Source organism: Devosia ginsengisoli (assembly GCF_007859655.1).
In the GTDB taxonomy this organism is placed as follows: Bacteria; Pseudomonadota; Alphaproteobacteria; order Rhizobiales; family Devosiaceae; genus Devosia; species Devosia ginsengisoli.
Map to the genome: position 1 here is coordinate 3967571 of NZ_CP042304.1, position 453582 is coordinate 4421152.

Annotated in this window: 418 protein-coding genes, 1 tRNA gene, 1 other RNA gene, 12 pseudogenes and 1 riboswitch (2 of these 433 only partly in view); of the genes and pseudogenes, 258 read left to right on the forward strand and 174 right to left on the reverse strand. The window is 63.9% G+C overall.

What is annotated here, in order from left to right; translation table 11 throughout:
- The 4 genes in view from FPZ08_RS19380 to FPZ08_RS19395 are tightly spaced (at most 28 nt apart) and all read left to right on the forward strand, a layout consistent with a single transcriptional unit that may run on beyond the window.
- On the forward strand, nucleotides 1-157 hold the end of the coding sequence (locus FPZ08_RS19380) for an ABC transporter permease subunit (RefSeq protein ID WP_425457612.1). 734 nt of this gene lie to the left of the window's left edge; only the last 157 of its 891 coding nucleotides appear in the window; its start codon lies off the left edge, out of view; its stop codon occupies nucleotides 155-157.
- A gap of 3 nt (nucleotides 158-160) precedes the next feature.
- A complete protein-coding gene (locus FPZ08_RS19385; RefSeq protein WP_146291990.1) occupies nucleotides 161-1000 on the forward strand; it encodes an ABC transporter ATP-binding protein in 840 nt (279 codons plus the stop codon).
- Nucleotides 997-1839 (forward strand): ABC transporter ATP-binding protein, encoded by an 843-nt coding sequence (locus tag FPZ08_RS19390; protein WP_146291992.1) that lies wholly within the window; start codon nucleotides 997-999, stop codon nucleotides 1837-1839. The genes FPZ08_RS19385 and FPZ08_RS19390 overlap by 4 nt, the downstream gene beginning before the upstream one ends.
- A 28-nt stretch (nucleotides 1840-1867) precedes the next feature.
- On the forward strand, nucleotides 1868-2668 hold the full coding sequence (locus FPZ08_RS19395; protein ID WP_146291994.1) for an IclR family transcriptional regulator: 801 nt from the start codon (nucleotides 1868-1870) through the stop codon (nucleotides 2666-2668).
- Nucleotides 2669-2678: 10 nt separating this feature from the next.
- Here the strand turns inward: FPZ08_RS19395 and FPZ08_RS19400 are convergent, their stop codons facing one another.
- A complete protein-coding gene (locus tag FPZ08_RS19400; protein ID WP_146291996.1) occupies nucleotides 2679-3626 on the reverse strand; it encodes a LysR family transcriptional regulator in 948 nt (315 codons plus the stop codon).
- A 105-nt stretch (nucleotides 3627-3731) separates the two neighbouring features.
- Here FPZ08_RS19400 and FPZ08_RS19405 point away from each other — a divergent pair, with 105 nt between their 5' ends.
- The 8 genes from FPZ08_RS19405 (at nucleotide 3732) to FPZ08_RS19440 (ending at nucleotide 13478) form a co-directional block, all read left to right on the forward strand.
- The gene (locus FPZ08_RS19405; RefSeq protein WP_146291998.1) at nucleotides 3732-5111 is read left to right on the forward strand and encodes an MmgE/PrpD family protein; all 1380 of its coding nucleotides are present in this window, start codon (nucleotides 3732-3734) and stop codon (nucleotides 5109-5111) included.
- Nucleotides 5112-5136: 25 nt separating this feature from the next.
- Nucleotides 5137-6738 (forward strand): ABC transporter substrate-binding protein, encoded by a 1602-nt coding sequence (locus tag FPZ08_RS19410; RefSeq protein WP_146292000.1) that lies wholly within the window; start codon nucleotides 5137-5139, stop codon nucleotides 6736-6738.
- Nucleotides 6739-6813: 75 nt separating this feature from the next.
- Nucleotides 6814-7788, forward strand: coding sequence for an ABC transporter permease (locus FPZ08_RS19415; protein ID WP_146292002.1), 975 nt, complete (start codon nucleotides 6814-6816; stop codon nucleotides 7786-7788).
- Entirely contained in the window at nucleotides 7785-8696 is a 912-nt protein-coding gene (locus FPZ08_RS19420; RefSeq protein ID WP_146292004.1) for an ABC transporter permease, read from the forward strand. Before FPZ08_RS19415 ends, FPZ08_RS19420 begins: the two co-directional genes overlap by 4 nt.
- On the forward strand, nucleotides 8693-9694 hold the full coding sequence (locus FPZ08_RS19425) for an ABC transporter ATP-binding protein (RefSeq protein WP_146292006.1): 1002 nt from the start codon (nucleotides 8693-8695) through the stop codon (nucleotides 9692-9694). Before FPZ08_RS19420 ends, FPZ08_RS19425 begins: the two co-directional genes overlap by 4 nt.
- Nucleotides 9691-10695, forward strand: coding sequence for an ABC transporter ATP-binding protein (locus tag FPZ08_RS19430; protein WP_210246829.1), 1005 nt, complete (start codon nucleotides 9691-9693; stop codon nucleotides 10693-10695). The genes FPZ08_RS19425 and FPZ08_RS19430 overlap by 4 nt, the downstream gene beginning before the upstream one ends.
- Nucleotides 10692-12242 carry a hypothetical protein gene (locus FPZ08_RS19435; protein WP_146292008.1) on the forward strand — a complete coding sequence of 517 codons (1551 nt, stop codon included), beginning with the start codon at nucleotides 10692-10694 and terminating at the stop codon, nucleotides 12240-12242. Before FPZ08_RS19430 ends, FPZ08_RS19435 begins: the two co-directional genes overlap by 4 nt.
- A gap of 33 nt (nucleotides 12243-12275) precedes the next feature.
- Complete coding sequence (locus FPZ08_RS19440; protein WP_146292010.1) at nucleotides 12276-13478, forward strand: aminotransferase class V-fold PLP-dependent enzyme; 1203 nt, start codon at nucleotides 12276-12278, stop codon at nucleotides 13476-13478.
- An 84-nt stretch (nucleotides 13479-13562) separates the two neighbouring features.
- On the opposite strand, the gene FPZ08_RS19445 is transcribed toward FPZ08_RS19440, so the two are convergent.
- The 8 genes from FPZ08_RS19445 to FPZ08_RS19480 form a co-directional block, all read right to left on the reverse strand.
- Nucleotides 13563-14048, reverse strand: coding sequence for a RidA family protein (locus tag FPZ08_RS19445; protein WP_210246830.1), 486 nt, complete (start codon nucleotides 14046-14048; stop codon nucleotides 13563-13565).
- A gap of 2 nt (nucleotides 14049-14050) precedes the next feature.
- On the reverse strand, nucleotides 14051-15022 hold the full coding sequence (locus FPZ08_RS19450) for an ABC transporter ATP-binding protein (RefSeq protein ID WP_146292011.1): 972 nt from the start codon (nucleotides 15020-15022) through the stop codon (nucleotides 14051-14053).
- Nucleotides 15015-16046, reverse strand: coding sequence for an ABC transporter ATP-binding protein (locus FPZ08_RS19455; protein WP_246132726.1), 1032 nt, complete (start codon nucleotides 16044-16046; stop codon nucleotides 15015-15017). The genes FPZ08_RS19450 and FPZ08_RS19455 overlap by 8 nt, the downstream gene beginning before the upstream one ends.
- Nucleotides 16046-16909 carry an ABC transporter permease gene (locus FPZ08_RS19460; protein ID WP_146292013.1) on the reverse strand — a complete coding sequence of 288 codons (864 nt, stop codon included), beginning with the start codon at nucleotides 16907-16909 and terminating at the stop codon, nucleotides 16046-16048. The genes FPZ08_RS19455 and FPZ08_RS19460 overlap by 1 nt, the downstream gene beginning before the upstream one ends.
- On the reverse strand, nucleotides 16909-17832 hold the full coding sequence (locus FPZ08_RS19465) for an ABC transporter permease (protein WP_281285693.1): 924 nt from the start codon (nucleotides 17830-17832) through the stop codon (nucleotides 16909-16911). The genes FPZ08_RS19460 and FPZ08_RS19465 overlap by 1 nt, the downstream gene beginning before the upstream one ends.
- Nucleotides 17833-17906: 74 nt before the next feature.
- Entirely contained in the window at nucleotides 17907-18743 is an 837-nt protein-coding gene (locus FPZ08_RS19470) for a creatininase family protein (protein ID WP_146292015.1), read from the reverse strand.
- A gap of 11 nt (nucleotides 18744-18754) precedes the next feature.
- Nucleotides 18755-19909, reverse strand: a complete 1155-nt coding sequence (locus FPZ08_RS19475; protein ID WP_146292017.1) for a mandelate racemase/muconate lactonizing enzyme family protein — start codon at nucleotides 19907-19909, stop codon at nucleotides 18755-18757.
- 63 nt (nucleotides 19910-19972) lie between these two features.
- Nucleotides 19973-21499 (reverse strand): ABC transporter substrate-binding protein, encoded by a 1527-nt coding sequence (locus tag FPZ08_RS19480; protein ID WP_146292019.1) that lies wholly within the window; start codon nucleotides 21497-21499, stop codon nucleotides 19973-19975.
- 105 nt (nucleotides 21500-21604) lie between these two features.
- Here FPZ08_RS19480 and FPZ08_RS19485 point away from each other — a divergent pair, with 105 nt between their 5' ends.
- Nucleotides 21605-22360 carry an IclR family transcriptional regulator gene (locus FPZ08_RS19485; RefSeq protein WP_146292021.1) on the forward strand — a complete coding sequence of 252 codons (756 nt, stop codon included), beginning with the start codon at nucleotides 21605-21607 and terminating at the stop codon, nucleotides 22358-22360.
- Nucleotides 22361-22755: 395 nt separating this feature from the next.
- Nucleotides 22756-22923 (forward strand): SH3 domain-containing protein, encoded by a 168-nt coding sequence (locus FPZ08_RS23070; RefSeq protein WP_425457613.1) that lies wholly within the window; start codon nucleotides 22756-22758, stop codon nucleotides 22921-22923.
- 37 nt (nucleotides 22924-22960) lie between these two features.
- Here the strand turns inward: FPZ08_RS23070 and FPZ08_RS19495 are convergent, their stop codons facing one another.
- The 3 genes from FPZ08_RS19495 to FPZ08_RS19510 all read right to left on the reverse strand — a co-directional run bounded on the left by FPZ08_RS19495 (nucleotide 22961) and on the right by FPZ08_RS19510 (nucleotide 26143).
- Nucleotides 22961-23542, reverse strand: a complete 582-nt coding sequence (locus FPZ08_RS19495; RefSeq protein WP_146292024.1) for a DUF6969 family protein — start codon at nucleotides 23540-23542, stop codon at nucleotides 22961-22963.
- 398 nt (nucleotides 23543-23940) lie between these two features.
- Nucleotides 23941-25152 carry a YeeE/YedE family protein gene (locus FPZ08_RS19505; RefSeq protein WP_146292028.1) on the reverse strand — a complete coding sequence of 404 codons (1212 nt, stop codon included), beginning with the start codon at nucleotides 25150-25152 and terminating at the stop codon, nucleotides 23941-23943.
- A 73-nt stretch (nucleotides 25153-25225) separates the two neighbouring features.
- Nucleotides 25226-26143 (reverse strand): sulfurtransferase, encoded by a 918-nt coding sequence (locus FPZ08_RS19510; RefSeq protein WP_146292030.1) that lies wholly within the window; start codon nucleotides 26141-26143, stop codon nucleotides 25226-25228.
- 217 nt (nucleotides 26144-26360) lie between these two features.
- Between FPZ08_RS19510 and FPZ08_RS19515 the strand changes: the two genes are divergently transcribed.
- From FPZ08_RS19515 to FPZ08_RS19525, 3 genes are all read left to right on the forward strand, one after another.
- Nucleotides 26361-26780, forward strand: a complete 420-nt coding sequence (locus tag FPZ08_RS19515) for a TlpA family protein disulfide reductase (RefSeq protein WP_186767087.1) — start codon at nucleotides 26361-26363, stop codon at nucleotides 26778-26780.
- A gap of 9 nt (nucleotides 26781-26789) precedes the next feature.
- Nucleotides 26790-27512, forward strand: a complete 723-nt coding sequence (locus FPZ08_RS19520) for a cytochrome c biogenesis CcdA family protein (protein WP_146292034.1) — start codon at nucleotides 26790-26792, stop codon at nucleotides 27510-27512.
- A 132-nt stretch (nucleotides 27513-27644) separates the two neighbouring features.
- Nucleotides 27645-28934 (forward strand): rhodanese-like domain-containing protein, encoded by a 1290-nt coding sequence (locus tag FPZ08_RS19525; RefSeq protein WP_146292036.1) that lies wholly within the window; start codon nucleotides 27645-27647, stop codon nucleotides 28932-28934.
- A gap of 229 nt (nucleotides 28935-29163) precedes the next feature.
- Here the strand turns inward: FPZ08_RS19525 and FPZ08_RS19530 are convergent, their stop codons facing one another.
- The 10 genes from FPZ08_RS19530 to FPZ08_RS19575 form a co-directional block, all read right to left on the reverse strand.
- Nucleotides 29164-29982, reverse strand: a complete 819-nt coding sequence (locus FPZ08_RS19530; RefSeq protein WP_146292038.1) for a sugar phosphate isomerase/epimerase family protein — start codon at nucleotides 29980-29982, stop codon at nucleotides 29164-29166.
- Between the two features lie 9 nt (nucleotides 29983-29991).
- Nucleotides 29992-31002 (reverse strand): hydroxyacid dehydrogenase, encoded by a 1011-nt coding sequence (locus FPZ08_RS19535; RefSeq protein WP_146292040.1) that lies wholly within the window; start codon nucleotides 31000-31002, stop codon nucleotides 29992-29994.
- Between the two features lie 83 nt (nucleotides 31003-31085).
- Nucleotides 31086-32069 (reverse strand): ABC transporter substrate-binding protein, encoded by a 984-nt coding sequence (locus FPZ08_RS19540; protein WP_146292042.1) that lies wholly within the window; start codon nucleotides 32067-32069, stop codon nucleotides 31086-31088.
- Between the two features lie 36 nt (nucleotides 32070-32105).
- Entirely contained in the window at nucleotides 32106-32885 is a 780-nt protein-coding gene (locus FPZ08_RS19545) for an ABC transporter ATP-binding protein (protein WP_146292044.1), read from the reverse strand.
- Entirely contained in the window at nucleotides 32882-33640 is a 759-nt protein-coding gene (locus tag FPZ08_RS19550) for an ABC transporter permease (RefSeq protein WP_146292046.1), read from the reverse strand. Before FPZ08_RS19550 ends, FPZ08_RS19545 begins: the two co-directional genes overlap by 4 nt.
- 3 nt (nucleotides 33641-33643) lie before the next feature.
- Nucleotides 33644-34705, reverse strand: coding sequence for an NAD-dependent epimerase/dehydratase family protein (locus FPZ08_RS19555; protein ID WP_146292048.1), 1062 nt, complete (start codon nucleotides 34703-34705; stop codon nucleotides 33644-33646).
- A gap of 20 nt (nucleotides 34706-34725) precedes the next feature.
- A complete protein-coding gene (locus tag FPZ08_RS19560; RefSeq protein WP_146292051.1) occupies nucleotides 34726-35823 on the reverse strand; it encodes a dihydrodipicolinate synthase family protein in 1098 nt (365 codons plus the stop codon).
- Between the two features lie 14 nt (nucleotides 35824-35837).
- On the reverse strand, nucleotides 35838-37427 hold the full coding sequence (locus FPZ08_RS19565; RefSeq protein ID WP_146292053.1) for an acyl CoA:acetate/3-ketoacid CoA transferase: 1590 nt from the start codon (nucleotides 37425-37427) through the stop codon (nucleotides 35838-35840).
- Nucleotides 37427-38182: an enoyl-CoA hydratase/isomerase family protein gene (locus FPZ08_RS19570; protein ID WP_146292055.1), complete on the reverse strand. Its 756-nt coding sequence runs from the start codon at nucleotides 38180-38182 to the stop codon at nucleotides 37427-37429. The genes FPZ08_RS19565 and FPZ08_RS19570 overlap by 1 nt, the downstream gene beginning before the upstream one ends.
- Nucleotides 38179-39522, reverse strand: a complete 1344-nt coding sequence (locus FPZ08_RS19575) for an FAD-dependent oxidoreductase (protein ID WP_246132727.1) — start codon at nucleotides 39520-39522, stop codon at nucleotides 38179-38181. Before FPZ08_RS19575 ends, FPZ08_RS19570 begins: the two co-directional genes overlap by 4 nt.
- A gap of 116 nt (nucleotides 39523-39638) precedes the next feature.
- On the opposite strand from FPZ08_RS19575, the gene FPZ08_RS19580 reads away from it, so the two are divergent.
- Nucleotides 39639-40307: a GntR family transcriptional regulator gene (locus FPZ08_RS19580; protein WP_146292057.1), complete on the forward strand. Its 669-nt coding sequence runs from the start codon at nucleotides 39639-39641 to the stop codon at nucleotides 40305-40307.
- 31 nt (nucleotides 40308-40338) lie between these two features.
- On the opposite strand, the gene FPZ08_RS19585 is transcribed toward FPZ08_RS19580, so the two are convergent.
- The 3 genes from FPZ08_RS19585 to FPZ08_RS19595 all read right to left on the reverse strand — a co-directional run bounded on the left by FPZ08_RS19585 (nucleotide 40339) and on the right by FPZ08_RS19595 (nucleotide 43825).
- Nucleotides 40339-41739, reverse strand: a complete 1401-nt coding sequence (locus FPZ08_RS19585; RefSeq protein ID WP_146292059.1) for an FAD-dependent oxidoreductase — start codon at nucleotides 41737-41739, stop codon at nucleotides 40339-40341.
- A 103-nt stretch (nucleotides 41740-41842) separates the two neighbouring features.
- Nucleotides 41843-42580 (reverse strand): FadR/GntR family transcriptional regulator, encoded by a 738-nt coding sequence (locus FPZ08_RS19590; protein ID WP_146292061.1) that lies wholly within the window; start codon nucleotides 42578-42580, stop codon nucleotides 41843-41845.
- A 42-nt stretch (nucleotides 42581-42622) separates the two neighbouring features.
- Complete coding sequence (locus tag FPZ08_RS19595) at nucleotides 42623-43825, reverse strand: citrate synthase (RefSeq protein ID WP_186767088.1); 1203 nt, start codon at nucleotides 43823-43825, stop codon at nucleotides 42623-42625.
- Between the two features lie 139 nt (nucleotides 43826-43964).
- Between FPZ08_RS19595 and FPZ08_RS19600 the strand changes: the two genes are divergently transcribed.
- The 10 genes from FPZ08_RS19600 to FPZ08_RS19645 all read left to right on the forward strand — a co-directional run bounded on the left by FPZ08_RS19600 (nucleotide 43965) and on the right by FPZ08_RS19645 (nucleotide 54225).
- On the forward strand, nucleotides 43965-45527 hold the full coding sequence (locus tag FPZ08_RS19600) for an ABC transporter substrate-binding protein (protein WP_146292065.1): 1563 nt from the start codon (nucleotides 43965-43967) through the stop codon (nucleotides 45525-45527).
- 87 nt (nucleotides 45528-45614) lie between these two features.
- A complete protein-coding gene (locus tag FPZ08_RS19605) occupies nucleotides 45615-46565 on the forward strand; it encodes an ABC transporter permease (protein ID WP_146292067.1) in 951 nt (316 codons plus the stop codon).
- A 31-nt stretch (nucleotides 46566-46596) separates the two neighbouring features.
- On the forward strand, nucleotides 46597-47412 hold the full coding sequence (locus FPZ08_RS19610; protein WP_146292069.1) for an ABC transporter permease: 816 nt from the start codon (nucleotides 46597-46599) through the stop codon (nucleotides 47410-47412).
- 18 nt (nucleotides 47413-47430) lie between these two features.
- Complete coding sequence (locus tag FPZ08_RS19615; RefSeq protein WP_146292071.1) at nucleotides 47431-48840, forward strand: mandelate racemase/muconate lactonizing enzyme family protein; 1410 nt, start codon at nucleotides 47431-47433, stop codon at nucleotides 48838-48840.
- Nucleotides 48761-49402, forward strand: coding sequence for an RraA family protein (locus FPZ08_RS19620; RefSeq protein WP_186767089.1), 642 nt, complete (start codon nucleotides 48761-48763; stop codon nucleotides 49400-49402). The genes FPZ08_RS19615 and FPZ08_RS19620 overlap by 80 nt, the downstream gene beginning before the upstream one ends.
- Nucleotides 49399-50487, forward strand: a complete 1089-nt coding sequence (locus FPZ08_RS19625) for an ABC transporter ATP-binding protein (protein WP_146292075.1) — start codon at nucleotides 49399-49401, stop codon at nucleotides 50485-50487. Before FPZ08_RS19620 ends, FPZ08_RS19625 begins: the two co-directional genes overlap by 4 nt.
- Nucleotides 50484-51479, forward strand: coding sequence for an ABC transporter ATP-binding protein (locus FPZ08_RS19630; protein WP_146292077.1), 996 nt, complete (start codon nucleotides 50484-50486; stop codon nucleotides 51477-51479). The genes FPZ08_RS19625 and FPZ08_RS19630 overlap by 4 nt, the downstream gene beginning before the upstream one ends.
- A 372-nt stretch (nucleotides 51480-51851) precedes the next feature.
- Nucleotides 51852-52667 (forward strand): FAD-dependent monooxygenase, encoded by an 816-nt coding sequence (locus FPZ08_RS19635; protein ID WP_146292079.1) that lies wholly within the window; start codon nucleotides 51852-51854, stop codon nucleotides 52665-52667.
- Nucleotides 52668-52674: 7 nt separating this feature from the next.
- Entirely contained in the window at nucleotides 52675-53016 is a 342-nt protein-coding gene (locus tag FPZ08_RS19640) for an FAD-dependent monooxygenase (protein ID WP_146292081.1), read from the forward strand.
- Nucleotides 53017-53091: 75 nt separating this feature from the next.
- Nucleotides 53092-54225 carry an FAD-dependent oxidoreductase gene (locus FPZ08_RS19645; RefSeq protein ID WP_146292083.1) on the forward strand — a complete coding sequence of 378 codons (1134 nt, stop codon included), beginning with the start codon at nucleotides 53092-53094 and terminating at the stop codon, nucleotides 54223-54225.
- Nucleotides 54226-54392: 167 nt separating this feature from the next.
- Here the strand turns inward: FPZ08_RS19645 and purU (FPZ08_RS19650) are convergent, their stop codons facing one another.
- Genes purU (FPZ08_RS19650) through FPZ08_RS19675 form a run of 6 tightly spaced genes read right to left on the reverse strand, consistent with a single transcriptional unit; the run spans nucleotide 54393 to nucleotide 61271 of the window.
- The gene (gene purU, locus FPZ08_RS19650; protein WP_146292085.1) at nucleotides 54393-55277 is read right to left on the reverse strand and encodes a formyltetrahydrofolate deformylase; all 885 of its coding nucleotides are present in this window, start codon (nucleotides 55275-55277) and stop codon (nucleotides 54393-54395) included.
- 37 nt (nucleotides 55278-55314) lie between these two features.
- Complete coding sequence (gene folD, locus FPZ08_RS19655) at nucleotides 55315-56217, reverse strand: bifunctional methylenetetrahydrofolate dehydrogenase/methenyltetrahydrofolate cyclohydrolase FolD (protein WP_146292088.1); 903 nt, start codon at nucleotides 56215-56217, stop codon at nucleotides 55315-55317.
- A complete protein-coding gene (locus FPZ08_RS19660; RefSeq protein ID WP_186767090.1) occupies nucleotides 56214-56870 on the reverse strand; it encodes a hypothetical protein in 657 nt (218 codons plus the stop codon). Before FPZ08_RS19660 ends, folD begins: the two co-directional genes overlap by 4 nt.
- Nucleotide 56871: 1 nt before the next feature.
- On the reverse strand, nucleotides 56872-59766 hold the full coding sequence (locus FPZ08_RS19665; RefSeq protein ID WP_146292092.1) for an FAD-dependent oxidoreductase: 2895 nt from the start codon (nucleotides 59764-59766) through the stop codon (nucleotides 56872-56874).
- A gap of 1 nt (nucleotide 59767) precedes the next feature.
- Nucleotides 59768-60019 (reverse strand): sarcosine oxidase subunit delta, encoded by a 252-nt coding sequence (locus FPZ08_RS19670; RefSeq protein WP_146292094.1) that lies wholly within the window; start codon nucleotides 60017-60019, stop codon nucleotides 59768-59770.
- 10 nt (nucleotides 60020-60029) lie between these two features.
- Entirely contained in the window at nucleotides 60030-61271 is a 1242-nt protein-coding gene (locus FPZ08_RS19675; RefSeq protein ID WP_146292096.1) for an FAD-dependent oxidoreductase, read from the reverse strand.
- A gap of 127 nt (nucleotides 61272-61398) precedes the next feature.
- Between FPZ08_RS19675 and FPZ08_RS22480 the strand changes: the two genes are divergently transcribed.
- Nucleotides 61399-62307 (forward strand): LysR substrate-binding domain-containing protein, encoded by a 909-nt coding sequence (locus FPZ08_RS22480; RefSeq protein WP_146292098.1) that lies wholly within the window; start codon nucleotides 61399-61401, stop codon nucleotides 62305-62307.
- 69 nt (nucleotides 62308-62376) lie between these two features.
- Nucleotides 62377-63123 (forward strand): GntR family transcriptional regulator, encoded by a 747-nt coding sequence (locus tag FPZ08_RS19685; protein ID WP_186767091.1) that lies wholly within the window; start codon nucleotides 62377-62379, stop codon nucleotides 63121-63123.
- Nucleotides 63124-63141: 18 nt separating this feature from the next.
- On the opposite strand, the gene FPZ08_RS19690 is transcribed toward FPZ08_RS19685, so the two are convergent.
- A complete protein-coding gene (locus FPZ08_RS19690) occupies nucleotides 63142-63900 on the reverse strand; it encodes an SDR family NAD(P)-dependent oxidoreductase (protein ID WP_146292102.1) in 759 nt (252 codons plus the stop codon).
- 189 nt (nucleotides 63901-64089) lie between these two features.
- On the opposite strand from FPZ08_RS19690, the gene FPZ08_RS19695 reads away from it, so the two are divergent.
- The 20 genes from FPZ08_RS19695 (at nucleotide 64090) to ureG (ending at nucleotide 86174) form a co-directional block, all read left to right on the forward strand.
- A complete protein-coding gene (locus FPZ08_RS19695) occupies nucleotides 64090-65229 on the forward strand; it encodes an MFS transporter (protein WP_186767092.1) in 1140 nt (379 codons plus the stop codon).
- 150 nt (nucleotides 65230-65379) lie between these two features.
- A complete protein-coding gene (locus tag FPZ08_RS19700; protein WP_146292106.1) occupies nucleotides 65380-66552 on the forward strand; it encodes an ABC transporter ATP-binding protein in 1173 nt (390 codons plus the stop codon).
- 87 nt (nucleotides 66553-66639) lie between these two features.
- Nucleotides 66640-67707 carry an ABC transporter substrate-binding protein gene (locus FPZ08_RS19705; RefSeq protein WP_146292108.1) on the forward strand — a complete coding sequence of 356 codons (1068 nt, stop codon included), beginning with the start codon at nucleotides 66640-66642 and terminating at the stop codon, nucleotides 67705-67707.
- Nucleotides 67708-67757: 50 nt separating this feature from the next.
- Entirely contained in the window at nucleotides 67758-69479 is a 1722-nt protein-coding gene (locus FPZ08_RS19710; RefSeq protein ID WP_146292110.1) for an ABC transporter permease subunit, read from the forward strand.
- Nucleotides 69480-69748: 269 nt separating this feature from the next.
- On the forward strand, nucleotides 69749-71800 hold the full coding sequence (locus tag FPZ08_RS19715; protein WP_146292112.1) for a hydantoinase/oxoprolinase family protein: 2052 nt from the start codon (nucleotides 69749-69751) through the stop codon (nucleotides 71798-71800).
- The gene (locus tag FPZ08_RS19720; protein WP_146292114.1) at nucleotides 71793-73481 is read left to right on the forward strand and encodes a hydantoinase B/oxoprolinase family protein; all 1689 of its coding nucleotides are present in this window, start codon (nucleotides 71793-71795) and stop codon (nucleotides 73479-73481) included. Before FPZ08_RS19715 ends, FPZ08_RS19720 begins: the two co-directional genes overlap by 8 nt.
- A complete protein-coding gene (locus FPZ08_RS19725) occupies nucleotides 73471-74718 on the forward strand; it encodes a pyridoxal phosphate-dependent aminotransferase (protein ID WP_246132728.1) in 1248 nt (415 codons plus the stop codon). Before FPZ08_RS19720 ends, FPZ08_RS19725 begins: the two co-directional genes overlap by 11 nt.
- Nucleotides 74715-75149, forward strand: a complete 435-nt coding sequence (locus FPZ08_RS19730) for a RidA family protein (protein WP_146292116.1) — start codon at nucleotides 74715-74717, stop codon at nucleotides 75147-75149. The genes FPZ08_RS19725 and FPZ08_RS19730 overlap by 4 nt, the downstream gene beginning before the upstream one ends.
- A 321-nt stretch (nucleotides 75150-75470) precedes the next feature.
- The gene (urtA, locus tag FPZ08_RS19735) at nucleotides 75471-76778 is read left to right on the forward strand and encodes an urea ABC transporter substrate-binding protein (RefSeq protein WP_146292118.1); all 1308 of its coding nucleotides are present in this window, start codon (nucleotides 75471-75473) and stop codon (nucleotides 76776-76778) included.
- A 162-nt stretch (nucleotides 76779-76940) separates the two neighbouring features.
- On the forward strand, nucleotides 76941-78560 hold the full coding sequence (gene urtB / locus FPZ08_RS19740) for an urea ABC transporter permease subunit UrtB (protein WP_146292120.1): 1620 nt from the start codon (nucleotides 76941-76943) through the stop codon (nucleotides 78558-78560).
- The gene (gene urtC, locus FPZ08_RS19745) at nucleotides 78557-79723 is read left to right on the forward strand and encodes an urea ABC transporter permease subunit UrtC (RefSeq protein WP_146292122.1); all 1167 of its coding nucleotides are present in this window, start codon (nucleotides 78557-78559) and stop codon (nucleotides 79721-79723) included. The genes urtB and urtC overlap by 4 nt, the downstream gene beginning before the upstream one ends.
- A gap of 3 nt (nucleotides 79724-79726) precedes the next feature.
- Entirely contained in the window at nucleotides 79727-80476 is a 750-nt protein-coding gene (urtD, locus tag FPZ08_RS19750; protein ID WP_146292124.1) for an urea ABC transporter ATP-binding protein UrtD, read from the forward strand.
- Nucleotides 80473-81177 carry an urea ABC transporter ATP-binding subunit UrtE gene (gene urtE / locus FPZ08_RS19755; protein WP_146292126.1) on the forward strand — a complete coding sequence of 235 codons (705 nt, stop codon included), beginning with the start codon at nucleotides 80473-80475 and terminating at the stop codon, nucleotides 81175-81177. Before urtD ends, urtE begins: the two co-directional genes overlap by 4 nt.
- A gap of 1 nt (nucleotide 81178) precedes the next feature.
- Nucleotides 81179-82009 (forward strand): urease accessory protein UreD, encoded by an 831-nt coding sequence (locus FPZ08_RS19760; protein WP_246132729.1) that lies wholly within the window; start codon nucleotides 81179-81181, stop codon nucleotides 82007-82009.
- 14 nt (nucleotides 82010-82023) lie between these two features.
- On the forward strand, nucleotides 82024-82326 hold the full coding sequence (locus tag FPZ08_RS19765; RefSeq protein WP_146292128.1) for an urease subunit gamma: 303 nt from the start codon (nucleotides 82024-82026) through the stop codon (nucleotides 82324-82326).
- A gap of 4 nt (nucleotides 82327-82330) precedes the next feature.
- A complete protein-coding gene (locus tag FPZ08_RS19770; protein ID WP_146292130.1) occupies nucleotides 82331-82636 on the forward strand; it encodes an urease subunit beta in 306 nt (101 codons plus the stop codon).
- 27 nt (nucleotides 82637-82663) lie between these two features.
- Nucleotides 82664-84373 (forward strand): urease subunit alpha, encoded by a 1710-nt coding sequence (ureC, locus tag FPZ08_RS19775; protein ID WP_146292132.1) that lies wholly within the window; start codon nucleotides 82664-82666, stop codon nucleotides 84371-84373.
- Between the two features lie 19 nt (nucleotides 84374-84392).
- On the forward strand, nucleotides 84393-84857 hold the full coding sequence (locus FPZ08_RS19780) for an urease accessory protein UreE (RefSeq protein WP_146292134.1): 465 nt from the start codon (nucleotides 84393-84395) through the stop codon (nucleotides 84855-84857).
- Nucleotides 84854-85516, forward strand: coding sequence for an urease accessory protein UreF (locus FPZ08_RS19785; RefSeq protein WP_146292136.1), 663 nt, complete (start codon nucleotides 84854-84856; stop codon nucleotides 85514-85516). Before FPZ08_RS19780 ends, FPZ08_RS19785 begins: the two co-directional genes overlap by 4 nt.
- Before the next feature lie 25 nt (nucleotides 85517-85541).
- A complete protein-coding gene (gene ureG / locus FPZ08_RS19790) occupies nucleotides 85542-86174 on the forward strand; it encodes an urease accessory protein UreG (RefSeq protein WP_146292138.1) in 633 nt (210 codons plus the stop codon).
- Between the two features lie 9 nt (nucleotides 86175-86183).
- On the opposite strand, the gene FPZ08_RS19795 is transcribed toward ureG, so the two are convergent.
- The 6 genes from FPZ08_RS19795 to FPZ08_RS19820 all read right to left on the reverse strand — a co-directional run bounded on the left by FPZ08_RS19795 (nucleotide 86184) and on the right by FPZ08_RS19820 (nucleotide 91799).
- On the reverse strand, nucleotides 86184-87047 hold the full coding sequence (locus FPZ08_RS19795; RefSeq protein WP_186767093.1) for an AraC family transcriptional regulator: 864 nt from the start codon (nucleotides 87045-87047) through the stop codon (nucleotides 86184-86186).
- A gap of 142 nt (nucleotides 87048-87189) precedes the next feature.
- Nucleotides 87190-88083 carry an MBL fold metallo-hydrolase gene (locus tag FPZ08_RS19800; RefSeq protein WP_146292142.1) on the reverse strand — a complete coding sequence of 298 codons (894 nt, stop codon included), beginning with the start codon at nucleotides 88081-88083 and terminating at the stop codon, nucleotides 87190-87192.
- Nucleotides 88084-88108: 25 nt separating this feature from the next.
- Complete coding sequence (locus FPZ08_RS19805) at nucleotides 88109-88759, reverse strand: hypothetical protein (RefSeq protein ID WP_146292144.1); 651 nt, start codon at nucleotides 88757-88759, stop codon at nucleotides 88109-88111.
- Nucleotides 88753-89094 carry a hypothetical protein gene (locus FPZ08_RS19810; protein ID WP_146292146.1) on the reverse strand — a complete coding sequence of 114 codons (342 nt, stop codon included), beginning with the start codon at nucleotides 89092-89094 and terminating at the stop codon, nucleotides 88753-88755. Before FPZ08_RS19810 ends, FPZ08_RS19805 begins: the two co-directional genes overlap by 7 nt.
- A 54-nt stretch (nucleotides 89095-89148) precedes the next feature.
- Nucleotides 89149-89328 carry a hypothetical protein gene (locus FPZ08_RS19815; RefSeq protein ID WP_146292148.1) on the reverse strand — a complete coding sequence of 60 codons (180 nt, stop codon included), beginning with the start codon at nucleotides 89326-89328 and terminating at the stop codon, nucleotides 89149-89151.
- A 92-nt stretch (nucleotides 89329-89420) separates the two neighbouring features.
- On the reverse strand, nucleotides 89421-91799 hold the full coding sequence (locus FPZ08_RS19820; RefSeq protein WP_246132730.1) for an autotransporter family protein: 2379 nt from the start codon (nucleotides 91797-91799) through the stop codon (nucleotides 89421-89423).
- Between FPZ08_RS19820 and FPZ08_RS22705 the strand changes: the two genes are divergently transcribed.
- The 9 genes from FPZ08_RS22705 to FPZ08_RS19865 all read left to right on the forward strand — a co-directional run bounded on the left by FPZ08_RS22705 (nucleotide 91786) and on the right by FPZ08_RS19865 (nucleotide 103017).
- A complete protein-coding gene (locus FPZ08_RS22705; RefSeq protein ID WP_186767094.1) occupies nucleotides 91786-92739 on the forward strand; it encodes a hypothetical protein in 954 nt (317 codons plus the stop codon). The genes FPZ08_RS19820 and FPZ08_RS22705 overlap by 14 nt on opposite strands.
- A 273-nt stretch (nucleotides 92740-93012) precedes the next feature.
- Nucleotides 93013-94227: an MFS transporter gene (locus FPZ08_RS19830; RefSeq protein ID WP_146292150.1), complete on the forward strand. Its 1215-nt coding sequence runs from the start codon at nucleotides 93013-93015 to the stop codon at nucleotides 94225-94227.
- A 269-nt stretch (nucleotides 94228-94496) separates the two neighbouring features.
- A complete protein-coding gene (locus tag FPZ08_RS19835; protein WP_146292152.1) occupies nucleotides 94497-95243 on the forward strand; it encodes a FadR/GntR family transcriptional regulator in 747 nt (248 codons plus the stop codon).
- A 1-nt stretch (nucleotide 95244) separates the two neighbouring features.
- Nucleotides 95245-96543: an ABC transporter substrate-binding protein gene (locus tag FPZ08_RS19840; protein ID WP_186767095.1), complete on the forward strand. Its 1299-nt coding sequence runs from the start codon at nucleotides 95245-95247 to the stop codon at nucleotides 96541-96543.
- 63 nt (nucleotides 96544-96606) lie between these two features.
- Nucleotides 96607-97473: a carbohydrate ABC transporter permease gene (locus tag FPZ08_RS19845; protein WP_146292156.1), complete on the forward strand. Its 867-nt coding sequence runs from the start codon at nucleotides 96607-96609 to the stop codon at nucleotides 97471-97473.
- Nucleotides 97473-98318, forward strand: a complete 846-nt coding sequence (locus tag FPZ08_RS19850; protein WP_146292158.1) for a carbohydrate ABC transporter permease — start codon at nucleotides 97473-97475, stop codon at nucleotides 98316-98318. The genes FPZ08_RS19845 and FPZ08_RS19850 overlap by 1 nt, the downstream gene beginning before the upstream one ends.
- Nucleotides 98319-98321: 3 nt before the next feature.
- Entirely contained in the window at nucleotides 98322-99404 is a 1083-nt protein-coding gene (locus tag FPZ08_RS19855; RefSeq protein WP_146292160.1) for an ABC transporter ATP-binding protein, read from the forward strand.
- A gap of 33 nt (nucleotides 99405-99437) precedes the next feature.
- Complete coding sequence (locus FPZ08_RS19860; RefSeq protein ID WP_146292162.1) at nucleotides 99438-100841, forward strand: FAD-dependent oxidoreductase; 1404 nt, start codon at nucleotides 99438-99440, stop codon at nucleotides 100839-100841.
- Complete coding sequence (locus FPZ08_RS19865) at nucleotides 100828-103017, forward strand: GMC family oxidoreductase (RefSeq protein ID WP_146292164.1); 2190 nt, start codon at nucleotides 100828-100830, stop codon at nucleotides 103015-103017. Before FPZ08_RS19860 ends, FPZ08_RS19865 begins: the two co-directional genes overlap by 14 nt.
- A 48-nt stretch (nucleotides 103018-103065) precedes the next feature.
- Here the strand turns inward: FPZ08_RS19865 and FPZ08_RS22870 are convergent, their stop codons facing one another.
- The 5 genes and pseudogenes from FPZ08_RS22870 to FPZ08_RS19885 all read right to left on the reverse strand — a co-directional run bounded on the left by FPZ08_RS22870 (nucleotide 103066) and on the right by FPZ08_RS19885 (nucleotide 108592).
- Nucleotides 103066-104838 (reverse strand): efflux RND transporter permease subunit, encoded by a 1773-nt coding sequence (locus tag FPZ08_RS22870; RefSeq protein WP_342780147.1) that lies wholly within the window; start codon nucleotides 104836-104838, stop codon nucleotides 103066-103068.
- A gap of 70 nt (nucleotides 104839-104908) precedes the next feature.
- Nucleotides 104909-106195 (reverse strand): annotated as a pseudogene (locus FPZ08_RS22875) (efflux RND transporter permease subunit); the annotation flags it as partial.
- 3 nt (nucleotides 106196-106198) lie between these two features.
- Entirely contained in the window at nucleotides 106199-107395 is a 1197-nt protein-coding gene (locus tag FPZ08_RS19875) for an efflux RND transporter periplasmic adaptor subunit (protein WP_146292166.1), read from the reverse strand.
- Nucleotides 107392-107859 carry a GbsR/MarR family transcriptional regulator gene (locus FPZ08_RS19880; protein WP_186767096.1) on the reverse strand — a complete coding sequence of 156 codons (468 nt, stop codon included), beginning with the start codon at nucleotides 107857-107859 and terminating at the stop codon, nucleotides 107392-107394. The genes FPZ08_RS19875 and FPZ08_RS19880 overlap by 4 nt, the downstream gene beginning before the upstream one ends.
- 91 nt (nucleotides 107860-107950) lie before the next feature.
- A complete protein-coding gene (locus tag FPZ08_RS19885; protein ID WP_146292176.1) occupies nucleotides 107951-108592 on the reverse strand; it encodes a DUF1028 domain-containing protein in 642 nt (213 codons plus the stop codon).
- Between the two features lie 129 nt (nucleotides 108593-108721).
- Between FPZ08_RS19885 and FPZ08_RS19890 the strand changes: the two genes are divergently transcribed.
- The 12 genes from FPZ08_RS19890 (at nucleotide 108722) to FPZ08_RS19945 (ending at nucleotide 123097) form a co-directional block, all read left to right on the forward strand.
- Nucleotides 108722-110290: an ABC transporter substrate-binding protein gene (locus FPZ08_RS19890; RefSeq protein ID WP_146292178.1), complete on the forward strand. Its 1569-nt coding sequence runs from the start codon at nucleotides 108722-108724 to the stop codon at nucleotides 110288-110290.
- A 183-nt stretch (nucleotides 110291-110473) separates the two neighbouring features.
- Nucleotides 110474-111421, forward strand: a complete 948-nt coding sequence (locus FPZ08_RS19895; RefSeq protein WP_146292180.1) for an ABC transporter permease — start codon at nucleotides 110474-110476, stop codon at nucleotides 111419-111421.
- Nucleotides 111418-113202, forward strand: a complete 1785-nt coding sequence (locus FPZ08_RS19900) for a dipeptide/oligopeptide/nickel ABC transporter permease/ATP-binding protein (RefSeq protein WP_146292182.1) — start codon at nucleotides 111418-111420, stop codon at nucleotides 113200-113202. The genes FPZ08_RS19895 and FPZ08_RS19900 overlap by 4 nt, the downstream gene beginning before the upstream one ends.
- The gene (locus FPZ08_RS19905; RefSeq protein ID WP_146292184.1) at nucleotides 113199-114008 is read left to right on the forward strand and encodes an ATP-binding cassette domain-containing protein; all 810 of its coding nucleotides are present in this window, start codon (nucleotides 113199-113201) and stop codon (nucleotides 114006-114008) included. Before FPZ08_RS19900 ends, FPZ08_RS19905 begins: the two co-directional genes overlap by 4 nt.
- Entirely contained in the window at nucleotides 114005-114820 is an 816-nt protein-coding gene (locus FPZ08_RS19910; protein ID WP_146292186.1) for a FadR/GntR family transcriptional regulator, read from the forward strand. The genes FPZ08_RS19905 and FPZ08_RS19910 overlap by 4 nt, the downstream gene beginning before the upstream one ends.
- Nucleotides 114817-115857 carry an osmoprotectant NAGGN system M42 family peptidase gene (locus FPZ08_RS19915; RefSeq protein ID WP_146292188.1) on the forward strand — a complete coding sequence of 347 codons (1041 nt, stop codon included), beginning with the start codon at nucleotides 114817-114819 and terminating at the stop codon, nucleotides 115855-115857. Before FPZ08_RS19910 ends, FPZ08_RS19915 begins: the two co-directional genes overlap by 4 nt.
- 92 nt (nucleotides 115858-115949) lie before the next feature.
- Nucleotides 115950-116957, forward strand: a complete 1008-nt coding sequence (locus FPZ08_RS19920; protein ID WP_246132731.1) for a LacI family DNA-binding transcriptional regulator — start codon at nucleotides 115950-115952, stop codon at nucleotides 116955-116957.
- Between the two features lie 46 nt (nucleotides 116958-117003).
- Nucleotides 117004-118242 carry an ABC transporter substrate-binding protein gene (locus FPZ08_RS19925; RefSeq protein ID WP_146292192.1) on the forward strand — a complete coding sequence of 413 codons (1239 nt, stop codon included), beginning with the start codon at nucleotides 117004-117006 and terminating at the stop codon, nucleotides 118240-118242.
- 50 nt (nucleotides 118243-118292) lie between these two features.
- The gene (locus tag FPZ08_RS19930) at nucleotides 118293-119216 is read left to right on the forward strand and encodes a carbohydrate ABC transporter permease (protein ID WP_146292194.1); all 924 of its coding nucleotides are present in this window, start codon (nucleotides 118293-118295) and stop codon (nucleotides 119214-119216) included.
- Nucleotides 119213-120079: a carbohydrate ABC transporter permease gene (locus FPZ08_RS19935; protein WP_146292196.1), complete on the forward strand. Its 867-nt coding sequence runs from the start codon at nucleotides 119213-119215 to the stop codon at nucleotides 120077-120079. Before FPZ08_RS19930 ends, FPZ08_RS19935 begins: the two co-directional genes overlap by 4 nt.
- Nucleotides 120080-120099: 20 nt before the next feature.
- Complete coding sequence (locus FPZ08_RS19940) at nucleotides 120100-122016, forward strand: glycoside hydrolase family 127 protein (protein WP_146292198.1); 1917 nt, start codon at nucleotides 120100-120102, stop codon at nucleotides 122014-122016.
- Nucleotides 122017-122026: 10 nt separating this feature from the next.
- Nucleotides 122027-123097, forward strand: coding sequence for an ABC transporter ATP-binding protein (locus tag FPZ08_RS19945; RefSeq protein WP_146292200.1), 1071 nt, complete (start codon nucleotides 122027-122029; stop codon nucleotides 123095-123097).
- A gap of 34 nt (nucleotides 123098-123131) precedes the next feature.
- On the opposite strand, the gene FPZ08_RS19950 is transcribed toward FPZ08_RS19945, so the two are convergent.
- Both FPZ08_RS19950 and FPZ08_RS19955 read right to left on the reverse strand, forming a co-directional pair.
- On the reverse strand, nucleotides 123132-123851 hold the full coding sequence (locus FPZ08_RS19950) for a FadR/GntR family transcriptional regulator (RefSeq protein ID WP_146292202.1): 720 nt from the start codon (nucleotides 123849-123851) through the stop codon (nucleotides 123132-123134).
- A 32-nt stretch (nucleotides 123852-123883) separates the two neighbouring features.
- Complete coding sequence (locus tag FPZ08_RS19955) at nucleotides 123884-124813, reverse strand: dihydrodipicolinate synthase family protein (RefSeq protein ID WP_146292203.1); 930 nt, start codon at nucleotides 124811-124813, stop codon at nucleotides 123884-123886.
- 151 nt (nucleotides 124814-124964) lie between these two features.
- On the opposite strand from FPZ08_RS19955, the gene FPZ08_RS19960 reads away from it, so the two are divergent.
- The 5 genes from FPZ08_RS19960 to FPZ08_RS19980 all read left to right on the forward strand — a co-directional run bounded on the left by FPZ08_RS19960 (nucleotide 124965) and on the right by FPZ08_RS19980 (nucleotide 129520).
- Complete coding sequence (locus tag FPZ08_RS19960; protein WP_146292205.1) at nucleotides 124965-126161, forward strand: mandelate racemase/muconate lactonizing enzyme family protein; 1197 nt, start codon at nucleotides 124965-124967, stop codon at nucleotides 126159-126161.
- 11 nt (nucleotides 126162-126172) lie between these two features.
- The gene (locus FPZ08_RS19965; protein WP_186767097.1) at nucleotides 126173-126568 is read left to right on the forward strand and encodes a cupin domain-containing protein; all 396 of its coding nucleotides are present in this window, start codon (nucleotides 126173-126175) and stop codon (nucleotides 126566-126568) included.
- A gap of 33 nt (nucleotides 126569-126601) precedes the next feature.
- Nucleotides 126602-127405, forward strand: coding sequence for a tripartite tricarboxylate transporter substrate-binding protein (locus tag FPZ08_RS19970; RefSeq protein ID WP_146292209.1), 804 nt, complete (start codon nucleotides 126602-126604; stop codon nucleotides 127403-127405).
- Nucleotides 127406-127558: 153 nt separating this feature from the next.
- Nucleotides 127559-128014 (forward strand): tripartite tricarboxylate transporter TctB family protein, encoded by a 456-nt coding sequence (locus FPZ08_RS19975; RefSeq protein WP_146292211.1) that lies wholly within the window; start codon nucleotides 127559-127561, stop codon nucleotides 128012-128014.
- Nucleotides 128015-128023: 9 nt separating this feature from the next.
- Nucleotides 128024-129520, forward strand: a complete 1497-nt coding sequence (locus FPZ08_RS19980; RefSeq protein WP_146292213.1) for a tripartite tricarboxylate transporter permease — start codon at nucleotides 128024-128026, stop codon at nucleotides 129518-129520.
- A gap of 38 nt (nucleotides 129521-129558) precedes the next feature.
- Here FPZ08_RS19980 and FPZ08_RS19985 read toward each other — a convergent pair whose 3' ends face one another.
- From FPZ08_RS19985 to FPZ08_RS19995, 3 genes are read right to left on the reverse strand one after another with little or no spacing between them, the layout of a single operon-like run.
- Nucleotides 129559-130362, reverse strand: coding sequence for a DeoR/GlpR family DNA-binding transcription regulator (locus FPZ08_RS19985; RefSeq protein ID WP_186767098.1), 804 nt, complete (start codon nucleotides 130360-130362; stop codon nucleotides 129559-129561).
- Between the two features lie 11 nt (nucleotides 130363-130373).
- Nucleotides 130374-131390, reverse strand: coding sequence for a hypothetical protein (locus FPZ08_RS19990; protein WP_146292217.1), 1017 nt, complete (start codon nucleotides 131388-131390; stop codon nucleotides 130374-130376).
- Nucleotides 131391-131429: 39 nt separating this feature from the next.
- Entirely contained in the window at nucleotides 131430-132422 is a 993-nt protein-coding gene (locus FPZ08_RS19995) for an extracellular solute-binding protein (protein ID WP_146292219.1), read from the reverse strand.
- A gap of 124 nt (nucleotides 132423-132546) precedes the next feature.
- Between FPZ08_RS19995 and FPZ08_RS20000 the strand changes: the two genes are divergently transcribed.
- The 16 genes from FPZ08_RS20000 (at nucleotide 132547) to FPZ08_RS20075 (ending at nucleotide 148254) form a co-directional block, all read left to right on the forward strand.
- A complete protein-coding gene (locus FPZ08_RS20000; protein ID WP_146292221.1) occupies nucleotides 132547-133602 on the forward strand; it encodes an ABC transporter ATP-binding protein in 1056 nt (351 codons plus the stop codon).
- Between the two features lie 5 nt (nucleotides 133603-133607).
- The gene (locus FPZ08_RS20005) at nucleotides 133608-135248 is read left to right on the forward strand and encodes an ABC transporter permease (protein WP_146292223.1); all 1641 of its coding nucleotides are present in this window, start codon (nucleotides 133608-133610) and stop codon (nucleotides 135246-135248) included.
- Nucleotides 135249-135436: 188 nt separating this feature from the next.
- Complete coding sequence (locus FPZ08_RS20010) at nucleotides 135437-136246, forward strand: ABC transporter ATP-binding protein (RefSeq protein WP_146292224.1); 810 nt, start codon at nucleotides 135437-135439, stop codon at nucleotides 136244-136246.
- Entirely contained in the window at nucleotides 136243-137274 is a 1032-nt protein-coding gene (locus FPZ08_RS20015) for a FecCD family ABC transporter permease (RefSeq protein ID WP_146292226.1), read from the forward strand. Before FPZ08_RS20010 ends, FPZ08_RS20015 begins: the two co-directional genes overlap by 4 nt.
- Nucleotides 137274-138338 (forward strand): FecCD family ABC transporter permease, encoded by a 1065-nt coding sequence (locus tag FPZ08_RS20020; protein ID WP_146292229.1) that lies wholly within the window; start codon nucleotides 137274-137276, stop codon nucleotides 138336-138338. The genes FPZ08_RS20015 and FPZ08_RS20020 overlap by 1 nt, the downstream gene beginning before the upstream one ends.
- 22 nt (nucleotides 138339-138360) lie before the next feature.
- Nucleotides 138361-139332 (forward strand): ABC transporter substrate-binding protein, encoded by a 972-nt coding sequence (locus tag FPZ08_RS20025; protein WP_146292231.1) that lies wholly within the window; start codon nucleotides 138361-138363, stop codon nucleotides 139330-139332.
- 20 nt (nucleotides 139333-139352) lie between these two features.
- Nucleotides 139353-140330, forward strand: a complete 978-nt coding sequence (locus FPZ08_RS20030; RefSeq protein WP_146292233.1) for an ABC transporter substrate-binding protein — start codon at nucleotides 139353-139355, stop codon at nucleotides 140328-140330.
- The gene (locus FPZ08_RS20035; RefSeq protein WP_146292235.1) at nucleotides 140330-141247 is read left to right on the forward strand and encodes a sucrase ferredoxin; all 918 of its coding nucleotides are present in this window, start codon (nucleotides 140330-140332) and stop codon (nucleotides 141245-141247) included. Before FPZ08_RS20030 ends, FPZ08_RS20035 begins: the two co-directional genes overlap by 1 nt.
- 15 nt (nucleotides 141248-141262) lie before the next feature.
- Nucleotides 141263-142219 carry an ABC transporter substrate-binding protein gene (locus tag FPZ08_RS20040; RefSeq protein WP_210246831.1) on the forward strand — a complete coding sequence of 319 codons (957 nt, stop codon included), beginning with the start codon at nucleotides 141263-141265 and terminating at the stop codon, nucleotides 142217-142219.
- 32 nt (nucleotides 142220-142251) lie between these two features.
- A complete protein-coding gene (locus tag FPZ08_RS20045) occupies nucleotides 142252-143214 on the forward strand; it encodes an ABC transporter substrate-binding protein (protein WP_146292237.1) in 963 nt (320 codons plus the stop codon).
- 191 nt (nucleotides 143215-143405) lie between these two features.
- Nucleotides 143406-144770 (forward strand): LLM class flavin-dependent oxidoreductase, encoded by a 1365-nt coding sequence (locus tag FPZ08_RS20050; protein WP_146292239.1) that lies wholly within the window; start codon nucleotides 143406-143408, stop codon nucleotides 144768-144770.
- Nucleotides 144767-145333, forward strand: coding sequence for an FMN reductase (gene msuE, locus FPZ08_RS20055; RefSeq protein ID WP_146292241.1), 567 nt, complete (start codon nucleotides 144767-144769; stop codon nucleotides 145331-145333). The genes FPZ08_RS20050 and msuE overlap by 4 nt, the downstream gene beginning before the upstream one ends.
- A gap of 22 nt (nucleotides 145334-145355) precedes the next feature.
- The gene (locus FPZ08_RS20060) at nucleotides 145356-146321 is read left to right on the forward strand and encodes an aliphatic sulfonate ABC transporter substrate-binding protein (RefSeq protein WP_146292243.1); all 966 of its coding nucleotides are present in this window, start codon (nucleotides 145356-145358) and stop codon (nucleotides 146319-146321) included.
- 155 nt (nucleotides 146322-146476) lie between these two features.
- Nucleotides 146477-147235 (forward strand): ABC transporter permease subunit, encoded by a 759-nt coding sequence (locus FPZ08_RS20065; RefSeq protein ID WP_146293350.1) that lies wholly within the window; start codon nucleotides 146477-146479, stop codon nucleotides 147233-147235.
- A gap of 3 nt (nucleotides 147236-147238) precedes the next feature.
- Nucleotides 147239-148054, forward strand: a complete 816-nt coding sequence (locus FPZ08_RS20070; RefSeq protein ID WP_146292245.1) for an ABC transporter ATP-binding protein — start codon at nucleotides 147239-147241, stop codon at nucleotides 148052-148054.
- A gap of 8 nt (nucleotides 148055-148062) precedes the next feature.
- Nucleotides 148063-148254, forward strand: coding sequence for a hypothetical protein (locus tag FPZ08_RS20075; protein WP_146292247.1), 192 nt, complete (start codon nucleotides 148063-148065; stop codon nucleotides 148252-148254).
- 18 nt (nucleotides 148255-148272) lie between these two features.
- Here FPZ08_RS20075 and FPZ08_RS20080 read toward each other — a convergent pair whose 3' ends face one another.
- Genes FPZ08_RS20080 through FPZ08_RS20105 form a run of 6 tightly spaced genes read right to left on the reverse strand, consistent with a single transcriptional unit; the run spans nucleotide 148273 to nucleotide 155484 of the window.
- Entirely contained in the window at nucleotides 148273-149268 is a 996-nt protein-coding gene (locus FPZ08_RS20080; protein ID WP_146292249.1) for an ABC transporter ATP-binding protein, read from the reverse strand.
- Nucleotides 149265-150239, reverse strand: coding sequence for an ABC transporter ATP-binding protein (locus FPZ08_RS20085; RefSeq protein ID WP_146292251.1), 975 nt, complete (start codon nucleotides 150237-150239; stop codon nucleotides 149265-149267). The genes FPZ08_RS20080 and FPZ08_RS20085 overlap by 4 nt, the downstream gene beginning before the upstream one ends.
- Entirely contained in the window at nucleotides 150236-151432 is a 1197-nt protein-coding gene (locus FPZ08_RS20090) for an ABC transporter permease (RefSeq protein WP_146292253.1), read from the reverse strand. Before FPZ08_RS20090 ends, FPZ08_RS20085 begins: the two co-directional genes overlap by 4 nt.
- On the reverse strand, nucleotides 151429-152412 hold the full coding sequence (locus FPZ08_RS20095) for an ABC transporter permease (protein ID WP_146292255.1): 984 nt from the start codon (nucleotides 152410-152412) through the stop codon (nucleotides 151429-151431). Before FPZ08_RS20095 ends, FPZ08_RS20090 begins: the two co-directional genes overlap by 4 nt.
- Complete coding sequence (locus FPZ08_RS20100; RefSeq protein WP_186767100.1) at nucleotides 152409-153815, reverse strand: class-II fumarase/aspartase family protein; 1407 nt, start codon at nucleotides 153813-153815, stop codon at nucleotides 152409-152411. Before FPZ08_RS20100 ends, FPZ08_RS20095 begins: the two co-directional genes overlap by 4 nt.
- A 58-nt stretch (nucleotides 153816-153873) precedes the next feature.
- Entirely contained in the window at nucleotides 153874-155484 is a 1611-nt protein-coding gene (locus tag FPZ08_RS20105) for an ABC transporter substrate-binding protein (RefSeq protein ID WP_246132732.1), read from the reverse strand.
- A 152-nt stretch (nucleotides 155485-155636) separates the two neighbouring features.
- Between FPZ08_RS20105 and FPZ08_RS20110 the strand changes: the two genes are divergently transcribed.
- Complete coding sequence (locus tag FPZ08_RS20110; protein ID WP_186767101.1) at nucleotides 155637-156524, forward strand: LysR substrate-binding domain-containing protein; 888 nt, start codon at nucleotides 155637-155639, stop codon at nucleotides 156522-156524.
- Between the two features lie 34 nt (nucleotides 156525-156558).
- Here the strand turns inward: FPZ08_RS20110 and FPZ08_RS20115 are convergent, their stop codons facing one another.
- From FPZ08_RS20115 to FPZ08_RS20140, 6 genes are read right to left on the reverse strand one after another with little or no spacing between them, the layout of a single operon-like run.
- A complete protein-coding gene (locus FPZ08_RS20115) occupies nucleotides 156559-157614 on the reverse strand; it encodes an ABC transporter ATP-binding protein (RefSeq protein WP_146292261.1) in 1056 nt (351 codons plus the stop codon).
- Between the two features lie 18 nt (nucleotides 157615-157632).
- A complete protein-coding gene (locus FPZ08_RS20120; RefSeq protein WP_146292263.1) occupies nucleotides 157633-158760 on the reverse strand; it encodes a mandelate racemase/muconate lactonizing enzyme family protein in 1128 nt (375 codons plus the stop codon).
- Between the two features lie 9 nt (nucleotides 158761-158769).
- Nucleotides 158770-159096 carry a hypothetical protein gene (locus FPZ08_RS20125; protein ID WP_246132733.1) on the reverse strand — a complete coding sequence of 109 codons (327 nt, stop codon included), beginning with the start codon at nucleotides 159094-159096 and terminating at the stop codon, nucleotides 158770-158772.
- 5 nt (nucleotides 159097-159101) lie between these two features.
- Nucleotides 159102-159980 carry a DUF6772 family protein gene (locus FPZ08_RS20130; protein WP_146292265.1) on the reverse strand — a complete coding sequence of 293 codons (879 nt, stop codon included), beginning with the start codon at nucleotides 159978-159980 and terminating at the stop codon, nucleotides 159102-159104.
- A 30-nt stretch (nucleotides 159981-160010) separates the two neighbouring features.
- Nucleotides 160011-160838 carry a carbohydrate ABC transporter permease gene (locus FPZ08_RS20135; RefSeq protein ID WP_146292267.1) on the reverse strand — a complete coding sequence of 276 codons (828 nt, stop codon included), beginning with the start codon at nucleotides 160836-160838 and terminating at the stop codon, nucleotides 160011-160013.
- A complete protein-coding gene (locus tag FPZ08_RS20140) occupies nucleotides 160831-161733 on the reverse strand; it encodes a carbohydrate ABC transporter permease (RefSeq protein ID WP_246132734.1) in 903 nt (300 codons plus the stop codon). The genes FPZ08_RS20135 and FPZ08_RS20140 overlap by 8 nt, the downstream gene beginning before the upstream one ends.
- A gap of 182 nt (nucleotides 161734-161915) precedes the next feature.
- Here FPZ08_RS20140 and FPZ08_RS20145 point away from each other — a divergent pair, with 182 nt between their 5' ends.
- The gene (locus FPZ08_RS20145) at nucleotides 161916-163205 is read left to right on the forward strand and encodes an ABC transporter substrate-binding protein (protein WP_146292269.1); all 1290 of its coding nucleotides are present in this window, start codon (nucleotides 161916-161918) and stop codon (nucleotides 163203-163205) included.
- Nucleotides 163206-163238: 33 nt separating this feature from the next.
- Here FPZ08_RS20145 and FPZ08_RS20150 read toward each other — a convergent pair whose 3' ends face one another.
- Both FPZ08_RS20150 and FPZ08_RS20155 read right to left on the reverse strand, forming a co-directional pair.
- The gene (locus FPZ08_RS20150; protein WP_146292271.1) at nucleotides 163239-164246 is read right to left on the reverse strand and encodes a succinylglutamate desuccinylase/aspartoacylase family protein; all 1008 of its coding nucleotides are present in this window, start codon (nucleotides 164244-164246) and stop codon (nucleotides 163239-163241) included.
- Nucleotides 164243-165283, reverse strand: coding sequence for a pyridoxal-phosphate dependent enzyme (locus FPZ08_RS20155; RefSeq protein WP_186767102.1), 1041 nt, complete (start codon nucleotides 165281-165283; stop codon nucleotides 164243-164245). Before FPZ08_RS20155 ends, FPZ08_RS20150 begins: the two co-directional genes overlap by 4 nt.
- Nucleotides 165284-165444: 161 nt before the next feature.
- Here FPZ08_RS20155 and FPZ08_RS20160 point away from each other — a divergent pair, with 161 nt between their 5' ends.
- Genes FPZ08_RS20160 through FPZ08_RS20170 form a run of 3 tightly spaced genes read left to right on the forward strand, consistent with a single transcriptional unit; the run spans nucleotide 165445 to nucleotide 168305 of the window.
- Nucleotides 165445-165924 carry a RidA family protein gene (locus tag FPZ08_RS20160; RefSeq protein WP_146292275.1) on the forward strand — a complete coding sequence of 160 codons (480 nt, stop codon included), beginning with the start codon at nucleotides 165445-165447 and terminating at the stop codon, nucleotides 165922-165924.
- Between the two features lie 13 nt (nucleotides 165925-165937).
- The gene (locus tag FPZ08_RS20165) at nucleotides 165938-166828 is read left to right on the forward strand and encodes an SIS domain-containing protein (RefSeq protein WP_146292277.1); all 891 of its coding nucleotides are present in this window, start codon (nucleotides 165938-165940) and stop codon (nucleotides 166826-166828) included.
- Nucleotides 166829-166841: 13 nt separating this feature from the next.
- Nucleotides 166842-168305, forward strand: a complete 1464-nt coding sequence (locus FPZ08_RS20170; RefSeq protein ID WP_186767331.1) for a M81 family metallopeptidase — start codon at nucleotides 166842-166844, stop codon at nucleotides 168303-168305.
- A gap of 38 nt (nucleotides 168306-168343) precedes the next feature.
- On the opposite strand, the gene FPZ08_RS20175 is transcribed toward FPZ08_RS20170, so the two are convergent.
- Nucleotides 168344-169150, reverse strand: a complete 807-nt coding sequence (locus FPZ08_RS20175) for a DNA-binding transcriptional regulator (RefSeq protein WP_146292281.1) — start codon at nucleotides 169148-169150, stop codon at nucleotides 168344-168346.
- A gap of 118 nt (nucleotides 169151-169268) precedes the next feature.
- Here FPZ08_RS20175 and FPZ08_RS20180 point away from each other — a divergent pair, with 118 nt between their 5' ends.
- Together FPZ08_RS20180 and FPZ08_RS20185 are read left to right on the forward strand one after the other, a co-directional pair.
- Nucleotides 169269-170216: a DUF6282 family protein gene (locus tag FPZ08_RS20180; RefSeq protein ID WP_146292283.1), complete on the forward strand. Its 948-nt coding sequence runs from the start codon at nucleotides 169269-169271 to the stop codon at nucleotides 170214-170216.
- 9 nt (nucleotides 170217-170225) lie between these two features.
- The gene (locus FPZ08_RS20185) at nucleotides 170226-171245 is read left to right on the forward strand and encodes an NAD(P)H-quinone oxidoreductase (RefSeq protein WP_146292285.1); all 1020 of its coding nucleotides are present in this window, start codon (nucleotides 170226-170228) and stop codon (nucleotides 171243-171245) included.
- Nucleotides 171246-171266: 21 nt separating this feature from the next.
- On the opposite strand, the gene FPZ08_RS20190 is transcribed toward FPZ08_RS20185, so the two are convergent.
- The gene (locus tag FPZ08_RS20190; RefSeq protein ID WP_246132735.1) at nucleotides 171267-172190 is read right to left on the reverse strand and encodes a cupin domain-containing protein; all 924 of its coding nucleotides are present in this window, start codon (nucleotides 172188-172190) and stop codon (nucleotides 171267-171269) included.
- A gap of 31 nt (nucleotides 172191-172221) precedes the next feature.
- A complete protein-coding gene (locus FPZ08_RS20195) occupies nucleotides 172222-173115 on the reverse strand; it encodes a beta-keto acid cleavage family enzyme (RefSeq protein ID WP_210246832.1) in 894 nt (297 codons plus the stop codon).
- A 184-nt stretch (nucleotides 173116-173299) separates the two neighbouring features.
- Between FPZ08_RS20195 and FPZ08_RS20200 the strand changes: the two genes are divergently transcribed.
- The 7 genes from FPZ08_RS20200 (at nucleotide 173300) to FPZ08_RS20230 (ending at nucleotide 180181) form a co-directional block, all read left to right on the forward strand.
- Nucleotides 173300-174073, forward strand: coding sequence for an HpcH/HpaI aldolase family protein (locus FPZ08_RS20200; protein WP_186767103.1), 774 nt, complete (start codon nucleotides 173300-173302; stop codon nucleotides 174071-174073).
- A gap of 29 nt (nucleotides 174074-174102) precedes the next feature.
- A complete protein-coding gene (locus FPZ08_RS20205) occupies nucleotides 174103-174864 on the forward strand; it encodes an SDR family NAD(P)-dependent oxidoreductase (protein WP_146292293.1) in 762 nt (253 codons plus the stop codon).
- A 111-nt stretch (nucleotides 174865-174975) separates the two neighbouring features.
- Complete coding sequence (locus tag FPZ08_RS20210) at nucleotides 174976-176394, forward strand: aldehyde dehydrogenase family protein (protein ID WP_210246833.1); 1419 nt, start codon at nucleotides 174976-174978, stop codon at nucleotides 176392-176394.
- Between the two features lie 41 nt (nucleotides 176395-176435).
- Complete coding sequence (locus FPZ08_RS20215; RefSeq protein WP_146292297.1) at nucleotides 176436-176897, forward strand: tripartite tricarboxylate transporter TctB family protein; 462 nt, start codon at nucleotides 176436-176438, stop codon at nucleotides 176895-176897.
- Between the two features lie 19 nt (nucleotides 176898-176916).
- On the forward strand, nucleotides 176917-178422 hold the full coding sequence (locus tag FPZ08_RS20220) for a tripartite tricarboxylate transporter permease (protein WP_146292299.1): 1506 nt from the start codon (nucleotides 176917-176919) through the stop codon (nucleotides 178420-178422).
- A 31-nt stretch (nucleotides 178423-178453) separates the two neighbouring features.
- Entirely contained in the window at nucleotides 178454-179077 is a 624-nt protein-coding gene (locus FPZ08_RS20225) for a nuclear transport factor 2 family protein (RefSeq protein WP_146292301.1), read from the forward strand.
- Nucleotides 179078-179206: 129 nt separating this feature from the next.
- A complete protein-coding gene (locus FPZ08_RS20230) occupies nucleotides 179207-180181 on the forward strand; it encodes a Bug family tripartite tricarboxylate transporter substrate binding protein (protein WP_146292303.1) in 975 nt (324 codons plus the stop codon).
- A gap of 92 nt (nucleotides 180182-180273) precedes the next feature.
- Here FPZ08_RS20230 and FPZ08_RS20235 read toward each other — a convergent pair whose 3' ends face one another.
- The 11 genes from FPZ08_RS20235 to FPZ08_RS20280 all read right to left on the reverse strand — a co-directional run bounded on the left by FPZ08_RS20235 (nucleotide 180274) and on the right by FPZ08_RS20280 (nucleotide 191985).
- Nucleotides 180274-181623, reverse strand: a complete 1350-nt coding sequence (locus FPZ08_RS20235; RefSeq protein ID WP_186767104.1) for an MmgE/PrpD family protein — start codon at nucleotides 181621-181623, stop codon at nucleotides 180274-180276.
- A complete protein-coding gene (locus tag FPZ08_RS20240; RefSeq protein ID WP_146292307.1) occupies nucleotides 181616-183052 on the reverse strand; it encodes an amidohydrolase in 1437 nt (478 codons plus the stop codon). The genes FPZ08_RS20235 and FPZ08_RS20240 overlap by 8 nt, the downstream gene beginning before the upstream one ends.
- Nucleotides 183053-183128: 76 nt before the next feature.
- Nucleotides 183129-183374, reverse strand: coding sequence for a hypothetical protein (locus tag FPZ08_RS22090; protein ID WP_186767105.1), 246 nt, complete (start codon nucleotides 183372-183374; stop codon nucleotides 183129-183131).
- A complete protein-coding gene (locus FPZ08_RS20245) occupies nucleotides 183349-184662 on the reverse strand; it encodes an ABC transporter substrate-binding protein (protein ID WP_146292308.1) in 1314 nt (437 codons plus the stop codon). The genes FPZ08_RS22090 and FPZ08_RS20245 overlap by 26 nt, the downstream gene beginning before the upstream one ends.
- Nucleotides 184663-184737: 75 nt before the next feature.
- Nucleotides 184738-185487, reverse strand: a complete 750-nt coding sequence (locus FPZ08_RS20250; RefSeq protein ID WP_146292310.1) for a GntR family transcriptional regulator — start codon at nucleotides 185485-185487, stop codon at nucleotides 184738-184740.
- A gap of 51 nt (nucleotides 185488-185538) precedes the next feature.
- Nucleotides 185539-186528, reverse strand: a complete 990-nt coding sequence (locus FPZ08_RS20255) for an ABC transporter ATP-binding protein (RefSeq protein WP_146292312.1) — start codon at nucleotides 186526-186528, stop codon at nucleotides 185539-185541.
- Nucleotides 186518-187534: an ABC transporter ATP-binding protein gene (locus tag FPZ08_RS20260; protein ID WP_146292314.1), complete on the reverse strand. Its 1017-nt coding sequence runs from the start codon at nucleotides 187532-187534 to the stop codon at nucleotides 186518-186520. Before FPZ08_RS20260 ends, FPZ08_RS20255 begins: the two co-directional genes overlap by 11 nt.
- On the reverse strand, nucleotides 187531-188430 hold the full coding sequence (locus FPZ08_RS20265) for an ABC transporter permease (RefSeq protein WP_246132736.1): 900 nt from the start codon (nucleotides 188428-188430) through the stop codon (nucleotides 187531-187533). The genes FPZ08_RS20260 and FPZ08_RS20265 overlap by 4 nt, the downstream gene beginning before the upstream one ends.
- 2 nt (nucleotides 188431-188432) lie before the next feature.
- The gene (locus FPZ08_RS20270; protein WP_146292316.1) at nucleotides 188433-189377 is read right to left on the reverse strand and encodes an ABC transporter permease; all 945 of its coding nucleotides are present in this window, start codon (nucleotides 189375-189377) and stop codon (nucleotides 188433-188435) included.
- Nucleotides 189374-190789 (reverse strand): CoA transferase, encoded by a 1416-nt coding sequence (locus FPZ08_RS20275; protein WP_146292318.1) that lies wholly within the window; start codon nucleotides 190787-190789, stop codon nucleotides 189374-189376. The genes FPZ08_RS20270 and FPZ08_RS20275 overlap by 4 nt, the downstream gene beginning before the upstream one ends.
- Nucleotides 190786-191985, reverse strand: coding sequence for a CaiB/BaiF CoA transferase family protein (locus tag FPZ08_RS20280; protein ID WP_146292320.1), 1200 nt, complete (start codon nucleotides 191983-191985; stop codon nucleotides 190786-190788). Before FPZ08_RS20280 ends, FPZ08_RS20275 begins: the two co-directional genes overlap by 4 nt.
- 111 nt (nucleotides 191986-192096) lie before the next feature.
- On the opposite strand from FPZ08_RS20280, the pseudogene FPZ08_RS23075 reads away from it, so the two are divergent.
- The 4 genes and pseudogenes from FPZ08_RS23075 to FPZ08_RS22095 form a co-directional block, all read left to right on the forward strand.
- Nucleotides 192097-192354, forward strand: a pseudogene (locus tag FPZ08_RS23075) (aldolase/citrate lyase family protein); the annotation flags it as partial.
- A gap of 34 nt (nucleotides 192355-192388) precedes the next feature.
- Nucleotides 192389-192907, forward strand: coding sequence for an HpcH/HpaI aldolase/citrate lyase family protein (locus FPZ08_RS22710; RefSeq protein ID WP_281285694.1), 519 nt, complete (start codon nucleotides 192389-192391; stop codon nucleotides 192905-192907).
- The gene (locus FPZ08_RS20295; RefSeq protein WP_146292324.1) at nucleotides 192904-193434 is read left to right on the forward strand and encodes a MaoC/PaaZ C-terminal domain-containing protein; all 531 of its coding nucleotides are present in this window, start codon (nucleotides 192904-192906) and stop codon (nucleotides 193432-193434) included. Before FPZ08_RS22710 ends, FPZ08_RS20295 begins: the two co-directional genes overlap by 4 nt.
- Nucleotide 193435: 1 nt before the next feature.
- Nucleotides 193436-193957 (forward strand): hotdog family protein, encoded by a 522-nt coding sequence (locus tag FPZ08_RS22095; RefSeq protein WP_186767107.1) that lies wholly within the window; start codon nucleotides 193436-193438, stop codon nucleotides 193955-193957.
- Here the strand turns inward: FPZ08_RS22095 and FPZ08_RS20305 are convergent.
- The 7 genes from FPZ08_RS20305 to FPZ08_RS20335 form a co-directional block, all read right to left on the reverse strand.
- A complete protein-coding gene (locus FPZ08_RS20305; RefSeq protein ID WP_146292328.1) occupies nucleotides 193954-194997 on the reverse strand; it encodes an ABC transporter ATP-binding protein in 1044 nt (347 codons plus the stop codon). The genes FPZ08_RS22095 and FPZ08_RS20305 overlap by 4 nt on opposite strands.
- A 34-nt stretch (nucleotides 194998-195031) precedes the next feature.
- A complete protein-coding gene (locus FPZ08_RS20310) occupies nucleotides 195032-195559 on the reverse strand; it encodes a cupin domain-containing protein (RefSeq protein ID WP_146292330.1) in 528 nt (175 codons plus the stop codon).
- The gene (locus tag FPZ08_RS20315) at nucleotides 195556-196347 is read right to left on the reverse strand and encodes an SDR family NAD(P)-dependent oxidoreductase (protein WP_146292332.1); all 792 of its coding nucleotides are present in this window, start codon (nucleotides 196345-196347) and stop codon (nucleotides 195556-195558) included. Before FPZ08_RS20315 ends, FPZ08_RS20310 begins: the two co-directional genes overlap by 4 nt.
- Nucleotides 196348-196351: 4 nt before the next feature.
- Nucleotides 196352-197179: a carbohydrate ABC transporter permease gene (locus FPZ08_RS20320; protein ID WP_146292334.1), complete on the reverse strand. Its 828-nt coding sequence runs from the start codon at nucleotides 197177-197179 to the stop codon at nucleotides 196352-196354.
- Nucleotides 197172-198041, reverse strand: coding sequence for a carbohydrate ABC transporter permease (locus tag FPZ08_RS20325; RefSeq protein WP_146292336.1), 870 nt, complete (start codon nucleotides 198039-198041; stop codon nucleotides 197172-197174). The genes FPZ08_RS20320 and FPZ08_RS20325 overlap by 8 nt, the downstream gene beginning before the upstream one ends.
- A 66-nt stretch (nucleotides 198042-198107) precedes the next feature.
- Nucleotides 198108-198458 carry a hypothetical protein gene (locus FPZ08_RS20330; RefSeq protein ID WP_146292338.1) on the reverse strand — a complete coding sequence of 117 codons (351 nt, stop codon included), beginning with the start codon at nucleotides 198456-198458 and terminating at the stop codon, nucleotides 198108-198110.
- A gap of 5 nt (nucleotides 198459-198463) precedes the next feature.
- The gene (locus tag FPZ08_RS20335) at nucleotides 198464-199387 is read right to left on the reverse strand and encodes a DUF6772 family protein (protein ID WP_146293359.1); all 924 of its coding nucleotides are present in this window, start codon (nucleotides 199385-199387) and stop codon (nucleotides 198464-198466) included.
- Between the two features lie 195 nt (nucleotides 199388-199582).
- Here FPZ08_RS20335 and FPZ08_RS20340 point away from each other — a divergent pair, with 195 nt between their 5' ends.
- The 6 genes from FPZ08_RS20340 (at nucleotide 199583) to FPZ08_RS22500 (ending at nucleotide 207616) form a co-directional block, all read left to right on the forward strand.
- Nucleotides 199583-200563 carry a LacI family DNA-binding transcriptional regulator gene (locus tag FPZ08_RS20340; protein WP_186767108.1) on the forward strand — a complete coding sequence of 327 codons (981 nt, stop codon included), beginning with the start codon at nucleotides 199583-199585 and terminating at the stop codon, nucleotides 200561-200563.
- 123 nt (nucleotides 200564-200686) lie between these two features.
- Entirely contained in the window at nucleotides 200687-201964 is a 1278-nt protein-coding gene (locus tag FPZ08_RS20345; RefSeq protein ID WP_146292342.1) for an extracellular solute-binding protein, read from the forward strand.
- An 83-nt stretch (nucleotides 201965-202047) separates the two neighbouring features.
- Complete coding sequence (locus tag FPZ08_RS20350) at nucleotides 202048-203670, forward strand: GMC family oxidoreductase (protein ID WP_146292344.1); 1623 nt, start codon at nucleotides 202048-202050, stop codon at nucleotides 203668-203670.
- Nucleotides 203671-204272: 602 nt separating this feature from the next.
- Nucleotides 204273-204869, forward strand: a complete 597-nt coding sequence (locus FPZ08_RS20355; RefSeq protein WP_146292346.1) for a QcrA and Rieske domain-containing protein — start codon at nucleotides 204273-204275, stop codon at nucleotides 204867-204869.
- Between the two features lie 23 nt (nucleotides 204870-204892).
- A complete protein-coding gene (locus FPZ08_RS20360) occupies nucleotides 204893-206641 on the forward strand; it encodes a PQQ-dependent dehydrogenase, methanol/ethanol family (RefSeq protein ID WP_186767109.1) in 1749 nt (582 codons plus the stop codon).
- A gap of 108 nt (nucleotides 206642-206749) precedes the next feature.
- Nucleotides 206750-207616, forward strand: coding sequence for an outer membrane protein assembly factor BamB family protein (locus FPZ08_RS22500; protein WP_246132737.1), 867 nt, complete (start codon nucleotides 206750-206752; stop codon nucleotides 207614-207616).
- A gap of 111 nt (nucleotides 207617-207727) precedes the next feature.
- Here FPZ08_RS22500 and FPZ08_RS23080 read toward each other — a convergent pair.
- Nucleotides 207728-208405 (reverse strand): annotated as a pseudogene (locus FPZ08_RS23080) (pentapeptide repeat-containing protein); the annotation flags it as partial.
- Nucleotides 208402-210012: an outer membrane protein assembly factor BamB family protein gene (locus tag FPZ08_RS20370; protein WP_146292350.1), complete on the reverse strand. Its 1611-nt coding sequence runs from the start codon at nucleotides 210010-210012 to the stop codon at nucleotides 208402-208404. The gene FPZ08_RS20370 and the pseudogene FPZ08_RS23080, both read right to left, overlap by 4 nt.
- Before the next feature lie 180 nt (nucleotides 210013-210192).
- Here FPZ08_RS20370 and FPZ08_RS20375 point away from each other — a divergent pair, with 180 nt between their 5' ends.
- Both FPZ08_RS20375 and FPZ08_RS20380 read left to right on the forward strand, forming a co-directional pair.
- Nucleotides 210193-211200 carry an ABC transporter substrate-binding protein gene (locus tag FPZ08_RS20375; protein ID WP_146292352.1) on the forward strand — a complete coding sequence of 336 codons (1008 nt, stop codon included), beginning with the start codon at nucleotides 210193-210195 and terminating at the stop codon, nucleotides 211198-211200.
- Nucleotides 211201-211282: 82 nt separating this feature from the next.
- Entirely contained in the window at nucleotides 211283-212008 is a 726-nt protein-coding gene (locus FPZ08_RS20380; protein WP_246132739.1) for an ABC transporter ATP-binding protein, read from the forward strand.
- On the opposite strand, the gene FPZ08_RS20385 is transcribed toward FPZ08_RS20380, so the two are convergent.
- Genes FPZ08_RS20385 through FPZ08_RS20410 form a run of 6 tightly spaced genes read right to left on the reverse strand, consistent with a single transcriptional unit; the run spans nucleotide 211995 to nucleotide 216976 of the window.
- Nucleotides 211995-212714: a hypothetical protein gene (locus FPZ08_RS20385; protein WP_146292356.1), complete on the reverse strand. Its 720-nt coding sequence runs from the start codon at nucleotides 212712-212714 to the stop codon at nucleotides 211995-211997. The two genes, FPZ08_RS20380 and FPZ08_RS20385, sit on opposite strands and share 14 nt — an antisense overlap.
- Nucleotides 212715-212716: 2 nt before the next feature.
- On the reverse strand, nucleotides 212717-213481 hold the full coding sequence (locus tag FPZ08_RS20390) for an ABC transporter permease (RefSeq protein WP_146292358.1): 765 nt from the start codon (nucleotides 213479-213481) through the stop codon (nucleotides 212717-212719).
- Nucleotides 213481-214326: an ABC transporter permease gene (locus tag FPZ08_RS20395; protein ID WP_146292360.1), complete on the reverse strand. Its 846-nt coding sequence runs from the start codon at nucleotides 214324-214326 to the stop codon at nucleotides 213481-213483. The genes FPZ08_RS20390 and FPZ08_RS20395 overlap by 1 nt, the downstream gene beginning before the upstream one ends.
- 11 nt (nucleotides 214327-214337) lie before the next feature.
- Nucleotides 214338-215558 (reverse strand): ABC transporter substrate-binding protein, encoded by a 1221-nt coding sequence (locus FPZ08_RS20400; protein WP_146292362.1) that lies wholly within the window; start codon nucleotides 215556-215558, stop codon nucleotides 214338-214340.
- Complete coding sequence (locus FPZ08_RS20405; protein WP_146292365.1) at nucleotides 215551-216540, reverse strand: PQQ-dependent catabolism-associated beta-propeller protein; 990 nt, start codon at nucleotides 216538-216540, stop codon at nucleotides 215551-215553. Before FPZ08_RS20405 ends, FPZ08_RS20400 begins: the two co-directional genes overlap by 8 nt.
- Before the next feature lie 10 nt (nucleotides 216541-216550).
- Nucleotides 216551-216976 (reverse strand): cupredoxin domain-containing protein, encoded by a 426-nt coding sequence (locus FPZ08_RS20410; RefSeq protein WP_146292367.1) that lies wholly within the window; start codon nucleotides 216974-216976, stop codon nucleotides 216551-216553.
- A gap of 43 nt (nucleotides 216977-217019) precedes the next feature.
- Here FPZ08_RS20410 and FPZ08_RS20415 point away from each other — a divergent pair, with 43 nt between their 5' ends.
- A complete protein-coding gene (locus tag FPZ08_RS20415) occupies nucleotides 217020-217826 on the forward strand; it encodes an ABC transporter ATP-binding protein (protein ID WP_210246834.1) in 807 nt (268 codons plus the stop codon).
- A gap of 16 nt (nucleotides 217827-217842) precedes the next feature.
- Here the strand turns inward: FPZ08_RS20415 and FPZ08_RS20420 are convergent, their stop codons facing one another.
- From FPZ08_RS20420 to FPZ08_RS20425, 3 genes are all read right to left on the reverse strand, one after another.
- Nucleotides 217843-218625, reverse strand: coding sequence for an ABC transporter substrate-binding protein (locus FPZ08_RS20420; RefSeq protein ID WP_342780148.1), 783 nt, complete (start codon nucleotides 218623-218625; stop codon nucleotides 217843-217845).
- Nucleotides 218543-218758: a hypothetical protein gene (locus FPZ08_RS22880; RefSeq protein WP_342780149.1), complete on the reverse strand. Its 216-nt coding sequence runs from the start codon at nucleotides 218756-218758 to the stop codon at nucleotides 218543-218545. The genes FPZ08_RS20420 and FPZ08_RS22880 overlap by 83 nt, the downstream gene beginning before the upstream one ends.
- 71 nt (nucleotides 218759-218829) lie before the next feature.
- Entirely contained in the window at nucleotides 218830-219750 is a 921-nt protein-coding gene (locus FPZ08_RS20425; RefSeq protein WP_146292370.1) for an ABC transporter substrate-binding protein, read from the reverse strand.
- Between the two features lie 154 nt (nucleotides 219751-219904).
- Here FPZ08_RS20425 and FPZ08_RS20430 point away from each other — a divergent pair, with 154 nt between their 5' ends.
- The 10 genes and pseudogenes from FPZ08_RS20430 (at nucleotide 219905) to FPZ08_RS20475 (ending at nucleotide 230407) form a co-directional block, all read left to right on the forward strand.
- Entirely contained in the window at nucleotides 219905-220870 is a 966-nt protein-coding gene (locus FPZ08_RS20430) for a FecCD family ABC transporter permease (protein WP_246132740.1), read from the forward strand.
- Entirely contained in the window at nucleotides 220867-221901 is a 1035-nt protein-coding gene (locus FPZ08_RS20435) for a FecCD family ABC transporter permease (protein WP_146292372.1), read from the forward strand. The genes FPZ08_RS20430 and FPZ08_RS20435 overlap by 4 nt, the downstream gene beginning before the upstream one ends.
- Nucleotides 221891-222706, forward strand: coding sequence for an ABC transporter ATP-binding protein (locus FPZ08_RS20440; RefSeq protein WP_146292374.1), 816 nt, complete (start codon nucleotides 221891-221893; stop codon nucleotides 222704-222706). The genes FPZ08_RS20435 and FPZ08_RS20440 overlap by 11 nt, the downstream gene beginning before the upstream one ends.
- A gap of 87 nt (nucleotides 222707-222793) precedes the next feature.
- Nucleotides 222794-223852 (forward strand): LacI family DNA-binding transcriptional regulator, encoded by a 1059-nt coding sequence (locus FPZ08_RS20445; protein WP_146292376.1) that lies wholly within the window; start codon nucleotides 222794-222796, stop codon nucleotides 223850-223852.
- The gene (locus FPZ08_RS20450; protein WP_146292378.1) at nucleotides 223849-225462 is read left to right on the forward strand and encodes an FAD-dependent oxidoreductase; all 1614 of its coding nucleotides are present in this window, start codon (nucleotides 223849-223851) and stop codon (nucleotides 225460-225462) included. Before FPZ08_RS20445 ends, FPZ08_RS20450 begins: the two co-directional genes overlap by 4 nt.
- A gap of 19 nt (nucleotides 225463-225481) precedes the next feature.
- Nucleotides 225482-226750, forward strand: a complete 1269-nt coding sequence (locus tag FPZ08_RS20455; RefSeq protein ID WP_146292381.1) for an ABC transporter substrate-binding protein — start codon at nucleotides 225482-225484, stop codon at nucleotides 226748-226750.
- 157 nt (nucleotides 226751-226907) lie between these two features.
- Entirely contained in the window at nucleotides 226908-227822 is a 915-nt protein-coding gene (locus FPZ08_RS20460; protein ID WP_146292383.1) for a carbohydrate ABC transporter permease, read from the forward strand.
- Nucleotides 227812-228654, forward strand: a pseudogene (locus FPZ08_RS22885) (carbohydrate ABC transporter permease). The gene FPZ08_RS20460 and the pseudogene FPZ08_RS22885 overlap by 11 nt, the downstream one beginning before the upstream one ends.
- A gap of 2 nt (nucleotides 228655-228656) precedes the next feature.
- Complete coding sequence (locus FPZ08_RS20470) at nucleotides 228657-229703, forward strand: ABC transporter ATP-binding protein (RefSeq protein WP_146292385.1); 1047 nt, start codon at nucleotides 228657-228659, stop codon at nucleotides 229701-229703.
- Nucleotides 229703-230407: a hypothetical protein gene (locus FPZ08_RS20475; RefSeq protein WP_246132741.1), complete on the forward strand. Its 705-nt coding sequence runs from the start codon at nucleotides 229703-229705 to the stop codon at nucleotides 230405-230407. Before FPZ08_RS20470 ends, FPZ08_RS20475 begins: the two co-directional genes overlap by 1 nt.
- Nucleotides 230408-230410: 3 nt before the next feature.
- Here the strand turns inward: FPZ08_RS20475 and fdhD are convergent, their stop codons facing one another.
- On the reverse strand, nucleotides 230411-231286 hold the full coding sequence (fdhD, locus tag FPZ08_RS20480) for a formate dehydrogenase accessory sulfurtransferase FdhD (protein ID WP_146292387.1): 876 nt from the start codon (nucleotides 231284-231286) through the stop codon (nucleotides 230411-230413).
- The gene (locus FPZ08_RS20485) at nucleotides 231286-233556 is read right to left on the reverse strand and encodes an FdhF/YdeP family oxidoreductase (protein WP_146292389.1); all 2271 of its coding nucleotides are present in this window, start codon (nucleotides 233554-233556) and stop codon (nucleotides 231286-231288) included. The genes fdhD and FPZ08_RS20485 overlap by 1 nt, the downstream gene beginning before the upstream one ends.
- Before the next feature lie 247 nt (nucleotides 233557-233803).
- Here FPZ08_RS20485 and FPZ08_RS20490 point away from each other — a divergent pair, with 247 nt between their 5' ends.
- Entirely contained in the window at nucleotides 233804-235147 is a 1344-nt protein-coding gene (locus FPZ08_RS20490; RefSeq protein WP_146292391.1) for an FAD/NAD(P)-binding protein, read from the forward strand.
- A gap of 135 nt (nucleotides 235148-235282) precedes the next feature.
- Here the strand turns inward: FPZ08_RS20490 and pobA are convergent, their stop codons facing one another.
- Entirely contained in the window at nucleotides 235283-236440 is a 1158-nt protein-coding gene (pobA, locus tag FPZ08_RS20495) for a 4-hydroxybenzoate 3-monooxygenase (RefSeq protein ID WP_146292393.1), read from the reverse strand.
- An 88-nt stretch (nucleotides 236441-236528) separates the two neighbouring features.
- Between pobA and FPZ08_RS20500 the strand changes: the two genes are divergently transcribed.
- The 9 genes from FPZ08_RS20500 (at nucleotide 236529) to FPZ08_RS20540 (ending at nucleotide 245480) form a co-directional block, all read left to right on the forward strand.
- Nucleotides 236529-237362: a helix-turn-helix domain-containing protein gene (locus FPZ08_RS20500; protein ID WP_146292395.1), complete on the forward strand. Its 834-nt coding sequence runs from the start codon at nucleotides 236529-236531 to the stop codon at nucleotides 237360-237362.
- A 502-nt stretch (nucleotides 237363-237864) separates the two neighbouring features.
- Entirely contained in the window at nucleotides 237865-238587 is a 723-nt protein-coding gene (locus FPZ08_RS20505) for a 3-oxoacid CoA-transferase subunit A (RefSeq protein ID WP_146292396.1), read from the forward strand.
- Nucleotides 238584-239258 (forward strand): 3-oxoacid CoA-transferase subunit B, encoded by a 675-nt coding sequence (locus FPZ08_RS20510; protein WP_146292398.1) that lies wholly within the window; start codon nucleotides 238584-238586, stop codon nucleotides 239256-239258. The genes FPZ08_RS20505 and FPZ08_RS20510 overlap by 4 nt, the downstream gene beginning before the upstream one ends.
- Entirely contained in the window at nucleotides 239258-240460 is a 1203-nt protein-coding gene (pcaF, locus tag FPZ08_RS20515; RefSeq protein ID WP_146292400.1) for a 3-oxoadipyl-CoA thiolase, read from the forward strand. Before FPZ08_RS20510 ends, pcaF begins: the two co-directional genes overlap by 1 nt.
- Before the next feature lie 263 nt (nucleotides 240461-240723).
- Complete coding sequence (locus tag FPZ08_RS20520; RefSeq protein ID WP_146292402.1) at nucleotides 240724-241902, forward strand: ABC transporter substrate-binding protein; 1179 nt, start codon at nucleotides 240724-240726, stop codon at nucleotides 241900-241902.
- A gap of 250 nt (nucleotides 241903-242152) precedes the next feature.
- On the forward strand, nucleotides 242153-243016 hold the full coding sequence (locus FPZ08_RS20525) for a branched-chain amino acid ABC transporter permease (RefSeq protein WP_146292404.1): 864 nt from the start codon (nucleotides 242153-242155) through the stop codon (nucleotides 243014-243016).
- Between the two features lie 91 nt (nucleotides 243017-243107).
- A complete protein-coding gene (locus FPZ08_RS20530; protein ID WP_246132940.1) occupies nucleotides 243108-244016 on the forward strand; it encodes a branched-chain amino acid ABC transporter permease in 909 nt (302 codons plus the stop codon).
- Nucleotides 244016-244774 carry an ABC transporter ATP-binding protein gene (locus FPZ08_RS20535; RefSeq protein ID WP_146292408.1) on the forward strand — a complete coding sequence of 253 codons (759 nt, stop codon included), beginning with the start codon at nucleotides 244016-244018 and terminating at the stop codon, nucleotides 244772-244774. The genes FPZ08_RS20530 and FPZ08_RS20535 overlap by 1 nt, the downstream gene beginning before the upstream one ends.
- Complete coding sequence (locus tag FPZ08_RS20540; RefSeq protein ID WP_146292410.1) at nucleotides 244767-245480, forward strand: ABC transporter ATP-binding protein; 714 nt, start codon at nucleotides 244767-244769, stop codon at nucleotides 245478-245480. Before FPZ08_RS20535 ends, FPZ08_RS20540 begins: the two co-directional genes overlap by 8 nt.
- A 208-nt stretch (nucleotides 245481-245688) precedes the next feature.
- Here the strand turns inward: FPZ08_RS20540 and FPZ08_RS20545 are convergent, their stop codons facing one another.
- From FPZ08_RS20545 to FPZ08_RS22520, 3 genes are all read right to left on the reverse strand, one after another.
- A complete protein-coding gene (locus FPZ08_RS20545) occupies nucleotides 245689-246813 on the reverse strand; it encodes a 5-methyltetrahydropteroyltriglutamate--homocysteine S-methyltransferase (RefSeq protein ID WP_146292412.1) in 1125 nt (374 codons plus the stop codon).
- Between the two features lie 115 nt (nucleotides 246814-246928).
- Nucleotides 246929-247345 carry a methylenetetrahydrofolate reductase gene (locus tag FPZ08_RS22515; protein ID WP_246132742.1) on the reverse strand — a complete coding sequence of 139 codons (417 nt, stop codon included), beginning with the start codon at nucleotides 247343-247345 and terminating at the stop codon, nucleotides 246929-246931.
- A complete protein-coding gene (locus FPZ08_RS22520; RefSeq protein ID WP_246132743.1) occupies nucleotides 247308-247850 on the reverse strand; it encodes a hypothetical protein in 543 nt (180 codons plus the stop codon). Before FPZ08_RS22520 ends, FPZ08_RS22515 begins: the two co-directional genes overlap by 38 nt.
- Before the next feature lie 212 nt (nucleotides 247851-248062).
- Between FPZ08_RS22520 and FPZ08_RS20555 the strand changes: the two are divergent.
- The 3 genes and pseudogenes from FPZ08_RS20555 to FPZ08_RS20565 all read left to right on the forward strand — a co-directional run bounded on the left by FPZ08_RS20555 (nucleotide 248063) and on the right by FPZ08_RS20565 (nucleotide 250739).
- A pseudogene (locus FPZ08_RS20555) lies at nucleotides 248063-249021 on the forward strand (VOC family protein).
- Nucleotides 249018-249875 (forward strand): formyltetrahydrofolate deformylase, encoded by an 858-nt coding sequence (gene purU, locus FPZ08_RS20560; RefSeq protein ID WP_146293367.1) that lies wholly within the window; start codon nucleotides 249018-249020, stop codon nucleotides 249873-249875. Before FPZ08_RS20555 ends, purU (FPZ08_RS20560) begins: the two are co-directional and overlap by 4 nt.
- 12 nt (nucleotides 249876-249887) lie before the next feature.
- A complete protein-coding gene (locus FPZ08_RS20565; RefSeq protein ID WP_146292414.1) occupies nucleotides 249888-250739 on the forward strand; it encodes an NAD(P)-dependent oxidoreductase in 852 nt (283 codons plus the stop codon).
- A gap of 156 nt (nucleotides 250740-250895) precedes the next feature.
- Here FPZ08_RS20565 and FPZ08_RS20570 read toward each other — a convergent pair whose 3' ends face one another.
- The 7 genes from FPZ08_RS20570 to FPZ08_RS20600 form a co-directional block, all read right to left on the reverse strand.
- The gene (locus FPZ08_RS20570; RefSeq protein WP_146292416.1) at nucleotides 250896-252908 is read right to left on the reverse strand and encodes a beta-N-acetylhexosaminidase; all 2013 of its coding nucleotides are present in this window, start codon (nucleotides 252906-252908) and stop codon (nucleotides 250896-250898) included.
- Nucleotides 252909-253073: 165 nt separating this feature from the next.
- The gene (locus FPZ08_RS20575) at nucleotides 253074-253940 is read right to left on the reverse strand and encodes a MurR/RpiR family transcriptional regulator (protein ID WP_146292418.1); all 867 of its coding nucleotides are present in this window, start codon (nucleotides 253938-253940) and stop codon (nucleotides 253074-253076) included.
- A 27-nt stretch (nucleotides 253941-253967) separates the two neighbouring features.
- Nucleotides 253968-255050, reverse strand: coding sequence for an ABC transporter ATP-binding protein (locus FPZ08_RS20580; RefSeq protein WP_146292420.1), 1083 nt, complete (start codon nucleotides 255048-255050; stop codon nucleotides 253968-253970).
- Nucleotides 255051-255216: 166 nt separating this feature from the next.
- Nucleotides 255217-256437, reverse strand: coding sequence for an ABC transporter substrate-binding protein (locus FPZ08_RS20585; RefSeq protein WP_186767111.1), 1221 nt, complete (start codon nucleotides 256435-256437; stop codon nucleotides 255217-255219).
- A gap of 71 nt (nucleotides 256438-256508) precedes the next feature.
- Nucleotides 256509-257393, reverse strand: coding sequence for a carbohydrate ABC transporter permease (locus FPZ08_RS20590; RefSeq protein WP_425457615.1), 885 nt, complete (start codon nucleotides 257391-257393; stop codon nucleotides 256509-256511).
- A 65-nt stretch (nucleotides 257394-257458) separates the two neighbouring features.
- Nucleotides 257459-258346, reverse strand: a complete 888-nt coding sequence (locus FPZ08_RS20595; RefSeq protein WP_146292422.1) for a carbohydrate ABC transporter permease — start codon at nucleotides 258344-258346, stop codon at nucleotides 257459-257461.
- Nucleotides 258347-258356: 10 nt separating this feature from the next.
- Nucleotides 258357-259511 (reverse strand): Gfo/Idh/MocA family protein, encoded by a 1155-nt coding sequence (locus tag FPZ08_RS20600; protein WP_146292424.1) that lies wholly within the window; start codon nucleotides 259509-259511, stop codon nucleotides 258357-258359.
- Nucleotides 259512-259885: 374 nt separating this feature from the next.
- Here FPZ08_RS20600 and FPZ08_RS20605 point away from each other — a divergent pair, with 374 nt between their 5' ends.
- The 4 genes and pseudogenes from FPZ08_RS20605 to FPZ08_RS20620 all read left to right on the forward strand — a co-directional run bounded on the left by FPZ08_RS20605 (nucleotide 259886) and on the right by FPZ08_RS20620 (nucleotide 264040).
- Nucleotides 259886-260365, forward strand: a complete 480-nt coding sequence (locus tag FPZ08_RS20605; RefSeq protein ID WP_146292426.1) for a hypothetical protein — start codon at nucleotides 259886-259888, stop codon at nucleotides 260363-260365.
- A 228-nt stretch (nucleotides 260366-260593) separates the two neighbouring features.
- The gene (locus FPZ08_RS20610; protein ID WP_246132744.1) at nucleotides 260594-261775 is read left to right on the forward strand and encodes an MFS transporter; all 1182 of its coding nucleotides are present in this window, start codon (nucleotides 260594-260596) and stop codon (nucleotides 261773-261775) included.
- Nucleotides 261775-263206: pseudogene (locus FPZ08_RS20615) on the forward strand (M81 family metallopeptidase). Before FPZ08_RS20610 ends, FPZ08_RS20615 begins: the two are co-directional and overlap by 1 nt.
- Nucleotides 263207-263260: 54 nt before the next feature.
- Nucleotides 263261-264040 carry an SDR family oxidoreductase gene (locus FPZ08_RS20620; RefSeq protein ID WP_146292428.1) on the forward strand — a complete coding sequence of 260 codons (780 nt, stop codon included), beginning with the start codon at nucleotides 263261-263263 and terminating at the stop codon, nucleotides 264038-264040.
- Between the two features lie 61 nt (nucleotides 264041-264101).
- Here the strand turns inward: FPZ08_RS20620 and FPZ08_RS20625 are convergent, their stop codons facing one another.
- The 8 genes from FPZ08_RS20625 to FPZ08_RS23085 form a co-directional block, all read right to left on the reverse strand.
- Entirely contained in the window at nucleotides 264102-265406 is a 1305-nt protein-coding gene (locus tag FPZ08_RS20625) for a TRAP transporter large permease (protein ID WP_146292430.1), read from the reverse strand.
- Complete coding sequence (locus FPZ08_RS20630) at nucleotides 265403-265900, reverse strand: TRAP transporter small permease (RefSeq protein ID WP_146292432.1); 498 nt, start codon at nucleotides 265898-265900, stop codon at nucleotides 265403-265405. The genes FPZ08_RS20625 and FPZ08_RS20630 overlap by 4 nt, the downstream gene beginning before the upstream one ends.
- Nucleotides 265901-265971: 71 nt before the next feature.
- Complete coding sequence (locus FPZ08_RS20635; RefSeq protein ID WP_146292434.1) at nucleotides 265972-267093, reverse strand: C4-dicarboxylate TRAP transporter substrate-binding protein; 1122 nt, start codon at nucleotides 267091-267093, stop codon at nucleotides 265972-265974.
- A gap of 80 nt (nucleotides 267094-267173) precedes the next feature.
- The gene (locus FPZ08_RS20640; protein ID WP_146292436.1) at nucleotides 267174-268052 is read right to left on the reverse strand and encodes an amidohydrolase family protein; all 879 of its coding nucleotides are present in this window, start codon (nucleotides 268050-268052) and stop codon (nucleotides 267174-267176) included.
- Nucleotides 268052-268543: a MarR family winged helix-turn-helix transcriptional regulator gene (locus FPZ08_RS20645; RefSeq protein ID WP_146292438.1), complete on the reverse strand. Its 492-nt coding sequence runs from the start codon at nucleotides 268541-268543 to the stop codon at nucleotides 268052-268054. The genes FPZ08_RS20640 and FPZ08_RS20645 overlap by 1 nt, the downstream gene beginning before the upstream one ends.
- 468 nt (nucleotides 268544-269011) lie before the next feature.
- The gene (locus tag FPZ08_RS20650) at nucleotides 269012-270610 is read right to left on the reverse strand and encodes an acyl-CoA dehydrogenase family protein (protein ID WP_146292442.1); all 1599 of its coding nucleotides are present in this window, start codon (nucleotides 270608-270610) and stop codon (nucleotides 269012-269014) included.
- Nucleotides 270607-271275, reverse strand: a complete 669-nt coding sequence (locus FPZ08_RS20655; RefSeq protein ID WP_425457556.1) for an SDR family oxidoreductase — start codon at nucleotides 271273-271275, stop codon at nucleotides 270607-270609. Before FPZ08_RS20655 ends, FPZ08_RS20650 begins: the two co-directional genes overlap by 4 nt.
- On the reverse strand, nucleotides 271194-273218 hold the full coding sequence (locus FPZ08_RS23085; RefSeq protein ID WP_425457557.1) for a feruloyl-CoA synthase: 2025 nt from the start codon (nucleotides 273216-273218) through the stop codon (nucleotides 271194-271196). The genes FPZ08_RS20655 and FPZ08_RS23085 overlap by 82 nt, the downstream gene beginning before the upstream one ends.
- Before the next feature lie 94 nt (nucleotides 273219-273312).
- Between FPZ08_RS23085 and FPZ08_RS20665 the strand changes: the two genes are divergently transcribed.
- Nucleotides 273313-274098, forward strand: a complete 786-nt coding sequence (locus FPZ08_RS20665; RefSeq protein ID WP_146292449.1) for a crotonase/enoyl-CoA hydratase family protein — start codon at nucleotides 273313-273315, stop codon at nucleotides 274096-274098.
- A gap of 318 nt (nucleotides 274099-274416) precedes the next feature.
- Here FPZ08_RS20665 and ligM read toward each other — a convergent pair whose 3' ends face one another.
- From ligM to FPZ08_RS20680, 3 genes are all read right to left on the reverse strand, one after another.
- Nucleotides 274417-275829, reverse strand: coding sequence for a vanillate/3-O-methylgallate O-demethylase (gene ligM / locus FPZ08_RS20670; protein ID WP_146292450.1), 1413 nt, complete (start codon nucleotides 275827-275829; stop codon nucleotides 274417-274419).
- Nucleotides 275830-275994: 165 nt separating this feature from the next.
- Complete coding sequence (locus FPZ08_RS20675) at nucleotides 275995-276729, reverse strand: GntR family transcriptional regulator (protein WP_146292451.1); 735 nt, start codon at nucleotides 276727-276729, stop codon at nucleotides 275995-275997.
- A gap of 132 nt (nucleotides 276730-276861) precedes the next feature.
- Complete coding sequence (locus FPZ08_RS20680; protein ID WP_146292453.1) at nucleotides 276862-278319, reverse strand: M81 family metallopeptidase; 1458 nt, start codon at nucleotides 278317-278319, stop codon at nucleotides 276862-276864.
- Between the two features lie 193 nt (nucleotides 278320-278512).
- Here FPZ08_RS20680 and FPZ08_RS20685 point away from each other — a divergent pair, with 193 nt between their 5' ends.
- The 25 genes and pseudogenes from FPZ08_RS20685 to FPZ08_RS20805 all read left to right on the forward strand — a co-directional run bounded on the left by FPZ08_RS20685 (nucleotide 278513) and on the right by FPZ08_RS20805 (nucleotide 304809).
- Nucleotides 278513-278896, forward strand: coding sequence for a RidA family protein (locus FPZ08_RS20685; RefSeq protein WP_146292455.1), 384 nt, complete (start codon nucleotides 278513-278515; stop codon nucleotides 278894-278896).
- A gap of 150 nt (nucleotides 278897-279046) precedes the next feature.
- The gene (locus tag FPZ08_RS20690; RefSeq protein WP_146292457.1) at nucleotides 279047-279829 is read left to right on the forward strand and encodes an SDR family oxidoreductase; all 783 of its coding nucleotides are present in this window, start codon (nucleotides 279047-279049) and stop codon (nucleotides 279827-279829) included.
- Nucleotides 279826-280887, forward strand: coding sequence for a D-TA family PLP-dependent enzyme (locus FPZ08_RS20695; RefSeq protein WP_146292459.1), 1062 nt, complete (start codon nucleotides 279826-279828; stop codon nucleotides 280885-280887). Before FPZ08_RS20690 ends, FPZ08_RS20695 begins: the two co-directional genes overlap by 4 nt.
- A 266-nt stretch (nucleotides 280888-281153) precedes the next feature.
- On the forward strand, nucleotides 281154-282161 hold the full coding sequence (locus tag FPZ08_RS20700) for a LacI family DNA-binding transcriptional regulator (protein ID WP_186767112.1): 1008 nt from the start codon (nucleotides 281154-281156) through the stop codon (nucleotides 282159-282161).
- A gap of 165 nt (nucleotides 282162-282326) precedes the next feature.
- On the forward strand, nucleotides 282327-284003 hold the full coding sequence (locus FPZ08_RS20705) for an ABC transporter substrate-binding protein (protein ID WP_146292463.1): 1677 nt from the start codon (nucleotides 282327-282329) through the stop codon (nucleotides 284001-284003).
- A 227-nt stretch (nucleotides 284004-284230) separates the two neighbouring features.
- Nucleotides 284231-285202 (forward strand): ABC transporter permease, encoded by a 972-nt coding sequence (locus tag FPZ08_RS20710; protein WP_146292465.1) that lies wholly within the window; start codon nucleotides 284231-284233, stop codon nucleotides 285200-285202.
- Nucleotides 285203-285396: 194 nt separating this feature from the next.
- On the forward strand, nucleotides 285397-286254 hold the full coding sequence (locus FPZ08_RS20715; RefSeq protein WP_246132941.1) for an ABC transporter permease: 858 nt from the start codon (nucleotides 285397-285399) through the stop codon (nucleotides 286252-286254).
- On the forward strand, nucleotides 286244-287215 hold the full coding sequence (locus FPZ08_RS20720) for an ABC transporter ATP-binding protein (RefSeq protein ID WP_146292467.1): 972 nt from the start codon (nucleotides 286244-286246) through the stop codon (nucleotides 287213-287215). Before FPZ08_RS20715 ends, FPZ08_RS20720 begins: the two co-directional genes overlap by 11 nt.
- Nucleotides 287197-288207 carry an ABC transporter ATP-binding protein gene (locus FPZ08_RS20725; RefSeq protein WP_146292469.1) on the forward strand — a complete coding sequence of 337 codons (1011 nt, stop codon included), beginning with the start codon at nucleotides 287197-287199 and terminating at the stop codon, nucleotides 288205-288207. The genes FPZ08_RS20720 and FPZ08_RS20725 overlap by 19 nt, the downstream gene beginning before the upstream one ends.
- Before the next feature lie 154 nt (nucleotides 288208-288361).
- On the forward strand, nucleotides 288362-288910 hold the full coding sequence (locus FPZ08_RS20730; RefSeq protein WP_146292471.1) for a DNA-3-methyladenine glycosylase: 549 nt from the start codon (nucleotides 288362-288364) through the stop codon (nucleotides 288908-288910).
- 207 nt (nucleotides 288911-289117) lie between these two features.
- Entirely contained in the window at nucleotides 289118-289435 is a 318-nt protein-coding gene (locus FPZ08_RS20735) for a plasmid stabilization protein (protein ID WP_146292473.1), read from the forward strand.
- 111 nt (nucleotides 289436-289546) lie between these two features.
- Nucleotides 289547-291379 (forward strand): DNA helicase RecQ, encoded by a 1833-nt coding sequence (recQ, locus tag FPZ08_RS20740; RefSeq protein ID WP_146293377.1) that lies wholly within the window; start codon nucleotides 289547-289549, stop codon nucleotides 291377-291379.
- A gap of 142 nt (nucleotides 291380-291521) precedes the next feature.
- Nucleotides 291522-292202: pseudogene (locus FPZ08_RS20745) on the forward strand (heparan-alpha-glucosaminide N-acetyltransferase); the annotation flags it as partial.
- Nucleotides 292203-292670: 468 nt separating this feature from the next.
- Nucleotides 292671-294527, forward strand: coding sequence for an ABC transporter ATP-binding protein (locus FPZ08_RS20750; RefSeq protein WP_146292477.1), 1857 nt, complete (start codon nucleotides 292671-292673; stop codon nucleotides 294525-294527).
- Nucleotides 294524-296423 (forward strand): annotated as a pseudogene (locus FPZ08_RS20755) (ABC transporter ATP-binding protein). Before FPZ08_RS20750 ends, FPZ08_RS20755 begins: the two are co-directional and overlap by 4 nt.
- Nucleotides 296424-297006: 583 nt before the next feature.
- Nucleotides 297007-297744, forward strand: a complete 738-nt coding sequence (locus FPZ08_RS20760; RefSeq protein ID WP_146292479.1) for a sulfite exporter TauE/SafE family protein — start codon at nucleotides 297007-297009, stop codon at nucleotides 297742-297744.
- A 35-nt stretch (nucleotides 297745-297779) separates the two neighbouring features.
- Entirely contained in the window at nucleotides 297780-298691 is a 912-nt protein-coding gene (locus tag FPZ08_RS20765; protein WP_186767113.1) for a LysR family transcriptional regulator, read from the forward strand.
- A 101-nt stretch (nucleotides 298692-298792) separates the two neighbouring features.
- The gene (locus FPZ08_RS20770; RefSeq protein ID WP_146292483.1) at nucleotides 298793-299173 is read left to right on the forward strand and encodes a hypothetical protein; all 381 of its coding nucleotides are present in this window, start codon (nucleotides 298793-298795) and stop codon (nucleotides 299171-299173) included.
- 51 nt (nucleotides 299174-299224) lie between these two features.
- On the forward strand, nucleotides 299225-299710 hold the full coding sequence (locus FPZ08_RS20775; protein ID WP_146292485.1) for a copper chaperone PCu(A)C: 486 nt from the start codon (nucleotides 299225-299227) through the stop codon (nucleotides 299708-299710).
- A complete protein-coding gene (locus FPZ08_RS20780) occupies nucleotides 299710-300300 on the forward strand; it encodes an SCO family protein (protein ID WP_146292486.1) in 591 nt (196 codons plus the stop codon). Before FPZ08_RS20775 ends, FPZ08_RS20780 begins: the two co-directional genes overlap by 1 nt.
- Before the next feature lie 162 nt (nucleotides 300301-300462).
- Nucleotides 300463-301383, forward strand: coding sequence for a siderophore ABC transporter substrate-binding protein (locus tag FPZ08_RS20785; protein ID WP_146292488.1), 921 nt, complete (start codon nucleotides 300463-300465; stop codon nucleotides 301381-301383).
- Between the two features lie 161 nt (nucleotides 301384-301544).
- A complete protein-coding gene (locus FPZ08_RS20790; protein ID WP_146292490.1) occupies nucleotides 301545-302507 on the forward strand; it encodes an ABC transporter permease in 963 nt (320 codons plus the stop codon).
- Between the two features lie 46 nt (nucleotides 302508-302553).
- The gene (locus FPZ08_RS20795) at nucleotides 302554-303510 is read left to right on the forward strand and encodes an iron chelate uptake ABC transporter family permease subunit (protein ID WP_146293379.1); all 957 of its coding nucleotides are present in this window, start codon (nucleotides 302554-302556) and stop codon (nucleotides 303508-303510) included.
- On the forward strand, nucleotides 303507-304265 hold the full coding sequence (locus tag FPZ08_RS20800) for an iron ABC transporter ATP-binding protein (RefSeq protein WP_146292493.1): 759 nt from the start codon (nucleotides 303507-303509) through the stop codon (nucleotides 304263-304265). Before FPZ08_RS20795 ends, FPZ08_RS20800 begins: the two co-directional genes overlap by 4 nt.
- A gap of 145 nt (nucleotides 304266-304410) precedes the next feature.
- Nucleotides 304411-304809, forward strand: a complete 399-nt coding sequence (locus tag FPZ08_RS20805; RefSeq protein ID WP_146292495.1) for a VOC family protein — start codon at nucleotides 304411-304413, stop codon at nucleotides 304807-304809.
- Between the two features lie 151 nt (nucleotides 304810-304960).
- Here the strand turns inward: FPZ08_RS20805 and FPZ08_RS20810 are convergent, their stop codons facing one another.
- The 3 genes from FPZ08_RS20810 to FPZ08_RS20820 all read right to left on the reverse strand — a co-directional run bounded on the left by FPZ08_RS20810 (nucleotide 304961) and on the right by FPZ08_RS20820 (nucleotide 308718).
- Complete coding sequence (locus tag FPZ08_RS20810; protein ID WP_146292497.1) at nucleotides 304961-306517, reverse strand: coiled-coil domain-containing protein; 1557 nt, start codon at nucleotides 306515-306517, stop codon at nucleotides 304961-304963.
- Nucleotides 306518-306521: 4 nt separating this feature from the next.
- Complete coding sequence (locus tag FPZ08_RS20815) at nucleotides 306522-307415, reverse strand: DUF6384 family protein (protein ID WP_146292499.1); 894 nt, start codon at nucleotides 307413-307415, stop codon at nucleotides 306522-306524.
- A gap of 76 nt (nucleotides 307416-307491) precedes the next feature.
- Nucleotides 307492-308718, reverse strand: a complete 1227-nt coding sequence (locus FPZ08_RS20820; RefSeq protein WP_425457558.1) for a cell surface protein — start codon at nucleotides 308716-308718, stop codon at nucleotides 307492-307494.
- A gap of 240 nt (nucleotides 308719-308958) precedes the next feature.
- Here FPZ08_RS20820 and FPZ08_RS20825 point away from each other — a divergent pair, with 240 nt between their 5' ends.
- From FPZ08_RS20825 to upp, 14 genes and pseudogenes are all read left to right on the forward strand, one after another.
- The gene (locus FPZ08_RS20825) at nucleotides 308959-309423 is read left to right on the forward strand and encodes an SRPBCC family protein (protein WP_186767114.1); all 465 of its coding nucleotides are present in this window, start codon (nucleotides 308959-308961) and stop codon (nucleotides 309421-309423) included.
- 115 nt (nucleotides 309424-309538) lie between these two features.
- Nucleotides 309539-309661 carry a hypothetical protein gene (locus tag FPZ08_RS22715; RefSeq protein ID WP_281285645.1) on the forward strand — a complete coding sequence of 41 codons (123 nt, stop codon included), beginning with the start codon at nucleotides 309539-309541 and terminating at the stop codon, nucleotides 309659-309661.
- Between the two features lie 199 nt (nucleotides 309662-309860).
- Nucleotides 309861-310850: a BMP family lipoprotein gene (locus FPZ08_RS20830; protein WP_425457616.1), complete on the forward strand. Its 990-nt coding sequence runs from the start codon at nucleotides 309861-309863 to the stop codon at nucleotides 310848-310850.
- Nucleotides 310851-310878: 28 nt separating this feature from the next.
- Nucleotides 310879-312489 carry an ABC transporter ATP-binding protein gene (locus FPZ08_RS20835; protein ID WP_146293383.1) on the forward strand — a complete coding sequence of 537 codons (1611 nt, stop codon included), beginning with the start codon at nucleotides 310879-310881 and terminating at the stop codon, nucleotides 312487-312489.
- 83 nt (nucleotides 312490-312572) lie between these two features.
- Nucleotides 312573-312935: pseudogene (locus tag FPZ08_RS22890) on the forward strand (ABC transporter permease subunit); the annotation flags it as partial.
- 103 nt (nucleotides 312936-313038) lie between these two features.
- On the forward strand, nucleotides 313039-313617 hold the full coding sequence (locus FPZ08_RS22895) for an ABC transporter permease (RefSeq protein WP_342780150.1): 579 nt from the start codon (nucleotides 313039-313041) through the stop codon (nucleotides 313615-313617).
- 1 nt (nucleotide 313618) lies between these two features.
- Nucleotides 313619-314584, forward strand: coding sequence for an ABC transporter permease (locus tag FPZ08_RS20845; RefSeq protein ID WP_146292505.1), 966 nt, complete (start codon nucleotides 313619-313621; stop codon nucleotides 314582-314584).
- A 27-nt stretch (nucleotides 314585-314611) separates the two neighbouring features.
- Nucleotides 314612-315022 carry a cytidine deaminase gene (locus FPZ08_RS20850; RefSeq protein WP_146292507.1) on the forward strand — a complete coding sequence of 137 codons (411 nt, stop codon included), beginning with the start codon at nucleotides 314612-314614 and terminating at the stop codon, nucleotides 315020-315022.
- Nucleotides 315019-315813, forward strand: coding sequence for a purine-nucleoside phosphorylase (locus FPZ08_RS20855; protein ID WP_146292509.1), 795 nt, complete (start codon nucleotides 315019-315021; stop codon nucleotides 315811-315813). The genes FPZ08_RS20850 and FPZ08_RS20855 overlap by 4 nt, the downstream gene beginning before the upstream one ends.
- Entirely contained in the window at nucleotides 315810-316799 is a 990-nt protein-coding gene (gene deoC, locus FPZ08_RS20860) for a deoxyribose-phosphate aldolase (protein WP_146292511.1), read from the forward strand. The genes FPZ08_RS20855 and deoC overlap by 4 nt, the downstream gene beginning before the upstream one ends.
- A 122-nt stretch (nucleotides 316800-316921) precedes the next feature.
- On the forward strand, nucleotides 316922-319312 hold the full coding sequence (locus FPZ08_RS20865) for an aldehyde dehydrogenase family protein (RefSeq protein ID WP_146292513.1): 2391 nt from the start codon (nucleotides 316922-316924) through the stop codon (nucleotides 319310-319312).
- A gap of 84 nt (nucleotides 319313-319396) precedes the next feature.
- Nucleotides 319397-320719 (forward strand): thymidine phosphorylase, encoded by a 1323-nt coding sequence (gene deoA, locus FPZ08_RS20870; protein WP_146292515.1) that lies wholly within the window; start codon nucleotides 319397-319399, stop codon nucleotides 320717-320719.
- A gap of 4 nt (nucleotides 320720-320723) precedes the next feature.
- Complete coding sequence (locus FPZ08_RS20875) at nucleotides 320724-321941, forward strand: phosphopentomutase (RefSeq protein WP_146292516.1); 1218 nt, start codon at nucleotides 320724-320726, stop codon at nucleotides 321939-321941.
- Nucleotides 321942-321961: 20 nt separating this feature from the next.
- On the forward strand, nucleotides 321962-322603 hold the full coding sequence (gene upp / locus FPZ08_RS20880) for a uracil phosphoribosyltransferase (RefSeq protein WP_146292518.1): 642 nt from the start codon (nucleotides 321962-321964) through the stop codon (nucleotides 322601-322603).
- Between the two features lie 217 nt (nucleotides 322604-322820).
- Here the strand turns inward: upp and FPZ08_RS20885 are convergent, their stop codons facing one another.
- From FPZ08_RS20885 to FPZ08_RS20900, 4 genes are all read right to left on the reverse strand, one after another.
- Nucleotides 322821-323438 carry an HAD family hydrolase gene (locus FPZ08_RS20885; RefSeq protein WP_186767115.1) on the reverse strand — a complete coding sequence of 206 codons (618 nt, stop codon included), beginning with the start codon at nucleotides 323436-323438 and terminating at the stop codon, nucleotides 322821-322823.
- A 72-nt stretch (nucleotides 323439-323510) separates the two neighbouring features.
- Nucleotides 323511-324095, reverse strand: a complete 585-nt coding sequence (locus tag FPZ08_RS20890; protein ID WP_186767116.1) for a TadE/TadG family type IV pilus assembly protein — start codon at nucleotides 324093-324095, stop codon at nucleotides 323511-323513.
- Entirely contained in the window at nucleotides 324092-324673 is a 582-nt protein-coding gene (locus tag FPZ08_RS20895; protein ID WP_146292524.1) for a TadE/TadG family type IV pilus assembly protein, read from the reverse strand. The genes FPZ08_RS20890 and FPZ08_RS20895 overlap by 4 nt, the downstream gene beginning before the upstream one ends.
- 137 nt (nucleotides 324674-324810) lie before the next feature.
- Nucleotides 324811-325266, reverse strand: coding sequence for a pilus assembly protein N-terminal domain-containing protein (locus FPZ08_RS20900; protein ID WP_186767117.1), 456 nt, complete (start codon nucleotides 325264-325266; stop codon nucleotides 324811-324813).
- A 390-nt stretch (nucleotides 325267-325656) separates the two neighbouring features.
- On the opposite strand from FPZ08_RS20900, the gene FPZ08_RS20905 reads away from it, so the two are divergent.
- The 8 genes from FPZ08_RS20905 to FPZ08_RS20940 all read left to right on the forward strand — a co-directional run bounded on the left by FPZ08_RS20905 (nucleotide 325657) and on the right by FPZ08_RS20940 (nucleotide 333850).
- Complete coding sequence (locus FPZ08_RS20905; RefSeq protein ID WP_146292528.1) at nucleotides 325657-325851, forward strand: Flp family type IVb pilin; 195 nt, start codon at nucleotides 325657-325659, stop codon at nucleotides 325849-325851.
- A 126-nt stretch (nucleotides 325852-325977) separates the two neighbouring features.
- Nucleotides 325978-326478, forward strand: a complete 501-nt coding sequence (locus tag FPZ08_RS20910) for an A24 family peptidase (protein ID WP_146292530.1) — start codon at nucleotides 325978-325980, stop codon at nucleotides 326476-326478.
- A gap of 201 nt (nucleotides 326479-326679) precedes the next feature.
- Nucleotides 326680-327606 carry a Flp pilus assembly protein CpaB gene (gene cpaB / locus FPZ08_RS20915; protein ID WP_146292532.1) on the forward strand — a complete coding sequence of 309 codons (927 nt, stop codon included), beginning with the start codon at nucleotides 326680-326682 and terminating at the stop codon, nucleotides 327604-327606.
- A 13-nt stretch (nucleotides 327607-327619) separates the two neighbouring features.
- A complete protein-coding gene (locus FPZ08_RS20920) occupies nucleotides 327620-329038 on the forward strand; it encodes a type II and III secretion system protein family protein (protein ID WP_186767118.1) in 1419 nt (472 codons plus the stop codon).
- A gap of 26 nt (nucleotides 329039-329064) precedes the next feature.
- The gene (locus tag FPZ08_RS20925; protein ID WP_146292536.1) at nucleotides 329065-330333 is read left to right on the forward strand and encodes a CpaE/TadZ family protein; all 1269 of its coding nucleotides are present in this window, start codon (nucleotides 329065-329067) and stop codon (nucleotides 330331-330333) included.
- A 13-nt stretch (nucleotides 330334-330346) separates the two neighbouring features.
- Nucleotides 330347-331846, forward strand: coding sequence for a TadA family conjugal transfer-associated ATPase (locus FPZ08_RS20930; RefSeq protein WP_246132745.1), 1500 nt, complete (start codon nucleotides 330347-330349; stop codon nucleotides 331844-331846).
- On the forward strand, nucleotides 331846-332820 hold the full coding sequence (locus tag FPZ08_RS20935; protein WP_146292537.1) for a type II secretion system F family protein: 975 nt from the start codon (nucleotides 331846-331848) through the stop codon (nucleotides 332818-332820). The genes FPZ08_RS20930 and FPZ08_RS20935 overlap by 1 nt, the downstream gene beginning before the upstream one ends.
- Before the next feature lie 16 nt (nucleotides 332821-332836).
- Complete coding sequence (locus FPZ08_RS20940; RefSeq protein ID WP_146292540.1) at nucleotides 332837-333850, forward strand: type II secretion system F family protein; 1014 nt, start codon at nucleotides 332837-332839, stop codon at nucleotides 333848-333850.
- Between the two features lie 13 nt (nucleotides 333851-333863).
- On the opposite strand, the gene FPZ08_RS20945 is transcribed toward FPZ08_RS20940, so the two are convergent.
- Nucleotides 333864-334091, reverse strand: coding sequence for a hypothetical protein (locus tag FPZ08_RS20945; RefSeq protein WP_146292542.1), 228 nt, complete (start codon nucleotides 334089-334091; stop codon nucleotides 333864-333866).
- Nucleotides 334092-334100: 9 nt separating this feature from the next.
- On the reverse strand, nucleotides 334101-334871 hold the full coding sequence (locus FPZ08_RS20950; protein ID WP_146292544.1) for a tetratricopeptide repeat protein: 771 nt from the start codon (nucleotides 334869-334871) through the stop codon (nucleotides 334101-334103).
- A 135-nt stretch (nucleotides 334872-335006) separates the two neighbouring features.
- Here FPZ08_RS20950 and FPZ08_RS20955 point away from each other — a divergent pair, with 135 nt between their 5' ends.
- A complete protein-coding gene (locus FPZ08_RS20955; protein WP_146292546.1) occupies nucleotides 335007-336344 on the forward strand; it encodes a leucyl aminopeptidase family protein in 1338 nt (445 codons plus the stop codon).
- A gap of 54 nt (nucleotides 336345-336398) precedes the next feature.
- Nucleotides 336399-337322: a bifunctional helix-turn-helix transcriptional regulator/GNAT family N-acetyltransferase gene (locus FPZ08_RS20960; RefSeq protein WP_146292548.1), complete on the forward strand. Its 924-nt coding sequence runs from the start codon at nucleotides 336399-336401 to the stop codon at nucleotides 337320-337322.
- 273 nt (nucleotides 337323-337595) lie between these two features.
- Here FPZ08_RS20960 and FPZ08_RS20965 read toward each other — a convergent pair whose 3' ends face one another.
- The 3 genes from FPZ08_RS20965 to FPZ08_RS20975 all read right to left on the reverse strand — a co-directional run bounded on the left by FPZ08_RS20965 (nucleotide 337596) and on the right by FPZ08_RS20975 (nucleotide 340187).
- On the reverse strand, nucleotides 337596-338303 hold the full coding sequence (locus FPZ08_RS20965) for a YqaA family protein (protein WP_146292550.1): 708 nt from the start codon (nucleotides 338301-338303) through the stop codon (nucleotides 337596-337598).
- 67 nt (nucleotides 338304-338370) lie between these two features.
- Complete coding sequence (locus FPZ08_RS20970) at nucleotides 338371-339309, reverse strand: 2-hydroxyacid dehydrogenase (RefSeq protein ID WP_146292552.1); 939 nt, start codon at nucleotides 339307-339309, stop codon at nucleotides 338371-338373.
- A gap of 71 nt (nucleotides 339310-339380) precedes the next feature.
- A complete protein-coding gene (locus tag FPZ08_RS20975; RefSeq protein WP_146292554.1) occupies nucleotides 339381-340187 on the reverse strand; it encodes a c-type cytochrome in 807 nt (268 codons plus the stop codon).
- 427 nt (nucleotides 340188-340614) lie between these two features.
- Between FPZ08_RS20975 and FPZ08_RS20980 the strand changes: the two genes are divergently transcribed.
- A complete protein-coding gene (locus FPZ08_RS20980) occupies nucleotides 340615-341445 on the forward strand; it encodes a prephenate dehydratase (RefSeq protein WP_146292556.1) in 831 nt (276 codons plus the stop codon).
- An 11-nt stretch (nucleotides 341446-341456) separates the two neighbouring features.
- Here FPZ08_RS20980 and FPZ08_RS20985 read toward each other — a convergent pair whose 3' ends face one another.
- The gene (locus tag FPZ08_RS20985) at nucleotides 341457-342317 is read right to left on the reverse strand and encodes an LOG family protein (protein ID WP_425457559.1); all 861 of its coding nucleotides are present in this window, start codon (nucleotides 342315-342317) and stop codon (nucleotides 341457-341459) included.
- 75 nt (nucleotides 342318-342392) lie between these two features.
- On the opposite strand from FPZ08_RS20985, the gene FPZ08_RS20990 reads away from it, so the two are divergent.
- Nucleotides 342393-343250, forward strand: coding sequence for a DUF817 domain-containing protein (locus FPZ08_RS20990; protein WP_146292560.1), 858 nt, complete (start codon nucleotides 342393-342395; stop codon nucleotides 343248-343250).
- 278 nt (nucleotides 343251-343528) lie between these two features.
- Here FPZ08_RS20990 and FPZ08_RS22100 read toward each other — a convergent pair whose 3' ends face one another.
- The gene (locus tag FPZ08_RS22100; protein ID WP_186767119.1) at nucleotides 343529-343696 is read right to left on the reverse strand and encodes a hypothetical protein; all 168 of its coding nucleotides are present in this window, start codon (nucleotides 343694-343696) and stop codon (nucleotides 343529-343531) included.
- A gap of 94 nt (nucleotides 343697-343790) precedes the next feature.
- Entirely contained in the window at nucleotides 343791-344432 is a 642-nt protein-coding gene (locus FPZ08_RS20995) for a glutathione S-transferase family protein (RefSeq protein ID WP_146292563.1), read from the reverse strand.
- Between the two features lie 124 nt (nucleotides 344433-344556).
- Between FPZ08_RS20995 and FPZ08_RS21000 the strand changes: the two genes are divergently transcribed.
- From FPZ08_RS21000 to recR, 5 genes are all read left to right on the forward strand, one after another.
- Nucleotides 344557-345087: a sugar O-acetyltransferase gene (locus FPZ08_RS21000; RefSeq protein ID WP_146292565.1), complete on the forward strand. Its 531-nt coding sequence runs from the start codon at nucleotides 344557-344559 to the stop codon at nucleotides 345085-345087.
- Nucleotides 345088-345439: 352 nt separating this feature from the next.
- Nucleotides 345440-345535, forward strand: an RNA gene (gene ffs / locus FPZ08_RS21005) — signal recognition particle sRNA small type.
- 129 nt (nucleotides 345536-345664) lie between these two features.
- Nucleotides 345665-347404 carry a DNA polymerase III subunit gamma/tau gene (locus FPZ08_RS21010; RefSeq protein ID WP_246132746.1) on the forward strand — a complete coding sequence of 580 codons (1740 nt, stop codon included), beginning with the start codon at nucleotides 345665-345667 and terminating at the stop codon, nucleotides 347402-347404.
- The gene (locus tag FPZ08_RS21015; protein WP_146292569.1) at nucleotides 347401-347724 is read left to right on the forward strand and encodes a YbaB/EbfC family nucleoid-associated protein; all 324 of its coding nucleotides are present in this window, start codon (nucleotides 347401-347403) and stop codon (nucleotides 347722-347724) included. The genes FPZ08_RS21010 and FPZ08_RS21015 overlap by 4 nt, the downstream gene beginning before the upstream one ends.
- 68 nt (nucleotides 347725-347792) lie before the next feature.
- Complete coding sequence (gene recR, locus FPZ08_RS21020; RefSeq protein WP_146292571.1) at nucleotides 347793-348389, forward strand: recombination mediator RecR; 597 nt, start codon at nucleotides 347793-347795, stop codon at nucleotides 348387-348389.
- On the opposite strand, the gene FPZ08_RS21025 is transcribed toward recR, so the two are convergent.
- Both FPZ08_RS21025 and FPZ08_RS21030 read right to left on the reverse strand, forming a co-directional pair.
- Nucleotides 348390-348890 (reverse strand): hypothetical protein, encoded by a 501-nt coding sequence (locus FPZ08_RS21025; RefSeq protein ID WP_146292572.1) that lies wholly within the window; start codon nucleotides 348888-348890, stop codon nucleotides 348390-348392.
- A gap of 68 nt (nucleotides 348891-348958) precedes the next feature.
- On the reverse strand, nucleotides 348959-350374 hold the full coding sequence (locus tag FPZ08_RS21030; protein WP_146292574.1) for a DNA recombination protein RmuC: 1416 nt from the start codon (nucleotides 350372-350374) through the stop codon (nucleotides 348959-348961).
- Nucleotides 350375-350495: 121 nt separating this feature from the next.
- Between FPZ08_RS21030 and def the strand changes: the two genes are divergently transcribed.
- Both def and fmt read left to right on the forward strand, forming a co-directional pair.
- Complete coding sequence (gene def, locus FPZ08_RS21035) at nucleotides 350496-351008, forward strand: peptide deformylase (RefSeq protein ID WP_146292576.1); 513 nt, start codon at nucleotides 350496-350498, stop codon at nucleotides 351006-351008.
- Nucleotides 351009-351125: 117 nt separating this feature from the next.
- Nucleotides 351126-352046, forward strand: a complete 921-nt coding sequence (gene fmt, locus FPZ08_RS21040; protein WP_146292578.1) for a methionyl-tRNA formyltransferase — start codon at nucleotides 351126-351128, stop codon at nucleotides 352044-352046.
- Here fmt and FPZ08_RS21045 read toward each other — a convergent pair.
- Nucleotides 352039-352272, reverse strand: coding sequence for a methionyl-tRNA formyltransferase (locus FPZ08_RS21045; RefSeq protein WP_146292580.1), 234 nt, complete (start codon nucleotides 352270-352272; stop codon nucleotides 352039-352041). The two genes, fmt and FPZ08_RS21045, sit on opposite strands and share 8 nt — an antisense overlap.
- Before the next feature lie 11 nt (nucleotides 352273-352283).
- Here FPZ08_RS21045 and truA point away from each other — a divergent pair, with 11 nt between their 5' ends.
- On the forward strand, nucleotides 352284-353027 hold the full coding sequence (gene truA, locus FPZ08_RS21050) for a tRNA pseudouridine(38-40) synthase TruA (RefSeq protein ID WP_146292582.1): 744 nt from the start codon (nucleotides 352284-352286) through the stop codon (nucleotides 353025-353027).
- Here the strand turns inward: truA and FPZ08_RS21055 are convergent.
- From FPZ08_RS21055 to dapD, 5 genes are all read right to left on the reverse strand, one after another.
- Complete coding sequence (locus FPZ08_RS21055; protein ID WP_146292584.1) at nucleotides 353024-353590, reverse strand: hypothetical protein; 567 nt, start codon at nucleotides 353588-353590, stop codon at nucleotides 353024-353026. The genes truA and FPZ08_RS21055 overlap by 4 nt on opposite strands.
- A gap of 16 nt (nucleotides 353591-353606) precedes the next feature.
- Nucleotides 353607-354152 (reverse strand): hypothetical protein, encoded by a 546-nt coding sequence (locus tag FPZ08_RS21060; RefSeq protein WP_146292586.1) that lies wholly within the window; start codon nucleotides 354150-354152, stop codon nucleotides 353607-353609.
- Entirely contained in the window at nucleotides 354149-355309 is a 1161-nt protein-coding gene (dapE, locus tag FPZ08_RS21065; protein WP_246132747.1) for a succinyl-diaminopimelate desuccinylase, read from the reverse strand. Before dapE ends, FPZ08_RS21060 begins: the two co-directional genes overlap by 4 nt.
- Nucleotides 355310-355329: 20 nt before the next feature.
- Entirely contained in the window at nucleotides 355330-355800 is a 471-nt protein-coding gene (locus tag FPZ08_RS21070) for a DUF805 domain-containing protein (protein ID WP_186767121.1), read from the reverse strand.
- A gap of 85 nt (nucleotides 355801-355885) precedes the next feature.
- On the reverse strand, nucleotides 355886-356728 hold the full coding sequence (dapD, locus tag FPZ08_RS21075; protein WP_146292590.1) for a 2,3,4,5-tetrahydropyridine-2,6-dicarboxylate N-succinyltransferase: 843 nt from the start codon (nucleotides 356726-356728) through the stop codon (nucleotides 355886-355888).
- Between the two features lie 1004 nt (nucleotides 356729-357732).
- On the opposite strand from dapD, the gene FPZ08_RS21080 reads away from it, so the two are divergent.
- Nucleotides 357733-359112 (forward strand): FAD-containing oxidoreductase, encoded by a 1380-nt coding sequence (locus tag FPZ08_RS21080; RefSeq protein WP_146292592.1) that lies wholly within the window; start codon nucleotides 357733-357735, stop codon nucleotides 359110-359112.
- A gap of 52 nt (nucleotides 359113-359164) precedes the next feature.
- On the opposite strand, the gene FPZ08_RS21085 is transcribed toward FPZ08_RS21080, so the two are convergent.
- The 5 genes from FPZ08_RS21085 to FPZ08_RS21105 all read right to left on the reverse strand — a co-directional run bounded on the left by FPZ08_RS21085 (nucleotide 359165) and on the right by FPZ08_RS21105 (nucleotide 364405).
- Nucleotides 359165-359971 (reverse strand): alpha/beta fold hydrolase, encoded by an 807-nt coding sequence (locus tag FPZ08_RS21085; protein ID WP_186767334.1) that lies wholly within the window; start codon nucleotides 359969-359971, stop codon nucleotides 359165-359167.
- A 180-nt stretch (nucleotides 359972-360151) separates the two neighbouring features.
- Nucleotides 360152-361876: a PAS domain S-box protein gene (locus tag FPZ08_RS21090; protein WP_146292596.1), complete on the reverse strand. Its 1725-nt coding sequence runs from the start codon at nucleotides 361874-361876 to the stop codon at nucleotides 360152-360154.
- Between the two features lie 45 nt (nucleotides 361877-361921).
- Nucleotides 361922-362755, reverse strand: a complete 834-nt coding sequence (locus tag FPZ08_RS21095) for a sugar phosphate isomerase/epimerase family protein (protein WP_146292598.1) — start codon at nucleotides 362753-362755, stop codon at nucleotides 361922-361924.
- A gap of 54 nt (nucleotides 362756-362809) precedes the next feature.
- A complete protein-coding gene (locus FPZ08_RS21100) occupies nucleotides 362810-363634 on the reverse strand; it encodes an amidohydrolase family protein (RefSeq protein WP_146292600.1) in 825 nt (274 codons plus the stop codon).
- A 3-nt stretch (nucleotides 363635-363637) separates the two neighbouring features.
- Nucleotides 363638-364405 carry an IclR family transcriptional regulator gene (locus FPZ08_RS21105; RefSeq protein WP_146292602.1) on the reverse strand — a complete coding sequence of 256 codons (768 nt, stop codon included), beginning with the start codon at nucleotides 364403-364405 and terminating at the stop codon, nucleotides 363638-363640.
- A 166-nt stretch (nucleotides 364406-364571) separates the two neighbouring features.
- On the opposite strand from FPZ08_RS21105, the gene FPZ08_RS21110 reads away from it, so the two are divergent.
- The 4 genes from FPZ08_RS21110 (at nucleotide 364572) to FPZ08_RS21125 (ending at nucleotide 369266) form a co-directional block, all read left to right on the forward strand.
- The gene (locus tag FPZ08_RS21110) at nucleotides 364572-366134 is read left to right on the forward strand and encodes a sugar ABC transporter ATP-binding protein (RefSeq protein WP_246132748.1); all 1563 of its coding nucleotides are present in this window, start codon (nucleotides 364572-364574) and stop codon (nucleotides 366132-366134) included.
- Nucleotides 366135-366305: 171 nt separating this feature from the next.
- Nucleotides 366306-367301, forward strand: a complete 996-nt coding sequence (locus tag FPZ08_RS21115; protein WP_146292604.1) for an ABC transporter permease — start codon at nucleotides 366306-366308, stop codon at nucleotides 367299-367301.
- Nucleotides 367302-367418: 117 nt separating this feature from the next.
- On the forward strand, nucleotides 367419-368360 hold the full coding sequence (locus FPZ08_RS21120; RefSeq protein WP_146292606.1) for an ABC transporter substrate-binding protein: 942 nt from the start codon (nucleotides 367419-367421) through the stop codon (nucleotides 368358-368360).
- A 174-nt stretch (nucleotides 368361-368534) separates the two neighbouring features.
- Nucleotides 368535-369266 carry an SDR family oxidoreductase gene (locus FPZ08_RS21125; RefSeq protein WP_146292608.1) on the forward strand — a complete coding sequence of 244 codons (732 nt, stop codon included), beginning with the start codon at nucleotides 368535-368537 and terminating at the stop codon, nucleotides 369264-369266.
- A 2-nt stretch (nucleotides 369267-369268) separates the two neighbouring features.
- Here FPZ08_RS21125 and FPZ08_RS21130 read toward each other — a convergent pair whose 3' ends face one another.
- Nucleotides 369269-370060, reverse strand: a complete 792-nt coding sequence (locus FPZ08_RS21130) for a GGDEF domain-containing protein (protein WP_186767122.1) — start codon at nucleotides 370058-370060, stop codon at nucleotides 369269-369271.
- Between the two features lie 120 nt (nucleotides 370061-370180).
- Between FPZ08_RS21130 and FPZ08_RS21135 the strand changes: the two genes are divergently transcribed.
- Complete coding sequence (locus FPZ08_RS21135) at nucleotides 370181-371455, forward strand: L-fuconate dehydratase (protein WP_146292612.1); 1275 nt, start codon at nucleotides 370181-370183, stop codon at nucleotides 371453-371455.
- A gap of 193 nt (nucleotides 371456-371648) precedes the next feature.
- On the opposite strand, the gene FPZ08_RS21140 is transcribed toward FPZ08_RS21135, so the two are convergent.
- Nucleotides 371649-372092, reverse strand: a complete 444-nt coding sequence (locus tag FPZ08_RS21140) for a hypothetical protein (protein ID WP_146292614.1) — start codon at nucleotides 372090-372092, stop codon at nucleotides 371649-371651.
- Between the two features lie 78 nt (nucleotides 372093-372170).
- On the reverse strand, nucleotides 372171-373403 hold the full coding sequence (locus tag FPZ08_RS21145) for an aminopeptidase (RefSeq protein ID WP_146292616.1): 1233 nt from the start codon (nucleotides 373401-373403) through the stop codon (nucleotides 372171-372173).
- Nucleotides 373404-373909: 506 nt separating this feature from the next.
- Between FPZ08_RS21145 and FPZ08_RS21150 the strand changes: the two genes are divergently transcribed.
- The gene (locus FPZ08_RS21150) at nucleotides 373910-375706 is read left to right on the forward strand and encodes an ABC transporter ATP-binding protein (protein WP_146292618.1); all 1797 of its coding nucleotides are present in this window, start codon (nucleotides 373910-373912) and stop codon (nucleotides 375704-375706) included.
- Between the two features lie 223 nt (nucleotides 375707-375929).
- Here the strand turns inward: FPZ08_RS21150 and FPZ08_RS21155 are convergent, their stop codons facing one another.
- On the reverse strand, nucleotides 375930-376355 hold the full coding sequence (locus FPZ08_RS21155) for an organic hydroperoxide resistance protein (protein WP_056235164.1): 426 nt from the start codon (nucleotides 376353-376355) through the stop codon (nucleotides 375930-375932).
- Between the two features lie 165 nt (nucleotides 376356-376520).
- Between FPZ08_RS21155 and FPZ08_RS21160 the strand changes: the two genes are divergently transcribed.
- Together FPZ08_RS21160 and FPZ08_RS21165 are read left to right on the forward strand one after the other, a co-directional pair.
- Nucleotides 376521-377441 (forward strand): VOC family protein, encoded by a 921-nt coding sequence (locus FPZ08_RS21160; RefSeq protein WP_186767123.1) that lies wholly within the window; start codon nucleotides 376521-376523, stop codon nucleotides 377439-377441.
- Nucleotides 377442-377501: 60 nt separating this feature from the next.
- A complete protein-coding gene (locus tag FPZ08_RS21165; RefSeq protein WP_146292622.1) occupies nucleotides 377502-378044 on the forward strand; it encodes a DUF924 family protein in 543 nt (180 codons plus the stop codon).
- 194 nt (nucleotides 378045-378238) lie between these two features.
- Here FPZ08_RS21165 and FPZ08_RS21170 read toward each other — a convergent pair whose 3' ends face one another.
- Nucleotides 378239-379150 carry a sugar kinase gene (locus FPZ08_RS21170; protein WP_146292624.1) on the reverse strand — a complete coding sequence of 304 codons (912 nt, stop codon included), beginning with the start codon at nucleotides 379148-379150 and terminating at the stop codon, nucleotides 378239-378241.
- Nucleotides 379151-379352: 202 nt separating this feature from the next.
- Here FPZ08_RS21170 and FPZ08_RS21175 point away from each other — a divergent pair, with 202 nt between their 5' ends.
- Complete coding sequence (locus FPZ08_RS21175) at nucleotides 379353-380825, forward strand: mannitol dehydrogenase family protein (protein WP_146292626.1); 1473 nt, start codon at nucleotides 379353-379355, stop codon at nucleotides 380823-380825.
- A 177-nt stretch (nucleotides 380826-381002) separates the two neighbouring features.
- Here FPZ08_RS21175 and FPZ08_RS21180 read toward each other — a convergent pair whose 3' ends face one another.
- The 8 genes from FPZ08_RS21180 to FPZ08_RS21215 form a co-directional block, all read right to left on the reverse strand.
- Nucleotides 381003-382163 carry an iron-containing alcohol dehydrogenase gene (locus FPZ08_RS21180; RefSeq protein WP_425457560.1) on the reverse strand — a complete coding sequence of 387 codons (1161 nt, stop codon included), beginning with the start codon at nucleotides 382161-382163 and terminating at the stop codon, nucleotides 381003-381005.
- Nucleotides 382164-382171: 8 nt separating this feature from the next.
- A complete protein-coding gene (locus FPZ08_RS21185; protein ID WP_186767124.1) occupies nucleotides 382172-382672 on the reverse strand; it encodes a DUF2569 domain-containing protein in 501 nt (166 codons plus the stop codon).
- A gap of 17 nt (nucleotides 382673-382689) precedes the next feature.
- Nucleotides 382690-384075: an aldehyde dehydrogenase family protein gene (locus tag FPZ08_RS21190; protein ID WP_246132749.1), complete on the reverse strand. Its 1386-nt coding sequence runs from the start codon at nucleotides 384073-384075 to the stop codon at nucleotides 382690-382692.
- 172 nt (nucleotides 384076-384247) lie between these two features.
- Nucleotides 384248-385612 (reverse strand): glutamine synthetase family protein, encoded by a 1365-nt coding sequence (locus tag FPZ08_RS21195; protein WP_146292634.1) that lies wholly within the window; start codon nucleotides 385610-385612, stop codon nucleotides 384248-384250.
- A gap of 55 nt (nucleotides 385613-385667) precedes the next feature.
- Nucleotides 385668-386726 (reverse strand): type 2 periplasmic-binding domain-containing protein, encoded by a 1059-nt coding sequence (locus tag FPZ08_RS21200; protein WP_146292636.1) that lies wholly within the window; start codon nucleotides 386724-386726, stop codon nucleotides 385668-385670.
- 126 nt (nucleotides 386727-386852) lie between these two features.
- Nucleotides 386853-388178: a TRAP transporter large permease gene (locus FPZ08_RS21205; RefSeq protein WP_146292638.1), complete on the reverse strand. Its 1326-nt coding sequence runs from the start codon at nucleotides 388176-388178 to the stop codon at nucleotides 386853-386855.
- Nucleotides 388175-388687, reverse strand: a complete 513-nt coding sequence (locus tag FPZ08_RS21210) for a TRAP transporter small permease subunit (RefSeq protein ID WP_146292640.1) — start codon at nucleotides 388685-388687, stop codon at nucleotides 388175-388177. The genes FPZ08_RS21205 and FPZ08_RS21210 overlap by 4 nt, the downstream gene beginning before the upstream one ends.
- Nucleotides 388688-388725: 38 nt before the next feature.
- Complete coding sequence (locus tag FPZ08_RS21215) at nucleotides 388726-389493, reverse strand: N-formylglutamate amidohydrolase (RefSeq protein WP_146292642.1); 768 nt, start codon at nucleotides 389491-389493, stop codon at nucleotides 388726-388728.
- A 93-nt stretch (nucleotides 389494-389586) separates the two neighbouring features.
- On the opposite strand from FPZ08_RS21215, the gene FPZ08_RS21220 reads away from it, so the two are divergent.
- A complete protein-coding gene (locus FPZ08_RS21220) occupies nucleotides 389587-390423 on the forward strand; it encodes a MurR/RpiR family transcriptional regulator (protein ID WP_186767125.1) in 837 nt (278 codons plus the stop codon).
- 3 nt (nucleotides 390424-390426) lie between these two features.
- On the opposite strand, the gene ppk2 is transcribed toward FPZ08_RS21220, so the two are convergent.
- Nucleotides 390427-391314 carry a polyphosphate kinase 2 gene (ppk2, locus tag FPZ08_RS21225; RefSeq protein ID WP_146292646.1) on the reverse strand — a complete coding sequence of 296 codons (888 nt, stop codon included), beginning with the start codon at nucleotides 391312-391314 and terminating at the stop codon, nucleotides 390427-390429.
- A gap of 70 nt (nucleotides 391315-391384) precedes the next feature.
- On the opposite strand from ppk2, the gene FPZ08_RS21230 reads away from it, so the two are divergent.
- Nucleotides 391385-392668, forward strand: coding sequence for an ATP-binding protein (locus FPZ08_RS21230; protein WP_146292647.1), 1284 nt, complete (start codon nucleotides 391385-391387; stop codon nucleotides 392666-392668).
- Between the two features lie 273 nt (nucleotides 392669-392941).
- On the opposite strand, the gene FPZ08_RS21235 is transcribed toward FPZ08_RS21230, so the two are convergent.
- Entirely contained in the window at nucleotides 392942-393505 is a 564-nt protein-coding gene (locus tag FPZ08_RS21235; protein WP_146293391.1) for a GcrA family cell cycle regulator, read from the reverse strand.
- A 369-nt stretch (nucleotides 393506-393874) separates the two neighbouring features.
- On the opposite strand from FPZ08_RS21235, the gene FPZ08_RS21240 reads away from it, so the two are divergent.
- The 10 genes from FPZ08_RS21240 (at nucleotide 393875) to FPZ08_RS21285 (ending at nucleotide 404814) form a co-directional block, all read left to right on the forward strand.
- Nucleotides 393875-395074: an aspartate aminotransferase family protein gene (locus FPZ08_RS21240; RefSeq protein WP_146292649.1), complete on the forward strand. Its 1200-nt coding sequence runs from the start codon at nucleotides 393875-393877 to the stop codon at nucleotides 395072-395074.
- Between the two features lie 119 nt (nucleotides 395075-395193).
- On the forward strand, nucleotides 395194-396126 hold the full coding sequence (gene argF, locus FPZ08_RS21245) for an ornithine carbamoyltransferase (protein WP_146292651.1): 933 nt from the start codon (nucleotides 395194-395196) through the stop codon (nucleotides 396124-396126).
- 183 nt (nucleotides 396127-396309) lie between these two features.
- Nucleotides 396310-397311: an Hsp33 family molecular chaperone gene (locus FPZ08_RS21250; protein WP_146293393.1), complete on the forward strand. Its 1002-nt coding sequence runs from the start codon at nucleotides 396310-396312 to the stop codon at nucleotides 397309-397311.
- 103 nt (nucleotides 397312-397414) lie between these two features.
- Nucleotides 397415-398134, forward strand: a complete 720-nt coding sequence (locus tag FPZ08_RS21255; RefSeq protein ID WP_146292652.1) for a helix-turn-helix transcriptional regulator — start codon at nucleotides 397415-397417, stop codon at nucleotides 398132-398134.
- Nucleotides 398135-398274: 140 nt separating this feature from the next.
- The gene (locus tag FPZ08_RS21260; protein ID WP_186767126.1) at nucleotides 398275-398922 is read left to right on the forward strand and encodes an acyl-homoserine-lactone synthase; all 648 of its coding nucleotides are present in this window, start codon (nucleotides 398275-398277) and stop codon (nucleotides 398920-398922) included.
- The gene (locus tag FPZ08_RS21265) at nucleotides 398922-400772 is read left to right on the forward strand and encodes a glycosyltransferase family 2 protein (protein WP_146292656.1); all 1851 of its coding nucleotides are present in this window, start codon (nucleotides 398922-398924) and stop codon (nucleotides 400770-400772) included. The genes FPZ08_RS21260 and FPZ08_RS21265 overlap by 1 nt, the downstream gene beginning before the upstream one ends.
- Nucleotides 400773-400883: 111 nt before the next feature.
- Complete coding sequence (locus FPZ08_RS21270; RefSeq protein WP_146292658.1) at nucleotides 400884-401771, forward strand: siderophore-interacting protein; 888 nt, start codon at nucleotides 400884-400886, stop codon at nucleotides 401769-401771.
- A gap of 81 nt (nucleotides 401772-401852) precedes the next feature.
- On the forward strand, nucleotides 401853-402914 hold the full coding sequence (locus FPZ08_RS21275) for an iron chelate uptake ABC transporter family permease subunit (protein ID WP_146292660.1): 1062 nt from the start codon (nucleotides 401853-401855) through the stop codon (nucleotides 402912-402914).
- Nucleotides 402911-403981, forward strand: coding sequence for a FecCD family ABC transporter permease (locus FPZ08_RS21280; protein WP_146292662.1), 1071 nt, complete (start codon nucleotides 402911-402913; stop codon nucleotides 403979-403981). Before FPZ08_RS21275 ends, FPZ08_RS21280 begins: the two co-directional genes overlap by 4 nt.
- An 11-nt stretch (nucleotides 403982-403992) precedes the next feature.
- Entirely contained in the window at nucleotides 403993-404814 is an 822-nt protein-coding gene (locus FPZ08_RS21285) for an ABC transporter ATP-binding protein (protein WP_146292664.1), read from the forward strand.
- 85 nt (nucleotides 404815-404899) lie between these two features.
- Here FPZ08_RS21285 and FPZ08_RS21290 read toward each other — a convergent pair whose 3' ends face one another.
- From FPZ08_RS21290 to FPZ08_RS21315, 6 genes and pseudogenes are all read right to left on the reverse strand, one after another.
- Entirely contained in the window at nucleotides 404900-406522 is a 1623-nt protein-coding gene (locus FPZ08_RS21290; RefSeq protein WP_146292666.1) for an ABC-F family ATP-binding cassette domain-containing protein, read from the reverse strand.
- Nucleotides 406523-406624: 102 nt separating this feature from the next.
- Nucleotides 406625-407704, reverse strand: a complete 1080-nt coding sequence (locus FPZ08_RS21295) for an ABC transporter ATP-binding protein (RefSeq protein ID WP_146292668.1) — start codon at nucleotides 407702-407704, stop codon at nucleotides 406625-406627.
- Nucleotides 407705-407711: 7 nt separating this feature from the next.
- A pseudogene (locus FPZ08_RS21300) lies at nucleotides 407712-408536 on the reverse strand (carbohydrate ABC transporter permease); the annotation flags it as partial.
- Nucleotides 408533-409435, reverse strand: coding sequence for a carbohydrate ABC transporter permease (locus FPZ08_RS21305; RefSeq protein WP_425457617.1), 903 nt, complete (start codon nucleotides 409433-409435; stop codon nucleotides 408533-408535). The pseudogene FPZ08_RS21300 and the gene FPZ08_RS21305, both read right to left, overlap by 4 nt.
- Nucleotides 409436-409513: 78 nt before the next feature.
- A complete protein-coding gene (locus tag FPZ08_RS21310) occupies nucleotides 409514-410812 on the reverse strand; it encodes an ABC transporter substrate-binding protein (protein WP_146292672.1) in 1299 nt (432 codons plus the stop codon).
- Between the two features lie 58 nt (nucleotides 410813-410870).
- The gene (locus FPZ08_RS21315; RefSeq protein ID WP_246132751.1) at nucleotides 410871-413189 is read right to left on the reverse strand and encodes an alpha-L-rhamnosidase; all 2319 of its coding nucleotides are present in this window, start codon (nucleotides 413187-413189) and stop codon (nucleotides 410871-410873) included.
- Nucleotides 413190-413466: 277 nt separating this feature from the next.
- On the opposite strand from FPZ08_RS21315, the gene FPZ08_RS21320 reads away from it, so the two are divergent.
- The 12 genes from FPZ08_RS21320 to FPZ08_RS21375 all read left to right on the forward strand — a co-directional run bounded on the left by FPZ08_RS21320 (nucleotide 413467) and on the right by FPZ08_RS21375 (nucleotide 427593).
- Nucleotides 413467-414462, forward strand: a complete 996-nt coding sequence (locus FPZ08_RS21320; RefSeq protein WP_186767127.1) for a LacI family DNA-binding transcriptional regulator — start codon at nucleotides 413467-413469, stop codon at nucleotides 414460-414462.
- Between the two features lie 65 nt (nucleotides 414463-414527).
- Complete coding sequence (locus tag FPZ08_RS21325; protein WP_146292678.1) at nucleotides 414528-415145, forward strand: class I SAM-dependent methyltransferase; 618 nt, start codon at nucleotides 414528-414530, stop codon at nucleotides 415143-415145.
- A gap of 168 nt (nucleotides 415146-415313) precedes the next feature.
- Nucleotides 415314-416288: a galactofuranose ABC transporter, galactofuranose-binding protein YtfQ gene (gene ytfQ, locus FPZ08_RS21330; protein WP_281285647.1), complete on the forward strand. Its 975-nt coding sequence runs from the start codon at nucleotides 415314-415316 to the stop codon at nucleotides 416286-416288.
- Between the two features lie 149 nt (nucleotides 416289-416437).
- Nucleotides 416438-417955: a sugar ABC transporter ATP-binding protein gene (locus FPZ08_RS21335; RefSeq protein WP_146292680.1), complete on the forward strand. Its 1518-nt coding sequence runs from the start codon at nucleotides 416438-416440 to the stop codon at nucleotides 417953-417955.
- The gene (locus FPZ08_RS21340; RefSeq protein ID WP_146292682.1) at nucleotides 417952-418956 is read left to right on the forward strand and encodes an ABC transporter permease; all 1005 of its coding nucleotides are present in this window, start codon (nucleotides 417952-417954) and stop codon (nucleotides 418954-418956) included. The genes FPZ08_RS21335 and FPZ08_RS21340 overlap by 4 nt, the downstream gene beginning before the upstream one ends.
- Complete coding sequence (gene yjfF / locus FPZ08_RS21345) at nucleotides 418953-419930, forward strand: galactofuranose ABC transporter, permease protein YjfF (RefSeq protein ID WP_146292684.1); 978 nt, start codon at nucleotides 418953-418955, stop codon at nucleotides 419928-419930. Before FPZ08_RS21340 ends, yjfF begins: the two co-directional genes overlap by 4 nt.
- A gap of 1 nt (nucleotide 419931) precedes the next feature.
- Nucleotides 419932-420672: a FadR/GntR family transcriptional regulator gene (locus FPZ08_RS21350; RefSeq protein WP_146292686.1), complete on the forward strand. Its 741-nt coding sequence runs from the start codon at nucleotides 419932-419934 to the stop codon at nucleotides 420670-420672.
- Nucleotides 420673-420765: 93 nt separating this feature from the next.
- Nucleotides 420766-422574, forward strand: coding sequence for a sensor histidine kinase (locus tag FPZ08_RS21355; RefSeq protein WP_146292688.1), 1809 nt, complete (start codon nucleotides 420766-420768; stop codon nucleotides 422572-422574).
- Nucleotides 422571-423905 carry a sigma-54-dependent transcriptional regulator gene (locus FPZ08_RS21360; protein WP_146292690.1) on the forward strand — a complete coding sequence of 445 codons (1335 nt, stop codon included), beginning with the start codon at nucleotides 422571-422573 and terminating at the stop codon, nucleotides 423903-423905. Before FPZ08_RS21355 ends, FPZ08_RS21360 begins: the two co-directional genes overlap by 4 nt.
- 188 nt (nucleotides 423906-424093) lie before the next feature.
- Nucleotides 424094-425053: a TAXI family TRAP transporter solute-binding subunit gene (locus FPZ08_RS21365; protein WP_146292692.1), complete on the forward strand. Its 960-nt coding sequence runs from the start codon at nucleotides 424094-424096 to the stop codon at nucleotides 425051-425053.
- A gap of 69 nt (nucleotides 425054-425122) precedes the next feature.
- A complete protein-coding gene (locus FPZ08_RS21370) occupies nucleotides 425123-427225 on the forward strand; it encodes a TRAP transporter permease (RefSeq protein WP_146292694.1) in 2103 nt (700 codons plus the stop codon).
- Complete coding sequence (locus FPZ08_RS21375; protein ID WP_146292696.1) at nucleotides 427225-427593, forward strand: DUF1850 domain-containing protein; 369 nt, start codon at nucleotides 427225-427227, stop codon at nucleotides 427591-427593. The genes FPZ08_RS21370 and FPZ08_RS21375 overlap by 1 nt, the downstream gene beginning before the upstream one ends.
- Before the next feature lie 33 nt (nucleotides 427594-427626).
- Here FPZ08_RS21375 and FPZ08_RS21380 read toward each other — a convergent pair.
- Nucleotides 427627-427700: transfer RNA gene (locus tag FPZ08_RS21380), tRNA-Gly, on the reverse strand.
- A gap of 104 nt (nucleotides 427701-427804) precedes the next feature.
- Between FPZ08_RS21380 and FPZ08_RS21385 the strand changes: the two genes are divergently transcribed.
- The 11 genes from FPZ08_RS21385 to FPZ08_RS21435 all read left to right on the forward strand — a co-directional run bounded on the left by FPZ08_RS21385 (nucleotide 427805) and on the right by FPZ08_RS21435 (nucleotide 440924).
- The gene (locus FPZ08_RS21385) at nucleotides 427805-428851 is read left to right on the forward strand and encodes an HD domain-containing phosphohydrolase (protein WP_146292698.1); all 1047 of its coding nucleotides are present in this window, start codon (nucleotides 427805-427807) and stop codon (nucleotides 428849-428851) included.
- Nucleotides 428852-429394: 543 nt separating this feature from the next.
- The gene (locus tag FPZ08_RS21390; RefSeq protein WP_146292700.1) at nucleotides 429395-429730 is read left to right on the forward strand and encodes an STAS domain-containing protein; all 336 of its coding nucleotides are present in this window, start codon (nucleotides 429395-429397) and stop codon (nucleotides 429728-429730) included.
- Complete coding sequence (locus tag FPZ08_RS21395; RefSeq protein ID WP_146292702.1) at nucleotides 429727-430095, forward strand: response regulator; 369 nt, start codon at nucleotides 429727-429729, stop codon at nucleotides 430093-430095. Before FPZ08_RS21390 ends, FPZ08_RS21395 begins: the two co-directional genes overlap by 4 nt.
- Nucleotides 430092-432113, forward strand: a complete 2022-nt coding sequence (locus FPZ08_RS21400; RefSeq protein WP_146292704.1) for a chemotaxis protein CheA — start codon at nucleotides 430092-430094, stop codon at nucleotides 432111-432113. The genes FPZ08_RS21395 and FPZ08_RS21400 overlap by 4 nt, the downstream gene beginning before the upstream one ends.
- A 120-nt stretch (nucleotides 432114-432233) precedes the next feature.
- Nucleotides 432234-432611 carry a chemotaxis protein CheW gene (locus FPZ08_RS21405; RefSeq protein WP_342780152.1) on the forward strand — a complete coding sequence of 126 codons (378 nt, stop codon included), beginning with the start codon at nucleotides 432234-432236 and terminating at the stop codon, nucleotides 432609-432611.
- The gene (locus FPZ08_RS21410) at nucleotides 432608-434698 is read left to right on the forward strand and encodes a HAMP domain-containing methyl-accepting chemotaxis protein (RefSeq protein WP_146292706.1); all 2091 of its coding nucleotides are present in this window, start codon (nucleotides 432608-432610) and stop codon (nucleotides 434696-434698) included. The genes FPZ08_RS21405 and FPZ08_RS21410 overlap by 4 nt, the downstream gene beginning before the upstream one ends.
- 128 nt (nucleotides 434699-434826) lie before the next feature.
- Nucleotides 434827-436635: a methyl-accepting chemotaxis protein gene (locus tag FPZ08_RS21415; RefSeq protein ID WP_146292708.1), complete on the forward strand. Its 1809-nt coding sequence runs from the start codon at nucleotides 434827-434829 to the stop codon at nucleotides 436633-436635.
- Nucleotides 436636-436645: 10 nt separating this feature from the next.
- The gene (locus tag FPZ08_RS21420) at nucleotides 436646-437107 is read left to right on the forward strand and encodes a chemotaxis protein CheW (protein WP_146292710.1); all 462 of its coding nucleotides are present in this window, start codon (nucleotides 436646-436648) and stop codon (nucleotides 437105-437107) included.
- Between the two features lie 55 nt (nucleotides 437108-437162).
- A complete protein-coding gene (locus FPZ08_RS21425) occupies nucleotides 437163-438047 on the forward strand; it encodes a CheR family methyltransferase (protein ID WP_246132752.1) in 885 nt (294 codons plus the stop codon).
- A gap of 10 nt (nucleotides 438048-438057) precedes the next feature.
- Complete coding sequence (locus FPZ08_RS21430; RefSeq protein WP_146292715.1) at nucleotides 438058-439188, forward strand: protein-glutamate methylesterase/protein-glutamine glutaminase; 1131 nt, start codon at nucleotides 438058-438060, stop codon at nucleotides 439186-439188.
- The gene (locus FPZ08_RS21435; protein WP_146292717.1) at nucleotides 439185-440924 is read left to right on the forward strand and encodes a hypothetical protein; all 1740 of its coding nucleotides are present in this window, start codon (nucleotides 439185-439187) and stop codon (nucleotides 440922-440924) included. Before FPZ08_RS21430 ends, FPZ08_RS21435 begins: the two co-directional genes overlap by 4 nt.
- Here the strand turns inward: FPZ08_RS21435 and FPZ08_RS21440 are convergent.
- A complete protein-coding gene (locus FPZ08_RS21440; RefSeq protein WP_146292719.1) occupies nucleotides 440921-442033 on the reverse strand; it encodes a 2'-deoxycytidine 5'-triphosphate deaminase in 1113 nt (370 codons plus the stop codon). The genes FPZ08_RS21435 and FPZ08_RS21440 overlap by 4 nt on opposite strands.
- Before the next feature lie 76 nt (nucleotides 442034-442109).
- Nucleotides 442110-442185: riboswitch (SAM riboswitch) on the forward strand.
- A gap of 42 nt (nucleotides 442186-442227) precedes the next feature.
- Here FPZ08_RS21440 and metZ point away from each other — a divergent pair.
- Together metZ and FPZ08_RS21450 are read left to right on the forward strand one after the other, a co-directional pair.
- The gene (gene metZ, locus FPZ08_RS21445) at nucleotides 442228-443436 is read left to right on the forward strand and encodes an O-succinylhomoserine sulfhydrylase (protein WP_146292721.1); all 1209 of its coding nucleotides are present in this window, start codon (nucleotides 442228-442230) and stop codon (nucleotides 443434-443436) included.
- 187 nt (nucleotides 443437-443623) lie between these two features.
- Nucleotides 443624-444412 (forward strand): transporter substrate-binding domain-containing protein, encoded by a 789-nt coding sequence (locus tag FPZ08_RS21450; RefSeq protein WP_186767128.1) that lies wholly within the window; start codon nucleotides 443624-443626, stop codon nucleotides 444410-444412.
- Here the strand turns inward: FPZ08_RS21450 and FPZ08_RS21455 are convergent.
- Together FPZ08_RS21455 and FPZ08_RS21460 are read right to left on the reverse strand one after the other, a co-directional pair.
- On the reverse strand, nucleotides 444406-445068 hold the full coding sequence (locus tag FPZ08_RS21455) for a DUF2161 domain-containing phosphodiesterase (protein ID WP_146292725.1): 663 nt from the start codon (nucleotides 445066-445068) through the stop codon (nucleotides 444406-444408). The two genes, FPZ08_RS21450 and FPZ08_RS21455, sit on opposite strands and share 7 nt — an antisense overlap.
- A gap of 16 nt (nucleotides 445069-445084) precedes the next feature.
- Nucleotides 445085-445498: a tellurite resistance TerB family protein gene (locus tag FPZ08_RS21460; protein WP_146292727.1), complete on the reverse strand. Its 414-nt coding sequence runs from the start codon at nucleotides 445496-445498 to the stop codon at nucleotides 445085-445087.
- A 140-nt stretch (nucleotides 445499-445638) separates the two neighbouring features.
- On the opposite strand from FPZ08_RS21460, the gene FPZ08_RS21465 reads away from it, so the two are divergent.
- Together FPZ08_RS21465 and FPZ08_RS22525 are read left to right on the forward strand one after the other, a co-directional pair.
- Nucleotides 445639-447288, forward strand: coding sequence for a lysine--tRNA ligase (locus FPZ08_RS21465; RefSeq protein ID WP_246132753.1), 1650 nt, complete (start codon nucleotides 445639-445641; stop codon nucleotides 447286-447288).
- 16 nt (nucleotides 447289-447304) lie between these two features.
- Entirely contained in the window at nucleotides 447305-447970 is a 666-nt protein-coding gene (locus FPZ08_RS22525; protein WP_246132754.1) for a DUF4087 domain-containing protein, read from the forward strand.
- A gap of 6 nt (nucleotides 447971-447976) precedes the next feature.
- Here the strand turns inward: FPZ08_RS22525 and aac(6') are convergent, their stop codons facing one another.
- Together aac(6') and FPZ08_RS21480 are read right to left on the reverse strand one after the other, a co-directional pair.
- Nucleotides 447977-448423 (reverse strand): aminoglycoside 6'-N-acetyltransferase, encoded by a 447-nt coding sequence (aac(6'), locus tag FPZ08_RS21475; protein WP_146292731.1) that lies wholly within the window; start codon nucleotides 448421-448423, stop codon nucleotides 447977-447979.
- Nucleotides 448420-449061 (reverse strand): S24 family peptidase, encoded by a 642-nt coding sequence (locus FPZ08_RS21480; RefSeq protein WP_146292733.1) that lies wholly within the window; start codon nucleotides 449059-449061, stop codon nucleotides 448420-448422. Before FPZ08_RS21480 ends, aac(6') begins: the two co-directional genes overlap by 4 nt.
- 130 nt (nucleotides 449062-449191) lie before the next feature.
- On the opposite strand from FPZ08_RS21480, the gene FPZ08_RS21485 reads away from it, so the two are divergent.
- A complete protein-coding gene (locus FPZ08_RS21485) occupies nucleotides 449192-449548 on the forward strand; it encodes a DUF952 domain-containing protein (protein ID WP_146292735.1) in 357 nt (118 codons plus the stop codon).
- A 71-nt stretch (nucleotides 449549-449619) separates the two neighbouring features.
- Nucleotides 449620-450661, forward strand: a pseudogene (locus FPZ08_RS21490) (quinone-dependent dihydroorotate dehydrogenase).
- Nucleotides 450662-450864: 203 nt separating this feature from the next.
- Here the strand turns inward: FPZ08_RS21490 and FPZ08_RS21495 are convergent.
- Nucleotides 450865-451535 (reverse strand): annotated as a pseudogene (locus FPZ08_RS21495) (response regulator).
- A 201-nt stretch (nucleotides 451536-451736) separates the two neighbouring features.
- On the opposite strand from FPZ08_RS21495, the gene FPZ08_RS21500 reads away from it, so the two are divergent.
- Nucleotides 451737-453582 carry the 5' portion of an SEL1-like repeat protein gene (locus tag FPZ08_RS21500; RefSeq protein ID WP_146292737.1) on the forward strand. The gene runs 1679 nt beyond the window's last position, so only the first 1846 of its 3525 coding nucleotides appear in the window; the start codon lies at nucleotides 451737-451739; its stop codon lies beyond the right edge, outside the window.

Here is a 453582-nt window from a genome sequence, read left to right on the forward strand (position 1 = left end):
ATGGGGCACCATGCTCGCCGAGGCGCGTGAATTCATCCTGCGCGCCTGGTGGGTCGTGACCTTGCCTGGCCTGGCCATTCTGATCACCGTTCTTTCGATCAACCTGGTGGGCGATGGCCTGCGTGATGCTCTCGATCCCAAGCTCAAGAGATCATAAGCCATGGTTTTGCTTTCAATAGAAAATCTCGTTGTCGAGTTCCCGGCCAGCACGGGATGGTTCCGTGCGGTGGATGGCGTATCCATGTCGGTGAATGAGGGAGAAATCCTGGCCATCGTGGGGGAGTCAGGGTCGGGCAAGTCCGTCTCCATGCTGGCAGTTATGGGCCTGCTTCCGCCCGCTGCAAGGGTTTCTGCCGATAGGCTGGAATTCGACGGCAAGGATTTGCGCAGTCTCTCGGCACGTGAGCGCAGCAAGATCATCGGTCGTGAGATTTCCATGATCTTTCAGGAACCGATCGCCAGCCTCAATCCGTCATTCACCGTCGGCTATCAGATCGATGAAGTGCTCAAGGCCCATACAAGTCTTTTAGGGCGGGAGCGGCGCGAACGGGTACTCGAACTGCTGGCAGACGTCGGGATTCCGGATCCGGCTGTGAAGCGGGATTCATACCCGCACCAGCTCTCCGGTGGCCAATGCCAGCGCGTGATGATTGCCATGGCCGTGGCCTGCAAGCCAAAGCTGCTGCTGGCGGATGAGCCGACGACCGCTCTTGATGTCACCATCCAGCGCCAGATTCTGGATTTGCTCATGCAGCTGCGAAGGGAAACCGGTCTGGGCCTCGTATTGATAACGCACAATCTTGGCGTGGTTGCCGCAACGGCCGATCGCGTCGTGGTCCAGTATGATGGGCGCAAGATGGAGGAGGGCGACGTGGTCTCCATATTCGAGTCGCCCAGGCACGAATATACGCGCGCGCTTCTGGCTGCGCTGCCGGAACGCGCCATGGGCGGCCGTCTGCCCTCGGTCGCTGATGGTCTGGCGATGGAGCAGGCGCAATGACGCAGGCTGCATTCGAGGCCCGTGCGCTGGTTCGAGATTACGGCTCCACTGGCGGCTTCTGGGGACGTTCCCTGCCGTTACGCGCGCTGAAGGGCGTTTCCCTCCGCGTCGAGAAGGGAAAGACCCTGGCGATCGTGGGTGAGTCAGGCTGCGGCAAGTCGACATTGGCCCGCATTGTCACGCTCATCGATGAGCCCACCAGTGGCGAGTTGTTTCTCGATGGCACCAGCATCAGCAAGTCGGACCTGAAGCGCGACAAGGGGCTGCGTAAGGAAATACAGATCGTTTTCCAGAACCCCTATGGCTCGCTCAATCCGCGCCAGACGGTAGGAAAACTCCTCGAAGAACCCTTGCTGTTCAATACCAGGATGTCGGCGCAGGACAGGCAGGACGCCGTATATGAGATGCTGCGCAAGGTTGGCCTGAAAGAAGAACACTACGGCCGCTACCCGCACATGTTTTCGGGCGGGCAGCGCCAGCGCATAGCCATCGCCCGAGCGCTCATGTTAAAGCCGCGCCTGCTGGTTTTGGACGAACCGGTTTCTGCACTGGATTTGTCTGTCCAGGCCCAGGTTTTGAATCTGCTTTCTGATCTCCAGAAAGATATGGGACTAACCTATATTTTCATCAGCCATGATTTGTCCGTGGTCCGCCATTTGGCGCACGAAGTCATGGTGATGTACAAGGGCGAAGTGGTCGAGGAGGGGCCCGTGGACACAGTCTTTGACAGGCCCCAGGCGGACTACACGCGGAAACTGCTTGCCGCGACGCCAACGACAGACCTTGCTGCCATCAAGGCGCGGATTGCGGCCCAGGCAAATCTGATGGCGCAGAAATAGTTCAAAACCGCTTGGAGAGTGCACGAACGTGACCGCCCTTGAGCATGATACCTTCGCGCCAAAAGACGACGGCCTTTTTGTTGCATCGCTGGCAAAGGGCTTTCGCGTTCTGGAAAGCTTCCACGGGCGTCGACGCAGGTTGACTCTCAAGGAGATTGCCGAACTTGCGCAAATCGGCATGAGTGCCACCCAGCGCGCGGTCTCAACGCTGACAACACTGGGCTATCTGGCCAAAGACGAGCAGACGCGGACCTACCGCCTCACGCCGAAGACCCTGGCCTTGTGCTGGGAATATCTCTCCAACTCCGATCTGCATGATGTTGCCCTGCCCATAATCCGTGGGTTGGCAGAGAGATTTGGCGAGACAGTCAATCTCTCCGAGCGGCTGAACAATGAGCTTGTCGTCGTGGGGCGCGCGCCCGGCCGTCATGCGGTTCCCGTCAATGTCGGCATCGGCACGCGCTATCCTTTGGTCAGCACTGCGCCGGGCCTTGCCATCCTGGCCTATAGCGATCCCACGGCGACGAAAGAGTTCATCGATACGACGACGATTATTCCCTGGACCAAGCACACGATCACCAGCAAGGCGGAAGTTCTGGCCGAGATCGACAGGATCCGAGTGAATGGCTTTGCCGTCGGCAGCCAGCTCATGCATGATGGCCATGTGTCGATTGCTGCGCCAATTCTCGACAGCTTCTCCGGCAGCGCCATCGCCGCAATCAATCTTTCTGCCTATTTGGAGCGCTGGACTCAAATCGACGTGATGTCGACACTGGTTCCTGCAGTCAGAGAAGCTGCAAATTCGATTAGCGCAATGCTCAGGCATTAGCTGCGCCGACCTAAATGGTTCGATCAGGGAATTCGTCACCGCGCTGGCTGATGGAGTTCCAAAATTTTTCGACAATGGGCCGTTCGCGCCGCGCCCGGCGATAGAGGCGGACTTCGACGCTGAGCTGCCAACGCTCGCTGCCCGCGGGCAGCAATGTTCCCTTGGCCAATTGCTCGCCGATACGGTTCTGCGGCATCCAACTGACGCCATTGCCGTGGATCAGCAGGCCCAACAGGTTCTCGCCATTGGTGCCGGCAAAGGCCCGGACCGTGGGGGGATGCAGGCGCTCGATCAGCAGATCCACCATATGACCAATATAGGAACCGGGCAGCCGCGCCAGATAGGGCATGGGCTCGATCCCTTCCCGGTCGAGGCTGAAGAGCGGCTCGCGCCCATTGGCATTGGGGGCGCTAACCGGGATGATCTGCTCGAGCCCCAATACGCGGAAATCGAACTCGGGTCGGTCGAAGACCGTCGGGATTTCGGGGGAGCAGTAGCTGAGGAAGAAATCGACCTGCCCCTGCTGCAGCGCGATGCCGTCTTCGCTCCAACTGCGCGAAGAGAGCATTAGCGGGATGATCTCCGGCATCAGCGCCTTCTTGCGGGTGATCCATTGTGGATAGAAGGACTGGGCAAGGCTGCTGGCCGACGAGAACATGACCTCATTCTGGCCCTTGCCCTCGAGTTGTGCCGCATTTTCCAGCGCCAGGCGCACGCTTTCGACAATGGCCTCGCTGTCCCGATAGAGCTGTTCGCCCAAGGGTGTCAGTGTTACCGGCAAATGCTTGCGCTGCACCAATTCGCCACCAAACACCTGCTCCAGCGAGCGGATACGCTTAGAAAAAGCTGACTGGCTGATGCTGCGCCGCCGTGCGGACAGGCTGAAACTACGCGTCTCCACGAGGGTGCGGAAATCCTCGATCCAGTTCAGGTCCATGCCGAGTTTGGGTCCGTCCATGCACTTTTTGGAATAACACTATTCCATATATGGGTTGGAACCCAGGTGCAAACCCACGCTAGGCTTTTCTCCAAGCTGCATTCCACCGGAGAAAAAGTTCTACCAATGCCCGCCTCGACCGAAATGGCCGCTCCCAGCAATGTCAGCGAAATCATACCGATGGCCGACTATGCCGCCAGGGCTCTGTCTCTCGCGCTACCGGACGCCGTGGTCGAAAAAGCCAAGCACCATATCCTCGATACGCTCTGCGCCATGATTACCGGGGTGCATCTGGACGTGGGCAAGATGGCGCTCTCCTATTCGCAGACGCTGGGCGCGGTCGAAGGCGCCAGTGTCGTGGGCAGTCCGCGCCTGCTGCATCCGGCCGACGCGGCCATGATCAACGGCATCATCGCCCATGCCGACGAGACCGATGACAGCCATCCCGCCGCCATCGGGCATCCCGGTTGCGCCATCGTGCCGGCGGCGCTGGCAGCGGCCGAGCATAATGGCCGCTCGGGCGCTGACTTCCTCAAGGCGGTGGTGCTGGGCTACGACTATTATGCCCGCATGAACCTGGCGCTGGGGCCCAACCATATCTATGCCCGCGGCCACGGTCCCTATTCCATCGGCGGTAGCTGGGGCGCGGCCGCGGCGGCGGGCGCGCTTTATGGCATCGACCGGGAGCGGCTGCGCTATGTCTTCTCAAACGTCGCGCAGCAGACCTCTGGCATTGCCACCTGGATGCGCGATGTCGACCACATGGAAAAGGCCTTCCACTTCGGCGGCCTACCGGCGCGCAATGGCGTCGCTGCCGCCTCGATGATCGCCCATGGCTTCAACGGCACCGACGACGTCATGCATGGCCGCGGCAATTTCATGGATGCATTCTCCGACGCGCCGCAGCGCGCGCTTCTCGCCGACGGGCTGGGGTCGCGCTTCGAAATCATGCTGACCAATATCAAGAAATGGTGCGTCGGCTCGCCCATCCAGGCGGCCCTGGATTCCCTCGAATATCTCATGGAACACGAAGGCGTCAGCCGGGACAATGTGATCTCGATGGAGGCTCTTTTGCCCAGCCACGTGGTCGATGTGGTTGAGGATCGTGGTGTTCCCGACATCAATTGCCGGCACTGCCTCGCCCTGATGCTGGTCGATGACGGCTTCGGCTTCCATGCCTCGCACGATTATTCCCGCCTCACCGATCCAGCGGTCGTGGCGATGAAGGCCAAAATCGCCCTTCTGCCCTCCGACGAGCTGGCCGAGGCCAAGCCGATCCGCCAGGCCATCGTGCGGGCGCGGCTTGCCGACGGCCGTCAGGTCGAGCGGCGGACTTATGCGGTCAGGGGCGTGGTGGAACATCCCATGGAACGCCCGGACATCATCCGCAAGGCGCGCGACCTGGTTGGCCCGATCCTGGGCGAGCGAACCAATACCCTCATCGAAACCGTCTTCGGGCTTGAGGACATCCCGGATATCCGGACCCTCCGGCTTTTCCTCCAATAGATTGACATAGAGAAAGGTGCCCACGATGTCATTTCTAGACTCTTCTCGCATGTATCTGGCGCGGACCGCCTCAAGCCTCATCCTGCTCGCTGCGCTCGGAGCCGCCCCAGCCCTGGCGCAGGAATTGGTCATGGGCATGGCGTCCGCCCCCACCTCGATCGACCCGCATTTCCACGCCAACAGCTCCAACATTTCCATGACGGGCCAGGTCTTCGAGGGCCTGACCTGGAAGGACGAGTTCATGCAGCCTCATGCCAGCCTAGCTGAAAGCTGGCACGTGACCGAGGATGGCGTGTGGACCTTCCACCTCCGCCAGGGCGTGACCTTCCACAATGGCGAACCCTTCACCGCCGATGACGTGGTGTTCACCTTCGACCGCCTGCCCACCATCACCGACAGCCCCAGCCCTTTCACCGCCCGGCTGGCCGATATCGAGTCCTACCGTGCCATCGACGAGCACACGCTCGAAGTCGTCACCAAGGGCGCAGCGCCGAACCTTCCGATCAACCTGGCCGACGTGCAGATCGTCTCGCGCGCCGTGGGCGAGGGCAAGACGACCGACGACTATGTCACGGGCGAAGCCATGATCGGCACCGGCCCCTACAAGTTCGTGTCGGCACGGATCGGGGAAGTCTACGAATTTGCCCGCAATGACGATTATTGGGGCGAAACGCCAGCCTGGGAAACGGTTACCCAGCGCGTCATCGGCTCCGACCCGGCACGCGTCGCTGCGCTGCTGTCGGGCGATGTCGACCTGATCTCGGACGTGCCGGTCACCGACTTCGCCACCATCGAAGCCAATCCCGACATGCGCCTGTGGTCGACCGGGACCAGCAGCATCGCCTTCATCGCGCTCGACGTCGAGCATGAAAAGCCCATTCCGGGCCAGGCGACCGACCTTGCCGGCAACGACCTGCCGGTCAATCCGATGCTCGACCAGCGCGTACGTCATGCCCTTTCCATGGCCATCGACCGTGTGGGCTTGGTGGAACGCGGGCTCAGCAACGATGCTTACCCGGCCAGCCAGTTGGTGCCCGAGGGCATGTTCGGCTTCAATCCCGACATTCCAGTCGAGCCCTTCGACCTCGAAGGCGCCAAGGCGCTCCTGGCCGAGGCCGGTTATCCCGACGGTTTCAAGGTCGTGCTCTCGACGTCCAATGACGACACGATGCGCGCCCGGGCCGTCCAGGCGGTGGCGCAGATGTGGACCCGCGCCGGCGTGCAGACCACGGTGGAAACCATGCCGCATGCGGTCTTCATCCCCAAGACCAATGACTTCGAATATGCCCATATGATCCATTCCTGGGGCACTTCGACCGGCGAGGCGGCCTACACGCTGCGTGGCATTGCGGGCACGCGCGACCACGAGAATGGCATCGGTACCTCCAATCGCGGCCGCTATTCCAATCCGGAAGTCGACACCCTGGTGGTCGAAGCCTCCTCCACCGTGGACGACGCCGTACGTGAAGAACTGCTGCAGCGTGCCATGGCCATGGTGGTCACCGAGGACTATGGGTTGATCCCGCTCTACAACCGCAAGGCGACCTGGGCCTCCAACGCCTCGGTGGTCTATACGCCCTCGCGGGCCAATGTGAGCAACGCGCTCTTCGCCCGCCCGGCTGAATAGCGACAAATCGGGGGCAGGGCGTCGCGGGCGCCCGCCCCTTCCACCCCTCTTGCGACCGGCAAGCGAAGGCACGTCATGACCGAAATGATCATCCGCAGGCTGCTGCAGTCTGTCGTGACGCTGCTGGTTCTGAGCTTCATTACCTTTGCCGGTATCTACCTGATCGGCAATCCCATGGAAGTGCTGGCCGATGAATCGGCCACTGCGGCGCAGATCCAGGCCGCGACCGAACGGCTCGGGCTCGATCAGCCGCTCTGGGTGCAATATTGGCACTATATGGAACGGCTCTTTGCGGGTGATTTCGGCCGCTCCTATGTCACCAGCCTGCCCGTCTCCACCATGATCCTGCAGCGCCTGCCCGCCACGCTGGAAATGACTGTCACCTCGCTGCTCATTTCGGTCGGCATCGGCCTGCCGCTGGGAGTTGTCGCTGGGGTATTTCCCAAAAGCCCCTGGTCGCGTGGCGGAAGCGTGCTGTCGGTGCTGGGATTCAGCCTGCCCAATTTCTGGTTCGGCCTCATGCTGCTGCTCTGCCTTGCCGTGTGGTTTCCCATCCTGCCCGCCATCGGCCGCGGCCAGACGGTCGAGGTCAACGGCGTCGCCTGGAGCTTCCTGACCCAGGACGGGCTGGCGCATCTGGCCATGCCGGCGCTGACCCTGGCCATCGGCAACATGGCGCTGATGTTCCGGCTGGCAAAGTCGGGCATGCAGGAAGTCATGCTGCTCGACTATATCAAGCTGGCGCGCATCAAGGGTCTGCCCTCGCGCCGTATTGTAGTCGTCCACGCCCTGCGCAATGTGATGATCCCGATCATCACCATTGTCGGGCTAGAGATCGGCGGCCTGATCGCTGGTTCCATCATCACCGAAACCGTCTTCGCCTGGCCCGGCATCGGCAAGCTGCTGATCGATTCCATCAACATGCTCGACCGGCCGGTGGTCGTCGCCTACATGCTCATCTTCACCTTCACCTTCGTGCTCATCAACCTCATCGTCGACATCTGCTACATCGTGCTCGACCCGCGGACCCGCGAGGCGCTGCAAGGATGACATCCACTCCTCTCGCCCGCCCCGCCATGCGCTTTTCCGAGCGGCCGCTGGGCCGGTTCTGGCGCGAATATTCCCAGAGCCATGCCGCCGTCTTCGGTCTGGTCATGACCCTGATCCTGATCGCTGTCGCGTTCCTTGCGCCCCTCATCGCGCCGCAGGACCCATACGACCTGATGCAGGTCGATTTCATGGACAGCGAACTGCCGCCCGGGGCCATAGGCGGGGCGGGGCAGACCTATGTGTTGGGCACGGACGCCAATGGGCGCGACATGCTCTCGGCCCTCTTATTCGGGCTGCGGGCCAGCTTCATGGTGGCGCTGTCGAGCCTGGGCATCGCCCTGGTTTTCGGCACGCTGATGGGGCTGGTATCGGCCTATGCCGGGCGCTGGGTGGATTCGCTCATCATGCGCATCGTCGATATCCAGATGAGCTTTCCCACCATTCTCGTCGCCATGATGCTGATGGTGACCTTCGGGCGCGGCATCGACAAGACGATCTTCGCGCTGGCCGTGGTGCAATGGGCCTATTTCGCCCGCAATGTCCGCGCCTCGGCCCTGGTGGAACGGAGCCGCGAATATGTGCTGGCGGCGCAACTGGCGCAAGTTCCCACCTTCCGCATCCTGTGGCGCCATATCCTGCCCAATTGCCTGCCGCCGCTCATGGTCATCGCCTCGATCCAGCTTGCCTCGGCCGTATCGATCGAAGCATCCCTGTCCTTTCTCGGGCTGGGCATGCCGGTCACTCAGCCTTCGCTGGGCATGCTGATCTCCAATGGCTTCGGCTATCTTCTGGGCGGCAAATACTGGATCAGCGTTGCCCCGGGCATCGCGCTCGGCCTCACCGTCTTTTCCCTCAGCCTCATGTCCGATCGGCTGCGCGACATGTTCAATCCGAGGTTGAAGCGATGAACCGGCCCCTGCTCGAAGTGCGCAACCTGCAGACACATTTTCTCACCAGTATGGGCGCGATCCGCGCCGTCGACGATGTGAGCTTCGCGCTGCAGCGCGGCGAGGTTCTGGGCCTGGTCGGCGAATCCGGCTCGGGCAAGACCATTACCGGCTATTCCATCCTGGGCGTGGTGGACGAGCCGGGCCAGATCGTCGGCGGCGAGATCGTGCTGCGCGATGCCGAGGATCGGGAAGTGGTGCTCAACCATCTGGGCGAAAAGCAGCTGCGGCGCCTGCGCGGCAACCGCATCGCGATGATCATGCAGGATCCCATGATGTCGCTCAATCCGTCGCTGCGCATCGGCACCCAGCTCGTCGAGACGGTGCTGGCTCATCGCCAGGTGTCGCGGTCCGAGGCGGAGCGCCGCGCCGTGGACGTGATGCGCCGGGTCGGCATTCCCGATCCCGAACAGCGCATACAGGCTTTTCCGCATGAATTCTCCGGCGGCATGCGGCAGCGCATCGCCATCGCCATCGCGCTCATTAACGAGCCGGACCTGATCATCGCTGACGAGCCGACCACAGCGCTGGACGTCACCACGCAGGTGCAAATCCTGGTCGAGGTGCAGAAGCTCGCGCGCGACACCGGCACGGCCTGGATCTGGATCACCCACGACCTGGCGGTGGTCGCGGGCCTGGCCCAGCATGTCGCCGTCATGTATGCGGGCAAGGTAGTAGAATTCGGTGCCACCGAAGACCTGCTCGACCATCCCCGCCATCCCTATACGCGCGGATTGATCGCCTCCATTCCCGGCGAGGGCGAGCTGGCCTCCGGCCGGCGTCTGCACCAGATCCCCGGCAATACGCCGTCCCTGCTCAACCTGCCCGAAGGCTGCGCCTTTCGCACCCGCTGCGACCGGGCCGGCGCGCAATGCGACATCCAGCCCATGCTGGAAACCAGTCCCGCCGGGAATCGCGCCTTGCGCTGTTGGCACCCATTGGAAGGGCAATCACCATGACGCCCGACGCAAAAATCGAGTCCCTGCTCGAAATGCGGGGCATCGAGCATATCTTTGGCCGCCGCGAGGACTGGGTCGACAAGGGCGTCCGGCTGATCCGCGGCAAGCGGACCGCCCCGGCCCGCGTCCGGGCTCTCAACGGCGTCGATCTCACGCTGCGCAAGGGCGAGGTGCTTGGCATTGCCGGTGAATCGGGGTGCGGCAAATCCACATTGGGCCGCGCCATGGTCGGGCTGATGCATCCCACAGGCGGCAGCGTGACCTATCGCGGTCAGCCGGTGATGCGCGGGCGCCGACCCCGCCACCTCAAGTTGCAGATGATCTTTCAGGATTCAGGCTCCGTCCTCAACCCCCGCCTGCGGGTCAAGGAACTGATCGGGGAAGGGCCGATCCTGCATGGATTGCTGGCGCGCCGGGACCTCGAAGACTTCGTCGCCGACCAGCTCGAAACGGTCGGCATGGCGCCCGATGTCATGAACCGTTATCCGCACCAGTTTTCGGGCGGGCAGCGCCAGCGCATCAATATCGCCCGTGTCCTGGCCCTCCAGCCGGAAACCATCGTCTGCGACGAATCGGTGGCCGCGCTCGACGTTTCCATCCAGGCGCAGATCCTCAACCTGTTCATGGACCTCAAGGACAGGTTCGGGCTTACCTATGCCTTCATCAGCCACGACCTGGGCGTGCTCCGCCACATCTCGGACCGCATCATGGTAATGTATCTGGGCCGGGTGGTGGAGGAAGGGCCGGCGGCAGAGGTCTTCGCCAATCCGCGCCATCCCTATACGCGCGCGCTGCTCGAAAACGCCCCGCGGCTCTCGCGCCGCAACCAGACCTTCCAGGCTGTACCAGGCGAGGTGCCTTCGCCCCTCAACATGCCCAGCGGCTGCGCTTTCCACACGCGCTGCGCGCTGCGGCGTCCCGAATGCAGCCTTTCCGTTCCAAACCTGATAGGCAGCGGAGCGCACCGCCACGCCTGTCCTATCGTGGAGGCCGCAGCATGAGCGCCGAACGCTGGCACGACACCAATAGCGCGGACCTGATCGGTACCCGGGCGGAGCGGGCGCAATTGTTCGAGCATCTGGTAGCGGCGACCCTGCGGCGGCAGGCCATCTCGCCGGCCAAGAACCGCATCTTTGATATCGACGTCACACGGGACATGGGCCGGCATCGCGATGCCTTGCTGGATGCCGCGACGCCGGCCGAGCTCTGGTATGCGCTCAACCTGCTGTCCAATACGCGGCGCGATCGGCATTTGCAGGTGGAAGCCGTGCCCGGGGGCATCATGCCGCCGGCCGATATCGAGGCCCGAAAGATCCGCAATTACGGCGCGCTCGACACCAATGGAGCGCCGCGCCTGGATATCGAATTGGCCACCGATTTCGGCGGCGACCGACCCCGGCTCTTCCTTGCTGGCATGGCGCCGGGCCTGGCGCTCCCTGCCGGCCTGGAGGTTGGGGCATTCCTCACCGCGGTCGATGGTCTGCCCTTCGCCGATTATGTGGCGAGGATCGAGCCCTACCATTGCTACTCGACGCCGACCTTCTTCTGGTACCACCTGCCGCATCACATCGTGCGGCAGGGGAGCGAGCTTCCCGCGCACAGCAAACAGTTGCGGCTGAGCTTCGAAACGGCCTCGGGCCCCGTCGAGATCAGGCTGCCATATCGGGACCCGCAGTCTTTTATTCCGCCCAAGCCTACCCGCTATGCCGGCTGGTCCTGCCTCGGCGAATGGGAAAGCTGCCGCCTGCATCTGGCGCCGGGCGCCGCCGTCATCGCCCTGGAATGGCTCGGCTTCGGCCCCACCCTTTGCGCCGATGTCGATGCGCTGATGGCGCTCTGCATTGCGCAGAATCTTCTGGGCCATGGCCTGATCTTCGACGCCAGCATCAGTCGCGGCGGCGACTATGGCGGCTATCTGCTGCGCGTCCTCGCCAAGGCCCGCTTCCAGATCAATCTGGGCGATCTGCGGCGCTGCGACGCCATTCCCGGCATTATCGATGAGGTGCTGGCCGAGGATGACGAAGCTCTCGCCTCCGGGCGGCTCAACCAGGGACAGGTGGCTGCGACAGGCTGGCGCAAACGCTGGCTGCTCGAGGCGGTGCTGCCCTCGCTGCCCGAGGGCGGCTCCACCCCCGCCGTGCCCTTCAAATGCGCCCATCAGCCCATGGACGGCGATGGCTGGCTCGAACCGGCGGAGACCCATTTCACCGGTCCGATGGTCATGCTCACCATGCCGTTCGGCGGCTCGCATATCGACCAGGTCGCGGCCCAGATCGCCGACAACCGGATGTGCATCGCCCATATCGGCATGCCGCTGGGGGGCTTTTCGAAAACCTGGGTCGGCACCGAGATATTGCGCCTGCCCTCGGGCCAACCCATCGCCGCCTTCCAGTGGAGCTGCGGCAATACCATCCGCCCCAATGGCGAGGTGCTGGAGAGCAATCCGGCCATGCCGGACCGACCATATCCGGTGATGCGCGACAATTTCACCACCCACCACGCCGAGATGCTCGACCAGGCCTGCGCTTTGCTGCTGGGTCGTGACTGAACACGAATTCTGACGCCATCGGGACCCACTTCCATGTCCACAATAGCTCCAGTCCAAGCGCACGCCCCGCATCTCGCCTGCGGTTCCGAGGCGCTGCGCGCGCTGTTTCCGGCCTTGGCCCGCACCACCTATCTGTCGATCTGCGACAAGACGATCCTCGCCGATCCGGTGCGCGGCAGTGTCGAGACATTCCTCGATCGCCTGGCGCAGGCCTCGGCCAATCGCGTGGATCACGAGGAAATGGTCACGGCCTCGCGCCGAAAATTCGCCCGGCTGGTTGGTGCAGGCGAGGACGAGATTGCGGTCATGCGCAATGTCTCTGACGGGATCAACAGCATCGCCACGGCCTTTCCCCTCGCGGAGGGCGACAATGTACTGCTGGCCTTGGGCGCCGAGCATCCCAACAATATCTATCCCTGGCTGCACCAGCAGCGCCGCGGCATCGAATTGCGCAACATTCCCGCTTCCGAGGGCCATATAGATGTCGGCGCCCTCGTATCAGCCATGGACGCACGCACCAGGCTGGTTTCGGTCGCGTCGGTGAGTTTTGCCCCCGGGGAGCGCACCGACTTGATGGCGCTGGGCACCGAATGCCGCAAGCGGGGAATCTTCCTCCTTGTCGACGGCGTGCAGTCGGCCGGCATCCTCCATCACGACTTCGGGCAGGAACCGATCGACGGCTTCGCGTCTTCGACCAGCAAAGGGCTGCTCGGTCTCTATGGCTATGGCTTCCTCTACGTGCGCCGGGCCTGGCTGGACCGGCTGATGCCCGTCCATATGTCGCGCACTGGCGTCAGCGCCGACAACGACGATGCCTCCGCCATGGGCGATCTGCGCTATACCCCTCGTCCCGATGCCCAGCGCTTCGAGCTGGGCAGCTACAATCTCGCTGGCGCTTATGCCGCGGATGCTGCGTTGGATCTTATCCTGGGTCTTGGCACCAAGGCGATCGAAGCCCATGTGCTGGCCTTGGCCGAAGAGTTGCGCGAAGGGCTGCAACGTCTCGGCCTGCCGGTCTTCATCCCGCGCCTGCCCGCACATTTGGTCACGGTGGGGACGGTCGATGCCGGCGGCCACGGCTATTCCACCGATCCTGTTATCACGCGCTACCATGGCCGGCTGGCGGACGCCGGTATCGTCAGCACCATACGTCGTGGTCAGCTCCGCATGGGTTTGCACGCCTATAGCAACCGCGCAGATATCGAGGCCGTACTGCAATGTGTCGGTCGCTCCTGACCTCGATATCATCCTGATTGCCGAGGATGGGCGGGCGACCGACATGGAACGTATCGGCGCCCAGGTGGGGCTGCATCCGACCAACTATCCATGCAATTCGAAAATAGCCTCGATCTCTACCGTCGCCTGCATGGGGAGCGATCCCATCCCTACCGCGGAGCGGGCATGAATGCCGGCCTCGCCGAAAATGTCGGCGAACAGATCGGAACAGCCGTCGATGACGGCGGGATGATCGGCAAAGTCCGGCGTCGCCCGCACCATGCCGAACAATTTGCTGACGCCGGCCACCTGGTCCAGGCTGCCGATCGCATCGCGCGCCACGGCCAGCAAGGCCAAACCCGCCAGCCGTGCGTGGTCATAGGCCTCCGCGCGCGAGATATCGTCGCCCACCACGCCGGTGATCGGCGCGCCATCCCGGCCGCGGGGAATCTGTCCCGACAGATAGAGCGTCTGGCCGATGCGTTTGGCATTGGCGAAACGCGCCACCGGCTTGGGGGAGGTCGGCAATTCGATGCGCAAGGCGGCAAGCCGTTCTTCGTTGGTCATGTGGGCGCGGCTGTCCATATCCATGATTAAAGTTCGTTGCGGCGCAGGCATGCCACGCTGTGGCCATTGCCCAGCGCCTCGAGCATCGGCACAGCCTGGGCACATTGCGGTGCAGCATGGGGGCAGCGCGTGCGGAACACGCAGCCCGATGGCGGCGAAATAGGGCTGGGAATGTCGCCCTTGAGCACCTGGCGCGGCGCCCGGGGCGCCATGCTCGGAACCGGCGAGGTGGCGATGAGCGCCCGCGTATAGGGGTGGGTCGGATTGCCGTAGATCGCCTGGCGCGGCCCGCTTTCCACCACCCGCCCCAGATACATGACGATGACTTCGTCGCACAGATATTCGACCACCGAGAGATCGTGCGAGATGAAGAGCATGGTCAGGCCTAGGCTCTGCTGGAGGTCCTGCAGCAAGTTGAGGATTTGCGCCTGTACTGAGACGTCCAGCGCCGATACCGGCTCGTCCGCGACGATGAATTCGGGCTCGACGGCCAAGGCCCGGGCGATCCCGATACGCTGGCGCTGGCCGCCGGAAAATTCGTGCGGGAAGCGGCCGGCATGGTCGCCCGACAGTCCGACCTGTTCCAGCAATTGCCGGATACGCTCCCGCCTGGCGTGGCCGGACAGCCTGGTATGGGTAACCAGCGCCTCCCCCAGAATGGCTTCGACGCGCATGGTGGGGTTGAGGCTGGAATAGGGATCCTGAAAAACGATCTGCATGCGCTTGCGATAGGCATGCATGTCGCGTTTCGAGAGGCGGAAAATATCGGTCTCGCCGAACAGCGCCGCGCCGGCGGTAGGCTCGACCAGCCGCAGCAGGGTGCGCCCCACCGTCGTCTTGCCCGAGCCGGATTCCCCGACCAGGCCGACAATCGTGCCCTTGCGGATGGAGAAGCTGACATCCTCCACAGCATGAACGACAGCGCCGCCGGCCGCCGGAAACAGCTTCTGCAGGCCCTTCACTTCGAGCAAAGGCGCCGCATATCCAGCATTATTCATGGCTGAGGACCTCATGGCGAATGCAGCGCGTCCAGCCATCGCCGGAAGCGACCAGCGCCGGGTGGGTCGTGCGGCAGGCCGGAGTGACATAGCCGCAGCGCGGTGCAAAGACACAACCGGTGCGGGGCGCGGTGACTGGTGGCACGCTGCCGGGAATGGCCAGCAGGCGGCGACGTTCGTCACCTGTTGCGGCCAGGGCCGCATTGGGCGTGGCCGCCAGCAGACCCTTGGTATAGGGGTGGCGCTGCTGCGCGAAAATGCTGGCCACGGGGCCCTTCTCGACCACTTGGCCGGCATACATGACGACGAGTTCGTCGGCGATCTCGGCCACGACGCCCAGATTATGCGTGATGAACAGGATGGACATCTGGTAGCGGCTCTGCAGGCGCTTGAGCAGGTCGATGATCTGCGCCTGAATGGTGACGTCGAGCGCGGTGGTCGGTTCATCGGCAATCAGCAGCCGCGGGCGGCAGGCCAGCGCCATGGCGATCATCACGCGCTGCCGCATGCCGCCCGACATCTGGTGCGGGTAGTCATGCACCCGTTTCGCCGCCGCCGGCATTTCGACGGTCTCCAGCAGTTCGACGACGCGGTGCATGGCGGCCGCGCGGTCGATCCGCTCGTGCAGCGTGATCATCTCCGCGATCTGGTCGCCGACGGTAAAGAGCGGATTGAGGCTCGACATCGGCTCCTGGAAGATCATGGCGATTTCGGAGCCGCGCATGCGCCGCATCTGGGCGTCGCTGGCTTTGGCCAGATCGGTCACCGTTCCCGCGCGATCGCGATAGAGGATTTCTCCGCCGACGATGCGGCCGGGCGCTGCCAGCAGCCGCATGATGGACAGGCTGGTCACCGACTTTCCTGATCCCGATTCCCCCACCACGGCCACCGTCCGGTTGTCGGGCACGTCGATGCTGACGCCATCGACGGAACGGGCCGTGGAATTGCGGAAGACGAAATGGGTCTTCAGGTCGCGCACCGACAGGGCAAGGCTTTGATCCATTGCGAGAGCAGCTGTCGCCATTACATGTCCTTGCGCAGTTTGGGGTCGAGAATGTCGCGCAGGCCATCGCCGAGCAGTTGCAGCGACAGCACGGCGGCAACGACCGCCAGCCCCGGCGTGACCAGCACCCAGGGCGCCTGGTCGGCATAGGTGCGCGCCTCGTTGATCATGGCGCCCCAGGTCGGCACGTCGGGGGAGGTGCCGACGCCCAGGAAGGACAGTCCCGCCTCGGCCAGCATGGCATTGGCGAAGATGAAGGTGGCCTGCACCAGAATAGGCGAGGTGAGGTTCCGCAAGACATGGCGTACCACGATGCGCGGGGTCGAAACGCCAAGGGCAATCGCCGCCTCGACATAAGTCAGTTGGCGGATGATCAGCGTCGAGGCCCGCACCACACGGGCGACGCGCGGCGCATAGACGATGCCGAGCGCGATGACGACATTGGTTGTCGATGGCCCCAAAGCGGCCACGAGCGAGATGGCCAGCAACACATCGGGAAACGCCATCATGGCATCGGTCAGACGGGCGATGGGGCCATCGAGACGCTTGAAGAACCCGGCCATGACGCCCATCGTCACGCCCAGCACCACGGCCAGCACGACAACCATCAGGCTGACAAGGAGCGATGTGCGGCCCGCATGCAGCAGGCGGGCGAACAGATCCCGCCCCAGATCGTCGGTGCCGAGTAGATGGACGCCGAGCGGCGGCTGCAACCGCGAGGCCAACGACAGCCTGGTCGGCGAAAAGGGTGTCAGGAGTGGCGCCGCGACCAGCGCCAGCACGATGGCGATAAACAGCGCCAGCCCCATCACCGCCATACGGTTGCCGAGCAGCGGCCGCAGCCAGGTGGCGCCGAAGCGCCTGTTATGGATCAGGGATGCCATCAGTAGCGCACCCGCGGATCAACGATGAGATAGAGCATGTCGATGATGAAGTTGATGAGCACATAGAGGCCGGCAATGATCAGCAAAGCGCCCTGGATCACCGGATAGTCGCGGCGCGATACCGCCGACACGACCAGGTTGCCGATGCCGGGCAGGCCGAACACCGTTTCGGTGACCACGGCGCCGGAGATCAGCACGGCGGCGGTAAGCCCGATGACCGTGATGATGGGGATCAGCGCATTCTTGAGCGCATGCCGCAGGATCACGCGGAATTCCGACATGCCCTTGGAGCGGGCGGTCCGCACATAGTCCTCGCCCAGAACGTCGAGCATCGCGGCGCGGGTGAAGCGGATGATTAGCGCGGAACTGACCACGCCAAGCGCAACGGCGGGCAGCACCAGGTGATAGAGCCGATCGCCGAATGATGCGCCCGGCCCGCCATAGCCAGATACCGGGAACCAGCCCAGCCGCACCGAGAATAGCTGCATCAGCATGAGCGACAGCCAGAAGCCCGGAATGCTGGCGGCCAGCATGGCCAGAGTCGTGATCCCCTGGTCGAAGAGCGAGCCACGGCGATAGGCCGAAATGATGCCGACCGGCAGGGCGATGACGCAGGCGATGGCCAGCGCGAAGACCGTCAGGAAAAAGGTCGGTTCCGCCCGGCTCCAGATGGCGGTCAGAACGGGCTGCCCGAGGAAGATGGATTCCCCCAGATCGCCCTGCAGCATCTGCTGGACGTAGACCAGATACTGCAATGGCAGCGGGGCATCGAGCCCCAGCCGGGCGCGCAATGCCGCGATATCGGCGGCGCTGGCATCTGGCCCGAGCATGATCGCAGCCGGATCGCCGGGGGTTACCCGCACGATCAGGAAGACGATGGTGACGACGAGAAACATCACCGCCGCCATGCCGACAATGCGCATCAGGATGTAGCGCAACGTGCCGTTGAGCGGGCGGGCGCGTCGTTTGCCGCCAATGGCGGTATCGGCCGGCGCGGTCATCGTGCACCCGGTCCGGGGAAAGGCGCAGTGGCCAGGGCTGAACCCGAGCGCAGGTCGAGCGCCATGAACTCGGCATAGAAGGCGGCGAGATTGTCGCTGATCGCTTCGATCAGCGCGTTTCCGGTCTGCAGCGTGGCTGTGGCGGGATCGCCCTCATAGCCGGCATGGTCGGCTCCGAAAATGGGCGGCCACCAGGCCTCGCCGCGACCGACTGCACCGGCTTCGCCGCGCACTGCCGGACTGGCCAGCAGCGGAGGCAATCCCGCAGCGCGTTCGGCAATCAGGGCCTGCGCGTCGCCGCTGGTCAGTGCCAGCATGAGCGCGGTTTCCATTTCGCAGGCATGGCCGACCATCTTGCGCTGGCCGTGCAACAGGGCGGCGATCGCGTCATGGGCAATGCCCCAATAATCGGCAAGGCCGACTTGGCGCCCGGCGGCAATCAATTCCGTCGTCAGGGCGCCCAGGGGCGCCCGATTGCCGCCATGGCCATTGATGATGAGCTGCCGCCGGAAGCCGGCATGTTCGACGCTGGCGGTGATATCGGCGACCAGCGCATTGAAGGTTTCGAGGCGCAGGGTCAGGGTACCGGGCCAACTGCGGTGATGGGGCGAGAATGTCACCTGCACTGTCGGCAGCACCAGGACGGGCACGCTGGCGCGCCGGGCCGCCGCCAGGGCCAGATGGCCCACGGCCATCATATCGGTGCCGACGGGCAGATGGCCGGCATGCTGTTCGACGGCGCCGGTGGGAATGACCACCAATGCGCCCTGGTCGCGCGCTTCGGCGATCTCGTCGCGCGTGAGGTCGCTCCACAGGCATGAGCGTAGGGACATGGCTGGATTCCTCAATAAGCCGGCTTTTCGGTGAACCAGCCGGGACGCTGGTCGTCGAGATAGGCCATGGGCACATGCGTGATGCGGAATTGTTCGAGACGGTCGAGATCGACCTCGACCCCCAGGCCGGGGCCGGTGGGAACGCGCATGCTGCCTTCGGCGAGCACGTGGCGCTCGGTCACGATGTCCTGGCCGATATAGGCGTATTCGCAGTCGATCGGGATCGTCATGTTGGGGATGCTGCCGGCCAGATGGAGATAGGCCGCCTGCGACAGGCCCAGTTCACCGCCCGAATGCAGCGTCACCGGAATACCGCTCGCTTCGGCCACGGCCGCGGCCTTTATGCAGGGCCAGAGGCCGCCGGTCTCGTGCGGATCCAGCAGGATCACATCGGCGGCGCCTAGCCGCACGATATTGCCGACATCGGTCAGGTCATAGGCGCTTTCGTCCAGCGCGACCGGTATGGCCTGGCTCTGCCGCAAATGCGCATGCCCGGTCAGGTCGCTCAGCTCGAGCGGCTGCTCGATATAGGTAAGGTCGTATTCCGCGAGCTTGGCGAGTTGGCGCTTGGCCGTGCCGATGGCCCAGGCGCCGTTGACATCGGCGCGCAGTGCCAGGCCGTCACCCAGGACCTCGCGCGTGGTCCGTACCGTGGTGATATCGGACGCCTCGTCCAGCCCGAGTTTGACCTTGAACGTGCGGTATCCCAGTTCCTTGAAGGCCTGGGTGCGCTCCCGCATGGTCTGGGCCGAACCGGCCGCGAGAAAGGCGGCAATCTCGACCTTGTCGCGGTAGAGCCCGCCCCATAGCGCATGCAGCGGCAGGTTGGCATATTTGCCCAGCGCGTCCCACATCGCCATCTCGACAGCGTTGATAGCCATGACGGCGGCGCGCTTGTGGTGGTAATAGCCGGCGCCGAGCACATGCCGATGCAGCTTTTCGGCATCCTGGATGGAGCGGCCGATCGCCAGCTTCGAGACCACGTTTTCCAGGACTGGCTCGATGAAATCGAGTAGGCAGATGGTTTCGCCATAGCCTTTGATACCGCTCTCGGTGGTAATCTCCACCACGAGGCGCGTGGTGCCGCCGCGCCTGCCCGAACCCCACAGCACTTCGGTGGAAAAGGGGACATGGACAAGCCAGTGCCGGACGGTCTGGATTTTCATGGGCGATGCTCGTGGCTTTGGCGGGAAGGGTGGTGCGGGCCGTGCGGCCCGCACCGGATCATGTCACTGCGTGACGGAAGTGTTCCAGAAATATGGCCAGGGTGCCTTTACCAGGCCCTCGAGGCGCTTGGATTTGGCGGCCAGGGCGCTGAAGTCGCCGATCTTGATGAAGGGCACTTCATCATAGATGACGCGCTGCACCTCGGCCCACTTCTCCACGCGCTTGGCCGGATCGAGCTCGGCATTGAAGGCGTCCATGGCGGTGGTGCGAGCTTCGCTTTCCCACCAGCCCGGCGCGGTGGGCGAGAGCAGGTTGATGATGCCGGGCTCGGGCAGGAAGGAACTATGGGTGATATAGATGTCCCACAGATCGGGATTGCCCCGGCGCTCGGAGAGCGTTGCCCAATCGACCACGTCCATCTCGACGGCAAAGCCGGCCTGTTTGAGATATTCCGCCGCGACCTGCGCCATCTTGTAGTGGAATTCATACTGGCGGCTGGTCAGGATGCGGAGCGGAGCACCCTCCTTGCCGGCCTCGGCGAGCATGGACCTGGCCGCGTCGGGATCGCCCAGATTATAGGCCCCGTCCACGCCGGCATCGCTGTGCCACACGAAGGTGGACGGATACATCGAGCCGTTGAGGCTGTAGGCACTGGGATCGCCAAAGGCGGCGATCAGCATGTCTTCCATGTTCAGCGCCGTGCGGATGGCCCGGCGCACCTCGATATCGGCAGCCGAACCGGCCTTCTTGTTCAGCACGAAGACCGGCCAACCGAAGGATTCGAGCAGGACGGGCTCGACATTGGCCTGGTCCTGGAAACGAGCAGCCGCTTCGATGGGCAGCGAGGACACATAGTCATACTGGCCCGCCAGCGCCGCCTCGATACGGGTGCTGGCATCGGGAACTGGCAGGAAACGCAGCTCGTCGACCTCGGCGATGCGTGCGCCGCCATAGCCGTTCGGCGCCTCGGCGCGCGGGCTGTAATCCTCGAATTTCAGGAGCTGGATATACTGGTCGGGCTTGCGCTCGCCGAGCTTGAACGGCCCGGTGCCGATGAATTCGACCAGCGGGTCGGCCAGCTTTTCCTCCGGCATGATCACGGCGGCGCTGTTGGTGAAGGACAGCAGCGCGAGGAACGAGCCAGAGGGCTTGTTCAGCTTGATGCGAACCGTCTCGGCATCGACCGCCTCGATCGCCTCGATGCTCTCGGATACCAGCTTGGCGCGCGATGCGGTGGCCAGCCAGCGGTTCAGCGAGGCGACCACGTCGGCCGAATCCATCGCCGAGCCGTCATGAAAGGTGATGCCGGAGCGCAGCTTGATGAGATATTCGGTACCATCTGCGCTGATCTGCGGCATATCCTGCGCCAGCATCGGCGTCAGGCCGTAATTCGCGTCGAACGTGAAGAGGGTTTCGAAAATGTGCTGCGTGACATCGCCCACCAGATCGGTCGTCGTGCTCATCGGATCGAGCGTCGGCAATTCGCCGACGGTCGCGACATTGATGGCATCGCCCTGCGCCAACGCCGGCGCGGCCGATGCCATCAGCAGAGCCGCCAATGCGACCGTGGTCGCTTGCCTGTACCCCATCATACTCTCCCTTGATTTCTGTACGTAATTGCGTATAGAATTTCGTAATAACAGAATGCTAGCGGGCAGCCCTTGCGCTGTCAATATGTTGAAAGGTGACGAAGCATGGCGCGTGTCAGCGGCATCGAGCGAACGATCCAGATTTTCGATCTGCTGGAATCAACCGGTCGTGCAATGAATGGGTCGGCAATTGCCAAGGGGGTCGGCGCCTCGGCCTCCACCATCTATCCGATCATCGACGAACTACTGGAGCGCCAGTTGCTGGCGCGTGCGGAGGGCAGCGATGTCTGGCTCGGGCCGCGGCTTTACCGCTATGGCCTCGCCTATGGAAATGCGCTCGATATCGTCCGGATCGCGACGCCGGTCATGCGCGACATGTGCCAGCGCATCGGCGAAACGGTGCAGCTCTGCGGCAGGGATGGCGGCATGATGACCATTCTGGGGATGGAAGAGGCCGACGGGCATTTCCGCGTCAGCTCGCGTGTCGGGTCGCGCGTGCCCCTGAACTGGACGGCGTCCGGTCGGCTGCTGGTCGGCCACCTGCCGCCCGCGCAGCGGCTTGAGATTTTCGCTGCCAGCGCACTGGATTCGCCCAGCGGCCGCGCCGCTACCGACCCTGATACTTTGTCGGCCGAAGCGGGTGAGGCCTTTCTCGCGCGCCTTTCGGTCCAGCTGAGCGAGTCCGAATTCGCCGTGGCCTGTGTCGCCTCACCCATCTGCGACGCGGCGGGGGCCTGCGTGGCGACGGTCGCGATTGTGCTTCCAGAGCAGCGGCTGATGGCGACCCGTGAAAAATACGTGCAGGAAGTCCTGCTGGCCTCGCGCCAGATTGAGCGCGGATTTGGCGTGTTCAGTTCGTAGCGAGCAATATGCAGTATCGGCTTTCGTGAAATCTCTGAATAAACCGGACCGTCCGCTTCCCGCCCCGAAATCGCCAGGCGGTGATTGCCGTCATATGCCATCTGTTAAGACGCTTGCTCCAATATGAATTGGCGGGAAGGTGCGGAAGAATGGCGAAAAAGAAACAGAGCTCGAACGCCATTGGCTGGGTAATCCTCGGACTCATAGCGTTTGGCATTTTTCAGTTCGGGATCCAGGGAAAACCAGATCGGGGCGCGAGTTCCGCACCGCAGTCGGCAACCTCTGTCTCCACAACGCAATCGCATTCTGTGTCGACGCCGCTCAACGTGCCGCGCTTTGTCAATGTCGCGTCGCTCAACGTTCGCCACTCTCCGAGCGTGTCGGGTGAGCTGATCATGACGCTTCCCCGCGGAACCTCGTTGAGAGTGCTGGACCGGCAGGATGGATGGCTTCTTGTAGACTTGAGCCCCACACTCGAAGGCTGGGTTACAGAGCGCCTCACCACAGTCCAGGGCCCGGCGCCGCGCTATATACCGCCCGCGCCAATGATAGGTTCGAGGTAGCCGGGTCGGGTTACAGCGCAAAGCCGCGGACCGGTCGTCAGCGACTGATATTCAGGGACGACGTGACCTCAAGGCTCCGGTCCTCCCGCACGGCGCGGATATCGCCTTCACCAGCATGGCTCGTCAGCTTTGCGTCGCGATCGCGGATCAACTGTGCGATCTCGGGCTGATACTGCCGCAGCACGGCGGTCAGCCAGCGATTGACCAGATAGGACGGCTTGGCGAGTTCCATGTCAAAGCGTGGCAATAGCGCAATGGTCGGCTCGGCATCGAGCCAAGTGTCGCCGACCACCCACTGGTTGACCGTGAACAGCCGATGGAGCTTGCCATAGGCGTCGACGCCGACGGCAACCAGATGGTGCACGGGGCCTTGGGCGCCATCGGGGCGGACGAAGCAATGATAGTGCCCGTGCTCGATGTCGTCGGCCGGTGGCAGGTGGCAGTGGTAGTACCATTGCCCACCACTTTCGGGATCGAAGACATCGCCGGGCGGATAGTGTTCCCAGGCCGCGACAGGCGCATCGCGCAGGGTTTCGCGCAGGACGTTCTCGGCCGACTTGGCAAGAAGGCGTTCGCAAAAGGCTGCTTCCTGAGCCGCCCGCTCGCGTTCTGCGTCCATGCCGACCTCCTATTGTGCCCCTGCCGCGCAGGGATTGACCGCTGCACAGGGTGCACCAGCCGCACAAGGATTGGCGACCGGCGCCGGCGCCGCAGCCGCACAGGGCGCAGCGGCGGGCGCACCAGCAGCGCACGGATTCGCCGGGGCCACAGCAGCGCAAGGATTTGCCGGTGCCCCAGCGGCGCAGGGATTGCCAGCCGCGCATGGGTTTGCGACCGGCGCAGCGGCCGCGCAGGAGTTGCCGGCGGCGCAAGGGTTGCCTGCAGCGCAGGGATTCGCGGCTGCTGCTGCCGCTGGGACCGGGGCCGGTGCTCGAACCGAGCTGCTGACGTGATCGGCAGCGACAGCGGCGGTCGCGACGAGGGCTGCAGCCCCGAAAAGCAAGGTGTTGCGTGCGCTCATTTCCGCTTGAATCCATCAAGGCCAAAGACCGGCCGAAGGGCGATGCCACCAAGGCTGCCGACAAAGGCCGCGGCAAACCACAGCCAGCCATGCACGCTGCCCGAGGCAATGCCACTGAACAGCGCGCCGATATTGCAGCCGAAGCTGAGGCGTGCGCCATAGCCCATCAGCATCCCGCCAATGGCCGCGGCCAGCAGCGACAGGAAGGGCAAAGCCGCCTTAGGCGCAAACTTGCCGGCAAGACCCGCGGCAAGAGCGGCGCCGAGGATCAGGCCGAAATCCATGACCGAGGTGGAATCTTCCAGCACACTGGACTGCAGGGCCTGCGCCTGCGCCGGCCAGGTCCAGAATTCCCAGGTGGCCACCGGGACGCCGACGGCCTGGGCGATCTTGGCGCCCCAGAGGCCAAAGCCATAGGTGATCGACCACGGATGGCCGGCGACCAACAAGGTCAGGATATTGAGCCCGGCCAGCGCCAGGCCGGCGCCAACCAATGGCCAGGGGCCATGCAGCAGGCGCGCCCAGCCGCTTGCGGCCGGAGCCTTGATGGTTTCAAGCGCGCCATGCCGGCGACGTTCCACGAGCACGGTAATAAGTGCCACGGCGCCGAGGCCAGCCAGCGTGACGAGAAGGGCCAGGGGAACGCCGAGACTGGTACCAAGAGCGATGGCAGGCAGCGAAGGTTGGGTCAGCCAGAAGGGCAGATGTGCTGTGCCCAGGAGCGCGCCGACGATGAAAAATGCGAGGGTCACCAGCATGCGGGAACTGCCGCCGCCGACGGTGAAGAGAGTACCCGAACCGCAACCGCCGCCCAACTGCATGCCGAGGCCGAACATGGCTGCACCAAGCAATACCGAAACGCCAACCGGCGCGGTGGCGCCGGCTAGCGGCTGGCCGAAGGGATTGCCCAGGGTCAGGAGAGGAATGAACGCCAGCGCCGCCACGCCGATCATCACCATCTGGGCGCGCATGGCATGACCGCGCCCTTCGACCACCATACGGCGCCAGCCACCGGTAAAGCCGAAAGACGCGTGATAGAGCGTCAGGCCCATCAGGCTGCCGATTAGAAACAGTGCCGCTTGCCGCAGGTCGGCGAGCTGCCAGATGGCAAGCGTGCCGAAGGCCAGAGCAAGGCTTGTGAACCATACCGGGCCGCGATCGAAGGGAATGGGTGCCGGACGCAGCTGGCCAGCGGTCGTGTCAGTCATCACATGCCTCGATAGAGAACGAATTGCCCGGACTCATCGCCCGGGCAAGCTTGTTATGGATATCTCAGATCACTCAGTTGGTGACAACCGGGCGGCTCGGATCGGAGGTCCAATCGGACATGGAACCATCATAAAGCCGCACATTTGGCAGGCCCTCGACTTCCGACAGGCCGAACCAGGCGATCGACGCCAGATGGCCGGTATTGCAGAAGGCGATGAAGCCGTCGCTATCGGCCACGCCAGCATCCTTGGCCAGCTTCGCGATGATGTCGGCGCTGGCAAAGGCCGGCTTGTCCGCGTCATAGAACTTGTCGAAGTTGATATTGATGGCCGACGGAATGTGACCCAGCGCCTGCACCGTATTGGTCTTTTCCTGGCCGATGAACTGGGCGACCGAACGGGCGTCGACGAGGTTGACGTCGCTAGCGATGGCTTCGTTCACTTCAGCCACTTCGGCGCGCAGTTCCGGACGGAATTCGGCGTCGAACGTGGCGGCGACCGGGGTCACGGCATCGGTCGAGAGTTCGCCATTGGCCTTGGCCCAGGCAGCATAGCCGCCATCAAGGATCGATACATTGTCATGTCCGTAGACCTTGAAGGTCCAGTAAACGCGGGTCGCGCCGCCGAAATCGGACGCGTTTGCGCCACCGGTGAGGATGACGACATGGCTGTCATTGCTGACGCCGAGGCCCGAAACCAGCGTCTCGATGGCCTCCTCAGTGGGCAGCAGGCCAGGAACGTTGCCAACCTTGGCGCGCCAGCCGGAAGCAGCATAGGGCGCAGCGACGGCGCCCGGCACGTGGCCGGCAGCATAGAGGTCGCCGGCATCGGTCGCATCGCGGATGTCCAGCACGACGAGGCTTTCATTCCCCAGATGCTGGGCGAGCCAGGCGGCATCGACCAAAGGCTGGTCGGTCAGGCGCTCGGCATGGGCAGCGCCGGTCAGGATCAGGGCGGCGGCCATGGCGGCGCCAGCGAGTTTGAGATGCATCGGAGACTCCTTGAAGGCGAAATTTGAACTGGCAGCAATATCGCACGCTTGCTGTTCCAGCGCGGCCCAAGCAGTTCCAAAGCGTTGGCGGCGGAGAAAAAATCTATCTAGCCGATCAAGATTAGTTCGAAGGAATGTTCTTCCCGCCCGCTGGGCAGCCAGCCAATGAGCGGCGATACTTGGCGCACAAGCAGAGTGTAGCCGTATGACCCGAGCCATGTTGACCCTTCCCCGCCTTGCCCTTGCCGTGGCTCTGGCCCTCGCTCCGGTGCCAGGCTGGGCGCAGCAAGAAGCTGGGTCTGTTACCGAGCAAGCGGCGCCACGAGCGACGGTGCTGAGCTTTGAGACTGAAGCGCAGCTTAATGCGCTCGCCTCGGAGGGCACGACGGTCGTGTTCTTTTATGCAGCTTGGTGCCCCAATTGCCGAGCCACCATCGCCGAGCTCAATGCGCGGTGGGCAGAAGTGAATCCGGACCTGACGGTCGTCATTGCCGACTATGACGCGGAAACCGCGCTCAAGGGCAAGTTCGGCGTGACCTATCAGGACACTTTCGTGTTGCTCGACACCGAAGGGAATTCCGTCAAGTCGTGGAATGCTGGCGGGGTCGATGGCCTCAATGCCAACAGTGCCAGCTAGACGCCGCACATGCTGCTGACCATAGGTTTTGCCTTTCTGGCCGGTGTGATCACCGTGCTGTCGCCCTGCGTCCTGCCGCTGCTGCCGATCATTCTGAGCTCCGGCGCGCAAGAGGGGCGGGCGCGGCCCGTTGGGCTGATTGTGGGCTTCGTTGGCGCCTTCACCGCTGCCACACTGGCCCTTAGCTACCTCGTGCGATCGCTCGGCGTGCCGCCCGATCTCAATCGCATCCTTGCGGGTACAGTGTTGATCGCGCTGGGCCTGGTGCTCGCCATTCCCCTGCTGCACCGGGGCTTTGAGCGGTTTGCGGGGATAGTCGTCAGCCGCATGCCCGTGCCGCAGAACGGCTCGGGTTTTGGCGGTGGCCTGGTCATCGGCGCCGGACTGGGCCTGGCCTGGAGCCCATGCGTCGGTCCCATCATGGCTTCCGTGATCACACTGGCGCTGAACCAGCAGGTGGATGCAGCGGCCGTGGCAGTCACCCTGGCATTTTCATTGGGCACAGCGCTGCCAATGGCCGCCATCATGCTTGGCGGCCGGCAATTGACGCGACGACTGGGCTGGTTCCAGGCCAATGCCGGGCGCATCCAGCAGGTGCTCGGCGGTCTGCTGGTGTTGACCGGTCTCGCGATCTTCCTGGGTTGGGACCGCCAGATCCAGATATTGCTGCTGACCTGGTTTCCCGACTGGGAACTGGCCCTGACAGGCTGGGAGCCCCGCCCGGATCTTTGAGTATTCTTTCGGCAGGCGGCTGGGCAAAAAATCCTGCCGCTTCACGTTGCAAGAACGCAATCCTATCCGTTGAAATTGACGACCAATCGAGTCGAGTATCATCGGGTCGCCAAATCGGAAAGGATTGCCATCGTGGCCCAGCTTGGAAACCGCTCGCTTCTTACCACCGCTCTTGCCGCAATATCGCTTCATGCTCTCGCTTTGGGGGCGGCTCCCCTCGCCGTGGCACTCGTCACCGCTCCGAGCCAGGCACAGTCGGCAGCGGTCAACATCATCACCGGCCAGCCCGAATTCGAGAGCCTGTTGAATGACGGCGCCAAGCTCATCGACGTGCGCTCGGCTGCCGCCTATGCCGAAGGGCATGTGGCTGGCGCGATCAATCTGCCCTGGCAGGCGCTCAATGTCTCGGAGACCGATGGCATCCGCAATGAATTTGCCAGTGACGCGACTTTCGAAGAGCTGCTGGGCAAGGCAGGGCTCAGCTATGACGACACCATCCTGATCTACGATACCAACGCCTTGCCCGGCCGCGCCTATGTCGCCTTTGTCTATGCGGGTTTCGACAAGGTCCATGTCCTCGATGGTGGCATAGGAGTCTGGCAGGGCGAGCTCAGCACCGAGCCGGTCGAGGTCGCTGCAACGCCGTTCAGGCTCGAGCGCAAGAACGATATTCGCGTCTCCAAGGACTACGTGGCCAGCAAGGTCGGCGACGCCAATGCGGTGATCATCGATGGCCGGAACGGCGACGCCTATGCCGATGGCCACATCCCGGGCGCGCAGACGCTGCCGGCGTCGAGCCTTCTGACGCCCGCGGCAACGCTGCAATCCGAGCCGGTATTGCTCGAGCTGCTCAACACTGCCGGCGTCAGCCCGGATCGGGAGGTCGTGTCCTACTGCGGTAGCGGCGTCGCGGCGGCCAACAATTATCTGGCGCTGCGCAATCTGGGCTACCAGAACGTGGTGCTTTACGACGCAAGCTGGGACGAGTGGAGCCGCGATCCACGCTCGGGCCAGCAACTGGCCCTCGCCAACTACACCTTCGAAGGCTCGGACACTTCTGCGGATGTCGGTCCGCAATTCCTTGACGAAGCTGCGGTCAAGGCCCTGGCGCAGGATCCAAATGTCGTGGTGCTGGATGTTCGCGCACCATCAGACTATGCGGCCGGCCATATCCCCGGCTCGATCAACCTGTTCTGGGACCAGACCCTCGATGCCGACCGCGTGCTGCTGCCGGTGGAACAGTTGCAAAAGCTTTATGCCGATGCCGGCGTAACGCCCGACAAGCGCGTGGTGCTGTTCACGCGGGGCGGCCAGCAACTCTCACACAGCTTCACCGTGCTGAGCATCCTGGGCTTCTCTGATGTGGATTTCTTCACTGGCAAGTTCGAGGGCTGGGAAAACGGCGCCTTCAAGCGCACGTAACGCGGAGTGCATAGGCGGGCGCGCAGGCGCTTGCCCGTGCACTCACCAAAAGCCCTAAAGGGCCAAGGGGGATTTGCTCCCGGCCGAATTCGAGCGCTCGAAAGGCGACGCGCGGTCCCTTTCAGGCCTGACCACAGGCGCACCACGCTGGAGGAACTGCTAGCCTGGGCGCAGGCTCGATAATTAGATGAAATCATCTTAGTCGACTGCCGGATCGCGCGGCGGGCGTTCAAAGCAGGTCGCGAAGCGTCTGGAGATCGTCCAGAACCGCCTCAAGACGATTGTCGGGGGAAAATTCGATCATTGCATATCGGGGCAATGCCCGGTCAGGAGTGCTCGCCGCCAGGTCTAGCAGTGGCTTCCAGTAATTCCGGTGGTCGCGCAGGGGCATCCGCACGTGGTCCCGGGTCCAGCAGAAGACGTGCAGGTGGCTGAGCCGGGGCAAAACCGATCTCAGGGCACCAGTCGCTTCGGCGATCGGCTGGCCATAGTCCGGTTGCCAATGGGTCAGTAGATTGTCTCGCCCGACGCGCTGCATCAGGTCCAGTGTTTCCGCTGCAGTATGCGTGAAGGTCCCGGGGTGGAACTCTAGGGATAGCTGGAGGCCACTGGCAGCGGCCAGGTCGCAGAAGTCGATAAGGTCGGATACGACGCGAGACAGTAGGGCAGTACGGGCGGCGCCGGGCTCCAGGCCGGTTGTTCGTTCCGTCCAGATACGCAGGAGCGGCGTTCTAAGAGCCTCCGCGCTGGCGAGGCAGGCAGCGAATTCTTCGCGCGCTCCGTCGGCCCCGGCGGCTACATATGTGCCATAGCTCGGAATGGCGAGGCCGGCCGACCGGCACAGTTGCGCTACGCGCCGGGCGCTGTCGAGGTCGCCCGGCGGGACATGCTTGCGTGCCTCCCATTCGATGCCCTTCGCGCCGCCGGTCACGGCGCAGTCGATGACCTGTTCAGGATCGAGATGGCGCAAGGCAACCGAGCACAGGCCGGGTGCGAGGGGCAGCGGAGTACCGGAGTGTGCGGGCCGCGATGGGGTCGTGGTCACCATGGCTTTGTCTCAGGCGAGGCGGTCGAGCTGGTCGAGCGGAACGCGGCCGGGGATGGGCGCGCCGGCAAGAAAGGCCTCGATGGCGTCGATCATGGCGGCGCCGTGACGCCACAGTTCGATCGAGCCCGAGCCGGCAATATGCGGCGTCAGCAGCAGGTTGGGCAGGTTCCAGAGCGGGCTGTCGGCCGCCGGCACTTCGGGCCAGGTCGTGTCGATGATCGCGTGGATATGCCCGCGCTGCAGCGCCGCTATCAGGGCCCTCTCGTCCACCAGGGCGCCCCTGGCGGTATTGATCAGGGTTGCGCCAGGCCTCATCGAGTTTATCAGTCGCGCATCGATCATATGTTCGGTCTCGGGCAGCAGCGGCGCATGCAGCGAGACAGTGTCGGCGCTTTCGAACAAGTGGTCGAGCGTGACCTTCGTGACGCCCATGTCATGCGCATCCGGCTCGGTCAGGAAGGGGTCTGCGACGATCACGTCGAGATCGAAGGGCTGCAGCATCTTTGCCACCAGCCGGCCGATGGTCGATGCTCCGACCAGTCCGACCATGCGCCGATAATTGCCCAAAATGCCCGAGCGTCCGAGCACCGCCTTGCGCCCCTGCCTTATGTCGGCATAGGTGCGGGCCATTTCCAATATGCGCTTGTTGGCAAACAGGATGGCGGCCAGCGAATATTCGGCCACCGGAACGGCATTCTGTGCCGCGCAACTGCTGACGGCGATGTCGCTGCGGAGCCCGCCTTCGGGCAGGTAAGATTTGACGGAGCCACCCGCATGGGCGACGAGCCCGAGCTGGGGCAGGGCGGCGACGATTTCCGTCGTGAGCCGCGGTGTAGGCCAGCCGGTGAGGATGATGCGGGCGTCGGCGGGCAGGACATCGGCGCCGGCCTTCAGATCGATGCTGATCGGCGTCACCAACCGGCCGAGCGCGGCTTCCTCCTCCGGCCCGAAGATTTGCTGGCGATAGGCCTCGCTGAAAGCGAGCAGGGCGACCGGCCGATTTATCCCGGTATCGAGCATGGCTTGTAATATCCTTGAGGACCCGCGCCTCGCTCAGAACCTGCCTGGCCGGAGGCGAGCCATGGCCCGCCTCCGGTCCAATGCTAGTTGGGGTAGTTGATCGACGTGTCGATGAAGTCGTTGGTGAAGGCCGTTGCCGGATCATAGGCCGTGATGGTGAAGGCTTCGGCGACGAGACCATAGTCGGCGGCGACGCGGTCGCCATCGAAAGCGCCTACCGGCAGGGTGTTGCCGGTGCCGGGTATGACCTTCGAGGCGAATTCGAGTTCGCGGGCGGCGTCCTCGGCCCTCATGCTGACGGCACTCGACAGGGCCTGGCTGCAGGGCTCGGGCGTGGCGAGGCAGAAGGCGAAGGCGCGCTGCGTGGTCTGCACCATGCCCTTTACCAGCTCGGCCTTTTCGGCGATCGCCTTGCCATTGGCGAAGTAGGTGAGCCCATAGGGGTTGAGCCCGTGATCGCGGAGCAGCGCGAAGCCGAGATCGTCGCCGAACACGTCTTCATAGACGAAGTGCACGCTATACATATGAGTGGTGGCGTCGATGGCGCCCGATTGTAGCGCAGCGACCTTGGCGGTGGGCTGGATATTGACCCATTCCACGGAGTCGGTCTCGATGCCCATGGCCCGCGAGATCGGGCCCCAGAACTGGCGGGCGGCATCCGAGGCCGGCGCGCCGAGCTTGTGGCCGGCAAGGTCGGCAACATTTTCGATGCCGCTGCTCTTCTTCCAGTAGATGCCGTTGGCGCTGTCATTATAGGCGACGAAGACGCCGACGATATCGCTGCCCTCGCCCCGGAACTGGAGCGCGGTGGGCATGTCGATGATCGCCATGTCTACCTGGCCGACGCCGAGCGCCGTGGCGGCCGCGCCCGAGCCGTTGCCCTGGATGATTTCGAGATCGACGCCGGCCTCGTTGAACCAGCCCTCCTGCAGGGCATAGTAGAGTGGCGCGTGGTCGCCGCCGGCCTTCCAGTTGAGCATCAGCTTGAGCGGCTCGGCCGACATGGCGCTGCTGCTCATCAATACGGATGCCAGGACGGCACTGGTCGTCGCGATAGTTCTGATCATGAGGTTCCTCCCAAAGGGTCTGAAAACCTGCCGGCCTCACTCCATGCCAAGCAGGGCGTAGATTTTCCTGGTGTAGTCGCCGAACTTCTCGCTGGTCTTGATTGCCAAGGTGCGGGGTTCGGGGAGATCGATGTCGAAATGCGCGGCCATACGGGCCGGGCCGGCGGTCAGCACCGCCACCTGCGAGCCGAGAAACACGGCTTCCTGGATGCCGTGCGTGACGAACAGGATGGTCTTGCCGCTCTGCTTCCAAATGCGCATGAGTTCGAGGTTCATGCGCTCGCGGGTCAAGGCGTCGAGCGCGCCGAACGGCTCATCCATGAGGATCAGCTTGGGATCGTGCACCAGCGAACGGGCGATGGCGGCGCGCTGCTGCATGCCGCCCGAAAGCTGCTGCGGATAGGCGTCAGCGAATTTTTCGAGCCCGACCATGTCCAGCAGGTCGCGGGCACGCTCGCGGCTCGCCGCGCGCGGCAGGCCGAGGATTTCGGCCGGCAGCATGACATTGTCGAGAATGGTGCGCCATTTCAGCAGCAGCGCCTGCTGGAACACCATGCCGATATCGCGGCCGGGGGTGAAGGGCGACTGCGCATTGCCGATTTCGACAGTGCCGCCATCATGGCCGTGCAGGCCCGCGAGTATCTTCAGCAGCGTGGACTTGCCGCAGCCCGATGGACCGACGATCGAAACCAGCTCGCCCTCGGCGATGTCGAGCGTGACATCGGAGACGGCAAGAAACTCCTTGCCGCCGAACTTGTAGACCTTGCGCACGCCTTCGAGGTGCATGAAGGCCGGACGGGTGGAGGCGGCGGTCATGCGGACATCCCCTTGCGCGAGACGAAGATATATTCGAGCAGCGCCACGAGGCCGTAGAGCAGCACGCCGAGCCCGGTGATCAGGATCAGCGCCATCATCATGGCGGAGGTGTTGAGAGCGTTCTGCTGGATGAGCAGGAAGTAGCCGAGGCCGCTATCGGAGGCGATGAACTCGCCCACCACGGCGCCGGCAACCGCCAGCACGGCGGCCACCTTCATGCCCGAAAAGACGAAGGGCAGTGCACCGGGCAGCTGGATTTTGGAGAAGATCTGCCAGCGATTGCCCTTCAGCGAACGCACCAGGTTGATGAGGTCGGGCTCGACCTCCATCAGGCCGCGATGGGTGGTGAGCACGATGGGGAAGAAGCAGATCGTGAAGGCGATCAGCATATTGGGCACGATACCGTAGCTGAACCAGATGATGAACAGCGGCGCCATGGCCACCTTGGGCACCATATTGAGGGTCACCAGCAGCGGCATCAGCGCGGCGTTGAGCGGCGGAATCCATACGAACAGCACGGCGAGCGCTATGCCGACCAGCGTGGCGATGGCATAGCCGCCGAAAATCTCGGCCGCGGTGACCCAGATGTGGCGGAACCAGTTATAGGACGGCTCGGCCAGCGCCATTGCCGTCTCGATCGGGCCGGGCAGGATGTAGGACGGCACCTGCCCTATGGTCACCGCCAATTGCCAAAGCACCACGAAGCCGACATGGGCCAGGATAGCGTAGAGATAGCCCCGTATGAATTTGGGCATCGCCTAGAACTCACCTGACCGGACTTCGAACTTGGACGGCTTGCCGAGCGTCGGCTTGCCGGACTTCACCCAATCGGTGACCCAGCGGACCATCGGATCGATGGAGACGACCGGGTTGCCCATAAGGCCGTTCGCATGGTCGCAATTGACCAGCAGGCAGCTCTCGGCCTCCTCATTGGCGAATTTCGGTTCGATGCCGAAAGCCTCGCCGAACCGGTTGGCGAGATAGCGAATGCTGAGCGCCTCCGGGCCACCGACATTGATCGGGCTGGCCGGGGTTTCGCAATGCGCCAGCATGCGCAGGAACTGCGCATTGGCATCGCCCTGCCACATGACATTGGCGTGGCTGGTGGCGAGCGGCACCGGCTTGCCGGCAAACACCCAGCTGGCCACTTCCTGCATCACGCCGTAGCGCGGATCGATGGCATAGACGAAGCGCATGATGCGGCCGGGCGTGTCGTATTTCCTGGAGAAATACTGGAAGGTGCGCTCGCGGCCGACCACCGAGTTGGCATATTCACCGGGCCGCGCCATCGGCAGGTCGCGCTCGGTGACGCCGCCATGCAGCGGGTTGGACCAAGGATAGACGTGGATGGTCGAGAACGACACGACGCGCGAGTCGCGGAACGCCTCGGCGGTGATCTGCGGCGCGATAGTGTTCATCGCCCACAGGAAATCCTCGCGGCCGCGATAGTCGAATTTCAGCCCGGCCATGTAGATGACATTGGGCACCTTGGGCAAGGCGTTCACCGCATCGCGGTCGAGCAGGTCGCAGCGGATGGTCTCGATGCCCCAGGAATTGAGGCGGGCCTCGAGCCCTTCCTCGGAAAAGCGCGACACGCCGATGACGCGCTTGTCGGGCGCCGCCTTCTTGGCCATACGCGCCATGGTGACGCCGATCTTGCCGCCGACGCCGAGGATCATGATGTCGCCGTCGAGCGCGTTGAGGTCGTCGATGACGCCCTGGGTCGGCACCGACATGAAATCTTCGAGGTGATCGACATCGACGAAGTGTTCCGGCAGTGCGTCGGCAGTCAGGATGTTGGGGACAGCAGGGCGAGACATGGGTGATCCTTGTTCTTGAATCAGGCGACGAGCGGCAGGTCCTGCCCGCGATCGGACAGCCAGCGTTCGAGATTGTTGGCGACGAAACTGTCGTCGTTCATTTCGGGATATTGCCGATAGACGCGGTCGATCTCTTCGGACTGGCCGGGGCTCAGTACCTCGGCCGGGTCGAGGCACCAGATGCCTTCGACCAGTCCCTGCCGGCGCAGCACGTCCAGGCACCCGGGGATGCAGCCGCGCAGATTGTTGCTGGCGTCATAGATGGCGGCATTGCAATCGGTGACGATGGAATCGAGCGCCAGCAGATCGGGCGACACCGGCGCATCGTCGGGCACGGCATGGATGCGGCCGAGCATGGCGACGGCCGGGCGCACCCAGACGCTCCAGTGGCCGAGCAGGCCCCCGCGGATGCGGGCGCGCCGTTCGCTGCTTCCATCATCGGAGCGCACGACGAACGGCACCATCAGGTCGAGGCCGATATGGTCGTCATTGCCGGTATAGAGCGTGATGCGATCACCGGCGCCGGCATCGTAGACGGCGCGGATGATATCGAGCGTGCGATAACGGTTGAACGGCGCCATCTTGATGGCGACGACATTGTCGATGCCGGCGAAGCGGCGCCAGAAATCGTAGGAGAGATGGAAGCCGCCGACTTCGGGCAGCAGTGCGAAACCGACGATCGGCATCTCGCGCGCGACGCGCTGGCAATGCTCGAATATTTCGTCTTCGCTTGCGCCCTTGAAGCGAGCAAGGTTGAGCAAAGCGGCGTGGTAGCCCAGGCCCCGCGCCGTATCGATCTCGGCCAGCGCCTGTTCGGTGCGCCCAGTGACACCGGCGATGAGCAGACGGTCGGCGCCACCCCAGTCGCGCATGGTCTCGGCGGCGAGTTCGAGCACCGGGGCATAGAGCCCCTTCTCGCGAATGGCGAATTGGGTGGTATGGACGCCCACCGCCACGCCGCCCGCACCGGCATCGGCATAATAGCGGGTGATGGCGCGCTGGCGTGTGCGGTCGAACTGGCGCGACGCGTCGAGCACCAGCGGATGCGCCGGCAGCACCGTGCCTTTGCGCAAGGCGGCCAAAGCCGCGGCAGGAATGTCGGAAACAGTGCGGTGCATGTGGCTCACTCCTTCTAGCCCGCCAGGCGCGCGGTGGGGGCGTCTTCGGTAAACAGCGCGGCATCCATCGTCTTCATCGGCTCGGCGATGCGGACCGGGGCGAAATCCATCTGCTCAAGCACATCGCGGCGCAGGTCAATGCCCGACGCCACCTCGATCAGCACGAGGCCATCTTCCGCCACGTCGAACACGGCGCGCTCGGTGATGATGCGGGCCGTCTGGCCGCGATCGCGTACTCCGGCGAAGACATCGTAGGTAATGGAATCGGCGGCCGGCACGAATTTACGCACCTTGCCCTCCCTGTTCACGGTCAGCCCGTGCGGACCATAGCTGGCATCGAGGCCAGCGGTGGTGAACGTGCCGGCGAAAACCAGCCGTTTCGCATTCTGCGCGATATCGATAAAGCCGCCGGCGCCCGGGTTGGCCGCGCCGAACTTGGACACATTGACCACGCCGCGCGCATCGAACTGCGCGAAGGATAGCGCCGCGAAGCTGCACAGCCCACCGTCGATGACGTCGAACTGCGTCAGCCCGTCGACAATGGCATCGGGATTGATGTTGGCCGAGAACTGCCAACCCGGCATGACGATGCCGCCATAGGCGCCATGCTCGGTGGTGGCGGGGTAGTCGTAGATGGCGTCGCCATCGAACAGCCCCTGCTCCGCCATCACCAGCGGCACATCGGTGGCGGCGCCGAAGCCGTAGATGGCGAGCTCGCCGCGCCGCACCTCCTGCGCCACGCGACGGGCGATGATCTTGTCGAGCGACATATGGGTGAGCGGCAGATGCGCCGCGGCCATGCGCTTGCCGGAGAAATAGGCTTCCTCATACGGCGTGTCGGTTGTCATCATCATGTTCTCGTCGACCACGATGGAATCGACAAGAATGCCGGGTAGGCGCACATGGCTCGCCGGCCGCTGGTCGACGATACGGCGGACCTGCGCGATGACGCGCCCGCCGCTGGCCTTGGCCGCGATGGCGAGGGCGAGATTGGCGGTGGTGAGCGGTTCGTCTTCCCATGACAGGTTGCCGTGCCGGTCGGCACTGGCGGCGCGGATGATGGCGACGTCGATCGGCCAGGTCGGATAATAAAGCAAATCCTCGCCGTCGATCTCGATGCGGCGGATCAGGTCATCCTGCGCCTTCTCGGTGAACTTGCCGCCGCCATGGCGCGGGTCGGCATAGGTGCCGAGGCCGACGCGGGTAATATAGCCGGGGCTCTTGCGTGCAACTTCGCGCAGCCAGTGCATGCTGGCGCCGATGGGCCAGGAATAGGCCTCGATGCGGTTCTCGCGGATCAGCCGCATCAGCTCCGGCCGCTTGCCTGTGACGGGATCGACGGGGTTGATGAAGGAGCCTGAAACGATGCGCTTCATCAGCCCTTCGCGGGCGACATGGTCCATGCCCTTGATGCCCATGGCGTCGCCGGTGCCGCAGGGAAAATAGAATGTCAGGTCACGCGGGCCGGCCGTTTCGGCGAAACGCTGGCCGAGGGCACGCAGTACCGAGTCGGGGGTGACCCAGCCGATGACACCGGCGCTGGCAACAGTGGCCCCGTCGGGAATGCCGGCTACGGCGGCGCTGGCGGAAACTATCTTGTTCATCATCGACCCGAAAACCTTGCAAGGACGGCCTGCGCGGAAATCGAGCCGGCATCCTGCTGAAAATGTTGTGACGCGACGGCATCGAGCCGCTCCGCATCGAGCCGGAGGCCGGCGAAATAGCGCTTGGCCGAGACCACCGCCGAAGCCGGCCGACCGGCCAGCCGCTTGCCCATGGCGATGGCCTTTGCCAGCGCCTCGCCCGGCGCAGTGACTGCATCGGCGAGGCCGAGGCGATGCGCCTCCGTGCCGTCGCAATCGAAGGCGTCCCACACCATGGCGCGGGCCCGCACCAGGCCGACGCGGGCGACCAGCGCCTCGAGGCCCCAGGGCGGCAGCCAGCCATTGGCGACTTCCGGCATCGACCAGCGGACATTACTGGCGCTGACAACCAGGTCGCAGCTCAGCGCCAGAATGCAGCCACCACCCAGCGCATAACCTTCGACGGCAGCGATCACCGGCACATCCAGTTCTCCGATGCCGCGAGCGATGGCAGCCGTGGCGGCCTCATGTTCGGCCATGCCGGCGGCATTGAGGCCACCCAGCTCCTTGAGGTCGCTACCGGCACAGAAGGCGGGCGGCGCTCCGGTGAGCACCACGGCCCGGATCTCTGGATCGGCGGCCGCATCGGCGAAAGCCTCCGCCAGACGCAGCATGCCCTCGGTGCCGAGCGCATTGCGGCGCTGCGGCCGGTTGAGCGTGACGATGCGGCAGGCCTCGTCATCGGCAATCAGGATCGGCGGCGGGCTGTCACTCATGCGTCGAGCCTCGCGCCGTCACGGTTGAGCAGCAGGCGCAGGTCGCGCCCCGCGATAGCGCGTGGGGCGATGCCGTCGCGCACCGCTAGCACGGCTGCGTGGCCGATGGCGTGGCCATAGCTGAAGCATTGCGCCGTCACGCGCGCCGAAGCGACCGCTTCATGCTCCGCAGACAGGCACCGGCCGGCGACCAGCAGGTTCTCGCCCCGCTGCGGCACGAAGCAGCCATAGGGAATTTCATAAACGTCATCGAGCAGCCATTCGACACGCGGCTTGCTGCCGGAATGCAGTTCGATCGGCCAGGGGGAACGGGCGATGCCATCGCCGAATTTGCGGCCGGCGAGAATGTCGCCATTGGCCAGCTTGGCAACGCCTTCGACCTGCCGCGTCTGGCGGACGCCGACCTGCACGCCGGTGTCGTTGACGAAGGAGTTTTCGCAGCCGGCAAGCCGGTCGCGGAAGAAGCGGGCATATTCCCGCATCTGGCGGCGGCCTTCGAGTTCGGCCTCGCTGAAATCCTGGTAAAACAGCGGATTAAGTTCGCGGCCGTCAGCGCCGGTGATGCGGGTGCAATTGCACAGCAGCTCGTCCGGGCGCGTGGTGGTGAACAGCCAGATTTTGCTGCGCGGCAAACGATAGGCGCCGGTCGCATTGGCGTCAGCGATCATGGCGCTGATCGCGGGCGGCATGATGGTATCGGTGCCATAGGCGGCGGTGAAAGCCTCGACATCGACATTGCCGAGGCGGAAGATCATGGTCGGATTCTGTACGCGGCCATTGTCGCCGACAAAGTTCGGCAGGCCGGCCATGGCAACGAGATCGGCGTCGCCCGATGCATCAATGGTCTGGCGCGCGCGGATGTCGAGCGGCCCCTGCTTGGACCAGGCGATGACGCCAGCCACCGCTTCGCCGCCCTCGAGCAGAACCTCGACGGCGACGGCATGGTAGATGACGGTGACGCCGGCGGCAGCCAGCATTTCGTCGGCGGTTTCGCGCCACATCAGCGGGTCATGCACGCGGGTAAAGGTCTTGCCATAGCGCAGGGGCTCGCTGAGCCCACCGCGCGCCGCAAGCGCCGCGACGAATTCCTCGGCAAAGCCGAAGACCACCTGCTCGGGGCCGCGATCGGAGTCGCTTGCCGCATAGAGGCCGCAGACCGTGCCCGAAAGGCCGGCGACGGCGCCGCCACCACAGAAACCATAGCGTTCGAGCAGCGTGACCCGGAGTCCGGCGCGCGCCGCGGTGACCGCCGCTGCGACACCGGCCGCGCCGCCGCCCACGACCAGAAGGTCGGTGTCGATCCGCGTCATGGCGCGATGGTCGGTTGCTACAGCCGCCACAAGCCCCTCCCAGGTCCTCATATCCATCTGACATATCAGATGTTGATTTATTGCCTACCAATTGATGCGGAGCGTGTCAAACGGTATGTTCGACGCAAATCAGCGTGAGGACAGGTATGATCGCCAGCGACCGGGACGAACCCGAACTCATTTCCGATGCGGCCTATGCGGCTATCCAGAATCTGATCGTGACCGGTCGGCTGCGTGGCGGATCGATGATCTCCGAAAACGAACTGCGTGAGCAGCTGAACTGTGGTCGCACCCCCATCCGCGAGGCGCTGCAGCGGCTGAAGCTGGAGGGTTTTGTTGAGATTCATCCGCGTCGCGGCGTGCTGGTGACCACGATCGACATTCGTCAGCAGCTGGAGCTGCTGGAAGTCCGGCGGCCACTGGAAGACACGATGGTACGCCTGGCCGCGCGTCGCGCCACGCCCGAGCAGCGCCAGCAGATGCGGCAACTGGCCGACGAGCTGGAAGCGGCGGTGAGTCGCGACGACCGAGACAAATATTTCGGCATCAACCGTGCTACCCATGAGATCGAGGCCGAGGCGACCAAGAACTCGATGCTCATCAAGACCGTCAGACAGGTGCACACACTGTCACGGCGGTTCTGGTATTCATTCATCACCGCTTCGGACAGTTTCGCCGAGGCCGCGGTGTTTCATTGCGGGGTGCTGCGTTCGATCGCGGAAGGCGACGGCGATGCCGCCGCCGCCAATGCCGGCAAGCTGATGGACTATCTGGAGCGCGTGACGCGCGAGGCCATCGAGCGCGCGCTGGACTGATATTGTCCTGACAGGGGCGCGCCCGCTCTCGTTAGTAAGTCCCGTCGAGCACCGCGCCCTGCTCCTTCAGGCGCGCACGAAGATCGCCGATGGGCAAATCGCGCAGACTGCCGGCCTGGGTAGAGCTTGTCAGCGCGGCGGCCGTGCCAACCGCCTGTCCCATCGCCATGCAGGTGCCCATGACGCGGGCAGATCCATGTGCTTCGCGCGAGGCAGAGAAGCAGCGGCCAGCCATCATCACATTCTCAAGGCCCTTGGCGACCAGCGCGCCGAACGGAATGTCATATGAGCCGCCATTGGGGATCGGTTGGCGCAGCTGATCGCGGCCCGAGCCATGGATGTCGATGTGATGGCAGCCCTTGGCAACGCCGTCATCGCGCTTGCGGGCCGTCAGGACATCCTCCGCGGTCAGCACTTCGTCGCCGATGATGCGCCGGGTCTCGCGAATGCCCACGCGCGGCGCGATGCCGGAATATACCGCCTCCTCGAAGCCCGGCACGGCGGCACGCAGGAAGCCAGCGCTGGTCCATACCTGGTCCATCAGGTCGGGCAGGGCCTTCGACAACTGGTCGGTCCGGGTGGCATCCACATTGGCGATGCGCGTCGTATTGCAGTAGATTTCGCGCCGCGCCATTGAGACCGGTCCGATGCCGATAAGCGCTGTCTCGTGCAGCAGGCCATCGGCAATGGCGCCCTGGATCAGGGGACCGTTGGCGACGAAGAACACTTTGGGGAAGCCCTGATCGACGAGGCGGCGCACCTGCTCATCGCGCGGGATATCGGCGTAATAGGGGTTCTCGGCGACGGCCACGTTCTCGGGGTGCTCGGCGACGAAATTCATCAGCCGACCGACATCGACGCCGGCCATGCGGAATACCAGGCTGACAGGCTGGAATTCCGTTCCATCCTTGGCGCCCTTTTCGTATTGCGCGCCGGCCATTACCGCCAGATCGCCGTCTCCTGAGGCATCGATGAAGGTCTTGGCGCGGACCAGGGTGCGCTGGTTCTTGTTGAGCACGACAATGCTGGTGACGGTGCCGTTCTGCACCACGACATCTTCGGCAAAGGTATAGAGCAGCAGATCGACATTGGCGCGCCGCACCACGTTCATGACGGCGATCTTCATGATTTCCGGATCGACGCAGACGACCCAGATCGTGCGCCAGTCATAAAAGTGACCGACATAGCCGCCCAGGCGCTGTGCCTCTTCGAAGATTTCACGCGAGACGCCGCCAACGACCCATTCGCCCCGGGTCGAGATGCATCCGTCGATGGGCAGGCCGCTGAGCATTTCACCGCCAAGCATCGGGCCGGCTTCCACCAGCAGCGTGCGGGCGCCGTTGCGGGACGAAGCGACTGCCGCGGCCACGCCGGCGGCTCCGCCGCCCAGCACCACGACATCGTAGTCCACCTGATTCAGCCGCTGCGCCATCCATCGCTCCTTCGCCACACTTGCAAATATACAATGGTTGGACCATTATACCAATGCGCGAACGAGGTCAAACGAGGCCGTGACGCAGGCAGTGCCGAGGAGATCAGTCCGAGATGTCGTCGAAATACCGCTGTCTGATACGGTCCAGCAGCCGCCGCATACCCGCTGCCGCCCCGGCAGAATCGCGCTTTTCGAGTGCGGCGAGAATCTGCTTGCGGTCGGCCAGGGCGAGCACGTGATGCTGGGGTGTGACCACGCGGGAGGCGATCTTCTTCCACATCGCGCTGCCGCGCAGCCGCCACAGGTCGCGGATGGTGTCGACAAAGATGCTATTGCGCGAGGCGACCGCGACCACGTCGTGAAATGCCTGCCGGTTCATCTCGGCGGTCGGCCCCTCGATATCGGCATCCATGGCGGCAACGAGTTCCCTGAGCCGCCCCAGTTCCTCCTCACTGATATTCCGCGCAGCATCCTCCGCAGCGGCGCATTCGACCAGCATGCGCATGCGGAACTGTTCATGCGGACCGGGGCCGGGATCGTCGCCGCGTTCCCAGGGCAGAGTGCTCGAGGTCAGGCGGGCGCGTACATAGGTGCCGTCGCCGACCAGAACCTCGATAATGCCCATGGTTTCAAGCGCGATCATTGCCTCGCGCACCGTAGTGCGGCTCACCTGGAACTGCTGCGTCAGGTCGCGCTCCGGCGGCAACCTTGCGCCAGGTTCGAGCGGTGTTTTCTGGATGTAATTGGCTATCTCGCGCGCCACCGCGACATAGAGGCGTGGCATTGCCACGGGCTTGAAGCCAGCGGCGGTGATGCCGGGTGTGGTGATGTTGCTTGGCATGGGACTGAGGTTCCAAAATCGCGAAAGGGCACGAACCAGGCACTAGCCCGCTTCAAGAACAGGTTGCGGGCCGACATAGATCGACTTGAGCCGGGGCAGGCTCTGGGAAGCGTCATACTCTTCCATTGCATGGGCCACCCAGCCGGCGATGCGGGCGCAGTTGAAAATCAACTCGCCCGAGCCATGCTGCATCCCGGCGCAATGCACCAGGGCGGCGATCGAGAAGCCTATATTGGGGGGCTCGCGCCCGCGCTGGCTTTGGATGTCGATGATTTCATCGAGCAGGCGCACTTCCTCGACCGCTTCGCGGCTATCGCGCAGCAGTTGAAGGATGAGGCGGGCCCGTGGATCGCCATTCGGGTAGGCGCGATGTCCGAAGCCTTGCATTTCGCGGCCGTCGCGCAGCTTGTCGCCCACCAGCTGTCCCACATCCGGCCGCTCGTTGAGGCCGAACAGGTCCCGCTCGATGGACAGGGTGGAGGCGCTCTGCACTGCGCCGCCGCCGCTGCTCAACCCCACTGCAATGACCGAATAGATGTCGGCGCGCACCGCAGCGGCCAGGCGCACGGCAGCGGTGGAGGGGGCGCCGAGATCGTGGTCAGCCGCCAGCACCAGGATCGCGTCGAGCGCAGCGAGCAGTCCGGGCGTCGCACGCCGTGGACTCGTCCGGCTCCAGAGCAGCGCTGCAATACTGGTATCGACCGGGGCCGACAGCATGTCCATCGCCGACAGCAAGCGCACCATCAGTCGCGCCGCCTTGCGCGTTACCTGCTCGGGGCTGGTGTCGTGACGCAGCGGATCCTCGGCGCCGGCGAATGGTACCAGGCACTTGAAGCGCTCAAGCGGCAGGGCGCTCCTGTTCATCAGGGCGCCGATCGCGCTGAGCGTCGGCTCGTGTACCGCAGCCGGAAAAATCGACCGACCGGCAGCGTTGAAATCCCCCTGCCACAGCAGCAGGACCACATCTTCGAAACAGTATTGCCGAGCCAGAGTGCAAGCGGGCAGGCCGCGATAATGCGGCTCGCCGCCGACGATCGCCGTAATCGAGGATTTGAATATCGGCGAGACCGCTTGCGGCGCCGGCGCCTTGCGGCCGCGCACCGCAAGCGCCTCGACCTCGGCGGGGTCATAGAGGCTCTCGGCATTGCCGGTGCTGCCGTGTTTGGTGAGCAGGCCGCGCGACACATAGGCGTAGACGGTGTCTTTCTTCACCCCCAGCCGCGCGGCAACGTCCGAGGCGGTCAACAGCGAATTACCAAGGCTACTATCGTGTGGCGTGTCCGACATCGCGACCCTCAGGCTCAATCAGGAATATTGATTTATAATCAAGATTGACGGCTTAGCAATAGGTCTGATCAATACAGTCAACCAATGGGAGGAACAGATGATTACAATTTCTCGCAGGCAACTGCTCGTCGGTACCGCGGCTTCGGCCATTCTCGCGGCGACCGGTCTTCCGGTGCTTGCCCAGCAGGATGTGCAGCGCGGCGGTACGATCGTTCGAGCCGACGTTCTCGCCGCTGACAGTCTCGATCCGCATCTGGCCAGCGCCCGCTCGGGCAGCATGTCGCTGGTCTTCGACTCGCTCTTCAGCTACCGCCTGAAGGAAGGTACCACGGACCAGTTCGAACTGGGTTTCGCGCTCGCTACCGCCTATGAGGAAACCGGCGAGAAGGCCGCGCGTCTCACGATCCGTCCGGATGTCAAATTCCACGATGGTTCGGCACTCACCGCCGACGTCGTGAAGTGGAATCTCGAGCGGGCGCGTGACCACGAGAAATCCTCGGTGAAGGTCGCCGTGGCCGAGCTCGCAGGCGTCACCGTGGTCGATGATCACACGCTCGATCTCGAATTCGAAACGCCGCAGCCGCTCTTTACCCTCACCATGACGCCGGGTAACGCGACCAACGTATTCATCGTGTCCAGGGAGGCTGCCGAGGCGGCCGGCGACGACGCGTTCGGGCGCAAGCCGGTCGGCAGTGGCCCGTATATGGTGGAAAACTGGCTGGTCGACGATCGTCTGGAGCTAACGGCTTTTGCCGGCCATTGGGAATCCGGTCTCGACGGCAAGGCGCTTCCCTATGCCGACAAGTTCGTGGTGCGCTTGATGCCCGACCAGTCGGTGGCGGCGCTGGAACTCCGTGCCGGCAACGTCCACATCATCGACCCCCTCGATCAGGACCTGGACAGCCTCGCCGCGGCTGGAATCCAGATCTACGCCGTGCCGGGCACCGAGACCGGCCAGCCGAGCTTCTACATCAGCTCCAAAGCCGATGCGGAAACGCCCTTCGCCCACGATGTCCGGTTGCGGCAGGCGCTGCAGCACGCAGTCGATCGCGAGTCGATGGCCGCCGCACTGACGTTTGGCCGCGGACAGGCCCACTATTACTGGGGCTGGTATCCTGGCGTTCCCGGCTATGACGAAAGCCTGCCGCGCTACGAATACAATCCGGAAAAGGCCCGGCAGCTTCTGACCGAGGCGGGCCATGCCGATGGCGTCGCGCTCACCGTCAAGGTCATCAACCGGCCCAAGGACCTGCAGCCGCTCGAAATCATGCAGGCCATGCTCGGCGAAGTCGGCATCACGCTCAACATCGAGACCATGGACCGTACGCCATGGGTGGAGTCGGGGCGGACGGGCAATTTCGAGGCCCTGTCGCATGGCAATACCGCGCTGGTCGATCCGCTGTTCCGGCGTGAAACCATGACGGGCTCGGACGCCAATTGGGCGGGCTATTCCAATCCCGAAGTGGATGCGCTGTGGGAGGAGGCTTCCCGGACCGGGGACGAGAGCGCGCGGGCGGAGATCTATAAGAAGATCCAGGTCATCCTCCACGACGATGCCTATCACTTCATCGCATTCAGGGCACCCAAGATGCTGGCCCTGGCATCCGGGCTGAGCGGCGTCGATTCAGGCTACAACCTCCGCTACGCTCGGCTTGCCTAACGCCATCTCCGCCGGACCCCGCCTTTGCGCGGGGCCCGGCACGCGCCACCTCCGCGGCGTCGGAACGCGGATCGATCAGGTTGTCCAATGTTAGCTTATCTAGCGCGCCGTCTGGCCGCTGCGGCAGTCGTTGTCGTGCTTGTCAGCATCATCGCTTTCGGCATCGTCTCGGTGCTGCCCGGTGACACCGCCGCCGCTCTTCTGGGTGAAGAGGGCGCACGCGATGCCACGCGCTACGAGGCGCTGCGCGTTGAACTCGGCCTGGACCAGCCGATTCCCGTGCGCTACGCGAACTGGGTGGCGGGCGTGGTGACCGGCGATCTCGGCCAGTCCATGCGCACCGGCGAAGACATCGGACCGGGTATCCTCGCGCGGGCGCTGCCCACGGTGCAGCTTGCGATCATGGCCATCATCATCTCGGTGGTGATCGCCATTCCGGTGGGCGTGATCTCAGCCGTCTATTACCGGCGCCTGCCCGACAATGTCGGAACGCTGTTCGCGCTCACGGCTATCGCGACGCCCGGCTTCTGGTTCGGTATCATGCTCATCCTGTTGTTCAGTGTGACACTGCGCTGGCTGCCGCCCTCGGGCTACCTGCCCTTTTTCTCAAACCCGATCGGCTCGCTTCAGCTCATGATCATGCCCGCTCTGGCGCTGGCCACCGGCTTCACCGGTGTCCTGATCCGGCAGGTGCGTTCCTCGGTGCTCGAAGTGCTGAACGAGGATTACATCACCACCGCACGCAGCAAGGGGCTGTCGCCCACCACCGTGCTTTTCGGCCATGCCCTGCGCAATGCCCTGCTGCCGGTGGTGACGCTGATCGGCCTCCAGATCGGCGGCCTGTTCGGCGGCGCCGCAACAGTCGAAACCGTGTTTTCCATTCCCGGCCTCGGTCGTCTTGCGGTGGATTCCATCTTCTTCAGAGACTTCACCATGATCCAGGCGCTGATGCTGGTACTCGCGCTCACCGTGCTTGTCGCCAGCCTGCTGACCGACCTCGTCTATTCGCGTATCGACCCGAGGATCCGTCGTGGCTAATGCAACCTCCTCATCGTTCCCGCGTCCCCGAATGCGCTTCAACGGCCTTGCCGTGCTGGGCTTCGGCCTGCTCGCAATCCTTGTGGTCTGTGCCCTGTTCGCACCCTGGGTCGCGCCCTACGATCCAAACGCGCAGGACTATCGCGCCGTGCTGCAGGCGCCTTCGGCGGCCCATTGGCTGGGCACCGACCATACCGGCCGGGACATGCTGTCGCGGCTGATCTACGGCAGCCGGGTGGCCCTCAGCATAGGCTTCACCGCTGTTGGCGTGGCAGTGCTGGTCGGTGGCCTGCTCGGTCTGGTCGCCGGCTATGCCAGGGGCATCGTCGACGAAGCCATCATGCGCGTGATGGACGCGCTGCTGTCCTTCCCGTCGGTACTCCTCGCACTCGGCATCATGGCAGCGCTCGGTCCGGGCATCACCACAATCATCATCGCCATCGCTATTGCCGACATGCCCATGTTCGCGCGCATAACCCGTTCGCAGGTGCTCAGTGTGCGCGAGCGGGACTTCGTGATCGCCACCCGCGCGCTCGGTGCAGGGCCGCTGCGCATCATCTTCCGCCATATCGTGCCGCATATCACCGGCCCGGTCGCGGTGATGGCTACGATCGCGGTCGGCCATGCCATCCTGACCGAGGCGGCACTTTCCTTCCTCGGCCTCGGCATCCAGCCGCCGACCTCCAGCTGGGGCGCCATGATGCGCAACGGCTTCTCCTACATGGAGCGCGCGCCCTGGCTCGCGGCCTTTACCGGCCTCTCCATCCTGCTCACCGTTCTCGCTCTCAACCTCGCCGGCGACGTCCTCCGCGACCGGCTCGATCCGCGCGGCGAATCCCGCCGCTAACTCACCAGGCAGCCAGTCATGAAGATTACCGAAATTCGTACCCAGCTATTCGAGTACCCCATAAAGCGCCGCCGCGGCGACGCGCATGACCCGGGTGGTCGTTCCCATCAGAACGGTGCCCTGGTGGAGATACTCACCGATACCGAGCATCGCGGCTTCGCCATCGGTTCCGTCAACTCCGTCTTCGGCATCGCTCGCCTCAAGCGAGTCCTGATCGGCGCGGACCCGCGCCAGAATGCGGGCCTGTGGCAGAGCATGGTCAATACCATCTTCAAGAGCGGTAACAATGGCGTCCTGAACGAGGGGCTGGCGGCCCTCGACATCGCTCTGTGGGACCTCAAGGCCAAGAGCTATGGCGAGCCGCTGTGGCGTCTCCTGGGCGCGAAGAGCAACCGCGTCCTTGCCTATGCCAGCGGCGGTGACATGCCGCTTAATGACGAACAGCTCACCGCCTTCTATGGCCACATGGCCAGCCTTGGTTTTCGCGCGGCAAAGCTGAAGATCGGCCTCGATATCGAGGAGGATGCCCACCGCCTTGCCCTGGTTCGCGATGTGATGACGGTAAAGGGCAAACCGCCCGCCTTGATGGTCGATGCCAGCGAATACTGGAGCGCCAAGCAGGCCGTGCGCCGGATCGCCCGGCTTGAACAGGAGTTCGACCTAACCTGGGTCGAGGAGCCTGTGCAGCGGGCGGACTATCGTGGGCTCGCCAAGGTATCGAGCCATATCAGGGCGCCCGTCTGTGCCGGTGAAAATCTCAAGAACGTCCTCGAATTCCAGACCTATATCGAGCACGGCTCGGCCGATATTGTACAGGTCGGTCGCATGATGAGCGGCTTTACCGGGGCGATGCAGGTGGGCAACCTCGCCTATGCCAATGGCCTGCCCTGTGCCGGCTCGGACTCCGAATGCAAGGTGTTCGCGCATGTCGCGGCGGCACTGCCCAACCACATGATCCTCGAAGTGCATGACGATGAGGTCGAGGAGCCGATGCTCAAGGCCGACAACTGGATCGAGGACGGCCATGTGGTGCTCGGCGACAGTCCCGGCCTCGGGATGACGGTCGACTGCGATATTCTCAAGGCGCATGCCGTCGAAGCACCGCGTCCTGGTCGTTCCGGCGCCGGCTGGTCCGGCCGTCGGCCCGGTGCGGGATTGATGGAAGTGCCCGCGACGGACGAGGAACGACGCATTGCCGCGCTGCCGGCGGGGGAGACGCATGATGCAGACCAGTCCCCGCGTTTCGGACGACGTGCTGGAAATGATCGGCAGGCTTGGCGCTGCAACCGCATTCTATCTCCTGCACATGCGGGGCGTCGGCCGCAAATATGGAGCCGGCCCGATCGCAATGAATGGCGTGGCCTCGCTGGCGCCCGGCCGCAAGCTGGTGGGTCGCGCGGTCACCCTGCGCTACCTGCCCTCCCGTGAAGATTTGCAGTCGGAAATCGCGACCAGTACCGGCGCCGACGGCATGAATGCCACGCCGCGTTGGCGGGTCATCGAGACCTGCGGCCCCGGCGACATCCTCGTGTCGGATGCCATGGGGCAGGGCGGTACATCCACTGGCGGCGAGATCGTCTATGGTCGCCTGTTCCAGCGCGGTGCTGCCGGCATCGTCACCGACGGTGCCGTGCGCGACGCGCAGGCCACGATCGATCTCGGCTGGCCGGTCTATGCCGGCGGGCGCGCCACGATGATCGGCGAAACCAGCATGCTCCCCTATGAATATAATGTGCCCGTGCAGTGTGGCGGCGTACTCGTTCGCCCCGGTGATGTCATTCTCGGTGACGATGACGGCGTGGTGGTGATCGCTGCCGCCTTTGCCGAGGAGATTGCGCAAGCGGGTCGCGACCATGAGGGGATCGAGCAGTCGATCCTGGCAAATATGCACGAGGAGAATGATTCCCCGTCCCGCTTCTATCCCTTCAATGCCAGCACGATGGCTATGCACAGCGCACGACAGGCAAAAGCCGATGGAGCAGAAGGGTGAGTTCCGCACTGCTCGACGTAAGCGATCTGGAGGTCGCCTTCGATACCCGGCGTGGACGGGTAAAGGCGGTCGATGGGCTATCGTTCAGCCTCGACAAGGGCGAGATCATTGCGCTGGTCGGTGAATCCGGTTGCGGCAAGTCGGTCGCCGTTCGCTCGGTATTGAAACTGCTGCCGGAACAGACGGCCCGCTACGAGGGCGGCTCGATCACCCTCGAAGGCAAGGACCTGCTCAAGCTCGACGACAGGGCGATGCAGAAGATTCGCGGTCGCGACGTTGCGCTGATCTTCCAGGATCCGATGTCGAGCCTCAATCCGGTGCTGACTATCGGCAAGCAGATCGGCGAGGCGATCAAGCGGCACCAGGGCGGCAGCCGCCGCCAGGTCGCCGAGCGCACCATCGACCTCCTGCGCCGCGTTGGTATTCCGGCGCCGGAGACCCGGCTCAAGGCCTATCCGCACGAGTTTTCGGGCGGCATGCGGCAACGCGTGATGATTGCCATGGCCCTGTCATGCAATCCGCGGGTGATCCTCGCCGACGAGATTACCACGGCGCTCGATGTGACGATCCAGGCGCAGATCATCGACTTGCTGAAATCGCTGGTGGCCGATGCCGGAGCGGCGGTAGTGATGATCACCCACGACATGGGCATCGTCGCCGGAGCCGCCGAGCGGGTCTATGTGATGTATGCGGGCACCGTGGTCGAAACCGCCACCACGGCCGACCTCTTCGCCCATCCCGCCATGCCCTACACCTGGGGCTTGCTGCGCTCGATTCCGTCACTGGAGCGGCCCGTCGATGAGCCGCTGGTGCCGATCGAGGGCCTGCCGCCCGACGTGGCCCGTCTCAATGGTGGCTGCCGTTTCCGCCCACGGTGCGCCTATCGCCGTGCCATTTGTGGCCAGGCGGAACCACCCTTGGCGCCGACGCCGGATGGCGTCGAGGGCCACCTTGCCCGTTGCTGGGGGCTTGATCCGGACCAGGGCTGGCTGCGCGACACCGACTGGACGAAAGACCTCGGCGATCCCGTCGCAATGGCCGAGATCAGTGCCGCGGCCGCTCATGTTCAGGATGGCAAGCCATGACCGATCCCATCCTCGATATCCGCAATCTCACCGTGCACTTCGGTCAGATCGCCGCGGTGAACGATGTCAGTCTGACATTGCGCCGCGGTGAAACGCTGGGGCTTGTCGGCGAAAGCGGCTCGGGCAAATCAACCGCCAGCCGCGCCATTCTCCAGATCAACCGGGCCAGTTCGGGCGAAGTGCGCTTCGACGGCGAGGAACTGGTATCGGCGCGCGGCAGCCGGCTCAAGGCGCTGCGACGGCGAATGCAGATGGTGTTCCAGGATCCGCGCTCGTCGCTCGATCCGCGCATGACGGTGGGCGCCCTGCTCGAAGAGCCCTTGGTTATCTTCGGCGTCGGCACCCGCGCTTCGCGAAAAACCAAAGTGGCCGAGATGCTGCATCTGGTCGGTCTCGATCCAGCGGTAAGCAGCCGCTACCCACATGAATTCTCCGGCGGACAGGCGCAGCGCATCGCCATTGCCCGCGCGCTCATCCTCGAGCCGGAGCTGATCATCGCCGACGAACCGGTATCCGCCCTCGATGTGTCGATCCAGGCGCAGATCATCAATCTGCTGGCCAAGCTGCGCGCCCAGCTCAATCTCTCGATGCTGTTCATTGCGCATGACCTGGCAGTGGTGCGGCACATCTCCGACCGTGTGGCGGTCATGTATCTCGGCCGCGTGGTGGAACTCGCCGATCGCGACCGTCTCTATGCTGCACCGGCGCATCCCTACACGCGGGCACTGCTCTCCGCAGTTCCGGTGCCCGATCCCTCGGTGGAAGTTCACCGTCGCCGCGAGATCCTGACCGGCGAGATGCCCAGTTCCGGCCGGCTCCCCTCCGGCTGTGCCTTCCGGAGCCGCTGCCCGCTTCACAAGACGCTGGGTCAGCCCGAAATCTGCACGACAGTACTGCCCCCGCTGCTTGAACTCACGCCGGGGCAATCAGCCGCGTGCCACTTCGCCGACCAGACGGCGGCAGGCCGGATACAGCACGGAGCTTCCGCCTGAGCAACCAGCCGGCAACGGAGCCGCAACTGCAGCGCTTACTAAGAGTGAACGGCGTTAGCACCAGTATTTGGTGATCATGGAAGGCCGTGGCGCCATAGGGCGATTCTGGCAACAAAGCCGTCCGCTGCAGCGCCGCGCCCTGCGAGGGCGGTCCGATTATTCGGATTTCCGGTTGACTTGGTATGCAAAATGGATACTGAATATCGCATGCCTTTGAGGCAGCGATAGAGCATGGTTGGTTAAGCTGTCGGCCCGAGGGCGTATCGCCTGCTGCGCCGTTGTCAGGGACGTAACCTGTTCGCGGTCTCAAGGCGATGTGGATATGCAATCTCGTCAAAGAGAATGCGATCACTATTCGGGTAGGAGGTCGAATTGTCAGCAGTTGAACCGTCAGGGTCCGTCGGCGCGGTTTCCAGGGTATTGATCGTTGGCGGCGGGGTCAGTGGGCTGGCCCTGGCCAACGGCCTGACGGCCGCTGGAGTGCATGTCGAAGTGGCCGAGCGGAATCCCAGGACCTCCGGATCGGCTATCGGCCTCTGGAGCTTCTCGATCAGGGCGTTGGAACAGCTCGGGCTCAAGGATGAATTGCTGGCGTCCGGCGCTATCTCCGAGAAGTTGGAAAATTTTGATGCCAGGGGCAATCTGACCAAGGTCGTCGATTATGCCGAGATTCCCATTGCGCCGGGTCAGCCAGGCCAGGTGATGATCAGCCGGCCGGATTTGGCTGCTATGCTGGACCGGAACGCCCGTGCGCGTGGCGCGCATATCAAGCACCATGTGACCTTCGAAACCGTTCGGGAAACGCAGGACGGCGTCGAAGTCACCTTCACCGACGGCACCAGCGGCAAATACGACCTGCTCGTGGGTGCCGACGGCGTATTTTCTACGGTCCGGCGCGACGTGCTCGACATCCAGCAGGCGCCGCGGCGCGCTGCGAACGGCACCTGGCAGGCTACCGTGCCCAACAAGGATATAGCCGTAAAAAATCCCAGCCTCTGGTCGGGCGAGGGGTTCAGGTCCTTCCAGCTCTATCCCAGCGGGCGCGACCGTTGCGCCATCTCGCTCAGCGATATTCTGCTCGAACGTCCCCCCTACGCCCGAGGCGGAAAAGGAGCGGGCATGCGAATTGCTGACACATTTCGATGTGCCCGAGGCCAGATATGTCCAGCAACTCGTGGAAACGGGTGAAGTGGTGATGGAATTCCGCCGCGTGCACTGGCTGTTGGTACAGCCTCCATGGTTCAGTGATCGCGTGGTGCTGGTTGGCGATGCGGTGCATGCCGCGCCGCCTAACCTGGGAGGCGGTGCCAGCATGGCAATCGAAGATGCAGCGGTATTGACCGATGCCCTGACCCGCCATGCCGACCTGCCGAATGCGCTGCGCAATTATATGACGCGTCGCTGGGCCAGGATCGAGAACATCTATCACAAGTCCTATCAGGCCAAGACGATGTCGAGCGTCGATCCCCGCAAATACTTCTCGGTAAATTCTCCGATCCTGCGCGAAGCGCTCGCTTCGCTCACCATCGAGCCCTGAGAACGGCACATCGGCCGCAACCCCTATTCAACTTGCCGGTGGTCTCACAGCCATGGGGCGAAGGAGCCAATAGTCATGATCGTCGCAAAATATCTGGTCATCGGAGCGGGCCTTTCGGGCGCTGCCATTGCCTGGCGGTTAGCGCAGACCGGGGCGGAAGTCGCTATTCTGGAACAGGACCTGCCGGCATCCGTGCAGGGCAGCTCGCATGGTTCTTCGCGAATTTTCCGCTACACACATCATGAAGGCCGTTTTACCGGCCTGGCCAAGCGCGCGCGGGCCGGGTGGGAAGAACTCGAAATCGAATCCGGCAACAAGATCATGCATGCCAATGGCGCCCTGGACTTTGGTGCGGCATGCGATATTCCGGCACTTGCCCGGGCGCTCGAAGCAGAATCCATCGAGCACGAGGTATTGTCAGCCGCCGCTGCCAGCCAGAGATGGCCGACCATCCGTTTCGATACCGACGCCCTCTGGCATCCGGGCGCTGCGGTTGTGGATACGGAAGTTGGCGTGTGGAACATGATCGGGTTGGCGCAAGGCCTTGGCGCCCAGCTCGTGACCGAGTTCACGGTGTCGAGCGTGGAGCGGACGCGGACCGGCTACCGGGTGAGCGCCGAGGACGGCCGAGTGGCGGAAGGCAGCGAAGTGATCGTCGCCACGGGCGGACGGCTATCCGAATTGCTGCGCATTGCGCCCGTACCGCGCAGCCTGCATGCTGCCATCGAGTCCATCGAAGTGCTTCAGCAGCATGTGTTCCACTTTCCCTACCAGAAGCCGATCGGATGGGACGAAAGCCTCTGGCCATCGGTCATTCACAAAGCCATTGGGCGGGAAATTCACAGCCTTCCGGGCCGCCGCGACGCCGGTTATGCCGGTCAGAAAATCTACCAGTTCAACAGTGGCAGGGCGATTGGCTCCGCTGTGCGACAGGACGTCTTTGTCGACGGCCACGATCGCGATCACATGGCTGAATATGTCGAACGCCAATTCCCCGGCCTTGGCACCGAAGCCTATGCAGAGGGCCATTGCATGGCTGCCAATACGCCGGGTGGCACGCTGGTATTGGAGCGTGACGAGGGCTTCACCATTGTTTCGCCAAGCGCCAGCCACGGGGCCAGCCTTGCACCGCTCATCGGCGAATTCGTGGCGGATCTGGTGCGGGGAAATCTCGTTTCCGATACGCTTCTCCGCGCCGATCAGGTCTGATACGGCTGCCCGGCCACGATAGAGGGCTCTCGGAATCCCGGCCTCCCGTTTCTGGCGGGAGGCCGTTTTATTTGGTCGCGCGGCGCTGCGCCGGCGCGGAAAAGCCGCCGAAAACTCGCTGCTTCGGCGGTTTTTCGAACAACATCAGTGAATGGCCGCGGGTCAGCCTAGCCCATCCGCTCCGATGCATAAGATCCGGGAGAGGCCGGGAAGACGATGGTGCGGTTGCCATTGAGGAACACCCGGCGATGGATATGGGCGTGGACGGCCCGTGCCAGCACCTGGCTCTCCACATCCCGGCCGAGGGAAACGTAGTCGCCCGGGCTTTGCGCGTGGGTGACCTGAACAATGTCCTGCTCGATGATTGGCCCCTCATCAAGATCTGAGGTGACGTAATGCGAGGTCGCTCCGATCAGTTTGACGCCGCGTTCATGGGCCTGCTTGTAGGGATTGGCGCCCTTGAAGCTCGGCAGGAAGGAGTGGTGGATATTGATGATCCGCCCCGACATCTTCTTGCACATGGTATCGGACAGCACCTGCATATAGCGGGCCAGAACGATGAGTTCCGCGCCGGTCTCTTCGACAATGCGCATCTGCGCCGCTTCGGCCTCCGCCTTGTTGGCCTTCGTCACGTTGATGTAATGGAAGGGGATGTCATGGTTCACGACCACCTTCTGGTAATCGAGGTGATTGGAGATGACCGCGACGATGTCGATGGGCAGCGCGCCGATTCTCCAGCGGTAGAGCAGGTCGTTGAGGCAGTGGCCGAAGCGCGACACCATGATGACCGCCTTCATCCGTTCTGCCGAGTCGGAGAAGGCATAGGTCATGTCGAAGCGTTCGGCGATGCCGGTGAAATTGCTGGTCAGCGTGGAGAGGTCCGTCTCGAGCTCGGGCTTGAAGCTGATCCGCATGAAGAATCTGCCGGATTCGAAATCATCGAACTGGGAGCTGTCGATGATGTTGCAGCCGGCCTCGGCCAGATAGGTGGTGATGGCTGCGACAATGCCCCGGGTCGACGGGCATGTGACCGTGAAAACATACTTTGTCATTTCATTCCTTGCAGGAGTTTTGCGCCCATTCGAGCGGCTAGAGACCAAGCTCCGCCAGACCTGCCGGTTCGGGCAGGTGATGCGCACGGCAGCAGGCCGTGACCGTATTGAGCAGCAAGCAGGCGATAGTCATTGGACCCACGCCGCCCGGGACTGGCGTTATGGCGCCGGCAACTTCTGCCGCTTCGGCAAAGTTCACATCACCCACCAGTCGTGTCCTGCCGTCGCGGGTAACGCGGTTGATGCCGACATCGATGACCGTGGCGCCGGGTTTGATCCAGTCGCCTCGGACCATTTCCTGCCTGCCGATAGCAGCGACCAGTATGTCGGCGCCACCAATGATGCTGGGGAGGTCCCTGGTGCGGCTATGCGCGATCGTCACCGTGCAGTGCTCGCGCAGCAACAACTGCGCCATGGGTTTACCCACGATGTTGGAGCGCCCGACGATGACCGCATGCGAACCCGCCAGCCCGCCCTTGTGAAACTGCCGCAGCAGCAGCAGGCAGCCCAGGGGCGTGCAGGGCACCATGGATTTCTGACCAACGCTTAGCTGCCCGACATTGGAAATGTGGAAGCCGTCGACATCCTTTGTCGGATCAATCGCCCCCAGCACCGCATTGGCGTCGATATGCGCCGGCAGCGGTAATTGCACGAGTATTCCATGCACCGCGGGATCGGCGTTCAGCCGTTGTACGACCGCCAGCAGTTCCGCTTGGGAGGTGGCCGCATCGAGCCGCGTTTCAAAGCTGCGTATGCCGCACTCGCCGGCCTGCTTTGCCTTGTTGCGCACATAGACCTCCGATGCGGGGTCTTCGCCGACCAGGACGACGGCCAGCCCCGGCACTATATCGTGATCGGCCTTCAACACGGCCACGTGGGTCGTCACCTGCGCGCGCAGGGTGGCGGCGAAGGCCTTGCCATCGATGGTGGTCGCGGTCATTCGTCCGAGGCCCGCAATTCTTCCAGCCGGAAGTCGGCATCGATCTCCGCTGTTGTTGCCAGCAACACGTCCAGCACGAACTGGCTGGACGCAATATCGACGAAGATGTCGTATGAGAGCGCTCCAAACCGGTCGAGCCGGGCAATAACGGCGTCCTGATGCAGGGCACGGGTTTGCGCGACCTGACCCACCTTCAGGGCCTGTGCCCGGAAATCAGCCATGGACAGGCGGGCCATCAACAGAGCGGCGTCCTTGCCGGAGACGATGAACCAGGCCCATCCCTCATCGCGATAGGCGTCATAGCCTTTCGCGACCATATCGCTGGCGCGCCAGGCAGCACGCAGTTCCCGCACACGGCTTCCGTTGCCACCGGCCGGGGCGGTGAGCAACATGTCTTGCTGGCCAAGCCGGAGAACGCTCGTTCCGTCGGGCAGGGTCAGCACCGTGTTCACCTTTTCGGGCAAGGCGACGCCTTGGGCCGACAGCCATTCGGCGGCACCGAGACCCCGCAAGCCGAACCGTTCGCCGCTCGTGCAGTCGAGTACGATGTTTCCTGCGGTGCCGGGCGCTTTATGCGCCGGCAGCAGACCGGCAAGCGGCGTCGTGCGGCGTGCAACGTTTGTCGCCGACATCTGGTTTGAGCCAAGAGCCATCTCAAATCTCCTGCCGCTTGTTCTCGGGATCGTAGAAAGGCGCGGCGATAACCCGGGCATTCACCTCGGTGCCGCAGAGACCGCGCAGCAGCATTGTTCCACCGGGCGCAGCCTGTTCAGGATGCGCATAGGCCAGGCCGATCCACTTGCCCAGCGTTGGGGAATAAGCGGTCGACGTCACGAAGCCTGAGGGCTGTCCGTCGTGCAGGATCAGGCAGGATTCGGCCAGGCGAATGCCATGGTCCTTGGGTAATTCGAAACCGCATAGCTTGCGCTTCAGGCCGAGATTGTTGCGCGCCTCGACGGCCGTCTTGCCCAGAAACCTTTCCTTGGTTCTGGACAAGGCCCATTCCATGCCCAGTTCCGCCGGACTTGAAATCGCGTCGGTGTCCTGGCCGATGATGATGTGGCCCTTTTCTAGGCGCAGGATGCGCGAGGCCTCGAGGCCGTAGGGTTCCAGACCATGGACATCTCCCACCTCCTTCAGCCGCCGCCAGAGCGCCAGCCCATAGGATTGCGGGACATGCAGTTCATAGCTCAGTTCGCCCGTGAAGCCGATGCGCATGACATGGGCGGGGTATCCGCCGATCATTCCGACGCGGCCATGCAGATAGGGGAAGGCCTCGGCCGAAAGATCGATATCGCCACCCAGCGCTTCGAGCACGTGACGGGCGCGCGGGCCGGTCACGTTGATCGCGGCAAAGGCCGAGGTGACGTTCTGGATGTCGACCCGCATGCCCCATTGCGCATTGAGAAACAGCATCTGGCTGAACACGCGCGCCACGGCGCCTGTAGTCGCGGTCACGTAGAATTCGGTTTCCGATACCCGGTAGGCGACTCCGTCATCGATGATCGAACCCATATCGTTCAGCATCAGGCAGTAGCGCACGCGCCCCACCGGCTGCTTGGCGTGAGCCATGGTATAGATGCGGTCGAGGAAGATGGCGGCATCGGGCCCCCGGATGGCCAGCTTGCCCAGGGTCGAAACATCCAGCATGCCGACACCATTACGCACCAGGTTTACCTCACGCGCGATGGTTTCGGCGATGGAGCCCTTGCCCTGATAGTAGAGCGGCCGCCACCAATTGCCGGTGGGTGTCAGCTTTGCCCGGTCGGCGACATGCTCGGCATGCATCGGGGTGTGCCGATATGGCGTGTGCTGGGGCCCAGCGAGCAAACCCAGCTTTTCCGGGCCGAAGGGTGGGCGCGAAGTGGTAATGCCCACATCGGCGACCTTGCGGCTGGTCATGTCCGCTACGATCCTGGCTGTGGCCAGCGCGGAATGCCGCCCCTGCGAGGGACCCATGCCCACGGTCGAATAGCGCTTGACGAGTTCCAGCTCGCTATAGCCATCGGCTATCGCATTCTTGATGTCCTTGACCTGCAGGTCCTCGTCGAAATCGACGAAATCGCGACCCCGAGGATGAGATCCTATGTCCCAGAACGGGTTCATGCCGCGAGCAAAGGCATCGGCAATGGCCTCGGGTTCGCTGATCGTGTATCCCGCGCCAGCTGCAGCACGGGCACCGGCAATCTCACCACTGCGCAATACGGCGCGTAGTTCGAAATAGCCCGCTGCCGACCCCGCCAGATGCATGGTCTCGGGTACGTTGCTCAGCACGAACTGACTGCCCTCCTCGTCGTAACCCAGTTTTGCACCGGCCTGGAGGGGCAGTTGGTAGGACGGCGTATAGCCTGCCGCGATCACGAAGGCATCGCAGGGGAGGATCTGCGTGCCGGTTCCGGGAGCCTCGAAGCGAACGGCGCGGACATGACGGTTGCCTGCCGTGCCCAGGGTCTCGATGACTTTGCAGTTCGTCACAATACGCACGCCATGATCGGCAAGCCGCTGGGCCGAAGCCGCACAGGACGGCACGCCGGAAGGATCGAGAACCGCCGCCAGTTGCACGCCCGCATCGATAAGGTCGAGTGCGGCGAGATAGCCGTCGCGATTGCCGGCGAAGACAATGGCCTGCTTACCCGGAGCCACGGCATAGTGACGCATCAGCCGCTGTGCCGCCGATGCCAGCATGATGCCGGGCAGGTCATTGTTCCGGAAAATGAGCGGCTGGCCATGGGATCCGGCAGCGATGACTACCTGGTTGGCGCGAACTCGATAGAGGCAATTGCCATGGAGTACCGGCAGCCAATTGTCGGCAAACCAGCCATTGCAGGTAGCATCGGTGAAGATGCGCAGGTTTTTCAGCTGCGCAGCCTTTTCCCGCAAGGCGGCCAGCGCCTCGTCCGCTTCCTCGCGATCGGGCGCGAAGCGCGCATAGGTGAGCGACCCGCCGAGCTCGGGGTTGGGATCGACGAGGAGGACATCGGCGCCGGCTTCAGCGGCCTTGATGGCGGCCGACAGTCCTGCCGGTCCCGCACCCACGACGAGCACGTCGGTGTGCAGGTTTTCCCTCGTATAGTCACCTTTGACTGCGTGCAGGTCGACCTTGCCGAGGCCCGACGCCTTTCGGATAATCGGCTCCCAGAGCTTCAGCCAGGAACTCCTGTAGGGCCGAAAGAAGCTGCGATAGTAGAAGCCCACCGGCAGGAAGCGACCGAGCTTGTCCAGAACCGCCTTGTGGTCATTGTCGGCGGTGCCGGTAACGTTCTGGGCAATGACCTCGATACCCTCGGCGATGGGCCGAAGATCGGCGCGAACATTCGGCTCGTCCGGCAATTGCACGAGCGTATTGGCATCCTGGCCCGCCATGGTCAGGATGCCGCGCGGGCGGTGATACTTGAATGAACGCGACAGAATCCAGCGATCCTCGCCGGCCATGGCCGAGGCGATGGTGTCGCCGGCAAAGCCGTGCACGGACTGGCGGTCGAAAGAAAATTGAATTTTGTGCGACCGGTCTATGCGCGTTCCCCAGGGGGCAGTCAGACGTTCGCTCATTTCAGGCGGGCTTTCGATTGGGAAGGTAGGTTGCGACGATCTGGTCAGTGACGGTGTGCCGTTCGGCGATGAAGATCGTGTTGGAGGGCGTGTGGCGCCACCATTCCGTCAGCATGCCGAGCGGGTTCTCGACATAAAACAGTGCTTCCGTCAGTTGGTCGGGCAGCTCGGGATTTGCCGCGCGCACGGGGCCCAGATACTGGAATTCTATGATGTTGCGGGGCCCGTTGACCGGGCAGGTCAGAAGTTTCATCCGTCCCTCCTTAGTGGCTCGCCGCCGTGGCGCCCATTTCGTTCAGCAGGGCGAAATTGTCGAACCGCCGCATGTCGAACGGTAGCAGGATGTCTGGCACGCGCCCGGTGGCGATGGTTTCGGCCATGCGTTTGCCCGCGACCGGCGTTGCCTTGAAGCCCCAGGTGCCCCAGCCACAATCGAGCCAGTAGTTGCGCATTGGCGAGGCGCCCATGATGGGGCTGTAGTCGGGCGTCATGTCGGTAATGCCGGCCCATTGGCGCAGCAGCTTGACCTTATGCAGGAAGGGGAAGAGGTGCAGCACGCCCTCGGCAAGGTGCTCCTTCTGATCAAGCGTCGAGCGGGTCGAAGCGAGCTGGTAGGGGTCGGAGCCCCCGCCGATGACGATCTCTCCGCGCGAGGACTGCACTAGGTAGGTATGCATGTTCGCCGATGAGAGCAGGATATCGAGGAAGGGCTTGAGCGGTTGGGTGACCATTGCCTGCAGCGGGAAGCAGCGGATGGGCAGCTTGAACCCCGCCATCTCCGCCACCTGGCCATTAAGGCCACCCACCGCCTGCAGCACCTGGCCCGCGGCGATCTCGCCGCGATCGGTCACCACGTGGGTAACCCGGTCGCCATCTTTCCTGAATCCGGTGACTGTCGTTCGCTGATGGATTTCGACCCCGCGTTCGGCGGCGCGCTTGGCATAGCCCCAGGCGACGGCATCGTGCCGGGCCGTGCCGCCATCGGCGTGCCAGAGGCCACCCATGACTTCATGCATTCCGCCTTCGTCGAGGTTCAGATGCGGGCACATCGCGCGCACCGTCTTTACATCGACAACCTCGGTACGGACGCCCATATGCTTGCCCATTTCGGCGCGCAGGTGGAAGCTGCGCATGGTCGCCTCGGAATGCGCCAGGGTGAGCTGCCCGCGCTGGGAGAACATGACGTTGAAGCCAAGGTCCTCCGACATGGTCTCAAACAGGCTCACCCCTTCCTTGTAGAAGCGGATGGACTCGGTGGTGAGGTAGTTCGACCGGATGGTGGTGGTGTTCCGCGCGGTATTGCCGCCCGCCAGATATCCCTTCTCGAGCACGGCGATATTGGTGATGCCATGCACGGTGCTGAGATAGAAGGCGGCGGCCAGACCGTGTCCGCCGCCACCAACGATGACAACATCGTAGCTGGGCTTGAGATCGGGAGTCGCGGGAATGTCGCGGAATGAAGCATGCCGCCCACGGAGGCCGTATTTCAGGAGGGTCAGGGGCATGGCAACCTTCGATATTTGCTCGATTTTCTTGGCTTAAATGAGCGCTATCGGAGAGCCTGGTACAAGCAATCAATCTTTACCCAATGACCCTGTTTTAGTAATGTCTCCAAAATCACACTGAGGTCTGATGCGCCAGCTCCCCCACCTGAATTATCTGGAGGCCTTTGAAGCGGCGGCGCGGCATCTCAGCTTTACGATGGCCGCCGAAGAGCTGAACTGTACGCAGGCGGCGATCAGCCAGCGGGTGCGGGCACTGGAACAGTTCTTTGCCAGGCCCCTCTTTCACCGGCGCAGCAACGGGCTGGAGCTCACCGAGGTGGGCGCCGCCTTTCTGCCCGGCATCACGGACGCGCTGGACCGGGCGGAAGTCGCCACCAGGGGGCTGCTTGGGACGCGCGCGGCGACCAGCGTGACGGTCTCGGCCCCGGTCAGTTTCGTGATGCTGTGGCTGTCGGGTAATATCGGCCGGTTCTGCAGCGCTCACCCGCAGGTGGAATTGCGCCTCAACAGCACGATCTGGACCGATCCCAATGTGGAACTGGCCGATCTGAGTATTCTCATTCTCGACCGCGCCCAATCGGTTGCCGGCGCGCAACGGCTGGGGCAGGAGCGCCTGATGCTGCTTTGCGATCCTGAAACCGCCCGAAGCGCCGGCACCACGCCGGATGCCCAATGGTTCAATGCCAATCGTCTCGTCTATGTGCAGGGCACCATGGATTTTCTTGACCGATGGGCGGAAAGCCAGGGCATTGCCGTTGCGCCGGCGCAGCCGCCGCTCAAGACCGACAATGTCGCCACAGCGCTTGAGGCAGTAGCCAGCGCGGGCGGCATCGTGGCGACGATCTCCAGCTATGCGGCAGGCTATCTGGCGTCAGGTCGTCTCGTGGCTCCGTTCGGGCCGGGCGATATTTCCCCGCTCGCGCTGCATATCGTGCCCAATCAGCAACGGCGGCTGTCCAGGGCGGCTTCCGATTTCGTGCGCTGGATTTCTGCCGAGATCCCGACGATGGATCCCCAAACTTCCCTAATTTCGTGACATATGTGACAACGCGCGGGTGTTACGATTAGGATCACAGTGGTGAGTTCTTCCAGAAGAATGGATGCAATGTCTGAACGCGACGGGTCACGGGTTACGCAAATACTGAGGGATTCGATCCTGAAGCTCGAGCTTCGTCCTGGGATCATCCTGGATGAAGTCGAAGTTGCCAATCGTCTCAACGTTTCCCGCACGCCCGTGCGTGAGGCAATCATTCAACTGGTCGCGGATGGACTGGTCGTGCGCCAGGGTCGCAAGGCCAAGGTTGCTCCGCTGGATTTCGATGATGTTCCGAAACTCTATGACGCCTTGTTGATTTCGAGCCGCCTTATCCATCGGCTGGCGGCCGAGAATCGCACCAAGCGGAATCTCAAGGAAATCGCCAAATATATGAAGGTGTTCGAGGATTCCGTCGTCAGCGGTAATGGCGTGGTCCGCTCGGAAGCCAACCACTCGTTCCATAAGGCGATTTCTGAAGCCTCTGGAAACAAATATGTTTCCGCATTTTATGAAAGCGCCCTGGTTGGCACCATCCGGCTGTCCCGCGCCTGCTTCTCGGACACTATAGAGTATGAAGATGGCGCTCTCGACCGCAGCCTACATGACCATCTCGCCGAAACCGTCAGACAGCACGCCGAAATCTACCAGGCGCTTGAAAATCACGACGTGTCGGCTGCAGACAAGCTCGCGGTTGATCACTACCTGCTGACCAAGAACAGGGTCGTCACGATCCTGTTCAGCCAGTCAGAGGCATTGTCGGCGATAACCGATCTGTCGCTGGACAGTTGGGAGCCAGATCTCGCTGCAGTGCCGTAGTGGCGGGGCTCGGGGTGCCTATCGCAGCAGGACGCCTGAAGCCATGAAGCCGCCATCCACATTGAGGATGTGGCCGTTGATATAGGCGGCCTCGTCCGAGGCGAGGAACTGGATGGTCGCGGCAACCTCTTCCGGCTCGGCATAGCGCTGGGCGGGAATCTGGGCTTCCCAGATTGCCCGGTCTTTCGGGCCATGCACCTGAAGAACCATCGGTGTGTTGACCGGGGTAGGGGCCACTGCATTCGCCGTTATGCCCTTGTCACCCAGTTCGGCCGCAAGCAGGCGCGTGAGCATGTCGACGCCCCCCTTGGTGCAGGAATAGGCTCCGCGCCCGGTATTGGCGATCTGGCCATTGACCGAGCTTACCGTGATGATCCGCCCCTTGCCCTTGGCGACCATTTGTCGTCCTGCAAACTGGCAGCAATTGAAGGTGCCCGTCAGGTTGACGGTCAGGATCCGCTCCCAGTCGGCCGGATCGAAATCAAGGATAAGTCCGGTCTTGACTATGGCCGCGGAAGTGACCAGCACATCAGTGCCGCCCTGTTCGGCGATCTTGTCGAACGCTGCAGCCACAGCCTCGCGATCGGTGACATCGACCGTCATGGCTGCGACTTTTCCTTTGTCGGCCAGCCGGTCCATCGCCGCCCCAAGCGAGGCCTGCGACCAATCGAGGATGGTCACATTCGCTCCCGCCGCTGCAAATGCCGCCGCGCAGGCTTCACCGACCCCTCCTGCGCCACCCGTGATAACGACATTCCGGTCAACGAATTGAGTCATTGGCTTACCTTTGTGGGTCGGTGGTGAGCCGTTGCACTGCGCAGGCTCGAGTGTTACAGTATCCTTAGTGGATGCGGAAAAAACGTCAAGCGAGAAGCGTAGATGAGCGTGATATCACAAGAAGCATCGCCTCGCCGCCGGATGCCTTTTTATGGCTGGGTGATCGTTGCGGCGGGCTTCAGCGCGCAGATGATCTCATCGCTTTCGATGCAGGGGCTTGCCACCTATACCACGCCATTGCGCGCCGAATTCGGCTGGAGCCTGGGCGAAACGGCGCTCGGTCGTTCGCTTCAGACCTCGGACACCTTGCTAGGACCTATCTCCGGCATTCTGGTGGACCGCTTTGGCGCCCGGATCATGATGGCCGCCGGTACGCTGCTTTACTTCATCGCCTTTACCGTCCTTTCGCTGACCTCTGGCCTCGTCGAATTCTATGTCGCCTGCCTCTTGATGGGGGTGGCCAATAGCCTGCTCGGCCTGCTGGTTGTCGCCCAGTTGATCAACGCCTGGTTCGTGACCCGGCGGGCGACCGCAATGGGCTGCGCCGTGGCCGGCTTTGCCGTTTCCGGCTTTATCCTGTTGCCTTTCATGGTCTGGACGCAGGCGCAATTCGGCTGGCGCGCAACGGCAATGGGCACCGGCATCATGATCGTGCTGGTGGGCCTGCCGCTGATGCTGATGGTCAGGAGCATGCCGGAGGAGATGGGATTGCGGCCACTCGGCGCTGACCCATCAACAGGCGAGAAAGGCGGGCATGTCGGTGGGCTCAGCCTGTCCGAAGCGATGCGGGGCCGCAACTTCTGGATATTGACCTTGGCAATGTCGTTTTCCGGGGTGCACCAGTTCGCTTTGATGGTCCACTTCTTTCCTTATGTCGAAGGTATCGATAGCCGGGTGATGGCCGGTTTGATCATTGCGCTGGTGAATGTCTTCAACCTGGCTGGCCGACTCCTTGGCGGCATAGTGGGAGATATGATGCCCAAGGGGCGGTTCCTGGCGTTGGGCGCGGCCGGGGCAGGACTGGGCATGATGCTCCTGTCGGCCAGTTCGGGACTCGCCGCGGCGGCCGTCTTTGCGATTGTTTTCGGGTTCAGCTGGGGCAGTCGCACGGCGGTGTCGAGCGCACTGACGGGAGAGCTGTTTGGCCGCAAGGCCTTCGGCAAGATTGCCGGCGTCTCGCAGGTCCTGGTGACCATCACCGCGATCGCCAGTCCCCTGGTCTATGGTGCCTTGGTGGACATGGGTGTCAGCTATGGGGTGATCTTTGCCGGCATGGCGGTCTGCACCCTGGTCGCAGCCTGGCTTTTCGCCTTGCTGCCGCGCCACTAAGGGCTTTGCTTCCGAGCAAGGCGCAGTTTAACTTGACTGTAAGTATGCAATGTGGATACTGGATCGAACGACGTCTGGTAGGACTTGCGAAACCCGCGATCTGCGCCGCATGCGCCAGTCGGACCCCAAACTTCAGAATAGGGCACATCTATGAATGCTAGCGCAATTCAGACGGCCGACATGCGAAATGCCGCTTCCGGCACGCGGTCGGTCTCGCGGGAAACAAGCCATAGTGTATCCGCCGAATTCGCCGGTGTGACCAAGTCGTTCGGGTCGGTCAAGGCGCTGGACAATATCGATCTGGCAATCGAGCCCGGGGAGTTTTTGACGCTTCTGGGGCCGAGCGGGTCGGGAAAGTCGACGCTGCTGACGTTGCTGGCAGGCTTTGATCAGCCGACGTCCGGCGCAATCAAGATCGGCGGGAAGGTGCAGACCCACGTGCCGCCGAACCGACGCAATCAGGGCATCGTGTTTCAAAGCTACGCCCTGTTCCCCCATATGAATGTGCATGACAATCTGGCCTATCCGCTCGCGGCGAGGGGCATTCGCGGAGCCGAGCGGGAGCAGCTGATTGTGCGGGCGCTCGAGCGCGTGCGGATGGAGGCATATGCCGAGCGTTATCCGAGCCAGTTGAGCGGTGGGCAACAACAGCGCGTTGCGCTGGCCCGCGCCATTGTCTTCAATCCGCCCCTGCTCCTGATGGACGAGTCCCTGAGCGCTCTCGATCGCAATCTGCGCGAAGAGATGCAGTTTGAACTGAAAGAGCTGCACGAGCGCCTGAGCGCGACCATCGTCTTTGTGACGCATGATCAGGCCGAGGCCGTTACGATGTCCGATCGTATCGCGGTGCTGAACAAGGGGCAACTGGTCCAGCTCGGTTCGCCGTCGGCCCTGTACAAGGAGCCGGCCAACAAATTTGTCGCCGGCTTTCTTGGCGAAGCAAATTTCATCGAGGGCGTCGTGGACAGCCATGATGGGGATTTTGTTCGGTTCACCACGACCGCCGGGCACAGCCTTCTGGCCTCGAGCAGAAAGAAGCATGCCAAGGGAGAGCAAGTGGTCGCCATGGTGCGGCCCGAGGGCATCGAATGCGCCCTGACGCGTCCGGATGGCGGCGTGGCGGCAGGAGACTCCGTGAAGTCGATGCCGGCAGTGGTGGAGCGAGTCGTTTTCCTGGGAAATGCGCACCGCTACTGGCTGCGCGCAGGGGATCTGCAACTCATCATGACGGCCCCGTGCTCGGCCAGGACGCAAACACTGGCGTCTGGCGATCAGGTGGCCCTCTCCATTCACGCGCATGATCTGAGGATCATTGAGGCCTGATATCGCCATTGCCTGCATAAGGCGGGATCGGTTCGAAGAAACCGGCGCGCAACGGCAGTCACCATTTTAACTAGGAGGAGAACGAGAATGACATTTCATTTGGGTAAGGCTGCGCTGGCCATATCACTGGTCAGCCTGACCATCGCCTCGGTGCAGGCGCAGGAATTGACCGTAACGGTCAGCGGCGGGGCATTTGCCGATGCGCTGATCGAGGCCTTCGTCAAGCCTTTCGAGGAAGAGACGGGCATCAAGGTCAATGCTGTGAAAGCCGAGATCGGATCGCAGCGCTGGGGCCTGGCCGTCGAAACCAATACCGTCGACTGGGATGTCGGCCTCACCAATACCCTAACCGGTCCGCAACTGGCCGCCGCGGGCACGATGATTCCCATCGATTACAGCCTTTACGACCAGCGCGAACTGGATGGTATTGCGCCCCAGTTCCGGCGTGATTGGGGTGTTGGAGCGCAAGTGAGCGCGCTCGTCCTGGCCTACAACACGGAAACCCTGCCTGAGGGCAAGCGTCCGCAGAGCTGGGCGGATTTCTGGAATGTGGAGGGCTTCCCCGGCGTTCGCACCATGATGATGCCCTATGTGGGATCATCCTCGCTTCCCGAAGCGCTGGTTGCCGACGGTGTGCCGCTGGACCAGGTCTATCCGCTCGATGTCGACCGCGCCTTCAGCAAGCTCGATGAGATCAAGCCGCATATCCGCAAATGGTGGGCCACGGCCAGCGATGCCCAGCAGATGTTCAATGCCGGCGAAGTGGATATGGGGCTCAGCTTCGACGGGCGCATTGTTGCGCTGCAGAAAGCCGGAGTGCCGGTCGAGTTCACCTTCAATGGGGCCCGCTATTATTCTGCGATGTGGGCTATCCCCAAGGGCGCTAAAAATGTCGCCGATGCGCAGCGCTTCATTGAATTCGCCACACGCGGCGAACATCAGGCCACGCTCGCCAGGATCATGGGATATGCCCCGGCCAACAGCACCGCATTCGACTATCTCCCCGAAGAACTCGCGGCGACGCTCGTCACCGCTCCCGGCAATATCGATAAGGCCTATCCGATAGATGGGGACTGGTACAGCGAAGTTGGTCCCGATGGAAAGACCAACGGAGAGCGCATTACCGAGCGCTGGCAGGATTGGATTCTGCAATAATTTTGTAGATTGAATATCTGTTTGTGCCGAGATTATCTAAGGACAAGTGAATGAACATCTTTGCTTTCGGAATCAATAAGGTCATGATTTTGCCGGCCTTGTTGTTCATGCTTGTCCTTTTTTACTTTCCCCTGCTCAACATTGTGGGGTTGAGCTTCAACCTGCCGGATGCTTCCACGGAGCATTACGAGCGGTTCCTGTCGAACGGCACCATGCTCGGCGTTGTCTGGCGCACCTTCGTCTATAGCGCATGGGTGACCGGCATCTGTCTGGTGCTGGGATATCCGCTCGCCGTATTTGTCAGTCGGATGGTGAAGCGAGGACACACTTTCATGCTGGTGTGTGTCATCCTTCCCTATCTGACCAGCCTGCTTGTCAGGACCTATGCCTGGATGCTGCTGCTGAGCGATAGCGGTCTGATAAACCACATACTGGTGACCTTAGGCCTGGTAGATCGGCCGGTTCCTCTGCTTTACACCACATTCGGCGCCATGGTCGGAATGGTGCATCTGACGCTGCCAATGATGGTCCTGCCGATCTACGCGATTGTTCACGGCTTGAACATGGAGCAAATGCGCGCCGCCAAGGCGCTGGGTGGCGGGCCGCTGCGGTCGTTCTTCCAGGTCTTTCTGCCCCAGACGCTCCCTGGCGTGAAGGCGGGCTGTATCCTGGTGTTCGCTATTTCGCTGGGCTTCTATATCACGCCGGCCGCCTTGGGCGGGCCGAAGGATATCCTGCTGTCGAACATCATCGCCAAGCTCATCGAAACTCTCCTGGATTTTCGCTATGCTTCGGCAATCTCGATGATCCTGCTCATCTTCACCGTGGGCGTCTATATGCTCTCCGGCGGTGGCCTTGCATCGGTCAATGGCGGCAATCAGGACGCCAGAAAGCCCCGGAGCCTGGGAGCGGTTCTTGGCCGGATGACGCGCGCGGCCGGGAATGCCGAGCCGATGATGCGACTGCAGAAATGGCTGTGGGACCGCAAGGTCGGCCAAAGCACCAGGCGGTTCGTGCCGTTTCAACTCTTCTGGTACCTGTTCAGTGCGCTGCTGCTGCTGTTCCTCGTTCTCCCCTCGGTGATCGTCGTCGTCATGTCCTTCAACGGCAACGACGCGCTGGGTTTCCCGCCGACGTCCTGGTCGCTGCGCTGGTATGAAACCTTTTTCTCCAGCGAGACGATGATGAACGCTTCCGCCAACAGCATCATCATTGCCACCGGCACGGCGCTGCTCTCGCTCGCTCTTGGCGGTACGGCCGCCTATGCATTGGTTCGCGGCAATATCCGCGGCAGCCAGGTTCTCTATGCGCTGCTTCTCGCGCCCATCATCGTGCCATCCATCGTTGCTGCCGTGGGCACCTACAAGGTATTTGCCGATTGGGGGGTCGTGGGTTCGACACTGGGTGTGCTGCTGGGTCATACGCCTGGTTCGCTGGCCTATGTGGTCATCATCCTGTCCAGTACCTTCGTGGGCCTCGACAAAAGGCTCGAAATGGCCTCCGCCAGCCTGGGGGCGAGCCGGTTCCGTACGATAGTCCGCGTCGTCATCCCACTGGTGGCTCCGGGAATTCTGGCGGCTGGCATTTTCGCCTTCATCCACTCTTTCGATGAAGTCGTCATCACCAGCTTCATTGCCGGCGTTTCGTTCGCGACCTTGCCGCAGCAGATCTGGCTGATCATTCAGCACCAGATCGACCCACAGATCGCCGCCATTTCGACGCTGGTCATGATTCTCCCAATCATCGCCCTGCCGTTCTTCCGTCGCCGCTAACACGGCGCTGCAGACGGGGTCGAACCGGGGAAGCTGCCACGCTTCCCGGTTCGATCCCGTGAATGCCTGCGCTCGCCCGTTGCCCAGCCTGAACTGGGGCGCCCCCCTTTTCGGAAATCTGCCTCACGAGCCGCCGGACCAAACGCGGGTGCGATCGGCGAATGAATTGCCACGCAAAGTTCTGCCGACCCTCTTGCTTTCAGTATTCAAAATGGATACTGAGAATGAGTGGCCCCGCGAACGCCAATTCGAACAAATGAGACAAGTGAATGCCTGATTGGATCGTCGGTGTGGATGTCGGTGGAACGTTCACGGATTTTTCTGCGCGTGAGGTGAGCACTGGTGCGGTGCATATTCATAAGCGCCCTTCGACACCGGACGATCCATCGCGGGCCATTCTCGATGGCGTCCGGGAATTGCAGGAAAAGACCGGCATTGCCGGCGAGGACATCGTCCGTTTTGCCCATGGCACGACGGTGGCGACCAATGCCCTGCTGCAGCGCAAGGGCGCCGCGATCCGCATGGTCACGACCAAGGGTTTCCGCGACCTGGTCGAAATCGGCCGGCAGGTGCGTCCGCTGATCTACGACCTGCAGGAAGATGCGCCTGCACCACTGGTGTCGCGCAGCAACCGGCTGGAAGTCCTGGAGCGTATCGGGCCTAGCGGCGAAGCGATCATCGAGCTCACTGATGCCGAAATCTCCAGGCTGATTGCAGAACTGAAAGATGGGCCACGCGTCGAGAGCGTCGCGGTGTGCCTGCTGTTTTCCTTCCTCAATCCCAGCCACGAACAACGCATCGCTGCCGCGATAAGAAGCGAGCTGCCGGAAGTCTATGTCTCGATCTCCAGTGATGTGCAGCCCGAGTTCCGTGAATATGAGCGCTTCTCCACCACGCTGATCAATGCCTTCCTGCAGCCTGAGGTCGGCCGCTACATGGAGCGCTTGAAGCGTGCAGTCGCCGGCGTGGCGCCCAATGCCAAGTTCGGCATCTTCCAGTCCAGCGGCGGCATCATGTCGGTCGACAAGGCGCTGGAATTTCCGGTGAGGACGGCCTTGTCGGGGCCGGCGGCCGGCGTGGTGGGTGCCGCGGCAGCCGGTGCAAAATCGGAAATGGGTAATCTGATCACCCTCGATATCGGCGGCACCAGCACCGACGTCTGCCTCATCCGCGACGGCGAGACCGAGATTTCCCACGTTCGCGACATTGCCGGGTTCCGAATCCGCTTGCCCATGGTGGGCATCAACACGGTGGGTGCTGGTGGCGGCTCGATCGCCCATATCGGCCCTGACGGGCTGATGAAGGTCGGCCCCGACAGTGCCGGCGCCGTGCCAGGCCCTGCCTGCTATGGCAAGGGTGGCGACAAGCCGACCGTTTCGGATGCCAATGTTGTGCTGGGTCGGTTGCCGGTATCGCTGGCGGGGGGCGGGTTGATGATCGACCGCGACAAGGCGCTGGCGGCGGTCCGCAAGATTGCTGAGCCGCTGGGGATTTCCGAGCTGAAGGCCGCTCTGGGCATTTGCGGCATCGTTTCCTCGAACATGACAAGGGCAATCCGGGCGGTTTCGACCGAAAAGGGCCACGATCCGCGTGATTTCGCGCTGATGCCCTTCGGTGGGGCGGGCGGCCTGCATGCGGCCGATGTGGCCAGGTCGCTGGGCATCGAACGCATCGTCATCCCGGCTTCGCCCGGTATTCTGTGTGCCGAAGGACTGATCGAGGCCGACCTGCAGGAAAACTTCGTCTTCACCGCACGCACGCCATTGGACGGTGCGCTGGACGCGCTGAACGAGGGCGTGGCCCAGCTTGACGAGCAGGCGCAGCGCTGGATCGAGAGCGAGGCGGATGGCGCAAGCGACGCCTATCGCATTCTCACCCTGGACATGCGCTATGTCGGGCAGAACTACGAGCTGCCCGTCGTTGTCGAACGACTTGGGAATTCCTCCGATCTCCCCGCAGTCGACATTCTCAAGGAAGCTTTCTTCGACGCCCATCTACGTAACTACGGCCATGTCGACCGCGACGCCCCCGTCGAGATCGTCAATATAAGGATGCGGGCGCTGGCGCGTCTGGCGCAGGCCAGGCCGGTGTCGTCAGTGCCGGTCGGTCCGGCGACGGCCTCCGAGTACCACGACGTCTGGTTCGAGGAAGACAATCCGGTTTCGACGCCGATCTATCCGCGCAACACGCTGGAGGCGGGCTTCGCGATGCGCGGGCCGGCGATCATCACCCAATTCGATTCCACCACCGTGGTGCCGCCATGGGCGAGCGTAGCAGTGGATTCGGCACTCAACCTTATTATGGAGATCGACCATGCTTGACCGGGCGAGCCTTGACCCTATCGCGCTGGAGATCAGCTGGAATGCGCTGAAGTCGATTACCGACGAGTGCTTCCTGACCATCATGCGCAGCGCATTCTCAACCAATATCAAGGAGCGGCACGATCACTCGACCGCGATAGCCGACGCGCGCGGCCGCTTGATCGTGCAGGCCGAAAACGCCCTGCCGATCCATCTGGCATCCATGGCCGGACTGATGACCTACATCCTGGAGCAATATGGCGACAGCATCGCGCCGGGCGACATTTTCATCGGCAACGATCCGCATGTGGCCGGCGGCACGCACCTGCCTGACATCAACCTCGCTATGCCCGTTTTCGGTGATGGCCGCCTGATCGGCTTTGTCGCCAATATCGTGCATCATGCCGATGTGGGCGGCGCTGCCGTCGGCTCCATGTCCGGTGGTCTCGACGAGATCTACAAGGAGGGGCTGCGCATCCCCATCGTGCGGCTCTACAGCGAAGGCGTCCTGCAAGATGACATCCTGCGCCTGCTGCTACTGAACATGCGGCTGCCCGAAGAACGCAAGGGCGATCTCAACGCGCAGATCGCAGCGGCCCGGCTCGGCGAGCGCCGCTTGAGCGAATTCGTCTCAGGCAGCAGCCCGACCTATCTCGAGGCCGTGTTCGACGACATCGTGCGCCGCACCAATATGCGGATGCGCAGCGCTATCGCGCAACTGCCGGACGGCGAATACGCCTTTTCCGACGTCATGGACGACGATGGCGCAGGGACGGAAGACATCAGGATCAACCTGGTGATCCACAAGTCCGGCGAACGCATGGTCTTCGATTTCGAGGGGACCGACCCGCAGGTTCCGGGCAATTTCAACCTTACCCTGAACGCCACCCAGTCGGCCGTCTGCTTTTCGCTCAAGGCCTTGCTCGACCCGGAAGTGCCAAACAATCAAGGTATTTTCGATGCGGTCGAGCTGCGGGCGCCGCTCGGCTCTTTCGTCAACTGCGTTGCGCCGGCCTCGGTCGCTTTGCGCGCCAATACCTGCCAGCGCGTCGTCGATATCGTCATCGGTGCGCTGGCCAAGGCCTTGCCTGATCGCATCATCGGGGCGGCAAATGGTGCCAATACCAGCGCGGTGTTTGCTGGCATCGATCCGCGCACGGGCCGCCAATATGTCTATCTCGAAACCTTGGGCGGCGGCATGGGCGCCCGCGCCAGCAAGGATGGCAAGGATGGGGTGCAGGTCAACATTACCAATACCTCCAACCTGCCGGTCGAGGCCATCGAGATCGAATATCCGCTGCGTGTCGAGGAATATGCCTTTGTGGAGAATTCCGGCGGTGCCGGGAAATTCCGCGGTGGCCTTGGCCTGCGACGGACTATCCGACCGGTTGGTCATGACTGTGAATTCAACGGCGTCGGCGAACGCTTCCGGAATGCGCCGTGGGGCGTCTTCGGCGGTTCTGCCGGTGCGGTCGGCCAGTTCTATACGCTCGATGATGCCGGCAGCAGGATCGATCTTCCGTCCAAGGCCAACCGCATCAAACTGACCCCGCAGAAGGCTGCGATCATTGAAACGCCGGGTGCGGGCGGCTATGGGCCACCGCAGGCGCGTGACGCGGACCTGTTGCGGCAGGACACCGAAAGCGGCAAATTCTCGGCCGACTTCATTGCCGAACATTACGGGAAGCACAATGCTGTCTGAACGCGCCGATCAGGACCCTGCCATGACCATCCAGACCAAATTCAGCCGCCTCGGCACCGATAACGCGCCTGGGCAGGAGGTTCGTCACGCCTCCGGCAGCGTCGAATCCTTGCTGCGCGGCGACAAGCTCGCCGGGCGCCCGGTCGACTTCTCCCACGGCGATGTCGACGCTTTTACCCCCACTCCCGGATCGTTCGAGGCGTTCTCGGCGGGTGTCGCGGCGGGCGGAAGGCAGGCCTATACCGAATATCGGGGCGATATGGGCATTCGCGAAGAGCTGGCGGAGCGCCTTGCTGCCTTCACCGGCGCGCCCGTTGACGGCCGCGAGGGGATGATCATCACCCCCGGCACCCAGGGTGCACTGTTCCTGGCCGTCGCGTCGACGGTTTCGCGCGGCGACAAGGTCGCGATCGTGCAGCCGGACTACTTTGCCAATCGTAAGCTGGTGGAATTCCTCGAAGGGGAAATGCTGCCAGTTCGCCTGAACTATATGACGACCGAAGGGCGGGCAGGACTTGATCTCGGCCAACTGGAAGATGCCTTCAAGGCCGGCGCCAGGGTCCTGCTTTTCTCCAACCCCAACAATCCGGTTGGCGTCATCTATTCCCGCGCCGAGATCGAGACGATCGCCGCGCTGGCCCGGAAATATGGCGCGACGGTCATCGTCGACCAGCTCTATTCCCGGCTGCTCTATGCGGGTGCGCCCTATACCCATTTCCGGGCCCAGGCGGTGGACGCGGAAAATGTCGTCACCATCATGGGGCCGTCCAAGACGGAGTCCCTGAGCGGCTACCGGCTCGGCGTCGCCTTTGGGTCGCGGCAGATCATCAGTCGCATGGAAAAGCTCCAGGCCATCGTCTCGCTGCGCGCCGGTGGCTACAGCCAGGCGGTGCTGCACACCTGGTTCAACGAACCCCAAGGCTGGATGGAGCAGCGCATAAGCGCGCATCAGGTCATTCGCGACGACCTGCTGAACGTGTTCCGCAGCACCGAGGGCATCGCCGTGCGCACGAGCGAAGCGGGAAGCTACATCTTTCCCGGCCTTCCCGAGCTTGTGGTATCGGGCGGTGATTTCGTCCGCATCCTGCGCCTGCAGGCCGACGTGACCGTAACGCCGGGCACTGAGTTCGCCCCGTTCTCCGGCAACAGTGTCCGCCTCAATTTCTCGCAGGACCATGCCGCCGCCGTTGCGGCGAGCGAGCGCCTCGTCGCACTCGTCGAGCGCTACCGCGCATGACCGGGGCTCGCGCCGGCGAGGGAATGCCGCTCCCCCAGGGTCTATACCGGCCGGCCGTGCGGCACGGGACGCTGATCTTCACGGCCGGCATGACACCGCGCCTCGATGGCGTGCTGAAATATGTCGGCCCGGTCACCGCCGACGCGAACCCGCTCGACTGGCGTGATGCGGTCGTCCTGGCCTGCCGCAACGCGCTCTCGGCGGCCCAGGGCCAACTCGCGGCGGGCGAGCGCCTTTCCGGCGTCCTGAGCCTCACCGTCTACATCGCCGCCGAAGCCGGGTTTGCCGCGCATTCGCAACTGGCCGATTTCGCGTCCGAGTTTCTGCAATCGGAACTCGGCGCCGCCGGCATCGGCAGCCGAGCCGCCGTGGGCGTAGCCACCTTGCCCGGCAACGCACCGGTCGAGATCCAACTGATCGCTTCCATATGAAGGCTTGCGGCAGCAAGACGGGCATCGACCGGTTGGCCGATGCATCACCGCACTATTCCGTCGCCATCGGCCCCACCTCCGGCAGCTCCCGCTACGAATACCCTTGGACCGACTTCTCGTTCACATCAGCTATTGCTTAAATGGCAAGCACTAAGCTCCATTGCGCCTAATATTTAGGCTACGCTCCTGCCGCCGTCACACTAGCCTCACCCGAAGCATATCAAAAATACATTACAATCAGAGGCTTGGCTGGCGAAACGGGGCTGGCACGGCCTTTGCAATATCTCCGACGGTGCAAACACACATCTGTCGGAGGTAAACATGACAGTAGGAAACCGCGCAATTGCGGGGCTGGGGCTGGGCGTGGCTATGACGATGGGCGCGATTGCCGGTCCGGCATCCGCCCAGGACGAGACCATCAAGGTCGGCGTGCTGCATTCGCTTTCGGGCACGATGGCCATTTCCGAAACCACGCTCAAGGACACGATGCTGTTCCTGATCGACGAGCAGAACAAGAAGGGCGGCCTGCTCGGCAAGCAGCTTGAGGCCGTCGTGGTCGATCCGGCCTCCGATTGGCCGCTCTTTGCCGAAAAGGCCCGCGAGCTGATCGAAGTCAACGGCGTGGCCGCCGTGTTCGGCTGCTGGACCTCGTCCTCGCGCAAGTCGGTCCTGCCGGTCTTCGAGGAACTGAACTCGATCCTGTTCTACCCCGTGCAATACGAGGGCGAAGAGAGCCAGCGCAACGTGTTCTACACCGGCGCTGCTCCCAACCAGCAGGCCATTCCGGCCGTCGATTACCTGATGGAAAACGAAGGCGTCGAGCGCTGGGTTCTGGCCGGCACCGACTATGTCTATCCGCAGACCACCAATAAGATTCTCGAGCAATACCTGCTCGACCACGGCGTTGCCGCCGAAGACATCATGATCAATTACACGCCCTTCGGTCATTCCGACTGGCAGACCATCGTCTCCGACATCAAGACCTTCGGCTCGACAGGCAAAAAGACCGCGGTAGTCTCGACCATCAACGGCGACGCCAATGTGCCCTTCTACAAGGAACTCGCCAACCAGGGCATCAAGGCCGAGGATATCCCGGTCGTCGCCTTCTCGGTCGGTGAGGAGGAACTCGCCGGCTTCGACACCACGCCGCTGGTTGGGCACTTAGCCGCCTGGAACTATTTCCAGTCCGGCGACACCCCGGAAAACGAAGCCTTCATCTCCGCCTGGCAGACATTCATGGGCAATCCGGACAAGGTGACCAACGATCCGATGGAAGCCACGGTTATCGGCTTCAACCTCTGGGTCCAGGCCGTCGAAAAGGCCGGCACCACCGATACCGATGCCGTGCTCGACGCCATCATCGGCCTCGAAACCCCGAACCTGACCGGCGGCATCGCCAAGATGCTCCCCAACCACCACCTGACCAAGCCGGTGCTGATCGGCGAAATCCAGGCCGATGGGCAGTTCGAGGTGGTGTCGGAATCCGATCTGGTCCCCGGCGACGCCTGGTCCGACTTCCTGCCCGAATCCAAGGTCATCGAGGCCGATTGGACCGCCCCGATCTCCTGCGGCAACTACAATACCGAAACCAAGACCTGCGGCGGCTCCGAAGTCGCGGCGGCGCAGTAGTCGCCAACTGAATGCGAGGACGGCCTCGGCCGCCCTCGCCACCGAAGCATCCACACCTACGATGTCACCCCGGCCTTGAGCCGGGGCCCATCCCGAGATCTCAGGATGGATCCCGGCTCAAGGCCGGGATGACACCGAGTTTCTGATCAGACCGGGGCCACCATGAAGTTCCTCATTCATCTCATCACCCTGATGATGATCATAAGTGTCGCCACCCCGGCCCACGCCCAGCTTGCCGATGCCGCACTCGCCCCGCTTGTCGACGCCCTCGCTCCCGGCAGCTTCAAAGACAGAGAGGCCGCCATCGGCAACCTCGTCGCATCAGGCGATCCACGCGTTGTCCCCGTGCTCGAAACACTGCTCGAGGGCGAACTCTATTTCGATGAAGCCAGTGGCAGGGTGGTCTTCACGTCGGCCTCGGGCGGTAAGGGCAACATCACCGACCCCATCACCGGCACCGACCTGCCCGACCTCACCGAAGACGGCCTCGACAAGGTCAAGGTCAATAACAGCCTGCGCCGCGTGCTGCGCACCGCCATCGGCCAGATGACCCTGCTCAGCGAAGACAGAAACGTGCGCCTCTCGGCCGCCCAGTCCGTCCTGCGCGACGCCGATCCGGCCCAGCTCGAACTGCTCGACAGCGCCATATCCGCCGAAACCGACGCCACTATCGGACGCGTCATGGAACAGGCCCGCGCCGTCATCCTGCTCAAGTCGCCCGATGCCTCGGTCGAGGACAAGGCTGCGGCCGTCCCAATCGTTCTGGCCATTGGCGGGCGCGATGCCCTCAATACGCTCACATCAGCCCTGGCCAATGCCCCCGACGAGATCAGGCCCACCATCCAATCCGCCATCGACGGGCTGGCCCGCGACCGCGCCGCCTGGGACGTGGCGCAGAATGTCTGGTTCGGCATTTCGCTCGGCTCGGTGCTGCTCCTCGCCGCTATCGGGCTCGCCATCACCTTCGGCGTCATGGGCGTCATCAACATGGCCCATGGCGAAATGGTCATGCTGGGCGCCTATGCCACCTTCGTCGTGCAGGAGATAATCCGCCAGAACGCGCCCGGCCTGTTCGACTGGTCGCTGGCCATCGCCCTGCCCATGGCCTTTCTGTTCACCTTCCTTGTCGGCGTGGCCATCGAGCGTGGCGTCATCCGCTTTCTCTATGGCAGGCCACTCGAAACCCTGCTGGCCACCTGGGGCCTCTCGCTGATCATCCAGCAGGCAGTGCAACGCATCTTCACCGCCAATATCCGCGAAGTCGGCAATCCGAGCTGGATGTCCGGCTCCTTCGAGCTCGGCGGCCTCGCCATCACCTGGAACCGATTCTACATCGTCATCTTCGCGCTGATCGTGTTTCTCGCTCTGCTGCTGGTGCTCAAATACACCGCCATCGGCCTGCATATGCGTGCCGTCACGCAGAACCGTCGTATGGCCTCATCAATGGGCATCCGCACCCCGCTGGTCGATGCCATGACCTTCGGCCTCGGCTCCGGCATTGCCGGACTCGCCGGCGTGGCCCTGAGCCAGATCGGCAATGTCTCGCCCAATCTGGGCCAGGGCTACATCATCGACAGCTTCATGGTCGTGGTCTTCGGCGGCGTGGGCAATCTGTGGGGCACGCTGGTCGGCGCCCTGACGCTGGGCATCGCCAACAAGTTCATCGAGCCCTATGCCGGCGCCGTTCTGGGCAAGATCATCATCCTCGTCCTCATCATCCTCTTCATCCAGCGCCGTCCCCGCGGCCTCTTCGCGCTCAAGGGACGCTCGATCGAAGCATGATTACCCAGGCCCTCTTCCGCGCTCTCGATAAGAAAGCCATCTGGCTCGTCGCCATCATGCTGCTTGCCGCTATCGCCGTGCCGGCCTCGAACCTGCTGCTGCCATCAGGCCATCCGCTGCGCCTGCCCAATTACGCCGTCCCGCTCTTCGGCAAATACCTGACCTACGCCATGCTCGCCCTCGCGCTCGATCTGGTCTGGGGCTATTGCGGCATTCTCTCGCTCGGCCACGGCGCCTTCTTCGCCATCGGCGGCTATGCCATGGGCATGTATCTCATGCGCCAGATCGGCACGCGCGGCGTCTATGCCAATCCGGTCCTGCCCGATTTCATGGTCTTCCTGAACTGGAAGGAACTGCCCTGGTACTGGCTCGGCATGGACAATTTCTGGTTCGCCATGCTGATGGTGATCGTCGTGCCGGGCCTGCTCGCCTTCGTCTTCGGCTTCCTGGCCTTCCGCAGCCGCGTCACCGGCGTCTATCTCTCCATCATCACCCAGGCCATGACCTATGCCCTGCTGCTGGCCTTCTTCCGCAACGATATGGGCTTTGGCGGCAATAACGGGCTGACCGACTTCAAGGACATCCTCGGCGCCCCGGTTCAGGCCACCACGACCCGCGCGGCCCTCTTCGCCGCCTCTGCCATCGCTCTGGCGCTTGCGGTTCTGGCCTGTTCTGTCATCGTCAATTCCAAGCTCGGCAAGGTCATGGTCGCCGTGCGCGATGCCGAGAGCCGCACGCGCTTCCTGGGCTATCGCGTCGAATATGTGAAGCTCTTCGCCTTCGTCGTCTCGGCCATCATCGCCGGCATTGCCGGGGCGCTCTATGTCCCCCAGGTCGGCATCATCAACCCGTCCGAATTCGAGCCGGCCAATTCCATCGAAGTGGTCATCTGGACCGCCGTCGGCGGCCGCGGCACCATTGTCGGGCCGATCATCGGCGGCATCCTCGTGAATGTGGGGAAATCCTATTTCACCGGCGCTTTCCCCGAATACTGGCTCTTCGCCCTCGGCGCGCTTTTCGTCGTGACGACGCTCTTCCTGCCCAAGGGCATTGTCGGCCTCATCGGCCAGTACCGCGCCGCCACGACCAGGCGCGAGCAGCACGCGCCGACCCCGAAACAGATCGAAGCCGGTACCGATCCCCAACCCAATCCGGCGGAGTAGCAAATGACCGACAAGACCGGCACCATGCTCTATCTCGACGGCGTCTCCGTCGCCTTCGATGGCTTCAAGGCCATCAACAACCTCTCCATCATCGTCCACCCCGCCGAAATGCTGGCCATTATCGGCCCCAATGGCGCGGGCAAGACCACGATGATGGACATCATCACCGGCAAGACCCGCCCCGATGATGGCCAGGTTCTGTTCGACGGCCGCACCGACCTCACCAGATTGGACGAAGCTGCCATCGCCAATCTCGGCATCGGCCGCAAGTTCCAGAAGCCCACGGTCTTTGAGTCCCACACCGTCTGGGACAATATCGAGATGGCACTGAAAAAGCCACGCGGCGTCTTCGCCACCCTGTTCTACACGGCCGACGCGGCCGACAACGCCCGCATCACCGAAATCCTCGAAACCGTGCGCCTGCTCAATCGCAGGGACGACTATGCCGCCAATCTCAGCCACGGCCAGAAGCAGTGGCTCGAAATCGGCATGCTGCTGGCGCAGGACCCAAAACTCCTGCTGGTCGACGAACCCGTCGCCGGCATGACCGATGCCGAAACCGTCGAGACCGCCAAGCTGCTCAAGCACATCGCCCAGACCCGCTCGGTGGTCGTCGTCGAACACGACATGAGCTTCGTTCGCGAACTCGGCTCCCGCGTCACCTGCCTCGCCGAGGGCTCGGTCCTCGCCGAGGGCAGCCTCGACCAGGTCAGCGCCAATCCCGTGGTCATCGAAAGGTATCTCGGACGATGAGTGCCACCCTCACCATCAACGCCATCGACCTGCATTACGGCGCCGCCCAGGCGCTGAAATCGGTCTCCATCACCTGCAAGCCGGGCCGCATCACCGCAGTTCTAGGCCGCAACGGCGTCGGCAAGTCCTCGACCCTGCGCGCCATCACCGGCATCAACACTATCACCGCCGGCGACATAACCTTCGGTGACGAAGTCCTGGGCAAGGCCCCACCCTACAGGCGCGCCCGCATGGGCCTGGGCTATGTCCCGCAGGGCCGGGAAATCTTTCCGCTGCTCACGGTCCGGGAAAATCTCGAAACCGGCTATGCCGGGCTCAAACGCGCCGACCGGACCATTCCCGCCTACATCTTCGAACTGTTCCCCGTGCTCAAGTCCATGCTGGGCCGGCGCGGCGGTGACCTCTCGGGTGGCCAGCAACAGCAATTGGCCATCGGCCGTGCGCTGGTCACCCGACCCAGGGTGCTGGTGCTCGATGAACCCACCGAGGGCATCCAGCCATCCATCATCAAGGATATCGGCCGCGCCCTGCAATTCCTGCGCGACGAGAAGGGCATGACCATCCTGCTGGTCGAGCAATTTCTGGACTTCTGCAGGGAAATCGCTGACGATATCTATGTGATGGACCGTGGCGAAATTCAGCATGCCGGTGTCGCCAGCGATCTCGACCGACCCGACATTCGCCGCCACCTGATGGTATGAATTGAGCACCGCTCTCGCTTTTGCCGCCCCTCCCGTAATGCAGCGTGCGCGCGGCGTGGGCCGCATCGCGACCAAGCTACGCGAAGGCGTCAGTGTCATCGATACGCTCTATCAGGATGGCTGCGCCAAGATCCGCCTGCCCAATACCCACAGCCATGCGCTCGAAGCCGTACTGATCAACACCGCTGGGGGCCTGACGGGCGGCGATCACCTGCAATGGCAGGCCAAGGCCGCGTCCGGCGGCGCCATGGTGCTGACCACCCAGGCCTGCGAGCGGATTTACCGCTCAACGGGCGCTGTAGCGCGGGTCCACACCCGGCTCGAAGTCGGCGCGGACGGCCATCTCGACTGGCTGCCGCAGGAGACCATCCTGTTCGGTGCCAGCCGGCTTGACCGCCAGATCGAGATCGATCTGGCGCCGGGTGCCACCGTGACCGCCGTCGAGGTCGTATTGCTGGGCCGCGACGCGATGGGCGAAGTGGCCGCCGACGCCTATCTGCGCGACAACTGGCGTATCCGCCGCGATGGGCGGCTGATCCACGCCGAAGCAACCCTGCTTGATGGCGAAGGAAACGAGCGCCACGCCATCTCATTGCTGGACGGAGCGCGCGCCTTCGCCACCATCGTCCATATTGGTCCGCTGGCGGCGACCCTGCTCGACAGCGTGCGCGCCTTGATGCCCGTCGATGGGCGCATCGCCGCCAGCGCCACGGGCGAACGCCTGGTGGTGCGCGCCTTGGCCAGCTCGGGGCTCGCCCTGCGCCGCATGATCGTTCCCGTTCTCACCGAACTCGCAGGGGCAGGCCGCCTGCCGCGCCTCTGGCATCTCTGAACCAGGATGACCGCATGAACCTGACGCCGCGCGAAAAAGACAAATTGCTGATCTCGATGGCGGCCATCGTCGCGCGCCGGCGGCTCGAGCGCGGGGTGAAACTCAATCATCCCGAGGCCATCGCGCTGATCACCGATTTCGTGGTGGAGGGCGCCCGCGACGGCCGGCCGGTGGCCGAGCTGATGGAGGCAGGCGCCCATGTCATCACCCGTGATCAGGTCATGCAGGGGATCGCCGAAATGATCGCCGATATCCAGGTCGAAGCCACTTTTCCCGACGGCACCAAGCTGGTGACAGTGCACCAGCCCATCAGGTGACCCCATGATCCCCGGCGAAGTCATCACCCGATCAGGCGATATCGAACTCAACGCGGGCGCCGCGCCAATCACCATCGAGGTCGCCAATACCGGCGACCGGCCGATCCAGGTGGGCTCGCATTATCATTTCTACGAAACCAATGCCGGGCTGCGTTTCGATCGCGAGGCGGCACGCGGCATGCGGCTCGATATTCCCGCCGGCACCGCCATCCGTTTCGAGCCCGGACAGAGCCGCGAGGTCCGGCTGGTGCCGCTGGGCGGGTCGCGGATCGTCTACGGTTTCCACCAGAAGATCATGGGCGCGCTCTAGCCGCCGCCACACCAGACGGAGCCTGTCATGCCCGCCCGCCTTTCCCGCGCCACCTATGCCGACATGTATGGCCCCACCACCGGTGACCGCGTGCGGCTGGCCGATACGGACCTGTTCATCGAAGTGGAGCAGGATTTCACCATCTATGGCGAAGAGGTGAAATTCGGCGGCGGCAAGGTGATCCGCGACGGCATGGGGCAGTCGCAGAAGACGCGGGCCGAAGGCGCCGTCGATACCGTCATCACCAATGCGCTGATCGTCGATCAGAGCGGCATCTACAAGGCCGATATCGGCCTCAAGGACGGCCGCATCCACGCCATCGGCAAGGCCGGCAACCCCGATACTCAGCCGGGCGTCACCATCATCATCGGACCCTCGACCGAAATCATCGTCGGCGAAGGCCGGATTGTCACCGCCGGTGCGATGGACGCCCATATCCATTTCATCTGCCCCCAGCAGATCGAGGAAGCGCTGATGAGCGGCGTTACCACCATGCTGGGTGGCGGCACCGGGCCTGCCCACGGTACGCTCGCCACCACCTGCACCGGCGCCTGGCACATCCAGCGCATGATCGAAAGCTTCGATGCCTTCCCGATGAATCTGGCTTTGGCCGGCAAGGGCAATGCCTCGCTTCCCGCTCCACTGGAAGAGATGATCCTGGCCGGCGCGTCCTGCCTCAAGCTGCACGAAGACTGGGGCACTACGCCTGCGGCAATCGACAATTGCCTGTCGGTGGCTGATGCCTATGACGTGCAGGTGATGATCCACACCGATACGCTCAACGAGAGTGGGTTCGTGGAAGACACCATCGCCGCCTTCAAGGGCCGCACTATCCATGCCTTCCATACCGAAGGGGCAGGGGGCGGCCATGCCCCCGATATCCTGCGCGTCGCCGGCCTGCCCAATGTCATCCCGTCCTCCACCAATCCGACGCGGCCCTATACGGTCAACACCATTGCCGAGCATCTCGACATGCTGATGGTGTGCCACCACCTGTCCCCGTCCATCCCGGAGGACGTCGCCTTCGCCGAAAGCCGCATCCGCAAGGAAACCATCGCTGCCGAGGATATCCTGCACGACATGGGCGCGCTCTCGATCATCTCGTCGGACAGCCAGGCCATGGGCCGGGTCGGCGAAGTGCTGATCCGCACCTGGCAGACCGCCGACAAGATGAAGAAACAGCGCGGGCGCCTCGCCGCCGAAACCGGCGACAACGACAATGCCAGGGTGAAGCGTTACCTCGCCAAATACACCATCAACCCGGCTATCGCCCATGGCATGAGCGCCCATATCGGTTCGGTGGAAGTGGGCAAGCGCGCCGATCTGGTGCTGTGGAGTCCCGCTTTTTTTGGCGTAAAGCCCGAAATGGTGTTGCTGGGCGGCTCCATCGCCGCCGCCCCCGTGGGCGACCCCAATGCGTCCATCCCTACGCCCCAGCCCATGCATTACCGGCCCATGTTCGCCGCCTTCGGCAAGCTCCGCACCAATTCCTCGGTGACCTTCATTTCACAAGCTGCCCATGAGGATGGCCTGCGCAACAGGCTCGGCGTCGACAAGCAATTGCTCCCGGTGACCAATACGCGCGGCGGCATCGGCAAGGCCGCGATGATCCACAATTCGGCCACCCCCGACATTGCGGTCGATCCGGAAACCTATGAGGTCCGTGCCGATGGCGAATTGCTGACCTGCGAACCGGCCACCGTTCTGCCCATGGCGCAGCGCTATTTCCTGTTCTAGCGAGGAGGACGACAAGCTCATGCTGCGCGCCATTTCCCATCTGCCCGCCGGCCATGGCCAGGGTCCCGCCTTCGACAATGTCGTGCTGGACCACGACCAGCGCCGCCTGCGCCGCAAACTGCTCACCCTGAGTGGCGGCGGCGAGGTCATGGTGGATTTCCCCCAGACCATCACCCTTGACCATCTGGGCGCATTGCAGCTCGAAGATGGAAGGCTGGTCACCATCATTGCCGCGCCCGAACTGCTTTACGAAGTGCGCGGCCGCGACACGACCCATCTGGTCCGGCTCGCCTGGCATATCGGCAATCGCCACACCTCGGCCCAGCTCGAAGCAGAACGCCTCCTGATCCAGCGCGATCACGTCCTCAAGCTGATGCTGGAAGGGCTTGGCGCCTCGATCACCGAAGTGCGCGAGCCGTTTTTCGCCGAGCATGGCGCCTATCACAGCCATGCCGATACCGGCCATGCCCTGCTGGCGCGATGACATCAAACAGCGATCTGCAAAAGCTGCTGATCTGGCTGTCGCCGGCCTTTCCGGTGGGCGCTTTCGCCTGGTCTGCGGGCCTGGAAACGGCGATCGTCGCCCGCCAGGTGCATGACCGGGCCAGCGCCGAGCGCTGGATTGCCGGCAACCTTGCCCATGGTGGCATCCGCACCGATGCCATCCTGCTGGCCCATGCCCATCGCGCGGCCGGCGACGCCCCTGCCTTGCGCGATCTCGTCGATCTTTGCCTGGCCCTGACGCCGGCCCGCGAGCGGCATGACGAAACCCTCGCCATGGGCGATGCCTTCATCACGGCCGCGCAAGCCTGGCCGGTCGCGGGCCAGGAGGCGCTGCCCCGGCCCTGCCCCTATCCGATCGCCGTGGGCGCCGTGACGGCCGCCCATGGCATGGCGCTGCAGGCGGTGCTGACAGCCTTCCTGACCTCGGCGGTACAGGGGCAGGTCTCGGTGGCCGTGCGGCTGGTACCGATCGGTCAAGGCGACGGTCTTGCCATCGTGGCGGCACTGGAACAGGCTGTTTCTGCCGCCGCCGCGCAGTGCCAGCATCTTAGCCTGGATGCTATCGGCGCCGTGGCCTACGCCGCCGACATTGCGCAGATGGCGCATGAAACGCTGCCCACGAGGATTTTCCGGTCATGAGCGAATATTTCCCCCTGAGGTTGTCATGAAATCACCCAATGGACCCCTGCGCATCGGCATTGGCGGGCCCGTCGGCTCGGGCAAGACCACGTTGTGCGAAATGCTGCTCAAGGCCATGCGCGAGCGCTATTCCATGGCCGTGGTCACCAACGACATCTACACCAGGGAAGACGCGCTGATCCTGGCGCGGGCCCAGGCGATCTCCGAGGATCGCATAGTGGGCGTCGAAACCGGCGGCTGCCCGCATACCGCTATTCGCGAGGATGCCTCGCTGAACCTGGCGGCCATCGCCGAGCTCAACCGCAGCTTCCCCGATCTCGATATCATCCTGATCGAAAGCGGCGGCGACAACCTGGCCGCGACCTTCTCACCCGATCTGGCGGATTTGACGATTTACGTCATCTCGGTGGCCCAGGGCGAAAAAATCCCCCGCAAGGGCGGCCCGGCCATAGCCCGCTCCGACCTGCTGGTGATCACCCACACCGACCTGGCCCCCTATGTCGGAGCCAGTCTCGAGGTGATGGAGCGCGACACCCAGACGATCCGTGACGGCCGGCCCTATGTGTTCACCGACCTGCTGCGGCGCGAAAGCCTCGAACAGATCATCGCCTTCATCGAACGGGCCGGCGGCCTGCAAAGCATCCGAGCCGCAGAATAGCTGCCCGCCCTATTCCAGCGGCACCAGCATGGTGCAGACCGGGGCCCAGGTGCTGTTGGCCTTGATCGGGCATTCGGTGAAGAATTCGAGCCCGGGGACATCAGAATAATTGTGGTTCGTCGTCGGCATCCACTTGTCGAGCATATAGGCATAGATTTCGAGGCGCGGCCGCGGATTGCGCGTATTGTCGATGACCGCGTAAAGCCCCGCATCGGTGGTCACCAGATGGTCCTTGATCCCGTCCAGTTGCAGCCGGGCGTCCTGGTCGTCGGCAAAGACATAGCAGCAGTCGTAGCGAATTTCGTTGGATGGGGTGACGCGGGGATCGTCGTAGACGCGCCCGAGAAACCGGGCCTCCGCTTCATCGCCGCCCCGCAGCGCATCGGGCAGCCGGTCGAGGAAGTCCCGCCAGATATCCTGCATCCTGGAATAGGGCCCGTAATACCGGCGGAACAGGCAGCGATAGCTGCCGATATCGCGTGTCTGGATCCGGGGAGCGGTGTCCAGGGAGACGCTGTTATTGCGTTGCCGGTAGAACGTTTCGGCATCCCAGGAGGCATTGTCGGATCGATAAGCGGTGGGCGAAACACCCCAGAAGGTGCGAAAGGCACGGGTGAAGGCGGCGTTGCTGCCATAGCCATAGGCGATTGAAATTTCGTAGATGGACTGGCTCGTGTGTTTCAGCCGGGACGCCGCATTATGCATCCGCACCCGCTTGAAATAGGCGTAATAGGATTCGCCCACCTCGGCCTGGAACAGGCGCTCGAAATAGAATTTGCTGAGCTTGACCTTGGCTGCTGCTGCCTCGAGATCGATGGGCTCGGAAATATTCTGTTCGATATATTTCAGCGCCGCGAGTATCCGAATATCCACTGGCCTTGGTCCTAACCTGGCAGCAGTTTCCTGCCGACGCCCAACTTCTGCACCATGCGATCTGGAACCCAGCCCAGCACGCCGCCTGCCTCGATCATTCTTGTCACGGCATCGCGACAGGCGAAAGACCTGGGCCGGGTTATCAATCCGTCCCGCCGTCCGGTGGAGAGGGCAGGGCGTCCAGCGGAAACTTGAGATACCGTTTTCCATTCGGCTCCGGCACCGGCAACCGCCCGCCGCATATATTGACCTGCAGCGCAAACAGGATCAGCCGGGGCATCGGCAAGGTGCGGTCCCGCGCCTCCCTCAGCGCCACGAATTCCTCTTCCGTCCGGCACTTTGCCATGTGGATATTCCTGGCCTTCTGTTCGCCAACCGTGCTTTCCCAAAGTGGCTCCCGCCCATCCGGGCGATAATCATGCCCGACAAAAATCCGGGTCTCGTCCGGAAGGGCCAGAATTTTCTGGATCGAGCCCCACAGGCTGACGGCGCTTCCGCCGGGAAAGTCGCATCGCGCGGTCCCGCTATCGGGCATGAACAGCGTGTCATGCACGAAGGCGCAATCCCCGACCAGATAGGTGACGGAAGCGAGCGTGTGCCCCGGCGAATACAGCACCTTGACCGGCAGCATGCCGATCCAGAACGTATCGCCGTCTTCGAACAACCTGTCCCATTGCGATCCGTCGGCGACGAAATACGGCCAGTTGTAGATATCCTTCCATAGCCCCTGCACGTCGATGACATGCCTGCCGATGGCCGTGGTGCTGCCTGTCCTGGCCTTCAGGTGGGCGGCAGCCGAAAAGTGGTCGGCATGCGGATGGGTATCGAGAATCCACTCCAGCGTGAGCTGCTCGCGCGCGATATGATCCAGCAGCGCGTCGGCATTCCCCGTCGATATGGTGCCGGAGCGTTCGTCGAAATCCAGCACCGGGTCGATGATCGCGCATCGCCGCGTCACTGGATCGGTGACGACATATTGCACCGATCCTGTCGGTGCGTCGTAGAAGGCGGTGACTTCCGGTCTCATGCCGCTCATTGTTCCTTCTCCCCCATAGATTGACCTACCGCCACACGAGAATACCGGCGGCAACGATCCCCAGCAGCAGATGCGGCAATAGGTCGACGCCCGGCTGGCGCAATGGCGGCCACCATAGGCGGCGCCCACCCCGCGCCAGCAGCACGAACTGCCGCAGCGCGAGATACCCCGCTATGCCCACAAGGCCGGCATAGCGCAGTTCGGCCTGCGCCAGCATGGCTGTCATCGCCGCGATAGCGCCGCACAGCACGATCTCCAGCCAGCGGATATCGATCGCCACCGATCTTACGGCAATCGCTGTGCCGCAGCACCCCGTCAGCAGGCAGCCCCCGCGGGCCAGCGCATAGGCAAGATTGATCGCCGTGCCATGCGCCGCTGCCACCATGAGCGGATCGATGCCGCTTACCGGGGCCGTGGCACAGAGCGCCAGGCTCAGCCATGCCGCCGCGGCCGCCCCGCCGGACCATGAAGCCGCGGCAAACCGATAGCGTTCCGTCCACACCGCAATGATGAACCGATAGGACGAGCCCCCCAGCACCGCAGCGAAGAACGCCGCCGCCGCCGCCATCCAGCCTGCCTGTCCCAGCATGGTTCCGAACACCAGCCCCGCCGCCCCAAGGGCGGCGATGCGGTAAAGCACGACGACGGATCGCAGGTCCGGCAATCGGATCAGCATTCGTAATCGACGCCGCAACCCGTTTCGGGGTCGGGATCGGGATTGTTTTCGCCCGGCGGTGGCGGAGCTTCCCCGGAATCGGAGCCATCCTCATCCACGGTCGAGGGCGGATTCAGGTAGGACTGGGCCTCGGATTCGGAAATCACATTGCCATACATGTAGCCGCCGTCCTTCGGCCGCAGGTTCCAGGAGTTGTTCGGTTTAAAGGGCGCTATATAGCCCCTGGCCCAGCGGCCATCCGCCAGTTGAACGACGGAGAGGACGCCGGGGCCGCCCGAGATGAGCGTGCCGGTGCTTCCCCCGCAGGCGCCTCCCGCATGGACTGCTATGAGCACGCCCGCCAACAACCATCGCGATGACTTTCGAGACATAATATCCTCCTGTTTCTCTCACCTGCGTTCCGCGAGCGGGGCCGGCTCTTGTGCAGCCTGGTCCACTCGGGTCAGTTCGATTTCCAGCGCCACTTCGATCGACTCTTCGATCTGCAGCGCAATTGCTTGAGCCCGGCCGTCATGGCGGGGCAGGGAGTAGAGCGCCTGCTCGAGCTGGTCGCGCACCGCGCGCGCCATTGCTTGATTGTGAAAAACTCGCATCCGTAGAAGTCGCCCCCGTCGAAATCACTGGTTGGCGGTGGGCGGCACATGACCGCCCACCATCAGTTTCAGAACTTCACGGTCAGGTTTGCCTTGAAGCCATGGTCCTGGGCCGACCCGGCGATCTGGCCGTTATAGGAAAGGCCGAACGTGGTCTCGGGCGTGAAGTTGAGGTCGAGCCCGGCCTCGATGACGGCGGTGTCCTTCGCAATCGGCGCGCCGGCAATGGTGAAGGCGTCGCCCGAGGCGAAGGCATGGATACTGTCCGGCGTTACCTCGCCAAAGGCATGCTTCCAGCCCACCATGCCCCGAAGCGTCGCATCCACCGTGCCCAGGGCAAGCGTGTGCTCGGCGCGCAGGCCCAGCGTCGCGAAGGTCACATCGGCATTGCTGCCGGGCCCCGAGAGGGCCGCGGCGCCGCCCGTTTCGCTGAAGCTGCCCGTATGCAGGGACACATGGGCAAGATTGGCGAAGGGCTCGAAGCGGGTGCCATTGTCAAGCTCGAAGCCATAGGCCAGTTCCCCGAATGCCTGGAAAGTGCCGGCATTATAGGCGGCGTCAAGCGCGTCGCTGAAGCCGGGCATGCTCACCGTGCGCCGGGTTTCGAGATTGTGCCAGGTATAGGCCGCGCCGGTACGGAAGGCGATGTCGCCCCATTCGGTGCCGCCATAGAGGCCGACATGGTAATTGTCGCTCGTGCCCGACGAAGCGCGGTCATCGACATTGAAGGCAGACCGGCTGTAGCCGGCCAGCAGGCCGATGCGCCAGTCGCCGACCAGGCCATCCGTTCCGATCAGCAGGCCACCAATGCTCCGGCTGAACGCCGCGGCATTGCCATCGCTATCGGTGGAGCTCCACGAGCCGAAGCCATGGCCCCAGACCGCCGGTCCGGTATCATCGGCTGCCACGGCCATCGGCGTCCCGTCGGCACTATAGGCCAGCACTGGCGCATAGGACGCACCCGGCTGCCCGAAGGCGGAACGCAGGCGATCGTTGATGGCTTCGCGCACAAACCGGCTGTCCTCGATCAGCGCCGTCTGTCCCGAGGCGTGGATTTCGCCGGAAAGGCCATCCAGCGCGTCGCGGGCGCTCTCCACATCCGGCAGGGCCGCAACCGCATCATAGACCGGGTTGCCCGGGCCGGACGGCTCCAGCCCGTTGCCGGTCTCGCACTGGTTGGCTGTTGCCGCCACATCGCAGAACGATGTCGTGTTGCGCTTGGCATCGACGAAAACGGCATTGGCATCATAGGCGAGTGCCAGGTTGACGAAGGGCATGTTCTGGCTGAGCGCATCGAATGTGCCCGTAACCCCGCCGGCGGCGTCGATGATCGTCCAGCGGCTGTCGGGCGTGTAGACACCGCCCGCCTTGAGCGCATGGACCGTGCCGCCATTGATGGTGACCGTGCCGCTGACATCGACCAGGTCGGCGGCGAGGGCAGGGTCGATTTCGGCCTCGAAGATCGAGCCGGGGTCGAAGACGAGATCACCATCCACCACGATCGTGCCGATCGAGTTGCCAGGAGCGAGCGTGCCGCCATTGGCAATCGTCACCAGCGAGCCCGCACCGGCGCCGAGCGTACCCGAACCGCCCAGAATGCCGCCATCGAGCACATCCAGTGTGCCGCCCAATGAGCCGTTCACCAGCAGCGTGCCTTCCACCACATTGGTCTGCCCACCGAAGCCCGAACCGTCGCCGGTCAGCGTCCAGGTATTCGCACCTGCCTTTTCGAGCTGCTCGAAGCCTCCGAAGCTCTGGCCCGTGACCAGTTGCGAAGCATCGAATATGTCGTCGGTGGTGCCGCCGAGCGCCAGCGTGTCCAGCGTGCCATTGGCGAGAATGGCGCCGTTGAAAGCGTAGCCGGTGCGCAGTTCAAGCCGGTTGACGCCGCCGGTGAAATCGATGGCTGCACTGAGCGTTCCGAGCATGCTTTCAGCGCCGCCGGAAATCGTACCTGCATTGATGACCGTCAGATCGGAACCACTGACGCCATTGCCGCCGCCGGCACCAGGAAATGGGTCTGCATTCGTCCCGCCGTCACCGCCTGAAATCGTGCCGGTATTGAGAACGGTCAGATTGCTACCGTCAATGCCCGCACCACCGCCGCCGGTCGATACAAACAACCCGCCACTTGATCCGCCTGTACCGCCTGAAATGACGCCGCTATTGTGGATGGTCAAGTCTGTGCTGCTCACCCCCGCGCCACCGCTCCCGGCCCCGACCACGCCGCCGAAACCGCCCGCGCCGCCGGTAATCGTCGCGCTGTTATCCAGCAGGCCGGAGGCAATGACGCCTGCACCGCCATTGCCGGCGGGATTGACATCCGCGCCCGCTCCGGTGCCGCCCGTGATCGTTGCCGCATCCTTGTTGACGATGGTCACGATACCGGCGGTGCCGATGCCCGTCCCGCCCGTGCCGCCCACCAGGAATGCATTGGAAGGATTCATCCCTCCCCCCTTCGCCGCCCATGATCGACGCATTGTCCTGATTGGTGACGAGGGCGCCCGCGCCCACGAAAATGCCATAGCCGCCATTGCCATGGACGATATTGTTCTCGGGGCGCCAGGCGCCTGCTTGGCTGGCGCGCCCACCGATTCCGCCCAGGGCGGTAGCGTTGTCCCGATTGACGATGACGACGCCGGCGCCACCGACAATCCCCGCACCGCCATTGCCGCCGTTACCGCCGGCATTGAGGGCGTCTTCGGCGTCGCCGCCCCAGCCGCCATTGCCGCCGATGGCGGTTCCTGTGCCTTTGTTGGTGATCCACGCCCCGTCGCTCAGGCCAATGCCCGCTCCGCCGTCGCCACCACTTCCGCCCAGGCCGTGGGGGTTGGTAACACTGCCGCCATCACCGCCAATGCCGCCCTGGGCCGTTCCGGCATTGCTGGCTTCACCGGCATTTACCTGGGCTCCATACCCGCCCGAACCGCCGCCGCCGGCGCCGCTGCCACGAATACCGCCGATCGCATGGCCACCCATGCCACCCATGCCGCCGGTCCAAATCACGCCGTCCAGAATCTCGATGCCATCGCCCGCGATCCCGTGGGCACCACCGCCGCCGCCGCCTGCTCCAACATTGCCGCCGGCATCCGCACCAGCCTCGCCATCGGCACCTGGTGTCGCCCCAGCGGCTCCACCTGCTGTGCCTGGAGTGCCCCGGCCGTTGGCGCCACCATCGCCGCCGGCAGCTGCAGCGCCGCCGCCGCCGCCGCCGGAGCCGCTCGCATCGAGGTCTCCATCCATGGTGACGCCTGGTTTGCCAGCCTCGCCAGCATTGACACCCCCGGCGCCACCCAGCGCCGACGGGTCCCCGGCCACGGAGCCGCCGCCCGCGCCGCCAGCGGCGTGAGCGGGAGCCGCCGTCAGGATAAGACCGGGCGCGGATAATGCCCCGGCCAATACCAGTGCCGTCAACGATACGGAGTGGCGCAATTGCTTACTTTTAATGGATTTCGTCATGTCAATCTCAGTCCTCTAGGTCCGCCTTGAGGACGTCGCATTTAGCAGTGTTCGCCAAATCGATTTGACAGTTCTTGCCATTTCGTCGCAGGATGTGGTGTTCATTAATGTATTGACAGTGCTCAGTATTCCCCGGCTGAGCACGGTTCCCGGCATGACAGGCAAGGCCTCGTCTTCCGCACAGCTGAGAGCGACGCACAGATGCCGGAACGCGCGCGCGCGGCCATTGCCAGGCCTACGCTCCTTTTTCTGATCGTCCTTTGCGAGGGCATCGCCACGGGCCTGATCATTCCCTCGCTCCCCGAACTGTATGGCAGGGCGGCGGGCACCAGCGACCTGGTGCTGGTCTTCGGCATGGCCCTCGGGATTTACGCAATCCTCAACATGCTGGCTCTGCCCATATTGGGTTCACTCGGCGATCGTTTCGGCCGCCGCCCGCTGCTGGTCCTGTCCCTGGCGGTTGTAGCCATCGACAGCCTGGTTATTGCCTATGTGCCCGTGCTGGCGGTCCTGCTGGTGTTTCGCGCCATCCTCGGCCTCACGAACTCCACCGCCGCGACCGCAGCCGCCTGGCTGGCCGACATCACGCCGACCGAAAATCGGACCCGTCGCTTCGGCTACCTCAATGCCTGCTACGGCATAGGATTCTTCATCGGCCCGCTCACCGGCGGCATGCTGGCCGAAATCTGGCTGGAAGCGCCCTATATCCTGGCAAGCGCACTGGCTTTTACCGGCCTCGTGCTCGCCCTGCGCCTGCCGGCACGCGACAAGGCGCAAAGCGAGCCACGCCCCGATCCGGCGGCGCCCCTCATCGTCAATCCGTTGCGGCATCTGGTCTGGATCAGCGCCATGGGGCTCGTCCCCACCGCCCTGGTCTATTTCGCGGTGCGCTTCTCGTTCGAGAGCCCCAATGTGCTGTGGGTTATCTACACGAGCGAGCGCTTCGGCTTCACCTTCTCGACCATCGGATTGACGATGGCCATGTCCGGATTGTTCTACGCCATCGTCCAGCTCGTCCTGGCCGGACCCATCGCGGCGAGGATCGGGGCGGCCCGCATGGCACTGCTCGGTTTCGCCGTCGATGCCATCTCGATGGCGGTTCTGGCCTTCACCTCCACCGCCTGGATGATCTTCCCGCTTCTGGCTCCGCTCAGCTTTGGCAGCATCGCCATTCCCGCGCTCCAGTCCCTGATGTCCCGCAAGGTCGACAGCACGCAACAGGGCCGCCTGCAAGGCGCGCTGAGCAGCGTCGTCGCCCTCGCCACGATCATCTCCCCGCTCGCCTGCAGTGCGCTCTATTCAGCCACATCGACCTCAGCCCTGCCAGGCGCCGCCTGGCTCCTCCCCACCGCCGTCTATGCCGTGACAGTCCCCATCTGGCTGCTCTCACGCCGCCGCCAGACCGCACTGGCCTAGTCTCGCCAGCGACTCAGCAGAATATCCCCTGCCGACCAAGCCGATGCCCGGTCCACTATCCCGGCATCGGATAAGCGCAACCCGCATAAATCCGGCGGGCCACGTCTCACCGCGCGTGCATCTCGCTAGCACCAAATCCCACTGCACCCGCCTGATGAACAGCCGCCTTTCCAGCGCCCATCCCTGTCATCACAGCACATCGTGTAAATTGGTAAGGCCAATTGACTCTCTGTCCACTCTGCTGTTAAGCACGCTGCCAGGAGGTCGCCATGAACAAGCGCAGTATCGAATTGAAGGTCGTTCGCCCCAGGCGGCTATACGAACAGATTGCCGACCACGTGCGCGAACTCGTCCTGAACGGGACATTCCCGCCGGGATCGGCGCTGCCGCCGGAACGGGAGCTGGCCGAGATCATCGGCGTCAGCCGGCCCTCGATCCGGGAAGCCCTGATCGCGCTGGAAGTCATGGGGCTGGTCGAAAGCCGGCAGGGCGGTGGCAATTATGTGCGCACCGATGCCGGCATTCTGCGGATGATCCCGCTTGCCGGCGGACGCGACCTCGGTCCGGGCCCGATCGAACAGTTCGAGGCGCGCCGCGTGATCGAACTGGCCTGCGTGAAACTTGCAGCGCAGCGCGCCACCGAAGAGGACGTTCGCAATCTCGAGGATTGCCTCGATCGCATGCGCGATCTCATCGAGCGCAATGCGTCGCCCGCCGACGAGCACCGATATTTCCACACCATGCTTGCGAGCATCTCGCAGAACCAGATTTTCGCATCGACGGTCGCCGAGCTCTGGCGCGTCCGCAGCGGCGAGCTCTGGGACACATTGCGTCAGAAAGTCGACAACGCCGAAAGCTGGCGGCTGGGCATCGAGTTTCGCGCGCATCTCATCAACGCCATTCGTGACCGGGATTCAGCAGCCGCTGTTGCGGTCATGAGCAATCACTTCAATCGGATCGGCGAGCTTTATTTTGGGTTGCTCCCTGAACCCGATGAAGCAAACCGGGAGGTATAGAATGAAGCAGCTTTGGAAAGTGATGGGCGGCGTACTGGTCGCATCGCTTCTGGCGGGCACCGTGGCGCACGCTCAGACGACAGTGACGATGTGGACATTCCTCGACATCAATGCAGAAGGCGGCCGCAATGTCGCGCTCAAGCAGATGATCGCGGATTTTGAGGCCGCCAATCCCGATATCAAGATCGATGTCGAGCCGCAGGTCTGGTCCACGCTGGCCGAGAAGTTCGTGCTCGGATCCAATGCCGGCAATGCGCCCGATATCGGCTGGGTGAATTCGGAAAATCTCGGTTTCATCATGAATTCGGATTCCGGCGCCGACCTGAAGGCTTTGGTGCTGGACAAGTGGTCGGAAGAGCAGCGCCAGGACTTCCTTCTCACCAGCAGCTTCAGTGCCGTGACCGACGGCGACGCCGTCCGCGCCGTACCGCTGATGCCCTCCACCTGGGTGCTGATGTACCGCAAGGACCTGTTCGAGGCCGCGGGCCTGACGGCGGCCGATATCGCCACCTGGGACGGCGTGACCGAGGCCGCCAAAAAACTGACCGCGGACACCAACAGTGATGGCCAGAACGACGTCTGGGGCATCGGGCTCGGCCTGAGCCAGGAACGCTATTCCGTGACCCCGGCCTTTCTCGCCACGGTCGACGGAAACGGTCGCATCTTCGACGACAATTGCGTCGCGCAGTTCGACAATGATGCCGGCCGCATGGCCGTCGGTATGCAGGTGGACTGGATCACCAAGGACAACGTGACCCCGCGCGAAGCGTTGGCCATGTCCTCCGACGACGCCATCGACCAGTTTGCCGCGGGCCGCTATGCGATGATGATCATCGCCAATTCGCGCTACGAGCAGATCCAGCGCACCGCTGCCGGCTGGGATGGTAGCCAGCTCGGCATCGCTCCGGTTCCCGGCGTCACGGCAGGTGAGCCCGGTCCGGCGCTGCTGGTCGGCTGGTGGGCCGTGCAATGGGCCGGCTCGCCCAACAGCGAGGCGGCAGCCAAGTTCATCTCCTACATGTCGGGTGTGGAAGGGGCCAGGCTCTGGAACATACCGGGCGAGCAGATCCCGACCTACCGCTCGATCGCCGACCGGCCGGAGATGGACGATCCCGTCCGCGAAGGGCTTCGCGCCACTGCGGAAATCGTCGCCGAGAATGGCGAACTGATGCCCGGCAAGTGCAACTGGGGTCGCACCCAGGCCGATTTCAACCTCGCGACCCAGCAGGTCATCCTCGGCCAGGCGACCCTCGACGACGCCCTGCGGCAGGCTGAGCAGTCCACCAACGACCGCCAGTAACACAAGCCCGCTCGCGGAGATGGCCTCGCGCCATCTCCGCCCTCCTCAAAGCCACGGCGCGCAATGTTCACTTCAGAAAAATATACGCCCTACCGTCTGGTCGGGCTGGCGGTACTCATCGAGCTCGGGTTCGTCATCGTCCCCCTGATCATCGGCTTCTGGTACAGCCTCAACCGGGTGCAGTTCTTTCAGATCCGCGGGTTTTCCGGCTTCGACAATTACTGGCGCATCCTGACCTCCCCGATGGTTGGCAATGCCATTGCCGTCACCCTCACATTCTCCATCGTCTCGCTCGTACTGACCTTCGTCATCGGCTTCGGTCTGGCAATGTGGCTGGAGCGCTCCAACCGCCTCAACGGCGTCATGCAGGCCGTCGTTCTGATCCCCTACATGATCGCCATGCTTGTCGGCTCGATGCTGCTCAAGTGGGTGTTCTCCAAGGAGTCGGGCCTCTCGGACCTGATCCTCGCACCCATGGGAATGGGCGATGTAAGCATCCTGGCCGATCCGAATACCGCGATGGCCGCGCTCGTCTATAACGCGGTCTGGCGCGACAGCGCCTTCGCCATGATCATGCTGCTGGCCGGCCTCAAGAGCATTCCGGGGCACCTGCAGATGGCGGCCCGCGTGGACGGCGCGTCCGCCTGGTACCGCTTCGTGCGGATCACCCTGCCGCTGCTGCAGGTCCCGATCTTCATCACGGTGATCCGGCTGTTCATCCATCTGGTGAACACGCTCACCTACCCCCTCATTCTGACGGGAGGCGGACCGGGCACATCGACGGAATCGGTGGTTCTCAAGATGTACCGCCTCGGCTTCAGCGACAATGTGCTGGGGCAGGCAAACGCCCTCGCTATCCTTGTCTTCATCGTCAATCTCGCGCTGGTCGCCGTCCTCCTGCGCCTGTTCAAGAAGGCGGGCAATATCTGATGAAAGCGAACCCCTATCTGCGCGAAGCGACGCAGCGCGCGACAATCCGCACCATCGTCAACGCCATCATCGTCGTCTTTGCCCTGGCACCCATTCTGTGGGGTGTGCTGTCTTCGCTGAAACCCACCAACCAGATTCTCGAAGTGCCACCGCGCTTCATCCCGCGCGAAGTGACCCTGGAACACTATTCCCGCGTGATCGGCGACAAGGGACTGTTCTATCTGGGCAATAGCGCCCTGATCTCGGCCATTACCATCGTGGTCGCCCTGACGGTCGGCGCATTGGCGGCCTATGCCATGGCGCGCTATCAGTTCCGCGGCCGCAAGGTCCTGATGGTGTTCACCATCGGAGTCATGAGCATTCCCATCGCGTCGCTGCTCATCCCGACCTTCACGCTGCTCAGCGTGATCGGCCTGATGAACACGCATGCCGGGCTCATTCTCCTCTATACGGCCTATCAGTTGCCGATCGTCATCTGGATGCTCTACGGCTACTTCCTTTCCCTGCCGGTAGAGATCGAGCACGCCGCCCGCATCGACGGCTATACCGCATTGGGCACGTTGCGCCGGGTCGTGTTGCCGCTGTCAAAGCCGGCGCTTGTCGCCGCCGCGCTCTTCGTCCTCGTCTTTGCGTGGAATGATTTTGTGGTGGCCGTCACCATGACCTCATCGGAATCGGTGCGGACCTTCCCGGTCGCGGTCTACTTCTACCTGGGTTTCTATGGCCGCGAATGGGGACCACTGCTCGCATCCTCGGTCATTTCGATCATCCCCATCATCGCCATTTTCATCGTTCTCCAGCGCTACTTCATCTCCGGTCTCACCGGCGGTGGGGTGAAGGGTTAATCTATGTCCGCTGTCACCTTTAGCAATGTCTCCAAGCGCTACGGCGCCGTCACGGCCCTCGATAATCTCGACCTGACGGTCGGCGATGGAGAGTTCGTTTCCCTGCTGGGCCCGTCGGGTTCGGGAAAGTCGACCACGCTCAACCTGCTCGCCGGCCTGATGGCCGCGGATACCGGCACGATCCATATCGGGGATCGCGACATCACGCATTTGCCGCCCGAGCAGCGCGACCTGGCAATGGTGTTCCAGAACTATGCGCTGTACCCGCATATGACGGTCGCCGAAAACATCGCCTTCCCGCTCGAGGCGCGCAAGCCGCGCCCCGAAAAGAGTGAAATCGAGCGGCGCGTCGAGCGCGTTGCGGAAACGCTAGGCGTCGGCAACCTGCTGGCGCGCTACCCCAAGGAGATTTCGGGTGGCCAGCAGCAGCGCGTCGCGCTGGGCCGCGCCATGGTGCGCGATCCGCGCGTGTTCCTGCTCGACGAGCCGCTGTCCAATCTCGATGCGCGATTGCGCGTGCGCATGCGTCGCGATCTCAAGGAGCTGCACCGCCAGCTTGGCTCGACCATCGTCTATGTGACGCATGACCAGTCCGAGGCCATGACGCTGTCGGATCGCGTTGCGGTGTTTGCCCAGGGCAAGCTGCAGCAGGTCGCGCCGCCGCTCGAGATTTACAACAACCCGATCAATACCTTCGTGGCCAATTTCGTCGGAGATCGGGAAGCCAATTTCCTCGACGGCGAGCTTGAGGGCGAAGGCGCGCTGACCTTCCGCAAGGGCGAAACGGTGATCGCCGTCGGTGAGCGCCGGCTCAGCAAGGCCAGCCAGAAGGTGACGCTGTGCGTCCGTCCCGAGGCCGTCACCATCGGACCCCCGGACGACAATGGCATCCGCGGCGAGGTCGTCCTGACCGAGCTCGCCGGTGCGGAACTCTTCGTCTACCTGCGCCTCATGACCGGCGACGAGATTGGCGTGCGCTGCGACCCGCGCGAAATCTCCGTCGCGGCTGGCGACATTGTCGGCGTCCACTTCGATCCCCAGCGAATCCACCTGTTCGATCAGGAAAGCGGGCACACCCTCGCCTGATCTCACCCCTTCCTCGGCCTTTAGGAGTTACGAATGGCTCAGACCCTGATTCAGGAAAACTATGACGTTGTTGTTACGGGTGGCGGCTGTGCCGGCATCGCGGCTGCGATAAGCGCCGCCAAGGCCGGCATGAAGACGCTGCTTCTCGAAGCCGGCTCGATGATTGGCGGCGAACTCATCACCGGCCTGCCCGTCGACGGGGCCCTCAATGCGCGCGGCGAATGGGTCGTCGGCGGGGTCCTCAAGGAGATCCTGGAAGAGCACGAGCGGCTCGGCGGCTATATTGGGGCCATCAACGACTGGCGCCTGATCTGGTATGTCTGCATCGATCCGGAAATCATGAAGCTGGCCGTTGCCAACGTGGTCCGCCGTGCCGGCGTGCATGTCTGGATGTACTCTTTCGCCGAAGACGTGGTGCGTCGCGGCGACGAGGTCACCGGCGTCGTGGTCATCAACAAAAGGGGCCGCACGCTGGTCGAGGCGCCCGTCTATATCGACGCCTCCGGCGATGGCGACATTGCCATGCGCGCCGGCGCGCAGATGATGATCTCCAACGAAAAAGGCGAGTTCCAGCCGCTCACCATGCTGTTCCGCATCGGTGGCGTCGAGACCATGGATCTCCTGCAGTTCTGTGTCGATCACCCCGAGAACCTTGCGGTGGGCGAATCCGAATGGATGGGCCAGTCGCTGACACCCAAACAGTGCGCGCAGAACCTCTACGACCAGAGGCAGCCCGCGGTGTTCTTCAAGGCCGGTGGCCCGCTGATCACCGGCGGTATCGAGCGCGGCGAGCTGCAGGAAACCGCGCTGATCGGCATCATTCCGGTATCCGCCGAGCGCAAGGAAGTTTCGGTCAACACGACGCGTATCGCCAATATCGATGCGACCGACGCCGTTGCGCTCTCCAATGCTTTCACGACGCTGACCGACCAGGCATGGCGCAGCATCGCCTTCATGCGCAACAACATCCCCGGCTTCGAGAAGGCGTATTTCGCCGGCCTGTCGCATCGTATCGGCATCCGCGAGACGCGCCGCGTGGTCGGCGACTACATTCTCACCGGCGATGACGTGTTGAATGCGCGCAAGCGCGACGACGGCATCGGCAAGGGATCGCACCATGTCGATATTCACCAGGAGGGCACCAAGCAGGTCCGCATCCCGGTGGCCGATGGCGGCTCCTACGACATGCCCTACGACATGCTGGTGGCAAAGGGCATCCGCAACCTCTACGCTGTCGGCCGCTGCATGTCCGCCGATCGTGAGGGACACGGCTCCGCCCGCGTGATGGGCCCCTGCATGGCCCAGGGCGAGGCGGCCGGGCTCGGCGCTGCCCTGAGCATCCGCAGCAACCGCCCCGGCGATGTCCACTCTGTCGATGTCGGGCACCTGCGCGCCGAGCTGAAGAAGCAGGGAGCCATCCTGGATGGCACCCACTGACGGATCGTCAGGTGACCGCCCGCGGGCTCGACTGGCCCTGAGTGAATCGGAGGCTGCCCTGCTCGGGGCAGTCTTCGACCGCATGTTTCCCGACGATGGGGATGGCCGCAGCGCCAGCCGCATGGGCGCGGTCGACTATGTCGATGGCGCCCTGGCCGGGGTCGAGGCGGAAAATTTGACCGCCTACCGCAGGCTGTTCGACTGGCTGTCGATCAGTGCGATGGCACGCTGGAAGCGTCCGGCCACCCAGCTTGCCGACAGCCAGCTCGACCAGCTGATTGCCGAACTGGAGCGGGGCGCCGTCGCCGACGGGTTCAGCCTGTTGCGCCGCGACCTGCTGCGCGGCCTGTTCGCCGATCCCGCCTATGGCGGCAACCGCGACATGTCGGGGTGGAAATTCCTGCGCCATCCCGGCCTCGGCAAGGATGACACCCATCCTCAGGGGTTGAGCGATTGGACCGCATCGGATAGCGCCCCGCTGCCCGAGGCCTTCGACCCCGAAGCCGGAAGGCGACCGCCCGGCCAGAATGTCGATGTCGTCATTATCGGCGGCGGAGCCGTCGGCAGTGTCGTTGCCGCGCGGCTGGCCCATAGAGGCCTCAAGGTCGTCGTTCTGGAGGCCGGACCATGGCGATCCCGCGCCTCCTACCGGCCGGACGAACTGGGGCAGGCATTCTACGGCCGGGCCGCGCTCGGCCCGAAATTCAACGCGGAATCCCCGCGCTGGGTGCGCAATACCGCCGACGCGGAAGATCGCCCGCTGACCTTTTCGCTGGGCCGGATGGCCAACGGCGTCGGCGGCTCATCCGTGCTGTACGGCGCCCGCTTCCGCCGCTTCCACCCCCATCATTTCCAGCAGCACTCGGCGATTGTCAGTCGCGGCCTGGCCGGGGAACTACCCGCCGCCTCCAGCCTGGTAGATTGGCCGATCACCTATGACGACCTGGAGCCCTACTACACCGAGTTGGAATGGATGATCGGCGTCGCCGGCGAGCCCAGTCCCTTCACCCCGCGCTCCCGGCCGCTGCCTTATAAACCCCTGCGCCCATTCCCCGTAGGCGAGGCATTTTCCTCGGCAGCAGGCCAGCTCGGCTACCAGCCCTACGCCATTCCGGTGGGACGGGTCGGCGCGGCGCGCGACGGCATCACGCCGACCTACGATCCATGGGACGAAGGCATTGGCGCCGACACAAGCGAGCGCTGGACGCCGCTGGATACGCTGCTGCCCGCGGCGCTGGCGACGGGCAATCTCGACCTGCGAACCATGTGCCGCGCCCTGCGCATCGTCACCGACAGTTCGGGCCGCGCCCGCGGCGTCATCTACCGCGATCCGGACGGACGCGAACGCCAGCAAGACGCCCGCGCGACCATCGTGGCGGCCTACACATTCGAGACCGTCCGTCTGCTGGCGCTTTCCGGTAATGACACGCGGCCGGACGGCCTGGGCAACCAGCACGGGCAACTCGGCCTGAGCTACATGTCCAAGATGTTCCCGCAAGTGGTCGGACAGTTCAACGACAAGGTGTTCAACCGCCATACCGGCCCGGGCGGCCAGGCCGTCATTATCGAAGACCTGATGGCCGACGGCGCCATAGCTGTGCCCGGCATTGTCGGTGGCGGCACGCTCAGCACGGAAAACCAACTCTTGCCGCTGCAGATCGCCAGTGATCTTGCCCCGCTCGACGCCCCGCGCTGGGGCGCCGGATACAAACAGCACCTGCGCGGCTGGAACAGTCGTGCCGCCATCAAGATCCAGGCCGATGCCCTGCCGCTCTCGACCAACCGGCTCATGCTCGATCCGCGCTGGCGCGACCGGTCTGGCGTCGGCGACCCGGTCATGCGCGTGGTCTGGGACCTGTGCGAGCCCGACAGGCGGCTTTACGAGCACATGCAGAAACGTGCCGAACAGCTCCTGCGGGAAATGGGAGCACATCGCATCGGTCGCGGCCCCATCGAAACCGGCGTCGGCTGCTGCCACGATCTGGGCGGCGCGCGGGCAGGGCAGGACCCCGCGCTCAGCGTGGTCGACCCCAATTGGCAGGTTCACGACACGCCCGGACTCTACGTCTATTCGGGCGCTACTTTCTCCACCTGTCCCGGCATCAATCCCACCCTGACCATCTGGGCCTGGGCACTGCGCAATGCCGACGATCTCGCACGGTCGCTGGGAGCATGACGGCAGGGCCGATAGCGCCTCGCAAGGCGCTATCGGTGGTGTCAGGGTCTATTCCGCCGGGACGTGTTCCCCATCGTCCGGTGCCTTCGGCAGGAAGCGGCGGGTGAAGGCGCCGAAGCTGTCGATATAGGTCAGCAGCACCGGCACCACGAGCAGTGTCAGTGCCGTGGAGCTGATGAGGCCGCCGATGACCGCATGCGCCATGGGGGCGTTCTGCCCGCTGCCCTCATGCAGGTTCAGGGCCAGCGGCAGCATGCCGAAGATCATTGCCAGCGTGGTCATGATGATCGGGCGGAAGCGGGTCGAGCCCGCCTCTACCAGCGCGTCATAGAGGTTCCAGCCTTCCTTGACATGCTTGTTGGCATTGTCGACCAGCAGGATGGCGTTCTTGACCACGAGGCCCATCAGCATGATGAAGCCGATGGCCGAGAACATGTTGAGCGTCGAGCCGCCGACCAGCAGGCCCACCATCACGCCGATCAGCGCCAGCGGCAGCGATCCCATGATGGCGATAGGCTGCAGGAAGCTGCCGAACTGGCTGGCTAGCACCAGGTAGATGAAGATGACAGCCAGCAGCAGGGCCGAGCCCACCGCACCCATCGTATCGCCGATCTGTTCGACCTCGCCGCCAAACGAGCTGCTATAGCCGGTCGGGAAGTCGAGGCTATCGACCGCCGCCTGCAATTGCGGCGTGACCGTGCCCAGCTCCACATCCTGCAGATAGGCCTCGATGGTCACGCCACGCTGCAGGTCCTGACGATTGATCGTCGCCGGTCCGGTGCTTTCCACCACTTCGGCCACCTGGCTGAGCGTGATCATCTGGCTCGATCCCGTGGCGCCCGACTGCGCGATCGGCAGGTTGCCGATGGCATCGACATCGTTGCGCAGTTCAGGCGGCAGGCGCACCACCACCGAATAGACCTGCCCATTCTGGGCGGTCCAGTCGGCCACATCCTCGCCGCTGATCAGCGGCCCGAGCGTCGAGGCGATCTGGCCCATCGAGATGCCCAGATTGTCGGCCAGGTCGCGATTGATGCGAATGCCGACGACCGCCTGCGCCGCATCGACGCTGGAGGTGATGTTGATCAGCCCCGGGATTGCGGCCAGTTCGCGTTCGAGCTGGTCGGACAGCCGGCTCAGCACGCTGAACGTATCGCCGTAGAGCGTGATGGAGACCGGCGCCGTGCTGCCGCCAAGCCCGGACGCGGCCGACACCTGGAATTCGGCGCCGGGCACGGCTTCGAGTGCGTGGCGGATGCGCGGCATGATCTGCTCGGGCGTGATATCGCGCCGGTCCTTGGAGACCATGGTGACTGTCATGGTGCCGCTATTGGCGCCCGTCGCTGCGAGGCCTCCGCCCACCGTGGAATAGGTGGTTTCGATCTCGGGGAAAGCGCGGATCACCGTCTCGGCCTGCCGCAGCTTGGCCGCCGTAGCATCCTGCGACGAGCCGGGCGGGGTTTCCACCGAGACGGTGAAGATGCCGGTATCCGTTACGGGAATGAATTCGACGCCGACGCGCGGAAACAGCAGGAACGAGCCGACAAAGGACAGCAGCGCGATCAGCAGTACCGTCTTGCGGAATTTCAGCGCCCACCGGATCAGGTTGCGATAGCCGCCGGTGATCCATTCGAACAGCCGGTCGAATTGCTGCACCGCCCGGCCGACCGGGCCGCGCTTGGCGCCCGGGTGAGCGGCCGGATCGTACCAGACGCTCGACATCATCGGGTCCAGCGTGAAGGCCACGAACAGCGAAATCAGCACCGCGACCGACACGGTCACGCCGAACTGCAGGAAGAACTTCCCCATAATGCCGTCCATGAAGGCGACGGGGGAGGAACACGGCCACGATGGACAGCGTCGTCGCCATCACGGCGAGGCCGATCTCGTTGGTGCCATCGAATGCCGCCTGTCGGTGGGACTTGCCCATATGCAGGTGTCGCGTGATGTTTTCTCGCACCACGATGGCGTCGTCGATCAGGATGCCGACGGCCAGCGACAGGGCCAGCAGCGTCATCATGTTGAGGCTGAAGCCCAGCACGTTGAGCACGACCATGGTGCCGATGATCGAAATCGGCAGGGTCAGGCCGGTAATGATGGTCGAGCGCCAGGAATTGAGGAACACGAACACGATCACCACGGCGAGCAGCGCGCCTTCGACCAGCATGTTCTGCACGGCGTGGAACGAGTCTTCCACCGGCTGCGCATTGTCCACCACCACCTGGATGCTGACCTGCCCCTCGGGCAGTTCATTGGCCAGAAGGCTGGCGATGGTCTTGCGGATTTCCTCGGCCACGCCAACCGTATTGGCGCCCTGGGTCTTGAGCACGTCGATGGCAATGGCGCGCTCGCCATTGAGAATGGCAAGGCTGGCTGCCTCCCCGGTTCCATCGACGATGGTGGCGACATCGCGCAGCGTCACGGGCTGCCCGCCCTGGTTGCCCACGGTCACGTCATAGAAGTCGTCCTCATCCTCCAGGCGCCCCAGCACCTGGATGGATTGCACGATACTGTCCTGGGTGATCGAGCCGGCGGCGAGGTCGCGATTGGCGGCCTGCAGTGCCTGAACCACGGCATTGGGGCTGATATTGAAGGCCGCCAGCCGATCGGGGTCGATCTGGATATTGAGCTGGCGCGGCACGCCGCCGACAACGCTGGCGCTGCCGACGCCGTCGATATTGGAGATCCGCTTGGCGATGACATCCTGGGTCAGGGTGGTCAGGTCGCGGTCCGACAGGGTGTTGGAACTCACGGCCAGCGACAGCACCGGCAAGGCGCTGGGGTCGAAGCGCAGCACCCGCGGATCGCCGGCGCCATCGGGCAGTGTCGCCGCAATGGGGTCGATCTTGTCGCGAACGTCCTGCGCCTTCTGCTGGGAGTCGGAATCGAGGTTGAAGATCATCAGCACCATGGCCTGGCCGGCCTGGGCGGTGGATTGAATGGTGTCGAGCCCGGCAATGGTGTTCACGGCCTCTTCGATGGGCTTGATCACATCGGCCTCGACAGCCTCGGGCGAGGCGCCGGGATAGCTGACCACGACGGCCACGACCGGGAAGTCGATATCGGGCAATTGCTCGATCGGCAGGCGCTGGTACGAATAGACACCGAACACCAGGATCGCCACCATGATCATGGTGGCAAAGACGGGGTGATTGACGCTGATGCGAGTGAGGAACATGGCTCAGCCCTCGACGAGCGTATAGGCGTCGCCGGCCGCCAGTTCATCCAGCGGGGCTGAAACCACCACATCGCCTGCCGTTACGCCGGTGACTTCCACCAGGCGCCCGCGATCCCATTCCTGCACAATTTCGATGCCCTGGCGCACCAGCGTGCCATCGGCCAGCTTGAGCACGAAATGGCCATCGGCGTCTTCACGCAGGGCGGCGGCGGAAACGGCAAACGCGTCGGCCTTTTCGGCGACCGTGATCTGCCCGGTGGCGAACATGCCGCCACGCAGGCTGCCTTCGGCATTGTCGAGCTCGATATAGATCGGCACCGTCCGCGTGCCGCTGATGGCAACCGGATTGACCCGGGTCACCGTGCCGGCAAATTCCTGCCCGTTAAGGCCGGTCACTGCGACCGTGGCCGGCTGGCCGGGGGCGACCATGGCGCTCGAATTGACCGAGGCAGCCGCATCGAATTGCATTTCCTGCAGGTTGACGATGGTGAACAGCGGCGTGCCCGCCGAAATGGTCTGGCCCGGCTCGACCGAGCGCGCGGAGACCACGCCATCGAGCGGCGCCTTGACCGAGGCATTGCTGAGTGCCAGCTCGGCCGTCTGCACGGCAATGTCGAGGGCGCTCAGATTGGCTTCGAGGGCCGCATTGGCGGAACGCGCCTGTTCCAGCGTCGACGGACTGGCCAGCCCCTGACTTGCCAGCTGTTCGGTACGTTCGAGCTGCTGCTGCGACGAGGCGAGCTGGGCGCGGGTCGCCTGGGCCGTGGCCTGCTGCTGGTTGAGCTGCAATTCCAGGGTTGCCCGGTCGATCTGCGCGAGAAGGTCGCCTTCCGATACCGGATCGCCCGGCCGCTTGAGCACGGCCATGACCCGACCGGATGCCTGCGAGGCAACCTCGGACTGCCGACCGGGAACCAGCGTTCCCGTCACCTTGACGGTCTGGCGCAGGGTCGTGGCCTCGATCGTCGCGGTTTCCGACTGCCGGATTTGCTTGGCGACCGGTGCGGTGTCTGCAACTTCGGGCGCGGGCGGGGCAGGGGGCTGCAGGAAGATGAACCCCACAATGCCCACGACGATCACCCCGAGCACGATCCATGGCACGATGCGGCGCTTGGGCTTGAGACCCTTGGCCACACGCTCGGCATTGTTCTTCTCACGCTTGCTCTGGGCCCAGACGGGCTTCTCGTGTGCGGCGGTCATTCTGGGTCCTTTCGGATCGTCTGTTCGTTATGAAGGGCCGCAGCCCAGTCAGTGAGCATCCTGGCAGCCTGGTCCAGGACCTTGGAAAGGTCTTCGACCCGTTCGGACGCCGCCGTGTTCTCCGTCCGGAGCGGGGCAACAAAAGCCTGCACGGTCCGGGCCTGGTGGATCACCCGTTCAGCCATCTCCCCTATCACATCCACGGACGGGAAGTTGTTAAGCTCGTAGAAATCCTGCCTGTCGCCCGGATGGGCCGTCAGCCGGATCACGCCGCGCTTTGCCATGCGGCGGGCATTGGTGCTGACGCTGGCCCGGCTGACGCCCAGCTTCTCGCTGAGCTGCTGCAGGCTGAGCTCGCGCCCCTCGATGACCAGCAGGCCGAATATGCGACCCGCGATCCTGGGGTCGCCTGCCTGCTGGAACATCAGTCCCATTTCTTCCACAAATCTGTCGACGGATGACACGCCAGGTTTCATCGTTCAGTGCATACTGAATGATATGAACCTTGTCCAGTCACTCCCGCAAATGATTGGTATCCCTCAAGATGCTGCGCTCTTACCGGCGCGGCACGCCGGCAAAAAACGCGGCATAGGGCCCGGAAATGGCCTGCTCGAACAGTTGCGCGAGCGCGGCCATGGGGTCATCGGAAAAATCGACCCGCAGGTCGATATCGGCAAAGCCCTGGTCGCCATGCACCCGCAAGGCGGCGGAGCCGATGCCGCGACTATCACCCCCCGCATCGGCCCCCGCGATAAGGGCCCGCAACAGGCTGGCGGCAAAGCCACTCTTTTCTCGATGGCGCCGATAACTGCCCAGCATATCCTCCAGCACCGCAGCACTAACAAGCATATTCCCTGCGACACCCACGCCCTCTTCAGTCAAATGCCCCGCATAGGCCACGCATTCTCCCCCGGTCCAGCCAGCCACCCGTCCGGCCCGGTCAACGACAATGATCTGCCGCCGCTCGGCATCGCCATCCCGCGCCAGCGCGGCACCCAAGGCGGTGTCAGCGGGTTGCTCATCCAGCAGCGCCAGCGCGTCTATGGCCAGATACGGATTGGTCATGGCCTGCGTCGCCGCCGCCCCCACACTGGCGCGCGTATGCGGCACCAGCGCCCCGACCATCGGCCCGGCCGTCGCCGTGGCAACGCCGAAGGCGCCGGTCATGGGGTCGCGGGCGACGATCGAAAAAGTCATGCACAATCCTCTGAACGACATTTATCATCATAAATTGACAGACGCCGAATTTATGATGATAAATTGTCCAGCTCTTCTCCCACGGTCCTTACCGCGAGGCAAGGGCGAGGGAACGCAAGGAGGAAATCAATGATCCGCAACTGGAAAAGCATTGCGCCGCTGCTGCTGGCCGCGACCGCTCTGGCTCTCGTCTCGCCCGCCATGGCGCAGACGCCCCCCAATATTCTCGTCGTCGGCCAGATCGCCGAACCGGCATCGCTGGACCCGCATGTCTCCACCGCCGCCAACGACTTCCGCATCGCCGTCAATATCTATGACGGCCTGGTGCGCAACACGCCCGGCACGCTGGAAATCGAACCGGCCCTCGCCACCGACTGGACCATTTCCGAGGATGGTCTCGAATACACCTTCAACCTGCGCGAAGGCGTCACCTTCCACGACGGCACGCCCTTCAATGCCGAGGCGGTGAAGTTCAATTTCGACCGCATGCTGGACGAAAACCACCCCTTCGCCTCGACGGGTCCCTTCCCGCTCGCCTTCTTCTTCTCCTCGGTCGAAAGCGTCGATGTGGTGGATGATCTCACGGTCAAGTTCACCCTCAACGAGCCTTTCGCGCCGTTCATGTCGAACCTGGCCTCGCCCACCGGGCTGATCGTCTCCCCGGCAGCGGTCGAGCAATATGGTGCCGATTACGGCCGTCACCCGGTCGGCACCGGCCCGTTCAAATTCGAGGAATGGCAGTCCAATACCAGCGTCGTCGCCTCGCGCAACGATGCCTATTGGGGTGGCGCGCCGCCGCTCGAAGCGGTCATCTTCCGCCCCATCACCGACGCCAATACCCGCGTCGCCGAAATGCTGTCCGGCGGCATCGACGTGCTGCTCGAAACCCCGCCCGACAATGTCGCCCAGTTCCGCGACGACGCCAATTATCAGGTCGTCGAGGCCGTCGGCCCGCATGTCTGGTACGTCATGCTCAACGCCAAGGACGGCCCCTTCGCCGATGTGCGCGTGCGCCAGGCGGTGAACTATGCCGTCAACAAGGAGAGCCTGGTCAACGACGTGCTCCAGGGTACCGCGGAAGTCTCCGCCGGCCCGATCCCGCCCGCCTTCAACTGGGCCTATAACGAAGAAGTCGCGCCCTATCCCTACGATCCGGAAAAGGCCAAGGAACTTCTCGCCGCAGCCGGTGCCGAAGGCGCGACCCTAACCTTCCTCGTTACCGAAGGTGGCTCCGGCATGCTCGACCCGGTGCCGATGGGCACGGCCATCCAGGCCGATCTCGCCGCAGTCGGCCTCAATGTCGAAATCAAGACCTATGAGTGGAACACCTTCCTGTCGGAAGTGAATCCCGGCCTCGAAGGCAAGGGCGACATGGCCGAAATGGCTTGGATGACCTCCGATCCCGATACGCTCCCCTTCCTCACCCTGCGCACGGCCGCCTGGCCGGCCGAAGGCGGCTTCAACTCGTCCTATTATTCCAATCCGGAAGTGGACGAACTGCTCGACCATGCCCGTCTCTCCACCGACCCGGAAGAGCGCGGCGCGCTTTACAAGCAGGTCCAGGCCATCACCCACGAAGATGCGCCCTGGCTGTTCGTCGCCAACTGGAAACAGAACGCAGTCATCACCAGCGCGGTGGGCGATTTCGAACTGCAACCGGACTTCTCGCTGGTGCTGCGGGACGTGACCAAGCAGTAGGAACTGGGGGAAGAACTCCTCACCCGTCTCGGCCTGCGGCCGATCCACCCCTCTCCCTCAAGGGGAGAGGGGAGGCACCACGAATGGGAGGCGCCGCGCCTCCCTTCTCCCCTTGAGGGAGAAGGTGCCCGAAGGGCGGATGAGGGGTTTCTTCGCTCACTGGGAACGAAAGGAGGACCAGAAATGCCCGCCTATATCGGCAAGCGCCTCCTGGCCGCGATACCTGTCATCCTGGGCCTTTCCATCATCGTCTTCCTGGTGATGAAGCTCATCCCGGGCGATCCGGCGCAGGCCCTTCTCGGCTCCTATGCCACGCCTGAAAACGTCGCCCGCATCAATCGCGCCCTCGGCCTCGACCGCTCCTGGCCCGAGCAATATGTCATCTGGATCGGCAATCTCCTGCAGGGCGATTTCGGCCGCTCCTACATTCTCAATCGCCCGGTACTCGATGAAGTGCTGGAGCGTTTCGGCGCCACGCTCATCCTCGCCGGCGCCTCGCTCGTCATCTGCTCCGTTCTCGGCATTCTTGCCGGCATCGTCTCGGCCGTGCGCCAGTTCGGCTGGACCGACCGCATCGTCACCTTCTTCGTGCTGATCGGCATTTCCATGCCGGCCTTCTTCCTCGGCCTGGTCTTCATCCTGTTCTTTGCCGTGCAGTGGAAGCTGCTGCCCGCCTCGGGCATGTATGCCGTCTATGGCGGCGGCGACCTGCCCGACCTCTTGCGTCACCTGATCCTGCCCGCCGGCACGCTGGCCATCGTCGCCACCGGCGTTGTCGCCCGCCTCACTCGCGCCGCCATGCTCGAAGTGCTGCGGCAGGATTTCATCCGCACCGCCCGCGCCAAGGGCCTCAGCGAAAACAAAGTGATCTACCGCCACGCCTTCCGCGCCGCTTTGGTCTCCATCATTCCGGTGCTCGGCATTCAGGCCGGCTTTGTGCTGGGCGGCGCCGTCTATATCGAAACCGTGTTCCAGTGGCCCGGCCTGGGCCAGATGCTGGTCAAGGCCGTCTCCACCCGCGATCTCCTGCTGGTGCAGGGCGGCGTGCTCGTTGCCGCCACCGTCTACGTGCTCGTCAACCTCTTGGCCGACGTCGCCCAGGCCATGCTCGATCCGAGGCTCAAGGCATGACCGATATACCAGTCACGCCCCCGGCCGCCCGCAAGCGCCGCAGCAATTGGCAATTGCTGATGGCCAACCGCCTCGCCGCGGCGGGCCTGTTCCTCTTCGGCTTCATCGTGGTTGTGGCCCTGCTGGCACCCATCCTGCCCATGCCCAACCCTGACATAACCGACCAGCCCAATCGCCTGCTGCCCCCGCTCAGCGCCGGCCACCTGTTCGGCACCGATCATCTGGGTCGCGACATCCTCTCGCGCCTCATCTGGGGCACCCAGGTCTCGCTGCTGGTCGGCATCAGCGCAACGGCGCTAGCGGCCCTGTTCGGCTCGCTCATCGGCCTCGTCGCCGGCTACACCCGCGGCGCGACCGACAGCGTGCTCATGCGCTTCGTCGATATGCTGATGGCCTTCCCCTATATCCTATTGGCCATTGCCATCGTCGCGGCGCTCGGCCCCGGCCTGCTCAACGCACTCTACGCCATCGCCATCGTCAATATCCCCTTCTTCGCCCGCAATATCCGCGGCGTCACCGTCTCGATCCGCAATCGCGAATTCGTCGATGCCGCCCGCCTCTCCGGCAAGAGCCATGCGGCCATCCTCTTCACCGAAGTGCTGCCCAATGTGCTGCCGGTCATCGTCATCACCATGTCCACCACGGTGGGCTGGATGATCCTCGAAACCGCCGGCCTCTCCTTCCTCGGGCTCGGCGCCCAGCCGCCGACCTCCGATCTCGGCTCCATGCTCGGCCAGGCCCGCGCCCAGCTTTTCACTGCTCCCCATGCCTCCATCGTGCCCGGCATCATGATCTTTATCCTGGTCATGAGCATCAACCTGCTCGGCGACGGCATCCGCGACGTGCTCGACCCGCGCCTGCGCTCCGGTGCGCTCGACCGACCCATGCCGGTCACCCGCATCGACCGCAAGACCGTGCCCGCCCCGACCCTGTCCGATGCCCCGGCTCTGGTGGTCGAAAACCTCTCCACCGGCTTCGACACCGGCGACACCATCACCCCGGCAATCCGCGACATCAGCTTCCGCCTCGGCAAGGGCGAATGCCTCGGCCTGATCGGGGAAAGCGGCTCCGGCAAATCCGTCACGGCCCTGTCGCTCATGGGCCTCGTCGCCTCCCCTCCTGGCGTCATCACCGATGGCGCTGTCTATATCGAGGGCAGGGACGTGCTGTCCCTGCGCGAGCAGCAACTGATCGGGCTGCGCGGTGCCCGCGTGGCCTATGTGTTCCAGGATCCCCTGACCACTTTGCATCCGCTTTTCGTGGTGGGCGACCAGATCGCCGAAGCCATCCTCGCGCACAATCCGGTGGGCAGGCAGGCCGCCCATGCCCGCGCCGTCGCTCTCATGGAGACGGTCGGCATCCGCGACGCGGCCAGCCGCGCCAGTGCCTATCCGCATGAGCTTTCCGGTGGCCAGCGCCAGCGTATCGGCATCGCCATGGCCCTCGCCAACGACCCCGACATCATCATCGCCGATGAGCCCACCACCGCGCTCGACGTCACGGTGCAGGCCCGCATTCTCGAATTGCTGCAACAGCTTCGCCGCGAGCGCGGCCTGGCCCTCCTGCTCATCACCCACGATTTCGGTGTCGTCGCGCAGGTCTGCGACCGCGTTGCCGTGATGAAGAATGGCGAGATCGTCGAACAGGGCGATACCCAGGCTATCCTGCGCGATCCGCAGCACGACTATACCAGGCGTCTCATCGCCTGCGTGCCCGAACTCGGCGAAGGCCATGGCTTCCTCGATCGTGTCCGTCCGCTCTTCCCGGAGGCACGTCCATGAGCGACAACGCCGTCGAAATCCGCGATCTGGTCAAGACCTTCGGTGGCGGCCGCAGCCTTTTCGGCCGGAAGGCCAGCGAGATACACGCCGTCCGCAGCATTTCCCTCGATCTCGGGCGCGGCGAAACCCTGGGCATTGTCGGGGAAAGCGGCTCGGGCAAATCCACGCTGGCCCGCATGCTGGTCGGCCTCGAACGCCCGACAGCCGGCACCATGGTCATCGACGGCAAGCCATGGGCCGATCTGGCCGCGTCCGGTTCCCGCGCCTTTGGCCGCGCCATCCAATATGTATTTCAGGACCCGGTGGCCTCGCTCAATCCGCGCAAGACCATTGGCGACATTCTCGACGTGCCGCTGCGCCTGCTCTGCAATTACGACCGCGCCCGCCGTCAGGCCCGCAAGCGCGAGCTGGTCGACGCCGTGCAGATGCCCGCTGACACGCTCGATCGCTATCCGCACGAATTTTCCGGCGGCCAGGCGCAGCGCATCGCCATTGCCCGCGCCCTTGCCGCCGAAGCCCGCATTCTCGTGCTCGACGAGCCGGTCAGTGCGCTTGATGTCTCGGTGCAGGCCCAGGTCCTGCTGCTGTTGCAACAGCTCCGCGACGACCTTGGCCTGTCCTATCTCTTCATCAGCCACGATCTGGCCGTGGTGGAATCGATTTCCGATCGCGTCGCCGTCATGTATCTCGGGGAAGTGGTGGAGAGCGGACCGGCGGCCCAGCTTTTTGCCGACCCGCAGCATGACTATACGCGGTCGCTCATTGTCAGCGCCCCGCGCCTTACCGCACCGGACAGCGCCCTATGAGCTTGCATGACCCCATCGATCCACCTGCGCGCGCCGGGCGCCCGCGCCGCAAGCGCACCGATGAAATCGTCGATGCCATCAAGCGCATGATCGTCGAACATGGCCTCGGCCCCGGCGACCGTCTCCCGCAGGAGCGCGACTTGATCTCCCAGTTTGCCGCCAGCAAGGGCACGGTGCGCGAGGCGCTCAAGGCGCTCGAAGTCCAGGGGTTGATTTCCGTGCGCACCGGCCCGGGCGGCGGCGCCTTCATCGAGCGCATGTCGGAGGGCAGGGCCATGAGCCTGCTCTCCAACTTCCTCTTTGCCAAGAATCTGTCGATCGCCAATATCTACGAGATGCGCAAAGTGCTGGAGCCGCAACTGGCAGCCAGCGCCACCCCGCATATCGATGAGGCCGGTCTCAAGCGCCTCGAGGCTATCATCAAGATTTACGACCACGAACCGGCCGACGCGACCGAGCGTTGGAACCAGCGCATGGCGGAGCTGGATTTTCATGGCGTCGTCGCCGAATATTCCGACAATCCCATCCTCGCCTTCACCTGCCGCTTCCTGCAGCGCTTGCTCAAGGAACTCACCATCGCGCAGGATATCTATGTCCAGCCCGAGCCGGTGTCCCGCGCCAGCGGCATCCAGCACCAGCGCGACCTCATCGCCGCGATGCGGGCGCGTGACGCCGCCGCCGCGGCCGCCATTCTCGCCGCGCATATGGACGAAGCCGAAAAGCACATGCTGGGCCTTCAGGCCGAATTGGTGGATCGCTTCCTCATCGAGGAGGCCGCACCGGCACCCGCCAGAAAGCGCCGCACCGCATGATCGATCAGGATTATCTCCTCGGCCGCCTGCTTGACCTGGTCAACACCCCGAGCCCCGTCGGCATGACCGGCCGCGCCGTTTCCCTGGTGGAGTCCTGGCTGCGCGAGCTCGGCTATGCTCCCCAATATACCCGGCGCGGCGTGCTCTATGTCGAAGTCGGCGACGGGCCGCCCCGCCGCGCCCTGGCCGCCCATCTCGACACGCTCGGCGCCATGGTCACCGAACTCAAGCCCAATGGCCGGCTGGCTTTGCGCAATACCGGCACCTGGGCCGCACGCTTCGCCGAGGGTGCTCGCGTCACCATCTTCTCCGACCATGCCGAACACCGCGGCACCATCCTGCCGCTCAAGGCCTCCGGCCATCGCTTCAATACCGAGGTCGACACCCAGCCCGCCGACTGGGACAATCTCGAAATCCGTGTCGACGCCGTGCTCCCCGGCCGCGACGCCCTTGTCGCTGCCGGCTTCAATGTCGGCGACATGGTCGCGGTGGACGCCCAGCCCGAAGTGGTGGACGGGTTCATCGTCTCCCGCCATCTCGATGACAAGGCTGGCTGCGCCACGCTCCTGGCCGTCCTCAAAGCCATCGCCGAAGGCCAGGTGAAAGTCGCTGTGCCCTTCCAGGCCATGTTCACCATTGCCGAGGAGATCGGCATCGGCGGCACGCATGGCTTCGGTCCCGAGGTCGAGGAACTGCTCGCCATCGACAATGCCGTCACGGCCCCGAACCAGACCTCGCGCGACGACTCGGTGACGATCGCCATGCGTGATCGCCAAGGCCCGTTTGATGCGCAAATGACAAGGTCAATGCTAACAGTCTGTCAACGCGAAGGCATCAAGTGTGAACGCGATACCTTCCGCCATTACCGCTCCGACAGCGCCGCCGCCGTCGAGGCCGGATGGGACATCCGCGTCGGCCTGGTCTGCTTTTCCCTCGACAGTTCCCACGGTTGGGAACGCACCCACATGGCGTCTCTTGTCGCGCTGGGCCGGCTGCTGATCGGCTACCTGGAAACCGACCTCACCCCTGTAGCCTGACCAGCCAAAAGCGGAAAACCACCTTGACAGCTGCTTGAGAAAAGGGTTTCTCATGATGAGAAAACGCTTTTCCTTCAGGTGACGACTTGGCCTTGGCTTCAACGAAGCGCGTGCGCATCTACGACGTTGCACAGGCGGCGGGCGTCAGTATTGCGACCGCATCCAAGGCCCTGAACGATACCGGCCGGATGACCGAAGAGACCCGCTCCCGCGTCAAGGCGGCCGCGAACAGCCTGGGTTTCCGGCCCAATGCCATGGCCCGCGCCCTGATTCAGCGCCGGACCTTTACCGTCGGGCTGCTGACCAATGACACCTATGGTCGTTTCACCCTGCCATTGATGGCCGGCGTCTCCGAACAGCTGGTGGACCATGGCGTCTCCGTCTTCCTCTGCTCGATCGAGGACGACCCGGCGCTGGCCAAAATTCACGTCGATGCCATGCTGGACAAGCAGGTGGACGGCATTATCGCCTCGGGCAAGCGCATCGACCGCCGGCTGCCGGTGGACCTGTCACAGCTCGACATTCCCGTGGTCTACGCCTTTACCGACGGGCCCGAGGATGCGGTGACGCTGGTCTCGGATGACTATCAGGGCTCGATGCAGGCCATGCAATGGCTGCGCGAATTGGGGCGCAGCCGGATCGTCCATGTGACCGGCCCGCAGACCTTTGCCTCGGTCGGCGAGCGTGCCCGCGCCTATCACGCGGTTCAGGGGGGCGATGGCCTCGTCATGCATGGCAGCTGGTCGGAAGCCTGGGGCCACGAGGCCGTAGCCCGGCTCTGGGCGCGCAAGGGCGATACGCCCGACGCCATCTTTTGCGGCAATGACCAGATAGCCCGGGGCGTAGTCGATGCCTTGCGCGAGCGCGGCCTCGATGTGCCCGGGGATGTGTCGGTGATCGGCTTCGACAATTGGGAAATCGTGGCCGCAGCCACGCGCCCACCGCTGACCACGGTCGATATGAATCTCAAGGAACTCGGTAGGGAGGCCGGACGCCTGGTGTTGGCGCTGGCCGAGGGAAAAGCCGTGGAGCCTGGCGTGCGCAAGCTGCCGTGCCAGCTCGTGGTGCGAGAATCCTGCGGGGGTGGTCTCCGCAGCTAGAACGCAAGGGCCGGCGTACTGGTCCACAATCGGGAGGAGTGAAATCATGATCCGCAAACTACTGGCAGCGGCCAGTGTTGCTTCCCTGTGCCTCGTGTCGACCGCAATGGCCCAGGAAACCATCAATATGTGGGTGCGTACCGGCATCGGCACCGCCTTCACCTCGCTGGCTGACGCCTACAATGCCAGCCACGAGAACCAGATCGCGCTGACGGAAGTGCCTTTCGCCGAACTGGTGCAGAAATATGCCACGGCCATTGCCGGCGGGCAGGCGCCGGACGCCCTGTCGCTGGACCTGATCTATACCCCGGCCTTCGCGGCCGCCGGACAGTTGCAGGACCTGACCGACTGGGCCAAGGGGCTAGACTATTTCGACAGCCTGTCGCCCTCGCACGTGACCCTGGGCACCTATGAAGACAAGGTCTATGGCCTACCCCTGCTGGTCGAGACCTCGGTTCTGGCCTGGAACAAGGGCCTCTACGAACAGGCCGGGCTCGATCCCGAAAAGGCACCGGCCAACTGGGCGGAAGTCGAAGCCAATGCCGAGGCTATAAGGGCCCTGGGCGGTGATAATTACGGCTTCTATTTCTCCGGCGGCTCCTGCGGCGGCTGCATGATCTTCACCTTCACCCCGCTGGTCTGGGCCTCGGGCGCCGACATCCTTTCCGAGGATGGGCAGACGGCAACCCTCGATACCCCGCAGATGCGGGCGGCGGTGGATATCTACCGGTCCATGGTCGAAAAGGACCTGGTTCCGGAAAGCTCGGCGACCGACAATGGCGTCAACTTCCTGAGCTTTACCAATGGCAAGATCGGCCATCAGAGCCTGGGCGCCTTCGCCATCGGCACGCTGGTTAACGACTACCCGGATATCGACTTTGGCGTGACGATGATCCCGGGCGTCGATGGTGGCACCTCGTCCTTTGCCGGCGGCGACAATATCGTCGTCACCAAGGATACGCCGCGCCTTGCCGCCGTGCAGGAATTCATCGAGTTCGCCTATTCGCCGGAAGGCCAGAAGATCCTGGCCGAAAACGGCTCGCTGCCGACGCGCTCCGACATCGCCGCGCAGACGCTCGAGGGGCTCGATCCGCGCCTGCAGGTCGCTGTTGACGCCATCGCCGTGGCCAAGACGCCCTATACGCTGCTGTTCAACGACCTGATCAACAGCGCCAACGGGCCCTGGGCAACCTTCACCAATGCCGCCATCTATGGCGACGATGTGGATGGCGCCTTCGCCAATGCACAGGCCGAGATGCAGTCGATCATCGACAACGCACCCTGACAGGAAAAGCGGGAGGCTTCGGCCTCCCGCCTCGCCAACCGGATCCAGCCATGTCTATCACCGCCGCCACGCCACTTGCGGTTGCCAAACCCCGCCGACGCGCGCGTTCCAGCCGGCAATGGCAGGGGCTGCTCTACATCGCGCCGGCCATCGTTCTGGTAAAGATCTTCTTCGTCATCCCGGTGCTGTTCACCGTCTGGATGAGCTTTCACAACTGGCCGCTGCTGGGTGAGCCGAGCTGGATCGGGCTGGGCAACTACACGCGCATGTTCAGCGACACAAGGTTCTCGGCGGCGCTGAGTTTCACGGCCTATTACACCCTCATCGCCACCATCGCCATTTTTGCCCTGGCCTTTCCGCTGGCCCTCTTCGTGCAGAACGAGCGGCGCGGGGTCAGCGCCTATCGCACCATTTTCTTCATGCCGGTCGTTGTCGGCCTGGCCACGGCGTCACTGCTCTGGGTATGGCTCGCCAATGTCGATAGCGGGCTGTTCAGCCCCATATTGCGCATGTTCGGCGTCACCGGCCGCAGCGCCAATCTGCTGGCCACCTTCAACAATGCGTTTGCGACCATCATCGTCATGGTGGTGTGGAAGATCGTCGGCTTCACCATGATCATCCTGCTGACCGGGTTGCAATCCATCCCCGGCGACCTGACGGAAGCGGCCCGCATCGATGGCGCCAGCCGTTGGCAGCGGTTCCGGTTCCTGACCCTACCGCTGATGCGGCGCACCCTGGCGCTGGCGCTGATCCTGTCGGTGACCGGCTCGGTGCTGGCATTCGATCAGTTCTACATCATGACATCAGGCGGACCGCAGAACCGCATGATCTCGGTGGTCTATTACATCTTCAACCAGTCCTTCGTGTCGTTCCAGCTCGGCTATGGCTCGGCACTTTCGATCGTTCTGCTCGGCATCCTGGTCGCGCTCAGCATCGTTCAGCTCTGGCTGCTCCGCGTGGGAGACGACAAATGAGCGCGGCGACAAAGCAGGCTCGCGCCCGGCGCAAGCTGTTTGGCGGCCTGGGCTTCCACGGCTTTGGCGTCATCGCCTCTTTCTTCTTCCTCGCCCCCTTCTTCTGGGCAGGCCTGTCCTCCCTGCGCAGCGGTAGCGAAGCGCAGACTCCGCCGCTTCCGCCATGGCCAACCAACGGCATCAGTTTCGACAGCTATGCCACGCTGGACAGTTTCGGCTCCGGCATCTGGCAGCACACATTGAACTCGCTGCTCGTGTCATTGAGCACAGTGGTGCTGACGGTCATCGTGTCGCTGCTGGCCGGCTACGGCTTCTCGCGCTACCGGTTTCCGTTCAAGAATGTCTTCTTCATCCTGATCATCGCCACGCTGATGATCCCGTTCCAGTCGATCCTGACGCCGCTCTTCATCATCCTGGCCCGGCTCGGCCTCAACAATTCGCTGGTCGGGCTGACCCTGGTCTATGTGACGCTGCAACTGCCCTTCTCGGTTTTCATGATGCGCAACGCCTTCGATGCGGTGCCGCGCGAAATCGAGGAAGCGGCCCGGATCGATGGCGCGCGCGATATCAAGCTGCTGCTGCGGGTCCTGCTGCCACTGGTCATGCCGGGCGTCGCGACCGTGGCCATCTTCGCCTTCCTCAATGCCTGGAACGAGTTCCTGGCAGCGCTGATCCTGTTGTCCGACAATGACAAATACACCCTGCCAGTGCTGATGACGGCGGTGCGCGCCGGACGGCTGGGTGCGATCAACTGGGGCGCGGTGCAGGCCGGCGTGATGGTCATGACCATCCCCTGCCTCATCATCTTCCTGCTTCTGCAACGCTACTACATGCGCGGCCTCATGGCCGGCGCCGTCAAATGACTCCATTCACGGAAACAACCATGACCATCGCCCCCAACCGCCAGTTCCGCCCGCTGCCCGTTCCCTCCGTCACTGTCGGGGGCTATTGGGGCGACTGGCAGGACGCCGTCAGCGACCACACCGCCGCCATCCTGCTCGACCGCTGCGTTGCGGCCGGCATGCTGGAGCAGATCAACCCCGACGTGCCGAGCCCCGGCATCGTCATTCCCATCCTGCACTGGCTGGGCACGCCGCAGATGTTCTGGGACAGCGACCTGGGCAAATCGATCGAGACCATCGCCTATTCGCTCTATCGCAAGCCCAATCCGGAGCTCGAAGCGCGGGCCGACGCCATCATCGATATGTACGAGAAGCTGCAGGATACCGACGGCTATCTCAGTTCGTTTTTCCAGCGCATCAAACCGGAATGGAAATGGACCAACCTGCGCGATTTCCACGAACTCTATTGCGCCGGGCACATGATCGAGGGCGCGGTGGCCTATTACCAGGCCACGGGCAAGCGCAAGTTCCTCGATGTGATGAGCCGCATGGCGGACTACTGCGTCAGGAAGTTCGGGCGTGGGCCGGGACAGGTGCGCGGCTATTGCGGCCATGAGGAGATCGAGTTGGCGCTGGTCAAGCTGGCGCGGGTTACCGGCAAGCAAGCTTACATGGATCTTGCGAAATTCTTCGTGGATGAACGGGGACAGCAGCCCAATTTCTTCATCGAGGAAGCCATCGCGCAGAACCGCGACCCCAAGGGGGTGCAGAAGAACACGCTGGAATATAACCAGTCGCACCTGCCGGTGCGCGAGCAGACCAAGGTCGTCGGCCATGCCGTGCGCGCCATGTATCTCTATTCGGCCATGGCGGACCTCGCGACCGAATACAATGACGACAGCCTGACGGCGGCCCTCGAGACCCTGTGGGACGACCTGACGCAGAAGCAGATGTATATTACCGGCGGTATCGGCCCCGCTGAAGCCAACGAGGGCTTCACCGACTATTACGACCTGCCCAACGACACCGCCTATGCCGAAACCTGTGCTTCGGTCGGGCTGGTCTTCTGGGCCTCACGCATGCTGGGTCGCGGCCCGCAAAGGCTTTATGCCGACACGATGGAGCAGGCGCTCTACAATGGCGCCATTACCGGGCTGTCCACCGATGGCCAGACCTTCTTCTACGACAATCCGCTGGAATCGACCGGCAAGCATCACCGCTGGACCTGGCATCCCTGTCCGTGCTGCCCGCCCAATATCGCGCGCCTCGTCACCTCGCTCGGCTCCTACATTTACGCGGTCGCCGATGACGAGATTGCCGTTCACCTCTATGCCGAGAGCGAGGCGCGGGTCGAGCTGGCCAATGGTGCGAAATTCACCCTGACCCAGAACACCAACTATCCCTGGTCCGGCGATATCAACATCGCCATCGAGCCCGAAACCCCGGCCCGCTTTGCCGTCTCACTCCGCATTCCGGCCTGGGCGCATGGCGCCAGGCTTGCCGTCAACGGCAAACCCCAGGACGTGGCGGCGGCAGGTGCCGACGGCTATGTTCGCATCGAACGCGAATGGAACAGGGGCGATACGATAGCGCTGGACCTGCCGCTCGAGCCGCGTCTGCTCCGGGCGCATCCCGCCGTCCGTCACGATGCCGGCCGCGTCGCCGTCATGCGCGGGCCGCTGGTTTACTGCCTCGAAGGCACCGATAACGGCAAGGGCCTGAACTCGATCCTGCTGCAGCACGGGCTGGGCAAGGCGCAGGCAGCAACCATCCCCAACCTTCGCGGCGCCATCGCCATCGACCTGCCGGTGCTGCGCGAGAATGCGCGGGACTGGGGCGATGCGCTCTATTCTGACAAGGCCCCGCACACCGAAGCGGAGCAGGCGCGGCTCGTGCCCTATCACTTGTGGGACAATCGCGAGCCCGGCGAAATGCTGGTCTGGCTGCGCGAGCGCTGAAGGAGCGATCATGGCAAATGCAACCGGCATGGCTTTGCGTCAGGTCCGCAAGAGCTACGGCGCCACCGATGTCATCCACGGCATCGATCTCGAGGTGGAAGCTGGCGAGTTCGTGGTTTTCGTCGGCCCGTCGGGCTGCGGCAAGTCGACCCTGCTGCGGATGATCGCTGGGCTCGAAGAGGTCACCGATGGCGAAATCGCCATTGGCGGGCGCGACGTGACCGATCTCGACCCGTCCCAGCGCGGCATCGCCATGGTCTTCCAGTCCTACGCGCTCTACCCGCATATGAGCGTGCGCGACAATCTCGGCTTCGGTCTCAAAATGGCCAATACACCCAAGGCCGAGATCGAGGATCGGGTCCTGGCTGCTGCCAGAATTCTCAAGATCGAGCCACTGCTCGAGCGCCGTCCGGGCCAGCTGTCCGGCGGCCAGCGCCAGCGCGTCGCCATCGGCCGGGCCATCGTGCGCAAGCCCGACGTCTTCCTGTTCGACGAACCGCTCAGCAATCTCGATGCCGAGCTGCGCGTATCGATGCGGATCGAGATTGCCCGGCTGCACAAGGAGCTCGGCAATACCATGGTCTACGTCACCCACGACCAGACCGAGGCCATGACCCTGGCCGACAAGATCGTCGTGCTGCGCGATGGCCGCATCGAGCAGGTCGGTACCCCGCGCGAGGTCTATGAAAACCCTGATAATATCTTCGTTGCCGGCTTCATCGGCTCACCCAAGATGAATTTCATCCAGGGCGTGGCCGCCCAGAATGGCGTGGACCTGGCCGGTCGCACCATCGACCTCGGATACACGCCGGGCGAGCCGGGAAGTCCGATGACGATCGGCGTTCGACCCGAGCATCTCGACGTGGGCAACGGCAGCGCAGTGGCGTTTTCCGTGCGCGTCGATTTCAGCGAGTATCTCGGCGGAACGCAGTACCTTTATGCAACCCTGCCGGACGGGCAACAGCTGGTTGTCGAACAACGCCAAGGAAGCGACATCGACAGCGACGCCCCCTTGACGGTATCAAGCGATCCCCAGCGCTTCTATTTCTTCGCACCGACAGGCGAGCGCATACGGCGATAAGCGCCATATGCGCGTTGTAGCGGCGGGCGGGAGCCTAGCGGCCGACGAAGACGCGCCGGCGGGCACTCTCGATATGCGCCTGCATGCGCTCACGGGCCAGTTCGGCTTCACCTGTGCGGATGGCTTCGAATATCGCCCAATGCTCGCGGTTTGCCGTGGCTAGCCGTTCGGCCGTTGACCGGGTGGACAAGGTCGCGGCGATGGAAATGCCGATGCGGATCGCGTTGGTCACTGAGTGGATCGTGCGCACGAAATAGTCGTTCTCGCTGGCCTGGGCCACGGCGATGTGGAAGGCGATATCCTCGTCCGCGCCCAGCCCGCCCTCCGCTATGCAGCGATCCATCGCCTCCAGCGCGGCTTCGATATCGGCAATGCGGGGCTTGGAGTTGAGCTGCGCGGCCAGGCGCGCGGCTTCGCCCTCAATGCCGACGCGGAATTCGTAGCAGCGCTGGATATCGGCGACGCTGCCGGGTGCGGCGAATTCCATGACATGCTGGCTGGGCGCGCCGATTACTCGCGTACCGGCGCCCTGCTTGGAGGCAACCAGTCCGTCGATGCGCAGGCGCAACAGGGCCTCGCGGATGACGGTGCGCGAGACGCCGAATGTATCGGCCATCTCGATCTCGGTGGGAAGGCGCGTGCCCTCGGGCCACGTGCCTGCCGAGATGCGCTCGTAGATCTGCTCGTAGACCGTGTCGCTCAGGGTTCGTCCGCCGACGCCTTTCGGGTTCTGTAGCGGAGCGGGGTCGGACATGCGTGGGAAGGCCCTTTGTTGGACAAATCGATTCAAGCCGATTTCTGGCAGGTCTTGTCGAGCGCGACAAGGGCAGCGACGGCTTCCTGCACCTTTGGCCGATCGGCTTCGGCGACATTGCCCGCCATCGGCAGGATGGGACCCATATCGGCTATGCCCGACAGGGTGACCGCATCATGCATAACTGAAAAGCCGTTGATGGCCGCGCGAACCCTTTCGAAATGCAGGAACGGCGCAGACAGCCGTCTGGCCTCGGCCCGATCACCTGCCCGGTAGGCGGCGAGGATGGCCATGGCGGCATTTGGCGCGATGCAGACCCCGCCGGACGTATACGTGCGCAGCCCATGGTCGGGCAGGTGGACATGGATCGGCGTCTCGCCCATGCCGCTGGCGATGTTGCCAGGCCCGATGGCGCTGCAAAGGTTCGACAAATACTGGTCGCCCGCCGGGTCGGAACGTTCCACCGCATATTTGACGAAGCAGATCGCGCCATCGCCCAACAGCGCGGCTACCCGCTCCGGAGTCAGATAGTGCTCGCGCTTGATATAGAGGATCAGCGGAGCGCCGAGTGTATCGGCGGCGGCACGAATGGCTTTCTCGATTCCATCCGGATGGGTGGGGAAGCTCATGGGCAGGGCCATCACCCCAGCGAAGCTGCGGTTTCGCAATAGCCGCGCTTCGTCCAACAACTTTCCGAAGTCAGGGCCAATCGAGGGGATGATATCGGTGCCGGGATCTGCCGCATCGCCCAGCAGGTCCAGCAGCGCGGCGAAACGCCCGCGATCGTAGTGGTAGAGATTGGCATTGCCGCCATAGAGCAGGGCACCAACGCCGCCGCGTTCTATATGTTTGATAAGTTTACGGTTTTGTTCCTCTGCCAGCTCCAGCTCATTGGTCCAGGCAACGGGCGGGACCGCGACCACGGTGCGGCCAAGCCGGGTAGCGATGTCTGTCTGCGTCACGATGTTTCCTGCCTCTCCAAGTTTTGCCCTTGCATAGTTTGGTATAATGATTTTGTAAATGCTAGCTGATTGTATAACAGCTTTTCGCGTGATACGACCATCGGCGCCTGGCGAGTGATCCCCGAACCGAGACCAACTGAAAGACCTCCGCATGCTGCATTCCGACGTCAAATCCCGCGACACCATCCGCATCACGGGCGTCAAGCTCACCACTATCCAGACCAAGCGTCGTACCGGGGCGATCAGCTCGCACATGATCCTCGAGCTCTCGACGGATTCGGGTATTACCGGCCTGGGCGAGATTTCCGATCTGGACTGCTACCGGATGTATATGCCCGACCCGGAGGCGGTGCGCGTGGGCATCGAGAAGGTGGCCCTGGGCCAGAACGCCTTCGAGATTGCGGCGCTACATGAGCGGCTGCTGGCCTACATGCCGTCCTATTTCCGCTACGCCAATACCTACCCGCCCTTCAGCCCGGCCTCGCAGATCGCGGCCGGTGTCGAAATGGCCTTCTACGATATTGTCGGCAAGGCTTTCGATACCCCGGTCTACAACCTGCTCGGCGGCAAGCAGCGCGACAGTTTCGAGATCACCTATCCGGTGTTCCAGGCCAAGAAGGAAAGCGATACCGAACGCTATCTCGGCTATATGGACGACCTGGTCGAAGAGGGCGTCACTCGCTTCCGCTATTATGTCGGCGTCAATTTCGAGCAGGACGAGAAATTCCTCAGCGCCTTCCGCGATCGCTTCGGGGACAAGGTGCGGCTCAAGGCGCTGGATTTCCAGGGTCACCATCACTGGCGCGACACGCTGCGCATCTATGATCGTTTCAAGCAATACGGCTTCGAACTGATCGAGAGCCCCACGCTGGTCGAGGACTATGAGGGCATGGCCGAGCTGCGCAAGCGGATCGACGTGGACATTTCAGAGCATATTTCGAGCTTCGCCCAAGCCATGCGCATGATCCGCGCCAATGCGGTGGACGTGTTCAACATCACCATCCAGTCGGGCGGCATCTACCAGGCCAAGAAACTGTTCGACCTCTCGGAAGCGGCAGGCCTCAAATGCCTGATCTCGACCACCCAGGAGCTGAGCCTGGGCACATCGGCCAATGCCCATCTGGCCGCCGTGGTGCCGCAACTGCACTATGCCGGCGATCCGGTCGGGCCGCTGCTCTATACCGAGGACGTGGTCACCGAGACGCTCAAATACGAGGACTCGCGCCTCATCATCCCCACAGGACCTGGCCTCGGCTTTGAGCTTGACCGCGACAAGCTGGAAGCGCTGCGCGCGCCACTGGTCGAATGGGATCGCCCCGCCCATGGCGCCAATTACGTTTCGGACTGAGGAGACCCGCAATGAGTGAAAACGGACTGGGCGCGCTGCGCGTCTTCAACGTGATGCAGATGCTTGAGGGACATCCCCCACGCACCAATTTCAACGTGTTCCGGCTGGACGATAAATACAATCTGCGCATCGCGCGGGTGGAGGGGCGCTTCCCCTGGCATCGTCACACCAATGGCGACGAGGGCTGGCTGATCCTGAGTGGTCGGCTGCGCATCGATGTCGAAGGGCACCCGTCCCAGGAGATGGGGCCGATGGAAGGCACGATGATTCCCATGGGCCTGGTGCATTCACCCATCGCATTGGAGGAGGACACGGTCGTCGCCGTGTTCAATGTCGATGGCTTCCAGCACCAATACCGGGACGATAACCCGGAACTGAAGAATTTCGCCGAAATGGACGCCCGCTAGGGCTGTCCGCCCAACAATCACAAGGAGGAGACAATGAAAGTTATCAACGCAACCAGCCTGGGTCTTGCCCTGCTGGCCTTCGGCGCGGCCGCGCAGCCGGCTTGGGCACAGGTAGCCTGGCCGACGGGCGAAATCCGCATGTTCGTGGCCGCTGCCGCCGGCGGTTCCACGGATCTTGTGGCCCGTACGCTGGAAACCCATCTCGAAAAGCAGCTCGATACCAATATCCTGGTCGTCAACCAGACGGCCGGTGGCGGCGCGGTTGCGACCAGCTCGGTCGCCACGGCCGAGCCTGATGGCGGCACTATCCTGCTGCATCATGCGCTGCTGCACACCACCTATCTGTTCGGCCGCTCGGACATCAACTACGAGTCCTATGACACGCTCGGCACGGTGAGCCAGGTGAACAACCTTCTGGTGGCCAGCGCCGATGCGCCCTACAAGACGCTTGCCGAACTCAAGGACTATGCCGCCGCCAATAGCGGTACCCTGCGGCTGGCCAGCCAGCTCGGCGGCACGACCCAAGTGCTGGGCGACGCCGTGGCAAGCTGGGGCGAGGGCCATATCCGCGTCGTCGATGCCGGCACCGAAGCCGACCGCGTGGTCGCCATTCTCGGCGATCAGGTCGACCTGGCGCTGCTGACTGTTTCCACGGCCGCCCAGTATGTCGAGGCCGGCGAAGTCGTGCCACTCGCCGTGTTCAACAAGGGAGCCGGACGCAGCGGCGCCGGATTGGCCGCTGGGCAGTTCGGGCGGGCTCGATGCCAGCTTCCCGCTGGTCTTTACCCTGCATGCCACCAAGGGCTGGCCGGACGAACTGCGCGCTACGTTCGATGAAGCCCTGGCGACTGTCGCGGCCAGCCCGGAATTCCAGGCCGATATCGCCAAGCTCAACCAGACCATGGTCTATCGCAATGCTGCCGATGCCGCGGTTTTCGTGGCCGATGAATTCGCCTTCGTGAAGTCGGTCATCGAAGCAGCGAAAAACTGATGACCGGCCAAACCGACCGTATCTTCGGGATCGGTTTTCTCGTCATGGGGCTGGGGCTGTTCGCATACAGCCTCAGCTTCCGGGAAACCGACCTGATGGGCGATCTGGGCCCGGGATTTCTCCCGGGCCTGGTTGGCGTCATCCTGGCCATATTGGGAACGCTGCAGGCCATCCGTCCCGGCAACAAGCAGGCCGAACCGATCGACAGGCAGCGGTTTATCCTTGCCGTGGTCTTCTTCCTGGCGGTGGCGGTCTATGCCCTGTTCTTTGCCTGGTTCGGCTTTTCCTGGCCGAGTTTCGTGTTCCTGATCGCCGTCATGTCGCTGCTTGGCGGGCGCTCGCCGCGCTCCCTGGCGATCTATGCGCTCCTTTCGGCGGTCTTTGTCGGACTTATCGGCTGGGTGCTGCTTCACGTCCTCTCCGTGCCGCTGCGCGGCGTGTGGTTCCTCAACTAGGACATCAGCATGTTTGAACTATTTGGAACCAGCCTTGTCGGCCTGCTGAGTGATCCGCAAGTGCTCTTTCTGCTCGCCTTTGGCAGCATTCTGGGCGTGGTGTTCAGCGCGCTGCCCGGGCTCAACGCCACGCTCGGCGTCGCCGTGCTCTTGCCGGTGACCTTCACCATGACGCCGGGCATCGGCATCGGCTTTCTCACCGCCATCTATATCGGCGCCATGTGCGGGGGATTGTTCGGCGCGACGCTGCTGCGCATTCCAGGCAATCCATCCTCGGTGGCCACCACATTCGATGGCTACCCGCTGGCCCAGCGCGGCTTTGCGGTCAAGGCGCTCAGCACCGGCATTCTTGCCAATTTCGTCGGTGGCGTGCTCGGGCTGCTGGCGCTGGTTGCGTTGGCGCCGGTCATCGCCCGTTTCGCGCTCTCCTTCGGGCCGTACGAAATGACGGCGCTTACCGTCATGGCCATGCTGCTGGTGGTGACGCTGTCGAGCGACAACGTGGTCAAGGGTCTTATTGCAGCGGCCCTGGGGCTGGCCGTCAGCACCGTTGGCTTTTCGCCCATGGATGGCGCGGCGCGGCTGACATTCGGGCAGGTGAGCCTGACCGGTGGCTTTGCCGTGGTCCCCGTCATCGTCGGACTGTTTGCCATTTCGCAGGTCCTGCGCGAGGTGGCCCGCAAGCCGGTCAAGGTGAGCGTCGATCTCGACGTGAAGGGGCTGGGTGTCACCTGGCGCGAAATCCGGGACAATCTGTGGAACATGTTCCGCTCTTCCATGGTCGGGGTGTGGATCGGCGTGCTGCCCGGCATCGGCTCCTCGGCTTCAAGCCTGGTCGCCTGGGCCGTGGCCAAGCAGTCCTCCAAAACGCCGGAGGAATTCGGCAAGGGCAGCGTCGAGGGCATCTGGGCTTCGGAATCTTCCAACAATGCCAATGTGGGCGGTTCGCTGCTGCCGCTGCTGACGCTGGGCATTCCGGGCGATGCGGTGACGGCACTGATGATCGCCGGCTTCATGATCCACGGCCTGCAGCCCGGCCCGCTGATGTTTGCCCAGCAGCCGGGTATCATCTCCGATATCTATGCCGCCTTCCTCTATGCCACCGTCGTGGTGCTGATCTTCCAGATCGCCACGCTCCGTATCTTCCCGCGCATCCTGCTGGTGCCGAAATACTACCTGCTGCCGATCATGGTCGTGCTGACGGTGGTCGGCGCATATTCGGCCGACAATCAATCGTCCGATGTGTTCGTCATGCTGGCTTTCGGGCTGGTCGGGCTGGTGCTGGAGCGCTTCGGCTATCCGATCGCGGTGCTGGTGCTGGGCTATATTCTTGGCCCGATCCTGGAGCTCAACCTGCGGCGTGCCCTGACCTTCGAGGGTGGCGACCTGACCCCGTTCGTGACCCGCCCGATATCGGCGACGCTGATCGGGCTGACCCTCCTGGCGCTGGCCTATATCGCCTATGCGCAGTTCAAGGGCCGCCGTATTCACTTCGAGGACGACTAAGAATCGATCGATCGCCTGGCCAGGAAATTCGAGGACGTTTAGGCGAGAGCGATGACACGTGTTTTGCCGAGCACTGCCGGGTCGTCAAACCGGGGCGTGGGGTCGCCGTTGGTGATCAGCACGTCTATGTCGGCCAGTTGCGTCACCACATGGGGCGCGTGGCGGTCGAATTTCTCGTCATGGGCGACGAGGATGACCTGCCGCGCATGCGGCAGGATGGAGCGCACCAGATCGACCTCCATCGGGTCGAACTCCTGCACGGTGCCCTGGCGGTCGATGGCGCTGGCGCCGATCACCGCCACGTCGAACTTGAAGCGCTGGCGGCTGTCATCGGCCAGGGTCAGTACCGAGGAATCCTTGTTCCGCACGTAGCCGCCATAGACATAGACGGTGGCATCGGTCTTGAGCGCGCAGGAATGGGCCACTTCCAGGTTCGGCGTGGCGATCAGCACGCCCGGATGGCGTGCCAGCACTTCGTGCAGCGAGTCGAAGGTTGTGCCCAATCCGACAAAAATGGTGGCGCCTTGCACCAGGAATTCTTCCAGCGCCGCGACCAATTGGCGCTTCACCGCCACCTGCACGATATGGCGTTCATCATGGGTGTGGTGAGCCACGCCGGGCGAGGCGAAAGCGCCGCCAAAGGCCTTTTGCAGCAAGCCCTGGGTTTCGAGCGTACGCAGGTCGCGGCGGATGGTCTGGTAGGTCACGTCGAACCGTGCGGCCAGTTCGGCCACCGAGGCCGCGCCATTGGCGCGCACGGCCTGCAATATGGCCTGCCGCCGCTCGCCCGCCCGGCCGCTTTCGGCGGGCGCGGCATCGGGCATTGCGTGCGAGCGGGGCATGGTTTCCCCGCTCATTTCAGGCGGATGCCCAGATAGCTGCGATCATCGGTCAATTGGGTTTCGGTCGTGCCCTTGGTGCTCATATAGCGGCCGATCTTGTGGAGGTCTTCGGCCTCCACCTCCTGGAAAGCGGCTTCCCAGGCGGCGACGCCGAATCCTTCGCCCTGCTTGAAATAACCATCGGAGAATAGCTCGATCGTTTCCACTTCGACCAGCTTGTAGCTGCGGGTTTCGACAAAGCGGCCGGGCACGGCAAAGCCATCGATGCCGCCATAGCCGAGCACGGGTTCGGTGACATTCTGGAAATGGCCTTGCCCGTGGGAAATTCCGTGCTGGATCAGCACCAGCAGTTCGGACTCGGGCACATCGGGCAGGTGCTGGCGACAGGCCGTCAGCGTCCGCGCCTCGATGGCGGCGACGATATCCGGCGCTGCCGTCGTGCTGCCGGCAGGCTGGTTGCGCGTGCCCTGCCAGGTCATCGATGCGGCATGCCTGTCGCAGTCCTCGATGGGTCGGCCCAAAGCCTCGAAATGATGCCAGGTTTCCCGGCGCAGGATAGCGGTGACATCGTCGAGGGGCTTGAGCACCTGCAGCGTGTCCACGCCGTTGATGCGGATGCCGCTATCGCCGACGGCCACCACTTCGAGCCGGTCGCCCAGCAGCATGGCGGCCATGACAGTGCAGCCGCCGCGCAGCTTCCAGTCGGCCTCGACTGCGGCCAGCGCACCATGGGCGACATAGCCGTCATGAATGGCCGCGCCGAGATAGTCGATAAAATGCTGCCCGCCCTGGAATTGCAGATCGGGCCTGTCGGGTTGGCCCTGCGCCAAAAGGAAAATTTCGATGGCCCGCTTGACCATGCGCGAGGCGTATTGCCCCGACAGCATGCCGCCATAACGGGTGCCGTTGCGGTCGGTTACGCCGTCGATGACGGCGTAACCGAGATTGGGCATGACCACGAGGCTATCTTCGTTCATCTCGGGATGGCCGAATTTCTTGCCTAGCGTGAACGCTTCAAGCTGCCTCATTTAGTCCTGCTCTGGTCGTGTTGTTCTGAACTGCCCGGCTTATTCGCCGATGGCGGTCCGCCACTTTGCCAGCACCTCTTCGGCACCGCCGAAGTCGCTGAGGGGCTTCACGTCGACCAGGGTGAGGTCGGCCAGGTTCGGCGTACCGGCCGGGCCGGCCACGTCGAGGCGGACCGAGCGGCGGCCGATATCCATGGCCAGCTTTTCCTGGGTCGATTTGGACATGGCCCAGTCGATGAAAGCCTTGCCGCCTTCAGGATTGGGACCGCCCTTGACCAGGGCCACGCCATCAGGCGTTGCCGCGGTGCCGTCGGTCAGGTGCACGATGGCGATCGGCGCACCGCCCTGCACATATTCCAGCGCATTGTCTTCCAGCGTCAGACCCATCGAGGTTTCGCCATCGGCCACGAAGCGCGGCACGGCGCCCGAGGAATCGGTGAACACGAAGTTCTTGGCGATCTCGGCATATTTGTCCCAGCCCTCGTCACCGAACACGGTGAGCACGGTCTGCAACTGCTGCATGGCCGAACCCGAGCCGTCGGCGCGGGCGCTGGCAATCTGGCCGGCCCATTTCGGATCGGCGAGTTCGGCCCAGGTCTTGGGCGCGCTGTCGAGCGGCTGCAGGTCGGTATTGACCGCCAGCACGTAAACCACCGCTGTGTAGGGGGTCCAGCTCGGGTCCCGGCCGTATTGCGGATCGATCTGGTCCATCTCCGGCGGATCGTAGGGTTCGAGCAGATCGGCCAGTTCAGTGAGCTGGCTGCCCGAGATCGACCAGATGACGTCGGCTGCCGGGGCGCCGGCTTCGGCCTGCACGCGCTTGGCGATATCGCCCGAACCGAGCTTGACCACTTCGGCCTTGAGGCCGGTTTCCTGTTCGAAGATCGGCAGCAGCGTATCCACGATCGACGACTTGTGCGCCGTGTAGATGACCACCGAACCGTCCTGCGCCAAAGCCAAGGTGCCCATGCTGGTCGAGGCGATCAGCGCCGCGGCGGACAGGGCCAAAAATGTACGTTTGCGAATGTTCATGCGAGTCCTCCCGTTCGTTTTTGATCATTCTGAGATCAAAATCATCCTGAACCGGACGAAAAATTGTTGCAATACGAAAGTTTGTCAGTGTCATATGAAAGCCGGTCGAGGGGGAGAACGACGCATGAGCTATCTGACGGTCAGCAACGCGACCAAGCAGTTCGGGCAGAGCTTCATGGCGCTGAACGGGGTGTCGGTCTCGGTGGAGCGCGGCGAATTCTTCACGCTTCTCGGCCCCAGCGGTTGCGGCAAGACGACTTTGCTGCGGGCGATTGCCGGCTTCAACGATCTCAGCTCGGGCGATATCACGCTCGACGGTTCCAACCTGCGCGCGGTGCCGCCGCATCAGCGCGATATCGGCATGGTGTTCCAGGATTACGCCGTCTTCCCCCATCTCAGCGTGTTCGACAATGTCGCCTTTGGCCTCAAGCCGCGCAAGGTGCCGGCGGCCGAGATCAAGACCCGCGTCACCCATGCGCTCGATGCCGTACGGCTGGGCGCCATGGCCGAACGCCTGCCGGCCGCCATGTCGGGCGGCCAACAGCAGCGCATTGGCCTCGCCCGCGCCATGGTCATCAATCCGCGCCTGCTACTCATGGATGAGCCGCTCTCCAATCTCGACGCCAAGCTGCGTATCGAGCTGCGCGAGGAAATCCGCGATATCCAGCAGCAGGTCGATATCGCCACCATCTATGTGACGCATGACCAGGAAGAGGCTTTGGCCATTTCCGACCGCATCTGCGTGATGAATGCCGGCCGCATCGAGCAGGTCGGCACGCCGCAGGAGATTTACGGCAACCCCCAGACGCGGTTCGTCGCCGAATTCGTCGGCACGCTCAATACGTTCAAGCCGGGCGAGGCGCTCGATGCCTTGCTGGGCCAGCTCGGGCTCTCCGCTCCCGGCGCTGCAAGTTGGGCCGTACGCCCGGAACGGCTCGGGCTCGCCGAGGCCGGCGCGGCTGCTGACGGTGCTGCAATACTCCCCGGCACCGTCACCAAATATACCTATCTCGGTCGCGAGGCGCATGTTCAGGTCGAAACGCCGGCCGGTGCCATCGTCGTGCAACTGGCCAATCCGGGTATGGCAGCGACACGCGAGGCGGGTGAGGCTGTCTCCGTGCTGGTGCCGCGCGACGCGCCCATGGCCTTCGGCGCCGACAACGCCCGCATCGGAGGGTGACGACCATGCCACGCTTCAATTTCTGGACCGTGGTGATGATCCTCACCTGGGTGCTGCTCTTCGTCCTGCTGTTCATCCCGGTCGGCTCGGTGCTGGTCTCCAGCTTCTACGACCAGGAGGGCAACGCCACCCTTGCCAACTACCTAAAATTCCTCGGCGAACCGCGCTTCCACCAGGCTTTCATCAATACATTGGTCGTCGGTTTTGGCGGGTTGCTTGGCGCGCTGCTGCTGGGCTCGATCATGGCCTTCTGCGTCTCGCGCTTCGTTATCAGGGGCGGGCGCTTCGTGTCGCTGCTGGCCATCCTGGCGCTGGTATCGCCGCCCTTTATCGGGGCTTATTCATGGATCGTGCTGTTCGGCGCCGGCGGGGTAGTACGCGGCTTCCTGCGCGACATGGGCATCAACATGCCGCCCATCTATGGGGTCGGCGGCATCCTCATCGTCTTCTCGCTGAAATTCTATCCTTACGTCTATCTCATGGTTTCGGGCGCGCTGAGCAACGTCAATCGCTCGCTTGAGGAGGCGGCCGAGGGGCTGGGCCTGACGCCCTGGCAGCGCACCTTCAAGATTTCCTTCCCCATGGTGTTCCCGGCTTTGACCGCTGGCGGGCTGCTGGCGCTGATCCACGCCATTGCCGATTTCGGCACGCCGCGCCTGCTCGGCCGTGGCTACAACGTGCTGGCCACCGAGGCCTTCACGCTCTATTCGGCCGAAGTGGGCTCCAACATGTCCATGGCCACCACGATCAGCGTGATCCTGATCCTGGTCTCGATGGTCTTCGTCATGCTGCAGCGCTACATGTCGCGCCGCAACGTCTACCACGGCAACATGATCAACAAGCCGATGCGCATCCAGCTCAAGGGCTGGCGCAACGTGTTGGCGCATTTCGCCGTCTATTTCATCGGCCTGTGCGGGGCGATGCCCGTCATCATCTCGGTCATCTATTCCTTCCGCAAGACCAGCGGCCCCGTCTTCCAGGATGGGTTCGCGCTGCAGAGCTATGAGCGCATCCTGTTCAACCTGGGCGATGTGGTGCGCAATTCGCTGACCTTCTCCGTGGCTGCGGTGGTGCTGATCGTCATTGTTGGTACGGTGGTCGGGGTGCTGGTCGCCCGTCGCACCAATTTCAATACGGCTCTGCTCGATGGCGCCTTCATGGTGCCTTATGTCATGCCGGGCATTGTCATCGGCATCGCCTTCATCGCGGCCTTCAATACCGGCCCGATCGTGCTGACCGGCACGGCGACGATCATCATCCTCTCCATCTTCATCCGCCGGCTGCCCTATACGGTGCGCACCACGGCCTCCTCCCTGCGGCAGATATCACCCAGCATGGAAGAGGCGGCGATTTCGCTCGGTTACAGCCCGTTCCAGGCCTTCCTCCGCATCACCGTGCCACTCATCGTGCCCGGCATTATCGCCGGTGGCATGTTGAGCTTCGTCACCGCCATCAACGAATTATCGTCCTCGCTGGTGCTCTATGTCGGCAGCACCATGACCATGCCGGTGCGCATTTACCTGCTCATCCTCGATGGCGATTTCGGCACGGCGGCCGCCCTGTCCACCATCCTGCTGCTGCTTAGCGGCTGCGCCGTCTACATCGCCTTCCGCTTCATGGGCAGGAACGAGCAGGCGCTCCTGTAACGCGCGCTTCGCGATCACAGCCGGCCAGGTGGTGAACTCGTTCGCACGGGCATCACCTGGTCGGTATCATATTCATGATATTGACAGTCAACTTAAATTCTGATGGATGAGCCCCGATGACGAGAGGGTGAGTTCGGAGGGGTTATGACTGCGACCGCGCATGCTGGTGCGATGCGAGCGGCGTGCCCATGAGCCGCCTTGAGACAATCGCCGTCGACGCCGGCTATGCGGGCGTCAATATTCTGGACGGTATTGATCTGGCAGTGCCGGACGGGCAGGTGACCATCCTCATCGGGCCTAATGGTTGCGGCAAGTCGACCCTGCTCAAGTCGCTGGCCCGCATCCTCAAGCCCGGCGCTGGTCATGTGCTGCTCGATGGCAAGGACATTCATTCGCTCAATACCAGGTCGGTCGCGGCGAGGCTGGGCCTGCTGCCGCAGGGTCCGATAGCGCCCGAGGGCCTGTCGGTACGCGAACTGGTGGCGCAGGGACGTTTTCCGCATCAGTCGCTGCTTAGCCAGTGGACGCGCGCCGATGAGGACGCCGTCAACGGCGCCATGGCGATTGCCGGTATTACCGACTTTGCTGATCGGCCGGTCGATACGCTGTCCGGTGGGCAGCGGCAGCGCTGCTGGGTGGCCATGGTGCTGGCGCAGGAAACCGAACTCATCCTGCTCGACGAACCTACCACCTTCCTCGACCTCAAGGTGCAGGTCGACCTGATGGACCTGCTGACGGGCCTGGCGCATGAGCGCGGCCGCACCCTGGTCATCGTGCTGCATGAGCTGAGCCTGGCTGCCGCCTATGCGGATTACCTAGTGATGATGAAAGAGGGGCGGATTGTCTCCGCCGGCCAGCCTGACACCATTTTCACGGCCGAGCGGCTGCATGATGTGTTCGGGCTGCGCGCCAACGTGCTGCGCGATCCCGAAAGTGGCCGGCTGGTCTGCGTGCCCATCCGCGCGCGCAAGCCGCGGCCGGTGGCGGCGGCATCATGACATCAGCCACGGCAACCGACACCGTTCTGACCGCGCGCCATCCGGTGCGCGCCTGGTCGGGTGTGCCGGTCCTGCTGGCCGTGCTGGTCGGCGCATTCCTGCTGCATATCGCGGTGGGCGCCAAGCCGCTGCCGCTGGGTACGGTGATCGAGGCGCTGACCCAATTCGACCCGAAAGTGTTCGACCAAGTCATCATCATGAACCTGCGCCTGCCGCGTGCCGTACTGGCCGTGGTGGTCGGCGCCAGCCTGTCGCTGGCCGGGGCGCTGATGCAGGGGGTCACGCGCAATCCGCTGGCCGATCCGGGCCTGCTGGGGCTCACGGCCGGGGCATCCTTCGCCGTCGTCATGGTCACCGCCTTTACCGGCATGACCAATGCGGCGCTGGTGCCCTGGATCGCCATGGTGGGCGCGCTGGGGGCTGCCCTGGTGGTCTATTTCATCGCCCGTTTCGTGCCGGGCGGCGCTACGCCGCTCAGTCTTACCTTGTCGGGCGCGGCGATCAGCGCCTTTCTCGGCGCGCTGATTTCGATTGCGCATCTGCTGGGCGAGGACACGTTCGAGAACCTGCGCGTCTGGCTCACCGGGGGCCTTGCCGGACGTGACATCAACCTGCTCTGGTATGTCGGGCCCTGGATCGCTATCGCTTTGGCCGCCGGGCTGGCGCTGGCGCCGCGGGTCACCGTGCTCGCCATGGGCGACGAGGTGGCGCAGGGGCTGGGCGTGCGCACCGGGCGGCTCAAGGTACAACTGCTGGCCGTGGTGGTCGTGCTCACGGCCTGTTCGGTGGCTCTCGCCGGCCCGCTGGGCTTTATCGGCCTCGTCATCCCCCATATCGTGCGGCTCTATGTGGGCTCGGATTATCGCTGGATCGTGCCCTATGCGGCCCTGACCGGCGCGGTCTATCTGCTGGGCGTCGATATCATCGCCCGCATCGCCATCCCGCCGCGCGAGATCTCCACCGGCATCATCACCGCCATGGTCGGCGCGCCGCTCTTCGTCCATCTCGTCCGGCAGAGGACGCGCTGATGACGGCTGTGACCCATCCCCGCCAGATCGTGCTGCGCAGTCCGCGCGAACGCCTTGCCCTCAAGCTGCCGCTGCGCGCCGTCCTGGTGCTCTGCCTGCTGCTGCTCGCTCTATTCCTCACGATAGCGGTGAGCCTCGCCACCGGCAGCTATGGCGTGGCTCTGGGCGACGTGCTCGATACTCTGCGCGGCATCACCATCAGTCGTGCCATCGACAATGTGGTCTGGGAATTCCGCTTCGCGCGCACGCTGGCTGCGGCTTTGGTCGGCGCCATGATGGCGCTATCGGGCGCGGCGCTGCAGAATGCCACGCGCAATGGCCTGGCCGATCCGTCGCTGGTCGGTGTGAGCCAGGGCGCGGCTTTGGCCGTGGTGACGCTCACTGTGGTTTTTCCCGATATATCGAGCAGCTGGCGCCCCTGGGCAGCCTTTGCCGGGGCCATTCTGGTGGCGTTAGCCGTGCAGGGCCTGGCCCGCACGCGTCAGGGCGGCAGCACGATCCGCTTCATCCTCATGGGCATCGGGCTTTCGGCCTTCATCTCCTCCATCACCTCGGCCATGATGACCTATGGCGAGATCGACCGCGCCATGGCGGCTCTGGCCTGGCTGGCCGGCTCGATCAACGCCGCCAGTTGGGGCGATGTGTGGACTCTGCTGGCCTGGTGCGCAGTGCTGCTGCCGGCTTTGCTCGCCATCAGCCGCACCATGAGCGCACTGCGCTTCGGCGAAGCGGCAGCCATCGGCCTCGGCGCGCCGGTAAAGCTGGTACGCAACCTGCAACTGGCCGTCGCCGTGGCGCTGGCCGCAATCGCCACTTCGGTGGTCGGGCCGCTCGGCTTTGTCGGCCTCATCGCGCCTCATGCCGCCCAGCGCCTGGCCCCGGCAGGCATGGCCATGCACCTCATCCTCACAGCCGCTATCGGCGCGCTGCTGGTCTCGCTGGCCGATCTCATCGGCCGCGCCGCCTTCGCGCCGATCCAGATTCCCGCCGGCCTGCTGACTGCGCTGATCGGCGTCCCCCTCTTCGTCGCCCTGCTGCTGCGCAGTCGCGCAACAACCCACTGACCCCACGCCCCGGACATTCAAAATGATCCTTCGTTTCTCCCTGGCTGCCCTGACCCTGGCCGTGTCCACGCTTGCGGGCATGGCGCAGGAATTTCCCCTCCGCATCGAGCACAAATTCGGCACCAGCATTATCGAGGCCAAGCCGACGCGCGTCGTGAGCATCGACTATGGCGGGATCGACAATCTGCTGGCGGTGGGCATCGAGCCGCTTGCGGTGATGCAATGGCGTCCGCAGGATGGCTTTGCCTTCACCGCCGGCCCTTGGGCCCAGGACCTGCTGACCACCGAACCGGTCGTCTTCGAGGGCGATCTCGATTTCGAGGCGATTGCCGCGCTCGACCCCGAAGTCATCATCGCCGTCTATTCCGGCATTACCGATGCCGACTATGCCAAGCTCAGCCTGATCGCGCCGGTCGTCGCCGTGCCGCCGGGCATTGGCGATTATGCGCTGCCCTGGGATACACGCGCCTTACTGGCCGCGCGGGCGGTGGGCGAGGAGGCCGAGGCCATTGCGCGCATCGATGCCATCCGGGCCCGGATCGACGAGATCCGCGCCGAGCATCCGCAATGGGCCGACCTGACGGCCGTTGTCGGCGGCATCACCGAGGGTACGCCCTGGGCCTATACGCGTTACGACGTGCGCGGCCAGTTCCTCGAAGGCTTCGGCTTCCAACTGCCCGAGGCCCTCAACGCCATTTCGAGCGAGGACGAATTCTACCTCGAGGGCTCGCCCGAAGACATCGCCATGATCGATGCCGATGTCACCATCTGGTACGGCAGCGATGAAGTGACCTCCATCCCGCAGTCGCCGATCCATCCCTTCCTGCGCGCTTCCACCACGGGTGGGGAAATCTACCTGCCGGACGCAGTCGTCGCGGCCTTTGCCCGCGTGTCGCTGCTGTCGCTGCCCATCGCTATCGAATCCATCCTGCCCATGCTCGAGGTCGCCGCCGATGGCGACCCGGCAACCGAAGTGCCCGGCGACCTGCTTTAGCCATTTCCTGGAGACCTCAGATGATTCTTCGCGCAACCCTCGCCGTCCTGGCCCTCGCCATCGGGCTCGCCAGTCCGGCTTTCGCCCAGGAAACCCGCTCCTTCACCGCGGCCAACGGCACATTCGACATTCCCGTCGCGCCGCAGCGCATCGTGGCGCTCAACGACCAGATCGTCGCCCTGCCGCTCTATGAGCTGGGTGCGCCGCTGGTCGGCAGCGCCGGCCGCACCGATGCCGATGGCAATCACTTTCTGCGCGGCGGTATGGATACGCTGGGCATCGACTATGCCAATACCGACATTGCCTATGTCGGCGGCTTCAACGGGCTCGACCTCGAAGCCATCGCGGCCCTGTCGCCCGATCTGATCATCGGCGGACCCTATACCGATCCTGATGTGGCCGAGCAGTTGCAAAAGGTGGCGCCGACGCTGCTGATCGACAATGGCGCACTCGGCCTGGTCGACACGCTCAAGACCCTGGCCGATGTCAGCGGCAAGTCCGGCAGTTTCGACGCGCGCTACCAGCGCTATCTCGACAATGTCGAACGCGCCAAATCCTATATCGGCGACACGTCTGTCATCTCGATCACCATGACTTTCATGTTCCCGGCTGGCGAGGAATTGTGGGTTTATCGCGCTGGCCTGGGGGCCATCGCGCAAGTGCTCGACGATGTCGGCTTCGCCCAGCCTGCCGTCGTGGCCGCCCTCGCCGAAACCCAGGCCTCCTGGAGCGCCGAGCTGATCCAGGACCTCGATGCCGACTTCGTCTTCGGCTTCTACCGCCAGCAGCCCGACGCCACGCCCGAAACGATCTTCGCGGCCTATGAGAAATTCGCCCCCGGCTGGTGCCAGGCATTGACCGCCTGCCAGAACGGCCAGTTCGTGCTGCTGCCTGGCCCGACCTTCGGCTCGACCATGGCCGGCCTCGACCTCGCTCTGGAGCTGGTGGAAAACACCGTCGCCGGCCGCCCCTTCACGCCTTTTGTCGAAGCACCGTAATGGGCAAGCACGTCTTCTGCACCGATCTCTGCAGCGAACGGGGCGAGCCGCTGGCCGGTACCGGGGATGCGCCGCAGCGCATCCTCATGCTGGCCTGGCCGCGCGGCAAGTGGCGCACCCCGCGCTGGGAATCTGTGGATATGAGCCCTGATCTCACCGAGGCGCTGCACGAGGCCGCTCATGCCAAGCTGCATGTGGCTCTGGTGGATAAGGTCGAAGCCGAAGGCAGCCTGCCCACGCTGCATGCGCTGCCTGAAAACGTCTATGCCGACTTTGCCGACGAGGCCGAACTGATCGCCGCCATCAACGACTATGTCGCGGGCACGGTCTTCGTTGGCCAGGTCGATGCACGCCAGACCATCCTCTGCTGCACCGACAGCCGCCGCGACGCCTGCTGCGCCCGGCACGGCTTTTCCACCTACAAGGCGCTGGTGGCCGAGGCCGATCCAGCCCGCTTCAATATCGTCCAGGCCACCCATATCGGCGGCTGCCGCTTCGCCGCCTCGCTGGTCGTCATGCCGCAGCGTCAACGCTATGGCCGCATGACGGCGGCGCAGGCGCCCGCTTTCCTCGCCGCGCTCGGCCGGGAGGAAGTTTACCTGCCGGCCTATAAGGGCCGCACTGACCAGCCCGAGCCGCTGCAGGTCGCCGAACTGGCGGCCATGGGTTGGGCGGAGGCCCATGGCCATCGCGCTGCCGATGTCGTGCTTGAGCCTGCCGCGCTGCCCGAGGATGCGCCCGAAGGCACCGCGCTCGTGCTGACAGCTGCCGTGGGCACCGAACGCCTGGCCATCTGCCTGCATGCCCAGACCTTCATGGTGCAGGGCAATTGCGGCGTTGTCGCCCAGGGCGGCGGCGAGGACGAGCTGCGCTGGTGCCTCGACGCCGTGCACCCCCATTCGCACCATCCCACCTGACCCGGAGACTGAGCCATGCTCACCCCGATCCGCCGAACCTTCATGGGCATCGTCGTCGCCCTGCTCGCCACACCCGGCTTCGCCCAGGAAACCCGCAGCTTCACCGACGATGCGGGGAGGGTGGTTGAAATCCCGGCTCATCCCCAGCGCATCGTGTCCCTGCAGGACCTGTTCTTCACCATTCCGCTGATCGAGCTGGGCGCCCCGCCGGTCGGTAGTCACGGCCGGGTGGAAGAGGACGGCACGCCCTATCTGCGCTCGTCCAAGATGCTGACCGGTTTCGACTACGACAATACCGGCATGGCCTTCCTCGGCACCGGTACGGAAATCGACCCGGAAAAGGTGGCGGCCGCCGAACCGGACCTCATCATCCTCTCCAACAACCAGAAGCCCGAGCAATACGAGCAGATCGCGCCCACCATCCTCATCGATTTCGTCACCCGCGACAAATACGACATCTATCAACTGCTGGCCGAATTGACGGGCACCGAGGAAACCCTGGCGCGGCTCGACGGGCGCTATGCAAAGCAGATCGAACAGATCAAGCGCCTGGTCGATACCCAGAACGTGTCGGTCAACGTTTTTGCCGCGCTCGAAGGCCAGATCCGCGTCTACAGGCACTTTGCTTCGCTGGGCCGCGTGCTGCGCGATGCCGGCTACGCCATGCCCGAAGCGGTCCGGGACATTCCCGACGGCGAGAATGCCAGCTTCAGCGCCGAAATGCTGCCGGAAATGGATGCCGACGTGATCTTCCTCACCTATCTGGCCGAGCGCGGCGAAACCGCCCAGGACGCCTATGCGCAGATGGAGGCCCTCGTTCCCGGTTTCTGCGACTACCTCACCGCCTGCAAGGCAGGAAACCTCGTCGCCATCCCGCGCGATGAGACCACTTCGACCTCATACAACGCGCTCAGCATGATGGCCTTTACCGTGTTGACCGCCACCTCGCCGCGCCCCGAGGCCGCCCAGTGACGGCGTCCGCTTCCACCAAGGAGAACAATTCCATGCGCAAGCTCACCCTGATGCTGGCCAGCCTGATGCTGCTGGCCGGCCTCTCGCCCACCTTCGCCCAGGACACCCGCAGTTTTACCGACGATACCGGCCGCGTGGTCGATATTCCTGTTGAGCCGCTGCGTATCGTGTCGCTGCAGGACCTGGCCATCACCATTCCGCTGCTGGAACTGGGCGTAACGCCGGTGGGCAGCCATGGCCGCACCACGGCCGAGGGCGTGCCCTTCATCCGTTCCAGCGACGTGCTGACCGGCATCGACTTCGACAATTCCGACATCAAGTTCGTCGGCAACCTGCCGGCCGATGTCGAGGCGGTGGCGGCGCTCGAACCGGACCTGATCCTCATGACGCCCTGGCAGACGGCCGATGTGAACCAGCTCGCCGCCATCGCGCCGACACTGGTGCTCGACGACACCAAGCGCGGCGATTTCGGCATGCATGACGTGCTGGCCGACATTACGGGTACACAGGATCGCCTAGCCACTCTCAAGACGCGCTATGAAGGCCAGATCGCCCAGATCAAGCGGCTGATCGATACCAGCTCGATCACCGTCAATGTCATCCAGGGCGTCAATGGGCAGCTCTTCGTCTGGCACACCTATGGTGCGCTCGGCAAAGTGCTGCGCGATGCCGGCTTCAAGTTCCCTGCGGTGGTCGATGCCATTCCCGAAGGGGGCGACGAGGTCTTCGGTGCCGAGGCCTTGCCCGAGCTGGACGCCGACCTGATCTTTGCCACCTACCGCACCGATACGCTGGAAACGCCCGATGATGCCGTGACCTATCTCGAACAGGTCCTGCCCGATTTCTGCAACTTCCTGCATGCCTGCCGCGAGAACCAGCTCATCATCGTGCCGCGCGAGGAAGCCTCGGCCTCGTCCTATTATGGCTTGGGCGCGGTGAGCTACATGATCATCTCGCAAATCTCCGGCCGCCATTTCACGCCCATGGCGGACTGACAGAACGGGAGCCCGTCTGCGGCGGGCTCCATTCTCCTTTGAAAATCGGCATCTGCCACCCCCGCACACGGGGAAACACAAAACTGCAAAGCGGGGAAACAAGGCAAAAATCTATACTCGACTAAATCACTAGAGTTAGCGCCAAATGATGGTGCGCTTCCAGGGAGCGCGGCTAACAGCGAGAGGTCGAGATGAGCGATACATCAAGGAAGATACGACTCGGCGCCTTCATCATGGCGACAGGTCATCATGTCGCCGCCTGGCGGCATCCCGATGCCCAGGCCGATGCTGGCCACAATATCGATCACTATCGGGGCCTGGCGCAGACGGCCGAAAAAGGCCTGTTCGACCTGGTCTTCGTGGCCGACAGCCCGGCCGGCTGGGATGGCGACAAGGACCCGGAAATCCGCTCCCGCGTCAGCCATTCAGCCCATTTCGAGCCGGTGACGCTTTGGTCGGCTTTGTCACAGGTGACAAGCAATATCGGCTTTGTCGCTACCGCCTCCACCACCTACGAAGACCCCTATCTGCTGGCGCGCAAATTCGCCTCGCTCGACCATATCAGCAAGGGGCGCGCCGCCTGGAACGTGGTGACGACCGCCGCGGACGTGTCGAAAAACTTCTCCATCGCCGGCCACCCCGCCCACGCCAATCGTTACGAGCGGGCCGAGGAAGTGGTCGATCTCGTGCTCGACCTCTGGGACAGCTATGAGGACGACGCGCTGATCGTGGACAAGGAAAGCGGCGTCTTCCTCGATCCCGCCAAGGTCCACAAGGTCGATCACCACGGCCAGTTTTTCGATGTCGCCGGGCCGCTCAATGTTGCCCGCTCGCCGCAGGGCAGGCCGGTCGTCGTGCAGGCCGGCGCCTCCGAAGCCGGCCGGAACCTTGCCGCCCGCACCGCCGAGGTGATCTTCACCGCCAACCAGACGCTGGCCGATGGCCAGGAATTCTATTCCGACATCAAGGGGCGCCTGACCAAATACGGCCGCCGGCCCGAGCAGTTGCTGATCATGCCGGGCCTGTTCCCGGTGCTTGGTGGTACCGAGGCCGAAGCGCAGGAGAACTACGAGTTCATCCAGTCGCTGGTCCATCCCTCCATCGCCTGGGGCATCCTCAAGCAATATTATGTGGGCGTCGATCTCTCCGGCTATTCGCTGGACGATGTCGCCCCGCCACTGCCCACCGATACCGAGCTCAACAAGAGCCGCCTCAAGCTGGTCTCCGACCTCGCCAGCACCGGCCTCACCCTGCGCCAGCTCTACCTGTCGCTGGCCACGGCCCGCGGTCACCGCACCTATGTCGGCACGCCCGAACAGGTCGCGGATGCGCTTGAGGACTGGTTCGTCAATGGCGCGGCCGACGGCTTCAACATCATGCCGCCCGTACTCCCCACTGGGCTCACCGATTTCGTCGAGCAGGTGGTGCCGATCCTGCAGAAGCGCGGGCTCTATCGCACCGAATATGAGGGCGCGACCCTGCGCGAGAATCTGGGGCTCGAACGCCCGGCCAACCGCTTCGTCGCCCGTGCCAGCCAGCAGCGGAGCGCATCATGAACCAGCTTCACATCGTCGGCTTTGCCGGTTCGTCCTCGCTGCCCTCGCGCACCAAGAGCCTGGTCGAGACCATCGTCGAGACCACGGCCCAGCGCAGCGGCGCCCGCACCACCATCTATGACCTGGTCGATATCCACCCCTCGCTCGGCGCCACGCTCGACCCGCGCCAGGCGCCACCCGACCTGGTGGACCTGATCGACACCATCACCAATGCCGATGCTTTGGTGGTCGGCTCACCGGTCTACAAGGGCACCTATACGGGCCTGTTCAAGCACCTGTTCGACCTGATCGATCCCAAGGCGCTCAAGGACAAGCCGGTGGTGCTGACCGCCACCGGCGGCAGCGAGCGCCATGCGCTGGTGGTCGATCACGGGCTGCGGCCGCTCTTTGCTTTCTTCTCGGCCGATATCCTGTCGACCGGCATCTACGCCACCGAACCCGATTTCGCCGACTACCAGCCGGCCAGCGCCAACCTCAAGTCCCGCATCGAGCGGGTGGTGGATGAGCTGGGCTGGCGCCTCGCCGCCATCCGCAATGCCGACCTCGTGGCGCAAAGCGCCTAATCCCTTCCCAACGGAGCCCAATATGCTGACCCGCAGACAGACTTTCCCCCTCTTTGCCGGCGCCGCCGCTGCGCTCGCTCTGCCAAGTGCCGCCCGTGCCCAGGACAGTGCCACCGAATTCCGCATCGGCTGGCAGAAGGGCGGCACATTCGCCCTCGCCAAGACCAGCGGCGCCATCGAGGCGCGGCTCGCCCCGCGCGGCATCACCGTCACCTGGGCCGAATTCACCTCCGGTCCACCGCTGCTCGAAGCTCTGGGCGCCCATGCCATCGACTTCGGCTCGACCGGCGACGTGCCACCACTTTTCGCCCATGCGGCCGGCGGCGATCTGGTCTATGTCGCGGCCACGCCGGGGAGCCTCGATGGCTCGGCCATCCTGGTCAAGCAGGACTCGCCCATCCAGTCGCTGGCTGATCTCAAGGGCAAGCGGGTGGCCTTCAAGCGCGGCTCCAGCTCGCATAATTTCATCCTCGCCGCCCTGCGCAGCGCCGACCTGACGCTGGCCGACATCACCCCGCTCGATCTTGGCCCGCCCGATGCCGCTCCGGCCTTCGCCAACAACCAGATCGACGCCTGGGTCATCTGGGACCCCTACTACGCCATCGCGGCGCAGGATCCCGAGACGCGCGTGCTGACCACCACCGAGGGGATCGTCGATTCCTGGGGGTTCCTGCAGGCCAATGGCGCCTATGCCAGGGACAACCCGACCATTGTCGCCGAAGTCATCGACGAGCTGAAAAAGGTCGGCGCTGCCGCGCAGTCGGACCTCGACGCCACCGCCGAAACCATCTCGGCCTCGACAGGCGTGCCAGTGCCGATCACCCGCATTACCCTGGGCCGCAAGGGGGCCGATCTGGGCGCCATCCAGTCGCTCGATGAAGAGGTCATCGCCTATCAGCAGGCGCTGGCCGACACGTTCTTTGCCGAGAAGATCATCCCGCGCCAGCTCACCATCAGCGACATCGTCTGGTACCCGCCGGCGCTCTGAACCTGCCGCAACCGATGGGCCGGCATGGTGCCGGCCCATCCCTGCTTTCACCGGAGGCCGACATGACCCTCGCTGCTGAACTCGGTAAGCCCATCACCCTGCCAACAGGCAAGCCTGCAGGAAAGCGTAGCAATAGAGTGCGCTTTTCTGCCGGCATGCTGATCCCGTTCCTGCTGCCGCTCGCGGTCGTCCTGCTCTGGCAGGCTGCGACGTCCTTCGGCTGGATCACCAACCGCCTGATGCCGGCGCCGATCCAGGTCGTCTGGGCCTTCTGGGACAAGCTCGTCACCGGGGAACTGGCCGTCAACATTCAGGCCAGTGCGCTGCGCGCCATTTCGGGCCTGCTGGTTGGCGGCTCCATCGGCTTTCTGCTCGGTCTCGCCAACGGCATATCGCGGCTCAGCCATACGCTGACCGATACGACGCTGCAGATGTTGCGCACCATTCCCAACCTGGCGCTGATCCCGCTGGTTATCCTGTGGTTCGGCATCGGCGAGGAGGCCAAGCTCTTCCTCACGGCGCTTGGCGTCTTCTTCCCGATCTATCTCAACACGCTGCATGGGGTGCGCAATGTCGATCCGCAACTGATCGAGATGGGCCGCGTCTACGGCATGAATGGCTGGACGCTGTTCCGCAAGGTCATCTTCCCCGGCGCGCTGCCCTCGATCTTCGTTGGCCTGCGCTTCTCGCTCGGCATCATGTGGCTCACGCTCATCGTCGCCGAGAGCATGGCCGCCTCGTCCGGCATCGGCCACATGGCCAATTCGGCCCGCGAATTCATGATGACCGACGTGGTCATCCTGGCGCTCGTCATCTACGCGCTGCTCGGCAAGCTGGCCGACGTCATCGCGCTGACCCTCGAGCGGCTGACCCTGTCGTGGAATCCCGCCTACCAGAAACCGGAAAGGAGCTGAGCCATGAGCATATCAGCCCGTACCAAGAATGTCTGGGGCCGCGATATCGAACCCGAATACGAAGCCCGCTCGCCCCGCCAGCGCCGCGATACCCCCGGCGTCGGCATCCGCATCGAGGGCCTCTCAAAGAGCTTCGGTGACGTTCCGGTACTGCATGACCTCGATCTCGACGTGCCAGCCGGCCAGTTCCTGGCCATTGTCGGCAAGAGCGGCTGCGGCAAGAGCACCTTGCTGCGCCTGCTGGTCGGGCTCGATACGCCCACATCAGGCCGTATCAGCTTCGTCGGCGCAGACGGGGCCGAGACCGAACCGAGCTCCCGCATCGTCTTCCAGGAGCCGCGCCTGCTGCCCTGGGCCAGCATCATCGACAATGTGATCGTCGGGCTGGGCGAGGGCGTCGACAGGCGGACCGCGCGGCGCAAGGCCGAGGCGGCCCTGGCCGAGGTGCAACTGGCCGAAAAGGCGCCCGAATGGCCCTCGCGCCTTTCCGGCGGCCAGCGCCAGCGCGCGGCTTTGGCCCGGGCGCTGGTTAGCCAGCCGGGCTTCCTCGCGCTCGATGAACCGCTCGGAGCGCTCGATGCACTGACCCGCATCACCATGCAGGCACTGATCGAACGGGTCTGGCGCGAGCAGGGCTTCACTGCCCTTTTCGTCACCCATGATGTCGGCGAGGCCGTTGCTTTGGCCGATCGGGTCATCGTGCTCGACGAGGGCCGCATCGCGCTCGATATCGCTATCGATCATCCCCGCCCACGCCAGCGCGGCGCCGCCGACCTTGCCGAGATCGAGGGGCGCCTGCTCAAGGGCATTTTCAAATAGGAGCCGCCATGTTCTCCCTGTTTGGTATTCTAAAACCTTTCATCGGCCAGCCCGTGCCCAGCGCGGAGGCGCCGTTCAAGCGGTCCTTCTTCGGCCTGCCGGTCGATCCGGCAGCTGTGCCGGTGGCGGCCGAGGAAGACGCGCTCTACCTCGCCGACAAGTGGCCGGACCCGCCAGAGCGGCCGCCGCACAAGTCGTAGCTGTCCGAAGAGCCGAGGCTAGTTCTGCGTCAGGCCGGCATTCAGGCAGGCATGGGTATGTCCGGGAACCAACTCGACAAGTTCGGGGCGCCTGGTGCTGCAATGGTCGGTGGCCGCAAGGCAACGCGGGTGGAAATGGCAGCCGGACGGCGGAGCGAGCGGGGAGGGGATTTCGCCCTTGATCGGCATGAAGGCACGCCTTTTCAGGGAAATCTGCGGCATGCCGGCTAGCAACATCTGCGTATAGGGATGGGTCGGGTTGGAGAACAGTTCCTCGGTGCCGGCCAGCTCGACCACGCGCCCCAGATACATCACCGCCACCCGATCGCAGAGGTGCCGGATCAGACCCAGGTCATGGCTGATGAAGATCATCGACAGCCCGCTATCCCGCTTAATGTCCATCAGCAGGTTGATGATCTGCGCCTGCACCGAAACGTCGAGCGCCGCGACGGCCTCGTCGCAGACCAGCAGGTCCGGCTTGACGGCGAGGGCGCGCGCAATGCCAACGCGCTGCCGCTGACCACCCGAGAATTCGTGCGGATAGCGGCTGATCGTATCGGCGGGCAGGCCGACCCGGCTCAGGGTCTCGGCGACATGGTTCCTGATCTGCGCGCGCGGCACCACCCCATGCAGCGCCGCCGCTTCCCCGATGATCTCGCCAACCCTGAGGCGTGGATTGAGCGATGACATGGGGTCCTGGAACACCATCTGCACTTTGAGCGCATCGCGCTTGCGGGCCAGGAAGCTGTCATAGTCCTCGCCGCGATACCGTCGCTCGCCGCCCGATACGGGCAGGATGCCGGCAATCATCCGCGCCAGCGTAGACTTGCCGCAGCCCGACTCGCCGACAATGCCCAGCGTTTCCCCTTCCGATACACTGAGCGTGACGCGATCGACCGCCCGCACCAGCGGCGGCTGCCGGCCGGCGAGACGATCGCCAAGCCGCTGCAACGCGCCTTGTGCCGGCTCGAAGATGCGCGATACATCACGGGCTTCGAAGACAGGTTGGCTCATCGCTCATCCTCGATCGGGTGGTGGCACCATACGCGGTGCGTCGGGGAGAACACGCGCTCCGGCACGATCTCGGCGCAAGCCTCGGTCGCGAATTCACAGCGATCCCTAAAGGGACAGCCGGCGCCAAGCGAGAGCAGGGAGGGCATGCTGCCGCGGATCTGCCGGAGCTTCTCCCCCGGCACGTTGAGCGAGGGGACAGATTCAAGCAGCTTGCGGGTGTAGGGATGGCGCGGCGAGCCGATGATATCGGCCGTCGTGCCGGTTTCCATCATGGCGCCGGCATACATGACCAGGATACGATCGGCGAGTTCGGACAGCGTCGCCAGGTCATGGGTGATCCAGATCATGCCGAGGCCGCGCTCATCGATCTGGCGCCGCATCTGGTGGATGATCTGGGCCTGGATGGTCACATCGAGCGCCGTGGTGGGCTCGTCGGCGATGATGAGGTCGGGGTTCAGCAGCAGGGCAATGGCGATTACCACGCGCTGGCGCATGCCGCCCGATAATTCGTGCGGATAGGCCGAAAGCCGGTCTTCGGGCGACGGAATGCCTACCGACCGCAAGGCATCGATGCAGCGGGACTGCATCTCGGCCTGGGGCATGCTTTCATGCTCGCTGATCGCTTCGAACATCTGGTCGCGGATGCGCATCAGCGGGTTGAGCGTCATCAGCGGGTTCTGGAAGACCATGGCGATGCGGCGGCCGCGATAGTGGCGCATCTGGTCGAAGCTGAGCGTGGTCAGCTCCTCGCCATCGAGCTGTATCGAGCCCGAAACGATCCGGCCCGGCTCATCGACCTGGCCCATGATCGACATGCCGGTCACCGACTTGCCGGACCCAGATTCCCCGACAATGCCCAGCACTTCGCCGCGGCGCAGCGAGAACGACACGTCGCGCACCGATTTGAACGTGCCGGCCCGGGTGAAGAACCAGGTATTGAGGCCCGCAACTTCAAAGAATGTTTCGCTCATCGGTCGAACCGCGGATTGTTGAGGTCGCGCAGTCGATCACCCAGCAGGTTCATCGCCACGATCATCAGCAACAGCACCAGGCCGGGGCCGAAGCTGATCCAGTATTTCTGCGAGAAGATGAACTCATAGCCATTGGCGATGAGCATGCCGAGCGACGGCTGGGTGAGCGGCAGGCCCACGCCCAGGAAGCTCAGCGAGGATTCCAGCGAAATCGCCGCGGCGATATTGAGGGTGAACAGCACGATGATCTGCGGCATGCAATTGGGCAGGACATGGCGCAGCATAATGCGCCATGCCGGCAGGCGCAGGCAGCGGGCCGCCTCGACATATTCCTTGTTGAGCTCGCTGAGCGCCAGCGAACGCGAGGTACGGGCGTAGTAGCACCACTGCACCAGCACCACCGCCATGATGACCTTATCGACGCCGCTGCCGAGCACGGCGAGGATCGAGAGCCCAACCAGGATTGAGGGAAAACTGAGCATGAAATCGACGGTGCGCATGATCATGGCGTCGGTTGCGCCGCCACGCCAGGCTGCCAGCAGGCCGAGCCCGGTGCCGATGACCATGGCCGAGCCCGCCGCCAGCACGCCCACGAAAATGCTGATGCGAATGCCGTAGAGGATGGCCGACAACATGTCCCGGCCAAAAGCGTCCGTGCCGGCCACGAAGACGAAATCGGTGGGCTGTTCTGCGGTCTTGGCGATAACGCTGAAACCGAAGGCGGCGGGGAACGGCTCGTCCGAAATAATGCGGACGCCGTTGGCTTCCGGATCATTGACCGTCCACCAGGGCTGCACAGGATGTTTGCTGGCGCCTTCTACATTCATGCCTCTCGGCAAAGAGCGGATCTGCAGGCTGGCCAGCTCGGTTTCGGCACTGTCCAGCCGGACCGCGATGCAGCGCTCGCCGCAGGATGCCGTGGTGAGATCGCCGACATCCCCCGCCGGTTCTGCGACGCCATCGGTGACGGTGAAATTGGCGCGGAATTCCTCGCCGGGCAGCACCTGGGGCGATCCCATGGGCTTGAGCGCATCGATCAGTTCGAGCCGCGACAGGTCGTAGGGATCGGTCGGCGACAGCAGGGGCGCGAACAGCGCGCAGAACACGAAGAAAAGCGTGACTGCGAGGCTGGCAAGCCCGACGCGGCTTTCCGCAAAACGCCCGGCGAATTCGGTAAGGCTGGCCCGGCTCATGTGTTGCGCCGTCCCATGGCGGCCCGCACGCGCGGATCGATCGTCATATGCAGGACATCGACGAGGAAGTTGATGGCGATGAAGAGGAGCGCGGTATAGGTCAGCTGCGCGACGATCATGGGGCGGTCCAGCACCTTGATTGAATTGATGAGGAGCTTGCCCAGTCCCGGCCAGGAAAAGACCGTCTCGGTGATCACGCCATAGGCCAAGAGGTTGCCCAGTTCGATGCCGATGACCGTGATGAGCGGCACCATGGCATTGCGCAGGATATGGACGAACACCACGCGCCAGGTCCGCACGCCCTTGGCATGGGCGAATTTGACGTAGTCGAGACGGGTGATTTCCAGCGTGGCGGTCCGCGTCACGCGGATCAACAGGCTCAGTTTGAGCAGGGCCAGGCTGAAGGCGGGCAGAACCACGTGCCACCAGCCATCCAGCGTCCAGAGGCTGCTGGTAATGCCGAAATGGGTCGCCACCTCGCCCCGGTCACCGACCGGCAGGATGGGCATCATGATGCCGAAGGCCACAATGAGCAGCATGCCCTGCCAGAAGGTGGGAATGCTGACGCCGATCAGCGAGAAACTCATGAAGGCGCGACCGAGCCGGGACTGCGGCCGGAGCCCCGCATAGAGCCCGGCGGGAATAGCGAAACCGATGGCGATGACGAAAGCCACCAGCGCCAGTTCGATACTGGCGGGCAGGCGCTGCATCAGGATGCGCGTCACCGGCTCCTTGTAGACGAAGGAGGTGCCCCAATCGCCCTGCACGGCATTGCCGAGAAAGACCAGGTATTGCTCCCAGATCGGCCGGTCGAGCCCCAGCGCCTTCATGGCGGCAAGCCGGTCGGCTTCCGTCGCTTCCGAGGAGATCAGCACATCGACCGGATTGCCGATGAGCCAGAGGCCGACGAACAGCACCAGCGAAAGCACCAGCACCACGACAAGGCTCTGCAGCAGCCGCCGGAGGATGAACGAGATCATTGCGCCGCCGACCTGAGATAGGCGCCGATCGAGCGCTGCTCGACCGTGGGGAACGGACCGGTCCCGATATGCTCGACCAGCGCACCGTAATGCAGCGCATATTCCTTGCAGATGCCGTTGGCCCCGTCCTGGGTGAGCTTGGTCTGGATCTCGGCGCTCACCGCGGCGCCACCCGGCAGAAGGGCGACTTCATCGAGAAACGCGCCCTTGCCGGTGGCTGCGGCGACCGCTGCCTCATGCACCAGTTCGTGCCCTTTGTGCTTGCCCAGCGTTTCCCCGAGCCGCATCATGGCGTATTCGCCGAAGATGGCGCCATGCGACAACTCGAGATTTTCGCGCATGCGCAGCGTATCGAGATCAAGGTCGCGCGTCAGTGCTTCGGTGCGGACCAGGACATCCGAGATCGCGGCGATGACATCCACCAGTCCATCCTCGAACAACTGGTTGGTGCTGCCATCGGATTCGTACGGGCGATGGGCCGAGGCCATCAGCATCCCCGCCAGGCTGTAGAGCCGGTTGCTGTTGGCGATGATGCCATAGCAATGCACGGGATTGATCTTTTGCGGCATGGTGGACGAACCGATTGAGCCTTCGAGCCGCTTCTCGCTCAGTTCGCCATATTCCTCCGAGGAGGTCTGGTAGACCTCCTCGGCAATGCGGTGGCAGACCGAGGCCAAGAGGCTCAGCGCATTCACGTATTCGCATATATGGGTGCGGATGGCGCGTGACGGGACAGCCATTTCGCCCATGCCCAGGCGGGCGGCGACGCGAGACTGGAATTCGGGGCCAATGGCGCCAAGCGCCGAATAGCAGCCCACGGCGCCGCCTGCCATCACGGTAAAGCAACGCTGCCGGGCTTCGGCAAGGCGGTCGGCGGCCTGCAACAATTCCTCGATCCACACGGCGGCCTTGAAGCCGAAGGTGATCGGCACGGCATGGCGATAGTGGGTGCGTCCGGCCATCGGCGTGGCGGCATGGGCGCGGGCCAGGCGGCCCAGATGGGAAAGGATATCGCGCAGCAATCCGTCCAGCGTGCCCTGGGCGCGATGCGCCAGCAGCAGCAGGCCGGTCTGGATCACATTTTGCGTGGTGATGCCCCAATGGACATAGCCGCCATGAACCGGGCCGCACAGCCGTACCAGCTCGTTGATGAGCGGCATCAGGGGATGGCGCGTCGTACGATAGTCGGCATCGAGCCGCGCCGGATCGAGATGATCGTGGTGGCAATGGCTGGCAATGACATCGGCCGAAGCCGCCGGGATGATGCCCAGCTCACCCTGAGCCAGGGCTACGGCCTTTTCGATGTCTAGAAACGCCTGATACATCGCCTGCGGGGCGAAGGCCTCGCGCAGTCCACGAAAATCGAACTGCGACGACAGGGCGTCGTTGAATTCAGTACCCATGTCCCGGAACTCTCTTGGGGAGAGGACAAGGCGGGGGAGACCGCCTTGTCCGACACACTCACTGCTGGGGGTGAGCGGTATAGAAGATATTGGTGAGGTTGGCGTTGGGCTCGAAATAGACGCCGTTGCCCACGGCCCACACGCCGAACTCGTGATAGAGCGGCACATAGCCATTGTCTTCGTAGACCTGGGCTGAAGCCTGGCCGATCAGCGCCTCGCGTTCCGCATCGTCCAGCGTCCGCTGCGCCTGGTGCAGCAGGTCGTCGGTGACAGGATTGGAGTAACGGCCACGGTTGGCTCCGCCTTCGCCCTTTTCGGTGTCGCGGGTTGCGGCCAGGTTGAGCATCAGGCTCAGCCCTTCGCCGGTATCCGCCGCGGCGCCACCCAGATAGAGGCTATATTCGTAGGCGCTGGCCTTTTCGAAATAGACGCTCTTGGGGAATGTCTCGAGCGTCACGTCGAGCCCGATCTGGGTAAGCATGGCCGCGACGGCCTGGGCCACCTGGGCGCCGTTGACATAGCGGTCGGAAGGCGCGGTGAGCGTCAGCCCGAACCCATCGGGATAGCCGGCTTCCGCCAGTAGTTCGCGGGCCCGGTCGGGGTTGTAGAGATAGGGCTTGATGGCCGGATTGTGCCCGAAAACGCCACCGACGATCAGCTGGCTGGCGGGCTGTGCCATGCCGCCCATCACCACTTCGGCAATCTCGTCGCGGTTGATGGCCAGGTTCAGCGCCTGGCGGACCAGCGGGTCGAGATAGGGATTCTTGCCGTCGGTGCCGGTGACCTTGGGCGTGGTTTCCTGGCCCTGGTCGGCCAGCAGGAAGATCAGCAGCGTCGAGGGGGCCGAGGCGAGATAGAAGCGGTCATCGGCAGTGATGCTGTCGAGGCCGTTGATCGGCACTGCATTGATGACATCGACCGATCCGCCCAACAGGGCTGCGATACGGGCGCTGTTGTCGGGCAGCGACTTGATGGTCACCGTGTCATAGCCCGCTGCCGTGCCGTAATAGCCGGCATTCTTTTCCAGCACGATCTCCACGTCCGGCGTGAAAGTCTTGACCGTATAGTGGCCGATACCGGCCGAAATGCTGCCGTCGTTGAAGCCGTTGGTATTGAGCCAGTTGTCGTTGCCGCAGGTTTCCTCGTCATAGGCCAGGGTGAGGCCGGTCGGGTTTTCCACGATGCCGATATTGCTCAGGCTGCGCATCAGGTTGGGATCGGGCGCCTTGGTGGTGATGGTCACCTTGCCGTCGCCGGCATCACTCACGCTGGCAATGGTCGAGATGAAACTGGAATAGAGGCCCGGGCTTTCGGGCACGTTGCGGACGCGGCAGAGCGAATAGATAACGTCGTCGGCGCCCAGCGCATTGCCGTCGCCGAATTTGGCATTGGCCTCCAGCGTCAGCGACCAGGTCGTGTCGTCGATGATTTCCCAGGCACTGGCGAGGCGGGGCTCGAGCGCGCCATCGACGCCATTCGCATAGGCCAGGGCGTCCGAAATATTCTCGCGCAGGTCGAAGTTGAAGCCGGCGCGGTGGAAATGCGGGTCGGCCGACGTGGCGATGGCCGCCAGGCCAACCTTGAGTTCGGCCGCCGATGTCTGGATAGCGACCAGCGATGTTGCGGCCAGCAGGCTCCCGCCGATGGCTACGGATAATAGGCTCTTCACGTCATCCTCCCTTGATGCCCCTATGGGTCGTATTGCCGGGACGAATAGGGCTTCGGCTCAGGGCAAAAAAGGCATTCTTTCTGCACACGATTGAGTTTTTCTCAATCATTGTCTACCTTTCGGTCAAGGCATTTACCGGGAGGAACGGGAAAGTGATTGAGCGGTCGGGCCGCATTCTGCCGCCGATGACGGCGCTGCCCGTTTTCGAGGCCGTCGGGCGCCGTCTCAGCGTGGCCAAGGCCGCCGAAGAGCTGCATCTGACGCCCGGCGCGGTCAGCCGGCAGGTGAACAACCTCGAGACATTCCTAGGGATCAAGCTGTTCGAGCGCGCTCACCGCCGCATGGCCTTCACGGCTGCCGGCGAAGCCTATTGGGCCAAGATCCATGCCGCTTTGGGCGAGGTCCGTGAGGCAACAAGAACCGTATCGGCCGATGCTGATCGCGGGCCGCTGATCATCGCGGCGCCGCGCATGTTCCTGCAGAAATATGTCATGCCCACCCTCGGAGGGCTCTATGCTCGGCATCCCGATATGGCCGTGAATTTCGTGGCCAGCGCCGACAATATCGTGGCGCCGGACGGGGCGATTGCCATCAGTCCGAAGCCAAAGCCCGGCTTCATCATCGACATCCTCGCCGATGCTGACCTGTCGCCGGTCTGCAGTCCCGCCTACCTGAAGGAAGCGCCACCCCTGCGCACGCCCGACGACCTGGAACATCATACGCTGCTGCGGTCAGCGGAATATGTCCGGAACTGGGAGCGCTGGCTGGGCGAACGCGCCCAGCGCGTCTTTTCCGTGGCGCGCTGCATCGACTTTGAAAGCCCGGGTCTCGAACTCACCGGTGCAGCCGAAGGCCTGGGCATCGCCATTGTCCGCCTGTCGCTGGTGCGGGAAGAAATCGCGTCAGGCCGCCTGATCGCCTTGTTCACGGAAGAAACGGTGCATGAACATTACACCTTCATGTTCGCCGAACTGAAACTGCGCTCGGCCCGTTTCCGAAATTTCAGAACCTGGCTGCGCGATACGGTGAGGGTTCACTAACCCGGCGCAGTCGGCGCCGGGCAAAGGCGAGGCATCAGATGCGGCGGGTCGTTGCCTTGTCGAAGAGGTGCACCTTATCCATGACCGGCTGGACGAAAATGCGCGAGCCTGCCGCGATGTCGACGCGGTCACGGATATTGACCACGATTGGGGTGTCACCCAGCCTGCCGAAGATTACCGTGTCCGAGCCCGTGGGTTCCACCACGTCGGCGTTAATGGGAATCCCGCTATCGGCCAGCACCAGATGCTCGGGCCTGATGCCATAATGTACGGCGCTGAGCGCGCCGGCGCGCTGGCGCAGGGCATCGGGCACCGGCAGGAAGATTTCGCCGTGCTGCACGCCATCTTCGGTCAGCGCGCCCTCCAGGATATTCATGGCCGGGCTGCCGATGAACTGCGCGACGAAGACATTGGCCGGCGCATCGTAGAGGTCGAGCGGTGGCCCGACCTGTTCGACCAGCCCGTCCTTGAGCACGACGATTTTGTCGGCCATGGTCATGGCCTCGATCTGGTCGTGCGTTACATAGATCGTGGTGGTGCGCAGGCGTTGATGCAGCGCCTTGATCTCGACACGCATCTGCACGCGCAGCTTGGCATCGAGGTTGGAGAGCGGCTCGTCGAACAGAAAGACCTGCGGATCGCGCACGATAGCGCGGCCCATGGCGACGCGCTGGCGCTGCCCGCCCGAGAGCTGGCGGGGATAGCGATCAAGCAGATGCTCGAGCCCCAGCGTCTCCGCGGCGGCATTGACACGCTGATCGGTCTCGGCCTTCGGAGCCTTACGCAGGGAGAGTGAGAACCCCATATTCTCGCGCACGGTCAGGTGCGGATAGAGCGCGTAGCTCTGGAACACCATGGCGATATCGCGATCCTTGGAGGCGACCTCGTTGACCACGCGATCCCCGATGATCACGTCGCCGGAGCTGATTTCCTCGAGCCCCGCGATCATGCGCAGCAGGGTGGACTTGCCGCAGCCCGACGGGCCGATGAGAATGACGAATTCGCCATCGGCAATATCCACATCGACACCCTTGATGATCTGGGTGGTGCCAAAGGATTTGGTGACGTTCCTGAGCGAAACGGATGACATGGCAAACTCCGGGCCTAGCTAGGCGATGAGATGACTGCGCAGAATCTGTTGGTCGAGGCTGACGCCCAGGCCGGGTGACTGGGGCACGAGCACCTGCCCGTCCTCCAATTGCGTGGAATCGCCGACCAGCGGCTGGCACAGCGCGGTGCGCAGCGGATTGTCGAACACCATGCATTCGAAGGTGCGGAAACTTTCGGCCGCCGCCGCCAGATGCAGGCTCGCCGCCACGCAGATGCCGCCCGACCAGCCGACATGCGGCGCATAGGCGACATGGTGGGCTGCAGCCAGTTCGGCGATCCGCCAGGTTTCGGTGATGCCGCCAGACCGGGTCACGTCGGGCTGGATCATGCCCAGACTGCGGTCAGACAGGGAATCCAGCGCCTCGCCGGCGACGAAGTCGCTCTCGCCCGCCGCGACGCGAATGGGCAGATGTCGCGCCAATTGGCGATACCCCTCCCGGTCCTGCGGCACGATCGGCTCTTCGAAGAAATCATAGCCGAGATCAGCCAGGGCACGGCCGACCTGCAGGGCCTCGGGCAGGTCATAAGCCCAATTGGCGTCGACACCGAGGAGGGCATCGGGCGCCAGCCGGCGCACCAGGCGCGCCCGTTCGATGGCCTCGGGCACATCGCGGCCGAGTTTCACCTTGATCTCACGGAAGCCGAGCTTGAGCACATGGGCGACTTCCGCCTCCACGGTCGCATCGTCCAGCCAGTTGATGGATGACGCATAGGCGCGTACGCGCTCGCGCCCCATGCCGCCTAGCAGCTTGTGCACCGGCACGCCGGCCGCCTTGCCGGCAATATCCCAGAGCGCGATGTCGATGGCCGCGATGGCCTCGACGATCTGCCCGCCGGGCCGTCCGGTCAGGGTGGACCGCATGAGCTTCCAAAGCCGCCGCCGGTCCTGTGCGTCCTGGCCGATCAGGCGCGGCACCAATGCATCGGTGATGAAGCGTGCATAACCGGCGGCACCACTGCGGGCCAGTGCCTCGCCGATGCCGACAATGCCATCGCTGGTCTCGACCTCGACCACGACGATTTCGAGTGCCTCCCACAGCGCTTGCGAAGTCTTCTGGGCCTTGGGCAGGCGGACGCGCAGGGGGTGGATGCGGACCTCGCGAATGACAAGAGGTGTGTAAGCCATGGTTATCGTTCAGCTCTTGAGATGGAGGGTGACGAGAACCCGCAGGGAACTGCCTTCATCGAAGTCGCAGGCGAGGCGTAGCCAGTTGCCGAACTGGCTGACCCGAGCGAAGGCAATGGCGTCGCGTTCGGCCGGCAGCTCGAAACTGGTGCCTTCGCGCACCCAGCGCATACCGTCGGGGGAGATTTCGACATGGGCGCGGCCGGGCTTGCCGACCGGCGGCTTGAGGGCCCGCACGAAGATCACGGCGGTTTCGGCCCAGCCAGCCTCATAGGGTTCGCTGGTTGCGGCGTCGGACCAGTCCACGTTCCGTGTGACGATTGCGGTAGTGCTCATGCGCATCAGAAGTCCCCCGAAAGGCAGACGGAGTCGAGATAGACGAAGGCGCGCTTGTCGGTATCCGTCTCGGCGAAGAAAGCGACGTTCAGCATGCACCAGAGGTTCTTCATCGCCGGAATGCGGAGGGAGTCGAAACCGGAGACGTCGAAGACGCGGTCATTGCACTGGAAATGCGTGCACTGCATCGCGGCAAGATCGAAATCGAAGCGGATATAGTGCCAGTTCACCTTGGTGGGGATTTCGTTGTAGCACAGGCGCTGTCCGCCCCCTTCGAGGTCCTCCCAGCCATCGGGCGCCAAGTGATAATGCGAGATGGTCTTGTTGTCGTTGCCAATGGGGACGATGGGCACGGCCTGGCGCTTGAACTGCCACTTCTGCACATGCTCGCCATCCTTGGCATTGAGGAAGCGCATATGCGGCATGACGCGCTCGCTGACCGGCCCTGAAGTGTCGCTGCCTTGCAGGTCGAACAGGAAGCCGAAGGAGCGGATATCGGTCTCGGAGAGCTTGAGCTCGTTCGCCTCGGGCTTGAACGTCACATAGGCTTCGAGGCGGATCGGGCCTGCCTTGCGGAAGGTCAGCCTCTTGATCGCGACATTCTGCGCGCCGGCCCGCGGGGCGGTCGCGACCTTCAGCACGTAGTCACCATCGACGCCACCATGCGAGCCCGAATCCCAACTGCCGATGGTGGAGAGCATGGGCGCGCTGTGCTGGGCATAGCCCGGCAGCATGGCGTCGAGATCTTCCTCGTAATTGCCGACCAGTTGCGTCCAGCCGCAGAAGCCGCAGTCGAAATCATCGAGGCAGATGATGCGGGGCAGGGGGTCGAACCGGCTCAAGGCCGCATCATCGGCAGCGCCGCTGCGCAGATTGGGACGCATGAAACAAAACTCCTTGGTCGATATGGCGGCCTAGCCCTTGGTCGCGCCGGCGGTGAGGCCGGCCACCAGGTGCTTTTGAGCGAGAATGACGAAGATCAGCACGGGCAGCAGTTGCACGGTGGAGGCCGCGAACAGCACGCCCCATTCCACGCCTTCAACAGCGCCGTACATTTCCGAGATCACCAGCGGTGCGGTCTTGGCATTGGTGGTGGTGAAGATGAAGGCGAAGAGGAACTCGTTCCAGGCGAAGACGATGACGAAGACGGCCACCGCCACCATGCCCTGGGCCGAGAGCGGAAAGATGATCCGGCGCAGAATCTGCATGCGGGTCGCCCCGTCGATATGGGCGGCCTCGTCCAGCTCGCGCGGAATCTGATCCATGAAGGTGCGCATGACCAGCGTGCCCAGCGACACGAAGAAGGTCGCATAGAGCACCATCAGCAGGATGTGCGTGTCGTTGAGGCGCAGCATGTTGACCGCCGGAAACAGCGGCAGGGTGATGACGATGGGCGGGATCAGCCGGATGAAGATCAGAAAGAACGCGCTGAAGGACAGCAGCGGATTGCGGAAGCGCGAATAGGCGTAGCCGGCCAGCGCGCTGGTGACGACGGCCAGCACCGTCGCGCCGATGGTTATGATCGCGCTGTTGATCAGCCCGTGGAAGAAGTCACCCCAATTGGTCCACAGCGTCAGGTAGTTGTTGAAGGTCGGCTCGAAAAACAGGCGCGGCGGCGCGGCAAAGATGTCGCGGTCGGCCTTGAACGAGGACACCACGATCATCAGGATCGGTACCAGCGACCAGATCAGCACCACGGCGACGGAAAGCGTCTTGAGCAGGTTTGTGACGAGCTTAGGCATTTGCGGCAAACATCTCCTTGTAGAGACGGCGCAGGTAGAACATCGCCAAGCCCAGCGACGCGAGCACGAGCAGCCAGCCGGTGGCGGCCGCTTCGCCGAAGGCGTTGTAGCGGAAGGCCTCGAGATAGAGGTAGACGGCCAGCACTTCGGTCTGCCGAGCCGGCCCGCCTCCAGTCAACAGCCACACTTCCGAGAACAGGCGGAAGGCGAAGATGTAGCGGAACAGCATGGCGATCAGCATGGCCGGCATCAGCAGCGGCAGGGTGATGCGCCGGAATTTCTGGAATGGGGTAGCGCCGTCGACGCCAGCGGCCTCGTAGAGGTCATTGGGAATGGCCAGCCGCGCCGCATAGAGAATGACGAAGGTGAAGGGCAGGTGCAGCCAAATGCTGAGCAGGGCCACTAGAATCAGTCCGTGCAGCGGATTGATGGACCATTCCAGCGCGGGCAGACCCAGGAATGTGAGCAATTGCGTGGCAAAGCCCACATCGAGATCGAACAGGTAGCGCCACATCACCACGGCGCTGATTTCGCTGACGGCATAGGGCGCCAGAACCGCCGCGAGCAGCAGCGGCCGCATGGGCACCCCGCTGGCAAAAAGCAAGGCTACACCCAGCCCCAGCAGCAGTTCCAGATGCACCACGATCAGCACGACGATGACCGTATTGGTCATGGAGCGCCAGAAATAGGGATCGCTCAGCACCTGCACATAGTTCTGCCAGCCGACGAAGACCGGTGCCTGGCCGAAGGAGGATTCGTTGAAACTCAGCCAGGCCACGAACAGAACCGGGATGAAGATCATGGAAATGACCATGAGCTGCACAGGGCCAACCATGAACAGAGCAGGCAATGCCGCCTTGACGCGAGATTGACGACGCGGGGCCGGACTGGACATGGCACCTCCTGGGAAAACCGATCCGGCTTGGCCGGTGAGTTGTAGTAAAATTAAAAGAATGACTCTGTCAACGCGCAAATCTGGTTGATTTTCGCCAGATTGTGTAATTATGCTACAAACGTCATCAAGGGAGCAGCGTACGCGGGGCCAGGGGCATTGCGCGGCGCAACAAGGAGAAACCCATGCGTATAACGAGAAGACATTTTCTCGCCGGATCGGCGGCAGGCTGCGCGCTGCCCATGTTCGGCGGCGTCAGCTTTGCCCAGGGTGCGGACCTCAATGTGTTCGCCCACCGCGTCATGCAGAACGTATCGCTGGGCGCCGCCGGCGGCGACGTAACTGCCGCATTCACTGCGGCGACCGGCAGCGCGGTCAATTGGGTTACCTTCGAAACCGGCCCGCTGCATGATCGCGTCTTCCGCGAGGCATCGCTGGGCCAGTCCACCGTCGACGTGGCTTTCCTGCTCAATACCTATGCCACGCCGCGCGTCACCTCGCTGTTCGAACCGCTGGATGCCTATCTCGAAAGCGATCCGATTGAAGATTTCGACGATATCTTCCCTGGTCTGGTGGAAGCGGTCACCTTTGGCGGCCAGCTATTCGCCGTGCCGTTCCGGCATGCCTCGACGGGCCTGCATTACAATGAGGCGATCTTCAAGGAATTCGGCGTAGAAGCGCCGCCCAAGACCATCGAAGAGTTCATTGACATTGCCAAGCGCTGCACCGGCACCCGTCCGGATGGCACGCCGGCCGTCGGCTTCATCCTGCCAGGCGTGGCCTATCCCGAAGTCATCGCCTTCGCTCGTGCCTGGGATGCCGATTTCATCACCCAGGACTTCAAGGTCGTCGCCAATTCGCCGGCCATGGTGAAGGCGCTCACCGCTATCAAGGAACTCTACGATGCCGGTGCGGTGCCGCGGAACCTGGTGGGCATGAAGGCGGAAGACGCCAATACCTGGATGCAGACCGGCCGCGCCGCCATGGCCATGAGCTCGATGAGCCGCAACGGCCTCTATAACGACCCGGAAAAGTCCCAGACGGCCGGCCAGATCAAGACCACTTACTTCCCCGTGGCCGAAGAATTGCTGGGCAAATACGAAGTGGCCCCGGCCAAGGTCGAGTTCTGGAGCATGGCCATTCCCAAGAACAGCCAGAACAAAGACCTAGCCTGGCAGTTCATCAAATCCATGTCGGCCAAGGAGTCCACGGTGGCGGCCGCGCTCAACGGCAATGGTCCGATACGCAACTCGACCTATGACGATCCGCGTATCGTCGAGAAGCTGCCCTATGCCGCTGCCGAGCGTCAGGTGCTGGCCGTGTCGCGCGTGCCGCTGCCGGCTTTCGACGAAGCTGCCCGCGCCGCAGACTATTTCAAGGAAGAAGCCGAAGCGGCCTTGCTCGGCATGAAGACGCCGCAGCAGGCGATGGACGACCTGGTCGCCCGCGTCGAACCGCTGCTGCCGGCGGCCTGACCTCATGACGAAAGGGAGGCGAAAGCCTCCCTTTTATTTGCCCAGCAATTGCTCTGTCGTTATTGGCGCGGCCAGGTGCAGTAGCACATCGGCCTTGGCACAATTCGCCGGCACGCGACGGCACACGACCACGCCATCGGCGGGACTGTGCAGCACCTCGGGCGCCAGTTCCGGACGTTCGGCATTCCACAGCCAGCCCGCCACCTGTCCCGCCTGCACCTTCTCGCCTAGCATCACGGCTGGTTCGAATAAGCCCTTGCCTGGAGCGCGCAGGAAATGGCTGGGTGTGACGCCCAGCAGGCGCGTCGGATTATCGCGCGCCGATTGCTCCAGCATGCCGAGATGGGCGAGCACATTGCCGAGCCCGGCACGCGCCAGATTGACGCTGGAAGCGGTCACGCCACCACCACCCGCAAGTTCAGTCGCCATGGCCGCAATGCCCCTGTCGAGTGCGGCCGAGACCAGCGTGGCGCTGGCTTCAGGCCGGGTCATAACGATAGTGTCGGGGGCGCCGAAGGCCGTCATCAGCGCCAGCACGCGTCCGGCCAGTGCCGCATCGGCAGGCAGGCGACCGAAGGCGCAGGGCAGGTACTCGAGCGTCGAGCCGCCGCTGTGAAAATCGAACAGTGCATCGGCCAGCGGCAACAACAGGCGATGGATGCCCTCGGCCAGTTGCTCGGTCAGCGAGCCATCTGCCCGGCCCGGAAAGCTGCGCGCCAGGTTACCGCCATCGATCGGCGAGGTGCGCCGCCCCGCCTCGGACGCCGGCGGGTTGGCCACCGGTACCAGGATAAGCCGGCCGGACAGTTTTTTGGGATCCAGTTCCTGCGTCGCGTGCAGCAGGGCCATCTGGCCCTCATATTCATCGCCATGTACGCCGGCCGTGGCCAGCAGGGTCGGGCCTGCACCACCTTTGATCACGATAACCGGCACGCTCAGCCGGCCATAGGCCGACCGATCATGCGAATGGGGAATGAAAAGTTCGCCAAAGTGCCGACCGGGCCGGTCCAACTCTACGGCCAGCTTTGCCGGCCCGCTCAAGGCCGGGCGTCCGTATCGAAGGCGGCGGCATGGGTGAACAGGCCCGGCGTGCCGCCCGAATGGAGGAAAACCACGCTTTTCCCGGTCAGCATTCCGCCATCACCCTCCGCGAGCAGCGCCGCCATGCCCTTGCCGGTATAGACCGGATCGAGCACCAGCCCGGCAAGCCGCCCGGCCTGCCGCACCGCCTCGATGCTAGCCGGCGAGGGTATGCCATAGCCTGGCCCGATCTTGTCGTCGAGAATGTCGAAATCATTCGGCGCGAGGCGGGTGGCAAAACCCAGCTCCGTCGTCGCCGCATTGGCCGTTTCCACGATCCATTGCCGCAGCCGCGCCTCCGGCTGCTGTGCGCTGACGCCCACGACGCGCGTCGTGGCGCCCAGATGCTTGAGGCCAAGCGCCAGCCCACCGGCGGTGAGACCCGAGCCGCAGACCACCACTATGGCATCGGGCTGCCGGCCGATCTTGCGGAAATCGTCCATGAGTTCCGCCGCCCCCGAAACCCAGCCGGCAATGCCCAGCGTGGCACTGCTGCCGGTCAGTTGTGCGATATAGGGTTTGCGGCCGGCCGCTTCGTAGCTCTGGCCAATTTCATCCAGTTCGGCGCGAATGGCGGGGTCCCAAGGGTCGGTTTTCTCGGTGAAGGTGACCTTGGCGCCGAAAATGTCGTCTAGCAGCAGATTGCCGACATGGTCCGTGCCCATCTTGGCGCGCAAATGCAGGTGACAGCCAAGGCCCAGCTTGGCCGCCGCACCGGCCAGCGAGCGGCAGAAATTAGACTGGCTGCCCGCCGTCGTGATCACCATGTCGGCGCCCTGGTCCAGCGCCTCGGCCAGGATGAAATCGATCTGCCGCAGCTTGTTGCCGCCCAGGGCATAGCCGCTCATATCCTCTCGCTTGATGAAGAGTTCGGCCAGCCCCGCATGGGCCGCCAGGCGTGGAGCTGCTTCGAGTGGCGTCGGAAAGTGCGCGAGTTCGAGCCTTTTCTGCCCGGTGATCGTGTCGATCGAGGCCGGGACGGGATGAGTTGAAGACATCTGATCTGTCCGCCGATGGTCTGGAAATGATGGGGCCGGCATTGCCAAGCCATGGGGATGTAGATAAACTACACAAATCGACGCGTCAACGCAGAACCGTCCCGTTTCCATGGTCGTAACCGCGTTCAGTTCCATTCCATTCGAAGGCAAGCATCACATCCATGACGTCAGCTCACAATCTCGAATCTCGCATAGTTGAGCTTGGCTATGCCCTGCCGGAAGTCGCTGTATCCAAAGGTAATTACGTGCCATTCCGCATCGAGGGCAAGCTGCTCTATGTCTCCGGGCAGCTCTGTGTCGGCCCGGATGGGAAGCTGTCCCAAGCCTATAAGGGCAAGTTAGGGAGTAAAATTACCGAAACCGATGGTTATGCGGCTGCGAAGCTCTGCCTGCTGCAGGTTCTGGCCCAGGCGCGTATGGCGCTGGGATCGCTCGATCGGCTGCGTTCCTGCATCCGGCTGGGCGGCTTCGTCAATGCCGAGCCCGACTTCACCATGCCGGGCGCGGCAATGAACGGGGCTTCTGATATGATCGTCGAGATCATGGGGGAAGCGGGCCGGCATAGCCGGACCACGATCGGCGTGGCAACCTTGCCTTTGGGGGCCTGTATCGAGGTAGAAGCTCTCTTCGCAATCGATTGAACGGAGGACGCCAATGACCGCGATGGAAGCCCTCGAGGGCGGAGAAGAGCGCTTTCTCGAAGTGCTCGCCGCGCGCAAGTCGGAATTGTCGCCTTCGGAGCGGCGGGTGGCCGATTTCGTGCTGCAGGAACCCGACAAGATCATTCGCATGTCGATCGCTTCGCTGGCCGAGACTGTGGGGGTAAGCCAGCCGACCGTGCTGCGCTTCGTGCGTGCCATGGGGCTGGCCAGCTATCCCGAACTCAAGCTGCGCACCGGCCAGAGCATCGTCTCTGGCACGCCTTACGTGCATAGCGATGTGGGCTCGGACGATCCGCTGGAACGCATCATCGACAAGGTGGTGGATTCCAGCATCTATACGCTCACCGCCATGCGCCGCTCCATCGACCAGGCGACGCTGGAACGGGTGGTCGACATCCTGGCCAATGCACCGCGGATTGATTGCTATGGCACCGGCGCGGCGCGGATTCTCGCCATGGAGGCGCAGCACAAGCTGATGCGCTTCGGCATTCCGGTCGTGTCCTATGACGATACCCACCTGCAGCGGCTGGCGGCGGCCAGTCTGCGGCCGGGCGATGTGGCTTTGTGTTTTTCCCATACCGGCATGGTGCGCGATACCGAGGCCATGGCGCTCAAGGCGCGCGAATGCGGCTCCACTGTTGTCAGCGTCACCCGGCCCGATACGGCTTTGTCGGACGCATCCGATATCGTGCTCGCCATCGATGCGCATGAGAACACCGAAATCTATGCGCCCATGGTGTCCCGCGTGGCCCATGCCGTGCTGCTCGACATCATCACCACAGCCATAGCGCTGCGCGGCGGGCCGCAGATGCATGAAAAACTGCGGGCGGCCAAGAACAGCCTGGCGGACTTGCGCATCCAGTCCAGGCGCAGCGATGGATAGACCCATGGCCGATCTGCGTGTCTTCGTGGCTTCGCTGGCCACGGAAACCAATACATTCTCGCCCATCCGCATTGACAGAACTGCCTTCGAAGATAGCTTTTATGCCCCGCCCGGGCAGCATCCGGAAACGCCGACCCTGTGCTCGGCCGCCTTCACCGCCGCGCGCAAGCGGGCACGGACAGAGAGCTTTACCCTGATCGAGGGCACGGCGACCTGGGCAGAGCCGGCGGGCCTCGTCTCCAGGGCCGCATACGAAGGCCTGCGCGACGAGATTCTCGATCAACTGGCACAAGCGCTGCCGGTTCAGGTGGCTCTGTTCGGGCTGCACGGGGCGATGATGGCCGAGGGCTATGACGACTGCGAGGGCGACTTGCTAGTCCGGGCGCGGGCGCTGGTGGGGCCGGATGCGGTGATCGGGGTGGAGCTCGATCCGCATTGCCACCTGACCCAGGCCATGATCAAGGCCAGCACGGTCATCGTGACCTTCAAGGAAGTGCCGCATAGCGATTTTGCCGAACGTGCCGACGATATGGTCGATCTGGCCCTGCGCGCGGCAAGAGGTGAAATCCGCCCGGTGATGAGCGTGCTCGATTGCCGGTCCATTGCCAATTTCATGACCAGCCGCAGTCCGGGCCGCGAGCTCGTCGACGACATGCTGGCCATGGAGCAGCGCGGCGACGTGCTCAGCCTCTCGGTGGTGCATGGTTTTCCCGCGGCGGACATGGCCGATGTCGGCACCAAGATTCTCGTCATAACCGATGGCGACCGGGAGACCGGCCGGCGCATCGCCGAGACGCTGGCAGAGCGCGTTCTCGGCTTCGGAACCAACCGCATGCCCTATATGCCCGGCCCGGCCGAGGCGGTGACTGCAGCTCTGGCGGCGCCGCGCGGGCCGGTGATCCTGGCGGATCGCTGGGACAATCCCGGCGGTGGTGTCGCGGGCGACAGCACATTCCTGCTCCACGCATTGCTCGACCGTCCCGAGGCCAGATCGGCGCTGGGTGCTCTGTGGGACCCGGTGGCCGTATCGTTCTGCGCCGCGGCCGGCGTAGGCGCTCGCCTCGAAATGCGGCTGGGCGGCAAGGCAGCGCCCAGTTCCGGGCAGCCGGTGGATGCGGAAGTCGAGGTTACGGCGCTGACGGACGATCTCGTCATCCCCTTCCAGGCAAGCCTGGTGTCGCTGGGTGCTGCCGCGGCGGTGCGGATCGGCAATCTCGATCTCGTCCTTGCCAGCAAGCGTGCTCAGACTTTCCACCCGCAGGTGTTTTCCGCCATGGGTATAGACCTCATGGCCAAGCAGGTCGTGGTGGTGAAATCGGCTAGCCACTTCCACACCGCTTTCGCGCCCTTGGCGGCCGACATCATTTACGTCAATTGCGGCGGCCCCTATCCCCCCGATCCCACCAAAATCCCCTACCGCAAGATCCGCCGCCCCATCGCCCCACTGGACATCGCCGAGCCAGTCTGGATGACGTGAAGGTGGGCGTCACTTCGGTAGGACCCGTCAACGTCTACCTAGTCCAGGGCGTTGGTATTCACGTCCACGGCAATGCTGGCGGAGAGGCGTGACAGGTCCTCGGAAATGGCTGCGACGGCGGTCTTGAGGATGGGGACGTAGCGGGAGCAGGCTTCCTGTTCGGAATCGAATGCCGATTTGAAATAGGTGAGCCCCAGGCTCGCCAGCACGCGGCCATTCTCGCTGATGATCGGCACGGCAATCGTGTTGGAATTGCGTGGCTCGACCAGCGAGGAGCGGGTGGCATATCCGGCATTGCGCACCTGCTCGACGATGCGGCCCAGCTCGCGGGGGTGGTGGCTGAGGGCGTTTTCCGGATCGTCCGAGCGCTTGAGGATGTCGATGATCAGGTCGAATTCCTCCGTCTCGAGGAAGGCCATATAGGCCAGACCCAGTCCGCGCGTGAGCATGCAGAGGCGGCGGTTCACCGTGCTGTGGAATGGCGACATCGGGCTATCGGGAACGGTGCTGAAACGCACCACCATGCCGTCATGATCGGGCAGGGCAATCGCGATGGGCCACTTGTGCTGGCGAGTGATGGCGACCGCCCATGCTCGGCCCGCCTCGACCACCAGTGGCCCCTTGTGGAAGCCCGAACTCAGCGACGTGACGAGCGCGGTGACCTGGTAGCCGCCCTGCCGGACGTCGTTTTCCACATAACCCGCCTGTTCCAGCGTCTTGAGGATGCGCACCAGGGTCGGTTTGGGCAGCTTCGTCTTGGCGTGGAGATGGGCAATCGTGTTGAACGGCTGCAGGTTCAGTTCTTCCAGAACGTGCATCGCCCGTTCGATCGCCCGAATGCCCATGGAGAGGTCCTTCCCTGCCGCGCCGCCGGCGTTCCGAGCAGCGAAACATGCCGGACTATAGGTTGTTGGATTCGGGAGTCAATCTTAGGCCAAGGCCGAACACGGATGGAGAAGCCACATGCCTTCGGCGGAAGAGTTGAACGAGAATCGGGAACAGGTCAGGACGCTGATTGCCGGCATAGATGATGCGACCGCCAACAGGCTGCTCAAGGGCGCTTTGGACCTGCATGTCCATTCCGGCCCCTCCACCATGCCGCGGCAGCTCGACCATATGGAAGCGGCCGAGCAAGCGGCGGCTGCCGGGATGCGCGGCGTGCTGTTCAAGGACCACCATTATTCGGTGGCGCCGGTCATTCCGATGATGGACCGCCTGCTCGGCAAGCCCGATTTCCATATGTATAGCGGGGTCGTGCTCAACAATTCCACCGGCGGGCTCAATCCCTTCGTCGTGGATGCCCAGCTGAAAATGGGCGCCAAGCTGATCTGGATGCCCACTGCCCAGGCGGCCAACCACATCCGGACGTCGCATGGCAAGGTGCGCCTGGCCTCCAACGTGAAATTGCGGAATTCACCGGCTTTGTCGCCGGTCGACGGCTATGGCAATGTCCTCGACGAGGTGAAGCAGATCCTCGACCTGATCGCCGAATTCGACGTCATCCTGTCGTCGGGGCATCTCCATGTCTGGGAAATCTGGAAGCTCTTCGACGAGGCGCGCAGCCGTGGCGTCAAGCGGCTGCTGGTGAACCACCCCATGTATGGCCTGCATTTCAGCTACGACGACATCAGGGACCTGGCCCAGCTGGGCGCGCTGATCGAGCAGTCGGCCGGTCTCTATATCGACTCGCGCTTTAATTATTATTCGCCGCAGGAGCTCAAGGAGCATATCGAGGCGGCCGGCGTCGCCCATTCCTCGATTGGCTCCGACCTGGGGCAGGTGAATAGCCCAACCCCCGTCGAGGGCATGCGCCAGGCCATCAAGCTCTGCCTTGCGCTGGGCTTCAGCGAGGTCGATGTTCACACCATGGTCGCGACCAATCCGGCGCGGCTGGTCGGGTTGTCGGATTGACAGGGCTCCATGCAGGTAGTCGAGATCGAACGGCCCGGTGGCCCCGAAGTGCTGCGGCTGGTCGAGCGGCCGCGGCCGGTGCCTGGCCCCGGCGAGGTGCTGATCCGCGTCGTGGCCGCCGGGGTGAACCGCCCCGATATCCAGCAGCGCCGAGGCCTTTACCCGCCGCCGGCCGGGGCAAGCGATATTCCCGGGCTGGACGTGGCCGGCATCGTGCAGGAAATCGGACCGGGCGTTGAAGCTTTCGCGACCCGCATGCCGGTTTGTGCCCTGGCTAACGGCGGCGGCTATGCCGAATATTGCGTGGTGCCGGCCGAGCAATGCATGCCCGTTCCCCGCGGCTTGAGCTTCATCGAAGCGGCCTCGCTGCCCGAAGTCTACATGACCGCCTGGAACAACCTGGTCTGGCTGGCCCGGCTCCAGCCCGGCGAAACGCTGCTGGTTCAGGGCGGCACCAGCGGCGTGGGCCTGGCCGGCATCCAGATCGCCAGCCAGCTTTGCGGGGTGAAAGTTTTCGCCACTGCCGGAACGGAAGAGAAGCGGACCGTCTGCCTGGCGACGGGCGCCACGGCTGCTTTCGACTACAAGGGCGCCTGGGACGATGAAATCCGCCAACTGACCGCCGGGCAGGGCGTCGATGTCATCCTCGATGGCCAGGCCGGCCCGGCAACGCAGCGGCAACTCGACCTGCTGGATTTCGACGGCAGGCTGGTCCTCATCGCCAGCCACCAGGGTGCGACCGGCGAGGTCGACCTGCGCCAACTGGTGCGCCGGCGGCTGACCCTCACCGGCTCGACGCTGCGGCCGCGTCCGCCCGCTTATAAGGGCAGACTGGCACGGGAACTGGTCGATCGGGTCTGGCCGCTGCTGTCGGATGGGCGCATGACCACCCGCATTCATCAGGCATTGCCGTTTTCCGACGTGCAACAGGCCCACGCGATCCTCGATGAGAACCGGCAGATCGGCAAGGTCGTGCTGATCGTCGACCCGGCGCTGGGCGCCACGATCCCGGCCGCCGGCGAGCCCTGAGGCCCGCCGCACGGCGTCTTTCTATTCCGGCATCGGATAGTCGTCGGCATTCAGCACCCAGCCGGGCTTGGCCGAAAAGTCCATGCGCGGCGGCGAGAAGATATCGACCAACTGATTCACATCCGGCCCCTCGGCCGTCGTCGTGTGGATCGAGGGGGGCGGTATGACGCAGATCGACGGAGAGCCGCAGAACAGGTGCTCGTCCTCGCGCCAGGTGTTCATATTGGTGGTCCATGGCCAACGGAGGTGATGGGTGAAGGCGCCGGTCAGCGCCAGCGAGCACTGCTCGAAATCGTCATGGTGATGCGGCGAGACCTTGTCGCGGGCGCGCGGGCCGTTGCGCGGCGTGAGATAGTTGATCATGAACGTGGTGCAGCGATAGATCCTGCCGAACCGGTTGGGATCCTCAGGCACGTCCAGCGTATACCATTTGAGCGTCAATCCGCCCGGCGGCTCCGGCCAGGGCTCGAATGGCGGTACATTGGGATGGGCGCCGCCAAAGGCTTTGGCATTGGATGCTGCCGCCGCCAGGTCTTCAGATTTCGGCGTGAACAGGCGAACAATCGTGCCGCCCGTCAGCAGCTTTATCGTGCTGTCGCCCGGTGGAATGAAGGCGACGGAATAGCCCGGCACGGTCGTCGTGCCGTCGGCGGTGGTGATTTCGACGCTGGTCTCCCGGTCGGGAATGATGAGGGCATATTCGTCGGGCTGCGCGACCCGCGCGAAGCTGCCACCCGCTTGGCCCTTGCTATAGGCCACGACGAAATTCTGGCCACGGCTGATCCATGTTTCGCCATTGCTGTCGCTGGCCTGCGGCTCGGTCTCGTAGAACAAGGCGAGCTGCGAGCCGAAAAAGCTCTCATGGACCCGGGTAGCGGGTTTGGGCTCGCTGGCCAGGGTAGATCGCGGATCGCTCTGCACGTACATGTCTGCCTCCTTAGTCATTGAATCTCGAGGCCAGAACGGCCTCGCCTGTTCAGGCCGCAATGGGGTCCTGCCGCTTGAGATTGAGAATTTCGCGCGCCTGGCCGGGCGTCGCGATGGTCCCGCCAAGCTCCCGGATGATGCGGACCGCCTTCTGCACCAGCGGCACATTGCCTTCCGCCAGCACGCCCTTTTCGAGATAGATATTGTCCTCGAGCCCGACGCGGACATGGCCGCCCAGCAGCCAGGACTGCGCCAGCATGGGAAATTCCCAGCGTCCGACCCCGAAGGCGCCCCAATGGGAGCCCCTGGGCAGCAGCGAGCGCATGTAGGTCAGCGTTTCTGATGTGGCGATGGCGCCATAGCGCACCCCGAGCACGATCTGGAACAGGGCGGGCGTGTCGAGTCGGCCCTGCTCAATGAAGTGGTTGGCCAGTTGGATATCGCCAGTGTCGAACACTTCGAGCTCCGGCCGCACGCCCGACGCCCTGATGATGTCAGCCATCACAGCCACATTGTCGGGCGTGTTGATGACCACCGATGAGCCCGAGAACATCGTATTGAGATCGAGGCTGCACAGCTCCGGCCGCAGGGCCGCGATATGTTCGACGCGTGGCTCCGGCCGGATCAAAGTGGTCCCCGGTGCCGCCACGCTCGGATTGTCCCAACTGGGAATGAAGCGCTGACCGGGGCCGGTGGTGAGGTTGATGATGACATCCTCATCAGCCGCACGCAGGCGCTCCACGACCTCCCGATAGTGCCCCAGTTCCATGCTGGGCCGCCCGTCGGGATGCCGGACATGGATATGCACGATTGCCGCGCCCGCCCGTACGGCATCAAGGCACGCATTGGCGATCTGCTCGGGCGTCACAGGCAGATAAGGCGTCTGTTCGAGCGTGGTGATATTGCCGGTCACGGCGCAACTGATGATGGTGGGGTCGGCCAAGCCTCGGCTCCTGAAAAATATAGGCTCTTGGGCTCGCATTCGATCGTACGGGGAGCAACAGGATTGCCGGAGCGTTTCGCCGACAGAAACGGAGGGCCGCGTTTCGCGGTAAGAAATGATCGGGGTTCGGGCAGGGCAGCGACCCGCTCCACCGCTACAAGGAAGCGGCAAAGAGGAAGTAGTCATGACCGAGCCGCGCCCCGCCTTTACGTCGTTCCGTGACCGCCTGCTGAAGCGTCAGCGCCTGTTCGGAACGTTTCTCAAACTCCCGACGACCCAGGTGATCGAGATGCTGGGGCCGATCGGCTACGACTTCATCATCATCGACCAGGAGCATGCCCCGCTTGACCGCGCCATGACCGACCTGATGATCCTGGCGGCCCGCGCCTCCAATATCGCGCCGCTGGTGCGCATCCCTGAATTTACCGATGCCAATATTCTCTCGGCGCTCGATTGCGGCGCCATGGGGATCATGGTGCCCCATGTCACCTCGGTCGAACGGGCCAAGGCCATTGTACGGGCCAGCCGCTATGCTGGTGGCACGCGTGGCTTTGCCGGCCTGACCCGCGCCAGCAACTGGGGCAAAGTCGGCGCCACCGGCCATATGGCGCAGCAGGATTCCCAGGTTGCCGTGGTCGCCATGATCGAGGACCAGCACGCCATCGACAAGGCTGGCGACATCGCCCGGGTCGAGGGCATCGATGCGATCTTCGTCGGTCGGGGTGATCTGACGGCCTCGTTCGGCGTTGACCCCGAGGCTGCCACCAAGGTGGCCGAGATCAGTGGCCGGGTCGCCGCAATGGCGCGCGATGCCGACACTCCCCTGATGATGCTGCCCACCAGCAAGGCCGATTTTGGTTTCGTGTCCGATCTCGGCGCAACCGCCATGGTGCTGGCCAGTGACCATGGCTTCATTCGGTCAGCTGCTGGTGCTGCGCTCAAGGACTACACCAGCTAGGATTTGTATCCTTGTCGGGAGGAACAGGCATGGCGCTCATCGAGATTCCACACCTTGCCACGCCGCGAATGGCGCTGGTGACCGGTGGCAGCCGCGGTATCGGCCGGGCAACGGCAGCGCGACTGGCCGCCATGGGTGCGGCCGTGGTGGTCGGCTATAACAGCCGCGCCGCGGCGGCCGAGCAGGTTGTCGCCGGCCTCGAGGGGGAGGGGCATTGCGCGTTGCGTATCGCCGTGGACGATCCCGACTCCATTGCCGCCGCCGTGGCGACAGTTGATGAGCGCTATGGGCAGCTCGACGCGCTGATCAATAGCGGCGGCTCCACGACGCCTGTTCCCGCCAACGACCTCGATGCATTGACCGACGCTATCTTCGAGCAGACCGTGCGCGTGAATCTGCAGGGTCCCTTCGCGGTGATGCGCGCCTTCCGCCCTCTGCTGGAGCGCAGCAATGGCGCCGCCATCGTCAATATTTCCTCTATCGCGGCGCGAACGGGACTGGGCAGCAGTCTCGCCTATCTCTCGGCAAAGGCGGGGGTGGATGCGCTGACCATCGCGCTGGCCAAGGCGCTGGCGCCGCGCATTCGGGTCTTCTCGGTCTCCCCGGCAGGCGTCGATACCGATTTCGTCCCCGGTCGCACGCGCGAACAGCTCAAGGCCACCGCCGATCGGCTGCCGCTCGCCCATATCACGACACCGGACGATGTGGCCCGGGCCGTCATCGCCTGCATCGTCAACCTGACGAGCTCGACCGGCATTGTCGTGCCGGTGGACGAGGGCAGGCACCTCTAGACCCAATTCGCCTGACGGAACGCGGCCGCGCGGAAGTTGCCGGGGCGCGAGGATGATCTACTACGGTAGCAAGAAAAACCGGCAGCGCCGCACGCGCCGACAATGGGCAGGATGATGGATAAGCTGAAATTTTATATCGATGGCGGCTGGGTGGATCCGGTCGCGCCATCACCCCTGGGCGTGGTCAATCCGGCAACCGAGGAAACCTTCGCTCGCATCAGCCTGGGCTCGGCCGCGGACGTGGATCGCGCCGTGACGGCCGCGCGCCGCGCTTTCGTCACCTATTCCTCGACCAGCGTCGCGCAGCGCCTCGGCTGGCTGGCCAGGATCATCGACGGCTTCCGGGCGCGCCTGCCCGAACTGGCCCGCACCATGACGCTCGAAATGGGTGCGCCCATCACCTTTGCCACCGAAAGGCAGGCCACGGTGGCGCTGTTCCACTTCGAGGAAGCGGCGCGCGTATTGGCCGACTTCCCCTTCGAGGAACGCATGGGCGTCGGCATCGTGCGACACGAACCGATTGGCGTTTGCGGGCTGATCACGCCGTGGAACTGGCCGCTCAACCAGGTCGCTTCCAAAGTCGCCCCCGCCATCGCCACCGGCTGCACCGTGGTGGTGAAGCCCAGCGAGATCGCCCCGCTCAGCGCCATGCTTCTGGCCGAGATCATGCACGATGCCGGCCTGCCGTCGGGCGTATTCAACCTGGTCAATGGCGACGGCCCTGATGTGGGCGAGGCCATTGCCGCCCATCCTGATATCGACATGGTCTCCTTCACCGGCTCGACCGCCGCCGGCATCAAGGTCGCCAAGCTTGCTGCCGATACGGTCAAGCGCGTGGCGCAGGAACTGGGTGGCAAGTCGGCCAATATCATCCTCGATGATGCCGATACCCGCGCCGCGGTAATATCGGGGGTCCATGCCTGCAACACCAATGCCGGGCAGAACTGCCAGTCGCCAACCCGCATGCTGGTGCATCATTCGCAGCGCGAGGTCGCCTTCCAGGCCGCGCAGGCCGCCATTGCTAGCATTCGCCTGGGCGATCCGCTCGACCCCGCCACGACCATGGGCCCGCTGGTCAGCCAGACACAGTTCGACAAGGTGCAGGGGCTCATCCAGGCCGGCATCGACGAAGGCGCGATGCTGGTCGCCGGCGGGCCGGGCCGTCCGGCCGAACTGAACCACGGCTATTATGTGCGTCCCACCGTCTTCGGCGACGTCACCCCGCAAATGCGGATCGCGCGCGAGGAAATCTTCGGCCCGGTGCTGTCCATCATCGGCTACGACACCGAGGACGAGGCCATCGATATCGCCAACGATACCCCGTTCGGGCTGGCCGGCTTCGTGCAATCGAAAGACCCCGAACGGGCGCGCCGGGTGGCCAACCGGATCAGGGCGGGCCGCGTCTATCTCAATGGCGCGACCTTCGACCGGAGCCTGCCCTTCGGCGGCTACAAACAGTCGGGCAATGGCCGGGAATTCGGCGTGTTCGGCTTCCGGGAATATCTCGAGGTCAAGGCCGTGCTCGGCTGACCGGCAATCGATAATTCGAGAACAAGGACGAGGGGGAGCAGATGAAGATAACTCAGGATGCAGCCTTGGGAGGCCTGTTCGTCGCGAGCGGTGGCATCGCCCTGCTGATGGCGCTGCAATATCCTTTTGGCACCGCAGGCCGGATGGGGCCGGGCTATTTCCCGGTCATCGTCTCGACGCTGCTCGTGCTGACCGGCACCGGCATATTGGTGCGCGGGCGTCTGGCATCGTCGGAAGCCATTGTCCACGCGCGGTGGCTACCCCTGCTCATTGTGCCCGGTGCCGTCGCCCTGTTCGGCCTGCTGGTCGAAAAACTGGGCCTGCCGCTAGCTGTCATGCTGCTGACGGTCGGTGCGGCCACGGCAAGCGTGGGCTTCCAGTTGAGCTGGAAGGCGACATCAGGCGCTGCGCTCTTCTCGGCGGTATGCGCCCTGGTTTTCGTCAAGCTCCTGGGGCTGCCCATCCCACTTGTCGGGTCGTGGCTGCCGGCCTTGGGCGTCTGATACATCGGAGAAGTTCGACATGGATATCTTCAGCGGGCTGATGCTCGGTTTTGCAACGGCCACCACCTTCTCCAATTTCATCTACTGCTTCTTCGGCGTCCTGCTCGGAACGGCCGTGGGCGTGCTGCCGGGCGTGGGTGCCATCGCCACCATCTCGATGCTGCTGCCCTTCACTTTCGGCCTGCCGGTCGATACCGCGCTCATCATGCTGGCGGGCATCTTCTACGGGACCCAATACGGCGGGTCGACCACGGCCATCCTGATGAACCTGCCGGGCGAGGCCTCCTCTGTGGTCACCACCCTAGATGGCCACGAAATGGCCAAGCAGGGCCGCGCCGGCCGGGCCCTCGCAGCCGCCGCGATCGGCAGCTTCTTTGCCGGCACCGTGGGCACGCTGTTCATCGTTATCGCTGCGCCGCTGCTGGCCAGTTTCGCGCTCACCTTTGGCCCCACCGAATATTTCTCGCTGATCGTGCTCGGCCTCGTCACATCTATGGTGCTGACCAGCGGTTCGCTGCTCACCGCCTTTGGCATGGCCCTGTTCGGCATGCTGCTCGGCATGATCGGCACTGACGTCAATTCGGGCGCCGCGCGCTATACCTTCGGCTCGCCCAACCTGCTCGACGGGCTGAATTTCGTCGTCGTCGCCACCGGCATTTTTGGCCTCGGTGACGTCCTCGCCAATCTCGAGACTGAACGCACCCGTTCGGCCGGCGTGGCCGCGGTCAAGGGGCTGTTCCCCTCCCGTGAGGACTGGAAGCGGATGTCGGCCCCGATCGTGCGGGGCACCGGTCTTGGCGTCCTGCTCGGCGTCCTGCCGGGGGCCGGCCTGCTGCTTGCCTCCTTCTCCTCCTATGCGCTGGAGAAGAAACTCTCCCGCCACCCCGAGGAATTCGGCAAGGGCGCCATTGAAGGCGTCGCCGGGCCGGAAGCGGCGAACAACGCGGCCGCGCAGACCTCGTTCATCCCCATGCTGACGCTGGGTCTGCCGGGCACCGCAACCATGGCGCTGATGATCGGCGCGCTCATCATCCAGGGCGTACAACCCGGCCCCGATATCCTGACCCAGCAACCGGCTCTGTTCTGGGGGCTGGTGGTCTCGATGTGGATCGGCAACCTCATGCTGCTGATCCTCAACCTGCCGCTGGTCGGCATGTGGGCCAAGCTGATCTCGGTGCCCTATCGCTTCCTGTTCCCGATGATCTGCGTCTTCACCACCATCGGCGTCTATTCGATCAACAACAGCATCTTCGACGTCTACATGATGGCCCTGTTCGGCCTGCTCGGATATTTCTTCCGCAAGGTAGGCGCCGAGCCCGCGCCGCTCATCCTCGCCCTGATCCTGGGGCCGATGGCGGAGGAATATCTACGCCGCACGCTGCTGCTGTCGCATGGCGATGCCAGCGTCTTCTTCACCAGTCCGCTGAGCCTGGGCACGCTGATCGTCGCCGCCGTGCTGCTGCTCTCGATCATCTCGCCCCGTTTCCGCCGGGTGCGGGAAGAAGGCCTGCAGGAAGCTGACTGACACCGTGCCCACCAACCCTACAGGAATAGTCATGAACCAGGACAATGAGACGCGTCTGCAGAGCATGCTCGATCGGGAAGAGCTATTCGACCTGGTGCGCCGCGAGCGCTTTGCCCGCGACCAGCGCCGGTTCGACGTGATGAGCGCCTGCTTCCACCGCGACGCCTATATCCGCACCAGCTGGTATGACGGGCATGGCGGTGAAGCCTATGTGACAGCCACCCGCAAATGGATGAGCGGCACCGGCAACAGCAAGCATTGGGTCTTCCCCGCCTATGCCCTTGTGGATGGCGGCCGGGCCACGGTGGAGAGCCCGGCCATGATCTTCAATCGCGCGAAGATCGAAGGCGTCGAGGTCGATTTCCACGTCTTCTGCCGGTTCTTTTCCCGCGCAGTGCGGGAAGCCGATGGCTGGAAGCTGCTGACCTTCGAAGTTCTCTTCGAGCGCGATGTGATGAAGCCGGTCAATCCATCCGAGGCCATGCCGCTCGACTGGTCGCTGCTGGCGACGATGCGGCCGTCCTACAAATTCCTGACCTATATCCAGCACATACGCGGCGTGAAGGTCAGCCAGCAACTGCTCGGCGACGACCAGCCCGACCAGCTCGACGCCTTTCACGCCGAGCAGGATCGCTGGCTCTCGGGCGCAGCCTGACACCCGCGTTCCAAGAGGCGGAATGCAGCCAGTCCTGACTTTCGTGACGCTCGGTGCCGCCTTACTCATTGTCGATATCGAAGGGCGTTGCAAACAACCAATTCGATCAAGCTAGAGGGAGGAACAATAATGAAGAGACGCGAATTCATGGTGCTCGGCGGCACGGCCGCTGTACTGGCATCGACCGGGCTGGCGCGGGGCGACGACTGGCCCAGCAAGACAGCGGTGGTGATCTCGGCCTATCCGGCAGGCGGCACCAGCGACATCATCGCGCGGCTGGTCGCCGACGAATTGACGGCACAATATGGCCAGCAATTCGTCGTGGAGAACCATCCGGGTGCATCCGGCGCCATTGCCGGCAGCCGGCTCGCCCGCTCGGCACCCGATGGCTATACGATCATGGTGACAGGCAGTGCGCCGCTCGCCGCCAACAAGGTGGTGCAGACCAATCTTGCTTACGACCCCGAGGTGGATTTCACCCCGATTACCATCGTCTGTGAAAGCCCGGCTCTGCTCAGTGGCAGCACATCGGCCCCGGCGACCACGGTGCAGGAACTCATCGCCTATGCCAAGGCCAATCCGGGCCAGGTCAATATCGGCAATCCGGGCGCGGGGACCAAGGGGCATATCGCGGCCGCCATCCTCGGCCAGATGGCCGGCGTGGAGGTCAACCACATCCCCTACAAGGGCTCTGCGCCGCTGGTGGCCGACCTGTTGGGCGGGCATATCCACTTCGCGCTCGACGCACCGTCGAACTACGTTCCGCATATCCAGGCAGGCGCCATCCGCGGCATTGCCGTCACCACCGCCGCGCGAATTCCTGAGCTTCCCGACGTTCAGACCGTGGCTGAACAGGGGCTCGATGGCTATGAGCAGACGCTGTGGTTCGGCGCTGTCGGTCCCAAGGACATGCCGGCCGACATCGTTAGCAAGCTCAACGCCACCATCAAGGCCTGGACCGAAACGCCAGCCGCCCAGGAAAAGCTGGCATCGCTCGGCCTGACCGCGGTGGCCGATACGCCCGATGAAATGCGGGCCGAAATGCACCGCGAGATCGAGTCGATCCGGCCGCTGGTCGAGGCAGGCCTGGTGCAGCCGACCTGACCGGTTCACCGCTGCGAATGTGAACAGCCGGTGCCGTCCTCATCGGGCGGCGCCGGTTTGCCTTCGGTAGCACCAACCATCGCGGCCAGGGGTTAGTGATCGAAAATCGCTGCGAATAGCGCCGTCATGTCACCTGCTGCATCAATGTTGCGAAGCGTTGCATGGAGGGCGCTGGCCGTGGTTGGCGTAACGCCGGCCCAGGCCAGGCAGGACATGAATTTGCGCTGTTTCTCGGCCTCGCTGAATGGCTCGATGAGGCTCCCCCGCACCTCGCTGCGCTCGGCATGCAGCACTGCCCCCGATCTCAATGTCAGTGTCACCCGATGGGGCATGCCCTCGGCGGTATTGATCACCATTGTCGTCAACGGCAAGAGCGCCCGCACCTCCGGCCTTGCGATGGCGGCCGGCGTGAAGTCCTCCAACCCCAGATGGTCCTGCAACAAGGCCAGGGCGATGCAATAGGGCATGGAAAAACGGGCCTGCATGGCGTCCTGCGGTGCGCCATAGGGCAGGTTGGCATGGTTGGCCCGCCCGAGTTCCACCTGCACCGAGGCGACATCATCAGCGGCAAAGCCGTGCTGCTGCCTAAGCGCAAACACCATATCGAGCGCATAATGCGTCGAGCCGCAGCATGGATAGAGCTTGGGCACCAGGCCATCGCCGAGAATGGCCAGCGGCGCGCCGATCGTGGCCGCATCCCAGCCCGGCCCGTCGCCACCGCCATAAAGTGCGCGGAAGCCCAGGGCATGATCCAGTATCGCCGGATTGCCGTGAATGCCGGCCGCGGCGAGCTGCGCCGCCTCCACCGCATTGCGCGCGGCAAGGCCGGCATGAACCGGCTTCATTGCCGTGCCGAACTGCGCCTTGACGCCGGCCGCCGCGCTGACCGCATTGGCCATGGCCGCCGCCAGCGTTCCGGCATCGAGACCCATGAGTCGGCTCACCCCCGCCGCCGCACCAATGCCGGCCACGGTTCCCGTCGGGTGCCACCCGGCCAGATTGTGAGCATTGTTGACGCCCCTGCCCACAAAGGCCTGCGCCTCCAGCCCCACGATATAGGCATCGACCAGTGCCCGTCCGCTGACCGGACGTGAGGCCGCCGTGGCCAGCAGCGCTGGCACCAGCACCGCCGAGACATGCGCTCGGGCCGGGCGGAAATTGTCGTCGAAGTCGAGGGCATGGGCGGAAGTGCCGTTGATGAGGGCAGCGCGGCCCGGCGCGGCCAATCCGCCACCAACCACGGGGGCAGGGCCGCTTGCACCGATTTCGTCGGCGAAGGCGGCACGCAGCCCGCTCACTACAGGATCGTTCGCCCCGGCCAGCATGCAGTCGATCGTGTCGATGATCGCATCTACCGCCCCGTCGCGGGCCTCGGCTCCGAAATCGTGCGTCGTCGCGGCCCAGGCGCCAAACCGCTCCAGAGGCGCCTCGATCTCAGTCAAGGTCGGTTTCCTTCGGAGCGGCCACGACCGGCGGCTGCACCCCGTCCGGAATGGGGCATTGATACGGCGTCGTAGCGAGACGGCTCCGATGGTCCTCCCGTACCCGGTGCAGCAATCCTGCATCGGCGATCAGGTCGGCGCCCGTACCTGCCATCACCTTGGCGGCATGGATCAGCCCCTTATGCGCGGCCGGCGCCTTGCCCTGCGCCGTGATCTGCCAGGTATGGGGTGGCGTGCCGATGGCGTGGGTTGCCACCCGCCCTTCGACCGTCGGCACCACCCAACTGACATCGGCGACATCAGTCGAGCTCATCCGCTTGGCAATTGGTTCGTTGAGGCCCACCACATCGTCGAACAGCGCCAGCCCGGGCACCACCGCCCGGCCGATCTGCCGGAAGTCTCCTGCAATATGCTCCGGCGTCAGCGTCGCCTGGATGGCGGCGGCAAAATCTCGGTCCGCCGCATCGAACGGCACCGGGCCGAGCCGCACCATATTGGCATGCATGGCTTCGCGCAGCGGCGGGTTGGGCAGCATGTTGGAATAGGCGGCGACCACGCGGTGGCTCATGCCCGTCTCGCTCATCAGCGCCGCGCCGCGGGCGATGTCCACCACTCGCCGCGTCAGGTCGGTGAGGCTGCCGAGATCGGCCGCGCGGATGGCATAGATCACCCTGGCGCTGGCTTGCACCACATTGGGCGCCGTCCCGCCGGCATCGAGCAGCGCATAATGCAGCCGTGCATCGGCCGGCATGTGCTCGCGCATATAATTGGCGCCCACATTCATCAGCTCGACCGCGTCGAGCGCACTACGCCCCAGATGCGGCGCCACGGCGGCATGGGACGAGCGGCCGGTGAAATGGAATTCGATCCGTGTATTGGCCAGCGACTCCGCCGCATCGACACGCGTCGTGGTCGCCGGGTGCCAGGTGATCGCGGCATCGACCCCGGCAAAGGCGCCGGATCGGGTCATGAACACCTTGCCCGCGCCACCTTCCTCGGCCGGGCAGCCATAATAGCGCACGCGGCCGGGTGTGCCGGTGGCTGCCAGCCAATCCTTGAGCGCCGTGGCGGCCAGCAGCGCCGCTGAACCGAGCAGGTTATGGCCGCAACCATGGCCGTTGCCGCTTCCCGGTAGCGGCTGCGGGCTGGCAATTCCGGCTTCCTGCGACAGGCCGGGCAGGGCGTCGAACTCGCCCAGAAAGGCAATGACCGGGCCACCTGTTCCGGCCTCGCCCATGACAGCGGTCGGCAGGCCGCCAATGCCGGTGGTGACGGCAAAGCCATGCGCTTCGAGCGCCTGGCTTTGCGCGGCCGAAGAACGGAACTCGCCATAGGCCAGTTCGGCCAGGCCCCAGATGCTGTCGCTCAGCGCGGCGAATTCCTCGCCATGGCGGTCAACCAGGTCCCACACCGCTTCCGCATTACTCATCTCTCAGGCTCCGGCATGACAAAGAGGAGGCCGGCGGTCGCGAACGACCGCCGGCCAGGATGATAGCGCAACCGGCTCAGGGAGCCAGCCAGACGTCCCACAGGCGCAGATAGCCATAGGGTGTCAGGTTCTGCACCGCCTTGGAGGCGATGACCTTCATGCCGCGATTGCCCGAGGGGATCAGATAGGCCTGGTCGGCCACCCGCGCCTCCACATCGACCCAGGCGGCCTTGCGGTCGGCCAGTTCGGGCGAAGCGATCAGCCGGGCAAAGGCCTCGTCGAGCACGGCATCTTCCTCATAGTGGGAATAGCCCTTGAACACCGAGAAATAGGTCTGCGGACCCTGGGCCGTGGAGCTGGAAATGGTGATGTTCCAGCCCCCGCTGCCATCGGTGCGGCGGGCTACGTTGGTCGGCCAGTCCACCATTTCGATCTCGACATTCATGCCGGCGGCCATCGAGCTGCTGCTGCAGCACCAGCGCCGAATTCTCCATGAAGGGATAATTGGCATTGGTCATGATCCGCACCGGCTCGCCATTGTAGCCGGCCTCGGCCAGCAGCGCCTTGGCCCTGTCGATGTCGCCGATATTGTAGAGGTCCTTGCCCACATCGCCCGGATGATAGGGGCTGCTCTTGAACAGGAACGAGTGGTCGAGCTCGTAGAAGCCCTCCATCGCCACATCAAGCGTCTGCTCGGCATTGATCGCCGCCTGGATGGCCCGGCGCACCAGTACATTGTCGGTTGGTGCCCGCGAGGCATGCAGGATGGTGAAGACCTTGGCGAACGGAATGATGTCGATCACCTGCAACTCGCCTTCGTCGGCCAGCCTGTTGGCCGCCTGCACGGGGATATTGTCGGCGATCTGCATTTCTCCGGTCTGTACGCCGGCCACCCGCGCCGCGCCTTCAATGGCCACGCGGAAAGTGATGGTGTCGAAATAGGCCGTGCGCTTGCCGCCGAACCCTTCGGGGCCGGCATAGGCCTCATTGGGCACATAGTCGTCGAAACGGGCCAGTTTCACATAGGCATCGGCAACATGTTCGACGAACTTGTAGGGACCGGTGCCGATGGCGGAATTGGCGCCCGCTTCAGTGTCGGCATCCTCGGCAGGAATGACAGCCAGCCGGTATTGCGGCGAACTGATCAGTTCCAGGAACAGCGGCTGGGCTTCGCTGAGCCGGATGACGAATGTATTGGCGTCCGGCGCCGTCATCTCGGCGACATTGGACAGCACGCTCTTGCCCGGGCTGATGCGGCGATGGCGCTCGAACGAAGCCAGTACGTCGCCCGAATCCATGATGTCGCCATTGTGGAACTTGACGCCTTCGCGCAGCGCGAACGTATAGGTCAGCCCGTCATCGCTGAGCGTGATCGAACTGGCCAGTTGCGGCTGGGGCAGGTAATCCTCGTCGAGCGAGGTCAGCGCCTCGAAGATATGCAGCGCGACATTGGTGTCGGGCTGCGCCGTGGTGACGTGCGGGTCGGGGAATGCGAGCCGCGAACCAAGGCCCACGACCAGGTCTCCTCCCTGCGTTTGAGCGGCGGCGGGTGCCGCCAGCAGCATCGTGCCGAGCACGATGGCTGCAAATGCATGCCATATTGACTTCATAGTCTCCCTCCTTAGTCCGGTCGTCCGGACATTTGTCAGTCAAAATACGGCCCGGCGCAACCCGCGCCGGGATAGTCAGCCGGGACTCATCCAATCGAGTTGCATCGACAGGCTGAATCTGGGTCCGGGATGGATTGAGGTCGCGAATTCGAACGGGATACCGTCATGGCCGGCATAGGTGCGGTCTATCCGCAAGCCGGGGCTGCCGGGAGCCACGTCGAGCATATCAGCGATTGCCTCGTCTATGGCCGCCGCCGACACCGTCTGGCGGATGGCCGTGATTTTTTGGTCGTAGAGCTTTTCCACCAGCGAGCCGATGGCGCCGCTATGCTCGGCCAGGCTTGAGCGCACGCCGGCATAGATCGCTGCCAGGTGGATGCGCGTCCAGGCTACGGGTTTGCTTTCGTCGGCGCCCACGCGCAGAGCCGTGATGCGCAGGAATTTCATGCCGGGCGTGCTGCCCAGTTCGGCCGCCAGTTCTTCATCGGCCACCACATCCTCGAACACATGGTCTATAAGCCGGGTTTCGCTGGCATATTGCTGCAACTGATCGATGGATTCGATCATGTGGCCGAACTTGCGGGTCGGCGTGCTGGCAATGACGGTCGTGCCGATCCCCTGGCGGCGGGTCACCAGGCCCGTTTCCTGCAGATGCCGCAGCGCCTCGCGCACTGTGAAGCGGCTGAAATTGAACTGGCGGCACAGGTCTTCCTCGCCCGGCAGCAGGCTGCCCACCGGATATTCCCCGCGGGCAATGCTGTCGGCGATAGCCTGGGCCAGTTGCTGGTAGCGCGGCGCGCCGAGGCCGAGATTGATCTTATCCATGCCGTGCTCCCAGAAGCTGCGATGCGTCACCGTCGTAATGCGGCATGGGCGTCAATCCAGCAAGTGGCAGGCGGCGGCCTGCCCGGTTTCGACTGGCCGCAGCTCCGGCCGCTCGACCTTGCAGCGGGCGATCGCGACCGGGCAGCGCGTGTGGAAGGCGCAACCATTGGGCGGATTGAGCGGGCTGGGCAATTCCCCCGACAGCAACGTCCGCGCTTCCCGCCGCGCACTCTGTCGCGGCGCCGGCACCGACGACAGCAGCGCCTTGGTATAGGGATGGGCCGGCGCTGCGAAGATACGCCGCCGATCGCCGATCTCGACGATCCGCCCCAGATACATCACCGCCACATCGTCCGACATGTGCCGCACCACACTGAGGTCATGCGCGACGAACAGATAGGACAGGCCCAGTTCCCGTTGCAGGCGCTTGAGCAGGTTGACGATCTGCGCCTGCACCGACACGTCGAGCGCCGAGACAGCCTCGTCGCAGACCACGAAGCGTGGATTGGTCGCCAGCGCCCGGGCAATGCCGATGCGCTGTCGCTGCCCGCCGGAAAATTCATGCGGATAGCGCGTACGATGCGCTGGTGCCAGGCCCACCAGATCGAGCAGTTCGCCGACGCGTGCCCGCTGTTCGGCCACCGGCACGCCCTGCACCACCAGCGGCTCGGCGATGATCTTCTCCACCGTCATGCGCGGATTGAGCGAGCTCATCGGGTCCTGGAACACGAATTGCAGGTTGCGGCGATGCTGGAACATGGCCTCGCCATCCAGCCGTGAAATATCGGTGCCATCGAGCATGATGGAGCCCGCCGTGGGATCGATCAGCCGCACCAGCAGCCGCCCCACGGTGGATTTGCCGCAGCCCGACTCGCCCACCAGCCCCAGCGTGCGCCCGTGGCCGATGGCAAAGCTTACCCCGTCCACGGCCTTCACCGTGCCGACCACCCGGCGCAGCACGGCGCCGCGCGTCACCGGGAAATGCTTGGCGAGATTGTCCACCCGGATCAGGTCGGGTCCCGCCGCCCCTTCAATCAGCATGGCTGGTCTCCCCGTGTTCGTAGAGAATGCAGGCGGCCGCGTGATCGGGTTCGCTCTCGATCAGCCGCACGGACCAGCGGGCGCATTCCGGCCGGCTCTGCCGGCAACGCGGCCGGAAGCGGCAGCCCGATGGCCACGCGCCCGGCGACGGGGGCTGGCCCTCGATGGCCACCAGTTCGTCCACTTCGTCCTCCAGCGGCGGCACCGAGCCGAGCAGCCCGTTCGTATAGGGGTGGAGCGGGCGGGCGAAGAGACTCGCCACGTCGGCCTCCTCCACGACACGGCCCGAATACATGACCAGCACGCGGTCGGCATATTCGGCGATGACGCCGAGATCGTGGGTGATGAGGATGACAGCCATGCCGCGCTCACGCCGCAGCCGGTCGAGCAGTTCCAGGATTTGCGCCTGGATGGTCACATCGAGCGCCGTGGTCGGCTCGTCCGCAATCAGCAGCCGTGGCTTGCAGGCAATGGCCATGGCGATCATCACGCGCTGGCGCATGCCGCCCGATAGCTGGTGCGGATAGTCACGGGCGCGCTGCGCCGCGGCGGGAATATTGACCTCGGCCAGCAATTCCACCGCCCGCGCCCAGGCGCGTTCCCTTCCGATCTTTTCATGCAGCAGGATGGTCTCGACGATCTGCTCGCCAATGGTCTGCACAGGATTGAGCGAACTCATCGGATCCTGGAAAATCATGGCGACGTCATTGCCGCGCAGGTGGCGCAGGGAAGAGCCGCCCATGGTCAGGATATCCTGTCCGTCGAACAGCACCCGTCCGCCTGCGGCCCGCACATTAGGGCCCGGCAGCAGGCCGAGCATGGAGAGCGCCGTCATGCTCTTGCCGCAGCCCGATTCCCCGACAATGCCGAGGAATTCGCCGGCATGGACCGCAAAGCTCACATCCTCCACCAGCAGGTCCTCGCGCCGGCGCGCGGCGGCGACGATCCGCAGGTGTTCCACCGACAGCAGCGGGGCGACGGTTTCAGTCGAAGCGGCGGCGCTCATGTTTCGGCTCGCAGGTGAGGGTCAAGAACGTCGCGCAGGCCATCGCCGAGCAGGTTGAAGCCCAGCACGGCAAAGGTGATCGCCAGGCCCGGGAAGAGGCTCATCCACCAGGCTTCCACGATATATTCGCGGCCGCTGGCAATCCCATTCCCCCAGGTCGGTGCCGGCGGCGGCAGGCCGACGCCGAGATAGCTCAGCGTGGCCTCGGCCAGTACGGCATAGGCGAAGACGAAGGTCAGCTGCACGATGAGCGAGCCTAGGCAGTTGGGCAGCACATGGACCAGCAATACGCGCCGCGTATGCGCGCCGGCCACCAATGCAGCTTCGACATATTGCTGCTCGCGCACTACCAGGGCCGTGCCGCGCACGATGCGCGCCGTGCGCGGAATATAGGACACGGCCAGGGCCACCACGACATTCATCAGCGAAGGGCCGAGCGCCGCCGTGATGGCGATGGCCAGCAGCATGGCGGGAAAGGCCATGAAGGCGTCCATGACGCGCATGATGATATTGTCGAGCGCCCGCACATAGCCGGCCAGCGCCCCGAGCAACGCCCCGCCAATGCCGGTGATGACCACGACCAGCAGCCCGACCAGCAGCGACATCTGCGACCCCACGGCCACGCGGGTGAAGATATCGCGCCCGAAATTGTCCGTGCCGAACCAGTGCTGAGGGCCGGGCGCGGCCAGCCGCGCTGTCAGGTCCATGCTGTTGGGCTGGTAAGGGCTGAACCAGACGCCGATCGTCGCCGCCAGCACCAGCAGCGCCACGATGGAAAAGCCGACCGCGAAAGTGGGGCTGCGGAACAGGCGCCGGGACATTGCGCCCTCGCCGAACAGGGCCAGCCACGGCGCCGGCTGCAAGTCCGTATGATCTGTGGTGGAAATATTGGTCATGCTCATGCCTGCCGGATGCGCGGATCGAGATAGGCGTAGGAAATGTCGACCAGCAGGTTGATCAGCACGAAGGCGCCGGCCACGAAAAGCAGCGTGCCCTGGATCAGCGGATAGTCGCGGGTCAGGATCGCCTGGACGATGAGCCGCCCGACGCCGGGAATGGAAAACACCTGCTCCACCACCACCGCCCCGGTGACGATCATGCCGAACAGCAGGCCGATGACCGTGACGATGGGCACCAGCGCGTTGCGCAAGGCATGCCGCACCAGCACCCGCAGTTCGGAGCCGCCCTTGGCGCGGGCCGTGCGCACATAGTCCTTGTGCATGATATCGAGCATTTCCGAGCGGGTGATGCGGGTCAGTAACCCGATCTGCATCGTGCCCAGCACCAGCGCCGGCAGCGTCATCGAGCGGATCCAGCCGCCGATATCCTCGCCCATCGGCACATAGCCGCCGCTGGGCAGCCAGCCCAGATGCACGCTGAAGAACAGGATGCCCATGATGCCGATCCAGAAATTGGGCAGCGACACGCCCAGCAGAGCCGTGGTCATGATGCCCAGGTCGAGGAGCTTGCCGCGGAAGCGCGCGGCCACGATCCCCATGGCAATGCTGAGGGGAATGGCAATCGCCAGTGAATAGAGGGCGATGGACAGGGTCACCGGAATGCGCTCGATAATGAGATCGGCAACGTCGGCCCGCAGTGTATAGCTGTGCCCCAGATCGCCCCGCAGCAGCGCCAGATACCAGTCCGCCAGGCGCAGATACCAGGCCCGGTCTAGCCCGAGATCGTGGCGGATGGCCTCGATTTCGGCGACGGAAGCGTCGGAGCCCGCCATGGCGTGCGCCGGGTCGCCCGGCACGATCTGCATCAGCAGAAAGGCCAGCAGGCTCACCATTATCAGCACGGGCACGGCGGCCATCAGGCGCCGCATGATATAGCCGATCATCGTATCATCCCTTCAACTGGGGAAAGCCATTGCGGTTGGGATGCGCCGGCCGGCTGCGGCGGCAGGTCCCAATAGGCTGGCGTGTCGGAATAGCGGGCTATCGGCCGCGCATGGGTTACGCGGCCAAAGGCGCAGTCGCGGCTGTCGAGGTCGTCCGGGCCGGGCACGTAGTCCATGCCGGCGGCGAGCGTCGGCAGCAGCCCTTGCTGCAACACCCACATCGAGGCCTGCGCCAGCGACGTGCTGACATGATAGCTGCCGCCTTCCCGGCAGCGCCGCAGCAGCGCTCCCATAATGCCGGCGCCAGCCAGGTAGGCGGCGAGGAAATCGTTCATCGTAACGGTCGGCGCATTGCGCGGCTTGTCCGGCGTGCCTTCAACTGCACAGAGCCCGGAAACGGCCTGTCCGATCGGCTCATACCCGCCACGTTCCGCCCATGGTCCCTCATGGCCATAGCAACTGATCGACACATAGATGATGCCCGGCCGCAAAGCGGCCAGTGCTTCGGGCCCAAAACCGCGGCGCTGCAAGGCGCCCGGCCGCCACGACTGAATGAAGATGTCGGCCTGCTGCGCCAGCCGACGCAACTGCTCGGCATCTTCCACGCGGTTGAGATCAACAAAGGCCGAGCGCTTGCCGAAGCCGGTGTCGATATGAACCGGAATGGTCTCCTGCTCGGCCGGATTGACCACATGCAGCACATCGCCGCCCTGTTCGGCCAGCAGTCGGCCAACGGCGGGGCCGGCGATGACATGCGACGCGTCGAGCACACGCAATCCGTCCAGCGGCCGCTTCGCCGGCCCAAGGGGTTCAGCGGGACTATCGCCGATCTTCTCGATGGAAAAACCGGGCCGCGCCGTCAGCCAGCGCCCCTGGGGATGGACCAGCCATTCCTCAGGCTGCCGCACGATGACGCCGGGCAGCTTTCGCTCGGCCAGCGCGGTTTCGAGTTTGTCCGCTTGCCAGCCGGCAACGGCCTCGGCAATTCCCGCGGTGTCGTTGGAGGCGCGTAGCAGCCCCACCAGGTCCTGCGTTATGGTCCCGCGCCCATTGTTGCGCAACAGGTAGACCACGCGCCCGTCGGCCGTCCGGAAGAAGTTCTCGCCCCGTGTCCAGCTGCCCACGCGGAAGGCGTGGCCGTTCTGCCGCAGATGAAAAGTGGTGCGCAGCCCGACATGCACGGCGCGGCCTAGGTCGACAGCTACACGCTGACGCCGTCCCGTCCGGTGCTGCCAGATCGCGGCCACGCCGGCCGCATTGGCGGCCAAAGCGGACGCGGTGGCGGCGCCATAGCGCAGCCGGCTGGGCACCAGCGGGTCGTCACCGCTGAAATCCACATCCGCCGCAGCGCCTGCCTCGAGTCCGGCTCGTTCGAGCAGCAGGTCGAGGCTTTCGCGTGCCTTCGCTCTCATGCCAGCACACCCAGCGACCGCAAGGCGGCGATGCGCGGTCCATCATAGCCGATGTCGGCCAGTATGCTGTCGGTATGGTCACCAAGCGCAGGTGCGGGCAGGGTGTCTGCCGCGTCCCCGGTGCGGAAGGGTGAGCCCACCACCTTGGCGCTGCCGCCATTGGGATGGCGCAACTCGGCCACCATGCCGCGCTCGCCGGTAAACGGCGCCTTCAATGCCTCGGTCATGCTCAGGATCGGCGCACAGGGCACGACACCCGACAGCATTTCGATCCATTCGCCGGTATTCCGTTGGCGGAACAGTGGGTCGAGCAATGCGGTCAACTGTTCCCGATGCGCCAGCCGCCCGGCGAAATCGGCAAAGCGCGGATCGTCGGCCAGCTCGGGCACGCCGAGCCGCTTGCAGAGCAGAGGGAAGAACTTTTCCTTGTTGGCCATGATATAGACCCAGCCGTCGCGCGTCGGGAACAGCTGGCACGGTACCAGAGAAGGATGCGCCGAGCGCTCGGAACGTTCCGGCTGATAGCCGCCATTCATCGCCCAGGCCGCCATATAGTTGAGATTGGCCAGCCCCACATCGTAAAGGCTTACGTCGATATCGCGGCCCTTGCCGCTGCGCCGCGCGTCGAACAGGCCGGCGGCCAGCGCCAGCGCCAGGCAATAGCCGGTCATGAAATCGATGATGGACAGCCCGAACCGCGTCGGCACGGCGCCTGGCTCGCCATTGAGCGCAAAATAGCCGGTCTCTGCCTGCACCAGATAGTCGTAGCCCGGCCAGGTGGCGCGCGAGGAATCCCGGCCATAGGCCGTCAGGTGGCAGCACACGATATCGGGCTTGATATCGGCCAGCGCCGCATAGGTCAGGCCCAGCCGGTCGGGCACGTCGCCCCGCAGATTGCAGGCCACGGCATCGGCATGGCGCACCAGGTCGCGGAACACCGCCTTGCCCTCGGGCTTGGACAGGTCCAGCGCCAGACTCTTCTTGTTCCGGTTGATCGACTGGAAGAACAGGCTTTTTGCCGTCTCGGGCAGGTCGGGCTGGAAATAGGGGCCAAGCGAGCGCGAAACGTCGCCGCCATCATGGGGATTTTCGATCTTGATGACCTCGGCCCCCAGATCGGCCAGCGCCTGCGTGCCAAAAGGCCCGGCGCCATATTGCTCGACCGATAGGATCCTGACGCCCGACAGCAGGCCCATGAAGTGACATCTCCCAAGTCCGTTTTCACCTTGACATTGTCCGGTTGTCCGGACATTGTCAAGCCAGTGCCGAGGACATGGGGGAAAAGGTTGGCAATGCGGGAAAATGTAATGGCAGCACGCTGCCTGCTCTTCGTGCCCGGCAACCGGCCCGACCGGTTTGAGTCGGCTTTGCGCGCCTCGCCCGAAGGCATCATTATCGATCTCGAAGATGCCGTGCCGGCGGCCGACAAGGACGCGGCCCGCGCCAATGTGCTGCACTTACTCGCCAGCCGTAGTGATGGTCCGCCAATCCTCGTCCGCATCAACGCGCCGGATACACGCTCGGGTCTGCAGGATCTCTTGAGCCTCGAAGGTCTGGCGGCCGATGGCATTGTGCTGCCCAAGGTCGAGTCCCCGCGTGATGTGGCCCTGCTGCAGGCGCATCTGCCAAACACAAATCTCCCCATTCTGGCCCTTATCGAGATCCGCCAGCGGCCTGGACCACGCTACGGCGATTGCCGCATCCCTGCAGCCCGGCGACGCCCTCGGCCTCGGCGGCGCCGACCTCGCCGCCGACCTCGGGACCACCCTCGCTTGGGAACCGCTCCTTCTGGCGCGCAGCACACTGGTCCTGGCAGCGCGGCGTCGGCTCGCTCTGTTCGACGTGCCCCTGCTGAACCGCGAACCAGGCCCGGCTCTCACGGATGAAACCACCCGCGTGCGGGCGCTCGGCTATACCGGTAAGCTCGCCATCCATCCCGATCAGGTCGGCACCATCCAGACCGCCTTCGCGCCTGATGCCGACGAGATCACCCATGCCCGCGCCATACTCTCCGCCTGGACCGGGCAGGGCGTCACCACCCTCGACGGTCTGATGATCGACGCCCCCGTCGCCGCCATGGCACGCCATACACTCAATCGCGCGGGACTCTCATCATGAGCGACACCTTCGCCGCCTTCGATCCCGTGGGCGACAACCGCATTCGCGAAACGGTCGGCCTGTGGTTCGAGCAATTCGCCCCTGGCCAGGTCTTCGATCACCGCCCCGGCATCACCGTGTCGCAAACCGCCAATGCCGATGAGGCGCTGGCCAGCCTCAATCAGGCGATGATCCATTTTGACCACCACTACGCTCAGGCCACCGAATTCGGCGTGCCGCTCGTGGTAAGTACGTTGACCCTGCAATATGCCATCGGTCTCGGCTGGAAGACCTTCGGCCGCCGCCGCCGCATTCTCGGCTTCTCTTCCATCCGCCTCACCGCCCCGGTGCGCGGCGGCGATACCCTCTATGCCCGCTCCGGTATCGTCGCTACTGCGCCGCTCGCCGACGATCCCGATTGCGGTTCGGTGGAAGCCGCCATTGCACTGGTCCGGCCCGATGGCGCCGCCATTGCCGATATCGGCTGCTCCTTCGCCATCTATCGCCGCAGCGCGGCTGGCCGACTGCCGGCCAGTTTCGGAGCCTGACATGCACTACCCCTCGCACCAGCAACAGAGTAACGGCGCCTTCGGCGAGATCATCGGCATCGACTTCACCAAGCTGCAGCCCGGCCTCGCCGTCGAGCACCGCCCTGGCTTCCTGCTCGATTGGCGCGAAGCCCGCAGTCGCGCCTTGATCGCGGGTGACCATGCCCCGGTGCTGGTGGATCCCCAGGCCGCCGCCTTTGCCGGCGACGGCATTGCGGCCATCTCGGAAACCTGGCTGGTCAGTCTCCTCGTCGCCGCAACCACCCGCGCCTTCGGCCGGGTCGTGGCCAATCTGGCCTGGGAGAATGTCGCCTTCCCCGCCCCTGCGCGGGATGGCGATTATGTCCTCGCCCGCTCCGAAGTCCTTTCCTGCCGCGAATCCGCATCGCGCCCCGGTCAGGGCATTGTGCGCGTCGCCACCAGCGGCGCTACCGCCGATGGCCGCGTCTTATGCAGCTACGAACGCACGCTCCTGGTCTATCGCGACCACCACGGGCCGCATGCCGAAGCCGGCTATTTCTAGCCCACCCGCGTCCCATCGGCTGCGAAGACATGGACGCGACTGGCATCCGGCAGGATCGAAATGACTGTCCCCGGTTGGATCGGCTCATGGTCGCGGAAGGCGCAGACCAGCATCTGCTTGCCCACCTGCACATGCACATGGGTTTCCGGGCCGGTCGGCTCCACCGCCAGCACCTGTGCGGCAACGCCTGCCGGGTCCAGCCGGATATGCTCCGGCCGTATGCCATAGGAGCAGGGGCCCTCCACCCCCTTCGCCGGCACCGGCAGCGTGATGCCGCCATCGAGCTTGAAGCCCCCATCGGCAATCTCGCCGGACAGCAGGTTCATCGACGGGCTGCCGATGAATTGCGCCACGAACGTATTGGCCGGCTGCTCGTAAAGCTCGATCGGCGTTCCCGTCTGTTCGATCAGCCCGTCGCGCATCACCACGATCTTGTCGGCCATGGTCATGGCCTCGATCTGGTCATGCGTCACATAGACCATGGTCGCCCCCAGCTTCTGGTGCAGCGCCTTGATCTCGATGCGCATCTGCACGCGCAGCTTGGCGTCGAGATTGGATAGCGGTTCGTCGAACAGGAACACCTTGGGACTACGCACGATGGCGCGGCCCATGGCCACGCGCTGGCGCTGCCCGCCCGATAGCTGGCGCGGAAACCGCTCCAGATATTCCGTCAGCCCCAGAATGGCGGCGGCTTCCTCGACCCGGCGATTGGTCTCGGCCTTGTTCACCCGGCCCAGCGACAGGCTGAACCCCATATTCTGCCGTACGCTCATATGCGGATAGAGCGCATAATTCTGGAACACCATGGCGATGTCGCGGTCCTTGGGCTTGACCTTATTGACCACGCGCCCGTCGATCCCGATCTCGCCCGCTTCCACGCTTTCGAGCCCCGCAATCATGCGCAGCAGGGTAGATTTGCCGCAGCCGGATGGCCCGACCAGGATGGTGAGTTCGCCATCCCTGATGGAGAGCGAAACGCCCTTGATGGCCTTCACCGTTCCATAGAGCTTCTCGACATTTCTGATTTCGACGTCGGCCATATCGGGCCCCTTCATCTGTGTGCGGCAGGCGGCTTCAGGCCGGCACTGGCGCGTTCAATCCAATCATGGTCACGAAGAGCAAGGCCGCGACCTTGCCGGGATTTTTCCACGCATGCGGCGTGGCGCGCTGCACCAGCACGTTGCCGGGGGCCAGGGCGATTTCCCCATCCTCCATCACGGCGACGACCTCGCCTTCGAGCACCAGCACATAGTCGAGGCTTGATGTCACATGCATGCCGGGATGGCGCGCCATCCAGTGCGCCGGCCGCTCCTGGCCGATGGCCGCCGCTGCCCGTGCCGCCGCTTCCGGATCGCTCCAGCGCTCGGCATCGGGCGGAATGCGGACCAGCCGGCAACTGCTGCCATCAGGTCCGGGGGCAAACGCGGGCGGCGCTTCACTGCCTGCCGTGTCCCCCATCGGCGCTTGCGCCGTGCTCGACCAGATTTCGTGTATCCCGCCACCGGCACCGGTCGCCAGGAAACCACCACCCTGATCGACACTGACGATCTGTGACCGGCCTTCGACCGTCCCGGTAATGATGCGGCGTGGTGCGGCGGTCAATTGCGCCCCCCATCGACGAACCAGCTCTGGTTGGTGCACAACCGCGCACTGTCCGAGGCCAGGAACAGCACCATTTCGGCGACATCGCCCGCCAGGATTTCATCGGCAATGCACTGGCCGTCGCGCCGGCGCTGCTCGGCTTCCGGCGACCACCACAGTTGGCGCTGCTTTTCGGTGAGCACCCAGCCGGGCACCACCTGGTTCACCCTGATCCGATCCCGTCCCAGTTCGCGCGCAAAGGCCCGTGTCAGCCCGAAGACACCCGCCTTGGCCGCACCATAGACCGGCATGGCGGCCGCCCCGATATAGGCGGCATGCGAACCCATATTGATGATGGCGCCCCCGCCCGACGCGGCCATGCCCTTGCGCAAATGCTTGGTCATGAAGAACTGGTGGCGCAGGTTCACCGCGATCAGCTCATCGAACCGCGCCTCATCCACGCTGTCCAAGTCATGGCGCACGTCATTGGCCGCATTGTTGACCAGTACCTGCACCGGCCCAAACTCGCTTTCGATCCGCGCGCAGGTCTCGGTGATGCTGTCCACCGAGGTCAGATCGCAGCGGTAATAGCGGCTCTCGCCCTTGCCCTCGCGCTTGAGGCTCTCCTGTAAAGCTGCTGCACTGGCATCGTCGATATCGACGATCGCCACCCTTGCCCCGTGCCGGGCGAGCCGCGTGACGATCTCCGCCCCGATCCCGCTGGCGCCGCCGGTCACCACCGCCACCTTGCTGGCCAGGCCTGCATATTGTGATTGTCCTGGCATGGTCATGGTTTTGCTCTCGTCCATGGCGCTACCCCTTCACCGATCCGGCGGTCAGCCCGGCCACGATCAGCCGGTTGGCCAGCACGACAAGCAACAGCACCGGCAGCAACTGAATGGTGACCCCGGCAAACAGCACCCCCCAGCTCGTGCCATAGATGGCGTCCATCACTTCGGACAGCACCAGCGGCGCCGTCTTGGCCTGCGAGGTGGTGAAGATCAGCGCGAACAGGAATTCATTCCAGGCGAAGATGAAGACGAAGATCGCGCCGGCCGCCAGGCCCTGCGCCGTCAGCGGCAAAATGACCCGCATCAGGATCTGCCACTGGCTGGCTCCGTCGATCTCCGCTGCCTCGTCCAGCTCGCGCGGAATCTCGTCGATGAAGGTCTTGAGGATGACCGTGACCAGCGACACCCAGAAGGCCGAATAGAGCAGGATCAGCACGATATGGGTGTCGCTGAGCCGCAGCCACGAAACGATGGGAAACAGCGGCAGTGTCACCACGATGGGCGGCAGCAGGCGGATGGCGATCATGTAGAGCGCGCTGGCTGCAATGAGCCGGCCCGAATAGCGCGAATAGACATAGCCGGCCATGAAGCCCACCGCCGTCGTGAACACGGTGGCCCCGATCGATACGATGATGCTGTTGCCCAGTGTGTGGAAGAACTCGCCGAATTCCAGCCACAGGTCGACATAGTTCTGCAGCGTCGGCGTAAACAGCCATTTCGGCGGATAGGCGAAGATATCGCCAGGCGGCTTGATCGAAGACACTACCACGAAGGCGATAGGGAACAGCGACCAGACGGCAATCACGATGATGGTCAGGATTTTGAGCAGGCGCTCGATAATGTCAGACATTGCCGTTCCTCATGCCGCGATGCATGAACCAGAGGTAAACCGAGGCAAACAGCAGCGTGCCGACCACCATCAGCCAGCCGGTAGCCGCCGCCGCGCCGAAATCGCCGGTGCGATAGGCATCCCGATAGAGATAGACCGCCAGCACCTCGGTCATGCGGGCCGGCCCGCCGCCGGTCAGCAGCCAGACTTCCGAAAACAGTCGGAAGGCGAAGACGAACCGGAAGATGATGGCCACCAGGATTGTCGGGACCAGCAGGGGCAGGGTGACCTTGAAGAAGGTCTGGATGGTTCCCGCCCCGTCGATGGCCGCGGCCTCGTAGAGCGATCTGGGGATCGCCATCATGCCGGCATAGATCAGCAGGAACGAGAAGGGCAGGTGCTGCCACACGCTGATAATGCCCACCAGCACCAGCGCGTCGGAGGGCGATACGCTCCAGTTCAGTCCCATGCCCAGGTCGATCAGCGCCCGGCCGATCATGCCATAGCTGGGATTCATCAGTGATTTCCACACCAGCACCGTCACCACTTCCGATGCCGCATAGGGCACCAGGATAATGGCGATCAGCACCGGCCGGAACGGCACGCCCGACACCAGGACGGCGGCGATGAGCGTCGCCAGCAGGATTTCGACATAGACGATGCCATTGACGACGAAGAACGTGTTCTTGGCCGCATTCCAGAAGCTGGGGTCAGCGAAAACGTCGAAATAGTTGCTCAGGCCCACAAAGGTTAGCTGCGTGCCGAAGGTCGAGTCATTGAGACTCAGCCACAGGATATACACGGCCGGAATGGTAATGGTTATGGCGAGCAACAGGTGGGCCGGAGCGGCCAGCAGGAACGCGCCTCTGTCTGGTGTCTTCATGCAAGTTTCCAATCGTGCCTGGGCCGGGCGTTGGGAGCGCGCAGGGCGCTCCCATGCGGGGCCGTGCTACTCCTTGAGAGCCAGGTAGATGAGTACCTTGACCTTGGGCTGATCCCCCGACAACCGTACCTTAAGGCGCAGCCAGTTGCCGAATTCGCGCTGCTTGAAGCTCACCATGACGGGCTCGGCGGCATTGCCAGCCAGCTTCACCGGGTCGGGCCGGTCCTCGTCGTCGCACCACAATAGCCCGTCGGGCGAGACCTGGGGCATGGCTTCGATACCCGCTCCGTCACTGGCATCCAGGATCCGGATGAACCAGCGGGCTTCGCTCGCCCATCCGGCCTCGAAGGGCTCGGTGCAGAACGCCTCGCTATAGGTGTTGCTCTGTTCCAGAACAGCCGAAAAAAATCTGCGCATTGCCATCACCAGTCCACCGATACGACAGCCGAATCCACCCACAGGAAATTCCGCACATTGGTGTGGGTGCGCACGTCGAGACAGAAATTGAGCAGCCGCTCGCAGCCCCAGTAGGGGTGTTCGTAAAGCGGCACGGGAATGTCCCGCAGGTCCAGCGTCAGGTCGTTGACCTGCAATTCGCGGTTGCGGCGCGTCTCGGTGTCGAACACCCAGCGCAGGTAGTGCCAGTTCGCCTTGGTGGGGATTTCATTGTAGCACAGCGGCTGGTGGCCGCCCGGCACTTCTTCCCAGTCCTCGGGATTGATGACGTGGTAGTCGACCGGCGAGGCTGCGGTGCCGTTGCGCTCCATCTTGGTCGTGGGCTGCACCGAGGTCTTGTAATACCACTTCTGCACCAGCTTGCCGGTGTTGTCGGAGTTCATGTAGCGCAGCGCGCAGTGATAGCGCTCGCCGTCTTCGCCCTCGCCCACGTCATTGCTGAGCGTGAAGTCGCCGAACGATGACGCCGACACATCCTGGTTGCCGTCCCAATTGCCGGTATCGGCGCCTGAAGGCTTCAGCACCGTCTCCGCCTTGAAGGTGAAATACATCTCGAACTGCACCGCGCCGCGCTTGGCATAGGTGAAGCGCTTGATCGCCTGGCTCATATGGCCGGGCGTCGGGCGGGTCGCCAGCTTCATGGCATAGGTGCCGTCGATCGACCCATGCGTGCCCGTGTCGAAAAAGGTCATCGAGCTGAGCTGGGGCGGACGCAGGTCGCGCGCCTTGGTGCGCAGATTGTCCAGGTTGTTGTCGTGATTGCCGCTCAATTCGCACCAGCCATTGGTGCCGTTGTCGAAGTCGTTGACGAACAGGATTCGGGACAGCGGATTGAACCGACTGAGGGTCGTGTCGCTGCTGCGCAGCGCCCTCGTAAACGCTCGCTCCATTTCGTCTTCCATCCTGCACCTGCTGAGTTGAGCTAAATCTTTCCTTGCAAACGCTATGAAAGCGCTTACATATTGCGTCGATATCTGTTAGGACTGCCGCTGTCAAGGGTTGAGGAAGCGCCCCGCGCATGGTTGAAGTGTTCAATGAAATCAGGCTCGAAGGCCCCGTCCATGCGGGATGGAAAGTCACATCGCATGGAGGATGTGGCAGTCGAGGCCAAGGTGTCCCTGGCCACGGTTTCCCGCGTCTTCAGTCAGCCCGATCTGGTGTCGGAAGAGACCAGGCAGCGCGTGCACGAGGCTGCCGCGCGGCTGCGCTATCTGCCCAACCTGATGGCGGGCAGCATGGCCGGCAAGCGCTCGCGCATCGTCGGTGCTCTGGTTCCCGCCATTGCCAGCCCCATCTTCTCCGAAACCATCAGTGGCCTGTCGAGCGTGCTGCGGGAAGCGCGCTACGAGTTGATGCTCAGCCAGAGCGGTTACGATCCGGAGCAGGAGCTTTCCATTCTGCAGGCTTTTCTCGGCCGCCGGGTCGATGCGATCGTGGTAGCCGGTGCGGTGATCACGCCGCCCAGCCGCGAATTGCTGCTGAACGCTGGCACGCCTGTGGTGGAAACCTGGGAACTCATTACCGAACCCATCGACATGGCGGTGGGCTTCTCCAATCCCGATGCGGCAGCGGCTTCGGCGCGCTTCCTCATCGACAGGGGCTATCGCCGTTTGGGCTTCATCGGCGGCACGGATCGCCGCTCGATGCAGCGTCTCGAGGGGTTCAGTGCGGCTTTGCGCAAGGCCGGTCTCGCCGACCCGCAGGCGATCAGCATCAAATCGCCCGCCCCGTCATCCTTCATGGAAGGTGGTGCGGCCATGGATCGAATGCTGCGCCAGGACCAGAAGGTGGATGCGGTCTTCTGCACCAACGACCTGCTGGCGGCCGGCGCGCTGTTCGAGTGCCAGCGTCGCGGCCTTGCGGTGCCGGGCGACATTGCCGTGATGGGCTTTTCCAATCTCGACATTTCAGAGGTCACGGTACCGGCTTTGACCACCGTTCAGGTGGGTGCCCGCGAGATCGGCAGCCAGGCCGCCCAGATGATTCTCGATCGCATCGAGGGGCAGGGTGCGCGCCCGCTCCCGCTCGACACCGGCTTCTCCATCATCGAGCGCCAGAGCACCTGAGCCTCGATACGCCTTCAAACCCCTTTGCCGTGGGCGCTTTCGTGCGCCTGCCCCTCAATCTCCCGGTTGAATCAGCCGGGGATCACGCCAGCCTTTTCTAAATCCAATGGGAGGAAACCTCTGATGAAACTTGCCAGACTTATCGCCGCGACGGCGCTTGCGGGCATAGCCCTGATCGGGCCGAGTGCCGCGCAGGACGCCACCACGCTCACCATCATTTCCCACCGCGTGCACGAAAACGTGGCGCGTGGCCTGGGGGCCGGTTCGGGCGGCGGCGACATCATGGGCGAATGGGCCCAGCAGAATAACGTCAATCTCAACTGGATCACCGCCGACATCGATCCGCTGCATGATCGCCTGTTGCGCGAACTGACCCTGCCCCAGGGCTCGATCGACGTGGCTTTCATCATCAACAAATACGCCACGCCCCGCCTGACCCGCATGCTCGAGCCGCTCGACGGCTACATGGCCGACCAGCCCATCGAGGATGCCGACGGCATTCCGGCAAAGCTCCTGGCGGGCCTCACCATCGATGACCACGTCTTCGGCATCCCCTTCCGCCACGCCACCACCGGCATGCATTACAACATGGCCAATATCGAAGCGGCCGGCCTGCAGGGTCCGCCCACCTCGATCGAGCAGGTGGTCGAATATGCTCGCGCGCTCACCCGCAAGGATGAAGATGGCAACCAGGTCTACGGCCTGACCGTCCCCGCCGGTTCTGGCCCCTTCGCCATCCTGTCGCTGTTTGCCGGCTTCGGCGCCGAGCTGTTCGACCAGGACATGAATGTCACGGCCAATTCGTCGGAAATGATCGAAGCCCTGACCACGATGCGCGCCCTGTTCGAGGAAGGCGTCCTGCCGCCTAACCTGGCCACGCTCAGCATCGACGAGGTCATCACCCTGGTCCAGCAGGGCCGCACCGGCCTCGCCTTCGACCCCTTCGCTCGCTACGGCACCTTCAACAGCGCCGATGCCGCCAAATATCCGGGCCAGGTGCTGGTCGCTGCCATTCCCGCACGGGAAGGGGCCGAACCCGCCGTCGTCGCCATGACCGAAATCTGGGCCATGGTGATCCCGGCCAATTCCCCCCACAAGGACCTCGCCTGGGACTTCGTCCGCACCCTGTCAGGTCCCGATGCCACCATCCGCGCCGCCGTCAATGGCAACGGGCCGATCCGCCCGGTTGCCTATGACGATGAACGCGTCCAGCAGATGCTGCCTTATTGGCAGGCGGAAGCCGAGGCCATCGCCAACGCCGTCATGCTGCCCTCCCACTATGATGCCGCGGCCGAAACCGGCCAGATATTCATGGAAGAGTTCCAGTCGGCCGTACTCGGCTTCAAGTCCCCCGAGGACGCCGCTGCCGCCATGCAGCAGCGCATCGAAGCGCAGTTCTAATACTAACGCAGCGCCCGGGACGACAGTCCCGGGCGCCTTTCCCTGCCCGAAATCCCATCCTGTTGCCTCTGCCGGAGCTTGTCATGGCCGAATTGAACGCGCCGGATCACGTCGACTACGTCATTGTCGGCGCCGGTTCGGCTGGCTGCGTGTTGGCGGCCCGGCTGACTGAAAAGCCCGGCGTCACCGTCGCTCTGGTCGAGGCCGGCGGCGCCGATAGCAATCCCTGGATTCGCGTGCCCCTCGGTTTCGGCAAGCTGGTCCGCAATCCCTCCGTGTTATGGGACTATCGCACCGAGCCCGAACCTGCCCTCGGCGGAAGGCAATTGAGCTTTCCCCGTGGCCGCGTGCTTGGCGGCTCCAGCAGCGTCAATGGCCTTGTCTGGCTGCGCGGCGCCCGGCAGGATTTCGATGGCTGGGCCAAATCCGGCGCATCCGGCTGGTCCTTCGACGAAGTACTCCCCTATTTCCGCCGCTCCGAGCGCATGCTCGCCCCTTCCGATGATACCGCGCTGCATGGCTATGAAGGCCCCGTACCCGTCTCCAACGGTCGGCCCTCGGCCGCCGCGCGCGCCTTCGTCGCCGCCGCGCAGCAAGCCGGCCATGCGGCCAATCCCGATTTCAACGGTGCCCGCCTGCACGGCGCCGGCCTTGCTCCCACCAATATTGAGCGCGGTCGTCGCGTCTCCATGGCCGATGCCTATCTGCGGCCGGCCCTTCGCCGGCAGGCCGGGATTTTCTCGGTGCTGGGCGCCACGGTCTCCTCGCTGATCATGGAAGAGGGCAGGGCAGCCGGCGTCAGGCTGCGCCTCGCCGATGGCAGCCAACACACCATCCGCGCCGGACGCGAGACCATTCTTGCCGCCGGCGTTACCAACACGCCGCAACTGCTCATGCTCTCGGGCATCGGCCCGGCTGCGCATCTGCGCGACATGGATATCGCTCCCATTGCCGATCTACCGGTCGGCGACGGCCTGCAGGACCATGTCCTGGCCCGCACCGGCTATCACAGCCGCGATGTCCTCACCCTCAATGGCGTCATGAGAAATCCCCTGCGCCAGGTCGCGGCGGGGCTCGAATATGCTTTCGCCCGCCGTGGCCCGCTCGCCATTGCCGCCACCGAAGCCTGCCTTTTCGCCGATGTCCTGCCGCGTGGCGATTCTAGCGATCATGCCCCCGACGTGCAGATCCAGTTCGCCAATTTCCTCATCGAGGATTACCAGCGCGGCCTCGGCCCGACGCAAGGCTTCGTCTATAGCGTTTGCGTCTGCCGCCCCCATAGCCGCGGCACCATCCGCCTCGCCAGCCCCGATCCCGCCGCGTCACCGGCGATCCAGGCGAACTATCTCGCTGACGACCGCGACATGGCCGCCACTTTGGCCGGACTGCGTCTCTGCATGAACCTTTCGCGGCAACCCGCGCTTCAGGCCATAACCGCCCGCCGCGTCGCTCCGATCGATACCGATAGCGACGCCGCCCTCGCCGACTATGTCCGCGAAACCGCCGCCACCGTCTTCCATCCCTGCGGCACGGTGCGCATGGGGCAGGGCGCTGACGCCGCCCTGACGCCCGACCTGCGCGTCAAGGGTATCCGCGACTTGCGCGTCTGCGACGCCTCGGTCATGCCGGTAATTCCCTCCACCAATATCCACGCCGCGACCGTGATGGTCGCAGAAAAGGCCGCTGACCTGATCCTGGCTGCGTAGGCGCTAAAACGCCCCGCCATTTGCAGGAATCTGATGTGCAGCAATGCGTTGCATTGAACTGCCGCTTGTTGATTGCCGGCACGGTGGCGCTTACTGCCGCGCCGCCAGTCTCTGGTATGGAAGGGAGAGTTTACGCCTGCTGTCCGGCGCAGGAAAATCGGCCCTGCCACATCGCGCCGGCAGATTGTATGCTACGAAAGTGTCGTATTAAACCACTGGTATCTATGTCTATTTCTGAAGCGAGGGCGCTGTACTGACATTCTGTGTATTAGCGATAATGTCCAATGTATCGTCAATTGACGCTGAATGACCTGTATCGTTTTCCTTTGCCGATAGGCAGCTAAAGGGCTCAGGGAAGAACATTCGGCCAAGCCGGAATATTTAAGTAACATTGATATAATCCGAAAATTAGCAGAAATTAAACCTGAGATATTTGGATATACTGAAAAACAAAATGTGATCTTCGGGAAGTCACGTCTGTGAGATTCAAAAAAACCGTCCAGAAGATACTTGCTCGCCAACCGATCTAGTCGTAGGTTGGCAGCGATGCCTGCGCAGAAAGCGGCGTTGGTCCCCCGAGATTCTGTTGAGGAGAATTTTGTATGCCTAAGTCCAACTCGCGTGTTGAGCGCGAGAATGATGATGTTTGCCTGGCGGAGGACAATGTCATCAACCGCCGTACCTTATTTTCAGCCATTGCCGGCATGGGTGTCCTGGCCGCCACTGGGGCCGCGGTGCAGGCCCAGGAAGACGATGGCCCGGCGCCTGGCGATATCCTGGTCAATTCCAAGGGCGGCGCCGTGCTGACGCCGGCCGATATCGATCCCACGGCCAAGACCGTCGTGATCGCCTATGCCCAGGATGCTGCCGGCAACGTCAAGAAGGGCAACAAGAACAAGATCGCCGTGGTCAAGGTCGACCCCGCCAATGTCGGCAGCGAGTCCGAGGGCCGCGGCGCGGATGGCCTGATGGCCTATTCCGCCATCTGCACCCATGCCGGGTGCGAGGTGAAGTCCTTCCTCCCCGACCGGGGAATCATGCGTTGCCCGTGCCATGGGTCCGAATTCGATCCGGCCAATAATGGCGTCGTGGAAAAGGGGCCGGCCAAGCATCGGCTGGCCAGCCTGGTGATCGCGGTCGAAGACGACCAGATCGTCATCAAGGAAGGGTTTGACGCCGAAGTCGGCGCCCAATCGTAAAAAAATATTAGTTGGAGGATATTATGCAAGCCAAGCATCTTGGTTTTGTAGCTCTGGCATCTGTGCTGATGCTGGGCGCTGTTTACGCGCAGGATTCCTTTGGAATCACCGACTACCCCCCGATCACTGAAGACCAGTTGGTCAATCCGGCGCCGGGTGACTGGCCCATGTATCGCCGGACCTATGATGGTCAGGGCTATAGCCCGCTCGATCAGATCAACAAGGATAACGTGGCCCAGCTCGTTCCGGCCTGGTCCTATTCGACCGGCGTCGTGGAAGGCCACGAATCCCCACCGGTCGTGGTCAATGGCGTGATGTTCGTCACCACGCCCGAGCACCATGTGTTTGCGCTCAATGCGGCCACCGGCCAGCTCTACTGGAAATACACGGCCGACATCACCGAGAACACCAACCCGTCCCACCCCACCAATCGTGGCGTGGCCGTGCTGGGTGACAAGGTGTTCTATGCCGCCCATGACGCGACGCTCGTGGCGCTCGATGCCAAGACCGGCGAAGAAGTCTGGTCCACCGAAGTCGCCAATGTCGATGAAGCCTACTACATGACGCTGGCGCCGCTGGTTGCCGACGGCAAGGTGCTGATCGGCGTCTCGGGCGGTGAATACGGCATCCGCGGCTTCGTGGCCGCTTATGATGCTGAGACCGGCGAGGAAGCCTGGAAGACCTACACCATCCCGGCTCCCGATGAGCCGGGTGGCGATACCTGGCCGGCTGGTGCCTATGTGACCGGTGCCGGTTCGACCTGGTCGACGGGCAACTACGACCCCGAGAGCAAGCTGGTCTATTGGGGCGTCGGCAATGCCGGTCCCTGGATGGGCGACCAGCGCCCTGGCGACAACCTCTATACCGCTTCGACCATCGCTCTCGATGTCGAGACCGGTGAGATCAAGGGTCACTTCCAGTACAGCCACAATGAATCGTTCGACTGGGACGAGGTCACGGCCCCGATCCTGGTGGACCTTCCCAACAAGGATGGCGAAACCGTCAAGGGCCTGGTCAATCCGACCCGCAGCGGCATCCTCTGGGCGCTGGAACGTACGTCGGAAGGCCCGATCAACTTCATCTGGGGCGAGAAATACGTTCCGGGCGACGTGATCACCGACATCGATGCGGAAACCGGCCGCGTCAGCTATGACGAGAGCAAGAAGCCGTCCACGGGCACGACCAAGACCTATTGCCCGTCGGTCCATGGCGGTCGCGATTGGCCGTCCACGGCCTATAGCCCCGATACCGGGCTGCTCTACATCCCGGCCAACGCCAACATGTGCACCGAACTGACCGGCGCCGAAGTTGAATACGAAGCTGGCCAGCCCTTCATCGGTTTCGACTCGCTGGAATTCCAGGTTACCGACGATGCCGAATATATCGGTTCGGTCCAGGCTTGGGACGTAGCCACCGGCGAAATGAAGTGGGAGCACAAGTTCCCGCGCTCGGGTAACTGGGGTCCGATTCTGGCGACCGGCGGCGGCCTGATCTTCTCGGGCGGCACCAATGACCGCATGTTCCGCGCCTATGATGCGGAAAACGGTGATGTGCTGTGGGAACAGAAGCTCAACTCCGGCGTCATCGGCACGCCTTCGACCTTCGAGGTCGATGGCAAGCAGTATGTCGCCGTGCAGGCCGGCTACGGCGTTGATGCGGTGTTCAACAACACCGTGATTGCCGAACACTTCGGCATCAGCTCGGACGTGCCGCAGGGCGGCGTGGTCTGGGTCTTCGAAGTCAAGGACGGCGCCGTCGCTTCGGCGGAATAACGCTCATCGCTCCCCGGGACTGGTTCCCGGGGAGCTCTTTTCCGGTGCATTGCACCCCTGGGCGCCTGCGGGCGCACTTTTGTTCAAAGTCATTGATAGGAGATTCACATGCGCCATACGTCGCACTGGCTGCTCGCTGCCTCCACCGCCGTTCTCGCCGCCCTGTCCACGCCGGCCCATGCCCAGCTCGCCGAAGCCTGGCGTGCCGAGGGCTACGCCATGCCTGAATCGGTCGTCTATGACGAGGCCGGCGGCGCCATCTACGTCACCAACATCAACAGCCCGGACCAGTCCTCCAACGGCCAGGGCTATGTGGCCAAGGCCAATCCGGACGGTTCCATCGTCACCGAAAAGTTCACCGACGGCCTCAATGCGCCGCGCGGTATCGACTTGGCCAATGGCCGGCTCTACGTGGCCACCAATGGCGAAGTCCTCGAGATCGACGCCACCAGTGGTGAAGTACTTGAGCGCCATGCCGTCGAAAACGGCCTCTTCAACGACGTGCTCGCTCTGCCCGATGGGCGGGTGCTGGTCACCGAAACCATGAGCGGCTCGATCTATGCCATCGACAATGGCGAGTTCAGCCAGTGGCTGGCCGATCCGGCGCTGACCGGTGCCAACGGCCTGTTGCTGGTGGATGGTCAGGTGCTCGTCGCCTCGATTGGCGATCTCTCCGGCGGCTTCGAGAATATCAAGCCCGGCAATATCAAGTCGGTGAATCTCGAAACCAAGGAAATCACCGATTTCGGTTCGGCTGATCCGCTCGGCAACCTCGATGGTCTGTCGAGCCTGCCCGACGGCGCCGTGCTGGTGACTGACAATTTCACCGGCGACCTCATCAAGGTCTCGGCCGACGGCACCAGCGAAAAGGTCGGCAATGCCGGTCCGGGCGCTGCCGATCAGGACAATGTCGGCAATGTCGTCGTCGTGCCGGTGATCCAGTCCAACGCGCTGGTCGCCTTCACCATCGAATAGCGGCTGCAATCGACCGACGCGAATTCCAACGGGCGCCGCGCAGGCGCCCGTTTCTTGTGGCAGCGGCCCCAGCTTGGTGCCTTCGAAGAAGCCGTATCGGAACTTGGCGCGGCTCATATTGGCGCCGCGCAGATCGGCGCCCGAAAACCGCCCCCGTGTCATGTCGGCGGACCACAGATCGACCTGCTGTCCCTTGGCGAAACGCATATCGATATCGACCATATTGGCCTGCACGAATCCGGCTCCCGTCGCGATGACGCCATAGAGATTGGCGCCCTGCAAATCTGTATTGCTGAGATTGGCTTCGGTCAGGTCGGCCCGCTTGAAGTTGACGCCGGCCATGCTGGCGCCCTTGAAATCGGCCCCCGCCGCCTGCGCACCGGGCGCCTGCACCTGCGTGAACCGGCTATGCTGGAACCGCCCACCGGCAAGGTTGGCCTCGGCGAGATTAGCGGTGGAGAAGTCCGCGCCGAAAGCCAGCACCGCCTCCAGATTTGCCGCCACCAGGCTCGCGCCCTTGAAATCGGCGCGTGTCAGCGTGGCGCCACCAAGGTCGGCCCCATCGAGATTGGCCTTGCCCAGTTGGGCCGCATGCAGGTTTGCGCCGGTCAGCACCGCACCGGCCAGGTTCGCCCCCGCCAGATGCCGCCCCTTGAGATCGGCTCCGGCAAGGTCGCAGCCGGGGCAATCGATGCTTGTTCCATCGAGGAACGCTGCCACATCCGCCGGCTGGGCCTGCACCCCTCCGGTCAGCAACACACTGATGGCCAGCGCTGCCAGGATTCTCATGGCTCAACTCCGAATACGGCGAACACCGCCAGATGCCGCACGCCCGCCATGTCGCGCGAGTGGAACGAGATGTCGCTATAGAGCGGCCCACCACCCACGATCATGCCGATATATTGCCGTCCATCCACGCTGTAGCTCATCGGCGGCGCCGCCATGAACGAGGAGACGTGCTGGCTCCACAGCGTATCGAGCGTGGTGTCATCGAGCAGGTGCAGCGAGCCGTCGGCCGTCATCGCCACCACCAGTCCGCCCGCCGTGGTCAGCAGTCCGCTTTGCAGCGGATAGTCGAACAGATGCTCGGCCATAACAGCGCCATTGGCCGGGTCGATGGCCGAGAGGGCGCCGGTCGAGGTCGTGCTATGGGCATAAAGCCCACCTTCATCCTCACCCGCCAGATTGCCGATAGCGCTGAGATCGGTCCGGCAGCCATTGTTCTGCGCGGCATAGAACAGGTTGGTGCGGGTGCTGTAGCTGGCCGGCATATGGTCTTCGGCCAGGATATTGGGACAACCCGGCGGGCTCACGGCGTCGCCGGTCGAAATGGGCGCGCCGTCGGCGTCGCGTTCGTCATACCAGTCGAGGCCCGTCACATAGGGCTCGGCATAATCGAGCGCGCCACTGGTCACGTCGAACCGGCGCACGAAGCCGTCGTCGCCGGCCTGCACGGCGCCACCATCCGGCAGCAGAACCGGCGTCGCCGCATCGCTGAATCCAAGCACATCGCTGGCCAGCAGCGGCCGCTGCCAGGCAATGGTACCATCCTCCGGATCGACGGCCAGCAGGGCATTGGCGGCATTGTCGCCAGCCCGCAGCGTCTCGCCATAAGCCGATGCGGGACCATCAGTGCTCCACAGCACCAATCCAGACTCGGCATCATAGGCGCCCGTCCGCAGGATCGAAGCGCCGGCGGTGAACTCGTCCCCGGTGAGGAAGCTGCGCCATTTGACAGCGCCATCATTGGCGTCGAGCCCGGTCAGTTGCGGCCGTGCGCCCCGATCACCACCGGCGCCACCAATCACCAGTGTATCGCCCACCAGCACTGGTGGCGCCGCCAGCACATAGCCGGTTGCCGGGTCTGCCACAGCAGCTTCATGCGTCACCGCGCCCGATTCCCGGTCGATCCAGAACAGTCGCCCGTCGCCTGCCGCCAGGATGACGGAGTCGCCATGCAGCGTCAGGCTCCACTGGCCGATCAGCCACGGATCCATCTCCTGTTCGAGCCGGGGCGACGTCCACATGATATGGCCATTGACGCCGCTGGTGACGTCGATCCGGTAGACCATGCCGAACGGATCGACCATATAGGCCATGCCGTCCTCGACTAGTGGGGCGGACAGCTTTGTATGCTCGAACCCTTCCCCCACCGAGATCGGGCCGAGCGACACGGTGAACAGCAGCTTGACGCGCGCCGCATTCTCGGCGCTGAGCGCGTCCAGCCCCGAATAGCGCTGAGCACCATAATCACCGGTTCCCATCAGCCAGTTTTGCGGCTCGTCTCCCGTCGCCAGCAGGCGTTCCGGGGTGATGGGCGCGGCACTGGCCATCAGCGTGGCCAGAAGTGAGATTGCAAGGCCGCCGAATACGCCTCGCCGCAGCTTGCCGATCATGGCTTTTCCTTCAACTCGACCGACTTGCGGCGCAACGTGATACGAGGAAAAACTCTAACCGCCAGAATGTTTTGGGGCAAGGCGAGCAGGGCAAACATCCCTGCTCGAAAGGGGAATTTTTTCGGTGCCCCGGGGGAGAGGGACGGCTATATTGTTCGCACTAAAAGGGAGTGCGTACGAATGTTCAAATTCATTGCCAGCCTCGCCATTGCCGCCGTCCTAGCCGCCCCGGCCGCCGCCGCCCCGTTCCGGCTGATCGTCACCGACCTTGAGCCGCCTCTCGTGCCCAATTCGGTCATGGATCTGGCTTTGTCGCTCGGCTATTTCGAGCGCGAAGGCGTCGATGTCGAACTGGTGCGCGTACAGCAGACCCCGCTCGCCGTCGTTGCTTTGCAGGCCGGTGAAGGCGAGATGGCCAATGTCGGTGTCGATACCGCGCTGCAACTGGTGGCCAGCGGCCAGCTCGACCTGCGCGCCGTGACCTCGCCAAGCAAGTCGCTATTCTTCATGATCGCCGCGCAGGAAGCGATCGGCGATGTGGCGGCACTCCCCGGCCACAGCTTCGGCATCGGCCGGGTCGGCAGTGTCGATCAAGGGCTGAGCGAGCAGGTGCTGGCCGCCCAGGGTATCGACATGGCCGCGCTCGACCAAGTTGCCCTCGGCCAACCCGCCGCCCGCGCCCAGGCGCTCGCCGCGGGGCAGATCGATGCCACCACCATGTCGCTGGGCACCTGGACTACCCTGCCGGACCAGACAGGCATGCACATCCTCGTAGACCCGGACGCCTATTTCGCCGCGGCGCCCGTCGTCAGCAAGGTCAATGTCGTGACGCCCCAGGTTCTGACCGAGCGCCGGGACGATGTCGTCGCCGTCGTGACCGCGCTGGTCAAGCTGTCCCGCGATATCGCCGCCGATCCCGCCATCTGGATCGACGCCATGGGCGCGGCTCGGCCGGACCTTGCCCGCGCGGACTTCGAAAGCCTCGCCGCCGCTTATGCCAAGAGCTGGAGTGTCAATGGCGGGTTGAGCGCCAGGGAACTGGCCTTCACGGCCGACTGGAACTTCAAGGGCGAAGATTTCGCCGGTCTTGAACCTGTTGGCCTTGATGCCTGGGTGGATTTCACCGTGGCCGACGAAGTGCTGGCTGCCCTCGGCACCGCTCCCGATCTGGATCCTGCCGACCGGTGATCGCAAACTCCGCTCCGCAGACCATCGTCCTCAAGCATGTCGAAAGAGCTTCGGCCGTCCGGGTGGAACCACCACGACGGCCGTGGCCGACTTTTCGCTCGACATCGCGCCGGGCGAATTTGTCACCATTCTGGGGCCGTCTGGCTGCGGCAAGACCACTTTGCTGCGGCTGGTCAACGGCCTGCTCAAGCCGGACGGTGGCAGCGTCACGGTCGGCGACCGCACGCCCGTTCCCGGTCCGGATATGGGCTTCGTCTTCCAGTCGTTCCGGCTGATCCCCTGGGCAACGGCGGAGCGCAATGTCGGCTTCGGCCTCGAACTGGCCGGGGTCGAACCGGTGCGCCGCAAGGAGATCGTGGCGCGCCTGCTCGATCGGGTCGGGCTCGGCCGCTCTGCCAGTGCCTATCCCGCCGAGCTTTCGGGCGGCATGAAGCAGCGGGTGGCGCTGGCCCGGGCACTGGCCACCGACCCGTCAATCCTGCTGCTCGACGAGCCCTTTGCCAGCCTCGACGCGCAGACCCGCGAGATCATGCAACTCGAGCTGCTGCACTTGTGGAGCGAAAGGCGGGCGACCGCACTCTTCGTGACCCATAGTGTGGAAGAGGCCATCCTGCTGGCCGACCGGGTCGTGGTCATGGGCGCCGCCCCCCATTCCCTGCGCCACATCGTGCCCATCGACCTGCCGCGCCCGCGCCGCGACGAGGTGCGCACCAGTCCCGCTTTCATCGCCTTGCGCAATGAACTGACCGGCATCATCCGGGCCCTCATCACCGAGGACCCCAATTCGCCCTTCTTCAACCGGGGCTGACTACCGTCTCGAAGCCCGGCGCCAATTGTTCGAACCGCGTCATGCTGTCGAAGGCGTCGGGCTGGAAGCGCGTCGTCACCGGGTCGATAAAGCTTTGGCCACGCTTCTGCAGGTAATGCTGGCCCACGCTGAAGCGGCCGGCCTCGCTTTCAAGACTGCAGTCGGATTTGACGAAATAGGTGCCAACAGGATTTTCACCGGCGGCCGGCTCGCCATTGCTGCAGGCCCAGCCACTGCCGAAATGGTTGCGCAGCAGGTTGCCCAGCGTCCAGAACTCGTAGCGGGGGCGGCTGGTCTGGTTACCCGGCCGCGGATCGGTAATCACGCGCCGGCCCTGCACCAGCCCGTCGTCGTCGATCAGCAGCGAGGCGACCACCGGAAAACCGAATACCACCGTGCCGCCGAACCGCAGCACGTCCCGGCGCTGTTCGAGCGAGCGGGCGATATATTCCTGCTCGTCGTCATAGCGGAAATAGACTTCATGCAGCCCGCTTTTCTCTGGCCGGCAGGTAGCGAAATCGACAAAGCTGGCCAGCCGCCGCGAGGGCGGGCCGCCATTGCTGCCACAGGCCAGGTCGACGAAATCCGCCGTGATCTCACCCACTGGCGTGCCCAGCGGAATGTCCCAGATTTCAGCACGCGGCTCGGCGGCTTGCACCGAACCCGCCAGGCAGAATATGGCCGCGATGGCCAGCAGATGTTTCATCGTCAACCTCCAGTGCCGATGCGCCAGCGGTCGAGCCGCCGCTCCACCAGCCGCAACAATTCGGCGACCGCAATGCCCAGGCAGGCCAGGATCAGCACCACCACGAAATAGGGCGCCATGCGGAATGTGTTTCCATAGATTGCCAGCAACCCGCCCAGGCCCTGCACGGCCGTATAAAGTTCGGCGACCACCGTATTGATCAGCCCGATCGTCGCCCCCAGCCGCAGGCCCACCATGATGAACGGCGCCGCGCCCGGCAGTAGGATCTTGCTGAAAACCTGCCCCGGCCTGGCGCCGGCCGAGCGGGCCATTTCCACCAGTTCGGCATCGCCATTGCGCACCCCGGCATAGGTATTGATCAGGATCGGCATGACCGCGCCCAGCGCCACCACGGTGATCTTGGCCCAGAAACCCAGCCCCAGCAGCACGATGATGAGCGGGATGAAGGCCACGCGCGGCGTCGCCATCAGCGCATTGAAGAACGGGTCGAGCGTGCGCCCCACGACCGGAACACCCCCGGCTATCAGCCCCATGGGCAAGCCAATGGCAATGGCCAGCAGCAGGCCCGTCACATAAATGCCGAGCGAGCTGGCTGTGGCTTCATAAATGGTGCCGTCGCCGAACAGCCTTATGGCAGCTTCGAACACCGCCGGCGGTGCAGGGATCAGGTTGCGCCCCGCGACCAGCGAGGCCAGCCACCACACGATGACAAGCGCCACCACCACCAGCACCCGGTAGAGCCAGATTGGCTGGTTGCCCCGCTCCATTACTCGCGCCCCTTCCGCATCATCTGCCCGCGCTGCGGATCATAGCCGAACACGGCCAGCAGGAAGGACAATATCCCCACACCCAGCACCACCAGCAGCGCAACCGCGTTGAACTGGCCATAGGCGGCAAAGCGGATGAGCTCGACGGCATGGGTGAAGGGATTGGCCTGCGCCACCCACCACAGAAAGCTGGCGCCGCTCTCGCGCAGCTTCCACAACGGATAGAGCGCACTCGAGCAGAAGAACATCGGAAAGATCACGAAATTCATCGTGCCGGCAAAGTTTTCCAGCTGCCGTATATAGACCGACAGCACCAGCCCGATCGACCCCAGCATCAGCCCGGTCACCAGCAGCGCCGGCAGCACGGTGAGCCAGCCGCCAAGCGGAATCTGCACATTGAGCAGCCGCGCGACCACAAGAAACACATAGGCCTGCGCCAGCGACAGCAGCGTCCCCGCCAGCAGCTTGGCGAACAGCACATACCAGCGCGGCAGCGGTGCCGTCAGCAGCAGGCGCATCATGCCCATTTCCCGGTCATAGACCAGCGACAGCGACGACTGCATGCCGTTGAACAGCAGCATCATCCCAAGCAGGCCGGGCAGCATATATTCCTGATAGGTGATGTAGGTGCGATAGGGCGCGATGATCGACACGCCCAGCACATTTTGAAATCCAGCCGCCACCACAACGAGCCACAGCGCCGGCCGCACCAGCGCCGAGATCAGCCGGCTCCACTGCCGCACGAACTTGGTCAGTTCGCGCGTCACGATGGCCTTGAGGGCCACCAGGGCATGCATGGCCGGTCCCAGCCTGGCTGGGCTATCGGCCGGCGCTGCGGAGGCCATGCATCAGTCTCCTAGAAGCTGCACTGGGTTTCAGGTGCATCGACACCCAGCGTATCGAGGTCGTTGACCTCGTGCAGGAATTCGGTGAACGGCGCCCTTGCGATGACAGCATCGGGTGTCGCCAGCAGCAGCGGCTGGCGCAACTGGTGGTCCCAACTGCGGAAGCTGCCGGGATTGCCCTTGACCGTATCGAGATTGAGCCGGTCGCGCAGCAGATACTCCCGCAGCGCGTCGAAATCGCCATTCTTGGTGCGCACCACCGCCGAGCCGATGGCTTCCACCGCCACCCAGGCCGCCCAGCCGCCGCTATTCATGCGATAGGGCAGGGCCTTGTCCTCATAGCGATGCTGCAATTGCGCGCCCGCATCCTGGTCCCAGCTCCAGGTCCAGGCTTCCGGAACCAGGCCCGCACTGCCCACCACCGGGCGAGGCAGGTTGGTCTGGTAGGGCACATAGCGGCCGATCTCGAAACCGTGGTCGGCAATGAAGACGACATCGTAATCGACGCCCTCGGTCATCAGGGCCACATTGCTCTGTTCGCGGGCATTGGGGTCGTTGGTGAGCAGCGCCTGCCGCTCCTCCACGATAGTCAGCCCGAATTTCTGTGCCGTGCGGCGGAAGGCTTCCACCATCAGCGCATCGTCCGGCTGCGGCCCCTGCAGCACCAGTGCGCGGCGCCAGTTCTTCACCGCCAGATACTGCCCCAGCGCATCGGTCAGCATGGCCTGGCTGGGATAGGTATGGAGCACATTGGCGCGGCATTGCGCCCCGCGCAGCGCGTCGTCAGGCGCCGAAACATTGATCAACATCACCGGCTGGCCAGCCAGTGCATCGGCCAGCTCCACCAGGGCATCCGCCGGCAGGTCGGCCACCACGAAGCTGATGCCTTCATCGACCCAGCCGGCAATGGTGTCGGCCAAGGCCGAAGTCGAATCGGCGCTGGCCTTTTCCAGTGTAAAATCGATGCCGAGTAGGCGCCCGACATCCTGCGCGTCCTCCAGCCCCACTTCGGCGCCGGTAAAGGGCCGGGCCAGGGTGTAGAACTGGATGCCCGCAAAGGCTCCCGCGGCCGCATAGCGCGGATCGTTGTCGAGTTCGACATAGCCGATCGTCACCTGCTCGGCCGCTTCCACCTGCGCAGCCGGGGCCGGCTGTGCAGCAATTGGCACGGCGGAGCCGGCCAGCATCGCGGTTGCGATGGCGGCCAGCCCCCGGCGCAGGGTCCTAGTCATCGATCACCACCGAATGCGGGATGCGCCCGACCGGCAGGGTCAGCACATTGGTCCGCGATTCCATGTCGACGATGGACAGGTCGTCGCTGAGGCCGTTGGCCACATAGAGCGTCTTGTCGTCGCGCGAAATGTCGGTGCCCCAGGCGCGGCTGCCCACCAGCACATAGGTCTCGATTTCGCGCGTCGCGATATCGACGAAAGCCACGTGGTTGGCGCGGCCAAGTCCCACTATGGCGGTCTTGCCGTCATGGGTCATCGACATGCCGACCGGCGTCACATCGACCGCCCGGAAACCGGGGGGCAGGAATTCCAGCGTCTCGGCAACCTCGAACGTGTTGAGGTCGATGATCGAGACCGTGCCCGACAGCTCGTTGGACACCCAGATCTCGGTGTCGCTGGGCTGGATGAAGCGGCGCGGGCGGGTTTCCACCAGCACATTCTCCATCACCACGCCTTCTTCGGCATCGATCACATGCACCATGTCCGCCACTTCGGACGTGGCATAGAGCGTCTTGCCGTCGGCGCTGAGCGCGATGCCCTCGGGCTCGGCCCCGGTGGGTACCTCGAACATGATCGCCTTGCTGGCCACGTCGATGACCTGCACCGTCGAGGTTTCCTCGTTGGACACATAGATCAGCGCGTCATCGTGGCTGAGCCTGAACATTTCCGGGCTTCGCCCGGTGGGGATATTGTCCACCACTTCGAGCTTGGCCACGTCGATCACCTGGATCACGTCGTCGTCGCCGCACGCCACATAGAGCAGCGTGTGGCCCTGGTTAAAGCTCATGTCGCGCGGCCGTCCGGCCGTGGCGATGAGCTTGATGATCGTATTGTCCTTGGCCGGGTCGATCACCGCGATATTGTTCGAGCGTTCATTGCTGACGAAGACCAGCCCGGTATCGACCGCCGCCGCCGGCAAAACGCCCGCAATACCCAGCAACGCCCCGAGCAAGGCCGGCACTATTTTGCGCAAATGTGTCATGGCGCTGGCCTTAGCGGACCACGAAGGTGCCGGTCATGCCGCGGCTCTCGAAGCCGGGGGCGCTGAATTCGTAATTGCCGGGCAGCAGCGGCACGAAGAAGATGTCGGCCCCGCCCTCATCGTCGAATTCCACACCATAGATGGCACCGAGCGGCTTCACCTCGATATCGTTGATCACCACCTGGTTGATCCACGAGGCGCGCCAAAGTTCGGGCGCGTTCACGCGGAACTCTTCCAAGCCGTCGCTCTCGATGCGCCACTTGTAATATTTGCCGGTTTCCAGCGTGTATTCGGTCACCGAAAAGGTGAGGTCCGCCCCGCTCATCACCAGCGGCTCAAGCTCGGTGGGCTGGGAGGCGAAATTGCCTTCGGCCTGCGCTGCCGACAGGGTCAGGCAAAGGGCGGAGGCGGCGAAAAAAGCTCTAGCGGCAAACATTTAAAGTATCCTTGCAACGGTATGGTGTCGTTCGATATCACCTGTGTATAGTGACATCCATACCAGTTCCGTCAACGTGATAATGCCCCTATCGACCCACCCAAAAGTCGTATCCGACCCTTTGCTGCAGGCCAGCGATGTTGCCAAGGCCTATGATGGCAAGCCGGCGCTGAACGGGGTGGATATCGCCGTCCGTGCCGGCGAACTCGTCGTGCTGCTGGGCCCGAACGGGGCGGGTAAATCCACCTTGCTGCAGCTGATTACCGGCCTCTTCACGCCCGATCGCGGCAGCATCGCGATCTGCGGCCACGACCTGCGTTCCGGAATCGTCCCGGCGCTCGCCCAACTCGGCGTGGTGTTCCAGCAGCCCACCCTCGATCTGGAATTGTCGGTCGAGGCCAATTTGCGCTTCCATGCCGAATTGCACGGCCTGCCCGGCAATCAGGTCCGCACGCGGATTGCCGCCGCCGCCGAACGGTTCGGATTGACCGATCGCCTGCACTCCCCGGCCCGCGAACTGTCCGGCGGCAATCGCCGCCGCGTCGAGCTGGCCCGCGCCTTGCTGCATGAGCCGCGCCTGCTGGTGATGGATGAAGCCACCGTGGGGCTCGATCCGGCCAGCCGGCGCGACATCCTCAGCCATATCCTGTCGCTGCGCGCCGCCGGGATGGGCATATTGTGGACCACCCATCTGGTCGATGAGGCCGCCATGGGCGATGCCATCGTGGTGTTGAATCGGGGCAATGTGGTTTTCGAAGGCGCCCCCGCCGAACTGGCTGCGCGCAGCCAGCCCGCCGATCTCGGCAACGCCTTCCTCCGCTTGACGGCGGATACCGACGCCGCGGCCTAGCCGCGTTCGCCCGGCATCAATCCACCGTTTGGGGATCGACGCCGTAGATCGCCGCCAGCTCGTCCAGCATCATATGCGCGCAATAGATGCCGCCGCCGGTATTCCACACCAGTTCGCTCACCCGCTGCGCCTTGCCGGCCTTGACGCCTTCAAGGTTCAGCCACAGCGGATCATTGGTCCATTCGGCCAGGTTGGCCACGGCTTCTTCAGGATCGGCATCGGCCGAGAAATAGAAGATGCGATCGCCGTCCATGTCCGGAATGCGCTCCTTCTGCACCTCTTCGGCAAAGTCCTGGCGATCCTGCGGGGCAGGGCGCTTCAGGCCGACCTTGTCGAGGATGACGCCGGCAAAGGTATCCTTGTAGTAGATGCGCGTGCGGCCGGGCGAGAACCGCACCAGCGAAATCGTGTCATTGATGCTGTCGCCCAGCGATGCGCCGATCGCGGCTGCCCGCTCATTGAAGGCGGCCAGATTGGCAGCGCCCTGGTCATGCAGGCCCAGCACATCGGCATAGAACTGATAGTTCTTCTGCCAGTCCCCCGAAAGGTCCTCGGCATAGACGGTGGGGGCGATGGCGCTGAGCTGGTCGTAGATCTTCTCCTGGCGCACCTTGTTGCCGATGATCAGGTCGGGTTCCAGCGCAGCGAGGATTTCCAGATTGATGCCGCTTTCGGTGCCGAGCGGCACCGTGTCGGCGAGCGGGCCGGCAATATGGTCATACCAGGGGTCGGCATCCCAGGATTGGGCGGCGCCGACAGGGCACCACGCCCAGATGCAGCAGCGCTTCGGTGCCTTCATTGGTCAGGATGACGACGCGTTGCGGCGCGTCGGGCACTTCGGTAACGCCCATCACATGGGTGATTTCACGGGCGGCTGTCGGGGCGGCAAGGCTCAGGGCCAGCACGGTTGCGGCAAGCAGGGTTCTGATCATGGTGGGTCTCGGGACGGAAAGATGAAGCGCATGAAATTTCGGCGCCCCGGAAAGGGCGCCGAAAGCTGGGCTCAGCGGGTCGAGGGCAGCTCGTAGAAGCGCTCGACATCATCGAGCATCAGGTTGGCGGCGATGATGCCGCCGGCCGTGTTCCAGATGGCGTCCGGCACCATATAAGCCTTGCCGGCCTTGACCACGTCGAGATTCTGCCACAGCGGATCGGCGGTCCAGTCCGCGGCCTGGCTGTCGCCGGCGCCATCGCCGGTCTCGTAGACGAAGTAGAACATCCGGTCGCCGGCAAAGTCGGGGATACGCTCTTTGCCGACATCGTCAGCAAAGGTCGGGTTGTCCTGCGCCGGCGGGCGGTGGAAGCCGATCTGCTTAAGGATCAGCCCGGCAAAGGTGTCGTTGTAGTAGATGCGCGTCATGCCCGACATGAAGCGGACCAGCGAAATCTGCTCGTCCAGCAGCGCGCCGGCTTCCTCGCCCAGCTTGGCGGCGCGGGCGTCGAAGGCGGCGAGCGCCGCCGCCCCTTCCGCACCCTTGCCGGCAGCGTCGGTATAGAGTGCCATATTGATCTTCCAGTCGCCGCGCAGGCGCTCGGCCATGACAGTGGGAGCAATGGCGGAAAGCTGCTCATAGACCTTTTCCTGGCGCGTCTTGTTGCCGATGATCAGGTCGGGCTGCAGGGCGGCGATGGCTTCGAGGTTGAGCGCCGATTCTTCGCCCACCACGGTTACATCGGCCATATCGGCGGCGATATGGTCATACCATGGATCGCCGAGGAACGACTTGACCGCCCCCACCGGCGTGATGCCCACGGCCAGCAGCGCCTCGGTGCCCTCATTGGTCAGCACGATGACGCGCTGCGGATTGTCAGGCACATCGGTAACGCCCATCGCATGGGTGATTTCGCGGGCCAGCACCGCGGGAGCGATAGCCATGGCGGCGACGCCGATGGCAACAGCGGCCAACTGACGAAAAGTGGACATTGCAACCTCGTAACTTGACAGGAAGGGTCAGAAAATGGTTTGGGCAAACAGTCAGAATTTATTGTGACTGTCAACATCAACTTATCTGGGGCTCGTCCTGTCCACCGCCGCACTCGCTGCCGCCCCACCTGTCGGTGTTCCAAGGCGCCTGCTATTGATCTATGGCGGGCTGGTCGTGCTGCTCTGCATGGCCATGCTCGGCAGCCTGACGCTGGGTTATCGCCTTTACGGGCTGGACCAGGTCTGGCAGGCCCTGTTCGCCTTCGATAATTCCGAAACTGCCGTCGTCATCGCCAATCTGCGCCTGCCGCGCGCCGTCATTGCGCCCATGGTCGGGGCAGGTCTGGGCATAGCCGGTGTGCTGGTGCAGACCCTCTCGCGCAATCGCATCGCTTCGCCCGATACGCTAGGTCTCAATGCCGGTGCCTCGCTTGCCGTGGTGCTGGCCAGCTCCGCCTTCGGCATCGGCTCGCTGCTGGGCCTGTCCATGGCGGCCGCCCTTGGCGCGCTGCTCACCAGCTTCCTTGTTTTCGCTATTGCCGCCAGCGCCGGCGGACTGTCGCCGATCCGCATCGTGCTGATCGGCGTCACCATTGCCGGCCTGGGCCATTCGCTGGTGGAGGTGATCCTCACCACCAACGAGGCGCAGTTGCAGCAATTGCTGTTCTGGCTATCCGGCGCCTTCGTCGACCGGCCGATGGCGCTGGCCCAATCCGGCGGGCCGATCCTGCTGGTCGGTGCCGTCATCGCCATACTGCTGGCACGTACGCTCGATGCGCTGCAGGCCGATGACGTCACGGCCACCAGCATCGGCGTACCCTTGGTCGTGGTGCGGGGCGCCAGCTTTCTGTCGGTGTCGCTATTGACCGGCGCCTCGGTAGCCATGGCCGGCCCAGTAGGTTTCGTCGGCCTCGTCGTGCCCCACGCCGCGCGCTGGCTGGTAGGCTTGCGGCATGACAGGCTGATCCCTGCCGCCGCCCTGATCGGGGCCATTTACGCCACCGTCGCCGATATTGCCGCCCGTTTCGTCATCTATCCGGTGGAAGCCCCCGTCGGCGCCATCACGGCCGTGGTCGGTGGCGTCGTGCTCCTGATCCTGCTGAAGCGGAGAGCGGCATGAGTGACCTGCCTTCCACCCTGACAGCGGCTCGGGCGCCACTGGCTCTGTCCATCATGGGCGCCGCCTTCGTGCTGCTGGCGCTGTCGGGCGTCGCCTTCGGCTCCACCTGGATTCCCCTTGATCAGGTGGCCAGCGTCCTCGCCGGCTTCGGCGAGAAGACGCAGAACATCATCGTGCTGCAATTGCGCCTGCCGCGCGTGGTGATCGCGGCCCTGGCCGGCGGCGGCATGGCGGTAGCCGGCTTCTTGCTGCAGAAGATCACCCGCAATTCGCTGGCCTCGCCCGGCGTACTGGGCGTGGTCGATGGGGCGGCGCTGGGCGTGGTCATCTTCCTCGCCGTGCTCTCGGACGAATCCAATTCGCTGGTCACCTCCATTGCCTATCAGCCCGTCGCTGCCATGGCCGGCGCCATCATCGCCATCACCCTGGTCTTCGTTCTCTCCGGCCGCCAGGCATCCTCGGCCATCCGCCTGCTGCTGTTCGGCATTGCCGTGGCCGCGGTGGCCAAGGCGGTGACCATGGTGATGATGCTGATCGGCCCGATCTACCAGACCAGCCAGGCGGCGCGCTGGATTGCCGGCGCCGTCAACGAGGTCAACTGGGGCGAAATCCAGATCACTGCCATTGCCATGGTGCCGGTCATGCTGCTGGTACTGCTGGCGGCCCGCAAGCTGCCCCCGGCCGATCTCGATGAAGTCTCCGCGCGCGGCGTCGGGCTCGACCTGCCGGTCTTCCGCATCCTGGTTTTCGCCCTGGCCGCCGGGCTGACGGCGCTGGCCGTGGCCTTTGTCGGTGGCGTCGGCTTCATCGGCCTGATGGCGCCGCATCTGGCGCGCCTGCTGGTGGGGCGCAATGTCTATGCCGGCATTCTCGGCAGCTTCCTGCTGGGCGCGATCATGCTTGTTGGCGCCGACCTCATCGTACGGGTGCTGTTCACCCCCATAGAAGTGCCTGCCGGCACGGTGACCGCCGTCATCGGCGCTCCCTATTTCCTGTTCCTGCTGATGGGCAAGCAACGCCATGACGGATAATCTCTCGGACAGCCGCATCCAGGTTCGCGACCTCAGCCTCGACTATGGCAATGTCAATGTGCTCAAGGCCCTGTCACTGCCCATTGCCCGCGGCAAGATCACCGTATTGGCCGGTCCCAATGGCTGCGGCAAATCCACCCTGCTGCGCGCTATCCGCCGGCTGCACAAGCCCGCTTCCGGGGCGATTTTCCTCGAAGAACTCGACATCGCCAGGCTCAACGACAAGCAGCTTGCCCGCCAGATCGGCCTCCTGGCGCAGAGCCCGTCGGCCCCCGGCGACATGACGGTCGAGGAACTGGTGCGGCTGGGCCGCTATCCGCATCAGTCCATGCTCCAGCCCTGGAGCCCCGGCGACAGCGCCGCGCTGGAACGGGCCATGACGGGCACCGGCGTGACCCATCTCCGCGACCGCCGGCTGGGCTCGCTGTCGGGCGGCCAGTTGCAGCGCGTCTGGATCGCCATGGTGCTGGCGCAGGAAACCGATGTCGTCTGCCTGGACGAGCCGGTCAATCACCTCGACATGGCCCACCAGCTCGATTGCCTCGATCTCGTCCGGCGCCTGAACCGGGAATTCGGCCGCACCATCGTGCTGGTGCTGCATGACCTCAACCTGGCGGCGCGCTACGCCGACCAACTGGTTTTCCTGCGCGATGGCGTCATCGCCGCTTCCGGCACCCCGGAAGAGCTCATGACCGAAGCCGGCATCCGCACCGTGTTCGATGTCCGCTCCATGGTCATCACCGACCCCGTCCATGGCCGCCCGCTCTGCATTCCCCTGGGCACCGACACGGCGCTATCGGCTTAAGCCGGCGCCCACAGCACGTTTTCCCCAGCTCGCCGCTCCGTCTTGACAGAATGTCAGCCGAGTTGCTAATACGCATTAGCATAGCTAATGCGTATTAGCAGAATAGGGCGTGCTTCAGTGGCTAAACGATTGACGCAGAAGGATATTGCGCAGCTTGCCGGCGTCAGCCAGGCAACTGTCTCGCTTGTCTTGAACGCCGCGCCCGCCAACCACGCCCGCATCCCCGCGGAAACCCGCGAGCGGGTCGAAAAGGTCATCCGCGAAACTGGCTATGTCGCCGATCCGGTAGCGCGGCGCATGGTCAAGGGCCTCAATCGCATCCTCGGCGTCTTCACCTACGAGCCCGCTTTCCCGTCCGAACAGGCCGACTTTTTCACCCCCTTCCTCTTCGGCATCGAAGAGGCGGCCCAGGCCTTGGGCTATGACCTGCTCCTGCTGACCGGCGCCGGCACCCAGCGCAAGATTTTTGCCGAAAATGTCCGCCTGCGCCTGGCCGATGGCTGCGTCATTCTCGGCCGCAAATTCGACAATACCGAACTGGCGCGGCTGGTGGCCGGCGACTTCCCCTTCGTGGCTGTCGGTCGCCGCGATGATGCCGGGGGTCCCGTGCCCTATGTCGGCGGTGATTATGCCCCGGCCACCTCGGCGCTGGTCGAGCGCGCCAGGGCGCTGGGGCATCGCCGCATCTCCTATGTCGGCCTCAATGAAGGCGCCGAATCCACCATCGATCGCTGGTACGGCTTCAGCCGCGCCATCGGCGATGCCGAATTGGTCGCCAGCATCTTCGCCGTCGATCGCCCCTCTGCCGAAACGCTCGACATCCTGATCGGTGCCGGCACCACCTGCGTATTCTTCACCGAACTGGCCGACGCCATGCGCGTCGAGGCCGTGGCCCGCCAGCGTGGCCTGTCGGTTCCCGGCGATCTCTCTATCGTCGTGCTCGGCAATCATATCCGCGCCGACGAACCCGGCCGCCGCTTCACCTCCTTCGCCATTCCCCGCGAGGCGATGGCCAAGGCTGCAACCGAAATGCTGGTGCGGCGCGTCGAGAACGATGCGCCCGTCGAACAGCTCCTGCTGCCCTGCGAACCTGTCGAGGGCGACACCCTCGGCCCGCTTTCTCCCAAGACCAAGAAGACCAGATGACCAAAGAATATTCAGCCGATCTGCTCATTGTCGGTGGTGGCCTTGGCGGCGTTGCCGCCGCGCTTGGCGCGCTGCGCTCCGGCCGCACCGTCATCCTCACCGAGGAATATGACTGGCTGGGCGGCCAGCTCACCAGCCAGGCTGTGCCCCCCGACGAGCATTCCTGGGTCGAGCAATTCGGCGTCACTCGCTCCTATCGCCAGTTGCGCAATGGCATCCGCCAATATTACCGCGATCACTATCCGCTGACGGCCGAAAGCCGCGCCTGGGGCGATCTCAATCCCGGTGCCGGCTGGGTCAGCCGGCTCTGCGCCGAGCCGCGCGTCGGCGTCGCCGTCATCGAAGCCATGCTGGCGCCCTGGCGCGGCGGCGGGCAGTTGCGTGTGCTCCAGCTCTGGCGGCCCGTCGCGGCCGATGTCGATGGCGACACCGTTCGCGCCATCACGCTGCAGCACCGCGACAGCGGCGAGCGCATCGTGGTCTCGGCGCCCTATGTCGTGGACGCCACCGAACTGGGCGATCTGCTCCCCCTCACAGGCACGGAATATGCCAAGGGCTTCGAGGCCCAATCCGATACCGGCGAACCCAGCGCCCCCGCCGAAGCCCAGCCTGACAATGTGCAGGCCGTCTCGATCTGCTTTGCCGTCGATCATGTCGATGGCAATCAGGTGGGCGACAAGCCGGCCAATTATGATTTCTGGCGCCAGTACCAGCCCGATTTCTGGGGCGGCCCGCTGCTCGGCTTCAAGGCGCCCCATCCGCGTACGCTCGAAATCACCGAGCGCAGCTTTACCCCCAATCCGGATGACGATCCGCTATTGGTCGATGCCGACCAGCGCCGCAATCCCGGCGACGGGAACCTCTGGACCTTCCGCCGCATCGCCGCGCGCCGCAACTTCGTGCCCGGCGCCTATGGCTCCGACATCTGCCTCGTGAACTGGCCGATGATCGACTACATGCTCGGCACCATCATCGATGTCTCCGAGGAAGAGAAAGCGGCCCATCTCAAATCGGCCGCCGAACTCTCCCATTCCATGTTCTATTGGCTGCAGACCGAGGCGCCCCGTGTCGATGGCGGTCAGGGCTTCCCCGGCCTGCGCCTGCGTGGCGATGTCACCGGCACCGACCATGGCCTGGCCATGGCCCCCTATGTCAGAGAAAGCCGCCGTATCCTGCCTGTCACCCGCATCGTCGAGCAGGACGTGTCCATGGCCGAGCATGGCAATGCCCTCTCGCGGCACTACCGCGACAGCGTCGGCATCGGCATGTACCGCATCGACCTGCATCCCTCCACCGGCGGCGATAACTATGTCGACGTCGAATCCTCGCCCTTCGAGATTCCCCTCGGCGCGCTGCTGCCGCGCCGGGTGAAGAACCTGCTGCCCGGGGGTAAGAATATGGGCACCACCCACATCACCAATGGCTGCTACCGGCTGCATCCGGTGGAGTGGAATGTGGGCGAAGTGGTCGGCCTCCTGGCCGCCCATTGCCTCAACCACGGGCTGACGCCGCACCAGGTGCAGGCCGATGACAGCCTGCTCACCGAATTCCAGGCAAGTCTCTACACCCAGGGGATCGAAATCCGCTGGCCGGACGTGCGTGGCTATTGACGAAAACAAGGAGGAACCAATGAAAACCAAATATCTGAAAACATCGGCGGCCATCGCCGGCATCGTCCTCGGGCTCGCTGCGTCGGGCACCGCCTGGGCACAGGACGCGGTCAACCTGCGCATGACCATCTGGAGCGCCAACGAAGCGCATCTGGCCATGTTCAACGAGATCGCCGAGGGCTTCAAGGCGACCCATCCCAATGTCACGGTCAGCTTCGAGCCGCTGCCCTTCGACAGCTATACCACGACCCTGACCACCCAGATCGCCGGCGGCAATCCGCCCGACCTGGCCTGGATTCTCGAAACCACCGCCGCCGACTTCGTCAATTCCGGCGCTCTGGCGCCGCTGAGCGATGCCTTCGCCGCTACTGAAGGCTATGACATCGCGGACGTCTCGGAAAAGGCCACCGCGCTCTGGACCAGGGATGGTCAGCTCTACGCCTATCCCTTCTCCACCTCGCCCTTCGCCCTCTTCGTCAACAACGACGTCATCACGGCCGCTGGCGCCAAGACCCCGGCGGAACTGATCGCATCAGGCGAATGGACCTGGGACAATGCCTTCGCCACCGCGGCGACGGTCGGCCAGTCCGGCAAGACGGGCCTCGTGGTCCGCGACTTCAAATATCAGGTCTGGCAGAACCTGGCCTCGATCTGGAATGGCTGGGGCGCCACGCCGTGGTCGGAAGATGGCAAGACCTGCACCTTCGCCGACCAGCCCATGGTCGATGCCATGACCGCCATCCACAAGGCGATCTTCACCGACAAGGCCATGCCCGGCCCCGGTGAGGATATCGACTTCTTCGCCGGCGAAACCGGCATGACCATCACCCAGATCAGCCGCGCTTCGCTGCTGCCCACGGAAAATCCCTTCGATTGGGATTTGGTGCCGCTGCCGGCTGGTCCGGTCGGGGAATATGCCGTGGTCGGTCAGGCCGGCGTCGGCGCCTTCGCTGCCGGTGCCAATGTCGATACCGCCGTGGCATTCCTCGCCTATATGACCAACCCGGAAAACAGCCAGAAGCTGGCCCAGTTCTTCCCGCCGGCCCGCGCCAGCCTGCTCAATGCCGAAACCCTGGCCGCCACCAATCCGCTGCTTTCGGCTGAACAGATCGACAATGTGGTGATCTCGGGTATTTCCAACGGCGTCGTGCTGCCGGGTCACACCAACTTCGCCCAGATCCAGCAGACCATCCGCGCCTCGCTGGATAGCCTCTGGGTTGCCGATGCCGATGTCGCCGCCGTGCTCGGCAATGTGTGCTCCAGCGTCAGCCCGCTGCTGGCCCGCTGAGGCGAGGTTAGGCACTGAACCCCTCCCTCCCTTTTGTGGGGAGGGTGGCCCCGCAGGGGTCGGGTGGGGGGTATGGTTCCGCAAATTCAGTGTGCGTGACTCACCCCCACCCTTGATCCCTCCCCACAAGGGGGAGGGAGACGCAGGAACCGACGCTATGAGCCTGGCAGAAACGCCGCAGAAACGCCCCTTCTGGACCATGGCCCGCCGTGATGCGGCCGCGGGCTACGTCTTCATCGCCCCGCAATTGATCGGCATCATCGCCTTCGTCCTCGTGCCGCTTGGCCTCGTCTTCTGGTATTCGCTGCACGAATGGAATGTGCTGGCCTCGACCTTCAACTATGTCGGCGCTGCCAATTACCAGATGCTGCTGGCCGATCCGAACCTGCCGTCGGTTCTGTGGGCGTCCGCCGTTTTCTCGGTCGGTCTGGTCATCCTCAACATGTCGCTGGCTTTGCTGCTGGCCGTGCTGCTGGACCAGAAGCTCCGAGGCCTTGTCGTCTTCCGCACCCTGTTCTTCTCCCCCGTTGTGGTGTCGCTCGTCGCCTGGACCATCGTCTGGAGCTTCCTGTTGCAGAACAATGGCGGCATCAATGGCCTGCTCGCCATGCTGGGCATTGAAGGTCCCAACTGGCTGCGCAACCCGGCCACGGCCATGGTCTCGGTGGTCGTGGTGCAGGTCTTCAAGAATGTCGGCCTCAACATGGTCCTGTTCCTCGCCGCCCTGCAGGGCGTGCCCAAGGAACTCTACGAGGCCGCGCGGGTCGATGGGGCAGGGCGCTTCAAGCAGTTCCGCCGCATCACCCTGCCGCTGATCAGCCCGACTATCCTGCTCACCTCGATCATCACCGTCGTCGGCTCGCTCCAGGTCTTCGCCCAGATCGCCGTCCTCACCCAGGGCGGGCCGGGCATGTCGACGACGGTGCTGGTCTACTACCTCTACCAGCAGGCCTTCCAGTTCCACTTCTTCGGCTATGGCTCGACCCTGTCGATCCTGCTCTTCGTCATTGTCGCCGCGCTCACCTTCGCCCAGTGGCAGCTCCGCAAGCGGATCGTCTTCTATGAAAACTGATCTCTCCCCCGCATGAAGGTGGCGCTCTACGGGCTCATGTGCGTGCTGCTCGTGCCCTTCGTCTTCCCGACCTGGTGGATGGTCACCTCGTCGGTGAAGCCGATCAGCGACATCTTCGCCTTCCCGCCCGATCTCTGGCCGCGCCGCTTCGATTTCTCCACCTATGCCCAGGTGTTCGAGCTGCAACCCTTTGCCCGGCAATACTGGAACTCGGCCTATATCGCCGCCCTGGTCACCGCGGGCACCATGCTCATCTCGTCCATGGCCGGCTATGCCTTCGCCCGCATCAAATTCCCCTTCAGCAATGCCATCTTCATGGTCGTGCTGCTGGGCCTGCTGATCCCCCTCCGAGGTCACCATCGTCCCGTTGTTCCAGATGTTCCTCAAATGGGGCATGATCAACACCCATTGGCCGCTGATCCTCGTGCCGATCTTCGGCGCGCCCTCGGTCTTTGCCACCTTCGTCATGCGCCAGTTCTTCATCGCCTTGCCGGTGGAGCTGGAAGAGGCTGCCCGCGTCGATGGCCTGGGCCGGTTCAAGATTTTCTGGACCATTGCCCTGCCGCTGGCCAAGCCGGCCCTCGGCGCGGTGGCCATCTTCACGTTCCTGCATTCCTGGAACCTCTATCTCGAACCGATCGTATTCCTCTCCTCGACGCAGATGTTCACCCTGCCCCAGGCGCTGACCCAGTTCACCGATGCCTATGGCGGGGCCATGTGGAACATCCAGCTCGCCGCCGCGACCATGACGGCCATCCCGGTTCTGCTGGTCTTCATCGTGGCGCAGAAGCAGTTCGTCGAAGGGCTCGCCCATACCGGGCTGAAAGGCTGACCATGGCTCCCGTTACCCTCAAATCCGTTCGCAAGGCCTATGGCGACGCCAAGGTGCTGCATGGCGTGGATATCGCCATCGCCGACGGCGAATTCATCGTGCTGGTTGGCCCCTCAGGTTGCGGCAAATCCACCCTGCTGCGCATGATTGCCGGCCTCGAAGTCATCACCGATGGCGCCGTCGAAATCGGTGACCGCGTGGTCAACGACCTCGAGCCCAAGGACCGCGACATCGCCATGGTGTTCCAGAATTATGCGCTCTACCCGCATATGACGGTTGCCACCAATATGGGCTTTTCGCTCGAGCATCGCGGTGCCTCCAAGGCCGAGATAGCAGAGCGCGTCAAATGGGCCGCGGACATCCTGGGCCTGGTGCCGCTGCTCGATCGCTATCCCCGCCAACTGTCGGGTGGCCAGCGCCAACGCGTCGCCATGGGCCGCGCCATTGTGCGCAATCCCCAGGTATTCCTGTTCGACGAACCCCTCAGCAATCTCGACGCCAAATTGCGCGTCGTGATGCGCGGCGAGATCAAGGGCCTGCACCAGCGCCTCGGCGTCACCACGGTCTACGTCACCCACGATCAGGTGGAAGCCATGACCATGGCCGACCGCATCGTGGTGATGAATGCTGGCCGCGTCGAACAGATCGGTGCCCCGCTCGACCTCTATGACCGCCCGGCCAACCTCTTCGTCGCCGGCTTCATTGGCTCCCCCGCCATGAACCTGATCGGCGGCGAAATCACCGAACAGGGCTTCGCTGCAGCCGGAGTGACGTTGCCACTGCCCCCGGGCACGACCGCAAAGGGCAGGGCCACCTACGGCATTCGCCCCGAACATCTGGTTCTGGCTGATGATGGCGTGCCCGCCACGGTCGCGCTGGTCGAGCCCATGGGCTCCGAAACCCAGGTCACCATGACCATGGGTGAACACCGGATCATCGGCGTCTTCCGCGAGCGCCTGTCCGCCCGCCCCGGCGAAACCATTCATGTCCGGCCCGACCTGACCGCCATCCACCTCTTCGACGCCGAAACCGGCGCACGGATCGCCTGATGTATCCCGAGACCCCGCTGCATAAAGCGCTTGTCGATGGCGATTTTCCCGTCATCGTCTCGCTGGCCCGCCACGATCTCGATCTGGCCAAAGCGGCCCTGGATGGCGGTGCCTTTGCCCTCAAGACCCATCTCAACGCCTATCACCGCGCCACGGGCACCACCTTTGGCAGCTTCGCCCAGGAACGCCCCTTCTTCGAGCAATTGGCCAAACTCGGCTGCCCGCTGCTGGTCATGGCCGGCCAGGAAACCGTGCCTTCACCCGAAGAAATGGACTCCCTGGCCGATCTCGGCTTCGAAGGCTTCAACGTCTATATCGACCACTTGCAGCCGCACCTGCTGCAATCGCGGCTCCGCCCCATGCCGGCTTTGTCCTCGGCCAGCACCGAGGCCGATATTGCCCGCATCGCCGCCATTCCCGGCTGCATCATCGAAGCCTCGATCATGCCCTTCGAGCGCTATCGCACCGCCATGACCGAAGCCGACCTCGCCCGCTATCGCCAGATCGCCGAAGCGGTGGACGTTCCGGTCATCGTCCCCAGCCAGCTCAGCCTCACGCCAACCGACGCAGCCAAGCTGCGCGAAGCCGGCATCGCCGCCCCTCTCCCTGGGCGCCATCGTCACCGGCGACACACCGCAATCCGTGCGCGCCGCCGTGAGCGCCATCGCCTCGGCCTGACACAGAGCCCACCGGCCACCCAGTAGACCTCATGGTGAGCGTGTCGAACCACGAGGTCGTGGCACGATGCTGCTATGTCCCGAAATATTGTCCCGCCCGCTCAGCACCAGCGCCGCATCGGGGCGCGCCAGTGTCACTAGCGTCAGCCCGGCCGCCTCTGCTCGCTCGGCCGCCAGCGTGGTCGGCGCCGAAATGGTCACCAGCATCGGGCAGCCCGCCCGCACGGTCTTTTCGACCAGTTCATAGCTGCACCGCGCCGTCAGCAGGAAAAAGCCCGTCGCCGGATCGATCCCCTGCCGCGCCAGCGCGCCGATGAGCTTGTCGAGCGCATTGTGCCGGCCCACATCCTCGCGCGCCATGACGATAGCGCCGTCAGGCAGGCAGAACGCCGCCCCATGCACCGCCCCGGTTTCCCGGCTGAGCGGTTGGTGCTCCGGCAACTCCGCCAGCGCCCGCACAATGGCCTCCCGCTCCACGCTGATCCGGGCGATAACCGGGGGCAGGGGGCGCAGCACCTGCTCGATATTGTCGATGCCGCACAGCCCGCAACTGCTCTCTGTGACCCTGGTCCGCGCCCGTGCCATGGCCTTCTGCGCGCCATCAGGCGGCAGGTTCAGCCGCACCACGAAGCCGCCCTCCACCGCATGGGCCTGCACATCGAGAATATCCTCGGGTCCCCTGGCCAGCCCCTCGCTCAGCGCAAAGCCCGTGGCATAGTCCACCAGGTCCGCCGGCGTCGCCATCATGACCGCATAGCCGATGCCGCACACATCGAAGGCCACCGGCGCCTCGACCGGCACGCTGCGCGTCATCCTTGCATCGCCCTCCGGGCCAAGCCCCAGCCCAAGACGATCCAGCCCGGTCTCGACCGCCCGCCGCCCCTGCGCCTCCAAAGGCCTATCCATCAGCCTTCCCGCACCACCCGCACCGGCACGGATTTGGCGGCCGGCGTGCCGCTGATGCGGTCGTAATAGTCCAGCGGCAACAGCGGGTTGAGCTCCGGATAGTAGCCGGCCACCGCGCCCCGCGGCATCGGATAGTCGAGCACGGTCAGATCAGCGATCCGCCGCTCAACCCCATCGCCGGCAATGGTCTCCAGCGCAATCTTCTGGCCCGATTCCAGCCCGCGTGCCTTGCGGTCCTCTTCGTTCATGAACAGCACCATGCGGTCATTGTAGACCCCACGATAGCGGTCATTATAGCTGTAGATCGTGGTGTTGAACTGGTCATGCGAGCGCACCGTGGCCAGGCGCAGCATAGTGTCATCCTCGATCACCGCATCGACATGCAGCCCCTCGAACAGCAGGAAATTGGCCTTGCCACTGGGCGTCGGCCACACCCGCCGCCGTGGCGGAATGTCGAGATGAAACCCCTTGGGCGCTTTGATCCGCTCCGAGAAGTCGGCATAGATTTGCGGGTAGACCGCTGCAATGCTGCCGCGAATAGCATCATAATCATCGATATAGCTGGCCCAATCCACCTTGCTGTCGGGCAGTGTCGCCATGGCCATGCGGCACACGATTTCCACCTCCGGCATGCAATCCACGCTGGCCGGCTCCAGCACCCCGCGCGATGCCGTCACATTGGACATCGAATCCTCGATGGTGATGAACTGCTCGCCCTTGCCGGTGCGGATATATTCCGATCGCGCCACCACTGGCAGGATCAGCGCATCGCGCCCATGCACCAGGTGTCCGCGATTGAGCTTGGTGGCGATGCCCACCGTCAGCGCCAGTTTCTGCATCGCCGCATAGGCCTGCTCGGTATCGGGCACGGCCCGCACGAAATTGCCGCCCAGCCCGATGAACACCTTGGCCTGGCCGCTCTTCATTGCCTCGACCGATTCCACCGTATGGTGGCCATGCTCGCGCGGCGGCTCGAACCCGAACACCTCGCGCACCCGGTCGAGATAGGCCGGGGTCGGTTTTTCATCGATCCCCACCGTGCGGTCGCCCTGCACGTTGGAATGGCCGCGAATGGGTGAAATGCCGGCGCCGGGTCGACCGAAATTGCCCCGCAGCATCAGCAGGTTGGCAATCTGCTGCACCATGCGCGATCCCTGCTGGTGCTGGGTTATGCCCATGCCGTAGCAGATCATCGTCGCCTTGGAGCGAATGTAGATTTCAGCGCAGCGCCGGATCTGCTCCTCGGATATGCCCGAAACCGCTGTTATCTCCGCCCAGTCCTGCGCCATAGCATCGTCGCGAATGGCCTCGAATCCCAGCGTATGTTCGGCGATGAACTCCCGGTCCACGATGGCCTCGCCCGCCGCTTCCCGCTCGAAGATCACCTTCATCATGCCCTTGAGCAGAGCCAGGTCGCCGCCGATCTTGATATGCACGAATTCGCTGGCAATGGGCGTCGAGCCCATCGTCGCCATCTGCACCACATCCTGCGGCTCGGTGAAGCGGATCAGCGCCCGCTCCGGCATAGGGTTGACCACCACGATTGGCACGCCGCGTTTGCGGGCTTCCACCAGGTTGGTCATCATGCGCGGCGCATTGGTCCCGGTATTCTGCCCGATGATGAAGATGGCGTCGGTATGCTCGAAATCCTCCAGCACCACCGTGCCCTTGCCCACCCCGATGGAGTGCGGCAGCCCGCGGCTGGTCGGCTCGTGGCACATATTCGAGCAGTCGGGGAAATTGTTGGTCCCGAATTCGCGCACGAAGATGGAATAGAGAAAGGCCGCCTCGTTGGGCGTGCGCCCCGACGTATAGAACTCGGCCTCGTCCGGGCTCTCCAGCGCCCGCAAATGCTGCCCGATCAGCCCGAACGCATCATCCCACGAACAGGGCACATAATGATCGCTCGCCGCGTCATAGCGCATCGGCTCGGTCAGCCGCCCATGCATTTCTAGTTCATAGTCGGATTGCGCCATGAGTTCGCTGACCGAATGCTGTTCGAAGAATTCCCGCGTCACTCGAAACTTGGTCGCCTCATGCGCCAGCGCCTTGGCGCCGTTCTCGCAGAATTCCAGCGTCTTCTTGCATTCCGGGTCGGGATAGGCGCAGCTCGGACATTTGAACCCGCCCGGCTGGTTCATGGTCAGCAGCGCCCGCGAGCCCTTGCCGACCACGCTCTGCTCCATCAGCACCTTGGCTGTGGCCGCAGCCGCGCCCCAGCCGCCGGCGGGGTGGTTGTAGGTTTTGTAGCGGGGCTGCCTGTCGCTCACGGTTCCATCCTCGATATGATCAGGACACTAGAGCATAGGGCAGGGCGAGCTTCCATGACCAATATGTCGGGTCGGCGCGCCGAAATCGCCTGCTTCACACCTGCCGCATGACGCAACCAGAAACTACAAAACCGTCAATTGGCGCAAAATCATCGCGAAGCACATTGTCTACACGATCGGTGGACATTATGAACATTCTGCATGACGACCAGTTTACCGCTGATGTGGCAGCCACCGGGAGGCGCAAGTGACCGATCAAGGCCGACCTTCCGTGACCATCATTGGCGGTGGCGCCAGCGGCGTATTGCTGGCAGCCCATCTCCTGCGCGACCCCGCCTCCGACATCGCGGTGACCCTGCTTGAACGGCGCGGTGAATTCGGGCAGGGCGTGGCCTATTCGGCCAGCCAGCGCGACCACAAGGTCAATGTGCCCGCCCGCGGCATGAGCGCCTTCGCCGACGATCCCGACCATTTCTGGCGCTGGCTGCAGGCGCAGAACTATCCCAGCCCCACCGGCTCCTGGGTCTTCGTGCCGCGCCGGCTCTACGGCACCTATCTCGAACATGTGCTGGGCGAGGCCGCCCGCCTGCGCCCCGGCCGCCTCACCGTCCAGGCCGAAGAGGCCGTGGCGGTGCGGCAGGGCGCGACCGACGTCGAAACCGTGCTGGCCAATGGCACCATCATCGCCAGCGACCACGCCGTGCTGGCCGTGGGCCACGAAACCCAGCCGGCCCGCGGTCGCGGCATCGCCGTGCGCATCGGTTCGCCCGAAGATACCCCGCTCGATCCCGACGCCCCGGTCATGATCCTGGGTTCCGGCCTCAGCATGGTCGATACCTGGCTGTCGCTGGCCCAGATCGAGCATCGCGGCCCCATTCTTGTCGTTTCGCGCAACGGCTTCCTGCCCAAGGGCCACCGCGATGTCCCGGCTTTGCCGATCGACGAAGCCGAGGTGCCCTTCGGCACCAGCCTGCCGCATTTCCTCACCTGGTTCCGCGCGCTGGTCGCCGACACCGAGGCCCAGGGCAGTGATTGGCGCAGCGTCATCGACGGGTTGCGCCCCTTCAACCAGCGCATCTGGCAGAGCTGGACCGAACATACCAAGCGCCAGGCCCTGCGCCACCTTCGCCCGTGGTGGAACATCCACCGCCATCGCCTGCCGCCCGAACAGCATGAGCGACTGAGCGCCGCCATTGCCGGCGGGCAGGTCCAGCTCATCGCCGCCGAATTCGTCGGCATCGAGCGCCATGGCGCCGGCGTCCGCGCCACGATCAGGCCGCGCGGACAGCAGGATCGGCAGGCCCTGGATGTGGCCCGCGTCTATGATTGCGGCGGCGTCACGGTCGATGTGGAAACCAGCTCCAATCCCATCATCCGCGACCTCATCGCCAACGGCACGGGTCGGCCCGACCCGCTGCATATCGGTCTCGATGTCGACGAAAACTGCTGCGTCATCACCGCTGCTGGCGCGACCTCGTCCCACCTGCTGGCCGTCGGCCCGCTCACCCGCGGCCGCTTCTTCGAGATCGAAGCGGTCCCCGACATCCGCAAACAATGCGCTGACATCGCCCGGCGCTTGCTGGAGGGATAGCTGGCGGTTCTTCGTGTCCCTGCTCACCCTCCCCCTTGAGGGGAGGGTAGCGCCGCTAGGCCCAAAGGGCCGTAGCAGAGCTAGGGAGGGGGTAATTCCGGGACTGATAGCCACTCCTCAGTCCCTTCGCCTCCTCTAAAGCGGCAGCCCCGTATAATTCTCCGCCAGGCTCTGCTGCGCCGCGACCGACCCGGCCAGATAGTCGAATTCCGCCCGCTGAATGCGCCGGCCAAAAGCCCCGGTTTCCGGAAAAGTGTGGAGCAGGCTGGTCATCCACCAACTGAAGCGCTCGGCCTTCCAGATCCGGTCAAGCACCTTGCTCGAATAGCCATCGATCCCCGCATCCGACCGCTCGACGAAATGCTCGATCAGCGCCTCGGCCAGGACAGCCACGTCGCTCATCGCCAGGTTCAGCCCCTTGGCCCCGGTCGGCGGCACGATATGGGCGGCGTCACCGGCCAGGAACAACCGGCCAAAGCGCAGCGGCTCGGCCACGAAGCTGCGCAGGGGCGCGATGGATTTCTCGATGGACGGCCCGGTCTTGAGCGCCTCGGCCGCGGCCGGGTTGAGCCGCAGGCGCAACTCGTCCCAGAAGCGGTCATCCGACCAGTTCTCTATCCTCTCGTCCGTCGGCACCTGCACATAATAGCGGCTGCGGCTGGGTGAGCGCTGCGAGCAGAGCGCGAAACCGCGTTCATGATGTGCATAGATCAGCTCATGCGCCACCGGCGGCCGGTCGACCAGCACGCCAAGCCAGCCAAACGGATAGACCCGTTCGAACGTGGTCAGCGCCGCGGCTGGAACGCTGGCCCGCGCCACGCCGTGATAGCCGTCGCAGCCGGCGATAAAATTGCAGTCGATCCGCTGCGTCACCCCATCCTTCACATAGGTGACAGAGGGCTTGCCGTCGAAATCGTGCAGCGCGACATCCCCGGCCTCGTAGATGGTCGTGGCCTGCCGCGCCGCCATCAGGTCGCGCGTCACCTCGGTCTGGCCATAGACCATGACATGGCGGCCGATTAGCGCCTCGAAATCCACGCGCTGGCTAGCGCCGTCGAAGCTGAGTTCCACCCCCTGGTGGATCAGCCCCTCCTCATGCATGCGCCGCCCCGCCTGCGCCCGGTCCATCAGCGCCATGCTGCCCTGTTCGAGCACCCCGGCGCGGATGCGGCCCAGCACGTATTCGGCGCTCTTGCGCTCCACAATGACCGTCTCGACCCCGGCCAGTTCGAGCAGTCGCCCCAGCATGAGCCCCGCCGGACCCGCCCCCACAATGACAACCTGACTGCGCACTTGGTTCTCCCACTCCTGGCGCCAGCATGCGCGGGTAGGGGTGGGTTGGTGAATGGACAGGGCATGCAATCTCTTGCACTATCCGAACATGAACCGGGTTCCGACATATGCGCTCTATGGCGAGGAAGATGGCGGCCGCCAGCAGGATTGGCTGCATTGGGAAACCATCCAGTCGCGCAGTCGCCTGCATGGCTATCGCATTGCCCCGCACCGGCATGAGCGCTTCTTCCAGCTCCTGAGCCTCACCGGCGGCTGGGGCCATGTAACGCTCGACGGCACCGGCTTCGATCTCAAGCCTCCGGTGATCGTCGTGGTGCCGGCGCTGACCGTTCATGGCTACGTGTTCAGTCACGATGTCGAAGGCGTGGTGGTGACCTTGCTGGAGCGCGACCTGGCCGAGCAGTTCGAGGCGCCGCCATCAGGCGTTATCGGCAGCGGCACGGCTGAGGTGAATGCGGCGCTGGATACCTTGCTGGCCGAAGCCGATCGGCCGGGCGGCTGGCACGATCTGGCGATGCGCGCCCATATCACCCTGCTACAGGTGGCCCTGCATCGCGCCCGTCACCTGCCGGCACCGCGCAGCCAGGGCGCCGCCCGCGCAAGGCTGCATGCCAATGCCTTCCGCTTTCTGGTCGACCGGAAATTTCGCGAGACCCGCCGCATTGCCGATTACGCCGCCGAACTGGGCCTGAGCCAGACCCATCTCAACCGCGTATGCCGGCAGGAACTCGGCATTTCGGCCCTGACCGTCATCGAGCGCCGCATCGCCCTCGAGGCACGGCGGCAATTACTGTTCTCCACCCTCACCATCAAGCAGATTGGCGCCGGGCTGGGCTATGAGGACCCGGCCTATTTCACCCGCGTCCTGAAACGCGTCCTCGGCGTAACCCCCGCCGCCTTCCGCAACCGCCCGGAAAGCTAGCGCGGCACCAAAACGCCGCCCTCCCGGAGACCTCATGGTGAGCCCGTCGAACCACGAGGTCGGGCGCGTGGCGCCCGCCCCACGCGCATCCCTCACGCCCGGGAGTGTTCAGGCGCCGCTACCCTCCTCAAGGGGGAGTGTTTACTTCGGGCGCTTGGGCGCCTTCCCTTCTCCCCTCGTGGGAGAAGGTGCCCGAAGGGCGGATGAGGGGGCACCAAGGGATCTGCAGACATTGAAGCATGGGATAACGCAGCCCCTCACCCGGAAATCCGCTGAACGCGGATTTCCCCCTCTCCCACGAGGGGAGAGGGGTAGAGGGCTCATGCTTCCGAGGGGAACACTCCCCCACGCTCGCCCTTCCCTCCAACCACTACAGAACCCCCAATCATCTTCCTCCTGTTTGTGCGATATTCGAACAAATGCAACATATCGCACAAAATGCCTTGCGACCCAGCGCCGCCGCTGCCTATTTCACCCCATTACTGTCAGGGGGAATGCGCCTATGGACAAGACGGTCACCGATCTTGCTGCCGCGGTAGCCGATATCGAGGATGGCATGGTGCTGATGATTGGCGGCTTCGGCGGCTCCGGCGCGCCGATCGAGCTGATCCACGCCTTGATCGATCGCTACAAGGCCACCGGCAGCCCCGGCAACCTGACGATCATCAACAACAATGCCGGCAATGGCCGCATCGGCATCGCCGCCATGATCGATGCCGGCATGGTCGCCAAGATGATCTGTTCGTTCCCGCGTTCGGCCGATCCGCGCGCCTTCACCGAAAAATATCTGGCCGGCCAGATCGCGCTTGAACTGGTGCCGCAGGGCACTTTGGCCGAGCGTATCCGCGCCGGCGGCGCCGGCATTCCCGCCTTCTATACGCCCACCAGCTTCGGCACCGATCTCGCCAAGGGCAAGCCGGTGGCCGAATTCGACGGCCGTTCCTACGTGCAGGAGCGCTGGCTCAAGGCCGATGTGGCGCTGCTCAAGGCCGAACTGGCCGACCGGCAGGGCAACCTCACCTATCGCAAGGCCGGCCGCAATTTCTCGCCCCTGATGGCGGCAGCCGCCAAGGTGACCGTGGTCCAGGCGAGGCGCGTGGTGGAACCGGGCGAGATCGATCCCGAACAGGTCATCACGCCCGGCATTTTCGTCAATCGCGTGGTCGAGGTCGCCGATGCGCGACAGGAAGAAGCGCTGATGCGCGATGGAGTGGCATACGCATGACCGACAAACTCTCCAACGCCCAGATCGCCTGGCGCGCCGCGCAGGATATCGAAAACGACGCCTATGTGAATCTGGGCATCGGCTTCCCCGAAATGGTGGCAAAATTCCAGCCGCCCGGCCGGCAGGCCATTTTCCATACCGAAAACGGCATCCTCAATTTCGGCGAATCCCCCGCCGCCGGCGAGGAAGACTGGGACCTCATCAACGCCGGCAAGAAGGCCGTAACGCTCAAGCCCGGCGCCGCCTTCTTCAATCATGCCGACAGTTTCGCCATGGTGCGCGGCGGCCATCTCGATGTGGCGATCCTGGGCGCCTATGAGGTGGCCGAAAATGGCGACCTGGCCAATTGGTCCACTGGCCCCAAGGGTGTGCCCGCCGTGGGCGGCGCCATGGATCTGGTACATGGCGCCAAACGCGTCGCCGTCATCACCGATCATGTCACCAAGGATGGTCGCCCCAAATTGGTGAAAAACTGCAGCTTGCCGCTGACCGGCGTCGGCTGCGTCACCCGCGTCTATACCAGCCTGGCCGTCATCGACATCGAGAACGGCCACTTCGTGCTGCGCGAAAAACTGCCCAGCCTCACAATCGAACAATTGCAGGCGGTGACCGGGGGCGAACTGCTCGTTCCCGGCCCTATCGCCGATCTCGTCGCGCCGGAGGTCTCGTGATGACGGAAGCCTATATCTGCGCCTATAAGCGCACCCCTATCGGCCGTTTCGGCGGCGCGCTCTCTGCCGTCCGCCCCGACGATCTCGGCGCCATCCCGCTCAAGGCACTGATGGCAGCCCATGCCGGCGTCGATTGGGAAGCCGTCGATGACGTCATCTTCGGCAATGCCAACCAGGCCGGCGAGGATAACAGAAACGTCGCCCGCATGAGCCTGCTGCTCGCCGGCCTGCCGGTCGGCGTGCCCGGCACCACCATCAACCGCCTCTGCGGTTCGGGCATGGACGCGCTGATCACCGCCGCCCGCGCTATCAAGTCGGGCGAGGCCGAACTGCTCATTGCTGGCGGCACCGAAAGCATGTCGCGTGCGCCCTTCGTGCTGCCCAAGGCCGCGACCGCCTTTTCGCGCAATGCCGAGATTTACGACACCACCATTGGCTGGCGCTTCGTCAATCCGCTGATGAAGGCGCAATACGGCGTCGATTCCATGCCCGAGACCGGCGAGAATGTCGCCCAGGACTTCGGCGTGAGCCGCGAAGCGCAGGACGCCTTCGCCGTGCGCAGCCAGGACAAGGCCGTGGCCGCACAGCAGAACGGACGCCTCGCCAAGGAAATCGTCCCCGTCACCATTTCGCAGAAAAAGGGCGACGCGATCATCGTCGATACCGACGAGCATCCGCGCGCCGGCACCACGGTGGAAACCCTCACCAAACTCCGCCCGCTCTTCCCCAATGGCACGGTGACCGCCGGCAACGCCTCCGGCGTCAATGATGGCGCCGCGGCGCTGATCATCGCCAGCGAAGCCGCCGCGAAAAAACACGGCCTCACCCCCATTGCCCGCATCTTGGGCGGTGCCACGGCTGGTGTCCCGCCGCGCATCATGGGCATGGGCCCGGCCCCCGCGACGAAAAAACTCTGCGCCCGCCTCGGCCTGTCCCCGGCCGATTTCGACATCATCGAACTCAACGAGGCCTTCGCCAGCCAGGGCATCGCCGTCTTGCGTGATCTCGGCCTTGCCGAAGACGCAGCGCAGGTAAACCGCAATGGCGGCGCCATCGCGCTCGGTCATCCCCTCGGCATGAGCGGCGCCCGCATCGCCGGCACGGCGGCGCTGGAACTGGCTCTGGGCGGCGGCAAGCTGGCGCTGGCCACCATGTGCATCGGCGTCGGCCAGGGCATCGCTGTCGCGCTCGAACGGGTCTAGCGGCAGGAACGGAGAAGCAAGCGCGAACACCGCAGGCAGAAAAAAGCGACCTGTTCCACCCATCTCGGCGCGCCATTGTTTTTCAATGGCTTAGCGCCGCGGTGGACTTTTGCCGCCGCGCTTCGGCCGGCATTGATGCGCGCCGTTTGTCCCACGCCTCCCCTTGGCGAAACCGCGCATCGTGTATACAGTTCTGGATGCGATGGCACCCAATGAGGTCGCAAAGACCCGGCGCCATCAAGTCAATTCAGAGGGAGGACTTCATGTTGAAATCGACAGCTTTGGCCGTGGTGCTTGGGCTTGGTGTGGCCTGGTCATCAGGCGCCGTGGCGCAGGAAACGCTCAAGATCGGCGTTATCCTGCCCTATTCGGGGCCTTTCGCCGATGCCGCCAACCAGCTCCAGGCCGGCATTGATCTCTATATCGCCGAGCATGGCGACGAGGTTGCCGGCCGCAAGATCGAACTCATCAAGCGCGACACCGGCGGCCCGGCCCCCGACGTGGCCCGGCGCCTGGCGCAGGAACTGGTCGTGCGCGATAATGTCGATATTCTCGCCGGTTTCGCCCTGACGCCCGAGGCTCTCGGCGCTGCCGAAATCGCCACCGAAGCGCAGAAGCTGATGGTGGTGATGAATGCCGCCACCTCGGTCGTCACCGAACAGTCGCCCTATATCGTGCGGACCTCGGTCACCATCCCGCAGCTCAATTATGCCTTCGGCACCTGGGCCTATGAACAGGGCATCCGCGAGGCCTATACGCTGGTCGCCGATTACGGCCCGGGCATCGACGCCGAGACCTCCTTCGCCAAGGGCTTCACCGAAGCCGGCGGCACCATTGTCGGCGCCGACCGCACTCCGGTCGCCAACCCCGATTTCTCCGCCTATGTGCAGCGCGTGGCCGACGCCGACCCCGAGGCTGTATACATTTTCGTGCCCGGCGGCGCCCAGCCTGCTGCCATTGGCAAGGCGCTGGTCGATCGCGGCCTCGCTCCGCCCGATATCAAGGTGCTGGGCCAGGGCGAGCTGACCCACCCCGAAGCCCTCGAAAGCATGGGTGAAACCGCCCGCGGCATCATCACCACCTTCCACTACACGCTGGAACGCGACGATCCGCTGAACAAGGCCTATGTCGATGGCTACACGGCCGCCAACAATGGCCGCGAGCCCGACCTGTTCTCCATCGGCGGCTATGACGGCATGCACCTCATCTACGAGGCGGTGAAGGCCACCAATGGCGATACCAGCGGCGATGCCCTGGTCGAAGCCGCCAAGGGCATGGCCTGGGACAGCCCGCGCGGCCCGATGTCCATCGATCCGGAAACCCGCGACGTCATCCAGACCGTCTACATCCGCGAAATCCAGGAAGTGGATGGCGAGCTGCAGAACGTGATCGTGCACGAGATCCCCAACGTCAAGGACCCCCTGCACGGCGCCGCGCAGTAAAGGCTTCGGACTGAATAACTGAAGCCCGAGAGCCCCGATCGGCCTCCCTCCCCCTTGTGGGGAGGGAATGAGGGTGGGGGTTCCGATCCATCAGGTTGAATATGATCTTGGGTATGTGGAAACATACCCCCACCCTTGATCCCTCCCCACAAGGGGGAGGGAGACGACTGATGCGTCGGTGGACGTCTGCACCGGAAAACAGGGCAATCAATTTGACCAACATGCAGCATGATCTGGTAGGAACGGCTCTATGATCAGCCAGATTGTCATCGTCCTGTTCGACGGCTTTGCCTTCGGCATGCTGCTGTTCCTGCTCTCGGTCGGCCTGTCGGTCACCCTGGGCATGATGAATTTCATCAACCTGGCCCATGGCGCCTTCGGCATGTTCGGCGGCTATGTCGCCGTCACCGTCATGCGCCAGCTCGGCCTGCCCTTCCTTGCCGCTTTGCCTCTGGCCTTCATCGCCATGGCCCTGCTCAGCATACTCATCGAGCGCACCCTGTTCCGCCGGCTCTACAAGGCCGGCGAGCTCAACCAGGTGCTGTTCACCATCGGCGTGGTTTTCGTCGCGGCCGCCGCCGCCACCTTCACCTTCGGCACCGTGCAGCAGGTCATCATCCTGCCCGATTGGCTGCGCGGCTCGGCCGAAATCGGCGGCGTCCGCTTCGGCATCTATCGCGCCTTTATCATCCTGGTGGCGCTCATCATCACCGCCTTGCTCGTCTTCGGGCTGGAGCGTACCCGCCTCGGTGCACAGATCCGCGCCGCCGTGGATAACCAGCGCATGGCCCAGGGCCTCGGCCTCGATGTCGAGCGCGTCTTCGCCATCACCTTCGCTTTGGGCTGCGGCCTTGCCGGCCTCGGTGGCGCACTGGCGGTCGAGATTGTCGGCCTCTCACCCTCCTTCGGCTTCCAGATGCTGGTCTATGTGCTGATCGTCGTCTCCGTCGGCGGCCTCGGCTCCATATCAGGCTCCTTCGCCGGCGCGGCCCTGCTCGGCATTGGCGATGTCGCCGGCAAATATTTCTGGCCCGAAATCGGCAGCTTCCTCATCTATCTGCTGCTGGTGGCCATCCTGCTCGTGCGGCCGCTCGGCCTCTTCGGCAAGCGCTAGGGGAGGGGACCAATGACCACGCCCGTTCCCGCCCCCGTCGAGATCCCGTGATTGGCTGCGCCGTCGCAGCCGCTGGTCGCCGTTCGAAATCCTGTTCTGGCTCGCGGCCCTGCTGCCCTTCATCCTGTTCCCCACCTATCTGCCGCTGGCCAGCCAGATCGCCATTGCCGCGCTCTTCGCCATCTCGGTCGATCTGATCCTGGGCTATGCCGGCATCGTCACGCTGGGCCACGCCATGTTCTTTGGCCTCGGCGCCTACTTTGCCGGCGTCATCAGCGTGCGCGGTTGGGGCGAGCCGATTTCCGGCCTGCTGATGGCGGGCCTCTTTGCCGGCGTCATCGGCTATATCGTGAGCTTCCTCATCACCCGCGTGCAGCATCTGGCGCTGATCATGGTCACGCTCGGCCTGGGCTTCCTCACCTATGAACTGGCCAATGCCCTGCCCTGGCTGACCGGCGGCACCGATGGCCTGCGCGGCATCCGCACCTGGCCCATTTTCGGCCAGTTCAAATTCGATCTCTGGGGCTATACCGGCTATGCCTATGCCCTGGCCGTGCTGTTCCTCTGCTTCCTGCTGAGCCGGCGGCTGGTCAATTCCAGCTTCGGCCTGGCCCTGCGCGGCATCCGCGAAAACGTCAAGCGCATGCCCGCCATCGGCGCCGACCACAAGGGCCATCTCCGGCTCATCTACGCCATCTCGGCGTCGATCGCCGGTCTGGCCGGTGCGCTGATGGCGCAGACCACCAATACGGTGGCGCTGGATTCCCTCAGCTTCGAGCGCTCCGCCGACGTCGTCGTCATGCTCATCCTGGGCGGCACCGGGCGGCTCTATGGCGCTATTCTGGGCACCATCATTTTCCTCGTGGCGCGCGACCAACTGGCGGGCATCAATCCGCAATACTGGTATTTCGGCATCGGCATCCTGCTGATGGTCGTCGTGCTCTTCATGCCCAAGGGCATTCTGGGCTTCCTCGCCCGCATCGTGGAGCGGCGCAAATGATGGCCGAGCCAGACATCGTATTGCGCGCCGAAGCGCTCCGGAAGAATTTCGGCAAGCTCGAAGTCACCCGCGATGTGGCCCTGGCTTTGCCGCGCGGCGCCCGCCACGCCCTGATCGGCCCCAATGGTGCCGGCAAGACCACGCTGATCAACCTGCTCACCGGCCAGTTGAAGCCCGATGCCGGCCGCATTGAACTCGAAGGCGGCGACATCACCAGCCTCGCCCCGGCCCATCGCGTGCGCCGCGGCCTCAGCCGCACCTTTCAGATCAATACGCTCTTCCCCGATCTTACCCCCATCGAGGCGGTCACCCTGGCGGTGATGGAGCGCGAGCGCACCGCCGGCCAGTTCTGGAAGCGGCTCGCCGCCCATGGCGATGCCATCGAGGAGAGCTTCACCATCCTCTCCCAGCTCGGCCTCGCCGATGTGGCCACCCGCACCACCCGCACTCTGCCCTACGGCCAGCAGCGCCTGCTCGAAATCGCCCTGGCCCTGGCCACCCGCCCGCGCGTCCTGCTGCTCGACGAGCCGGCGGCCGGCGTGCCCAAGGATGAAAGCGCGGCCCTCTTCTCGGTCATATCGGCGCTGCCATCCGACATTTCCGTGCTCTTCATCGAGCACGACATGGACATCGTCTTCAAATTCGCCACCCGTATCATCGTGCTGGTGGGCGGCGGCGTCCTGCTCGAAGCCGATCCCGAAACCGTGCGCAGCGACCCACGCGTGCGCGAGGTCTATCTGGGGCATGGACATGGCTGAGCCGCTGCTAGAATTCCGCGACGTCCGCTCCGGCTATGGCGAAGCCGTCGTGCTCGACGGCATTTCCTTCGCCTTGCCGGCCAATGGGAGTCTGGCTCTGCTCGGCCGCAACGGCGTGGGCAAGACCACGCTCCTGCTCACCGCCATGGGCTTCGTCTCCGTCGCCCGCGGGTCGATCCACTGGCGCGGCCAGGACATCTCCCGCCTCGCCCCGCATAAACGCGCCCGCCTCGGCCTAGGCTGGGTGGCGCAGGAGCGCGATATCTTCCCCTCGCTCTCTGTCGAGGAAAACCTCACCGTCATCGCCCGCCCCGGCCGCTGGAATCTCACCGCCATCTACGCGCTCTTCCCGCGCCTCGCCGACCGTCGCGCCAATATGGGCAACCAGCTCTCCGGCGGCGAACAGCAGATGCTCGCCATCGCCCGCACCCTGATGACCAATCCGTCCGTGCTGCTGCTCGACGAACCCTTCGAGGGCTTGGCCCCCATCATCGTGGAAGAACTCACCGGTGCTGTCCGCCAGATGGCCGCCGACGAGGGCATTGCCCTCGTGCTGGTCGAACAACACGCCGAAGTCGCCCTGCGCCTGACGCAGGACGCCATCATCCTCGAACGCGGCATGATCGCCCACAGGGCGAAGTCGGCGGACCTGCTGCGGGATAATGCCACGCTGGAGCGCTATCTGGGGTTGAAGCTGGGGGCTTAGGACTATTCACCTGCCTCCCACCGGGTCATTCCCGCCTGCGCGGGAATGACGCCGTGAATGGGACTCTGTTCTACCGCACTCGCCCCACACTCAATCGTCACCCTCGGGCTTGACCCGAGGGCCCTATACTTGACGAACGCACCGCAAGTGCAGACCCCTCGGGTCAAGCCCGAGGGTGACGCGCGGTGGGCTAACGTCCAGCCCCAGCTTACACCGAACCCCAGATCGCCTCGGCCGTCTTCACCACGAGTTCCAGCTTCCGCTTCTGGTCATCCACGGTAATCGCGTTGCCCTCTTCGGTGGACGAAAACCCGCATTGCGGTGCAATCCCCATCTGCTCCAGATCGGCAAACTTGCCCGCCTCGTCGAATTTCCGGCGCAGGCTGTCCACGTCCTCGAGTTCACCCACCTTCGTGGTGATGAAGCCCGGCATCACCCGCTTGCTCCCCTTGGGCAACAGCCGCAACGGATCGAGTCCGCCGGCGCGCTCGGTGTCATATTCCATGAAATAGATATCGACGCCGGTCTTGTTGAACACGGCATCGGCCGCCGGGTCATAAGCACCTTCGGCAATCCAGGTCGATTTGAAATTGCCCCGGCACATATGCATGCCGATCACCATGTCGTCCGGCCGCCCGTCGATCGCGTCATGCATCATCTTGGCATAGCTTTCGATCAGCCAATCAGGATCGAGCCCCTGCGCCTGCTTCTCGGCGCGGATCTTGGGGTCGCACAGATAGGCAAAGAAAATATCGTCCATCTGCAGATAGCGGCAACCCGCGTCGTAAAACGCCTGCACGGCCTTCTTGTAGGCCTTGGACAGGTCGGCGAACAGCAGCTCGAGATCGTCGCGATAGGGCTTGTGGCCGATATCGTCATTGGCGACGCGGAAATGGCAGCAGCTCGGTCCCGGAATCGAGATTTTCGGCATCACGCTGGTATTGGCCGCCACGAACTTGAAATGTTCCAGCATCGGATGGTCTGCGGGAAAATCCACCGGTCCGGTAATGGTCGGGAAAATCGGCCGCGTATTGGCGCCCTTGAAATTGTGGCCGGTAGCCACATCGCGCTCGACAAACTTGAAGCCCTCAAGCTCCTGCATGAAATCGTAGTGCCAGAACGAGCGGCGGATTTCCCCGTCGGTCACCACGGGCAGGCCCACATCCTGCTGCAGCTTGATGGCGTCGCGGATCGCCGCGTCTTCCACAGCGGCCAGTTCCTCGCGCGGAATGGCCTTCTCATCGAAATAGCGATGCCGCGCCTCCTTCACCGCCGAATTGCGCAGCAGCGATCCGACATGGTCGGCACGGAAAGGGGGGCGGGCAGTGGTCATCGTTGAGTCTCCTGATGCGGCGCAGTCCTGCCTGTTCGTGTACACAGGCCGAGGCCTGCTCGGCAAGTATCAACGCCGCTTCAGCGCCCAATCCATGTCGAATGTATACGCCGCCTCAGTTGGCTTCCAGCATCGCCTCTTCCGCCACATGCCGGTTCATCCACTCGGCAGCCGTCTTGATCCCGCCCAGCGGGAACACATGCAACTGGCTGATCAGGCTATCGGGATGCCGCGCCATATAGTCGGCAAACCCGGCCACCACCTCGGTCGGCTCATACGGCATCAGCAATCGCGTCACGTCGCGCGCCCGCTTCTGCAACACGCTGACCGACGGCCCAACCCCGCAGCTCAGCGCAAACTGGATCAGTGTCTGTAGCTTGGCCGGCCCGGCAATGCCGGCATGAATCGGCAGCGTCACGCCCATATCGGCAATGCGCTCGGCCCATGCTGTCACCGCCCGCGTGTCGAAGGCAAATTGTGTCACGATGGCCATGTCAGCATCGGTGCGCGTCGAAAAATCCTGCTTGAACATCAGCGCGCCATCGACATTGGCGGTGCTGTCCCCCTGGTCGATGTCCCTGTTCCCCTCGGGATGCCCCGCCACATGCAATCGGGTAAAGCCGTGCCGGTCGAACAGTCCCGTCTCGATCAACTGGATCGAAGAGTGGAAATCCCCCCACCGGCGCCGCATTGCCTCCGCCCAGCAATAGCGCCCGGCTAACGCCCGCCTCGTCGCGATAGCGCCTGATCCAGTCCTCCAGCATGGCCCGGTCGGCAATGCCCCGTGCCGGAAAATGCGGCATCACGGCAAAGCCCTCGTCATGCAGCCGCCGCGCCGTCGCCACCATGTCCTCAATCGGGGTGCCGGCAATATGGGCCACATAGACCAGCGTACCTTCAGGCAGCAGCGCCCGGAAGTTCTCCACCTTGGCAGCAGTACGCGGCATGACCTCGATGGACCAGCCGCCGATCGCATCGGCAATGCGCGCCTGTGGTGCCAGCGCGTCCCGCCGCATATCGAAATTCAGCAGTGCCATACCGATCCTCCTTGCTCGCATTATGTATACATAGTGATTGCGAGTCGAATCAAGAAGAGTCGAAAAACCGCCGATATCAGGCAAATTCAGCAATAGACAGCCGTTGCAACCCTCTATGCGATATCGCATAGTGCATACACAAGGCCGCGCAAAACACGCCCAAAGGGCGGGCCGCTGCATTCCGCGCGCGGGGGATAAGGGAGGAAATTGCCATGGCCGAGCCGTGTTTCGACGTCGCCCATCTCGGCCATATCGAGCTCTATACCGACCGGTTCGAGGAAAGTCTCGATTTCTTCACCCGCGTCTACGGGCTGACACCGAGCCTGGTCGAGGATGGCGTCGCCTGGCTGCGCGCCTTCGACGATTATGAATTCCACACGCTCAAGCTCACCCGCCACCACACGACCGGCATCGGCCATGTTGGCTACCGCACCTCATCGCCCGAGGCGCTGGAGCGGCGGGTCAAGGTCATCGAGGCCATGGGCTGCGCCATCGGCTGGGTCGACGGCGATCGCGGCCACGGCCGCGCCTTCCGCTTCACCGATCCCGACGGTCACATTTTCGAGCTCTATTACGACACACGCGTCTATGAAGCGCCGCCCGAAGAGCGCCCGGCGCTCAAGAATATCGCCCAGCGCTACCATGGCCGCGGCTGCTCACCCCGCCGCCTCGACCATTTCAACCTGCTCGCCAAAGACGTGCGTGCCATCAAGGCCTTCATGACCGAGGCCCTGGGCAGCCGCGTCACCGAGCAAATCCTGCTCGACAACGGGCGCCTCGGCGGCTGCTGGTTCACCGTCAACAACAAGAGCTATGACGTCGCCTATTCGGAAGATCACACCGGCGAAACCGGTCGCTTCCACCACGTCACCTATGCCGTGGACCAGCGCGAGGACATTTTGCGCGCCGCCGATATCTTCCTCGAAAACGGCGTCCATATCGAAACCGGCCCACACAAGCACGCCATCCAGGGCACCTTCTTCCTCTATGTCTGGGAGCCGGCGGGCAACCGTGTCGAACTGGCCAATGCCGGGGCACGGCTGATCCTGCGGCCCGATTGGCCCACCGTGACCTGGACCGAAACCGAGCGAAAAAGGGCCAGGCCTGGGGCCTCAAGACCATCGACACCTTCCACACCCATGGCACGCCCCCCGTGGGCAAAAGGGGCTGACCACAGTGACCGACTACATTCTCACCCTGCGATGCAGCAATCGCAGCGGCATCGTGGCGGCCGTGGCCGCGCGCATCGCCAGCCATGGCGGGGATATTTTCGAGGCGCACCAGTTCGACGATCCGGCCACCGGCATGTTCTTCATGCGCGTCGGCTTTTCCATGGCCGCATCCGAGGCCGATTTCCGCGCCGGCATCGCCGCGGAAGTAGCCAGCCTCAGGCTCGATTTCTCGCTGCGCCCCGCCGGGCAGAAGCGCAAGGTGCTGTTCCTCGTCTCCAAATTCGATCACTGCCTGGGCGACCTGCTCTATCGCATGCGCATCGGCGAGCTGCATATCGAGGCGGTGGGCATCGTCAGCAATCACCCGCGTGAGGCCCTGAACCTCACCCTGATGGAAGGCATTCCCTATCACTATCGCCCGGTGACGAAAGAAACCAAGGCCGAGCAGGAAGCCTGGGTCAAATCCATCATCGAACAGACCGGCGCCGAACTGGTCGTGCTGGCCCGCTACATGCAAATCCTCTCCGACGATTTCTCCGCCTATCTCGCCGGTCGCTGCATCAATATCCACCATTCCTTCCTACCCGGCTTCAAGGGCGCAAAACCCTATCATCAGGCCCACGAGCGCGGCGTGAAGATGATCGGCGCCACCGCCCATTACGTCACCGCCGACCTCGATGAAGGCCCCATTATCTGCCAGGATGTCGAGCCGGTGAGCCATGCCGATACGCCCGACGATCTGGTGCGCAAGGGCCGCGACATCGAACGCCGCGTCCTCGCCCGCGCCGTCGCCTGGCACCTGCAGGATCGCGTGCTGATTAACAAGCACAAGACCGTGGTATTCCAGCACTAGCAGGAGGTGCAGGTGAAAATCGGATTCCTCGGATATGGCGAAGCGGCCCGGGCCTTTCACGATGGCCTGGCCCGGTCAGTGCTGGCCTATGACATCCTGCTCGACCAGGATGATGGCGCCATGCGCGAGGCGATGAAACTGCGCGGCGCCATGCCCGTCGCCATCGCCGGCCTTGCCGAAGCCGATTGGATTTTCAGCGCCGTCACCGCCGATCAAAGCCTGCTCGCCGTCACCCCTCTATTGCCCCATCTGCGGCAGGGCCAGGTCCTCATCGACATCAACTCCGTCTCCCCCACCCGCAAGCGTGAAACGGCAGCGGCGGTCGAAGCGGCCGGCGCGCACTATCTCGACATGGCCGTCATGGCCCCGGTCCACCCCAAAAAGCATGCCACGCCCGTCCTGCTGGCCGGCGCGCCCGCCGAAACCCTCCTGCCGCAATTGCTGGCTCTGGGCTTTTCCGCCAGCGTGGTCGGGCCCGAGCCGGGCGCGGCCACCGCCATCAAGATGGTGCGCTCGCTCTTCGTCAAAGGCCTCGAAGCTATCACCGTCGAAACCCTGCTGGCCGCCCGCGCCTCGGGCTGCTTCGACGAGATTTATGCCTCGCTCTCTGCATCTTTTCCGGGCCTCGATTGGTCGCGCTTCGCCGCCTACCAGTTCGAGCGCACCACGCGCCACGGCCACCGCCGCGCCGCCGAAATGCGCGAAAGCGGTTTTACGCTCGATGCCTTGGGCCTGCATGGCGCCCTGGCCCGCGAAATCGCCGCCATACAGGACGCCATGAGCCAAGCCGGCCCTATCCCCGAAGCGCCACTGGCCGAAACCGTGCAATCCATCCTAGCCAAGCGCACAGGAGAGGGCGGCTGAACGTCCCTGATCATGGCGATATCCTCGGCTCCAGCCCACCCTCCCCCTTGAGGGGAGGGTAGCGCCGCCTGGCCCGCAGGGCCTTGGCAGAGCTAGGGAGGGGGTGTCGAAGCTTCATCTGGCATCGAATAGTGACCGGAGCCACCCAGCTCCACCTCACTCCGCCGCCCAGTTCCCATACATAATCGGCATAGTGCCCACGAGCGACTTGAACCGGTTCCAGCTCTTGCGCTCGGGCAGGGTCCAGCCCGCCTCGGCCACGGCCGAAAGCCGCGGAAACACCAGCCGGTCGAAAATGGCGCGGTCGGTCATGCTCTCGCTCCAGATACAGGCCTGAACGCCCAGCAGATGCTTGAGCCCCTGTTCCGACATGCCTTCACGGCTTTCGAACTCATAGGTTTCCTGCGGCCCCGACCAGCCGGCCCAGCCGGCGCCCGGCTCGGCCCAGGCCACGCCATTGGCCATGTCGAGATAATAGCGCTGCCCGGGCGACACCACGATGTCATAGCCCCGTTCCGCCAGTTCGGCATTGATCTCCACATTGCGCCAGCCGATGACGAAGGCCTTGTCCTTGTCGACGGCATCGCCATGCGCGGCCTCTTCCCATCCACCGGTTATAGCGCCCTTCTTCTTGATGATCTCATGCACCCGGCGAATAAACGCCGCCTGGATCAGCGCCGTGGGCGAGCCCTCGATCTCGTCGGCCCCGCCATGATTGCCGAGCTGGTTGAACTGCCGCTCATGCTTCTTGCGCATCTCGCTGCCGCCGAGCTTTTCGATCATGTCGAGCGCCAGCGGCGACCCCGACCAGGCGGCCAGCGGCACCTCGTCGGCCCCCAGATGGAATATCCCCGCCGGGAACAGCTCCAGCACCTCGTCGACCACCTTTTCGACAAAGGCATAGACCGGCTCATGCGCCGGATTCAGGCTGTTATTGGGAAAGCCCTGCACCGACTGGTATTCGCCGGTCTCGTTGGGGTCGCGCAATTCCGGCAGCGCCTGCAGCGCGGCATAGAAGTGACCCGGCATGTCGATTTCGGGGATGACCGAGATGGCGAGGCTGTCGGCCAGGGCCACGATTTCGCGGATGACCGCCTTGGAATAATAGCCGCCCGTCGGATGCGGCCCCGACCCCAGCAGTGGCGGCAGCGCCTTGCCATGGCCGCGCCAGGCGCCGATTTCGGTGAGCTGCGGATAGGCGGATATCTCGACGCGCCACGCTTCGTCTTCGCTCAGGTGCCAGTGGAACTTGTTGAGCTTGTTCCACGCCATCAACTGGATCAGCCGGCTGACTTCCGCGCCCGAATAGAACTGGCGCGCCACATCGAGATGGCAGCCGCGATAGGCAAAGCCCGGCTCGTCCGCAATCACGCCGCCGGTCGGAAAGACGAAAGTCTGCGGATACTGCCTGGCCCCGCGCAGGATATGCCCCAGCGTCACCAGCCCATAGAACATGCCCTGCCGCGTGCTGGCTTCCACGCTGGCGCCGTTTTCCGCAAAGCTCAACTCATAGGCCTCCGCGCCCAGCCCAGCCTTGTGCCGAATGGCCACCGGCATGCCCGCTTCCGAGGCCGGGCGCACCAGCCCTTCCACCGCAAAAAGGTCCGCGACGAGCCCTGCAAAACCCGCCGCCGCCTTGCCGGCCTCGCTGCCCTCGGGCTTCAGGTCGAGACCCGGAGGCGCCGTGCGAGCCCCCGTAGTGGCCACCGATTTCGGCCAGGGAATGATCGAAACCGCCACCGGCGCCTTGGCCGGCACCGGGAATTTCGCCGCGCCCTTGAGCAGTGGCGAATTGTGCCCCTTGGCCTGAGTGGGCGCCGTCGCCAGCGTCACGATCGTGCCGTCACCCAGCGCCACATAGCCGCTATTGGCCCCGTCGCTCCAATGCCGCAAACCATAGGACAGCCCGCGCGCGGTGGATTTCCAGGTCTGCCCCGGCTCCAGCACGAAACCATCGGGCGGCGCGATCAGCGTGTGGTTGGACAGGCGCTTGACCAGCTTGCCATTCTCCAGCGTCGCATGCGGATCGATGCGCGCCGGCCCCGAAAAGCCGAGCTGGAAATTGCTGACCGGCGCATCGCCGGTATTGGTCAGCTCGATCCCATAACCGAGCGGTTCGCCATCCTTGGCGGGGGTCCAGGTGGTGACGAGGGAAAAGGCGATGGTCATGGGAAAACTCGTTGTGAATTTGTGGACACGCCCTCGTGGTTCGAGGCTCGTGAAGAACTCGCACCTCACCATGAGGGCTACTCTGAGTGAGGCGCTTCAGTAGCCCTCATGGTGAGGCGGGAGCGTAGCGACCCTCGAACCACGAGGGCGTGGCACGGTTGGTGTTCAATCCCCCAGCGGCTGGGCGTCGTCGCCGTCGCGGTTGACGACGAGCTGGTGCTTGATGCGGCGCATGCTGGCAATGGCGGGCGAGCCCAGCCGCGTGGCCACGGTCTGGGCGAGAATGTCCACTGCGGCGAGCAGCGCATAGCGGCCGGGTGTCGGCCGCAATATGTCCGGATTGTCGCGCCGGTCGATCGGCAGCAGGATATCGGCCTGCTCGGCCATGGATGAATGCGAGCGGGTGATGACAATGCGCGTATGGCCATATTCGCCAGCCACGCTCATCGCCCGCACCAGCGGCAAATTGTTGCCCGACAGCGAGAAGGCGAGGATGACCGTGCCCGACGGCGAGGACGCCGCCCGCATCATCTGCACCTGATGGTCGGTAGACGAGGCGATCTTGAGGCCCAGCCGGAACAGCCGAACCTCGGTTTCGGTCGCCACCATGGATGACGAGCCGCCCGAGCCGAAAGCCAGCACGAAGCCGGCCTTGACGATGCTCTCGGCAGCCCGCTCCACCGCATCGAAATCGAGATGGTCGAAGGTCTCGTATATGGTCGACTGGATGCCGTTGACCACGCCCTGGGCGATTTCCCTTACGCTGGACGGGCCCGCCGCCGGGGCGAAATAGCGCTGGCCGACAAAGCGCGACTGGGCCAGTCGCACCTTGAAATCCGCATAGCTGTCGCAGCCCAGCCGCCGGCAGAAGCGGGTCACCGTAGGCGGAGACACATCGGCCTGCGCCGCCAGGTCGACAATGCTCATCTTGAGCACGCTGTCGACATCGGCCAGCACGATTTCGGTCAAGGCGCGTTCGGAGCGGGTGAACTCGTTCTTCTCGGTCTGCAGCAGGCCGACAATGTCCAGCATGGTTTCCCCTCCGTGGCGGTCTGGTGGCTAGTAGGCCGCCAGCCCCGCCTGGTCAAAGAGGTGGACCTGATCCAGCGCGAAGCTGATCTCGAGCTTCTGGCCCTCGGGCACGTTGGGGTCGCCCTCGAACAGGCCGATGAAATTCTCGCCACCCGGCAGTGTCGAATAGGTGACCGTATGGATGCCGAGCTGCTCGACGATATTGGGGATGACACCAAGGGTGAACTCGCCCTCGCTCTTGCCCAGATGCAGGTGTTCGGGGCGAATGCCGATGGTGACGGTCTGGCCGGCAATGGCCTTGGACTGGCGCGGCAGGCTGATCGTGCCCAATTCGCCCAAGTCGATCACGGCCGTCGTGCCATCGGCCGAGCTGACCGTGCCATTGATGAAGTTCATCTTGGGCGAGCCGATAAAGCCGGCCACGAACAGGTTGTCGGGCTTGTGGTAAAGCTGCAGGGGCGAGCCGACCTGGGAAATCGTGCCGGCATCGAGCACCACGATCTTGTCGGCCATGGTCATGGCCTCGACCTGGTCGTGCGTGACATAGATCATGGTCGAGCCGAGGCGCTTGTGCAGCTCCATCAGCTCGATGCGCATCTCCGAGCGGAGTGCGGCGTCGAGGTTGGAAAGCGGCTCGTCGAACAGGAAAATCCGCGGCTGCCGTACGATGGCGCGGCCGATGGCGACGCGCTGGCGCTGCCCGCCGCTGAGCGTGCCGGGGCGCTGCTGCAGGCGGGATTCGAGCTGCAGCACCTTGGCCGCGGCATCGACACGCTTGTCGACCTCGGCCTGGGGCAGGCGCTCGACGCGCAGCGGAAAGGCGATGTTTTCGTAGACCGTCATATGCGGGTAGAGCGCGTAGCTCTGGAACACCATGGCGATGCCGCGCTGCACCGGGGGCAGGTCGTTGACGATGCGGCCGCCGATCTCGATTTCGCCGGCGCTGACCTCTTCCAGGCCCGCAATCATGCGCAGCAGGGTGGATTTGCCGCAGCCCGACGGGCCGACAAACACCACGAACTCGCCTTCGGAAACTTCGAGGTCGATACCCTTGATGATATGGGCCTCGTTGAAGGACTTTTCCACGCGCTTGAGGCTGAGTTCGGCCATTCTTCGTCTCCGGTCGGCGGGGCTGGTCCCGCGGGCAGGCAAGTAGAGCGCTTCCAGCAAAAGTGGTTTCCGATTTTGCGGTTCGGAAGCGCGACAAACAACGATTAGAGCAATGCTCTAACAGGGTGCCGCCGCCATCCCGAAGGACGGCGACGGCGGGAGGATCTTACTTGTACTGCTCGAGTTCGCCGGCGGCCTTGGTGAGGGCAGCGGCAGGCTCAGCGGTACCGGTCACGACGGACTGGACCATTTCGATCATCACGTTCTGCAGGCCGACATAGTCGGTCAGCAGCGGCTCGGGACCACCGAATTCGATACCGTCGAGGAAGGGCTTCCAGGCGGCATCCGAAGCGATCAGCTCATCGGTCTGCGGCTGCAGCGGACGCAGCGGGGTCAGGCCCTGGGCCATTTCCGCATCCCACTGGCGGGTGCCTTCGGTGATGTACTTGGCGAGGCTGATGGCCTGCTCTTCGACGCCCGTGCCCTTGAACACGGCCAGCGAGTCGGTGATCAGCAGCGTGCCGGGACCCTTGGCCGACGGGCCGAGCGGCAGCGGGGCGACGCCCCAGTTCATGCCGGCTTCGTTGGCGAGGTTACCTGCGTTGAACGAGGCATGGATCATGCCCAGCGTGCCGTCGAGCCAGATGGCGCGCACTTCGTTCTGCTCGTAGGCGGTCGGGCCTTCCTCGGAATAGGCCGAGATGTCGCGCAGGGCGGTCAGGGCTTCGAGGTTCTGCGGGCTGTCGAGCACGATATTGCCGTCGGCATCGATCACCAGGCCGTCATTGGTGTAAACCCAATGGAGGAACTGGTGCATGGTGTTGTCGAAGGTCTTGGCGACCACGCCGAAGCCGTCGAAGTCGGTATTGTCTTCGATCTGCTTGGCGAAGGCGATTTCTTCTTCCCAGGTGGTGGGCGGAACTTCCGGGTCGAGGCCGGCGGCTTCGAACACGTCCTTGTTCCAGAACAGGGCCTTGGTCGAGAACGCGACCGGAATGCCCCACTGGGTGCCGTCGAAGGTCACGGTTTCAGGAACGTAATTGTAGTAGCCGGCCTTTTCCTCGTCGGTCATCGGAATGGGAACGATGAGGTCGTTGAGGGCAAATTGCTTCAGGGTACGCGAGCCGACATAGGCCAGCGCGACCGGGGTGCCGGCGGCGGCGAGCGTGGTCACCTTGTCCTGGCACTGGCCCCAGCCGACGATTTCGGGCTGGACGTCGAAGCCTGGATTGGCCGCTTCCCACTCGGCGATGTAATCCTCGTAACCGGCCGTCAGCGTATCACCGCAGTTGATGAAGCTGATCACCTGGTCCTGGGCAAAGGTAGCGGGGGTCGCGCTGGCCAGGGCCAGGAGCGAAACCGCCGTCAGTCCGATAGTTTTTTTCACGTTAGTCTCCCTTGATTGCGCGTCCGAAGACGCTGTCCCCGGCCGGGATCATAGCCCCGGCCGTGAAGGCACTACTGCTTCACGGCACCGGCGGTGAGGCCGGCGACGAGATAGCGCTGCAGGAACACGATGACGATCATGACCGGCAGGATTCCGATGAAGCTGGCCGCCATCAGTTCGTTCCAGATCACTTCCTGCTTGCCGAAGAAGGCGAACAGGCCGATGGGCAGCGGCATGAACTCGCTGCGCGAGTTGAAGGTCAGCGCGAAGATGAACTGCTGCGCATAGGCGCCGATGAAGGTCATGATGGCGACCACCACGATACCGGGCATGGCCAGCGGCAGCACCACGCGGCGCAGGGTATAGAGCCGGCTGGCGCCATCGACCCAGGCCGCCTCGTCCAGCTCGCGCGGAATGCGCATCATATAGGTGCGCAGCAGCCAGATGGATGACGGGATGAGGAAGGCGGCGCCCGGCACGATCATCGCCCAATAGGTATTGAGCAGGCCCATGGTCCGCATCAGGCGGAACAGCGGAATGAGCAGCACCGCGCCCGAGAACATGTTGACCGCCAGGAACCCGCCCAGCAGCAGCCCCGACCCGGCAAACTGGAAGCGGGCAAAGGCATAGGCCGCCGGCACCACGACGGCGATGACGATCAGCGTGACCACGGTCGAGATGAAGAACGAGTTGAAGATGTACAGCGCCAGCATGGGCACCGATTGCCACATGGTGAAATAGGCTTCGAACGAGCCGTTTTGCGGGATGAAGTTGTAGGGCGTGGAGAAAAGCTGGCTCAGCGGCTTCAGCGACACCAGGAAGCCTTCGATAAACGGCGCCAGCACGAAGAACAGGAACACCGCCATGCCGGCATAGAGCAGCACGATCTCGTACCACTTGTAGCGGTCGATCATCGGCCTGCCGGAGCGGCGCCCGCGCGGGGCGGTCCTGGCCATGGCCTGGGTGGTGGCCGACAGGGACGAGGTCCCCGCCGCGGCTTCGGTGGTGCGGGCGACATCGCTCATTTGGCTTCTCCCTGCTGCAGTCTGCGCACGGCGCGGAAATAGACGATGCAGAACAGCGTGACGAAGAGTGAGATGACCACGGCGCGCGCGGCGCCTTCGCCATATTTGCGGCTGCCCATGGCGGTGTTGTAGGTGTCGATGATCATCGTGGTGGTCGAGCCGGAGGGGCCGCCACGGGTCAGGATGTAGATGATGTCGAAGGAATTGAAGGTGGCGATGAGCGAGAGCAGGCTCATGGTCAGCAAAGCCGGTACCAGCAGGGGCAGGGTGATGCGGCGGAAGCGGTACATGCGGCCGGCGCCATCGGTCCAGGCGGCCTCGTAGAGGTCCTTGGGCACCGATTGCATGGCGGCCAGCATGTAGATGGTCACCATAGGCACGCCGATCCACACGTCGGTGACGATGGTGGCCCAGAAGGCGCTGTCGCCATAGGCCAGGATGGGCCAGGGTTTGCTGAGCAGGCCGAAATTCTGCATCAGCCCCGAAATCATGCCGAACTGGCCGTTATACATCCATGCCCACATATAGATGCCGATGGCCATGGGCACGATCCACGGCGGCATGGTGAGGATGCGGAACACCGATTGTCCGGGAATGGCGGCATTGAGCAGCGAGGCGCCCAGCGTGCCGATGATCATCTTGGCGGCGACCGAGAAGAAGGTCCAGATGAAGGTGCGCAGGATGATTTCGGTGAAATTGCCGGCCCCGAAGATGCGCTCGTAATTGGCCCAGCCGACGAAATCGTAGGTCGGGCGCAAAGCCGCATTGGTGAAGCTCAGCACCACCGTGTCGAACAGCGGATAGGCGACGATGATCAGGATATAGATGAGAGCCGGAGCCAGGAGGGCCAGTGCGAAAAGCGATGCGCTGCGGGTGCCGGTCATCTCTCTCTCCTCAGTTCGCTCGGCCCAGGGCAGCATCGAATTGCTGCCAGATCGGGGCCATGTCGATAACGGAGCGGGTCCGCATCGCCTGGTCCATGGTCAGGGCCAGCAGCCCCGCCTCCAGCGCATCGGTAACCGATACCGGCAGCGCCGCGCCCTCGATCATGTGCTTGAGGATATCCTCGGCCATCTGCTCGTCGGCGCCGTAATGCTGGCTCAGCCCGCCGGTCTTGTAGGTGGCGTCGATCAGCCGCTCGGAGGTGCGGCTGTCGGTGACGCGGAAGAAATTGCGGATGAAGTCGCCTTCGGCCATGCCCTGCGCCCCCATTACGGCAAAGCGCCGGAAGTCGTCGGGCACGTTGAGATTGGTGTGGAAGCTCAGCGCCGCGCCGTTTTCGTACTGCACCATGGCGGTCTGGAAATCGATGATGTCGCCATCGCTGTCGAACACCTTGTCGCTGCCCATCCAGCCGCTCGGCTTGCGGTGATAGACTTCCATGTCGTTGATGCCGGATGCAGCAGGGGCGTTCTTGGGCACGAAGGTGCGCCGCCCGCCAAAGCTCGACACATAGCGCGGCCGGCACCCCATGACCCCGTTATAGAGGTCGAGGTCGTGGCAGCACTTTTCCAGCATGAAACTGCCCGAATAGCGCTCGTAGCGGCGCCAGTCGCGCATGAAGAAGGCGCCGTGATAGGGCGGAATATGCTCTGACGCCTCGATGGCGGTGATGTCGCCCAGCAGGCCCTCGGCCTGGGCCTTGCGCAGGTCGACATAGAGCGGCGCATAGCGCAGCACCAGGCCCACCATCAGGTTGTCCGAGCCGTATTGGGCGATGAGCTTTGCCAGCTCCATGGTCTCTTCGACCGTGGTCACCACAGGCTTTTCTGTGAAGATTTTCATGCCGCGATCGAGCCCGATGCGGATGTGCTCGAGATGCAGATGGTTGGGCGAACCCACCATCAGCAGGTCGAGCTCTTCATTGTCGAGCAGCGCGTCGAGCGAGTCATATTGCTTGCCGACGGAAATGCCGTGTTCGGTGGCATAGGGCAGGCCGGCCGGGGCCGGATCGACATAGCCGGCAATGGCAAAATCGGACCGGGCGGCGGAAAAGACCCGCGCCAGATAGCCCAAACGATAGCCGAGGCCGATAATGCCTACCCGCATAGATTTCCTACCCTGTAAGACCGCCAATCTCTTTCGGATCGGTCGGGAATTCTGTAAACGATTTTCAAGATTAGGATCGTTCCGAAAGTAATGTCAACACGAATTCGTCACACATTCAATACCAATTTAAGCCACCCCCGCGATTTGTGCAAAATCACGCCATTCTGCCGAATTTCCGGGCGTTTATATCGAGTTCATTGAATCTTCCGATGTGGACAAGCGCCGATAAAACGGGCAGCATGACGAAATTGGTATTCATCTGGCTTCTAATCCACGCTTTCACGCTGATGACATCAATGAAAATTTGGAACACAAATACGGCCCTATGAGCGGGGACGCGGAGTCGCCGCCGGATCGGAACCACGAGAGCTTTCATGAGCAGCATCAATCCCTTCCCCAACGATCCCGACCGGGGCGCCATCTGGACCATGCTGGTGGAGCGCGACATTGCCGCCTTCGTCGCCGCCGACTGGAGCATGGTCGATGGCGATTTCATCAGGGAGGGCTTCCTGGGCATCAATGGCGGAAAATCCGGCAATCCCGATGACTGGCGCATCAGCTTCCCCACCCTGGAAGCCTATCGCGACGACTGGATCCGCCAGGCGCAGGAGAGCCAGAAGCTCGACTATGCCGAGGACGTGCTCGAGGGCATCCACCGCGCCACCAGCCTCACCGAAATCGAGATCAACGGCGACATTGCCATCGCCCACAAGAAGTTCGACGGCTCCATCGCCCTCAGCGACGGCGGCAAGGACACCCTCAACTGGCAGACCCTCTATTTCCTGCGCAAGGTCGCCGGCACCTGGAAACTAACCGGCTTCGCCGGCTACCTGCCCTATCCGATGGGGCAGTAGGGTTTGGCGCCGATGGGCCCGCTACCACTGTGTCACCCCGGCCTTGAGCCGGGGCCCATCCTGAGGTCTGGCCACAGCCGCAAGGTGGTCATGACAGCAACCTTGCAGCAGGACACACATCTCAGGATGGATCCCGGCTCAAGGCCGGGATGACACCGCGTATGAGGCGCGGACAGTGGCAAAGGCAGGCCGCTGCCGACGAAAACCTACAGTGAATGAGAACGACATATGCTCTCCCCCCAACGCCTCACCATGCTGGTCTTCTTCCTGCAGCCGATTGCCTTCGGCTCCTGGCTGCCGCGCATCCCCGATGTGCAACAGGCCCTGGGCCTGGGCCCACAAGGCCTCGCTATCGCCTTGCTCGGCCTGCCCTGCGGCACCTTGCTGACGCTGCCCTTTGCCGGCCCACTGGTCGGCAAGATCGGTCCGCGCATGGCGATCCTGGCGGGCTTCGTGCTCTATTCCATCGCCGCTAGCCTGCCGGCCTTTGCCATGAACCCGGTCATGCTGTTCATCGCCCTGATGCTGGCGGGCTCCACCATTTCCTTCGTGGAACTCGGCCTCAACGTGCAGGCCGATGCGGTGGAAAAAGCCACCGGCTCCGTCATCATGACCACGTCGCACGGCTTCTGGTCGGTCGGCATCATGGTCGGCAGCCTGATCGGCTCCGGCCTCGCTGCCCTTGGGCTGGAAGCGAAATGGGCGATTCTGCTGGTCGCCCTCATCGTGCTGCCTGTGGCGCTGATCGTGTCCAACGCCCTGCCGGTCTTCGCACCGGAAGCACCCAAAAGCGAGCACCAGCGCTCGGTCTGGGCCTTTCCAAGCTGGGCCCTGCTCGGCATATGCTTCTTCGTCTTCGGCATTACCATGACCGAGGGCGCCATGGCCGACTGGTCGGCGATTTTCCTGCGTGACGCGCTGGGCGCCGAAAGCGGCATTGTCGGGCTGGGCTATTCGGTCTTCGCCATGATGGTGGCGGCCGGTCGCTTTGGCGGCGATACGCTCAAGAAGCGCTTCGGCGCGGTCAATACGGCCCGCATCTGCGGCGTGCTGGCTGTGGCCGGCGCAGCCATCCTCTTCATTGCGCCCAATACGCCCTCGGCCCTGTTCGGCTTTGCCATTATCGGCCTCGGCGTCTCTGTCGGCTTCCCGCTCGCCGTCACGGCCGCGGCCAGCCTCACCGATCGCACCGCCTCGGCCAATGTGGCCATTCTCAGCTTCGTCGCCCTGCTGGGCTTTCTCGTCGGCCCGCCGGTCATCGGCTTCGTCGCCGAACATTTCGACATGCGGCTGGGCATTGCCTGCCTCGTGCCGGTCCTGCTTGTCAGCCTGCTGCTCACTGGGCGGCTGGCGACGAAAAAGCCTGCCCCAACAGCCAATCCTGAAGCCGAAGTTCCCGGAGTGCTCTGATGCGCATCGCCGTTGCCGGGCTGCATACCGAATGCAGCACCTATAATCCCGTCCTCGCCCGCGAAGCCGATTTCCGCGTGCTGCGCGGCCCCGCCATGCTCAAGGACGCTTATTTCGACTTCCTGACCCATTTCCCGGCCGAGTTCATCACCGTGCTCCACGCCCGCGCCATTGCCGGCGGCCCGGTCGAGCGCGGTATCTACGAGCGCTGGAAGGCGGAAATCCTCGATGGCATCAAGGCCGCCCTGCCGCTCGATGGCGTCTACCTCGCCATGCATGGCGCCATGTTCGTGGAAAACATGTTCGACGCCGAAGGCGACTTCATCGCCGCGGTCCGTGCCGTGGTCGGCCCCGATGTGCTGATCGCCGCCAGCTATGACCTGCACGGCAATATCAGCCAGGCCATTGTCGACAATCTCGATATCTTCTCCACCTACCGCACCGCCCCCCCATATCGACGTGCCCGATACGATGCGCCGCGCCGTCACCATGCTGGTGCGGGCCTTGCGCACCGGGCAGAAGCCCGTCCTGGCCTGGGCCCCCGTACCCGTCCTGCTACCGGGCGAACGCACCTGCACCCAGGACGAGCCGGCGCGCAGTTTCTACTCCCAGTTGCAGGCAGTCGAAGACCCGACCGGCATCTGGGATGCCTCCTTCCAGGTCGGCTATGTCTGGGCCGACGAACCCCGCGCCACCGCCTGTGCCGTCGTCACCGGCACCGACCGCACGGCCATGGAGGCCGCCGCCCACCACCTGGCGCAGGATTACTGGGATATCCGCGAAGGTTTCGTCTTCGGCACCAAAGTCGGCTCGATCGAGGAATGCGTCGCCTGGGCCATGGCATCAGGCACCGGCCCGGCCGTCCTGGCGGAATCGGGCGACAACCCCACTGGCGGCGGCGTCGGCGACCGCGCCGAAGTGCTGGCCGAACTCATCGCGCGCAACGCGCAGGGCGTGGTCTTTGCCGGCATCGCCGACCGCGCCGCCACCGACGCCGCCTATGCCGCCGGCATCAGCAAATCACTCGCCCTCCACATCGGCGCCAGCCTCGACACATCGAGCAAGCCGGTCGAGGCGGAAGCCGAGGTGCTCTTCCTGCTCGAAACCGACAATGCCCTGCTGCGCGAAGCCGTGGTGCGCATCGGCGGCATCGACCTGGTGCTGACCGCCCGCCGTCGCCCCTTCCACAATATGGTGGATTTCGCCCGCCTCGGCCTCGATCCGCGCAAAGCCAGAATCGTCGTGGTCAAGTCAGGCTATCTCTCGCCCGATCTCGGCCCCATCGCCAATCCCAGCCTCATGGCCCTGTCGCCGGGCGTGGTGGACCAGTTCGTCGAGCGGCTTGAGCGCCGGCATAAATCCGTGCCGCAATACCCGTTCGACACCGATTTTGCCTTCACCCCCCAGGTGCTCTGGTCAAAACGCGCGTAACCTAATCGCACCCCGATGCGTTCCGGCAGGGACGACAATCATCGGGAGCATGCAATGGAATTCCCAGGCAAGGTGGCGCTGGTGACCGGCGCCGGTTCGGGCATCGGCAAGGCGACGGCTCTGCGGCTGGCCGCGGGCGGCGCCCGCGTCGTGGTGCTCAGCCGCACCGCCGACGAAATCGAAGCCACCCGCGACCAGATTGTCGGCTCCGGCGGTGCCGCTCTGGCGGTCACGGCCGATGTGTCCGACGCCAGCGAAATGCAGACCGCCATCGAGCGCACCATCGCCGCTTATAACCGGCTCGACATCGTCGTGGCCAATGCCGGCATCAACGGCATGTGGGCGCCCATCGACGAGCTGACCCCGGACGAGTGGGACCAGACCATGCATGTCAACCTGCGCGGCACCTATCTCACGCTGCATTTCGCCGTGCCCCATCTCAGGCACGAGGGCGGCGCCGTGGTCATCGTCTCCTCGATCAACGGCAATCGCACCTTCACCACGGCCGGCGCCACCGCCTATTCAGCCACCAAGGCCGCCCAACTCGCCATGACCAAGCAACTGGCGTTGGAACTGGGCAAGCACCGCATTCGCGTCAACGCCGTCTGCCCCGGCGCCATCGACACCGAAATCTGGGACAATACCGACAAGCGCAACGTCGAATCCGTGGCCATTCCCGTCAAATGGCCCGAGGGACAGATCCCCATAACCGGCGGCAAGCCCGGCCGCCCCGAAGATGTGGCCGACGTCATCGCCTTCCTCGCCTCCGACGCCGCCCGCCACGTCACCGGCGTGCCGGTCTATATCGACGGCGGCCAGTCGCTGCTGCGCTAGTCCCAGTAGCCCTCATGGTGAGCCCGTCGAACCACGAGGGCGTGGCACAAAGCCTCCGCCCCTACCGCAGCATATTCGGCAGGAAGAGCACGATATCGGGGAAGGTCACGATGGCCGTCACCACCACCAGGTCGGCCAGCAGGAACAATGTGACGCCCTTGAACACATCGGTCAGCGAGGCATATTCGCCGGCCACGTTTCGGATGACGAAGACATTCATGCCCAATGGCGGCGTGATCATGCCGATTTCCAGCAGCTTCACCAGGAACACGCCGAACCAGACCATGTTGATATTCTGCGCGTCGAGCACCGGCATCAGCACCGGCAGGGTCACCAGCATGGCGCCGAACGGCTCCATGAACATGCCCAGGATCAGGTAGATCACCACGATGACGAACATCAGTTCGAAATAGTTGAGCTCGAACCCCTGTACCGCGCCGCTGATCAGTCCGGCCACCCCGCTGAGCCCGAGGAAGCGCGTGAACATCACCGCGCCGACGCCGATGATGAACAGCGACGCACAGGTGCCCAGCGTTTCAAGGATCGACTGGCGCAGCACATGCCAGTTCAGCCTTCCGGTAATGGCCACGAGCCCGATGGCCCCCGCCGCGCCCACAGCCCCCGCTTCGGTGGCCGTGAACAGCCCCGAGAACAGCCCGCCGAATACCAGCGCGATGAGCACCAGGATCGGCCATACCGCCAGCATGACCTTGCGCCCATCGAGATCGTCGATCCCCACCGCTCGCGCCGGAATGATGTCCTTGCGCAGCCAGGCGACCAGCATGATGACCACGATATAGCTGGCGGCGGTGAGCAGCCCCACCGAAACCCCGCCCATGAACACGCTGGTGACAGACGTCTCGGCAAAGACGCCATAGATAATCATCAGGATCGATGGTGGGATCAGCGCCCCGATCGTGCCGCCGGCGGCCAGCGCCCCGGTAGCGAAGCTCGGCTTGTAGCCGGCCCGCACCATTTCGGGGATGGCGATACGCCCCAGCGAGGCCGCGGTGGCCAGACTCGATCCGCAGACCGAGGCAAAGCCCGAACAGGCCACGATGGCGGCAATACCCAGCCCGCCCGGCACCTTGCGCAGCCCCAGCTTGGCTGCATCGAACAGCCCCGATGTGAGCCCGCCATGATAGGCGATGAACCCCATCAGCAGGAACATCGGCACCGCCGACAGCGTCCAGCTCGCGATGAATTCATAAGGCGTATTGGCCAGCACGCCGATAGCGGGCGCCAGCCCCAGCATGGCCCATACGCCGACAAAGGCGATGGCCATCATGGCGATGGCGATCGGCACCTGCAGCGCCAGCAGCACGAACAGGAAGGCGAGGCCGGCAAGGCCCAGTGTCAGGTTCATTTCGCTGTTCCTTGCTTGGGCATCAGGCCCCGATAGAGCGTCACCACGGCCGCCAGCCCGAAGCCGACCGGCAGCACGAAATAGCTGGGCCAGACCGGGATGGCGACGCTGAGCGAAATGACGAAGCTGCGGGCGGAAAATTCGCGCATCGCCACCAGCCACGTCGTGTAGGTGAGCATCGCATAGACGCCGGCGGTCACCAGGGCCACGAAGATTTCGTTGATGCGGCCCACGCGGCCCTTCATCAGAAAGGCAAAGATTTCGATCGAGATCATGTCGCCGCGCCGCTCCGCCCAGGCGATGGGCAGGAAGGCGATGAGGATCATGTAATAATAGGACACGATCTCCACCGTCGCCGGAACCGGCGCATGGCTGAACTGCCGCATGATGACATAGGCGGTGATATGCACCAGCATGGCCACCACGCCGATGGCGCCCACCAGCGCCAGGCCGTCGCTTATCCGGACGACGAGCCGGTCGAGACTCTCGCGCATCGTTTCAACTCCACGCAGTCGGATGGGGAGGAAGGCCCGCGGGCAGGGTCAGCACCCCGCGGGCCCGTGGCTCAGAGGCCGTAGGTGGACCAGTCCACCTTGTCCCAGACTTCCGTCTGCACCGCGGCGGCGATGGCATCGACATCGCCATTGGCGGCGTCGGTAATGCCCGTCCACTTTTCGACCAGCGCCTGGAAGCGGGCGATCTTGTCGGCCGCGCCGGTCACCCCGAGCTGGCTTTCCGCCACCGTCACCGCATCGGCGACATCGCTGAAGCGGAACTCGTTGGTGGCGTCGAGCAGGTCCTGGTCGGGCTGGATGATTTCGATACCGGCATCGAGCGCAGCCTGTCGGGCGGCAGCCGCCCGGTCATAGCCCCAGCTCTGGGTGAACAGCGCACTGGACCGGTTGGCGGCCCGGGCAAAGTCGGCCCGCAATTCCGGCGTCAGCTCGGCCCAGGTCCCGCTGGCCACGGTGAAGTTGGACGTGGTGTGATAGGTGCCGAGCGGCACGTCGATAATGTATTTGGCCACATCCACCAGGCGATAAGAGATCAGGTCCGACACCGAAGCCATGGTGCCGTCGAGCACGCCCTGCGACATGGATTCGAATGTGTCGCTGACCGGCACCTGCGCCGGCGCCGCGCCGAGCGCCTCGGCCCAGCGGGCATAGGGCGTGCCGCCCGAGCGCAGCCGCAGCCCCTGCAGGTCGGCCAGCGACTGGACCGGCTTGGTGGTCAGCAGCACATAGATGTCGGACGAACCGGCGCCGACGAACACGCCGCCCATGGCCTTGAACTCGGCCTGGCATTCTTCGCAGGTCACGACATATTCGGTCACCGCCGCGCCCATGGCATGGGGCGTGGTGGCGAGGAAGGCCAGATCGGCCGTCAGCACCGTATTGGGCAGGTCGCCGGCGGCGAAGAGCGGCAGCACATTGCCCACTTCGGCCAGCGAGGATTGCAGAGCCTGCTTGACGGCGACGATGCCGACCACTTCGGGGCCGATCATCAGGCCCGTCAGCTCGCCATCGGTCTCCTCGGGCAGGAATTCCATGAAACTGTTATACATCGGGTCCGTCGCCGGATGGGCCGGCGGCGCTCCCGAGGCGAGGCGCAATTCGCGCGCCTCCGCGGTGCCGGCGGCAAGCGCCGCCAGCGACGCAACTGCAAGCAGTCTGGTCAGGTTATTCATCTGTGTCCTCCCGCGGCCGGGTGTCCGGCCGCACTCTCTTGGTTTCTAGTCTCGAGCCGCTTTTCCGCGGTCTTCTTGGGTTAGAATCCGAGCAGGCGGCGTGCGTTCTCCTTGAGGATCAACGGACGAACCTCCGGCTTTATGTCGAGTTTCTCGAAATCGGCGAGCCAGCGATCGGGCAGGATGGCGGGCCAGTCCGAACCGAACAGCATGCGGTTCTTGAGCAGGCTGTTGGCGTATTTGATCAGGATCGGCGGGAAGTATTTCGGCGACCAGCCGCTGAGGTCGATGTAGACATTGGGCTTGTGCGTGGCGACGGCCAAAGCCTCCTCCTGCCAGGGAAAGGAGGGGTGGGCCATGATGATCTTGAGATCGGGAAAGTCCGCCGCCACGTCGTCGATACACATCGGATTGGAATATTTGAGCCGCAGCCCGTAGCCGCCGCGCATGCCCGCGCCGACGCCCGTCTGGCCGGTATGGAACAGGGCCGGCAGGCCGGCCTCCTGGATGACCTCGTAGAGCGGATAGGCCGCGCGATCATTGGGATAAAAGGCTTGGTAGGTGGGGTGGAACTTGAAGCCCCGCACACCGAAATCGCTGATCAGCCGGCGCGCCTCGCGCACCCCCATCTTGCCCTTGGCCGGATCGATGGAGGCGAAGGGTATGAGCACATCGGAATGCTCGGCCGCCAGCGTGGCAATCTCTTCGTTATTGTAGCGGCGATGGCCTGTGGCCGCCTCCGCATCGACATGGAAGATCACCGCAGCGATGCGGCGCTGCCGATAGTATTCGGCCGTTTCCGGAATGGTCGGCGGAGCTTTGAAGGGCGAGTGGAAATACTGCGCCATGGCCTGCTGCAGATCATCATAGCCGTCATCGGCATGCATGCCGCAGGCTTCCTCGGCATGCGTGTGGAAGTCGATCGCCACCATGTCGTCGAGGTTGAGCGGCCCAGCCATCACTTGACCTCCGGCCAGCCGGCAATCTTGCGCGACAGGGCAATGAGCTGGGCATGCTCCGCGTCATCGAGCATCGAGAGCGCTTCCCGGTCCGAGCGGTACATCTTCTCCGCCGTGGCATCGATCTGCTTCTTGCCGGCCTCGGTCACGCTGAGCACCACCGAGCGGCGGTCGTCATGCGGAATGTGCCGGGCGATCAGGCCCCGATCCTCCAGCGCCCGCACCAGCTTGGTCATGTTGGACCACTTGATCTTGAGCACGTCGGCCAGCACGCCCTGCCGGATACCCGGATTTTCCGACAAAGCCAGCAGCACGGTGAATTCGGAAATCCGGATTTCGCTCTCGCCGAACACGGTGAAGAAGCGCTCGAAGGCGGAGAGCTGGGCAATGCGCAGCACGAAGCCGCCCGATTTCTCGAGCTCGCCCAGCGAGACGGCGGCTTTTCCGCCCACGCCTTCCACGTCCTCTTCGTCGAGCTTACGGACCGCCATCACTTCACTTCTCCAGGTTTCTCGGATGCCGGCGTCCCGGCACGGGCAGCGACAGTTACGACGACAGGACCGGCCAGAACCAGCCCGCCCGGTGCCGCAGATATCGCCCTATGGCGCCATCGCGGCATGATGCTGCGGAAATCTGCCCCTCGTCGGCCCCGCGCTCCGGTGTCCCCCAACCCCGGCTTTCATGCGTCCCGACATTGTTCATTTTCAAATTATTCTGAAATAAACAATCTGCCGTCAAGGGGGAAATCGATGCCATGCCCGGAAATCCGGCTGCCTATATCGACCTTCTCCGTGCATCCGGTGCGTGGACACCCCCACTCTTGATCCCTCCCCACAAGGGGGAGGGAGACGATGAACGCTGGCATTTGAGCTGGCGCCTCCCTCCCCTTGATGGGGAGGGATTGAGGGTGGGGTGACGGGAGCCACAGAAGTGCAAAATGAACATCCGGAAATCCGGGCTTAGGCGCAGCGCGCCGCATGCATTGCATAGCGCGCCACCTGCATCCGCAGCGCTTCTACCGCCCCGATGCGAAAAGCCATCACGCCCGACACCGCCGCCCAGCCGGCGCGCATATAGCTGTCGGCGCGATAAAGACCCGCCTCGGCATCACCCCGCATCACCATCATCCGCCCGCTCAACGCCTCGAACCCGTCGAGCAAGGCGCCCACCACCTCGGCCTCGTCGGTTCGCGCATCGGCAATCTCGCCCCGTGCCCGCCGCAGGAACATCGCCAGTCCGCGCCCCTCGTCGCGCCACAGCCGGCGGGTCAGAAAATCCACCCCCTGCATGCCGGTCGTGCCCTCATAGATGGCCATGACGCGGGCATCGCGCAGATATTGCTCCAGCGGATAATCGCGCGTGTAGCCGGCTCCGCCCAGCACCTGCATGGCAGCATGGGCCGCATCGAAACCCGTCTCGGCTCCAAAGGTCTTGATCAGCGGCAGCATCCAGCTGGCGAAATCGCCCAGCGCCGCATCGCCCTCCAGCCGCGCCAGGTCCATGACAGTCGCCAATTCCAGCACGGCGGCGCGCAAAATTTCGGTGCCGGACCTTATATCGTGCAATTGCCTGATCACATCCGCATGGCCGCCAATGGTCGGCGGCGCCATGTCCGGCCGTCCGCCCTGCCGGCGCTGCCCGGCATAATCCTCGGCAATGTCGGCCGCCCCCGAGGCAATCCCCAGCCCTTGGCAGCCGGTATGCAGCCGCATCGGTTCGATCATGGCGAATAGTTGCGACAGGCCGCGTCCTTCCGCGCCCAGCAACACCCCCTTCGCCCCGCGAAAGCGCATGGCGCAGGTCGGCGAGCCATGCAGTCCCAGCTTCTCCTCGATGCGCTCCACCGTCACCCCATTGGGCGCGCCATCCATATGGTCGGGCACCAGGAACAGGCTCAGCCCGCTCCTCCCCGGCTGGTCATTGCTGCGCGCCAGCAGGCAATGGCCGATGCGCCCGGCCATGTCGTGATCGCCAAAGGAAATCCAGATTTTCTGCCCGCTGATCAGCCACTGCCCATCGCGCAGCTCCGCCCTGGTGCGGATGCGCCCGATATCCGAACCCGCCTCCGGTTCGGAAATGCAGATCGTCGCCGCCCATTCGCCCGCAACCAGCTTCGGCCCCCATTCCGCGGCCGTATCCGCATCGGCAGCCTCGGCCAGCAGATGAATAGCCCCGCGCGTCGCTCCCGCCGCCATCATCAGCGCCATGCAGCCACGATCGAATAGCGGCCCGCACGCCGCCTGCAGCGTCAGCGGAATATCCTGCCCGCCAAATGCCGCCGGCGCATCGATCCCCAGCCAGCCCGCTTCGGCATATTGCCGAAAACCCTCGGCAAAACCCGGCGGCAGCTTCACCCGCCCATCCACTATCCTCGCACCCACCCGGTCGCCCACCGGATTGAGCGGCGCCAGCACGCTCTCGGCAAATCCGGCCGCTGCTTCGAGCATGGTGGCCACGATCACATCGTCGCAATCGGGCCGCAGCGCCTGGATGCGCCGCCAGCCCGGCGTCAGCGCCAGCGTGGCAAGCGTACGCTGGGCCTGCTCGGCAAAGCTCATTTCGGCTGCATGCGAATGGCGCCGTCGAGCCGGATGACTTCGCCGTTGATATACTGGTTCTCGATGATGAAACGCACCGCATCGGCGAATTCGGCGGGGTCGCCGAGCCGGGCAGGGTAGGGGATGGCCGCCGCCAGGCTCTCCTGCGCTTCCTGCGGCAGGTTCTCCAGCAAGGGCGTCATGAAAATGCCGGGCGCCACCGTATTGACGCGTATGCCGAAGCGGGCAAATTCCCGCGCCGCCGGCAGCGCCATGGAGACAATGCCGCCCTTGGAGGCAGCATAGGCCGCCTGTCCGATCTGCCCCTCGAACGCCGCCACCGATGCCGTATTGACGATGACGCCGCGCGCCCCGTCCTCGCGCTCGCCCAGCCCCGCCATGCGCTCGCCCGCCAGCCGCAGCATATTGAACGTGCCCACCAGGTTGACCCGGATGACCGTCTCGAAATCCCCCAGCGGCATGGTCCCGGCTCTGCCGAGAATCCGCCCGGCTACGCCGATGCCCGCGCAATTGACCAGGATGCGCAGCCCGTCCCCCGCCACATTGGCCACGTCAAGCGCTGCCGCGACATCGCTTTCGCTGGTCACGTCGCCCACCAGTGCCACCGCGCCGATCTCGCCGGCCACGGCCTCGGCCGCGTCCCGGTTGCGGTCGAACACATGCACCGCCGCACCCTGCCGTGCCAGCAGCCGCGCCGTGGCCGCGCCAAGCCCCGAACCGCCCCCCCGTCACCACTGCGCTCGCACCAGCGATCTTCATGCCGCAATCCCCCGTCCACCTGGATCACGCCCGGCCCGCCGGCGTAAAGCGCCTCGACCAGCGCACCGCGCTGCGCCAGCACGGCCCGCTGGTTGATCGAGCCCTTGTCGGTCACCTCGCCCTTTTCGAACCGCAGCGGCTCATCCATCACCAGCACCCGCCTGATCCGCGTCGCCGATCCACTCGCGGCCCGCTGATGCGCCGCCAGCCGCTCGGCCAAAGCCGCGCGCACCTTGCCATGTCCCAGCACCTCGGCGTCGCTGAGGTCCGGCTCACCCACCAACTCGCGCAGAGCCGGCATGAAGGGCACCACCAGCGCCCCCAGCTCCGCTCGGTTCTCCCCGGTAATGACCGCATCGCGGATCAACCCGCCGAATTGGTTCACCACCTGCGCCCGCAACACGCCCACCGCCACCCAGGTCCCGGTATCGAGCTTGAAATTCTCGGCCGTGCGGCCATCGAAATAAAAGCCTGCGCGCGGATCGCCCGGCCTGGCGAATTTCACCGCATCCCCGATCCGATAGAACCCTTCCTCGTCGAAAGCCTCCGCCGTCAGCTTGGGATTTCTCCAATAGCCCGGCGTGACATTGGGCCCCTTGAGCCGCAGCTCATATTTGCCGTCGATAGGCACCAGCTTCACCACGACCCCTTGCGATGGAATGCCGATATTGCCCGGCCCATCCTGCGGCTCGGTGCAATAGAGGGCAAAGGGGCCTGTTTCGGTGGAACCCAGGCCCGTAGTCAGGGGCACACGCTCGCCCAGGGTCTGTTCGGACAGTTCCACCAGCGCGTCCCAGCTATGCTGCGCCAGCCCCGCGCCGGCATACATCAGCATGTTGAGCCGGGAGAAGAAGGTGCGCCGCAACTGCTCGTCCTCGCGCATAACTCCAACGAGCATTTCGAAGCCGGCGGGCACGTTGAAATACCAGGTCGGCGCAATCTCGCGCAGATTGGCGATGGTCTGGCCGATCAGCGCCGGGCTGGGCTTGCCGCGGTCGATGTAATAGCTGCCGCCATGATAGATTGTCAGGTTGAACACCTTGTTCCCGCTCGCCGTATGGTTCCACGGCGCCCAGTCGACCACCACAGGCGGCTCGTCGCGCATGAAGGCATAGCAATCGGCGATCATTTCCTGGTTGGAACACAGCATACGCTGCGTCTGGATCACCGCCTTGGGCGCCCCCGTCGTGCCCGAAGTGAACAGGAATTTGGCCACGGTGTCCGGGCCGGTCGCGGCAAATGCGTCATCCACTGCCGCGGTTGGTTCGGTGGCGACGATGGTTTCGAACGTGTGCGTATTGCCCCGACCGGCCGGCAGATTGCGCTGCGCCGCCAGCGGCATATCCGCGCCGAACACGGCATCGACCGCCGGCGCGAAAGCGGTGCCGTCATCGGCAAACACCATGCCCGGCACGATCTGCCCGGCAATCTCGCGCAGCTTGGCAAAGCCCGAAGTGGCGCTGGCATAGGCCGGCGCAATGGCCGCCGAAGGCACGCCGACATGCTGCGCGCCCAGCGCCATCAGCGCATGTTCGATGGAATTTTCCGACAGGATCACCAGCGGCTTTTCCGCCGAAAGCCCCGCCGCCAGCAGGAAGGTGCCGATGCGGCGCACACGGTCGAGCGCCTCGGCATAAGTCACCTTGCGCCAGGGGCCGATGCCTTGGCGGTCGGCCATCCAGACACGATCGGGCGCCACCTGCGCCCAATGGATCAGCCGTTCATTGAGCCGCCGCGGGTAAGGGCCTAGTGGGTCTTCGCGCCAGATGATGAATTCGCCATTCGCCCGCTCCTCCCATGCGAGCTTTGGTGACCACAACCTGACGCTGCGTGCAGCCCTTTCGGCCATGACCTTCCCCCTCCCGGTCAGTCTCTCCAAATTTGTTTACAAGGAAACTATCTACCTGTAAACGATCAAGCAATGCTTTCCGGGGGAACTGCCGATGGCTGCCGAGACGAGCCCATTCGTGACCTATGAGCTCAAGGGCGCGGTGGCCCATATCGGGCTCAACCGCCCTGAAAAGCGCAATGCCATGAACGACCGTTTCGTCGATATGCTGGCCGGTGCCATTGCCCGCGCCGAAAACGAGGCCAAGGCCGCCGTTCTCTTCGGCCATGGCGACCATTTCTGTGCCGGCCTCGATCTCGCCGAGCATGTCGAAAAAACCCCCTTCGAAGGCGTGCGCGGCTCGCGCCGCTGGCATGCGGTCACGGCAGGCATGCAGCATGGCACCATTCCCTGGGTCTCGGCTTTGCATGGCGGCGTCATCGGCGGCGGCATGGAACTGGCGGCAGCCACCCATATCCGCGTCTCCGACCGCTCGGCCTTCTTCGCTTTGCCCGAAGGCCAGCGCGGCATCTTTGTCGGCGGCGGCGGCTCGGTCCGCATCGCCCGCCTGCTCGGCGTGGCCCGCATGAGCGACATGATGCTGACCGGCCGCGTCATTTCCCCTGATGAAGCTGAGCGCTGGAACCTCGTGCAATATGTGGTCGAGACCGGCGTGGCGCGCGACAAGGCGCATGCCCTGGCCGCGATCATGGCCACCAATGCCGAAATCTCCAACTACGCCATCATCAACGCTCTGCCCCGCATCCAGGACATGGCCAAGGAAGACGGCCTCTTCGTCGAATCCTTCATCGCCTCCTTCACGGCGACAAGCCCGGAGGCGGAGGAAAGACTGCGCGCCTTCCTCGACAAGCGCGTGGCGCGGATCAAGCCGCCGGAATAGCAGACGGTTCCCTAAACCACCCAAACTACCGGCTCCTGCCCACCCTCCCCCTTGAGGGGAGGGTAGCGCAGCTAGGCCGCCAGGCCGTAGCGTAGCTAGGGAGGGGGTCCTTCAGCGCCCCAACAAACCCACCCCCTCCCAGCTTTGCCAAGGCCCTTCGGGCCAGGCGACGCCACCCTCCCCTCAAGGGGGAGGGTGAGCACCGTATCATTCGGAATAAACGTCGCCCCAGCCACCGCGCAGGCTTCCCTCCCCCTTGTGGGGAGGGAATGAGGGTGGGGGTGAGTCACAAGAACCGGATTACCTGCTGGAGAAGAACTACCGCTTCTTGCTGCGCCAGCTATCCGCATAGTTCTCGCGCGCCTCAGCCGCATAGGGCGTCGGCGACACCCGCACGCGGATTTCCGCCTGCTTGTGCCGCTCGGTCGACGTCTTCTTCGTGCCACCATCGGGCTCGCCCCAGACCAGCGTCAGCACGTCGCCCACATTGATATCGGCATCCACCACGCCCAGCGAAAGCACGCAGCGCTCATTGTAGGAATAGCCGTTGAACATCGACATGCCGACCATTTTGCCGTCGCGCAGCACCATGTCGGCGCTGGTCGAGGCATAATTGGGCTGCGGGAAGTCGATCCATTTATAGTGGTCCTCGCCCGGCCGGAAGGCCGAGGCGATGACATCGACCACGTCCTCGGCATTCCACTCGAAGGTCACCTTCTTGCGGTTGGTCTGGCCCTTCATCTTCTCGAGCGCGGCCTTGCCGACGAAGTCGTCCTTCTTCCAGCCGATATAGAAGTCGTAGCCCAGCTCGAACGGGTTGACGTAATAGTCCTCGATATTGTCGGAGACGAAGCTGCCGCCGATGGCGCCGATGGATTCATAGGCGTCGGTCGCGAGCCAGTCGCGATACTCCGCCAGCATGCCGTCACCGGTATAGATGCCGGGCAGCGGCGAGGGGATCCAGCCCGATTCCAGCGTATTGGTGGAATAGGCCCGGCTGCCGCAGCGCACCAGGTCCACATTGGCGGCGCGCGCCGCTTCGAGGATGCAGTTGAGGATGTAGCTCTTGTCCTCGTAGGGGCCCCAGATTTCCAGCCCCGGCGCGCCCGACATGCCGTGGCGCAGCGCCCGCACCTTCTTCGACCCCACATTGATGAAATCGGTGTGGAAGAACTTGATGTCGGGCACCGGCCCGCCATGCATCTTCTCGAAGATCTTCGGCGCTTCCGGCCCCTGGATCTGGTAGCGGTAATGCGTGCGCAGCACCCGCTCGCCCTCGGGCCGCGAAGTGGAACGCGGGTCATGCTTGACGCGGATGTTCCACTTGCCATTGGCCGCGCAGAACATCAGCCAGTTCGATGTCGGCGCGCGGCCCACCAGCACGAACTTGTCTTCCCGCTCGCGGAAGATGATGTGGTCACCGATAATGTGGCCATTGGGCGTCACCGGCACGAAATGCTTGGCGCGATTCAGGTCGAAATTGGCGAAGGAATTGATGCCGTGATGCGACAGGAACTTTTCCGCATCCGGGCCTTCCACGGTCAGCTCGTCCATATGGTGCGACTGGTCGAACAGCACCGCCGAATGGCGCCAGGCGGCCTGCTCTGTGCGCCAGTTGCTGAATTCGGGCGTCACCACCGGGTATACATACATCCCGATCTGCGAATTGCGCAGCCGGCCCACAATATCCGGATTTTCTCTTAAAATATCGCCAAGACTGGATTGCGCCATCGCACCACCCTCCCATATTCTTGCTATTGATGTATACATCATGCGCCGAAGCCCGCTGCGAATGCAAGAGCGTTTCGGGCCGTGACGCAGGAAGGTGGGGCGTGCTCCTTCCCTTCTCCCCTTGAGGGAGAGGGTAGGCAGGAGCCGATGGCGTTGGCGTGCCCCCTAATGCCGGATCAGCGCCAGCCCCGGAATCTTCCGCAGCAATTCCGGATCCTGGCTGAAGATATATTCCAGATTCCCCCGCGCCGTGCGGGCATGTTCGCGGGCGATGAATTCAGCCCGCGTCCCCTCGCGCGCCGCGATGGCGTTGAGCATGGCATGGTGCTGTTCCTGCGCCGTGCGCAGCGAACGGCGGAAGGCGGCAATGTCCATCTTGTTGGGCAGGAAGGCCGAGGGTGAGGCGAAGGGCAAAGCTGTCGCCCGCTCCACCTCGCGCCGCACGATCTCGCTGCCCGACAGCCCGGCCAGCTCGAAATGAAACGTCGCATTGAGGTCGGCATAGGCGTCGAAATCCACATCGTCCTCATGCGGCCCGAAACAGCCATCGAGCTGGGTGACCACGGCTTCGATCCGCGCCAGCGCCTCGGGCGCCACGCCGCGCTCCGCCGCCAGCCGCGCCGCCGTGCCCTCCATCACCCCACGCAATTCGATGGCGTCGACCACATCGGCAAAGCCGAAGCGGCGCACCACGAAGCCGCCATTGGGCAGCCGGTCCAGCAACCCTTCCTCGGCCAGCCGCGACAGCGCCTCGCGCACCGGTGTCCGCGAGATTTGCAGCGCCTCGGCCAGCGACACTTCGAACAGCCGCATGCCACCCGGCAATTCACCATTGATGATCTTTTCGCGCAATTCGATGACGGCGCGGCGGCCATGGGTGGCGACTTCACTGCTCTTCATGGGGCGTTCCCTGTTCCGCCCCATCCTATAGCATCGCCCCGCCACCGCACAAAAGCGCTGTATACATGGCCGCCGCATTCACGCGTCACGCGCGTCGATGCTAACAGTCTGCTAACCAATTCGACCCGTCTGCTACGCCCAGGGATCGTCCACCATCGGCCAGATATTTCGCCGCGCTTTGCGGTAAGGCGTCGTCGCCGGCGTATTGGGATAGGGCTTCCCCGCCGCGCAATAGACGATCTCCGCCGCGATCCTGCTGAAGCTGTCATAGAAGTGGTTGGTCGATTTGATCAGCAGGATTTTCCGCTCTGTCGGCTCTATCCCCATCACCGAAAACAGACTCGGATCAAAGCTCTGCGCCCGTGTCGAATTGAGGATCACGTCGATCCCGTCAAAGCTGATCCATGCCGCATCCCCGAACGGCGCAAAGCTCTCCCCGAACCGCATTTCTGCATTCTGCACCAGGCGTTTGACCGTCACGACCTTGTCGATCGGATTGCCCGTATCGGGCGCCGATTTGGCCCCGAACCGCAGCGGAATTTCCGCGCCTTCCCCAGCCGCGAAACAGATCTGCACCGCGATCGGGTCCCAGATCGTGCCCACCGCGACATCACTTATCCCCCGCCCGATCAGCTCGCTTAGAATGACCGTCGCATCGCCCGCCGTGCCGCCACCGGGATTGTCCCACACATCGGCGATCACGACCGGTCCCTTGGGCGCCGCTACGGCCGCATCCACCGCGACCCTTTCGTCCACCTGGCGCACCATGAAAGTGCCGCGCATGGAGAACAATTCCCGCCCCAGCTCTTCCGCCAGCCCGGCGCCCTTCGACTTATCCCCGTCGGTCACGGCAATGACTTTCGTGCCCATTTCCGGCACATCCCCGGCCATGAAGCCATGGATGACCGACAGGCTCAGCACATCAGGTTCTGACTTTTCCAGCTTATACAGCTTATCCACGAAGCCCCGCATCGGCTGCTTGCTGGTGGGAAACACGTCGATCATCCGGCAGTCGAACACGCTCATCACAGGGGTGACCTCACCCTTTAGCGTCCGTACCGCAATGGCCCACAGGTCCCGCGCCCGGTCGACAAAGTCGATATGCGGGAACTCCTTGAAAACAACGAAGAAATTGGCTGCTGCCACCCGCTTTTCCGTCAAATGGCTATGCGGATCGAGTTCGGCGCAGACCAGCACATCCGGTCCCACAATCGCCCGCACCCGGCTCAGCAGGTCCCCTTCCGGGTCGTCATAGCCCTGCGCCACCATGGCGCCATGCAGCCCCAGCACCACGCCATCGACCGGCATAGCCGCTTGCAACTGCTCAAGAATTTCGTCACGCAGCTCCTCATAGGTCGCCCGCGCCACCAGCCCCGCGGGATCGGCCCAACTGGCACTGCCCTCGATCAGCTCCCAGCCTTCCCGCGCGCAGACCTCGCGCCCCACCGTGATCGGCGCCGTGCACAGCGTCGGCGTCGCCGGATGCTCGCCCGGCCCCGCATAGAGCGACGCCTCGAAGGCCCGCTTGTCGATCGCTATCGGCGAGAATGTATTGGTTTCAGTGGCCAGGGCGGCAGTGAACAGGCGCAAGGCGAACTCGCATTGTCAGCATGGGACAGCGGGCAGGGAAGGGTGCCCATAGATCAGGCTAGCACAGGCCATGCCGGGCAATCACGTAAGAAATTTACATTTGTGACGGCAAATAGCGGAGGAAATCCCGGTTTGTCCTCGCTATGATCCAAAATTACGAAATTGGCTTTCATAAATTACCGAGGAGGGTCCTATGCCGATCAAACGTTATGGTGCCGAAAAGTCGGGCGCCGGTGGCCAGAACCTGCCCTTCGCCCGCGCCGTCGAAGCCGGCGGCTGGCTCCATGTCTCCGGGCAGGTCGCCATGAAGGACGGCGAGATCGTCCATGGCGGCATTGTCGAGCAGACCCACCTCACCATCCAGAACGTCATCGCCATCCTTACCGAGGCCGGCTACGGTCTCGAACACGTCGTCCGCTGCGGCGTCTGGCTTGACGATCCCAGGGATTTCTGGAGCTTCAACGCCGTCTACAAAAGCTATTTCGGCGACCACCCGCCCGCCCGCGCCTGCGTCCAGAGCCACATGATGGTCGACTGCAAGGTCGAAATCGACTGCGTGGCGTATAAGGGGCCGTAACAGGCATCGTACGCGCGGCCACACCCCACCCTTGATCCCTCCCCATCGAGGGGAGGGAGACGACTGATAGTCCGGTGGAACTCGATCAAGCTTCCCTCCCCCTTGTGGGGAGGGAGTGAGGGTGGGGGTAGGGGAGCCAGAGGATTGTAAATGACTGAACCAAATTCCCCCTTCCGCCTCGATGGCAAGACCGTCCTCATCTCGGGCGCCGGTGGCGGCATAGGTCAGTCGCTGGTCAAGACCTTCCGCGAGGCCGGGGCCAGCGTCATCGGTGCCGACCGCGAAGCCGCCATGCTGGACGGACTCGATCTTGCCGGCTCCGTGCTCTTCGATCAGGCCGACCCCAAAGCCACCCGCGCCGCCATCACGGCTTATCTGGCCACCCACGGCGCTCCCGACGCCGTCGTCTCCAATGCCGGCTTCACCCGCGCCGAGCACTTCGGCCAGGTCGATGACGATGTCTGGGCCTCCGAACTGGCAATCAACCTCAATGGCGCCTATGCCATGACCGACCCGATCGTGTCAGCCATGGCCGCGCGGGGCAGGGGGAACCTGGTGTTCATCTCCTCGGTCAATGCCCTGGCCCATTTCGGCAATCCGGCCTATTCCGCCGCCAAGGCAGGGCTGGTGGCCTATGCCAAGGCCATTGCAGTCGAGCGCGGCGCCGAGAGCATCCGTGCCAATGTCATCTGCCCCGGCTCCGTCCGCACCCCGGCCTGGGATCATCGGCTGGCGGCCGATCCGACCCTGCTCGACAATGTTCTCCCCCACTATCCATTGGGGCGTATGGTACTGCCGTCGGAGGTCGCCAATGCGGCTCTGTTCTACTGTTCCGATGCGGCCTCGGGCATAACGGGCACGGTGCTGCCGGTCGATGCCGGCCTGACAGCAGGCAATCTGCGTTTCGTCGATGAAGTATTGAGGGGCAAATGACCGATATCAACGAACTCGATACCCCCGCCGTCCTGATTGATCTCGACCGCGTCGAGGCCAATCTCAGCCGCGTGCAGGCCTATGCCGATAGCCACGGCCTGAAACTCCGCCCCCATATCAAGACCCACAAGCTGCCCCGCTTCGCCAAGCGCGCCATCGCGCTAGGCGCCGTCGGCATTACCGTGCAGAAGCTGGGCGAGGCCGAAGTCTTCGCCGATGCCGGCATCAGCGACATCTTTCTGCCCTACAACATCATTGGACCCGCCAAGCTGGCCCGCCTCAAGGCCCTGCACGGCCGTATCCGCATCGCCGTCACGACCGACAGTGCCGAAACCGTCGAGGGCCTCTCGCGCACCTTCGCGGGCTCCGCTACACCGCTCACCGTGCTGGTCGAATGCGATACCGGCATGGGTCGCTGCGGCGTGCAGAGCCCCGCCGCCGCTGTCGCTCTGGCTGAAAAAATCGCCAATTCCCCCGGCCTCGCCTTTGGCGGCTTGATGACCTATCCCGCTGCCGGCCAGGTAGAAGCCAACGCCGCCTGGCTCGCCGCCGCCAAACAGGCCCTGACCGAGGCCGGCCTGCCGCCATCAGTGGTCTCCAATGGCGGCACGCCCGATATGTGGCGCGCCCACGAGGTCGCCGCGGCCACCGAGCACCGCCCCGGCACCTATATCTATATGGACCGCTCCCAGGTCGCCCGCGGCGCCGGCACATTCGACGATTGCGCCCTCACCGTCCTCGCCACCGTGGTCAGCCGCCCCACCGAGGATCGCGCCATCGTCGATGCGGGCTCCAAGGCGTTGACCAGCGACCTGCTCGGCATGACCGGCTTCGGCCTCATCCTCGCCTATCCCGAAGCGGTCATCACAGGCCTCAGTGAAGAGCACGGCACCATCGACCTCTCCGCCTGCGCCTCCAAGCCGAAGATCGGCGACAAACTCCGCATCATCCCCAACCACGCCTGCGTGGTCTCGAACCTGTTCGATCGGGTGACGCTGATCTCCGGGGAGCGGGTGGTCGAGACGGTCGCGGTGGATGCGCGGGGCAGGGTGGATTGAAAACTTATCCCCAAAACTAATACCACCTTATAACCACTTGCCCCAATTTCTAATACCTATTGCGGCCGGTCTCATACTTTCGTCTTAGCCAAAACCGCTTTTGCCCTAGCCACTTAGCCGCCGCCAAAGCCGCGCCGAGCCACACTTTCGCACAGCCGATCAAAATTCGCGCTGGCTGCAAGTGGTCTTCTTGACTCTCTCCCGCAAACGATTTCACCATGTGGGATCGGTCCCACAAGAGGACCGGCGGAGGAGAACGGGACGGCATGGCGACCATCGATGATGTGTCGAAACGGGCGGGTGTATCCCGCTCCACCGTGTCCCGGGTCGTGGCCGATAACGGCTATGTCTCGGAGGAAAAACGTCGCGCCATCCAGAAGGCCATTGCCGAACTCGGCTATCGCCCGAACACCCTGGCCCAGGCGCTACGCTCCAACCGCTCCAACATGATCGGCGCCGTGGTGGTTGATGTGGGCACGCCCTATTTCGCCAACATGGTCTATGGCCTGCAGCGCGCCACCCGCAAGGCCGGCAAGGCGCTCATGGTCTCCTCCGGCTACGCCGATCAGGACGAGGAGGCCCGCGCCATTATCGAGCTGGTCGATCGCTCCTGCGACGGCATCCTGCTCTATCTCGAACGCCCCCTGCGCCCCGACGTGGTCGAGATCATCCGCGCCGCCCATATTCCGGTCGTCATGATCGGCCGTATGGGCAGCGAGGTCGCCCGCGGCTCGGTGCAGCTCGACAATTTCGGCGGGGCCCGCGACGCCGTCAATTTCCTGCTCGAACAGGGCCACCGCAGAATTGTCCACCTCTCCGGCCAGCCCGATTTCGGCGATACCGTCGCTCGCCTCGAAGGCATCGCCGCCGCACTGGCCACCCACGGCATGTCCATGGCCGATATCCGCGTCGTCAACGGCGAGTTCAGCCAGGAATTCGGCTATTCCGCCACCATGGCCCTGCTCGACGAACAACACGATTTCACCGCCATCTTCGCCGGCGACGACGACATGGCCGCCGGTGTCTTGCTGGCCTTGCGCCACGCCGGCAAGTCGGTGCCATCGGATGTCTCGGTCATCGGCTTCGACGATACGTTTCACGCGCGCCATCTCTGGCCGCCGCTCACCACCATCAGGCAGCCGGTCGACGAGATCGGGGAAACCGCCGCTTCCCTGCTGCTGCAATTGCTGGGCGAGCCGGGTTCGGTGGCGCTGCAGAACATTATCGGGACCTCGCTCGTCGTGCGCGACAGCGTCGGTCCCGCCAGGCTTTAGCAAAGGGAGGCGAGGGAGGAGGGACGGCAGTCTCGCGCCGGTGAAGGAGCACCAGCGGTAGGGACGAACAGCTTGGCCACCGGCGCTGCCGCGGCCGCAACAGGGAAACTATGGGATCGATCTCACAGGAAAATGTGAAACGGCCCGCCAACAGGAGGAAAGACCTTGCATAAGATCGGACTATTGACCGTGCTGGCCGGCGTCTTGCTGACCACCAGCGCCATCGTGCCGGCCGTCGGGCAGGAAGAGGTGATTTTGCGCCTTCTGCCCTATCACACCGATGCCATGGTGGAGAATTTCAACCCCAACAATCCCACCGGCCCGCAGCAGCGCACCCGCGACTTCACCTATGAGCCGCTCTGGATCGAGAATGTCTGGAACCCCGATGCCGACGTGCCCGGTCTGGCCATGTCCTACGACATTGCCGAGGACCTCAAGAGTGTCACCTGGCATCTGCGCCCCGACACCAAATGGAGCGATGGCGAAGCCTTCACCGCCGATGACGTGGTGTTCACCTTCGAATACGCCAAGGCCCACCCCGATTACCCGATGGGCATCGACGTCTACAGCGCCGAAGCCGGCACGGGTAATGTCGAAAGCGCCGAAAAGATCGACGACCTGACCGTTCGCTTCAACCTGCATGAACCCGATTCCCTGGCCCGCTACGGCTTGGGCCAGATCTACCCGCTGCCCGAGCATATCTGGAGCACGGTGGACGATCCCAAGAACTTCGCCAATACCACCCCGGTCGCCACCGGCCCCTGGACCGAAGTGCGCAATTTCTCGCGCAGCGGCTACGAAATCTGCCGCAATGAGCTCAGCCACTACAATGCCGACAACAAGATCGATTGCCTGAGCTTCCCGCAGATGAACGGCAACGAGCAGACCGTCGCGGCCCTCTCGGCCGGCGATCTCGACTGGCTCGGCGATGGCCTCACCGACCCGGACATCACCTTCCTGCCGCAGTCCGAATTCAACAATTACTGGCTGCCTGCCGGCTCCGACGTGAACCTGCAGCTCAACACCACCAAAGCGCCCTTCGACAATCTCGAATTCCGCAAGGCCATGTCGGTCGCCATCGATCGCGATACCCTGGTCGATATCTCCACCTTCGGCCTCACCACGCATACCCGCTTCCCCATCGGCACCGGTGAAATGTTCAACACCTGGTACGACGAAGCCGCGCTCGAGCCATATGAGTGGCTGATGCAGTACACCCCGGAAAAGGCCATCGAAATCCTCGATGCCGCCGGCTTTGTCGATGCCGATGGCGACGGCTGGCGCGACAATCTCGACGGCACGCCGATCCAGTTCGGCATCGCCATGCCGTCGGGCTGGACCGACTGGGTCAATACCGGCCAGACCGTGGCCGAGAACCTGCAGGATGTCGGCATCAATGCCAGCCTCAAGACCATGGACGAGGGCGCCTGGTTCGATGCCGTGCCGCAGGGCAATTTCGACGTCTACGTCATGTGGACCAATGGCGGGGCGACCCCGTTCAGCCAGTATCAGCCCATGTTCAATCCGCGCCAGATGGTGCCCGGCCAGATCGACTTCCAGGCCATGCACCAGATGCAGATCCCAGAAATCGAAGACGCGCTGACCGCCTTCAAGAGCACGTCGGATCGCGATGCGCAGCTCGCCGATATGGGCAAGGTGCACAAGCTCGTGGCCGAGAATGTGCCGGTCATCTCGCTCTTCGCCAACCCGATCTGGTACGAATATTCCACCCGTCGCTTCACCGGCTGGGTAACCAAGGACGATCCGCGCTACCGCCCGCAGGTGCATGATGGCACCCGCGAACGCGTGCTGCACGCTCTCTCGCTGCAGCCCATCGAGTAACCTCCCCGCGACAACCGGCGGACCCTGCCACTCTGGGCCCGCCGGTTATTTCTTCTCTGGATTGTGGCTCATTCTCGCCACGTCCACCGGACGGCACCTCCCCCTCGATGGGGGAGGTTGGGAGGGGTGGCGGTTGGCCCCGATATCCGGGCCAAACACCCCCTTGATCCCTCCCCGCGAGGAGGAGGGTGTCGACTGAGAAATACTGCCCAAGGAAAGGAGACCAGATGATATTCCTGCTCCGCCGTCTGGCCTTTTACATCGGCGCCTTCTTCCTGGCGGTCACCTTCAATTTCTTCATCCCGCGGCTGATGCCCGGTGATCCGTCGGCGCGCATCATCGCTTCCTTCCAGGGCCGCCTCAACGAGTCCCAGGTCGAGGCCATCCGCAAGTCCTATGGCCTCACCGGCTCCCTGTGGGAGCAATATCTCACCTATTTCGGGTCCATCATGCGGCTCGATTTCGGCATCTCCACGGTGCAGTTCCCCGAGCCCACCGCCTCGCTGCTCTTTTATGGCGCCACCTGGACGCTGGTCCTGGTCGGCCTCGCCATCTTCTTTGCCTTCGTCATCGGCAGCTTCATGGGCATTCACGCCGCCTGGCATCGCGGCGGATTCTTCGACAGTTTCTTCACGCCCATCAACGTGATGCTGAACGCCTTCACCCCGGCCATCGTGGCCCTGCTGCTCTTCTATGCCTTCTCCCTGCAATTGCAGTGGTTCCCGCTGGGCCGGGCGCATAGCACATCCATCTCGCCGGCTTTGTCCTTCGAATTCATCGGCAACGTGCTCTACCACGCCACATTGCCGGTCCTCTCCATCTTCCTGGTCAGCTTCGGCGGCTGGCACCTGGGCATGCGCAATGTGATGATCAACCTGCTCAATGAGGATTTCGTCATCCTCGCCAAGGCCAAGGGGCTCTCCGACCGCCGCGTGCGCTACCGCTATGTGGCGCGCAACGCCATCCTGCCGCAGATCACCGCCTTGGCCCTCTCCATCGGCTTCCTGCTCGGCGGTGCGCTGGTGACCGAGCAGGTGTTCAACTATCCGGGCCTGGGCAAGTTCACCTTCACCGCCATCGGCTCCCGCGATTACTCCTTCATTCAGGGACAACTGCTCCTGCTCACCGCCTCGGTGCTGGTCGCGAACCTCTTGTCCGACATCGCCAATGTCATCCTCGATCCACGCCTGCGAACCTGAGAGAGGTCCGACAGATGAGTGAACTCACCCAAACGCCGGCTTTGTCGCAACCCCTGCGCGCCGAAAGCGCCGCCTACGGCTTCCACCCGCCCAGCCAGGCCGAACTGATGGCCGAACTCGGCCTCAAGTCGCGCCCCGGCTGGACCAGCCGCCTGCCGTCCGGCCTTGCCGCCTTCGTCACCAATGGCAAGGGCATGGTCGGCGTCATCATCCTGCTGGCGCTGATCCTCACGGCCCTGTTCGCCCCGCTGCTGACCAGCTACGATCCCAATCGCCGCGCCGGCAAACCCCATGTCCAGCCCGGCTATGAGCATGTCCTGGGCACCACCCGCATGGGCAAGGATGTCTTCACCCAGCTCGTTTATGGCGGCCGTGTCAGCCTGGCCGTCGGCATGGGCGCCGGCCTCGCCGCCGCCATGATCGGCCTGGCTCTGGGCATTTCCGCCGGCTATTTCGGCGGCCGCACCGACGACATCATCACCTTCTTCGTCAATGTGGTTCTGGTCCTGCCCGGCCTGCCACTCATCATTGTCATCGCGACAATGGTCGAAACCGCCGGCCCCATGGTCATCGGCCTTGTCCTCGCGCTGACGGGCTGGGGCTGGGCCGCCCGCACCATCCGCACGCAGACGCTCGCCCTCCGCGCCCGCGAATTCGTGCTCTCCGCCGAGCTGATGGGCGAAAAGAAGTGGCGCATCATCCTCATCGAGATTTTCCCCAATATGCTCAGCTTCGTCATGGGCGGCCTGGTGCTGGGCACTATTGCCGCCATCCTGGCCGAAGCGGCGCTCGAATTCATCGGCCTGGGCGATCCCAACGCCGTCACCTGGGGCACCATGCTCTATTGGGGCCAGAAAAACCTGGCTCTGCAAAGCGGCGCCTGGTGGGAAATCTGGCCACCCTGCATCGCCATCATGCTGACCGGCGCGGCTTTGGTGCTGATCAATTTCGCGGTGGACGAAATCACCAATCCCCAGCTCAAGGCCAGCCGCAAGATCGGCAGGATAAGGCGCTTCCTCAGCCGCCGCGGGAGGAGCGCCGATGTCTTCTGACCGCGTCCTGCTCGAAGTCCGCAACCTCACGGTGGATTATGTCGGCGATACCTCCATCGCCCGCGCCGTCAACGGCATCGACTTCGACATCCGCGAGGGCGAAGCCTTCGGCCTGGCCGGGGAAAGCGGCTGCGGCAAATCCACCGTCGCCTTCGCCCTGGCCCGGCTGACCCGCCTGCCGGGCCTGGTCTCGGGTGGTTCGGTCCGCTTCCAGGGCGAGGAAGTCCTGAGCTTCGAAAAGGCCCGCCTCAAGGCCTACCGCTGGCGCGAGGTCAGCTTCGTTTTCCAGTCCGCCATGAATGCGCTCAATCCGGTGATCCCGGTTTCCGAGCAGATCATGGACGTCATCGAAACCCACAATCCCGAACTGGGCGAAAAGGGCGCCCGCGCCCGGGCCGTCGAAATGTTCGAGCTGGTCGGCATCCCGCCCCAGCGGCTCGATGATTTCCCGCATCAATTCTCCGGCGGCATGCGCCAGCGCATCTGCATCGCCATCGCCCTGGCGCTCAATCCGCGCCTCATCATCATGGATGAGCCGACCACCGCGCTCGACGTCGTGGTGCAGCGAGACATCATCGAGCAGATCGTTGAACTCAAATCCCGCCTCGGCTTCTCCGTCCTGTTCATCACCCACGACCTGGGCCTGATGATCGAATTCTGCGACCGCATCGGCGTTATGTATTCCGGCGAACTGGTAGAAGTGGCGCCCGCAAGTTCCATCCTCACCAACCCGCAACACCCCTATACCCGCGCCCTCGGCAGCAGCTTCCCGCCGCTATCAGGCCCGCGCCAGCGGCTCGAAGGCATTGCCGGCTCACCGCCCGATTTGCGGGCTCTGCCGCAAGGCTGCCGCTTCTCGCCCCGCTGCCCCCACGCCATGGCGCTCTGTTCCCAGACCGCCCCCGAACTGCGCTTCTACCCCGAGCATGAAAGCGAGGCGGCATGTCACTTGCTGAACTAGAACGCACTGGCGCCACCGTCATTACCGGCCGCACCGTCGTCGAGATGGACAGCGTCGACAAGGACTTCGTCCTCGGTGGCACCTTCTTCAACCAGACAGTATTGCGCGCGCTGTCCGGCGTGTCGCTCAAGCTGGTCAGCGGCCGCGCTTTGGCCTTGGTGGGGGAATCGGGTTCCGGCAAATCCACCTGCGCCCGCATGCTGGCCCGCGTCTACCAGCCCACCCGCGGCACCATCACTTTCGAAGGCGAGGACGTCACCAAATTCACCGGCAAGCGGCTGGCGCAATATCGCGCCGACGTGCAGATGGTGTTCCAGGACCCGTTCGGTTCGCTCAACCCCACTCAGTCCATCGGCTACCACCTCGAGCGCCCGCTGCGCCTTCATCGCCCCGACCTGTCAGGAAAAGCCGTGCAGCAGGAAATGCTGGCTCTGCTCGATCGCGTCGGCCTGCGCCCCGCCGCCGACTATCTCAAGCGCCGCCCGCACGAACTCTCCGGCGGCCAGCGCCAGCGAGTCGCCATCGCCCGGGCTCTGTCTGTGCAACCCGTCGTGCTGCTGGCCGACGAGCCCACCTCCATGCTCGACGTTTCGGTGCGCCTGGGCATTCTCAACCTGCTCGAAGACATGAAGGTGCAGCGCCAGCTCGCCGCCCTCTACATCACCCACGACATCGCCACCGCCCGCTATTTCGCCGAAGACACCGCCGTGCTCTATGCCGGCCATCTGGTGGAGCAGGGCCCGAGCGAAGAAATCACCGAACGCCCCCAGCACCCCTATACGCAGCTGCTGATCGAAGCCGTACCCAATCCCGCCCGCAAGATATCGCCCACTCGCACCCGCCGCGCGGTGGATATCCCCCTCTGGACGGCACAAAGCAAAGGCTGCCCCTTCGTCTCCCGCTGCCCCCGCGTCACCGCCATCTGCAAGGAAACCATGCCAACCCCCACGCCGGTTGGGCCGGCCCATATGGTGCGGTGCCATCATATTTGAGGTAGTGCCACGCCCTCGTGGTTCGAGGCTCGCGAAGAGCTCGCACCTCACCATGAGGGCTACTCTTGGTGCGGTGTTCCAGTAGCCCTCATGGTGAGGCGGGAGCGTAGCGACCCTCGAACCACGAGGGCGTGGCGTGGTAGATGTCCGACTCATGATCCCACCCACCTTCTTCGCCCGCCCCGCCACCGAAGTCGCCCGCGACCTCATCGGCACAACCCTCTTGGTCGATGGCGTTGGCGGCCCCCTGGTCGAGGTGGAAGCCTACGACCAGTCCGACCCGGCCTCGCACAGCTTCAATGGCCCAACCCCGCGCAACGCCGCCATGTTCGGCCCGCCGGGCCATGCCTATGTCTACAAGATCTACGGCATCCATTGGTGCCTCAACTTCGTCTGCCAGCCGGGCAGCGCCGTGCTGATCCGCGCGCTCGAACCCCAGCATGGCCTGTTCCAGATGCAGGAGCGTCGCGGTGGCCTTGCCGACCGCCAGCTCTGCTCCGGCCCGGGCAAGCTCTGCCAGGCTTTGGGCATCACCATCGCCCACAATGCCCTGCCGCTCGATGCCGCCCCCTTCAACCTGTTGCCCGCCGATGTCAGCCACGACATCGCCACCGGCCCGCGCATCGGCATCACCAAGGGCGTCGAAACCCCCTGGCGCTTTGTCCGCCGCGGCTCCCCGTTCCTCAGCAAGCCGCTGAAATAGCAGCCATCTCGCCGTTCGGCCGCCCAACGTGAAGGAACCAAACCCCGCCCCAAGGGATTGGCCCATGAAGAGGCCGGCCCGCGTCAACCGGACATGGTGGTATAGGGAACGGACCGGTTTTTCCGGTTTCCCGGTCCGGCCAACGAAATGGCAGCCGAGCCCTTGTCCCACCCGCGCCGGCCTCGTCCGCATTCAAAGGAGATGGCCATGCCCCAGGGTGACAAATCCGCCTATACCGACAAGCAGAAGCGCAAGGCCGAGCATATCGAGCAAGGCTACGAAGACCGTGGCATATCCCACGACGAAGCCGAACGCCGCGCCTGGGCCACCGTCAACAAGGACGATGGCGGCGGCAACAAATCCGGTTCCGGCCGCGGCAAGGAAACCGGCAATCCCGCCGCGCACAAGGGTGGCAGGAAAGGCGGCGAGGCATCTGCCAGCCGCTCCGCCGCCGAACGCTCCGCCTCAGCCAAGAAGGCCGCCGCCACCCGCAAGCGCAATGCCGAGCACCACGCGCATCACTGAGCACCGGGCGGCGAGATCGCCGGTGGATAGCGCTGGCTCGTGATTTCTGCCGCCTTGCGGCTCACCCCGCCCCTGTGATCCAAGGGCGGGGTGAGCACTGTTGAATCGAGCATGGATCTGTTCGGGGCGGGGCCGCGGGCAATCCCGCGCGACCCTCTTGCCGTGTTGCGCGACGTGTTCGGGCACAAGAGCTTCCGCGGCCAGCAGCATGATGTGGTCGATCATGTGGTGGGTGGTGGCGACGCCGTCGTGCTGTTCCCCACCGGGTCAGGCAAGTCGATGTGCTATCAGATCCCCGCCATCTGCCGGCCGGGCGTGGGCATTGTCATTTCCCCGCTCATCGCGCTGATGCGCGACCAGGTCGAAGCGCTGAAGCAGGCCGGCGTTGCCGCTGCGGCGCTCAATTCCTCGCTCTCTTCGGAAGAATCGGCGGATGTCCGCCGCAAGCTGCGCAATGGCCAGCTCGACCTGCTCTATGTCGCGCCCGAACGGGTGGCGACGCCCGGCTTCGCCAATATGCTCTCGGGCATCGATATCGCGCTTTTCGCCATCGACGAGGCGCATTGCGTGAGCCAGTGGGGCCACGATTTCCGCCCCGAATATCGCGAGCTGATCCATCTGGTCGAGCTCTTCCCCGGCGTGCCGCGCGTCGCGCTGACCGCCACGGCCGACCCGACCACGCGCGAAGATATTATCGAGCGGCTCGGCCTCGAACAGGCGCAGGTCTTCACCACAAGTTTCGACCGCCCCAACATTTCCTATTCCATCGTCGAGCGCGACAAGGCCCGCGACCAGTTGCTGGCCTTCCTTGCCGCCCACAAGGGCAGCTCGGGCATCGTCTATTGCCTCTCCCGCGCCAAGGTCGAGGACACGGCCGACTGGCTGTCCGGCAAGGGCATTCCCGCTTTGCCCTATCATGCCGGCCTGTCTGCAGAGCGCCGCAGCGCCAATCAGGATACTTTCCTCAAGGAGGAGAACATCTGCATGGTCGCCACGGTGGCCTTCGGCATGGGCATCGACAAGCCCGATGTGCGCTATGTCGCCCATATGGACCTGCCGGCCTCCATCGAGGCCTATTATCAGGAAACCGGTCGCGCCGGCCGCGATGGCCAGCCCGCCGACGCCTGGATGAGCTATGGCATGGCCGATGTGGTGCAGCGCCGCCGCATGATCGACGAGGGCAATGCCCCCGACGAGGTCAAGCGCCTCGAACACGGCAAACTCAATGCCCTGCTCGGCGTCTGCGAAACCGCCGAATGCCGCCGCAAGGCCATTCTCGGTCATTTCGGCGAAGCCCATGAAGGCAATTGCGGCAATTGCGACACCTGTCGCTCCCCGGTCGAAACCTGGGACGGCACCGAAGCCGCCATCAAGGCTTTGGCCGCGATCTATCGCACCGGCATGCGCTTCGGCGCCGCCCATGTCATCGACGTGCTGATGGGCAAGGAAACCGAAAAGGTCACCCGCTTCGGCCACCAGCACCAGAAAGTGTTCGGGCAGGGCGCCGATCTCGATCCCAAGGTCTGGCAGTCGGTCATCCGCCAGCTCACCGCCATGGGCCTGATCGTGGTCGATCACGCCAATCACGGCGCATTGACGCTGAGCGAAGGCGCGCATGCCGTCTTCAAGCACGAGCGCACGGTTACCCTGCGCAAGGACCGGCCCAAGAAATCGGTCGAGGTCCGGCGCCAACTGGCCCGCGCCGCCACCGTGCCCGAGCATGCTCTGCCGCTGTTCGAAGCCCTGCGCGAAGAACGCACCCGCATCGCCAAGGCTCAGGGTGTGCCGCCCTATGTCATCTTCCACGACACCACCTTGCGCGCCATGGCCCTGGCACGCCCGGTGCACCCCCACGACATGCTCAACCTGCCCGGTGTCGGCCAGGCCAAGCTCGACAGATATGGCGAGGACTTCTTGGCCGTGGTGAAACGGATGGTCTCGTGAAGAAGCCCCCCTCATCCGTCTCGGCTGCGCCGAGCCACCTTCTCCCACGAGGGGAGAAGGGTGCTGACTGCGAACTCTCGGCTCAATCCCCTTCTCCCCTCGTGGGAGAAGGTGCCCGAAGGGCGGATGAGGGGGTCTTTCTTTGACAGCAGCAGTCAAATCCCCCCGCTTCGCCATCGTAGACATCGCCCGCGGTGTGGCCATCATCGCCATGGTCGCCTACCACTTCTGCTGGGACCTGAGCTATTTCCGCTTCATCGCAGCGGATGTCGGCTATGACCCGCAATGGGTGTTCATCGCCCGCTCCATTCTCGCGGTTTTCCTGTTCCTTGTCGGCGTCGGCCTGGTGCTCGGCCATGGCAACGGTATCCGCTGGCGCAGCTTCTGGCGGCGCTGGCTCTTCGTGGTCGCCGGCGCGCTGATCATCACCGTTGCCACATATTTCGTCTTCCCGCAGAGCTTCGTCTATTTCGGCGTGCTGCATGCCATCGCGCTGTTCAGCCTCATGGGCCTTGCCTTCGTGCTGGCCCCACTCTGGCTGCCCATCGTGGTCGCCGCGACAGTCATCGCCCTGCCATTCTTCCATTCCGATCCGCTGTTCAACCAGAAAGCCTGGTCCTGGCTCGGCTTCTGGCAGGTGCCGCCGCCGACCAATGATCTCGTGCCGGTCTTCCCCTGGTTCGGCGCGGTACTGCTGGGCATCATCGCCACCCGCCTCGTCCTGGCTTCGAACCTCTCCGCCCGCCTCGCCGCCATTGCGCCATCGGGCCGCCTGCCGCGTCTGTTGGCCTTTCTCGGCCGCTGGAGCCTGCTGATCTACCTCATCCACCAGCCCATCCTGCTCGGCCTTGTCTATCCCGCCGCTTCAATCCTGCAGCCCCAGGTCGCCATGCGCGACACCGATTTCCTGCGCTCCTGCCAGAGCACCTGCGAGGCGGGCGGCACCTCGGCGGCCATGTGCGTCACCTATTGCCAATGCGGGCTCGAACAGGTCGAGGCCAACGATTTGTGGAATGCCATCGAGACCGGCATGGTCACAGCGGCCGAACAGGAATTGCTCGATGCGCAGAACCGGCAATGCTCCGCGGTGATCTATCCGGAGCTCAATTCGGCGCAATAAGGCCCTCGGACGCATTGGAACGTTAATATTTGCGTCCTTTTGCGCAAAATCGATCTTGAATGGCAGCGCGAATGAGCGTTCATTGATCACTGCGAGTTGATTTGTCCGAGCTTCGGCTAAGGTTGGCTCCCGCCGTTCGGACCCCACACATATTGAAGTCTGGATACTTCCTTGACCACCGACAAGGCTGGCCGCGTCCATTCACGCGGCGATGCTCGGGCTCACGTGGCCGCCGCTCACGCCGGCAAGGGGCGTGGGCCGCTGACGCGGATTGCCCTCTATTCCCTCCGCCACCCCTGGCAGGCGACCGCTGCGATCGGCGCCACGATCATCGCCTCGGTGCTGCAATTGCTGATCCCGCGGCTTTTGGGCCACGCGGTCGATCAGGCCCAGGACATTCTCGGCAGTGGCATGGAAGGCGCCGAACAGGCTCTGTTCTGGAGCGCCATGACCCTGCTCGGCGTCTCGGTGGCGCGCGGCTTCTTCACCCTGGTGCAGAACTATTATTCGGAATCGGTGGGCCACCATGTCGGCTACGAGCTGCGGCTGGCCTTCTACGACAAGGTGCAGCGCCTCTCCTATTCCTACCATGACAAGGTCCATAGCGGCGACCTGATCACCCTGGGTCTGCTCGATCTCGATGGCGTGCGCATGTTCTTCTCCACCGGCCTGGTCCGCACGGTCCTGCTGGCCGTGCTGATCGGGGTCGGCGCCTATATGCTGCTGACCACCGATGTCCTGCTGGGCCTGCTGGCACTGAGCTTCGTGCCTTTCGTCGCCTGGCGCTCCTCGGTGGCGCAACTGACCCTGCGCGCCACCTGGCTGGTGCTGCAGAAAAAGCTCTCCGCCCTGAGCCGCGTCATGGAGGAAAATCTGGGCGGCATCCGCGTGGTGCGCGCCTTTGCCGGGCAGGAATTCGAGCTTGCCAAGTTCGATGTGGCCAGCAAGGAAGCGCTGGAACTGTCGCATCAGCGCGTCCATGTGCGCGTGCGCAATACCAGCGCCATGACCTTCTCCTTCTTCGCCGCCATGGGCCTGGTGCTCTGGTTCGGTGGCAACAAGGTCATTGCGGGCGAAATGAGCGTCGGCACGCTCGCCAGCTTCCTCACCTTCATGACCATTCTGCAGATGCCGGTGCGCCAGCTCGGCCTCATGGTCAATTCCTTCGCCCGCGCCTCCACCTGCGGCGAGCGCTTCTACGCCTTCCTCGACGCGCCCCTGGCCATCGAGGATGCGCCGGGCGTGCCCGATCTCAAGGTCACCGAAGGCACTTTGCGCTTCGAAGATGTCCACTTCACCTATGAGGGCGCCACCCATCCCACGCTCAATGGCGTGAGCTTTACGGCCCGCGCCGGCCAGACCATCGGCATTGTCGGCGCCCCCGGCAGCGGCAAGTCCACCCTCGCCCACCTCATTCCCCGCTTCTACGACGTGTCGGGCGGCCGCATCACCATCGACGGGCAGGATGTGAGCGAGGTCTCTCTGCAATCGCTCCGCCGTGCCGTTGCCGTGGTGCAGCAGGACAGCTTCCTCTTCACCACCACCATCGAAAACAACATCGCCTATGGCGATCCCTGGTCCAAGGAAACCAAGATCGAAAAGGCCGCCGAAAGCGCGCAATTGCACAGCTACATCATGGGCCTGCCCGCAGGCTACGATACCGTGGTCGGCGAGCGCGGCGTGTCGCTGTCCGGCGGCCAGCGCCAGCGCCTCTCCATCGCGCGGACCCTGGTGCTCAAGCCCGCCGTCATGGTGTTCGACGATTCCACCGCCGCCATCGATGCGGGCACCGAGCACCGCATTCGCAGCGCCATCCGCCGCTACGCCAAGGACCGGGTGACCCTGGTCATCAGCCACCGTCTCAGCTCGCTCCTCCACGCCGATACCATCCTCTTCCTCGAAGATGGCCGGATCGTCGAGCAGGGCAGCCACGATGAATTGCTGGCCCAGGGCGGGCGCTACCGCGCGCTCTACGACCTGCAGACCCGCCCCACTGAAGATATCGAGATCGGGAGCGCCGCCCAATGAGCGCCGTAGGAGAAGACGACCGCGAAGTCGCCGCCTTTCCGGGCCAGCGTCCGCCGCGCGCCAGCGTCGGCAGCCACCGCATCGAAGAGGAAATCTTCGGCAAGGCCTATGACCCCCATACGGTGCGCCGCATCTGGGCCTTCGTGCGCCCCTATCGCAAAAGCATCTACCTGTCGGTCGCTGCCGTTCTGGTCTTCACCGCCAGCCAGCTCGCCATTCCGCTGATCATCGGCCGCGCCATCGATAGCGGCATGACCGAGGGTGGCAATTCGACCAACCTGGCCTGGGCCGTCGCCGCTTTCGCCGTCGCGGTCCTCGTCAACTATGCCGCCTCCTGGATTCAGGGAAAGCCAGGTGGGGCAGGTGGCCGAGAATGTGCTGTTCGACATGCGCCGCGCCATGTTCGCCCAGCTCCAGCGCGTCTCGCTCAGCTTCATGGACAAGACCGAGGTCGGCCGGCTGATGAGCCGCCTGCAGGGCGACGTCAATTCCATGCAGGAATTCCTCGAAACCTCGGTGATTTCGGTCGGCGACATGGTGCTGCTGGCCGGCATCGTCTTCGTGCTGCTCTCGCTCGATTTCCGCCTCGGCCTGCTGACCCTTTCCACCATGCCGGTGCTGTTCATCGTGCGCATCTTCTGGCTGCCCCCGGCCAAGCGCGCCTTCTGGGCGGCGCATGAGACCAATTCGATCACCGCCGGCGCCATGGCCGAAGGCATCAATGGCGTGCGCACCGTGCAGAACCTCGATCGCCAGAAGGTCAATTTCGACCTCTATGACGACAAGGCCTACAACAACCTGCAGACCCAGCTCACCGGCTCGCGCTATGCCCAGGTCATGGTGCCGATCGTCGACACCCTCACCGGCATCGCCATGGCCATTGTGGTGGTCGTGGGTGGCTCGCTGGTGCTCAATGGCGGCCTCGAGATCGGCGTCATCGTGACGTTCATCTTCTACATCCAGCGCTTCTTCGACCCGATCCGCTCGCTGACCATGCAATATTCCATCATGCAGCGTGCCATGACCTCGGGCCGCCGCATCACCGAAGTGCTCGATATCCCGGCCTCGATCACCGACAAGCCCGATGCCGTCAAGCTGACCCGCGATATGGACGGTTCGGTCGAGTTCAAGGATGTGGTCTTCGGCTATGCCGCCGATCGCCCCGTGCTGCGCAACGTCAGCTTCAAGGTCAATCCCGGCGAAACCGTCGCCCTGGTCGGGCCCACCGGCTCGGGCAAGACCTCGGCCATGTCGCTGGTCCACCGCTTCTACGAAGTCCAGTCCGGCGCGGTCCTGGTCGGCGGCCACGACGTGCGCGACGTCACCCAGGAAAGCCTGGGCGAACAGGTCGCCATGGTGCTGCAGGAACCGTTCCTCTTCACCGGCACGGTCTTCGACAACATTCGCTACAACAAAGCCTCGGCCACAAGAGAAGACGTCATCGCAGCGGCCAAGGCCGTCGGCGCGCATGATTTCATCACCCGCCTCCCCGGCGGCTATGACGGCATGCTGGAACAACGCGGCTCCAACCTCTCCCTCGGCCAGCGCCAATTGCTGAGCTTCGCCCGCGCCCTGGTCGCCGATGCCAATATCCTCGTGCTTGACGAGGCCACCGCCAATATCGACAGCTACACCGAACGCCAGATCCAGAAGGCCTTGCTGACGCTGCTCGAAGGCCGCACCGGCATGGTCATCGCCCACCGCCTCGCCACGATCCGCGGCGCCGACCGCATCATCGTGCTGCAGAATGGCGAACTGATCGAAACCGGCAACCACGACCAGCTCATGGAAAAAGGCGGCCTCTACGCCAAGCTCTACAACATGAACTACGCCAGCTTCGACGACATCCCCGACGAACTGGTGGCGCAGGTGAACGCCAAGGCCGCGAATACGTGATTTGTCTTCCCACACCCCCGATGTCATCCCGGCCTTGAGCCGGGATCCATCCCGAGATCACACCACAGCCGCAAGGTGCGTCGTCCGACTCACGTACGAGCCCACCACCTCAGGGTGGATCCCGGCTCAAGGCCGGGATGACACCGCGCATGAGGAAAGCGTGGTGCCCACTTATCCATCTTATCCCCCTCGCCAAAACCGCGCGTATCATCCTCCCCATCTTCCGGGATACGGGCGGCGCTGCAGCGACGGGCGTCCGGAGGCCAGCCGGGGGAGTGGAGGTCGCGCTCCGCTCCGGGTCGAGCGGACGAGGCGTTTGGGCGGGGTGCTACGGCTAACCGCTAGGGTCTGCGATCGCGCCGTCCGAGCAAGTCCCGGCATCCCGAGGCGGCTTCCGTCTCATTTTTAATTTACCAGAGGCGAAAGCCGTCTCGGGATCCGCACGTCCGCGGCCGCACTTGCGGTCCGCATCCGACAACCGCATTGCAGGCGGCGCTTGCGCATGGGCACCCCCTCTTGCCGCATCCGTCATGGCGCAGCCCCGCCGATAGGCGCATGACACCGCCATGTTGGGGAAAGTCACATGAGTCTTCTGATTGCCGCCGCCCTCCTGCTGGTGGTGTTCTTGACCTCCATGCTGTCGGGGATTTTCGGCATGGCGGGCGGTCTCGTCCTGCTGGGCATCCTGCTCTTCATGCTGCCTGTTGGCACCGCCATTGCCGTGCAAGGCGCCATCCAGCTCGTCGCCAATGGCTCGCGCGCCTGGTTCTCCCGCGCCTTCATCGATTGGCGCGTGCTCGCCATCATGACCGCGGGCCTCGTCACCGCCGGCATCCTGCTCTTCATCCTGCGCTATGTGCCGGACCTCGCAACCGTCTGCATCGTCATCGGCCTGCTGCCGATTCTCCTCTGGATTCCCCAATCCTGGCTGTCGCTCGATGCCAGCAAGCCGCATCACGCCTTCATCTGCGGTTTCATGGGCGGCGGCATCAATCTGGCGGTGGGCGTGGCCGGCCCCACCATCGACATGTTCTTCATCCGCACGCCCATGGATCGGCGCACAATTATCGCCACCAAGGCGGCGGCCCAGGTGGTCAACCACGCCGGCAAGATCGCCTTCTACTGGAGTGCGACCATGGTGCTGACCGGCTGGGAATGGGGCGCCGTCGCGCTGGCCGCCCCCTTCGCTATAGCAGGCACCAGCGCCGGCTATTGGGTGCTGCAGCGCCTCACCGATGCCAATTTCAAATCCTGGACGCGCCTGCTGGTCACGGCCATCGGTATTTACTACCTGATCCGCGGCATCTTCTTGCTGATCTGACGCCGATGAGTATGGTGCCAAATCAGGGAGACGACATGGCACCATTCGACAGCGTCACGGCGCGCCTCATCCTTTTGCTGGCCGAAACCGGCTCGATCGGCCGCGCTGCCGAGCGCGAGGGCATTGCCTCTTCGGCGGTGAGCCGCCGCGTATCCGATCTCGAAAGCCGGCTCGGCGTCGTGCTGTTCGATCGCTCGGCCCACGGCGTCAGGCTCACCAGCGCAGGCGAATCCTATGCCGAAGGCTGCCGCACCGTGCTCCGCGCCATTGCCGATCTCGATGCCGTCATGGCCGATTTCGGCGCCGGCCTGCGCGGCAGCCTGCGCCTGGCCTGCACCAGTTCGGCCCTCACCGGCCGCCTGCCGGAACTCTTGGCGCGCTACGCCGCCAAGCATGACGGCATCGTCCTCGACATCCAGGAAATGGGCGCCGCCAAGGCGCTGCTGGCGCTGGACGAGGGCAGGGCGGATATCGCCATTGTCTCGGACAATTACGATTTCACCCGCTTCGAGATCAAAGCCTTCGAGGATGATCGCGTCTGGGTCCTGGCCCCGCCCGATCACCCGCTCGCCGGCCAGATCGAGCCGCGCAAGGATATCGGCTTCGGCACTGTGATCGATTACCCGATCGTCGGCATCCATCAGGCCGGCTCGCTCGATCGGCTGGTGGCCGAAGCGGCCCGCAAGGCCGGCAAGCCGCTAGCCGAAAGCGTTCGCGTCGAGAGCTTCCCCGCTTTGGTCCGCATGGTCGAAGCCGGTTTCGGCATCGGCTTCCTGCGCTCCACCAGCCTCCACCTGCTGGCCGGCACCGACCTCGTCTGCGCGCCCCTGGCCGAGCCTTGGGCCCTGCGCCAACTGCTCGTCGCCCGTCGCAAGACCTCGCCCCTCTCAGCCGCCATGAAGAGTTTCATCGCCCTGTGCAGCGAAACCTATGTGCCAAGCGTCTAGGTGGTTGCGTCGAGATATCCCCGGTCTCGGAACCGGGTGTATTCTTGCTTGCGACACTTGATCCCTTTCGCCTTCCGCCCCGCCGTCCTATGAGTAGCCACATGCACCAGACTCGCAGCATCGGCAGGGAGATCGGGACGGCTTTCGCCGTGCTGGCTATCTATCTGCTGACGGTGCTGGCGCCGATGCACCATGCCCGCGCCAGCCAGCTCGCCTTCGAAGAGCTGGGCTATGCCACGATCGAAGCCAGCTGGGTGCTCTGTACGCCATCAGGCATCGACGGCCAGGACAATGACGTTCTCGTCGCCAAATGCCCGGCGACCGGTGTCGGCAAGACCGACCTGGTCCTGCCCACGCTCGACGCCGTGCCGGTCAGCCACCAAATCGCACTGGCCGCCTCGATCGCCACGACGTTCCCGGCTTTCCTGCCGCGCACCATCGCGCCGCCATCCGGCCCGCGCGCCCCTCCGGTTTCGGTCTGACCCACCCGCCTTGCGGCCGTCCAGATCACTCAAAATCACCGGAACATCATCATGATCAAACTGCTTCGCGCTGCCCTTGCGGCCGCCATCCTCGTCGCCACGCCCGCTTTCGCCCATAATGGCGTCACCCATCTCGGCGACATCAACATCTCGCTGCCCTTCACCCGCGCCACCCTGCCCAACGCGCCGGTGGCCGGCGGCTTCCTCACCATCGAGAATATCGGCACCGAGCCGGACCGCCTGGTCTCGGTCACGTCAGACATTGCTGGCGAAACCCAGATCCATGAAATGGCCATGCAGGGCGACGTCATGAAGATGCGCCCCCTCGCCGATGGGCTCGAAATCCCGGCCGGCGAAACCGTCGTTCTCGCCCCCGGCGGCTTCCACATCATGTTCATGGGCCTCAAGCAGACCCTGGTCGAAGGCGAAACCGTCGCCGTCACCCTGACCTTCGAAAAGGCCGGCTCGGTCGAAATCCTGCTGCCGGTCGAAGCCGCCGCGGCCGATGCGCCGACGGCCATGGAGCATGCACACTGATGGCTCTCCGCACCATCCGTACCTGGCTCTGGGTGGCGGTCATCGCGCTGGCGCTGACGGGAGGCACGGCTGCCTTCCTGCTGCGCCAGTCGCCGCCCGCCAGCGGCTTCGGCGTCGCCCAGTTCGACCTGGTCGACCAGAATGGCAAGCCGGTCGATGAGACCGTCTTTGTCGGCCACCCCTCGGCTTTGTTCTTCGGCTTCACCCATTGCCCCGAAGTCTGCCCCACCACCCTGGCCGAAATGAGCGCCTGGTTCGACGCCCTGGGCGATGACGGCGCCGACCTCCGCGCCTGGTTCGTCAGCATCGACCCCGAACGCGATACGCCCGAAGTGCTGGGCGATTATGTGAGCTGGGTCAGCGACCGCATCACCGGCATTACCGGTGCGCCCGATCAGATCGATGTTCTGGCCGATGCCTGGGGTGTGTTCCACGAAAAGGTGCCGCTGGAAGGCGGCGACTACACCATGGACCACACTGCCTCGGTCTTCCTGCTCGATGCCAACGGCCAGTTCCAGGGCACCATCGCCTACCGCGAGGATATGGCGACGGCTTTGGGCAAGCTGCGCAACCTGCTCGCCAAGTCCTGATACGCGTGCCCGATCCGATTAAGTTCGGGTCGGGCAATTTAAAGATGACAGGCTGCGTCATATTATCTTTTGACTCCGCCAATCGCTGTGGCTACGAAACCGGACAGACGCGATCATGTTTGTTCGCGCGCCCCGTTCACTGCACCCGATTGGAAGAATCAGATGCTCAACCGCTCTCCCGCCATTCTCGCCGCTTTCGTTGCCGGCGCTCTGTCACTCACGGCCATGACCGCCGTCGCGCAGGACAAGGTCATCACCCACCCGCAGGGCGAAACCACCATTTCGGGCGTGCCCGCCAAGGTGCTGGTGCAGGATTGGGCCGCCTTCGACAATCTCAACGCTCTCGGCGTGGCCGTTGCCGGTGTCCCGTCCTCCAACGGTCCGAGCTATCTCGCCGACGCCGTTCCGGCCGACGCCCTCCCACTCGGCTCGCTGTTCGAGCCTGACTTCGAAGGCATTGCCGCTGCCGAAGCCGATGTCTATTTCGTCGCCGCCCGCTCGGCCTCGGCCTACGAGACCTCCAAGGATCTGGTCCCCACCATCGATCTGAGCGTCAACAACGGCGCCATCATCGAAGGCGTCAAGGCCAACATCACCAAGCTCGGCGAAGTCTTCGACCTGCAGGACAAGGCCGCCGAACTCAACGCCGCGCTCGACGCCAAGGTCGATGAAGTCAAGGCCGCTGCCGCCGGCAAGGGCGATGCCCTGGTCCTGGTCACCAATGCCGGTAATCTGGGCGTCTATGGCCCCGATTCACGCGTCTCCTGGGTCTATAACGAAGTAGGTATCGCCTCGGCCCTCGCCGATGTGAAGGACGGCGATCATGGCGGCGATGCCGTCTCGTTCGAATTCCTGCTCGAAGTGAATCCCGACTGGGTCTTCGTCGTCGACCGCGATGCCGGTACCGGCGAAAACACCGGCGCCGCTGCTGCCCTGCTCGACAACGAGCTGTTCAACCAAACCACCGCCGCTCAGCAAGGCCACATCGTCTATCTCGACCCCCAGGCCGCCTACATCACCATGCATGGCTACCAGGGCGTGATGCTGCTGCTCGACCAGGTCCTCGCCGGTCTCAACGGCTAAGCCACAGACTCTTGCGTATGTGACTCACCCCACCCTCATTCCCTCCCCATCAAGGGGAGGGAGGCGCCAGCTCCGATGCCGGTGTTCATCGTCTCCCTCCCCCTTGTGGGGAGGGATCAAGGGTGGGGGTGAGCCACACGCACCGCATCCAAAGGAAAAGCATGCGCTGGCTCGGCCTTGCCATTGTGGTGACCATCGTTCTGGCCATCATCAGCCTCTTCGTCGGCGTCAGCGACGTGTCGCTGGGCGCGCTGCTGTCCTCCAGCCCCGAAGATCGCCCCATGCAGGTGCTGCTGATCAGCCGCATCCCGCGCACCCTCGCCATCATCCTCTCCGGCGCCTCCATGGCCATTGCCGGGCTGGTGATGCAGATGGTCGTGCGCAATCGCTTCGTCGAGCCTTCCACCGCGGGCACCACCGAATCCGCCAGCCTCGGCTTTCTCGTCATAACCCTGCTGGCACCCGGCTGGCCGCTCATGGGCAAGATGCTGGTTTCAGCGCTGTTCGCCCTGGCCGGCACGGCCCTGTTCCTGCGCATCCTGCGGTCAGTGCCCCTGCGCGACGTGCTGCTCGTGCCGCTGGTCGGCATCATGCTGGGTGGCATTATCGGCGCCGTCACCGCCTTCATCGCCTATCGCTACGGCCTCATGGCGTCGCTCCTTGCCTGGAGCATGGGCGACTTCTCCGGCATCCTCCGCGGCCGCTACGAACTGCTGTGGATTGGCCTCGCCTGCTGCATCCTCGCCTATATCGCCGCCGACCGTTTCACCGTGGCCGGCATGGGCAAGGATTTCACCACCAATCTGGGCCTCAATTACCAGCGCGTCATGGTGCTGGGGCTGATCATCGTCTCGCTGGTCAGCGCCGTCGTGCTGGTCTCGGTCGGCTCCATCCCCTTCCTCGGCCTCATCGTGCCCAATCTGGTCAGCCTGATGGTCGGTGACAATATGCGGCGCACCGTGCCCTGGGTCGCCCTGGGCGGCGCCGGTTTCGTGCTGGCCTGCGACATCATCGGCCGCATCGTGCGCTATCCCTACGAAATCCCGATCAGCGTCGTGGTCGGTGTGATCGGCAGCATGATCTTCCTGTTTCTCCTGCTCCGGACGCGCCGTTATGCTGCATGAACCGGCACGCGAGTTTGTCGAACCGCGCGGTCGTGGCGCCCGGGCCATGCGGCTCTCGCGCCCCGCTTTCGTCCTCATCGTCCTGAGCCTGCTGGCTTTGGTCTCCATCGCCTGCTTCATGACGCTCGGCGCCAAGGGCAACTGGAGCTTCGTGATCTCGTTCCGCGGCAAGAAGCTCGCCTCGCTCCTGCTCGTGGCCTATGCGGTGGCTGTCTCCACCGTCCTGTTCCAGACCGTCACCAATAACCGCATTCTGACGCCCTCCATCATGGGCTTCGACGCCCTCTATGTGCTGATCAAGACCGGCGTCGTCTTCTTCCTCGGCGTCGGCGCGCTGACATCAATCGATTCCCAGATGCAGTTCGGCCTCGAAGTGCTGGTCATGGTGGCCTTTTCCGGCCTGTTGTTCCGCTGGCTGTTCCTCGGCGAGGAAAGAAGCCTGCACCTGCTGGTGCTGGTCGGCATCGTCTTCGGCATCCTGTTCCGCAGCCTCAGCCAGTTCATGCAACGCATGCTCGATCCCGGCGCCTTCAACGTGCTGCAGGACACCTTCTTCGCCAGCTTCGCCACCACCGACCCCACCCTGTTGGCTATCTCAGCGATCATCGTCGGCCTCGTGACAATAGTGGCGCTGCGCATGCTGCACAGTTTCGATGTGCTCTCGCTCGGCCGCGCCCATGCCATCAATCTGGGCGTCGACTATCGGCGCACCGTCGTCATCATCCTGATCCTGGTGTCGATCCTCGTCGCCGTCTCCACGGCCTTGGTCGGCCCCATCACCTTCTTCGGCCTCCTGGTGGCGACGCTCGCCCATTCCCTGATCGGCAATAGCCGCCATCACTATGTGCTGCCGGCCGCCGTCCTGCTGGCCGTGGTCTGCCTCGTGGGCGGGCAGACCCTGCTCGAACGTGTCTTCGAGTTCGACACGGCCCTGTCCATCATCATCGAATTTCTGGGCGGCATCGTCTTCATCGCCCTCGTCCTGCGGAGAGCTGCCCGATGATCGTCACATCACAGGTCACCAAGTCCTATGGCGCGACCGCGGTTGTCGATGGCGTCAGCCTCACGCTGCCATCCGGCGGCATAACCTCCATCATCGGCCCCAATGGCGCCGGCAAATCGACGCTTCTCTCTATGGTCAGCCGCCTCATGGCGATGGACAAGGGCAGTGTCACCGTGGATGGGCTCGACGTCACCAGCACGCCCAGCGATGTGCTGGCGCGGCGCCTCTCCATCCTGCGCCAGGAAAACCACATGACCGCGCGCCTTACCGTGCGCGACCTCGTGAGCTTCGGACGCTATCCCTATACCAAGGGCCGCCTCACCCTGGACGACAAGCGCCATATCGACGAGGCCATCACCTATCTCAACCTGGTCGACCTGGCCGACCGCTTCCTCGACGAACTGTCAGGCGGCCAGCGCCAGCGCGCCTTCGTCGCCATGGTCCTCTGCCAGGACACCGACTACGTGCTGCTCGACGAGCCGCTCAACAATCTCGACATGAAGCACGCCATGGGCATGATGAAGCTGCTGCGCAAGGCGGCCAACGAGTTGGGCAAGACCGTGGTCCTGGTCCTGCACGACATCAATTTCGCCTCATGGTATTCCGACTACATCGTGGCCATGAAACACGGCAAGGTCGTCAATCAAGGCCCGGCCGAGCACATGATAAACCCCGCCGTGCTGTCCGAAATCTATGACATGGAGATCAAGGTCCACGAAATCGGCGGCCAGCGGATTTCGGTCTATTACGAATAGCGACGCCGCCATTCACCCATCGTGTCATTCCCGCGAGGGCGGGAATCCACCCTTTGGATGGCTCAGCAAGAATGGATTCCCGCCTTCGCGGGAATGACTCCATGGGTTAGGTTGCTTCAAATACCCATCCTGCCAGGAGCCGCCCATGAAGCCGTCGATTTCCATTATCACCATCGGCGTCGATGACCTGGAGCGGGCCTTCGCCTTCTATCGTGCCCTGTTCGACATTGCCGACGAACAGATCGGGGCAGGGGAGGACCATGTGGCCTTCTTCTTCCCCAACGACTTCTCCTTCGTGCTCTTCCCGCGCGAGCAGATCGCCCAGACGGCGGGCAAGGATGTTGCAATATCAGGCACGCCCGGCTTCGTGCTCAGCCACCAGGCCGCCAGCCCCGCCGAAGTCGATGATATCCTGCGCAGGGTCCTCGTGGCCGGCGGCGCCATCGTCACCGAAGCTACCCAGTCCGAATGGGGCTATTCCGCCTATTTCGAAGACAGCGAAGGCAATGTCTGGGAACTGATGGCCCAGCCGCCGGCGAACTGAGGCTGAGCTATCGTGCCACGCCCTCGTGGTTCGAGGCGCTGAAGAAGCGCACCTCACCATGAGGACTGTTGCTACAACGAGTTCCCAGTAGCCCTCATGGTGAGGTGCGAGCTCTTCGCGAGCCTCGAACCACGAGGGCGTGGCGCGCCGCCTAAAACCCGCCACCCGTCTTGAAGCCTGAATGCTTGCGCGTGCCCACCGAGCCGGTGCGCGGGCGTGAAAATACGCCCCCGCTCGACCCGCCGCCCCAGCCACCGCCGAAGCCGCCCTTGCTCTTGCTGCGGGATTTGCTGCTGCCGCCCCCGCCGCCAAAGCTGGAATCGGGCCAGTTGAACGTGTTGCCGCCGGCTTCGGGCCAGGGTGAATTGCTGCGCTGCCGCCCATTATTGGGCAGGCCCACGCCGCCGCCCCAGTCGGTCGTGCCGGCGCTCCAGTTCTGGCTGCGCCGCCACTGGTCCCAATAGGAGGCGGCCGAAATGCCGCCGCGCAGGAAGTCGTTGAGCACATCCCCGACCAGCTTCTCGTCGCGGAAGGTCGAGCGCGGATCGTCGAACCGCTGCTTCTTGAATTCCCACTGGATGTCTTCCAGCTCCCGCCGCCGCGCCGCCAGCGTCTTGAGGCGCTCATTCTGCTCGCGGGTTTCCCCTTGCTCCTCGCGGGCGCGGGCGCGGGCATCGTCGATCTGGGCCACGATCGTGTCGTCCTGCCCGGTGCGCGTGCGGCGCGCCTCGGCCAGGAGCGTCTGGATATCCTCCCGCCCCAGCGCCGTCGCCAGCTCGTTCAGCGCCCCTTCAAGGGCCGGATTGCCACCCTGCGACAGCACGCCGAGCGTCTTGGCGGTTTCGTCGCGCTGGTCTTCCGCCGCGACGATTTCGGCATCGAGCGCGTCGATCTTCTTCTGGCTCGCCTCCATGGCCTGGCGGATCGGCTTGCCGCCGGCAGTGTCGATCGCCGCCATTTCCAGCGTGTCGACCTCTGCTTCGGCCGCCTTGGCATTCTCGATCTGTCGCTCGGCATGCTCGCGCAGCCGCAGCGGAATTTCGTTCAGCATGGCAAAGTTCGGCCGCGCCTTCTGGAAGCCGACCAGATTGGCCACCAGGCCGTCGAAATAGCGGATGAGGTTGTTGGCGCGATAGCTGGCCGTGCCATAGCCGGCTTCCCACAGATAGATGAATAGCGGATCGTCGCGATAAGGCTTGCCCTTCTCGTCGCGGTCGGTCTCGGCCTGCTCGGTCTTGCGCATCGATTGCGCCGCCACATCGGCCAGTTCGGTCGCCCGGCTGCGCTTGGCGGCAAATTCGGGGTCCTTGGCGATTCTGTCGCCCAGCTTTGCTGCCAGCGCCTTCAGCTCGGCCTGGTGCCCCTCGAACGCCTTCAGCGTCTCCGCCCGGTCGGCGGTCAGCCTGGCCAGCGCCGCATCGATCCCGGCAACGTCCTTTTCCGCCTTGCTCAGGTCCTTGGCATGGGCCTTGAGCATATCGCGCGCCTTGTTCTCGGCCGCAGAAATGGTGCCGTCGAGTTCCCCCTGCACGGCCGGATCGAGCCGCAATTGCGCCAGCTGGCGGAACAATTCGGCCTCGTTCTCGCGGATCTTGCCCAGCTTTTCGGCCGAACGTGCCAGCCGCCGGGTGATTTCCTCTTCCTCGCGCCTGATATCGCGCATCGCCTCGTCCAGGCTCGCCAGCGCTTCGGGTCCACGGATGCTCATTGCCCTACCACCGTGTCACTGCGCCGCCGAGAACCGGCAGGCTGTATTCGACATCCAGGAAGCCGAAGCTCTTGCGGCCGACCTGGTTGAGCTGGATGATCCCGTCATCCTGCTTATCGGCGGCCACCGCCTCATAGACGCGCTCGGGCACGCGCAGGCCCCACAGGTCCACCACTTCGGTTTCCCCATTCTCCTCGTTGAGAATGGGCAGGCTCTGCACCTGGCCGTCCTCGTTCAGCGCCTCCACCACGATATAGTAGTTGGTGGCGTCGGTATTGACGTCAGGGATGGTCCAGAAGCCCGATTGCACCCCGGAGCGATTGACCACGCGCAGCGTATAGTCCTGCCGCAACTGGTCACGCAAAGCCGTCAGGTCGGTCAGCGCCCCTTCGGCCGCTTCGCGATTGCCCTCGGCGGCATAGGTCTTGCCGCGCGTGCGTAGGGCCTCCGCGTCGAGCACCGCCTGCTGCACCTTGGTTTCCTCGAAAATGGTCTGGTAGAGCCCGTCCAGTTGGGTCGGTATGCCCTCGGCCAGTTCGATCCGCGCCGCCTCGGCCACGCCGTTCTGATAGGGCTGCCACACCCCGAAATAGCCCACGCCCAGCACCAGCAGCACGGCCAGTGCCGCGACCACAGGCTTGCCCCATTTCTTGCGGCTCACATAGAGCCGCGCCAGGCTCGTGCCGAAGCCCGGGGCGGGCGGATCGTAGACGAAGCGGCTTTCCTGCAAGGCCGCCACACCCTCCTTGAGGATGTGGTCGGGCACTTCGATGCCCTGCTGGTGGTAGATGTCGCGCAGCTTGTCGATCAGCTGCTTTTCCTTGGCATCGGTGCCGAGCTCGCGCACGGCCAAATCCTGCCGGTGACGGAGCGTGTCGACCACGTCCATCGCCAGCATGACTTCATCCAGGGGCGCAGCGGGTTTCGCTGTCACGTCACTCATAACTGGCGTTCACCCTTGGTCCGATTGCCTCTCACTTCCTGGTTTCGAGCAGCAGCGCATTGCCGTCTGCCGCCAGGGCGGCCAGCCGGCGCTTGCCGTCTTCCACCGCATCGCGGATTTCGGCCGAATTCTTGGTCGAGGCCACGCGCATCTCGTTGATGATGGTGCGGCTCTTCTCCTGGAAGTTGACCACCGAATCCACCAGCTTCTTGACCGCATCGGCGCGCACCGTCGGGCCATAGCCGGCCCGGACGGCTTCCTCGGTCACCTTGTCGCCGATCTCGCTGAGGGTCTCGAGGCTCTTGCTCATCCCTTCCTTCATGGCGTTGAGCGTCTCGGTCGATTCATGCAGCCCGAACATACCGGTGAACGAGGCCGAAAGCGCCGTCAGCACCGTCTCGTTGGTCGAGAAGAAGCTGATCGACTGCTGGTAGACCCGCTCCTTGGCATTGGTCGTCTGCATCAGCCGCGCCATCACCACTTCCGACGTATTGTAGGAAATGGTCAGATTGTCCGAGAGATCCTTGGCGATCTGGTAGCGCGATTCCTCGTTCTGCATCTCGCGCAGCTTCTCGTCGCGATCCATTTCTAGGCGCGCCCGGTCGGCCGGCACGGTGCCGGTATAGCCCGACACGGCGGCCGAGGCGGTTTCGAGAATGCCCTTTTTCTCCGCCAGCCGCTTTTCGGCGGTTTCCAGCACTTCGAGCGCCATCACTTCGGATTGCTTCAGCGCGCCACGGAAGTCGCGATAGGCTTCCAGAATCGTGTGCTCGCGGTCGATCTGATCCTTAGTGTCCCGGGTAACGTCGAGATAGGTGTCGCGGATCTTGTTGAAGCGGGTGGCGATATCGCCCCGGCTCACCTTCATCCACACATTGGAGGCGCGCTCCAGCAGGTCGAGCTTGTTGTCGGCCAACTGGTCGACCATGCCCTTGGCATCGTCGCGGATCGAGTCGAATCCCTTGGTAATGTCCTCGTAGCGCTCGCCGATCTTCATGGCGGCGATCTGCTCGCGCACCACTTCGTTGAAGGCACTGGCCTGGCTCAGCGTCCGGCCGATCAGCACCACGCGGGTTTCGTCGAGTTCGGTGATCTGGCTCAACAGCCCGGTGATCGGCTGTTCGCCCTGTTGCTCGGGCCACACGCCCAGGTCGCGGATGGCGTTGACCGCCTTGTCCAGATACTGCAGCGGCTTTTCTGCCATCATGGCAACAGGCGATGCCTGGGTCTCGGTTGCAGTGGTCACTTCCTCGGCCATTCTTCGCTCCCCGTATTCTGACGCGCGCAACCGGCTGAATGCGCGGTTTGCACTTATAGATTGCCGCTACCCACCCCCTGACAATTGCAAGGCAGCGCGGCCGCAACTATTTAGACCATATTGGTGCGAAAAAGCCGCACGTAAAGAGCGGGGATGACACACCATGGCCGATACCTGTTTCACGGTGCATCAAGGCGGTATTGCGGCAATTGTGGCAATGCTTGGCCAGGGTGGCCGCTGATGGATTTCGGTGGCCGCTACCGCATCGCCGCGCCACGCGCCGCCGTCTGGGCGGCGCTCAACGATACCGCCGTGCTCAAGGCCACCATTCCGGGCTGTCACCGCATCGAATGGGCCGGTGAAACCGCGCTCGATCTCGAGATCAAGGTCAATCTCGGCGTCGCCCATCCCGTGTTCAAGGGCGAACTGCTGTTGAGCGATATCGTCCCCGCCACCCGTTATACCCTGGCGGGCCGGGGCAAGGGCGGCCTGCTCGGGCTGGCCGAGGGTTCGGCCGATATCGCCCTGGCCGACGATGGCGAGGCTACCCTCTTGGTCTTTACCGCCAAAGGCGGCGCCTCCGGCCAGATCATGCGGCTGGGCAAGGCCATTATCGGCAATTCCGCCCAGAAGGTGATCGACGGCTTCTTCGAGCGATTCGGCGAGGTCATGGGCGCGCCCGTCACCGCCCTGCCGGTAGAATAGGCGTTCCTATACCTTTCCTTAACCACGCCCGCGTCTGCCACCAAAGCATCACAATCGGCGCGCGGCCGATGCGCTAAGCATTGCCGGTCATCCCTCAAGTTTGAAGCAAATTGTCATGACCGGCCGCACCCGCGATACGCTCGCTCTCTTCGCCATCGCCTCGCTGGCCATCCTGATGGTGCTTTACGCCGATACCGATCCGGGGCAGTTGTTTCATTCCATCCTGGCGCGCTGGTAGGCGCTTGGCCGATGTGCTGCCTGCCCCTTAAGCAAGGCGGCAAAATTTTGACCAATCGGAAAAATATCCGCGATTCCCTCTTGCAGGCGGCACGTTTGCACGATTGTATCCGCTGTTAGCGCACGGAGATTGTCCGTCGGAGCCTTATGCCGACGCTCATGTGCGAGACAGGGAGACGAACTCAATGAAACTTTCCACTATCACCAAGGCCATTGCCGGCGGCGTCGCGCTGAGCGCGATCCTTACCGGTGCTGCCCTTGCCGACCCGGCCGTGATCTATGATCTGGGCGGCAAGTTCGACAAGTCGTTCAACGAAGCGGCTTACAACGGCGCCGAGGCCTGGAAGGCAGAGACCGGCGGCAACTACCTCGATCTCGAACTGCAGAACGATGCCCAGCGCGAACAGGCCCTGCGCCGCTTTGCCGGTCAGGGTGCCAATCCGATCGTGATGGCCGGTTTCTCCTGGACTGCGGCTCTCGAAGCTGTAGCCACTGAATTCCCCGACACCAATTTCGTGGTTATCGACACCGTGGTCGACCAGCCCAACGTGCAGTCGATCATGTTCGACGAGCATACCGGTTCCTTCCTGGTCGGCGCTCTGGCGGCCCTGAAGTCCGAAACCGGCAAGGTCGGCTTTGTCGGCGGCATGGACGTTCCGCTGATCCACCGCTTCTATTGCGGCTATGCCTATGGCGCCCGCGCCGTGAACCCCGATGTCGGCCTGACCGAAAACTACACCGGCACCACCCCGGCTGCCTGGAATGACCCGGTCACCGCGGGCGAGCTGGCCAAGGCCCAGATCGACAGCGGCGTCGACGTGATCTTCGCCGCCGCCGGCGGTTCGGGTCTCGGCGTGCTGCAGGCCGCTGCCGATGCCGGCAAGTTCTCGATCGGCGTCGACAGCAACCAGAACCACCTCCAGCCCGGTTCGGTCCTGACCTCGATGCTTAAGCGCGTCGATACCGCCGTGCACAACGCCTTCAACGAAGCGGGCGACGACGCCACCTTCAAGCCGGGTCGTATCGACCTGGGCCTGGCCGATGGCGGCGTGGACTATGCCGTTGACGACAACAATGCGGCCCTGATCACCGACGACATGAAGGCCAAGATCGAAGAGCTCAAGGCCGGTATCCTCGATGGCTCCGTCGAGGTTCACGACTACTACACCGACAACGCTTGCCCGCTCTAAGCAGCATTTGATGGCCGGTAACGACACCATGAACCCGCAGCGGCCGGAAACGGCCGCTGCTTCTGCCCCGGCTTCCGGCTGGGCGATCGAGCTTGAAAAGATCAACAAGCGGTTTGGCGCGGTTCACGCCAACAAGGATATCGACCTGAAAGTTCAGCGCGGCTCCATCCACGGCATTGTGGGGGAGAACGGCGCGGGCAAATCCACGCTGATGTCGATCCTCTACGGCTTCTACACCGCCGATAGCGGCACCATCCGCGTCAACGGCACCCAGCATGCGATCACCGACAGCCGCCACGCTCTGGCGCTCGGTATCGGCATGGTGCACCAGCATTTCATGCTGGTCGATAATTTCACCGTCCTCGAAAACGTCGTGCTCGGCGCCGAGGATAGCGGCCTGCTCAAGCCCAGCCTCGATCGCGCCCGCCAGGAGCTCGACCGGCTGGAGCATGAATACGACCTCGAAGTCGATCCCGATGCCACCATCGAGGATATCTCGGTCGGCCAGCAGCAGCGCGTGGAAATCCTCAAGGCGCTCTATCGCGGCGCCGAAACCCTCATTCTCGATGAGCCGACCGGGGTGCTGACCCCCAAGGAGGCCGACGACCTGTTCCGCGTGCTCCGCACTCTGCGCGAGCAGGGCAAGACGGTGATCCTCATCACCCACAAGCTGCGCGAAATCATGGCCATCACTGATAGCGTCTCGGTTATGCGTCAGGGCGAAATGGTCGCTACCCTCGAAACCGCCAAGACCAATCCCGAGGAAATCGCCGAGCTGATGGTGGGCCGCCGCGTGCTGCTGCGCGTGGAAAAAGGCCCGGCCAATCCCGGCAAGACCCTGCTCGAAGTGCAGGACCTCGTCGTGACCGACGATATGGGCGTCCCCCGCGTCAAGGGCGTGAGCTTTTCCGTTCGATCGGGTGAGATCATCGGCATTGCCGGCGTCTCCGGCAATGGCCAATCCGAATTGCTGGAATCCATCTCCGGCATGCGCGACCAGAAGGCAGGCACGGTTATCCTCAATGGCCAGCCACTCTCGCTTGCGGGCGATGACGGCGCCGCCCGTGCCCGCGCCGCCGGCCTCGCCCATGTGCCCGAAGACCGCCAGCGCATGGGCCTGGTGACCAACTTCGCCGAATGGGAAAACGCCATCCTGGGCTATCAGGACAGCCCCGAATACGGCGCCGGCGCCCTGCTCGACATTGCCGCCGCCAAGCAGGCTGCGGCCAAGCATATCGAGCTCTTCGACGTCCGCCCCGCCAATATCAATCTCAAGACCTCGCTGTTTTCCGGCGGCAACCAGCAGAAGATCGTGCTGGCCCGCGAGATGGAGCGCGACCCCGATGTGCTGGTCATCGGGCAGCCGACGCGCGGCGTCGATATCGGCGCCATCGAGTTCATCCACAAGGAAATCATCAAGATGCGGGACGAGGGCAAGGCCATCCTGCTCGTCTCGGTGGAACTGGATGAAATTCGCTCGCTTGCCGACCGCATCCTCGTGATGTTCGATGGCGTCATCGTCGGCGAGGCCGATCCGGCCACCGCCACCGAAGGCGAACTCGGCCTGATGATGGCCGGCATCAACAACAAGACCGCGCCACGCGGCCTCGGCATCGCCGAACAGGGACCCCTGCCATGAGCGCCCGTCGCCCCCTTCCGCGCTGGGCCGACGTCGCCCTGCTGCCCGCGCTCAACCTGCTGCTGGCCTTCCTCGTTTCCGGCATGGTCGTGCTGCTGGTCGGTGAAAATCCGCTCCACGCCATCCAGGTCATCATCTATGGCGCCTTCGGCTATGGCGATGGCTTCGGCTACACGCTCTACTACGCCACCAATTTCGTCTTCACCGGCCTCGCCGTCGCGGTCGCGGCCCATGCGGGCCTGTTCAATATCGGCGGCGACGGCCAGGCCTATGTCGCCGGGCTCGGCGCCATCGTCGTGGCGCTGGCGCTCGACCAGACCCACTGGCTCCTCGCCATGCCGGCCGCGGTGATTGCCGCCGCCGCCGTGGGGGGCTTGTGGGGCTTCATACCCGGCTGGTTGCAGGCCAAGCGCGGCAGCCACGTCGTTATCACCACCATCATGTTCAACTTCATCGCCGCGGCTTTGATGGTCTACATGGTCAATCGCGTGCTCAAGCCCGCCACGACCATGGCCCCCCGAATCCGCGACCATCGCTGTAGCCGGCCGCGTGCCGCAACTGCGCCAGTTCATCTCCTTCTTCGGCTATTCGCCGGTCAACCTGTCCATCGTCATCGCCATCTTGGCATTGATCGGGGTCTATATCCTCGTCTGGCACACCAAGTTCGGCTATGCCATGCGCGTGCTCGGCGCCAATCCCACCGCCTCGCGCTATGCCGGCATTTCCAATTCGAAAATGATCATGATCACCATGACCATTTCAGGCGCCCTCGCGGGCATGGTGGCGATCAACGAAGTCATGGGTGTGCAGAACCGCCTCGTGCTCGATTATGTCGCCGGCGCAGGCTTCGTCGGCATCGCCGTGGCGCTGATGGGCCGCAACCATCCCATCGGCATCGCTTTGGCCGCCTTGCTGTTCGGCGCGCTCTATCAGGGCGGGCAGGAGCTGCAATTCGTCATTCCGGGCATTACCCGCGAAATGATCGTGGTCATCCAGGCCCTGGTGATCCTGTTCACCGGCGCCATGGAAGGGCTGTTCCGGCCCTCGCTCGAACGGGCTTTCATGCTGTTCACGCCGGAGCAGAAGGCCGAGGCCATCGCGGTCTCCACCACCGGGTCGGAGAGCTGACATGGATTTCGCCATCATCCTCTCCGTCCTCGACGCCACCATCCGCCTCTCGACGCCGCTCCTGCTGGCGTGTCTCGCCGGCATGTATTCCGAACGAGCCGGCGTCTTCGATATCGGCCTCGAAGGCAAGATGCTGGCGGCCGCTTTTGCCGCTGGCGCCGTCGCCGCTGTTACCGGCTCGGCCTGGATGGGCCTCCTGGCCGGCATGATCGTCTCGCTGGGCACCACCCTGCTGCAGGGCGTCGCCGCCATTTCGCTCAAGGGCAACCAGCTCATTGCCGGCGTCGCCATCAACATGCTCGCCGCCGGCATGACCACTTTCCTCGGCCAGACCTGGTTCCACCAGGGCGGCCGCACCCCCGCTCTGGGCGAGGGCGGTCGCTTCGAGCCGATCACCCTGCCTTTCGCCAATGAACTGGCGGGCGTGCCCATTGTCGGCCCGATCTATTCCGACCTGATTTCGGGCCATTATATCCTGGTCTACATCGCCTTCATCATGGTGGCGGTCACCTGGTATGTGCTGTTCCGCACCCGCTTCGGCCTGCGCCTGCGCGCCGTGGGCGAAAACCCCAAGGCGGTGGATACGGCAGGCATTTCGGTGGTCAAGCTGCGCTACCAGGCCATCATCATCACCGGCCTGCTCTGCGGCCTGGCCGGCGCCTATTTCTCCATCGCGCAAGGGTCCGGCTTCGGCAACAACATGACGGCCGGCAAGGGCTATATCGCGCTCGCTGCGCTGATCTTCGCCAAGTGGAAGCCGGTTCCGGCCATGTTCACCTGCCTGCTGTTCGGCTTCCTCGATGCACTGCAGATCCGCCTGCAGAGTGCGCAACTGTTCGGCATCGAAGTGCCGGTTCAGGCCATCCAGGCTTTGCCCTATGTGCTGACCGTGGTGCTGCTCGCCGGCTTCATCGGCAAGGCCGTCGGCCCCAAGGCCGGTGGCATACCCTATACCAAGGAGCGCTAGCGGAAACCGCTGGCGCGCGAGGATCGTATGACCAGGACTCCGACCGACCAGGCCTTGTTCAAGGCCGCCGAAGCCGTTCGCGCCAAGGCCTATGCGCCCTATTCGCGCTTTTCCGTGGGTGCGGCCATCCTGGCCGATGACGGCAAGATTTATGCCGGCTGCAATATCGAAAATGCCGCCTATCCGGTGGGCAACTGCGCCGAAGCCTCGGCCATCGCGGCCATGATCGCGGGCGGCGGCAAGCGCATCACCCGCATCTATGTCACCGGCCCCGGCAAGGCCCCGGTCACCCCCTGCGGCGCCTGCCGCCAGCGCATTCGCGAATTCGCCGATCTCAGCGTGCAGGTGGTCAGCCACGGCGTCGATGGCGACCCGCTCCTCTGCACCCTCGAACAATTGCTGCCGCACAGTTTTGGCCCGGAGTACCTGCCGAAATGAGCAAAGCCGCCAAAACCATCCAGAAAATCGCGGGCAAGGAGCCCATAGCCGCCGCTATCGTGCTCGGCTCGGGCCTCTCGGCCATCGGCGACCTGCTCGCCGACAAGGTGACGATTCCCTATTCCGAGCTCAAGGGCTTTCCCGGCGGCGGCGTTTCCGGCCACGGCCGCGACCTGCTGATAGGCACGCTCGGCGGCAAGCGCGTCGCCGTCCTTACCGGCCGCGAGCATTATTACGAACACGGCAATGCCGCCGCCATGCGCCCGGCGCTCGAAGCCATGGCCGCGCTCGGCGCGCAGACGCTCCTGCTGACCAATTCGGCCGGCTCGGTCGATGAGCGCTTCCGCCCCGGCGACCTGATGCTCATTGCCGATCACATCAACTATGCCGGCATGAATCCGCTGATCGGTGAACCCACCGACCGCCGCTTTGTGAACATGGTCGATTGCTATGCTCCCGACCTGCGCGCCAAGGCGCAGGGCCTGGCCGAGCGCATGGATATCCGGCTCGGGGAGGGGATCTACCTCTGGTATTCCGGCCCCAGCTTCGAAACCGTCGCCGAAATCCAGATGGCCATTCGCCTGGGCGCCAATGCGGTCGGCATGTCCACGGCACCAGAAGTCATTCTCGGGCGTTTCCTGGGCATGAAGGTCTGGGCCTGCTCGTCCATCACCAATATGGGCGCCGGACTTTCGACCGAAAACATCAGCCATGAGCATACCAAGACCATGGCAGTGCAAGGCGCGGACAAGCTCAAGCAGCTCATTCCCGCGCTGGTGGAGGAACTATGAGCCTGCGTGTCGTAGACAACACCCCTTCCGAGGCGACCCACAAGCGCAATCCCGGTTTCCCGCTCGATCTCGACTGGGTCGAGCGCATCCGCATGAACCGTTCGGCGCTGGAGCGCCGCGCTGGCACCATCGGCGCCCGCCGCACGGTGAAAAAGGACTATCAACTCGCCTGGCTGCTCAAGGCGATCACCATGATCGACCTGACCACGCTCAATTCCGACGATACCGATGGCCGGGTCGAGCGTCTCTGCGCCAAGGCCCGCCATCCCCTGCGGCAGGACATTCTCGATAAGCTCGATGTCGGCAGCCTGCGCATCCTGCCCGGCGCCGTCTGCGTCTACCACAACTTCGTCAAGACCGCGGTGACGGCGCTGGAAGGCACCGGCATTCCCGTCGCCGCCGTCTCCACCGCCTTCCCGCATGGCCTCGCCCCGGTCGAAACCAAGCTCCGCGAAATCGAGCTGTCGGTGGCCGATGGCGCCAGGGAAATCGACATCGTCATCGAACGCGGCATGGTTTTGCGCGGCGACTGGCAGGCGCTCTACGATCAGGTCAAAGCCTTCCGCAAGGCCTGCGGCGACGCCCATATCAAGACCATCCTGGGCACCGGCGAGCTCGCCACCCAGACCAATATCGCCAAGGCGAGCCTGGTCTGCATGCTGGCCGGCGCCGATTTCATCAAGACGTCCACCGGCAAGGAAAAGGTCAACGCCAACCTCGTCACCTCGCTGACCATGATCCGCATGATCCGCTGGTTCGCCGAAGAGACCGGCATCGAGATCGGCTACAAGCCTGCCGGCGGCATTGCCACGGCCGGCGATGCGCTCAAATACATGGCGCTGATGAAGGAAGAACTGGGCACCCACTGGCTCCAGCCCCACCTCTTTCGCTTCGGCGCCAGCTCATTGCTGACCGATATCGAGCGCCAACTGGAACACGGCCTCACCGGCCACTATGCGGCCGATTATCGCCAGCCGATGGTTTAGGGCATATCGCCCTCGTGGTTCGACAAGCTCACCATGAGGGCTCCCGAGGCACCGAACCCGTTCGGACCTCATGGTGAGCTTGTCGAACCACGAGGTCCGCTGCACGGACCCGGAGGAACCGAATGAACAAGATCGCGCAAATCTTCCAATCGCTCGACTACGGCCCGGCCCCCGAAGGCCCCGACCAGGCCAATGCCTGGCTCGACAGCCATGACCGCAAGTTCGGCCATTTCATCGACGGCAAATGGACCAAGCCCGGCAAGACCTTCGCCAGCGACAATCCCGCCACCAGCCAGAAGCTCGCCGACATCACCGATGGCACGGCCGAGGACGTCGACAAGGCCGTCAAGGCCGCTCGCGCCGCCTTCAAATCGTGGTCGGCCCTTTCAGGCTATGAGCGCGGCAAATATCTCTACGCCATCGCCCGCGCCATCCAGAAGCATTCCCGGCTCTTCGCCGTGCTCGAAACCATGGACAATGGCAAGCCGATCCGCGAAAGCCGCGACGTCGATATCCCGCTCGTCGCCCGTCATTTCTACCATCATGCCGGCTGGGCCCAGCACCTCGCCCGTACCTTCACCGATCACGTCCCCTATGGCGTCTGCGGCCAGATCATCCCGTGGAACTTTCCGCTGCTGATGCTGGCTTGGAAGATCGCCCCGGCCCTTGCCGCCGGCAACACGGTCGTGCTCAAGCCCGCCGAATTCACCTCGCTGACCGCTCTGCTCTTCGCCGAGATTTGCGAACGCGCCGGTCTGCCCAAGGGCGTGGTCAACATCGTCACCGGCGAAGGTGACACCGGCGCCGCCATCGTCAATCATCCCGATATCGACAAGATCGCCTTTACCGGCTCCACCGAGGTCGGCAAGATCATCCGCCAGGCCACGGCTGGCTCCGGCAAGGGCTTGTCGCTCGAACTGGGCGGCAAGAGCCCCTACATCGTCTTCGAGGATGCCGATATCGACAGCGCCATCGAAGGCCTGGTCGACGCCATCTGGTTCAATCAGGGCCAGGTCTGCTGTGCCGGCTCGCGCCTGCTGGTGCAGGAAAGCATCGAAACCCGCTTCATCGCCAAGCTCAAGAAGCGCATGTCCACCCTCCGCGTCGGCGACCCGCTCGACAAGTCCGTCGATATCGGCGCGCTGGTCGCCCCGGTGCAGGTCGAGCGCATCAAGGACCTGATGAAGCGCGGCACCAAGGAAGGCGCCGTGATCTATGAGCCCGATGGCGAGCTGCCCGGCGGCACCTGCTTCCTCAAGCCCGTCCTCGTCACCAATGTCTCGCCTGCTAACACTTTGGTAGCCGAGGAAATCTTCGGGCCCGTGCTGGTCGCCATGAGCTTCCGCACGCCCGAGGAAGCCGTGGCCCTGGCCAACAACACCAAATACGGCCTCGCCGCCACCATCTGGAGCGAGAACATCAATCTTGCCCTCGACATTGCGCCCAAGATCAAGGCCGGCGTCGTCTGGATCAACGGCACCAACAATTTCGACGCCGCCGTCGGCTTCGGCGGCTACAAGGAGAGCGGCTTCGGCCGCGAAGGTGGCCGCGAAGGCATGGCCTCCTACCTCAAGCCATCATGGGAAAAGGCACTCAAGGCGGCCCCGGTTGCCAAGAGTAGCCCTCATGGTGAGCCTGTCGAACCACGAGGGCGTGGCACGAATCCCCTCGATACCGCCCATCTCGACCAGACCGCCAAGATGTATATCGGCGGCAAGCAGGCCCGTCCCGACAGCGGCTATTCCCGCCCGGTGCTCGATCCATCCGGCAAGCTGATCGGCGAAGCCGGCGACGGCAACCGCAAGGATATCCGCAACGCCGTCGAGGCCGCCCGCGCCGCGCTCAGCTGGTCCACATCAGCCGCCCACACCCGCGCGCAAATCCTCTATTTCCTCGCCGAAAACCTCGACTATCGCCGCGACGAATTCGCCGCCCGCCTCAAGGCCCAGACCGGCCAGGACGGCGCCGAGGAGGTCGCCCTATCCGTCGAACGCCTCTTCGCCTTCGCCGGCTGGGCCGACAAATACGATGGCGCCATCCACAATCCACCTCAGCGCATGGTGGCTGCCGCCATGGTCGAACCAATCGGCGTCATGGGCATCGTCGCCCCAGCCAGCCGCCCGCTGCTGGGCTCCATCGCGCTCCTCGCCCCGGCCCTTGCCATGGGCAACACCGTGGTGCTGGTCCCTTCGGCCACGTCACCCCTCAGCATCACCGACCTCTACCAGGTCCTCGAAACCTCCGATGTCCCCTCCGGCGTCGTCAACATCGTCACCGGCGACAGCACCACTCTCGCCAAGACCCTGGCCGAACATGACGGCGTCGATGCGCTCTGGTTCGCCGGCTCCGCCGAAGCCTCCGCCATGGTCGAAAAGGCCTCCGCCGGCAACGTCAAGCAGACCTGGACCACCCGCGGCCTGAACTACGATCTGGCCGACCGCCGCTTCGAAGGCGACTACTTCCTCGCCCGGGCCACCCAGGTCAAGAACGTCTGGATCCCATACGGGGCATAGGACGGCATGGTGCCACAAACGCGATCTGTTCCTCCCCCTATCAGGGGAGGTTAGGAGGGGGTATCCCCTAGAAACGAACCACCCATGGTCTTCCTCCCCCAAGAAGTCATCCTCAAAAAGCGCAATGGCGACATCCTCGCCCCCGCCGAAATCGCTGACTTCATAGCCGGCTTCGCCGCCGGCACCGTCTCCCACGCGCAAGCCGCCGCCTTCGCCATGGCGATCTATTTCCAGGACATGACCATGCCCGAGCGCGTCGCGCTCACTTTGGCCATGCGCGACAGCGGCACCGTGCTCGATTGGTCTGATCTCGACGGCCCCGTGGCCGACAAGCATTCCACCGGCGGCGTCGGCGACAATGTCTCCCTCATGCTCGCGCCCATCCTGGCCGCAACAGGTATCTACGTGCCGATGATATCAGGCCGCGGCCTGGGCCATACCGGCGGCACGCTCGACAAGTTCGATTCCATCCCCGGCTATACCACCAGCCCCGACAATACCCTGTTCCGCAAGGTCGTGCGCGAGGCCGGCTGCGCCATTATCGGCCAGACCGCCGATCTCGCCCCCGCCGACAAGACGCTCTACGCCATCCGCGACGTCACCGGCACAGTCGAATCCATCGCCCTCATCACCGCCTCCATCCTCAGCAAAAAGCTCGCCGCCGGCCTGGGCGCGCTGGTGCTCGACGTCAAGACCGGCTCCGGCGCTTTCATGCCCACGCTGGAAAAGTCCCGCGCACTGGCCCAGAGCCTGGTCGAAGTCGCCAATGGCGCCGGCCTCAAGACATCAGCCATCATAACCGACATGAACGAGCCGCTGGCATCAGCCGCCGGCAACGGGCTCGAAGTCCGCAACGCCGTCGATTTCCTCACCGGCACTCATCAGGATGCCCGCCTGCGCGCGGTCACCCTCGCCCTCTGTGCCGAAGCCGCGCGCATGGCCGGCACGGCCGCCACATCCGATGCGGCCCTCGCCCTCGTCACCGATGCCCTCGACAGCGGCCGCGCCGCCGAGCATTTCGCCCGCATGGTGACCGCCCTCGGCGGCCCCGCCGATTTCATCGCCAATATGGATCGCCACCTCGCCCCGGCCCCCATCGTCCGCGACATCTTCGCCGAAGGGCAGGGCGCCATTGTCGATATCGATACGCGCGGCGTCGGCATGGCCGTGGTCGCCCTGGGCGGCGGCCGCACCATGCCCACTGATAGCATCGACCACCGCGTGGGCTTCGACCGCCTCGCTGCCCTCGGCGCCCCCGCTGATGACAACACCCCCATCGCCCGCATCCACGCCGCCGACGAAGCCAGTGCCGCCGACGCCGAGGCCCGCCTCAAATCCGCCTATCGCCTCGGCGACACCCCGCCGCGCCATACCCTTATCGCCGCGCATATCCCGCCCACGGAGTAACGCCATGCCTCGCGCCATTCTCTGCATTCTCGACAGTGTCGGCATTGGCGGCGCGCCCGACGCCGATAAATACGGCGATACCGGCTCCAACACCTTCGGCCACATCGCCGAATGGGCCGCATCAGGCAAGGCCGACAAACCCGACCTGCGCTCCGGCCCACTCAACGTGCCCAATATGGATGCTTTAGGCATCGGCGCCGCCATCCAGCTCTCCACTGGCACCCTGCCGCCCAATCTTTCCGCTACGCCCAAAGGCGGCCGTTTCGGCGTCGGCCGCGAAGTCAGCAATGGCAAGGACACGCCATCAGGCCATTGGGAAATCGCCGGCGTCCCCGTGCCCTTCGATTGGGGCTATTTCCCCCAGACCGAACCCACTTTCCCGCCCGACCTGATCGAGGAATTCATCGCCCGCGCCAAGCTCCCCGGCATTCTCGGCGACAAGCACGCCTCGGGCACCACTATCATTGCTGAACTGGGCGAGGAGAGCATCCGCACTGGCAAGCCCATCTGCTACACCTCCATCGACTCAGTGTTCCAGATCGCCGCCCATGAGGCCCATTTCGGCCTCGATCGCCTCTACGAAATCTGCCAGATCGCCTTCGAACTGACCGCACCCCTGATGATCGGCCGCGTCATCGCCCGTCCCTTCATCGGCGAGGACTCCGCCAGCTTCAAGCGCACCGGCAATCGCCGCGATTTCGCCATTGCCCCGCCCGAGCCGACCTTGCTCGATCGCAACCAGCAGGCCGGCAATCAGGTCTATGCCATCGGCAAGATTTCCGACATCTATGCCGGCCACGGTGTCACCCACAAGATGAAGGGCACTGGCCTGCCGCAACTCTTCGACAAGACGCTGGACGCCATGGAAATGGCCGATGACAACGCCTTCATCATGACTAATTTCGTCGATTTCGACAGCGAATATGGTCATCGCCGCGATGTTCCCGGCTATGCCGCGGCGCTCGAATATTTCGACTCCCGCCTGCCCGAACTGATCAGCAAGCTCCGTCCCGACGACCTGCTGGTCCTGTCAGCCGATCACGGCAACGATCCGACCTGGCAGGGCACCGACCATACCCGCGAACAGGTGCCGATCCTGGTCTTTTCCCCAAGCCTGTCGCAAGGCGAGATTGGCATTCGCACCACCTTCGCCGATATTGGCGAAAGCATTGCCCGCTGGCTCGGCCTCGCGCCCGGCCGTCACGGCAAATCCTTCCTCTAGGCGATGGTTGAGGTGATCCAATGAGCAAAAGCGCTGGTCCTGTAACGGTCCTCGATCATCCCCTGATCCAGCACAAGCTGACCATCATGCGGAACAAGGAAACCTCCATTGCCGGTTTCCGCCGCCTGCTGCGCGAGATCGCCCATCTCATGTGCTACGAGGTGACGCGCGATCTCGAGCTGGAATCGATCCCGATCGAGACGCCGATGGCGGCCATGGATTCCCCCGCCATCAAGGGCAAGAAGCTGGTCTTCGCCTCCATCCTGCGCGCCGGCAATGGTCTGCTCGATGGCATGCTCGATCTGGTCCCCGCCGCCCGCGTCGCCCATATCGGCCTCTATCGCGATCACGAAACGCTGGAGCCGGTCGAATACTACTTCAAGGCGCCTGCCGATCTCGAAAACCGGCTGATCATCGTGGTCGATCCCATGCTGGCCACCGGCAATTCGGCCACCGCCGCCATTGAAAAGCTCAAGGAGCGCGGCGCCAACAATATCCGCTTCCTCTGCCTGCTGGCCGCCCCCGAAGGCATCAAGAACTTCACCGAAAGCCAGCCCGACGTCCCGATCTTCACCGCCGCCATCGACAGCCATCTCAACGAAAAAGGCTACATCGTACCGGGGCTCGGAGATGCCGGCGACCGCATGTACGGCACGAAGTAGTGTCCTCGCGCGCGTAGCGCTCCGGACGGGGCGCGCGACGCGCGGAGTCCTCGCTGCGCTCGTCCGGCATCCACAGAACCATCGGTTCCTGCCACCCTCCCCCTTGTGGGGAGGGAAGCGAGATAGGACTTAGCTTCAGCTAAGTCCGTGATCGAGCAGGAAGGGGGTATGCTTCCACGGATCACGATGATCAATGTTCCGCAGTAGGGGTTGCGTACTACCCCTTCAGCGGCAGCCCAAGCGCAATCAGCTCTTTCCGCAGCATCACCGGGTCTTTGAAGTGCACCCCATGCATGCCGTATTTCCGCGCCGCCACGATATTGGGCTCGCTGTCGTCGATGAACACGCAATTGTCCGGCGCCAGGCTGTAGCGCTCGCAGAATACGCGATAGAGCCGCGGATCGGGCTTTACCAACCCTTCGAGCCCCGACACGATCACGCCGTCGAACTTTTCCAGGAACGGCCATTCGCCCAGGCAGCTCACCCACTTCTCCCAGGAGAAGTTGGTAATGGCGAAGGTGGGAATGTCCTGCTCGATCAGCTCGTTATGGATGTCGATCGTGCCCTGGATGAAATCGCCCAGCGTTTCCTTCCAGCGCATGTCGAAAGCCTGGATTTCCCGCCAGTATCTGGGGAAGCGCGTGATCAGCTTGGCCACGCCCTCGGCATAGATTTCGCCGGCGTCGAATTCGAGATTCCAGTCGCCGGTGCAGATGTTCTGGTGGAACCACAATGCGTCCTCTTCGCTCTCGAAGAGCTTGCGGAACAGGTACATCGGGTTCCAGTCGACGAACACGCCGCCAAGGTCGAACACGGGAACAAGCGTATCGTTCATGAGCATACCGCCGGGACAGGGAAGAAGATGTCCGGCTTGTGGCATGCACCCGCTGGCGGCGCAAGCGGGGCTCTAGTTCACCGTGATATTGCCGCCGAAACGCGGCATCAGGAAGTTCTCGCGATAGAGGTTGATCGGCTGGTTGAAGATGAAGCCGAACAGCGGCATATGCGCATAGCTGCCCTCGGACACGATCACATAAGTGGTCTTGGAATTGTCCTGGGCGATCTCTCTCATCGGCGCCGGCAGGGAAAAGGCAGAGCCCGCTTCATGCGCGCCCGGCCCCATAATGCCGTTCTCATATTGCCAGGACCAGACAACGCTGCTCGTGCCGTTGCTGAGCACCTGCACCTGGGTAACCGTCTGCAGCAGGTCGCCGGCGGGGTAGGGCGTCATGATCCCTTCCGCCGCCTGGAAATAGTCCTCCAGCGTCGCCGTGCTGATCGTGGTGTCGGAGCGGGCAACCAGGTCGCCCAGCGCGCCCGCGACCGATTGCACCTTGCGGTCGGTGGTAATGGCCACGCTGGCCTCCACCGAGCCGATATAGACCAGCAGCATGATCGGCAGGATCAGTGCGAACTCGACCGCCGCCGTGGCCTCTTCGACCAGCGCCAACCGCCGCAGATGGGCCAGCAGCCCTTGCCACGCCCGTCTCATGTGAATGGCTCGTTGCGGAACACGGTGGCGGCGCCCATCAGGTGTTTGCCGCCGCTCAGATTGTTCAGTCCCAACCCGCTGACCGGCAGGATCAGCGGCCATTGGTAATACACCTGCACGGCCACGATGTTGGACCCGCTGCCTGGCGCATAGACTTCCGGCCGCGTCCAGTCATTGCAACTGGCCTCGCCGGTGTCGCATGCCATGTTGACCGGCGGGCTGATGCTCACCGCGTTGAAGCTGTTGATCACCTGCACTTCGACATGCAGGCCCGAACAATCCCTGAACAGGCCGTAGAGTCGGTCACAGACGCTCTGCTTGAATTGCTCCGGCGTAAGACCGGCCTGCTGCGTCTGGCCGGTACGGATCATCCGGCCGGCATCCTGCACGGCGCTGTCGAGAATCTGTCCCGACAGGAACACCATGGATGTTTCGATGATCGCGCCAAGGATCGAGAAGAAGGGCACGGCGAGCAGCCCGAATTCCACCACCGTCACGCCGTTTTCGTCGCGCATGAAGTCGCGCCGCCGCCGCGGCGGCAGGCGCCTTCCGATCCGCGATGCAAGGCGTTCCGTCATGTTCCGAGCCCGGTTGCGCGATGCGGCAAACCTAGCCCTGCATGGATAACCGAAGGTTAGGAGGAGCCCGTAGCCGCCCCGTAACTCTGGTCACGGTTAATAGAGCGTTTCCGGCAAGGTGGCTACGGCTTTGCGGCTCAGTTGGCGAGCTGCTGGACCAGCTGGGACGAGGCGATCGCCTCCGAGGAAAAGTTCGTGTCGTCGCCCATCATTACCACCGACTGGCAGATCGGGGCACAGGCCAGGCTCGTGCGCGCCTGTCCCTGATAGACCGTCACCACGCCTGCCTGCATCTGCACCACTTCGATCAGTGTATCGGCGATCGGGTTGCCGGCATTGTCGAGCACGATCAGGTTGGTTTGGCCAAAGCTCTTGCCGGTCAGGATCAGCGTCTGTGGGTCCTGGATGGTCACGTCGGCTATGCCAGGATTGCCGATGATCACGGTGGCGGCCGCGGCATTGATGCGCAGGATGCGCGCCATGTTGACATTGACGTTGATCGGCGCCCCGTCGGTTGCCATGGCCGGTGCCGGCGCCAGGCTTGCTGCAAGCGACAGGCTGAGTGCGAAGGCGGCGGCGAACATGGGGCGCATGGTGCGGTTCCGGCATACTGGTACTCGATACCGGCATTTTCGACGCGAATGGTTTATTTTTGGCAAACGCACTTTAACAGTGCCCATGACAGTCGATACAAGTTGGTTTTGCCCGCTCTTCAGTAAAACTCTTTACAGTGCGGATTTTGTGCCAATGGCCATAATACCTGGGGGTTTTTGCGTAATATATACGGCCAAGAATGCGGTCCGTAAAATGCGACGCATTACGTTAACACTCTGATTAATATAGGAAATCTGCGGCCAATTCACGGAAGGATGCGTATGTCGATTAACGCAATTTCAAGGACTCCGGCCTAGCGTCCGCCCTGTTCGATGTGTGACGTGTCGAACGATGACGTCTCTAGATGACGTAGAAAATGGAGCCTGGGAATGAACATCTTCGCACGTTTCGCCAAGGACGAGTCCGGCGCAACCGCAATTGAATACGGCCTCATCGCCGCCCTGATTTCTGTCGGCATTATTCTTGCCGTTACGACCCTCGGTAACAACCTGCGCGACGTATTCTCGACCGTCGGGAACGCGCTCGACGTGACCCCGCCCGCCGCTGGCGGTGGCACGACCTAAGACCAACAGGTCTTCGAAATATGAGGGAGGAGCGCTTGCGCTCCTCCCTTTTCATTTGGGCTTTCTTAACGGCAGGTTGGCACTCTGGCGCTGCAGGTTTCGCGCCGGTGAAGAGGAAATCGAACCATGAATATCGTTGCGATGCTGCTGTTTCCCGCCGCCATGGCGTTTGCGGCCTCGTCCGATCTGCTGACCATGCGCATTTCCAACAAGCTGGTGCTGTTCCTGGTCGCCAGCTTCTGCGTGCTGGCCCTCGCCATCAATCTGCCCCTGCAGCAATTCGCCATGCATGTCGTCTGCGCGCTCGCGGTCCTGGCGGTCGGCTTCACGCTCTTTGCCCTGCGCTGGATCGGCGGTGGCGATGCCAAGCTGGCGGCGGCCACCACCCTGTGGCTTGGTTTCGGGCTGACCCTGCCATACCTGGTCTACGCCGGCCTGCTCGGCGGTGTGCTGACCCTCATGATCCTGGCTTTGCGCCGCCTGCCGCTGAGCCCGCTACTGGCCCGCTACCATTGGCTCGAACGCCTGCATGACAACAAGTCCGGCGTGCCCTATGGCATCGCCCTGGCTTTGGCCGGCATGCTCACCTACACCAATTCGGCCATCTTCGAGCGCCTCGCCGTCTGATCGCTCCAAGTAATAGGCTCAATCTGCACTAGTAACGGTGCCGTCTTTGCTGTCTGCATGAGCCGTTTCGGCAAAATGTCAAAATTTACATATTGTTAACCGCACCCGAAAAGCTCCGGTTAACCAAACTTTGACCCTTTGCGTTCAAAGTTCCGCCGGTGGAACTGGGCCGATTGCGCCCGCGTACAACCGGAGTGGGTCATGAAGCCGGCGCGTATCATCTTGTTGGTTGTGGCGCTTGTCGCTGGCGGCCTGGCCGCATTTCTCGTCACCCGTGGCGGTGGTGCTCCCGCACCCCAGCAGGCCGTCCAGACCGAAGTGGTCCAGGAAGCCAGGACGCAGATCCTCGTCGCCAAGGCGCCTATCGGTCTTGGCGAGCGCCTCGGCCCGGCAAACCTGGAATGGCAGGATTGGCCCGAAGGCGCCGTTCGCTCCGAATATGTGACCATCTCGGCCATGCCCGATGCGCCTGCCGATCTCAAGGATGCCGTGGCGCGCTTCGAATTCTTCCCCGGCGAGCCGATCCGCGAGGCCAAGCTGGTCCGTGCCGATCAGGGTTATCTCTCGGCTGTCCTCTCCGAAGGCATGCGCGGCGTCTCGGTCAGCGTCTCGGCCGAATCCAGCGCCGGCGGCTTCGTGGTCCCCAATGACCACGTCGATGTGGTGCTGACGCGCCAGACCCCGGCGGGCCAGCAGTCCGAGGTCATCCTGTCCAATGTGCGCGTGCTGGCCATCGGTACCCGACTGGGCGAAATGGGCACCAGCGGCGGCCAGGAAGATCCTAACGCGCCGGCGCCCACGCCCGTCACCTTCGCCAATTCGGCCATTGCCACGCTCGAGCTCGATCCGGCCCAGGCCGAAACGCTGATCAACGCCTCCACGCGTGGCCAACTGGCGCTGACCCTGCGTTCCGTCGTCGATTTCAGCAAGTCCACCGTGGCCGAAACCAATTCCAACCAGACCGTGCGTCTCATCCGTTTCGGCAAGGAACAGTCGATCCTGGCCGGCACCAATCCCACTCTGGTCGGCCAGCAGACGGTCGAAATGAGCCCCGACCTCTACCCACAGACGTCAGGCGATGCGGCCCAGCCCTATGTGTCCATCGAACCCCAGGTGGTGTCCGAATAGGACGGAGATGATCATGAACCAGTTCACCACGCTTCGCCGCCGCACTGCCGGTCTTCTCGCCGCTTCCGCGCTGGCCCTGGGCCTGCTGGCCCTGCCGATGGTTCCCGCCGCCATGGCCGAGGAAACCCACGTCACCATCTCCGCCGCAGCCTACGGCGCCACGCGCAAGTTCGAGGTCGAGATCAACAAGACCGCTCTGGTCGATCTGCCGGCCGGCGCTGCCGAAGTCATCGTCTCCCAGCCGGGCGTGGCCGCCGCCATCATGCGCACCCGCACCCGCGCCCTCATCCAGGGCATTACCGGTGGCGACACCAATATCTTCTTCCTCGATGATCAGGGCCGCACCATCGCCGTGCTTGACGTCAAGGTGATCGAAGAACCCTCCCAGGTCGGCAACGCCCTGCAGATGGCGCTGGCCCGTGTCATTCCCGGCTCCAATATCCGCGTGGAATCGGTGACCCTGGGCGGCGACGTCAACCGCATCGTGCTCACAGGCAATGTGCTGTCCGGCGAAGACCGTGAGCGCGCCACCGCTGTCGCCACCCAGTTTGCCGGCGGCGCGGAAAACGTCGCCAACATTCTCGATGTCGCCGGCGCCCAGCAGGTCATGCTGCAGGTCACGGTGTCCGAAGTGAAGCGCGACGTTGCCAAGCAGCTCGGCATCAATCTTGGCGCCGTGTTCAATGTCGGCACCACCAATCTGCTGCAATTCGCCAATGGCCTGCTGACCGATGCCTTCCCGCTCACCGGCATCGATGCGAGCTTCAGTGCCAATGGCAATTCCGTCAGCACGGCCATTCGCGCGCTTGAAGGCCGCGGCGCGCTGCGCGTCCTGGCCCAACCGACGCTGACGGCCATTTCCGGCGAACCCGCCAAGTTCCTCGCTGGCGGCGAAATGCCCTATTACACCTATGAGGACGACGACAACGGCAACCGCACGCGCACCGTCCTGTTCAAGCCCTATGGCGTCCAGCTGAGCTTTACCCCGGTGGTCAAGTCCAATGGGGTCATCGCGCTCAAGGTCGAAACCTCGGTTTCCGAACCGCAGGCGGATTTCTCGATTACCAAGCGCGAGGCCAATACCTCGGTCGAGCTGCCCAGCGGCATGACGCTGGCGATTGGCGGCCTGCTGGAAGAAAAGTCCACCCAGCAGATCGAGCAGTTCCCCTGGCTGGGCGACATCCCGATCCTGGGCGCCCTGTTCCGCTCGCGCGATTACCGCACCGAGCAGACCGAGCTGGTCATTCTGGTCACCCCCTATCTGGTTGGTCCCAGCCCCGCCAATTCCATCCCCGTGCCCACCGATCGCACGGCGGTCGCCAGCGACGCCGAGGCCATTTTCCTGGGCAAGCTGGAAACCATGTATGGCGTCGGCAATAGCGGCGAAATGCGCGGCGGCTTCAGCGGTTCGGTCGGCTTCGTCCTCGACTGAGGCAGGCGTCAAGGAGTTTTGCTTTCATGAGTTTCCTCAGTTCAGAGCCCAAGGTCGAAGAGCCGGCAGCCGATATCGCCTCGGGCGCGCGCCTCATTCCGCGCATCACCATCCAGGCCTTCTGCGAGCATTCCCAGACGGCCCAACTGGTCGAAAGCGCCATCCATGACCGGCGCATGTCCAAGGTGGCGCTCACCACCCACAATGGCGGCATCGACGGCGCGGTCGAAACCTACAAGTCCAACCCCACGCCCAACCTGATCATCGTCGAGACCAATCTCAGCCCCGACGAAATCCCTGGCGCGCTGGAGCGCCTCGCCGAAGTCTGCGATGCCTCGACGCGCGTCGTCGTGCTCGGCCATGTCAACGACGTGCTGCTCTACCGCGAGCTGATCCGCTCGGGCATTTCGGAATATATCGTGCTGCCGGCCACCGCCCAGCAGATCGTCAGCGCTATTACCGATCTCTTCGCCTCGGAAAATGCCGCCCCCATCGGGCGCACGGTGGGCTTTGTCTCGGCCAAGGGCGGCGCCGGCGGCTCCACCGTCGCCCATAACGTCGCCTGGGCCATCGCCACCGCGCTCCGCCAGGATAGCCTGATCCTCGATATGGACCTGGCCTTCGGCACCGCCGGCCTCAATTTCAACCAGGACCCGCCGCACGGTCTTGCCGACGCGCTCTCGGCCAACCAGAAGGTCGACCAGACCATGCTGGATCGCCTGATGAGCAAGGCGGCCAATCACATCAACCTGCTGACCGCCCCGGTCACGCTCGATCGCACCTTCGATTTCGAAGAGCGCGAATTCGAGCAGATTCTCGAACTCTGCCAGAACACCATGCCCATCGTGGTGCTCGATATTCCCCATGCCTGGAATGCCTGGGTTCGCCAGACGCTCGCCACCGTGGATGAAGTGGTGATCGTGGCCGAGCCCGACCTGGCCAATCTGCGCAACGCCAAGAATATCGCCGATACGGTCCGCGCCCTGCGACCCACCGAGAATGCGCCATCCCTGGTGCTCAACAAGGTGGGCATGACGCGCCGGCCCGAGATCAACCCGGCCGAATTCGCTTCTTCGGTGGAATGCCAGCTCATCGGCCAGATCCCGTTCGATGCGGCTCTGTTCGGCACTGCGGCCAATAACGGGCAGATGATTGCCGAGGTCGCCGCCAACAACAAGATCAACGATGTCTACCGCGCCGTCAGCCTGCATGTGACGGGCCGGCAGGCAATCCATGCCGGGGGCCGGTCATCGAACCTGATGAAACTGCCCTCCTTCCTCAAGAAGCGGGCCTGAAGGTAGGACGACCATGTTTGGCAAGCGCACATCTTTTGGCGGCAATACTCCGGGCGTCGGCGAAGTCCCGCGTCCGGTTCCCAGCGCCGCGCCGCAAGCCCAAGCCCCCTCCGCACCCGCGCGCCGATCCGCCGATGCCGACGCCATGGCCGCTCGCATGCGCGGCGGCGGCGACGAAGTGGTCGATGTCCGCGCCCCGGCCGATGCCGCGCGCGACAAGGAATATTTCCACACCAAGTCGGCCATCTTCAGCGCGCTGATCGATTCCATCGATCTCAGCCAGCTCGCCACTATGGATCAGGATGCGGCGCGCGAGGAAATCCGCGACATCGTCGCCGAGATCATCGCGCTCAAATCCATCATCATGTCCATTTCCGAGCAGGAAGACCTGCTCGAGGATATCTGCAACGACGTGCTGGGCTATGGCCCGCTCGAGCCGCTGCTGGCGCGCGACGACATCGCCGATATCATGGTCAACGGTTCCCAGCGTTGCTACATCGAAGTCGCCGGCAAGGTGAAGCTCACCAATGTGCGCTTCCGCGACGACGCCCACCTGATGAATGTCTGCCAGCGCATCGTCAGCCAGGTCGGCCGCCGCGTCGATGAAAGTTCGCCCATCTGCGACGCTCGTCTGCCCGATGGCTCCCGCGTCAACGTCATCGCCCCGCCGCTGGCCATCGACGGCGCCGCGCTCACCATCCGTAAGTTCAAGAAGGACAAGCTGACCCTCCAGCAGCTGGTCAAATACAATTCCATCTCGCCCGAAGGCGCCGAAGTTTTGCGCATCCTTGGCCGCGTCCGCGCCAATGTGCTGATTTCCGGTGGTACCGGCTCGGGCAAGACCACCTTGCTCAATTGCATGACCGCCTTCATCGAAAAGGATGAGCGCGTCATCACCTGCGAGGACTCGGCCGAACTCCAGCTCCAGCAGCCTCATGTGGTGCGTCTCGAAACCCGCCCGCCCAATCTGGAGGGCGAGGGCGAGATCACCATGCGCGATCTCATTAAGAACTGCCTGCGCATGCGGCCCGAACGCATCATCGTCGGCGAAGTCCGTGGCCCCGAGAGTTTCGACCTGCTCCAGGCCATGAATACCGGCCACGATGGCTCGATGGGCACGCTGCACGCCAACAGCCCGCGCGAAGCCCTGTCCCGTCTCGAATCCATGATCACCATGGGCGGCTACAGCCTGCCCAGCCGCACCATTCGCGAGATGATCACCTCGTCAATCGATGTCGTGGTGCAGGCCGCCCGCCTGCGCGATGGTTCGCGCCGCATCACCCACATCACCGAGATCCTGGGCATGGAAGGCGACGTGATCGTGACCCAGGATATTTTCCTCTACGACATCATGGGCGAGGACGGGAACGGCATGCTGATCGGCAAGCATCGCTCCACCGGCATCACCAAGCCGCAATTCGCCGAGCGCGCCCGCTATTTCAACGAGGAAGCCAACCTCGTCGAAGCGCTCGAAAAGTCCAACACCGAACAGCGCCAGCTGCTGGATTCGTGATGAACACCATCCTGCTCGTCATTCTTGCCATGGTCACCGTCGGCGCGGCGGGCTTGGCCCTTGTGCCCTCGGCACTGGGTGGTGGCCGGGCCGAAAAGCGCCGCAAGGCGCTGCAGGGCGACATGCGCGTCAATCGCCTCGAGGCCAATGCCGCGCGCAGCCGCGACGAGCGGCGCAAGAGCGTGCAGCAGGCCCTCAAGTCCCAGACCAACGCGCTCAATGCCAGGAAGCGCGTGGCGCTGCCGCAATTGCTGTTCCAGGCCGGCATGACCATCAAGCCGGCGGCCTTCATCCGCAACAGCATTATTTTCGGCGTGGCCGTGCTGGTCATCCTCATTCTCGTCCAGGTGCCGATCTACCTGGCCCCGGTCTTTGCCGTGGCCGCCGCCTATCTGCTGCCGCGCATCTATGTCGGCCAGAAGCGCAAGAAGTATCAGGACCGGTTCCTCGACGAATTGCCCAATGCCGTCGAAGCCGTGGTGCGCGGCGTCAAGACCGGCCTGCCACTCAACGATTCCATCCGTGTCGTCGCCAAGGACGCCAAGGAGCCGGTGAAGTCCGAATTCGGCCGCGTGCTCGATCAGCAGGCCTTCGGCCTGTCCATGACCGAGGCGGTCACCGTGCTGCTCGATCGCGTACCTTTGCCCGAGGTCAATTTCTTCGTCGTCGTCATCACCGTGCAGCAGCAGGCTGGCGGCAATCTCAGCGAAGCCCTGGGCAATCTCGCCAAGGTGCTGCGCAACCGCAAGAAGATGAAGATGAAGATCAAGGCCATGTCGTCCGAGGCCAAGGCCTCTGCCGGCATTATCGGTTCGCTGCCCTTCGTCGTCGGCACCCTGGTGAGCGTGGTCTCGCCCACCTATCTGGTGCCGCTTTTCACCACGTCGATGGGCCATATCTGGCTGGGCGTCGGCGCGGTCATGCTGGCTTTGGGCATCTTCATCATGAACCGCATGATCCAGTTCGACTACTGACCGGGAGCGCGTCGCCATGAATTTCGTCGAGCTTCTGACCCAGCGGGAATTCCTCATCTCCGTGCTGGCTGCCGTGTCGGCCGCGGCCGTGGTGTTCACCTTCGGCTCCAGCTTCATCGTCAAGTCCGAGATGCGCGACCGCATCAAGCGGGTGGCGCTGGAGCGCGAGAAGATGCGCGCCGAGGAAATGGCCCGCCTGCGCGGCGGTGGCATCGCCGCTTCCGATAGCCGCGGCATCAGGCGCAACGGCGAAACCAAGACCTATATGAAGAACGTCGTGGAGCGCTTCGATCTCAAGAAGGCGTTCCAGGATGATGCCACGGTCGACAAGCTCGCCATGGCCGGCTTCCGCGGGCAGGGGCACCTGACCACCTTCCTCTTCATGCGCTTCGTCACGCCCCTGGTCGTCTTCGCGCTGGGCGCGGTTTATCTGCTGGTGCTGGCCCCCGGCGGCCGCCCGCTCTATCTCAATGTCACCTATGCCGTCGGCGCCGCTTTGCTCGGCGCCTACCTGCCCAATCTGCTGCTCAAGAACACCACCACCAAGCGCCAGGCCTCCATCAAGAGAGCCTGGCCCGATTGCCTCGATCTGATGCTGCTTTGCGTCGAGGCCGGCATGTCGATGGAACACGCCTTCAAGCGCGTCGCCAAGGAAATCGGCGCCCAGAGCGTCGAACTGGCCGAGGAACTGACCCTCACCACCGCCGAACTGTCCTTCCTTGAAGATCGCGGCCGCGCCTATGACAATCTGGGCCGCCGCACCGGCCTCGATGGCGTGAAGTCGGTCATGACCGCCCTCATCCAGGCCGATCGCTACGGCACTTCGGTGGGCCAGGCCCTGCGCGTCATGGCCGAGGAAGGCCGCGAGCAGCGCATGATGGAAGCCGAAAAGAAGGCCGCCTCGCTGCCGCCCAAGCTCACCGTGCCGCTGATCCTGTTCTTCCTGCCGGTGCTGTTCATCGTCATCATGGCCCCGGCCATGATCAAGGTCTTCGGCAGCCCGGTTTCCAGCGCCATGGGCGGCGGCTGAGCGCCATTGGCAGTCAGGCGCGCTTGGAGACTTTCTGGCCCATCCGCTCCATGGCGATGCGCGAGAACAGGTTCCCCTCTTCGGCAACCCGGTTCTTGCTGATCGCGGCGAAGCCGTTGGCGATCTGGGCATTCTTGTCGATGATCGCCTGCGCTTCGGCCCGACGCGCCTTGCGATATTCCATCTGGCTGGTGATGGGAAACTTGTGCATGTTCCAGCGGCTGATTTTCTCTGTCGCCATGGCGCCGGGTCAGCCTTGCTCGATCAGGTCCCAGCGGTTCTGCTGGGTCAGCAGCGCCCGCACATAGGCCATGTTGCTCTCCACCTGCGCCGGCGGCAATTCGGCCGCATAGAGCGCCCGGCATTCCTCGAACCGCCCCTGCAGCCCCACGATCAGCGCCAGGTTCTGGCGGATCTGGCTGGTCGCGCCGCGCATCTGCACCGCCCGGCGCAAATGCTGCTCGGCGGCCGGCAATTCCTTGGTCATGGCGTAGCTGAGGCCCATATTCGCCTCGATCGAGGCCTCGCCCGGCGCAAATACCAGCGCCTGCGCATACAGCGCCCGCGCCTCCTGGTTGCGGCCGACCTGGTCGAGCGTCGCGCCCTTGACCAGCAGCGCATTCCAGTCCGGCGCTTCGGGGCGGATCACATTGTCGAGCACCTGCAGCGACTGGTCGAACCGGCCATCTGATGTCAGCGCCTTGGCATAGGCCACGGAGATATCGACGTCGCCGGGGTATTGGGCCATGCTGATTTCCAGCACCGACACGGCCTGCTGGCTCTGCCCCACCGCGCGCAGGGCCGCCGCATAATGGATGGCGACACCCTTGTCCTTGGGATTGGATTTGTAGCGTGCCGTCAGCTCGCCCAGGCTTTGCTGGCTCTGGCCCGCCGCCATGCCGGAGTAGTCCGGCGAGGGCATGCTGCCCCGGTTCGACGCGCAGGCGCTGATCGCCACCGCGGCCACCCCGGCCAGCAGCAACACGCGCAACGGTCTCACAAGGCGGTTCAGCGACAGCATGCCCCTGCAATAAATCATTAACCCTAACAGCCGGTTAAAGCGAAGCGGCTGCGAGGTGCACAGGGTAGCTTCCAGCCCCGCGTTGCCGCGACTCTCCGGCCCCGCTACAACAGCAGCAACACCCCGGAGTCCACCATGCCCAAAGCCCCCGTCCTGCCCCTCATCTGCGTCGAAGAGGGTGGGCTCGCCGCCGCCAATCTGTCCGCGACCCACGCAGCCTGGGCCCAGGCCAACGGCTTTTCCGGCCAGCGCGGGCGCCTGCTGGCGCTGCCGGGGCAGGGTGGGGCGGTCGATGCCTTTCTCTTCGGCACGGGCGAAGCCGACACCCGGCCGGCTCTGGTCACAGGCCTTGCCGGCGCTGCCCTCGCGTCAGGCGCCTATCGCCTCGAAGGCGCCCTGGCCGATCCTGATCTCGCCGCCCTCGGCTTCCGTCTCGGCGCCTATCGCTTCGATCGCTACCGCCAGGGCAAGCCCGCGCCCACCCTTGCCGATCCCGGCCCAGCCGAAGTCACGCACCTGGTCGAAGCCGCTACCCTGGCGCGCGACCTCATCAATACCCCGGCCAATGACCTCGGCCCCGACGCCTTCGAGGCCGCAATCCGCGCCTTCGCCAAATCCCGCAAGATGGACATCAAGGTCACCGCAGGCGATGCCCTGCTCAAGGCCAATTTCCCGATGATCCACGTCGTCGGTCGCGCCAGTCCCGAGGCGCCGCGCCTCGTCGACCTCACCTGGGGCAAGGCCGGCGATCCCAAGGTGACGCTGGTCGGCAAGGGCGTCACCTTCGATACCGGCGGCCTCGACATCAAATCCGCTTCCGGCATGCTGATCATGAAGAAGGATATGGGTGGCGCCGCCAACGTGCTCGGCCTCGCCCATGCCATCGTCTCGGCAAAACTGCGCGTCCGCCTGCGCGTACTGATCCCCATCGTCGAAAACGCCATTGCCGGCGCCTCCTTCCGCCCCGGCGACGTGCTCAAATCCCGCAAGGGCCTCACCGTCGAAATCGGCAATACCGATGCCGAAGGCCGCCTCATCCTCGCCGACGCGCTGGCCCTCGCCGATGAGGAAAAGCCCGAACTCCTCCTCGACATGGCCACGCTGACCGGTGCCGCCCGCGTCGCCCTCGGCCCCGATCTGCCGCCGCTCTACAGCACCGACGATACCCTCGCTCGCGCCCTCATGGCATCAGGCACCACCAGCGACGATCCCCTGTGGCACATGCCCCTCTGGTCGCCCTACGATTCGATGATGAGTTCCAAGATTGCCGATGTGAACAACGCTGCCACCGGCGGTTTTGCCGGCTCGGTCACCGCCGCCCTGTTCCTGCGCCGCTTCGTCGCCAATGCCGGTGCCTGGGTCCATCTCGATATCTATGGCTGGGCCCCCGAAGCCCGCCCCGGCCGCAGCCAGGGCGGCACCGACCAGGGCATCCGCGCCGTCTATGGTGTGCTGAAACAGCGATATAGTTGACTATGACAACGATTTGGTTGACTATATCAGCAGTCACCTCCCGGAGTCGGGCCCATGTCCGTCAATCCCGCCGATATTGCGCAGGTCCGCGCCTTCAATCGCTTCTACACTAAAATCATCGGCCTGCTCGAAGAGGGCATGCATAAAAGCGCCTTCGGCCTCGCCGAGGCCCGGGTGATCTACGAGCTGGGCAAGCGCGGCCGTGCCACCTCGGCGGCCATTGCGGGCAGTCTCGACATGGATCGCGGCCAGATGAGCCGCCTCATTCTGCGGCTGGTCGATCAGGGCGTTGTCGCCGTGCTGCCGCGCGGCGCCGACAAGCGCTCCACGCCCCTGGCCCTGACCCCGGAAGGCGATGCGGTCTATCGCCGCTTCAACGAGATGAGCGATGCCGCCGTCGTCAGCGGCCTGCTCGAGCCACTGGATGAATTCGGTCGGCGCGACCTCGTCAGCGCCATGCGCCGCATCGAGGCACTGCTGGCCGAGCCCGGCGATACCCCGCTCGTCCTGCGCCCCCATCGCGTCGGCGATATCGGCTGGCTCATCCATCGCCAGGGCCTGCTCTACCATCTCGAACAGGGCTGGAATGGCGAGTTCGAGACGCTCATCACCCGCATCTATGCCGAATACGAAGCCGCCCCCGCCACGCCACCCAAATCCCTTTTCATCGCCGAGCAGGATGGCGAGATCGCTGGTTCGGTCTTCATCATCCCGGCTGAAGAAGCCGGCACCGCCCAGCTCCGCATGCTCTATACCGAACCCGCCTTTCGCGGCCGTGGCATCGGCAAGCGCCTCGTCGAGGAAGCCGTCCGCTTCTCCCGCGCCTCGGGCTACCAGCGCGTCATTCTCTGGACCCAGGATTGCCTGGTCTCGGCCCGCCGCATCTATCAGGCCGCCGGTTTCCAATTGATCCGCGAGGAAAAGCACCACTCCTTCGGCGTGGACCTCAACGGGCAATATTGGGCGCTGGAACTGTAGTCCGGTAGGCCGCCGGATGTATGGCTCGACCCCCTTGAGGTGGGTGACCCTGGACGCATGTAGCCGGCCTACCCCTCTCCCCCCGCGGGAGAGGGTGGAAATCCGCGTTCAGCGGATTTCCGGGTGAGGGGGCTGCGCCCTCCCATGCTTCAATGCTCGTGGAACCAACCCCCTCATCCGCCCTTCGGGCACCTTCTCCCACGAGGGGAGAAGGCAAAACGCCCAAACACTCCCCTGTGAGCAGGGCTGGATCAGCGATGGCCCCGCGTCGCCCTAGTTTAATGGTAGGTCCGGCTGCAGCGCAGGCAGGATGAACTCGTCAGGCGTCGCCTGGTCGATAACCTCCACCGCCTCCTGCACCTGCTCGGTGCCCGCCTTGGGAAACAGCAGCGGCGCCATGGCAAAGCCCAGGATGACCAGCACCAGCATGCCCCAGCCTGCAACCGCCTTGTGCTTCTCGATGAATTCGTTGGCCACCCGACCGAAGAAGAAAAACAGCCCGCACGGCACGAAATAGCGCAACCCGCGACCGATCAGCCCGTAGATCACGAAGGTCCACAGATCGAGCCCCGCCACGCCGCTGGTAATGGTGATGACCTTGTAGGGTATGGGCGAGATGGCCCCGATGATGATCATCAACGGGCCGTTGTCATTAAAACTTTGCCGCAGCGAGGCAAAGCCATCGCCCGCGCCATAGAAGTCGATGATGGCCTTGCCCACGCTGTCGAACAGGAAATAGCCGATGGCATAACCCGCCAGCCCGCCCACCACCGACGCGATCGTGCAGATCGCCGCCAGCCGCCAGGCCCGCCGCCGGTCCGCCACGATCATCGGCGCCAGCATGATCTCCGGGAAGATCGGCAGGATCATCGCTTCGAGAAAGCACAGCAGCGCCAGGATAGGCTCGGCAAGGCGGTGCTTGGTGGCGAGTTTCAGCCTGTCATAAAGTTTGGGTCTGTCCGGCGCGGATGTGTCGTTCATGGGCTCTCGGAATCAGTTCACTGACAGCTTTATCGCTCGACGCGGTCACCGCGGAATGACATTCGCGTCAATATCCCCGTCCGCGATCCACCACATTCACCAGCGGCTTGCCCGCCTCGTGCTCGTGGATGATGCGCGAAAAATACGCCACCCCGGTCGCCTCATTGCTGATCGCGGCGATATGCGGGGTCACATAGCAATTCTCGATTCCCCAGAGCGGGCTCGTCGCCGGCAGCGGCTCGGTCTCGAACACATCGAGGCTTGCTGCCCCCAGTGTGCCATCGCCAAGCGCCTTGACGATATCGGCCTCCCGCTGATGCCCGCCCCGCGCCGCATTGACGATGACAGGCCCACCATCGAGTCGGTCGCGCCGCAGCTTGCCAAAAGTCTCGTAATTGAGAATGCCGGTGGTTTCTGGCGTCAGCGGCAACAGGTTCACCAGAATGTCGGTGCCGCCAAGAAACGCATCGAACGTCTCCATCCCGGCAAAACCCTCGACGCCCTCGATCTGTTTCGGCGTCCGGCTCCAGCTGCGCAGCGTGAAGCCCAGCGGCTTGAGCCGCTCTGCCGCATCCTGCCCCAACACGCCCATCCCCATGATGCCGACCGTGGTTTCCGACGCCGCCGGCGGATAGAGCTGGCTCCAGCGCCGCGCCTTCTGGTCGGCGCGAAACCGCGTATAGAGCCGGTGATGCATGGTCACATGCGCCACCACATAGTCGCTCATGCGCTGGCTGAGGTCCGCATCGACAAACCGCACGATGGGCGCATCGGGCAGGTTCGGATGCTTGAGCAGCGCATCCACGCCCGCCCCCAGCGACAGGATGGCCTTGAGCCCGCTTAGCCCGTCGAACGCCTCCGGCTTCGGTTTCCACACGAAGATATAGCGCACCTCGGCCGGGTCGAAATCATCACCCCTCTGCACCACAGGGTAGGGGGCCAGCGCCGATTTCAGCTTTGCGGCCCAGCTCGCCTCGTCAACATCGGACAGGTGCAGTAGCAGCATGATGAACTCCTCCTCAAGCAAAGAGCCGCGCCTTGCGGGCGCGGCTCCTGTTCAAATCCGGTCTGGCGCGATTACTGCGCGGTCGTGGTCGGCGTGCCTTCCACCGGCGTTTCCGTCGAAGTGGTTTCGGGCGTTTCCGTCACGGTTGCCGGCTCGGCTGCAGGAGCCTCGGCCGGCGCCGCAGCGGGAGCCTCAGCCGGTGCCTCGGCCGCGGGAGCAGCCTCAGGGGCCGGCGCGGCATCGGCGGCCGGAGCGGCCTCGGCATCAGCCGCGGGAGCGGCTTCCTCTGCCGGAGCAGCGGCGTCGCCTTCGGCGGGCGCACCTTCTTCGGCGGCCGGGAACGGCACCGGCGAGCCCGACAGCGTCTGCAGGTAGGCCAGGATGTCGGCGCGCTCCTCCGCGGTGCGGATACCGGCAAAATTCATCTTGGTGCCGGGCACATAGTCGCTCGGCTTGGTCAGGAAGTGGTTGAGGTTCTCATAGGTCCAGGTATCGCCGGCGGCGTTATGCGCCATCATGCCATCCGAATAGGAGAAGTCAGGCACAGAGCCTTCGGCGCGGCCGACCACGTCATAGAGATGCGGACCCTGCTTGTTGGGCTCGCCCTCACCGAAATTGTGGCACGACTGGCACTTCTTGACGGCATTGGCGCCCTTGGCCGGGTCGGCGCTGGCCAGCAGCAGCCCCAGCGGCACTTCCGGCTCGGCTTCCGCCACGGCGGCGCCGTGGTCGACGACTTCCGGCTCCGGCAGGGCATAGCCCGGTCCACGCCCCTCGATGGGATGGTAGATGGCGTCGGCGACGAAGCCGGCACCCATGACGAACAACAGCGTGCCGAGCACGGCGCCCATGATCTTGTTAAGCTCGAACGAATCCATTTGGTCTCTCTGCCGGTCCATCCCCTGTGGACTTGTAGTCGAACCCGGCTCGACTTTCGATAGTCCCAGGGGAAAATCGCCTCAACGGAGCGGCCCGACGCGGGCGGAAGATAGTCGCTAGGCGAAGCGGGCGCAACCATCCAAAAGCCGCCTGCGACACTTCGAACCGTCCCACAGGGCAAATCGCTCCAGTGGAGCGATTTGAGGTGAGAAGGCCATGAGGGCTACGCCCGAATGGCAGGAACGCTTCCCTGGAGTGGAACAATTTAGGCCACAAGGCCAAGACGTCGGAGCCTGCCCCGGCGAAGGCCTACGCCCGAATGGCAGGAATGCCTCCCCCAGAGTGGAGCCCTCCTCCACCCGCTTCAATTGACTCCGCCTCCCCCGGGGTTCAAAAGCCATTCGCCTACCAGCTATGGACCTTTCGATGACCAAGAAGATCGCTTTTCAGGGCGAGCCCGGCGCTTTCAGCCATGCCGCCGCCTCCAACGTTTTCCCCGGCGAAGAAGCGATCGGCTGCGTCACCTTCGAGGAAACCATCAATGCCGTGCAGTCCGGCCGCGCCGACTATGCCGTCGTCCCGGTGGAAAATTCGCTCTATGGCCGCATCACCGATATTCACCACCTGCTGCCCGAAAGCGGTCTCAATATCATCGGCGAGACCTTCCTGCGCGTCGAGATGAACCTGCTCGGCGTGCCCGGCGCCACCATGTCCGATATCAAGGCCGTGCAGTCGCTCTCGGTCGCCCTCGGCCAGTGCCGCAAGTTCATCACCGAACACGGCTTCCGCACCATCAATGCCGTCGACACCGCCGGCTCGGCCCGCGAAGTGGCGCAAAAGGCTGACCCATCCGTCGCCGCCATCGCCTCCCGCTTTGCTGCCGACATCTACGGCCTCACCGTGCTCGCCTCCAATATCGAGGATGCCGACCACAACACCACGCGCTTCCTGGTCCTCTCCCGCGACAAGCAGGAAGCCCCGGCCGGCAGCGGCAAGGTCAAGACCACCTTCGTCTTCCGCGTGCGCAACGTGCCCGCCGCGCTCTACAAGGCCATGGGCGGTTTCGCCACCAATGGCGTCAACATGACCAAGCTCGAAAGCTACATGGTCGGCGGCGCCTTCACCGCCACCCAGTTCTACGCCGATATCGAAGGCCACCCCGCCGATCCGGCCGTCCAGTTCGCCTTCGAGGAACTCGGCTTCTTCACCGACCACTTCCGCGTCCTCGGCGTCTATCCGGCCAGCGAAAGCAAGTAGCGGGCGGGGGCTTAGTCCCCCCGCAACACCTCATCAATCTCGGGCAGATTGTAAAACTGCCGCACGATGTCCCAGCCCTCTTCGGCCGTATCGACGATATTGAACAGCTTGGGATCATCGGGCGCGATCGTGCCGGCTTCCGCCAGCGCCTCGAAATTGATGACCTTGCTCCAGAATTCCGCGCCGAACAGCAGCAGCGGCACCCGGTCCATGCGCCCGGTCTGGATCAGCGTCAGCGTCTCGAAGAATTCGTCCAGCGTGCCGAACCCGCCGGGAAACACCGCCACCGCCTTGGCACGCATCAGGAAGTGGATCTTGCGCGTGGCGAAATAGTGGAAGTTGAAGCTCAGCTCCGGCGTCACATAAAGGTTCGGCGCCTGCTCATGCGGCAAGACGATATTGAGCCCGATCGACGGCGCTCCCACATCGGCCGCTCCGCGATTGCCCGCCTCCATCACGCCCGGCCCGCCGCCGGTCACCACCACATAATCGGTGAAGCCCTGCGCCTTGGAGGTAAACGAGGCCAATTGCGCGAAGCGCCGCGCCTCGTCGTAATAGCGCGACGCCGCTTCGAGATTGCGCTTCTGCGTCTCGTTCTTGGCCGCCCAGGCCGGCTGCCCCGGTGCCGGAATGCGCGCCCCGCCAAACAGCACCACGGTTGAATTGATTCCCCGCTCGCGCAGCCGGAATTCGGGCTTGAGATATTCGAGCTGGAAGCGCACGCCCCGCGTATCTTCCGAGGTCATGAATTCGTCGTCGGCAAAGGCCAGCCGGAAGGCGGCCGATTGCGTCTGCGGCGTCTGCGGCGCACGCTTGGAGGCGGCGACGTCTTCGACCGAAGTGCGCAACGAAGTGGGACGACGTCTGGTCATGCGAAGCACCGCCATAATTCCGAAATCTTCGACAGGGCATAACCAGCCCGGGCGATCCGAGCAAGGGCACCGGGCTTGAACCAGTTCACGACTTTGGAAGCGCGGATCGATGCGGCGGCGCATGCCGTCCTCGCGCGCCTGCCGCGTGGACCACTGGCCGATGGCCTCGTTGAATTCGTGGTCTTCGGCCTCAAGCAGGCCTGGGCCTGCCTGTTCGGCGGCCTCATGCTGGGCATGATCCTCGTCACCCGCCTGTGGTGGCCCGATATCGGCCTCGCCCGCTACGACGCCTGGTTCCTCGCCGCCCTGCTCATCCAGGGTGCCATGCTGGCCCTCCGCCTCGAAACATTGAACGAGGCCAAGGTCATCCTCATCTTCCACCTTGTCGGCACCGGCATGGAATTGTTCAAGACAGCGGCCGGTTCATGGATCTACCCCGAGGATGCCCTGTTCCGCCTCGGCGGCGTGCCGCTCTTTTCCGGCTTCATGTATGCCTGTGTCGGCTCCTACATGGCCCGCATCCAGCGCATCTTCGACATTACCTTCACGCGCTATCCCCCGGTCTGGGCCACGGTGCTGCTGGCCCTGGCCATCTACGTGAACTTCTTCAGCCACCATTTCATCTTCGATTTCCGCTGGCTGCTCTTCGCCGTCCTCGCTGCCCTCTACCTGCCCAGCACCATGCATTACCGCGTCTTCCGCTTCCGCCACCGCATGCCCATGCTGCTGGCTTTCCTGCTGGTCGCGCTCTTCATCTGGATCGCCGAAAACATCGGCACCTGGTCCCGCGCCTGGATCTACCCCGACCAAACAGATGGCTGGACCCTGGTCAGCTGGAGCAAGCTGGGCTCCTGGTATCTGCTGATGCTGATCTCGGTCGTGCTGGTCACGCTGGTGCACCCTCCTAGAGGGTACGAACCCGAGCGGCAGTAATTGCTCGCGTGCAAAGGGAGCAAGATGCTCACCCTCCCCCTTGAGGGGAGGGTAGCGTCGCCTGGCCCGTAGGGCCATGGCAAAGCTAGGAGGGGGTATCGAGGGTTCATCTCGAAATCGTGGCGGGCTCGTCACCCCACCCTCAATCCCTCCCCATCAAGGGGAGGGAGGCGCCAGCTCGGAGGCCCGTGTTCATCGTCTCCCTCCCCCTTGTGGGGAGGGATCAAGGGTGGGGGTGGGCCACAGGCAAAGAGCCTATTCACGACACCAAATAAAGCTCAGTCCCGCGCCAGCACCATCACGCGCAACCGCTCCAGCCACCCGCCAATCGTGACGCCCAAGCTCGGCTTGTCCTCATAATTGCGCAGCATATATTCTGCCAGCCGATAGCCCTCCGCCACGATATGGCGCTCGTCCCGGCTCAGCCCCACGGATGGAACCCGCATTTCCGCCTCCCGCTTATGGTTGACGAAACCTTAACGCGGCAGGGCAGGCGGAGTCCGCAGTCCCATGAAACTATGGTTTACCGGGGCAGGGGCCTCAGCCTCCGGTGGCCACCGCCAGCTGCGCGGCAAACGCCCGCTGATAGGCCGGCCGCGCCTGCGCGCGGGCGCAATAGGCAGCAAGATTGGCAAACTCGTCCAGCAGGCCTGAGGGTTTCACCCGCAGCAGCACATGCACCATCATGATATCGGCCGCGCTGAAGGCGCCGTCCAGCCACTCGCTCTCGCCCAACCGCCGGGCCAGTTCGGCCAGCCGGACCCGGATGCGATCCAGGACCAGGGGCATGCGCTGTTCCCTCCAGCTTTCCTGGCCCTCGGCGAATTTGGCGGTTTGCAGCTCCAATATGGGCGGCTCCACCGTGCCCACGGCGGCGAACATCCAGGTAATGGCCCGCGCTCTGGCATCGGCGTCATCAGGCAGCAGGCCCGGATGGGTTTCCGCGATATGCAGCAGGATCGAGCCGGTCTCAAACAGCGCCAGATCGCCGTCTTCATAGGTGGGAATCTGTCCAAAGGGCTGCAGCGCCAGATGCGCCGGCTCTTTCATCTGCTGGAACGTGACGAGCCGCACATTATAGCTTTGCCCGACTTCCTCGAAGGCCCAGCGCACCCTCATGTCGCGCGACAGCCCGGCGCCGCGATCGGGCGAGCTGGCAAAGGCGGTAATTGTCGGCGTCATGGCAGTTCTCCGGGATCAGCGTTCCATGCCTATACGACGAATGCCGGCATATTCATTCGACACGCCACGGGAGGTTTTTTCGTTCCCGCACTATCATGCGTTCCGACTCACCCCGGAATGATCGATGACCAATCCTGCCCGTTCGGCCGAAGGCCGTGTCCGCTTCGAAAACGTCCAGCGCGCCGTCCGCCTCTCGGCCCGGCTCAGCGACATCGGCTTCGATGATCTCGATGGCCTCTGCGCCGCCTTCTCCGAACTCATCGGCAAGCCGGTCGGCGAGCGCTTCATGGTCATCCCGCCCTTTTCGACCGATTGCGGGCTCAACATCACCATCGGCCGCAATGTCTTCATCAACCAGGGCTGCCACTTCATGGATATGGGCGGCATCGCCATCGGCGACGACGTGATGATCGGCCCCAAGGTCAACCTCGTCTCCGCCGGACACCCGGTCTCGCCATCCGAGCGCCGCAACGGCATCGTCGCCAAACCCATCATCATCGGCAACAATGTCTGGATCGGCGCTGCGGCAACCATCCTTCCCGGCGTCACCATCGGCGACAACGCCGTCATCGCCGCCGGCGCCGTCGTCAGCCGCAGTGTTCCCGCCGATACTCTCGCGGCCGGCGTCCCGGCTCGCATACTGAAGCAGCTTTAAGTCTTGGCCGGAACAGACAGCTGAATTGGCACTCAGTTGGCTGCGTGCTATCGTCCGGCCATGCAGACTGTGTTCATGGAAATTGATGGCGAGACGGTCGTATTGATCCCTGACTCCATGATGGCGGAGCTTGGGTGCGCGGCTGGCGACAAGATCGATTTACGTGTCGAAGATCGGCGTATCTTTATCACGGCTATACATCCAGCAGCCACGGAGTCCCCTTCTCCCCTCGTGGGAGAAGGTGCCCGAAGGGCGGATGAGGGGGCTTGAGCCATCCATTGGCTCTGCGCTACTCGGCTCTTCGCCCCCTGAGGCCTTGCATCTGCCCCTTTTTCCCCTCATATACCGCTCCGGGAGGTTGGCGCGGACGTGTTCCTCGCCAACCGGGTCAGGTCCGGAAGGAAGCAGCCCCAACGAGACCTTCACGGGTCGTTGCCAGCCTCCTACTCAACTGTTCAAACTTGGCATTTGACGGCGCGGAACGGCCTCTGGCCTTTTGCGGAACCTATGGCATTGCCCTATGGTCGCAGCATGACCCAAGGCAGATTCCCGGCAATACGAGGCGATGGAGGGCAGAATGGCTGATGCACCGACTTCGCCCTATCTCGTCCTCGCCCGCAAATACCGGCCGCGCGACTTCACTACGCTTGTCGGCCAGGATGCCATGGTGCAGACGCTGGGCAATGCCTTCGCGCAGAACCGCATCCACCATGCCTTCATCCTCACCGGCGTGCGCGGCGTCGGCAAGACCACGACGGCCCGCATCCTCGCCCGTGCCTTCAACTATGAAGATGCCACCGGTCCCCATCCCACGCTCGATCTCAGCGTCGAGGGCGAGCATTGCCGCGCCATCATCGAGGGCCGCCATGTCGACGTCATCGAGATGGACGCCGCCAGCAATACCGGCATCAACGATATCCGGGAGATCATCGACTCGGTGAAATACGCGCCGTCTTCGGCGTCCTACAAGGTCTACGTCATCGACGAAGTCCACATGCTCTCGACGGCAGCCTTCAACGGCCTGCTCAAGACCCTCGAAGAGCCGCCCCCCTATGTAAAGTTCATCTTCGCCACTACCGAAATCCGCAAGGTGCCGGTGACGATCCTGAGCCGCTGCATGCGCTTCGATCTGCGCCGCATCACGCCCGAGATCATGACGGCCTATCTCGAATCGATCCTTGGGCAGGAGGGCATCTCCTTCGAGCCCGAAGCCCTGGCCATGATCGTCCGCGCCGGCGAAGGCTCGGCCCGCGACAATCTGAGCCTGCTCGATCAGGCCATTTCCCACGGCAATGGCACGGTCACCGCAGCCACGGTTAAGGCCATGCTGGGCTTGGGCGACCGCGCCCGCATCATCGACCTCTTCGAGGAATTGATGGGCGGCCGGATCGGCGAGGCCATCGAAACCATGCGCGCCCTCTACGACATGGGCGCCGATCCGCAGACCCTGGTCGCCGACCTCGCCGATTTCACCCATCTGGTCACCCGCATCAAGGTCGTCCCGGCTGCGGCCGACGATGTTTCGCTCACCCCCGACGAGCGCCATCGCGGCGCCGAGCTATCAGGCAAGCTGCCCATGCGCGCGCTCACCCGCGCCTGGCAGATCCTGTTCAAGGGCTATGACGAGGTCGCCCGCGCCAGCAATGGCCTGCAGGCCGCCGAAATGGCGCTGATCCGCCTGGCCTATGCCGCCGACCTGCCCAGCCCCGACGATCTCATCGCCCGGCTGACCAACCAGCCTGCGCCCGCCCCGAGCCTGCCGCCGAGTGCGCCGATCAATCGTGGCCCCTCCGGCGGCGGCGGTCCGTCGGCCCTGCGCGTCGAGGCCCCGCGTCCGCTGGCCACCGAAGCTGTCGCCGCCCAGCCCGCCGCGCCGCAGGCCCAGGCTGCCCTCGCCACCGTCGCCAGCTACAAGGAGCTGATTGCTCTGGCCGGCGCCAAGCGCGACGTGCTGGTCAAGCTGGCGCTCGAAAGCCAGATGCGCCCGCTCTCCTTCGAACAGGGCCGTATCGAAGTCGCCCTCGCCGATGGCGCCGATCCCGGCATGATCGCCACGCTCTCGGCGCGTCTCCAGCTCTGGACCGGCCAGCGCTGGCTGGTCAATGTGTCCAGCAAGCCGCCCGAGGGCCTCACCATCCGGCAGGAGGCCGTGCAGCGCCAGCAGGCCGCCCAGGCCGCCGCGCATGACGATCCGCTGGTCAAGGCCATACTCGACACATTTCCCGGGGCTAAACTGGTCAATGTGACGGTGCGCGACGACGCTACTGCCGTCGAGCCCGATCTGGCTCCGCCCCCACCTGAAGAGGACGACGAATGAAAGACATCATGGGTATGATGAAGGCCGCCGGCGAGATGAAGGGTAAGATGGAGGCCATGCAGGCCGAGCTTGCCGATCTCGTGGTCGAAGGCCGCTCCGGCGGCGGCATGGTCGTGGTCTCTCTTTCAGGCAAGGGCGACATGAAGGGCGTGAAGATCGATCCGACCCTGTTCAAGGAAGACGATGTCGAAGTGCTCGAGGACCTGATCATCGCTGCCCATGCCGATGCCAAGGCGAAATCGGAAGCCGAGATGCAGCGCAAGATGGCCGAGGTCACCGCCGGCCTTCCCATTCCGCCGGGCATGAAATTCCCGTTCTGATTTTCACGCGTCCGGCGCGTCGATGCTAACAGTCTGCTAACCAATTCGGGCAAGGTGTGAACGCGAAAATGGCTTCCGGCGGCCCCGAAATCGAACAGCTCATCCAGCTCCTGGCCCGCCTGCCGGGCCTCGGCCCGCGCTCGGCCCGCCGTGCCGTCCTGCAGCTGATCAAGAAGAAGGATCAGCTGATGATCCCGCTTTCGGCCGCTCTCGACCGGGCCGTAAGTGCCGTTAAAACCTGCGAAATTTGCGGCAATGTCGACACGGTCAGCCCCTGCACCATCTGTGCCGACCCGCGCCGCGCCGAAAGCGGCATGCTGATCGTGGTCGAAGATGTCGCCGACCTCTGGGCCCTCGAACGCGCTGGTGTCGGCGCCGTCCGCTACCACGTCCTGGGCGGTGTCCTCTCCCCCCTCGACGGCGTCGGCCCCGACGACATCTCCATCGATGACCTCTTGAAAAGAGCAAGTGAGTTCAAGGAGATAGTCCTGGCCATCAACGCCACCGTCGAAGGCCAGACCACCGCCCACTATATCACCGACCGCCTGGCCGGCTCGGGCACTAAAGTCACCCGCCTCGCCCACGGCGTCCCCGTCGGCGGCGAGCTCGACTATCTCGACGAAGGCACCCTCAGCCAGGCCCTCAAGGCCCGTACCGAAATCTAGTCAGTGCAGGTCAGGGTCGGTCCTGAACTCGTCCCCGCCATCCCAGATTTCGTCCTCCATGCTGTTGTCCTCTTCGTCGTCTTCGTCGAAGAAAGCCTCGTCCTCGTCGCTTTCAATGGCGTGCCTTGCGTCCTCGTCGTCAGGCGACAGGGCATCGAGCCGGTCGGCCGGGTCATTGTCGAAATTGGTGGCAAGCCCCGCATAGGCCTCCCCGTCATCGCCATTGGCGATGGTGGCGCTCAATTCGTCGATAGCCCGGTCCAACTCGTCCAGCATGGCAGCCGGGTCCTGGCCGCCCCAGTCGCCGCTTTCACGGATCGTCGCCTCGTCGCGCAACTCCTTGAGGCGGGCCAGTCTTTCGCTGGCCGAGCGGTCGTCGCCATAGAGCAGGTCTTCCACCTCGCTCTGCGTATAGGGCTGCGCAATGCCCGGCTGGTCGGCATTATCGAAATTTGTATCCTGCGGCACCATGGTGCCGTGATGGTCGTGATGCTGGGCCATATCAGTCTCCCTTGGCTCGATTGACCAAGGCAGAACGCGCGGCGCCCCAACCGGTTCGATAACAATGATCAGGAAAGGTCGCCCGGGTCCTCGTTCACCAGGCGCAGCTTGGGCATGTCGTCGTCGCCGTTGTCCCAGCCGGCCGGAAGCTGCTTGTTCGACTTGGCCCCCAGTTCGCGCAGCATCTCCACCTGCCGCACCACGCTGCCCTTGCCCGTGGCCAATTGCCCCCGGGCATCGGCAAAGCCCTGCTGGGCCCGTTCGAGATTGCTGCCGACCTTGTCCATGGTGACCAGGAACCCCACCACCTTGTCATAGAGCGCGCCGGCCCGCTCGGCGATCTGCTCGGCATTCTGGTGGCGTTTTTCGATGTCCCAAACATTGCGCACCGTGCGCAGAACGGTCATCAGCGTGGTCGGCGTCGCCAGCATCACCCCGCGGCTCATGCCGAATTCCACCAGGCTCGCATCCTGCTGGATGGCGGTGGCCAGCGCCGACTCGATGGGCACGAACATCATCACGAAGTCCATCTTGGACTGCGCGTGCCGCTGATAGCTCTTGTCGCCGAGCGTCTTGATGTGGCTGCGGATCGAAGCGATATGGGCCTGCAGATGCATCGACCGATCCTCGTCCTCGCTGCTCGTATAGGCAGCAAACGCCGTCAGCGAGACCTTGGAGTCGATGACCAGCCGGTCATTGTTGGGCATCAGAACTTCGACATCGGTCCGCACGCGGCTGCCGTCTTCACCCGTATGGCTCTGCTGGGTGATGAACTGTTCGCCCTCGCGCAGGCCCGAGCCTTCCAGGATCGTCGAGAGGATCATCTCTCCCCAGGCGCCCTGCATCTGCGAATTGCCCTTGAGCGCCCGCGTGAGATTGTTGGCTTCGGTGGTGATCTGCAGATTGCTCGCCGCCAGCGCCCTGATCTGCTCGGTCATCGATGCGCGGTCACTGATCATGCCGGTATGGAATTCGACGATCTTCTCGTTGAGCGGCTTGAGCAGCGTATCGACCTGCTCGCGGTTCTGCCGGGTAAAGGTCTCGCTCTGGGTCTTGAGCACATCCCCGGCAATCGCCTTGAATTCGTCGGTCATCTGCTGGCGGGCGTTGAGAAAGCGCGCCAGGTTGGCCTCCGACTGCGCCGACTGTTCGGCCAGCCGCGCCTTGAGGGCGGCGGCGTCGGCCAGCAGTTCGGCACTCTTTTCGCGCTCACGATCGAGCAGGTCCGCACCACGTTCGCGCTCGACACGCACCTGGTGATCCAGGTCCTGGATGCGGCGATCGCGTTCGCCGATCTGGGCCACCAGGCCCGCCTGCAACTGATCGGCCAGTTCCGCGCCGGCCTCGACGGTCCGCCGCGCGCTGGCGCGCATGATGGCGATGGTTACGCCAAGCAGCAGCAGGCCAGCCAGGGCGACACCCCCAATACTGACCTGTGCCAGCGTCACGGGGAAATCGCCAAGCACGAAGAGCACACTATCCATCCGCGCATCTTACCGCGATTCGCGTGTTCGCATAATGTTCTCTTTCGCTGACCACAAGAGTTGACCGCAGCGCGGCAAATACCATATCGAGAGGCAAACCCCTTCTGCCGGACCTTTTATCATGGCTGTACGCCCCATTCTCGTCATTCCCGATGCGCGCCTGCGCGCTGTTGCCGACCCGATCATCGAGGTCGATGACGAGATCAAGACGCTGGCCAAGGATATGCTGGACACCATGTATGACGCGCCCGGCATCGGGCTGGCCGCGCCGCAGATCGGGGTGATGAAGCGCATTGTGGTCATGGACCTGGCGCCGGAAGGCGAAGAGCCCGATCCGATGGTGCTGATCAACCCTGAAATCACCCATTTCGGCGAGCAGATGCAGGTGACCGAGGAAGGGTGCCTGTCCATTCCCGAGCTCTATTACGAGGTCGAGCGCCCCAACGAGGTCACGGTGAAATATACCGATCTCGACGGCAAGGAAGTGGTGCGCGAGGCCGAGGGCAAGCTGGCCGTCTGCATTCAGCACGAACTCGATCACCTCGATGGCGTGCTCTATATCGACTATCTCAGCCGGCTGAAGCGCGACCGCGTCATCAAGAAATTCGACAAGGCAGCCAAGCGGGCGGGCTAGTGCCACGCCCTCGTGGTTCGACAAGCTCACCATGAGGGCTGCTGTTAGGTCGCCGAGTTTCCAGTAGACCTCATCCTGAGCCTGTCGAAGGGCGAGGTCGTGCCCAGGAGTTTGCCAATGCGCGTCGTCTTCATGGGCACGCCGGAATTTTCCGTTCCTACCCTCACTGAAATCGTCTCTGCCGGCCACGAGGTCGTCGCGGTCTATACCCGCGCGCCTAAGCCGGCGGGCCGTGGCCAGGAGGAGCGCAAGTCGCCGGTGCATCTGGCGGCCGAGGGCTTCGGCATTCCGGTCTTCACGCCGAAATCGCTCAAGGGCGAGGCCGAGCAGATCATCTTTGCCAGCCACGGCGCGGAAGTGGGTGTGGTCGTGGCCTACGGCCTGCTGCTGCCCAAGCCCGTTCTCGACGCGCCCGAATTCGGTTGCCTCAACCTGCATGGCTCACTCCTGCCGCGTTGGCGCGGTGCAGCGCCGATCCAGCGTGCGGTGATGGCGGGCGACCGGGAGACCGGGGTTATGGTCATGCAGATGGATGAGGGGCTCGATACCGGCCCGGTGGCGCTGATCGACATGATCCCCATCGGCCCGGACATGACGGCCGGCGAATTGCATGACCAGATGATGCGTGTCGGCGCCGACCTGATGGGAAGGGCGCTGGCCGCTTTGGAGCGCGGGAGCCTCGATTTCAAGCCGCAGCCCGAAGAGGGCGCCATCTACGCGAAAAAGATCGAGAAAGCCGAGGCCCGCATCGACTGGTCGCGCCCGGCGGACGAGGTGCATAACCACATTCGCGGCCTGTCGCCGTTCCCGGGCGCCTGGTTCGAGCTGGAACTGGGCGGCAAGCCGGTCCGTATCAAGGCCCTGCGCTCGACCCTGGGGCAGGGCGCCGGTGCGCCCGGCACGCTGCTCGACAACCTGACCATTGCCTGCGGCAGCGGCGCGGTGCGCCTGACCCAGCTGCAGCGCGAAGGCAAGGGCGCCATGGATGCCGCCACTTTCCTGCGCGGGGCCGGGACGCTGCCGCCGACTGTCAGCTAAGGGCAAATGCCTTTTTAAGTATGGCAACCAAAGCCTCAGCACCCTCGCGATCCAATTGAATGGTCTGTGAGAGTTTGCCGGGCAATTTCCGATCCGCGCGTCCGTAGGTATTGATCTGCACAAAACCTCGGCCGTCTCGCTCAAACACGGCGTACTTTGCTTCCACCTCATCCTGAAGCTGGGTACGTTCGGTATCCAGTCGTTCGAATTTTCTAACCAGAGCCAAGGGTCCCTCCCATTTCTGCCCACAGGTATAAGCTCACTATCGAATATGACGGAACGCCTTTCTCGGGCTGGCAGCGCCAGGCCGACCGGCCCAGCGTGCAGCAGGCGCTGGAGCAGGCCATTTACGGGATGTCGGGCGAGACGGTGACGACCCAGGCGGCGGGGCGCACCGATGCGGGCGTGCATGCGCTGGGGCAGGTGGCCCATTTCGACCTGGGCAAGACCTGGGACCCGTTCCGTATCCGCGAGGCGCTGAATTATCACCTGCGACCCGACCCCGTGGCGATCATTGCGGCCGAGGCGGTGGGCGATGATTTCGAGGCTAGGTTCTCGGCCAGGGCGCGGCATTACGAATATCGCATCCTCAACCGCCGCGCGCCTGCTGTCATCGAGCGCGATCATGTCTGGCACGTGCCCATGGAGCTGGATGCCGATGCCATGGATCATGCAGCCGGCCTGATCCTGGGTACTCATGACTTCACCACGTTCCGCTCATCGGAGTGTCAGGCTAACTCGCCTTTGCGGACCTTGGATAAGTTTTCGGTGCGGCGGGAGCTGGACCATATCGTGATATCGGCCAGTGCCCGCAGCTTCCTGCATCACCAGGTGCGCTCCATGGTGGGCTCGCTCAAGCTGGTGGGCGAGGGCAAGTGGTCGCCATCAGATTTCCGCGCCGCGCTTGACGCCAGGGACCGGCGTCGCTGCGGAGCCATGGCCCCGTCATCGGGGCTCTACCTGACCAGGGTCGATTACTAGACCGGGGGCGGCGCCGGGCCGATGATCACGGCCAGCACAGCCAGCGCCAGGAACACGCCCACGGCCTGCGAAATGAACAGGATGCCGATCTGCAGCGCCGTCAGCGTGACGATGAAGCGGCCGATATTGATGAAGCTCGCCAGCGCCAGGATGACCACCAGCACCAGCACGATGAAGCCCAGCGCGCCGAGCATGGTCGAGATCAGCAACAGCACGGCCGAGGCCAGCGTCACCCAGTTGGACGCGACGAGATAAGGGATGAATCCATCCTGCCGCCCCATCTGTCGCAGGGCGACGAATGCCGTGACCGCCTGGGCGACGAACAGCACGCCATTGACCACGACCGATTGTGTCGCCGAGCCCGATGGCAGGTCGATGCCGGTCAGCAGTGGGCCGAAGCCGGCCAGGCCGATGCCGATCACCGTGGCGATGAGGCTGCCGACCAGCCCGCGCTGGCTGAAATCGAAATAGGATGGCGCCTGCCGGTTACCAACAAGCAGGGCAAAGCAGCCGCGGGCGGCGGACATCAATTCATCGAGGAAGGTCGTGGTCGGTTGGGCCAAGGGCTTGTCTCGATGATCAGGAGGGAGAACCGGCAATGCTGCTCAGCATGTAGAGCGCCTGTCGCATGGCGACAAGCAGCAGCACGGTCAAAACTGCAAAGCCAATAGAAATGCCGGCATGCCAGCCGGTTGCGGCCCGCGCCAGCCGATAGAGCAGATAGCCCAAAGCCAGCCAGCTCACCACCACGATCGGCCCGCCGAAGAGGCTCGCCAGCAGGCCTTCGACGACGATGAAACCCATGAGCGCATAGGTGCCGGGCACCAGCACGTCGTAAGTCGGCCCGGCGACGCCGAGCGCCATGCGTGTGCCGGCGAGCACAAGCGCCATGGAAACCAGCGGCAGGGACAGGGCGAACATGCCCGCCAGGATGGCGAACAGGCCTGGTATGTCGGTGCCGATGGCCACGATGATGACGGTCAGGAAGACAATGAAGATGAAGATGGCGAGCGCTGTTGCCAGCCCCGCTGCCGAGCGCGTGAACTGCTCGCGCCAGCCGGCATTGCCGCGCAGCAGCAGCACCCAGCCCTTGGCGGCATTGCGCAGCGCAGTCCAGATCTTCATGCCGATGCTCCAAAGAAGCGGACCATGAAGGTGCGGTAGATATCGGTCAACCCGGCGAGGTCGGCGAGGGCGATATGCTCGTCCGCCTTGTGCATGGAGGGGCCGACCAGGCCGCATTCCACCACCGGGCCATATTGCGCGATGAAGCGGGCATCCGATGTGCCGCCACCGGTGGAGAAGTCCGGCCGGCGCCCGGTAATGCCGGCGATGGCGGCAGAGAGCAGGTCGACATCCTCGCTCAGCGGCGAGAGGAACGATCGCGATGGCGTTCCGGCCAACGCGAAACTTATCGTCGCGCCGGCAGGATCGACGCCGGCAATGCGGGTCCGCACCCAGTCGGCCAGTGTTTCCGCTGTCCACAGGTCGTTGTAGCGGATGTTGAAGCGGATGGTGCCGGACGCGGGAATGACGTTGGAGACACCATTGCCGACATCGATCGAGGTGACTTCGAGATTGCTTGCGGGGAAATGCTCGCTGCCGCCGTCGATCTTGGCATCCAGCGCCGTGACGATGCGCGCCAGCACCGGCAGGGGATTGTTGGCCCTGTCGGGGTAGGCGACATGGCCCTGTATGCCCGCAACGGTGATCACGCCCGAAAGCGAGCCGCGCCGGCCGATCTTGATACCGTCGCCGAGCAGCGCCGCCGAGCTGGGTTCGCCGACAATGGCGAAGTCGAAATGCAGCTGTCGCTCTTCGGCCCAGACCATCAGCTTGTCGGTGCCGTTGATGGCGTCGGCTTCCTCGTCATTGGTGATGGCGAGCATGATCGTGCCGGCATCATCAGGGATGGCGGCCGCCGCGGCGACGAAGGCCGCTATGCCCGACTTCATGTCCGCGGCGCCGCGGCCATAGAGCTTGCCGTCCGCTTCGCGCGGGGTGAAGGGGTCGCTGGTCCAGTTGGCCAGGTCGCCCGGTGGCACCACGTCGGTGTGGCCGGCGAACAATAGCCGTCGCCCGCTCTTGCCCCTTATGGCGAAGAGGTTGTCGACGGGATAGGAGCCGTCGCCCTCGAACCGCAGGCGGTGAACGGTGAAGCCGATGGCGCTGAGCGCGCCATCGAGCACATCGAGGACGCCTGCCGTCTCGGGGGTGACCGAGGGGCAGGCGATGAGTTGCTTGAGCAAGTGGACGGGATCGTCCGCGATATCAGACGTCACGAGAGGTCCCGTCCTTTGGTTCAGGCCGTGGCGTAGCCGAGCGGATCGGCGCCGTAGGTGTTCGGACCCGGCGTGCCCTTGAGGAAGCCGAGCTGTACCAGCATGTAGATGCCGAAAATGCCCATCAGCCCGTAAAGGACCATCAGCCACGCATCCGGCGCCGGCATGACGACGCCATTGCCCATATCGGTCATGGTGACGCCGATGCCCAGGGCCTGGACCAGCGTCAGCAGGCCCGACACGCCCATCAGGATCTTGAAGTCCATGCCATTATTGTCGCGGTCCTGCCGGCGCTTGAGGCCGATGCACCAGTTTGGAAAGAACAGCAGCACATAGACGATCAACTGTGCCCAGGCCGCATTCAGGCCCACCAGCGACAGGATGATGGAGAGCACGATGCTCGCCACGATGATGCCGACGACGCCGATCCACCAGTTCTTGCGCGAAATGCGCCCTGCCGTGGTGGTGTAGAGTGCAACGAGATTATCCATGAGTTCCCCCTCGGAAATGGATACGCCGGGACCCATCCGGCGCAATCATCCTAGGTGAATCGCACTTGCCCCGCCAGAGTCCCTGCTAATCGCGCAGCAGGTCGTTGATCCCGGTCTTGCTGCGGGTCTGCGCGTCGACAGTCTTGACGATGACGGCGCAGTAGAGGTTCGGCCCCGGATTGCCATTGGGCAGCGGCTTGCCGGGCAGCGAACCCGAGACGACAACCGAATAGGGCGGCACCTTGCCGATATGGATTTCCCCGGTATTGCGGTCGACGATCTTGGTCGAGGCGCCGATGAAGACGCCCATGGAAATGACCGAGCCTTCGCCCACCACGACGCCTTCGACGACTTCGGAACGGGCGCCGATGAAGCAATTGTCTTCGATGATGACCGGGCCGGCCTGCAGCGGCTCGAGCACGCCGCCAATGCCGACGCCGCCCGAAATATGCACATTCTTGCCGATCTGCGCGCAGGAGCCGACGGTGACCCAGGTATCCACCATCGTGCCCTCGTCGACATAGGCGCCGATATTGACGAAGCTGGGCATTAGCACGACGTTGCGACCGATAAAGGCCGGGCTGCGCACCACCGCGCCCGGCACGGCGCGGAAGCCGGCCTCGCGGAACGTATTCTCGCTCCAGCCCTCGAACTTGGTCGGCACCTTGTCCCAGTAATGCGATCCGCCCGGAGCGCCCTCGACCAGCTTGTTGTCGTTGAGGCGGAAGCTCAACAGTACGGCCTTCTTGAGCCACTGATTGACCTGCCAGGTGCCATCAACCTTCTCGGCCACGCGCAATTCGCCCTTGTCCAAGAGGCGCAAAGCCTCGCCGACCGCTTCGCGCACCGCACCCTGGGTGTGGAAATTGATCTCGGCACGCGCCTCGAAGGCGTCATCGATGGTCTTGGCGAGGTCGGTATGGGACATGAGAAAATTCCTGGCTGGGATGCGGAGCGGACCATAGCCGGGAGGGAGGCGGTGTCAATCGGACATACGGAAGCGCCGCCTGCAATGCGGTTGTCAAATGCGGACCGCAAGTGCGGCCGCGGATGGGCGAACCCCGAGACGGCTTACGCCTCTGAGTAATTTTTAGAATGAGACGGAAGCCGTCTCCGGGGTGCCGGTTTTTGGAGCAGTACGGGGGTCGCGCACACGCTTCCGCCCGGACTCGGACCTGTGCGAGCAGCGAAGCCGCACCCGGCTCCTTCCGCCGCTGTTCGCCTGCAGGCCGCCCATGCGGAGGGATGGGGAGGATGATACTCGTAGTTTTGGGGAGGGGGATAAGATGAGTAAGTGGGCACCTTGTCCTTCCACCCACGGTCGCTTCCCCCGGACTTGATCCGGGGGTCTCTCGCCGCTTGTGCCGTGTGGAGAGTGACCCGCGGATCAAGTCCGCGGGAGGCGCCGGTGGGGTGGGGTAGATGCTAAAGCATCGAGTGAAACCTGGAATGCGGTCATGCGCCTCCCTCCCCCTTGTGGGGAGGGAATGAGGGTGGGGGTGTCGAGGGTTCCGCAGATTCCGAAGTTCCTGGAGAGCTCGACACCCCCACCCTGCTCGATCACGGACTTAGCAAACGCTAAGTCCTATCTCGCTTCCCTCCCCACAAGGGGAGGGTGGGCCGGTGGTCGTTGCCAACGGACCTGATCCACCTTGCGGCCGTGGCGCGATCTCGGGATGGGTCCCGGCTCAAGGCCGGGATGACATCGAGCGTGGGGTGGGATGGTGCCACTTCCATAGATCGTCATCCTCGGGCTTGACCCGAGGACACTTCCCTTACCCGACGCACCGCAAGTGCAGAGCCCTCGGGTCAAGCCCTGACGTGACGGACGGAGGGTGGGAAGGATGGTGCCAATTCCCCAGTAGCGCTCATCTCCCGCTGGCATATTGCCTTGCATAGTCATAGACTTGCTGCCGATCTGGAGGGGCGAGCATGTCGGAACAATTCGATGCCATTGTTATCGGTGCAGGCCAGTCCGGCCCCTTCCTGGCCGCGAAGCTGGCAGGGGCCGGACGCAACGTGGCGCTGATCGAGCGCGAACATCTGGGTGGGACCTGCGTCAATGATGGCTGCACCCCCACCAAGACGCTGGTGGCCAGCGCCCGCGCCGCCTGGGCCGCCCGCCACGCCGCCCAGTTCGGCGTCATGGTCAAGGGGCCGGTCACGGTCGACATGGCGGCCGTCAAGGCGCGCAAGGACAAGGTGGTCGGGGCCTCGGTCAAGAGCCTTACCGACTGGCTGGGGAGCCTGAAGACACTCGACTATATCAAGGGCGAAGGCAGCTTCGTGTCATCAAGCGAGGTCAAGGTCGGCAAGCGGGTGCTGACCGCGCCGCAAATCTTTATCAATACCGGCGCCACAGCCAGCGTGCCGGACTGGTCGGGCATCAGGAGCGTGCCTTATCTCACCAATACCTCGATGATGAATGTCGATACCCTGCCGGGGCATCTCATCATTATCGGCGCCAGCTATATCGGGCTCGAATTCGCCCAGATGTATGCGCGTTTCGGCTCCAAGGTCACGGTGATCGAGCGCGGCGCGCGCGCTGCCAGCCGCGAAGACCCTGATGTCTCGGCCGCCATCCGGGGCATCCTCGAAGCCGAAGGGGTGACCTTCATGTTCGGAACCACGGTGGAGGCGGTGGCCAAGGCCGGACATGGCGTGCTGCTGTCGCTCAAATGCGGCGAGCGCCTGGCCTCGATCGAAGGGTCGCACCTGCTGGTGGCTTTGGGCCGCACGCCCAATACGGGTGACCTCAACCTGGGCGCTGCCGGTATCGAAACCGATGCCCGTGGCTATATTCCTGTCGATGACCACCTGCGCACCAAGGTCAAGGGCATCTGGGCCATGGGCGACGTCAATGGGCGCGGCGCCTTCACCCATACCTCCTACAATGACTTCGAGATTGTCGCTGACAATGTGGTCGATGGCGGCAAGCGCTCGGTTGCCGGGCGTATTCCTGTCTATGGCCTGTTCATCGATCCGCCGCTGGGCCGTATCGGCATGAGCGAGGCCGAGGTGCGCAAATCAGGCCGCAAGGCGCTGATGGGCGTGATGCCGATGGCGCGTGTCAGCCGTGCGAAGGAGCGCGGGGAGACGCAGGGGCTGATGAAGGTGCTGGTCGATGCCGAGAGCAAGCAGGTGCTCGGCGCCGCGATATTGGGCATTGGCGGCGACGAGATCGTCCATTCGCTGCTGCAACTGATGGCCGCGGGCACGCCCTATACGACCATGATGCATACGGTGCATATCCATCCCACGGTGACCGAATTGATCCCGACGCTGCTGGCGGATTTGAAACCGCTGGAGTGATGCACCCGTCTCCCCTCCCACCGGAGCGTGTGGGTCGACGTGAAAGCACGGGTTACTGGTTGAAGAACGTCTTCAGTACACGGGCCATGAGTTCGGGGCCGACGACGTGTCCCTGCCCGTCGAGCGTGTGTCGTTCGGTCTGGGGGATGGCAGCGGTTATCGCTTTCGCGGCGCGGTCGAAGAAGTCGGTCGGGAGGCCTGCGAACTGGGGCTCGGTGGTCGGACCCTCGGTGGTCACCAGGACCGACTGAGTGATGCGGGCAAATCGGTTCGTGGGGATCTTGTAGTCATTGAGAATCACGGCGTCCTTGACGAGCGTGTGGGCGAGCGCGACGGACGGGGCCCAGTACGGGTGCTGTTTGCTAGCCGCGATGTCCGCGTCGGGTCCGCCGGTAAGCCTCATGAACAGTTCCAGGAGCTCCTCGTCCCGGCCGGCTTTGTATGCCTCGTGGGTGTCCGCGAGGTACTGGTTGAACCTCGGCCACAGGTCGTCCCCGATCACGTACGGCACATCCCATACCGCGATCTTGTCGATCGCCGAACCTGCCGCTGCTGCCTCCAGCGCGAGGGCGCCGCCAGATGAGGCGCCGTACACGTGAGCTGAGCCGCCGGCTGTCGCAATCAGTGCGTCGAGGTCTTCCACCTCCCGCGCCAAGGCGTACGGCGGTGTATTGCCGCTGGCGCCCCGGCCGCGTCGTGCGTAATTGTAGACCGCGAAATGGTCGGCAAGGAGCCGGGCCAGCGGCGCGTTCTCAGCGCCGTCGTCTAGGGTGCCGCCGACGAGGATCACCGCCGGGCCAGTGCCTTTCCGGTCGTAGGCGATGCTCGTACCGTCGGCGGACGTCACACGAAGTGTCATCTCGTTCACTGCTTCTCTCCATTTCTCGATGCGTGGTCGTCACCGTCCGATTCAATACTCGGTCCTAGGTTCAGTTCCACACTGCGCGCCGATGAATTGAACCGGAAGAGTCCGGCCGCGTTAATGCGGACTGGAACGCTATCCTTGGAGGAGAGAAAAAGTCGCAAGGCTGGCCTTGCCTCACAAATCCCCGAACGCCACCGCCATCCCTCGTCCGCGTGCCTTGGCGGCGTAGCAGGCGGCATCGGCCTCGCCCATGAAGCCAAGCGGGGAGGCGGGGTGTTCGGTGATGGTGGCGATGCCCACACTGGCGCCGATGCGGTAGGTTCGCCCGGCCCAGGTGAAGGCCAGCGCGCCGATGGCGCGGACGATCTTGTCGCCGATGCGCTGGCCGCCCTCGGGCGGGCAATCGCTGAGCAGCACCGCGAATTCGTCGCCGCCGATGCGGGCGGCTACGTCATGGCTGCGGCAGGAGCCTCTGATCGTCTGGGCCACCTGCTTGAGCAGGGCGTCGCCGGCGGCGTGGCCGGCATTGTCGTTGACCGGCTTGAAGCGGTCGAGGTCGATATAGAGCAGGCAATGGCGGCGACTGCCATCCTGGGCCGAAGCGATGGCGCTGTTGAGCGCGCGCTCGAAGGCGGCGCGGTTGGGCAGGCCGGTCAGGTCGTCATGGCTGGCCGAATGGGCCAGTTCCCGCTGCATGGCGCGGCTCTGCGTCACGTCCTGGAACACCAGCACGGCGCCGGTCAGCTTGCCCGATGGCGTGCGCACCGGGGCGGCGGTGCAGCGGATGTCGCGCTCGCTGCCGGCCTTGCCGACCAGGATCATGTCATCGTCGAGATGCGCCGCTTCATCGGTGGCGAGGCATATGGCGACGGGGCATTCCTGCACTTCACCGGTGACGCCGTCGCGCAGCCGGAAGATGGCGCGGACTTCCCGTCCCACGGCATCGGCCGAAGCGTAGCCGGTCAACAGTTCCGCCGCCGGATTCATGAAGACCACATGGCCATTCTCGTCGGTCGAGATCATGCCGTCGGCGATGGAATCGAGGGTGACGCGCAGGCGCTCCTTCTCGGCCGCCAGTTCCAGCTCGATGGTCTTGAGCCGGGTAATGTCGGTATCGGTGCCCAGCGTGCGCACGGCCTTGCCGTTCTCGTCCCATTCCACGGGCTTGCCGCGACTGAGGATCCAGACATAGCTGCCGTCGCGGGTGCGCTCGCGATATTCCAGCGCGTCGAAACTGGCGTCGCCCTGGTCCTGGCGGTCGACATTGTCGAGCACATGCTGGAGGTCGTCGGGATGGATGCGTTCCAGCCACTTCTGCTGGTCGCCATCCACATCCTCGTCGGGCGGAATGCCGCGCATGACGCGCCACATGCGCGAATAGAACATGGTGTCGGTGCGGATATCGTGGTCCCACACGCCCTGGCGGGCGCTTTCCAGCGCGAAATTCCAGCGGCTTTCCGAATGGGCCAGAGCCTCTTCGGCCCGCTTCTGCAATTCGATGCTGGTGACCTGGGTGATGAGATAGAGCGGCTGGCCGGTCGCATCCGAATGCAGCACCGAGGCGGCGAGCATGACCCAGAGCGGGCCGCCATCGGCATGGCGGAAGCGATGTTCGCCGCGATATTCGCCGGCCTCGCCGCGCATCAGCAGGCTCAGGCGCTGCCTTGCGGCGGCGCTGTCGTCGTCGTGGATCAGGTCGAGGATGGTGTCATCGGCGGTTTCATCGACGCGGTGGCCCAGCAAGTCGACAAAGGCGCGGTTGGCATAGACCATGCGGCCGTCCATCTCGGACACGACCATGCCGACGGCGGCATTGTCGACGATCCGGGCCAGCATCGAACCGATCCGTTCGAAGCGGAGAATGGTCGGCGCGACGGTGCTCGGCTTGTGGGCGGACATGGGCCCACTCTGCGCGAAATTCCCTTAATAACTGGCTTAAACGGGCTAGACGTCGCGCGATGTGATGAAGTCGCGCTCGGTGGCCAGACCATGCCATTCGCCGGGGATTTCGCTGTCGAAGATCAGCGTATAGGGACCCTTGTAGCCGGCTTCCTCGGCCAGGGTGACGCAGGCGCCGTAATCGGCTTCGTCGAGGTCGCCATCGATGAAGCTGGCCTTGGCGTGGCACAGTTCGGCCCGGCCGAAGATCGACTTGAGGTCGGCATATTTGTTGGCCCCGCCCCAATTGCCGAAATCGCCGAGCAGGCCGATGCGGCCGTCCAGCTTGTCGAGCAGGTAGTGGACGTGAGCCGGTTCGGCCAGCAGGTCGAACCAGTTCTCGGTGACCAGCCGGACCGGGGAGCCGGCATTGCCATCGGCCAATGAATTCAACGCCTTGACCGAGCGATCGAGCGCATCGCGGGTCGGCTTCTGCTTGCCGGCGATGATGCGGGCATGCTCGGCGCCCAGCTCGTTGGCGATCTCGATCCAGCCGGCGATCCATTTCTGGTCGCGCGCGCCATGCTCGGGATGGCTGATATCGCCGGCATCGATCAGCAGCGTCTGCAGCCGGACATTGGCGCGTTTGAGCTGGTCGCGCAGCTCGCCGAGATAGACCTTGTCGCGGCTGCGCAGGTGGAAGGAGACAATTTCGAGCCGGTGATAGCCGTGATTGGCCAGCACCGAGGGCAGGCCGAGCAGCGATTCCTCGCCCTCGCCATAGGTCTGTTGCTCCGGCCCGATCTCGGTGGTGGTCAGATCGTGCGGGTAGGTGGCGCCGAGCAGGCGGTGCAGCGACCAGGTGGAAACGGCAATGCGGTCGGGGCTGATGCTGGCCATGCTCGGGCTCTCCTGTTTGGGGCGAGCCTTCCACGCAATGGCACCGGATTCAAGTCAGACCTTGTAGATGCGCTCGGCATTGCGGTGGAGCAGGGCGGATTGTTCGTCCTCGCTGGCGCCGCCGATGATCTCGCGGGTCGCGGCGACCCAGTCAGTGAGCGTGCCGCCGGTGGTGGTGGCGACGGGATGGTCGCTGCCCCAGACCACGCGGTCCCAGCCGAAGCTCTCGATCATGTGCTCGACATAGGGGCGGAGCGTCGCGGCGCGCCAGCCGGGGTCGCAGTGGTTGACCAGGCCCGAGACCTTGCCGACGACATTGGGATTGCGGGCGATTTCGGTGATCGAGGCGCGCCACGGATCGAGGCCGAGGCCTTTGATGTCGGGGTTGCCGCAATGGTCGAGGATGAAGGTCACGTCGGGCGCCCTTTGCACCAGGTCGACGCCGAGATGGAGCTGGTCGGCGCGCAGGCAGAGATCGAAGCTCAGGTCATAATCGGGCAGGTGGCGGATATTCTCGATGAACAGGTCCGACTGGCTGAGGTCGTCGGGGGCTTCGTGCAGGATACGACGAACCCCTTTGACATGGGCGTGCTCGGAGAGCTGCTCGATCTGGTCGACGAAATTCATATGTTCGGGCCGGCAGGCGGCGATGGCGCCGGCAATGCGGGGCAGGGTGAGCACGAATTCGGTTTCGGCCAGCATGTCGGCTTCGGCGACATCGACCTCCATATGGAGGGCGGATTCTATGCCCAGCGGCACGGCTTCGGCGAAATAGGCTTCCTGGCTCCAGGGCTTGTTGATCTTGGGGGCATTGGTCAGCCAGGGATAGGCGAAGCGATCGGGATAAATGAGGTGCAGGTGGGTATCGAGGATACGCATGGCCTAATTTTCCTCCGAACGCTGCGTGACCTCTTTGCCTGCCTGTTGCAGCAATTTCAATACATTGGGCATGTTGGGAGCGTCGAGCTTGTCGAGGCGCTGGGTATAGGGGCAGGTGAGGACGGCGATGACTGTGCCCAGGGGACCGAAAATCGGCACGGTGAGGTTGGAAACCCCGGCAACCTGGGCGCTGGGCATCATTTCATAGCCTTGTTCGCGCACGCTTTCGAGCCGGGCTTCAAGGCCTTTGGGCATTTTTTCGGGGCTGCCCATGTCCTGTTCTTCGAGCATCAGCACCCGTTCCTCGGGTGTGGCGAAAGCGAGGAAGACGTGGCCCGAACCGGTATTGACCAGGCCAAGGCGGCTGCCGACGCGGATCGAGACATTCCAGTAGCCCGGCCCATCGACCTGGGCGATGACGACCAGGATATTGCGATCCTGCACCACCATATGCACGGCCTGCTCGGCCCGCAGCGCGAAATGGCGCAGCACCGGCATGGCCTGGCTGACCATGCGGTGCAAAGGCGGCCTTGCATGGCCCAGTTCGAACAGTTTGAGGGTGATTTCGTAGCGGTCCTCCGGCGTGCGGCGCACATAGTCGCGACGCACCAGCCGGTCGAGCATGCGGTAGATTTCGTTGGGAGAACGCTCGAGAGCCTTGGCGATTTCGGCCTGGCTCAGCCCGTCGGCGGTGCGGGCCAGCAGCTCGATAATATCGAGCCCCTTGTCCAGCGCCGGGGCGCGATAGCGGTCGTTGGCGTCGTCTGCCATGGGTCTCCCCCAGTCCCTAATGCTAACGGACTGTTAGCATTGAGCATCACCAAGCGTGACTCTGCGTTGCACGCCAACTGACATGTTAGCTCTTGCAAGCGTGCTTCATTTATGAATAGATTGTTTGCAGGCGCATCGCAAGAATGCGCGGGAGGACAAATCCAGCATGCCGACCCCAGCCCCGACAGCAGTGTCGTCGAGCGCCGATATGGCCTCGACTCCGCTTGTCGACATGGTCGGTATCGACAAGTCCTTTCCCGGCGTCCGCGCGCTGTCGCAGGCCCGGTTCGAGCTCAAGGCCGGGGAAGTCCATGCCCTGATGGGCGAGAATGGCGCCGGCAAGTCGACGCTGATGAAAATCCTCTCGGGCGTCTATTCCCGCGATGCCGGCGATGTGCGCCTGAACGGCCAGAAGGTGGAGATCACCTCGCCGCGCCAGGCGCAGGATATGGGCATCGGCATCATCCATCAGGAACTGGCGCTGATGCGCGACCTGACGGCGGCGCAGAACATTTTCATCGGCCGCGAGCCGCGGCGCTTCGGCCTGCTCGATGAAGGCGCGCTCAACCGCGCCGCCCAGGCCATTTTCGATTCGATGAATTTGCGGCTGAGCCCCACCGTGCTGGTGGAGAGCCTGACCATTGCCAAGCAGCAGATGGTCGAGATCGCCAAGGCGCTCTCCTACAAGTCGCGCGTGCTGATCATGGACGAGCCGACGGCGGCACTGAACGATGCCGAGATCGCCGAACTGTTCACCATCATCAACCGGCTCAAGGCCGAGGGTGTCGGGGTGGTCTACATCTCCCACAAGATGGACGAGATCAAACGCATCTCGGACCGGGTGACCGTGATGCGCGACGGCGAATATGTCGGGACCGTGCCGGCGGCCGATACGCCGATCGAAACCATCATCTCGATGATGGTGGGGCGCACGCTGAGCAACGAGGCACTGGATATTCCCAACACCGCCGCCAATCCGGTGGCGCTCGAAGTGCGCGGGCTCAATCGTGGCCGCGATATTCGTGATGTGAGCCTCATGGTGCGCAAGGGCGAAATCCTCGGCCTGGCCGGACTGATGGGCGCCGGGCGAACGGAAGTGGCTCGCGCCATTTTCGGCGCCGATCCGCGCGACAGCGGCGAAATCTGGGTCAATGGCAACAGGGTCGGCATATCCTCGCCCAAGGACGCCGTGCGGGCGGGGATCGGCTATCTCAGCGAAGACCGCAAGCATTTCGGCCTCGCGACCGGGCTGGACATTCGCAACAATATCGCGCTGGCGAGCCTCGAGCGTTTTGTCGGGCTAGGCGGCGTCATCAATGATGGGGCCATGCACGAGACGGCGGAGAAATATATCCGCCAGCTGACCATCAAGACGCCCAGTGATGCGCAGGAAGCAAGGCTGCTCTCCGGCGGCAACCAGCAGAAGGTGGTCATCGCCAAATGGCTGCTGCGCGACTGCGATATCCTGATCTTCGATGAGCCGACGCGCGGCATCGATGTCGGCGCCAAGGCGGAAATCTACAAGCTGCTCAATGCGCTGGCCGAGCAGGGCCGGGCGATCATCGTGATCTCGTCGGAACTGCCTGAGATTTTGCGGCTGAGCCACCGTATCGCCGTGATGTGCGAGGGGCGGTTGACCGGGACTTTGCCGGGCGGGTCGAGCCAGGAAGAGATCATGCGGCTGGCCACGCAGCGCGAAGCGGCGATGGAGGTGCGGCATGCGGGGTGATGTGATCCGAAGCACGGCGTATGTGACTCCACCCCACCCTCAATCCCTCCCCATCAAGGGGAGGGAGGCGCTGGCTGAGGCGCCTGTGTTCATCGTCTCCCTCCCCCTTGTGGGGAGGGATCAAGGGTGGGGGTGCTGCGCTCTCACCACCGCTGGAGCCGGAGACAATTCATGACCGATACCGCAGCAACTCCTGCCAAGTCCGGCGTCCGCATTTCCGGCGCTTTCCATCGGCTGCTCGCCTTTTCGGGGCTGATTGCGCTGGTGGTGGTGTTTTCCCTCGCCTCGCCCAATTTCATGCAGACGCAGAATGTGCTGGCCATCCTGCAGGCCACCTCGGTCAATGGCGTGCTGGCCATTGCCGCGACCCTGGTCATCATCACCGGGGGGATCGACCTCAGCGTGGGTACGCTGATGACCTTCTGCGCGGTCATTACCGGCGTGGTGCTGACCTATCTCGGCCTGCCGCTGCCGCTGGGCGTGCTCGCCTCGATCCTGGCCGGCATGGGCTGCGGGCTGGTTTCGGGCGTCATCATCGCCAAGCTCAAGGTGCCGCCCTTTATCGCCACGCTCGGCATGATGCTGATCCTCAAGGGGCTGTCGCTGGTGATTTCCGGCACAAGGCCGATCTATTTCAACGACACGCCCGGCTTCGACCAGATCGCCCGCGGCTCGCTGGTGGAGGCGATCCTGCCCGCCGTGCCGCTGCCCAATGGCGTGCTCATCCTGTTTGCCGTGGCCATTTTCGCCGCCTTCGTACTGAGCAAGACGGCGCTTGGCCGCTACACCTTCGCGCTGGGCAGCAATGAAGAGGCCGTGCGCCTGTCGGGCGTCAATGTCGATCGCTGGAAAATCGCGGTCTATGCGCTGGCCGGTTCCATCTGCGGCGTCGCCGGCCTGCTGATCGCCAGCCGCCTCAATTCGGCGCAGCCGGCGCTGGGGCAGGGCTACGAACTCGACGCCATTGCCGCCGTGGTCATTGGCGGCACCTCGCTTTCGGGCGGACGCGGCACCGTGCTCGGCACGTTGATCGGCGCGCTCATCATCTCGGTGCTGGCCAATGGCCTGCGCATCCTTTCGGTGGCCCAGGAATGGCAGACGGTCGTGACCGGCTCGATCATCATCCTGGCCGTCTACGCGGATATCCTGCGGCGCCGCACATTATAGGCGCCGGTTTCGCTGTGCCCTGAGATGATCGGGAAAGGATCATCGCGCTCCGGGCATCAACAAGAGGGCGGCAACGCCTCGCAACAGACGAGTTTTCAACTCCATGGGAGGACTATAATGCTTAGACGTACCCTGCTTGGCGCCATCAGCGCGCTCGCACTTCTCTCCGCCGGTGGCGCTGCCTCGGCGCAGGAAGCCTACGACATCGCCCTGATCTCCAAGGGCTTCCAGCACCAGTTCTGGCAGGCCGTGAAGGCCGGTGCCGACCAGGCCGCCGCCGATCTCGGCGTCAACGTGACCTTCGAAGGCCCGGAAAGCGAAACCCAGGTTGACCGCCAGATGGACATGCTGGCCGCCGCCCTGTCGCGCGGACCCGATGCCATCGGCTTTGCGGCGCTGGACAGCCAGGCTGCCACCCCGCTGCTGCAGCAGGCCCAGGAAGCCGGCATTCCGATCATCGCCTTCGACTCGGGCGTCGACAGCGACATCCCGCTGACCACGGCGACCACCGACAACGTGGCGGCTGCCGCGCTGGCGGCCGATGTGATGGCCGAGCTGATCGGCGGCGAAGGCAAGGTGGCCGTGGTGGCCCATGACCAGACCAGCCGCACCGGCATTGACCGTGTCGACGGCTTCGTCAACCGCATCAAGGAAGCCTATCCCAATATCGAAGTGGTGTCGGTGCAGTATGGCGGCGGCGACCAGCTGCAGTCGACCGAGATCACCAAGTCGATCCTGCTGGCCAATCCGGACCTCAAGGGCATTTTCGGTGCCAATGAAGGCTCGGCCATCGGCGTTGCCAATGGCAAGCAGGAACTGGGCAGCGATGTCGTGGTCATCGGCTTCGACTCGGGCGCGGCGCAGAAGGGCATGGTCGAAAGCGGGCTGATGGCCGGCGCCATCACCCAGAACCCTGTCGGCATCGGCTACCAGACCGTGCAGGCCGCCGTGAGCGCGCTCAAGGGCGAAACCCTGCCTCCGGTGATCGATACCGGCTTCTACTATTACGACGCCAAGAACATGAACGACCCGGAAATCGCGGCCGTTCTGTACGACTGATCCGGCTGACGCCGAACCGTCAACAGCCCTCATGGTGAGCTTGTCGAACCATGAGGGCGTACCACAGACGGTGCCACGACCTCGTCCTTCGACAGGCTCAGGATGAGGTCTGCTTGGGCATCTTGCAACGCAGGCCGGGCGAATGCGCCCGGCCCATCCAACCAGGAATATTCTATGGCCGATCTGTCAGGTAAAATCGTCCTCATCACCGCCGCCGCGCAGGGCATCGGCCGGGCTTCGGTGCTCGCCTTTGCCAAAGCCGGGGCGACAGTGATCGCCACCGATATCAATGCGGGCAAGCTCGCCGAGCTTGACGGCATGGCCGGGGTAACGACGCGCAGTCTCGATGTGCTGTCGGCAGAGGCGGTGAACCAGGCAGTGGCCGAGATCGGGCATATCGACGTGCTGTTCAACTGCGCCGGCGTGGTGCATTCCGGCACGGTGCTGGAGATGAGCGACGCGGACATGGACTTTGCGCTCGACCTCAATGTGCGGGCGCAGATCCGCACCATAAAGGCCGTGCTGCCGCAGATGCTTGCGCGCAAGGATGGCTGCATCATCAACATGGCGACGGTGGCCAGTTCGGTGAAGGGCGTGCCCAACCGGGCGGCCTATACGATTTCCAAGGCGGCAGTGATCGGGCTGACCAAGTCCATCGCGGCCGACTATACGACCCAGGGCATCCGCGTGAATGCTATCGCGCCGGGCACGGTGGAATCGCCGAGCCTGCATGAGCGCTGGGCGGCGACCGGCGATGTCGAGGCGGCCCGCAAGGCGTTCATCGCACGCCAGCCCATCGGGCGGATTGCGCAGCCGGAAGAGGTGGCGGACCTGGCGGTTTATCTCGCCGGCGCGACCTATACGACCGGCCAGGTGCATATCATCGATGGCGGCTGGACGGCCTGATTTCAGGAGGCCCGGCGCATGGCATTTGCTGCCGTCATTACCCTGTTCCGGCCGGCAGCCTTGGCGGCATAGAGCTGCCGATCGGCTTTATTGAGGATATCATGCAGGCTTTCGCTGCTCGCCAGATAGCTGGAGACCCCGAGGCTGACGGTGACGGAAGGGGGCGTCCGGCTCTCGAAGGCCAGTCCCGCCACGGTCTTGCGCAGCGTTTCGGCGATCGACGCCGCGCCGGCCCCGTCGGTGAGCCGCAACAGGGCGACGAATTCCTCGCCGCCGAAGCGGGCGAAGCAATCGCTGGCCCGGAGCGTCTGGGCACAGGCCTGTGCCACCTTGAGCAGCACCTCGTCGCCAATGGCGTGGCCATGCGTGTCGTTGATCGCCTTGAAGTGGTCGATATCGAGCATGACCACGGCAAAGGCCGCGCCGGTCGCCCGCGCATCGGCATAGGCCCGCTCGGCTTGCGCCATGAAATAGCGGCGATTGGCGACGCCGGTCAGCGCATCGGTTTCTGCGGCCAGGGTCAGCGCCGTCTGGGTCTCGTCGAGCTTGTAGACCATGGCAAAGGCGATCAGCGCCAGGCCCGGCGCGCTGAGCAGCGGCGAGGCCACGGCGACGATCATGTTGTACCAGAAATAGGCCCTGGAATCGGGCATCAGCAGCATGACCGCAGCCGTGCACAGCACGGAGGTCATGGTGGCGATCGAGGTGCACACGATCAGAGAGCGCACCAGGCCCAGCTTCAGCAGCCAGCCATAGTAGCGCTGATAGCTCCGGCCAATAGCCTCGTTCGTCATCTCCGCCCCCGTCGTCCACCCCGGTCCATCAGATATTGCCATATCAGGGACTCCGTCCCCGTTAATCCGAATGCTTAATGCACCCCTGCACAGCGCTTTTTCAGTTCAGCCGAGTTTGCCATGACCAAGATCACTGCTCTTTCCACCCATGATCTCCGCTTTCCCACTTCGGCTTCGCTGGATGGGTCCGATGCGATGAATCCCGACCCGGATTATTCGGCGGCCTATGTGATCCTGGGTACCGACGGGGCGCATGCGGGGCATGGCCTGACCTTCACCATCGGGCGCGGCAACGAGGTGGTGGTGGCGGCGATCAGGGCGCTGGAGAGCCGGGTGGTCGGGCTGGAGCTGGACTGGATCGCCGAAGATCCCGGCCGCTTCTGGCGCCATGTGACGGGGGATAGCCAGTTGCGCTGGATCGGGCCGGACAAGGGGGCGATGCATCTGGCGACCGGAGCTGTGGTCAATGCGGTGTGGGACCTGCTGGGCAAGGAAGCGGGCCAGCCGGTGTGGCAGTTGGTGGCGGATATGACGCCCGAGCAGCTCGTATCCATTATTGACTTCCGCTACCTCACCGACGCCATCACGCCGGAGGAAGCGCTGGCGATTTTCCGCAAGGCCGAGGCGGGCAAGGCCGAGCGGATCGCGACGCTCAAGGCGGAAGGCTATCAGTGCTACACCACATCGGCAGGGTGGCTGGGCTATTCCAACGAGAAGCTGACGCGGCTGGCCAAGGAGGCGGTGGCGGAGGGTTTCCAGCACATCAAGATGAAGGTGGGCCGCGATCTCGACGACGATATCAGGCGGCTCGAAATCGTGCGCGAGATCATGGGGCCGGACCGCAAGCTGATGATCGACGCCAACCAGGTGTGGGAAGTCGGCGAAGCGGTGGACTGGGTCAAGGCATTGGCGAAGTTCAACCCCTATTTCATCGAGGAGCCGACCAGCCCGGATGATGTGTCAGGGCACAGGGCGATCCGCGATGCCATTGCCCCGATCAAGGTGGCGACCGGGGAGATGTGCCAGAACCGCATCCTGTTCAAGCAGTTCATCAAGGATGGGGCGGTCGACATCGTGCAGATCGATGCCTGCCGGATTGGCGGGCTGAACGAAGTGCTGTCGGTGCTGGTGATGGCGGCGAAATATGGATTGCCAGTGTGGCCGCATGCCGGCGGGGTGGGGCTGTGCGAATATGTGCAGCATCTGAGCATGATCGACTATCTGGTCGTGTCGGGGACCAAGGAGGGCAGGGTGATCGAATATGTCGATCACCTGCACGAGCATTTCGTCGAGCCGTGCGAGATCAGGGATGCGGCCTATATGCCGCCGAAACTGCCGGGGTTTTCGATCGAGATGAAGGCGGAGAGCATTCGGGAAAATGAGTTTCGGGGGTAGCGCTTCTTCCCTTCTCCCCTCGTGGGAGAAGGTGCCCGAAGGGCGGATGAGGGGGCCCGAGCCATTCCATTGCTTCCAAGCATGGGCGAGCGCAGCACCCCTCACCCTCGAAAATCTGCTGAACGCAGATTTCCTATCCCTCTCCCACAAGGGGAGAGGGGGATCGTGGGTGGGTGAGGATGTGCCGTATCCCCTACATCTCCTGCAATTCGAAATCGAACCGGTGCAGCACCTCGTCACCTGACTTGACCTCGATGACATAGTCGCCGGCTGGATCGCCTTCGACGACACACCAGCCGTGGCCGATCCAGCCATCGTCCGGTGTCAGGCTCATCGTGCTGGTGGCGGTGCGCTGGTCGTCGGAGATAACGGTATTGTCGCTCGTGCCCCAGTCGTCCGCGGCGATGGGCAGGGTGAGGATTTCCACAATCTCCACCGCACCCTTCACCTTGCCCAGCCGCAGGTGCCAATTGTAGCAGGTGTCTGCCAGCAGTGGGACCAGCGTGGTGCTTTCGACGACATCGGGCTGGCCCGGCGTGGTGGGCACGGAAATGGTGAAGTCGGTTTCCAGCACCGTCTGGGCCAAAGCGGGTTGCGCCAGGGCGAGCAGGCTCAGGGTCGATAGCACCAGGCGCATGCGTGTTCTCCTCTTACCCATTGTGCCACGCCCTCATGGTTCGACAGGCTCACCATGAGGGCTGTTGCGTAGCGTCCCCTAGTTGGCCCACTCGCCGCCGCGCATCACCGGCTCGGTGCTGCCATCGGCGTGAACGCCGTCGATATCGATCTTGTCGGAGCCGATCATCCAGTCGATGTGGATGTTGGACGTGTTGCCGCCCTGGGCCGAAATCTGCTCCTGGGTCAGGTCCTTGCCGCCGACGAAACAGTCCGAATAGCACTGGCCCTGCGCGATGTGGCAGGAGGCGTTTTCGTCGTAGAGCGTGTTGAAGAACAGGATGCCCGAGGCCGAAATCGGCGAGGAATGGGGCACGAGCGCCACTTCGCCGAGACGGCGGCCGCCTTCGTCGGTGTCGAGCACCTTGTTGAACAGGTCGCCATTCTTGCTGGCCTTGAACTCGACCAGCTTGCCGCCCTCGAAGCGGGCCTGCATGTCCTCGATCAGCGCGCCATTGTGGCTGAGCGGCTTGGTGCCCGAGACATGGCCCTCCACGCGCAGCTTGTGTGGGGTGGTGAACACTTCCTCGGTGGGAATGTTGGGGTTGCAGGTAATGCCGTTCTTGGCTTCGGACGCGCCGCCCTTCCAGCGGTGGCCATCGGCCAGGCCCACGGTGAGGTCGGTGCCGGGGCCGGTATATTTGAGTGCCGAGAACGCCTTGCCGTTGAGCCATGTCCAGCGCGCCTTGAGATTGGCATTGTGCGCCTTCCAGGCAGCGATGGGGTCGTCCTGGTCGACGCGCGAGGCCTTGAAGATGGCGTCGGCCAGCTTGGAGACGGCCTCTTCCTCGCTGTCATTGGGGAAGACCAGCTTGGCCCAGGCGGCGCTGGGATAGGAGACGATGTTCCAGTTGATGTCGAAGCCGGTGATGAGCTGGAGCGCCGGCTTGTAGGCCGTCGAATTGGCGCGCATGGCGCGGGTCACCTTGTCCGGGTCCTGCCCGGCCAGCATCATCGGGTTGTCGCCGGCAATGGCCAGCCGCGCGGCATTGTTCTTGAAGGCTTCGGCCATGCCCGAATAGAGCCAGCCGGCCGCCTTGTCGAAGCTGGCACTATTGGCGTGCCTGTAGCGGGCGAGGGTGGCTTCCTCGTCGGAATAGATTGTCGTGACCAGCCCGGCGCCGGCCTTGTAGGCATGCTCGGTGATGCGGCGGACCAGGGGCGCGGCACTCATCGGCGCGGTCATGATCAGGTCCTGGCCCTCGGCCAGTTGCAGGCCGACCTTGATGGCAACCTGGGCGAGCTTGTCGAGCTTGACGGGATCGATGGTCATTTGGGCGTAGGCCTCTTGGTTTTGAATCGGTTGGCCGGAGGGTAATCCCGGAAGGGGGCGGGGCGCCACCCGGCAAATTGAGACCTCATGGTGAGCTTGTCGAACCACGAGGTCGGGCGAGTGGAGACATCGTGCTACGCCCTCGTGGTTCGACGGGCTCACCATGAGGGCTACTGCTGGTGTGTCTTTCCTGCATCACCTGTTGCGACGTTGCAAAATACCCCGTTGGCAAGTCCGAACGGTTTCGTTACAAAACGTCCACCGCTTCAGATCTCGAACAAGGGAGGCGTTGTATGGCAGGCACATTCAATATCCTCCCCATGGGCGACGCACGACGTTAGGTCGTCCCCATCCGCGGCCCGCCGAACAGGCCAGCCGCCCGCGGTTTTCTTCTTCATCACAGCCCACTTGATCTGACGGGGATCATTCCGTCCTCCGTTCGGGCTGTGCCTTTCATCTCTCTGCTTTGAGGGCCGGTTGCCGGATAACGGGACCGGACTGCCAATATGAGTCGCAAGAAACTCGATTTCCGTGCCGATGCCTATCGCAACGTGCTCGGCTTCACCTTCCGCCACTGGTCGGGCCGGCTGGCGCTGGTCGGCACCATCTGTGCGCTGGTCATCGCCTCGACGCTTGCCGAAGTCATGGTGCCGGTGTTTTCCGGCCAGATCGTCGACGCCATTGCCGGCGGGGCCAATGCCGGCGCCGAAGAGGCGTTGCGCGCCTTTGCCATCGTGGTCGGCCTGGGGCTGACCAGCGTGGTCCTGCGCTGGTTCATCTTCCAGGGCGTCATCCGGCTGACGATCCGCATGATGGCCGATATCGTCAATAACGGCTTCCACCGTGTACAGCGCTTCTCGACCGACTGGCACGCCAACAGCTTTGCCGGCTCGACGGTGCGCAAGATCACGCGTGGCATGTGGGCGCTGGATTCGCTCAATGACGTGCTGCTGGTGGCCTTGCTGCCATCGGTGGTCATGCTGGTGGGCGCATCGGTGATCCTGGGCTCATACTGGCCGGTCATGGGCCTGGTCGTGGGGCTGGGTTCGGTGGTCTATATCGGCGTCACGGTGGCCCTTTCCATGGGCTATGTGTCGCCGGCAGCGAGCCTGGCCAATGCCTGGGATACCCGGCTTGGCGGTGCGCTGGCCGACGCGGTGAGCTGCAATTCGGTGGTCAAGGCCTTTGGCGCCGAGGAGCGCGAAGAGGGTCGCCTGCGCCATGTGCTGGGCAAGTGGGATACCCGCACGCGCCGCACCTGGAAGCGCGGCACGCTGAGCGGCACCATCCAGGGCTTCATGATGGTGACCATGCAGGCCGGTATTCTCGGCACGGGCCTGCTGATGTGGCAGCGCGGGCTGGCCAGCCCGGGTGACATCACCTTCGTGCTCGCCATGTTCTTCGTGCTGCAGGGCTATCTGCGGGACGTGGGCCAGCATATCCGCAACCTGCAGCGGGCTGTGAACGACATGGAAGAACTGGTGGCGCTCGAGAGGACGCCGCTGGGCATCGATGACAAGGCCGACGCCGAGACGATTGCCATCGGCAAGGGCGAGATCACCTTCGACCATGTGACGTTCCAGTATGGCGCCCATCCGACGCCGCTCTACCGCGATTTCTCGGTGCGGATTGCGCCGGGCGAGCGGGTGGGGCTGGTGGGCCATTCGGGCTCGGGCAAGACGACCTTCGTCAAGCTGATCCAGCGGCTTTACGACGTGAAGTCGGGCGCGATCCGCATCGACGGGCAGGATATCGCCCAGGTGAAGCAATCGAGCCTGCGCGGCCAGATCGCCATCGTGCAGCAGGAGCCTATCCTGTTCCACCGCACGCTGGCCGAGAACATCGCCTATGCCCGCCCCGACGCCACGCGCGCCGAGATCGAGCTGGCGGCCATGCAGGCCAATGCGCATGACTTCATCCTCGACCTGCCCAAGGGCTACGAAACCATGGTGGGCGAGCGGGGCGTGAAGCTGTCAGGTGGCGAGCGGCAGCGTGTCGCCATCGCCAGGGCGTTCCTGGCCGATGCGCGGGTGCTGATCCTGGACGAGGCGACCTCGAGCCTCGACAGCGAGAGCGAAGTGCAGATCCAGCAGGCCATGGAACGGCTGATGGTGGGCCGGACGACGCTGGTGATCGCCCACCGGCTATCCACGGTGCGGGCGCTGGACCGGCTGCTGGTCTTCGACAAGGGCAAGATTGTCGAAGAGGGCGACCACGACCAGCTCATCCGCCTCAATGGCGGCATCTATCGCCGGCTGTTCGAACGGCAGGCGCTGGAGCTGACCAAGGGACTGGTGGCGTAAAACGGAAGCGCCGGGGTATGAGCCCGGCGCTTTTTAGGTGCGTGGTGCTCTCAATCATCTCCCTCCCCCTGTGGGGAGGGATCAAGGGTGGGGGTGTCACGCGCACTGAGCTTGCGGAACCATACCCCCACCCGGCTCGATCACGGACTTAGCAAGCTAAGTCCTATCTCGCTGTCCCTCCCCACAAGGGGGAGGGAGGCAGACTGAGAATGTCGTGAAGAGGCTAGACCACGTCCAGCGTCACGTCGAACCCCTTGCGGCTGACTTCGCTATAGGGGCAGATCACGTGGGCGCGCTGGATGATGTCTTCGGCCTTGGCCTTGTCCATGCCAGGAATGTGGGCCTTGAGGGCGGCTTCGATCCAGAAGCCCTCGCCATCGGCGCGGTCCTTGAAGCTGACTTCGGCGGTGACGGTGGCGTCTTCGGGAATCTTGTCGCCGCTCTTGCGGGCGGCAGCCTTCATGGCGCCGAGGAAGCAGGCCGAATAGCCGACAGCGAACAGCTGTTCGGGATTGGTGCCGCGGGCGCCGTCGCCGCCCATCTCCTTGGGCGTGGTCAGGGTGACGTCCAGCACGCCGTCATCAGTGGCGCCATGGCCGGAACGGCCGCCGGTGGATGTGGCGCGCGCGGTATACATGATCTTGGGCATGGGAAGTCTCCTGGAAACGAGTGAGGCCGCACTCCAGCACGAAACTATGAAGAGCGGAAGGCACCCTGATTGCGCGTGTTTGGCGAACAATGCCTTCAACACCGGGGCGCTGGCGCGACCAATGCCGGGGCCTATATGCTCTGCAGGACAATTCAGGAGGTCGCCATGATCGACACATCCGTACAGGTTAACGTGAAATCCAAGCCCATCCTGCCGCTGACCACGACGCTGGGCGCGGTGCATATCGCCGTGACCGAACGCAGCAAGGCGCTCGCCATCTGGCAGGACGTGGTGGGGCTGGACCTCATTTCCGAAACCGGCAACGAGCTGGTGCTGGGCGCCGGCGGCAAGCCGCTGATCGTGCTGGAAACCGGGGCGACGCGGCCATCGGTACAGCGTACCATCGGGCTTTATCACGTCGCAATCCACGTGCCCAAGCGGGCCGACCTAGCGCAAATGGCGGTGCGGGCGCTGCAGCGCAATGTGCGGATTTCGCCGACCGACCACCTGGTGAGTGAAGCGATCTACCTCTGGGACCTCGACGGCAACGGCATCGAAATCACCTTCGAAACGCCGGGACGCGGCACGCTGGGCGACCCTGACAAGGGCGAGACCTATGCGGTGACAGCGGAGGGCAAGCCCCATTCGGGCCGCGACCCCATCGACATGGACGGGCTGCTGGCCGAACTGGGGCCCGAGCCGGTGTTGGCCGCGCGCATGCCCGCTGGCACACGGATCGGCCATGTGCATGTGCATGTGGGCGACCTGCAGCAGGCGATGGATTTTTATCGCGATCTCATCGGCTTTGCCGGTTTCCTGCTGATCACCTCGTTCGGCATGGGCGATGTGGGGCTCGACTACATGCCCCATACGATCGCGTTCAATATCTGGTCCGGCCCCAATGCCACGCTGCCCCCGGCGGGCGCTGCCGGCCTGCGCTGGTTCACCATCAATGTGCCGGATGCGGCGACGCTGGAGGGTGTGAAGACGCGGCTGGGCGGGGCCGGGGCCCCGGTGGCGCCGGTTGAAGGCGGTATCGAGACCCAGGATCCGTTCGGCAACCGGATCAGGGTTCTGGTGGGGTAGACACGAAGCAATCCCCTCCTCACAAGGGAGGGAATTGCACACAGCAATCCGGGAGAAATCATGCGCACAGCCGAGGATGTTCTTCGCTTCTGGTTCGTCGAGCACGGCCAGGACGACTGGTTTGGTGGCAAGGCGGAATTCGATACGGCGCTGGCGGAGCAATTTGCCGAAACGCATCCGCATGTGGCGCTGGGCGAGGCCTGGGCGTGGCGGGCGACGCCCGAGGGGCGATTGGCCGAGATCATCGTGCTGGATCAGTTTTCGCGGCAATTGCATCGCGGTTCGCCCGAGGCTTTCGCGCAGGACAAGATGGCCGTGGCCTTGGCACAGGAGGCGATTGCTGCCGGGGCCGACGAGGTCATTCCGATGGAGCGGCGCATGTTCCTGTTCATGCCCTTCATGCATGCGGAATCGCTGGTGATCCAGGAGGAAGGCTGCCGGCATTTCGAACAGTTCGGCGAGGAATTGATGAAATTCATGACCGGACACCGCGACTGCATCGCCCAGTTTGGCCGGTTCCCGTTCCGGAACAAGGCGCTGGGGCGGGTGAGTACGCCGGAGGAAGTGGCGTATATGGAAGAGCAGAAGGATCGGGTGTTTTAGGGCTGGGGCCGGACTGCTGCTGCTATTGCCCCAACCACGGTGTCACCCCGGCCTTGAGCCGGGGCCTATCCTGAGATTGAGCCACCGCCGCAAGGTGGCTCGAACAGGCCTGGCGGGAGGACAAACATCTCAGGATGGATCCCGGCTCAAGGCCGGGATGACATCGCGTGTGTGGCAGCGCTCGTTGAACGCACCTATTCCGCAAGCAATTTCGGATCGACCAGCGCACCCTTTTGGCCGATGACCACGCCGGCCACGCGGTGGGCCGCTTCGGCGGCCTGTTGCAGGGACTTGCCGGCCAGCCGCGCGCTCAGATAGGCCCCGTTGAAACTGTCGCCGGCCCCGGTGGCGTCGACCACCTTGGCGCCGGGCTGCGGCGCGACCTTGACGCGCTCGGAAGCGGTGGCGATCAGCGCTTCGCCCGCGCCATCCTTGACTACCACTTCCTCGACGCCGAGCTCAAGATAGCGGTCGGCCGTGTCGTCTACCGACTTGTCGCCGAACAATGGCGCCTCGTCGCCGTGGGTGGGCAGCACCACGTCGCACATGGTGGCGGCAGCCGTCAGCACTGCGGTCATGACGCGCGGGCTGGTCCACAGGGCAGGGCGGATATTGGTATCGAACACGACCTTGGCGCCGGCATCGCGCGCCCGGACCACGGCGCCGAGCAACCGGCCGCGGGCGCGCGGGGCGAGGATGGCCAGCGTGATGCCGGAGAAATAGACCATGCTGGCGCCCTTGACGGCCGCAGCGAGCGCGTCCTTGTCGTCGGCCAGCAGTTTGGCGGCGGAGGTGTCGCGCCAATAGGTGAAGTGACGGTCACCCTTTTCCTGGTGGATCAGGTAGAGGCCGGGACGGCGACCGGGCACGGTGCTTATGTGGCTGGTGCCGATATTGTTGGCGTCGAGGAAGGCGCGGATATCGCCGGAATAGCGGTCTTCGCCGAGGCCGGTGAAATAGTCGACCGACCAGTCCTCGCCGAGCAAGGCGCGCATATACCAGGCGGTGTTGAGCGTATCGCCGGCATAGCCGAGGCGATATTGACGATCCTCGCCGCCGCTCATCTCGATCATGCATTCACCGATGCTGACGAAACGATTTGTCACTGCACGTCCTCCACGATGGGCTATTCGCATAGTCACAGCGTCATTCCCGCGCAAGCGGGAATCCATTCTTCTGCTGTCCCGCCAAAGAGTGGATTCCCGCCTTCGCGGGAATGACGTAGAGACGGGTGAATGACATAGCGGCGCTCTTCCATACAAGATGAAATCTGACTATGGTGCGCGCGATTTCATCGCGGAGACTTCCATGACGCGCCTCAGCGCCAGCACAATTGCCAATGCCCCCGCCGGCGTCCGCCTGCCTGACTATGATCGCAGCCAGGTCACGGCAGGTATCGTGCATCTGGGCATCGGGGCGTTTCATCGCGCGCATATGGCTGTCTATGTCGATGACCTGCTGAAGGATAATCCGGACTGGGCCATTGTCGGCGCCAGCCTGCGCCGGCCGGACACCAAGGAAGCGCTGGAGCCGCAGGACGGGCTCTATACGGTGGCCATCCGCGACGCCGAGGGCACGCATCCGCGCGTGATCGGCTCGATCCTAAAGGTGCTCGACGCCAATACCGAGCGCGAGGAATTGCTGGCGCTGATGGCGAGCCCGGCCATCCGCATCGTCTCACTGACCGTGACCGAAAAGGGCTATTGCCACGATCCGGCTACCGGCGAACTGGATCAGCGCCATCCTGACGTCGTGCATGACCTGGCCAATCCCACCGCGCCGAAATCGGCGCCGGGCATGCTGGTCGAGGCGCTGGCGCGGCGCAAGGCGGCGGGCATTGCCCCCTTCGCGGTGATGAGCTGCGATAACCTGCCCTCCAACGGCGAGACGGTGCAGCGGATCGTCACCAAATTCGCCAGCCTGCGCGATGCGGCTCTGGGGGAATATGTTGCCGGTGTAGCCTTCCCCGGCACCATGGTGGACCGCATCGTGCCCTCGACCACCGATGCCGACCGCGCAACGGTGGCCGGGCTGATCGGGGCGGAGGATGCCTGGCCGATCATGACCGAGCCCTTCACCCAATGGGTGATCGAGGATCATTTCCCGCAGGGCCGCCCGCCCTTCGAGAAGGCCGGGGCGCAACTGGTTGGGGATGTGGAGCCCTTCGAGCGCATGAAGCTGCGCATGCTCAATGGCAGCCACTCGACCATGGCCTATCTCGGCTATCTCGCGGGCTATGAATATATTTCAGACGTGATGGGCGATACCGACTTCGTCAAGCTGATCCATGGGCTGATGACCGAGGAGGCCATGCCGACGCTGGACATGCCCGGCGTGGACCTGGGCGCCTATCGCGATCAGTTGCTCGATCGGTTCCGCAACCCGGCGCTGAAGCACCGGACCTGGCAGATCGCCATGGATGGGTCGCAGAAGCTGCCGCAGCGGCTGCTGGGGACTATTCGCGAGCGGCTGAAAGCCGGGCAGGGTTTTGAGCGGCTGGGGCTCGGGGTGGCGGCGTGGATGCGCTATGTCACCGGCATCGATGAGAAGGGCGAGAATATCGATGTGCGCGATCCGCTGGCCATGCGGATGATGGCGATTGCCGCCGATGCCGGCGGGGATGCCGAGGCGCTGTATGAGGGGCTGGCGGGGCTGGTGGAAGTATTCGGCACGGACCTGGCGGACAATCAGGCGTTCGGGGAGACCGTGGCGACGGCGCTGGATGAGCTGTTCGAATTGGGGGTGAAGGAGACGGTGCGAGGTGTGGTGGAGAGCCACTGAACCCTAGCCCTCTCCCCTTGAGGGAGAGGGTGGTTTTCCGCGTTCAGCGGAAAACCGGGTGAGGGGTCCTGCGCTCTCCCATGCTTCTGAGTGTGGGGAGAGTCCGACACCCCTCATCCGCCCTTCGGGCACCTTCTCCCTCAAGGGGAGAAGGGTGACGACTGATGGACTGGTGTCTTAAACCCGCCCCTCCATGGCCCGGTCGAAAATCTCCAGCGCTCTTGCCTTGGTCAGTTCCACCGGATTACCGCCCGCGGTGGGATCGACAATCGCCATGTCGCCGATCAGGTCGCGTTGGCTGGCGTCCACCTTGAAATCGGCCAAAGTGTGCGGCACGTCGAGGCGCATGCGCAGGCCGATGACGGCGTGCTGGAAGGCTTCGAAGCTGGGGGCGAGGCCGAGATAGGCGGCGAGGCGGGCGATGCGGGCCTCGATGGCCGCTTTGTTGACCGCCAGCACATAGGGCATGAAGACGGCATTGGTCATGCCGTGATGGGTGTCGTAGAGCGCGCCGACCGGATGGCTGAGGGCGTGGATGGCGCCGAGCCCCTTCTGGAAGGCGGTGGCGCCCATGGCGGCGGCGCTCATCATGTGGCCGCGCGCTTCGACATCGTTTGGGTCGGCATGGACCTTGGGCAGGTTCTCGAAGACGAGGCGGATGCCTTCCACAGCAATGCCGTCGGCCATGGGGTGATAGCCGGGCGCGCAATAGGCTTCGAGGCAATGGGCCAGCGCATCCATGCCCGTGCCCACGGTGATGAATTTGGGCATGCCGACCGTCAGTTCGGGATCGGCAATGACCACTTTGGGCATCATTAGGGGGTGGAAGATGACCTTTTTGGTGTGGGTCGTCTCATCGGTGATGACGCCGGCGCGGCCGACTTCCGAGCCGGTGCCGGCGGTGGTCGGCACGGCGACGATGGGGAAGATGCCCTTGGGATCGGCGCGGGTCCACCAGTCCCCGATATCCTCGAAGTCCCACATCGGCCTTGTCTGGCCGGCCATGAAGGCGATGACCTTGCCGACGTCGAGACCCGAGCCGCCGCCAAAGGCGATGACGCCATCATGCCCGCCCTCGCGCAGCACCTTGATGCCAGCTTCGACATTGGCCGAGATGGGATTGGGCTTCACATCGGCGAAGAGGCCGACCGGGATGCCAGCGTCCCTGAGGATCTGCACAGTGTTCTGGGTGACCGGCAGGCTGGCGAGGCCAGCGTCGGTCACCAGCAAGGGTTTGGTTATGCCTGATGATTTGAGGGCTTCGGGCAGTTCGGCAATGCGGCCGGGGCCGAATTTGACTGCGGTTGGGTAGTTCCAGTTGGCTTTTGTGACCATCATTGTCCCCCTTAGTTGACGAAGGTGTTTTTCACCCGCACGGATTTGAACATGTAGGGTATCCAGATGGCGGCGCCGAACACCGCCCTGCCGATGCCTTGCGCTGTATCCTGATCCCAAAAAACCACGCCCGGTGTGTCGTAATAGGATCGGAAGGCGTTGTAGACGAAGACGAGGTCCAGCAGCATGATGAGAAGGTTGGCGGCGAGCCAGCCGGCATATAGCAGCGGGAAGTATCGCTTCTTCTGGAAGAAGAGAGCGAGCAGAACGGCTGGTGCAAGAAGCTGTAGCACCACATTCGATATCAATTCGAACCAGACCACGAGCATCTGAGCTGCTGTCAGGCCAGCGCCGGATGTTAGCAGCGGAAGCAGGTCGCCGAAGGTCGGTATAGCCAGAACCGGCGTTGCAAACAGCCCCAGGGCCGGCAGGATCAGCCAGCCGCCCAACCCTGTCGGTCCCCTCAATGTTTCCGTTCGCTTATGCTGTTCTTGCAGTTCTGCAGACGTCATGTGCGGTGCCCCCATGGCTATCGCCCGTGTTTCAAATGGTAGCTCTTCGGCTGCGTCAGGTTCTGATAGCCGATCTCGCTCAGGCCGCCGCCCTTGCCGGTGTCCTTGACGCCGGTCCAGACTAGGGCCGGATCGAGATAGTCGCACCTATTGGCGAAGACGGTGCCGGTCTCGACCTGTGCGCCCAGCCTGGCGGCAGCGTCGAGGTCCTGCGTCCAGATCGAGGCGGTGAGGCCGTAGGGGCTGTCATTCATCAGGGTGACCGCCTCGACATCGTCGGTCACTTTCATGATGCCGACGACGGGGCCGAAACTCTCTTCGCGCATGACTGACATCTGGTGGTTCACATTGGTCAGTACTTCGGGCGCCAGATAGGGCGAGCCGGGCTTGTCGAGGTCGTGCTTGCTGTTGAGATGGCGCGTGGCGCCGCCGCGAATGGCCTCGTCGGTCTGCTGGCGGACATGGTCGGCGAAATTGCCGCGCGCCATGGGGCCGACAATGGTGTCGGTGTCCAAGGGATTGCCCAGGGTCCAGCCCTTGGCATTGTCGATGAAGCGCTCGACGAAACTGCCATAGACGGCTTCATGCACATAGATGCGCTCGACGCCGCAGCAGGATTGGCCCGAATTGAAGAAGCTGCCATCGACCAGGTTTTCGACGGCATTGTCGAGATCGGCGTCGGCTCGGACATAGGCGGGGTCCTTGCCGCCCAGTTCGAGGCCGAGCGTGGCGAAGGTGCCGGCGGCGGCTTTCTCGATACGGCGGCCGCCTTCGACCGAGCCGGTGAAATTGATGTGGTCGATCTGTCCCGAAGCGATGAGTTTTTCGGTGTCGCTGTGGCCGAGCACCAGGTTCTGGAACAGCCCGGCGGGCAGGCCGGAGCTTTCGGCGGCGGCGGCGAAGCGCTCACCCGCCAGCAGGGTCTGGCTGGCATGCTTGAGGATGATGGCATTGCCGGCCATCAGGCCCGGCACGATGGAATTGACCGCCGTGAGGAACGGGTAGTTCCACGGCGCGATGACCATGACCGTGCCGAGCGCCTCGCGGGTGATGTAGCGGGTGAAGCCTTCCTTTTCGGGCCGCATCGAGGGCGCCAATGCCTCGGCGGCCAACTCGATCATGTAGCGGCTGCGCTCCTCGACGCCGCGCTTCTCCCCACCGAAGCGGATGGGGCGACCCATCTGCCAGGCGAGTTCGGGCACGATGTCGTCATTCATGAGGAGAAGGGCGTCGACGAAGTGGCTGAGGATTTTCTGCCGCTCGGCAATGGTGGTTTCGCCCCAGGCGTGGCGGGCGGCTTTGGCGCGGCTGACGGCGCCGTCGATTTCGGCGGCGCTGGCAAGCGGCCGCTCGGCATAGATGCTGCCGTCGATGGGGGAGATGATTTTTACAGTGTCAGTCATGTGTTCCGAACTCATCCAACCCACGATGTCATCCCGGCCTTGAGCCGGGATCCATCCTGAGATTTCTGTATGGCCGCCAGGTGGTTTGCTCAAGCGACCTTGCGGCGGCGGTGCGATCTCGGGATGGGCCCCGGCTCAGGGCCGGGGTGACACCGAGTATGTGGCGGAGACTTTAGCTCCGCTCGAACCCCCGCTTCAATTCCCAGTCGGTGACGCGGCGATCGTATTCGAGCTGTTCCCACTCCGCGGTGTGGACATAGTGGTCGATGACACCGGCGCCGAAGGCCTCTTTCAGCATTTTGGACTTGTGCATGGTCTCGGTGGCTTCGCGCAGGGTCTTGGGGATTTCGCGGAGTTTTTTGGTGGTGTAGGCGTCGCCGACAAAGGCGGGCTCCAGCTCCAGTCTGTCCTCGATGCCCTTGATGCCGGCGGCGAGCAAAGCGGCGATGGCGAGATAGGGGTTGAGGTCGGCGCCGCCGATGCGGCATTCGGTGCGGATGGCTTTGCTGCCTTCCCCGCACAGGCGGAAGCCAGCGGTGCGGTTATCGGGCGACCAGATGGCCTTGGTGGGCGCGAATGTGCCGGCCTGGAAGCGCTTGTAGCTGTTGATATAGGGCGCCAGGAACCAGGTGATGTCGCGGGCATAGGCGAGCTGGCCGGCCATGAACTGCTTCATCAGCGGGCTCATGCCGCGCTCGTCCTTGGCATCGACGAACATGGGCTTGCCCGCCTTGTCGGCCAGCGACATGTGGATGTGGCTGGAGGAACCGGCCAGGGCATAGTCCCACTTGGCCATGAAGGTCACGGCCTTGCCCCGGGCCCAGGCGATTTCCTTGGTGGCATTTTTCAGCACGACATGGCGGTCGGCCATGGTGAGGGCGTCCGCATATTTGACGTTGATCTCTTCCTGGCCGGGGCCCCACTCGCCCTTGGAGGATTCCACCGGAATGCCCGAGGCCTGCAGGTGTTTGCGCAAAGCGCGCATCACGCCCTCTTCCTTGGTGGTCTGGAAGATATTGTAATCCTGGATGTAGTCGCCCGCCGTCTGGGCTTTCGCATGGCCCTTCTGGCTGATCGTGCGATAGTCCTCGTCGAAGAGATAGAATTCGAGTTCCGTCGCCGCATTGGCGGTATAGCCCATGGCGGCGAGACGCTCGATCTGGCCCTTGAGGATGGCGCGCGGGCTGTGCGGGATCGGGTCGTGATGATGGTGATCGGCGAGGTCGCAGAGCACGATGGCGGTGCCCTCGAGCCAACTGGCCTTCATCAGCGTCGAAAGATCGGGCTTCATGACGAAATCGCCATAGCCCTTGCCCCAATTGGCGGCCGAGTAGCCGGGCACCGGCTCCATGTCGATATCGTCGGCCAGCAGATAGTCGCAGCCATGCGTCTCGTCATTGGCCGTTTCGAGGAAATATTCGGCCTGGAAACGCTTGCCGATCATCCGCCCCTGCATGTCGGGGAAGGCGACGAGCACCGTATCCATGCTGCCGGCGGCGACATCCTTGCGCAGGGCGTCGAGGGAATAGGCGGCCATTCAATTCTCCGGGCGGGGTTGGTGCCGGCCGCGCGAACGCGACCGGCAATCACTGTCAGCTGTAGCGGTAGGGCGGGCCAGCCAGCTCCATATCCGCATTGTACTTCTTGATGATCTCGACCACCCGGGCACTGCGCTCGGACTGCTTGGCGATTTCGTCCCAGAAGGCCACGGCGTCGGTTTCGACCTGCTTCCATTCCGCGGCGGGAATGGTGGTCAACTCCAGCTTGCCGGTGAGGCGGTAGCTCGCCTCGCCCGCCCAGTACCAGTGCTGGCGATAGTAGTGCGAGGTATCGATCATCATGCGGTAGAGCTGCTGCAGATGCGGCGGCAGCTCGTTCCACTTGGCGGTGTTGACGAAATACGAGCCCGCCCAGGCGCCCGAAAGCGGGTTGGTCAGGTAGTATTTGAGCGCATTGGCCCAGCCCACCGTGTGCAGCTCGGTCGTGCCACACCAGCAGATGCCGTCGAGCTCGCCCGTCTGCAGGGCCGGCTCGACGTCTTCATAGGGCAGCGAGACCGGAACCACGCCGTATTTGGAAAGGAACTGGCCGGCAGTGGGGAAGGTGTAGACGCGCAAGCCGTTGAGGTCGGCCAGCGAGTTGATCGGCTTGGTGGTGCCGAAATTGCACGGATCCCAGGCGCCGGTGGAGAGCCAGGTGACATCGGGGATTTCGGCATAGGCCTCTTCCCAGATTTCCTTGAGGCCGCGCCAGTGCCAGAGGGCCGGCACGTCGAGCGAATAGCGCGAGGCCAGCGGGAAATAGGCACCGAACACCTTGACGTCGACGGGTGCAGCGGCGGAGTCGTCGTCGCTCTGGGCGGCGTCGATCGTGCCGGTCTGCACGGCGCGGAACAGCTCGCCATGCGGCACCGGCTGGTCGGCGGTATAGAGTTCGATGACCATTTCGCCATTGGCGGCGGTGTTGAACCAGTCGATGGCGTTCTTGACCACATGTTCGGCCAGTGCCGGACCGGCATAGGTCTGCAGGCGCCAGCGGATCGGCTCCTGTGCCTTGACATAGGGCGTTGCCAGAGCCGTGGCGCCCACGGCGCCGGCGGTGGCCAGGCCTGCCCGCTTCAGAAAGCTGCGCTTGTTGAGAAGATCAGTCATGTCTGCTTATCCCCTGTGATGGTGGCGCCCGCGCTGTTCGCCGGAACGCCTGGTTGAACTCGACGTCGGACTAGCTCGGCCAGCGCCCCCTTTTCTGTGTTGGTTTCCCTCTCACAAAAGCTCTCCTCATCGACCGGCATAGAGGCCGGGCAGCCACAGCGCGATCTGCGGGAAGATCATCAGCAGGATCACGCTGAGAACCATGAGCAGCACGAAGGGCAGGATGGAGCGGTAGATATCGGCCAGGCTGATCTCGGGCGGCGCCATGGCGCGCATGAGGAACAGATTGTAGCCGAAGGGCGGGGTTATATAGGCGATCTGGCAGGTGATCGTGTAGAGAATGCCGAACCAGATCAGATCGAAGCCGAGCAGCCGCACCAGCGGAATATAGAGCGGCGCGACGATGACCAGCATGGCCGTATCGTCGAGGAACATGCCCATGACGATGAAGCTGAGCAGCATCAGGATCAGGATGCCCCAGGGATCCAGCCCGAACGTGTTGAGCAGCAGGTTCTCGATGGCCCGCACGGCGCCCAGCCCGTCATAGACCGACGAGAAGCACAGCGCGCCCAGGATGATCCAGAGGAACATGCAACTGATCAGCAGCGTGTGCCGCGTGGTGGATTCGAGCACCTGCCAGTTGAGCTTGCCCGACAGCGCCGCCGCGATAGTGGCGAGGAGCGCGCCCACGGCCGAGCTTTCGGTGAGGCTGGTAATGCCGGTGAGGAACAGCGTCATCATGATGGCGAACACCGCCACCGGCATGATGCCCTCGCGCAGCAGCAACAGCTTTTCGCGGAACGAGATCTGCGCCAGTTCCTCGGGCGCGATGGGCGGCCCCATTTCGGGCTGGATGCGGCAGCGGACATAGACATAGACGCCGAAAATGGTCGCCATCATCAGGCCGGGCATGATGCCGGCCAGCCACAATTCGGTAATCGGCGCCCGCGCGATCATGGCGAACAGCACCAGCACCACGCTGGGCGGGATCAGGATGCCCAGGGTCGAGCCGCCCTGGATGACGCCGGTCACCATGATCTTGTCATAGCCGCGCTTGAGCAGTTCGGGCAGGGCGATGGTGGCGCCGATGGCCATGCCGGCGACGCTGAGGCCATTGATGCAGGAAATCAGCACCATCAAGCCCATCGTGCCCAAAGCCAGCCCGCCGCGCACGGGACCGAACCACACATGGAACATGCGATAGAGGTTCGAGGCGATGCCACTCTCGCTCATCATGTAGCCCATGAAGACGAAGAAGGGCACCGTGATCAGCGGATACCAGTTGAGCACCTGGAAGGCCTGGTTGAACGGCATCTCCACCGCACCATTGCCCCAGAGCCAGAGCGCGGCGGCCGAGCCGACAAAACCGATGACGCCGAAGACGCGCTGCCCGGTGAAGAGCAGCACCATCATGGTGGCGAACATGAAGAGCGTGATGAGTTCAGGTGTCATGAAATGGGCCTACCCATGGCCTGGGCAATGTCCCGGAACAATTGCGCGATGACCTGAAGGAGCATGAGGAAGATGCCCAGGCTCATGGCGACCTTGACGGGCCAGAGCAGAGGCGACCAGGCGGAATAGTTCTTCTGGCCATACTGGATGGCATATTGCGTGCTCGAAAGGCCGCCCCAGAGCAGGACCACGAGGAAGAAGATAACGGCCAGCAGGGTGATCGCGTCGAGTACCGCCTTCCCGCGCAGGGGAAGCCGGTCGTAGAACAGGTCCATACGGACATGCGCCCCATGCTGGAAGGCATAGGCGCCGCCCAGCAGGTAATAGGCCGAGAGCAGGAACTGGGTCATTTCCAGCGCCCAGTTGACCGGCGTTCCGAACACGGTGCGGGCTATGGTCGACCAGAGCATGATCGCGGCCATCACGAAAAAGATCGCCATCGCAAACCGCCCGGCCAGGCGGTTGATGCGATCGACCCATGTAACGAAGAAGACTATCGGCTGTGGCACTATGCTGCTTCCTGTCTCTTGGTCATGGTTTCCTCCGGCTATCCGTGTTTGGCCTTCAAAGCCTGTCGCGCGGCCGTGAGGCGCCGCCCCAGCCGATCGGCCCACAGGGCCACCCCGGCAGGGTCGAGAATTTCGTCATTGCGGATTTCGATCATCGTGGCGGGAAGCCCGCGCCCGTCGCCATGCTTTTCCAGCGTCAACGTCACCCCGTTAAGGGCGGCATAGGGCTCGTTCCAGCCCAGGTTGAGATCGGGGTCTTCGTCCTTGAGGGCGTCGAACAGCGCCCTGGTAAAGCCGGTATCCACGCCATGGATCAGCCCGATGGGCCAGGGGCGGGCGACGCCGAGATAGACCGGTGTGAAGGAGTGCATGCAGACGAGGATGGTTTCCTGCCCAGCATGGCGGCGCGCCTCGAGCAACGTCTCGATGGCGGCATGATAGGGCCGGTGGAAATGGTCGATCCGGTATTGCCGCTCTGCCGCGTCGAGATTTTCATTGGCCTTGATGCGGGTGCTTTCCGACAGGGTCCAGATCAGGTCGGGCGCGTCGAGTTCGCGATTGCAGTCGATGATGATGCGCGAAACGGTGGATTGCACCAGCGGTGCATCGAGCTGGTCGGCCAGGCGCTGGCTGACGGCCAGCGCGCCGGGGTCCCAGGCGATGTGGCTCAGTCGCTCGGTGGCGGTGAGGCCCAGATCGCCATAGCGGGTGGGAATGCGGTTGCTGGCATGATCGCAGACGATGACGAAGGGCGACGCCCCGCGCGCATTGGAGACCAACACCGCTTTTTCACCGCTGACGTCCACTGCACCCCCTACGCAGCATCGGTTAACTTCTGTATCAGTAGTTCCATACTGGTCAAAACTGTCAATGCTGAAATCATAAATTCAGAGGGCCGCATGGAAGGAAAATCGGTTGCCGGGCGTATCCACGATGCGATCCACCGGCTGACGGCGGCCGAAAAACGGGCGGCGCGGGGACTGCTGGGCTCGTATCCGACGCTGGGCCTGGCCCCGGTCGCCGAATTCGCACAGCAGGCGGGGGCCAGTTCGGCCACGGTGCTGCGCTTCGTGTCGGCGCTGGGCTACAAATCCTATCCCGATTTCCAGCGCGCCTTGCGCGAGGAGCTGGAGGAACGCTCCAAATCGCCGCTGCAGCGCAGCGCGGCCGGCGATATCAGGGCGGATGGCGATGCGCAGTTCCTCGATCGCTTCGCGGCCCAGGCAGTGGATAATCTGCGTGGCTCGGCGGCGCTGATCCCGGCCTCCGAATTCGAAGCGGTCTGCACGCGGCTCGCCGAGAACCGGGGCGCTTGCTATCTTGCCGGCGGACGCTTCACCGATTTTCTGGCCGGTTACATGGAGGCCCATCTGCGGGTGATCCGGCCGGGGGTGCGGCGGCTCGATGGCCGGCCGGCAACGCGGGCCGACCAGATGATCGACGTGAAGCCGGGAGACCTGGCGATCATCTTCGACGTGCGGCGCTACGATCCGAGCCTGATCGACGTGGCCACCGAACTGGCGGCGCGGCGGGCGCAGATCGTGCTCATCACCGACGAGTGGATGAGTCCGGTGAGCCGCTTCGCCAAGCTGGTGCTGCCCTGCCGGACGGAAATGGGCCGCACCTGGGACGCCAATGGTTCGCTGTTCACACTGGCCGAAGCGGTGATCGCCCGGACCACGGAACTGAGCTGGCCCACGGCCAGCAAGCGGATCGGGAGTATCGAGGCGGAGTAGGGGCTACTCCTCCCCGTCGTGGTGCAAAAAGTCCTTTGCGCTCAGCACGATCTTGTTGTCGACTTCGCCAATGGCCTTGCCGTCCTTGCCCTTGTAGTCCAGCCGGTCGAGCACCGTGCGGATGACGTTGAGGCGGCTGCGGCGCTTGTCATTGGCGCGGATCACCGTCCAGGGCGCGTGCTTGCTGTCGGTCCGGGTAAGCATGGTGTCGGCGGCATCGGAATAGGCATCCCATTTGCCCAGGGCTTCCAGATCGACCGGCGAGAGTTTCCAGACTTTCAGCGGATCGTGCCGGCGGTCATGAAACCGCTTGAGCTGCATTTCGCGGCCGATGGAGAGCCAGAACTTGAACAGGTGGATGCCGTCGCGGGTGATGCGCTTCTCGAATTCGGGCGCTTCCTCGAGGAAATGCTCGGTCTGTTCGGGCGTGCAGAAGCCCATGACGGGCTCGACGCCGGCCCGGTTATACCAGGAGCGGTCGAACAGCACGGTCTCCCCGGCAGCGGGGAACCAGTCGACATAGCGCTGGAAATACCACTGCGTGCTTTCCCGGTTGTTGGGCTTGGGCAGGGCGGCGATGATATTGTAGCGGGGATTGAGATTTTCGAGATAGCGCTTGATGGTGCCGCCCTTGCCGGCAGCGTCGCGCCCCTCGAAGACGATCATCACGCGCTCGCCGCTTTCAGCGAGGTGAGCCTGCAGCGACACCAATTGCTTCTGCAATTGATACATCTGCTCTTCATAGCTGTCGCTATCGAGCTTATCTTCGTATGGATAGTTGCCCGAGGCCATGGCGTGCTTCTTGATGGCTTTGGGCAGGTCGGGATTTTCAAGGTCGAAGCCGGTAAAGGGATCGGTCATGCTGTCTCTCCGCTGTCTCTCCGCTGTCATATCCACCGTGCTATGAGAACGCCCGCGCGCGCAAGGGGCGTCGCAACTGGTTGATTCCCGGAAACAAAATATGGACGAGCCGCAAGACAGCCTGCCCGTTTCCCGCCTGGCGATAGCGCTGGCGCGCATCACTGCGCAGGCCGGTCTGCTGGCGGGCATATTCGGCGTATTCGCCGTGCTGGTGCTGTTTGGCGAGCTGGGACCGGTCGCGGCGCTGGTCGGTTTTCTCGTCATCCTGGCCGGCTTTGCCATCCTGCCGGGCAATACGATTACCGTGACGCGGACGGCGGAGCTGCCGCGGCCTGTTCTTGATGATGACGACGACGCGGTCTTCGCCTTTGCCGACGCGCTGGCCGATCCCTGCCTGGTGCTGGACCGGCGCAGCGTGGTAGTCCATGCCAATGCGGCGGCGCATCGGCAGTTTCCCGCCGTGAGCAATGGCAACCCCATTACCTTTTCGCTGCGCAATCCCGAACTGGTGCAGGCCATCGACACGGTCATGCGCAGCGGCACGGTGCGTAGCATCGAACTGCATGAAACCGTGCCGTCGGAAACCTGGGACAAGGTGGTGGTGTCGCCCCTGCGTCAGCCCGGCCGGGACTGGCTGACCGATGAGGACCGCCAATTGGTGGTCACGGTGCAGAGCCTCACCGAACTCAAGCGTGTCGAGGCGCTGCGCAGCGATTTCATCGCCAATGCCAGCCACGAATTGCGCACGCCGCTGGCGTCGCTGCTGGGCTTTATCGACACGCTGCTCGGCCCGGCGGCCAAGGATGCGGCAGCGCGCGAAAAATTCCTCGGCATCATGCGCGGCCAGGCCGAGCGCATGAGCAAGCTGATCGATGATCTGCTGAGCCTGTCGCGCATCGAGATGCACCAGCATGTGCGGCCCACCGGCAGCATCGACCTGGCGGGCCTGCTGCGCGAAGTGCGCGAGGGGCTGATGACGCAGGCCAAGACGGCCGATGTGGAAATCCGCCTGACGCTGTTCGAGGGACCGAGCAGCACGACCGGCGATCGCAGCCAGCTCTATGAAGTGTTCGAGAACCTGCTCGACAATGCCATCAAATATGGCGCCGGTGGCAAATTCGTCGAAGTGAGCCTGGCGCCGGCCGAACGTGCGGGGTTTCAGCATCAGGTGACTGTCATCGACCATGGGCCGGGCGTCGAGCCCGAACATGTGCCGCGCCTCACCGAACGGTTCTATCGCATCGACGCCGATGCCAGCCGCAAGAAGAAGGGCACGGGCCTGGGCCTGGCCATCGTCAAGCACATCGTCAACCGCCATCGCGGGCAGATGACCATCAAGAGCAAGCCGGGTGAGGGCATGCGGGTGGATGTGTTTTTGCCTTAAGAGGGCTGGTGGGTGCGATGGTGCCGCAGCCGCGATTTCCCTTCTCCCCTTGCGGGAGAAGGTGCCCGAAGGGCGGATGAGGGGGTTCTTCTCCGCATTGAAGCATGGGATGACGCAGCACCCCTCACCCGATTTTTCCGGCTGGACGCCGCAAAAATCCCCCTCTCCCGCAAGGGGCGAGGGGTGCTCCACTCTTGGCGAGGCATGGTGCCCCCACTTCTGAAACAAAAAGGGCGCCTTGCGGGCGCCCTTGCTTGTTCCGGTATGCCGCGACTAGCGCCGCTTCTTGTCGACCTGGTGGTAGGCCCGGCGCGAGTGGAATTCGCAATAGGGGCCGGTTTCGAGGCTATGCTGGCCGCAGAAGTAGAAGTCCTTGGTCAGCGGATCGCCGATCGGCCACTTGCAGGTATGCTCGTTGAGCTGCAGCAGGTTGAGGCGCTTGTCTTCGGGAATGAAGAGCTCGGCCACGGCAGGCGCGACATAGAGGTCGGCTTCCAGCTGCGGATCATGCGCCAGGGCCGTGGCGCCCACAGATTGCGGGCGCGGCATGGAGGAGCGCATCTTGGCAGCGCCACCCATGCCGGAAAGGCCGGAAGAGGGACTGGCAACGCGGCGCGGCGCCGGGCGCGAGGCCGGACGGGCGCGCGGGGTCGAATTGGTCGGCTTGGCCCGCGCCGAAAGCTTGAGGCGATGCACCTTGCCGATCACGGCATTGCGGGTAACCCCTTCGCCGAGTTCGCCTGCAATCTGGCTGGCCGAGAGACCTTCCATCCAGAGCTTTTTCAAAGTCTCGACGCGCTCGTCAGTCCAGCCCGCCGGTTGTGCTCCTGAAACCATCGTCAAAACAGAATCCTTCATTGCGCCGCCAAATGATAAATGGCAGCCATCAAACGCTAGGCGTCGTATGTCAGGTGGGTCCGCCACACGAGATATCGTGTTCCCAATGCCAAGGAGTTTACGACATCGGCGGAATCGGGATCAAGAGTCGGGCTCGACTTTCCCCGTAAATTCACTGGTTAAAATTGTCCTAACAAACTCTCGAGTCAAATCAGGCACTTGGGGCATAATCATTGACTTATCTGGCAAAATTGGCCTAACTCTGACGCCGAAACGCGCTGCGCAACGAGCGCGTTTTTGGTTTTTGTGGCGCTATTGTCACGCTGCGCCGCTAACCTGCTTTCAACCCGCCAATATAAGGAAATAACCATGTCTGCGCTCTACGGCACCTATGCCCGGTCCGAACTCGCTTTCGAGCGGGGCGAGGGTATGCGCCTGTACGACCAGCATGGCCGAGACTATCTCGATTTCCATTCCGGCATCGCGGTCAACGCGCTGGGCCATGGCGACCCCCATATCGTATCCGCGCTGAAAAATGCGGCCGACAAGGTGTGGCACACCTCCAATGTGTTCACCATTCCCGAGCAGGAAAAGCTCGGCCAGCGGCTGGTCGACGCCACTTTCGCGGATTCGGTGTTCTTCACCAATTCGGGCGCCGAGGCGCTGGAATGCGCCATCAAGACGGCGCGGCACTATTTCTGGGCCAAGGGCGAGGTCGATCGCTACGAGATCATCGCCTTTACCGGCTCCTTCCATGGCCGCACCATGGGCACGATCGCCGCCGGCGGCAATCCGAGCTATCTCGAAGGCTTCGGCCCGCCGATGGGCGGCTTCAAACATACCAAGCCGGGCGACCTCGACGCGGTCAAGGCGCTGATCACGCCGCAGACCTGCGCCATTCTTATAGAGACGGTGCAGGGCGAGGGCGGGGTTACCGCCATGACGCCTGAATTCATGCAGGGCCTGCGCGCGCTGTGCGACGAGCATGGCATGCTGCTGGTGCTCGACGAAGTGCAGTGCGGCTATGGCCGGACGGGGCGTTTCTTTGCCTTTGAATGGACCGGCATTACCCCCGATATCGTGGCAGTGGCCAAGGCTATTGGCGGCGGCTTCCCGCTCGGCGCGTGCCTCGCCAGGGGCGATGTCGCGGCCTCCATGGTGCCGGGCACGCATGGCTCGACCTATGGCGGCAATCCGCTGGCCACGACGGTGGGCAATGCCGTGCTCGACCGTATTCTCGCGCCAGGCTTCCTCGACCATGTCAACCAGATGGGCCAGAAGCTGGCCTGGCATCTGCAGCAACTGGCGCAGAAATATCCTGACTATGTGCTGGAACTGCGCGGCAAGGGCCTGCTGGCCGGCATCAAGATCACCCCACCGGTGCGCGATTTCGTGGCGCGGCTGCGCGACGATCAGCGCCTGCTGGCGATCGGGGCCGGGGACAATGTGCTGCGGCTCATCCCGCCGCTGATCGTCACCGAGGCCGATATCGAGGAAGCCATGGGCAAGCTCGCTGCCGCCTTCGATGCGATCGAGGCGGAGACGGCGTCGGTTCCGGCGGTCGGATAAGATGGATCTGAGCGTGCGCTATTACGGTCGGCGACGACGCGGTCTGTTTCCTCCTCCCTGAGGGGGAGCGAAGACTTGCGTCTGCACTGAACCCATAGCGTCATAAAGGAACCCGGCCCATGACCTCGACCGGCACCCCAAGGCATTTTCTATCGATCGACGATTTCACCTATCCCGAATTGCGCGGCATGCTCGACACCGCCGCCTCGCTCAAGGCACGCCTCAAGGAAGGGGATCGCCCCCAGCCGCTCAAGGACAAGGTCCTGGCGATGATCTTCGAGCGGCAATCCACCCGGACCCGCGTCAGCTTCGATGTCGGCATGCGCCAGCTCGGCGGCGAGACTATCATGCTGTCCGGCCAGGAAATGCAGCTGAGCCGCGAAGAGACGCTGGAAGACACGGCCAAGGTGATGAGCCGCTATGTCGACGCCATCATGATCCGCATCCTCAGCCATGCCGACCTGCTCGAACTGGCCGAAGGCGCCACCGTGCCTGTGATCAACGGGCTGACGCGTCGCGCCCATCCCTGCCAGATCATGGCGGACCTGCAGACCTTCGAGGAATATCGCGGCAATATCAAAGGCGCCAAGGTGGCCTGGGTCGGTGACAGCAATAATGTGCTGCATTCCTGGGTGAATGCGGCCGAGCTGTTCGAATGCGACCTGACCATCGCGACGCCGGAAGAATACAGCCCCGAAAAGGACCTGATGGACGATATCCGCCGGGCCGGCGATCGGGTCCGGCTGATCGAGGATCCGCGCGAAGCGGTCGAGGGCGCCGATCTGGTTATCACCGACACCTGGGTGTCGATGGGCGACGTGGACGCGGCCGAGCGCCGGCGGGTCTTGAAACCCTACCAGGTCAACACCAATTTGATGGGCTTGGCGGCCAAGGACGCCCTCTTCATGCACTGCCTGCCCGCCCATCGCGGCGACGAGGTGACCGACGAAGTGATCGACGGTCCCCAATCGGTGGTGTTCGACGAGGCCGAAAACCGCCTCCACGCGCAGAAAGCCATCCTGTGCTGGGCCTTCGGGGTCGACGTCAACTAAACCCTGATATTGACCGGATTCATGAGTAGACCTCATGGTGAGCCTGTCGAACCACGAGGTCGTGTCGCCATGGTGCCACGCCCTCGTGGTTCGACAAGCTCAGGATGAGGTCTACTGGTATTTCCGGCCGGGCCGAGCCGACCTGAAAGCCACGTGACCACGATGACCACGGATACGACTGCCATGAGCGAGAACCTGATGAGTGCCCTCGGGCTCGACCGGCCGGAAAGCGGCGACGACACCGTCGTACCGTTCACCCTCGACCAGCTCGACACGCGCGGTCGTAGCGTGCGGCTGGGCGAGGCGCTGGACACCATCCTCAGCCGCCACAACTATCCCGCCCCGGTCGCCCGCCTGCTCGGCGAGGCGGTGCTGCTGGCCGCCCTGATCGGCTCGTCGCTCAAATTCGAGGGCAAGTTCATCATGCAGACCCAGACCGATGGGCCGGTGAACCTGCTGGTGGTCGATTTCGACGCGCCGGACGGGCTGCGCGGCTATGCGCGCTTCGACCATGATGCGGTGCTCAAAGCTGCCGAAGAGGGGCGCATCCAGCCCGGCGAACTGCTGGGCAAGGGGCACCTGGCCATGACCATCGACCAGGGCCCCAATACCGAGCGCTACCAGGGCATCGTCGCGCTGGAGGGCAATTCGCTGGAAGAGGTGGCCCACACCTATTTCATGCAGTCCGAGCAGATCCCAACCCAGGTTCGCCTGGCGGTGGCCGAGTTCACCCGGAAGGGCGATCACCGGCCGCATTGGCGCGCCGGCGGGGTGCTGATCCAGCACCTGCCAGAGCATGGCATGTCGCAAATGGCGGACCTGCCGGGCGATGGCAATTTCGACAATCCGGAAACCGCCGACCCTGATTTCGAGGAAGCCGATGGCTGGACCGAGGCCAGGGTGATGCTGGCAACGGTCGACGACCTGGAACTGGCCGACCCTGACCTGAGCTCGGAACGGCTGCTGTTCCGGCTCTATCACGAAACGGGCGTGCGGGTGTTCACCCCGCTGCCCATGGTGGAGCGCTGCACCTGCTCTGCGGATCGCATCGAGGACATGCTAGCCACCAGCTTCACCGCCGAGGACCGCGAGGAGATGGCTGTCAACGGCGAGATCGAAGTGGTCTGCGAGTTCTGTTCGACCGCCTATCACTTCAATCCGCATCACTTCGACACCAAGCATTGATGCATAGGAAACGGCCGCTGCGGCGGCCGTTTCCGCGCGGCTTGCCAAGACTCCCGAATATGATCAGTATTCGAACATAAGTATCCGGGGGTAGGGGTAACCGGTGAACGCCGATTTCATGTCGATTGTCGAGGCAATCCAGCAGCAGACCGATAGTGCTGGCATCCGCGAAATCATGTATGACGCCATCGAGAATTACGGCTTCCAGAGATTCATTATTTCCGGCCTGCCGGATCGTGGCCAGGACGTACGGCCCTTCGTGCTGCTCTCGGGCTGGAACGACGAATGGTACGAGCGTTACACCAGCCTGGGCTATGTGCATCTCGACCCGGTAGCGCGGAACTGCTTTTCCACCACGAGACCGTTTGACTGGTCCGACGCGCCCTATGACCGCGAGGCCGACCTGCCGGCCCACAGGGTGATGGAGGAAGCGCGCGATTTCGGCATGGATGAGGGTTTTTGCGTGCCCATCCATATGGAAGGCGGCATGCAGGGCGTGGTGTCGCTGGTGGGCGGCACGCAGGAACTCGACGACAAAAGACGGCTGGAGCTGCATATGCTGGCGCTCTACGCCCATGGCCAGTTGCGGTTTCTCAACAGCAGCCGCACCGACCTGGTGCCGCGCCGCGCCATTACCGACCGCGAAAGCGAAGTGCTCAAATGGGTGGCGGCCGGCAAGACGGCGGGGGAGATCGCCGATATCACCGGCCTGTCGGCGCGAACGGTGAACCAGCATTGCGAGAATGCGCAGCAGCGGCTGGGCACCAATAACCGGGTGCATACCGTAGTCGAGGCGATCCGGCACAAGCTCATTATACTCTGATCGAACCCGGGCAATGTAATGATGCGGGGGTCTAGCGGAATTTTTTTGCGCCCATTGTGATTTATACCAATATCGCTCGCCCGGAGGGACGTGCCTAACTGGCGTGTCATCTTGTGCTGTGGGGGGCAGAAGCAATGAGGGTGTATTCGATCCGCGCACCAGCGGACCGCTATTCTATTGACCTGCTGGAGCGCAATTTCCGGCTGAGACACACGATTTTCGTCGATATGCAGGGCTGGGAGGCGATCCGTCGCCCCGACCGGCGCGATGTCGATGCCTTCGACACCGAGGATGCGACCCACCTCCTGCTGCTCGATGGCGACGAGCTGGTCGGCGGCTCCCGCTTCACCCCGCTCGATAAACCGAACTTGCTGCAGACTGTCTTTCCCGGACTAGTGCAAGGAGCTTTCCCTGCCTCACCCTCGCTTGGGGCCGACTGGACGCGCTTTTACGTGCGACCCGATCGACGCGAGGGACGGCGGCGCGCGCCGGAGTCTGCAGCCCTTTTCTGCGCGATGATGGAATATGCCCTGCTGGAGGGCTATTGCTTCATCACTTTCGTCTCGACCATCTACATGCTCGAGCATGGCGTGAGCATGGGCTGGCACATCACGCCGCTGGGCGCGCCCGCGCTGATCGACGGCAAGCCCACTCTGGCTGCCTGGATCGAGGTGAGCGAGGAGGCGCTGGCCAATGTCCGTCGCGTTACGGGGCAAACCGCGCCCATGCTCGCCGAGCGCGGCGTGATCCATCAATCTCTGCCGATGCCGGCAGCCGCCCGCCACTGATGTCGGACGCGCTGGAACTGATCAGGGCCATCCTCGCCATGGATGGCCTGGAGGAAGCCGCCGCATTGCAGGTGCTGGAGGCCGCGCTGGAGCGTGAGGTCGACGTGCTGCGCTATTGTGCGGCCACGCTTGGCCTGGGCGCCACGCTGGTGATGCAGCGCGCCGCGGCCTGGGCCGGCTATGCCTGTTTCGACCGCGTGCCGCAGGGACTGCGGGGGCGAACCGAGCCGACGCGGCTGGAGGCGCTGGCCGATGTCCGCATGTTCCGGGTGCAGTTGCTGGACCGGGAAATCGCCTTCGCCTCCCCGGACTTTTTCGGCATTATCCGCCTCAAGCATCGGCTGGCCAGTACGCCGCGCCTGAGCAAGCTGTTATGTCTCGTGCCCGAGCCGGCTTTGCGCGACTATCTTGCCGAGGCGGCGGCGCCAGCGCTGATCGACGCGGCCCGGCAGACACTGGCGCGGCGCTGGCCTTATGCCTCCGCCCATCTCGAACTCACCAGGCCGGCGCGCGCCGGCTTTGTCGGTGCATTGGTACTGCTGGTCGCTTTGCTGCTACTGGCGCCGTTCTTCGCCCAGCTCTGGCTGTTGCCGCTGGCTTGCGGGACATTGCTGGCGCCGGCCGCGATCCGCCTCGCCGCCCTGTTCTGCCCCGTCCCGCCATGGCCGCCGCCGCACCGCCCGCCGGACGAGGAACTGCCCGACTATTCCGTGCTGATCCCTTTGCGCAGCGAGGCCGATATGGTGCCTCAGCTCTTCGCGGCCATGGCGGCACTGGACTACCCGGCCGAACGGCTGGACATCAAATTCGTGGTCGAGGCGAAATCGACCACCACCATCGCCGCCGTCCGCGCCCGGCTTGGCGATCCGCGCTTTTCCCTGGTTTCGGTGCCCGACGCCTTGCCGCGCACCAAGCCCAAGGCGCTCGATTTCGCCCTGCCTTTGTGCCGGGGCGAATATGTGGTCGTGTACGACGCCGAGGACGTGCCGGACCCGGACCAGTTGTGGAAGGCCGCTTTGCGGTTTCGTGGCGCCCCCGACATTGTGTGCCTGCAGGCGAAACTGGTGATCGACAATGGCCAGCGGAACTGGCTGACCGCGCTGTTCGCCGGGGAATATGCCGGGCTTTTCACCGTGCTGTTGCCTGCTTTGGCCCGCTGGGGCCTGCCCATGCCGCTGGGCGGCACCTCCAACCATTTCCGTCTCAAGGCGCTGCGCGAGCTGGGTGGCTGGGACGCCTATAATGTCACCGAGGATGCCGATCTGGGCATGCGGCTGGCCCGGCGGCGCATGCGCGTCGAAGTGCTGGATTCGGTGACCAGCGAGGCAGCGCCGGTGCATCTGCTGCCCTGGATCGGGCAGCGCACGCGCTGGATGAAGGGCTGGATGCAGACCTTCATCGTCCACAATCGCGACCCCGGGAAGCTGCTGGCGGAAATGGGCCTGCCCGCCATGCTGGCCTTTGAGGCGCTGGTGCTCGGCATGATCATCACGCCGATCCTGCATTGCGGCTTCGCGGTGGTTTTACTGCTGTTCTGGATTACCGGCGCCGGGGGCGTCGATGGTACCGCCTGGACGCTGTTCTACCTGGTCGTGCTGGCGCTGGGTTATGGCAGCGCCATGGCCATGACAACGCTGGGTCTGGCGCGCCTGAAGCGGACCGGTCTGTTGCCGACGCAACTGCTGCTGCCGCTCTATTGGCTGCTGATCGGCTTTGCCAGCATGCGCGCCGCCCACGAACTGATGGTGCGGCCCTTCTACTGGTTCAAGTCGCCTCATCGCCCGGAAACAGCGGTCAAATCCCGGCGGGCCGAGCCGGCACGACCCGCACGGCGGCAGGTTCCCATTTAAGTAACTTGACTATAAGTATCATAATATGTAGCACCTGCCCGGGATCGAAAATCAGCCAGACAGGATGACCGCCATGCCGGAACTGCACGCCTATCTGCCCGCGGGCCGGCCATGAGGCAGATGTTCCACGAAGCCACGGTGCTGGCGCGCCAATCACTGACGCCGGGCATGCTGCGGCTGACTTTCGGCGGCCCGGGCCTCGACGCGTTCAGGACCACCGGCATTGGCGATGAATATCTCCGCCTGTTCTTTCCCAATGAGAAGACGGGCAAGCTGCATCTGCCTGAGATCACCGAGGATGGTCGCTGGACCTATCCGGACGGGCAGGACGCCATCCGCTGCTCGACCTATACGGTGCGCCGCCTGCGGCCCGAACTGGGCGAGGTCGATATCGACTTCGTGGTGCATGAAGGCGGGCTGGCCAGCGAATGGGCACAGCGGGCCAATCCGGGCGACCGGGTGACCATCAACAATCCGCGCGGGCTCTATGCGCCACCATCCGATATCGTCTGGCAATTGCTGGTGGCCGATGCCACGGGCCTGCCGGCCCTGTCGCGGCTGCTGGAACAGACCCCCAAGCATGTGCAGTCGCGGGTATTCATCGAGGTGGCACAGGCCGAGGACGAGCAGGAATTGCCGGCCCATCCCGGCGCTACCGTGACCTGGCTGCACAAGAGTGGCAATGGCGTGGCGCCGAGCCGGATGGGCGAAGTGGTGCGCGCCGTGCCGCTGCCGCAGACCCCGGGCTATGTCTGGGTGGCCGGTGAGCAGAAGGTGGTGCGTGCCATCCGCAAATTCGTGCGCCAGGAGCTGAAGCTCCCCGCCGAGCGCTACGAACTGGTCGGTTACTGGACCGCCCAGGGCGAGGAATGGGACGCCAAGTGGGATGCGCTCGACCCGGCCATCAAGGCGCAGATCGATGCGGCCTGGGATTCGGACCGCGACCCCGAGGAAGTGCGCGACGAATATGAAGCGACGCTGGAGAAGTTCGGCCTCTGATCGTAATTTGACGACCGATGCCCAAAGACAGCGGAGCAACCACATGATCGGGACGATTTCGCGCAGCGGGGCCAATCCAGGATGAGCCTCACCGCCACCAGCCAGGACCTGGCGCGCCAGGACGCACGACGCCCCGGCGTGGCCCAGAGCAATGCCACGCGGCTGGCCTGGCTGCTGCTGGCTATTGCGGTGCTGGTCGCGGTGCTGGTGGCCAGCATTGCCGTTGGCTCCAAGGACATTCCGGTTTCCACCGTCCTCGATGCGCTCTTCGCCTATGACGACAGCGACGACCACGCTATCGTCCAGGCCCTGCGCGTGCCGCGTACGCTGATGGGGCTGGCGGTGGGCGCGGCGCTCGGCATGGCGGGAGCGCTGATCCAGGCGCTGACGCGCAATCCGCTGGCCGATCCGGGCATTCTCGGCGTCAATGCCGGGGCGGCCTTCTTCGTCGTGCTGGCGGTGGGCCTGTTCGGCCTCACCTCCATCCAGTCCTATATCTGGTTCGCCTTTCTCGGGGCCATCGTGACCACAGTGCTTGTCTATGCCGTGGGCTCGGCCGGGCGGGGCGGGGCAACGCCGGTGCGGCTGACGCTGGCGGGCGTGGCCATCGGCGCGGTGCTGTCAGGCATTTCCTCGGGCATTACCCTGCTCAACCCCAGCATCTTCGACCGCATGCGCCAATGGGGCGCCGGCTCGCTGGTGGCGCCGGGCTATGAAACGCTGTGGGCCGTGCTGCCCTTCATCGGCATCGGGCTGGTCATCGCGATTCTGGTGGCGCGGCCGCTCAATGCCGTCGCCCTGGGCGATGACCTGGCCGCGGCTTTGGGCGCCAACATGGTGCGTACCCGCGCGCTGGTCGTGGTCGCGACGACCCTGCTGGCCGGGGCGGCGACGGCGGCGGCCGGCCCCATCGGCTTTGTCGGGCTGATGGTGCCGCATGTGGCGCGCTGGATCGTCGGGCCCGACCAGCGCTGGATTTTCCTCTTCACCGTGGTGCTGGCGCCCATATTGCTGCTGACATCAGATATTGTCGGCCGCGTGGTGATGCGGCCGGGCGAATTGCAGGTGGGCATCGTCACCGCCTTTGTCGGCGCCCCGGTGCTGATCCTGCTGGCGCGCCGGCGCAGGGTGAGCGGGCTATGAGCGCGCTCGAACAGATCAAGGGCATCGACTTCGGCCGGCCGATCCGGGCGGTGCGCTGGTTCGGCGATGCGTTGTCGCATCGGCTCGATGTCAGGACGGTCAGCGTCTGCCTCGTGCTGCTGGCCATTGCGCTAGCCGTGGCACTGGTAACGCTGGCCAGCGGGGAATATCAGGTGCCGCTGCCCGATGTGGTCAGGGCTTTGCTGGGGCAGGCCGAGGGCCGCATCCACATGGTGGTGGTGGAGTGGCGCCTGCCGCGGACCGCGCTGGCGCTGATCCTGGGCGCGGCTTTGGGCATGGGCGGGGCGATCTTCCAGTCGCTGACTCGCAATCCGCTGGGCAGCCCCGATATTATCGGTTTCGATGCCGGCGCCTATACCGGCGCGCTGGTCGTCATCATTCTGCTGCAGGGCGGCTATTATGCCATTGCCGGTGGCGCGCTGGCTGGCGGGCTCTGCACGGCCCTGCTGGTCTACGTGCTGGCCTATAGCCGCGGCGTGCAGGGCTTTCGGCTGATCATCGTCGGCATCGGTGTTTCGGCCATGCTGACCTCGCTCAATACCTGGATGCTGCTGCGCGCAAAGCTCGAAGTGGCCATGGCGGCGGCCATCTGGGGCGCTGGCACGCTGAACGGGCTGGGGCTCGACCGGCTGGGGCCGGCGGCGCTGATCCTGGCCGTGCTGATCCCGCTGGCTTTGCTGATGAGCCGGCCCATGGCACAGCTCGAACTGGGCGACGACGCGGCACGGGCGCTGGGTGTCAATGCCGAGCACACAAGGCTGGCGCTGCTGGTGCTGGGCGTGGCGCTGACCGCGACGGTGACCGCCACGGCCGGCCCGATCGGCTTTGTCGCCTTGGCCGCGCCGCAACTGGCGCGGCGGCTGACCGGCTCGGCCGGTGTTGCCATGCTGCCGGCGGCGGCCATGGGCGCGCTGCTGCTGGCAGCGGCCGATTATCTTGCACAGCGCGCCTTCGCACCGACGCAGATTCCTGTTGGCATCGTCACGGTCAGCCTGGGCGGCGTCTATTTCGTCTGGCTGCTGCTGCGCGAAGCGCGCCGGCAATGAGGGACAAGAACATGAACCGACACGATCCAGCCCTCAGCAGCGACACGCCGCGCCTTTATGCTGAAGGCGTCACCATCGGCTATGACAGCCGGGTCATTTCCAAGGACCTGTCGGTGGGCATTCCCGACCGCTCCTTCACTGTCATCGTCGGCGCCAATGCCTGCGGCAAGTCCACCTTGCTGCGGGCGCTGTCGCGGCTGATCAAGCCGGCGACGGGCAGCGTGGTGCTGGATGGGCAATCCATTTCGAGCTTCCCGGCCAAGGAAGTGGCGCGGCGGCTGGGCCTGCTGCCGCAGACCTCCATTGCTCCCGAGGGTATTTCGGTGGCCGACCTCATCGCCCGTGGCCGCTATCCGCACCAGAAGCTGTTGCGGCAATGGTCGCGCGAGGACGAGGCGGCGGTCATCGCGGCCATGGAGGCCACCAAGGTCACCGAACTCAGCCACCGGCCGGTCGATGAATTGTCCGGCGGCCAGCGCCAGCGCGTCTGGGTCGCCATGGTGCTGGCGCAGGAAACGCCACTGCTGCTGCTGGATGAACCGACGACCTTTCTCGACATCACCCACCAGATCGAACTGCTCGACCTGCTGAGCGAGCTCAACCGGCGCGACGGCCAGACCATTGTCGCCGTGCTGCATGACCTCAATCACGCCTGCCGCTATGCCACCCACATCATCGCCATGCGCGATGGCGCAGTGATCGCCGAAGGCGCGCCGCGCCATATCGTCACCGCCGAGCTGGTCGAGGCGGTGTTCGGCCTGCCCTGCATCATCATCGACGATCCAATCGCCCATACGCCGCTGGTCATTCCGCGCGGCGCGGCGCGTCTATGAGGTCGAGCGCGGGGAGGCTTGGGTGCCACGACCTCGTCCTTCGACAAGCTCAGGATGAGGTCTGCTGGGGGAAGCCGACGTCGCTTTAGCTCCTGAGGCCTGGGGCTTCCTGGCCGGTGCTCTGCACATATTCGGTATAGCCGCCGCCATAGGTGTGCACACCCTCGGGCGTCAGCTCCAGCACGCGATTGGAGAGGGCGGCGAGGAAGTGGCGGTCATGGCTGACGAAGAGCATCGTGCCTTCATAGGCGCTGAGCGCGCTGATCAGCATTTCCTTGGTGGCGATGTCGAGATGGTTGGTCGGCTCGTCCAGCACGAGGAAATTCGGCGGGTCGAACAGCATGATGGCCATGACCAGCCGGGCCTTTTCCCCGCCTGACAGGACGCGGCATTTCTTGTCGATCTCGTCGCCGGAAAAGCCGAAGCAGCCAGCCAGTGCCCGCAAAGGCGCCTGCCCGGCCTGCGGGAAACTGTCCTGCAACTGCTCGAACACGGTGCGGTCGCCATCGAGCACATCCATGGCGTGCTGGGCGAAATAGCCCATCTTGACGCTGGGGCCGCGCGAGACGGTGCCGGCATCGGGATCGGCCGTACCGGTGATCAGCTTGAGCAGGGTCGACTTGCCGGCGCCATTGACGCCCATGATGCACCAGCGCTCCTTGCGGCGCACATGGAAGTCGAGCCCATCATAGATGGTGCGGCTGCCATAGCTCTTGCTGACGCCCTTGAGCTGCGCCACGTCCTCGCCGGAGCGCGGGGCAGGGCGGAATTCGAACTCGACGACCTGCCGGCGCTTGGGCGGCTCGACGCGGTCGATCTTGTCGAGCTTCTTGACCCGGCTCTGCACCTGCGCGGCATGGCTGGCGCGGGCCTTGAAGCGCTCGATGAAGGCAATTTCCTTGGCCAGCATGGCTTGCTGGCGCTCGAACTGCGCCTGCTGCTGCTTTTCGGCCAAAGCCCGCTGCTGCTGGTAGAATTCGTAATTGCCCGAATAGGTGGTGAGCGAGCCGGCGTCGATCTCGACGATCTTGGTGCAGATGCGGTTCAGGAATTCGCGGTCGTGCGAGGTCATGAACAGGGCGCCCGAATAGTTCTGCAGGAACGCTTCGAGCCAGATCAGGCTTTCGATGTCGAGATGGTTGCTCGGCTCGTCCAGCAGCAAGGCGTCGGGGCGCATGAGCAGGATCCGGGCCAGGGCCACGCGCATCTTCCAACCGCCTGACAGCGCGCCGACATCGCCGTCCATCATTTCCTGGGAGAAGCCGAGGCCGTCGAGCACTTCGCGGGCGCGGCCATCGAGCGAATAGCCGTCCAGCTCCTCGAACTGATGCTGCACCTCGCCATAGCGCTCGATGATGGCGTCCATGGCGTCGGCTTTGTCGGGGTCGCCCATATCGGCTTCCAGCGCGCGCATTTCGGTGATGAGCGCACTGACCGGGCCGGCGCCGTCCATGACTTCGGCGACGACGCTGCGGCCGGCCATCTCGCCGACATCCTGGCTGAAATAGCCGATGGTGATGCCGCGATCCATCGACACCTGGCCCTCGTCAGGCTGCTCCTCGCCGGTGATCATGCGGAACAGGGTAGTCTTGCCGGCGCCATTGGGACCGACCAGGCCGATCTTTTCGCCCTTCTGCAACACCGCCGATGCCTCGATGAAGACGATCTGCTTGCCGTTCTGCTTGCCGATGCTTTCGAGACGTATCATGCGATGTGGAACCCTACGCGCCGCGCCGACGGACGCAGCGGAAGCGCCCGTAAAGCATTGCAGGCCGGCTGGCGCAAGGCCGCCGGTGTCACAGGGGGTATGCTAGCGCTTGTGCCGGGCCACGCCATCCGATCCGAAGATGATGGCGCGGGCGGGGTCGAAGGTGAGATCCACACGCTGGCCGGGCTTGAGATCGTGGTCGCCATCGAGCACCACCAGCCAGGACGCGCCGGATGGCAGCTTGAGGCTGATATTGGTCTCGTTGCCCAGCCGCTCGACCAGCACCACCTCGCCGACAATGGTGCCGGCTTGGTTCAGCAGGTCATGCGGGCGGATGCCGAGGGTGACGGTATCGCCGGGCTTGATGCCGGTGTCATCGGCCGGGATGGCCATGGTGGCGAGGTCCTTGCCGGCCACCGTGACTTTGTCGGCACCGATACCTTCCACGGTCACACTGATGAAATTCATCTTGGGCGAGCCGATGAAACCGGCGACGAAGAGATTGGCGGGGCGCTGGTAGAGCTCGATCGGCGCGCCCACCTGCTGCACCACCCCGCCATTGAGCACCACGATCTTGTCGGCCAGGGTCATGGCTTCGACCTGGTCATGCGTCACATAGACCATGGTGGCGCCGAGGTCCTGATGGAGTTTCGCCAGTTCCATGCGCATGTCAACGCGCAGGGCGGCGTCGAGGTTGGACAGGGGTTCATCGAACAGGAACACTTCTGGCTGGCGCACGATGGCGCGGCCGATGGCGACGCGCTGGCGCTGCCCGCCCGAAAGCTGGCTCGGCTTGCGCTCGAGCAGGTGTTCCATCTGCAGGATTTTCGCGGCTTCGCGGATCTTGGCGTCGCGCACATCCTTGGGCGTCTTCGCCAGTTTGAGGCCAAAACCGACATTGTCGTAGACCGTCATATGCGGGTAGAGCGCGTAATTCTGGAACACCATGGCAATGCCGCGGTCGCGCGGTTCGACGGCGTTGCACAGCTTGTCGGCGATCCAGAGTTCGCCCCCGGTTATGTCCTCCAGCCCGGCAATCATACGCAGCAAGGTGGATTTCCCGCAGCCCGAGGGGCCGACAAAGACCACGAATTCGCCATGGGTGACGCTGAGGTCTACGCCCTTGATGACTTCGACTTCGCCATAGCTCTTGTGGAGCGCTTTCAGTTCGAGGCCAGCCATGGGTCTCTCCTTTGACGGCGCCAGCGGTCATCCCCGCCACGATCTGCCGGTTGAAGAACAGGAAGACCAGCAAGGGCGGGATGGTGATGAGGGCGATATTGGTGAAGAGCAGGTTGTAGGAGGTCTGGAACTGGCTCTGGAAATTGTAGAGCGTCAGCTGCACCGTCGCATTGGCATTGCCCGGCAGGTAGTAGAGCGGGTTGGTAAAGTCGTTGAAGACGGCCACCGACTGCACCACGATATTGGTGACCGTCACCGGCCAGAGCAGTGGCAGGATGACCCGGAAGAACACGTCGAACGGCCGTGCGCCATCGATGATCGCCGCCTCGTCCAGCTCGCGCGGAATGGTGGCGATGAAGGCGCGGTAGAGGATGATGGAAAAGGGCAGGCCATAGGCTACCTCGATCAACACCATGCCATGCAGCTTGCCGAAGAGGCCAATGCCCTGCAGCAGCCAGATGGTGGGAACCACGGCGGGCGGGATCATCAAGCCGGCCAGGATCAGGAATTCGATGAGCCCGTTGAAGCGCGTCTTGCGGCGCTGCAGCACGAAGCCGACCATGGCGGCGAAGATGACCAAGAGGGTAACGCTGGCCACGGTCAGGATGGTCGAATTGATGAAGGCGGTGAGCAGCATCCAGTTGCGGGTGGTGACCACCTCGACAATGTTGCTCCAGAGGTAATTGTCGTCGGGCCAGGAGAAGTCGCGCAAGGCGGACTGCTTCTGGTCCTTGAACGCCGTCAGCACGATGAAGGCGAAGGGCACGAGGAACACCACGCCGGAGACGAGTATGGCGACGACGCTGATCCAGTAGCGGCGGAGATAGCTCATTCATGCCCCTCCCGGCGATTGAGCAGCATGGTCAGCGGCACGACCAGCACGGCGATGAGGATGAACAGCACCACATTGCCGGCGGTGGAGAGCCCGTAGAAGCCGGCCTGATACTGCTTGTAGATGACGGAGGCGACGGTATCGGAAGCAAAGCCCGGCCCGCCGCGCGTCATGGCCCAGATGAGGTCGAAGGTGCGCAGCCCGCCGATGAAGCTGAGGATGATCACGGTTACGGTCGCCGGGCGGCACAGGGGCAGGGTGATGTAGAGGAAATTCTGCAACGCGGTGGCACCATCAATGCGAGCGGCTTCGTAATAGTCCTTGGGGATGGCGACGATGCCGGCAATGTAGATGACGGTGGCGAGGCCCACGCCTTTCCACACATCGACCAGGGCCACCGAGAACAGCGCCAGATTGGGATCGACCAGCCAGCCTGGCCCCTTGATGCCGAGCAGCGCCAGGCCTTCGTTGATCATGCCCTGGGTGGGGTGCATCAGCACGGTGAAGGTGATGCCGACACCCACGGTCGACACCAGCACCGGAAAGAACACCACCGAGCGCAGATAGCCCCGCGCCGCGATCTGGCTGGTGAGTAGCACGGCCAGCAGCAGGCCGAGCACGACCTTGAGGCCCGACGTCACCACCGCATAGATCACGGTGTTGATGAGCCCCTTGATGAGGAAGGGTTCGCGCAGGAATTGCGCGAAATTGTCGAAGCCGATGAAGGTGGAGCTGAAGAGGTTCCAGCGCGTCAGGCTGAAATAGAGCGACGCCACGGTCGGCAGCAGGAACAGCACGCCATAGATGATGGCGGCGGGCAGGAAGAACCAGCCGGGATAGGGTGAGCGGCGCTTCAGGGCCGGAAGAGGAGCGGCGCTGGCCGTTCCGGTCTCAGTCATCACGGCCATGTACCTCTCCTCGGGAAGGTGGCGGCTCCGGGTGAGACCAGGCACCCGAAGCCGCCCATGTGCAAGAGCTTACCAGCCCGGGAGGCCAAGCTGCTGGGCCTGCTTGCGCACGTCCTCGTCATAAAGCGCGGCGCCATCGGCCGCCGGGCGGATGCCCGAGCCGACTTCGACCGTGATCTGCTCGAGCGCCGGCCCCTTTATGGGCGACAGGAATTCGAGCGCTGGCCCATTCTGCCCGCCTTCGGCGAAATAGGGCAGCATGTCGCTGACAGCCGGCGGCACGTCATCGGGCAGGGTGCAGCCATTGACCAGGTACGGGCCTGAGGCGCCGCCGGCCCGGGTCTGGGCCTCGCAGCCCTCGACGCTGGCGACGAACGCCACGAAGCGCTTGGCGGCATCGAGGTTCGACGTGGTGTTGGGGATGTAGAGCCCGTCGGGCATCCATACCGTCAAACCGTTGAGATCGGCCTCGTCGCCGGGCTGGGCGAAGAAACCGACATTGTCGAGCATGTCGGGATAGGACGCGGCGATGGCAGTGGTGGCAAAGGTCAGCATCGGATAATGCGCACCTTCGCCCGAGGCAACCATGCGCAGGCCATCGTCATACTTGGCGGCGCCGAAATCCTCGTTGAACAGGCCCGCATCATGGGTTTCCTGCAGCTTCTCGAAGCCGCGCAGGGCGGCCGCATCGGTAGCGAACTTGGCCTCGCCGGCGGTGTAGCGGCTGGCAAAGCTGGGGTCCTTGGCCGAGACGTTGTAATAGTCGGCCAGCACGAACAACTGGCTGGTCCAGGTGTCGCCATAGGTCTGGATCACGGCGACCTTTCCGGCAGCCTTGATCTTCTCGTTATTGGCCATGAATTCGGCCCAGGTCTTGGGGATGGAAAGCCCCAGCTCTTCGTAGATCGCCTTGTTGTAATAGATGCCGCCACCCATGGCTGCGCCCATCGGCGCGCCGCGCACGGTGCCATCGGGCGCCGTCACCACCTGCTTGAACGAGGCCTGCACATCGGCCTGCCAGGGCTCGTTGGTCAGGTCGACCAGGAACTGCGCCGGATTGATCGCCTGGAACAGCGAGCCGGAATTGTAGCGGAAGATATCGGCCATGGAACTGGTGGCCAGCCGCGTCTTGACGAGGTTGTCGCCTTCCGAACCGCCGGGGCGGGTTTCGATGTCGATATTGATATCGGGGTTGGCCGCCTCGAACGACTTCACCAGTTCCTCGGCCACTGCCACGCCATCGGCGCCGCTGGGAATGAGGTAGGTGAGGTTGATGCTCTGGGCATGGGCTGCGCCCGTCAGCGCCGTCATTGCCATGAGGCCTGCGGACAGGCCGGCCAGGGCAATCCTGCGGGAAGTCTTGGTCATTGGTCTCTCTCCCATTGCGCCCGCACCATGCGGGCAGTCCAAGCCGCCGCCTGTTCGATCAGGGCGTGCGGGCATTGATGCTGTGCTCGGCACGCGCTTTCCGCGCGACCGGCGTGTAGGTGAAGGTGACGGTGTGCGTGCCAGACGCGAGGGTGTAGTCGCCCTTGCCATCCCAGGCGGCGCCATCGACCCGTGCATTGCTATAGTCGGGCTTGAGGCGCAGCAGGCCGCGCGATCCGGCGGGAACCTCGACCTCGTAGCGAACCTGGTCGGCCTCGGCCGTCCATTCGGCGCGGATGTCACCCTTCGGGCTGGCATGGCTCGCCTTGACCGGCGACAGGTCGGCGATGATGGTCGGCTCGAAGACCACCGTGGCAAAGCCCGGCTCGGTTTCGTCCGGCCGGAAGCCGGCCACGCCTTCCAGCAGCCATTGGCACACCGCGCCATAGGCGTAGTGATTGTAGGAATTCATCTGCGGATTGTAGATGGAGCCATCGGCCTGGATGGCGTCCCAGCGCTCCCAGATGGTGGTGGCGCCCATCTTGACCTGATAGAGCCAGCCGGGGACTTCTTCCTGCAGGAACACATCGGCGGCGAGGCCGATTTCCCCGATCTTGACCAGAGCCGGCAGCAGAGCCGGTGTGCCGATGAAGCCGGTGCCGATGCGGCCGTCGGCGCGGGCAATGGTGGCCTTGAAATAGTGCTTGGCGGCCTCGCGCTTGTCCTCGGGAATGAGGTCGTGGAGGAAAGCGAGCGCATAGGATGTCTGGTCGTCATAGGCCAGCCGCCCCGATGGCGTGATGAATTCGCGGGCGAAGGCGGCCTTCACCTCGGCGGCCATCTTTTCGAGGCGCGTGGCGATATCGGTATTGCCGGTAATGCGGGCAATACGGGCGACTAGTGTGGATGTGATAAAGAGGTAGATGGTGGCGGCGGCATCGTCGCCGATGGTCGGCAGCGGCTTGGCCGAAGGCCCACCCGGCTGCAGCCAGTCGCCGAAGGAAAAGCCGCGCCCGCCCCATTCGCGCGGCGGGGAGACCACCGGGCCATCGCTGATCGACCAGACAAAATCGACCCATTTGACCATGGCCGGCAGCGCTTCGCCGAGGAAGGCCTCGTCGCCGTAATGCAGGTAAAGCTGCCACGGGATGACGGCGACGGCATCGCCCCAGCCGGTGCTGCCGTAAAAGCCCGGATAATCCCCAGGGTTGAGCTTGGTCGGATCCGGCACGACATGGGGCACGGCGCCATCGGGGCGCTGGTCGGCCATCAGGTCCCGCATCCATTTGTGGAAGAAGCCCTGCACTTCGCCGAAATAGGCGGCGGTGCCGGCAAAGACCTGCGCATCGCCGGTCCAGCCCAGCCGCTCGTCGCGCTGCGGGCAATCGGTGGGTACTTCGATGAAATTGGCGCGCTGCGACCAGACGGTATTGAGCACCAGCCGGTTGACCAGGTCATTGCCCGAGATGAAGGCGGCCTTGACCGCGGTGACCGAACTGATCGGCACCGAGACCACGCTGTCGAGTTTTGCCGTGCCGGTGATGGTCACGCGGGCATAGCGGAACCCCTGGAAGGTGAAATAGGGCCGGTAATGTTCGGTGCCAGTGCCAGCCAGCGTATATTCCAGCCGCGCCGCGGCGGTGCGGAAATTGACGTTGTAGAAGTCGCCATGCTCGTTGAGCACTTCGGCATGTTCCACAGTGACCGTGGCGCCAGCCTCGCCGGTCACGTCAAAGGCGACATAGCCGCCGCTGTTCTGGCCGAAATCATAGACAGTGCGGCCCTCTGCATCGGTCCAGCTCCTGACCACAGGGAGGGGAGCGAGTTCACGGACCGGCGTCGTTTCGTGGGCGATGAGCTTGCTCGTGTCGAAGGCAATGGCGGCGCTGCCGGCCGTGATCTTGGGCGTGAAGCGCGCATCGAAGATTTCGCCGAAATAGATGCCCGACTTGCGCACTGGCAGCTCGCCGCTCTCCCAGCTCGCCTCGGTGACCAGCAGCGGGGCGCCGTCGCCCTTGCCGGAATGCAGCTCGGCGATGGCGGCGATTTCACTGCCCCAGGTGTTGAAGATCGGGGCTTTGCCCCACATCATCTGCGAGCGCAGCCAGCCATCGGCCAGCCAGATTTCGATGCGGTTCTCGCCCGGCACGAGCAGGTCGACCACGGCATAGGTCTGGTAGCTCAGGCGGGAGTCATAGCTGGTCCAGCCCGGGGTCAGCAGGTCATTGCCGACGCGGTGACCATTGATGAAGCAACGGTAGAGCCCGAGCGCGGAGATATAGAGCACCTCGCTGCCGCCGACGCCGTCGAGCGTGAACGACTTGGCGAGAAAACTGGCCGGCGTTTCGACGCCCTTGTCGGCCAGGGGCCGAACCATCTGCGCCGTCCAGGCGTGCTTGTGGGAGGTCGCTGCCAAGGCTGCGGCGCGCGGCAAAACGTGATTCACGAAAGTCCTCCCGATGGGTCTGGCGTCTACTCGCGCCATTTCGTATAACGTTCTCTGTAGATCGTTACACAAACATTGTAAAGCCGGTCTGTGACGGTGTTGAACGCGGCTTGCGGAGCAGGCGGCGCTGGCCTAGAGCAGACGGAACAACTTTTTCGGGCAATACGTGAGCCAGGGCAGCGACATACCAACGGCCAGGAGCGGGCGGGTGACCATCCGCACCGTGGCCGAGCACGCCGGTGTCTCGGTGGCGGCCGTATCCAAGGTGCTGCGTGACGCCTATGGGGTGAGCGCGGCCCTGCGCGCCAAGGTCGAGGCGTCGATTGCGACGCTCAACTACCGCCCCAGCGCCGCGGCGCGCGGTATGCGCGGCCAGACCTATACGATCGGCGTCATCATGGCCGACATCAACAACCCCTTCTATCCGCAGATATTCGAGGGCATTAACGACGGCCTCTCCGACACCCAGTATATTCCCCTGATCGGGCTGGGACGCGGCCTTGCCACGATCGAAACCACGATCGTTCATGCCATGGTCGACCGGCAGATGGACGGCATCATCATGATCGGCCAGCGGCTTAACACGCCTGGTCTCAACGAGGTCGCCAAGAGCCTGCCCATCGTGGTGGTGGCCCATCACGAACCCACAGCCACCGCCTTCGATACCGTCAACAATGACGATGAACTCGGCGGCAGGCTGGTGGTGGAGCACCTGCTGGCGCAGGGTTACAAGCGCCCGGCCATGATTACGCTCAGCCGCGCCCAGCTTGGCCGGGTCGACGTATCCGACCGCCGCGAGCGGGGCTTTGCCAAGGCTATGCAGGCCGCCGGGCTGGGGCACTATGTCCATATCGAAGCGGCGGAAGCCGAGCTCGATGACGTGACGGCAACGGTTCGCGAACTGCTTGAACGGCCCGATCCGCCGGACGCCATTTTCGGCTGGGCGGATTACTACGCCCTCGAAGTGCTGAGCGCCGTGCGCACGCTGGGCTATCGGGTCCCCGAGGATATCGGGGTCATCGGCTATGATAATTCCGAACCCTGTTCCTTCACCCAGAACAACCTGACCAGCATCGACCAGTCGGGCCGCGAGATCGGCCGGCAGGCCGTGCGTATGCTGCTCGAACGCATTGGCGGCCGCACCACGGTCGAGCATTTCGTCACCACGCCCAAGGTGAGCCTGCGCGGCAGCACCCAGCGCTAGGCAAATTCTGTAATTTTGTTGTCGGCGGCGGCTTGGTATCCTCATCGCAAACGCTGAGGTGGGTCATGGGCGAAGACAGATTCTGGAACAAGTTGGCCGACAGCTATGCGCGGCAGCCGATTGCCGACGAGGCCGCCTACCAGACCAAGCTGGAGGTGACGCGAGGCTACCTGCAGCCGGATATGGAATTGCTGGAATTCGGCTGCGGCACCGGCGGAACGGCCATTCTCCATGCGCCCTATGTGCGGCATATCAGGGCCATCGATTTTTCCGAGTCTATGCTGGCTATTGCGCGGGCCAAGGCCGCCGTGGCGGGCGTCGAGAACATAACCTTCGAGCGCGCTGATATCACCAGCTTCGATGCGCCGGACGGCAGTTTCGATGTGATCCTGGGGATGAGCATATTGCATCTGCTGGCCGACAAGGACGCGGTCATCGCCAAAGTGTTTCGGATGCTCAAGCCTGGAGGGCTTTTCGTCAGCAGCACGACCTGTCTTGGCGACACGATGGGCGCGTTCAAGCTCATCGCCCCTGTCGGCAAGGCGCTGGGTCTGCTGCCGCAGCTCGATGTGATGACTACGGCCGACCTGGTTCGGAGCCTGACCAGCGCCGGATTTTCCATGGAGCACCAATGGCAGCCGGGCAAGGGCAAGGCAGTGTTCATCGTCGCGCGGGCCGGTTAGCACACAGCCAATTGGCAGGTAATCATCTGAAAAATCAGCGATTTTTACCCGTAACGGACCGCGGGCTTAGTCATACTTTTTGCTATTTACATATAATAGTACTTTATGTAGCGTCCTCCTATCGTCGCAGGTGAACACGCCGCGACGGGCCACAATTGGGAGGACATCGTGAACATCATTTCCAAGCTCGCCATCGCGGCGAGCCTCGCTACCGCTTTGACGTCTGTCAGCATTGCGCAGGACAACCTGCAGGGCCTGGTCGTCGGCTTCAGCCAGATCGGTTCGGAATCCGGCTGGCGCGCCGCCGAGACCTCGGTGACCAAGCAGCAGGCCGAAGCCCTCGGCGTCGATCTCAAGTTTGCCGATGCGCAGCAGAAGCAGGAAAACCAGATCAAGGCGATCCGCGGCTTCATCGCCCAGGGCGTCGATGCCATTCTCGTCGCGCCCGTCGTTGCGACCGGCTGGGACGATGTGCTGGCCGAAGCCAAGGAAGCCGAAATCCCCGTCCTGCTGCTCGACCGCGGCGTCGATGCGCCCGAAGACCTCTACCTGACCATGGTGGCCTCCGACCAGGTTCTGGAAGGCCGTGTTGCCGGCGACTGGCTGGTGGCCGATGTCGGCGATGCCGATTGCAAGGTCGTCGAACTCCAGGGCACCGTCGGTTCCACTCCGGCCATCAACCGCAAGCAGGGCTTTGAAGAAGCCATTGCCGGCCATGACAACATCTCCATCATCCGCAGCCAGACGGGTGATTTCACCCGCGCCAAGGGCAAGGAAGTGATGGAAGGCTTCATCAAGGCCGAAAACGGCGGCGCCGATATCTGCGCGGTCTATGCCCACAATGACGACATGGCGGTGGGTGCCATCCAGGCCATCAAGGATGCCGGCCTCAAGCCCGGTACCGATATCAAGGTGGTCTCGATCGATGGTGTGCCGGACATCTTCTCCGCCATGGTTGCCGGCGAAGCCAATGCCACGGTGGAACTGACCCCCAACATGGCCGGCCCTGCCTTCGAAGCCCTGGCCGCCTATCTCAAGGACGGCACCGTGCCCCCCAAGACCATCATCACCGAATCCAAGCTCTACACCCCGGCGGATGATCCGCAGGGCGAGTATGATACCCGCAAGAGCCTGGGTTACTAATCGGGCTTGCCCAAACCGCTTGTTCAAACCACGGTGTCATCCCGGCGAAAGCCGGGATCCATCCTGAGATCTCAAGATGGATCCCGGGTCGAGCCCGGGATGACACCGTGCATGCGGATAACGTGGTGATGGCGACGGGGAGGGACACCATGGCAGACGGCGACTACGTGCTCGAAGCGCGCGGCGTCCTCAAGATTTTCGGCAATCATGTTGCCCTCGACACTGTCGATTTCGGGCTGCGGCCGGGTGAGGTCCATGCCCTGCTCGGGGAAAACGGCGCCGGCAAATCCACGCTCATCAAGATATTGACCGGCGCCTACCAGCCCGATGGCGGCGGCATCTATGTCGATGGCGCCGAGGTCTCGCTCGACAATCCCTTGCATGCCCAGACTTACGGCATCGGTACGGTCTATCAGGAGGTCAATCTCCTGCCCAACCGCTCGGTGGCCGAAAACCTGTTCCTCGGGCACCAGCCGCGCCGCTTCGGCTTTGTCGATTTCCGCAGGATGGAAGCCGATGCCCGCACGCTGCTGGCCAATTATGACCTGCATATCGATCCGTCGAGCGAGTTGGGCACGCACTCGGTCGCGGTGCAGCAGATCGTGGCCATCGCCCGCGCCGTACAACTATCCGGCAAGGTGCTGATCCTCGACGAACCCACGGCCAGCCTCGATCGCAACGAGGTCGAGCGCCTGTTCGAAGTGGTGCGGGGACTCAAGGCCAAGGGCCTCGCCATCATCTTCATCACCCATTTCCTCGACCAGGTCTTCGCCATTGCCGACCGCGTGACGGTTTTGCGCAATGGCCGGCTGATCGATACCCGGCCGCTGGACGATCTGAGCCGCACCGACGTGGTCCGCCTGATGCTGGGCAAGGACATTGCCTTTTCCGGCGCCACCGATGTCGAGCCCAGCGAAAATCCCGACGAAGTGCTGCTCGATTTCAAGGGCTATGGCCGCAAGCGCAGCGTGCTGCCTTTCGATCTCACCATCCACAAGGGCGAAGTGGTGGGCGTGGCAGGTCTGTTGGGCTCGGGTCGCACCGAAGTGGCGCGCATCATGTTCGGGGCCGATCCGGCCGATCAGGGCAGTGTGAGCGTCAACGGCAAGCCGACCGGCCTGCGCCGTACCACCGATGCGATCCGCCACGGCTTCGGCTTCTGCCCGGAAGACCGCAAGGCCGAGGGCATATTGGGCGACCTCAGCGTGCGCGAGAACATCGTCATCGCCCTGCAAGGGAAGCTCGGCTGGTTCAAGGCGCTCAACCGCGACGAGCAGCTCGAAATCGCCGGCCGCTTCGGCGAAGCCATGGATATCCGTGCCGCCTCGCTCGACATGCCGGTGAAGCTCCTCTCGGGCGGTAACCAGCAGAAGGTGATCCTGTCGCGCTGGCTGGCCACCGATCCGGCTTTCCTCATTCTGGACGAACCCACGCGCGGCATCGATGTGGGTGCACATGCCGAAATCGTCCGCACCATCAATCGCCTGCGCGAGGATGGCATGGCCATGCTAGTCATTTCCTCCGAGCTGGATGAAGTGGTGGCCTACAGCTCCCGCATCGTGGTGATGCGCGACCGCGAAATGGTCGCCGAACTGCGCGGCAAGAACATCAATCCCGGCGTGATCGTGCAGGCCATCGCCAACCATAGTGACGAGGCCGTCGCATGAAGCGTCTCCAGCTCGAACGCCTGGCCAATCCGCAATTGCTGGCGCTGGTCGCGGTGTTGCTGATCAACTGGCTGCTGTTCCCCAATTTCTTCCGCATCACCTGGCAGGATGGGCGCCTGTTCGGCAGCGTTATCGACGTGCTCAATCGCGGTGCACCGGTGGCGATCCTGGCCATCGGCATGACTGGTGTCATCGCCACAAAGGGCGTCGACCTGTCGGTCGGCGCCATCATGGCGGTTTGCGGCGCGGTTGCGGCGACCATGGTCGTGGCGGGTTACCCTACGCCGGTCGCCGTGATTGCCGCTTTATCAGTGGGTCTGGTCTGCGGGCTGTGGAACGGCTTCCTCGTCGCTGTGCTGGATATCCAGCCGATCATTGCCACTTTGGTGCTTATGGTGGCCGGTCGCGGCATCGCCCAGTTGATCACCGAGGGCTATATCGTCACCTTCAACGATCCGGCGCTGATCTTCATCGGCACCGGCTCCTTCCTCGGCTTCCCCATGGCGGCTGTCATCGCGCTGGTGCTGATGGTTCTGGTGACCCTGCTGGTGCGGCGCACCGCCATCGGGCTCTTCATCCAGGCCATCGGCGTCAACCGCGCCGCCGCCTCGCTGGCCGGCATCCATAGCCGCATGTTGCTGATGCTGGTCTATGCGCTGTCAGGTTTCTGCGCCGCCATTGCCGGCGTCATCGTCGCCGCCGATATCCGCGGCGCCGACGCCAACAATTCCGGCCTCTGGCTCGAGCTGGACGCCATCCTCGCCGTAGTCATCGGCGGCACGTCGCTGCTCGGCGGCAAGTTTTCCATACCCCTCGCGGTGGTCGGCGCGCTCATCATCCAGGCCATGAATACCGGCATCCTGGTCTCCGGTTTCCGGCCCGAATTCAACCTCATCGTCAAGGCCGGGATGATCATCCTCATCCTGATGCTGCAATCGCCGCTGGTCGGCACGGTGATGGGCTTTTTCAAACGCGATACCAGGCAGGCGACCCCGAAATGAAACGCAGTCTTCGCCCGCTCGCCGCCACCGCCGTCATTTTCCTCATCGCCTATGCGCTGAGTGTGGCGCAGTTTCCCGGCATGCTCTCGACAAGGGTGCTGGGCAATTTCCTCACCGACAACGCCTTTCTCGGCATTACCGCCGTGGGCATGACCTTTGTCATCATTTCGGGCGGCATCGACCTGTCGGTGGGCGCGGTCATCGGCTTTACCGGCGTGCTGGTCGCCGTGCTGATTTCCTGGCTGGGCTTTCATCCGCTGGTCGCCTTTGCCATCGCGCTCGGTGTCGCGGCCCTATTCGGCGCGGCCATGGGTGTCACCATCCACTATCTGCAGGTGCCCAGTTTCATCGTCACGCTGGCCGGCATGTTCCTGGCCCGTGGCGGCGCTTCGGTCATCACCCAGGATTCGGTGCCGATCAATCACGACTTCTACAACACCATTTCCGACCTCATCATCCGCCTGCCGGGTGGCGGCCGGCTGAGCTTTATCGGCCTGCTGATGGTCGCGGTCTTCCTGTTCGGTGCGCTGCTGGCGCATCGCACAAGGTTCGGTTCCTATGTCTATGCTCTGGGCGGCAACCCGGTCTCCGCTTCGCTGATGGGTGTGCCGGTGGCGCGCACCACGATCCAGATCTACATGCTGTCCAGCGTGCTCGCAGCCTTGGCCGGAATCGTCTTTTCGCTCTACACCTCGGCCGGCTATCCGCTGGCGGCGGTGGGCGTCGAGCTCGACGCGATCAGCGCGGTGGTGATCGGTGGCACGCTGCTGACCGGCGGCTATGGCTTCGTGCTGGGCACATTCGTCGGCGTCATGCTGCTGGGCCTGGTGCAGACCTACATCATCTTCGACGGCACATTGTCGAGCTGGTGGACCAAGATCGTGATCGGCGTGCTGCTGTTCTTGTTCATCGTGCTGCAACGCGTCATATTCGCCGCCTCTGCACCCCGGGAAGAGCAGCCCGAGAAAGTCTAGCATGATCGAAGCAGGCAGCCTTATTCGCTCGCTGTCCGGGCGACCCGCTGCACGGAATTTCCATACCTTCGTCATCAACGAAATCGGCCACGGCATCGTCACGGGCAAATTTCCGGTCGGCTCCATCCTCGCCAGCGATGCTGTCATGATGGAAACCTATGGTGTATCCCGCACCGTGCTGCGCGAGGCGCTCAAGACGCTCGAAGCCAAGGGCCTGGTCGAGGCGCGGCCCAAGGTCGGCACGCGGGTCTCTCCGCCCAGCCGCTGGAGCTTTTTCGATCCGCAGGTTCTGTCCTGGCATTTCTATGCCGAGCCCGACCGGCAATTCTACCAGAGCCTGTTCGATGTGCGTCGCGCGCTGGCGAGCCGCGCCGCCGCCCTGGCGGCCCAGCGGCGCACCGCCGAGAATATCCGCGTCATGAAATACTGGCTGCACCAGATGGAGTCGGTCGGCGGCGACCTAGAGAACCACGGCATAGCCGCGCTCGAAATCCATCGCACCATTGCCGAGACCTCGGGCAATGCCCTGCTACGCTCGGTGATCGGCATTATCGAGCTGACCGTGGCCCTCGCGCTCAAGCAGTGCCAGGTCGCCGGGGCAGGGGACTATCTGAGCGCGACGCACCAGGCACTGACCCGGCTCGTTACCGCCATCGGCGATGCCGATGCCGCAGCGGCCGCGGCCAGTGCCGGTGAGGCCATCGATCTCGATGAGGCTCAGGTCATGGCCTTGCTGCCGTAACCTGCCGCGCGCGCCATTGCCAGCGTCTCCGATCTGAGGTCAAACTTGCCCCAAGCAACGCCGGACAGAACCGGCGGATCGGAGGGGTTTAGGGTGCGAGGAGAAATCCAGCGCCATTTCTGGCTGGCTTTGCTGGCCGTGTTCGCTATTGCCGGCGTGGCTCTGGGCTTCTGGTGGCTCACCTATGTCAGGCAGATGGGCGGGCTGGAACGGCAGGTGGAAGACCGCCTGACGCTCAATGTGCGCGCCGTCGAAAGCGAGATCGAACGGTTCCGCTACCTGCCCGGCGTCATCGGCCAGGATGGGCGCGTGGTGGACATGCTGCAGCATCCCGAGGCGCTTGCCGGCATGGCCGAAACCAATGCCTATCTGCAGGCCGTGCGGGAAATGTCCGGCGCCGACGAGATCTATGTGCTGAACTTGTCGGGTGAAACGCTCGCCGCCAGCAACTGGAACGAGCCCGGCAGTTTCGTGGGCCACAATTATGCCTTCCGCCCCTATTTCGAGAATGCCATGGCGTCGGGCAGCGGTCGCTTCTATGCGGTGGGCGTGACGACAGGCAAGCCGGGCTATTTCCTCTCAAGCCGGGTCGATGCCGGGGGCCGACCGGTCGGCGTGGTGGTGGCCAAGGTCGATATGGCGCCATTGGCTTCGGCCTGGGCGGCGGCGGGGGAAATGAGCGCCATTGCCGACGAGAACGGCATCGTCTTCCTCTCCGGCGACCCGGGCTGGATGTATCGGCCGTTGCAGGCGCTGCCGGGCGATACCGTGCAATTGCTGAAAGTGCAGCGGCGCTATGACGGCATCGATATCGCCGGCGCCGCGCCGCTGACGCCCGCCGCCGATGCCGGCGCCGCCAGCCTGATCCTCAATGCTGGCGAGCGTCACCTGCTCGGGCGGCGCACCGTCGAGCCCGATGGCTGGCAGGTGCTGTCCGCCCTGTCGCTCGAGCCGATGGAGCGTGAGGCGCGGCTGATTGGCGGGCTGGCCGCCTCGGTCGCGGTGCTGGCGCTGGGCGCTCTGGTCTTCTTCAACCAGCGCCGCCAGATCGTCCGGCTCAAGCTCGACCAGAATGCCGTATTGGAGCGCCGCGTTGCCGAGCGTACGCAGGCGCTGGCCCATGAGGTGGAGGAACGGCGGCGAGCGGAAATGGAACTGCGCGCCACCCAGGAAAACCTCATCCATGCCGCCAAGCTCGCTGCTCTGGGCCGCATGTCGGCGGCCATCGTACATGAGGTCAGCCAGCCGCTTTCGGCGCTCGACAATACATTGGCGGCGGCGGACCTGCATGCCCAGCGCGAGGCGCGCGATGAGGTGCATCGCAATCTCGGCAATGCGCGCAATCTGCTGCGGCGCATGCAGCGCACGGTCAAGCATTTGCGCACCTTCTCCTCCCGCCGCGATCCCGGCCCGCCCGAGGCGGTTAACGTGGCCGGCGTGATCGAGGCGGCACTCGATATTGTGGCGCCGCAGGCCCGGAACGACGCCGTTCATGTCCAGGCCGATGTGGCGCCCGACCTGCCGCTGGTGGCCGGCAATGCGGTGCGGCTGGAACAGGTCTTTATCAACCTGCTGCTCAACGCCATCGAGGCCACCGCTTCGGCCGGGCACAACCAGGTGCAGATAGCGGCCCAACTGGGCGAGGCGGGTTTGACGGTGGAGGTCGGCGATACCGGTCCGGGCATTCCCGAAGGGGTACGCGAACGCCTGTTCGAGCCCTTCTTCACCACCAAGAGCACCGGCGAAAGCCTGGGACTGGGCCTTTCCATTACCCGCACGCTGCTGGAGGAATTCGGCGGCAGTCTGCGCTTCGAGCCGCGCATCGGCGGCGGCACCATTGTCAGCGTCGCCCTGCCGCTCTACCAGGCGCAACCGGCGCGCAAAGTGGTGGAGGCGGTATGAGCCGCGGCAGCATTGTCTTCATCGATGACGAAGCCGAACTCTGCGCCGCCGCTGAGGCGTGGCTGGGCGTGTCCGGCTTTGCCGTCACCAGCTTCACCAACCCGCAACAGGCGCTGGATCGGGTCGATCCCACCGATGTCGATTGCGTCGTGACCGATGTGCGCATGCCGGGCCTGTCGGGCATCCATGTGCTGCGCCATTTCCAGGCCATTGCGCCGGATCTGCCCGTGGTCCTGCTGACCGGGCATGGCGATGTCGCTTTGGCCGTGGACGCCATGCGCGACGGCGCCCATGACTTCATCGAAAAGCCCTATGACGCCGACCATCTCGTCGCCGTGCTGGACCGGGCGACCGAGCGCCGTCGCCTCGGGCGCGAACTCAGCCGCTTGCGGCGGGCGGCAGGTGGCGCCGAACTCGAGGACCGGCTGGTGGGCCTTGCTCCGGCCATGGATGGCCTGCGCCAATCGGTCCTGCAACTCGCCGATATCGATGTCGATGTGCTGATCAATGGTGAAACCGGCACCGGCAAGGAAGTGGTGGCGCGGGCGCTGCACGATTTCGGTGCCCGCTCCAAAGGGCAGTTCGTCGCCATCAACTGTGCCGCCATTCCCGAAACCATCTTTGAAAGCGAAATGTTCGGCCATGCCAGCGGCGCCTTTACCGGTGCGGCCGGCGACCGCGTCGGCAAGCTCGAATTCGCCAGGGGCGGCACGGTGTTTCTCGACGAGATCGAATCCATGCCGCTGGCGTTGCAGGCCAAGGTGCTGCGCGCCATCCAGGAGCGCAGCATCGAGCCGCTGGGCAGCAATGCGTCCCGGCCGATCGATGTGCGTTTCATCGCCGCGACCAAGGTCGATCTCAAGGCCGAAAGCGAGGCGGGCCGTTTTCGCGCCGACCTCTATTTCCGCCTCGCCACGGTTGAACTCGCTGTCCCGCCCTTGCGCCAGCGGCGCGAGGATGTGCCGCTGCTGTTCAATCTTTTCGCTGCCAATGCGGCACGGCGCTTCAAGCTGCCCGAAGCGGCCATTCCGCAGCTGCCGGCTGGGCTAGCTGCCTCGGACTGGCCGGGCAATGTGCGCGAACTCAAGGCTGTGGCCGAGCGCGCGGTGCTCGGCATGACGCGGCCGAGCGCGGCGCAGGAGCGGTTCCTGCCGGCCGAGACGCTGGCCGACCGTGTCGCCCGCTTCGAAGCCGCCGCCATCGAAGCTGCATTGCAGGATGCCGGCGGGTCCACCGCAGAGGCGGCAGAGCGGCTGGGTCTCGCCCGCCGCACGCTCAACGAAAAGATCGTCCGCTACGGGCTGCGCGCGCCAGCCGATCCCGTCAGGTAGCTGGCGGAAATCCGCCAGCGCCCCGATCTTGCGAGCGGAATACCGCCACATTGACCGGCCCGATGTCCCAAAAATCCCTGAAATCCCGGGGCCGGCACTTTGGCACGGCGGTTGCAAGAGTATGGCCGATCCCGTCGCGTGGAGGCGGCGGGGCATTATTGCAGAACATGCTCAGGGAGGACTTCCGCATGTCACTTCTTCTCACCCGCCGCGTTGCGGGTCTTGCCGCCGGTGCGCTGCTGGCCGTCAGCGGCAGCGCCGCCGTCAATGCGCAGGAATTCATCAACATCCTGACCGGCGGCACGTCCGGCGTCTATTACCCGCTCGGCGTCGCCCTGTCGGAAATCTATGCCGAGGAAATCGAGGGCGCCCGCACCCAGGTGCAGGCCACCAAGGCCTCGGTCGAAAACCTCAACCTGCTGCAGCAGGGCAAGGGCGAACTGGCGTTTGCACTGGGTGATTCCGTGAAAGCGGGCTGGGATGGCGTCGAGGAAGCCGGCTTCCCCGCACCGCTGACCGAGCTGCGCGCCATCGCGGCCATCTACCCCAACTACGTGCAGATCGTTGCCAGCGCCGAAAGCGGCATCACCACTCTCGAAGAGCTGAAGGGTCGGTCGATTTCGGTGGGCGCCCCCGCTTCGGGCACCGAACTCAATGCCCGCGCCATCTTTGCTGCCGCCGGCATGAGCTATGACGATATGGGCAAGGTCGAATATCTGCCCTATGCGGAATCGGCCGAGCTCATCAAGAACCGCCAGCTCGACTCGACCCTGCAATCCTCCGGCCTCGGCGTTGCCTTCATCAAGGACCTGTCGGCGACCATGGATATCAACATCGTCGCCATCCCGGCCGAGACGGTCGAGAGCATCGGCGCGCCCTATGTCGCTTCGGTCATTCCCGCCGGCACCTATGATGGCCAGGACGCCGATGTCCCCACCGCCGCCATCGGCAATATCCTGGTGACCCGCGCCGGCGTCAGCGACGAAACGGCCTACCAGATGACCAAGCTGCTGTTCGAAAATCTCGAGCGGCTGAAGGCCTCGCACTCGGCCGCTGCTGCCATCGATCCGGCCAAGGCCCTCGAAGGCCTGTCGATCCCGCTGCATCCCGGCGCCGAGCGCTATTACAAGGAAGCGGGCCTGCTCTAGGCTCCAAATGCGTCCGGGGCCCGGTGCCCCGGACGCACCACCTTTGCCGAGTCCTGGGGAGGAAACTCGATGACCACAGTTCCGCCGACCACCATGGCGCCCGAGAGTGTCGAAGAAGCCGTGGAGGGTCTGCCGCCCGGCTTCGGCACGGGCCTTATGGGCCGTATCGCTTTCGGAATCGCCATAGCCTTCGCGCTGTTCCAGCTCTGGACAGCCGCCTATGGCACGCTGCCCAGCCAGGTCGTGCGCGCCATGCATGTCGGGTTCCTGCTGCTGCTCGGCTTCGGCCTGATCGGCAATCTGGTCGCCAAGACTATCTGGAGCCGCATTTTCTTCTGGACCCTGGCCATTCTCGGTTTTCTCACCGGGGTCTATAACTGGGTCTTCTATGCTGACCTGCTCAAGCGCAGCAGCTTCCTGACGCCACTCGACCTAGTCGCGGGCAGTGTTGTCGTCGTGCTGGTCTTCGAGGCAGCGCGACGCCTGATGGGCCTGCCGCTCGCCATTATCTCCGGTATTTTCCTCGCCTACTGCTTTTTCGGCCAGTACATGCCCGGTCCCTTTGTGCATCGCGGCTATGACTTCGCGCAGATCGTCGAGCATTTCGGCTTCGGCACCGAGGGCATTTACGGCACGCCGACCTACGTCTCCTCGGCCTATATCTTCATCTTCGTGGTCTTTGCCGCCTTCCTCGAACGCGCCGGCATGATCCGCCTGTTCAACGATTTCGCGCTGGGCATGGTCGGCGGCTGGCGCGGCGGGCCGGCCCAGGTCTGCACGCTGTCCTCGGCGCTGATGGGTACCATTTCCGGCTCCGGCATCGCCAATGTGGTGGCGAGCGGCCAGTTCACCATTCCGCTGATGAAGCGTTTCGGCTTCCGCTCCGCCTTTGCCGGCGGGGTCGAGGCAACCTCCTCCATGGGTGGCCAGATCATGCCGCCGATCATGGGGGCGGTTGCCTTCATCATGGCCGAAACGCTCGACGTGCCCTACAGCACCATCGTCATCGCCGCGCTGATCCCCGCCATGCTCTATTTCGCCACCTGCTTCTGGGTCGTGCATCTCGAAGCCGGCAAGGCCGGGCTGCGGGGCATGAGCAAGGCCGAATTGCCCAATCCATGGCATGCCGTGCGCGATCACTGGCCGTTGGTGCTGCCTTTGGCGGCACTGGTCTACCTGCTGTTTGCCGGCTACACGCCGATCTTTGCCGGCACGATGGGCCTGGCTCTGGTCGTGGTGCTGATCCTGGGCACGCCGCTGGCTGCCGCCATCGGACCGCGCGTGTTCCGCTACGTATTCTGGATTGCGCTGGGCCTGGCCTCGGCTGCGTTCCTGCGCTTTGGCGTCAACCTGCTGATGCTCGTCATCGCCGCATTGGTGCTGGCCTGCGTCTTCGTCAATGGCGGGCGGGAGACCCTGGCCATCGTGCGCGATAGCCTGGCCGAAGGCGCCCGCAATGCGCTGCCGGTCGGTATCGCCTGCGCCATTGTCGGCATCGTCATCGGCACGCTGACATTGACCGGCATTGCCTCGACCTTCATCGGCGCCATCATCGCCATCGGCGAGAACAACCTGTTCCTCTCGCTGGTGCTGACCATGTGCACCTGCCTGGTGCTGGGCATGGGCATTCCCACCATTCCCAACTACATCATCACCTCGTCACTGGCCGGGCCAGCTTTGCTGGAACTGGGCGTGCCGCTGCTGGTCAGCCATATGTTCGTCTTCTATTTCGGCATCATGGCAGACCTGACCCCGCCGGTGGCCCTGGCCTGCTTCGCCGCGGCACCCATGGCCAAGACATCGGGCCTCAAGATCTCCATCCAGGCCACCAAGCTGGCGGCCGCCGGCTTCATCGTGCCCTTCATGGCGGTCTATACGCCCTCGCTGATGCTGCAGGATGGCGGAGCGATCGCTGCCCAGTTCGGCTATCCGGTTGAGGTCGTCTACATCGTCTTCAAGACCGTGCTGGCCATCGGCCTGCTGGGCGTGGCCGTGGTCGGCTACCTGTTCGGGCCGGCTAACTGGCTCGAGCGCATCGCGGCCTTTGCCATCGGCATATTGCTGATGCTGGCTTTGCCACTGACCGACGAGGCCGGCTTCGTGCTTGCCGTAGCGCTGATCGGCCAGCATTGGTGGCGCATGCGTCGGCCCGCCTTGGGGGCGGCCTCCTGATGCTGTGCATCGCAGCGGCCGGCGTGGTGACCGCGCTGGCCGCGACCAGTTTCACCCTGAGCTGGACCCATTCGGTGGAACACACCCAATGGCGGGAGAGCTGGCTGGTGCAGGGCAATCGGCTGCATCTGGTGGAAGCCAGCGTGGAAGGGGCAGGGGCGGGCATTGCCGTGCCCCCCGACGCCATATGGGCCGATGGGCGCTGGACCTACACGCCAAACCTGCCGCCATTGCCCAGCCTGAACCTGGCCGCCTCAGGCATGACACCCAGCCCGTGGACCCTGTGCGCATCAGACAGTCCATGCCTGACGCTGGGCGCCGAGCCGGCCGCCACCATAAGGCTGTGGGCCGCAAAAACCTGCGACTGACGGCAGGGCTACACGCAATGACCAGGGGGATTTTGGAGCGGGTGAAGGGAATCGAACCCTCGTCGTAAGCTTGGGAAGCTTCTGCTCTACCATTGAGCTACACCCGCGACCGGCCACTAGATGCGTGAAATCCTTCGAGGCGTCAAGGCATGGCGATTAACAGTCGCATAACTGCTGTCGCCCTATGCTTCCGGCAAATCCGGGGGCGGATATGCGCGTATTGATTGTTGACGACAGCCGGTCGAGCCTTGCCATGATCGGCACGATCATCAAGGCGGCGACCGATGCAGAGATCGACTCCTGCCTGTCGCCGCGCGAAGCGCTGGAGCGTAGCCAGGCGACCCAATACGATCTGGTCCTGGTCGATCACATCATGCCTGAAATGGATGGCGTGCAATTCACCAGCGCCCTGCGGGCGCGCGAGGCCTACCGGCTGGTGCCCATCATCATGGTCACCTCGGACATGGACCGCAATACGCGCATCGAGGCGATCCGGGCCGGTGCGACCGACTTCGTCAACAAGCCCTTCGACCCCACCGAATTGCAGGCCCGCGTCGCCAATCTGCTGACCCTGCGGACCGCGCAGGTGGAACTGGCCGACCGCGCCAACTGGCTGTCACGCGAAGTGGAACTGGCCACGGCGCACCTTTTGGCGCGCGAGGAAGAGATCATCTGGCGGCTAGCCCGCGCCATCGAATATCGCGACGGCGATACCGGTGAGCACGTTTCGCGCGTCGCCCAGATCAGCCAGCTCATCGCCAGCGGCATCGGCCTCAGCCCGCAGCGCTGCCGGATGATCTACCTGGCCGCGCCCCTGCACGATATCGGCAAGATCGGCATTGCCGACGCCATTTTGGGCAAGCCCGGCAAGCTGACGCCGGAAGAGTTCACGATCATGCGCGAGCATGTGACCATCGGCGCCCGCATTCTGGAAAACGGCTCATCCGAGCTGATCCGCACTGCCGAACTGATCGCCCAGAGCCATCACGAGCGCTGGGATGGGGCCGGCTATCCCGACAAGCTGTCGGGCACCGATATTCCGATCGAGGCGCGCGTCGTGGCGATCGCCGATGTGTTCGACGCGCTCTGCTCGGAGCGGCCCTACAAAGCCGCCTGGCCCATCGACAAGGCCTATGCCGAGATCGTCGCCTGCAGCGGCACGCATTTCGATCCGGCCTGCGTCGCCTCGTTCTGCGCCAAGTGGCCCGAGATCGAAGCCATCATGGGTGGCGCCCAGGCCGAGGCCGTCGGCCTCTAAGACTCCCAGTTTCCTCATTGCCATCATGACCCCGCCGCGCCTGCAGGCAGTGCTGCGCTACGTGCGTCAGTTGGCGATGACAAACGGGGAAATTCTCGGCCGGTCAGAAACAACCATACAAGAACAACGACCCGATCGGGTCGTTCCGCGCAGCATGATACTGCGCGACATGGCAAGTATTACTTGAATCGAGACTCGCACCCGACTCGCTGCGCTGGATCGAAGACTCGCGGCTGCAGAGTCATGATTCACCGGATTCACTGATCAGGCTTCCGAGACTCTGAATCAAGCACGTAATATTTGTTTGCCAATCGAAAGTAAGATTTGATCGGCGAAAGTAGGCGAAAGTAAGACGGCCTTAATCAACTGCGCTTACCTTCTGTAATGCATCGGATGGGAATACGATGCGCGTAGTCGAAGTCAACGGAAACGTAAGATCGCGTCTTAAGAAGTCGGTAATATACTGGCTTCCGGCGCCGCGATCCCCATCCTGCGGTATAAAGCCATGTATTGCTTCTTGTGCCCCACCACCCGGTCATTGCCATGACCAAGGGCAGTGTTCACGTCGTCAAAATTTCCGGCGATGCCGGATTGCGCGCTGCGCAGGATATTGCCGTGTCGCTGCGCGAGGCACTGGCCGGCCATGACAAGGTCGCCATCGCGACCGAAGCAATATCAGGCGCCGATATCACCACGATCCAACTTCTGCTGGCTGCCCGCAAACAGGCCCTGGCCTCTGGGAAATCGCTGTCGCTTGCGACGCCGCCCACCGGGCCGCTGCGCGACCTGCTGATCCAGACCGGGTGCCTCGATGCCGACGGCCGGCCGCTCACGCAAGACGGCGACTTCTGGACACCAGCCAAGGGTAAGGCAGCATGACAAAGACCATCCTGACCATCGACGATTCAGCATCCATCCGCCAGATGGTGGTCATGACGCTCTCTGCCGCGGGCCTCGATGTCATCGAAGCCATCAACGGCGCCGATGGTTATACCAAGGCGACGGGCCAGACGGTCCATGCCGTCATCACCGATCTCAACATGCCTGTGATGAACGGCATCGAGTTCATTCGCAAATACCGCCAGCACCCGTCCAGCAAGGGCGTGCCGATCATCCTGCTGACCACCGAATCCGACGAGGAGCTCAAGCGCCAGGCCAAGGAAGCCGGCGCCACCGGCTGGATCGTCAAGCCTTTCAAGCAGGAGCAGTTGCTCGCGGTCATCAAGAAGGTCACCGGCGCATGAGCTTCCCCGACCCGACAGAAACCTTCCGCCAGGAAGCCCGCGAGCTGCTGGAGCAGCTCGAACTGGGCCTGCTCGACCTCGAGCAGAACCCGGCCAATGACGACCTGATCAATTCCACCTTCCGGGCGCTGCACACCATCAAGGGCTCCGGCGCCATGTTCGGCTTCACCGCCGTCGCCGCCTTCGTGCATGAATTCGAGACGGCGTTCGACCAGGTGCGCAAGGGCAATAGCCCAGCGACCTCGGAGCTGATCGCCGTGGCGCTCGACGCCAAGGACCATATCCACAAGCTGATCGAGCAGCCCGAGGCGCCCCAGGCCGGTGGGGAAGCCATTCTCGAGGCCCTGCGCATCGTCCTGTCAGCCGCCGATGTCGAAGCGGACACGCCGGTCGAGGTTGAAACGCCGGAGCCGGTCGCTGCGCCGGCTACGGCTGGTCGCTGGCGCATCCGCTTCCGCCTGCCGGGCGACGCGCTGGTCTATGGCACCAATCCGCTACTGTTGCTCGACGAGATCAAGGCCATCGGTCCCTGCACCATCGTGGCGCTGACCGATACCATTCCTCCGCTCGACGTGATCGATCCCGAAGTGCCCTATATGGGCTGGCAGGTCGATCTCACGGCCGACGATCCGCGCGCCGCCATCGACGATGTCTTCCTGTTCCTCAAGGACGGTATGGAACTGTCGGTCGAGCCGCTGAGCGATGAAGAAGCCGCCGCTCCGGCGCCTGTCGCTGTCCAGGCCGCGCCTAAGCCCGTGCCCGTGGCAGCGCCCGCCAAACCGGCCAAGGCGCCCAAAGCCGCCAAGCCGGTCGAGAAGGAACTGCCAGCCAGCGCCGAGCGCGCCGCATCCTCCTCCATGCGCGTCGATGCCGAACGGCTCGACGAACTCATGGACCGGGTCGGCGAACTGGTTATTGCCCAGGCCCGCCTGACCCAGATCGCCGCCATGAGCAGCGACGGTAACCTCAAGACCATCGCCGAGGAACTCGAACGCCTGAGTTCAGGCCTGCGCGATACCACGATGGGCATCCGCATGGTGCCGATCGGCACTCTGTTCAGCCGTTTCCGTCGCCTGATCCACGACCTCAGCCGCGATCTCGGCAAGGAGATCGAGTTCATCACCTCGGGCGAGGATACCGAACTCGACAAGACCATGATCGAGCGCCTGGCCGATCCGCTGGTCCACCTGATCCGCAATTCGGTCGACCATGGCCTCGAACCGGCTGAAAAGCGTCTCGCCGCCGGCAAGGCGGCCAAGGGCACGGTGCGGCTGTCAGCCGTCTATGCCGGCGCCGAAGTGGCCATTTCGGTGACTGATGACGGGGCGGGGCTCAATGCCGATCGCATCCGCGCCAAGGCTGAAGAAGCGGGCCTGCTGGCCCCGGACGCCAAGATCGCCGACCAGGATCTCTGGCAGATGATCTTCGCCCCCGGCTTCTCCACCGCCAAGGAAGTCACCTCACTCTCGGGTCGTGGCGTGGGCATGGACGTGGTCAAGCGCACCATTGACGGGCTGCGCGGCAGCATCGATGTTGCCACGACGCCGGGTAGCGGCTCCACCATGACACTCCGCTTGCCGCTGACACTGGCCATTATCGACGGCATGCTCGTGCGCGTCGGCAACGGCCGCTACACCATCCCGCTGGCGGCAGTGGAAGAATGCGTCGAGCTGCCCGAAGGCATCGAAGCCAATGCGCGTGGCCGCAACTTCCTCGATATCCGCGGCAGCCTCGTGCCCTTCCTGCGCCTGCGCGAAGTGTTCGGCACCAAAGCCCCGGCCGAGCCGCACCAGAAGGTGGTGATCGTCTCGTCCGGCGAAGGCCGTGTCGGTCTCGTGGTCGATCAGATCATCGGCAACAACCAGACGGTCATCAAGCAACTGAGCAAGCTGCACTCGTCCATCAAGTCGTTCTCCGGGGCGACCATTTTGGGCGACGGCACGGTCGCGCTCATCCTCGATACCGCCCACCTGGTCCAGTTCGGCCAGGGCTATGTCGACCAGGGGAGGGCCGCATGAGCGCCACCGAAACCGGCTCCATGAAGGCGCTGACCCTGCGCCTGCAGGACGAACTCTTCGCCGTCGAGGCGGGCAGCGTGCGCGAAATCCTTGATCTCGTGCCGATCACCGAAGTGCCCAATGCCTCCCCCCTTCGTCAGTGGCCTGATCAATGTGCGCGGCCGCGTCGTGCCGCTGGCCGACCTGCGCGTCATGTTCGGCATGGACCGGCCCGAGCCCGACGAGGACACCCGTATCGTGGTGATGGAAGTCGATATCGACGGCGAACCCACCGTCGCCGGCATCCTTGCCGACAAGGTCCACGATGTCACCGACATCGAAGCCGCCTCCATCGAGGAAGCACCCAGGGTCGGCATGCGCTGGCGCCCCGAATTCATTCGCGGCATCGGCAAGCGCAATGGCGGCTTCATCATCATCCCCGACCTGGGGCGAATTTTCGAAACACAGGGCGCCAGAACCGCGTCATCAGCAGCATCAGAAGAAAGGTCTGCACCGTGAGACTGACTATCAAAACCAAACTGGCGGCGGTGTTCACCGTGGTTGTCGCCCTTTCGGGCGCCAGCATGTTCATTGCGCTGCAAAATCTCGGGCAACTCAATGACAACCTCGAGCACATCATCACCGGGCCGGCGGCCCGCTCCATCGCGCTCAAGGAAATGCAGGAAGACCTGACCGGGCTGAGCAATAATTTGCGCGCCATGATCCTGAGCTCGAATGCCGAGGAACTGGCGGCGGACCAGCAGGTGCTGGACGCTCTGCATGGCGAACTGCTCGCCGATGCCGAGGGCATGATCGGCACGTTCACGGTGGAGGAGTCCAACCGCGACATCCAGAATTTCGTCACCGCTCTCGAAGCATACTGGGCCGTGTCCGTGCAGGTGCAGGACTATGCCAAGCTGAATTCCGACACGATCGCCTTCGAAATCACCACCAGCGAGGGCAGCGCGTCCATCACGGCCCTGGAAGAAACCATGGGCAGCCTGATCGGCGCCCTTGGCCGTCGGCTGAATGCCGGGGACCTGTCTGCGGTGCCGGCCTATGACACCGCCAACGCCATGTTCCTCAAGGCCAGCGATGCCTTCCGGCAGCAGCGCAATATCCTGCTGGCTGACGGGCATCCCGCCAAGCAGGACGAATGGCTCAACGATTACCACACGGCCGTGGCCGATCTGGAAGGCGGCTTCGCCCAACTGGTTCGCGTTGTCGGCCCTGCCGAAGCCGGCCTCGCCACCCAGGCGCAGGCCGACTATCAGGCGATGATCGTCGCCATGAACAAGGCCGTCGATGTGGCGGTCCAGCGCTCGCAATATTACGCCGTGGAACTTGCCGATGGCGAGGGCACGACGCTGCGCAACGCCGCCGTCGATCTGCTGGAAACCATCGTGCAGCGCAATGACGCCCTGCTGAACCAGGCAGCCGTGGACGCCGATGCACTTTACGAATCCAGCCGCATGCTGCTGATCGGCATCCTGGTCGGCTCGGCGCTGATCGCGCTGATCGCTGCGCTCTGGATCGTCATCTCGATCTCGCGTGCCCTGTCCAGTGCCGTCCGCCTCGCCAACGAGGTTGCCGATGGCAATCTCAGTGCCACGGTGGTCAGCAAGGGCGACGACGAGGTCGGCGACCTGATCAAGGCCCTCAATTCCATGACGCAGAAGCTGCGCGAAGTGGTGAGCGAAGTCACCGCCGCTACCCGCAATGTCGCGGCCGGCAGCCAGGAAATGTCGGCTACCGCCGAACAACTGAGCCAGGGCGCCACCGAACAGGCGTCCTCGACCGAAGAGGCTTCGGCCTCGATGGAAGAAATGGCCTCGACCATCAAGCAGTCGGCTGACAATGCCAGCCAGACCGAGAAGATTGCCCGCCAGTCCGCGGCCGATGCCATCGCCTCGGGCGAAGCGGTGAACAACGCCGTGGAAGCCATGCAGACCATCGCCGAAAAGATCATGGTGGTGCAGGAGATTGCCCGCCAGACCGATCTGCTCGCTCTCAACGCTGCGGTGGAAGCCGCCCGTGCCGGCGAACATGGCCGTGGTTTTGCGGTCGTGGCCTCCGAAGTGCGCAAACTTGCCGAACGCAGCCAGGCTGCGGCGGCCGAGATCTCGACGCTGTCGGGTACGACCGTCAAGGCCGCCCAGTCGGCCGGCGAAATGCTCGGCAAGCTGGTGCCCGATATCCAGCGTACGGCCGAACTGGTGGAAGAAATCTCCGCCGGCAGTCGCGAGCAGAATGCCGGGGCAGCACAGATCAACACCGCCATCCAGCAGCTCGACAAGGTGACCCAGCAGAACACTTCGGCGGCCGAAGAAATGTCGGCGACCTCGGAGGAACTGGCCAGCCAGGCCGAACAGCTGCAGTCCGCCATCAGCTACTTCCGCATCGACGCCTCCTCGATGCCGGCGCCGGCGAACAAGAGCGAGGCCAAGGCTGCCGGCGATCTCAAGCAGGCCATCCTTGCCAAGGCGCCGCATATGGCGCCGCGCAAGACCGGCAAGGCCAAGGCCTCCAATTCCGGTGGTTTCGACCTCGACCTGGATGACGGTCAGGACGATCTCGACGGTGAATTCACCCGCCGCAGCGCCTGATCGCGCCATCTATCCGCGCACCGGGACCGGCTCCTCTCCGGCCCCGGCGCGAACCAAGCATCCCAAGCGTCAGAAGTAGACCTGGAGGACCGCAGAAGCGTGCCCTCGAGCCAAGAAAGGCACGTGCTATGCGTTTGACTATAAAAGTAAAATTGGCTGCGACATTCGCGGTCGTCATTGTTCTCTCGGCGATCAGCATGGTCATCGCCCTGCAAAACCTCGGTTCGCTCAACAACTCCTTCGCCACGGCCATGGGCGAGAATGTCAAGCGCATCCAACTTGCCGCCGATCTGGAAGTGGCGACCCTGGAAGTAGCCCGCGACGAGAAAAACCTCATCCTGATGCAGGAGCCGGCTGGACGCACCACGCTGCTCCAAAGCCTCGATGAGGAAATCGCCCTGGTCCATGCCGACGCGACCGCGCTGCGCGACATTTCCGACGAGGCCGGCCAGGCACTGATCGACCGTTTCGTCGCCAGCTATGACGCCTACCTCGCCCAGCATGCTGAAGTGCGGCGGCTGACCCAGACCAACCGCGAGCAAGAGGCGTTTGCGCTGGCAAATGGCCGCGCCGCAGAAGTGCGGAGCGAGGCCGTCGTCGCGCTCGACGAACTGACGGCGCTGGACAATGAGGAACTGGTCGAGGCCACCCACGGCGCCGAACAGCTCTATGCATCGAGCAGCACGCTGCTGATTGCCCTGCTCATCGGCTCGACCCTGCTGGCCATCGGCGCCGCGACCTGGATCGTCCTCGGCATCAGCCGTGGCCTGCTTCGCGTCCGCCAGGTGGTCGATGCCGTCGCTATCGGCGATCTCGATCAGCGGGTCCAGGTCACCTCGAACGACGAAATCAAGGACCTAGTGACCACGGTCAATTCCATGACCGACAACCTGCGCGCCACCGCCAATGCGGCCGACCAGATCGCCGATGGCGACCTGACCATCGAGGTCAAGCCGCTGTCCGACAAGGATGCGCTGGGATTGGCGCTCGAACGCATGGTCTCCAAGCTGCGTGACGTCATCACCGAAGCCATTTCCTCCGCCAACAATGTGGCGGCGGGCAGCCAGGAAATGTCGGCCACGGCCGAACAACTGAGCCAGGGCGCCACCGAACAGGCCTCCTCGACCGAAGAGGCTTCGGCCTCGATGGAAGAAATGGCCGCGACCATCAAACAGTCGGCCGACAATGCCAGCCAGACCGAGAAGATCGCCCGTCAGTCGGCAGCAAACGCCATTGCCTCCGGCGAGGCCGTGGACAATGCGGTGGCCGCCATGCAGACCATCGCCGAAAAGATCATGGTGGTGCAGGAAATCGCCCGCCAGACCGACCTCTTGGCCCTGAATGCGGCGGTGGAAGCCGCCCGTGCCGGCGAACATGGCCGGGGCTTCGCGGTCGTGGCGTCCGAAGTGCGCAAACTCGCCGAACGCAGCCAGGCTGCGGCGGCAGAAATCTCGACGCTGTCAGGCACCACAGTCAAGGCCGCCCAGTCAGCCGGCGAAATGCTCGGTAAGCTGGTGCCCGATATCCAGCGCACGGCTGAACTGGTGGAAGAAATCTCCGCCGGCAGTCGCGAGCAGAATGCCGGTGCGGCCCAGATCAACACCGCCATCCAGCAGCTCGACAAGGTGACCCAGCAGAACACTTCGGCGGCCGAAGAAATGTCGGCGACCTCGGAGGAACTGGCCAGCCAGGCCGAGCAGTTGCAGACCGCCATCAGCTACTTCCGCATCAGCGCCAACCCGACCAACCAGGTCACGGCCCAGGCCAGGGCCAAGCCGGCCCGAGCGGGTCTGCGCGACGCGATCATGGCCAATGCCCCGCAGATGGGCGAGGCCAAGTCCGGCATGCGGAGCAGCAAGGGTGGTGGGTTCGACCTCGACCTGGACGATGGCCATGATGAACTCGACGGCGAATTCAGCCGCCGCGGCGCGGCATAAGGAGAAGACCATGGCCGAACGGGCTCAATACGTCACTCTCGGCGTGGCTGAGGAACTCTTCGCCGCTCCGGTGGAGAAGGTGCAGGAAATCCTCGACATGCGGCCCATTGCCCGCCTGCCGCAAGCGCCCGAAACCCTGCTCGGCATGATCGACGTGCGCGGCCAGGGCATTCCGGTGGTCGACCTGCGGTTGACTCTCGGCCTGCCGTCGGCACCGGACAACGAGAATACCCGTATTCTCGTGCTGTCGCTCGCCGGACACGATGGCGAACTGCGGCTGGGCCTGCGGGCCGACCGGGTGTTCGAGGTCACGGTTCTCGATGAGGACGACCTCGATCCGCCACCGTCGGTCAGCGGGACCTGGGCCGGGCATTGCATTGCCGGCATCGGCCGGCGCAACGGACGGTTCGTCACCGTGCTCGACCTCGAGCGCCTGCTGGGATCGTTCGAGGACGCCGCCCGCGCAGCCTGAGCAAGTGGCATGCGACCGAGCCGGCCGCATGCCCCTCTCGCCTGGAGATATTCCATTGCCTTTTTCCGCCCAACAGGCCGCCGCCCGACTGGAACCCACCGACGACGATCACCTGTCCCTGCGCGATTTCAAGCGTATTGCCGACCTGATCAGCACGGAGGTGGGCATCAAGCTGCCCCCGACCAAGCGCCTGATGGTGGAGGGCCGCCTGCGCAAGCGCGTGCGTGCCCTGGGGCTTGCCAGCCTCGACCACTACGGCGCCTACCTGTTCCAGCGTGATGGCCTTGCTGCCGAACGGACGTTTCTGATCAACGCCGTCACCACCAACAAGACCGATTTCTTTCGCGAACCCGAGCATTTCGACCTGCTCGAGGACCGGCTGGTGCCCGACCTGATCGAGCTGCGTCGCGGCGAACGCAAGCCTCTGCTCAAGATCTGGAGCGCTGCCAGCTCTACCGGCGCTGAAGCCTATACTCTGGCCATGGTGCTGGCCGACCTCCTGGCGCAACGGCAGGACTTCCGCTTCGCCATTCTCGGCACTGACATTTCCACCGCCGTGCTGGAACAGGGCGTGCGGGCCATCTATCCGACCGAACTGCTCGCGCCGGTACCGCCGGCCAAGCAGCAGCGCTATCTGATGCATGCCCGCAAGCCTGGCATGCGGCCCGAAGTGCGCATCGTGCCCGAATTGCGCCGGCTGGTGCATTTCGCGCGGCTCAACCTGATGGATACCAGCTATCCCTTCGACCGCGACGTGGACGTGATCTTCCTGCGCAATGTGCTGATCTATTTCGACAAGGCCGACCAGGAAAAGGTCATCCTGCGCCTGGTCAGTCATTTGCGGCCCGGCGGTTATCTCATTCTTGGTCATTCTGAATCCATGATCGGCACCACGGTGACCATGCGCCAGGTTGCCCCCGCCGTATTCCAGAAGGCCTGAAAGCAAGACCATGCCTGCTACCCGCCGCAAGATCCGTGTGCTCATCGTCGATGACAGCGCCTCGGTGCGCATGACGTTGAGCGAGATCATCGACGGTGACCCTGACCTTGAAGTCATGGCGACCGCGGCCGACCCCTATGTCGCGGTGGAGCGCATCCGCCAGGAAGTGCCCGATGTGATGTTCCTCGATATCGAGCTGCCGCGCATGGACGGGCTGACCTTCCTGCGCAAGATCATGAGCCAGCGGCCCATTCCGGTGGTGATCTGCTCGAGCTTGGCCGAGGCCGGTTCGGACACGTTGATGCAGGCGCTCGAAGCAGGCGCCGTCGATGTCGTGGCCAAGCCGCGCGTCGACACGACCCAGTTTCTGCAGGAATCGCGCATGCGCATCTGCGACGCCGCCAAGGCCGCCGCCCATGCCAAATTCCGCGGCGTGAAGAAGGCGCCACCGCCGCCGATCAATGTCGAGGCCAAGCTCACCGCCGACGCGATCATTCCGCCTCTATCGGAAGCGCGGGCCGCCTCGCTGCGCGCCAAGCAGCCGCAGACCGAGCCGATCATCTGCATCGGCGCCTCCACCGGCGGCACGGAAGCCTTGCGCGATGTATTGGAAAAGCTGCCCGCCGACAGCCCCGCCATCGTCATCGTCCAGCATATGCCGGAAAAATTCACCGGCGCCTTTGCCCGCCGCCTCGACGGTCTCTGCGCCATCGCAGTCAAGGAAGCCGAGGATGGTGATGTGGTGCAGGCGGGCAGGGCGCTCATCGCCCCCGGCAACCAGCATATGGTGCTGCACCGCGCCGGCAGCCGCTACACCGTCAATATCGTGGACGGGCCGCATGTGTCGCGCCACCGCCCCTCGGTCGATGTGATGTTCCGCTCGGCCTCGCAGGTGGCCGGCCGCAATGCCATGGGCATCATCCTCACCGGCATGGGCGACGATGGCGCCAGGGGCCTGCTCGAAATGCGCCAGGCCGGCAGCCACACCATCGCGCAGGACGAAGAAAGCTGCGTGGTCTTCGGCATGCCCAAGGAGGCCATTCAGCGCAATGCCGCGGTCAAGATCGTGCCGTTAAGCCGCGTCGCTACCGAAATCGAAACCTATGGCCGTAACGCCCAGCGCACGGGGACTTTACTATGAGCGCATTGGCGCAATCACTGCCGGCCAAACCCGCCGATGCCACCGCCTTGCGGGCTGTCGGCGTGGCGCTGGCCGCACCGCGCGAGCAGATCGAAAGCACTTTCGTCACCGTAGGCGCCCGCCTGACTGAAGGCGCGGCCATGCTCAACCGCGTCACCAAGGTGTTCGAGGCCCTGCCGGCCCAGTTGCAGAGCTCCGAACTGGTCGAAGCCTCGACGCGCCTCGCCGATGTCGGCAAGCAGGCCCAGACCATCTCGGCCCTGTTCGCCACCGAACAGGCTGACCTGACGCGGCTGGTCGAAGTCGTCCGCGCTGCCGATCATCCGATTTCCGAACTGCGCCGCACGGTGAAGATGATGGGGATCGTGGCCATCAATGCCCGTGTCGTGGCGGCCAGCGTAGTGGGCGACGGTGACGATTTCGACGTGTTCACCACCGATATCGCCAAGCTCTCGGAAAGCGCCAGCAGCACCATCCAGCAATTCACCGCCGCCTATCGGCAGCTCACCGACGAGGTCGGTCAGGCCGCCCGCCAGCGCGGTCAGTTCGAAAACGCCCATGCCGATACGCTGAGCACCCTCGCCGCCAGCATGGACACGGCCCTTGCCGAACTGGCGCGCCAGCGTGCCATTTCCGTCGATGGCAGCGCCGAGACCGGTCGGGTCTCCCGCCAGATCGTCACCCGCATCGCCAGCGCCGTCATGGCCCTGCAGGTGGGCGACGCCACGCGCCAGCGCATCGAACATATCGAAAGCGGCGTAGCGGCGCTCGGCGATCTGCTCGATACGCTGTCGCCGGAGGAAGGCGCTGCGGCTTCGGCTATTGTCGGCGGCCTGCAGGTGGCCCAGCTCGCCGCCGCGACCGACGCCTTCGAAGGCGATGTGGACGAGGCCGGCACCGCCTTGCGCGACCTCGCCGCCGATGCCCGCGCCATCACCGATCAAAGCCAGGCCATCTATGGCCAGGGCGACGAAACCGGCGCTTCCTCGCTGGCCGCGCTGAGCAAGGCCGTGCGCCATGCCGCTACGGTGCTGCGTGATTGCGAAGCCGAGCGCAGCAAGCTCGAAATGGTCGCCAGCGCCGTTCTGGGAACGGTCGGCGTGCTGCTGAGCCATGTCGAGGCGGTGCAGGAGATCGAGGCCAATATGCGCCTTGTCAGCCTCAATGCCGCGGTCAAATGCGCCCAACTCGGCCCGCGCGGCGCCGCCCTCAACGTCATCGCGCGTCAGCTACGCGAGCTGACCGGGGAGACGGTCAGCGCGGCCGAAGCCTCCATGGCCGGATTGCACGAAGCGGCGGGCCTTGCCAAATCCTTCGGCGCCGCCGCCAATGGCGATACCGCCGGCCGCGTCGGCCAGCTCGAACAGGAGGCGACGGCGGCTTTGATCCTGCTGCAGGGCGTCGATGCCGCATTGGCCGAGGCCCTGGCCACGCTCAACCGCGATGGCCCCAACGTCATCACCCTGCTGGGCACGGCGGCCGAGACCTTCGTCAGCCAGGCCGCAATCTCGGAAACCATGCGCGATCTCGAAATGCAGCTCGTGGCGGCCTGTCCGCCAGTGGCGTCGGCCACGCAAACCGCTGCCATATCCGATGTCCTGGCCGCCCACCGCGCCCGCTACACCATGGATGCCGAGCGCCGAATTCACGAGAAACTGTTTGGCGCCGACATGACCGTGTCGGAACCGGAAGCCGTGACGGAAGCGAGCGAAGACCTCGACGCGCTGTTCTTTTAGCCTGAATAGGGCTTGAAATGCTTGGAGAGCTTGAGCGTCTGCGCTTGATAATTCGAGCCCAACGCCGAGCCGTAGAGCCGGTCCGGTGCCTCGGCCAGTCGCTCATAGATCAGCCGGCCGATGGTTTGGCCGTGGCCCAGCAGGAACGGCACCTCGCGGCTGCGCACTTCCAGCACTGCGCGGCTGCCGCTGCCCCCGGCCGATGAATGGCCGAAGCCCGGATCGAAGAAGCCGGCATAGTGCACGCGGAATTCGCCCACCAGTGGATCGAAGGGCACCATTTCGGCGGCATGGGTGGGCGGCACATGCACCGCCTCGTCGCTGACCAGGATGTAGAATTCGTCCGGATCGAGGATCAGCTCCTCGCGGCCGCGATTGACCAGCGGGTCCCAGAAATCCAGCACGTCGAGCGCGGCTTTCTTGTCTACATCCACCACCGCCGTATGGCGCCTCGAGCGGAAACCGATCAGCCCGCTGCGGCCTTCGCCCTTGAGGTCGATGGAGAGCGCCACGCCTTCGCCAACCGGGGCATTATTGTTGAACACCAGCGTGTCGGACGCGTGCAGCGCCTGATGCTCGGCCACGGTCAGGCGATTGTCGCCGGAGCGGAAGCGCATCTGGCTGAGCCGCGAGCCGGTGCGCACCAGCACCGGGAAGGTGCGGGGGCTGACTTCGAGATAGAGCGGCCCCTTGTAGCCGGCGGGCATCTGGTCGAAGCCGCGTGCCCGGTCGCCGATGACGCGGGTGAACACGTCGAGCCGTCCGGTCGAGCTCTTAGGATTGGCCGAGGCGCTGACCGCATCGGGCAGGTCGAGGCTTTCCTGCAGCGGCACGAGATAGACGCAGCCGCGTTCCAGCACGGCGCCACGGGTCAGGTCGATCTCATGCAGCTTCAGCGCCTCGATACGTTCGGCCACCGAATGGCTGGGGCCGGGCAGGAAGCTTGAGCGCACGCGATAGGCCACATCGCCAAGCCGCAGGTCGAGGCTGGCCGGTTGCACCTGATCGGCATCGAACGGACGGGCCGCCATGATGCTGCCCTGCTTGTGCAGCTTCTCGATCAACCGCGCCGGAAAGACGCCCTGCGGCCAGGCCTGTTGCTTGTCCATGCTGTCGCGCCCCGCGGAAACCGTGGCTACCCCTACCAATCCACGCAATTGACGCCAACAGGCAATTGGCTTTACATCACAGCCCAGTGGTGATTTGGCCGGTCGCTTGCAGCCACTTAAAAGAAATCGCTAAAGACCGTTGTGGGAACCGGCCGCCCTTTTGGGTGCCGGTTTTTGTTTTTGAAGGCGTGACCATGTCCCGAGATAAGAACCCCCTCCTCGATCCGAACCGGCGAGCCGCTGCCACCCAGATGGTGCATGGCGGCGGCAAGCGCACCGATTTCAACGAGACGAGCGAGGCCCTCTTTCTCAATTCGGGCTATTCCTATCCCAGCTCCGAACATGCCGAACGCCTGTTCCAGAACAAGATCCCAGGTGGCCACAATTATTCCCGCTTCGCCAACCCTACCGTCGATGTGTTCCAGGAGCGCATGGCGCTGATCGAAGGGGCCGAAGCGGGCCGCGCCTTCGCCTCCGGCATGGCCGCGGTCACCAATGCGGTGATGAGCCAGGTTCGGGCCGGCGACCACATCGTCGCCGCTCAGGCTTTGTTCGGCGGTTGTCGCTATGTCGTGGAAGATTACGCGCCGCGCTTTGGCGTAGAATCGACGCTGGTTGATGGCCGCGATTCCGAGAACTTCGCCCGCGCCATGCGCCCCAATACCAAGGTCGTTTTCCTGGAGACGCCGACCAATCCGACGCTCGAACTGGTCGATATCAAGGCCGTCGCGGACATCGCTCATGCCCATGGCGCAAAACTGATCGTCGACAATGTCTTCTCCACCGCGCTCTACCAGAAGCCGCTGCAGCTCGGCGCCGACCTCGTCACCTATTCGGCCACCAAGCATATCGACGGGCAGGGCAGGGTGCTCGGCGGCATCGTGCTGGGCTCCCGGGAACTGATCGAGGGCGACGTCCACACCTTCCTGCGCCAGACTGGCGCTACGCTCAGCGCCTTCAACGCCTGGGTGCTGCTCAAGGGACTCGAAACCTACGAGCTGCGCATCCGCCAGATGACCGACAGCGCCGAAAAGATCGTGGCGGCTCTGGCCAGCCATCCCAAGATCAACAGGGTCATCTATCCGCACCACCCCAGCCACCCGCAATATGAGCTGGCCAGGCGCCAGATGCAGCGCGGCTCGACCATCATCGCCCTCGACGTCAAGGGCGGCCAGGAAGGAGCCTTCACCCTGTCGGATAGCCTGGCGGTGATCCTGATTTCCAACAATCTGGGCGATGCCAAGTCGCTCATCACCCATCCGCGCACCACCACCCACGCCCGCTTTACCGAGGACGTCCGTCTCGAAACCGGCGTCACCCCCGGCCTGCTGCGCCTGTCGGTGGGACTGGAAAACCCCGACGACCTGATTGCCGATCTGATGTATGGGCTGGATCAGGTTTAGCGGAATGAAGCTGTTCGGCGCGCGCGGCCCCACCCCACCCTCATTCCCTCCCCATCGAGGGGAGGGAGGCGCATGGGCGAGATTCGAGATTGAGCGCGGATATCTCAGCCGATTGCTGCGCAGGTTTCCCTCCCCCTTGTGGGGAGGGAATGAGGGTGGGGGTAGGATTTGGCTAAGGGCCGCTGCCTTGGCCCTCACCCTCCTCGCCACCCCCGCCTTCGCCCAGTCACTGCCCTACCATTCCGACCCCAGCGCCCGCGAAATCCTGCCCAGCCTGACGCCGGTGCCGGCCATTCGCTTCCTGACCACGGCCGACTTTCCGCCCTTCAACTTCCGCGATGCCGGGGGTGAGCTGATCGGCTTCAATGTCGATCTGGCCAAGCGCATCTGCGCCGAGGTCAATGTCGCCTGCACCATCCAGGCCTGGCCCTGGGAGCAGGCGGCAAGCGCCCTCGGCGAAGGCCAGGGCGATGCGCTGATCGCCGGGCTGGCGATGAGTGACGAAAACGGCGCGCTGTTCGATTTCTCCGCCACCTATCTGGCACTGCCCGGCCGCTTCGTGACCCGCGCCGCCGATATCGGCCTGTTCGATGCCAATGCGCTGGCGGGCAAAACCATTGCGGTACGCCGCGGCAGCGCGCACGAAACCTTCGTCACCCGCTATCTGCCCGAGGCCGAGGTCGCGCGCTTCGACAGCGAGATCGCCGCGCTCGAAGCGGTAGAAAAGGGCGAGGCCGACGCGTTTTTCGGCGACGCCATGCGCGCCTCGTTCTGGCTCAACGAAAATCTCAGCTGCTGCGGCTTTGCCGGCCAACCCTATTTCCGTCCGAACCTGTTCGGCGAAGGCCTCGCCGTCGCCGTCCCTCCGGGGAATGATGCCGTGCGCCACGCCATCGATTGGGCTCTGGTCAAGCTCAAGGGCAATGGCGCGCTGGACGAACTCTACCTGCGCTGGTTCCCGGTGGGGTTCTATTGAGCCGCAAGGCGAAGCGCACGGTGTTGCATGACCGCCAGGCGGCCCGTCTCGGTCAATTGATAGATGCCGTTGCTGACGCGCTCGAACCAGCCATAGACATTGCCGAGCAGGATCTTGCCAGCATCGGGCGCGGCGGGTCTTATATCCCGCGGGCGGAGCGGGCCTTCCAATAGCGCCTCGGCGCAGATCAGCGCCTGCTGCCGATACGCCGTCATGATCGGCGTTCTGGTGCTGCCGCCCAGGGCAGGATCGCCGCGCCGGCGTTGATGCTCCCGCACCAGGCGCGACCGGCGCTTGGGATTGGTGCGCGGCATGGGCGCGATGGAACTGACGATGACGCTGACATCGCCCAGATCGGACACGGCAAGCATGCCGATGCCCAGTCGGCGGCAGAGATTGCGATAGCGCTTGTCGGTCTCGCGGCCCTTGCCCTTGGACATCCTGGCGGCAATCCAGACCTCGTCGGCGATAGCGGCGCGATCGACTGCCTGCAGCACCAGTTCGAGGTTGAAGGTGAGCTTGAGCTCGCAGACCACCACGACGGGTGGATCGGAAGGGCTGAGGCCGACCAGGTCGCAGGCGCCAACCTCGCCCTTGACCTCATAGCCGGCCGCTTCGAGGAACGCCTTGACCGGCTGATAGAGCGACGTTTCCATGCGCCGGGCGCTTGGTTCAGTTCGGCATGCGCCGATGCCGCGCCCGCGCCGCCGTCTCGATGGCGGCCGTGGTCAGCCGGTCGAGGGTCAGCTTGTCGCGCAGCAATTCGAGGAAGCGCAGCTCCTCCTGCTCGAGATGCAGGTCGACCGACGCCACCTCCACCGCCACGGCATAGGCCGTGTCCTGCAGCTTGACCGGCAAGACGGCGATGGCGTCATCGATCACCTGGTCCAGTCCGCCCGGGCCGTTGAGCTTGTCGGCGCATGCATTAGCAACCACGGCCAGCCGGGTCTTGTCGAATCCCTCGAACACCGGCAACCGACCGATTAGCGCCTGGATGCGAACCAGTTCCCTTTCCGTCATGGCGCTGTCGGACGAGGCGGCGACAATCATCAGGTGGATGAGGGCGTCGTGGGCGGCATTGGACATCAGGCGTTTCCCAGGCTGTTCTGTGCCTCGATAGCTAGGCGCGTCGGGCGGCATTGGCAAGCATCGGCCCCCGAAAACGTTGACGTTGGCGCGTCGGAATGCAACACACCCGACACTCCTTCTCCCTGAAAGGCCTGACCTTGTCGCCCGCTCCGTTGCCCCCGCTCGATCCCGCGTTCTTCGACGCCGCCCAGACTGCCCGCGCCTGGCCGTTTGAGGAAGCAAGGAAACTGGTCAAGCGCCTGGAGAAATCGGGCAAGGGCGAAGCTGTGTTCGAAACCGGCTATGGCCCCTCGGGTCTGCCCCATATCGGCACTTTCGGCGAAGTCGCGCGTACCACCATGGTGCGCACGGCCTTTCGCCTGCTGACCCGCGACCAGATTCCGACAAGGCTCATCTGCTTTTCCGATGACCTCGACGGCATGCGCAAGATTCCCGACAACGTGCCCTCCAAGGAGGCCATGGAGCCGCATCTGCAAAAGCCGCTGACCTCGGTGCCTGATCCGTGGACCAACGAGTTCGACAGCTTCGGCGCGCATAACAATGCCATGCTGCGCCGCTTCCTCGACACGTTCGGCTTCAACTACGAATTCGCCAGCGCCACCGACTATTACAGGTCGGGCAAGTTCGACGCCGTGCTGCTGCGTGCCGCCGAGCGCTACGACGATATCATGAAAGTGATGCTGCCCACGCTCGGCGCCGAACGCCAGGCCACCTACAGCCCCTTCCTGCCGATCTCGCCGATATCAGGCCGCGTGCTCTATGTGCCGATGAAGGAAGTCGATGCCAAAAACGGCACGGTGACCTTTGCCGACGAAGACGGCAGCGACACCACTCTGCCGGTCACCGGCGGGCATGTGAAGATGCAGTGGAAGCCCGATTTCGGCATGCGCTGGGCTGCGCTCGACGTCGATTTCGAGATGTTCGGCAAGGACCACCAGACCAACGCCCATGTCTATGACAAGATCTGCGAAATCCTCGGCGGCAAGGCGCCCGAGCACTATGTGTTCGAGCTGTTCCTCGATGCCGAGGGCCAGAAGATTTCCAAGTCCAAGGGCAATGGGCTGACCATCGACGAATGGCTGACCTATGCGGGCAATGAGAGCCTGGGGCTCTACATGTTCCAGAAGCCGCGCACGGCCAAGCGCCTGCATTTCGACGTCATCCCGCGGGCGGTCGACGAATATTTCGCGCATGTCGCGGCCTACCAGAAGCAGGACACTGCCGCGCGCCTGGAGAATCCGGCATTCCATGTCCACTATGGCAAGGTGCCGGAAGTCGACATGCCGGTTACCTTTGCGCTGTTGTTGAACCTTGCGACGGCTTCCAATCCGGAAACGCCTGATGTGATGTGGGGCTATATCTCCGCCTATGCGCCCGGCGTGTCGCCGCAGACGCATCCGCATCTGGATGCGCTTGTCGGCTACGCCATTCGCTATTTCCGCGACTTCGTGCAGAAGACCTATCGCGCGCCCGATGAGGTGGAACGCGGCGCGCTCGAGGCGCTCTCGGAGGCCTTTGCTGCCCTGCCTGATGACGCCACCAACGAAACCATCCAGAATGCGGCGCTTGACGTGGCGCGGACTATCGAGCGGTATCAGGACCACACCAAAAAGAGCCCCACCGGCGGCCCGGGCGTCTCCGTCGAGTTCTTCCAGATGCTCTATTCTGTGCTGATCGGGCAGGAGCGCGGTCCGCGCTTCGGGTCTTTCGCCGCGCTTTATGGCATCGACAATACGCGCAAGCTGATCGAGGATGCGCTGGCCGGGAAGTTCGTCAAGGCCGGCTGAAACTAAGGAGATTTCCTTGCGGTTTCTTGCTGTTTTCCTGCTTCTGGCATTGAGCATGCCTGCCTATGCCGCTGCCGATGACATCCCCGGATCCATCCAGGGCAAATGGGTGGGCGGGGACCAGGCCTGCGACACGGTGGGGGCGCCCATGGTGATCTCGGCCACCACGCTGGTCTATGCCGATGGCCGCATCGACGACGTGTTCTTCTCGCCTGAGAATGGTGCCGATGGCACCATTCACTTCCGTCAGGAAGGCGAAGTCTCCAACTACGAATATATCGCGGCCCGCGACCTGCTGGTCTACCACCCCGAAGGCTTCGGCATGGGGTCGGCACTTCCCATGGTCCGTTGCGCCGAACCGGCTGGCGCGTTCGAGCGGCGCTGCGGCTGGCTGGCCAATCCGACGCCGGGCAATTGGTGGCTGGTCGACCGGGATCGCAGCTGGACCCTGTCGAGCCAGGGTGACGACAATCCCGTTGCCACCGCTGTCATGGATCGGGTGCCCGCTTTCGATGCGGACGAGTTCGTCTCGACGGGCAGCTATTACGGCCATGGCTGCGCCTGCCTGACCGTCTCCACCGACCCCGATGAAGGCCGGGTGCTGGCTATCGGCACCAGCAAGCGCCTGCCGCTTTCCACCTGCGAAGCCGACAAATCCTTGCCTGCACCGGCCGACTGGTAGCGCCCGTCAGCCCAGCACCTTGCGGAAAAACACGACGCGCCGGGTTTCCACAAAGCCGAGCGCGTTATGCATGGCGTGGCTGACGCTGTTGTCGATGGCGGCGTCGGAGGCGAGCTCACGGTAGCCCTGTTGTCGCGCCCACGCTTCAACGGCTGCCACCAGCCGCCGCGCCAGCCCCGTGCGGCGGTGGCCGGGATCGACATAGATGCCTTCGAGAAAAGCCACTGGGGTAGTATCGCAGCCGTTGACATAGTCATGGCGGACGCTGGCCTCGGCAAACCCCACCGCCCGGCCATGGTCGTCGCGGGCGATCAGCGCGAGCCCTTTGCCTGAAGCCAGCGCCGCAACAACTTCGGCGCGATACTCGGCAATGTTGCCATGGGGCCAGAGGGCGTGGCGCAGGGCGGTCAGGTCATCGACATCGGGCGTGCTGACGACGGCGATGCTTGTCATTGGCTGGCCCAGATGATGCGGGCGATCCATTCAATATCGCTGAGCTCGAACAGCCGCGGCTCATAGGCCGGGTTGATGGAGTGAAGCTCGATCTGCTTGCCGGTCTGGCGATGCAGGATCTTGGCCATCACCTCGCCATCGCGCGTCTTGACCACGACGCGATCGCCCCGTCGCACCTGCTCGGTGGGCGAGACGACGATGCGGTCGCCTTCGCGATAGAGCGGCTCCATGGAATCGCCCTGCACTTCGAGTGCATAGATGCCGCCTTCGCCGGGCGAGGGCAGGGCGATTTCGTCCCAGCCCTGGCCGGCCGGAAAACCCGCGCTATCGAAGAATCCGCCCGAGCCGGCTTGCGCCAGACCGAGCAGCGGCACGGTGCGGTTGGGCAGGTTGTCGTTGAGCTGCAGGAAGGCGCCCGTACCGGTGAGGAAGGAATCGAAGCTCTCCCCCGTGGCTTCCAGGATTTTGGAAATGCTCTCGGTCGAGGGCCAGCGCTCCCGCCCGTCCTTGCTGACGCGCTTGGAGACGTTGAAGGCAGTGGCGTCGAGCCCGGCGAGTTTCGCCAGCGCCGAGACCGAATGGCCATGGCGGCGCGCGAGGGCGTCGATCCCGTCCCAGATAGCTCTGTGTGACAGCATGGCAATAACCTGATAAGGAAATATATCTTATTGATGGAATTAAGTCCTATCTTTTTAACGTCCCAACTTTGTCTTGTAAAGGGCCGCCCTCCGCTTGCGGCCTCCTGCGTGCGCCATTAGGTTCGCGGCCATGAGCACCCCTGAATTCGTCTACAAGATCGCCACCGAAGCGGCCTTCGCGCCTGCACGCAATGGCGCCGGCTTTGCCGGCATGCCCATCGACGCCACGGATGGCTACATGCACTTTTCCACGGCCGACCAACTGGCCGAAACGCTGCGCCTGCATTTCGCCGGGCAAAGCGGATTGGTGCTGCTGGCGGTGCGCAGCGCTGATCTCGGCGCCGATCTGGTCTGGGAGCCCTCGCGCGGCGGCGCGCTCTTCCCTCATCTCTATGGCGGCCCGCTCAAGATAGCGGCCATTGCCTGGGAGGCGCCGCTAAGGGTGACCGCCGATGGTGTCTGCACCCTGCCCGAGGCGGTGCGATGATCCTCTCCGCACTCTCCCCCCTGCTGCGCATTCCGGCCCTGTCGGGCCTCACCCAGCAAACCCTGCTGAAGATGGATCCCGAGACGGCCCATGGCGCGACGATCACCGCCCTGCGCCTCGGCCTGGCGCCCGAGCAGAGCCACCCTGATGGCGCCGAATTGCACACCAGCCTGTGCGGGCTCGAACTCACCAATCCCTTCGGCATGGCCGCCGGCTTCGACAAGAATGCCGAAGTGCCTCGTCCTCTGGCACTGCTGGGTTTCGGCATGGTCGAGATCGGCACCGTCACCCCCGCGCCCGCAGGCGGGCAATCCCAAGCCGCGTCTGTTCCGCGTCGGCACGGCAGAGGGCGTGATCAACCGCATGGGCTTCAACAATGAAGGCCACGATGCGGTCTTTGCGCGGCTCAAGGGCCAGCGCATCCCGGCGGCGCTGGGTGTCAATATCGGCGCCAACAGGGACAGCCAGGATTTCGTGGCTGACTATGTGCTGGGGGTGAAGCGCTTCGCCGACCTGGCCGACTATCTCACCGTCAACGTCTCCTCGCCCAATACGCCCGGCCTGCGCAACCTGCAGGCCGACGAGGCCCTGCGCCGCCTGCTCGGTGAAGTGCTGGCCGCCCGCGCCAAGGCGAAAACCCGCGTGCCGGTCTTCCTCAAGATCGCCCCCGATCTCGACGAGGCAGCGCTCGACGCCATTGCCTCGGTCGTGCTGGCCACCGATCTCGATGGGTTGATCGTCTCCAACACCACCATCACCCGCGATGCGGTTGCGGGCCTCGAAAATGCCGATGAAACCGGCGGCCTTTCCGGCAAGCCGCTGTTCGATCTCTCGACCCAGCGCCTCGCCCAGATACGCCAGCGCGTCGGCACGCTGCCCCTTATCGGCGTCGGCGGCATCCATTCACCACAATCGGCCCTGGCCAAGATCGAGGCCGGCGCCAATGCCATCCAGCTCTATTCGGCCATGGTCTTCGGCGGCCTCGACCTGCTCGACCGCCTCAAGCGCGGGATGGTGGCCGCGGTGCGGGCAGAGGGCAAGACCAATATCGGGGAATTGGTGGGGACGAAGACGGATGACTGGGCTAGGGGCCGGGCGACGCTGGCTGGGTGAGCCGGTGCCACGCCCTCGTGGTTCGAGGGTCGCTGCGCTCCCGCCTCACCATGAGGGCTGTTGATACGCCGAGTCTCCCAGTAGCCCTCATGGTGAGGTGCGAGCCCTTTGCGAGCCTCGAACCACGAGGGCGTGGCGCGACAGCTCCACTCGCTCAACCTCGTGGTTCGACAAGCTTACAATGAGGTTTCCGGGAGTCCAGGCTAGGCCTTCTCGCCCCCGATCGAGAACAGCGCCTCGAACTGGCCGTCCTCGATGCGGGCCGCCGCGATCACCGCCTGGGTGCGGCTGTCTACGTCCAGCTTCTGCAGGATCGCCGAGACATGCGCCTTGACGGTGGCTTCCGAGATGGAGAGCTCATAAGCGATCTGCTTGTTCATCAGCCCGTCGCTGAGCATCATCAGCACACGCACCTGCTGCGGCGTCAGGGTCGAGAGTCGGCGCATCAGCGCGGTGTGATCGTCGTCGCCGCCCAGCGAGGTGCCTTCCGGCACGAAGACTTCGCCCGACAGCACCGTCTCGATGGCGCGGCGGATTTCGGTCGGCCCCACGGACTTGTGAAGATAGCCCGCGGCGCCCAGTTCGAACGCGCGGCGCACCACGGTGCCATCCTCGACGGCCGAGATGATCATGACAGGAATATCGGGATATTGTGCCCGCAGCAGCAGCAGCCCGGAAAAGCCGCGCACGCCGGGCATGTTGAGATCGAGCAGCACGAGGTCGCAGTCGCGGTCGGCATCGAGCGCGGCGCTGAGCCCGTTGAGATCGCCGGCTTCCTCGACGCTGACCGTGGCGTCGCCCCCGACAGGGTCTGCCGCAGCGCCGCCCGGAACAGCGGATGATCGTCGACGATGATGATGCGGCGGCGGGTCATGACGGCAGACAGCTCCTCAACGGCATACGCAAAAGTTCCGAATCGCCAGCTTCGTATCACTACGAAATCAGGTCTTTCAGCCTATGGCTCTTGCATATTGCGGCAATACTTAACGGGTTCTTTACCATGTTTTCCCAAGAGTGACCGTCATACCTTCGTGTTGAATCGCGAGGGGACCGCCTTTCATGACAGGGACTGACCATGGCCCGCGCCTACCAATTTCCGGATATGCCCGAGCCCGCAACGGAACCGCAGCCCGGCGAATGGCAGGCTCTGCGTGGCGAACTGGTTGCCCTGCTCGATCAGGTCGAAGGCCATTACGTCGATGACGACAGGGCCGAGCCGGCTCTGTCCGGCCTGACCCGCCGCGTGCGCAATCTGCGCGATCAGGTCGTCCGGCCCGAACCGGCCATGCGCCGCCGCGAGGCCTTGCGCACCGTCAAGCGCGCCGTCGACCGCTTCACCGAGCGCGACGATATGGGCGCGATCGGCCATGATCATGACGAGCTGAGCAGCGCCATTGCCGAAATCCGTGGCCGCCAGATGTCGGCGCCCGCCGCCGCTTTGGGTCGCCGCGCCGCCGATATGCCCGAATTCCGCGAGCTGAGCGCGCTGGTCGGTGGGCTCTCCGGGCGTCTCGAACGCCTCGAAGGCGATCTCAAGTCGCAGCGCGGCAGTGGCAGCGTGCACGAGGTCGCCGCCCAGGTCGAGCAGTTGACCCATGTGGTGGAATTGCTGGCTGGCGCCGTCGGCGAAACCGGCCAGGTCAAGCGCCTCGAATCCCAGATCGGTGCACTGGCCGCGCTGATCGAAGGCGGGTCGCGTGTGGACCTCTCGGCCATCAACAAGCGGCTCGATGACGTTTCGGCCACGGTCAGCACGCTGGCCGAATTGCAGGCCCGGCAGATGGAACACGATCTGGCGCGCGAGGCCGGCGAGCCCGAAGGCGGCTCGGCATTGGCCCCGGCCATGCAGTCCATCGAGAAAAGCGTCCGCAACGTCTATGATCGCATCGACGCCATCGAAAAGAATGTTGCCCTGTCCTCGGGCGATTTCGAGCGGCTGACCAGCGAAATGGCCGCCTTTACCCAGGCGATGAAAGAGGGCGAAGCCGCGCCCGGCACGCTGGTCGCCAAGGTCGATGCCCTCGCCTCCCGCATCGGCAATTTCGACACTGCCAATGGTGACGTCGCCGGCCTCAAGCAGGATATCGCCTCGCTGCGCGATGCCGTCATGGCCGGCATGGAGCCGCGCTTCCTGCGCATCGAAAGCCAGATCGAGGCTCTGGCCGACCGCATGGCGCCGGCCGATACCGCCCAGGTCGAAAGCCAGCTCAAGCTGCTGATGACCCGCATGGACGAGACCGGCAGCCAGCTCAACGACCTCGCCAAGCTCTATTCCAGCCAGGCTGATGCTACCGATATCGAGGCCATGGCCACCCTGGTGGCCGAGCGCACCAGCGATGCCGTGACCCGCAAGGCACCGGCCCCGGTCGCCATGTTCGGCCCCGACAGCCTCAAGAGCATCGAGGACCGGCTGACCGGCCTGATCAAATCGGCCGGCAAGACGCCGGATTACGAGACGCTTGCCACCCTGGTGGCCGAACGCGCTTCCGAGGCAGTGGCCAAGTCTACCCCCGCCGCCGCTGGCGGCATGAGCGAAGAGGGCATGGCGGCGCTGGAACAGCGCATGGCCGCGCTGTTCAATACCGCCGGCAAGGATACCGCCGAACGCCTGGCGCGGCTCGAAGCCGCCCTGACGGCGCGCAAGGAGCAGGCCGCTTCCGCGCCTGCGGCCAAGCTGGCCGAACCCGTTCGCACCGACGGCGACCAGGCCCGTCTCGACACGATGCTGACGGCATTGGCCGGTCCGAAATCCGCCGCGAGAAGCGATGCCATGCCCGCCAATCCGGGCGATGAGGCGCCGCTGGTTGATCCCGGCTTCAAGCATGCCGGCCCTGTCCGCGCTGCGCTCGATGCCCAGACCGCCATCGCCCGCAAGGCGGTATCGGCACCGGCGGATGCGCCGGTCGGCAATCGCCCCGCCT

What these genes read in the sequence shown, in the direction of transcription:
- FPZ08_RS19385 (WP_146291990.1), top strand. Translation starts at nt 161, where the DNA reads ATGGTTTTGCTTTCAATAGAAAATCTCGTTGTCGAGTTCCCGGCCAGC.
- FPZ08_RS19390 (WP_146291992.1), top strand. Translation starts at nt 997, where the DNA reads ATGACGCAGGCTGCATTCGAGGCCCGTGCGCTGGTTCGAGATTACGGC.
- FPZ08_RS19400 (WP_146291996.1), bottom strand. Translation starts at nt 3,626, where the DNA reads ATGGACGGACCCAAACTCGGCATGGACCTGAACTGGATCGAGGATTTC.
- FPZ08_RS19405 (WP_146291998.1), top strand. Translation starts at nt 3,732, where the DNA reads ATGCCCGCCTCGACCGAAATGGCCGCTCCCAGCAATGTCAGCGAAATC.
- FPZ08_RS19410 (WP_146292000.1), top strand. Translation starts at nt 5,137, where the DNA reads ATGTCATTTCTAGACTCTTCTCGCATGTATCTGGCGCGGACCGCCTCA.
- FPZ08_RS19415 (WP_146292002.1), top strand. Translation starts at nt 6,814, where the DNA reads ATGACCGAAATGATCATCCGCAGGCTGCTGCAGTCTGTCGTGACGCTG.
- FPZ08_RS19420 (WP_146292004.1), top strand. Translation starts at nt 7,785, where the DNA reads ATGACATCCACTCCTCTCGCCCGCCCCGCCATGCGCTTTTCCGAGCGG.
- FPZ08_RS19425 (WP_146292006.1), top strand. Translation starts at nt 8,693, where the DNA reads ATGAACCGGCCCCTGCTCGAAGTGCGCAACCTGCAGACACATTTTCTC.
- FPZ08_RS19430 (WP_210246829.1), top strand. Translation starts at nt 9,691, where the DNA reads ATGACGCCCGACGCAAAAATCGAGTCCCTGCTCGAAATGCGGGGCATC.
- FPZ08_RS19435 (WP_146292008.1), top strand. Translation starts at nt 10,692, where the DNA reads ATGAGCGCCGAACGCTGGCACGACACCAATAGCGCGGACCTGATCGGT.
- FPZ08_RS19440 (WP_146292010.1), top strand. Translation starts at nt 12,276, where the DNA reads ATGTCCACAATAGCTCCAGTCCAAGCGCACGCCCCGCATCTCGCCTGC.
- FPZ08_RS19445 (WP_210246830.1), bottom strand. Translation starts at nt 14,048, where the DNA reads ATGGATATGGACAGCCGCGCCCACATGACCAACGAAGAACGGCTTGCC.
- FPZ08_RS19450 (WP_146292011.1), bottom strand. Translation starts at nt 15,022, where the DNA reads ATGAATAATGCTGGATATGCGGCGCCTTTGCTCGAAGTGAAGGGCCTG.
- FPZ08_RS19455 (WP_246132726.1), bottom strand. Translation starts at nt 16,046, where the DNA reads ATGGCGACAGCTGCTCTCGCAATGGATCAAAGCCTTGCCCTGTCGGTG.
- FPZ08_RS19460 (WP_146292013.1), bottom strand. Translation starts at nt 16,909, where the DNA reads ATGGCATCCCTGATCCATAACAGGCGCTTCGGCGCCACCTGGCTGCGG.
- FPZ08_RS19465 (WP_281285693.1), bottom strand. Translation starts at nt 17,832, where the DNA reads ATGCGCATTGTCGGCATGGCGGCGGTGATGTTTCTCGTCGTCACCATC.
- FPZ08_RS19470 (WP_146292015.1), bottom strand. Translation starts at nt 18,743, where the DNA reads ATGTCCCTACGCTCATGCCTGTGGAGCGACCTCACGCGCGACGAGATC.
- FPZ08_RS19475 (WP_146292017.1), bottom strand. Translation starts at nt 19,909, where the DNA reads ATGAAAATCCAGACCGTCCGGCACTGGCTTGTCCATGTCCCCTTTTCC.
- FPZ08_RS19480 (WP_146292019.1), bottom strand. Translation starts at nt 21,499, where the DNA reads ATGGGGTACAGGCAAGCGACCACGGTCGCATTGGCGGCTCTGCTGATG.
- FPZ08_RS19485 (WP_146292021.1), top strand. Translation starts at nt 21,605, where the DNA reads ATGGCGCGTGTCAGCGGCATCGAGCGAACGATCCAGATTTTCGATCTG.
- FPZ08_RS23070 (WP_425457613.1), top strand. Translation starts at nt 22,756, where the DNA reads ATGACGCTTCCCCGCGGAACCTCGTTGAGAGTGCTGGACCGGCAGGAT.
- FPZ08_RS19495 (WP_146292024.1), bottom strand. Translation starts at nt 23,542, where the DNA reads ATGGACGCAGAACGCGAGCGGGCGGCTCAGGAAGCAGCCTTTTGCGAA.
- FPZ08_RS19505 (WP_146292028.1), bottom strand. Translation starts at nt 25,152, where the DNA reads ATGACTGACACGACCGCTGGCCAGCTGCGTCCGGCACCCATTCCCTTC.
- FPZ08_RS19510 (WP_146292030.1), bottom strand. Translation starts at nt 26,143, where the DNA reads ATGCATCTCAAACTCGCTGGCGCCGCCATGGCCGCCGCCCTGATCCTG.
- FPZ08_RS19515 (WP_186767087.1), top strand. Translation starts at nt 26,361, where the DNA reads ATGTTGACCCTTCCCCGCCTTGCCCTTGCCGTGGCTCTGGCCCTCGCT.
- FPZ08_RS19520 (WP_146292034.1), top strand. Translation starts at nt 26,790, where the DNA reads ATGCTGCTGACCATAGGTTTTGCCTTTCTGGCCGGTGTGATCACCGTG.
- FPZ08_RS19530 (WP_146292038.1), bottom strand. Translation starts at nt 29,982, where the DNA reads ATGGTGACCACGACCCCATCGCGGCCCGCACACTCCGGTACTCCGCTG.
- FPZ08_RS19535 (WP_146292040.1), bottom strand. Translation starts at nt 31,002, where the DNA reads ATGCTCGATACCGGGATAAATCGGCCGGTCGCCCTGCTCGCTTTCAGC.
- FPZ08_RS19540 (WP_146292042.1), bottom strand. Translation starts at nt 32,069, where the DNA reads ATGATCAGAACTATCGCGACGACCAGTGCCGTCCTGGCATCCGTATTG.
- FPZ08_RS19545 (WP_146292044.1), bottom strand. Translation starts at nt 32,885, where the DNA reads ATGACCGCCGCCTCCACCCGTCCGGCCTTCATGCACCTCGAAGGCGTG.
- FPZ08_RS19550 (WP_146292046.1), bottom strand. Translation starts at nt 33,640, where the DNA reads ATGCCCAAATTCATACGGGGCTATCTCTACGCTATCCTGGCCCATGTC.
- FPZ08_RS19555 (WP_146292048.1), bottom strand. Translation starts at nt 34,705, where the DNA reads ATGTCTCGCCCTGCTGTCCCCAACATCCTGACTGCCGACGCACTGCCG.
- FPZ08_RS19560 (WP_146292051.1), bottom strand. Translation starts at nt 35,823, where the DNA reads ATGCACCGCACTGTTTCCGACATTCCTGCCGCGGCTTTGGCCGCCTTG.
- FPZ08_RS19565 (WP_146292053.1), bottom strand. Translation starts at nt 37,427, where the DNA reads ATGAACAAGATAGTTTCCGCCAGCGCCGCCGTAGCCGGCATTCCCGAC.
- FPZ08_RS19570 (WP_146292055.1), bottom strand. Translation starts at nt 38,182, where the DNA reads ATGAGTGACAGCCCGCCGCCGATCCTGATTGCCGATGACGAGGCCTGC.
- FPZ08_RS19580 (WP_146292057.1), top strand. Translation starts at nt 39,639, where the DNA reads ATGATCGCCAGCGACCGGGACGAACCCGAACTCATTTCCGATGCGGCC.
- FPZ08_RS19585 (WP_146292059.1), bottom strand. Translation starts at nt 41,739, where the DNA reads ATGGCGCAGCGGCTGAATCAGGTGGACTACGATGTCGTGGTGCTGGGC.
- FPZ08_RS19590 (WP_146292061.1), bottom strand. Translation starts at nt 42,580, where the DNA reads ATGCCAAGCAACATCACCACACCCGGCATCACCGCCGCTGGCTTCAAG.
- FPZ08_RS19600 (WP_146292065.1), top strand. Translation starts at nt 43,965, where the DNA reads ATGATTACAATTTCTCGCAGGCAACTGCTCGTCGGTACCGCGGCTTCG.
- FPZ08_RS19605 (WP_146292067.1), top strand. Translation starts at nt 45,615, where the DNA reads ATGTTAGCTTATCTAGCGCGCCGTCTGGCCGCTGCGGCAGTCGTTGTC.
- FPZ08_RS19610 (WP_146292069.1), top strand. Translation starts at nt 46,597, where the DNA reads ATGCGCTTCAACGGCCTTGCCGTGCTGGGCTTCGGCCTGCTCGCAATC.
- FPZ08_RS19615 (WP_146292071.1), top strand. Translation starts at nt 47,431, where the DNA reads ATGAAGATTACCGAAATTCGTACCCAGCTATTCGAGTACCCCATAAAG.
- FPZ08_RS19620 (WP_186767089.1), top strand. Translation starts at nt 48,761, where the DNA reads ATGAATGGCGTGGCCTCGCTGGCGCCCGGCCGCAAGCTGGTGGGTCGC.
- FPZ08_RS19630 (WP_146292077.1), top strand. Translation starts at nt 50,484, where the DNA reads ATGACCGATCCCATCCTCGATATCCGCAATCTCACCGTGCACTTCGGT.
- FPZ08_RS19640 (WP_146292081.1), top strand. Translation starts at nt 52,675, where the DNA reads ATGGAATTCCGCCGCGTGCACTGGCTGTTGGTACAGCCTCCATGGTTC.
- FPZ08_RS19645 (WP_146292083.1), top strand. Translation starts at nt 53,092, where the DNA reads ATGATCGTCGCAAAATATCTGGTCATCGGAGCGGGCCTTTCGGGCGCT.
- purU (WP_146292085.1), bottom strand. Translation starts at nt 55,277, where the DNA reads ATGACAAAGTATGTTTTCACGGTCACATGCCCGTCGACCCGGGGCATT.
- folD (WP_146292088.1), bottom strand. Translation starts at nt 56,217, where the DNA reads ATGACCGCGACCACCATCGATGGCAAGGCCTTCGCCGCCACCCTGCGC.
- FPZ08_RS19660 (WP_186767090.1), bottom strand. Translation starts at nt 56,870, where the DNA reads ATGGCTCTTGGCTCAAACCAGATGTCGGCGACAAACGTTGCACGCCGC.
- FPZ08_RS19665 (WP_146292092.1), bottom strand. Translation starts at nt 59,766, where the DNA reads ATGAGCGAACGTCTGACTGCCCCCTGGGGAACGCGCATAGACCGGTCG.
- FPZ08_RS19670 (WP_146292094.1), bottom strand. Translation starts at nt 60,019, where the DNA reads ATGAAACTTCTGACCTGCCCGGTCAACGGGCCCCGCAACATCATAGAA.
- FPZ08_RS19675 (WP_146292096.1), bottom strand. Translation starts at nt 61,271, where the DNA reads ATGCCCCTGACCCTCCTGAAATACGGCCTCCGTGGGCGGCATGCTTCA.
- FPZ08_RS22480 (WP_146292098.1), top strand. Translation starts at nt 61,399, where the DNA reads ATGCGCCAGCTCCCCCACCTGAATTATCTGGAGGCCTTTGAAGCGGCG.
- FPZ08_RS19685 (WP_186767091.1), top strand. Translation starts at nt 62,377, where the DNA reads ATGTCTGAACGCGACGGGTCACGGGTTACGCAAATACTGAGGGATTCG.
- FPZ08_RS19690 (WP_146292102.1), bottom strand. Translation starts at nt 63,900, where the DNA reads ATGACTCAATTCGTTGACCGGAATGTCGTTATCACGGGTGGCGCAGGA.
- FPZ08_RS19695 (WP_186767092.1), top strand. Translation starts at nt 64,090, where the DNA reads ATGATCTCATCGCTTTCGATGCAGGGGCTTGCCACCTATACCACGCCA.
- FPZ08_RS19700 (WP_146292106.1), top strand. Translation starts at nt 65,380, where the DNA reads ATGAATGCTAGCGCAATTCAGACGGCCGACATGCGAAATGCCGCTTCC.
- FPZ08_RS19705 (WP_146292108.1), top strand. Translation starts at nt 66,640, where the DNA reads ATGACATTTCATTTGGGTAAGGCTGCGCTGGCCATATCACTGGTCAGC.
- FPZ08_RS19710 (WP_146292110.1), top strand. Translation starts at nt 67,758, where the DNA reads ATGAACATCTTTGCTTTCGGAATCAATAAGGTCATGATTTTGCCGGCC.
- FPZ08_RS19715 (WP_146292112.1), top strand. Translation starts at nt 69,749, where the DNA reads ATGCCTGATTGGATCGTCGGTGTGGATGTCGGTGGAACGTTCACGGAT.
- FPZ08_RS19720 (WP_146292114.1), top strand. Translation starts at nt 71,793, where the DNA reads ATGCTTGACCGGGCGAGCCTTGACCCTATCGCGCTGGAGATCAGCTGG.
- FPZ08_RS19725 (WP_246132728.1), top strand. Translation starts at nt 73,471, where the DNA reads ATGCTGTCTGAACGCGCCGATCAGGACCCTGCCATGACCATCCAGACC.
- FPZ08_RS19730 (WP_146292116.1), top strand. Translation starts at nt 74,715, where the DNA reads ATGACCGGGGCTCGCGCCGGCGAGGGAATGCCGCTCCCCCAGGGTCTA.
- urtA (WP_146292118.1), top strand. Translation starts at nt 75,471, where the DNA reads ATGACAGTAGGAAACCGCGCAATTGCGGGGCTGGGGCTGGGCGTGGCT.
- urtB (WP_146292120.1), top strand. Translation starts at nt 76,941, where the DNA reads ATGAAGTTCCTCATTCATCTCATCACCCTGATGATGATCATAAGTGTC.
- urtC (WP_146292122.1), top strand. Translation starts at nt 78,557, where the DNA reads ATGATTACCCAGGCCCTCTTCCGCGCTCTCGATAAGAAAGCCATCTGG.
- urtD (WP_146292124.1), top strand. Translation starts at nt 79,727, where the DNA reads ATGACCGACAAGACCGGCACCATGCTCTATCTCGACGGCGTCTCCGTC.
- urtE (WP_146292126.1), top strand. Translation starts at nt 80,473, where the DNA reads ATGAGTGCCACCCTCACCATCAACGCCATCGACCTGCATTACGGCGCC.
- FPZ08_RS19765 (WP_146292128.1), top strand. Translation starts at nt 82,024, where the DNA reads ATGAACCTGACGCCGCGCGAAAAAGACAAATTGCTGATCTCGATGGCG.
- FPZ08_RS19770 (WP_146292130.1), top strand. Translation starts at nt 82,331, where the DNA reads ATGATCCCCGGCGAAGTCATCACCCGATCAGGCGATATCGAACTCAAC.
- ureC (WP_146292132.1), top strand. Translation starts at nt 82,664, where the DNA reads ATGCCCGCCCGCCTTTCCCGCGCCACCTATGCCGACATGTATGGCCCC.
- FPZ08_RS19780 (WP_146292134.1), top strand. Translation starts at nt 84,393, where the DNA reads ATGCTGCGCGCCATTTCCCATCTGCCCGCCGGCCATGGCCAGGGTCCC.
- FPZ08_RS19785 (WP_146292136.1), top strand. Translation starts at nt 84,854, where the DNA reads ATGACATCAAACAGCGATCTGCAAAAGCTGCTGATCTGGCTGTCGCCG.
- ureG (WP_146292138.1), top strand. Translation starts at nt 85,542, where the DNA reads ATGAAATCACCCAATGGACCCCTGCGCATCGGCATTGGCGGGCCCGTC.
- FPZ08_RS19800 (WP_146292142.1), bottom strand. Translation starts at nt 88,083, where the DNA reads ATGAGCGGCATGAGACCGGAAGTCACCGCCTTCTACGACGCACCGACA.
- FPZ08_RS19805 (WP_146292144.1), bottom strand. Translation starts at nt 88,759, where the DNA reads ATGCTGATCCGATTGCCGGACCTGCGATCCGTCGTCGTGCTTTACCGC.
- FPZ08_RS19815 (WP_146292148.1), bottom strand. Translation starts at nt 89,328, where the DNA reads ATGGCGCGCGCGGTGCGCGACCAGCTCGAGCAGGCGCTCTACTCCCTG.
- FPZ08_RS19820 (WP_246132730.1), bottom strand. Translation starts at nt 91,799, where the DNA reads ATGAATCCTTCCAATGCATTCCTGGTGGGCGGCACGGGCGGGACGGGC.
- FPZ08_RS19830 (WP_146292150.1), top strand. Translation starts at nt 93,013, where the DNA reads ATGCCGGAACGCGCGCGCGCGGCCATTGCCAGGCCTACGCTCCTTTTT.
- FPZ08_RS19835 (WP_146292152.1), top strand. Translation starts at nt 94,497, where the DNA reads ATGAACAAGCGCAGTATCGAATTGAAGGTCGTTCGCCCCAGGCGGCTA.
- FPZ08_RS19840 (WP_186767095.1), top strand. Translation starts at nt 95,245, where the DNA reads ATGAAGCAGCTTTGGAAAGTGATGGGCGGCGTACTGGTCGCATCGCTT.
- FPZ08_RS19845 (WP_146292156.1), top strand. Translation starts at nt 96,607, where the DNA reads ATGTTCACTTCAGAAAAATATACGCCCTACCGTCTGGTCGGGCTGGCG.
- FPZ08_RS19850 (WP_146292158.1), top strand. Translation starts at nt 97,473, where the DNA reads ATGAAAGCGAACCCCTATCTGCGCGAAGCGACGCAGCGCGCGACAATC.
- FPZ08_RS19855 (WP_146292160.1), top strand. Translation starts at nt 98,322, where the DNA reads ATGTCCGCTGTCACCTTTAGCAATGTCTCCAAGCGCTACGGCGCCGTC.
- FPZ08_RS19860 (WP_146292162.1), top strand. Translation starts at nt 99,438, where the DNA reads ATGGCTCAGACCCTGATTCAGGAAAACTATGACGTTGTTGTTACGGGT.
- FPZ08_RS19865 (WP_146292164.1), top strand. Translation starts at nt 100,828, where the DNA reads ATGGCACCCACTGACGGATCGTCAGGTGACCGCCCGCGGGCTCGACTG.
- FPZ08_RS22870 (WP_342780147.1), bottom strand. Translation starts at nt 104,838, where the DNA reads ATGGACGGCATTATGGGGAAGTTCTTCCTGCAGTTCGGCGTGACCGTG.
- FPZ08_RS19875 (WP_146292166.1), bottom strand. Translation starts at nt 107,395, where the DNA reads ATGACCGCCGCACACGAGAAGCCCGTCTGGGCCCAGAGCAAGCGTGAG.
- FPZ08_RS19885 (WP_146292176.1), bottom strand. Translation starts at nt 108,592, where the DNA reads ATGACTTTTTCGATCGTCGCCCGCGACCCCATGACCGGCGCCTTCGGC.
- FPZ08_RS19890 (WP_146292178.1), top strand. Translation starts at nt 108,722, where the DNA reads ATGATCCGCAACTGGAAAAGCATTGCGCCGCTGCTGCTGGCCGCGACC.
- FPZ08_RS19895 (WP_146292180.1), top strand. Translation starts at nt 110,474, where the DNA reads ATGCCCGCCTATATCGGCAAGCGCCTCCTGGCCGCGATACCTGTCATC.
- FPZ08_RS19900 (WP_146292182.1), top strand. Translation starts at nt 111,418, where the DNA reads ATGACCGATATACCAGTCACGCCCCCGGCCGCCCGCAAGCGCCGCAGC.
- FPZ08_RS19905 (WP_146292184.1), top strand. Translation starts at nt 113,199, where the DNA reads ATGAGCGACAACGCCGTCGAAATCCGCGATCTGGTCAAGACCTTCGGT.
- FPZ08_RS19910 (WP_146292186.1), top strand. Translation starts at nt 114,005, where the DNA reads ATGAGCTTGCATGACCCCATCGATCCACCTGCGCGCGCCGGGCGCCCG.
- FPZ08_RS19915 (WP_146292188.1), top strand. Translation starts at nt 114,817, where the DNA reads ATGATCGATCAGGATTATCTCCTCGGCCGCCTGCTTGACCTGGTCAAC.
- FPZ08_RS19925 (WP_146292192.1), top strand. Translation starts at nt 117,004, where the DNA reads ATGATCCGCAAACTACTGGCAGCGGCCAGTGTTGCTTCCCTGTGCCTC.
- FPZ08_RS19930 (WP_146292194.1), top strand. Translation starts at nt 118,293, where the DNA reads ATGTCTATCACCGCCGCCACGCCACTTGCGGTTGCCAAACCCCGCCGA.
- FPZ08_RS19935 (WP_146292196.1), top strand. Translation starts at nt 119,213, where the DNA reads ATGAGCGCGGCGACAAAGCAGGCTCGCGCCCGGCGCAAGCTGTTTGGC.
- FPZ08_RS19940 (WP_146292198.1), top strand. Translation starts at nt 120,100, where the DNA reads ATGACCATCGCCCCCAACCGCCAGTTCCGCCCGCTGCCCGTTCCCTCC.
- FPZ08_RS19945 (WP_146292200.1), top strand. Translation starts at nt 122,027, where the DNA reads ATGGCAAATGCAACCGGCATGGCTTTGCGTCAGGTCCGCAAGAGCTAC.
- FPZ08_RS19950 (WP_146292202.1), bottom strand. Translation starts at nt 123,851, where the DNA reads ATGTCCGACCCCGCTCCGCTACAGAACCCGAAAGGCGTCGGCGGACGA.
- FPZ08_RS19960 (WP_146292205.1), top strand. Translation starts at nt 124,965, where the DNA reads ATGCTGCATTCCGACGTCAAATCCCGCGACACCATCCGCATCACGGGC.
- FPZ08_RS19965 (WP_186767097.1), top strand. Translation starts at nt 126,173, where the DNA reads ATGAGTGAAAACGGACTGGGCGCGCTGCGCGTCTTCAACGTGATGCAG.
- FPZ08_RS19970 (WP_146292209.1), top strand. Translation starts at nt 126,602, where the DNA reads ATGAAAGTTATCAACGCAACCAGCCTGGGTCTTGCCCTGCTGGCCTTC.
- FPZ08_RS19975 (WP_146292211.1), top strand. Translation starts at nt 127,559, where the DNA reads ATGACCGGCCAAACCGACCGTATCTTCGGGATCGGTTTTCTCGTCATG.
- FPZ08_RS19980 (WP_146292213.1), top strand. Translation starts at nt 128,024, where the DNA reads ATGTTTGAACTATTTGGAACCAGCCTTGTCGGCCTGCTGAGTGATCCG.
- FPZ08_RS19985 (WP_186767098.1), bottom strand. Translation starts at nt 130,362, where the DNA reads ATGCCCCGCTCGCACGCAATGCCCGATGCCGCGCCCGCCGAAAGCGGC.
- FPZ08_RS19990 (WP_146292217.1), bottom strand. Translation starts at nt 131,390, where the DNA reads ATGAGGCAGCTTGAAGCGTTCACGCTAGGCAAGAAATTCGGCCATCCC.
- FPZ08_RS19995 (WP_146292219.1), bottom strand. Translation starts at nt 132,422, where the DNA reads ATGAACATTCGCAAACGTACATTTTTGGCCCTGTCCGCCGCGGCGCTG.
- FPZ08_RS20000 (WP_146292221.1), top strand. Translation starts at nt 132,547, where the DNA reads ATGAGCTATCTGACGGTCAGCAACGCGACCAAGCAGTTCGGGCAGAGC.
- FPZ08_RS20005 (WP_146292223.1), top strand. Translation starts at nt 133,608, where the DNA reads ATGCCACGCTTCAATTTCTGGACCGTGGTGATGATCCTCACCTGGGTG.
- FPZ08_RS20010 (WP_146292224.1), top strand. Translation starts at nt 135,437, where the DNA reads ATGAGCCGCCTTGAGACAATCGCCGTCGACGCCGGCTATGCGGGCGTC.
- FPZ08_RS20015 (WP_146292226.1), top strand. Translation starts at nt 136,243, where the DNA reads ATGACATCAGCCACGGCAACCGACACCGTTCTGACCGCGCGCCATCCG.
- FPZ08_RS20020 (WP_146292229.1), top strand. Translation starts at nt 137,274, where the DNA reads ATGACGGCTGTGACCCATCCCCGCCAGATCGTGCTGCGCAGTCCGCGC.
- FPZ08_RS20025 (WP_146292231.1), top strand. Translation starts at nt 138,361, where the DNA reads ATGATCCTTCGTTTCTCCCTGGCTGCCCTGACCCTGGCCGTGTCCACG.
- FPZ08_RS20030 (WP_146292233.1), top strand. Translation starts at nt 139,353, where the DNA reads ATGATTCTTCGCGCAACCCTCGCCGTCCTGGCCCTCGCCATCGGGCTC.
- FPZ08_RS20035 (WP_146292235.1), top strand. Translation starts at nt 140,330, where the DNA reads ATGGGCAAGCACGTCTTCTGCACCGATCTCTGCAGCGAACGGGGCGAG.
- FPZ08_RS20040 (WP_210246831.1), top strand. Translation starts at nt 141,263, where the DNA reads ATGCTCACCCCGATCCGCCGAACCTTCATGGGCATCGTCGTCGCCCTG.
- FPZ08_RS20045 (WP_146292237.1), top strand. Translation starts at nt 142,252, where the DNA reads ATGCGCAAGCTCACCCTGATGCTGGCCAGCCTGATGCTGCTGGCCGGC.
- FPZ08_RS20050 (WP_146292239.1), top strand. Translation starts at nt 143,406, where the DNA reads ATGAGCGATACATCAAGGAAGATACGACTCGGCGCCTTCATCATGGCG.
- msuE (WP_146292241.1), top strand. Translation starts at nt 144,767, where the DNA reads ATGAACCAGCTTCACATCGTCGGCTTTGCCGGTTCGTCCTCGCTGCCC.
- FPZ08_RS20060 (WP_146292243.1), top strand. Translation starts at nt 145,356, where the DNA reads ATGCTGACCCGCAGACAGACTTTCCCCCTCTTTGCCGGCGCCGCCGCT.
- FPZ08_RS20065 (WP_146293350.1), top strand. Translation starts at nt 146,477, where the DNA reads ATGCTGATCCCGTTCCTGCTGCCGCTCGCGGTCGTCCTGCTCTGGCAG.
- FPZ08_RS20070 (WP_146292245.1), top strand. Translation starts at nt 147,239, where the DNA reads ATGAGCATATCAGCCCGTACCAAGAATGTCTGGGGCCGCGATATCGAA.
- FPZ08_RS20075 (WP_146292247.1), top strand. Translation starts at nt 148,063, where the DNA reads ATGTTCTCCCTGTTTGGTATTCTAAAACCTTTCATCGGCCAGCCCGTG.
- FPZ08_RS20080 (WP_146292249.1), bottom strand. Translation starts at nt 149,268, where the DNA reads ATGAGCCAACCTGTCTTCGAAGCCCGTGATGTATCGCGCATCTTCGAG.
- FPZ08_RS20085 (WP_146292251.1), bottom strand. Translation starts at nt 150,239, where the DNA reads ATGAGCGAAACATTCTTTGAAGTTGCGGGCCTCAATACCTGGTTCTTC.
- FPZ08_RS20090 (WP_146292253.1), bottom strand. Translation starts at nt 151,432, where the DNA reads ATGAGCCGGGCCAGCCTTACCGAATTCGCCGGGCGTTTTGCGGAAAGC.
- FPZ08_RS20095 (WP_146292255.1), bottom strand. Translation starts at nt 152,412, where the DNA reads ATGATCTCGTTCATCCTCCGGCGGCTGCTGCAGAGCCTTGTCGTGGTG.
- FPZ08_RS20100 (WP_186767100.1), bottom strand. Translation starts at nt 153,815, where the DNA reads ATGGGTACTGAATTCAACGACGCCCTGTCGTCGCAGTTCGATTTTCGT.
- FPZ08_RS20115 (WP_146292261.1), bottom strand. Translation starts at nt 157,614, where the DNA reads ATGTCATCCGTTTCGCTCAGGAACGTCACCAAATCCTTTGGCACCACC.
- FPZ08_RS20120 (WP_146292263.1), bottom strand. Translation starts at nt 158,760, where the DNA reads ATGGCTTACACACCTCTTGTCATTCGCGAGGTCCGCATCCACCCCCTG.
- FPZ08_RS20125 (WP_246132733.1), bottom strand. Translation starts at nt 159,096, where the DNA reads ATGAGCACTACCGCAATCGTCACACGGAACGTGGACTGGTCCGACGCC.
- FPZ08_RS20130 (WP_146292265.1), bottom strand. Translation starts at nt 159,980, where the DNA reads ATGCGTCCCAATCTGCGCAGCGGCGCTGCCGATGATGCGGCCTTGAGC.
- FPZ08_RS20135 (WP_146292267.1), bottom strand. Translation starts at nt 160,838, where the DNA reads ATGCCTAAGCTCGTCACAAACCTGCTCAAGACGCTTTCCGTCGCCGTG.
- FPZ08_RS20140 (WP_246132734.1), bottom strand. Translation starts at nt 161,733, where the DNA reads ATGTCCAGTCCGGCCCCGCGTCGTCAATCTCGCGTCAAGGCGGCATTG.
- FPZ08_RS20145 (WP_146292269.1), top strand. Translation starts at nt 161,916, where the DNA reads ATGCGTATAACGAGAAGACATTTTCTCGCCGGATCGGCGGCAGGCTGC.
- FPZ08_RS20155 (WP_186767102.1), bottom strand. Translation starts at nt 165,283, where the DNA reads ATGTCTTCAACTCATCCCGTCCCGGCCTCGATCGACACGATCACCGGG.
- FPZ08_RS20160 (WP_146292275.1), top strand. Translation starts at nt 165,445, where the DNA reads ATGACGTCAGCTCACAATCTCGAATCTCGCATAGTTGAGCTTGGCTAT.
- FPZ08_RS20165 (WP_146292277.1), top strand. Translation starts at nt 165,938, where the DNA reads ATGACCGCGATGGAAGCCCTCGAGGGCGGAGAAGAGCGCTTTCTCGAA.
- FPZ08_RS20175 (WP_146292281.1), bottom strand. Translation starts at nt 169,150, where the DNA reads ATGGGCATTCGGGCGATCGAACGGGCGATGCACGTTCTGGAAGAACTG.
- FPZ08_RS20180 (WP_146292283.1), top strand. Translation starts at nt 169,269, where the DNA reads ATGCCTTCGGCGGAAGAGTTGAACGAGAATCGGGAACAGGTCAGGACG.
- FPZ08_RS20185 (WP_146292285.1), top strand. Translation starts at nt 170,226, where the DNA reads ATGCAGGTAGTCGAGATCGAACGGCCCGGTGGCCCCGAAGTGCTGCGG.
- FPZ08_RS20190 (WP_246132735.1), bottom strand. Translation starts at nt 172,190, where the DNA reads ATGACTAAGGAGGCAGACATGTACGTGCAGAGCGATCCGCGATCTACC.
- FPZ08_RS20200 (WP_186767103.1), top strand. Translation starts at nt 173,300, where the DNA reads ATGACCGAGCCGCGCCCCGCCTTTACGTCGTTCCGTGACCGCCTGCTG.
- FPZ08_RS20205 (WP_146292293.1), top strand. Translation starts at nt 174,103, where the DNA reads ATGGCGCTCATCGAGATTCCACACCTTGCCACGCCGCGAATGGCGCTG.
- FPZ08_RS20210 (WP_210246833.1), top strand. Translation starts at nt 174,976, where the DNA reads ATGATGGATAAGCTGAAATTTTATATCGATGGCGGCTGGGTGGATCCG.
- FPZ08_RS20215 (WP_146292297.1), top strand. Translation starts at nt 176,436, where the DNA reads ATGAAGATAACTCAGGATGCAGCCTTGGGAGGCCTGTTCGTCGCGAGC.
- FPZ08_RS20220 (WP_146292299.1), top strand. Translation starts at nt 176,917, where the DNA reads ATGGATATCTTCAGCGGGCTGATGCTCGGTTTTGCAACGGCCACCACC.
- FPZ08_RS20225 (WP_146292301.1), top strand. Translation starts at nt 178,454, where the DNA reads ATGAACCAGGACAATGAGACGCGTCTGCAGAGCATGCTCGATCGGGAA.
- FPZ08_RS20230 (WP_146292303.1), top strand. Translation starts at nt 179,207, where the DNA reads ATGAAGAGACGCGAATTCATGGTGCTCGGCGGCACGGCCGCTGTACTG.
- FPZ08_RS20240 (WP_146292307.1), bottom strand. Translation starts at nt 183,052, where the DNA reads ATGAGTAATGCGGAAGCGGTGTGGGACCTGGTTGACCGCCATGGCGAG.
- FPZ08_RS20245 (WP_146292308.1), bottom strand. Translation starts at nt 184,662, where the DNA reads ATGAAGTCAATATGGCATGCATTTGCAGCCATCGTGCTCGGCACGATG.
- FPZ08_RS20250 (WP_146292310.1), bottom strand. Translation starts at nt 185,487, where the DNA reads ATGGATAAGATCAATCTCGGCCTCGGCGCGCCGCGCTACCAGCAACTG.
- FPZ08_RS20255 (WP_146292312.1), bottom strand. Translation starts at nt 186,528, where the DNA reads ATGCTGATTGAAGGGGCGGCGGGACCCGACCTGATCCGGGTGGACAAT.
- FPZ08_RS20260 (WP_146292314.1), bottom strand. Translation starts at nt 187,534, where the DNA reads ATGAGCGCCGCCGCTTCGACTGAAACCGTCGCCCCGCTGCTGTCGGTG.
- FPZ08_RS20265 (WP_246132736.1), bottom strand. Translation starts at nt 188,430, where the DNA reads ATGACCAATATTTCCACCACAGATCATACGGACTTGCAGCCGGCGCCG.
- FPZ08_RS20270 (WP_146292316.1), bottom strand. Translation starts at nt 189,377, where the DNA reads ATGATCGGCTATATCATGCGGCGCCTGATGGCCGCCGTGCCCGTGCTG.
- FPZ08_RS20275 (WP_146292318.1), bottom strand. Translation starts at nt 190,789, where the DNA reads ATGAGAGCGAAGGCACGCGAAAGCCTCGACCTGCTGCTCGAACGAGCC.
- FPZ08_RS20280 (WP_146292320.1), bottom strand. Translation starts at nt 191,985, where the DNA reads ATGGGCCTGCTGTCGGGCGTCAGGATCCTATCGGTCGAGCAATATGGC.
- FPZ08_RS22710 (WP_281285694.1), top strand. Translation starts at nt 192,389, where the DNA reads ATGTGGCCCTGCTGCAGGCGCATCTGCCAAACACAAATCTCCCCATTC.
- FPZ08_RS20295 (WP_146292324.1), top strand. Translation starts at nt 192,904, where the DNA reads ATGAGCGACACCTTCGCCGCCTTCGATCCCGTGGGCGACAACCGCATT.
- FPZ08_RS22095 (WP_186767107.1), top strand. Translation starts at nt 193,436, where the DNA reads ATGCACTACCCCTCGCACCAGCAACAGAGTAACGGCGCCTTCGGCGAG.
- FPZ08_RS20305 (WP_146292328.1), bottom strand. Translation starts at nt 194,997, where the DNA reads ATGGCCGACGTCGAAATCAGAAATGTCGAGAAGCTCTATGGAACGGTG.
- FPZ08_RS20315 (WP_146292332.1), bottom strand. Translation starts at nt 196,347, where the DNA reads ATGGACGAGAGCAAAACCATGACCATGCCAGGACAATCACAATATGCA.
- FPZ08_RS20320 (WP_146292334.1), bottom strand. Translation starts at nt 197,179, where the DNA reads ATGTCTGACATTATCGAGCGCCTGCTCAAAATCCTGACCATCATCGTG.
- FPZ08_RS20325 (WP_146292336.1), bottom strand. Translation starts at nt 198,041, where the DNA reads ATGAAGACACCAGACAGAGGCGCGTTCCTGCTGGCCGCTCCGGCCCAC.
- FPZ08_RS20330 (WP_146292338.1), bottom strand. Translation starts at nt 198,458, where the DNA reads ATGCGCAGATTTTTTTCGGCTGTTCTGGAACAGAGCAACACCTATAGC.
- FPZ08_RS20335 (WP_146293359.1), bottom strand. Translation starts at nt 199,387, where the DNA reads ATGGAGCGAGCGTTTACGAGGGCGCTGCGCAGCAGCGACACGACCCTC.
- FPZ08_RS20340 (WP_186767108.1), top strand. Translation starts at nt 199,583, where the DNA reads ATGGAGGATGTGGCAGTCGAGGCCAAGGTGTCCCTGGCCACGGTTTCC.
- FPZ08_RS20345 (WP_146292342.1), top strand. Translation starts at nt 200,687, where the DNA reads ATGAAACTTGCCAGACTTATCGCCGCGACGGCGCTTGCGGGCATAGCC.
- FPZ08_RS20350 (WP_146292344.1), top strand. Translation starts at nt 202,048, where the DNA reads ATGGCCGAATTGAACGCGCCGGATCACGTCGACTACGTCATTGTCGGC.
- FPZ08_RS20355 (WP_146292346.1), top strand. Translation starts at nt 204,273, where the DNA reads ATGCCTAAGTCCAACTCGCGTGTTGAGCGCGAGAATGATGATGTTTGC.
- FPZ08_RS20360 (WP_186767109.1), top strand. Translation starts at nt 204,893, where the DNA reads ATGCAAGCCAAGCATCTTGGTTTTGTAGCTCTGGCATCTGTGCTGATG.
- FPZ08_RS22500 (WP_246132737.1), top strand. Translation starts at nt 206,750, where the DNA reads ATGCGCCATACGTCGCACTGGCTGCTCGCTGCCTCCACCGCCGTTCTC.
- FPZ08_RS20370 (WP_146292350.1), bottom strand. Translation starts at nt 210,012, where the DNA reads ATGATCGGCAAGCTGCGGCGAGGCGTATTCGGCGGCCTTGCAATCTCA.
- FPZ08_RS20375 (WP_146292352.1), top strand. Translation starts at nt 210,193, where the DNA reads ATGTTCAAATTCATTGCCAGCCTCGCCATTGCCGCCGTCCTAGCCGCC.
- FPZ08_RS20385 (WP_146292356.1), bottom strand. Translation starts at nt 212,714, where the DNA reads ATGAAACATCTGCTGGCCATCGCGGCCATATTCTGCCTGGCGGGTTCG.
- FPZ08_RS20390 (WP_146292358.1), bottom strand. Translation starts at nt 213,481, where the DNA reads ATGGAGCGGGGCAACCAGCCAATCTGGCTCTACCGGGTGCTGGTGGTG.
- FPZ08_RS20395 (WP_146292360.1), bottom strand. Translation starts at nt 214,326, where the DNA reads ATGGCCTCCGCAGCGCCGGCCGATAGCCCAGCCAGGCTGGGACCGGCC.
- FPZ08_RS20400 (WP_146292362.1), bottom strand. Translation starts at nt 215,558, where the DNA reads ATGACTAGGACCCTGCGCCGGGGGCTGGCCGCCATCGCAACCGCGATG.
- FPZ08_RS20405 (WP_146292365.1), bottom strand. Translation starts at nt 216,540, where the DNA reads ATGACACATTTGCGCAAAATAGTGCCGGCCTTGCTCGGGGCGTTGCTG.
- FPZ08_RS20410 (WP_146292367.1), bottom strand. Translation starts at nt 216,976, where the DNA reads ATGTTTGCCGCTAGAGCTTTTTTCGCCGCCTCCGCCCTTTGCCTGACC.
- FPZ08_RS20420 (WP_342780148.1), bottom strand. Translation starts at nt 218,625, where the DNA reads ATGAAGGCACCGAAGCGCTGCTGCATCTGGGCGTGGTGCCCTGTCGGC.
- FPZ08_RS22880 (WP_342780149.1), bottom strand. Translation starts at nt 218,758, where the DNA reads ATGATCAGAACCCTGCTTGCCGCAACCGTGCTGGCCCTGAGCCTTGCC.
- FPZ08_RS20425 (WP_146292370.1), bottom strand. Translation starts at nt 219,750, where the DNA reads ATGTCCACTTTTCGTCAGTTGGCCGCTGTTGCCATCGGCGTCGCCGCC.
- FPZ08_RS20435 (WP_146292372.1), top strand. Translation starts at nt 220,867, where the DNA reads ATGAGTGACCTGCCTTCCACCCTGACAGCGGCTCGGGCGCCACTGGCT.
- FPZ08_RS20440 (WP_146292374.1), top strand. Translation starts at nt 221,891, where the DNA reads ATGACGGATAATCTCTCGGACAGCCGCATCCAGGTTCGCGACCTCAGC.
- FPZ08_RS20445 (WP_146292376.1), top strand. Translation starts at nt 222,794, where the DNA reads ATGCGTATTAGCAGAATAGGGCGTGCTTCAGTGGCTAAACGATTGACG.
- FPZ08_RS20450 (WP_146292378.1), top strand. Translation starts at nt 223,849, where the DNA reads ATGACCAAAGAATATTCAGCCGATCTGCTCATTGTCGGTGGTGGCCTT.
- FPZ08_RS20455 (WP_146292381.1), top strand. Translation starts at nt 225,482, where the DNA reads ATGAAAACCAAATATCTGAAAACATCGGCGGCCATCGCCGGCATCGTC.
- FPZ08_RS20460 (WP_146292383.1), top strand. Translation starts at nt 226,908, where the DNA reads ATGAGCCTGGCAGAAACGCCGCAGAAACGCCCCTTCTGGACCATGGCC.
- FPZ08_RS20470 (WP_146292385.1), top strand. Translation starts at nt 228,657, where the DNA reads ATGGCTCCCGTTACCCTCAAATCCGTTCGCAAGGCCTATGGCGACGCC.
- FPZ08_RS20475 (WP_246132741.1), top strand. Translation starts at nt 229,703, where the DNA reads ATGTATCCCGAGACCCCGCTGCATAAAGCGCTTGTCGATGGCGATTTT.
- fdhD (WP_146292387.1), bottom strand. Translation starts at nt 231,286, where the DNA reads ATGGATAGGCCTTTGGAGGCGCAGGGGCGGCGGGCGGTCGAGACCGGG.
- FPZ08_RS20500 (WP_146292395.1), top strand. Translation starts at nt 236,529, where the DNA reads ATGAACCGGGTTCCGACATATGCGCTCTATGGCGAGGAAGATGGCGGC.
- FPZ08_RS20505 (WP_146292396.1), top strand. Translation starts at nt 237,865, where the DNA reads ATGGACAAGACGGTCACCGATCTTGCTGCCGCGGTAGCCGATATCGAG.
- FPZ08_RS20510 (WP_146292398.1), top strand. Translation starts at nt 238,584, where the DNA reads ATGACCGACAAACTCTCCAACGCCCAGATCGCCTGGCGCGCCGCGCAG.
- pcaF (WP_146292400.1), top strand. Translation starts at nt 239,258, where the DNA reads ATGACGGAAGCCTATATCTGCGCCTATAAGCGCACCCCTATCGGCCGT.
- FPZ08_RS20520 (WP_146292402.1), top strand. Translation starts at nt 240,724, where the DNA reads ATGTTGAAATCGACAGCTTTGGCCGTGGTGCTTGGGCTTGGTGTGGCC.
- FPZ08_RS20525 (WP_146292404.1), top strand. Translation starts at nt 242,153, where the DNA reads ATGATCAGCCAGATTGTCATCGTCCTGTTCGACGGCTTTGCCTTCGGC.
- FPZ08_RS20535 (WP_146292408.1), top strand. Translation starts at nt 244,016, where the DNA reads ATGGCCGAGCCAGACATCGTATTGCGCGCCGAAGCGCTCCGGAAGAAT.
- FPZ08_RS20540 (WP_146292410.1), top strand. Translation starts at nt 244,767, where the DNA reads ATGGCTGAGCCGCTGCTAGAATTCCGCGACGTCCGCTCCGGCTATGGC.
- FPZ08_RS20545 (WP_146292412.1), bottom strand. Translation starts at nt 246,813, where the DNA reads ATGACCACTGCCCGCCCCCCTTTCCGTGCCGACCATGTCGGATCGCTG.
- FPZ08_RS22515 (WP_246132742.1), bottom strand. Translation starts at nt 247,345, where the DNA reads ATGTTCAAGCAGGATTTTTCGACGCGCACCGATGCTGACATGGCCATC.
- FPZ08_RS22520 (WP_246132743.1), bottom strand. Translation starts at nt 247,850, where the DNA reads ATGGCACTGCTGAATTTCGATATGCGGCGGGACGCGCTGGCACCACAG.
- FPZ08_RS20570 (WP_146292416.1), bottom strand. Translation starts at nt 252,908, where the DNA reads ATGACCATCGCCTTTTCCCTCGTCACCACCTGGACCCCCGCCAAGGAT.
- FPZ08_RS20575 (WP_146292418.1), bottom strand. Translation starts at nt 253,940, where the DNA reads ATGCTGGACATTGTCGGCCTGCTGCAGACCGAGAAGAACGAGTTCACC.
- FPZ08_RS20580 (WP_146292420.1), bottom strand. Translation starts at nt 255,050, where the DNA reads ATGGCCGAACTCAGCCTCAAGCGCGTGGAAAAGTCCTTCAACGAGGCC.
- FPZ08_RS20590 (WP_425457615.1), bottom strand. Translation starts at nt 257,393, where the DNA reads ATGGCCAGGACCGCCCCGCGCGGGCGCCGCTCCGGCAGGCCGATGATC.
- FPZ08_RS20595 (WP_146292422.1), bottom strand. Translation starts at nt 258,346, where the DNA reads ATGACCGGCACCCGCAGCGCATCGCTTTTCGCACTGGCCCTCCTGGCT.
- FPZ08_RS20600 (WP_146292424.1), bottom strand. Translation starts at nt 259,511, where the DNA reads ATGCGGGTAGGCATTATCGGCCTCGGCTATCGTTTGGGCTATCTGGCG.
- FPZ08_RS20605 (WP_146292426.1), top strand. Translation starts at nt 259,886, where the DNA reads ATGAGCAGCATCAATCCCTTCCCCAACGATCCCGACCGGGGCGCCATC.
- FPZ08_RS20610 (WP_246132744.1), top strand. Translation starts at nt 260,594, where the DNA reads ATGCTCTCCCCCCAACGCCTCACCATGCTGGTCTTCTTCCTGCAGCCG.
- FPZ08_RS20620 (WP_146292428.1), top strand. Translation starts at nt 263,261, where the DNA reads ATGGAATTCCCAGGCAAGGTGGCGCTGGTGACCGGCGCCGGTTCGGGC.
- FPZ08_RS20625 (WP_146292430.1), bottom strand. Translation starts at nt 265,406, where the DNA reads ATGAACCTGACACTGGGCCTTGCCGGCCTCGCCTTCCTGTTCGTGCTG.
- FPZ08_RS20630 (WP_146292432.1), bottom strand. Translation starts at nt 265,900, where the DNA reads ATGCGCGAGAGTCTCGACCGGCTCGTCGTCCGGATAAGCGACGGCCTG.
- FPZ08_RS20635 (WP_146292434.1), bottom strand. Translation starts at nt 267,093, where the DNA reads ATGAATAACCTGACCAGACTGCTTGCAGTTGCGTCGCTGGCGGCGCTT.
- FPZ08_RS20640 (WP_146292436.1), bottom strand. Translation starts at nt 268,052, where the DNA reads ATGGCTGGGCCGCTCAACCTCGACGACATGGTGGCGATCGACTTCCAC.
- FPZ08_RS20645 (WP_146292438.1), bottom strand. Translation starts at nt 268,543, where the DNA reads ATGGCGGTCCGTAAGCTCGACGAAGAGGACGTGGAAGGCGTGGGCGGA.
- FPZ08_RS20650 (WP_146292442.1), bottom strand. Translation starts at nt 270,610, where the DNA reads ATGAGCTTTGCCGAGCAGGCCCAGCGTACGCTTGCCACGCTGGCGCTG.
- FPZ08_RS23085 (WP_425457557.1), bottom strand. Translation starts at nt 273,218, where the DNA reads ATGGCCGAAAGGGCTGCACGCAGCGTCAGGTTGTGGTCACCAAAGCTC.
- FPZ08_RS20665 (WP_146292449.1), top strand. Translation starts at nt 273,313, where the DNA reads ATGGCTGCCGAGACGAGCCCATTCGTGACCTATGAGCTCAAGGGCGCG.
- ligM (WP_146292450.1), bottom strand. Translation starts at nt 275,829, where the DNA reads ATGGCGCAATCCAGTCTTGGCGATATTTTAAGAGAAAATCCGGATATT.
- FPZ08_RS20675 (WP_146292451.1), bottom strand. Translation starts at nt 276,729, where the DNA reads ATGAAGAGCAGTGAAGTCGCCACCCATGGCCGCCGCGCCGTCATCGAA.
- FPZ08_RS20685 (WP_146292455.1), top strand. Translation starts at nt 278,513, where the DNA reads ATGCCGATCAAACGTTATGGTGCCGAAAAGTCGGGCGCCGGTGGCCAG.
- FPZ08_RS20690 (WP_146292457.1), top strand. Translation starts at nt 279,047, where the DNA reads ATGACTGAACCAAATTCCCCCTTCCGCCTCGATGGCAAGACCGTCCTC.
- FPZ08_RS20695 (WP_146292459.1), top strand. Translation starts at nt 279,826, where the DNA reads ATGACCGATATCAACGAACTCGATACCCCCGCCGTCCTGATTGATCTC.
- FPZ08_RS20700 (WP_186767112.1), top strand. Translation starts at nt 281,154, where the DNA reads ATGGCGACCATCGATGATGTGTCGAAACGGGCGGGTGTATCCCGCTCC.
- FPZ08_RS20710 (WP_146292465.1), top strand. Translation starts at nt 284,231, where the DNA reads ATGATATTCCTGCTCCGCCGTCTGGCCTTTTACATCGGCGCCTTCTTC.
- FPZ08_RS20715 (WP_246132941.1), top strand. Translation starts at nt 285,397, where the DNA reads ATGGTCGGCGTCATCATCCTGCTGGCGCTGATCCTCACGGCCCTGTTC.
- FPZ08_RS20720 (WP_146292467.1), top strand. Translation starts at nt 286,244, where the DNA reads ATGTCTTCTGACCGCGTCCTGCTCGAAGTCCGCAACCTCACGGTGGAT.
- FPZ08_RS20725 (WP_146292469.1), top strand. Translation starts at nt 287,197, where the DNA reads ATGTCACTTGCTGAACTAGAACGCACTGGCGCCACCGTCATTACCGGC.
- FPZ08_RS20730 (WP_146292471.1), top strand. Translation starts at nt 288,362, where the DNA reads ATGATCCCACCCACCTTCTTCGCCCGCCCCGCCACCGAAGTCGCCCGC.
- FPZ08_RS20735 (WP_146292473.1), top strand. Translation starts at nt 289,118, where the DNA reads ATGCCCCAGGGTGACAAATCCGCCTATACCGACAAGCAGAAGCGCAAG.
- recQ (WP_146293377.1), top strand. Translation starts at nt 289,547, where the DNA reads ATGGATCTGTTCGGGGCGGGGCCGCGGGCAATCCCGCGCGACCCTCTT.
- FPZ08_RS20760 (WP_146292479.1), top strand. Translation starts at nt 297,007, where the DNA reads ATGAGTCTTCTGATTGCCGCCGCCCTCCTGCTGGTGGTGTTCTTGACC.
- FPZ08_RS20765 (WP_186767113.1), top strand. Translation starts at nt 297,780, where the DNA reads ATGGCACCATTCGACAGCGTCACGGCGCGCCTCATCCTTTTGCTGGCC.
- FPZ08_RS20770 (WP_146292483.1), top strand. Translation starts at nt 298,793, where the DNA reads ATGCACCAGACTCGCAGCATCGGCAGGGAGATCGGGACGGCTTTCGCC.
- FPZ08_RS20775 (WP_146292485.1), top strand. Translation starts at nt 299,225, where the DNA reads ATGATCAAACTGCTTCGCGCTGCCCTTGCGGCCGCCATCCTCGTCGCC.
- FPZ08_RS20780 (WP_146292486.1), top strand. Translation starts at nt 299,710, where the DNA reads ATGGCTCTCCGCACCATCCGTACCTGGCTCTGGGTGGCGGTCATCGCG.
- FPZ08_RS20785 (WP_146292488.1), top strand. Translation starts at nt 300,463, where the DNA reads ATGCTCAACCGCTCTCCCGCCATTCTCGCCGCTTTCGTTGCCGGCGCT.
- FPZ08_RS20790 (WP_146292490.1), top strand. Translation starts at nt 301,545, where the DNA reads ATGCGCTGGCTCGGCCTTGCCATTGTGGTGACCATCGTTCTGGCCATC.
- FPZ08_RS20795 (WP_146293379.1), top strand. Translation starts at nt 302,554, where the DNA reads ATGCGGCTCTCGCGCCCCGCTTTCGTCCTCATCGTCCTGAGCCTGCTG.
- FPZ08_RS20800 (WP_146292493.1), top strand. Translation starts at nt 303,507, where the DNA reads ATGATCGTCACATCACAGGTCACCAAGTCCTATGGCGCGACCGCGGTT.
- FPZ08_RS20805 (WP_146292495.1), top strand. Translation starts at nt 304,411, where the DNA reads ATGAAGCCGTCGATTTCCATTATCACCATCGGCGTCGATGACCTGGAG.
- FPZ08_RS20810 (WP_146292497.1), bottom strand. Translation starts at nt 306,517, where the DNA reads ATGAGCATCCGTGGACCCGAAGCGCTGGCGAGCCTGGACGAGGCGATG.
- FPZ08_RS20815 (WP_146292499.1), bottom strand. Translation starts at nt 307,415, where the DNA reads ATGCTGGCGATGGACGTGGTCGACACGCTCCGTCACCGGCAGGATTTG.
- FPZ08_RS20820 (WP_425457558.1), bottom strand. Translation starts at nt 308,718, where the DNA reads ATGGCCGAGGAAGTGACCACTGCAACCGAGACCCAGGCATCGCCTGTT.
- FPZ08_RS20825 (WP_186767114.1), top strand. Translation starts at nt 308,959, where the DNA reads ATGGATTTCGGTGGCCGCTACCGCATCGCCGCGCCACGCGCCGCCGTC.
- FPZ08_RS22715 (WP_281285645.1), top strand. Translation starts at nt 309,539, where the DNA reads ATGACCGGCCGCACCCGCGATACGCTCGCTCTCTTCGCCATCGCCTCG.
- FPZ08_RS20835 (WP_146293383.1), top strand. Translation starts at nt 310,879, where the DNA reads ATGAACCCGCAGCGGCCGGAAACGGCCGCTGCTTCTGCCCCGGCTTCC.
- FPZ08_RS20845 (WP_146292505.1), top strand. Translation starts at nt 313,619, where the DNA reads ATGGATTTCGCCATCATCCTCTCCGTCCTCGACGCCACCATCCGCCTC.
- FPZ08_RS20850 (WP_146292507.1), top strand. Translation starts at nt 314,612, where the DNA reads ATGACCAGGACTCCGACCGACCAGGCCTTGTTCAAGGCCGCCGAAGCC.
- FPZ08_RS20855 (WP_146292509.1), top strand. Translation starts at nt 315,019, where the DNA reads ATGAGCAAAGCCGCCAAAACCATCCAGAAAATCGCGGGCAAGGAGCCC.
- deoC (WP_146292511.1), top strand. Translation starts at nt 315,810, where the DNA reads ATGAGCCTGCGTGTCGTAGACAACACCCCTTCCGAGGCGACCCACAAG.
- FPZ08_RS20865 (WP_146292513.1), top strand. Translation starts at nt 316,922, where the DNA reads ATGAACAAGATCGCGCAAATCTTCCAATCGCTCGACTACGGCCCGGCC.
- deoA (WP_146292515.1), top strand. Translation starts at nt 319,397, where the DNA reads ATGGTCTTCCTCCCCCAAGAAGTCATCCTCAAAAAGCGCAATGGCGAC.
- FPZ08_RS20875 (WP_146292516.1), top strand. Translation starts at nt 320,724, where the DNA reads ATGCCTCGCGCCATTCTCTGCATTCTCGACAGTGTCGGCATTGGCGGC.
- upp (WP_146292518.1), top strand. Translation starts at nt 321,962, where the DNA reads ATGAGCAAAAGCGCTGGTCCTGTAACGGTCCTCGATCATCCCCTGATC.
- FPZ08_RS20885 (WP_186767115.1), bottom strand. Translation starts at nt 323,438, where the DNA reads ATGAACGATACGCTTGTTCCCGTGTTCGACCTTGGCGGCGTGTTCGTC.
- FPZ08_RS20890 (WP_186767116.1), bottom strand. Translation starts at nt 324,095, where the DNA reads ATGAGACGGGCGTGGCAAGGGCTGCTGGCCCATCTGCGGCGGTTGGCG.
- FPZ08_RS20895 (WP_146292524.1), bottom strand. Translation starts at nt 324,673, where the DNA reads ATGACGGAACGCCTTGCATCGCGGATCGGAAGGCGCCTGCCGCCGCGG.
- FPZ08_RS20900 (WP_186767117.1), bottom strand. Translation starts at nt 325,266, where the DNA reads ATGCGCCCCATGTTCGCCGCCGCCTTCGCACTCAGCCTGTCGCTTGCA.
- FPZ08_RS20905 (WP_146292528.1), top strand. Translation starts at nt 325,657, where the DNA reads ATGAACATCTTCGCACGTTTCGCCAAGGACGAGTCCGGCGCAACCGCA.
- FPZ08_RS20910 (WP_146292530.1), top strand. Translation starts at nt 325,978, where the DNA reads ATGAATATCGTTGCGATGCTGCTGTTTCCCGCCGCCATGGCGTTTGCG.
- cpaB (WP_146292532.1), top strand. Translation starts at nt 326,680, where the DNA reads ATGAAGCCGGCGCGTATCATCTTGTTGGTTGTGGCGCTTGTCGCTGGC.
- FPZ08_RS20920 (WP_186767118.1), top strand. Translation starts at nt 327,620, where the DNA reads ATGAACCAGTTCACCACGCTTCGCCGCCGCACTGCCGGTCTTCTCGCC.
- FPZ08_RS20925 (WP_146292536.1), top strand. Translation starts at nt 329,065, where the DNA reads ATGAGTTTCCTCAGTTCAGAGCCCAAGGTCGAAGAGCCGGCAGCCGAT.
- FPZ08_RS20930 (WP_246132745.1), top strand. Translation starts at nt 330,347, where the DNA reads ATGTTTGGCAAGCGCACATCTTTTGGCGGCAATACTCCGGGCGTCGGC.
- FPZ08_RS20935 (WP_146292537.1), top strand. Translation starts at nt 331,846, where the DNA reads ATGAACACCATCCTGCTCGTCATTCTTGCCATGGTCACCGTCGGCGCG.
- FPZ08_RS20940 (WP_146292540.1), top strand. Translation starts at nt 332,837, where the DNA reads ATGAATTTCGTCGAGCTTCTGACCCAGCGGGAATTCCTCATCTCCGTG.
- FPZ08_RS20945 (WP_146292542.1), bottom strand. Translation starts at nt 334,091, where the DNA reads ATGGCGACAGAGAAAATCAGCCGCTGGAACATGCACAAGTTTCCCATC.
- FPZ08_RS20950 (WP_146292544.1), bottom strand. Translation starts at nt 334,871, where the DNA reads ATGCTGTCGCTGAACCGCCTTGTGAGACCGTTGCGCGTGTTGCTGCTG.
- FPZ08_RS20955 (WP_146292546.1), top strand. Translation starts at nt 335,007, where the DNA reads ATGCCCAAAGCCCCCGTCCTGCCCCTCATCTGCGTCGAAGAGGGTGGG.
- FPZ08_RS20960 (WP_146292548.1), top strand. Translation starts at nt 336,399, where the DNA reads ATGTCCGTCAATCCCGCCGATATTGCGCAGGTCCGCGCCTTCAATCGC.
- FPZ08_RS20965 (WP_146292550.1), bottom strand. Translation starts at nt 338,303, where the DNA reads ATGAACGACACATCCGCGCCGGACAGACCCAAACTTTATGACAGGCTG.
- FPZ08_RS20970 (WP_146292552.1), bottom strand. Translation starts at nt 339,309, where the DNA reads ATGCTGCTACTGCACCTGTCCGATGTTGACGAGGCGAGCTGGGCCGCA.
- FPZ08_RS20975 (WP_146292554.1), bottom strand. Translation starts at nt 340,187, where the DNA reads ATGGATTCGTTCGAGCTTAACAAGATCATGGGCGCCGTGCTCGGCACG.
- FPZ08_RS20980 (WP_146292556.1), top strand. Translation starts at nt 340,615, where the DNA reads ATGACCAAGAAGATCGCTTTTCAGGGCGAGCCCGGCGCTTTCAGCCAT.
- FPZ08_RS20985 (WP_425457559.1), bottom strand. Translation starts at nt 342,317, where the DNA reads ATGACCAGACGTCGTCCCACTTCGTTGCGCACTTCGGTCGAAGACGTC.
- FPZ08_RS22100 (WP_186767119.1), bottom strand. Translation starts at nt 343,696, where the DNA reads ATGCGGGTTCCATCCGTGGGGCTGAGCCGGGACGAGCGCCATATCGTG.
- FPZ08_RS20995 (WP_146292563.1), bottom strand. Translation starts at nt 344,432, where the DNA reads ATGACGCCGACAATTACCGCCTTTGCCAGCTCGCCCGATCGCGGCGCC.
- FPZ08_RS21000 (WP_146292565.1), top strand. Translation starts at nt 344,557, where the DNA reads ATGACCAATCCTGCCCGTTCGGCCGAAGGCCGTGTCCGCTTCGAAAAC.
- FPZ08_RS21010 (WP_246132746.1), top strand. Translation starts at nt 345,665, where the DNA reads ATGGCTGATGCACCGACTTCGCCCTATCTCGTCCTCGCCCGCAAATAC.
- FPZ08_RS21015 (WP_146292569.1), top strand. Translation starts at nt 347,401, where the DNA reads ATGAAAGACATCATGGGTATGATGAAGGCCGCCGGCGAGATGAAGGGT.
- recR (WP_146292571.1), top strand. Translation starts at nt 347,793, where the DNA reads ATGGCTTCCGGCGGCCCCGAAATCGAACAGCTCATCCAGCTCCTGGCC.
- FPZ08_RS21025 (WP_146292572.1), bottom strand. Translation starts at nt 348,890, where the DNA reads ATGGCCCAGCATCACGACCATCACGGCACCATGGTGCCGCAGGATACA.
- FPZ08_RS21030 (WP_146292574.1), bottom strand. Translation starts at nt 350,374, where the DNA reads ATGGATAGTGTGCTCTTCGTGCTTGGCGATTTCCCCGTGACGCTGGCA.
- def (WP_146292576.1), top strand. Translation starts at nt 350,496, where the DNA reads ATGGCTGTACGCCCCATTCTCGTCATTCCCGATGCGCGCCTGCGCGCT.
- fmt (WP_146292578.1), top strand. Translation starts at nt 351,126, where the DNA reads ATGCGCGTCGTCTTCATGGGCACGCCGGAATTTTCCGTTCCTACCCTC.
- FPZ08_RS21060 (WP_146292586.1), bottom strand. Translation starts at nt 354,152, where the DNA reads ATGAAGATCTGGACTGCGCTGCGCAATGCCGCCAAGGGCTGGGTGCTG.
- FPZ08_RS21070 (WP_186767121.1), bottom strand. Translation starts at nt 355,800, where the DNA reads ATGGATAATCTCGTTGCACTCTACACCACCACGGCAGGGCGCATTTCG.
- dapD (WP_146292590.1), bottom strand. Translation starts at nt 356,728, where the DNA reads ATGTCCCATACCGACCTCGCCAAGACCATCGATGACGCCTTCGAGGCG.
- FPZ08_RS21080 (WP_146292592.1), top strand. Translation starts at nt 357,733, where the DNA reads ATGTCGGAACAATTCGATGCCATTGTTATCGGTGCAGGCCAGTCCGGC.
- FPZ08_RS21085 (WP_186767334.1), bottom strand. Translation starts at nt 359,971, where the DNA reads ATGACACTTCGTGTGACGTCCGCCGACGGTACGAGCATCGCCTACGAC.
- FPZ08_RS21090 (WP_146292596.1), bottom strand. Translation starts at nt 361,876, where the DNA reads ATGTCCGCCCACAAGCCGAGCACCGTCGCGCCGACCATTCTCCGCTTC.
- FPZ08_RS21095 (WP_146292598.1), bottom strand. Translation starts at nt 362,755, where the DNA reads ATGGCCAGCATCAGCCCCGACCGCATTGCCGTTTCCACCTGGTCGCTG.
- FPZ08_RS21100 (WP_146292600.1), bottom strand. Translation starts at nt 363,634, where the DNA reads ATGCGTATCCTCGATACCCACCTGCACCTCATTTATCCCGATCGCTTC.
- FPZ08_RS21105 (WP_146292602.1), bottom strand. Translation starts at nt 364,405, where the DNA reads ATGGCAGACGACGCCAACGACCGCTATCGCGCCCCGGCGCTGGACAAG.
- FPZ08_RS21110 (WP_246132748.1), top strand. Translation starts at nt 364,572, where the DNA reads ATGCCGACCCCAGCCCCGACAGCAGTGTCGTCGAGCGCCGATATGGCC.
- FPZ08_RS21115 (WP_146292604.1), top strand. Translation starts at nt 366,306, where the DNA reads ATGACCGATACCGCAGCAACTCCTGCCAAGTCCGGCGTCCGCATTTCC.
- FPZ08_RS21120 (WP_146292606.1), top strand. Translation starts at nt 367,419, where the DNA reads ATGCTTAGACGTACCCTGCTTGGCGCCATCAGCGCGCTCGCACTTCTC.
- FPZ08_RS21125 (WP_146292608.1), top strand. Translation starts at nt 368,535, where the DNA reads ATGGCCGATCTGTCAGGTAAAATCGTCCTCATCACCGCCGCCGCGCAG.
- FPZ08_RS21130 (WP_186767122.1), bottom strand. Translation starts at nt 370,060, where the DNA reads ATGACGAACGAGGCTATTGGCCGGAGCTATCAGCGCTACTATGGCTGG.
- FPZ08_RS21135 (WP_146292612.1), top strand. Translation starts at nt 370,181, where the DNA reads ATGACCAAGATCACTGCTCTTTCCACCCATGATCTCCGCTTTCCCACT.
- FPZ08_RS21140 (WP_146292614.1), bottom strand. Translation starts at nt 372,092, where the DNA reads ATGCGCCTGGTGCTATCGACCCTGAGCCTGCTCGCCCTGGCGCAACCC.
- FPZ08_RS21145 (WP_146292616.1), bottom strand. Translation starts at nt 373,403, where the DNA reads ATGACCATCGATCCCGTCAAGCTCGACAAGCTCGCCCAGGTTGCCATC.
- FPZ08_RS21150 (WP_146292618.1), top strand. Translation starts at nt 373,910, where the DNA reads ATGAGTCGCAAGAAACTCGATTTCCGTGCCGATGCCTATCGCAACGTG.
- FPZ08_RS21155 (WP_056235164.1), bottom strand. Translation starts at nt 376,355, where the DNA reads ATGCCCAAGATCATGTATACCGCGCGCGCCACATCCACCGGCGGCCGT.
- FPZ08_RS21160 (WP_186767123.1), top strand. Translation starts at nt 376,521, where the DNA reads ATGATCGACACATCCGTACAGGTTAACGTGAAATCCAAGCCCATCCTG.
- FPZ08_RS21165 (WP_146292622.1), top strand. Translation starts at nt 377,502, where the DNA reads ATGCGCACAGCCGAGGATGTTCTTCGCTTCTGGTTCGTCGAGCACGGC.
- FPZ08_RS21175 (WP_146292626.1), top strand. Translation starts at nt 379,353, where the DNA reads ATGACGCGCCTCAGCGCCAGCACAATTGCCAATGCCCCCGCCGGCGTC.
- FPZ08_RS21180 (WP_425457560.1), bottom strand. Translation starts at nt 382,163, where the DNA reads ATGATGGTCACAAAAGCCAACTGGAACTACCCAACCGCAGTCAAATTC.
- FPZ08_RS21185 (WP_186767124.1), bottom strand. Translation starts at nt 382,672, where the DNA reads ATGACGTCTGCAGAACTGCAAGAACAGCATAAGCGAACGGAAACATTG.
- FPZ08_RS21190 (WP_246132749.1), bottom strand. Translation starts at nt 384,075, where the DNA reads ATGACTGACACTGTAAAAATCATCTCCCCCATCGACGGCAGCATCTAT.
- FPZ08_RS21195 (WP_146292634.1), bottom strand. Translation starts at nt 385,612, where the DNA reads ATGGCCGCCTATTCCCTCGACGCCCTGCGCAAGGATGTCGCCGCCGGC.
- FPZ08_RS21200 (WP_146292636.1), bottom strand. Translation starts at nt 386,726, where the DNA reads ATGACTGATCTTCTCAACAAGCGCAGCTTTCTGAAGCGGGCAGGCCTG.
- FPZ08_RS21205 (WP_146292638.1), bottom strand. Translation starts at nt 388,178, where the DNA reads ATGACACCTGAACTCATCACGCTCTTCATGTTCGCCACCATGATGGTG.
- FPZ08_RS21220 (WP_186767125.1), top strand. Translation starts at nt 389,587, where the DNA reads ATGGAAGGAAAATCGGTTGCCGGGCGTATCCACGATGCGATCCACCGG.
- ppk2 (WP_146292646.1), bottom strand. Translation starts at nt 391,314, where the DNA reads ATGACAGCGGAGAGACAGCGGAGAGACAGCATGACCGATCCCTTTACC.
- FPZ08_RS21230 (WP_146292647.1), top strand. Translation starts at nt 391,385, where the DNA reads ATGGACGAGCCGCAAGACAGCCTGCCCGTTTCCCGCCTGGCGATAGCG.
- FPZ08_RS21235 (WP_146293391.1), bottom strand. Translation starts at nt 393,505, where the DNA reads ATGGTTTCAGGAGCACAACCGGCGGGCTGGACTGACGAGCGCGTCGAG.
- FPZ08_RS21240 (WP_146292649.1), top strand. Translation starts at nt 393,875, where the DNA reads ATGTCTGCGCTCTACGGCACCTATGCCCGGTCCGAACTCGCTTTCGAG.
- argF (WP_146292651.1), top strand. Translation starts at nt 395,194, where the DNA reads ATGACCTCGACCGGCACCCCAAGGCATTTTCTATCGATCGACGATTTC.
- FPZ08_RS21250 (WP_146293393.1), top strand. Translation starts at nt 396,310, where the DNA reads ATGAGCGAGAACCTGATGAGTGCCCTCGGGCTCGACCGGCCGGAAAGC.
- FPZ08_RS21265 (WP_146292656.1), top strand. Translation starts at nt 398,922, where the DNA reads ATGTCGGACGCGCTGGAACTGATCAGGGCCATCCTCGCCATGGATGGC.
- FPZ08_RS21270 (WP_146292658.1), top strand. Translation starts at nt 400,884, where the DNA reads ATGAGGCAGATGTTCCACGAAGCCACGGTGCTGGCGCGCCAATCACTG.
- FPZ08_RS21275 (WP_146292660.1), top strand. Translation starts at nt 401,853, where the DNA reads ATGAGCCTCACCGCCACCAGCCAGGACCTGGCGCGCCAGGACGCACGA.
- FPZ08_RS21280 (WP_146292662.1), top strand. Translation starts at nt 402,911, where the DNA reads ATGAGCGCGCTCGAACAGATCAAGGGCATCGACTTCGGCCGGCCGATC.
- FPZ08_RS21285 (WP_146292664.1), top strand. Translation starts at nt 403,993, where the DNA reads ATGAACCGACACGATCCAGCCCTCAGCAGCGACACGCCGCGCCTTTAT.
- FPZ08_RS21290 (WP_146292666.1), bottom strand. Translation starts at nt 406,522, where the DNA reads ATGATACGTCTCGAAAGCATCGGCAAGCAGAACGGCAAGCAGATCGTC.
- FPZ08_RS21295 (WP_146292668.1), bottom strand. Translation starts at nt 407,704, where the DNA reads ATGGCTGGCCTCGAACTGAAAGCGCTCCACAAGAGCTATGGCGAAGTC.
- FPZ08_RS21305 (WP_425457617.1), bottom strand. Translation starts at nt 409,435, where the DNA reads ATGACTGAGACCGGAACGGCCAGCGCCGCTCCTCTTCCGGCCCTGAAG.
- FPZ08_RS21310 (WP_146292672.1), bottom strand. Translation starts at nt 410,812, where the DNA reads ATGACCAAGACTTCCCGCAGGATTGCCCTGGCCGGCCTGTCCGCAGGC.
- FPZ08_RS21315 (WP_246132751.1), bottom strand. Translation starts at nt 413,189, where the DNA reads ATGGTTCGGCCCCTGGCCGACAAGGGCGTCGAAACGCCGGCCAGTTTT.
- FPZ08_RS21325 (WP_146292678.1), top strand. Translation starts at nt 414,528, where the DNA reads ATGGGCGAAGACAGATTCTGGAACAAGTTGGCCGACAGCTATGCGCGG.
- FPZ08_RS21335 (WP_146292680.1), top strand. Translation starts at nt 416,438, where the DNA reads ATGGCAGACGGCGACTACGTGCTCGAAGCGCGCGGCGTCCTCAAGATT.
- FPZ08_RS21340 (WP_146292682.1), top strand. Translation starts at nt 417,952, where the DNA reads ATGAAGCGTCTCCAGCTCGAACGCCTGGCCAATCCGCAATTGCTGGCG.
- yjfF (WP_146292684.1), top strand. Translation starts at nt 418,953, where the DNA reads ATGAAACGCAGTCTTCGCCCGCTCGCCGCCACCGCCGTCATTTTCCTC.
- FPZ08_RS21350 (WP_146292686.1), top strand. Translation starts at nt 419,932, where the DNA reads ATGATCGAAGCAGGCAGCCTTATTCGCTCGCTGTCCGGGCGACCCGCT.
- FPZ08_RS21360 (WP_146292690.1), top strand. Translation starts at nt 422,571, where the DNA reads ATGAGCCGCGGCAGCATTGTCTTCATCGATGACGAAGCCGAACTCTGC.
- FPZ08_RS21365 (WP_146292692.1), top strand. Translation starts at nt 424,094, where the DNA reads ATGTCACTTCTTCTCACCCGCCGCGTTGCGGGTCTTGCCGCCGGTGCG.
- FPZ08_RS21370 (WP_146292694.1), top strand. Translation starts at nt 425,123, where the DNA reads ATGACCACAGTTCCGCCGACCACCATGGCGCCCGAGAGTGTCGAAGAA.
- FPZ08_RS21375 (WP_146292696.1), top strand. Translation starts at nt 427,225, where the DNA reads ATGCTGTGCATCGCAGCGGCCGGCGTGGTGACCGCGCTGGCCGCGACC.
- FPZ08_RS21385 (WP_146292698.1), top strand. Translation starts at nt 427,805, where the DNA reads ATGCGCGTATTGATTGTTGACGACAGCCGGTCGAGCCTTGCCATGATC.
- FPZ08_RS21390 (WP_146292700.1), top strand. Translation starts at nt 429,395, where the DNA reads ATGACCAAGGGCAGTGTTCACGTCGTCAAAATTTCCGGCGATGCCGGA.
- FPZ08_RS21395 (WP_146292702.1), top strand. Translation starts at nt 429,727, where the DNA reads ATGACAAAGACCATCCTGACCATCGACGATTCAGCATCCATCCGCCAG.
- FPZ08_RS21400 (WP_146292704.1), top strand. Translation starts at nt 430,092, where the DNA reads ATGAGCTTCCCCGACCCGACAGAAACCTTCCGCCAGGAAGCCCGCGAG.
- FPZ08_RS21405 (WP_342780152.1), top strand. Translation starts at nt 432,234, where the DNA reads ATGCCTCCCCCCTTCGTCAGTGGCCTGATCAATGTGCGCGGCCGCGTC.
- FPZ08_RS21415 (WP_146292708.1), top strand. Translation starts at nt 434,827, where the DNA reads ATGCGTTTGACTATAAAAGTAAAATTGGCTGCGACATTCGCGGTCGTC.
- FPZ08_RS21420 (WP_146292710.1), top strand. Translation starts at nt 436,646, where the DNA reads ATGGCCGAACGGGCTCAATACGTCACTCTCGGCGTGGCTGAGGAACTC.
- FPZ08_RS21430 (WP_146292715.1), top strand. Translation starts at nt 438,058, where the DNA reads ATGCCTGCTACCCGCCGCAAGATCCGTGTGCTCATCGTCGATGACAGC.
- FPZ08_RS21435 (WP_146292717.1), top strand. Translation starts at nt 439,185, where the DNA reads ATGAGCGCATTGGCGCAATCACTGCCGGCCAAACCCGCCGATGCCACC.
- FPZ08_RS21440 (WP_146292719.1), bottom strand. Translation starts at nt 442,033, where the DNA reads ATGGACAAGCAACAGGCCTGGCCGCAGGGCGTCTTTCCGGCGCGGTTG.
- metZ (WP_146292721.1), top strand. Translation starts at nt 442,228, where the DNA reads ATGTCCCGAGATAAGAACCCCCTCCTCGATCCGAACCGGCGAGCCGCT.
- FPZ08_RS21455 (WP_146292725.1), bottom strand. Translation starts at nt 445,068, where the DNA reads ATGGAAACGTCGCTCTATCAGCCGGTCAAGGCGTTCCTCGAAGCGGCC.
- FPZ08_RS21460 (WP_146292727.1), bottom strand. Translation starts at nt 445,498, where the DNA reads ATGTCCAATGCCGCCCACGACGCCCTCATCCACCTGATGATTGTCGCC.
- FPZ08_RS21480 (WP_146292733.1), bottom strand. Translation starts at nt 449,061, where the DNA reads ATGCTGTCACACAGAGCTATCTGGGACGGGATCGACGCCCTCGCGCGC.
- FPZ08_RS21485 (WP_146292735.1), top strand. Translation starts at nt 449,192, where the DNA reads ATGAGCACCCCTGAATTCGTCTACAAGATCGCCACCGAAGCGGCCTTC.